The following is a 454,858-nucleotide window of genomic DNA, read 5'->3' as shown; positions in this document are numbered from 1 at the left end:
CTTCCAGGGGCTTGCCGCGATAGTGGATCTGCGGCTTGTGGCTGGCGATGTTCATGTAAGCGCGCAGGGTGTCGACCACTACCATTTCATGGCCACGCTCGGTGCCGGCTTCGACCAGACGACGAGTGGAATACAGACGCGGGTTACGCGACAGCACAGCGATCTTCATGCAACACCTGTGGCAGAGGTAGTGGATACCGGGAACACCGGTTTGTCTTGTACGTACTTGATGCCCGGATTGACCACCAACTGGCCGTCGATCAGCGCCTTGGAACCCAGCAGCAGGCGATAGCGCATGGCCTTGCGGCAGGCGAGGGTGAACTCCACCCGCCACACGCGATCGCCCAGGGCCAGGGTGGTGCTGATCACATAGCGCACCTGGGCCTGGCCGTTGGAGCTTTTAATGGTCTTCATCGCCACCAGCGGCGCTTCGCAACGCCGATGACGCAACTGCACCACGCTGCCCAAGTGGGCATTGAAGCGCACCCACTGCTCACCGTCGCGCTCGAAGGGCTCGATCTCGGTGGCATGCAGGCTGGAGGTACTGGCCCCGGTATCGATCTTGGCGCGCAGGCCGGCCACTCCCAGATCAGGAAGCGCCACCCACTCGCGCAGACCGACAACGGTCAAATGGTCAAAAGTCTTCAAATAGGGGAAATCCGCAATTAGCTTTTCCAGGCCGCGGCCGGAACCTCGGCCAGGGCTTTGAATGCAGGTTTGGCGAACCAGTAACCCTGCATCAGGTAAATTCCACAGTCACTGAGAAAGTCTCGCTCACCGGCGCTTTCAATGCCTTCGGCGATGACTGTAACGCCCAACTCCGCACAGATTGTGACAATCCCGCGAACGATCGCCTGGCGCACGCGATCCTGGTCGACATCGCGAATAAGCGCCATGTCGAGCTTGATCAGGTCGGGTTGGAAATTCGCCAGCAAGTTCAGCCCCGAGTACCCCGCGCCGAAGTCATCGATGGCGGTCTTGAAGCCGAATTCGCGGTATTCACGCAGAATATGGGTCAAATGGCGACTGTTATCTATGTGCTGGCTTTCCAGGGTTTCGAAAATCAGCCGGTCCAGGGGAAAGTCATGGGCGCGGGCGGCTTCCAGGGTGGTGCGGATGCACAGTTCCGGGCGGTACACGGCATTGGGCATGAAGTTGATCGACAGGTGGCTTTGCATGCTCAACTGCGCGGCCGTGGTGATGGCCAGGGTCCGGCAGCGCTGGTCGAAGCGATAGCGGTTGCTGTCGTCGACCTGGTCCAGCACGGTGTGGGCGCCCTCGCCATTGATCCCGCGCACCAGGGCTTCATGAGCAAAGACCGAGCGGTCGCGCAGATCGACTATGGGTTGATAGGCGAAGGAAAAATCGAAGCCCAGCGGCTGGCTTTGCTGGCAGCCTTCGCAGCGGTTGCCGGGCGAGGTCAGGGATGTGGGGAAATCAGTCACGGGGACTCCTCGCGTATCAGGACGCAACCTGGGTTATTTTAGTTGAGCGGCAGGGTATATGAGAGCCCGCTTGCAGGCTCTAGAGTTGCGACATTTTTCAGCAAGAGGAATTCCAGTGGCGCACAAGCAGGAAGAAGAGGACAAGGTTCGTCTGGATAAATGGCTGTGGGCGGCGCGCTTCTACAAGACCCGCGCCCTGGCCAAGGCGGCCATCGAAAGTGGCAAGGTGCATCACCGTGGCGAACGCTGCAAGCCGGGCAAGGAGCCGCGGGTCGGCGATGAGTACCAGATTCGCGCCGGCTTTGACGAGCGCACCGTGGTGGTCCAGGCCCTGTCCATCGTCCGTCGTGGCGCGCCCGAAGCGCAGACGCTCTACACGGAAACCGAAGCCAGCATCGCCAAGCGTGAAACCGCGGCGGCCCAGCGCAAGGCTGGCGCCCTGGGGGTCAGCACCGACGGCAAACCGAGCAAGAAACAGCGCCGTGATCTATTCAAATTCCACGGCAGCAGCCACGAATGAAAGCGTAGGAGCCGGCTTGCCGGCGAAGGCGTCCTTCGAGGGCCCATTCGCCGGCAAGCCGGCTCCTACAAGGTCTGATCAGCGCAGCAGGCTGCTGGCACGGACCACGTTCATGCGCGAGAGCACCGGCATCCGGGTCATCAGCTTGAACAGCGGGTGCGTCAGGCGCAGCAGGAAGTTCGACATCCGCGCCGCATACGGCGTGTAGTAGCCCCAGCCCAGGGCCAGCACCGCCAGCAGCACGCCGCCGATGTAGTCGTCCTGGCCCCAATGCGCGCCTGCCACCAGGCGCGGCATCATGAACAGCAGGGTCAGGCCCCAGACGATCAGGAACTGGCCGACGCTGCGGCTGAAGATCCCCATGAACAGGCCCCAGATCAGTAGCACCGAGGCATGGTCGCCGGGGAAGCTCTGGCTGGAGCGGTCCTTGAGCTCCCAGGTTTTTTCCCAACCCGGGAAGTAGTCGCTCATGTGCACGGCGCCTTCAAGCACCATGGACGGGCTGTTGTGTTGCCAGTTCATGACGGCCACCAACTTGGAAAACAGCGCGCGAATCACCACCATAAGAATCAGGATCGACAGGAAGCCGAAAAACGCCCGGCGCACGTCCACTGCCTTGAACACCCAGTCACCGCGAATCAGCAGGCCGAGCATGATCAGCCCCACCACGATATCGAAGGGGCGCAGGCTGGCCACGGCCCAGATGTGCAGCCAGGTGGGGTTGGTTGCCAGGGGAGTGTTGAGGTGACGGAACAGCCACTCGTCGAACATCAGGCAGTACATCTGCCCGGTCGGCCACAACCAGAATCCCAGCAGGGCCAAAGGGAGTAAATTGCACAGAACCAGCTTGCCGAGGTTCCACCTTGCTTGGAACAAACCCGGATTGTTCATAAAATATCTCCAATCACCGCAAAAACTGCACCCTTATGGTGCAAAACCGTAATTTTCGGTGCTTGTAACCTTTTTGTCATCATTCAGATACCCAGACCTATGACTGATTTGCCGGATACCGACTTCACTCAACGCTTCATCTTTGATGAGAGCGACGCCCGCGGCGAGCTGGTGGCGCTGGAGCGCAGTTACGCTGAAGTCCTCGCCAAACACGCCTATCCCGAGCCGGTGGCACAGCTGCTCGGCGAGCTGATGGCGGCGGCGTCGTTGCTGGTTGGCACCTTGAAGTTCGATGGCTTGCTGATTCTCCAGGCCCGCTCCGAAGGCCCGGTGCCGTTGCTGATGATCGAGTGCTCCAGCAACCGCGAAATCCGCGGCCTGGCCCGCTACGACGCGTCGCAGATCGCCCCTGACGCGACCCTTGCCGACATGATGCCCAATGGCGTCCTGGCCCTGACCGTGGACCCGACCCAGGGCCAGCGTTACCAGGGCATCGTCGACCTGGACGGCGCCACCCTGGCCGAATGCTTCACCAACTACTTCGTCATGTCGCAGCAGACCGGCACCCGTTTCTGGCTTTACGCCGACGGCCGCAATGCCCGCGGCCTGCTCCTGCAACAACTGCCTGCCGACCGCCTGCGCGATCCGGAAGAACGCGAAGCCAACTGGCAGCACCTCACTGCCCTGGCCAGCACTTTGACCGCCGATGAACTGCTGAGCCTGGACAACGAAACCGTGCTGCACCGCCTGTACCACGAAGAAGCCGTGCGCCTGTTCGACGTGCAACCGCTGCGCTTCCGCTGCAGCTGCTCCCGCGAGCGTTCGGGCAATGCGCTGGTCAGCCTGGGGCTCGAAGATGCTCAGGAGCTGGTGGTGGAACATGGCGGCAGCATCGAGATCGATTGCCAGTTCTGCAACGAGCGCTACCTGTTCGATGCCGCCGATATCACGCAATTGTTTGCCGGTGCGGGCGTCGACACGCCGTCAGATACTCGTCACTAAAACGGTTCAGCGCAGGTAAATCACCTGGCAAACGCCGGAATTACGCCGTACTGACGGGAGGACCCTACTATTTTTGGGCTTTTCTGGCATAATCCGGCGCACTTTTTTCGCGGTAGTAGTGCGCGAGTTTCTACTACAAAACGTTTGGAGCACTCGGCCACTGGCCGACGGGGAACCTCATGACGCAAGCCAATAACGCCGTGTACACCGATCTGAGTGTGGATGATCTGGTCAAAGAAGCCCTGAACCGCGGTGAGGGCGAACTGGCCGATACCGGCGCTCTGGTGGTTCGCACCGGTCATCGTACCGGCCGTTCGCCAGTGGACCGTTTCATCGTTGAAGAGCCCACCACCCAGGACGCTATCGCCTGGGGCCCGATCAACCGCAAGTTCCCGGCGGCCAAGTTCGACGCCCTGTGGGACCGCGTTGAAGCCTACCTGGGCGAGCGCGAGCGTTTTGTTTCCCACGTGCATGTAGGTTCCGATCCGGCGCACTACCTGCCAGTGAAAATGACCACCGAAACTGCCTGGCACAACCTGTTCGGCCGTTGCCTGTTCATCAACCCCGAGCAGTACAACGCCGGTGGCAAAGACGAGTGGCAGATCCTCAACGCCCCGAACTTCGTTTGCGAGCCTGAGCGTGACGGCACCAACTCCGACGGCACCGTGATCCTCAACTTCGCGGCCAAGAAAGTGCTGATCGCCGGCATGCGCTACGCCGGTGAAATGAAGAAAGCCCTGTTCTCCGTGCAGAACTTCCTGCTGCCAGCTGCCGACGTGCTGCCAATGCACTGCGCCGCCAACATGGGCGAAGAAGGCGACGTGACCCTGTTCTTCGGTCTGTCGGGCACCGGCAAGACCACTCTGTCCGCCGACGAAAGCCGTTACCTGATCGGTGACGACGAACACGGCTGGGGCGTGGGCGTGGTGTTCAACATCGAAGGCGGTTGCTATGCCAAGTGCATCGACCTGTCGGAGAAGAACGAGCCGGTGATCTGGAAAGCCATCCAGCACGGCGCCGTACTGGAAAACGTGGTGATCGACCCGGTCACCAAGAAAGCCGACTACTCCGACGACAGCCTGACCCAGAACAGCCGCGCCGCTTACCCGCGCGAGCTGATCGAAAAACGCGCACCGAAAAACCTCGGTGGCGAGCCTAACGCGGTGATCTTCCTGACCTGCGACCTGACCGGCGTACTGCCACCGGTGTCGATCCTCAGCGAAGAACAAGCCGCCTACCACTTCCTGTCCGGCTACACCGCTCTGGTGGGCTCGACTGAAATGGGTTCGGGCTCGGGCATCAAGTCGACCTTCTCCACCTGCTTCGGCGCCCCGTTCTTCCCGCGTCCGGCCGGCGAATACGCCGAGCTGCTGATCAAGCGCATCCGCGGCTTTGGCTCCAAGGTCTACCTGGTCAACACCGGCTGGACCGGCGGTGGCTACGGCGTGGGCAAACGCTTCAACATCCCCACCACCCGTGGCGTGATTGCAGCGATCCAGAGCGGCGCGCTGATCGGTGCCGAGACCGAGCACCTGGACATCATCAACCTGGACGTGCCCAAAGCCGTACCGGGCGTCGAAACCGGCCTGCTCAACCCACGCAACACCTGGGCTGACAAAGCTGCCTACGACGAAGCCGCCAAGGCCCTGGCCGGCCTGTTCATCGAGAACTTCAAGAAGTTCGACGTGAGCGACGCGATCAAGGCGGCAGGTCCTAAGCTGTAAGCTTCGACCTGCGATGAAAAAGCCGCCCTTCGGGGCGGCTTTTTTGTACCTGCTATTTGAGATCGGAGCGGCTCAGGGCATGCGCAAGTGGGCGTGTTCCAACAGATCACAGCCGTCCTGCACCAACAGATAAAGCGCGTTGACGACATGGGTGGTGTCTTTGCTGTCCGCCTGATCAAAGCTCAGGCAGGTGAGGGTTTCCAGTAAGTCGGAGGCCGCCCGTAGGCGTTGTCTTGCGCAGCTATGCAGGTCCAGGGCATCGGCCTGAGTATCGATTACTAGGGTCGCAGTGTTGGTGAAATTGCTCTTGAGCGGTTGATAGCGGGTTCGATCAAGGTTCATTGCGTTCATGGGATGGGTCACTTTAGGTCTTAAACGGATGCACTCGTGAGGTGTAGTGCGTTTTGCTGTTCTCGGGTGACCAAGCCCGCTCGCTGAAATTTTCAGCGATGTCCGAACTATAGGCTCGATCGCTCAGGGGGCTCCATCAGCCCAATTCGACGCACTCTGTAGGGCAGGTCTTTTATCGGCTGCGAATAGCCGTTCGCTTCACGTCTTCAGGTGCAACACCAAGGCCCCCAGCAACACCAGCACCACGCCGGTCACTTGCACCGCCGTCAGCCGCTCCTTGAAGAACACCGCACGTTTCACGCCCACGGCGCGGACGTTGAGCCCCACGAGAAAATCAGTGCCGCCCCACAGGAGGGCGGCGAGCAAGCCCATCAATACGTCCACTGACTGTCCTTGTCGATTGACGGGTTGGCGGAGCCCAACGGCCGTGCTGTTTACTGCTGTGCGAGTCGAAACGCCGGGGCCATGCGTTCTTGTTCACGCCGTGACAGCCCAAGGGCCTGGGCCAGGGTGGGCCATTGGCGAACCACGCTCTGGCAGTGTTCGATGATGCCTTCCGCCTCTGCACGACCGAGGCGGAAATAGGCCGCTACTTCCCGTGCCAGTTCAAGGTCCAGTGCATTGTCGGCTTCGCTGATGTTGAGTTTCAGCCCGCTGGCGTGGGCGCAGGGGTTCATGTCGTAGGCCGGGGACAGGCGCCAGCCGCGCCCGGGTTCGAGCATGAAGCCATGGTTGCGCAGGTGGTCGTCGCTGTTGGACACCAGCAGGTTGAAGACCATGCGCGACCACAGTTCACGCAGATCGGCACGGGTTTGCGCGCCATGGGCGATCAGCACTTCGGCCAGTTCCAGGTAGCTGGCGCCGGTGGAGGCGTCGTCGCCGTCGCTGCGATCGGTGAGGGTCATGGCCGAGGCAAAGTGCAGCCGGCCGCCCGCTTCGGTACGGTCGAAGCGCTTGACCATGAAACAGTGCTGGTCGCTGGCGAAGCGCTGCGCCATGGCCTCGGGAACCCGCAAGCCGCAGTGGCTGGCCAAGGCGTTGAGGAGCATCTCCCAGGCGCCGACGTCATGTTCGTCGCGGACGCTGGGAAACTTGGCGATCCACAGGTGGCCCTTGTCGTCGGCGACGCTGGCTTTGGGGCGGGCGCCGCCCAGTGATCCCCCCGGGGCGATCAGCATGCGCAGCCATTGGCCGCCGTCGGCGGCGCTGTTGTGCGGATCCTTTTCCAGGGCGCGGCTGGCCTGTTCCAGGGCCCGCAGTTCGACGAAGGGTGGCGCCGCGAGGCCGTCGCGATCGTCCAGGAACGGGCCTTGGTCATCGAGGCGGTAACGCAGGGCGCCGACGCGATACAGATCGTGCACGCCCAGCAGCAGGTCGGCGTCCTGCAGGCGGGTGCCGGCGGGCGCCAGGCCTTCGCGGATGTCCCGTTCCAGCCGGCGTTGCATCAGCAGATGGCCCCAGCGATCGGGGCTTGAGTCGGCAAACACGCCAAAGCGGTTTTGCTGCTGGCCGCTGAATTGCCGGCCGGCGAATCGCCCGATGCGCGGGTCCAGGGCAATGCGGGTCAGCTCGGGATCGAGCAGCGCGGCGGGGTCATATTCGAACTCGAAGACGCTGGCAGCGCGGACGGTCCCGACATGCAGCCAGCCCAGGCGCCTTGGCCCGCCCAAGGATTGCCAGTCGGCATAGACGGCGATCAGGGTCATGGCTCATCCATCCTTGGCGCGGGCTTTTTCGTGGGCTGCAGCAGGCTGCTCAGCGACTGGGTATTGATCGGAAAGTCCGCCGAGGGCGGCGCTGGGGGGGGCGGCTCGGCCGCGGCTTCATGCAGGGTCAGGCCGGCAGCAGGCGACTTGGTCGAACGCAGGCTGGGGGCGCGGCGTGCTTTGCCTGGTGCGTTGTTGTCTCCCGGCAAGAGCCGGGCATCTTGCAGCTGGCGGCCCAGCTCATCGCGGGCTGCCAGTTGCTCCAGGTCCTTTTCCAGCCCCAGCACCTGCATCACCGACAGGTACGCACCCATGGTCACGCCGGACCCGCCCGATTCCAGGGAGCGCAGTGTGGTCAGTGACATGCCCGCGCGTTCGGCCACTTGCTTGGCGGTCAGCTTGCGCCGCAGTCGAGCCAGTTTCAGGCGTTCGCCAAAGGCATCCAGCAGCTTGCTTGTGGCGGGCAGGAGTGGGGCGGTCTTCTTAGCCATGTGCCATTATTCCTGGGCTTTGTTGCTAGAACTGCCAGAATATTAGCACTTATATTCGGGTGTGCCAGTTTGTTCCCTGGCGGGTCGGGCTGTTGCCGCGAATGTTGTTCGGCGGTGAATTTGACCCTGCCGGGGTCAGAGCGCTTCCAGCACCCGGGTATCCCAGCGCTGTTGCCTGATCGCCTGGTACAGCATGCCGATGGTCAGCGGCACCTTGTCGCCCCGGCCCTTGGCCCGGCGTTTCTGAAACGGGTCGAAGCCTTCTGGCTGGAAGTAGCGATAGCTGTCGAAGTCGACAAAATCGATGCCGAACTGCTCCTCCAGGGCCTGCAGCAAATGCCGGGCGTCGGCGCCGTCGCAGCCCAGGTCGAGGTTGATGGCGGTGCTCAGGCGCAGGGTCTTGCGTTCGGGCAGGCCGATTTCTTCGTGCAGCAACTGCAGCAGTTGGCGCATGGCGAGGTCGTCGGGAAAACCGGGGGCCAGTTGCATGGTCGGGTTCACTTGCGGGGGTTTGAGAGGAGGCAGTGTACGGCGATTCTCCGGCAGTGTTGTACCTCAACGGACGGCCGTGCAAACCGCTCATTGCCAGATGGCGTCAGGGTCTTTTCGCCCGCTATTTCCCGGCTTGGACCGAGCATTGCCGGGCAAAACTGTGTATGGTTCGCCGCTGGCTGGTGGGCCGGGACAGAGGCCCGGTCACCCTTATCTACAGGGATTTTGTTATGGCTTTTTTTCGCCTCGCGGCGCTGTTGTGGCTAGGGATGCTGGCGGGCTCGGTACAGGCTCAGGCGTTGTCGATTCAGGTGCTGGACGCGCTGGCCAAGGGCGCGCCGCTGGCCAATGCCCAGGTGCAGCTGCAACAGGGCACGACTCAGGTTGCAGGCAGCACCGACGCCCAGGGCCGGGTCACCCTGACGGCCCAGGTGGCCGATTCTCCGGCCAGTGAGTTGCTGATCCGTAAAGCCGGCTACGCCGACCTGCGGGTCAAGTGCCCGTGCCAGGGGTTGAATTACGCCCTGAGTCCGCTGCTGGACAACCCGGAAAGCCTGCGGATAGTGCTGAGCTGGAGCGCGCCGGGGGAGGACCTCGATGCCCATCTGAGTTATCCCCACAAGCTGTTGTACTTCGCCACCGGCAAGGGGCCCGGAGCTCGCCTGGAATCGGACAGCAGCGACAGCAGCCGGCCGGAAACCATCACCATCGACCAGCGTGTGCCGGGCGACGCCTACGTTTTTGCCGTGCACGACTTCACCAACAGCACCACCTACGAAGCCTTGCGCCTGGGCCGCAGCCAGGCGCGGGTCTTTGTCTATAAAGGCGCTGCGCTGATCCGCAGCTACCGCGTGCCGCAGAACCGCAAGGGCAATCTGTGGGTGGTGTTTCGCCTGACCGCCGATGGCCGTTTGCAGGACATCGATCGGCTGCTGCTAGGCAGCGAGGAGCCGGAATCGGTCATGAGCGCGCTCGACCCGCTGCTGGAAACTACCAAGTCCATCGATGAAGTGGTGGGCAAGGACTTCGGGCCGGTGGATGCCAAGAGCCTCAACCTCAAGGGCGAGGAGTCCTACCGCAAGGGCGATTTCGGCGGGGCGCGGATCTTCTACAGCGAAGCCATCGAGCTCGAGCCGGGCTTTGCCCAGGCCTACAGCAACCTGGCCCTGGCCAATCGCAAGAACAGTCGCCCCGACGACGCCATCGCCGCGGACCGCAAGGCCATCGCCCTGGCCAGCGGCCCGGCCGCATCGACCATTCGCGCCAGTGCCTACTACGACATGGCGCGTATCTACGAGGACGCCGGGCAGTTGGACACGGCGCTGGAGCACTACCAAAAAGCCCGGGAGCAGAAGGCCAACCCGGTGTACGACAAGGCCATAGAGCGGCTGCAAAACCGCTGAGCACACAGGCAGACGTTATCTCCACAACGCGCCGGCAGTGGCGCGTTGTGCATTTATGGAGGTTGATATGCGATTTCGTGTTTTCCCCTGGTTGCTGGCGCTGTGCCTGTCCGGCGGCGTGGCCCAGGCGGCCGGGCCGCAGATGTTCGCCACCATCGACCGCAGTGGCTGGCCGAAAGCCCTGACCCGTACTGAGGATTTCGACACGGCGTCACGGGGCGAGATTCTGATGTTCGGCAAGGCCCTGCTGGACAGTGAAGCCTTGGACGAGCCGGCCCTGAAGCAGCGGCTGGGCGTCAGGCAGCTGGACCTGAAATCGGTGAATCAGGTGCGTCAGCGCTTCTGGGAACTGTTGCTGAACAACTATCGCCTGGCCAGCCAGGACTGCGAGGGCATGCCGTTCTGCCTGCCGGTGCGCAACCTGGGTGAGCTGCGGCAGTTGGTGGCCAGCCTCACCGCAGGCAGCAAGGCCAGCTATGAGCGCTGGGCCGAGGCCAGCGCGGTGTTTCACCAGCAGTACCTGAACGAGCAGTTGCGTTTGGCGGCGCTGTTTCCCACGGTCAGCAGCGAGATCCAGCGTATGGATCCGGCGGAGCAGTTGGGGGACGAGCTGGCGGACCGGCAGTTTCTGCTGACCTTCGATGACGGCCCGAGTGCGCGCGGTGGTCGTACCGACCCATTGATCGATGTGTTGCGTGCCCAGGATCTGCACAGCCTGTTCTTTGTGCTGGGGGACTCGTTCCAGGCGCGCCTGAGCCAGTCCTCGGCCTTGCAGATGCGCGAGCTGTATGACGGCCAGTGCGTGGGCATACACGGCTGGGAGCACAAGTCCCACGCCTCATGGCGCGAGTGGCAGAACTCGGTGATCCACAGCGCCAACCTGGTCAATCGCACGCTGGCGGACCAGTACCAGCCCGTGTTTCGCCCGCCCTACGGCCAGCGCCGCAGCGACAGCGCCGGGTTCTTCAAGGCTCAGGGGTTGCAACTGATGCTGTGGAACATCGACTCCCAGGACTGGAGCAAGAAGGTCAGCGCCACGGCCGCCACCCAGCGGGTGCAGACCCTGATGCTGCTCTGGCGCCGCGGCATCATTCTGTTTCATGACACCCACGCCAAGGCCGTCCAGGCGGTGCCGGCACTGCTTGAGGCCAATCGGCACAACGGCGTGCAATGGCTGGACTGTCGGAGCCTGCGTTAGGTCCTGCTGTCTCCTTTGCCGATCAGCCGGTTCCTGCGGACGGGCTTGTGAGGCAAAGCGCTATCGCCCGGTATCATCCGGTATCCGTTTTTGCGCGACCTTTTCTCGACCCGCCGACCTGTGCCGCTAGGCTTCAACACAGGTCAGCGGTCAAAGGAGTGACCCTTATGCACAGCACCCTCGAACAGGTCTTCGGTTATCCACAGTTTCGTCCGGGCCAGGAGGCCGCGGTCAGCGCGGTGCTGGCCGGACGCTCGGCGGCGGCGATCTTTCCCACCGGCTCGGGCAAGTCCCTGTGCTACCAATTGCCGGCCCTGCTGCTGCCGCACCTGACCCTGGTGGTCTCGCCGCTGCTGGCTTTGATGCAGGATCAGTTGGCCTTCCTCCAGCGTCACGGCATCGTCGCCGCCAGCATCGATTCGGCCCAGAGCCGCGATGCAGCCAACGACGTCATGGCTCGGGCCCGCTCCGGTGAGTTGAAGATCCTGATGATCTCGGTGGAGCGTTTGAAGAACGAGCGCTTCCGCAATTTTTTGCAGCAGGTGCCCATCTCCCTGCTGGTGGTGGATGAGGCTCACTGCATCTCCGAATGGGGCCACAACTTCCGCCCCGACTACCTGAAACTGCCGGACTACCAGCGCCAGTTCAACATTCCCCAGGCCCTGTTGCTCACGGCCACGGCGACGCCCAAGGTGATCGCCGACATGCAGGCCAAGTTCGCCATCGACGCCGCCGACGTGGTGACCACCGGCTTCTACCGGCCCAACCTCAACCTGCTGGTGGAGCCGGTGCGCGGCGCGGACAAGCGCCGGCGCCTGGTGCAGTGGATGGGTGAACGGGCCGGGCAGCCGAGCATTGTCTACGTGACGCTGCAAAAGACCGCCGAGCAGATCGCCGAGCACTTGAGCCGCCAGGGCATCGCTGCCGAGGCGTACCACGCGGGTCTGCCCCACGAGCAGCGCGAGTCGATCCAGCGCCGGTTCATGGAGGGGCGCAGTCACTGCATCGTCGCCACCATCGCCTTCGGCATGGGCATCGACAAGAGCGACATCCGCAACGTGGTGCACTTCGACCTGCCCAAGTCCATCGAGAACTACAGCCAGGAAATCGGCCGCGCCGGGCGCGACGGCCAGCCTTCGGACTGCCTGGTGCTGGCCAACCGCGACAGCCTCAACGTGCTGGAGAATTTCGTTTACGGCGACACCCCGGAGCTGAGCGGCATCCGCTGCGTGCTGGATGAATTGCAGGCGTCGGTGCCGGACGGACAGTGGGAATTCCTGCTCGGGCCCCTGGCGGACCAGAGCAACATCCGCCAGTTGCCGCTCAAGACCCTGTTGGTGCAGTTGGAACTGCGGGGCCTGATCGCCCCACGCTATGCCTACTTCGCCGAGTACCGCTTCAAGTTCCTGCTGGAGCCCGAGGCCTTGCTGGCGCGTTTCGAAGGCGAGCGCCGGGACTTTGTCCAGGCCATCATCAACACCTCCAGCCGGGCCCGGACCTGGGCCACGGTGAATTTCGACGCGCTCTACGAGCAGTACCAGGCGCCGCGCAACCGGGTGGTCCAAGCCCTGGATTATTTCCAGGAGCAGGGCTGGGTGGAGCTGGAAAGCAAGCAGATGACCGAGGTCTACAGCCTGCTGCAAACCGACTTCGATGCCGCTGCCTTGAGCACAGACCTGCATGCTTACTTCACCCGGCATGAAGGCAGCGAGATTGCACGGATTCACGCCATGCTCGACCTGTTCGCCACCGAGCAGTGCCTGGGGCATCGCCTGGCGCAGTATTTTGGTGACGATCAGGCGCCCCAGCGTTGTGGGCATTGTTCGGTCTGTCACGGCCAGGTGGCGCGATTGCCGGAGCCACCCGCGTTGCCCGCGCTTGTGGATAAAAACTTCAACGGGCTGTGTGGCGACTTTATCCACAGGCATCAGCAGCACACCGGCGATGTACCGGGAGCAGAGCGGCTGACGCGCTTTCTCTGCGGCATCAGCGTGCCGCTGTTCACCAAGCTCAAGGCCCGCAGCATTCCCGGTTTCGCGGCATTGGAGGATTACCCTTACGCCGCGGTGCGTGAGTGGTGCGAGGCTCATCTGGCTGCCTGACAAGCCACCGGGGCAATGGAGGCAAAAGGGTTTGCCCTGGCTTGGGCGTCTGCGGTGAAATGCCGGGCGATCAGCCGATCGTCCGGTCTGCAATCCAAGGGAGAGAGCCCCGATGTCCGAGCCCATGCCGCAACGCGGCGACTATCGCCACTTCCAGCCGATCATCACCCGCTGGCACGACAACGACGTCTACGGCCATGTGAATAACGTCACCTACTACAGCTTCTTCGACACGGCGGTGAATACCTACCTGATCGAACAGGGCGGGCTGGATATTCATGGGGGCGAGGTGGTGGGATTCGTGGTCAGCTCGGCCTGCGACTACTTTGCTTCCATCGCCTTTCCCGAGCGTATCGAGATCGGCCTGCGGGTCGGCAAGCTGGGCAACAGTTCGGTGCAATACGAACTGGCGGTGTTCAAGGCGGGAGAGGCCGATGCCTGTGCGGCGGGACGTTTTGTCCATGTGTTCGTGGATCGGGGATCGAACCAGCCGGTGCCGATTCCGCCCGCGTTGCGAGCGGCTCTGGAGCGCCTGCTGCTGGCGTGAACTTCGATACTCGATCTCAACCCCGGCACCGGCTCTTGTAGCCGCTGCCGAAGGCTGCGATCGGCTCCGCAGGAGACGCCAAACCTGAATCCACGTGGCAACTGACTCACCGCAGCGCCTGGCTTGGCGAGGCCTGCGGCCTCGTGCGCAGCCTGCGGCAGCGGCTACAGGGCGGGGGGTCAGTCGCGATAGTGACGGTGCTTGCGATGCCCGTAGGCATGGCCACGGCCACGGTGGCCGTCGCGGTAGTAGCGGCGGTCGTCGCGGCCACGGTAGTCGCGATCTTCCCGGGCGCTTTCGTTGCCCATGTAGTTGCCCAGTGCACCGCCGGCGCCACCGCCTGCCGCGGCACCGATCAGGCTGCCGGAGTTGCCGCCCATGCTGCGGCCCACCACGTTGCCGCCGGCTGCGCCCAGGGCGCCGCCAATGGCCGCCTGGCCACGGCTACGCTTGTCCGCACCCACCGCGCTACCGCCGGCGCCGCCCAGGGCCGCACCAATGGCCGAACCGGTGTTGCCGCCGATCTGCTGACCGACCACCGAGCCTAGAACCCCGCCCAATGCGCCGCCCACACCGGCTTCAACGGTGCCACCGGCAGAGGCGACGCCGCTGACCAGGCCAAGGGACAACAAGAGAATCGAGGAGAACTTCATACAGGAGCCTCAAAGGGATGACGGCGCGATCCTGAGGCTGTACCACGCCGCTTACAAACGAAATCCGACGAATAGCACGAGTTGTACACAATCTCGTAACTTACTGTTTTTATTACGGAACTTAAGTGAATTTCGCCGGTCTTTAGCTACTTCGGAATGGCCGCTTTGTTAGCAAAGCGGCCTTTTTTGTGCCTGCGGTTCCAGGCTGCGCAGCGGCTGTCGCCGGCAAGCCGGCGCCTACGATTCACACGCTAACCGTAGGAGCTGGCTTGCCAGCGAAGAGGCCCTCAAGCCAGGAATCAGGCCGAGCGAGCCATGATCAGGCCGTTGTCGCTGGCCGCCTCCAGACGGATGGCGATGAACTTCGAGGTCGGTGTATGGCTGCCGTCGCCGGTGCTTTCCAGCGGCACCAGCGGGTTGACTTCCGGGTAGTAGGCCGCGGCCTGGCCGGCCGGAATATCGAAGGCCAGCAGGGTGAAGCCCTTGACCCGACGCTCGCGGCCGTCATCCCACAGGGAAACGATGTCGGCCTTCTGTCCCGGCTTGAAGCCCAGGCGGATGATGTCCGCTTCGTTGGCGAACAGTACGTCGCGCTGGCCCTTGACCCCGCGGTAGCGGTCATCGAGGCCGTAGATGGTGGTGTTGTACTGGTCGTGGGAGCGCATCGACTGCAGGATCAGGTCCGGCAGTTGCCCGGTGGCCCGGGTGCGTTCGTGGATCAGGTCCTTGGGCAGCAGGTTGGCGCGGAAATTGGCCCGGCCCGAAGGGGTGTTCCACTGGCGCGAACCGGCGCTGTTGCCCAGGTAGAAACCGCCCGGGTGCTTGAGCCGTTCATTGAAGTCCTTGAAGCCGGGAATGGTATCGGCGATCAGGTCGCGAATGCGCCCGTAATCCGCCGCCAGCCAGCTCCAGTCCACCGGCTGGCTGCCCAGGGTCGCGGCGGCGATACCGGCAATGATCCACGGCTCGGAGCGCATCTGCGCCGATAGCGGCTGCAACTGGCCATTGGAGGCGTGGACCATGCTGAAGGAGTCTTCCACGGTCACCGCTTGCGGGCCGCCGGCCTGCTGGTCGATGTCGGTGCGGCCCAGGCACGGCAGGATCAGCGCGTCCTTGCCGTGGGCCAGGTGGCTGCGGTTGAGCTTGGTGCTGATCTGCACGGTGAGGTCGCAATTGCTCAGGGCCTGGAAGGTCCGTGGGCTGTCCGGAGTGGCCTGGGCGAAGTTGCCCCCCAGGCCGATGAATACCTTGGAGCGCCCTTCGAGCATGGCGTGGATCGCCTCGACCACGTTGTGGCCGTTGTCGCGCGGCACTTTGAACTGGAAGCGCCGCTCCAGGGCATCGAGGAAGGCCACCGGCGGGCGTTCGTTGATGCCCATGGTGCGGTCGCCCTGCACGTTGCTGTGGCCGCGCACCGGGCACAGCCCGGCGCCGGGCTTGCCGACGTTGCCGCGCAGCAGCATCAGGTTGGCGATTTCCTGGATGGTCGGCACCGAGTGGCGGTGCTGGGTGATGCCCATGGCCCAGCACATGATCACGTTCTTGCCTTTGGCGTACATGCGCGCCGCCTGCTCGATCTCCACCAGGGTCAGGCCGGACTGCTCGACGATCTGCTCCCACGGGGTGTCGTCGAGGGTGCCCAGGTAATCGAGGACGTGGGCGGTGTGGGCGTTGAGGAAGTCATGGTCGAACACCGATTCTGTGCCGGCTTTCTGCGCATCGCGTTCCCACTGCAGGAGGAACTTGGCCATGCCGCGCAGCAGCGCCATGTCGCCGCCCAGGGCCGGGCGGAAGTAGGCGGTGTTGGTCGGGCGATTGCCGTTGGTGAGCATTTCGATTGGGTTCTGCGGGTGCTGGAAACGTTCCAGGCCGCGCTCCTTCAATGGGTTGACGCAGACCACCTGGGCGCCGCGTTTCACCGCTTCACGCAGCGGTTCGAGCATCCGCGGGTGGTTGGTGCCGGGGTTCTGGCCCCAGACGAAAATCGCGTCCGCATGTTCGAAATCGTCGAAGGTCACGGTGCCCTTGCCGACCCCGACGCTCTGCGCCAGGGCCACGCCGCTGGCCTCGTGGCACATGTTCGAGCAGTCGGGGAAGTTGTTGGTGCCGTAGGCGCGCACGAACAGTTGATACAGGTACGCCGCCTCGTTGCTGGCCCGGCCCGAGGTGTAGAACTCGGCCATGTCCGGGCTGGGCAGGTTGTTCAGGTGCTGGGCGATCAGGCTGAAGGCGTTTTCCCAGCTGATGGGCCGGTAACGGTCAGTCTCGGCGTCGTAGCGCATCGGCTCGGTCAGCCGGCCCTGGTACTCCAGCCAGTAATCACTTTGTTCCAGCAGCGAAGTGACGCTGTGCCTGGCGAAGAAGGCCGCGTCCACCCGGCGCTTGGTGGCCTCCCAGTTGACCGCCTTGGCGCCGTTCTCGCAGAACTTGACCATGCCGCTTTCCGGCGAGTCGCCCCAGGCGCAGCCCGGGCAGTCGAAGCCGCCGTTCTGGTTGGTCTTGAGCATCATGCGGATGTTCTTCAGGGCGTTGTCGCTGGTCAGCCAGGCCTGGGCCACGCTGATCAGGGCGCCCCAGCCACCGGCCGGGCCCTTGTAGGGCTTGTAGCGGGCAACGGGTGTCTGATCGGCTTGGTGGTGTGTACTCACTGGGAATTCTCCAACGCGGGGTTGTGGACCCGCGGCGCACGGTTCTGCGGCAGGTGGGCAAGGTTGAGGCGGTGATGACGCGGCCATCGCATGGCCTGGCTGGTGTCATCCGCTGGCGGGCGCTCAAGGTCGCAGTGGGTCTGGCTGGCGCCGAGCGCGGGTGCGGGAGTTGCCGGGGCTGGCATGGAGTGAGGGACCAGCGGTCATCGGGTCCCAAGACTAAGCGCGGCATTGTGTCGCGTCTAATTGCTACTACTGATCTATTGATAGATGGCGTCGATCAAGGGCCAGGGAAGGATTGTCGGTAGAGATCGAAGCAGGCCTGTGCCAGGGCCGAACGTGGTGCGCTGCGGCGCATGATCAGGCCCAGGCGGGCCAGGGTCTGGGCGTCGGCGATCGGTTGCAGCCGCAGGTGCTCGGTGAGGATCTCCAGGCCGCTGTCCAGGGGCATCACCGCGCAGCACAGGCCGCCGTGGACCAGGCGCAGCAACTGATGGACCGCGTCGGTCTGCAGCAGCGGCTGAGGCTGCAGGCCGCGAATGTGGAAGTGGTGGTCGATGGACTGGCGAAAGTGCATGCCGCTGGTGAGCAGGCCCAGGGGCAGTTCGATCAGCGACTCCCAGCTCAGGGGCTGCTCGCCGAAGCTGAAGTGCCGCTGGTCGTAGAGCAGGCCCATGTGGGTGGGCTCCAGAGGCAGGGCGTCGAAGAGCTCGCTGTCCAGGCGCTCCAGATACGACACGCCGAGGTCCAGGCGATTGCTCGCCAGCTGTTCGAGGATCTGCTCCGAGCTCAGGGACGAGAGTTCGAAGCGCAGGTTCGGGTGGCCGGCATTCAGCCGCTGCAGCAGCGGCAGCGGGTCGAAGCTCGACAGCGGCACCACCCCCAGGCGCAGGGTGCCCACCAGATTGCCGCGGCAGGCGGCGGCCTCGGCCAGCAGGCCGTCATAGGCGGTCATCACGCTGCGGGCCCAGGCCAGTACCCGCTCGCCGGGGGCGGTAAAGCCTTCGAAGCGCTGGCCACGGTTGACCAGGGGCAGGTCGAGCTCTGCTTCGAGGCTGCGCAGGCGCATGGACAGGGTTGGCTGGGTGATGTGGCAGCGCGCGGCGGCCTGGCCGAAGTGGCGGGTTTCGTCGAGGGCGATGAGGAATTTCAGCTGCTTGAGGTCCATCGTCGCTCCGGCGCGGCAAAAGGCCGGGATTCTACCGTGTCGGCGCGGGGCCTGGGTCACCCGTCGCCCGGGAACCTCATGGTCCTGGGCTGGTCTAGTCTTTCGCGTCTGGATCTATCAACCAAGGAGTGTGCGACATGAGCATTTTCAGCTTTGTGAAAGAAGCCGGTGAAAAACTGATCGACCTGCTGACCCCGGGCAATGCCAATGCCAGCGAGCAGCTCAAGGCGCACATTGAAAAGGTCGGCTTGGGCAATCCCAATGTCCATGCCACGGTGGAAGGCGACAAGGTCACGGTGAGCGGTGAAGTGGCGAGCCAGGAAGAGAAAGAAAAGATCCTCTTGGCCCTGGGCAATATCGCCGGTGTCGGCAGTGTCGAGGACCAGATCGCGGTGACCGGTCCCGTGGTGGTTTCTGCGGTGTTCGTCACCGTGAAGAAGGGCGACACCCTGAGCGCCATCGCCAAGGTGCAATACGGCGACGCCAACCAGTACCACAAGATTTTCGAGGCCAACAAGCCGCTGCTGTCGCACCCGGACAAGATCTACCCGGGTCAGGTGCTGCGCATTCCTGAATGATCGAGCCTGTTTTCGCGGGCAAGCCCGCTCCTACGGGATGGTGTAGGAGCGGGCTTGCCCGCGAAGGCATTCACAGCCCTTCGATCAACGCCCGGTAATCCTCCAGCGCCGCGAACTCCGCGGTGTCCTTGGGGCCTTTGCGACTGTCCGGCCGGCTGACCGCCAGCAACTGCGCCACGCCGAACTCCCGCGCACTGCGCAGAATCGGCAAGGTGTCGTCGATGAACAGGCTGCGGGCCGGGTCGAACTGGATATCGGCCCGCAGCGCATCCCAGAACTGTGGATTTTCCTTGGGGAACCCGTAGTCGTGGGAGCTGATCAGGCGCTCGAAGTTAGGCGCCAGTTCGATCCGTTCCAGCTTCAACGACAGGGAATCACGATGGGCGTTGGTGATCAGGATCACCCGCTTGCCAGCCTTCTTGATGGCGGCGAGAAAGGTGTCGGCATCCGGGCGCAGGGCAATCAGGTGGGCCGTTTCCAGCTTCAGCTGGCGCACCGGGAGCTTCAGTTCGGCGCTCCAGAAGTCCAGGCAATACCACTGCAACTGACCGGCATTGCGTTCGAACAAAGGTTGCAGCTCAAGCTCGGCCATGGCCCGGCTGACCCCGTGCAACTCGGCGTAGCGCTGGGGCAAGTGTTCCATCCAGAAGTGGTTGTCGTAGTGCAGATCCAGCAGGGTGCCGTCCATATCCAGCAGGACGGTATCGATATCGCGCCAGGGCAGCAGGGCCATTGAACACTTCTCCAGCGGTAAGAAAACAGCCTGTATAGTAACCCGCTATCGCCAAGGAGCCCGCTATGCGCCAGAAACCCACTGTACTCGCCCGCGAGATCGTCGCCACCAGTCGTCTGTTCTGTGTCGAAGAGGTGCAGTTGCGGTTTTCCAATGGCGTGGAACGCACTTATGAGCGCCTGGTGGGCAAGGGCGCGGGCTATGGCGCGGTGATGATCGTGGCCATGCTTGATGCCGAGCACGCGGTGCTGGTGGAGGAATATTGCGGCGGCACCGACGCCTACGAGCTGTCCCTGCCCAAGGGCCTGATCGAGCCGGGAGAAGATGTGCTGGCGGCGGCCGAGCGTGAACTCAAGGAAGAAGCCGGGTTTGGCGCGCGGCAACTGGAGCACCTGACCGAGCTGTCGTTGTCCCCGGGCTACATGAGCCAGAAGATCCAGGTGGTATTGGCCACCGATTTGTATGAAGAGCGCCTGGAGGGCGATGAGCCGGAGCCGATGCGGGTCGACAAGATCAACCTGCGCGAGCTGGCCAGCCTGGCGCAGAATCCTCAGTTCAGCGAAGGCCGGGCCCTGGCCGCGCTGTACCTGGCCCGCGACCTGCTGAGCCAGCGCGGAGCCTTTCCAGCATGAGCATGACCTCGATGAATTTTCCCCATCCTTTATTGGCGCCGGTGGCCGAGCTGGCCCTGCGCGCTGGCGAGGCGATCCTGCCGTTCTGGCGCGCCGAAGTAGCGGTCAACCACAAGGCGGACGAATCGCCGGTGACCGCCGCCGATCTTGCGGCCCACCACTTGATCGTCGCCGGCCTCAAGGCCCTGGACCCGAGCATCCCGGTGCTCTCCGAAGAGGACGCCGACATTCCCCAAGCTACTCGGGCCGGTTGGCAGCGCTGGTGGCTGGTGGACCCGCTGGATGGCACCAAGGAGTTCATCTCCGGCAGCGAGGAGTTCACCGTCAACATCGCCCTGATCGAACAGGGGCGGGTGGTGTTTGGCGTGGTGTCGATGCCCACCAATGGCCGTTGCTATCTCGGCGGCGCTGGCCTTGGCGCCTGGCGCGTGGATCAGGGGCAGGCGCCGCAAGCGATCCGGGTGCGTGAGCAGCCAGGTGCTGGCGAGGCTTTTACCGTGGTGGCCAGCCGGCGCCATTCGAGCCCGGATCAGGAGCGCCTGCTGGGTGGCTTGAGCGCTGCCCTGGGTGAATTGCAATTGGCCAATATCGGCAGCTCGCTGAAATTCTGCCTGCTGGCCGAAGGCGCGGCCGATTGTTATCCGCGCCTGGCGCCGACCTCCCAATGGGACACCGCGGCGGCCCAGGGCGTGCTCGAAGGGGCGGGTGGGGAAGTGCTGGATCTTGCCGGTGCGCCGTTCTGCTATCCACCGCGGGAGTCGTTGCTTAACGGCTTTTTCCTGGCGCTACCGGCCAAGGCGGCTTGGCGCGGCAAACTGCTGGAGCTGGCCCGCGCCTGATCGCCCGCGGCGACTTGCCTCTGCAACCTCTTGTGTAGGCGCCGGCTTGCCGGCGAAGGGGCGCTTGAGCCCTGTGCAGGAGTTTCCGGCCTCTTCGCTGGCAAGCCAGCTCCTACAGATTTGAGCCGGTTCCGAAACGGGTTAGCGATGCAGGACGTACTGACCGGCAAAGCGCACGGCGTCGTCGTCGCTGCCGATGTTCACCACCCGGGTGTGCAAGGTCAGGCGGGCGCGGCCGTAACGCTGGTACATCGAGAGAAATTTCTTCCAGACCTTGTCCTCCGGCGCCGGGCAGATCGCCACGGCATCGCCGGTGACCGGCAGCGGGTAGCTGATCTGCCCTTCCTGGATGACGATATGCCCGTCATCAATCCCCTCTTCCTTGAGCCGCAAATGCAGCCAGCCCCAACCGGCCAGTACCGCGCCGCAATACAGGCTGCCGCCGAACATGGTGCTCTTGTGGTTGACGTTGGCCTCCAGCGGCAGTTGCAGGCGCAGCTGTTGCGCCTGCCAGTCGAGTACCTTCAGGCCCATGTCCCGGGTCAGGGGAATGTCGTGGTGGAGGATGGATTCCAGGTAGCGACTGTCGCGGTTCATGCACGAGCCTCAAGGGTGGAAGGGTGGATGGTGCGGTTCATTCGGACTCATCGCCGGGTTGGCTGGCACCGCTGTCGGCGAAGCTCAGGCCGTGTTTGCGCAGCTTGTCGTGCAGGGTCTTGCGCGGAATGCCCAGGGCTTCGGCAAGGCTGCGCAGGGAGCTGTGGGGCTGGGCCATTTCGGCGGCGATCAGGCTCTTTTCGAAGTGTTCCACCTGCTCGCTCAAGCCGCCGCTGATCGGGGTCTGGGCGGTGACGGCGCCAGGTTCCTGCTCGTTGTTGTCCAGGGCCAGTTCCAGGCCCAGGGCAAAGCGCTCGGCGGCGTTTTGCAGCTCGCGCACGTTGCCCGGCCAGTTGTGTCGCAACAGCAGGGCACGATGCCCGGGTTGCAGTTCCTGGAGCGGCAGGCCGTGGCGGGTACTGGCCTCGTCGGCAAAGTGCTGGAACAGCATCAGTACGGCCTCGCCGCGTTCGCGCAGTGGCGGAATGCGCAACGGGGCGACGTTCAGGCGGTAGTAAAGGTCGGCGCGAAAGCGTCCCTGGTCCGCGGCCTGTCGCAAGTCTTCCTTGGTCGCGGCGATGATGCGGATATCCAGGGGGATCTGCTGGTTGCCGCCCAGGCGCTCGACCACCCGCTCCTGCAGCAGGCGCAGCAGCTTGACCTGGACATCCAGGCTCATGCTTTCGATTTCGTCGAGGAACAGGGTGCCGCCGTTGGCGAATTCGAACTTGCCGATGCGGCGCTTCTGCGCGCCGGTAAAGGCCCCAGGTTCATGGCCGAACAGTTCGCTTTCCACCACCGACTCGGCCAGGGCGCCGGCATTGATCGCCACGAACGGCCCGTTGCGCCGCCCCGAGAGGTCGTGCAGGGCGCGGGCTACCACTTCCTTGCCGGCGCCGGTTTCGCCGAGGATCAGCACATCGGCCCGGGTCGCCGCCAGCGCACCGATCTGCTGGCGCAGACGCAGCATCGGCGCCGACTGGCCCACCAGCCGCGCACTGAGTTCCTGGCGGTCGCTTAGGGCCAGACGCAGGCTGCGGTTGTCCAGCACCAGGCGCCGCCAGTCCAGGGCGCGGCGCACGCTGTCCAGCAGGGCGTCGCTGGCGAAGGGCTTTTCCAGAAAGTCGTAGGCGCCGGCGCGCATTGCTTGCACCGCCAGGGGCACGTCACCGTGGCCGGTGATCAGCAGCACCGGCAGTTCCGGGTCCTGGGCATGCAACTGGGTGAGCAGTTCCAGGCCATCCATGCCGGGCATGCGGATGTCGCTGACCACCACGCCCGGCCAGTCCCGCTCCAGGCGCGGGGCCAGGCCCTGGGCCTCGGCCAGGGACAGCACCTTGAGCCCGGCCAGGTCCAGGGTCTGGCTCAGGGCCTGGCGCAGGTGCGGATCGTCGTCGATCAACACCACTTGCAACTGAGGGTCGAGGCTGTCGGGACGGGTCATCGCTCACTTTCCAGGTCGTGTCGTGGCCGGCAACGCCGGGCCGGGCGTGATTGCCAGGTGATTGCCGCTGCGCTTCATACCCCGCGATCCTCGGAGGGTTGCAGGCTGACCCCGGGGGCCCCGGCGCGCAGGCGCAGGGTGATCAGGGCGCCGCCTTCGCGGTGATTGGCGAACGACAGCTCACCGCCGAAGGCGCGCATCAGGGTGTCGCAGATCGCCAGCCCCAGGCCCAGGCCCTGGGTCCGTGTCTTGGTGGTGTAGAACGGCTCGCCGGCGCGGCCCAGGGCTTCCATGCAGAAGCCCGGGCCGTTGTCGCGGATGTACAGGTTGACGCCCGTGGCGGTGGATTCGGCACTCAGCCAGAGTTTGCGCGGCGGGCCTTTTTCGGTCAGGGCATCCAGGGCGTTGGCCAGCAGGTTGCCCAGCACCTGGCGCAGGCGGGTTTCCCCGGCCTCGACCCACAGGGTGGCGGCCGGCAGGTCGCGGATCAGTTCCACTTCCATCGCCCGGCGGCGCTTGGCCAGCAGGGCCAGGGCGTCATCCAGGGCCGGCTGCAGGGCCACGCTTTCCGGGGCGTGATGATCGCGTCGGGCGAAGGCCCGCAGGTGGGCGATGATCGAAGCCATGCGCCCGGTCAGTTCGCTGATCAGCTTGAGATTGCCCCGAGCGTCGTCGGTGCGTTGGTGGTCCAGCAGCACCTCGGCGTTTTCCGCGTAGCTGCGGATCGCCGCCAGGGGCTGGTTGAGTTCATGGCTGATGCTCGCCGACATGGTGCCCAGGGCCGAGAGCTTGCCGGCCTGGACCAGATCGTCCTGGGCGCGCACCAGTTCCTGCTGCGCGGTTTCACGTTCCAGCACTTCCTGTTTCAGGCGCCGGTTGAGGCTTTCCAGGTCACTGGTGCGCTCGGCCACGCGCATCTCCAGTTCACGCCGGGCCTTGGCTTCGAAGGCGATCCGTTCCAGATAATGGCGGCGACGCTGCATCATCAGCCCCAGCAGCAGCATCAGCGCCAGCAGCGCCGCGGCGCCCACCGCCACCACGGTGCGCACCGGACGGTCGATCAGGGTGCGCGGAGCGAGGATGCTGACGCTCCAATGGGTTTCCTCGATCTGCTGGGTCTGGGTCAGCCAGGCATCGGGATTGAGGTTCAGCGGGCGCGGGTCCTGGGTCGGGTAGGGCTGGATGGCGACGATCGCCTGGCGCTCTTCGTCGCTCAAGGGACGGGTCGCGCGAAAGCGCCATTCAGGGCGCGACGTGATGATCACCACGCCATTGTGGTCGGTCAGCAGCAATTGCTCCGGGGTCCGGCCCCAGAGGCTTTCGGTGTGGTCCAGGTCGACCTTGACCACCAGCACGCCGAGGATCCGCTCGCCGTCGCGCACCGCGGCGGCGAAGAAGTAGCCGCGCTTGGCCGAGGTGGTGCCCAGGCCGAAGAAGCGTCCGAGGCGCCCGGCCATGGCTTCGCTGAAATAGGGGCGGAAGGCGAAATTGCGGCCGACGAAGCTGTCGCGCTTGTCCCAGTTGGAGGCCGCCAGGGTCTTGCCGCTGGCGTCCATCAGGTACATGACTTCGGCCCCGGTCTGGGCGCTGATGTTCTTCAGCAGGCGGTTGGCGTTGCCCTGGGTCACGCCATCGTCGGGAGCGCCCAGCACCGCGCGCAGGGCCGGCAGGTCGCCGAGAATCTGCGGCAGCACTTCGTAGCGGTGCAGGGTGCCCAGCAGGTTGGCCACGTACAGGTCGAGGGTCTGGCGATTCTGGCTGGTCAACTCGTTGCGGTAGTAGCGTTCCGCCAGATGCTCCAGCGGCCACAGCAGCGGCGCCAGGCACAGGGCCAGCAAGGCCAGGCTGCGCCAGCGGGGACGACGGGGAAGAGGTGGAGTCATGGAAAAGGCGCCTGTGGATACAGGCGCATTATGCCTAGCCCTGCTCGGCAAGACACTCGCGCAGTGCGCTGTGCCAGTCCGGCTGGGTCACGCCCCATTCCCGAGCCAGGCGGCTGCAGTCCAGGCGCGAGTTGAGCGGCCGCGGAGCCGGTGTCGGGTAGGCGCTGGAGGGGATGGCTTGCAGCACGGCGCAGGGTTTGCCGGTGGCCAGCAACTGCTCGCCGATGGCCTGGGCGAAGCCGAACCAGGACGTTTCGCCCTGGGCGCTGAGGTGGTAGGTGCCCCAGGCGCCCGGTTTGCCTGCCAGCCAGCGTTCGATCAGGGCGCGAGTGCTGTTGGCGATGGTGCCGGCCCAGGTCGGTGCGCCGATCTGGTCGGCCACCACCCGTAGCTCGGGGCGCTCCTGCAGCAGGCGCTGCATGGTCAGCAGGAAGTTCTTGCCATGGCTGGCGTAGACCCAGCTGGTGCGCAGGATCAGGTGCTGGCCCTGCACCTGGCTGATGGCCCGCTCGCCGGCCAGTTTGCTCTGGCCGTAGACCCCCAGTGGATTGGGCTCGTCGTCCTCCACATAGGGCCTGTCCTTGCGCCCGTCGAACACGTAGTCGGTGGAGTAGTGGATCAGCGGCACGCCCAGGGCCTGGGCTTCTTCGGCGAAGATCCCGGGGGCCCTGGCGTTGATTGCAAAGGCCAGCTCCGGCTCGCTTTCGGCCTGATCGACAGCGGTGTGGGCGGCGGCATTGATGATCAGGTGCGGACGCACGGCTCGTACTTGCTGGCGGATCTGCTCCGGGTGGCTCAGATCCAACTGCTCGCGGCCCAGGACCACCAGTTCGCCCAGGTCGCTGAGTCGCTGCTGCAACTCCCGGGAGACCTGGCCGTGCTGGCCGCTGATGAGGATTTTCAAGGGTGTGGTCATGGAAACAGGTCGGCTTCTTTCAGACTTTTGCCATTCTGGTCCTTGGCTGAGAGGGTTGGTGGTTCCTGCAATTGCCAATCGATGGCCAGAGTCGGGTCGTCCCAGCGAATGCAACGCTCAGCGGATGGCGTGTAGTAATCAGTGGTCTTGTAGAGGAACTCGGCGGAGTCGCTGAGCACTACGAAACCATGGGCGAACCCTTCGGGAATCCATAGCTGACGATTGTTCTCTGCGGACAGGCGAACACTTGCCCAGCGGCCGAAACTAGGAGAGCTGCGGCGGATATCCACCGCCACATCCAGTACTTCACCGGCGGTCACCCTGACGAGCTTTCCTTGTGAGTGCTCTATCTGGTAGTGCAGGCCACGCAGCACATTTTTCACTGATCGAGAATGATTATCCTGAACAAACTGCTTTTTCAGGCCGGAAGCCTCTTCGAAGGCTTTTGCATTGAAGCTTTCGTAAAAAAAACCACGCTCATCACCGAAGACCTTGGGTTCGATGATCAAGACCCCGGAAAGCGCAGTCTCAATGATATTCATTGTGCTTCTCCTGCCAGGGTGAACAGGTACTGGCCATAACCGGTCTTGCCGAAATAGGCGGCGCGCTCCAGCAGGTGCTCGCGGCTGATCCAGTGGTTTTCGTAGGCGATCTCTTCCAGGCAGGCCACCTTCAGGCCCTGGCGGTGCTCGATGGTCTGCACGTACTGCGAGGCTTCCAGCAAGCTGTCGTGGGTTCCGGTGTCGAGCCAGGCGAAGCCACGGCCGAAGCGCTCCACATGCAGGTCGCCACGCTTGAGGTAGGCGTTGTTGACGTCGGTGATCTCCAGTTCGCCACGGGGCGAAGGCTTGACCGCCTTGGCGATCTGCACCACGTCGTTGTCGTAGAAATACAGGCCGGTGACGGCGTAGCTGGATTTCGGCTTCTTGGGTTTCTCTTCAATGGACAGGGCGCGGCCTTCGCTGTCGAAATCGATGACGCCGAAACGCTCCGGATCCTTGACCCAGTAGCCGAACACCGTGGCCCCGGAGCTGCGCTTGGCAGCATCGCGCAGTTGTTCGCCGAAGTATTGGCCGTGGAAGATGTTGTCGCCGAGGATCAGGCACACCGGGTCATCACCGATGAACTCCTCGCCGATCAGGAAGGCCTGGGCCAGGCCGTCCGGCGAAGGCTGTTCGGCGTAGTTGAAGCGCACGCCGAACTGGCTGCCATCACCTAGCAGGTTGCGGTATTGCGGCAGGTCCTGGGGGGTAGAGATGATCAGGATGTCCTGGATACCGGCCAGCATCAGTACCGAGATCGGGTAGTAGATCATCGGCTTGTCGTAGATTGGCAACAGTTGCTTGGAAACGCCGAGGGTGATGGGGTGCAGACGGGTGCCGGAACCGCCCGCCAGAACAATGCCTTTGATCATGCAATCAGATCCTTGATGTTAGTGGAGCCCAGGCGTTCGCCCTGATAACTGCCGTCCTGTACCCGGCGGCACCACTCGAGATTTTCCAGGTACCACTGCACGGTCTTGCGCAGCCCGCTGGTGAAGGTTTCTTCCGGCACCCAGCCCAGTTCCCGCTCGATCTTGCCGGCATCGATGGCGTAACGCAGGTCGTGGCCAGGACGATCCTGGACGAAGGTGATCAGGTCGGCGTAGTGCGCGACGCCCTGGGGTTTTTGCGGGGCCAGCTCTTCCAGCAGGCTGCAGATTCCGCGCACCACGTCGATATTTTTCTGCTCGTTATGGCCGCCGATGTTGTAGGTCTCGCCGACCACGCCCTCGGTCACCACCTTGAACAGGGCCCGGGCGTGATCCTCGACGTACAGCCAGTCGCGCACCTGCAGGCCGTTGCCATACACCGGCAGGGGCTTGCCAGCCAGGGCATTGAGGATTACCAGCGGGATCAGTTTCTCGGGGAAGTGGAACGGGCCGTAGTTGTTGGAGCAGTTGGTGATCAGCACCGGCAGGCCGTAGGTGCGCTGCCAGGCGCGGACCAGATGGTCGGACGCAGCCTTGCTGGCGGAGTAGGGCGAGCTGGGGGCGTAGGGCGTGGTTTCGGTGAACAGATCGTCTAAGCCATGCAGGTCGCCATAGACCTCGTCGGTGGAAATATGGTGGAAGCGGAAGGCGGCTTTTTCCGCTTCGGGCAATTTATGCCAGTAGCCGCGGGTCGCTTCCAGCAGGCTGTAGGTGCCAACGATATTGGTCTGGATGAAATCCGACGGCCCATCGATGGAGCGATCGACATGGGACTCTGCCGCCAGGTGCATGATCGCCTGGGGCTGGAAGCGCGCGAGCACGGCGCTGACCGTGGCCTGGTCGACGATGTCCGCCTTGACGAACTCATAGCGGCTGTTGCTGGCGATGCTCTGCAGCGATTCCAGGTTGCCCGCGTAGGTCAGTTTGTCCAGGTTGAGGACTTCGTGTTCCGTGTACTGGATCAGATGGCGGACCAAAGCCGAGCCGATAAAACCGGCTCCGCCGGTGATGAGAATGCGCATGTGGGGTGGCCTGTATCCTAGAAAACGGTCATGTACCGCAAAAAATGCAGCATAGCTTGTCGGCAAGCTGCCCCGGGTGCAATAGGCACTGATTGATGAGGCCACTCTCGGTAACCAGTTGTGGTGCGTTCACTGGCAACCATGGCGGACCGGAGTCTGGCCATGTGTGGTGCGCGGGGGTTGCGCAACGCCCTGCACAATGGCGATATAAGCGGCCTATAACAATTCCAGGGGTCGTTGTATGTTGCTCGCCACCTTGATCCACCGTGCTAGTCTGCCCAGTCCACAGGTTAGCGCGCAGCAAGCGCTGGAGCTGTTGGCAACCCATTACGGCCTGCAGGGGACCCTGCAGTCCCTGGGCAGCCAGCAGGACCTCAACTATCGCCTCGACTGTCCCCAGGGGCGCTTTGTCCTGAAGATCTGTCGCGGCGACTATTCGGTCCTGGAGTTGCAGGCGCAGCACGCGGCTCTCAAGCATCTGCAGCAGCATCCCGAACTGCGAGTGCCGAGGGTGATTCCGGCAAAGAACGGTGCGGACCTTCTGTCCCTGGAAATTGCCGGGCAAGCGCTGCACGTGCGTCTGCTGGACTATATAGAAGGGCGCTCCCTGACCCATCTGCCGCACCTGGGCGTGGAACTGGTGGCGGGCCTGGGCCGGCTCTGCGGGCAGATGGACCTGGCCCTGGCGGACTTCCAGCACCCGGGCCTGGAGCGCACCCTGCAGTGGGATGCGCGGCATGCCCAGGCGTTGATCGGGCATTTGTTGCCCGTGATCCGCGACCCGCAGCAACGGGCCTTGATCGCCGACAGCGCGCAGCGCGCCGAGCGACGCCTGCAGCCTCTGCTCGCGCAGTTGCCGGTGCAGGCGATCCATATGGACATCACCGATGACAACGTGGTCTGGCAGCGCGATGCGTTGCGCCACTGGCAGTTGCAGGGGGTGATTGATTTCGGCGACCTGATCCGCACCTGGCGCATCACCGATCTGTCGGTGACCTGCGCCGCGCTGTTGCATCACGCCGAGGGCGATCCGCTGCGCATCCTGCCGGCGATCCAGGCCTATCACCAGGTCAATCCGTTGCAACGGGCGGAGCTGCTGGCGCTCTGGCCACTGATCGTGGCCCGTGCCGCGGTGCTGGTGCTCAGTGGCGAGCAGCAGGTCAGCATCGATCCGGGCAACGACTATTCCCGTGCGAACCTGGCCCATGAGTGGGAAATTTTCCGCGTGGCCAGCTCCGTGTCTTTCGAGTTCATGGAAGCGGCCATCCTCAGCGCCGTGGGTCAGTCGCTGCCAGCCATCGGTAGCGATGGTTTTGCCCCGCTGTTGCCAAGCCTGGTGGGCCGCGAGTTTGCTCTGATCGACCTGGGCGTGCTCAGCCCGCACTTCGAAGCCGGCAACTGGGAACAGCCGGGAATCGATGATCGGCTGCTGGCCGAAGCCGGTGCCGCCCATGGTCTGGCCGCCAGCCGATACGGTCAGTACCGTCTGTCGCAAACCCGTCCCGACAGTGCCGAGGAGCCGCAAACCTGTCCCTTGCATGTGCAACTGCAAGTCCCGGCGGGCACCGCGGTGGAAGCACCGTTCGCCGGGGTCCTGCACCGTGGCGAGCAGGGCCTGTTGCGCCTCGATGGCCCGACCCTGAGCGTGCACCTGTGGGGCGTCGAGCCTTCACTGCAAGCGGGTGCGGCCCTGGTCAAGGGCCAGGTGCTGGGCGAGGTGGCGGCAGATGGCCGGCTCAAGGTCCAGCTGTGCCGGGGGGCCGAACTGGACCCACCGCTGTTTTGCAGCCCGTCCCGGGCCCCGGCCTGGCAAGCCCTGTGCCCCTCGCCGGCGGCGCTGCTGGGGCTGGCCTGCGATGCTGAACCGGAGCTGGATCCACAGACCCTGCTGGAACGCCGCGATGCCAGCTTTGCGCGCTCGCAGAAGCACTACTACGTCGACCCGCCGCGGATCGAACGCGGTTGGCGCAATCACCTGATCGACATGCAGGGGCGTTCCTACCTGGACATGCTCAACAACGTCGCGGTGCTCGGTCATGGCCACCCACGCATGGCGGCCGTGGCGGCCCGTCAATGGTCGCTGCTCAATACCAATTCGCGTTTTCACTATGCCGCGATCGCCGAGTTTTCCGAGCGCCTGCTGGCCCTGGCGCCGGACTCCATGGACCGGGTGTTCCTGGTCAACAGCGGCACCGAGGCCAATGATCTGGCGATCCGCCTGGCCTGGGCCTACAGCGGCGGGCGCGACATGCTCAGCGTGCTGGAGGCCTATCACGGCTGGTCGGTGGCCGCCGATGCGGTGTCCACCTCCATCGCCGACAATCCCCAGGCCCTCACCAGCCGCCCGGACTGGGTGCACCCGGTCACGGCGCCCAACACCTATCGTGGCGAGTTCCGCGGAGCGCACAGCACGCCGCAGTACCTGCGCAGCGTCGACCAGCAGTTGCACAAGCTGGAGCAGCAGGATCGCCAGTTGGCCGGCTTCATCTGCGAACCGGTGTATGGCAACGCCGGCGGCATCGCCCTGCCGCCGGGCTATCTGCAGGCCGTCTACGAGCGAGTCCGGGCGCGGGGCGGGGTGTGCATCGCCGATGAGGTCCAGGTGGGTTACGGGCGCATGGGCCAGTTCTTCTGGGGCTTTGAGGAGCAGGGCGTGGTGCCGGACATCATCACCATGGCCAAGGGCATGGGCAACGGCCAGCCTCTGGGCGCGGTGATCACCCGGCGCGAAATCGCCGAGGCGCTGGAGGCCGAAGGCTATTTCTTCTCTTCATCCGGCGGCAGCCCGGTCAGTTGCCGCATTGGCCTTGCGGTGCTGGATGTGATGCAGGAGGAAGGGCTCTGGGACAACGCCCGGGTGGTGGGCGAACACTTCAAGCAGCGCCTGGAGGCGCTCAAGGAACGGCATCCGCTGGTGGGTGCGGTGCACGGTTCCGGTTTCTACCTGGGGCTGGAACTGATCCGCGATCACCAGACCCTGGAGCCGGCCACCGAGGAAACCACCCTGCTGTGCGATCGCCTGCGGGAACTGGGGATCTTCATGCAACCCACCGGCGATCACTTGAACATCCTCAAGATCAAGCCGCCGATGGTCACCAGCCGACAGAGCGTGGATTTCTTCGTCGACATGCTGGACAAGGTGCTGGGCGAGGAGCTGTAACGGCTCGTCGTTCGCTTGCGTTCAGCTCCATTCGCCGGCAAGCCGGCTCCTGCACCCCTCAGTAGGAGCCGGCTTACCGGCGAATGTGTTTATGGTTACTCGATTGTTATCGGTATTTTGTCGGATATTTTTCGCGATAAAGATCTATGCGGCTTTTTAAGTCGATATTTATCGGATATAAAGTGACCGTCGTCAGGCGCGACCTTGTCGTGCCCCGTCCTTTTCCTATCCGTTGTCATCGACCGCGTCCATTGCCCGGGAGTTGTTCCATGAGCCGTATCGTTACCGTCGCCGCTACCCAGATGGCCTGTTCCTGGGACCTTGAGGCCAATCTGGAAACCGCCGAAAAACTGGTCCGTGAAGCCGCCGCCAAGGGCGCGCAGATCATCCTCATCCAGGAACTGTTCGAGGCCCCGTACTTCTGCCAGAAGCCCAACCCGGACTATTTGCAACTGGCCACCACGGTGGACAGCAACGTGGCCATCGCGCACTTCCAGAAAGTCGCCCGGGAGTTGCAAGTGGTGCTGCCCATCAGCTTCTACGAGTTGGCCGGGCGGGCGCGTTTCAACAGCATCGCGATCATCGATGCCGACGGCAGCAACCTGGGGATTTATCGGAAAAGCCATATCCCGGATGGCCCCGGCTACCACGAGAAGTACTACTTCAATCCGGGCGATACCGGCTTCAAGGTGTGGAACACCCGCTACGCGAAGATCGGCGTGGGCATCTGCTGGGACCAGTGGTTCCCCGAGTGCGCCCGCAGCATGGCCCTGCAAGGCGCGGAGCTGCTGTTCTACCCGACCGCCATCGGCAGCGAGCCCCACGACAGCAGCATTTCCTCTCGCGATCACTGGCAGCGGGTGCAGCAGGGCCATGCCGGGGCCAACCTGATGCCGCTGATTGCCAGCAACCGCATCGGCAACGAAGAGCAGGACGGCTACGACATCACCTTCTACGGCTCGTCGTTTATCGCCAATCAGTTTGGCGAGAAGGTTCAGGAGCTCAACCAAACTGAAGAAGGTATCCTTGTGCACCGCTTCGACCTCGACGAGCTCGAACACATCCGCAGCGCCTGGGGCAGTTTCCGTGACCGTCGTCCGAACCTCTATGGCGCGCTGAAAACCCTCGACGGTTCCCTGGAGTCCTGAACACTATGAGCACTTTGCACAGCACACCGCGCGCCGACGGTTTCTACATGCCGGCCGAATGGGCGACCCAGACCCAGACCTGGATGATCTGGCCCGAGCGCCCTGACAACTGGCGCCTGGGCGGCAAGCCGGCCCAGGCCGCCCACGCCGCGGTGGCCAAGGCCATCGCGCGCTTTGAACCGGTAACCGTGGCGGTGTCCGCGGCCCAGTATGAAAACGCCCGGGCGCGCCTGGACGTGCCCAATATCCGCCTGGTGGAAATGTCCAGTGACGATGCCTGGGTCCGCGACACTGGCCCGACTTTCGTCATCAACCACAGCGGCGAAGTGCGCGGCGTGCACTGGGGCTTCAATGCCTGGGGCGGTTTCGAGGGCGGTCTGTACGCGCCCTGGAATCGTGACGAGCAGGTGGCCAGCAAGGTGCTGGAAATCGAGCGCTGCCAGGAATACCGCACCGAGGGCTTCGTGCTCGAAGGCGGTTCGATTCACGTCGACGGCGAAGGCACGCTGATCACCACCGAGGAATGCCTGCTCAACCACAACCGCAACCCGCACCTGTCCCGCGAGCAGATCGAGGCGGTGCTGCGCGAGCATCTGTCAGTGGAGCGCATCGTCTGGCTGCCGGACGGCCTGTACAACGATGAAACCGACGGTCATGTGGATAACTTCTGCTGCTACGTGCGTCCGGGTGAAGTGTTGCTGGCCTGGACCGACGATCCCCAGGACCCGAACTATCCACGTTGCCGGGCGGCCATGCAGGTGCTGGAAAACACCCTCGACGCCAAGGGCCGCACCTTCAAGGTGCACAAGATGCCGATTCCCGGTCCCTTGTATGCCACCGAAGAGGAATGCGCCGGTGTCGATGCCGTGCAAGGCAGCCAGGAGCGCAATCCCTCGGTGCGCCTGGCCGGTTCCTATGTGAACTTCCTGATCGTCAATGGCGGGATCATTGCACCGAGTTTTGACGACCCGATGGATGCCTCGGCCAAGGCCATCCTGCAGACGCTGTTCCCCGAGCATGAAGTGGTGATGGTGCCCGGGCGCGAACTGTTACTGGGGGGCGGCAATATCCATTGCCTTACCCAACAACAGCCTGCGCCACAGCGAGTTTGAGTGCCGTTGTAACAGCGGCCGCACAAGGCAGGTCGCTGTATCGGTCCTGAGGCTTGTCAGCGAGCCCGCAGCCCAGAGGGGTTGCGGGCTTTTTCATGGCCGTATGTCGGCGCATCCGACACATTGGCATAGCTCTTGTATCTGCCTTGGGGTGATTCTGAGACATGTGGAACATTTGTTGTTCTGTCATAAACCTTGGATAAGTTAGGCCGCTCAGATACCAGGAGAGAGCGCTGGAATGAACATGGTCAGCGAGCGGACGTCCCATCCCTTGGCAATGAGTAACGAGTCGCTGCAGGCTCTGGCGCAATGGTTGAAGTCCAATGGAACGCGTCAGATCAGGGAACCTGATCCGCGCCGGATCATCGTTGAGCGTTACCCCGCTGGATTGCTCAGCGAGGCGGAACTGCAGGCACTGTGGGATGTGGTGAAAGGATAGAAAACGACGGATTGTAAAAAGCGCTGCCGGGATGGCAGCGCTTTTTTTTGGCTGGGCGTTTTAGAAGCGGTAGTTGCCGGTGACCACCAGGCTGCGCGGATCTCCTGGCTGGATCTGGAAGGCGCTGGTGGCCGAGCTGTAGTACTCGCGGTCGGCGATGTTGTTCAGCGCCGCGCGCACGTCCCAGTCCTTGTGCCTGTAGCCGGCCAGGGCATCCCAGCGGCCATAGCCCGGCAGCACCACGGTGTTGCTGCTGTCGGCGTAACGGTCGCCCACCAGGGTCAGGCCGGTTTCGGCGTACCAGCCCAGCTCCGGTTTCCAGGTGATGAACAGGCTGCCATTGCGCTTGGCCACGTTGTTCACCCGCTTGTCTTCGAAGCCGTTGTTGTCCTTGACCACCACCGCGTCCTGCAGGCCGATGCCGCCACGCAGGTACCAGTTGCCGACGAGCTTGCCGCTGGCGGTCAACTCGATACCCCGGGAGCGTTGCAGGCCGGTCATGAGGATGATGTTGCGGTCCAGCGGATCGGTGGTGCGGCGGTTGTAGAGTTCCAGCTCGTACACCGCCAGGGTGGTGCTCAGGCGCTCGTCCAGCCAGTCGCTCTTGACCCCGACTTCCTTCTGTCGGGTCAGTTCCGGGCTCAGGTCATTGCCGTTGCCCGGGGCGTTCGGGGTGATGCCGATCAGGCCGCCGCCCACCGGTGCGAACGACTTGCTCCAGGAGGCATAGAACGAGTGGTGCTCCAGCGGTGTCCAGACCACCCCCAGGCGCGGGCTGACGCTGTGGCTGGCGCGACTGTCGGATACCCCGGTGCGGCGGTTGGTGGTCTGCACTTCGAAGTTGTCGTAACGCAGACCGGCCAGCAGTTGCCACTGATCGTTCAGGCGCAGTTGGTCCTGCACGTAGAGCGCCCGGCTTTCCACTTCGGTGTGGTTGTTGCTGGAAACCTGCATGCGCCCGGTGTGGCTCTGGTATGGATTGGGAGTGTACAGGTCCACTTCAGGCACTGCCTGGCTGCCGGGGCCCGAGGTGGCAGCGTTGTAGAGGATCGGGTCGCGGCGCTGGCTGCCGAATTCCAGGCCGGTGAGCAGGCGGTGTTCCAGGCCGAAGGTGTCGAAACGACCCTCCAGCTCGCTGTTGTTGTAGACGTTGCGGGTCTTCAGATCCTGCTGCCAGCGTTGGCGTTGCACCTTGCCGGTGCTGGCGTTGTAGCCGGTCTGGTAGGTGTTGTCGAAATCGCTGTCGAGCTTGAACACCCCCAAGGTGTGGCGCAGCTGCCAGCTATCGCTCAGCTCGTAGCTCAATTTGGAGCGCAGGGATTGGGCCTTGTCATCGATGTAGTCGCGGTGGTCGCCGTAGGTGGTTTCCCGGCCGACGTTCGCCGGGCGGCCGTTGAGGCTGGTGATGCCGCGGTCCGGGGTGCGGTTGTAGCGGCTGTATTCGTATTGCACCAGCCAGTTCAGATCCGGGGTCAATTGCCAGCTCATGGATGGCGCGAACAGCTGGCGGTTGCCGCTGACGCCATTGCGGAAGCTGTTGCGGTCCTCGTTGCCCAGGTTCAGGCGCAGGCTGAGGTTCTCGGTGGGATCGGTGCTGAGGTCGGCATACAGGCTGCGCAGGTCCTGGCTGCCGCCCTGGACTTCGACGCTGGAACGGCGACCGAACTCCGGCAGCTTGCTCACCCGGTTGACGATGCCACCCTGGCTGCCACGGCCGTAGAGCACCGCCGCCGGGCCCTTGAGCACTTCGATGCGCTCGATGTTGTGCAGGTCGCGCACGTACTGGCTGTCGTCGCGGATGCCGTCCAGGTAGAAGTCGTTGCTGGCGTCGAAACCGCGAATTCGCAGGCTGTCGAAGCGCGTGTCGGCGCCGCTGCTGACGTTGGGAATGCCGCTCAGGGCGTTGCCCAGATCATTGACGCCGTAGTCCAGCACATTGGCGGTCTTGATCGTGTCGATGGCCTGGGGCACGTAGCGCGCGGCGGTGGCGGTGCGGGTGGCGGTGCTGACTTCCTTGACCCGGGGATCGTCGGGATCGGCCTCGGCTTCGGCGCTGATGGAGGTGGTTGGCAGGGTGGTGCTGGCGGCGCAGGCAAAACCGGCGGTCAGCAGGGTGCAGAGTCCCAGGGACAGGGGCGTAAGGCGGAAATGGGCAGGCATCTGAAGCGCATCCGAAAGCAAGGTGAGTCGAGGGATGCAAATGATAATGCGTGCTATTTACTTGCGTTAATTATTCTCTTATGGCGCCCTTGCTCTATTGTTTCTAATTATGTCGCTGCCTTATCTGCCCGCATACGCGGACTAAACAGGGAGATTCGTCCGGTTCGCGCAACAGACTAACAACCATTTCGAGGTTTTTCCCCTGGCGCCCGGGGCATAGTCTGCCTGCCATCGAACACTCAAGATCCTGTTGGAGTCCCCCATGTCCTCGGCCACCCTTCACTACATCTATGACCCGTTGTGCGGCTGGTGCTACGGCGCCAAGCCGCTGGTGCAGGCAGCCCGCGCGGTATTGCCGGTACAGGCCCATGGAGGCGGCATGATGACCGGCCGCAACCGCCAGCCGGTGTCGCCACAGCTGCGTGATTACGTCATGCCCCATGACCGGCGCATCGCCGAGTACACCGGGCAGCCTTTCGGCCAGGCCTATTTCGAAGGCCTGCTGCGCGACCATTCGGCGGTTTTCGATTCGGCGCCGCCGATTGCCGCGGTACTGGCGGCCGAGGCCCTGGGTGGACGCGGACTGGAGTTGCTGGGGCGCCTGCAGACCGCCCATTACCTGGAAGGCCGGCGGATTGCCGATCGCGAGGTCCTGCTGGAACTGGCGCAGGGCCTGGGCTTGGCTGTCGAGGCATTCGCCCCGGCTCTCGATCGGGCCACGGCCACTGAGCTGGATGAGCACATAAAGGCCAGTCGCGCGCTGCTGGCCAAAGTCGGCGGTCAGGGTTTCCCGACCCTGGCGCTGGAGCGCGATGGCCGCTATCAGTTGCTCGATATCAGCCCCTGGCTGGGCAAGCCCGAGGCGTTCGCCCACTGGCTGCAAACCTCCCTGGGCGCTGGTTCCGGCCCGCAAGACGGCGCGCTCCACGCCTTTGGCCTGGACGGTTGCGCGCTCTGAACTCACCTGACCTGCATGGAGTCACCCATGGATAACCTCGCGTTGATCAAGAGCACCTACGAAGGTGCCAACTCCCAGGAAAATGCGCGCAACACCGCCGCGGCCCTGGCCCCTGATGCACGTTGGACTGAAGCGGCGGGCTTTCCCTATGCCGGCACCTACGTCGGCTTCGAGGCGGTGCTGGAGCATGTTTTCAAGCGCCTGGGCTCGGAGTGGCATGACTTCACCTTCAAGGTGGAAAACTACGTGGCCCAGGGCGACAAGGTCTTCGCCTATGGCAACTACCAAGGCATCTACAAGGCCTCGGGCAAGCCGATCGATGTGCGAGTGGCCCACTTGTGGACCCTCAAAAACGGCAAAGTCACCCACTTCGAACAATTTGTCGACAGCCATAGCGTGCAGCTGGCAATGCTCTAGCCCGCAGTTCTTAGAATATTTTCAGCTATTCAAAGACGATTCACGAAATTGACACGTTGTTCAGGGCGCAGATAGGATTCGCCCCCAACGCCTGTGGCCAAGAGCCATATTTCAAAATAATAAAAGGCCCGCCGCGATCTCTCGTGGGCGGGTCTTTTTGTTTCATCGGTAGAAGAGCGTTTAAACGCCATAGCCGTGAGTGCTCACAGCGCGTCTCTAACCGTAATAAGGAAAATAAAATGTTGAAACAGCGGATCTGCTTGATTGCACTGGGGATTTTGAGCGCTACACAAGCCATGGCCGACGGCCAGGCCGATGCCAAGGGTTTTGTTGAAGACAGCAGCCTGAAAGTGCTGCTGCGCAACGCCTACATCGATCGCGACAAGAAAGACGGTAACCGTGACCAGAGCGAGTGGGGCCAGGCGGCCATCGGCACCTTCTCTTCGGGCTTCACCCAAGGCACCGTGGGTGTCGGCGTGGACGCCTTCGGTCTGTATGCGCTGCGCCTGGACAAAGGCAGCCACAGCGGGGGCCAGGGCATCGACTTCTTCAAGCGCAGTGAGAACGGCAACCAGACCCCAGCGGGCGACCTGGCCAAGGCCGGCGCCGCGGTCAAGTTCCGCCTGTCCAACACCGTGCTGACCTACGGTGACCAGATGCCGTCCCTGCCGGTCCTGAACTACGACAACGCGCGCCTGCTGCCGGAAAGCTACACCGGCACCCTGATCACCTCCAAGGAGATCAAGGGCCTGGAGCTGAACGCCGGTCGCTTCACCGCCGAATCGCGCAAGAGCGCCGAAGGCCGTGACAGCGGTGGCCTGAAGTCGATCAACGTATTGGGCGGTAGCTACCAGTTCACCGAGCAGTTCAAGGGCGCGCTGTACGCTTCCGACGTCGAAGACGTGCTGAAGAAGCAATACGTCAACCTGAACTACGTGTTCCCGCTGGCCACCGACCGCTCCCTGACCCTGGACTTCAACGGCTACCAGACCAAGCTGGACAAGGCCTACGCTAAAGACGCCGGCGCCGGTGGCCAGGACAACAAGATCTGGAGCCTGGCAGCCACCTACGCCATGGGCCCGCACTCGTTCACCCTGGCGCACCAGCGCAGCACCGGCGACAGCCACCTGGGCTATGCCTACGGCGGCTACCAGCGTGGTCAGAACCGCGTGGGCGATGGCGGTGGCACCATCTACCTGGCCAACTCCTACTGGTCCGACTTCAACGCCGAAGACGAGCGTAGCTGGCAACTGGGTTACGGTCTGGACTTCGGCGCCTTCGGCGTACCGGGCCTGACCTACAACGTGGCCTACGTGCGTGGCGACAACATCACCACCTCGACCTCCACCGGCGGCACCGAGCGGGAAATCTTCAACCAGCTCAAGTACGTGGTGCAGAGCGGTCCGGCCAAGGACTTGAGCGTCAAGGTTCGCAGCTCGATCCTGCGTGTGTCGCAGAAATCCAGCGAGTACAACGACAGCGGCAACGAACTGCGGGTGTTCGTCGACTACCCGATCAACGTGTTCTGATGAGCGTTTGATCAGCACCTGATTGCAGGTGGCGCAATGGAAAAACCCCGACTGGTTCGGGGTTTTTTTGTGCCTGGTGGGGAGCGGCGCGCAAGCGGTGGCTCGAAATCGATCTGTTACGGCCCGCCGCCGGGCCATGGCTGACCCGGTTCCTCGCGCGGACGTGCCTTTCAGTCATCCGGATTGATCGCGAACTTCAGCTGATCGCCTTCCAGGTACACCACCGCCTCACGGCCATGGATATCCACAGGGCGGGCTGAAATCGCCTCATGCTCCGGGACGATCTTGGACAGCACCTTGTACTGCACGTCGACCCGCCAGATACAGGCCCGCGGCCCTTCGTTATCGAAGTACAGCACCGGGCGGGTTTCGCTCCAGGTGGGATTGACGATGCTCCAGCCGGCTTCGACGTCGTTGTGCTCGGTGACGTTCTCGGTGTAGGTGTTGTTGCTCTGCCGGTCGTAATCCAGGGACAGGCTGTAGTTCTCCAGATTGAGGTCTTGGCCGACCCGCGCCCGGGCATGGCGCAGGGTGTTGGAGAGCGACTGGAACACCTGCTGGCTGGCTTCGGGAGCACTGCGCGAGCCCAGGCGATAGCGCATGCCCTGCTGCAACTCGCCGCCGCTGCGCTGGCGGTAGTAGAACACCCCGTCGACGATCCCGGCGAAGCGCTGCCCCTGATCGTTGGCCCCGGGCGAGGCCCAGCCGACAAAGCCGATATCCCGGGCGATGGGGTGCAGGCCAGGCTGGTCATCGGCGTATTCGTAGAGGGTGCCGACATAGCCTTCCTGCCCCTTCTGGTACCGACCGACGAACAGCACCACATGCAGCACGCCATCCAGCACCTGGGCGTCGACGATCTGCTGATCGCCCTGAGGAGGGGCGGCGGTGAATCTGGCCAGGGTAAAACGCTGCCAGTCGTCAGGGTCCTGCAGGCGGTACTGACGGGTGGGGTCCATGGGCAGCAGCTCGTCCTTGGCGGGTGCCGGAGGGATAGGCAACAGCGTGAGCATTTTCACCTGGGCCCGATAGGCCGACTCCAGGCAGTCACTGTCGATGCAGGTGTCGCGCACTTCCCGCAACCACTGGGCCTGCAACAAGCGAAACACCTGCAGGTGCTTGAGCGTCTTGTAGCGGCGGTTCAACTCATCGTCCTGGGCGGACAGGGTCGGCGTGGCGCAGACGGTTTTTTCCACCAGGGTCGAGGCCTTGGTGCAGTCGAAACCGGCGGCCTGCACCTGAGGCATGTATGCCGTCAGGGCCAGGCCCATGGTGACAAGCGACAGCAGAGGAAACTTCATCCAAACATCCTTGTGGGCAAGCGAGCGCAGATTAGGGGGCGGGGAAGGTCTGCAGGTAGGCCAGCAGATTATCGATTTTTTCCTCATCGCTCAGCCCCCAGAAAATCATCCGCGTACCGGGCACCACGGCCTTGGGGTCTTCCAGGTACTGGATGAGCTTGTCCCGGGTCCAGACAATGCCCGACGACTTCATGGCCGTTGAGTATTGATAGTCCGTGGCACTGCCGGCCGGGCGATCGATGATGCCGTTGAGTTGCGGCCCGAACGAACTGCGCACCGACGGGCCGATATTGTGGCAGCCGCTGCACAGGCGCTTGAACAGCTTGGCGCCGGCTTCGGCATCGCCGGCCTGGGCAGGGGCGGTGAGCAGCGTTGAACTGAGCAGCAGGGTCAGGATCGAGAGGGCGATACGCTTCATGTTCAGCCTGTATTTCACCGGAATTGGCAGCAATTTGATCATGACGAATGATTTTTTGAGGAATGACATTTTTTGTGGCTCAGCAGATCCCCCGAGAGAGCTGCATCCTTCATGATGCAGTCGGGGGCTGTGGTGCATCTATAGGTTTTACTCCGTCATAGCAAAGCCTAGAGTGTTCGGGATCACCCTGAGAAAGTTGATAGTAATTGGTCGCGAACAGTAGTTTATTGCTGCAGAAAAATCAAATTCATTCTGCTTTTTATGAGTGTTAAATATATGTGCGACCTTTTTGCTCACATGAGCATTAGTATGTCTGTGTATTTATAAATTGAATATAGTTATAGAGGCCGTAAATGTCAGTAGGATTTTGTGACACCTATTGTGAAATTCAGCATGCCCTAGGCAGATTGAAAAAATGTTAGCGGAAGGGGGGGGCAGGGCTTTTTTGGCGGTGGCGGGACTCTTGCTTAGCCGAGAAAGAAAATCAAAGTAAATATGAAGAATTTGTAGTGTGAGTCATTTATGTGAGAGTTTTTGCAAGTAATACGTCTGGCTCCATGCAGAGGTCCAGCCGTTGTTTGCTTCTAAGAGTGAAGAAGTATCTGAAACCCCCTGCGCTGTGGCGCAGAGCATTATGTGTAGTCAATTTATTAGTGTTTTGAAAAATGATCATGAGCAGTTTCTACGGGAAACATTGAGGATTGTTCTTTATCTAAAAAAACAGTCATCATCCTAGGCCGTATTGATCTCTGTCGCGCCTGGTTTTACTCAACTGAAGAAGTATAGGCAGCTTGTAGCAACCGCAATGTTCCTAGTGTCGCCTTTCGTTGATCAGAGATTGTGCTGCTAGCCGTCGTCGAGCCGATGCTGTTTTACGATAACACACGTGAAAGAGGTCGGAGTCTGCGCACACCACCCGCAAAAATTGCATGAAAGTTGTTGGGAAAAATTTTGACCCTTTGCTGATGGAAATGGTGCTGCTGATATTGGAGGTGGGAAATATGCTCTCTTCTTGCGAAGGCTTCAGGCAGGAGTTTTATTTGGAAAAAAGGTCATTGAAGTACTTGAAATGAACTCTATTGTTTTGAGCTCTCATCGTGGAATATCCCTCTACGGATTATAAGGATATGCCCTGCCAATAAAAAGCTCGGATTTACGGAGGAACTGTATGTCATCCGAAGACCGCGCATTTGACGTGCCTATTGGATAATGTTGTTTCGGCTGTCCTTAGGGTGATTGCCAGGAGTTTCCTCATCCTGTCCATTGGCAAATCAGGCGCGTCGACATCACTAGTCGTTGCAAGGTTTGCCTAAGCATTCAGCGTGTCACAGGTGGGTTTGACTTTGTGCGAGCTTTCATATGTACAAAATTCAAAGCAGGCTTCTCAATAAATAGCCACGAGCACGTCGCTAGAATGATTACTGCAATAATAGATAAAAACAAAGAGCTGTAAAAACCAAGCTCTGTGGCGTTTATTAGTAACTGTTGGACGGGGAACGCATAAAGATACATGCCATAAGAAATATCGAATTTTGATTTTATGATTCTATCTGTATAAAGTGTTCCGACTGATAGAATAAGAAGGCTAAATCCAATATTGCTGAATATGGAGGAAAACTCGGTTTTTAATGTGCTTGCAATAAGTGCTATTGAGAAAAGACAAAGATAAATTTTTGTTTTTTTACTGGAAAATATATTTTTATAGTAGTGCAGTGTCGAGCCGAAAAAAAAAGCAATGCCGACCGATGAGTAAATAAGTAATTTTGGTGCAAGCGGGTGTGTCGAGTTGGAGGCAGTATAGGCCATTATGCAGAAGGCGAGTGTCATAATAAGTGGCATTGTCACCCCAGGAAGAGTTCTCAGTGCAAGTGCTAGTATGATATAGAAGGTAAATTCAATTTTTAGAGTCCATAGGCTGCCGTTAAATGAGTCACTGAATATAAAATTGCTAGTGATGTTTTCTATGTTTGCACGACCAAGTGCTGAGATTTTCAAGAAGTCAGTCAATGCCTCGATGCTTATTAGGTAATCCCATCCGTTATTTTTTCCGAATATGCTGCTGGCTATATAAACCATGATAAATGAACAGCCTATTAATGCAGGAAATATACGAGCTATTCTTTTTTTGATGTAGCTATAAAAACTGGTACTGTGTACAAAACTTTGGGTGATCAAGAATCCGGAAATTGAAAAGAAAAATATGACGGCAAGTTGGCCTGGTGATGTGAAGTCTTGAATATTAGGTTCTTTCAACCCTGAAAGAACATAATGATGGCTGATCAATACTGCCAATGCTGCCAAATGCCTTATCAGATCGAATGAGTTGTTTCGGTTGATCACGCATTGCTCCAGACTTTTAATTGTCTAATTAGGAATCTGCTGGTGAGGTATTCGATACTAAAGTTCTCTTGGAAATAGAATCATGTCTGACTGTTGATTATTTTTCACTGACCTGAATTCTTTACCAATCTTTCCAATGTGAAAAGAAACTTTATTTTTCGGTTTATCACCAGTTTTACGTATTGTTCATGGAAACTTAAGTTGGCAAGGCGCGCATCTGCCAAAGCACTAAGTATAAAAACAAAGCAAAAAGCCAAATGACTGTGCAAATCATGCCTCGTCTAGGCAGGATGGGGGAAGGACTTGCATGGAATGAAAGATATACAAGGGAATACCATGCACTTGCGTGGGGCTGCATGGGGGGGCTCCAGTGTTCGGGCGGCTTTGAGCAATCCGTCTAGCATGGATCAGGTTTGATATGTGGGTGAATGCAGGGACACATGGTGGTGCCCTCTAGAAGAGGCGCCTATTTCTCCGGCCACTAAGCCGGGGCTGCACATGCAGACACATGCTAGCTGCGCCCTTGCTACGCATCACAGAAACAACAAAGCCCTCATATTTCTACGAGGGCTTCGTTTTGTATGGTGCCGGCACCAGGAGTCGAACCCGGGACCTACTGATTACAAGTCAGTTGCTCTACCAACTGAGCTATACCGGCGTGTTAGGGCGATGATTATAGCGATTGGCGGGGTTCTGTAAACCCCTGAAATCTGACTATTTTTGCGTGGGCCTGCGTCAGCTCTGTGCGTAGGGTTTCCCGACACTCGGGGCTCAGGTGCGATGAGGAGGTGAGCCAGTGGCGGATCACGGATGTTCCAGTGAAGACTGCCGCCACCCGGCCGATAGCCTGCCGAGCCGCGCATATCGCTTCAAATAAAGGAAAGATCAGTCATGCAACTCAGAAATATCGCTTCGCTGGCGCTGTTGTCGTTACTTGGTGCCTGTAGCGTCAAGCCGGTGCTGCCCTACTCGGAACCGCCCCTGAGCGTGCCGACCGCGCAGTTGCGGGTGATCACCAACGGTGAAGTGCGTGGGGAGGCTTATGCCGGTTGTCTGGGGGACAGCAAGCGCCTGGCCAAGGCCGGGCGGTTTGGCAGCAATCAGCAAGCCAATATCAATTACCCGCAGTTTCCACTGCAGCCGCGGCAGATCGACATGCTGCCGCGCTTTGCGCCGAAGCTGCCGGCCTACATCGGCTCGATCCGCATGGGCGAGGGCGCGTACCACGAGATTGTCACTGAGTATCGGGTGCCGGCGGGGCGGCCTTTTTTGCTGGAAGGGGGCGGGGTGTCGGCCGCGGGATCCGGCAGCAGCTATCGCACCTGTCCCGAGGTGAAGAAGGTGGTGGTGTTCGAGCCCGGCAAGAGTTACGAAGCCTACGTCGGCCTGAACTACGTTCCTCAGGCCAGTGGCGAAACTGCAGCGATGTGTGCCTTTGCGGTGTACCAGCTGTTGCCGCTTGGCAAGCCGGGGGCGGTGATGCCGCTGGCGGTTCAGGCCAAGCCGCCGGTGGACCGAAAGTGTCCGGGTAACTGAGTGACAGCGGGGTTCCCCGGCCTGCCGCTGCAGGCCGGGGAATGTCGTGCTAAGCCTTCCAGCCCGCGTCGCGCACCGCTTGCTGCACCAATGGATGCAGCTCTGCGCCTTGCTGCTCGGTTTGCCAGGCCAGCAGTTCCTGGCGCATGCCAGGGGTCCAGAACATCTGCATGTGGTTGCGCACGCTGAGCACCGCCTGAGCCTGATCCGGCTCGTTGGCAAAATACGCGGCGATCTGATTGGCCATCTTGATCAGGTTGGCGGTGCTCATCGGCGCACCTCCGCCTTGCCGCCCCGGGAGCGCCGGCGTTCATCCAGCAGGCGATGCTGTTCGTCGCTGAATGCCTGGTAGCGCTTCTGCCATTCGGAAGGGTGGTAGACGCGGCTGACCTCCACCGCCGTGACCTTGTACTCCGGACAGTTGGTGGCCCAGTCGGAGTTGTCGGTGGTGATCACGTTGGCCCCCGATTCGGGGAAGTGGAAGGTGGTGTAGACCACCCCCGGCGCCACCCGCTCGGTGACCCGGGCGCGCAGCACGGTCTGCCCGGCACGGCTGCCGATGCCGACCCAGTCGCCTTCGTTGATGCCCCGGCTTTCGGCGTCGGTGGGGTGGATTTCCAGGCGGTCCTCGGCGTGCCAGGCGACGTTGTCGGTGCGCCGGGTCTGGGCGCCGACGTTGTACTGGCTGAGGATGCGGCCGGTGGTCAGCAGCAGCGGGTAGCGGCCGTTGACCTTCTCGTCGGTGGGCACGTAGCCGGTGAGCATGAAGCGCCCCTTGCCGCGCACGAACTCGTCGATGTGCATGGTCGGCGTGCCGTCCGGCGCGGCGGCGTTGCACGGCCATTGCAGGCTGCCATGACGGTCCAGGCTGGCGTAGCTGACGCCGGTGAAGGTCGGGGTCAGGCGGGCGATCTCATCCATGATTTCCGAGGGATGGTTGTAGTGCATCGGGTAGCCCAGGGCCGCGGCCAGGGCCAGGGTGCCTTCCCAGTCGGCCTTGCCGCCCAGGGGTTCCATGACCTTGCGCACCCGGGAGATGCGCCGTTCGGCGTTGGTGAAGGTGCCGTCCTTTTCCAGGAACGAGGAGCCCGGTAGGAACACGTGGGCGAACTTGGCGGTTTCGTTGAGGAAGATGTCCTGCACCACCACGCATTCCATGGCCGACAGCGCCGCGGTCACGTGCTGGGTGTTGGGGTCGCTCTGGGCGATGTCCTCGCCCTGGCAGTACAGGCCCTTGAAGCTGCCGCCCAGGGCCGCTTCGAACATGTTGGGAATGCGCAGGCCGGGGTCGGCTTGCAGGGTGACGTTCCAGGCCTGCTCGAACTCCTGGCGCACCGCCTGGTTGGAGATGTGCCGGTAGCCCGGCAGCTCGTGGGGGAAGGAGCCCATGTCGCAGGAACCCTGGACGTTGTTCTGCCCCCGCAGCGGGTTCACCCCGACCCCTTCGCGACCGATGTTGCCGGTGGCCATGGCCAGGTTGGCGATGCCCATCACCGCGGTGCTGCCCTGGCTGTGTTCGGTGACGCCCAGGCCGTAGTAGATCGCCGCATTGCCACCGGTGGCGTACAAGCGCGCGGCGGCGCGGATATCGGCAGCGGGCACGCCGCAGATGGCGCCCAGCACTTCCGGCGAGTTGTCGGCGCGGCTGACGAAGGCGCTCCACTGGGCGAAGGCTTCCGGCTCGCAACGGGCGTCGACGAACGCCTGGTTGACCAGGCCCTCGGTGACGATCACGTGAGCCAGGGCATTGAGCATGGCCACGTTGGTGCCGGGGCGCAGGGCCAGGTGCAACTCGGCGCGGGCGTGCACCGAGTCCACCAGATCGATGCGCCGTGGGTCGATGACGATCAGCTTGGCCCCTTCACGCAGGCGCCGTTTGAGCTGGGAACCGAACACCGGGTGGGCGTCGCTGGGGTTGGCGCCCATCACCAGGATCACGTCGGCCTGCATCACCGAGTCGAAGCTCTGGGTCCCGGCGGATTCCCCCAGGGTCTGCTTGAGGCCATAGCCGGTGGGCGAGTGACAGACTCGGGCGCAGGTGTCGACGTTGTTGTTGCCGAAGGCCGCCCGCACCAGCTTCTGCACCAGGTAGGTTTCTTCGTTGGTGCAGCGGCTGGAGGTGATGCCGCCGATGGAGTCGCGGCCGTACTTGAGCTGGATGCGCCGCAGCTCGCTGGCGGCGTAGGTCACAGCCTCGTCCCAGCTGACTTCCTGCCACGGGTCGCTGATGTGCTTGCGGATCATCGGCTTGGTGATGCGATCCGGGTGAGTGGCGTAGCCCCAGGCGAAGCGGCCCTTGACGCAGGAGTGGCCGTGGTTGGCCTGGCCGTTCTTGTCCGGAACCATGCGCACCAGCTGGTCGCCCTTCATCTCGGCGCGGAACGAGCAGCCGACCCCGCAATAGGCGCAGGTGGTGATCACCGCCCGCTCCGGCTGGCCCATTTGCACCACGCTTTTTTCCATCAGGGTCGCGGTCGGGCAGGCCTGCACGCAGGCGCCGCAGGACACGCATTCGGAGTCCAGGAAGTTGTCGCCACCGGCCGCCGCGACCCGGGATTCGAAGCCGCGGCCGCTGATGGTCAGGGCGAAGGTGCCCTGGGTTTCCTCGCAGGCGCGCACGCAGCGGTTGCAGACGATGCACTTGCTCGGGTCGTAGTCGAAGTAGGGGTTGGAGGTGTCTTTCTGCTCGTCCAGGTGGTTGGCGCCGTCATAGCCGTAGCGCACTTCCCGCAGGCCCACCTGGCCGGCCACGGTCTGCAGTTCGCAGTTGCCGTTGGCCGAGCAGGTCAGGCAGTCCAGCGGGTGGTCGGAGATGTACAGCTCCATCACGTTGCGCCGCAGGGTCGCCAGTTTCGGTGTTTGCGTGTGCACCACCATGCCTTCGCTGACCGGGGTGGTGCAGGAGGCCGGGTAGCCGCGCATGCCGTCGATTTCCACCAGGCACATGCGGCACGAGCCGAAGGCTTCCAGGCTGTCGGTGGCGCAGAGTTTGGGGATGGTGGTGCCCAGCAGGGCCGCTGCGCGCATCACCGAGGTGCCCTGGGGCACGCTGATGCTGCGCCCGTCGATGTTCAGGCTGACCTGTACCTGGCTGTCGCGGGCCGGGGTGCCGAAGTCCACGGCATTGAGGTCGATGTCTGTGGCTGGGTCGAAAATACTGATCATTGCTCGGCCTCCGAGGACGCCAGACCGAAGTCGGCGGGAAAGTGCTTCAGGGCGCTGGCCACCGGGTAGGAGGTCATCCCGCCCAGGGCGCACAGCGAGCCGTATTGCAGGGTGTCGCACAGGTCCTTGAGGATGATCGCCTGGGTCTGGCGCTCCTCGGCCTGTGGCGCGGCCAGCAGGCGGTCGATGACCTCCACGCCGCGGGTCGAGCCGATGCGGCACGGGGTGCATTTGCCGCAGGATTCCTCGGCGCAGAATTGCAGGGCGAAGCGCGCCATGTGGGCCATGTCCAGGCTGTCATCGGCCACCACCACGCCGCCGTGGCCGAGCATCGCGCCCATGGCGGCGAAGGCTTCGTAATCCAGGGGCGTATCGAACTGCGCCGGCGGCACCCAGGCGCCCAGCGGGCCGCCCACTTGCGCGGCCTTCAGCGGCCGGCCGCTGGCGGTGCCGCCGCCGTAGCCTTCCACCAGCTCGCGCAGGGTCAGGCCGAAGGCCCGTTCCACCAGGCCGCCGTGACGCACGTTGCCCGCCAGCTGGAAGGGCATGGTGCCCAGGGAACGGCCCATGCCGTAGTCGCGATAGAACGCCGCGCCCTTTTCCAGGATCAGCGGCACCGAGGCCAGAGTCAGCACGTTGTGCACCAGGGTCGGCTGGCCGAACAGGCCTTGCAGCGCCGGGATCGGCGGCTTGGCGCGGACGATGCCGCGCTTGCCTTCCAGGGAGTCCAGCAGGGCGGTTTCCTCGCCGCAGATATAGGCCCCGGCGCCGACCCGTACTTCCAGGTCGAAGGCCTGGCCACTGCCGCCGACATTGGCCCCCAGGTAACCGGCATCCCGGGCGATCTCCAGGGCCTCGCGCAAGGTGGCCACCGCTTGGGGATATTCCGAGCGCACATAGATGTAGCCATGGCTGGCGCCGACCGCGAGGCCGGCAATGGCCATGCCTTCGATCAGCAGGAACGGGTCGCCTTCCATCAGCATGCGGTCGGCAAAGGTGCCGGAGTCGCCTTCGTCGGCGTTGCACACCACGTACTTCTGCTGCGGCGGCGTATCGCGCACGGTGCGCCATTTGATCCCGGCGGGGAACGCCGCGCCGCCACGGCCACGCAGGCCGGAGTCGAGTACCGCGGCCACGGTCTGCTCACCACCCAGGGCGATGGCGTGGCCCAGGCCCTCGAAGCCGCTGTGGGCCCGATAGTCCGCCAGGGACAGCGGCCGGGTAATGCCGGCGCGGGCGAACAGCAGGCGTTGCTGGCTTTTCAGGTAGGGCAACTCTTCGACCCGGCCCAGGGCCAGGGGATGGCTGGCGGGATCGCCTTGCAGGGCATCCAGCAGCGAAGGCACATCGGCGACGCTCAGCGGGCCGAAACCCAGGCGTCCTTCCGGGGTGTCGACTTCCAAAAGCGGCTCCAGCCAGTACAGGCCACGGGAGCTGGTGCGTTGCAGTTGCAGCGGCAGCTGGCGTTGCTCGGCCTGGGTGGCGATGGCCTCGGCCACGGCGTCTGCGCCCACGACCCGGGCCAGGGAATCACAAGGCAGATAGAGGCTCGGCATCACGCGTCCTCCCGGCAGCTGTCCAGCAGCGCGTCCAGGCGCTCGGCGCTGACCCGGGCATGCAGTTGCCCGTCCAGCTCCAGGGCCGGCGAACAGGCACAGGCGCCCAGGCAATACACCGGTCGCAGGCTGATGCAACCGTCGGCGCTGCTGCCGTGGTCATCCAGCTGCAGACGCTCGCGCAATTGCGCCGCCAGTTGCTCGGAGCCGCGGCTCTGGCAGGACTCGGCGCGACACAGGCGCAGGATGTGCCGCGCCGGCGGCGCGGTACGAAAGTCATGGTAGAAGCTGATCACGCCGCGCACTTCCGCCTGGCTCTGATTGAGCGCGTGGGCGATCTCGGGGATGGCCAGATCGGGGATGTAGCCGAGCTCTTCCTGGATCTGGTGGAGAATGGGCAACAGCGCACCCGGGACGCCTTTGTGGCGTTCCAGCAGGGTGTGGATCAACGGCAGATGCAGCGTTTCATCAGGCATACAGCAATTCCTCACGGTCACGGACACACCTGGTGGTTGTCGGCTGTCCGAAAGTGTCGGCTGCGGCACTGCTTGCCACGTCACGGTAGCGCGGCGTTTCAGGCCGTTGGCCATGCACCCTGAATGGGCATCTTGTTGGACCCGGTGCGGTCGTTGCCGCACCTGTTCAGGGCATAAACGGCAGCTTGACACGCTGCCTCTGATTGAATCGCATGAAAGCGACCCGTTCGGTTCCGAATACGACCACCCCTTGAGTCTAGAAGAGCCCGGGCAAGCCGTTGGAGCGAGCTGCGCACTATCGGATAAAACGCGGGGGGCGGGGCATGACGTCGGTCAGCTCGGTGGCGAATAGCCGGGTGCGGGGGATGGCTGAGAAGGGGTTGTGTGGTGAGGGAGCTGGCTGCCGCTCGGGCGCGCGGCGGCCGCAAAGCCTGAGCTCGCGGTTCGTTGGGTGGAACCGGGATTCAGGCATTGGGCTGGCTTCGCCAGCCAGCGGGAGCAAGCTCCCTCGCCACAAAGCGGGGGCTAGGAGCGGGCGCGGCGCTGGGCGGCGTATTGCAGGGCCAGGCGGGCCATGAGCACCAGCAGGGTCAGGCCGATCAGCAGCACCGAGATCGCCGCCACGCTGGGGTCGACGTTGTCCCGCAGGCCGCTCCAGATCCGTCGGGGCAGGGTGTTGACGTCGACACTGGTGATGAACAGGGTCACCGCCACTTCCTCCCAGGACAGGGCAAAGCTCAGCAGCGCGGTGGAGAAGATCCCCAGCTTGAGGTTCGGCAGCATCACCAGGAAGGTGGTCTGCATCAGGCTCGCGCCGAGGTTGCGCGAGGCCAGTTCGATGCGCCGGTCCACCTGGCTCAGGGCCACCAGCATGGTCACCACGCCGTAGGGCACCACCATCACCACGTGGGCGATCACCACCCCGGGCAGGGTGTCGTAGCCCCAGCCCGGAGCGATGCGCCCGAGGTTGGTTTCCATGAAGTACAGCACCAGCGCCGAGATCACCGGCGGAATGGCCATGGGCAGCAGCACCAGACCGATCAGCAGGGTCGCCAGGCGCGAGCGCAGGTACCAGATGCCGAGGCTGAAGCTCACCGCCAGCACGGTGGCGATCAGGCTGGTGGCGCTGGCAATCACCAGGCTCTGGCCGATGCTCGACAGCCAGTCGGGGTTGCTCAGCAGCGCCTCGTAGTGGCGCAGCGACCAGTTGCCGTCCGGCATCGACAGGTAGCGCTTGGCGGTGAACGACACCGGGATCACCGTCAGCAGCGGGAACAGCATGAAGGCCATGGCGACCACGGCGATCAAGCGGGTACTCAAGGCAGTGCGATGTGTATTCATAGTGACCTCAACCCACCAGTCGGTTGACACGGGTGACGCGCAGCAGCAGCCAGATCAGCGCGCTGACCAGGGTCAGCAGCACCAGGCTCAGGGCCGCGCCCAGGCCCCAGTTGCTGGTCTGGAACATCTGCAGGAACACGTATTCGGCAATCATCACCGTCTGCCCGCCGCCCAGCAGCACCGGGGTGATGAAAAAGCCCAGGCAGAACACGAAGACCATGATGAAGGCCCCCAGCAGCCCGGGCAGGGTCTGCGGCAGCAGCACTTGCCAGAAGGTCCGCAGCGCGCCTGCGCCCAGTCCGCGGGAGGCCAGCAGCACCCGTTGATCGAGCTGGCGCATGCTCGACAGCAGCGGGAACAGCGCATAGGGGATCATGAAGTGCAGCATGCCGATCACCACCCCCAGCTCGTTGCGGGTCAGCTGCAAGGGGTGATCGATCCAGCCCAGGGACAGCAGGCTGTCGTTGACCACGCCGTTGCTGCGCAGGGCGATCAGCCAGCCGAAGGCCCGCACCAGCACCGAGATCCAGAACGGGATGAACACGCAGATCTCCACCATGCGCTGCCAGAACGGTGGGCTGAACACCCAGCAATAGGCCAGCAGGTAGCCGATCACCAGGGCCAGGAGGCTCACGCTCAGGCACAGGCGCAAGGTGCGCAGGAGCATGTCGTGGATCGCCGGATCGGTGGCGATGCGCTGGTACTGCTCGATCCCGGGCTCCGGCAGGGTGAAGCTCCAGCTCACCACGCCGAAGAACGGCAACAGGTAGAACACCACCAGCAGCAGCGGCAGCGGGAACAGCAGCAGGCTGCGTTCCAGGCGTGCGGTTCGGGTTGCACTCATGGTCGACGGCTCACTTGGACAGGTGGGTCAGGTACTGCTCCAGGGTGCTGGAGTAGTGGTCGGCGTACCACTGGGTGTTGAGGAAGATCTGCTTTTTCATGTTGGCTTCCGAGGCGCAGTTGATCTCCCGCTGCTCGGCGCTCATCAACTGCTGGGTGGCGGCGTTGGACGGGCCGTTGCCCAGGGCTTGGAACAGCTTCAACTGGCCGGCGGGCTGCAAGGCGTGCTGGATGAATTGCATGGCCGGCGCGGCGCCTGCCGGGTTGTCCTTGAGCACGCCCCAACTGCTGGCGTTGAGGAAGGCATGGTCGAAGCCCCACTGGATGCGGCCGCCGCTGTCCTCGTGGAGCAGGGTGGCGCGGGTGTGCCAGATGGCGCCCATGGAGGCTTCGCCTTCGATCATCAGTTGCTGGCTTTCCGCGCCCGAGCCCCAGAACGACAGGACATGGGGCTTGAGCTCATCGATCTTGCGCAAGGCCCGGGGCACGTCCAGCGGATACAGCTGGTCAGCGGCCACGCCATCGGCCAGCAGCGCGGCTTCGAGCATGCCGTTCATCCACTTGTAGAGGGTGCGCTTGCCGGGGAACTGCTCCACGTTCCAGAAATCGGCCCAGGTTTTCGGGCCGTTGTTGCCGTATTTCTGGCTGTCCCAGGCGATCACGTAGCTGAACAGGTAGCCGGCGATGCCGTGCTCGTGGGACAGCTCCGGGGCCACCAGATCGCGTTGCACCACGCTGTAGTCCAGGGGCTGGAGGATCTTGTCGCGGCCCAGGGTCATGGCGCTGTAGCTGTCCACATCCACCACATCCCAGCTCGGCCGGCCGCTGGCCAGTTGCGAGCGGATCGCCCCTTCGGTGGGGCCGGCGCCGTCGATGCGCACCGGGATGCCGGTGCTTTTGGTGAAGCTGTCGGTCCAGGCGCTGCGGAAGGCGTTGAGCGCGTCGCCGCCCCAGTTGACCACCACCAGCGGCTTGTCCGCCGACCAGCTGATGCCGCTGCGCAACGCCAGGGGCACCGCCGCCAGCAGGCCCATGGCCTGGAGGAAGGTGCGGCGGCTGACCTGCCCGCCGCGGGCTTTTTCGATGAGGATTTCGATGCAGTCGCGTTGATGGTGCTGGCTCATGGGGCAAGTCCTCGCGAGGCCGAGGCGCAGGGCGCCGGCCGATAGTGTTATTGGCTTTCTACGCAAACGCTCGACAGCGAGCGTGGCCGGTTCAGGCTTCCAGCAGGAAGCTGTGGCGCACCGGCCAGCTCAGCCACACCGGGGTGCCGCTGGGCAAGCGGGCACCGGGGTGATCGCCGGGCACCGAGAGGTTGACCGGCGCCAGCTCCGGGCTGATGTTCAGCGCCAGGTGGGTGCTGGAACCCTGGTAGACCCGCTCGCCAAGGCAGGCGGGCAGCACGTTGTGTTCGCCGGCTTGCGGGCGCTCGGTGTGCAGGGTCATGTGTTCCGGGCGCACCGCCAGCAACTGCGGCTGGTTGCTGATGTCCCCGCTCGTGGTGGCGTGCAGCGGGCTGTCGCCAAAGCGGCCGCTGGCCTGGCTGCCGTTGCGGGAAAGGCCCTGCAGCGGGAACAGGTTCATCTTGCCGAGGAACTCGGCGACGAAGCGGTTTTTTGGCCGGTCGTAGATGGTTTCCGGGGTGTCGATCTGCGCCAGCCGCCCCTGCTTGAAGATGGCGATGCGGGTCGACAGGGCCAGGGCTTCACCCTGGTCGTGGGTGACGAAGACGAAGCTGGTGCCGACTTGGCGGTGAATACGCTGCAGCTCGGTCTGCAACTGTTCACGCAGGTTCTTGTCCAGGGCCGACAGCGGCTCGTCCAGCAGCAACATGTCCGGCTCGAACACCAGGGCCCGGGCGATGGCTACCCGTTGCTGCTGGCCGCCAGACAGCTCGGACGGCTTCTTGTGCAGGTGAGCCCCCAGGCCCACCACCTCGAGGATGTGCTTGACCCGGCGCTGGCGCTCCTCGGCCTTCACCCCGCGAATGCGCAGCGGATAGGCGACGTTGTCGGCCACGCTCATGTGCGGGAACAGGGCGTAGCCCTGGAACACCATGCCGTAGTTGCGTTTTTCCGCCGGGCGCCGGCTGATGTCGACGCCACGCTCCAGCAGCTTGCCGGCGCTGGGGCTGAGAAAGCCCGCGAGGATCATCAACAGGGTGGTCTTGCCTGAGCCGGAGGGGCCCAGCAGGGTGAGGAATTCGCCTTGGCGAACGTCCAGATCGATGCCATCCAGGGCGGTGAAGTTGCCGTAATACTGGCTGATTCCTTGGGCACTGAGTTGAGTCGAGGGGCTGCTGGACACTTCAGAAATCTCCCGGAAGCCCACCTGCACGATTGAGTTTTTATTGTGTGTGCAGCAGGTGGTCGGCTCATTATTGTGAAAAGCAACGCCACATCAATGGAATAATTTTTGCCTCATTGGTGAGTGAAATTTCCCATTCGACCCGGCTTTCACGGCTCGCTCAGCGGGCTGTCGCTGATGCTTTGGGCGCTGATGTGCAGCTGGTTCTTCAGCCAGTCGCTGAACGCCTGGACCACTGGCCGCTCGGCCTTGGCCGGGTCGATCACCAGGAAGTAACCGCGCAGGGCGCTGATGCTGATGTCGAACGGGCGCACCAGCAGCCCCCGGGCCAGGGCGTCGCCGCTGAGCAGGTTGTCGCCAATGGCCACGCCTTGCGCGGCGATGCACGCCGATTGCGCGCAATGGGCGTCGGAGAAGGTGATGCCCCGGTCGGGGTTGACCTGGCTGGCCCCGGCGGCCGCCAGCCAGACCCGCCAGTCACTGGTGTCGCTCATGTTGATCAGTGGAAAGTCCTTGAGGTCCTGCGGGCTCTTCAGACCGCCAATCGCGTTGATCAGGCGCGGGCTGCACACCGGCGAGAAACGCAGGGTGACGATCTGCTCCACCAGCAGCCCCGGCCAGTCGCCGATGCCATAGGCAATGAACAGATCGGCCTCGGCGTCGCTGGTGTCGTCCTGGGCCCGGGGGCTGACCACCTGCAATTGCACCTGGGGGTATTGGCGCAGGAAGCCGTTGATGTGGTTGCACAACCAGAAACTGGCGAACCCCGGGTTGCAGCTGATGCGCAATTTGCCCGACACCGCCTGGCCGTCGAAGCGCCGTCCGGCGTCCTGGATGTCCGCGAGGATGCGCCGCACCTCCCGGGCGTAGCACTCGCCCTGGTAGGTCAGGCCGATGCCGCGCCCGACCCGTTCGGTGAGGGCAAACCCCAGGCTCTGCTCCAGGCTGATGATCTGGTGGCTGATGGCGCTGCGGGTCAGGCTCAACTGCTGGGCGGCGGCGGTCACGCTACCGAGCCGGGCGACCGCGTCGAGGGCGCGCAGGGCGGTGATCGAGGGATAACGCATACAACCTCCGAATCAAGCAAACCTGTGTACGACGGCCCCGGGCAGGGCACCGAGGTGCGGCTGGCCGCGTCGCAGTATGGGCCGCGACGGCGCCGAACTGGTCAATTTTCTTTGACATTGCTGGCGAAAAAATTCGATTGATGTCGCCGCCGCTTCACCAATACTGGACCGCGATCCGGGCCGCAACCAACCGGACCATCCCTATAACAACAAGAGGTCCTGCAGGTCTTGCACGGGCGCCGAGGCGTCCGCGCAGCGGCCGGCCGGAACCTGGATAACCAGGAGTGCCGCGCATGTCCCGCTACAAAGCATTCGCTCTCGATTGGGTTGAGCGCCACCGCCAGCAACTGTCGGACTGGCACCAGATCATCTGGCATTACGCCGAGCCGGCGTTCCGTGAATACAAGTCCTGCGCCTGGTATGTGCAGTTGCTGGAGGCCGAAGGCTTCACCGTCGAGCGCGGCAGCGGCGGCATGCCCACGGCCTTCTGCGCCACCTTCACCCAGGGCCAGGGGCCGCTGCTGGCGACCTATGGCGAGTACGACGCGGTGCCCGGCAACTGCCAGGCGGCCACCACCCGCAAGCAGCCGCGCGATGGCCTGTCGCGCTTTGCGCCAGGGCACACCGACCCGCATTCGGCCCTGGGCATCAGCGCCCTCGGCGGGGCCCTGGCGGCCAAGGCGACCATGGTGGAATTCGGCCTGCAGGGCAGCATCAGGTTCTTCGGCGAGCCGGCGGAAAAACTCCGCGCCTCCAAGCCGGTCCACGCCGCCAAGGGCTACTACGACGACCTCGACGCGGCCATCAGCTTCCACCCCACCTACATGCTGCCGCTGAACAACACCACCACCTGGGACACCCACTGCGGCATCGCCTACGCCTACATCTACAGCTTCACCTGCGAGGACCCGCAGAACTGGATCGCCGCCGACCGCTACAGCCCGATCCCGCAGAACCATCTGGCGGCCCGAGCGCCGGGGGCCAACGACGCCCTGGTGCATTTCTACACCCTCAACGAAAGCCTGCGCCGCTCGACCCTGCCGTTCACCGGGCTGTGGAGCTACAACGAGGCGATCCTTACCGCCGGCCAGGCCACCGCCGACAACCTGCCGCCGCACCTGTCGCAGATCCAGTACCTGCTGCGCTGCGACTCCATCGAGCAGGCCGAAACCATCTCCCAGGTCATGGACAACAACGCCGCCGCGGCGGCCATGGCCACCGGCTGTCGCTGGAAAAAGACCTGGGTCTGCAAATCCCGGGGCGGCCTGCCCAACCACGTCATGGCCCAGGCCACCTATGACAACCTGGCGGCGGTAGGCGCCCCGCAGTGGGATGAGGAAGCCCGGGAAATCGCCCGCGAGATCCAGCGCAACCTCGGCCTTGAAGCCATGGACCAGCCCTTCTTGCCGGCCACCGAAGAACTGATCGAGCCCCAGGAGTGCGAACGCCAAATGCGCCTGCAAATGCCCGCCTGGCAGAACTACCTGACCTCCGACGACTACCCGGAATACACCTGGCACTGCCCGACCGTGCGCCTGCTGGTGGCCCGGCCGATGCTCAGCGCGCCGCCGGGCACGGTCTACCCGGACTGGGTGTCCAACGCCCTGGGCGGCATCCGCCAGACCATCGACCCGATGATCGAGGTCGCCGCCAAGACCATCGCCGCGACCCTGGTCGACCTGCTGACCGACGAGGCGTTGCTCAGCGCGGCCAAGGCCGAGTTCGTCGAGCGTACCGGCGGCGGCATCGGCGGCAGTCGCTGGCAGGCGCCGCTGCTGCCCGAGGACTTCAAGGTGCCCCATGATTTCCGCTGGCCGGAGTACATCAGCACCGCCCGGGGCGAAGAATGGTGGATTCCGGCGCGGGCCGACGAGTAGGGGCAGCCGCTATCAGGCCCTTGTCGGAGGTCGCTCCAGGGCACCTGGGCGAAGGGCGTTATGCCCGTTCGCTCAGGTGTTTATGCACAACGGATGGGTTGCCCGGTTCAGCAACGGCGGAATTTGTGCGGCCGTTCTCACTTTGATGCAACTGGCTGTTTTTCCGGGCTTTTATTTTATGAACAAAAAATGACCAGCTGATGATGGAGGCTAAGCACCCTGCAATCCTGGGCTTTGCCGGAATTCCATCAACAGACTTATCCACAGGTCGCGACAGCCTGTCGCACGGCTCCACCGCCTGCTCTTCGAGCCAACGGCCCAGGGTTGCCGAAGGCCCAGCCGAGCAGACGCTGGTCATGCCGCAGGGGGGGGGGCCAGGCGGCGACCTACTCGGCCTTTGTGGTCGGGATGGACAGTTCATGACGAAACAGGTTGTTGGGGTCGATGGCGGCTTTCAGGTTGCAAAGCCTGTCGATGAGCTCGTTGTTCCAGCCGTAGTACAAGTTCAGCCAGTCGGGGTCGACCGCGCCGGTGGCGGTGTACTTCATGTCGACATCGGGGTAGTTGATGTAGCAGCCATCGTAGGCGGGGCGCTTTGGCTTGCCGCCGTGCACGGCGGTGAAGATGTTGCGGATCCAGGCGATTTGTACCGCATCGTCGGCAGCGTGGGTCCAGTACGTCTGGTACTGGGCTTTGAGTAGTGAGCTTCTTTGCGCAACCGCGGTGGTGCCCATGCCCTTCCTGTTGATCGCCCCGCCGTAGGAGTCGATCTGTACCAGCGACTGGCTGAAGCGTTTGTCTGGTGTGGCCTCGGTCAAGTGCGTCAGCAAGGCGTTGCAGGCCTGCTCGGAGAACTGTTCGACCTGATAGTCAGACTTGTATTTGCCCCGCTGATTGTTGCCCGAGCCGTTGATCATTTGCGTGACGTACAGCCAGTCCATCGCCGTGTGCTCGGCCACCGTCCCGGTGAACTTCCTGCCGGCGAGCGGGTGCCTGAGCGGGGCAATGTTGGGGGCGATAAAGCCGTCATGCAGGGTTGGCGTGATGCCCGCCGCTGCATTCATCTTGCTGATGAAGTCGTTGAGCGGGATGTCGTTGGCGCCACCGACCCGGCCATTCGGGCCGGTGTACTGGATCGCCAGCACCACGTGGTCGGAGGTGTCCACATGGTTGAGTTTCAGCAGGGTGAACAAGCCACCGTTGCCTACGCCTTCCACCGGGCTGGTCGCGTTGGCGTCGTTATCCGAAAACCATTGCCAATAGGCCCGCAGGAAGTTCGAGAAGTTGGGAATCAGCGTTTTCCACGGGTAGGCCAGGGGAATCCAGTAGGCCTTTTGCGGAGCCTGGGGCAGTTGGTCGAAGTAGTAGCCGATGATGATGCCGAAGTTGCCGCCGCCGGCCCCGCAACAGGCGGTGAACAAGGCCTTGTCGTTGTTCGAGGGGCTGTCCGCGCGAACATGCCGGAACTCCAGTTGCCGTGAGTTTTCCACAGGCACAAGCATGTCGACCCCGGTGACCCAGTCCACGGTCAAGCCCTGAAGGCGCGATAACAAACCGTAACCGCCGCCGCTGATGTGCCCGCCCAAACCGACCGAATAACATGAGCCGCCAGGAATGGTGCGCCCGGCCTGCTTGTACAGCGACAGGTAGCCGTCCCAGTTCTGATTGCCGGTCAATGCCATGAAACGATACTTCTTGTTCTGGCTATCCCAGGGAGAAGTGATGGTTTGGCTCTCGTCGTACTTCAGGCCTTTCATTTCACCGATGTCGATAATCGCCAGGTTTTCTGTCTCGCCGGGTAGCTTGTTGGACACAAAACCCTCGTAGCAGTGGCCGCCACTGCGCACGGTGATGCGATAGCCCTCACGCAGTGCGCTATTGGCGGCCGCCAGGACTTCATCCGGTGTGGTGCAGACATAAATCCGCTTGGCGCCCTGTTCGATACTGGGCGGCCAGCGCAAGTTGAAACCCTTTTGCAGGGTTTCGTAGGTGTGTGCCTGATGGTCGATGACGTGCATGGTTAACTCCCTGTCAGTGATGGTGAACTTGGTGACTTCCTGTCGAAACATGACCGCTTGAGTTGCGCCAGAGCTGTGGCTTGAGTGCGGCATATGCCCTGCACGCCTTAGAGACTAGTAGGCGTCATGAGCTTGGTTTTTTTCTTTTGTGAAGTTGCGGACATCCCCCGGCTTGATCGGCGACTTTCAATGGGTTGTGGGTTTCCCATGGGGTGTCCGATGTCCGTTTTTCAAGGTCACTGGCCGCAGGGGGGGCTGCACGACGAACATTGGCTAGAGCCGGTGCAGCGGCAGGTTACGGGCGTTCTGCCAGCAGGAGCAGATTGCGTGGGGTCAAGGGGGCCTTGCAGAAGGTTCCGAGGCGCACGGCATAGCCCTGCTCTTGCAGGAACAGCCCGCGGTCCAGCGCCAGCCACAACTCCAGCGGGCGGCGGAACAGGCCGCGCAGCAGTTCCAGGTTGCGCACCTGGGCCAGGCGCTGCCAGCCGGCGGCTTCGAGCGCGGCCCAATCCTGGCAATCGACTGTGGATAAGTCCTTGAGCGCGGCCAGGTCGCGGCAGTAGTCGGCGAAGGGTTTGTCCAGCCAGTGGCTGGGCAGCGAGGGTGTCGGCAGGTATTCGTCGAGGCCCCGCACTTGCCGTTGCAGCAGGTCGAAGGCCAGGCGCCGGGCCATGGAGGTGTCGCGCTGGCGTCGCACCCGGGCGCCGGCAGTGACGGTTTCGCTCATGGGCAGGGCCAGGTCTTCCAGGGACAGCTCCAGGCGCGAGGCCTGGGCGCTTGTGGATAACCCCTGGTAGCGGCTGGCGCGGGTGCGGTTGTAGCAGCAGGGGGCGATGGCCAGCTGTGGACAACCCTGTTGGCTGGCCAGCTGGATCAGGCGCACATGCAGGTCGCCGCATGCGTGCAGGGCCACCGGGCTGTGCTCGGCGCAGAGGTGCTGGGCCGTGTCATCGGCCAGCACGTCCTGTTGCACATGGCGCGCGGGCCAACCGTGGCGGCGGCTCAGTTGCTCGCCACTGTCGATCAGCGCCGGGTCGTATTCCAGGCAGGTCAGTTGCTGCCCGGGTTGCAGTAGGCGCCGGCCGAGGTGGCCCTTGCCGGAGCACCAGTCAAGCCAGTGAGTGGGAGCGCGGTCGAATTGCAGGCAGGCGGCGAAGGCTTCGATCTGCTGCCATTTGCGCCCGGGCACGTCGACATTGAGGCGCGGGTGAGGCGCGGGCAGTGCCTGCATGGGGAGTTCGCCCAGCGCGCCGAGCGCTCGGGCCTGCTCCGCCAGTGGGGCAAAGGGCGCCGGTGCCTGGAGTTGCTCCGGGTGGTTGTGGGCCGCTTCGGCGTCTTCCAGGGAGCGCTGGCGCAGCCACTGGGCCAGTTCGGGATGCGCGGTTTCCCACGGCAGGTGCAGATGGTGGAACGGGCGCGGGCGCCAGAGTGCCTGGTGTTCAAGCAGGAAGCCGTCCAGGGCCTGGAAACGATCGAGCAGCGCGGGGCCTTGGAGGATCGAGGGCATGGGCGGTGGGTCCGGGCAGGCCCGCTCCCGGGCGGGAGCGGGGGGAAGGTCAGCGTCCCTGGCAGGCGTCGACTCGCAGCCAGCGTTCCAGCAGCTTGAAGCCGCGTACCAGGACGTAGGCCATCACCAGGTAGAACAGCCCGGCGGCGAAGAAGATCTCCACCGGCAGGTAGGTGCGGGCAATGATGGTGCGCGCCATGCCGGTCAGTTCCAGCAGGGTCACGGTGCTGGCCAGGGCACTGGCCTTGAGCATCAGGATCACTTCGTTGCTGTAGGCCGGCAGGCCGATGCGCGCGGCGCGCGGCAGGATGATGTAGAACAGCGTCTTGGGTCGGGACATGCCCAGGGCCCGCGCGGCCTCGATTTCACCCGGCGGGATGGCCTGGATCGCACCGCGCAGGATCTCGGCAATGTAGGCCGCGGTGTGCAGGGTCATGGTCACGGTGGCGCACCAGAACGGATCGCGCAGGTAGGGCCACAGCGCGCTCTCGCGCACCGCATCGAACTGCGCCAGCCCGTAGTACACCAGGAACAGCTGCACCAGCAGCGGCGTACCGCGGAAGAAGAAAATGTAGGCGTAGGGCAGGGCGCGCACGTACCACAGCCGTGATGAGCGGGCGATGCCCAGGGGGATCGCCAGCAGCAGGCCGGCGATGACCGCGATGGCCACCAGCTCCAGGGTCAGGGTTGCGCCCTGAGCCAGTTTCGGCAGCCATTTGATGATCACTTCCCAGTTCATTGGGCGCTCCTTGCGAAGCCGCGAGCGGCGCGTTTTTCCAGGAAGTGCATGCCGGTCATGGCCAGCACGGTCAGGCCCAGGTACATGAAGGCGGCGACCATATAGAAGGTGAACGGCTGCTTGGAGACGGTCACGGCAATCTGCGAGTGACGCATGATTTCTTCCAGGCCGATCACCGACACCAGGGCGGTGTCCTTCATCAGGATCATGAACAGGTTGCCCAGGCCCGGCAGGGCGATGCGCCACATCTGCGGCATGATCAGCCGGGTGAAGATCCGCCATTTCGACAGGCCCAGGGCCATGCCGGCCTCGCGGTGGCCCTTGGGGATGGCCAGGATCGCGCCGCGGAACACTTCGGTGGCGTAGGCGCCGAAGCACAAGCCCAGGGCGATCACCCCGGCGGCGAAGGCATTGAGTTCAAGATCGGGGTTGCCGAAGAACTCGCCCAGGGCCCGCATCAGGTTGACCGTACCGAAGTAGATGAGCAGGACCCAGAGCAGCTCGGGAACGCCGCGCACCAGGGTCGAGTAAGCGCCGCCAAGCCATTGCAGCGGCTTGTACGGAGAAGTCTTGGCCAAGGCGCCGAGCAGACCGAGCACCAGCCCCAGGCATAACGCCGAGAGGGCCAGCTTGACGGTCATCAGCGCGCCGGCGGCGAGCGCCGGGCCGAATCCGTAGAGATCGATATTCATGGGGTCTGGATGGCTTTGCTAAGGACCGGCGCCCAGGGGGCGGGCGCCGGTCAGGCAAGTCAGTATCAATAGATGCTGAACGGGAAGTACTTGTCGTTGATCTTCTTGTAGGTGCCGTCGGCCACGATTTCCTTCAGGGCGGCGTTGAGCTTCTCGCGCAGAGGATCTTTCTTGCGCACGGCAATCCCGATCTTGTCGCTTTCTTCAACCGGGTCGCCCTTGAACTCGTAAGGCTTGCCGGCGTCGCTTTTCAGCCACTCGTAGTTGACGTACTTGTCGGCCAGGATCGCGTCCAGGCGGCCGGAGGTCAGGTCCAGGTAGGCGTTTTCCTGGGTGTCGTAGAGCTTGATGGTGATGTCGTCGCCCAGGTTGTCTTCCAGCCAGGTGCCGGCCAGGGTCGCCCGTTGCGCGCCGATGATCTTGCCCTTGAGCGAGGCCTTGTCGGTCTTGAAGTCAGCCTTGGCCTTGGGCGCGATGAACTGCAGCTTGTTGGAGTAGTACGGATCGGTGAAGTCCACCGCCTGCTTGCGCTCGTCGGTGATCGACAGCGAGGAGATCAGGAAGTCGAACTTCTTCGCGTTCAGGGCCGGGATGATGCCGTCCCAGTCGGAAGTGACCACGGTGCATTCGACTTTCATCTTGGCGCACAGGGCGTCGCCGATGTCCTTGTCGAAGCCGACCACTTGGCCGCTGGCATCCTTGTTGTTGAACGGTGGGTAGGCGGCCTCGATCCCCATCTTCAGGGTTTCGGCGGCAGCGCTGGCGCTGAAAGCCAGAGTGACGGCAGCGGCCAGGAGGATTTTCTTATAGCTCTGCATGCGTGTAGCTCCGTTAGCGGTTGCTGGACATGAATTGTTTGCAGCGTGCCGAAAGCGGGTTCTCGAAGACCTGCTGTGGCGATCCCTGCTCTTCGATCAGGCCCTGGTGAAGGAACACCACTTCACTGGAAACCTGGCGGGCAAAGCTCATTTCATGGGTGACCAGCAGCATGGTACGGCCTTCTTCGGCCAGGGCGCGGATCACGTTGAGGACTTCCTGGACCATTTCCGGGTCCAGGGCCGAGGTCGGCTCGTCGAACAGGATGACTTTGGGTTGCATCGCCAGGGTGCGGGCGATGGCGGCGCGTTGCTGCTGGCCGCCGGACAGCTGGGCCGGATAGGCGTGGCGCTTGTCGGCGATGCCGACCTTGGCCAGCAGCGCCTCGGCCACTTCGATAGCCTCGGCCTTGCTCTGGCCCAGCACCCGGCGCGGGGCCTCGATGATGTTGTCGAGCACGCTCATGTGCGGCCAGAGATTGAAATTCTGGAAGACGAAACCGATTTCGCTGCGCAGGCGGTTGATCTGCTTGCCGTCGGCGGCCACCAGCTCGCCGTTTTTCGCGGCCTTGAGCTTGAGCTCTTCGCCGGCCACCAGGATCTGGCCCTGGTGCGGGTTTTCCAGCAGGTTGATGCAACGCAGGAAAGTGGACTTGCCGGAGCCGGAGGAACCCAGGATCGATATCACGTCACCGTCGCGTGCGGTCAGCGAAATACCTTTGAGTACCTCCTGAGAGCCGTAGCGTTTGTGCAAGTTGCGGATTTCAAGCGCGGGCGTGGCCTCAGCCATGTGCGGTCCTCATAGAGTTCATTGTGCTCCTGCTGTTGGCGGCCTTCCTGGCGAGGCGCCAAGCTAGCATAGGGTTCCAAGCGCAGCCAACAGCGCTACCGGAGGTAAACAGACGGTGTGTGGCAGGTTGTCGCATCAGCACAGAAGACTGTCGCCCCATCAACAACCGAACGCCCGTTTGAACCCAGAAACCGCCTGAAATCCGGTAGGTGTCGCGTAAAAAAAGGCGCGATGGTGCCAGCTTTGGCCGGGTGTTGGAAGGGTTAACGGGCCAAAGGTCATGGTTCTGCCACCTAATTGTGCATCGAGCACTTTCGGGGTGTGTTTCTGGTGCGCGGTTTCGTCCTACAAAGTGAGTCGACCGGTAACGAAATGGCGAAATGCCATTGAACTCAATGACTTGAGAGTCCCGCCGGTCGGTTCGCCAAGCCTTGTTCCTCGGGACTCTGTAACATTTTGGCGCAAATCTTGCGTACGAAATAAACAACGCCCCGTTGAATTCTTTTTACGAGAACGAATGCCGACCGGGTGGAGTGACTCTTTTTTCGTTGCAAAGGTGCTTTTCATGAGCGGTACGCAACTCTCCAATGACCTCGAACAGGGGCTCAAACCACGGCATGTGACCATGCTGTCGATTGCCGGCGTGATCGGCGCGGGTCTCTTCGTCGGCTCCGGCCACGCCATCGCCGAAGCCGGCCCGGCCGTTCTCCTGGCCTATGCCGCTGCCGGCGCCTTGGTGGTGCTGGTGATGCGCATGCTGGCGGAAATGGCCGTCGCCTCGCCGGATACCGGGTCGTTCTCGACCTACGCCGATCGGGCCATCGGCCACTGGGCCGGTTTCACCATCGGCTGGCTGTACTGGTGGTTCTGGGTGCTGGTGATCCCGCTGGAAGCCAACGCCGCCGCGACCATCCTGCATGCCTGGTTCCCCAACGTGGCGATCTGGGTCTTCACCTTGGTGATCACCCTGCTGCTGACTGCCACCAACCTGTTCAGCGTGAAGAACTACGGCGAGTTCGAGTTCTGGTTCGCCCTGATCAAGGTGGTGGCCATCATCGGTTTCGTGATCCTCGGCCTGGCGGCCATTTGCGGCTTGCTGCCCAATAGCCAGGTCAGCGGCGTCTCGCATCTGGTGGACACCCAAGGCTTTATGCCCAACGGCATGGGCGCGGTGCTGGCGGCCATGCTGACCACCATGTTCTCCTTCATGGGCACCGAGATCGTTACCATCGCCGCGGCAGAATCCCACAACCCGGGCAAGCAGATCTCCAAGGCCACCAACTCGGTGATCTGGCGCATCGGCTTGTTCTACCTGGTGTCGATCTTCATCGTCGTGGCCCTGGTGCCGTGGAACGATCCAAGCCTGGCTCAGGTCGGCTCCTACCAGACCGTGCTTGACCGCATGGGCATCCCCAACGCCAAGCTGATCGTCGACCTGGTGGTGCTGGTGGCCGTGACCAGTTGCCTGAACTCGGCGCTCTATACCGCCTCGCGCATGCTCTTCTCCCTGGGCAAGCGTGGCGATGCTCCGGCCGCGGCCAAGCGCACCAATGCCAGTGGTACGCCTTACTGGGCGGTGATCCTGTCCACCGCGGCGGCCTTCCTTGCGGTGTTCGCCAACTATGTGGCTCCGGCTGCGGTGTTCGAGTTCCTGCTGGCCAGTTCCGGCGCCATCGCCCTGCTGGTGTACCTGGTGATTGCCGTGTCGCAACTGCGCATGCGCCAGAAGCGCATGGCCGCCGGCGAGAAGATCGCCTTCCGCATGTGGCTGTTCCCCGGCCTGACCTACGCGGTGATCGTGTTCATCGTGGCGATCCTGGGCATCATGCTGTTCCAGCAAGAGCACCGGGTGGAGATCCTCGCCACCGGCCTGCTGAGCATCCTGGTGATTGCTGCCGGCCTGCTGGTGGCCCGTCGGCGCAAGATCGAGGGCAAGGCTGCCCTGGTCCTGAACTGACGGTTTGACGCTTTGCCATACAAAAAGGCCGCCGTCAGCATTGACCGCGGCCTTTTTTATCGGATTTGTGAATTGTTACCTGGGGTTTCATGGACAGCATGCAGGCTAAATAGTAGCCTGCGCGCTCTTCGATAAGAGCTCTTGCGTGCCAGCGTGAGAGGAGCTATGGAATAGCGCTGTATTGCAAGGGACTGAATGCTTGTCGGGACTCCGAATCCGTCTTGTGCTTCCCTCCCCTGATCCATCCGCGCCGGCCCATGTTCCTGATTGTCCGCACCTGCCTACGGCATGGCTGACGGTCCCGGCTCGAAGAATGAGCATTCAGGGTCCAATGGCGATCGCCCGGTCGTTGGTTCCTCAAAATGGGGCGGCAAGGAGACGCGCATGGCGTTCACTAAAATCATCTTCAAAAACCCGAACACCGGAGCCATCAAGGAAGCGCCAGTTGGTTTCTCCTGGACCGTGTTCTTCTTCGGTTTCATCCCGGCCCTGTTCCGCGCTGACTGGAAATGGGCAGCCATCATGTTCCTGCTGTCGATGTTCACTTTCGGCCTGAGCAACCTGGTGTTCATGTTCATGTACAACAAGCTGTACGTCCGCGACCTGATCGGCGCAGGCTTCAAGGCCCAGTCCATCGCCAGCGGCGACCTGAGCTTCGCCAGCTCGCGCATCGGTATGGAAATCCCTCGGCTGGAAGCGGCCTGAGCATAACGCCAGGCTGTTTAGCTGAAACGGAAAAGGGCGCATTCATTGCTGAATGCGCCCTTTTTTCATGCCCGCTGGCGGCTCAATCCTGATTGCTGAACAGCGCCTGGGACGCGGCCATGTAGTCGTTGCGGAAGGCGTCGGACTCGATCCACGCCAGCGCCGCGGCCTCATCGGCTTCGGTGGACCAGTTGCGGTACTCGATCAGCGCCGCGAGGATGAAGTCCGTGGCGCCCTCGTCGCCCTCCTGCTCATACACCAGCTCCAGCAACGGGTCCGAGAGGAACACCGTGCACAGGGCCTGTTGGCTGGTTTTCTCGGCGTCGCGCATTTTCACGAACAGCTCGGTCAGGTCCACCGACTCGAAGTCGATGCGGCTGTCGTTGGGGTCCAGTTCCAGCTCCGAGGTGGGGGCTGTGCGCTTGGCGCGGTTTTGCTTGGCCTTGGTTTTCGCCCGCTGGGCCCTTTTGTGTTGCTTGTTCGCAGATGCCATGGGCGCCTTACCTTGATGCTTGGGGGTGTATCGCGAGGCTCGCCGGGCAGCGGCGACCTTTTCAGGCGGCCAAGGATGCCAGCAAATCGAGGCTCGAGCACCTGCCGCCGGGCGAGAAGGGCGGCTCAGGTGCGCGGTACTAGCCGCCCCGGGCTGTTGTTGTCGAGTTCGCCATGGCGCAGCCAGCCCAGGATGATGGGCCAGAGTCGGGTGTCGAAACGGCTGTGGAAAAAGGCGAAATGGCCGACTTCGGTTTCGCCGATCTCCTGCGGGGCGATGCGCAGGTGGGTACGCGGACTGTGACTGAAGTAAGCCAGCAGGCGCTCGATGGCGGGCACGGTGCCGAAGGGGTCGTCGCTGAGGCTGATGGCGAGGATCGCTGCCGTGACCTGGGCGAAGGGCTGGCCGTTGCGCTCTCCAGCGAGCCTGCGGCCGCTGGGGCGGCCTTCATAGCGCCTGTGTGGGGTGCACCAGTCGCCGACCACGCCGGCGGGAGTGTCCTCCATCCAGCCCAGGCGCTTGCCGGGGAAGTAGCCGTGGAGGCCCGTCAGCAGGGGCATCAACACATGCCATTTGCCCAGCATGCGCCAGCGCAGCCGGGGCTCGTAGTCGCGCCAGTAGGCGAACTGCGCGCCCATGGTGGCCACGCGGCGGATCTTCCCGGCGGAGGCCGCCAGGCCCACGGCGCAGCCGCCGAAGCTGTGGCCCACCACATCGATCGGCTGCCCGGGAAACTCGCGCTGGGCCCGTTGCAGCATGGCTTCGAAATCCAGTGCGCCCCAATCGGACCAGGACGCCTTGAGCCCCCTGAGCGAGGCCGGGCGCGACTCGCCGATGCCGCGATAGTCATAGGTCATGACGTCGAAGCCATTGGCGAACAGGTAGTCGGCGAAGCGAAAGTAATAACGGCAGCGCACCGAGGTCGCGGCGTTGATGATCACCACCGGCCGCGCCGGATCGGCTTGCCCATGGCGCCAGGCAAAACCGCCAAGCACAAAGCCGTCGGCTGCCGGTTCGCTGAAGGTTTCGCTGGGGCCCGAGCTGGCAGCGGCGAGGCGGGTGGCAGGCAGCTCGGGAGAGGACAGCAGGGACATGGGCGGGTGTTCCTGGACGGTTGCGATAGGCCGGAGCGGCATCCGGCCTCAGCGAGGTTTTTTTTGTGCGCCCATTAATACCCGGCCGATCCACAGCGTGGCAACGGCCAGCGCGCCCAGCAACAGGGTGCTGGTGCCTTGCCACAGCAGCTCGATATAGAACTGGGTGGGTTGCTGCAGCTGGCTATAGACGAGCTTTGGCCCGGCGCGGTTGCGGGTGACAATCACGCCCTCCAGCAACGCGCTCACCAGGGTCCAGCCCAGCAGCGCGGTGAGTGCCAGCAGCACGCCACCGATCAGCAGGAATACCCAGGCGCCCCTGCCGGTCTTGCCGGGCTTGGGGTGGGGCAGGCGGACTCGGGTTCTCTTCTGGTTCACGCGAGCAGTTCCTTGGCAGTCGAATGGGCGCGAGCCCGCCACTTTACTCCCCTGCGCCGCCAGGGGAATAATCCGTGCCCGGCCAAAGCCGGCTATCCCCAGACGTCAATGGAGCCTTGAGCATGGAAGTCAATAATCGGATGACCCCGGAACAATGCCAGGGCATGGAAGACATCCGCCGGGAAATCGACACCCTGGATCGGGCGGTCATTGCCCTGCTGGGCGCGCGTTTCAAGTACGTGCTGGCCGCGTCGAAGTTCAAGACCTCGGCGGCCACCGTGCGCGCCGAGGAGCGCTTCAAGGCGATGCTCGCCACCCGCCGCGAATGGGCCGAGGCCGAAGGCCTGAGCGCGGATGCCATCGAGAAGCTGTACAGCGATCTGGTGCAGCATTTTATTGCCGAGGAGATGCAGCATTGGCAGGCGGCGCAGGCGCCTGCTTGAGCTTGTAGGCCGGCGTATGCTGGCGACCTTTTTTGATCGATCAGGAACGACAACCATGCAATTTCGCTCATGGACAGGGCTGGCGCTGGCAGTGCTATTGGCCGCGACCGGGCAGGCACAGGCGAACGAGCCTTCCTCGGTGTATCTACGTTGCAGCATGACGCCCGAGCAATACGCCCAAGCCATGGCCGCGGCGCCACGCCCGGCGATTTCCTACAGCGATTGGCAGAAGTGGTTCGACAGCAAGGACATGTACGGCTCGGCCCGGGTCGATGCCGAGTGGTTGCAGGATTCCGGTGCGCGCAGCCTGCAGGAAGTGGTGCAAATGTGGACGGGCACTGGCGGCTCCTCCCATTACGATCCGCAGACCGGTCGCTGGCAGTTCGCCCTGCTGGAGTTCACCGACAACTACGGCGAGATGATCCAACTGCTGGCGCCGCTGCGCAGCGTCGCCCCTTACTGCCAGCCCGGCTCCGACAGTTTTCTGTTGATCTACTCCTACATCTGGGGCGATGGCGACAACGCCTACCTGACCCTCAACAAGCAGCGCAGCCAATTTGCCGGCAAACCCACCCAGGCACAACGCGCCGAGGCCGATGCGGCGCTCAAGGTGTTGATGGATGTCGGTTCGCAGTGAAGTGGTTGGGCGGCTGAAGTGCTGCAGCGCCCTCTTTGGGGTTGGTTTGAGCGCGGGCGGGCCGGTTACTTTCAGTCACCAGGTGAGGGCTTGCGCTGATCGGACCTGCTCTTTACTCTGCGCCGGTCGCTGCCAAATCAGCGGCCGGGTGTAGGAGCCCGAGAGTCGCACCGTGCACAGGCGCCCAGTTTTACTTGGGCGCTTCTTGCTGCCCTGTGTTTTATGGCGGCTGTGCGCGGGCACGCTTCGGCGTGGCCGGGTTGTGCGACCGGTCTCCTACCCCGCGTACAGCTGCCACCCAGCTTGTAGGAGAGTTTGGGGGGAGCTTCCCTAACGCACGGAGCTACACCAATGAACGGATATATCCCTCTTCAACACACGCCAGCGGACAACCCCGTCCTGCTGATCAACCCTCATGCGCCGCTGGTCGATCTTCTGGCCTGCGCCGATCAGCGCATACGCGCCCTTCACAAACTGATGAACAGCCTGTCCTGCATGACCGCGCAAACGGCTGACGCCAGCGACCTGTTCCAGATCGCCGACATCGCCTCGCTGCTGCTCGGTGATGGCGTGGCCCTGCTCGATGTGGCTCAGGGGCAGGCGATGGAGCGGGCGGATAAGGCCTTCTGATCGGCGCAGGCGGTGCGCCAGTGCGGCCAGGGTTGGTTTGACTCTGGTCGCCCTTGGAGAGCCTGAGGGCGTGTCATGGCGCCTCAAGCGGTGCCGGTATGAACCCTTGCTCTCGAAGCGCCTTGATCATTCCTCTGATGAGGTAGCTGTTGGAGAAACCGATGGTGTATTGCCGGGCGTTGGTGCTGATGGGTAACAGCATGCCCTGGTCCACCAGTTTCTTTATTTGATAGGTCCTTTGCCCGGCAGTCAGCTTGGGCAGCGCCTGGGCGATATCGCTCGATTTAACAACGCCTGACTTGACCGCCGTGGTCAGTACCGTTTCTTCCGCAGCAGTGATCCATTGTCGATCCCGAGCAAAGGTAATGGCGGGAGCCAGGATGTGCCGGGTCAGGTAGCGATAGTCGGTGAGGCGGTTGACCTTTTCCAGATCGTCCCTAATGCCCTCTAGAGCATAGGTACACCAGGTTTCCAGCCCGGCCTTGGTGCCTGGGTCCGCGGTGGCGAGCATGGCGTAGTAACGTTCCCGGTCATTGAAGAAAACAGCTGTGGGGTTGAGTACGCGGCCACCCGTATCGACGTTGAAGCCATATTTCATTAGCTGTGCATAAGTCAGGAGGCGCACCACGCGGCCATTGCCGTTGCCAAATGGGTGAATCCAGGCAAACCGGTGATGGGTCAAGGCCACTTTCATCAGGTCGTATTTGGGCAGGTCCTCCCGATTGACGAACTCCACCAGCTCTTGCATGTAGCTGGGCACCATCAGGGCATCGGGAGGCAGGTGAGCGGCCTGGGCGATCTGTACTGCGCCCTGGCGATACGCTCCAGGTGTCTGGTCGCCCTCACGCTCCAGGTCCTGGACGGTCATCGCGTGCAGCTCTCTGATGGTGAGCTCGGTAATCGGTGTTCCCGGGCCAATGGTTTGCTCGATGTAGTCCAAGGCTTTTTCGATGTTCGCCACTTCGCGTAACGGGTCGGTGTCCTGGGATGTGCCTTCCACCTTGCTCTCGATGTAGTCGGCAAGTGTGGTGTGGTTGCCCTCGATGCGCGCCGAACCCAGGCTTTCCAGGATGTGGAAGATGGTTTTCAGCTGATAGAAGACCGCAGGAGGCGTATCGCCTTCCAATCGCAAGCGCCGAAGGTGCTCAAGCTCGCTGAGCACGTCCACCAGATGGGAGTCGAAGGACGGATTTAGCAGCTCAAGATCGTGATGGAAGAATGCAGGCATTGTTCAAACATCTCGAAGACCGGAAAAATTATCTGTGATTTTTCTGCTATAGGCCCTGTTCTATAGGGGTTCTGCTCGAATATCAAAAGATGATTATCTCAAAATGGTTCTTCACTTAAGTGAACGCTTGAGAAAAGCCGAGGCGTGATGCGCTGTGATGGTCGTGTGGGAGGTCTGGTTGTGCGGGGAAGAAGGCCGGGGTGTCGAGCGGGGAGGGAGGGGCTGAATTGCAGGCAACAAAAAACCCGCACTAGGCGGGTTTTTTGGTTGCTCTCACGTGGTGCAGACACCACCTGAAAGCTGAAGGTGGTGCCCAGAGACGGAATCGAACCGCCGACACGGGGATTTTCAATCCCCTGCTCTACCGACTGAGCTATCTGGGCAACGGGGCGCATTAAACGGGTTTTTCAGGGGGGCGTCAAGCAAGTTTTGAAAAAAAGTTTAATTATTACCGCCGCTTACGTTCCGCCCCCGATTTTCCGTGGGTTTACTCCGCCGGCGGTACGTAGCCTTCGGCCTTGGCGTATTCCTCGCCGGAGAAAAATTTGTCCATCTCGCCCTGCAGATATTTGCGGTCTTCGGCATTCATCATGTTCAGGCGCTTTTCGTTGATCAGCAGGGTCTGGTGTTTCTGCCAGTCGGCCCAGGCCTTGGCCGAGACGTGTTCGAAAATATCCTGGCCTTTGGCGCCCGGGTACGGGGGGCGTTCCAGGCCCGGCAGTTGTTCCTGGTATTTGCGGCACATTACGGTGCGGGTCATGACGACTCTCCTGCATTCAAGACTTCGGCCGCGCGTTTGAGCAGTGTTTTCACTGGGGCGGCAAGGCCCAGGCGCGGCGGGGTGGCGAGGTTATACCAGAGCCAATCGGCCTCGGCGACGTGCAGGGCCGACTCTTCGACCCGGATCAGCCAGGGCTCGATGGCCAGTTGGAAGTGACTGAAGGTGTGGACCAACTCAGGCATCTGCTGTTGCTGGCCCAGCTCCAGGGAGTGCTGCAGAGCCAGGTGCGGGATGTCGTCCGGGCCATCCAGTTCCGGCAGGCTCCACAAGCCGCCCCAGAGGCCGCTGGAGGGGCGCCGGTAAAGCAGGATGGCGCCTTCGCGGTTGGCCAGCAACGGCATCAGGGTGCGCTTCTGCGGCACCTCCTTGCGCGGCTTGGGAATCGGGTAGCGGGTTTCCAGGCCGAGCATGTGGGCTTCGCAGCCGCGTTCCAGGGGGCACAGCAGGCAGCTGGGCTTGCTCCGGGTGCAGAGGGTCGCCCCCAGGTCCATCATCGCCTGGGTGTAGTGGTTGACCCGGCTGTGGGGGGTGAAGCGTTCCGCAGTGGCCCACAGCTGTTTGGCCACCTTGGGTTCCCCCGGGTAGCCCTCCTGGGCGGTGAAGCGTGCCAGCACCCGCTTGACGTTGCCGTCGAGGATCGGCGCCCGCAGGCCCATGCTGATGCTGGCGATGGCGCCAGCGGTGGACAGGCCGATGCCGGGCAGCTCGGTGAGTTTTTCCACATCCCGGGGGAACTCGCCGCCGTACTCGGCCATGACGATCTTCGCGGTCTTTTGCAGGTTGCGCGCCCGGGTGTAGTAGCCCAGGCCGGTCCACAGGTGCAGCACTTCGTCTTCCGGGGCTTCGGCCAAGACCTGCACCGTGGGCAGCGAGGCCATGAAGCGGTCGAAGTAGTTGAGCACGGTGCTGACCTGGGTCTGTTGCAGCATGATCTCCGACACCCACACCCGATACGGGTTGATGTCCTGCTGCCAGGGCAGGTCATGGCGGCCGTGGCGGTCGTACCAGTCCAGCACCGCCGGTGCAAAGGCCTCGGCTCTCATCGTTTGAACAGCCCCTTGAGTGCGTTTTTCAGTTCCGGGCTGACCTTGTCACCCAGTTTTTCGTCGATCTTCTGTTGCAGGCGGTCACCGGCCAGTTTGGCGGCAACCTGGCCCAGGCCGTCCTTGTCCAGGCGGCAGGCCTTGGCCCCCAGTTCCAGCGGGCCGCGGCAGCGCAGGGGCAGTTCAACGCCGGTGAAGCGTTCACCGACCTGGCAGGCCGGGTCCGGGTTGTCGCTGAGGTCGCCCTCGACGACGATGCCGACCCGGTAGTCCATGCCCAGTACCCGCAGATCGATATCGCCGTTGCCGTTGACGCTCAGGCCGGGGATGCGCACTTTCAGGTCCGGGTTGCTGGCCACGCCGTTGCGCAGCGTCAGGTTGCCCTTGAGCTCCTGGAACGGTGTGTCCTTGCCCCGTGGCGTGCTGCTGAGGTTCTTGCGGTTGAGCACGGCGATGCCCTGGCACAGTTGCTGTTCGATATTGGCGTTGAGCAGCACGCCGTTGTTGATGACGAAACTGGCCGTGCCGTTGAGGCTGTCGATCAGCGCCTTTTGGCTGTTGCCGCTGCCGCTGAGGTTGCTGTTCAGAGTCACCAGGCCTTTGACCGGAGGATTCTGGCCCTGGCTTTCGAGGATGCGTTCCACCGGCACCCGGTTGATCTTGGTCTGCAGGTTCAACTGCGGTGTGCTCTGGCGCACATCGAGGTTGCCGCTGGCTTCGAAGCTGCCGTTGTACAGCTCGCCGCGCAGGCTGGAAAGCTTGAGCAGGCCGCCCTGGCCGCTGGCCTTGAGCGCGGCGTTTTGAATCGGCAGCTTGTCCAGGGTCAGTTGGCCGAAGCTCAGGTCGGCGTCGACGTCGAGCTTGTTCAGGCGCTCCACCGGCAGCAGTTTGTCGGTGCTCCAGGCGCCCTTGGTCGGTGAGTTGGGCAGCGGCGTGGTGCCGGCGCCGGCCATGGCGTCGGCTTCGCTGCTCTGCACTTCGGCCTTGCGCGCGCTGCTGGCGCTGTTGGCTTCGGCGGACTTGGGCGGCAGGTAGCGGTCGACATTGAAGGTGTCGGCCTTGAGCTGCGCGCGCAGGGATTGCTTGTCGAAGTCCTCGATGGCCAGGCGTCCGCTGAAGGTGCTGTCGTCGAGCTTCAGGTTCAGGTCTTCCAGGGCCAGGCTGCTGGGCGTGCCTTGCAGGCGGCTGACCAGCTCGACCTTGCTCAGGCTGCCTTCGGCCATGGCCGGCAGGGTCTGGCCGATGCCGTCGACGAACTTCGCCAGGTCGAACTGGGCGATGGAAATGCCGCCGCTGATCTGCGGGGTCTTGTCCAGGTCGTTGACCTTCAGCTCGCCCAGGGCGCGCAGTTGGTTGAAGGAGACTTTAAGACCGGTCCACTGGCCGACGTTGGCGGCCTTGTCCAGCAACAGCTGGCCCTGGGCGGCGAAGGTCACGGTCTTGCCTTGCAGCGGGTCGCCGGTGGCCTCGCCGGACAGGCGCATGTCTTCGAACTGGTAGCGCTGCAGGGCGCGGTCGAAGCGCAACTCGCCATTGAGCTCGGTGCGCACGCGCACGGCTGGCTGGTTGCTGGCCAGGAATGCGGTGAGCTTGAGCGGAGTGTTGGTGGCTTCGTGAATTGGCCCGGTGCTCAGTTGAATGCTCTCGGCGGTGAACTGCTTGCCGGTCTGTTCGTCGTTGTACTCCACCCGGGCGTTGTTCACGGTCAGGCTGTCGATGTCCAGGCGGATCGGCTGTGAAGACTTGTCCGAACCGGTGCCGGGCGGGCTCGCTTCGCCGGTGCTGGTGGCCGGGATTTCGGCCTGCTTGTCGGTCGGGGCGGCCTTGCCGATGTCCTGCCAGTTGCCATGGCCTTCCTTGTTGCGGGTCAGGCGCAGGTTCAGGCCTTCGACCCGCACATCGCTCATCTGCACTTCGCGGCGCAGCAGCGGCAGGACGCGCACCGACAGGCCGAGCATCTGCAGGTCGGCGAAGGGTTGGCTCGGGTTGGCCAGGGTGGCCACGCCGGCGTCGTGCAGCTCTAGGCCAAGCCAGGGGAACAGGCTCCAGCCGATATCGCCATTGAGCGTCAGCTCGATGTGGGCCTTGTCGCGGGCAATCTGGCGAATCTCGTCTTTGTAATCGTTGGGATCAAACAGGTGGGTCAGGGCGAAGCCCAGAGCCACGATGATCAGCAACAGCCCGAGAATTACCAGACCCAGGATTTTGCCGAACGCTTTCATGGGCGAGTCCTTGTATGTCGAATTCAAAATTTAGCCGGGGAGTATAGCGCTCTGAACCTGACGGCTGGTCAGCCATTGCAGTCAGAGGTTTTTCGTTTTGGCGGGGGACTTTTGGCCAGTGGCCCGGCTTGCGGACAGCACAGTTGTCGGAAAAAAGGTGAGGGCAGTTTGGTTTTTTAGTTTGTCGCAAATGGTAACCTCTCGCGGTTCATCCGTCCTTCCGCGACTTTTTGTCGCGCCTGCCAAAAGGAAGCTTTACTCATAAAACGACCGTGCCCGCGTGCCTAAGGTCGTCGCAGAGGAGTGGCCGATGAACAATTCTAATAATTGGGGGAAACAACCATGAGCACTAGCAACGCGGTGGCCAGTTCGACCGCTCAGCCAGCGTTCTTGTCCAAAGAACGCATCATCGCCAAGCCCGGTTTCAACCGCTGGCTGGTTCCACCGGCCGCTCTGGCCATTCACCTGTGCATCGGCATGGCCTACGGCTTCTCGGTGTTCTGGCTGCCACTGTCCAAGGCGCTGGGCATCAGCGCGCCGGTGGCTTGCGCACCTGACATGGGCTTTATCGCGCAGATCTTCTCGTCCCAGTGCGACTGGCCGATCTCCATGCTCGGCTGGATCTACACCCTGTTCTTCATCTTCCTCGGCTGTTCGGCGGCGATCTGGGGCGGCTGGCTGGAACATGCCGGGCCGCGCAAGGCCGGTGTGGTGTCGGCACTGTGCTGGTGCGGCGGTCTGCTGATCTCGGCCCTGGGGGTGTATACCCACCAGATCTGGCTGATGTGGATCGGCTCCGGGGTCATCGGCGGTATCGGCCTGGGCCTGGGCTACATCTCACCGGTATCGACCCTGATCAAGTGGTTCCCGGACAAGCGCGGCATGGCCACCGGCATGGCGATCATGGGCTTTGGCGGCGGCGCCATGGTCGGCGCGCCCCTGGCGGCGGCGCTGATGAGTCACTTCGCGACGCCTACCAGTGTCGGCGTGTGGCAGAGCTTTTTGGTGATGGCGGCGATCTACTTCGTGTTCATGATCGGCGGCGCCCTGGCTTATCGGGTTCCACCGACCGGCTGGAAGCCTGAAGGCTGGACCGCACCGGCGAAAAAAGCTGCCAACGCGATGATCACCCACCGCCATGTGCACGTGAACGTGGCCTGGAAGACCCCGCAGTTCCGCCTGGTCTGGCTGGTGCTGTGCCTCAACGTATCGGCCGGTATCGGCATCCTCGGGATGGCTTCGCCGCTGCTGCAGGAAGTGTTCGCCGGCAAGCTGCTGGGCAACGGTCTGACCTTCAGCCAGCTGGATGCCGGGCAACTGGCGCAGATCGCCGCCATCGCGGCCGGCTTCACCGGTCTGTTGAGCCTGTTCAACATTGGCGGGCGGTTCTTCTGGGCGTCGTTCTCCGACTACCTGGGCCGCAAGAACACCTACTTCGTGTTCTTCGCCCTGGGCTTTGCCCTGTATGCGCTGATTCCGAACCTCGGTCACCTGGGCAACATCGCCCTGTTCGTGGCGGCGTTCTGCATCATCCTGTCGATGTACGGCGGCGGTTTCGCCACGGTGCCGGCCTACCTGGCCGACCTGTTCGGCACGCAGATGGTGGGGGCGATCCACGGTCGCCTGCTGACCGCCTGGGCGGCGGCGGGCGTACTGGGCCCGGTGCTGGTGAACTACCTGCGCGAGTACCAGTTGAGCATCGGCGTCGAGCGTGCCGCGGCGTATGACATCACCCTGTACATCCTCGCCGGCCTGCTGGTGCTGGGCTTCCTGTGCAACCTGCTGGTGCGCCCGGTGGCCGACAAGTACTTCATGACCGACGAGCAACTGGCGGCCGAGCAGGCCCTGGGCCATGACAAGGGCGCCGACAGCAGCGTCGTGCTGGAGTGGAAGGCGTCGTCCGCCAGCTTGCCGGTGGTGGTTGCTGCCTGGTTGGTCGTGGGCATTCCCCTGGCCTGGGGTGTGTGGGTGACCTTGCAGAAGACCGCAGTGCTGTTCCATTAAGGGCTTCGCCGGCAAGCCAGCTCCTGCGTAGGAGCCGGCTTGCCGGCGAACGCATCACACTGCTTGTCATGACAGGTACAGCCCCGTAGCCATTGGCTGGCGCCCGTCAGGATATTGTCCAGCGTGTTTCTGTTTGGCCGCCGTCGGGCCTATACTATTCGCCTTTTTCGCCCAATGATTTTGCGGAGCTGGTGATGGCCGAACGTAAGGCATCTGTCGAGCGCGACACTCTGGAAACCCAGATCAAAGCCTCGATCAACCTGGATGGCACCGGAAAGGCCCGATTCGATATCGGCGTGCCCTTCCTTGAGCACATGCTGGACCAGATCGCCCGGCACGGGCTGATCGACCTGGACATCGAAAGCAAGGGCGACCTGCATATCGACGACCACCACACCGTGGAGGACGTCGGTATCACCCTCGGCCAGGCGTTCAGCAAGGCCATCGGCGACAAGAAAGGCATCCGTCGCTACGGCCATGCCTATGTACCGCTGGATGAAGCCCTGTCCCGCGTGGTGATCGACTTCTCCGGCCGTCCCGGCCTGCAGATGCACGTACCCTTCACCCGCGCCACCGTCGGCGGTTTCGACGTTGACCTGTTCCAGGAGTTCTTCCAGGGCTTTGTCAACCACGCCAACGTGACCCTGCACATCGACACCCTGCGCGGCACCAACACGCACCACCAGATCGAGACCGTGTTCAAGGCCTTCGGCCGTGCACTGCGCATGGCGGTGGAGCTGGACGAGCGCATGGCCGGCCAGATGCCGTCCACCAAGGGCGTGCTGTAATGCAGACCGTCGCCGTTATCGACTACGGCATGGGCAACCTGCACTCGGTGGCCAAGGCCCTGGAGCACGTGGGCGCCGGCAAGGTACTGATCACCAGCGATGCCAACGTGATTCGCGAAGCCGACCGGGTGGTGTTTCCCGGCGTGGGCGCGATTCGCGACTGCATGGCCGAGATCCGTCGCCTGGGCTTCGATTCCCTGGTGCGTGAAGTCAGCCAGGATCGTCCCTTCCTCGGCATTTGCGTGGGCATGCAAGCCTTGCTCGACCACAGCGAAGAAAACGAGGGCGTCGACTGCATCGGCCTGTTTCCCGGCCAGGTGAAGTTCTTCGGCAAGGGCCTGATCGAGGACGGCGAGCACCTGAAGGTGCCGCACATGGGCTGGAACGAAGTGCAGCAAGCGGTGGATCACCCGCTGTGGCACAACATTGCGGACCGGGCGCGCTTCTACTTCGTGCACAGCTACTACATCCATGCCGGTAACGCGCGGCAGGTGGTGGGCAGCGGTCACTACGGGGTGGACTTTGCCGCGGCGCTGGCCGACGGCTCGCGTTTCGCCGTGCAGTTCCACCCGGAAAAGAGTCACACCCACGGCCTGCAGTTGCTGCAGAACTTCGCCGCCTGGGACGGTCGCTGGTAAATGGCGATCAAGAAATCCAAGCCGCCGATCCTGAACCTCACTGCCGAACAGGAGAGTGAGGCGACGCACAAGATCAAGCGCTTCATGGAGGAGCGCTTCGAGCTCGACCTGGGCTCGTTCGAGGCGGCGGAGATTCTTGAGCTGTTTACCCGGGAAATTGCTCCGCACTATTACAACCGGGCGATTTTCGATGTGCAGGCGCACCTCAAAGAGAGGTTCGAAAGCATCGAAAGCGACCTGTGGGCGCTCGAGAAAAATTAGGGCAGCGGCAAGCTTCAAGCTGCAAGCTGCAAGAAGTAGACACGCGTGCGCGCTTGCAGCTTATGGCTTGCAGCTTGCAGCTCTTTGACGAAGGAAAAGCATGCTAATCATTCCCGCTATCGATCTTAAAGACGGTGCCTGTGTACGTCTGCGTCAGGGCCGCATGGAAGATTCCACGGTGTTCTCCGATGACCCGGTGAGCATGGCCGCCAAGTGGGTTGAAGGGGGTTGCCGTCGTCTGCATCTGGTGGACCTCAACGGCGCCTTCGAAGGCCAGCCGGTGAACGGCGAGGTGGTCACGGCCATCGCCAAGCGCTACCCGAACCTGCCGATCCAGATCGGTGGCGGCATCCGTTCCCTGGAAACCATCGAGCACTACGTCAAGGCTGGCGTGAGCTACGTGATCATCGGCACCAAGGCGGTCAAGGAGCCGGAGTTCGTCGCCGAGGCCTGCCGCGCGTTTCCGGGCAAGGTCATCGTCGGCCTGGACGCCAAGGACGGTTTCGTCGCCACCGACGGCTGGGCTGAAGTCAGCAGCGTGCAAGTGATCGACCTAGCCAAGCGCTTCGAAGCCGACGGTGTGTCCGCCATCGTTTATACCGACATCGCCAAAGACGGCATGATGCAGGGCTGCAACGTGCCGTTCACCGCAGCCCTGGCGGCGGCCACCAAGATCCCGGTGATCGCTTCCGGCGGCATTCACAACCTGGGCGACATCAAGGCCCTGTTGGATGCCAAGGCTCCGGGGATCATCGGCGCCATCACGGGCCGCGCGATTTATGAGGGCACGCTGGATGTGGCAGAGGCCCAGGCCTTTTGTGATGGCTACGCGGCCAGCTCCAAGCCTTAAGCGGGCAGCGGCCAGTTGGCAGCGTGACCGCGATCCGCTCCTGCTTGCCGCTTGAAGCTTGTCGCTTGCAACTCTTAATCGGAGATTAAGCCTATGGCCTTAGCCAAACGCATCATCCCTTGCCTGGACGTGGACAACGGCCGGGTGGTCAAGGGCGTCAAATTCGAGAACATCCGTGACGCTGGCGATCCGGTGGAAATCGCCCGTCGCTACGACGAGCAGGGTGCCGACGAAATCACTTTCCTCGACATCACCGCCAGCGTCGATGGCCGCGATACCACCTTGCATACCGTCGAGCGCATGGCCAGCCAGGTGTTCATTCCGCTGACCGTGGGCGGTGGCGTGCGCACCGTGCAGGACATCCGCAACCTGCTCAATGCCGGCGCGGACAAGGTTTCGATCAACACCGCGGCGGTGTTCAACCCCGAGTTCGTCGGTGAAGCGGCGCAGCATTTCGGCTCGCAATGCATCGTGGTCGCCATCGACGCGAAGAAAGTCTCCGGCCCGGGCGAAACCCCGCGCTGGGAAATCTTCACCCACGGCGGACGCAAGCCCACCGGGCTGGACGCGGTGGAGTGGGCGAAGAAGATGGAAGGCCTGGGCGCCGGTGAAATCCTCCTCACCAGCATGGATCAGGACGGCATGAAAAACGGCTTCGACCTGGGCGTGACCCGAGCCATCAGCGATGCCCTGGGGATTCCGGTGATTGCCTCCGGCGGCGTCGGCAACCTGCAGCATCTGGCCGACGGCATCCTCGAAGGCCACGCCAGCGCGGTGCTGGCGGCGAGTATTTTCCACTTCGGCGAATACACGGTTCCCGAGGCCAAGGCCTACATGACGCAGCGCGGGATCGTGGTGCGATAGCCACTGGACAGCATGGCGTGCTCACGGCACTCTTGAGCACGCCATGGATTCTGGTATCCCGTCATGTTCAAACCTCTTCTTGTGGTTGTCGCCAGCGCCGCGCTGCTGCTGAGCACCCTGGCCCGCGCCGCTGATACCGCCGACACCTCCCTGGTGTTGCTGACGGAAAACTTCCCCCCCTACAACATGGCCAAGAACGGCAAGAACTTCGCCCAAGGCGAGAACATCGACGGCATTGCCGTGGATATCGTCCGCGAAATGTTCAAGCGTGCCGGGATCAATTACAGCCTGACCCTGCGGTTTCCCTGGGAGCGCATCTACAAGATGGCCCTGGAGCAGCCGGGCTATGGCGTGTTCGTCATGGCCCGCCTGCCGGACCGCGAGCCGCTGTTCAAGTGGGTCGGTCCCATCGGCCCGGATGACTGGATCATGCTGGCCAAGGCCGGTAGCACCATCAGCCTCGAATCCCTGGAGCAGGCGCGCAAGTACAAGATCGGCGCCTACAAGGGCGATGCCATTGCCCAGACCCTGGCCAAGCAGGGCCTGGCGCCCCAGGTGGTGCTGCGGGACCAGGACAACGCCAAAAAGCTGGTGGCGGGGCAGATCGACCTGTGGGCCACCGGCGATCCGGCGGGACGTTACCTGGCCAAGCAGGAAGGCATCAGCGGCCTCAAGACCGTGCTGCGCTTCAACAGCGCCGAGCTGTACCTGGCCCTGAACAAGGACGTGTCCGATGAGGTGGTGGCCAAGCTCCAGGCGGCCCTGGACGCGATGCGCGAAGAGGGGCTGGTGGAAGAGATCATGGGGCGCTATCTCTAGATCAGCGGCAAGTTGCAAGCGGCAAGCTACAAGTAACAGCAGGTCGGCGGCGCTTCGGCTTGCAGCGTGAGGCTTGCCGCTGCCCTATCTGTACTTGCCATTCTTGCCGTGCCCGGCCATGGCTTCGTTGCTGCGCAGGCTGATCATCGACTTGATATCGATCCACTCGATGCCCTGGGCCTTGAGCTTGGGCAGTTCGCGTTCGAGCACGGCCAGGGTCTGTGGATAAGGGTGGCCGATCATCACCGCAGAGCCCTGTTTGCGCGCCAGCTTGATCGCCGTCTGCAACTGCTGGGCAATCGCCGCTTCGGTGCGCTCGTCGTCCAGGAACACATCCCGGGAAACACTGGCCAGGCCGATTTTCTGCGCTTCGGCGGCGGCGACCGTCTGGGCGCTGGTGCGGCTGTCGACGAAGAATTTGTGGCGGCGCTGCAAGTCGGCCATCAGCCAGGCCATGGCCTGGGGTTGGGCGGTCATGCGGCTGCCCATGTGGTTGTTCAGGCCGCTGGTGTAGGGCACGGCCTGGAAGGCGGCTTCCAGGCGTTTTTGCAGCTCTTCGATGGGCAGCTCGGGGTGCCAGGCGAAGGGCCCGGTGGCCGGGTCCATGGGCATGTGCAGGATGACGATCTTGCCGGCGCGATGGGCTTCGCGGGCAAATTCGGTGGCGTGGGGCGTGTCGGGCATGATCGCCGTGGTCACCGGGCCCGGCAGGGCCAGTACGCGGCGGTCGCGGGGCAGGTTCTGGCCGAGGTCGTCGATGATCAGGCTCAGGTAGGCCTTGGGCGCGCTGGCGGTGGGTTCGGCGGCTTGGGTGATCAGGGGCAAGAGGCACAGCAGGCTGAGCAGCGGGGCGCGGAGCGAGCGTAACAGGGGTGGGCAGCGGGAAATCATGGGAATAGGGATCAGGCCTTCAGGGCAATGGGCGCCCTGGCGGGCGCTTCGCTGGCAAGCCAGCTCCTACGCAAGCCGGCTCCTGTAGGAACCGGCTTGCCGGCGAAGGGTTCAATCACTTGCCGCGGGTAATGCTCAGCCCCTTGAGCAGGCTCAGGGCCTGGGCCAGCTGGTAGTCGTCATCCTGCGGCATCGGCTTGGCCTTGCTGGCCGAACCGCTTGGCTTGTCGGCGCCGCCGTTGCCGTTGCCCAGGTGACCCTGCAGGTCGGCTTCCTTGAAGTACTCGCCGTCCTGGGCCTCGCTAGTGATCTTGGCGCGGCGCACTTCGATGTCCGGAACGATGCCCTGGGCCTGGATCGAGCGGCCGTTGGGGGTAAAGTACAGCGCGGTGGTGATCTTCAGCGCGCGGTCGTTGTTCAGCGGCAGCACGGTCTGTACCGAGCCCTTGCCGAAGCTGGTGGTGCCCATCAGCACCGCGCGTTTCTGGTCCTGCAGGGCGCCGGCGACGATTTCCGATGCCGAGGCGCTGCCGCCGTTGATCAGCACCACCATCGGCACCGCTTCGCTTTCGTCCTTGCCGGTGGCAGAGAAGCGCAGCTCGGAGTTGGCGATGCGGCCCTTGGTGTAGACGATCAGGCCCTTGGTGATGAAGTGGTCGACCACTTCCACCGCGGCCTGCAGCACGCCGCCCGGGTTGTTGCGCAGGTCGAGGATGATGCCGTTGAGCTTCTTGCCGTTGTCCTTGCGCAGCTTGGCCAGGGCCTTGGAGACTTCCTCGCCGGTCTTGACCTGGAACTGGGTGATGCGGATGTAGCCGTAGCCGGATTCCAGCAACTGGCTCTTCACGCTTTTCACCTGGATGGTGGCGCGGGCCAGGGTCACGTCGAACGGCGTGCCGCCGTCGCGCACCAGGGTCAGGGTGATTTTCTGGCCGATCTTGCCGCGCATCTTGTCCACGGCTTCGGTCATGGTCTGGCCGCGGGTCGGTTGGCCGTTGATCTTGACGATCAGGTCGCCGGCCTGGATCCCGGCCTTGGACGCCGGGGTGTCGTCGATCGGCGAGACCACTTTGATAAAGCCGTCTTCGGCGCCGACTTCAATGCCCAGGCCGCCGAATTCGCCGCTGGTGCTTTCCTGCAGTTCGGCGAAGTCTTCCGGCCCCAGGTAGGCCGAGTGCGGGTCGAGGTTGCTGAGCATGCCCTTGATGGCATTCTCCAGCAGGGTCTTGTCGTCCACGGGTTCGACATAGGCCGCCTTGATCCGGTCCATGACCTCGGCAAAGGTGCGCAGTTCTTCCAGCGGCAAAGGTGCCTTGGTGGTCGCGGCGGTCGCTGATTGAGCGGTTTCGGCGGCAAACGCCAGAGGCGCTCCGATCACCAGGGCGATCGTCAGGGCCAGCGAGGTAAGGCGGGACAAATGCAGCATGTCGAACGAACTCCTAATTTAGATGCAGCGCTTATCCTTGCGCGTGGCACCACTGTGCCGGGTCGCTGGGGCGGCCCTGCTGACGAATTGCAAAGTACAGCGCAGGAGTGTCCTGTCCGCCACTATTACCCACGGTGGAGATGGACTCTCCGGCCTTGACCACATCACCCGCTTCCTTGAGCAGGGTCTGGTTGTGTCCGTAGAGACTCAGGTAGCCGTTGCCGTGATCGAGGATCACCAGCAGCCCGGCGCCGCGCAGCCAGTCGGCGAACACCACCCGGCCACCGTGCACGGCGTGCACCTGGCTGCCGGCGGCGGCGCTGATCATCACCCCGTCCCACTTGGAACGGGAGTCGTCACCGCGGGTTTCACCAAAGCGTGCCAGCAATCGACCATCAACCGGCCATGGAAGTTTTCCCCGGGCCGCAGCAAATGCACCACCAAAGGACGGGCCGGCGCTGGAAACCAGGGCGCCGGGGCTTGATCTTGCGGGTTTGCGCGGCGCATCGCTGGCGTCGGCCTGGGCCTCACGCAAACGCTTTTTTTCGGCTTCCTGCTGGGCGATCAGCGCTTTCTGGCGCGCTTCCTCTGCCTCGCGGGCCTGGCGGGCCAGGGTTTCTTCAATGGTTTTCAGGACCTTGGCCAGGTCGGCCTGGTCCTGTTCGCGGGCCTTGAGCTTGTCGTCCCGGGCCTTCACGTCGTCATTGAGCTTGGCCAGGGCCAGTTGCCGCTCCTTGCGCACCTTGTCGAGTTCTTCGCGCTGGGTGTCGAGGCTGCTCTTCTGCACCAGCAACTGGGCCTGCTGCAGGGAAATGTCCTTTTCCACATTGGCCAGCTGACGCAGGGTTTCGTTGAAATTCTTCAACTGCTCCAGGCGCGCCTGGCTCAGGTAGTCGTAGTAGGTCAGGGTGCGGGCGAATTTTTCCGGGTTCTGCTGGTTGAGCAGCAGCTTGAGGTATTCCTGGCGCCCGTTCTGGTAGGCCGCGCGGGCCTGGATGGCGATCAGTCGCTGTTGTTCAGTGCGCGCGCTCTGGAGTTTTTTTTTCTCCTCATCGAGTCGCTGCAGCTCGGTTTCGCTTTTCTTCAGCTCTTTCTGCAGGGCTTCGACCTGCTTTTCCAGCTTGCCCATCTCGGTTTCGGTGCCGCGCAGTTCTTTCTGCACCCCGGATTTTTCTTCCTGCAGCTTGCCCAGCAGTTTCTTCAGCTCGGCAATGTCCTGACGCGTGGCGTCCAACTGTTGTTGGGTTTGCGCGCGCTCGTCGGCAAAGGCCGGTTGGAGCAGGCAGATCAGAGCAAGGGCAATCAGGGCGCGAAGCATAGAGGCGGGCGACACCAGGGAAAGGGACGGCCTAGTATGCCCGCCCATCGCGGCAAAAAAAACGCCTCAAGGCCAACTGCTTTGCGGCGTTCGTCATAAAAAGCCGTTTCCGGGCGGTTATTGGGCGATTTGCTATCAGCACGCCGCCGATTCCCGGGCTGATCAGCCAGACGCTTGCGCGTGGGGCGGATGCTGTTGCGCCTGGGCGCTGCTCTCTGAGGTGGAGGCAGGGGGACCGGCCAGGTCGGTTGGCCGGGCGCGCAGGACCACGATGCCCGGAACGTCGTGGACGTACTCCATGAACGGCGAGTCGATCACCACGCGCTGGTTTTGCTTCGAGGACGCATTGCGCAGGACCGGGCCCTGGGCGGTCTGGATGAACAGCCCGGTATGGGTGACGTCCAGGCCCGCGAGCGGGGTGTAGATGCCGATGTAGTCGCCGGTGCGCAGGCGGCTGAGCACATGCTGGTCGATCCGCGCGCTGGGAATGTAGGTGATGTCGCGTTCGGCCACGGGCAGGCCCGACAGGTAATGGCCGCCATCGGCCTTTTGATTGAGGTGCTTGGCGACGGTCACCGCATCGGCACCGAGCAGGGCGGTGACGTCATCGGCCAAGGGTTGCCCGGCCTGGGCCCAGTCGCTGAAGAAGTGCCGGCGGTTGAGGAAATTGATCTCGCCGTTGACGTAGCGAATCTGCACCAGGTTGTTGATGAAGCCAGCCTCGTCGTGGGACTGGCGCAAGGCCTCGACGTAATCCAGGTAGGTAAAGCAGTCCAGGCCTCTGAAGTCGACCACCAGTTTCTCGGCCAGGGTCGCGGAGCCTTGCAGTTTGTTCGGCACATAGGGCGTCTGCAGGAACTCCCGTGAAATCAGGTCGTTCATCTGCCCGATGTCGGCCGCGTGCTGCTGGGGCTGGATCTGCAACAGCGCGCGCAGTTTGTCGGCGGTCAGCGGGTCCATGGTCACCCGGGTGTGTGGCTGCTCGGGCGTGCTGCCACGGGGATCTACCGACGGTTTTGCCGGGACCTGGCTTGCGCAGCCTGAGAGGAGGGAGGCTAGGAACAGCGTAGCCATCTTGTTCATGGGGATTCTCTCTGCGGGCATCTCTGATAACGATAATCATTATTCAGCAAGTGGCAGGGTTTGTCTGTTGCCGCGGTCATGCGCTTGAGCCTTTGCGCCGTGCCTTGAGGGCGGCGGGGTCGCGATGAAAAACGCCCGATGGGCTGCATCGGGCGTTTTTCATGCAACGGTCACCGGGCTGTTTCAGTGCGTGGGGTCGACCAGGATCGAGGTGCCGGTCATTTCCTCGGGTTGGGGCAGGTCCAGCAGCTTGAGCATGGTCGGCGCCACGTCCGCCAGCACCCCGCCTTCGCGGACTTTCAGGGCGCGCTTGCCGTAATAGATGAAGGGCACCGGCTCGGTGGTGTGAGCGGTGTGGGCCTGACCGGTGGAGGCGTCGGACATCTGCTCGACGTTGCCGTGGTCGGCAGTGATCAGGGCTTCGCCACCGACCTTTTCCAGGGCATCGACGATGCGCCCGACACACAGGTCCAGGCATTCCACGGCTTTCACCGCCGCTTCGAAGACACCGCTGTGGCCGACCATGTCGCCGTTGGCGTAGTTGACGATGATCACGTCATAACGCTGGTGCTCGATGGCATCGACGATCTTGTCGGTGACTTCAGGAGCGCTCATTTCCGGCTGCAGGTCGTAGGTGGCGACTTTCGGCGACGGGATCAGGATGCGTTCCTCCCCCGGGAACGGCTCTTCACGGCCACCGGAGAAGAAGAAGGTCACATGGGCGTACTTTTCGGTTTCGGCGATGCGCAGCTGGGTCTTGCCGTTTTTCGCCAAATAGTCGCCCAGTACGTTTTCCAGGCTGCCCGGAGCAAAGGCCGCCGGCGCGGGGATGCTGGCGGCGTACTGGGTGAGCATGACGAAACCGGCCAGCTTGGGCTGGCGCGCGCGTTCGAAGTCCTTGAAGTCGTCCTCGACGAAGACCCGGGTCAGCTCGCGGGCGCGGTCGGCGCGGAAGTTCATGAACACCACGGCGTCGCCGTCTTCGACCTTGACCGGCTCGCCGATGGTGGTGGCCTTGACGAATTCGTCGCTTTCATCGCGAGCGTAGGCGGCTTGCAGGCCTTCCTGGGCGGTGGCGGCGTTGAACTGGCCCTGGCCGTCGACGATCAGGTTGTAGGCCTGGGCCACGCGGTCCCAGCGGTTGTCACGGTCCATGGCGAAGTAGCGGCCGATCAGGCTGGCGATGCGGCCCTTGCCCAGGGTCTTGAAGGTTTCGTCCAGCAGTTCGATGGACGACTGGGCGCTTTTCGGCGGCGTGTCGCGACCATCAAGGAAGGCGTGCAGGTAGATCTTCTCGGCGCCGCGCTTGAAGGCCAGCTCGGCCATGGCGATCAGGTGGTCCTGGTGGCTGTGCACGCCGCCATCCGACAGCAGGCCGAGGATGTGCACCGCCTTGCCGGCGGCCACGGCCTTGTCCACGGCGGCGCAAATGGTCGGGTTCTCGAAGAACTCGCCGTCACGGATGGCCTTGGTCACCCGGGTGAAGTCCTGGTACACCACGCGACCGGCGCCCAGATTCATGTGGCCGACCTCGGAGTTGCCCATCTGCCCATCCGGCAGGCCGACGTCCATGCCCGAGCCCGAGATCAGGCCGTTGGGCATGCTGGCGCACAAGCGGTCCAGGACTGGCTTCCTGGCCGCATAGACGGCGTTGGATTCGTGGCTCTCGCTGTGACCGAAGCCATCCAGAATCATCAGGACCAAAGGTTTAGGCGTGGTAGTCATGGCGTCCACTCGTGGCTGGATAGGAAAGTGTTGAAAAAGGAGGTGTGGAAAAACGGAGTGGCAGTTTAAAGCGAAGTTCCGGTGGCGTCACCGCCGGGCGGGGTTTGGCCGACCTTGAGGGCTGTGTATACTGGCCGACATTTTAACGCCCTGGAACCTCCTTAGATGGTTGCTCACCTGATTCAATTCGCCACTGAACACTACTTGCTCGTCGGCGCCTTCGCCATCCTGCTGGCTCTGTTGATCGCTCATGAATTGAGCCGCGGTGGCCGCAGCCTCAGCACCCGTGAACTGACCGCGCTGGTCAACAGCGAGCAGGGCGTGGTGATCGATATTCGTCCGTCCAAGGACTACGCCGCCGGCCATATCGTCGGCGCGCTGAACATTCCCCAGGACAAGCTGGCCGCCCGTGTCGGCGAGCTGGAAAAGCACAAGGCCAAGACCATCATCCTGGTGGACGCCCAAGGCCAGCACGCCGGCACCCATGCCCGTGAGCTGCTGAAGTCCGGTTTCACCGCCGCCAAGCTGTCCGGTGGTGTAGCCAGCTGGAAAGCCGACAACCTGCCATTGGTGAAGTAATGCCCAAGGTCATCGTCTACTCCAGTGATTACTGCCCTTACTGCTCGCGGGCCAAGCAACTGCTCGGGAGCAAAGGCGTAGCCTTCGAAGAGATCAAGGTCGATGGCAAGCCGCAGGTGCGCGCCGACATGGCCCAGAAGGCCGGACGCACGTCCGTGCCGCAGATCTGGATCGGCGCCACCCATGTAGGTGGTTGTGATGATTTGTTTGCCCTGGAGCGCGCCGGCAAGCTCGACGCGCTGCTGGCGGCCTGAAATTCCTAACCCTATTAGACCCAAGATCAAGAAGGATCTGAGATGACTGACCAACAGAACACTGCTGCTGCCGAAGACGAAAGCGCACCGCAATTCTCCCTGCAGCGCATCTACGTGCGTGACCTGTCCTTCGAAGCGCCGAAAAGCCCGGCGATCTTCCGTCAGCAGTGGGAGCCAAGCGTCGGCCTGGATCTCAACACCCGTCAGAAGGCTCTGGAAGCCGACTTCCACGAAGTGGTGCTGACCCTGTCCGTGACCGTGAAGAACGGCGACGAAGTGGCCTTCATCGCTGAAGTGCAACAGGCCGGTATCTTCCTGATCAAGAACCTGGACGAGGCTTCCATGAGCCACACCCTGGGTGCCTTCTGCCCGAACATCCTGTTCCCTTACGCTCGCGAAGCGCTGGACAGCCTGGTGACCCGTGGTTCGTTCCCGGCCCTGATGCTGGCCCCGGTGAACTTCGACGCGCTGTACGCCCAGGAGCTGCAACGTCTGCAGTCCGCCGGCGAAAACACCGTTCAATAAGAGCGGCCCGCGGTACGAAAAAAGCGCCTGTAACGGCGCTTTTTTCATGCGTGAGCCTTAGCTGTGCAAACCCTGTAGCCGCTGCCGCAGGCTGCGATCGACCACGAAGTGGGCGCCGCGATGGTGCACCCAAGAAGGCCCTTCGGGCCTTGTCGCAGCCTGCGGCAGCGGCTACAGAGAAGGGTTACTTGAAGCCCAGTTGCCGCCAGCCTTCATAGACCGCCACCGCCACGGTGTTGGACAGGTTCAGGCTGCGGCAGCCTTCGCGCATGGGCAGGCGCAGGCGCTGCTCGCCGGGCAGGGCGTTCAGCACGTCCGCCGGCAGGCCGCGGCTCTCGGGGCCGAACAGGAAGGCGTCGCCCTCCTTGAAGCTGGCGTCATGGAAGGGCCGCGAGCCCTTGGTGGTGAAGGCGAACAGGCGCGGATGGCCGAGGCTTTCCAGGCAACTGGCGAGGTCGGCGTGGCGTTGCAGGGTGGCGTATTCGTGATAGTCGAGGCCGGCACGGCGCAGGCGCTTGTCGTCCATTTCGAAACCCAGTGGCTCGATCAAATGCAGGTGGCAGCCGCTGTTGGCGCACAGCCTGATAACGTTGCCGGTATTCGGCGGAATTTCTGGTTGAAAGAGGATGACGTGAAACATGCACGGCTCCGAAGAAAAAGATGGGCTGCATTCTACGCCTGAAGAGGACCCGCGACCGAAGCTTATGCTGCGGGTGTTCGGCTCGCTGGCGATTGTCGGGATGATGGTGGGACTGATGATTGGTCGACTGACCCAGCCCGATCCGGTGGAGTTGCAACAGGTCGAGGTGGCGGCCGATGGCCTGGTGGTCTGGTTCAACCACGAGCCCAAGGTTCACGGCGAACATATCGATGGCACCGTCGCCTTGCTGTTCGATGCGCAAGGACGGGCGCAGAACGGTCAGTTGCAGGTCAATCAGAAGACCGTGAACTGGCGGGTGCGGCTGGCGGACCAGGGCTTGCTGCTGAACCTGGTGGCTGCCCGGCCGCTGCGGGGCCAGTGGAGTGCCAGCCAGGTGGACGGGCGCTGGCGCCTGGCGATCCACCTGCAGGAGGAATAAAAGAGGGAAACCCCGGCCTGCCTGTACCAAGGCCCCCAAAAGCGGGAGGGGCTGATCGCCTGGGCGGGCGATGAGTCCCGGTGTAAAGAGGGGGATTCCAGGCCTGCCTGTACCAGGGTCCCCGAAAGGGTTGTGGGCGCGTCGCTCAAAGCGTGATCAGCCCGGTGTTAAAGAGGGAAGCCCCAGCCTGCCTGTACCGAGGTTCCCGAAAGCTTGGGCGCGTCGCTCGCAGCGTGCTGAGCCCGGTGTTAAAGAGGGAATTCCCGGCCTGCCTGTACCGAGATTCCCGAAAACGTGGCCCGTCGCTGTGAGCGGGATGGGCCGGGTGTTAAAGAGGGGAATCCCCGGCCTGCCTGTACCAAGGTCCCCTAAACTGGGTGGTGACTGGATTAATGCAGAGGGCGTGCCAGTTTTCGCGATAGTCGCGCGTGCTGCCGTGAAAAAATTTGAAAGCCCCGTAATCCGGGGCTTTTGGGTTTTCGGCGGAGGGCTTTTCAGCGCTGAGGCCCGGGGTGTGCCCGGGCTCGATGGCGCTGCAGCGCGCCTTCGGGCAGTGCATGCACCCCATCCTGGTGCACGCACATCCTCGTCGTAGGAGCCGGCTTGCCGGCGAAAGCGCCGGTCAGCGCTCTGCAAGGCTCAGGGGTCTTTTCGCTGGCAAGCCAGCTCCTACGTGCCGTGGGGCGGTGCTTCAGCCTTCTTCGCTTTCGTCCTCGTCGCCACCGTCGACCTTCATCCCCAGCTCCTTGATCTTGCGAGTCAGGGTGTTGCGGCCCCAGCCCAGCAGCACGGCGGCGTCGCGGCGGCGGCCGGCGGTGTGCTTGAGGGCGGTTTCGATCATGATCCGCTCGAAACTCGGCACCGCGCTGTCCAGCAGGTTCGATTGGCCACGGGCCAGGGCCTGGTCGGCCCACTGGCGCAGGGCCTGTTCCCAGTTGGTCACCGGTGCCGAATCCTGGGGCAGGCTCAGCAGCTCCGGCGGCAGGTCGCTGATGTGCACCTCGCGCCCCGAGGCCATGACGGTGATCCAGCGGCAGGTGTTTTCCAGCTGGCGCACGTTGCCCGGCCACGGCAGGTTCTTCAGGTATTCCTCGGTTTCGTTCTTCAGCAGCTTGGGCTCCACCGCCAGTTCCTGGGCGGCACGGCTGAGGAAGTGCTTGGCCAGGGTCGGGATGTCTTCACGACGGTCCGACAGGCGCGGAATATGGATGCGGATCACGTTGAGACGGTGGAACAGGTCCTCGCGGAACTTGCCGGCGTGCACCAGGGTTTCCAGGTTCTGGTGGGTCGCGGCGATGATCCGCACGTCGACCTTGACCGGCGTGTGGCCACCGACCCGGTAGAACTCGCCGTCGGCCAGGACTCGCAGCAGGCGGGTCTGGGTATCGGCCGGCATGTCGCCGATCTCGTCGAGGAACAGGGTGCCGCCGTCGGCCTGTTCGAAACGTCCACGGCGCAGGTTGGCGGCGCCGGTGAAGGCGCCTTTTTCATGGCCGAACAGCTCGGATTCCATCAGGTCCTTGGGGATCGCCGCCATGTTCAGGGCGATGAACGGCGAGGCCGCCCGCGGGCTGTGGCGATGCAGGGCGTGGGCCACCAGCTCCTTGCCGGTGCCGGACTCGCCGTTGATCAGCACGGTGATGTTGGAGTGGCTCAGGCGGCCGATGGCGCGGAACACCTCCTGCATGGCCGGTGCTTCGCCGATGATTTCCGGGGTGCGGGCCAGGGTCGGCGCCACTTCCAGGCCCTGCTGCTCCTGGGCGTGCTGGTTGGCGCGCTTGACCAGGGACACTGCTTCATCGACATCGAACGGCTTGGGCAGGTACTCGAAGGCCCCGCCCTGGTAGGAGGCGACCGCGCTGTCCAGGTCCGAATGCGCGGTCATGATGATCACCGGCAGGCGCGGGTGCAGCTCGCGAATCCGCGCCAGCAGGTCGAGGCCGCTGGCACCGGGCATGCGGATGTCGGAAATGATCACGTCCGGCTGCTGGCGCGCCAGGCGACTCATCACCCCGTCGGCGCTGTCGAAGCTCTGGGTGGTCATGCCTTCCTGCTGCAGGGCTTTTTCCAGGACCCAACGGATAGAACGGTCGTCATCGACGATCCACACGGTTTCACTACGGCTCATGTCGATGGGGCTCCTTGTTCCAGAGGCAGAAAGATCGAGAAGGTGGTGTGGCCGGGATGGCTGTCACATTCGATCAGGCCCTGGTGCTGGCTGATGATGTTCTGGGTAATGGCCAGGCCCAGCCCGGTGCCGTCCGGGCGGCCGCTGACCATGGGGAAGAAGAGGGTGTCCTGCAGCTCGGCGGGAATGCCCGGGCCGTTGTCGATGATTTCGATCTTGGTCACCAGGCGATGACGCACATGGCCGATGGTGAACTGGCGCATGGTGCGGCTGCGCAGGGTGATGCGCCCCAGGCGCATTTCGTTCTGGCTGCTGATGGCTTGCATGGCGTTGCGCACGATGTTGAGCACCGCCTGGATCATCTGCTCGCGGTCGATCAGCACGTCCGGAATGCTCGGGTCGTAATCGCGCACCAGGGTGATGCAGCCCTGGCTTTCGGCTTCCACCAGGCTGCTGACCCGCTCCAGCACTTCGTGGATGTTGGTCGGCGCCAGGGACGGCAGCTTGTTCGAGCCGAGCATGCGGTCCACCAGGTTTCGCAGGCGGTCGGCCTCTTCGATGATGACGTTGGTGTAGTCCTTGAGGCTTTCCTCGGGCAGCTCGCGAGCCAGCAATTGGGCGGCGCCGCGAATCCCGCCCAGCGGGTTCTTGATTTCGTGGGCCAGGCCGCGCACCAGCATCTTGCTGGTTTCCTGCTTGGACAGTTGGGCCTCTTCCTTGGTGATGCGCAGCAGCCGGTCCCTGGGGTGGACTTCCAGCAGCAGCAAGGTGTCGCCATTGCTGAGGATCGGTGTTACCGCGTAGTCGACGGTCAGGGTCTGGCCGGTCAGGGCGGTGAGCATGGCCTCGCGCTTGGTAAACGGATGCGCCTGTTCCACCGCCTGGCGCAGGGAGCTCAGGGCCTCGGCGGATTCGGTGAACAGCTCGCTGATGAATTGCCCATGGCTGCGCTGGCCGCTGATGGCCAGCAGCATCTCCGCCGCCGGATTCATGTACTCAAGGCGCAGGTCGGCGTTGAGCAGGATGGTGGCGGTGGTCAGGTTGTCCAGAAGCAGACGGTGCAGTGGGTCGCTGATGGTCATTCGGACCTCTTTTGGAGCAGGGCGAGCCGGAGCCGGTCCGGGATCGCGCGCGGGGTTAAAGCGCTGATGTGGAGAAAATGCAAAAACCAAACCAAGGCTCCGAAAAGAAGCGTTAGCGCCCTGAAACAGGCGTTTGAAGCCCGCTTACGTGGCGCTTTGCCAGCTTTGCCGGGTATTTTCGAACCAAAATGGGCTGGGAATGGTCTGTCGGTGCACGCTGTTGCACCAATATAGTGCATGAGTCGGCAGGGCGCTTGGCGGCTGCCCGGATCGGCGAGAATCAACGCCCGTTTTTCAGCGGCAGCGCATAGAGCGCGGGTTTAGAGTGCTCGAACCCGACGCTTCAAGGTTTAGGATGCGGCCATGGAAAACGCCACTTTGCTGTTCCAGCTCCCCGATGACGACACCCTGTATCAGGCCCTTTTGGACCGCGACCCGGCTTATGAGGGCTTTGCGTTCGTCGGGGTCAAGAGCACGGGGGTGTTCTGCCGCCTGACCTGCGCCGCGCGCAAGCCCAAGCGCGAGAACACGGTGTTTTTCGGCTCGATCAAGGGCTGTGTCGAAGCCGGGTTTCGTGCCTGTCTGCGTTGTCGTCCGCTGGAACGGGCCGGGGTGCAGGAACCCTGGGTCCAGACCCTGCTGGAGCAACTGCACGGCGACCCCGAACGTCGCTGGTACGAAGACGATCTGACCCGGCTGGGGCTGGACCCGTCCACCGTGCGTCGCGCCTTCAAGCGCTACTTCGGGGTGACTTTCCTGGAAATGGCCCGCCTGCGGCGCATGGGCCAGGGCATGCAGCAGTTGGCAGGCGGAGAGTCGGTGATTGCGGCGCAGATCAGCGCCGGCTTTGATTCCGACAGCGGCTTTCGCCGGGCTTTTTCCCGTCTGGCCGGCCAGCCGCCGTCGAACCTGCGGGGGCGTGAGCTGCTCAAGGTGGACTGGTTGCAAACCCCCATCGGCGTGATGCTGGCGGTGGCCGACGCCCAGGTCCTGCATCTGCTGGAGTTCTTCGATCGCCCGGCGCTGGCCAGTGAGCTGCAGGCCCTGCAAAAGCGCAGCGGTTCCAGCATAGGTTTCGGGCGTTTCGCCCCGATCGACCAGATCGAGGCCGAACTGCAGCGCTATTTTGCCGGTGAGCCGGGCGGTTTCCACACGCCTCTGGCGATGAACGCCTCGCCCTTCACGCGCACGGTATGGCAGGCCTTGCGCGCCATTCCCCTGGGCAGCACCTGCAGTTATGCCGAGGTGGCGAGCCGGATCGGTTCGCCATCGGCGGTGCGCGCGGTGGCCCGGGCCAACGGCGCCAATCAGATCGCCATCGTCATTGCCTGCCACCGGGTGATCGGCAGCGACGGTACGCTCACTGGCTACGGCGGCGGACTGTGGCGCAAGCGCTGGCTACTGGAGCATGAGCGCCGCTTGCGCCCTTTGGCCGGTGGGTCAGCGAGCGGGTTGTAAAGGGGGCGCGGGAGTGGCCGCGGCGGCTGGAAGCTTATCCACAGGCCACTGAGCCGAACCCTGGTGATTGGCTTCGCGTGCCAGTTCGTCAGCATCCGCCTGTTCTGCCGTGGACAGTTCGGCGGCGTTGTGGCCGATGCGCTTGAGCAGGGCCAGCATGCACAGCAGCGAAACCAGGGCGTAGCAGGCCGAGGCGATGGCCACGCCGATGATGCTGCCGGTGCCATTGAGGATGCTTTGCGCCAGCATCGGGGTGGCGCCGCCGACCAGCAGCGAGCACAGCTGGTAGGAGATCGACAGCCCGCTGTAGCGCACCCGGGTTGGAAAGGCGCGGGCCAGGATGCCGCCCACCGCGCCATAGAACATCGAGTGGGGCACCGTGGCCAGGCACATGCCGAGCACGGCAATCCAGTAGTTGCCGGTTTCCACGGCGAAGAACATCGCCGGCATCAGCAACAGCTCCGGCACCACCATCAGCACCATGGCCTTGCGCATGTCGATGCGCGACACCAGCACCGCCCCCAGGGGTTGGGTAATGAACTGCACCACCAGGGCGATGACGATCACGCTGAGGAAGCTGCTCTGGCTGTAGCCCAGCTCCTTGGTGGCCCAGGACAGGGCAAAGGTGCTCTTGAAGTAGGTGACGTGGATGATCGGCAGCACCCCGGCGCCTAGCAGCACCAGGCGCCAGTGGTCGCGCAGCACTTCGAGAATCGGCAGTTTGACGGTCTTTTTCTGCGCCATCAGGCGCTGCATGTCATCGGATTCTTCGAGCTTGAGGCGGATGACCATGCCGACGATCACCAGCAGTGCCGAGAGCAGGAACGGAATGCGCCAGCCCCAGAGCAGGAAGTCCGGCGCGGGCAGGGCGCTGAGGGCGAAGAACACCAGGGTCGCCAGCAGGTTGCCGGCCGGTGAGCCCTGTTGGGCGAAGGCGGCATAGAGGATGCCCTTGCCCTTGGGCGCACTCTCGCTGGCGATCAGGATCGCCCCGCCCCATTCGCCGCCCACCGCGATGCCCTGGATGATGCGTAGGGTCACCAGGGCAATGGGCGCCCAGATGCCAATCTGCAGGTAGCTGGGCAGCAGGCCGATGCAGGTGGTGGCTACGCCCATCATGATCAGGGTGATCACCAGGGTGGTCTTGCGGCCGATCTTGTCGCCCATGTGGCCGAAGATGATGCCGCCGATGGGGCGCGCGACAAAGCCGGCCCACAGGGTCAGGAAGGACAGCAGGGTCGCGGTGCCCGGGGGCAGGTCGGCGGGGAAGAAGACTTTGCCGAACACCAGGGCGGCGGCGATTCCGTAGGCGTAGAAGTCGTACCACTCGATGGTGGTGCCGATGAACGAGGCGATGCCCGCCTTGCGGGCTTTCTTGTGGGCGGCAGCTTCCAGGGCGGCGGTCATGTGCAACTCCTGCTTGTTATTGTTATGGGCGCCCCGGCAGGGCGCATGGGCTTCATGCAAGACCCGACCGCTGGGAGCCTATACAGGCAGGAATCGAAAAATATAATGATTAAATCTTATGGTTTGATACGTGATTTCGTATCGCCGGGCAGCGCTCAGCCCTGGGTGGTTGGCGGTTGCAGCAAGGATCTGAACAAGGCGAGGAAACTGTCGGCGGCGGCCGAGGGTTTGTCCGCCAGGTGGATCGCCAGAATCTCCGAAGGCGCGCCCTGGCCTTCAATCTCGCAGCACGTCACCCCCGATTGGCCGAGCAGGGCCAGGGTCTGGGGCACCAGTGCCACCCCCATCTCATGGGCCACCATCGCCACCACGGTTTGCCAGAGCCGGGTTTCGTGGCGAATGCGTGGGCTGAACCCGGCGGCCACGCAACGGGCGATGATCAGGTCGTGGTAGTGCGGCGAAACCTCCCGTGGAAACAGGATGAAATCATCATGGGCCAACTGTTTCAGGTCGACCCGCGCCTGCCCGGCCAGCGGGTGACCCTGGGGCAGGCAGCAGAGAAAGGGTTCGGTCAGCAGGGTTTCACTGTGGATGCCGGCGGCGAAGGTGCCGGCATGAACGAAGCCGATATCGATCTGCCCGCGTTGCAGGGCCTGAGCCTGGTCGGCACTGTTCATTTCCATCAGCACGATCTCGGTGTCCGGATGATCGCGCTCGAAGGCCTTGACCGCCTGGGGCAGGCCACGGTGCAGGATCGAGTTGACGAAGCCCAGGCTCAGGCGCCCGGCAAAACCCTCGGCCGAGCGCTGGGTCAGGCGCCGAGCCTGGTCGGCCCGCAGCAGCAGGTAGCGCGCTTCGCCCAGCAGCACCTGGCCGGCATTGGTCAGGCTCACGGACTTGTTGTTGCGGTTGAGCAACTGGATGTCCAACTGCCCTTCAAGCTTCTTGATGTCGAAGCTCAGCGCCGGTTGCGAAATGCACAGCCGCTCCGCGGCGCGCCCGAAGTGCAGTTCCTCGGCCACGGCGACGAAGTAGCGCAGTTGTTTGAGGTCCATGGGGAGGCTGCCCTCTACGATATGATTTTCTTATCGTAGTGGATGAATTTTGTATTAGATAGTTATCGATGGCGACTCTAGTCTCGGCCTACAAAAACCAGGAGACGCGCCATGACCGCCGAGCCCCGCCCCATCGAAGACAGCCTGAATATCCCCGACAGCCGTGGCATCAACCTGTTTGCATGTGACGCCGGCCTGGCCGCGCTGCTCCAGGTCTACCTGCCACCGGCGGTCTATCAGCAGTGGTTGCCGACCCTGCAGCGCCTGGGCGCCCGGGCCGGTGGCGAGCTGGATGTGCTGGCCCTGTGCGCCGACAAGCACCCGCCGGTGTTGCAGCCCCGTACCCGGCGCGGCGAGAACCTGCAAAGCATTGCCAAGCACCCGGACTACGTGGCCCTGGAGCGGGTGGCCTACGCCGAACTGGGCCTGGCCGCCATGAGCCATCGCCCCGATGCTCCGCTGCCGCTGGTCAAGTACGCCCTGACCTACCTGTTCGTCCAGGCCGAGTTCGGCCTGTGCTGCCCGGTGAGCATGACCGACTCCCTGACCCGCACGCTGCGCAAGTTCGGCGCGCCCGAGCTGGTGCAGCGCTACCTGCCGCAGTTGCAATCCCAGGATTTCGACGAGCTGTTCCAGGGGGCGATGTTCATGACCGAGCAAGCCGCCGGCTCCGACGTCTCACGCACCGAAACCCGTGCCCGGCTGGAAGAGGGCCAGTGGCGCCTGTATGGCGAGAAATGGTTCTGTTCCAACCCGGACGCGGACCTGGCCATGGTCCTGGCACGGCCGGAAGACGCACCGTCCGGCATGGCCGGGGTGACCCTGTTCCTGCTGCCGAAAATGCTGCCCGATGGTTCGCGCAACCTGTACCGGATCCAGCGCCTGAAGGACAAGTTGGGCAGTCGTTCCATGGCCAGTGGCGAGATCACCCTGCAAGGCGCCACGGCCTACCTGATCGGTGAGATCGGCCGCGGCTTTCAACAGATGGCCGACATGATCAACATGTCGCGCCTGTCCAACGGCGTGCGCGCGGCGGGGTTGATGCGCCGGGGCCTGAGCGAGGCGCTGTACATCGCCCGCCAGCGTCGGGCGTTTGGCAAGTACTTGATCGAGATGCCGCTGATGCAGCGCCAGTTGCTGAAGATGATGCTGCCTACCGAACAGGCGCGCTCGATGTTCATGCAGATCGCCACCTTGCTGCCCCGGGCCGATGGCGGCGAGGAGATGGCGCGCAAGTGCGTGCGGATTCTTACGCCGCTGATCAAGTTCCGCGCCTGCCGCGATGCGCGCCGGGTGACCGGCGATGCCATGGAGGTGCGAGGCGGGGTCGGCTACATCGAGGAGTGGAGCGATGCCCGGCTGGTGCGTGATGCCCACCTGGGGTCGATCTGGGAGGGCACCAGCAACATCGTCGCCCTGGACATAGCCCGGGCGGCGACCCGGGAGCAGGCGCTGGAGCCGTTGCGGGGCTATCTGGCCGGGCTGTTGGCCGAGGCCGATTTGCCGGAAGCCAGCCGCAAGCTGTTCGACTCGGCGCTGCTGCGCACTGTGACCAGCTTTCACACGGTGGCGCAGCAGCGCCGGGACGAACAGGTGCGCCAGGCCGGCAGTGTGCTCTATCACCTGACCAGTGCGATCTTCATGGCCTGGGAGGCCACGCGCCAGGCCGCGGATTATCGACGCCTGGCCCTGGCTCATCTGGTGCTGGCGCACAAGGTCCTGCCGCGCGATCCCCTGAGCCTGGAACCGGTTATCGATGCCGGACTGCTGGCGCGGCTGGCCAATGAAGGCCCGTTGTCCCAGGCCGAAGCCATGCAATTGCTGCCGGCCTGAAGGCGCGCCCCTTGCCGATTTTCCGGAGTCCTCACATGAAGCAAGCCCAAGGGGCCCTGGCGGGCCTGAAAATCATCGACCTCAGCCGCGTGCTGGGCGGTCCCTACTGTTCCCAGGCCCTGGCTGACCATGGCGCCGAAGTGATCAAGCTGGAGCCCTTGAGTGGTGACGAGACCCGTGGTTGGGGGCCGCCGTTCGAAGGCGATGACGCCTCGTACTTTCGCGGTATCAACCGCAACAAGCAGGGGATTGCGGTCGACCTGTCGCGCCCCGCAGGCCTGGAGCTGCTGATGCAGCTGCTGGAAGGCGCCGATGTACTGATCGAGAACTTCAAGCCGGGCACCCTGCAGCGTTGGGGCATCGGTTTCGAGGAGGTGCTGAGCCAGCGTTTTCCGGCATTGATCCACTGTGGGATTTCCGGCTTTGGCGCCGATGGCCCGCTGGGCGGGCTGCCTGGTTACGACGCGGTGATCCAGGCCATGGCCGGCTTGATGAGCGTCAACGGCGAAGGCGAGGGCGGGCCGCTGCGCATCGGCTTGCCGATTGTCGATATGGTCACCGGCCTGAATGCCCTGGCGGGGATCCTGCTGGCCCTCAACGAGCGCCAGCGCAGCGGCCGCGGGCAGTCGCTGGACATCTCCCTGTACGATTGCGGCGTGTCCTTGCTGCATCCTCATTTGCCGAACTACTTCGCCGCCGGCAAGACCCCGAAGCGCACGGGAAATGCCCACCCCAACATCGCCCCCTACGACAGCTATCGCACCGCCGGCGAACCGATCTTCCTCGCGGTGGGCAATGATCGGCAGTTCGCTAGGCTGTGCCAGGAACTGGGGGCCGGCGCGTTGCTGCAAGACCCGCGGTTTGCCAACAACGGCCAGCGTTCGGTTAATCGCGAGGCCTTGAAGCAGGCGCTGGAGCAGCATCTGGCCGCTCACGATGGGGCCGCGCTGGCGCCGCGGTTGATTGGCCTGGGGGTGCCGTGCGGCTCGATCGCCACGGTGGACCAGGTGGTGGCTCATCCCCATACCCGGCATCGCGGCCTGCTGGTGGAGATAGGCGATTATCGCGGCGTTGGTTCACCGCTGAAGCTCTCGCGAACGCCGGCCAGCTATCGCACTGCGCCACCCAGGTTGGGCCAGGACACCCGCGCGGTGCTGCAGGGATTGGGGCTGGATGAGCCGACGATTGCCAAATTGCTGGCCAGTGGCGTGGTGCGCGGTTGAGGCCCCTGATCAGCGACGGTGGGCGCGCAGCAGGGTGAAGGTGATGCTCGGGCTCTGTTGCAGCACCCGCGTGCCCTCAAGGATCTGTACCGCCAGGCGATGTTGGCCACGGTCGATGTTCACCAGCGCCAGCTCGGGGCCCCGGCTGGTGGCGCCATACGCCCTATCGTCCAGCAGCAGGCGCAGACGATGCTGCGGTTGCAGGTCCGGGGCCAATAGCACCCGCACATTGAAGCTACCGTTGTTGGCCCGCAGCGCGCCGTGCTCGGGCACGCCGAGCACCTGCAATTGCGCATAGGGCTCTGCGCAGGCGGGTAGGGCTGTTATCCACAGCAGGCAAAAGGCAGCAATGCGCATCATGCTGAGTCAGCTCGTTGAAGGGCTGCGGTTGAAAGGCTCCAGCATAGGGTGCGACCGGGCATGGCGCGGGCGTGGTTAACCTTTGAACACACATAACTCGGCGGTGGCGCGGACCATCGTCAGCTGCCGCAAAGGGTCGTTGCTGGCGGCCTGATTGGCCCGGGCCAGCCATTGCGGGCATTGTGGGTCGGTCTGGTACGGGGCGAAGTCAGCCAGTTGCTGCAGCAGGCGTTTTTGTAACTGATCGAGTTGTGGGCGGATCTGTCCGGCCAGGTCCTGGCGCGGGGTGTCCGGCGCCCGGCCTTGCAGGTGCCAGGCCGAGAGTCGGGCGTATTGCACCAGCTTGTTGGCTTCGATCTGGGCGGCGAAGAACTGCGCCACCGTTTCTTCGCTCAGGTGATAGGTCGCGGCCTGGGCCGTGGCGCCGGCAATCACTTGCTGCTCTCGCGGGCGGTCTTCCACGGCCTTGTGGCTGTCCCATTTGCTCAGGGCCACCTGATCGGCCATGGTCAGGCGCTCACTGATGCTCTGCAGCAGTGGGGCGAGGGTGGGCGGGGCATCGCTGGCGCAGGCGGCGCTGGTGAGCAGGCTGCAAGTCAGGGCGAGGCACAGGTTGAGGCGCGAAGTCATGGGCGGGCTCGGCTGATGGGAAGGAGGACGCCCATGATGCACGCAACCACCGCGGGCCGGGCCAGTGGGCGGGCATAAAAAAGGCCTCCCGAAGGAGGCCTCTCGATCACGCGGCGTGCGCCGGCGCTAGCGGATCAGCAGCTGTAGTACAGCTCGTACTCCAGTGGGTGTACGAAGGTACGAACCTTGATCTCTTCTTCGCTTTTCAGGGCGATGTAGGCGTCGATGAAGTCGTCGCTGAAAACGCCGCCTTTGGTCAGGAACGCACGACCTTTGTCCAGCTCTTCCAGGGCTTCCTTCAGGCTGCCGCAAACTTGTGGGATCTCTTTGGCCTCTTCAGGCGGCAGGTCATACAGGTTTTTGTCAGCGGCGTCGCCAGGGTGGATCTTGTTCTGGATACCGTCCAGGCCGGCCATCAGCAGAGCGGCGAAGGCCAGGTACGGGTTGGCAGCCGGGTCCGGGAAACGGGCTTCGATACGGCGGGCTTTAGGGCTCGACACGTAAGGAATACGGATCGAAGCGGAACGGTTGCGTGCCGAGTAGGCCAGCATCACCGGGGCTTCGAAGCCTGGAACCAGACGCTTGTAGGAGTTGGTGGCCGGGTTGGTGAAGCCGTTCAGGGCCTTACCGTGCTTGATGATGCCGCCGATGAAGTACAGAGCGGTATCGGACAGGCCGGCATAGCCTTCGCCAGCGAAGGTGTTCTTGCCGTCTTTCCAGATCGACATGTGCACGTGCATGCCCGAGCCGTTGTCGCCGTACAGTGGCTTAGGCATGAAGGTGGCGGTGCGACCGTAGGCGTCGGCCACGTTGTGCACGACGTATTTCAGGGTCTGGGTTTCGTCGGCTTTCTTCACCAGGGTGTTGAACTTGACGCCGATTTCGTTCTGGCCGGCAGTCGCCACTTCGTGGTGGTGAACTTCAACGGTCAGGCCCATTTCTTCCAGTGCGTTGCACATGGAGGTACGGATTTCGTGGTCGTGGTCGAACGGTGGAACCGGGAAGTAGCCGCCTTTGACGCCTGGACGGTGGCCCTTGTTGCCGCCTTCGATGTCCTGGTCGGACATCCACGAACCTTGTTCGGAGTAGATCTTGAACATCGAGCCGGAGATGTCGGACTTGAATTTCACCTGGTCGAAGATGAAGAACTCTGGCTCTGGACCGGCGAATACGGTGTCGCCGATACCGGTGGCTTTCAGGTGCTCTTCAGCGCGCTTGGCGATGGCCCGTGGGTCGCGATCGTAACCTTGCATGCTCGAAGGTTCGATGATGTCGCAGACCAGGATCAGGGTCGGTTCTTCGGTGAACGGGTCCAGCACGGCGGTTTCGTCGTCCGGCATCAGGATCATGTCGGAGGCTTCGATGCCTTTCCAGCCAGCGATGGAGGAACCGTCGAACATCTTGCCGGATTCGAAGAAGTCTTCATCCAGCGCATCACGGGCCGGCATGGTCACGTGATGTTGAGTGCCCTTGGTGTCAGTGAAGCGCAGATCAATCCATTTGACGTCATGATCTTTGATGAGTTGAACCGACTTCGACATAGTGTCCTCCGGGGTGGCTTCGGGCTTGGTGTTGGAGTGCCCTTAGAATGTGGGTGATGCCGGCGCGAATACTCTGCCATGGCAACCTGCCTCACAAGGGAGCAAATTGCATGCCAGTGCCCTGTGATGGGTTTTCTGCCCCAAAATCAGGCTTTGTGCGGCGGATTCGGCTAAATTTCGGCCTGTGGCGCACTGCAATGTAGCGCCTTACTCGATAAATGACCTGTTTTGGTGCACTGAAAACCTTCTGCACATTAATTGGTTAAACCTTGAGCAATTTCCGCTATAATCCGCGCCCCCCTTTTTCGGCTGGCCCAGCGCGCACAGTTTTCATGAAACTAATCGTTAAAGTTTTCCCGGAAATCACCATCAAGAGCCGCCCGGTACGGATGCGTTTCATCCGTCAGTTGGCCAAGAACATCCGTGCCGTGCTCCGCGATCTGGACCCGGCCGTGGTGGTCAATGGTGTGTGGGACAACCTTGAGCTGGAAACCACCCTCAGCGAGCCCAAGGCCCTGAAGGAGCTGGCCGAGCGCCTCTGCTGCATGCCCGGTATCGCGCACTTCCTGCAGGTCGACGAATACCCGCTGGGCGACTTCGACGACATCGTCGCCAAGTGCCAGCAGCACTTCGGCGAGGCCTTGCCCGGGAAGATTTTCTCCGTGCGCTGCAAGCGTGCCGGCAAGCATGAATTCAGCTCCATGGACGTGGAAAAGTACGTCGGCAGCCGGCTGCGTCGGCAGTGCGGCGCCGCCGGAATCTCCCTCAAAGAGCCGGAAATCGAAGTGCGGATGGAAATTCGCGACCAACGGTTGTTCGTGATCCACAGCCAGCACGATGGTATCGGCGGCTACCCGCTGGGTGCCCTGGAACAGACCCTGGTGCTGATGTCCGGCGGTTTCGATTCCACGGTGGCGGCCTACCAGATCATGCGCCGCGGCCTGATGAGCCACTTCTGCTTCTTCAACCTGGGCGGCCGTGCCCACGAATTGGGCGTGATGGAAGTCGCGCACTATATATGGAAGAAGTACGGCAGCTCCCAGCGCGTGCTGTTCGTCAGCGTGCCGTTCGAGGAAGTGCTCGGGGAAATTCTCGGCAAAGTCGACAACAGTCATATGGGCGTCATTTTGAAGCGTATGATGTTGCGTGCCGCCTCGAGCATCGCCGACCGCCTGCACATCGATGCACTGGTGACCGGCGAGGCGATTTCCCAGGTGTCCAGCCAGACCCTGCCGAACCTGTCGGTGATCGACTGCGTGACCGAGAAGCTGGTGCTGCGTCCGCTGATCGCCAGCCACAAGCAAGACATCATCGACCTGGCCGAACAGATCGGCACCGCCGACTTCGCCAAACACATGCCGGAGTACTGCGGGGTCATCTCGGTGAACCCCAAGACCCATGCCAAGCGCCATCGCGTCGAGCATGAAGAGAAAGAATTCGATATGGCGGTGCTCGAGCGTGCGATCGAGCGGGCCAAGCTGGTGCCGATCGATCGGGTGATCGACGAGTTGGGCCAGGATTTGCAGATTGAAGAAGTCAGCGAGGCGCTGGCCGGTCAGATCGTCATCGACATCCGTCACCCGGATGCCCAGGAAGACGACCCGCTGGAGCTTGCTGGCATCGAAGTACAAGCGCTGCCGTTCTATGCATTGAACGCCCGCTTCAAGGAACTGGATCCTACGCGCCAGTACCTGCTGTATTGCGACAAAGGCGTCATGAGTCGCCTGCATGCTCACCATCTGCTCAGTGAGGGACATGCCAATGTGCGCGTTTATAGACCGAGCTAAGTGCCCGGGGATGTTCGCCTGTGGCTTGCGTCACCGGCCCCCCGACGCCGCCGTCCAGCTGTAACGGCCAGGCCTGACTCTATTGTTAATCGCTGCCAGCATTTGTCAGCACACCGAATCCTCTGATCGAGATACACAAGTGATCGAAAATCTACGCAACATCGCCATCATTGCCCACGTTGACCATGGTAAGACCACCCTGGTAGACAAACTCCTGCGTCAATCCGGCACCCTGGAGCGCAACGAGCTCAACGACGAGCGCGTGATGGACTCCAACGACCAGGAAAAAGAGCGCGGTATTACCATCCTGGCGAAAAACACCGCCATCAACTGGAACGGCTACCACATCAACATCGTGGACACCCCGGGCCACGCCGACTTCGGCGGCGAAGTTGAGCGCGTAATGTCCATGGTCGACTCCGTGCTGCTGCTGGTCGACGCTCAAGACGGCCCGATGCCGCAAACCCGTTTCGTGACCAAGAAGGCGTTCGAAGCCGGCCTGCGTCCAATCGTGGTGATCAACAAGGTCGACCGTCCGGGCGCGCGTCCTGACTGGGTTCTGGACCAGATCTTCGACCTGTTCGACAACCTGGGTGCCACCGAAGAACAGCTGGACTTCAAAGTCGTCTACGCCTCGGCCCTGAACGGCATCGCCGGTCTGGACCACACCGACATGGCCGAAGACATGACCCCGCTGTACCAGTCGATCGTCGACAACGTACCCGCACCGGCCGTTGACCGTGACGGTCCGTTCCAGATGCAGGTTTCCGCTCTGGACTACAACAGCTTCCTGGGTGTGATCGGCGTTGGCCGTATCGCTCGCGGTCGCGTCAAGCCCAACACCCCGGTTGTGGCCATCGACGTCAACGGCAAGCGCCGTAACGGTCGTATCCTCAAGCTGATGGGTCACCACGGCCTGCACCGTGTAGACGTTGAAGAAGCTGCTGCCGGCGACATCGTCTGCATCAGCGGTTTCGACGAGCTGTTCATCTCCGACACCCTGTGCGATCCGACTGTTGTCGAAGCGATGAAGCCACTGAGCGTCGACGAGCCAACCGTTTCCATGACCTTCCAGGTCAACGACTCGCCATTCTGCGGTAAAGAAGGCAAGTTCGTGACTTCCCGTAACATCAAGGAACGTCTGGACAAGGAGCTGCTGTACAACGTTGCTCTGCGCGTTGAAGAAGGCGACTCGGCTGACAAGTTCAAGGTCTCCGGCCGTGGTGAGCTGCACCTGTCGGTACTGATCGAAACCATGCGTCGCGAAGGCTTCGAGATGGGCGTTGGCCGTCCTGAAGTGATCATCCGTGAAGTGGATGGCGTGAAGCAGGAACCGTTCGAAAACGTCACCATCGACATCCCTGAAGAATCCCAGGGCAAGGTCATGGAAGAAATGGGCCTGCGTAAGGGCGACCTGAGCAACATGGTTCCGGATGGCAAGGGCCGTGTACGCCTGGAATACAACATTCCAGCCCGTGGTCTGATCGGTTTCCGTAACCAGTTCCTGACCCTGACCAACGGTGCAGGCATCCTGACCTCGATCTTCGATCGCTACGCTCCGATGAAGTCCGGCCACATGTCCGGCCGTCAGAACGGCGTACTGGTATCGGTAGAAACCGGCAAGGCCCTGACCTACTCCCTGGAAACCCTGCAGGCGCGCGGCAAGCTGTTCGTCGAGCACGGCCAGGAGATCTACAACGGTCAGATCGTTGGTCTGAACAGCCGTGACAACGACCTGGGTGTGAACCCAACAAAAGGCAAGAAGCTCGACAACATGCGTGCTTCGGGCAAAGACGAAACCATCGCCCTGGTTCCACCGGTTCGCTTCACCCTGGAACAGGCTCTGGAATTCATCCAGGACGACGAGCTGTGCGAAGTGACTCCTAAGTCCATTCGTCTGCGCAAGAAGATCCTGGACGAAGGCGAGCGTACCCGCGCTGCCAAGAAAGCCAAGAACTGAGTCTTTAGTTCCGGCTGAATGAAAACGCCCCCGGTCGCGAGACCGGGGGCGTTTTTTTTCGCCTGGAGAAAACCTGTAGCCGCTGCCGAGCCTGCGAGGCTGCGACCGGGCGCGCAGCGGCCGTCAACCCAGGCGGCGCCTAGTGCCTGAGCTACCGCGCTGGCCGTCTTGCGGGTTCGCAGCCTCGCGCTGCTCGGCAGCGGCTACAGCAGTGCCAGCCAGCCTGAGGGGCAGGGGCTCAGAAGCGTTCCAGGGTCCGGCTGCTGGTATTGGTCGGACGCTCCAGGGGCTTGGGCTTGTAGGCGCAGTAGCCCGGACGCGGACCGATCTTCGGATGGTTGCGGCAGGTGTCCGGGCGCTTGTCATAAATGGTGCACAGGCGGCTTTTACGATCCAGATACAGGCAATCGTTGTTGCTCATGCGCTGCAGGGTGAAGATTTCCGATTTCTGGTTGTAGCGCTCGACGATGCCTTCTTTCTGCAGGCGCTTGGCGATGTTCTTCGCCGGCTCGCCGCGCTCGAATTCATCGACGATGCCAATCCGGATCAAGTCCTTGATCTTCACTTCCACCGGCAGGGTGCAGCAACTGGACATGCAGGAACCGCACATGGGCGCGGAGTATTTGGCCCAGGTATCGAGACGATCGATTTCCGCGGCGGCGATCAGGTTGGACTTCATCAAGGTGGTTATTCCGGCATGTTCCAGGGCGCGCGATCATACCGGGACTGATGGATTTTTGAACGACTTTGGGTCGGATTTTTCTTAGAGGGCGTCGGATTTACGCCCGGCGGCACGGCATCTGCATCTTTTTCCCCGCAGGCGCCGAAGACTCCCCCTTGAGCCGAGCCATTTGCAGCAGCGCCGAACCAGAGCCTTCGCCTCGTGTCAGACCGACTAGGCTCAGACCATTCCATGCTCACTGTGTATCTCGTCAGAGGTCGTATCGATGACTCAGGAACCCCTAGCTCGTGACGCTGAGGTGGCCGCTTTTCGCGAAGCGGTCTTGACCAAACTCACCTACGCGGTCGGCAAAGATCCGGACCACGCCTTTGATCACGACTGGTTCGAGGCCATTGCCCTGGCCGCGCGGGACCACATGGTCGACCACTGGATGGATCACACGCGGCAGATGTACCGCAAGGGGCAGAAGCGGGTGTACTACCTGTCCCTGGAGTTCCTCATCGGCCGGCTCTTGTTCGACAGCCTGAGCAATCTTGGCCTGCTGGACGTGGCCCGCGAAGCCCTGACCGACCTGGGGGTGGACCTGGAGCGCATTCGCCTGCTGGAGCCCGACGCGGCCCTGGGCAATGGCGGCCTGGGACGCCTGGCGGCGTGTTTCATGGAAAGCATGTCGACCCTGGGCCTGGCCGGTCACGGCTACGGTATTCGTTACGAGCACGGGCTGTTCCGCCAGGCGATCGTCGATGGCTGGCAGCAGGAGCAGACCGAGCACTGGCTGGATTTCGGCAACCCCTGGGAGTTCGAGCGTCCCGAGGTGATCTATTCCATCGGCTTCGGCGGCAGCGTCGACAGCGTGACCGACGAGGCGGGCAATACGCGCCAGGTCTGGTGGCCGGCGGAGACGGTGCGCGCGGTGGCCTACGACACCCCGGTGGTGGGCTGGCGCGGGGCCAGCGTCAACACCCTGCGCCTGTGGCGGGCCCGGGCCATGGAAGACCTGCACCTGGAGCGTTTCAACGCCGGCGACCACTTGGGCGCGGTGGCGGAAGTGGCTCGCGCCGAGAGCATCTCCCGGGTGCTGTACCCGGCCGATAGCACCGAAGCCGGCCAGGAATTGCGCCTGCGCCAGGAATACTTCTTTGTCTCGGCCTCGCTGCAGGACTTGCTGCGGCGCCACAAGAACATGCACGACTCGGTGCTCAGCCTCGGCGAGCATGCGGCGATCCAGCTCAACGACACCCATCCGTCGATCGCCGTGGCCGAGCTGATGCGCCAGCTGGTGGACCTGCACGGCATCGCCTGGGACGCGGCGTGGCAGATCACCGTGGACACCCTGGCCTACACCAACCACACCCTGCTGCCCGAGGCCCTGGAAACCTGGCCGGTGGGCTTGATGGAGCGCATGCTGCCGCGGCACATGCAGATCATCTACCTGATCAACGCCCAGCACATCGATGCCTTGCGGGCCAAGGGCCTGCACGATTTCGACGTGCTGCGGGCGGTGTCGCTGATCGAGGAGGACAACGGGCGTCGGGTGCGCATGGGCAACCTGGCGTTCCTCGGCTCCCACAGCGTCAATGGCGTGTCTGGCCTGCATACCCAACTGATGCGCAGCACGGTGTTCTCCGAGTTGCACAAGCTGTACCCGGAGCGGATCAACAACAAGACCAACGGCATCACCTTTCGCCGCTGGCTGTACCAGGCCAACCCGCCCCTCACCGAAATGCTGGTGGATGCCCTGGGTCCCGAACTGCTGGACAGCCCCGAGCAGCTGTTGCGGGGGGTTGAGCCCTTTGCCGAGAAGCCGGCGTTTCGCAAGCAGTTCGCCGAGCAGCGCCTGCACAGCAAGCGCGCCCTGGCGGCGCTGATCCACGAGCGCCTGGGCATCGCCATCAACCCGGCGGCGCTGTTCGATGTGCAGGTCAAGCGCATCCATGAGTACAAGCGCCAGTTGCTCAACCTGCTGCACACCGTGGCGCTGTATCAGGCGATCCGCGCCGAGCCGGAAACCGACTGGGTGCCGCGGGTGAAGATCTTCGCCGGCAAGGCGGCGGCCAGCTATCACCAGGCCAAACTGATCATCAAGCTGACCAACGACATCGCCCGCACGGTGAACAGCGATCCGACCGTGCGCGGTTTGCTCAAGGTGGTGTTTTTGCCCAACTACAACGTCAGCCTGGCGGAAAGCATCATTCCCGCCGCCGACCTGTCGGAGCAGATTTCCACCGCCGGCTTCGAGGCTTCGGGCACCAGCAACATGAAGTTCGGCCTCAACGGCGCCCTGACCATCGGCACCCTGGACGGCGCCAACGTCGAGATGTGCGAGCAGGTCGGCGCCGAACACATGTTCATCTTCGGCCTCAGTGCCCAGCAGGTGGAGGCGCGCAAGCGCAATGGCGAGTTCAGCGCGGTGCCGGACATCGCCGCCTCCCACCGGCTCAACGATGTGCTGCAGGCGATTCGCGGCGGGGTGTTCTCCCCGGATGATCCGTCGCGCTACACCGGGCTGATCGATTCGCTGATCGACTATGACCGGTTCCTGGTCTGCGCCGATTTCGACGCCTATTGGGACGCCCAGGCCCGGGTCGAGGAGCGCTGGCACGACTCCAAGGAATGGTGGCGCTCGGCGGTGCTCAACACGGCGCGCATGGGCTGGTTCTCTTCGGACCGGACCATCCGCGAATACGCCACGGAAATCTGGAAGGCCCTGGACTGACGGGCCCGGAAAAATGCTTGAACTGTGCACAAGGCCCAACGTTTGTTGGGTCGGGTCGATATACTGGGAGGCGATTTTATCTCCCATCGGGTGTCTTTTGGGCCGCGCTCGGCTTCCAATCGGGGAGAGATCTTCGCCGGCACGCTGGCTCCTGCAGTGATTGGTCGGAGCCTGAGTGCCGGTGAAAACCTCAACACCGCCGTACCCGTCCGTCCGTGGACCGCTTAGGGATATCGACACATGCAATGGATGTTCATGCTGCTGGGTGCCTTGCTGGGCTGGATCGTCGACCAGTCCATCAGCGACGCCCTGATTGGCGCGCTGCTGGGCCTGGTGCTTGGCCTGGCCATTCGTTTCGGTGCCCTGCAGCGACAGGTGCTCGACCAGCACCGTGAGCTGGAGCGGGCGAAAAGCACCCTCGAAGCCCTGGGCCAGCGCCTGGCCCTGCTGGAAAGCCCCGGCGGCACGGCCCAGGCGCTTGCAGAAGCCCAGGTCAGCAACCCACCTGCCGAGGCAAGCAGCGGCTTGAGCGCCGCTCCGGACCTGCAGGACCTGCCCGAATTCATTCTTGACGACGTGCGGCCGGTGGAACCGGCAGCGCCGGCTCCCGAGCTGGTCTGGGAGTTGCCCGCCGCGCCGCCGCCCGGTGCGGCAATCGAAGCCAGCCAGCCGCTGCCGGAGTCGGTCTGGCAGCCCCAGGCAGCGGCCCGTGAGCCTGCCGTGGCGCAGCCGCGGGAGCCGAACCTGATGGAGCGCGCCATCAGCGGGGCGCGCAACTGGCTGTTCGGCGGCAACACCGTGCTGCGAGTCGGCGTGGTGCTGCTGTTCCTCGGCCTGGCCTTCCTGCTGCGCTACGCCACCGAAGGCATGGTAGTGCCCATCGAACTGCGTTACGCCGGGGTTGCGGCCAGCTCCCTGGGCCTGTTGGGGCTGGGCTGGTGGCTGCGGCGGCGCAACAGCAACTACGCCCTGATGCTGCAGGGCACCGGCATCGCCGTGCTGTACCTGACGGTGTTCGCCGCCATGCGCCTGCACCCACTGCTCGACCCTTCCGCGGCCCTGGGCCTGCTGGTGGCGGTCACGCTGTTTTCGGCGATTCTGGCCATCACCCAGGATGCCCTGGGGCTGGCGGCCGCGGCGGCCCTCGGCGGTTTCGCCGCGCCAATCCTGACCTCCACCGGTGCCGGCAGCCATGTGGCGCTGTTCAGCTACTTCGCGCTGCTCAATGCCGGCATTCTGGCCATCGCCTGGTTCAAGGCCTGGCGCCTGCTCAACCTGATCGGTTTTGTCGGCACCTTCGGCATTGGCCTGGCCTGGGGCCTGCGTTCCTATACCCCGGAGCTGCTGTGGAGCACCGAGCCGTTCCTGATCCTGTTCTTCTTCATGTACCTGGCCATCGGTCTGCTGTTTACCCGGCGCAAGTTGCTGGAACTCAGCGATGCGCCGGCGGACGCCGATCGTCAGGCGCTGCTGCACTGGTCCGCGCGCAAGGGCGACTACGTCGACGGCAGCCTGCTGTTCGGTCCGCCGCTGGTGGGCTTTGGCCTGCAACTGGCGCTGGTCCAGCACCTGGAGTTCGCCGCCTCCTTCAGTGCCCTGGCCTTGGGCCTGATCTACATGGTCCTGGCGCGGCTACTGCTGGGCGGTCGCGCGCTGTTGCTCGGTGAAACCTGCCTGGCCCTGGGGGTGATTTTCGCCACCCTGGCCATTGCGCTGGGCCTGGATGCGCGCTGGACGTCTGCGGCCTGGGCGGTGGAGGGCGCGGGGATCTTCTGGCTCGGCCTGCGTCAGCAGCGTCCCCTGGCCCGGGTCTTCGCCCTGCTGCTGCAGTTGGGTTCGGCCCTGGCCTTCCTCAGTGAGCTGCGCCCCGGCGACTCCAGTCTGTTGGACGGTGCACCCTTGGGCGCGCTGTTGCTGGGCGCGGCGTTGCTGTTTTGTTTCGAGCAACTGCGCCGGGCCGATAAGGCCTGGTCGGCGAGCTGGGAGCAGGGCATGGCGCCGATCCTGGCAGTGGCCGGGCTGGGCTTCCTGTACCTGCTGGCGCCGCTGTTCTTGTTGACCCAGGGCACGGCCATCAGTTGGGCCCTGGCTGGGCTGGCGACCTTGTTTGTCGGCCTGCGCCTGCAATCGCGGACCTTCCTGTTCACCGCCTTTGCCGTGCAGTTGTTGGGCGGAGGGTTGTTCCTGATGCGCCTGCAAGGCGCGGACGGCGATGCCGGCGCGGTATTCAACGCCGGCTGGAACGGCCTGATGAGTGCTTCGCTGATTGGCCTGACCCTGATCGGTGGCATGCTCCTGGCCGCGCGCAACGACATGGTGCGCCATGACCCGCGCCTGCTGCGGGGCTTGTCGGTGGTGCTGCTGGCCGGGCTGATGATGATCAACCTGGCGGTGCTGTTCGTGCTGCCCTGGCGCACCGCCAGCGGCGTCTGGGCTGCCAGTGGCCTGTTGATCATCTGGCTCAGCCTGTACCTGCAGCAGCGCGCCAGTTTTGCCTTCGGCCTGCTGTTGCAGGTGATCGGCGGCAGCACTTTCCTGCTGGCCGGCACGGACGGCTTCTTCAGTGGCCTGGTCGAGGGCGTGCGGCCGTTGGCCAATGGCGATTTCTGGACGCCGATGGTCCTGGCGCTGGCGGCATTGCTCGGGGCGTGGCGCTTGCAGCGGGGCAATCACGGCTCGGCTTTCGACGCCTTGAGCCTGGGCCATCTGTCCGATCTGCTGCTGGCCTGGGGCGTTTGCTGGTGGGCGTTTACCTGGCTCCAGGAAGTGCTGCGTTTCGCCCCGGCCCATTGGCAGGCGAGCCTGTTGCTGTTGATCATTGCCCTCAGCGTGCTGCTCTGTGCGATGTTGGCCCGGCGCCTGCGGTGGAAGTCCCTGGGGCTGGCGTGCAGCCTGTTGATACCGGCGGCGGCCCTGGTGCTGCTGGCCTCCTGGACGTCGCGCTATCACCCGGCGGCGAATCTGGGCTGGCTGGCCTGGACCCTGTTGTTCGCCGTGCACTTCTTCAGTGTGCGGCGCCTGGAAGCCTGGCTGCCGAAGCGGGTCTTGAGCATCGCCCATGTGCTGGGCTGCTGGTTGCTGATCGGCGTGCTGGCGCTGGAGCTGCGCTATGGCTTGCTGCTGTTGTCCGAGCAGTACAACGCCTGGCGCTGGCTGGGCTGGGCGATCCTGCCGAGCCTGTACCTGGTGGCGATGGCCGCGCCGCGCCACTGGCCGTGGCCGGTCAGTGCGCATTCCCGTGAATATCGTCTGTATGCCGCGCTGCCCCTGGCGCTGCTGATGCTGGGCTGGTTCTGGCTGGCCAATACCTTCAGTGATGGTCGCGCCGAACCGCTGCCGTACCTGCCGCTGCTCAACCCCCTTGAACTGGGGCTGCTGTTTGCCCTGTTCGGCGTCTATGTCTGGTCTCGCAGTGCGCTGCAGCAACTGGCGATCCGCGTCGATTACGCCGAGCGTGGCACGCAGTTGCTGGCGGGGATTTCCCTGTTCGCCTTCTTCACCGTGCTGGTGATGCGCGCCGCCCACCATTGGAGCGGCGTGCCGTTCCAGGCCGAAGCCTTGCTGGCGTCGATGATGGTCCAGGCCGGGCTGTCCATCGTCTGGACCCTGATTGCCCTGGGCCTGATGATCGGCGGGCATCTGCGCCATCGTCGCGAAGTCTGGCTGATCGGCGCGGTGCTGATCGCCGTGGTGGTGGCCAAGCTGTTCCTGGTGGAATTGAGCAACCGTGGTGGACTGGCGCGGATCGTCTCGTTCATCGGGGTGGGGGGACTGCTGCTGGTGGTGGGCTATTTCGCGCCATTGCCGCCCAAGCGCGCCGAGGCCGAATCCGCGCCCGGAAAACCGTTGGATGAAGGAGTGTCATCGTGAGTTCGAAGCTGAGCCTGGGCTGGTTGGGCACTGTGAGCCTGTGTGTGGCGCTGTCCGCCGTGGCCCAGGACAAGCCGGGGGACTTCAAGTCCCAGGTGCCCTTGACCCTGAGTGGCGAGGGTCCCTGGTATCGCCTGGAGCTGCCGCTGGACGCGCAGCTGCATGCCAGCCAGACCGATCTGCGGGATATTCGCGTGTTCAACGCCGCCGGCGAGCCCCAGGCCTATGCCCTGGCCCGTCAACAGGCCCAGACCCGCGAGCAGCAGAGCCTTACCGAGGTGAAGTGGTTCCCGCTGTACAGCTCGGCGCAAGCCGGCGACAGCACCCCCAGCGTGCGCGTGCAATCCAGCGCCAACGGCACCCTGGTGGAGGTGCAGCCTGCCACGCAGTTGGAGGCCGGCGAGGAAGTGCTGCGCGGCTGGCTGCTGGATGCCAGTGGCATCAAGGCCCCGCTGCAGCAATTGGTGCTGGACTGGACCAGCGAGCGCGACGGTTTCCAGCGTTTCAGCATCGAGGCCAGCGACGACCTGCAGCACTGGCAATCCTGGGGCGACGGCCAGGTGGCGCGCCTGTCATTCGCCGACGAGCGGATCGAGCAGCACGAAGTGGCCTTGCCCGGGCAGTCGGCGCGCTACCTGCGCCTGCTGTGGAACACCCCGCAATCGGCGCCGGTGCTGACCTCGGCACAACTGCAGAGCAGCAGCACTACCAGCCTGCCGTCGCCGCTGGTGTGGTCCCAGCCGCTGCGCGGCACCGCCGCCAAGGCCGGTGAATACACCTGGCAGTTGCCCATGGGGCTGAATGTCGAGCGGGTGCGCATCGATCTCAAAGAGGCCAACACCCTGGCGCCGGCGACCCTGTATGGCCGCCGTGAAAGCAGCCTGCCCTGGCAGACCCTGAACAACGGCCTGCTGTACCGCCTGACTCAGAATGGCCAGGACGTGCAGCAGAACGAACTGCAAGTGCCGGGGCAGACCGTGCAGCAGTTGAAACTGGCGGTGGACGAGCGGGGCGGTGGCCTGGGGGCCGAGGCGCCGACCCTGGCGTTTGCCGTGCGCGGTACGCAGCTGGTGTTCCTGGCCCGTGGCGCCGGGCCCTACACGCTGGCGCTGGGCAACCCGAGCGCGACGGCGGCCAACCTGCCGCTGACCACCCTGATTCCCGATTACAGTCCGCAGCGCCTCAAGGCGCTGGGCCAGGCCAAGGTCGAAGGCGCGACGCCATTGCCACCAGCCACTGCTACGTCGCCGGCCGCCGCCGTGGCCGGCGGGCCGGACTGGAAGAAGATCGGCCTGTGGGCCGTGCTGCTGCTGGGGGTGCTGGCCCTGGGCGGCATGGCGGTGAGCCTGCTGCGCAAACCGGCGGCCAGATCCTGATCACCGTGGCGGGGGCAAGCGCCCCCGCGACGAATCCGTCTACGCTGAAAACCGGCGCCTGAACTCTATCTGCCAGTTCCCTGTCTGAGAGGAGGAAATGCGCCCCGACTCGCGTTAAACTGCGCGGGTTTTCAACCTCCCCCATTCCTCCGGAGCCGTCCATGTCCCGCGTTACCCTGAGTCGCTATTTGATTGAGCAGACCCGCAGCAACAATACTCCTGCCGATCTGCGCTTCCTGATCGAAGTGGTGGCGCGTGCTTGCAAGGAGATCAGCCACGCCGTGTCCAAAGGCGCCCTGGGCGGTGTCCTGGGCAGCATGGGCACGGAAAACGTGCAGGGCGAAGTGCAGAAGAAGCTCGATGTGATCTCCAACGAGATTCTCCTGGAAGCCAACGAATGGGGCGGTCACCTGGCCGGCATGGCGTCCGAGGAAATGGACAATGCCTACCAGATCCCGGGCAAATACCCGAAAGGCGCCTACCTGCTGGTATTCGACCCGCTGGACGGTTCGTCGAACATCGATATCAACGCGCCGGTCGGCACCATCTTCTCCGTACTGCGCTGCCCGAACGAGTACCTGAGCCAGAACGAAGCCTTGAACGAAAAGGCCTTTCTGCAGCCGGGCACCCAGCAGGTGGCTGCCGGTTACGCCATCTATGGTCCGCAGACCATGCTGATCCTGACCCTGGGCCACGGCGTCAAGGGCTTCACCCTGGACCGTGAAATGGGCAGCTTCGTCCTGACCCACGAAGACATCCAGATTCCGGAGTCCACCCAGGAATTTGCCATCAACATGTCCAACGAGCGTCACTGGGAAGCCCCGGTCAAGCGCTACGTGAGTGAGCTGCTGGCCGGCGACACCGGTCCGCTGAAAAAGAACTACAACATGCGCTGGGTCGCGGCCATGGTCGCCGACGTGCACCGTATCCTGACCCGTGGCGGCCTGTTCATGTACCCACGCGACAGCCGCGAGCCGGAGAAGCCGGGCAAACTGCGCCTGATGTACGAAGCCAACCCGATGTCCTTCCTCATTGAGCAGGCCGGTGGTGCTTCCACCGACGGTCACCAGCGCATCCTCGACATTCAGCCTGAAGGCCTGCACCAGCGCGTAGCGGTGTTCCTCGGTTCGAAAGAAGAAGTGGCTCGCGTGACGGGCTACCACAAGGAGTAAGACATGGCCGCGCCTTGGCAGCCTCTGCTTGATTGGTGGTTCGGTTCAGCCGAAAAGCCGGCAGAGATGGTCGCTGCCAAGGGCCGGTTGTGGTTTGGCAAGCGCGACAGTCAGGACCTCGAAGCGCGCCAGCGCTTTGGCGACTTGACGGAGCAGGCACTGGCCGGCGGATTGACCGAGTGGACGCAAAGTCCCCACGGTTGGCTGGCCTTGGTGCTGTTGCTTGATCAGTTACCGCGCATGATCCACCGCGATACGCCCAAGGCCTTTTCCGGCGATGCCCGGGCCCAGGCCCTGGTGGCGCAAGGCATCGCGGCGGATTTTGACCGGCGCCTGTCGGCCATGCAGCGCAGTTTCATCTACCTGGTGTTCGAGCATTGCGAGCACCTGGCGGTGCAGAACGAAGGGGTTTCGCGCTTTGCCGCCCTGCATGACGAACAGCCCGAGGACGATCGTCCGGTGTTCGCCGATCAGCTGGACTACGCCGAACGGCACCAGAAAGTCATTGCCCGCTTCGGGCGCTTTCCCCATCGCAATGCCATTCTCGGCCGTGAATCCACTGCCGAAGAGCTGGCTTTCCTGCGCGAGCCTGGTTCGCGTTTCTGACGGCCGGCAAGCATTACCTGTCCGCTCGCAACAGGCGCTTCATCAGCAACGACTGCAGGTCTTTGCGTGTATCGGCAATGATGTGGATAAAGACGGTGTTCTCCCGCACTTCGTAGATCACCCGGTTCATGCCGCAAAGTACCTGGCGATAGTGGCGCAGATTGAGCTGCTGAATTTCGTCAGGTATCACGCCAGCGTAGGGCGAGGTCGCCAGTTGAGCCACGGTGGATTTCAAGTGCTGGAAGGTGCTGTGCCAGGCTTGGGGAGAGAATCGACTGATCAGGTAGTGTCTGATTTCTTTCAGGTCATGTTCTGCCGAATGCAGAATGACCACCTTGAATCTCATTGCGGGTCGTCCCGCTCCAGGTCGGCAAACACCTGCTCTGCATCACGGAACTGGCCGGCTTCAATCTCCCGGTTGCCCAAGGCCAGAAGTTTCAACATGGCCAGGGTCGCTTCCTGTTCCTCAAAGCTCTGTACATCCATAACCACCAGCTTGGCTTCGCCATTCTGGGTAATAACCAGAGGCTCGCGGCTTTCCGTCAGTTGCTTGACGATCTCGGCGGTGTGGCTTTTCAGGTAACTGATGGGCTTGACCTGGGATGAAAGCTTCATGGGGCGGGCTCGACTGGAAAGGCAGGCCTGAGTTTAGTCTTAATCCAGTTCTGTTGGGGGCGTGCAGACCAGCGACTGTATTGCCGGATGTCCGCAATCGAATGATTTCGCCGGCAAGCCGGCTCCTACGAATACTGGTAGGAGGCGGCTTGCCGGCGACGCTGCTCCTCAGATACGGAAGCTGCCCACCAGGTGCTGCAGGCGCTTGGCCTGTTGTTCCAGGTCGGCGCAGGCGCGCAGGGTGGCTTGCAGGTTTTCCACCCCTTCCTGATTCAGGGTGTTGATCTCGGTGATGTCGACATTGATCGACTCCACCACCGCGGTCTGCTCCTCGGTGGCGGTGGCCACCGACTGGTTCATGCCGTCGATCTCGCCGATGCGCTGGGTCACGCTGCCCAGGCGCTCGCCGGCCTGGTTGGCGATGCTGACGCTGCTTTCGCTCTCGCGCTGGCTCTCGGTCATGGTGCCCACCGCTTCACGGGCACCGACCTGCAGTTCTTCGATCATCTTCTGCACTTGCTGCGCCGAATCCTGGGTGCGGTGGGCCAGGTTGCGCACTTCGTCCGCCACCACCGCGAAGCCGCGCCCGGCCTCGCCGGCGCGGGCCGCTTCAATGGCGGCGTTGAGCGCCAGCAGATTGGTCTGCTGCGAGATGCTGGTGATGACTTCGAGGATCTGCCCGATGTTCACCGTGTTGCTGTTGAGGGTCTCGATGTTGTCGCAGGAGCTGCTGATCTTGGCCGACAGCTGGTGCATGGCGGCGATGGTCTGATCCACCACTTGCTGGCCGTCTTGCGCCAGGCTGCGGGCCTCGCTGGAGTGCTGCGAGGCGAGGGCGGCGTTCTGGGCGATTTCCTGGGCGGCGGCGCCCAGCTGGTTGATGGCCGCGGCCACGCTGCTGGTGCGCGAAGCCTGTTGGTCGGAGTTGAACATCGACGAGTTGGAGGCGGCGACCACGCGCAGGGCCACTTCGTTGACCTGGCCGGTGGCCGAGGACACTTCGCGGATCGAGCTGTGGATGCGCTCGACGAAACGGTTGAACGACAGCCCCAGGGTGCCGAACTCGTCGTGGCCATGGATCACCAGGCGCTTGGTCAGGTCGCCTTCGCCTTCGGCGATGTCGTGCATGGCCCGGCCCATCACGTGCAGCGGCTGCATCAGCATGCGGATCAGCATGCCCAGCAGGCTGATGATGATCACCACCGCGATCAGCATGGCGATGATCGCCGAGGTGCGAAACTCGCTGAGCACAGCGAAGGCGGTGTCCTTGTCCAGCACTAGGGCCACGTACCAGTCGGCCGAAGGCACGCCGTTGACGTGGGTGAAGGAGATCAGTTGGGTCTTGCCATTGAGCTGCACTTCCTTCAGGCCGGGGCTGATGTTCGGGGCACCCGCGGGATAGGCCTCGGCGAGGCTTTTGAGCACCAGCTTGCTGTCGGGGTGGATGAGGATCTTGCCGTCGGCGCTGACGATGAAGGCCTGGCCATGACCGCCGAAGTTCAGCGAGTTGATGATGGCGCTGATGCTCGACAGATCGATGTCGGCGCCGGCCACGCCGATCATCTGGTTCTGATGCTGCACCGGGGTGGCCACGGTGATCACCAGCTTGCCGGACGACGCGGCGATGTAGGGTTCGGTGACGATGGTCCGTTGCGCGCCGGTGGCCGCCTTGTACCAGCCGCGGGCGCGGGGGTCGTAGTCGGCGGCGCGATTGCCGGCCGGCACCGAGAACATCACGCCGTCCTGGCCGCCGAAGTAGCTGAGCTGGAAGTTGCCGGTATAGGCGGGCAGGCCGACGCTGCGTTTCAGGCTCTCGGCGCCACTGCCGTCCACGGCGATCTGCTGGGCCAGGGACTGCAGGAGCTGGATTCGGCTTTCCAGCCAGGTCTGGATATTGCTGGTGGTCAGGCTGCCCAGTTCCTGCATGGTTGACTCGGTGCTGTTGCGCAGGGCTTCGCGCTGTCGGTAGTCGTTGAACAGAATAAAACAGGCGAACGCGACGGCCACCACAAGGGCGGCGGCGAGCAGGATCTTGTGGCTGAATTTCATATTTCTGGTCATTAAGTGAACTACCGCGATGGGCTGGTCAACGAGGGGCGTCAATTTGCCACAGTGGAAGGCTTTGCGCTGCAGTTATGTCGACTGGCCATCAAGGAAGATGAGGGCCGGGCTGGGAAAACCGACGAACTGCAGGGCGGTCCGAAGAGGTGCTTGATTTACCGGGAAAATGCCTTGCTCGCCGGGTAAGAAATACCCGGCCGCGCGGGGAACCAGAAGGGGGTTTTCTCTTCTAAGCTTCTGGTTGGCTGACAGGCCTTCCCCCCTTCGTCCAGGAGTTCACCATGTCCCTGCGTTCTCTCGCTCTGTTGTCCTTCTGCGTGCTGCTGGCCGCGTGCAGCAAGGTCAATCAGGAAAACTATTCCAAACTCTCGGCGGGCATGCCCAAGGCCGAGGTCGAACAACTCCTGGGTAAACCGACCGACTGTTCGGGCGCGCTGGGTATGTCCAGTTGCACCTGGGGCGACAAGAACAGCTTTATCAGCGTGCAGTATGCCGGTGACAAGGTTCTGATGTTTTCCGGGCAAGGCCTGAAGTAAGAACCGGGGCCTTGGGCCCACGGGAGAAAAATAATGATGCGTTTTGTTTTCACTCTTCTGGTCGGCCTGCTCTTGGCCGGCTGCGCCACGTCCCGGGACGATTCGCTGGCGCCCAAGACCGTCAACCACGTCGATCTCAAGCGTTACCAGGGGACCTGGTACGAGCTGGCGCGGCTGCCGATGTATTTCCAGCGTAACTGTGCGCAATCCGAGGCGCGTTACACCCTGTTGCCCGAGGGCAACGTGGCAGTGCTCAATCGCTGCCTGACCCCGGAGTGGAAGTGGGAAGAGGCCCGTGGTACCGCCACGCCTCAGGTGCCGGGCAAGACCGACAAGCTGTGGGTCGAGTTCGATAACTGGTTCTCGCGGCTGCTGCCGGGAGCGACCAAGGGCGACTACTGGGTGCTGTATGTCAGTGATGACTACAAGACCGCGATTGTCGGCAACCCGAACCGGCGCTACCTGTGGTTGCTGTCGCGCACGCCGGAAGTCAACGAAACGGTGCGTGAAGAGTTGCTGAGCAAGGCGCGTCAGCAGGGCTATGACACCACGCGTTTGATCTGGCGGGTGTCGGACTCGGCCATGGCCAAGACCTCGAAGTAGACCTGTAGGAGCCGGCTTGCCGGCGAAGGCGCTCTCATGGACGCTTTCGCCGGCAAGCCGGCTCCTGTGCCTATGGGTCAGTTGAGCAGGTCGCGCAGAACCTCGGTGAAGGCCCGGTTGCTGTCTTCTTCGGCGGCGTGATGCCCGTCACGCACCACCCATTGCCCGCCCACCATCACATCCCGCACCTGACGGTCGCCGCCGGCGAACAGCCAGCGGTTGAGAATCCCGTCGCCCTCGGCCGTGGCCAGGTAAGGGTCGTTACCATCCAGCACCAGCCAGTCGGCGCGCTTGCCCACGGCCAGGGTGCCAATGTGTTGCCCCAGCGCCTGGGCGCCGCCATCCAGCGCGGCATCGTACAAAGTGCGGCCGACCATGGGCTGGTCCGCGCGGTACAGACGGTTACGGCGCTGGTCCCGCAGGCGTTGGCCGTACTCCAGCCAGCGCAGTTCTTCCACCACGCTCAAAGACACATGGCTGTCGGAGCCGATGCCCAGGCGTCCGCCCTGGGCGAGGAAGTCCACCGCCGGGAAGATGCCGTCGCCCAGGTTGGCCTCGGTGGTCAGGCACAGGCCGGCAATGGCCCGGCTTTCGGCCATGAGGCTGACTTCTTCCGGGTTGGCGTGGGTGGCATGAACCAGGCACCAGCGTTGATCCACCGCGACGTTTTCATACAACCATTGCAGCGGGCGGCGTCCGCTCCAGGCCAGGCAGTCGTCCACTTCCTTCTGCTGCTCGGCGATGTGGATATGCACCGGGATCTGGCGGTCGCTGGCGGCCAGCACTTCGCTGATCTGCTGGGGCGTGACCGCGCGCAATGAGTGAAAGCACAGGCCCAGTTGCTGGTTGGCCTGTTGCGCCAGCACCGGTTGCAGGCGCTGTTGCAGTTGCAGGTAGTGTTCCGTGCTGTTGATGAAACGGCGCTGGCCGTCATTCGGCGCCTGGCCGCCAAAGCCCGAATGGCTGTACAGCACGGGCAGCAGGGTCAGGCCGATGCCGCTGCTGGCGGCCGCCTGGCTGATGCGTCGGGACAGCTCGGCGGGGTCGGCGTAGGGCTGGCCGTCGCTGTCGTGGTGCACGTAATGGAATTCGGCCACCGAGGTGTAGCCGGCCTTGAGCATTTCGATGTACAGCTGGCGAGCGATGATCTGCAGCTGGTCGGGGCTGATCTTGCCTACCAGGCGGTACATCAGGTCGCGCCAGGTCCAGAAGCTGTCGTTGGGGTTGCCGGCCACTTCCGCCAGCCCGGCCATGGCTCGCTGGAACGCGTGGGAGTGCAGGTTGGGCATGCCGGGTAGCAGCGGGCCCTTGAGCCGTTGTGCACCTTCGGCGCTGGCGTTGGCCTGGATCTGTGTCAACAGGCCATCGGGGCTGACTTCAAGACGTACATGATTGGCCCATCCATCAGGCAGCAGCGCGCGTTCGGCGAAGAAGGCGGACATGGTTCAAGCACCCTATCGTGTGTTATTTGTATATACATATACAGACGTTTGCCTGCCCGGTAAACTCCGGCAAGCTAGTCACCTTTTTTGCTCAACAAGGATTTCCTGTGCCGACTCCGCCTGCCAAATCGCCGCTGGCTGCCCATCTGGGCGATAGTCCGGCGCCCTTGTATGCCCGCGTCAAACAGATGATCACCCAGCAGATCGAGAGCGGAAACTGGCCGCCGCACTACCGGGTTCCCTCGGAAAGCGAGCTGGTCAACCAGCTGGGTTTCAGCCGCATGACCATCAACCGCGCGCTGCGCGAGATGACCGCCGAAGGCATGCTGGTGCGCATGCAGGGCGTGGGGACTTTCGTCGCCGAGCCCAAGAGCCAGTCGGCCCTGTTCGAAGTGCACAACATTGCTGACGAGATCGCCTCCCGCGGTCATCGCCACACCTGCCAGGTCATCACCCTGGGCGAAGAGGCCGCCGGTTCCGAGCGCGCCCTGGCCCTGGACATGCGTGAAGGGCAGAAGGTCTTCCACTCGCTGATCGTGCATTTCGAAAACGATATCCCGGTGCAGATCGAGGACCGCTTCGTCAACGCCCTGGTGGCGCCGGAGTACCTCAAGCAGGACTTCACCCTGCAAACCCCTTACGCCTATCTGTCCCAGGTGGCGCCGCTGACCGAGGGCGAGCATGTGGTCGAGGCGATCCTCGCCGAGCCCGAGGAGTGCCGGCTGCTGCAGATCGAACGTGGCGAGCCGTGCCTGCTGATTCGCCGGCGCACCTGGTCCGGGCGTCAGCCGGTGACCGCCGCCCGGTTGATCCACCCCGGTTCCCGTCATCGCCTGGAAGGACGCTTTCACAAATGATCCAGCCCACCCTGTTACGCGCCGCCGACTACCCGCGCATGCCCTGGAAAAACGGCGGCGGCAGCACCGAAGAAATCACCCGTGACGCCGGCACCGGCCTGGAAGGTTTTGGCTGGCGCCTGTCGATTGCCGACATTGGCGAGTCCGGCGGCTTCTCCAGCTTTGCCGGTTATCAGCGGATCATCACCGTGTTGCAAGGTGCGGGCATGCAACTGACGGTGGATGGTCAGGCTGGGCGGCCCTTGCTGGCGCTGGACCCCTTCGCCTTCAGTGGCGCCAGCCAGGTGAGCTGCACGCTGCTGGACGGGGCGATCCGCGACTTCAACCTGATCTACTGCCCTGAGCGTTATGCCGCTCGTTTGCAGTGGTTCGATGGTCAGCAGCGCTTCTTTACCCAGGCCCACACCGTGCTGGTGTTCAGTGCCGCCGAGCAAGCCTGGGTCGACACGGGCAGCACCCCGTTGCAGGCCCTGGGTCGTTACGATTGCCTGCGTCTGGATGGCAATGCCGGAGTGCTGGAGATCGCCACCGACGGACGCTGCTGCGTCATCGAGCTCAGCGCCCGCTGATTCCCATGGGCCGTCGCTGGCCGGGACACGGACGGCGACGGTTGCAGGTTTTCCTTCCTTATATCCGTCCTTCGATTGCCCCCGGATGCTGGTCCGCGGCGCGGGTTCGTGCCGTGCATCCTTCCCGGCCGGGGCGCTGTCTCCCGCGCACCCATTTGTTACCGAACGCCCCAGAACAGCGCGAAACCGTTGTTTGGTAACAGCCTCGCGGCTGAACAAAATCCCCTTCTCGAAAAATCTCGCTCCTTTGAAAGCCTTGTTCCACAAGGGTTGCAGTTTTATCCCCAGGCTTTTCAGTGAAGTCTCATACAAGTTGGCCGCTTGATTGCATATGCTTGTATGTACAAGTAAATATGTGTGCGTAAGAGTCGATGGAATCCTCTTCGCACCTTGGACTCATCGCCGAGGAGTTTTTCCGTGACTGATAGCAAACCCACTAAATTCCGCAACGTCGAAATCCGCGCCGCACGTGGCAACAAGCTGACCGCCAAGAGCTGGCTGACCGAAGCGCCGCTGCGCATGCTGATGAACAACCTCGACCCGGAAGTGGCCGAAAACCCCAAGGAGCTGGTGGTCTACGGTGGCATTGGCCGTGCCGCGCGCAACTGGGAGTGCTACGACAAGATCGTCGACGCCCTGACCCACCTGAATGACGACGAAACCCTGCTGGTGCAGTCCGGCAAGCCGGTGGGCGTGTTCAAGACCCACAGCAACGCGCCGCGGGTGCTGATCGCCAACTCCAACCTGGTGCCGCACTGGGCCAGCTGGGAGCATTTCAACGAGCTGGACGCCAAGGGCCTGGCCATGTACGGCCAGATGACCGCCGGCAGCTGGATCTACATCGGCAGCCAGGGCATCGTCCAGGGCACTTATGAAACCTTCGTCGAAGCCGGTCGCCAGCATTACGACTCCAACCTCAAGGGCCGTTGGGTCCTGACCGCCGGCCTGGGTGGCATGGGTGGCGCTCAACCGCTGGCCGCGACCCTGGCCGGGGCCTGCTCGCTGAACATCGAGTGCCAGCAGACAAGCATCGACTTCCGCCTCAAGACCCGCTACGTCGACGAGCAGGCCACCGACCTGGACGACGCCCTGGCACGCATCAAGAAGTACACCGCCGAAGGCCGCGCGATCTCCATCGCCCTGTGCGGCAACGCTGCGGAAATCCTGCCGGAACTGGTACGCCGTGGCGTGCGTCCGGACATGGTCACCGACCAGACCAGCGCCCACGACCCACTCAACGGCTACCTGCCCAAAGGCTGGACCTGGGAGCAGTACCGCGACCGCGCCAAGACCGAGCCCGCCGCCGTGATCAAGGCCGCCAAGCAGTCCATGGCCGAACACGTCAAAGCCATGCTGGCCTTCCAGAAAATGGGCGTCCCGACCTTCGACTACGGCAACAACATCCGCCAGATGGCCCAGGAAGAGGGCGTGGAAAACGCGTTCGACTTCCCGGGTTTCGTCCCGGCTTACATCCGTCCGCTGTTCTGCCGTGGCGTCGGTCCATTCCGTTGGGCGGCGCTGTCCGGTGACCCGCAGGACATCTACAAGACCGACGCCAAGGTCAAGGAACTGATCCCCGACGACGCCCACCTGCACAACTGGCTGGACATGGCCCGCGAGCGCATCAGCTTCCAGGGCCTGCCGGCACGGATCTGCTGGGTCGGCCTGGGCCAGCGCGCCAAGCTCGGCCTGGCGTTCAACGAAATGGTGCGCAGCGGCGAGCTGTCGGCGCCGATCGTCATCGGTCGCGACCACCTGGACTCCGGTTCCGTGGCCAGCCCGAACCGTGAAACCGAATCCATGCAGGACGGCTCCGACGCCGTGTCCGACTGGCCGCTGCTCAACGCCCTGTTGAACACCGCCAGCGGTGCGACCTGGGTTTCCCTGCACCACGGCGGCGGTGTCGGCATGGGCTTCTCCCAGCATTCGGGGATGGTGATCGTCTGCGACGGCACCGATGAAGCGGCCGAGCGGATTGCCCGGGTGCTGCACAACGATCCGGCCACCGGGGTCATGCGTCACGCCGACGCTGGCTACCAGATCGCCATCGACTGCGCCAAGGAACAGGGCCTGAACCTGCCGATGATCACCGGCAAGTAGCCGCAGCATCGGTTCACCCCACCCTCCCTGTAGGAGCCGGCTTGCTGGCCAAGCAAGCACCGAGGTACATCAGCTGCACCGCCTCGCGAGCCAGCTCGCTCCTACAGTGGAAATCGTCTGCAGTGCCCATAGAGGTTTGACGTCCATGGCCTTAGCGAATGATCGTGCAAGCAACAAACCGTTGATCGAAAGGCGTTCGATCGACTACATCCCGGAAGCGGAAAGACACGGTCGTCTCTTGAGCCAGTTCACCCTGTGGCTGGGTGCCAACCTGCAGATCACGGCGATCGTCACCGGCGCGCTGGCGGTGGTGCTGGGCGGCGATGTGTTCTGGTCGTTGATCGGGCTGCTGATCGGCCAACTGCTGGGCGGCGGAGTGATGGCCCTGCATGCGGCGCAAGGGCCGAGGCTCGGCCTGCCGCAGATGATTTCCAGTCGGGTGCAGTTCGGGGTCTATGGCGCGGCCATCCCGATGGTGCTGGTGTGCCTGATGTACCTGGGGTTCACCGCGACCGGCACGGTGCTTTCCGGTCAGGCGCTGGGCCAGATGTTCGGTGTCAGCGACAGTCTCGGCATCCTGATGTTCGCCAGCGTCATTGTGCTGGTCACGGTGCTTGGCTATCGGGTGATTCACTACATCGGCCGGGTCGCCAGCGTGATCGGCGTGGTCGCCTTCTTCTACCTGTTCAGTCGCCTGCTGGGGCAGACCGACGTCAGCGCCTTGCTGGCCATTCGGCACTTCAGCTGGAGCAGTTTCCTCCTGGCCGTGTCGCTGGCCGCGTCCTGGCAGATCGCTTTCGGTCCTTATGTCGCCGACTATTCGCGCTACCTGCCGAGCAAGACGTCGCCATTGAAGACCTTCTTCGCCGCTGGCGCAGGTTCGGTGATCGGTGCCCAGGTGGCGATGGTGCTCGGGGTGTTCGCCGCGGCCCTGTCCCAGGGCCAGTTCGCCGGTCGTGAAGTGGCCTACATCGTCGGCCTGGGCGGGAGTGGCGCGATTGCCGCGTTGCTCTACTTCAGCATCGCCTTCGGCAAGGTGACCATCTCCACGCTGAACTCCTACGGCAGCTTCATGTGCATCGCCACCATCATCAGCGGCTTTCGCGGCGAGCTGAAAGTGACGCGCTTGCAGCGGCTGGTCTTCGTGTTGCTGATCGTCGGTGCCGCGACCCTGATCGCGCTGCTGGGCCAGCACTCGTTCCTCGGCGCATTCAAGTCCTTCATCCTGTTCCTGCTGGCGTTCTTCACGCCCTGGAGCGCGATCAACCTGGTGGATTTCTACTGCATCACCAAAGAGCGCTATGACATCCCGGCACTGTCCAACCCGGACGGTCGCTACGGTCGCTGGAATGTCATGGGCATCAGCATTTATGTGTTCGGCGTGCTGGTCCAGATGCCGTTCATCTCCACCCACTTCTACACCGGCCCCCTGGTGGCCAGTCTGGGCGACACCGACATCTCCTGGATCATCGGCCTGGTGGTGCCGGCGGCGTTGTACTACGTCTGCGCGAAGAAGTGGCATGGCGCGGTGCCCGAGCACCTGATCCTGCCGCAAGAGCAGGTTGCGCCGATCGAACAACAACTGAGTGGGACCGGCCGCGCTACAGCGGTGTGAGTCTTGATGGGACGTGGACAGGGCTGGATGCCTCTTAACTGCCGTAAGCCAACTCACGATTAGGAGCGTCACACAATGAAAATGCATAAGACCCTGCTGACCACGTTGCTGTCCATGGGCCTTGCGGCCGCCTCCGGTGCCCAGGCGGCCGGCTGGTGCGAGTCGGGCAAACCGGTGAAGTTCGCCGGCCTGAACTGGGAAAGCGGCATGTTGCTCACTGATGTTCTGCAGTTCGTCCTGGAGAAGGGCTACGACTGCAAGACCGACAGCCTGCCGGGCAACTCCATCACCATGGAGAACGCCCTGGGCAGCAATGACATCCAGGTCTTCGCCGAAGAGTGGGTGGGCCGCAGCGAGGTGTGGAACAAGGCCGAGAAGGCCGGCAAGGTGGTGGGTGTTGGCGCGCCGGTGGTGGGAGCCGTCGAAGGCTGGTACGTGCCGCGCTATGTGATCGAGGGCGACGCCAAGCGCAAGCTCGAAGCCAAGGCGCCGAACCTGAAAAACATCGCCGACCTGGGCCAGTACGCCAGCCTGTTCAAAGACCCGGAAGAACCCAGCAAGGGCCGCTTCTACAACTGCCCGGCCGGTTGGACCTGTGAGCTGGACAACAGCGAGATGCTCAAGAGCTACGGCCTGGAAAGCAGCTACACCAACTTCCGTCCCGGCACCGGCCCGGCCCTGGATGCGGCGGTGCTGTCGAGCTACAAGCGGGGCGAACCTATCCTCTTCTACTACTGGTCGCCAACCCCGCTCATGGGCCAGGTGGACCTGGTCAAGCTGGAGGAGAAACCCGGCGTCGACAAGAGCGTGAGCATCAAGGTCGGCCTGTCCAAGACCTTCCACGACGAGGCCCCGGAACTGGTGGCGGTGCTGGAAAAGGCCAACCTGCCCATCGACCTGCTCAACCAGAACCTGGCGCGCATGACCCGCGAGCGCATCGAGTCGCCGAAACTGGCGAAACTCTTTCTCAAGGAACATCCTGAAGTCTGGCACCCATGGGTCAGCGAAGACGCGGCCAGGAAAATCGACGCGGCCTTGTAGGTCGAGCCTTTCCGGCGGTTCGCAAGCACCGCCGGAAGCCGGACCACAACCTCCTTTGATCGAGAGTTTCTTATGTTTCCAGACCGTTTCACTTTTTCCATCGCCGACTGGGTCAACGGCTGGGTCGACGCCCTGGTGACCAATTACGGTGATGTGTTCCGGCACATCTCCGACACCCTGCTGTGGGCCATCGTCAACCTTGAAGGCCTGCTGCGCCTGGCGCCCTGGTGGCTGATGCTGGCGATTGTCGGCGGCATCGCCTGGCATGCGACCCGCAAGCTGCTGACCACGGCGGTGATCGTCGGCCTGCTGTTCCTGGTGGGCGCTGTCGGCCTGTGGGACAAGCTGATGCAGACCCTGGCCCTGATGCTGGTGGCCACGCTGATCTCGGTACTGATCGGCATCCCCCTGGGGATCCTTTCGGCCCGCAGCAACCGCTTGCGTTCGGTACTGATGCCGCTGCTGGACATCATGCAGACCATGCCCAGCTTCGTGTACCTGATCCCGGTGCTGATGCTGTTCGGCCTGGGCAAGGTGCCGGCGATCTTCGCCACGGTGATCTACGCCGCGCCGCCGCTGATCCGCCTCACCGACCTGGGGATCCGCCAGGTGGACGGTGAAGTCATGGAAGCGATCAATGCCTTTGGCGCCAACCGCTGGCAGCAGCTGTTCGGCGTGCAACTGCCCCTGGCCCTGCCGAGCATCATGGCCGGGATCAACCAGACCACCATGATGGCCCTGTCGATGGTGGTGATCGCCTCGATGATCGGGGCCCGTGGCCTGGGCGAGGACGTGCTGGTGGGGATCCAGACCCTCAACGTCGGGCGTGGCCTGGAAGCGGGACTGGCGATCGTGATTCTGGCGGTGGTGATCGACCGCATTACCCAGGCCTACGGTCGTCCACGTCATGAGGTGAGCAAATGAGCAGTGCTGCCGTGAGCAAGATCGAAGTCAGGAACGTCTTCAAGATATTCGGCAACCGCCCCTCTGACGCCCTGGCGATGATCCGCCAGGGCCAGAGCAAGGATCAGGTACTGGCCCAGACCGGCTGCGTGGTGGGGGTCAATGACCTGTCCCTGAGCATCGGCACCGGTGAGATCTTCGTCATCATGGGGTTGTCCGGTTCCGGCAAGTCGACCCTGGTGCGCCACTTCAACCGTCTGATCGACCCCACCAGCGGGGCGATCCTGGTGGACGGCGAAGACATCCTGCAATACGACATGGAAGCCCTGCGCCAATTCCGCCGGCACAAGATCAGCATGGTGTTCCAGAGCTTCGGCCTGCTGCCCCACCGCAACGTGCAGGACAACGTCGCCTATGGCCTCAAGGTGCGCGGCGAGAGCAAGGCGCTGTGCGCCGAACGGGCCCTGCACTGGATCAACACCGTGGGCCTCAAGGGCTACGAGAAGAAGTACCCGCACCAGCTGTCCGGCGGCATGCGCCAACGGGTCGGCCTTGCCCGGGCCCTGGCCGCGGACACCGACATCATCCTCATGGATGAAGCCTTCAGCGCCCTGGACCCGCTGATCCGCGCCGAGATGCAGGACCAGTTGCTGGAGCTGCAGAAGACCCTGCACAAGACCATCGTCTTCATTACCCACGATCTGGACGAGGCGGTGCGCATCGGCAACCGCATCGCGATCCTCAAGGACGGCCGCCTGATCCAGGTGGGTACGCCGAAAGAGATCCTGCATTCGCCGGCGGATGAATACGTCGATCGTTTTGTCCAGCGCCGCGCCGCCACCGTGTAGGAGCCGACTTGCCGGCCAAAGGTCCGGCAAAGCGGCAGACAACCCAAGGTTTGCAAGAAGAGGTCCCCGATGTCCCAGGCTGAAAAAATCGTTATCGCCGACGCCCCCCTGGGTTGGCAGGATGTTGTCGCCGTCGCCCGTCATGGCTCGCAGCTTGAGCTGTCGGCCCAGGCCTGGGCGCGTATCGACAATGCCCAGGCCATCGTGCGCCAGGTGGTGGACAGCGGCGAGCGTGCCTATGGCATCAGCACCGGCCTTGGCGCCTTGTGCAATGTGCTGCTGGCTGGTGAGCAACTCAGCCAGCTGTCGCGCAACACCTTGCTCAGCCATGCCTGCGGCGTGGGCCCGGCCTTGGCCGATGAGCAGACCCGAGCGATTCTCTGCGCCGCCCTCATCAACTACAGCCACGGCAAATCCGGTATCCACCGCCAGGTGGTCGAGGCGCTGCTGAACCTGCTCAATCGCGGCATCACTCCACAGGTGCCATCCCAGGGCTCGGTGGGTTATCTGACCCATATGGCCCACATTGGCATCGCCTTGCTCGGCGTCGGTCAGGTCAGCTATCGCGGTCGTATTGTCAGCGCCGAACAGGCCCTGGCCGAGGAAGGGCTGCAGCCGGCGCAACTGGGGGCCAAGGACGGCCTGTGCCTGGTCAACGGCACGCCGTGCATGACCGGCCTCAGCTGTCTGGCCCTGGCCGACGCCAGTCGCCTGTTGCAGTGGGCCGACGTGATCGGCGCCATGAGTTTCGAGGCCCAGCGCGGCCAGATCGACGCCTTCGATGCGCAGATCATCGCCCTCAAGGCGCACCCCGGCATGCAGGTGGTGGGCAGCAATCTGCGCGCCTTGCTCGACGGCAGCGAAGTGATCGCCAGCAGCCGGGGCATCCGCACCCAGGACGCCTTGAGCATCCGTTCCATTCCCCAGGTGCATGGCGCTGCCCGGGATCAACTGGCCCACGCCGTCCGGCAGGTGGAAACCGAGCTCAATGGCGCCACCGACAACCCGTTGCTGCTGGGCACCCCGGACCACTACCGGGTGGTGTCCCAGGCCAATCCCCATGGCCAGTCGGTGGCCCTGGCGGCGGACCTGCTGGCGATCGCCATGGCCGAGATCGGCTCGATCGCCGAGCGGCGCCTGGACCGCCTGATCAACCCCCATGTCAGTGGCTTGCCGGCGTTTCTGGTCAGCGAGCCCGGGGTCAACTCCGGAATGATGATCGTGCAATACGTGGCCGCCTCGCTGTGTGCGCAGAACCGTCAGCTGGCCCAGCCGGCGGTGCTGGACAACTACGTGACCTCGGGCCTGCAGGAAGACCACCTGAGCCTGGGCACCAATGCCGCCCTGAAGCTGCATCAGGTGCTGGAGAACTGCACCCAGATCCTCGCCATCGAGTACCTGCTGGCGGCCCAGGCTTTCGAGTTTCTCAAGGCGCAGCGCTTCGGCACCGGCACCGGTATCGCCTGGTGCCTGCTGCGCGAGCGGGTCCCGGCCTATGACCAGGACCGCTGGCTGGCGCCGGACATTGCCAGCGCTGCGGCCCTGCTCAAGGACCCGGAGCTGCTGCACAAACGTTTTTCCAAGGTGCAATGAACCGTTTTTTCCATCACCAGCGTGCCAAGGCGTCACTCGCGCAAAACCGCGAATGACGACGGATAACGGAAGCTTCCGGAGCGACTGGTAGTTATTACAAAACTCTCAAAAGGAGCATGAATGTGACTGCGCTTAACCTGATTCCCGGCCAACTGACCCTGGCCCAACTGCGGGCCATCTATCAGCAGCCGCTGACCCTGACCCTGGACAACAGCGCCTCGGCGCAGATCGATGCCAGCGTCGCTTGTGTCGAACAGATCCTCGCCGAGAACCGCACCGCCTACGGGATCAACACCGGTTTCGGCCTGCTGGCCTCGACCCGCATCGCCAGCGCCGACCTGGAAAACCTCCAGCGCTCCCTCGTGCTGTCCCATGCCGCTGGCGTGGGCGAGCCGATCAGCGACGATCTGGTGCGCCTGATCATGGTGCTCAAGGTCAACAGCCTGAGCCGCGGCTTCTCCGGCATCCGTCGCCAAGTGATCGACGCCCTGATCGCCCTGATCAACGCCGAGGTCTATCCGCATATCCCGCTCAAGGGCTCGGTGGGCGCTTCCGGCGACCTGGCGCCTCTGGCCCACATGTCCCTGGTGCTGCTGGGCGAGGGCAAGGCGCGCTACAAGGGCCAGTGGCTGGAAGCGACCGCGGCCCTGGAAATCGCCAGCCTCAAGCCGCTGACCCTGGCCGCCAAGGAAGGCCTGGCGCTGCTCAACGGCACCCAGGTGTCCACCGCGTTCGCCTTGCGCGGGCTGTTCGAAGGTGAAGACCTGTTTGCCGGTGCCCTGGTGTGCGGCGGCCTGACGGTGGAAGCGGTGCTGGGTTCGCGCTCGCCGTTCGACCCACGGATTCACGCCGCGCGTGGTCAGCGCGGGCAGATCGATACCGCCGCGGCCTATCGCGCCTTGCTCGGCGAGAGCACCGAGGTGTCCGCCTCGCACCAGAACTGCGACAAGGTCCAGGACCCGTACTCCCTGCGTTGCCAGCCGCAAGTGATGGGCGCCTGCCTGACCCAGTTCCGCCAGGCCGCCGAAGTGCTGGTGATCGAAGCCAACGCGGTGTCCGATAACCCGCTGGTGTTCGCCGCCGAAGGCGATGTGATTTCCGGTGGCAACTTCCACGCCGAACCCGTGGCCATGGCGGCCGACAACATGGCCCTGGCCATCGCCGAGATCGCGTCCCTGAGCGAGCGTCGTATCTCGCTGATGATGGACAAGCACATGTCCCAGCTGCCGCCGTTCCTGGTGGCCAATGGCGGGGTCAACTCCGGCTTCATGATCGCCCAGGTCACCGCTGCGGCCCTGGCCAGCGAGAACAAGGCCCTGGCCCACCCGCACTCGGTGGACAGCATTCCCACTTCCGCCAACCAGGAAGACCACGTGTCCATGGCGCCGGCCGCCGGCAAGCGCCTGTGGGAAATGGCCGACAACACCCGCGGTGTGCTGGCCGTGGAATGGCTGGCGGCCTGTCAGGGCCTGGACCTGCGCGAAGGCCTGAAAACCTCGCCAACCCTGGAAAAAGCCCGCGCCATCCTGCGCGAGAAGGTGGCGTACTACGAGAAGGACCGTTTCTTTGCACCGGATATCAACGCGGCCAGCGAGTTGTTGGCTTCGCGCTGCCTGAATGGGCTGCTGCCAGCTCAGTTGTTGCCGAGCCTGTAATGCACGCCGGGCCACCCGATCACTCCGCGCTCGGCCGAGAGCGGTGGCCCGAGTGGGTTCGCTGTACCTGCAAGACGGGCGCGGAGCGTCCGCTTATGTCGCCCCGCGCTCCGGCGTGGGGCGCACTTGTCCGATAACAATAAAAGGGACGATGACATGCAATCGCAAGAAACAGGATTACGTCGGGGGCTGACCGCCCGCCACATTCGCTTCATGGCCCTGGGGTCGGCCATTGGCACCGGATTGTTCTACGGCTCGGCCTCCGCCATCCAGATGGCCGGTCCGGCGGTGCTGCTGGCCTACCTGATTGGTGGCGCGGCCGTGTTCATGGTGATGCGCGCCCTGGGGGAGATGGCGGTGCACAACCCGGTGTCCGGCTCCTTCGGGCAGTACGCCAGTCAGTACCTGGGACCCTTGCCGGGCTTCATCCTGGGCTGGACCTATGCGTTCGAGATGCTGATTGTCTGCCTGGCGGACGTCACGGCCTTCGGCATCTATATGGGCTTCTGGTTTCCCGAGGTGGCGCGCTGGATCTGGGTGCTGGGCATCGTCCTGCTCATCGGCGGGTTGAACCTGTGCAGCGTCAAGGTCTTCGGCGAGATGGAGTTCTGGCTGTCGCTGCTCAAGGTCGGGGCGATCATCGCCATGATCCTCGGCGGCTTCGGCATCATGCTGTTCGGCGTTGGCAGCGCGCTCACCGAGCAGGCCACCGGCGCCAGCAACCTCTGGACCCATGGCGGCTTCATGCCCAACGGCATTGGCGGGGTGATCGCCTCCTTTGCGGTGGTGATGTTCGCCTTTGGCGGCATCGAGATCATCGGCGTCACCGCCGGCGAGGCCAAGGACCCGCAGCGGGTCATTCCCAAGGCGATCAACGCGGTGCCGCTGCGCATCCTGCTGTTCTACGTACTGACCCTGTTCGTGCTGATGTCGATTTTCCCCTGGCCGCAGATTGGCACCCAGGGCAGCCCGTTCGTGCAGATCTTCGACAGCCTGGGCATCAGCTCGGCGGCCACCATCCTCAATATCGTGGTGATTTCGGCGGCGGTGTCGGCGATCAACAGCGACATCTTCGGTGCCGGGCGCATGATGTACGGCCTGGCCCAGCAAGGGCAGGCACCCAAGGGCTTTGCCCAGATTTCCAAGGCCGGGGTGCCGTGGATGACCGTGGTGGTGATGGCCGTTACGCTGTTGGGCGGGGTGGTGCTGAACTACCTGATCCCGGAAAACATCTTCCTGCTGATCGCTTCCCTGGCCACCTTCGCCACGGTCTGGGTGTGGCTGATGATTCTGCTGACCCATGTGGCCATGCGCCGCTCCATGACCGCCGAGCAGGTGGCCCGGTTGCAGTTCAAGGTGCCGTTCTGGCCTTGGGCGCCGGCGGCGGCGATCGCCTTCATGCTGTTCATCTTTGGCGTGCTGGGCTACTTCCCGAAAACTCAAGCGGCGCTGATGGTGGGCGTGGTGTGGATCGTTCTGCTGGTGGTGGCCTATCTGTTGTGGGTCAAGCCGGCGGCGGGGCAGGCTCAGCAGATCCGCGCCGATTCTTCTTTACCTACTGATCATTAACGGAGGCCTTGGATGAAAACTCTTTGGCAACACTGCAACGTCGCCAGCATGGCCCAGGGTACTTACTCGATCATCGAGGACGCGGCCATCGTGACGTCAGGGGCGCACATCGAGTGGATCGGCCGGCGCCAGCAGGCGCCGGTCGCCGATGACCACCAGGTCCAGGACCTGGGCGGCGCCTGGGTCACCCCGGGGCTGATCGATTGCCACACCCACACGGTGTTTGGCGGCAACCGCAGCGGCGAGTTCGAACAGCGCCTGCAAGGCGTGAGCTATGCCGAGATCGCCGCCGCCGGTGGCGGTATCGCCAGCACCGTGCGGGCGACCCGTGCGGCCACTGAAGAAGAACTGTTCGTCAGCGCCCGCAAGCGTCTGCTGAGCCTGCTGCGCGATGGTGTGACCAGCGTCGAGATCAAGTCCGGCTACGGCCTGGATCTGGCCAGTGAGCGCAAGATCCTGCGGGTGATCCGTCGTCTTGGCGAGGAACTGCCGGTCAGTGTGCGCAGCACCTGCCTGGCGGCCCACGCCCTGCCGCCGGAATATGCCGAGCGCAGCGACGACTACATCGAGCATATCTGCAGCGAGATGCTTCCGGCCCTGGCGGCCGAGGGGCTGGTGGATGCGGTGGATGCCTTCTGTGAATACCTGGCGTTTTCCCCGGCCCAGGTGGAGCGGGTATTCATTGCCGCGCAGCAGCTCGGACTGCCGGTCAAGTTGCATGCCGAGCAGCTGTCGTCGCTGCATGGTTCGAGCCTGGCGGCGCGCTACCGGGCGCTGTCCGCCGACCACCTGGAGTTCATGAACGAGGACGATGCCATCGCCATGGCGGCCTCGGGAACCGTCGCGGTGCTGCTGCCGGGGGCGTTCTATTTTCTTCGGGAAACCCAGCTGCCACCGATGGACGCCCTGCGCAAGCACGGGGTGAAGATGGCGGTGGCCAGCGATCTCAATCCCGGGACTTCGCCGGTGCTGTCGCTGCGCCTGATGCTGAACATGGCCTGCACCTGTTTGCGGATGACGCCGGAAGAGGCGTTGGCCGGGGTGACCCTGCACGCGGCCCAGGCCCTGGGCATGGACAAGACCCATGGCTCGCTGGAAGTGGGCAAGGTGGCGGACTTCGTCGCCTGGCAGATCGATCGTCCCGCCGACCTGGCCTACTGGCTGGGCGGCGACCTGGAAAAACGCGTCGTGCGACACGGCGTTGAAGTGACTGTGTAGGAGAAGGCTTGTGGATAAGGTTCTGACGTTCAAACAAGGCCGGGTGCCGCTGCTGATCAGCATGCCCCACGCCGGTACGCGCCTGACCCCGGACGTGGCGGCCGGGTTGGTGCCCCAGGCACAGAGCCTGCCGGATACCGACTGGCACATTCCGCGGTTGTATGAGTTTGCCGAGGCGCTGGGGGCCAGCACCCTGGCCGCCGAGTATTCGCGCTTCGTCATCGACCTGAACCGGCCGTCCGACGACAAGCCGCTGTACGTGGGCGCCACCACCGGGCTGTATCCGGCGACGCTGTTCGATGGCCAGCCCCTGTTCGTCGAGGGGCAGGCACCGTCCAGTGAGGAGCGGCAGCAGTACCTGCAGCAGGTCTGGGTGCCCTATCACCGCACCCTGCAGGAGGAGCTGGCGCGGCTCAAGGCCGAGTTCGGCTATGCCTTGCTGTTCGATGCCCACTCCATCCGCTCGCTGATTCCGCACCTGTTCGAGGGCAAGCTGCCGGACTTCAATCTCGGCACCTTCAATGGCGCCAGCTGCGATCCGCAACTGGCCAGCCGCCTGGAGAGCATTTGCGCGGCCCACGGCGATTACACCCATGTACTCAACGGGCGTTTCAAGGGCGGGCACATCACCCGGCATTACGGCAACCCGTCCGAGCACATTCATGCGGTGCAGCTGGAGCTGGCGCAGAGTGCCTACATGGAGGAGTTCGAACCGTTCCGCTATCGCGAGGACCTGGCGGCACCGACCCAGGTGGTGCTCAAGGCGCTGCTGCAAGGGCTGCTGGACTGGGGGCAGGAGCGTTACCGCTGACATTGCTTGCGCCAGCAGGCTGGTTCCTACCGCTGATGCACGCCTTCATGTAGGAGCGAGCTTGCTCGCGAAGCACCCTGCGCTACGCGTCGCAATCCCCCGAACAACCCTGTTTTCTTCAAGGACATGCTGATTGCGTGATTCGGGTTTATGATGCCGAACGGCAGAATAAATGAAGTCCCACCAGGGATGAACCCGACCTCCACGGAGCGCGTAATGCAGACTTTGTACCCGCAGATCAAACCCTATGCCCGGCACGATCTGGCCGTCGACGAGCCTCATGTGCTGTATGTCGACGAAAGCGGTTCACCGGAAGGGTTGCCGGTGGTGTTCATTCATGGCGGGCCGGGGGCCGGCTGCGACGCGTCCAGTCGCTGCTACTTCGATCCGAACCTGTACCGTATCGTCACCTTCGACCAGCGCGGTTGCGGGCGCTCCACCCCTCACGCCAGCCTGGAAAACAACACCACCTGGGACCTGGTGGCGGACCTGGAGCGGATTCGCCAGCACCTGGGCATCGACAAATGGGTGCTGTTCGGCGGTTCCTGGGGTTCGACCCTGGCCCTGGCCTACGCGCAAACCCATCCCGATCGGGTGCTGGGGCTGATCGTGCGGGGGATCTTCCTGGCCCGTCCCCAGGAAATCCAGTGGTACTACCAGTGTGGCGCCAGCCGCCTGTTCCCCGACTACTGGCAGGACTATGTGGCGCCGATTCCCCTGGAAGAGCGTCACGATCTGGTCAGCGCCTTCCACAAGCGCCTGACCGGCACCGACCAGATCGCCCAGATGCATGCGGCCAAGGCCTGGTCGGGCTGGGAAGGGCGCACCGCTACCCTGCGTCCCAATCCGTTGGTGGTGGACCGTTTCTCCGAGCCGCAGCGAGCGCTGTCGATTGCCCGGATCGAATGCCATTACTTCATCAACAATGCCTTCCTCGAACCCGACCAACTGATCCGCGACATGGGCAAGATCGCCCATCTGCCCGGGGTCATCGTGCATGGCCGCTACGACGTGATCTGCCCGCTGGACAATGCCTGGGAGCTGCATCAGGCCTGGCCCAACAGCGAGCTGCAGGTGATTCGCGACGCCGGTCACGCCGCTTCCGAACCGGGTATCACCGATGCTCTGGTGCGTGCCACTGATCAGATGGCACGGCGCCTTCTCGATCTGCCGCCCGAAGAAGCATGAAGGGGCTGTTGCAGCGCGTAACCGGCGCGCGGGTCGAGGTGGCCGGGGAAATCGTCGGCGCGGTGGACCAGGGGTTGCTGGTGCTGGTGGCGGTGGAGCCCGAGGACACTCGGGCCAGCGCCGACAAACTTCTGCATAAGCTGCTTAACTATCGGGTGTTCAGCGATGCTGAAGGCAAGATGAACCTGTCCCTGAGCGATGTGCAGGGCGGGTTGCTGCTGGTGTCGCAGTTCACCCTGGCAGCGGACACCAAGAGCGGGTTGCGCCCGAGCTTTTCCACGGCCGCGCCACCCGCCCTTGGCGAGGAGCTTTTTGACTACCTGGTAGTGAAGGCGCAACAGTTGCATGGCAAAGTGGCATCAGGGCGTTTCGGCGCGGACATGCAGGTGCATCTGGTCAATGACGGCCCGGTAACCTTCCTGTTACAGACCTGAAAACGCCTGAAACAGCTTTTTCCACCGAAATGCGGCGCAAACGGCTGTTTTTCGCAATAAATACTTTGTTACCCCTGATGCGTTGTAACGCGGGCTACTAGATAATCGCGCGCTACGGGGATCAGCGTTCGTTGGTCCATTTTGACTTAAGTAGAGACTTGTCCACGGCCGCTTGGGGAATCATTTAGCCCCATCGGAGTCGGAACAATGCTCGCCAACCTGGCATATAGATAGCTGGCCGTTGGTTTTTTGATCTGTTTTCGGCGAGGGTTGCTCGTGATTGTTAGTCCCTGTAATGCACCAAACTTGTTTGCCAAACGGTTACGAAACGCACTGGTGACGGGCTCTGCTCTGGTCTGCCTGTTCGGTGCCGGTCAACTCATGGCATTCAATCTGGATGATGTGTCGGCCAAGGCCAAGGACCTGGCCGGGCAGAAGTACGAGGCCCCGCGCAGTAACCTGCCGAACGAGTTCCGTGAGATGAAGTTCGCGGACTACCAGAAAATCCGCTTCCTCAGCGAAAAAGCCGAATGGGCCGATCAGAAGACCCCGTTCAAGCTGTCGTTCTATCACCAGGGCATGCACTTCGACACGCCGGTGAAGATCAACGAGATCAGCGCCAATACCGTATCCGAGATCAAGTACGACCCGAACCGTTTCGATTTCGGCGACGTCAAGTTCGATCCCAAGGCCACCGAGAAACTCGGCTATGCCGGTTTCCGTGTGCTGTACCCGATCAACAAGGCTGACAAGCAAGACGAAATCATGACCATGCTCGGCGCCAGCTACTTCCGCGTCGTTGGCAAGGGTCATACCTATGGCCTGTCCGCCCGCGGCCTGGCGATCGACACCGCCTTGCCGTCCGGCGAAGAGTTCCCGCGTTTCAGCGAGTTCTGGATCCAGCAGCCCAAGCCGACCGACAAGCACCTGGTGATCTACGCCCTGCTGGACTCGCCACGGGCCACCGGCGCCTATCGCCTGACCCTGCGTCCGGGCGCCGACACCATTGTCGACGTCAAGGCCCGGGTGTTCCTGCGGGACAAGGTCGGCAAGCTGGGCCTGGCCCCGCTGACCAGCATGTACCTGTTCGGCGCCAACCAGCCGTCGAAAGTCCTCAACTACCGTCGCGAGCTGCATGACTCCAGCGGCCTGTCGATCCACGCCGGCAACGGCGAGTGGATCTGGCGTCCGCTGAACAACCCGAAACACCTGGCCGTTAGCAACTTCTCGGTGGAAAACCCGCGTGGTTTCGGCCTGCTGCAGCGTGGCCGCGACTTCAGCCACTATGAAGACCTCGATGACCGCTACGACAAGCGCCCAAGCGCCTGGATCGAGCCCAAGGGCGACTGGGGCAAGGGCACCGTCGACCTGGTCGAGATCCCGACCGCGGATGAAACCAACGACAACATCGTGGCGTTCTGGAACCCGGAAAAACAACCGGAGCCCGGCCAGCCGCTGGACTACGCCTATCGCCTGCACTGGACCATCGACGAAGCCGCCCTGCATTCCCCAGACAGCGCCTGGGTGCAACAGACCCTGCGTTCCACCGGCGACGTCAAGCAGTCCAACCTGATCCGTCAACCCGATGGCAGCGTGGCTTACCTGGTGGACTTCCAGGGCCCGTCCCTGGCGGCATTGCCGGAGAACGCCGAAGTTCGCAGCCAGGTCAGTGTCGGCGACAACGCCGAGCTGGTGGAAAACAGCGTGCGCTACAACCCGGAAACCAAGGGCTGGCGCCTGACCCTGCGGATGAAGATCAAGGACGCGAGCAAGTCCACCGAGATGCGCGCCGCCCTGGTCCGTGACATTGCCCAGCCGGAGCCGGCCAAGGCGTCGATGCCGAACTCCAACTCCTCCGTGGCCAAGGCCGACAAGCTCGCCGCCAAGCAGCAGGAGAAGAAGGACAAGGAAGCCGCCGCAGCCGCCGCCAAGCAGGCGGAAGCCAAGCCGGCCAAGGATGCCAAGGGCACCAAGGACAAGGACCACAAAGACGCCAAGCAGCCTGCTGCTGCCGAAGCGGCCCCTGCCACACCGGAACCGGTTAAAACTGAACAAGTCCTGACCGAGACCTGGAGCTATCAGTTGCCTGCCGATGAGTAACTCTCAACTACAGCCAGAGTCTCTTGCCGAGTACCTGGCGCACCTGCCGATGTCGGATGCGCAGCGCGCGGAACTCGCGGGCTGCCAGTCCTTCAGCGAACTGCACCAACGCCTGTCGTCAAGCACCTTCGACGCCCCCGCCGATGCCGCCCAGGCCTCGGTGGGCCAGCGCCTGAACATGAGCACCGCCGCTGAACTCGAAGAAGCGCAGATGCTCGGTGTCGACGCCGAAGGCCGGGTCTGCCTCAAGGCCACGCCGCCGATCCGCCGCACCAAGGTGGTACCGGAGCCGTGGCGCACCAATATCCTGGTGCGTGGCTGGCGGCGCCTGACCGGGCGCAGCAACCCGCCGGCGCCGAAGAAGGACGAGCGCGTGCTGCCCGCTGCCCGCTGGCGCACCGTGGGTTCGATCCGCCGCTACATCCTGCTGCTGTTGATGCTTGGCCAGACCATCGTCGCCGGCTGGTACATGAAAGGCATCATGCCGTACCAGGGCTGGTCGTTCGTCGATCTGGAAGAGGTCATGCACCAGCCGCTGATGCAGACCGCCCAGCAAGTGCTGCCCTATGCCTTGCAGACCAGCATCCTGATTCTGTTCGGGATCCTGTTCTGCTGGGTGTCGGCGGGTTTCTGGACCGCCCTGATGGGCTTCCTGGAACTGTTGACCGGTCACGACAAGTACCGCATTTCCGGGGCCAGCGCCGGCAACGAGCCAATCCCCAAGGATGCGCGCACCGCCCTGGTCATGCCGATCTGCAACGAAGACGTGCCGCGGGTGTTTGCCGGCCTGCGGGCGACCTTCGAGTCGGTGGCGGCCACCGGTGACCTGGACCGCTTCGACTTCTTCGTCTTGAGCGACAGTAACGACAGCGATATCTGCGTCGCCGAGCAGCAGGCCTGGCTGGATGTCTGCCGCGAAGCCAAGGGCTTCGGCAAGATCTTCTATCGCCGGCGCCGTCGCCGGGTGAAGCGCAAGAGCGGCAACCTCGACGACTTCTGCCGTCGCTGGGGCGGCGACTACAAGTACATGGTGGTGCTCGACGCCGACAGCGTGATGAGCGGCGAATGCCTGACCAGCCTGGTGCGCCTGATGGAGGCCACGCCGGACGCCGGGATCATCCAGACCGCGCCACGGGCCTCGGGCATGGACACCCTGTATGCGCGCATGCAGCAGTTCGCCACCCGGGTCTACGGTCCGCTGTTCACTGCTGGCCTGCACTTCTGGCAGTTGGGCGAGTCGCACTACTGGGGCCACAACGCGATCATCCGCATGCAGCCGTTCATCGAGCACTGCGCCCTGGCGCCGTTGCCCGGTAAGGGTGCTTTCGCCGGTGCGATCCTGTCCCACGACTTCGTCGAAGCCGCGCTGATGCGTCGCGCTGGCTGGGGCGTGTGGATTGCCTACGACCTGCCGGGCAGTTACGAAGAATTGCCGCCGAACCTGCTGGACGAACTCAAGCGTGACCGTCGCTGGTGCCACGGCAACCTGATGAACTTCCGCCTGTTCCTGGTCAAGGGCATGCACCCGGTGCACCGCGCGGTGTTCCTCACCGGGGTGATGTCCTACCTGTCGGCGCCGCTGTGGTTCTTCTTCCTGGTGCTGTCCACGGCCCTGCTGGCGGTCAACACCCTGATGGAGCCGCAGTACTTCCTCGAACCGCGCCAGCTGTATCCGCTGTGGCCACAGTGGCACCCGGACAAGGCCATCGCGCTGTTCTCCACCACCATCGTGCTGCTGTTCCTGCCGAAGCTGTTGAGCATCATCCTGATCTGGGCCAAGGGCGCGAAAGAGTTCGGCGGCAAGTTCAAGGTGACCCTGTCGATGCTCCTGGAGATGCTGTTCTCCATGCTGCTGGCGCCGGTGCGGATGATTTTCCACACCCGTTTCGTCCTGGCCGCGTTCCTCGGCTGGGCCGCGACCTGGAACTCGCCGCAGCGTGACGACGACTCCACGCCGTGGAGCGAAGCGGTCAAGCGCCACGGTCCACAGACCCTGCTGGGCTTCTGCTGGGCACTCTTGGTGATCTGGCTGAACCCGAGCTTCCTCTGGTGGCTGGTGCCGATCGTCGGTTCGCTGATGCTGTCGATTCCGGTGTCGGTGATTTCCAGCCGGGTGGGCCTGGGCCTGAAGTCCCGTGACGAGAGCCTGTTCCTGATCCCTGAGGAATACAATCCGCCGCAGGCGCTGCTGGCCACCGACCAGTACACCCACGAGAACCGCTGGCACGCGCTCAACGACGGCTTTATCCGCGCCGTGGTCGATCCACAGCAGAACGCCCTGGCTTGTGCCCTGGCGACGTCCCGTCATACCCAGGCCGAGCCGATCGAATGGCTGCGTCAGGAACGGGTGCGTCATGCCCTCAAAGCCGGCCCGGCGGCCTTGAACAACAGCGAGCGCCTGGCGCTGTTGAGCGATCCAGTGGCCCTGGGACGCCTACATGAGCAGGTGTGGAGCGAGGGGCACAGCGAATGGCTGAGCGCCTGGCGCCAGTCGGTGGATACCGATCCCCATGCCCCCCTGCTGCCGTTGCAGCCGCTGAACGCGGCGCCGCAACCGGCTTGAAGCCAACGCCCTTGAGCTCCTGCTCAAGGGCGTTTTGCTATGTGCGGCCGATATTCTCCATGCCCTTGGCCGGCAACAAAAATCCTTGTGCAAATGGCCGAGTGCGTTAGCATCGCACCCGCAAATTTCTGTGCGTGATCAATAACGGCTTGATCGTCGAAGACTTTCCTTCCAAGGCCCGCCGCGCGCAGACACCACAATAAAATGGCTTCAGGGGACTTGAGATGAAGAAGTATCTTTCGCTGCTGCTTGTAGGCGCTGCCGCCATGCTGGCGGTCACTACCGCCCAGGCCGGCGCCATCGATGACGCGGTCAAGCGCGGCACGCTGAAAGTCGGCATGGACCCGACCTACATGCCGTTCGAGATGACCAACAAGCGCGGCGAAATCATCGGTTTCGAAGTCGACCTGCTCAAGGCCATGGCCAAATCCATGGGGGTCAAGCTGGAGATGGTTTCCACCGGTTATGACGGCATCATCCCGGCCCTGCTGACCGACAAGTTCGACATGATCGGCAGCGGCATGACCCTGACCCAGGAACGCAACCTGCGCCTGAACTTCAGCGAACCCTTCATCGTGGTCGGCCAGACCCTGCTGATCCGCAAGGAGCTGGAAGGTACCATCAAGTCCTACAAGGACCTGAACAGCGCCGATTACCGCATCACCTCCAAGCTGGGCACCACCGGTGAAATGGTCGCCAAGAAGCTGATCGCCAAGGCCAAGTACCACGGCTACGACAACGAGCAGGAAGCGGTGCTGGACGTGGTCAACGGCAAGGCCGACGCCTTTATCTATGACGCCCCGTACAACGTGGTGGCAGTGAACAAGGTCGGTAACGGCAAGCTGGTATTCCTCGACAAGCCGTTCACCTACGAGCCCCTGGCCTTCGGCCTGAAGAAGGGCGACTACGACAGCCTCAACTTCATCAACAACTTCCTGCACCAGATCCACGAAGACGGCACCTACGATCGCATCCATGACAAGTGGTTCAAGAGCACCGAGTGGCTCAAGGACATGGAATAGGCGTCAGGCAACTGATTGGCGGTTGATCGCAAGCAAGCTCGCTCCTACAGGGCGTACCGCGTTTTTGTAGGAGCGAGCTTGCTCGCGATGATGCCCACCCAGGCTCTGCCGAACCTCCCCGCTGCAAACCGCTGGAACCTGCAAAGTGAACAAACAGAAAAAAGCCCAATGGCCCTGGCACGTGCTGACCGTGCTGGTGCTGATCGGTCTGGCTGGCGCGCTGTACTACGCCACCTCGTTGATGTCCTACGAGTGGCGCTGGAACCGTGTCCCCCAGTACTTCGCCTATCAGGCCGAAGAATCCCAGCGGGCGGCGGAGATCTCCACCGTCGCCGAGGTCGTGCGCCAGGGCGGCAAGGCCCAGGTCACCCTGCGCGGTGACTCGGGTGCCGAGCAGCACCTGAGCGTCGATGAAAGCAGCCTGCAGGTGGCCAGCGGCGATGACGTGGCCGAAGGCGACGTGATCGGCGTCACCCGGCACTGGGCCGCGGGGCCTTTGTTGTGGGGCCTGTGGACCACCTTGTGGCTGTCGGTGGTGTCCGGGGTGCTGGGCCTGATCATCGGTCTGGGCACCGGTCTGTGCCGGCTGTCCAGCAACCCGACCCTGCGCGACCTGTCGACGATCTATGTCGAGCTGGTGCGGGGCACGCCGCTGCTGGTGCAGATCTTCATCTTCTATTTCTTTATCGGCACGGTGCTCAACCTGTCCCGGGAATTCGCCGGGATCGCCGCGCTGTCGCTGTTTACCGGGGCCTATGTGGCGGAGATCGTCCGCGCCGGGGTGCAGTCCATCGCCCGCGGCCAGAACGAAGCCGCCCGCTCCCTGGGGCTCAGCGCCGGCCAGTCGATGCGTCATGTGGTGCTGCCCCAGGCCTTCAAACGGGTGCTGCCGCCCCTGGCCGGGCAGTTCATCAGCCTGGTCAAGGACACTTCGCTGGTGTCGGTGATCGCCATCACCGAGCTGCTCAAGAGCGGCCGGGAAGTCATCACCACCTCGTTCTCGCCGTTCGAGATCCTGTTCTGTGTGGCGGGCCTGTATTTGTTGATCAACCTGCCGCTGTCGAAGATGGCCAGCCGGCTTGAGCGGAGGCTCGCGCAAAGTGATTGAAGTCCGCGATCTGGTAAAAGTCTTCGACACCCGTGGCCAGGTGGTGCGCGCGGTGGATAACGTCACCACCCAGGTGGCCAAGGGCGAAGTGCTGGTGGTGATCGGGCCTTCCGGTTCCGGCAAGTCGACCTTCCTGCGCTGCCTCAACGGCCTGGAAGCGTTCGACTCCGGCTCGGTGAGCATCGACGGCCTGCAGCTGGCCGATCCCAAGACCGACGTGAACGCCTATCGCCGGGAAGTCGGCATGGTGTTCCAGCATTTCAACCTGTTTCCCCACATGACCGTGCTGGACAACCTCTGCCTGGCGCAGAAGGTGGTGCGCAAGCGCGGCAAGCAGGAGCGCGAGGCCAAGGCCCTGGCGCTGTTGGAGAAGGTCGGTATCGCGCAGAAGGCCCACGAGTTTCCTTCACGGCTTTCCGGCGGTCAGCAGCAGCGGGTGGCGATTGCCCGGGCCCTGGCGATGGAGCCCAAGGTGATGCTGTTCGACGAGCCGACCTCGGCCCTGGACCCGGAAATGGTCGGCGAGGTGCTGGACGTGATGAAGACCCTGGCCCTGGAAGGCATGACCATGGTCTGCGTGACTCACGAGATGGGCTTTGCCCGGGAAGTGGCGGATCGGGTGCTGTTCTTCGATCACGGCAAGCTGCTGGAAGATGCGGCGCCGGAGGTGTTCTTCGAGGCGCCGAAAGACCCTCGGGCCCAGGCTTTCCTGCGTCAGGTACTGTGAGGCCTGCGCCGGCAAGCCGGTTCCTACATCCCCTGTAGGAGCCGGCTTTCCGGCGAAGCGGTTCAGACCCGGAAACGCCCCACCAGGCTCTGCAAGTGAATCCCCAACCGCGCCAGCTCGGCGCTGGAGGCCGCGGTTTCCTCGCTGGCCGATGACGTCTGTTCAGACACATCACGCACATTCAATACGCTGCGGTTGATCTCTTCCGCTACGGCGCTCTGCTGCTCGGCGGCGGCGGCGATCTGCTGGTTCATCGCCTGGATCGCCGACACCGTGCGAGTAATGTTCTCCAGCGACCCCCCGGCCCGGCGGGTCAGCTCGACGCTGCTGTCGCTCAGGCTGCGGCTGGTGTCCAGGGTGCTGGCCACTTGCTGGGTGCCGCTTTGCAGGCCGACGATCAGCTCGGCGATTTCTTCGGTGGATTGCTGGGTGCGTTGCGCCAGGCTGCGCACCTCGTCCGCGACCACGGCGAAACCGCGTCCGGCTTCGCCGGCCCGGGCGGCTTCGATGGCGGCGTTGAGGGCCAGCAGGTTGGTCTGCTGGGCCACGGACTTGATCACGTCCAGCACGCTGCCGATCTTGTCGCTTTCCTGCTTGAGGTGGCCCATGGCTTCGGTGGAGTTGCCCATCTCGCGGGCCAGGCGCTCGATCTGGGCGATGGCTTCGTTGACCACCCGGTCGCCTTCGCGTGCCTGCTGATCGGCGGCTACGGCCGCTTCCGAAGCCTCTTCGGCGTTGCGTGCCACTTCCTGCACCGTGGCGGCCATTTCATTCATGGCCGTGGCCACTTGGTCGGTTTCGACTTTCTGGCTGTTGACCCCGGCGCTGGTCTGCTCGGTGACGGCGGACAGTTGTTCGGCGGCGCTGGCGATCTGGGTCACGCCGTCGCTGATACCGCCGATCAGCTCCCGCAGGCCCAGGGTCATGCGTTGCATGGCGCGTTGCAGCTGGCCCATCTCGTCGCGCCGGTCGACTGTCAGGTCCTGGCTGAGGTCGCCGGACGCCACGCGCTCGGCGGCCTTGAGGGTCTGTTGCAGGGGCTGGATGATCTGCCGGGTGATGGCCCAGGCAGCGACCATGCCGAAGACCAGCGCCAGTAGCGTTGCGATCAGCAGGGTGCTCTTGGCCTGGCTGGCCTCGCTGTCACGCTTGGCGGTCTGCGCGGCGGTCAGTTGCTTGCTCAGGTTCATCAAGCGGTCGCCCTGGGTGGCCATGCGCTTGAGGGCGGCGGCGCTGGCTTCCTCGGAGTCGCTGAAGGCACTGACCGCCGCGCGGTAGGCCTTGAGCGAGTCGCTGGCCTGTTGCAGGTTGGCAATGTGCTGTTCCGGCAGGCGCGAGGGCAGGCCGGTGAGGTTGTTCAGGGCGTTGTCGATGGCGTCGAGGGCCGGCTGCTTGGCTTCGGGCTTGCCGCTGTAGGTGTAGCCGCGAACCTGGAAGCGTGCCTGCTGGATCAGCCTGGAAAGCTCGATGACGTTGTTGAACTGGGCCACGCTGTCGCCTTGCAGCAGCGACTTCTCGACTTCGGCGACCCGGGCCGCGGCGTTGTCCGCGCTGGCCCCGAGCTGGGAGCGGGCCGCTTCGCGGGCTGCGGTGGCGCGTGTCATGTCGTTGAAGGCCCGGTGATACTCGGCAACGGCATCCAGTTGCTGTTCGACCATGGCGATGCTTTCAGGTTGCTGCAATTGCGCGCGGGCTGCTTGCAGGCCTTCGTCGAGCTGCTTGAGCATGGCGTTGACGGCATCGGGACCTTGTTCGCCATGCAGCATCTCGTAGTTGAGGCGGGCGATGCGCAGGTCCTTGGTCATGGCGTAGAGGGTGGAGATGTTGCCCAGCTTGTCGCCACGATCGATGACTCCCGCCAAGCCCGTCCAGCCGGTGGCGGTGATCAACAGGGTCAGCAGCAGTACCAGGCCGAAGCCGATGCCGAGCTTGAGGCTGACGCTCAGGTTTCCCAGTTTTTTGGCTAGCCAACCGTACATGCCGCGAACTCCCTTTTAGCAATATGGGCTTAACCATAGGCTATCGGCGGGAACCCAGGATTCTGTAGCTGACTGGCGGTTTGCTATTACTGGCGACAGGCCCGGCTGAGGCCGTGCCCATCCTCAGAACAGACGGGCGAGCAGGGCGGTGACGGCGGTTTCCACCCGCAGGATGCGTTCGCCCAGTTGCACGGGTTGCAATCCGGCCTTGCCCAGCAGGTCGATTTCGTAGGGAATCCAGCCGCCTTCCGGGCCGATGGCCAGGGTCACCGGCCGATCCACGTCGCGTGGGCAGGGCGGGTACTGCCCCGGGTGGCCTACCAGTCCCAGGGTGTCGGCGCAAAGGGCCGGCAAACGGTCCTCGACGAAGGGCTTGAAGCGTTTCTCGATGACCACTTCGGGCAGCACAGTGTCGCGTGCCTGCTCCAGGCCAAGGATCAGTTGTTCGCGAATGGCTTCGGGTTCAAGGAACGGGGTCTGCCAGAAGCTCTTCTCGACCCGGTAGCTGTTGACCAGCACCAGCCGGGGCACACCCATGGTGGCCACGGTCTGAAACACCCGGCGCAGCATTTTCGGCCGTGGCAGGGCCAGGACCAGGGTCAGTGGCAGCTTGGCCGGTGGCGCTTGTTCCAGGGTGACTTGCAGTTCGGCCTCGCCGGCTTCCAGGCGCAGGACCTGGGCGTTGCCCATCAAGCCGTCGATGCGCCCCACCCGCAGGCTGTCGCCCACCGCTACCCGATGCACTTCCTGCATGTGGGTCAGGCGCCGATCGTGCAGTACCACTCGGTCGGCCGCGATGAAGTCGGCCTCCTCCAGAAGCAGCAGGTTCACCCTTGGGTCGCTGGCGGCTGGTCGTTGTGATCGTCGGCCGGGGCGTCGTCCGCATGTTCGCCGCGCTTGCTGATCAGCCCGCCGAACAGCACGCCGATCTCGAACAGCAGCCACATGGGCACGGCCAGCAGGGTCTGGGAGAAGATGTCCGGCGGCGTGAGGATCATGCCCACCACGAAGCAGCCGATGATCACGTAAGGCCGGATCTTCCTCAGGTACGCCACGTTGACCACGCCGATCCACACCAGCAGGACCACGGCCACCGGGATCTCGAAGGCCACGCCGAAGGCGAAGAACAGGGTCATGACGAAATCGAGGTAGCTGGTGATGTCGGTCATCATTTCCACGCCGGCCGGGGTGGCGGCGGCGAAGAACTTGAAGATCAGCGGGAACACCAGGAAGTAGGCGAAGGCCATGCCGATGTAGAACAGCAGGATGCTCGACACCAGCAAGGGCACGGCAATGCGCTTTTCATGCTTGTACAGGCCGGGTGCGATAAAACCCCAGATCTGGTGCAGGATCACCGGAATGGCCAGGAACAGCGACACCATCATGGTCAGCTTCAGCGGCGTCAGGAACGGCGAGGCGACGTCGGTGGCGATCATCGTCGCGCCGACCGGCAGGTACTGGCGCAGCGGCGTGGAGACGATGGTGTAGATCTGCTGGGTGAAGGCGAACAGCCCGGCGAAGATGATGAAGATCGCCGCTACGCAGCGCAGCAGGCGGGTACGCAGCTCGGTGAGGTGCGACACCAGCGGCATGTGTTGGTCGTTCTCTGGGATATCGCTCATGGGGCTCGCGGCGGCAAGGTGGAGTCGTGGGGGGCCGTGGTGGCGGGTGTTGCCACCGGGGCTGCTGGCTCTGCGGTCGGTGCCGAGGTCACTGTCGCGGGGGCGGGCACTTCACTGACTGGCGAGGCTTCGGCTACTGGCGTGGTGCCTGGCGCGTGGATCGTCTGCTCGGCCACAGGCTCCACTGGAGTGGGTTGCTGCTGGGTCGGGGCGAGGATTTTCCGCGCCTCCTGCTCCAGGGACAGAATGTGCTCGTTGTGCAGTTGCCGACGAATTTCATCGGCCCCGATTTCCCGTTCAACTTCCTGTTTTATCGCGTTGAAGCTGCGCTTGAGGCGCCCGACCCACAGGCCGGCGGTGCGCGCAGCACCGGGCAGGCGCTCGGGGCCGAGCACCAGCAGGGCCACCAGGCCCACCAGCAGCAGTTCAGAGAAGCTGATACCAAACATTAGTCAGTGCTCACGAGTCTTTGCGGGTCGGCTCTTCGACTTTCTGGGCCTGCACGTCGATGGTGTGCGGCTGGTTCAGCGGCGCGCTCTGCTGGGGCTGGGCCGGTGGCACCGGTTGGGCCGCTGGAGGAACCACGGGCTCGGCCGGTTTTTCGTCGTCGTTCATGGCCTTGCGAAAGCCCTTGATCGACTCGCCGACGTCGGTGCCCAGGTTCTTGAGCTTCTTGGTGCCGAATACCAGTACCACGACCACCAGGATGACGATCCAGTGTTTCCAGTCAAAAATGCCCATGCTGCGTTTCCTCTTAGAAAGTTGTTCAGGCGGACGGGCGCGAGGCTTTCTCGGCGTGTCCGGACAGACCGAAGCGGCGGTCCAGCTCATCGAGCACGGCCTGGGGATGCTGCCCCAGCTGCGCCAGCATGACCAGGGTGTGGAACCACAGGTCCGCGGTTTCGTAGATCAGGTCGCTGCAGTCGCCGCTGATGGCGGCGTCCTTGGCGGCGATGATGGTTTCCACCGACTCTTCGCCGACTTTTTCCAGAATCTTGTTCAGGCCCTTGTGATACAGGCTGGCGACGTAGGAGCTGTCGGCTGCGGCGTCTTTGCGCTCTTCCAGCACCTGGGCCAGACGGGTGAGGGTATCGCTCATGTCAGTGTCCTGCAGAATAAATCGCGTGCGGGTCCTTGAGGACCGGTTCGACGGTTTTCCACTCGCCGTCTTCGAAGACGCGGTAGAAACAGCTGTGGCGGCCGGTGTGACAGGCAATGTCGCCGATCTGCTCGACCATCAGGATGATCACGTCGGCGTCGCAGTCCAGGCGCATTTCATGCAGTTTCTGCACATGCCCGGACTCCTCGCCCTTGCGCCATAGCTTGCCACGGGAACGTGACCAATAAATGGCGCGGTTCTCGGCGGCGGTCAGGCTCAGGGCCTCGCGGTTCATCCAGGCCATCATCAGCACGCGCCCGGTCTTGTGGTCCTGGGCGATGGCCGGCACCAGGCCGTCCGCGTCCCATTTGATCTGGTCCAGCCAATCTTTCATGTTCGACTCCGACAACCGGGCGCCACCCGCTGGTAGCGCCTCGGCGATTGCGACAGTTTGCCAGCAGGTCGCGCCACTGGCTATCGGCGCACGATCAGATACAGGCCCACTGCGATCATCACGCCGGCAGGCCAGTGCCCCAGTTCCTGCAGTGGGCCGCCAGCGGCCAGAACGGCGCCGCCGGCCAGATGAGCGGTGCCCAGCAAGCGCAGGAACCAGTCGTCCTTGCGTCGCTGCCAGGGCGCCGGAGGATCGGCGGCGTGGGGCTGCGACATGCGTTCCAGCAGGTCGCGGGTCATGTTGGCCAGGTGCGGCAGTTGCTCGATCTGGCTGTGGATATTGCCCAGCACCGCCTTGGGGCTGACCCGCTCGCGCATCCAGCGTTCGAGGAAGGGTTGCGCGGTGTTCCACAGATCCAGGTCCGGGTACAGCTGGCGGCCCAGGCCTTCAATGTTGAGCAGGGTCTTCTGTAGCAGCACCAGTTGCGGCTGCACTTCCATGTTGAAGCGCCGAGCGGTCTGGAACAGGCGCATCAGCACCTGGCCGAAGGAAATGTCCTTCAGCGGCTTTTCGAAGATCGGCTCGCACACGGTACGGATTGCCGCCTCGAATTCGTTGAGCTTGGTTTCTGCCGGGACCCAACCGGAGTCGATGTGCAACTGGGCCACGCGACGGTAGTCGCGCTTGAAGAAGGCGAACAGGTTGCGTGCCAGGTAGTCCTGGTCTTCCGGGGTCAGGCTGCCGACGATGCCGCAGTCGATGGCGATGTACTGCGGGCTCCAGGGCTGCACGGTGCTGACGAAGATGTTGCCCGGGTGCATGTCGGCGTGGAAGAAACTGTCGCGGAACACCTGGGTGAAGAAGATCTCCACACCCCGCTCGGCGAGCATTTTCATGTCGGTGCGCTGGTCGGCCAGGGTCGCCAGGTCAGTGACCTGGATGCCATAGATGCGCTCCATCACCAGTACCTTCGGCCGGCACCAATCCCAGTAGACCTGGGGGACATACAGCAGCGGCGAACCTTCGAAGTTGCGCTTGAGCTGGCTGGAGTTGGCCGCCTCGCGCAGCAGGTCGAGCTCGTCGTAGATGGTTTTCTCGTAGTCGCTGACCACGTCCACCGGGTGCAGCAGGCGGGCGTCGGCCGAAAGCCTTTCCGCGGCGCGGGCGAGGATGAACAGCCATGCCAGGTCCTGGGCGATGATCGGCTTGAGCCCGGGGCGGATCACCTTGACCACCACTTCTTCACCGGTCTTGAGCTTGGCGGCGTGGACCTGGGCCACCGAGGCCGAGGCCAGCGGCTCAATGTCGAAGCGACTGAACACGTCGCTGATCTTCTTGCCCAGTTGCTCTTCGATCAGGGCCACGGACTTCTGCGAGTCGAACGGTGGTACCCGGTCCTGCAGCAGCATCAGTTCGTCGGCGATGTCTTCCGGCAGCAGGTCGCGGCGGGTGGAGAGGATCTGCCCGAACTTGATGAAGATCGGTCCCAGGTCTTGTAGCGCCAGGCGCAGCCGGGCACCGCGGCTCAGGTCCAGTGGCTTGCGCGGGAACCAGCGCCAGGGCAAGGCGAAGCGCAGGGCCAGGAGAAACCAGGGCAGGGGCAGGGCGAATAGCAGGTCATCGAGACGGTAGCGGATCACGACGCGCTGGATGCGCAACAGACGGCGGACGGCAAGCAGCTTCATGCGTTATCGCTTGGGTCAAGGGATCGGGAAAGGCGCTCGAAGCGCGCCTCAAGGCGTTCCAGGTCGAGTTTGGCCTGATCCAGTTCGCGAAAGCGCGCTTCGGCTTCGCGCTGACCCACCAGGGTCCGCGATTCTTCGGCAAGGAATTCGGCAAGGTTCTGATTCAGGCTGGCAAAGCCCTGTTGATACCAGCGTGCCCGGCTGCGCACATGGCCACTGAACAGCTGGGTGGCCACGGGGCCCAGCCAGCGGGACAGTTCGTATTCCCAGTCCAGCTCCAGGTCCTGGAGGATGGCCGCCAGGTCCAGCAGCACGCCGCTGTCGCCTTCCAGCTCCACCTCCGGCGCGTGCAGCACTGCGGTCTTGTCCTTGCTCAGGGCCAGGCGTACCAGGCTCGATGCCGGCGCGCGCAGGATGCAGTCCGGTTCGGCGGCCCACTGGCTGGCCAGTATCAGGCCTTCATCGCTGGGCAGGATGAACAGTTGCAGTGCCGGGCTGCGGCAGTCGACGGCGATCACCTTGCCGTTGAGGTGCTGCAGGCGCGGCAGGGCCGTGCTGTCCAGACGCAGCACCCGGTTGATGCCGGTCTCGACGCTGGCGAGCAGGCCGCTGAGCAACATCAGGGCTTGATGCCGCGGTGCAGGGCGACGATGCCTGCGGTCATGTTGTGATAGGTCACGCGGTCGAAACCGGCTTCGACCATCATCGACTTCAGGGTTTCCTGGTTGGGGTGCATGCGGATCGATTCGGCCAGGTAGCGGTAGCTTTCCGAGTCGTTGGTGATCAGCTTGCCGGCCAGGGGCATGAAGGCGAACGAATAGGCGTCGTAGACCTTGGACATCAGCGCGTTGGTCGGCTTGGAGAATTCCAGCACCAAGAGGCGGCCACCGGGCTTGAGCACCCGCAGCATGGAGCGCAGGGCGTCTTCTTTATGGGTGACATTGCGCAGGCCGAAGGCGATGGTCACGCAGTCGAAATGGTTGTCGGGGAACGGCAGTTTTTCCGCGTCGGCCTGGACGAATTCGACGTTGCCGGCCACACCCAGGTCCAGCAGGCGGTCACGGCCGACCTTGAGCATGGATTCGTTGATGTCCGCCAGCACCACTTGGCCGGTCGGTCCTACCAGGTGGGAAAACCGCTTGGTCAGATCGCCCGTGCCGCCGGCGATATCCAGCACGCGGTTGCCGGCGCGCACGCCGGAGAGCTCGATGGTGAAGCGTTTCCACAAACGGTGCATGCCGCCGGACAGTACGTCGTTCATCAGGTCGTACTTGGCCGCTACCGAGTGGAACACCTCTGCGACTTTTTCCGCTTTCTGGCTTTCAGGAACGTTCTTGAAGCCGAAATGCGTGGTGGGTTCGGCATCGCTGCCTTTGCGCTGATCAGTCATATCGCTGTCACCAAAAGAGAATGCGCGACATTCTAATCCCGGTGGCGGTCTTTGTCTTGGCAAGGCTGAATGTAAGATAGCGAACCGCCGGGACGTTTTGACGCACGCAGGGTCAAGATGCTTCAGGCAAGTCCGGAAACAGCAGGAGTCCTTCGATGGCCCGTATTAGTGTTGAACGCGCCCATGGCCTGGGTAAGCAGGTGGCCCGTGAAAAGGCCGATAAACTGGCGCAGAAACTCGCCGATCAATATGGCTTGGAGCCGCAATGGGCGGGGGATACGCTGAACCTCAAGCGCTCCGGGGTCAAAGGCGCGGTGCATGTGGGCGAGGCGTCGATCCGGATCGACGTGGAGCTGGGTCTGTTGATGTCGGCCATGAGCGGCACCATCCAGTCGGAAATTGAAAAAGCCCTGGACAAGGCCCTGGCCTGACCTCCACTCCCCAGGAGCCGGCTTGCAGGCCAATCCCAGGCACTGCAATGGTTGCCAAGGTTAAGCGCCTTGCCGGCGAGCCGGCTCCGACATGAATTGATGACATTCGTTAGGGTGCCGATTCTAATTTTTCTCTCTAGGTTGTGCCTCAGGTCCTCGTTCCGAGGACGGTTCCTCAAACCATCCGCGCGTGAGGTGCACCATGGCCAAAGTGATTCTGAAGAAAAAAGTTGATGCTCAATCGACTGCTCTGAGCGAAGTCAAATCCTATGCCCGCAAGATCTGGCTGGCAGGCCTTGGGGCCTACGCCAAAGTCGGCCACGAAGGCAGCGAATACTTCCAGGAGTTGATCAAGGCCGGTCAATCCGTTGAAAAGAAAGGCAAAAAAGTTGTCACTGAACAACTTGAAGCGGCCAATAGTCAGATAGATAGCGTTAAAGGGGATGTCAGTACTCTTAAAGGCAAGGTCGAAGTGCAGCTGGACAAGGTCGAGAAGGCCTTTGACACGCGCGTCGCCAGTGCCTTGAATCGCATCGGCATTCCGTCTAAACATGACGTCGAGACACTCTCTGCTAAGCTCGATGAGCTGACGGCGTTGCTCGAACGTGTCGCGCGTAAACATTAAGGAGAACGGGATGGCTGGTAAAAAGAATACTGAAAAAGAAGGCAGCTCGTGGATCGGGAAAGTCGAAGAGTACTCCCGTAAAATTTGGCTTGCTGGTTTAGGCGTGTACTCGAAAATCGACTCTGACGGCAGCAAGCTTTTCGAGACACTGGTCAAAGATGGCGAGAAAGCCGAGAAACTGACCAAGAGCGTAGTCGGCAAGAAAGTCGATGCCGCCAAAGACTCCGCAAGTTCGGCCAAGTCGCGCATCAGCGACGTCAAGGACCGCGCCCTGGGCAAGTGGGACGAACTGGAAGGCGCTTTCGACAAGCGTTTGAACAGTGCCATCTCGCGTCTGGGCGTACCGAGCCGCAACGAGGTGAAAGCACTGCATGACAAGGTCGACACCCTGACCAAGCAGATTGAAAAACTCACAGGTGCCAAGGTCGCGCCGGTTGCGGCCAAGACCGCCGCTGCCAAGCCTGCGGCAAAACCTGCAGCCAAGCCTCTGGCCAAAGCTGCCGCTAAACCCGCCGCCAAGCCTGCCGCGAAAACCGCTGCCGCCAAACCGGCTGCCAAAACCGCTGCCAAGCCTGTTGCAGCAAAACCTGCGGCCAAGCCCGCCGCCAAGCCAGCGGTAAAAGCCGCTGCCAAACCCGCCGCCAAGCCTGCGGCTAAACCCGCTGTGGCGAAAAAGCCTGCCGCCAAGAAGCCTGCTGCCAAGCCCGCGGTGGCGGCCAAGCCTGCAGCGCCAGCCCCGACGGCTTCGGCCAGCTCGGCAAACTCTGCCGCAGCCCCCAGCCCGGCGGTAGCGCCGACTGCTGCGCCAGCTCCAGCGACGCCAAGCAGCCAGTCCTGATTGCATCGGGCACAGACAACGCCCGGCCTCTAAAGGCCGGGCGTTTTTTATTGGGCCGCGTTCGGTACTCGCCAGGCGCGCCTATGCCTGTTCTTCCAGGTAGCGCAACGCCATCTGTTCGGTGGCCAGCTTCGCCGGCGGCAGCAGGTGCGGAGCCACCAGCATCATGATCTGGTAGACCACCAGGCGCACTTCCCCCTCGCGATCAAGAATCCGCTGGTAGTCCAGGGAAAACAGCAGGGTCAGGGTGATCTGTTCCACCAGTTGGCCCAGGGCCTGGGTCCCGCTGACCAGTTGCCCCTGGGCCTTGAGTCGGGCCAGCAGCGAGGCCAGGGTGCGCTTGAGGGCGTTGAGCAGGTGGCGAATGCCCTTGGCCAGTTTCGGCAGGCGCCCCGCGAGGTTAGACAGATCCTGGAACAGGAAGCGGTAGTGGGCCAGGCGCTCGACAATCAGGTGCAGGAACAGCCAGTAGTCTTCCGGCGCCAGTTGGGCATCGGACGGCGGGTCCAGCAGCGGTGTCAGCTCGTTCTGGAAACGTTCGAACAGGCCGAGTACCAGGGGCTCCTTGCCATGGAAGTGGTAGTAGAGGTTGCCGGGGCTGATGCCCATCTCATTGGCCACCTCCATGGTGGAGACGTTGGGCTCGCCCTTCTGGTTGAACAGTTGCAGGGCACATTCGAGTATCCGGTCGCGGGTCTTCATCCTGACTTCTTGTCGGTCCATTGGGCGGACGACTCCGGCATGGAGTCGTGGAGCAAAGTGTTTTCAGCGCACGCGCACGTAGGTGCCCGGTGCATCCTCCATGGGCGGATAGTTCGGGTTGCCGAGGGTGGTCAGGGTTTCCCGCTGCGCTCCAGAGTGCTCCTGGACCCAGCTCAGCCACTGGCCCCACCAGCTGCCGTCGACATGCTTGGCGTCGTAATACCAGGCTCGCGGATCGCTGCTGAGTTTGCGGTTTTCCACGTAGTTGGCCTTGGGGTTGCTCGGCGGGTTGAGAATGCTCTGCACATGCCCGCTGTTGGACAGCACGAAGCGCCGTTCTCCGCCCAGCAGCAGGGTCGAGCGGTACACCGCATCCCAGGGAGTGATGTGATCGTTGATACCGGCCACGCTGAAGCTGTCCACCGTGACCTTCTGCAGATCGATCGGGGTGCCGCAGACTTCAAGTCCGCCTTCGTGGCTCAGAGGGTTGTGCTTGAAGAAGTCCAGCAGGTCGCCGTGCAAGGCGGCGGGCAGGCGGGTGCTGTCGTTGTTCCAGTAGAGGATGTCGAAGACCGGCGGCTCCTTGCCCAGCAGGTAGTTGTTGACCCAGTAGTTCCAGATCAGGTCGTTGGGGCGCATCCAGGCAAACACCTTGGCCATGTCGCGGCCATCGAGCACCCCTTGCTGGTAGGAGCGACGCTTGGCCGCTTCCAGGGTTTTCTCATCGGCGAACAAGGTGGCCGGGCTGTCCAGCTGGCTGTCCAGCAGACTCACCAGGTAAGTGGCGCTGGCGACCCGGCGCAGCTGGCGCTTGGCCTGCAGGTGACCTTGCAGGGCGGCGATGGTCAGGCCGCCGGCGCAGGCGCCCACCAGGTTGACGTCCCGACTGCCGGTGATGGCCCGGGCGACGTTCAGTGCCTCCTCGGTAGCCTCTACGTAGCTTGACAGGCCCCATTCGCGATGGCGCACGTCCGGGTTGCGCCAGCTGATCATGAACACCTGCAGGCCGTTCTTCAGGGCGTACTGGACGAAGCTGTTGTGCGGGCTGAGGTCGAAGATGTAGTACTTGTTGATTTGCGGCGGCACGATCAGCAACGGCTTGGCGTACTGTTTCTCGCTCATGGGGCTGTACTGGATCAGTTCCAGCAGCTCATTGCGAAACACCACCGAGCCTGGGGTCACGGCCAGATTCTTGCCGATCTCGAAGGCGTGCTTGGTCACCTGGCTGGGCAGTCCGTTGTTGTGCAACAGGTCGTCCAGCAGGTTGCCGATGCCGCGCACCACGCTGTTGCCGCCGGTGTTGAAGATTTCCTTGAGGGCCAGGGGATTGAGCAGGGTGTTGGAGGGCGACACCGCGTCGTTGAGCAGGGAGAAGGCAAAGTGCGCCCGGGCCCGGTCGTCCTCGCTCATGCCGCTGTCGTCGATCCAGTGCCGGACCTGCTTCTGCCAGCTGAGGTAGGCCTGCAAGCCTCGTTTGTAAAAGGGGTTGAGGGTCCAGGCCGGGTCGGCGAAGCGGTTGTCCTTGGGATTGGGTTTATGCAGGGTTTCCCCCAGCAGTACACGTCCCAACTGGCCACCCAGGGCCAAGGTATGGCGGGCACTGTGCAACGGGTTGCGCAAGCTGTGGGCCGCAATGCTGCGCAGTGTCGAGAGCAGATCCCGGCCGCGCAGACCGGTGATCGCGCTCTGCGCATTGATGTAGGCCGCAGGGGCCGGAAGCGAACCCTGTGCAGGCTTGTCTTGCATGAGTCAACACTCCTTCGTCAAACCACTAACAAGCAGACCAATCCAAGACAGACAACATAGTCGCTCCTGGCCTTTCTTGCGCGCGACGACCCTGTCGGCAGCGTTGTTTTATTTCGTTGGGTGCGATGGCAGTGGATGCGGGTGCATCACGGCGCGTTGTCGCTCTTCCTGGAGGAATTTCATGATGATCGGGGCGACGGCCTCGGCCCGGGTGATCAGGAACAGGTGGCCGTCGTCGATGATGTGCAGCTGCGCGTTGGGAATCCGCCAGGCCAGCATGCGCATATTGATCAGGGGGATCAGTGGGTCATCGTCGCCGGCCAGCACCAGTGTCGGCTGGTGGATCTTGTGCAGCCAGTGGATGCTGGTCCAGCCCAGTCCGGCGAACAGCTGCCAGTAGTAGCCCAGCTTGCCGGCCGAGCGGACCTTGGCGGCGTGTTCGGCGGCCAGGTTCGGATCGCGACGGAAGGCACCGCCGTAGATCAGCGGCGCGATGCGCATCACATGGGAAGGCTGCACGTAGCGCCGTGGGCTGGCCATCATCCACAGCACCTTGGGTTTGCCGGGGACCATGAAAGCGCCGGCGGCAGTGGCCGCCAGTACCAGTTTCTTGCAGCGTTCGGGGTAGTCGTAGGCGAACTGCTGGGCCAGGGCTCCACCCCAGGACACGCCCACGGCATTGACCTGGCCGTAGTCCAGGTAATCGAGCATGCGGGCGGTCAGCTTGGCCAGGCCGGGAAAACGATAAGGCCGGCTCGGGGTCGAGGAACCGCCCACGCCGGGGACGTCGAAGGCAATGACTTCCAGGTCAGGATCCAGGGCCTGGACAAAGGGAAAGACCAGCTCCAGGTTGGCGCCGATACCGTTGAAGATCAGCAGCGGCGTCAAGTGAGGCTTGCCGGGGCGTACCGCCGTGCGGATGGTCTGCCCATCCAGATCAACGGTGCGAAAGATAAAAGAATGTGGCATGCCGTAGCCCTGTGAATTGAACCAAGGGCGACGCCGTTCCTGGCGTCGTCCGGATTTTCTGAGGCCAGGCCTCGTACCAAGAATAGGGCTTGGCGACGCCTCCTGGCGCCGCATCGTTCAATGCCTTGACTCAGCGCTCGTGGACGTAGGTCCCCGGTGCGGCTTCGGCGGCGGCGTACTTTTTGTTGCCCAGCGTGCTGGGGGCCGCTTTCAGCTCGCCGGAACGCTCTGCCTGCCAGGCTTGCCAGTACAGCCACCAGGAGTCGGTGTGCTTGATCGAGTTTTCCTGCCATTGATCGGGGCAGACCGGGATCTCGGTGCTGGTCATGTAGCGCGCCTTGGGGTTGCCCGGCGGATTCAGGATGCTCTGGATATGCCCGCTGCTGGACAGCACGAACTCCACGTTGCCGCCAAACAGTTGCGCCGACTTGTAGCAGGACTTCCACGGGGTGATGTGATCGTTGGTGCCGGCCAGGGAAAAGATATCGGCGGTCACCTGTTTCAGGTCGATGGGCGTGCCGCACACTTCCAGTGCATTGGGGCGCACCAGCGGGTTGTTCTTGAACATCTCGATCAAATCGCCGTGGAACGCCGCGGGCAGGCGGGTGGTGTCGTTGTTCCAGAACAGGATGTCGAACACCGGTGGTTCGTTGCCCAGCAGGTAGTTGTTGACCCAGTAGTTCCAGATCAGGTCGTTGGGGCGCATCCAGGCAAATACCTTGGCCATGTCGCGACCTTCGAGCACGCCGGCCTGGTAGGAGTGGCGCTTGGCCGCTTCCAGGGTCTGCTCGTCGACGAACAGCGCCACCTGGGTATCCAGGGTGGTGTCGAGCACGCTGACCAGCAGGGTCAGGGCATTGACCTTCTTTTCCCCGAGCGCGGCGTAGTGGCCCAGCAGCGCGGTGCAGGTGATGCCGCCGGAGCAGGCCCCGAGCATGTTCACATCCTTGCTGCCAGTGATCGCGGTGACCACGTCGACCGCCTCCTTCAGGGCCTCGATGTAGGTCGACAGGCCCCATTCCCGTTGTGCCTTGGTGGGGTTGCGCCAGCTGACAATGAAGGTCTGCACGTTGTTGCGCAGGCAGAAGCGCGCCAGGCTCTTGTCCGGGCTGAGGTCGAAGACGTAGAACTTGTTGATCTGGGGTGGCACCACCAGCAGCGGGCGCTCATACACCTGCTCGGTGATCGGCCGGTACTGGATCAGCTCCAGCACATCGTTGCGGAACACCACCGCGCCCTCGCTGGTGCCGAGGTTCTTGCCCACTTCAAAGGCGTCCATGTTGACCTGGCTGGGCATGCCGCCGTTCTGCACCAGGTCCTTGGCCAGATGGGACAGGCCGTCCAGCAGGCTCTTGCCGCCGGTTTCGAAGAAGCGCTTGACCGCGGCGGGGTTGGCCATGCTGTTGGTAGGCGCCATGGCCTCGGTCATCAGGTTGATCACGAAATGACCACGGCTGATGTCCTGGTCGGACAGGTTGCTGTCGCCGATCCAGTCGTGAAGCTCCTTGCGCCACGCCAGGTAGGTTTGCAGATAGCGTTTGTACAGCGGGTTCTGGCTCCAGGCCGGATCGTTGAAGCGACGGTCGTCGCTCTCCGGTTGCAGGGTCGACTTGCCAAATAGCACGTTCTTCAGCTCAAGGCCGAAATGGGCGACATGCTTGACGCTGTGGATGGGTTGTTTGATGGCCTGGGTGAGCACCATTCGAGCAGAGGTAAGCAGATCCTTTCTACGCAAGCCGATGACCGGATTGAGCCCCAGGGTGTTTTCCGAGGCTTGGCGTTTCAGGTCATCGATATTCTTGTTACTCATCTACGACGCTCCATTGTCCTGAGACGAGTACCGGACCTGCTGTGCAGTCACACAGCACGATGCCAGGTACTACTGCTCGGGTGACCGTTGATTGCGTACCGCTGCTTTAAAAGTGCAGAGAACTCTGCAGGGAACTTGCCAGTTCCATTGGTTACCCGAGTTTAATTTTTTTCGCAAGCAGGCCATTCATTGGCCATGCAGCCCAGCATTCAAACAGATGAAATTAGAAAATGCCCTCTAAACAGCCGGAGGCTCGGGCTAGAGCATCAGCTTGATTATCGACTCATTCGGATCGCGGGATTTTCCGGCCGCTTTGAGCTCTGCCAGATAATCGCTCCACAGCTCGTCCTGACGCAAAGCCAACTGGTACAGGTAGTCCCAGGTGAACAGTCCGCTGTCATGGCCATCGTCGAAGGTCAATTTCAGTGCGTACTGGCCCGCCGGTTCAACCTTGCTCAGGCCGACGCCGAGCTTGCCGAATTGCAGGATGGGCTTGCCGTGGCCCTGGACCTCGGCGGAGGGAGAATGCACCCGCAGGAATTCCGCAGGCAGGTGATAGACCTCGTCCGGCCCGTAGGTCAGGGTCAGGGTTTTCGAGGCTTTGTGCAGGTTGATGCCGGAGGGGAGTTTAGTCATGGAGGCAGCTTAAAGCTGCAAGCTGCAAGCTACAAGATGACCGCGATCAACTTGCAGCTTGAGGCTTTGAGCTTGTCTCTTAGAGGATGTAGCGCGACAGATCTTCGTTCTGCGCCAATTCGCCCAGGTGGCTGTTGACGTAGGCCGCGTCGATGCGGATCGGCTCTTCGTTATGGGCGCTGGCCAGGTCGCCGGCACTGAACGACACCTCTTCCAGCAGGCGCTCGAGCAGGGTGTGCAGGCGACGTGCACCGATGTTCTCGGTCTTCTCGTTGACCTGCCAGGCAATCTCCGCCAGGCGCTTGATGCCCTCGGGCAGGAACTCGATGTTCAGGCCTTCGGTCTTGAGCAGCTCACGGTATTGCTCGGTCAGCGACGCGTGAGGCTCGCTGAGGATGCGCTCGAAGTCTTCCGGCGACAGGGCCTTGAGTTCGACGCGGATCGGCAGGCGCCCTTGCAGCTCCGGCACCAGGTCGCTGGGCTTGCTCAGGTGGAAAGCACCGGAGGCAATGAACAGGATGTGGTCGGTCTTGACCATGCCCAGCTTGGTGTTGACGGTGCAGCCTTCGATCAGGGGCAGCAGGTCGCGCTGCACGCCTTCGCGGGACACATCGACGCCGCCGGAGTTGCCGCGCTTGGCCACTTTGTCGATTTCGTCGATGAACACGATGCCGTGTTGCTCGACGGCTTCCAGCGCCTTGGCCTTCAACTCCTCGTCGTTGACCAGGCGGCTGGCCTCTTCATCCCGCACCAGCTTCAGCGCTTCCTTGACCTTGAGCTTGCGGCTCTTGCGCTTGCCCTTGCCCATGTTGGCGAACAGGTTCTGCAGCTGGTTAGTCATTTCTTCCATGCCCGGAGGCGCGGAGATGTCGACGCCGGTGACTTCCGCCACTTCGATCTCGATTTCCTTGTCGTCCAGCTGACCTTCGCGCAGGCGCTTGCGGAACAGCTGGCGGGTGTTGGAGTCCTGGGCCGGCGCTTCATCGCTGTTGAAGCCCATGCGCGCCGGTGGCAGCAGGGCGTCGAGGATGCGCTCTTCGGCGGCGTCTTCGGCGCGGTGGCGAACCCGGATCATTTCCTGTTCGCGGAACATCTTGATCGCCGCATCGGCCAGGTCACGAATGATCGATTCGACGTCGCGACCGACATAGCCGACTTCGGTGAACTTGGTGGCTTCGACCTTGATGAACGGTGCATTGGCCAGCTTGGCCAGGCGGCGGGCGATTTCGGTCTTGCCGACACCGGTCGGGCCGATCATCAGGATGTTCTTGGGCGTCACTTCAACGCGCAGTTCGGCCGGCAGTTGCATCCGGCGCCAGCGGTTGCGCAGGGCGATCGCGACGGCGCGCTTGGCATCGTCCTGGCCGATGATGTGGCGGTTGAGTTCGTGGACGATTTCGCGGGGTGTCATGGACATAGTAATTGGCGGTCCTCAAGCAAGAATGAATGCCGTGGCGCGAGCGCCGCAACAGGCTTATTCCGCGAGATCCTGCTCCTCGATGGTTTGAGTGTGGTTGGTGAATACGCAGATGTCGCCGGCAATGCCCAGGGCCGTCTCGACGATTTCGCGAGCCGACAAGTCGGTCTTCTTCAGCAGGGCGCTGGCCGCGGCCTGGGCGTAGGCGCCACCGGAACCCATGGCGATCAGGCCGTCCTCCGGCTCCACCACGTCGCCGTTGCCGGTGATGATCAGGGAGGCGTCCTTGTTGGCCACGGCCAGCATGGCCTCCAGGCGGCTGAGGGAGCGGTCGGTGCGCCATTCCTTGGCCAGTTCGACGGCGGCGCGCACCAGGTGACCCTGATGTTTCTCCAACTGGCCTTCGAAACGTTCGAACAGGGTGAAGGCGTCAGCGGTGGCTCCGGCAAAACCGGCAATCACCTGGCCGTGGTACAGGCGACGGACTTTTTTCGCGTTGCCTTTCATCACGGTGTTGCCGAGAGAAACCTGGCCGTCGCCGCCCATGACGACTTTGCCGTGGCGGCGGACTGAAACGATGGTGGTCAAGGGGAAGTCTCCACACAGCGGGGCGAAAGTGCCCTGATGGAAACTCATATGGGGGTGGCTGAGCGTTTTTCAACTGGAGGCTTTGGCGGGGGACCGGCGGTCATTGTTGCCAGCTGCAAGCGCTTCGCGGGCCAGCCCGCTCCTACAGCGCGTTGTGCAGGAGTGGGCTGGTTCGCGATCCATCGTGGAGCGGTCGGCTCAGCGGCTCTGGCGCTGTTGTAACAGCAGGTTGCTGAAGCCGGCGCCGGACAGTTGTTTCTGGGCCACGGTGAGCTGTTCGCGGTTGCTGAACGGCCCGACCAATACCCGGTACCAGGTTTCGTCCTTCACCGTGCCGGATTCCACCGCCACCGACTGGCCCAGCAGGATGATCTGCGCCCGTACCTTGTCGGCATCGGCCTGCTTGCGGAACGAGCCGGCCTGGAGGAAGAACTTGGTCACAGGCGCCGCCTTGGCCACCGGTGGCGCCGGTGGCGGGGTGATGCCGGCCAGGGCCGCCTGGGCCCGGGCGGTGTCGATCTTCGCCGCTTCCGCCGGGGTTACCGGGGTGGTGGGCACCGGCGGCACTTGCGGCGTCGGCAGGGTTTTCTCCGGCACGGCCTCCGGCGGCACTATGACCTCCGATTCCGGCAGCAGGGTATAGAAGTCGTACTTGGGCTTCACCGGTTGCTGCGGGCTCGGCGGGGTCTTGTTGGCCTCGGCGATCTTGCTGGCTTTCTGCTGTTCGATCTTCTCGCGCTTGACGCTGTCGCCGCCCTTGCCCGGTTCGAGCTTCATCAGGAACACGATGAAGGCACCGATGGTCAGGCCGATGGCCAGCCACAACCAGCCCGGAATCGGCTTCTTGGCCGGGGCCTGGTAGCGGCTGGCGCCACGCTTGGGTGCGGGTTTTTTCTTGGCAGCCAACTTACATTTGCTCCAGGACTTTGAGGCCCAGCAGTTCCAGACCTTGCTTGAGGGTACGGCGGGTCAGCTCGGTGAGGCGCAGGCGGCTGTGCATCTGCGTCGGCGTCTCGGCCGCCAGGATCGGGCAGTTCTCGTAGAAGCTGGAGAACAGGCCGGCCACGTCATACAGGTAGGTGCAGAGGATGTGCGGCGTGCCCTTGTCGGCGACGTTGTTGAGGATCTCGCCGAACTGCGCCAGCTTGGCCGCCAGTTCCAGCTCCTGGGCCGCGTGCAGTTCGATCTGCCCGCCGACTTCGCTGAAGTCCTTGCCCAGCTTGCGGAACACACCGGCGGCGCGGGTGTAGGCGTACAGCAGGTAAGGGGCGGTGTTGCCTTCGAAGTTGAGCATCAGGTCGAAGTTGAAGCTGTAGTCGCTGGTGCGGTGCTTGGACAGGTCGGCGTATTTCACCGAGTCGATGCCCACCACCTTGGCGATGCTGCGCAGATCGGCTTCCGGCAGTTGCGGGTTTTTCTCTTTGACCAGGGCGTAGGCGCGTTCTTCGGCTTCGGTGAGCAGGTCGATGAGCTTCACGGTGCCGCCGTCGCGGGTCTTGAACGGACGGCCGTCGGCGCCGTTCATGGTGCCGAAGCCCATGTGCTCCATTTCCATCGGATGGGTCACGAAGCCGGCCTTGCGGGCCACGGCGAACACTTGCTGGAAGTGCAGGGCCTGGCGCTGGTCGACGAAGTACAGGGCGCGATCGGCCTTGAGCTTGCCACTGCGGTAGCGCACGGCGGCCAGGTCGGTGGTGGCGTACAGGTAGCCGCCGTCGGCCTTGACGATGATCACCGGCAGCGGCTCGCCTTCGGCATTCTTGAACTCGTCGAGGAACACGCACTGGGCGCCGTTGCTCTCCACCAGCATGCCCTGGGCCTTGAGGTCGTTGACCACGTTGATCAGGTCATCGTTGTAGGCGCTCTCGCCCATGACATCGGCCATGGTCAGCTTGACGTTGAGCAGCTCGTAGATCTTCTGGCAGTGGGACAGGGAGATGTCCTTGAACTTGGTCCACAGCTCCAGGCAGTCCGGGTCGCCGGCTTGCAGCTTGACCACCAGGCCGCGGGCGCGGTCGGCAAAGGCTTCGGACTCGTCGAAGCGCTGCTTGGCGGCGCGGTAGAAGTTCTCCAGGTCCGACAGCTCGTCGCTGATGATCGGGTTTTCTTCCAGGTAGGCCATCAGCATGCCGAACTGGGTGCCCCAGTCGCCGACGTGGTTCTGACGGATCACGGTGTCGCCGAGGAACTCCAGGACCCGCGCCACGCCGTCACCGATGATGGTGGAGCGCAGGTGGCCAACGTGCATTTCCTTGGCCAGGTTGGGCGCCGACATGTCGATCACGGTGCGCTGCACCGGGCCGGCCTTGCGCACGCCCAGGTGCTCGTCGCCAAGGGCGGCGTCCAGGCGCGCGGCCAGGGCCTGGGTGTTCTGGAAGAAGTTGATGAAGCCCGGGCCGGCGATTTCCGCCTTGCTCAGGTCCTCATGGGCCGGCAGCGCGGCGATGATTTTTTCTGCCAGGTCGCGGGGCTTCATGCCGGCGGGCTTGGCTAGCATCATGGCGATATTGCTGGCGAAGTCGCCGTGGGTCTTGTCGCGGGTGTTTTCGACCTGGATCGCCGGCGTCAGGCCTTCTGGCAACACACCTTCGGTGACGAGTTGGGTGATGGCTTGCTGGATGAGCTGGCGAATGGTGTCTTTCATGGTCTTCTCGTTCGACCGCTGGCGCGGCGGCGCGTTGGTGCGCGGGTGGAAAAACTGGGCATTATCCGTTGCTGGAACGGGCTTGCCAACTATAGAGGGCTGCAGGGGGATCGGTGGCGGCTATTCGGTCCTGTTCGCGGGCGAGCCCGCTCCTACGGGTCTGATGCTGCCCATTGTAGGAGCGGGCTGGCCCGCGAAAACGCGATATCGGTCAATACAAATCCACCGGGTCCACATCCAGCGACCAGCGGACCTGGCGTCCGCTGGGCATCTGCTCCAGCACCAGCAGCCAGCTGCTCAGCAGCCGATGCAGCGGTGCCCGGGCATTGGCTTGCAGCAGCAGCTGCGCGCGATAACGCCCGGCGCGCCGTTCCATCGGCGCCGGAACCGGCCCCAGCAGCTCGATGCCCCCCAGGTTCAGTTCCGCCAGCAGGCGCTCGGCCTCGCTGCAGGCCTCATCGAGAAAACCTTCGGCCTGCCCCGGTTTGTGCGCCTCGGCCCGCAGCAGGGCCAGGTGGGCAAAGGGCGGCAGGCCAGCGGCGCGCCGCTCGCTCAGGGCCTGTTCGGCAAAGGCGAAGTAGCCCTGTTCGGTCAGTTGCACCAGCAGCGGGTGGTCGGCGAGGTGAGTCTGGATGATCACCTTGCCGGGCTCTTCGGCACGCCCGGCGCGCCCGGCGACCTGGACGATCAGTTGCGCCATGCGCTCGCTGGCGCGGAAGTCCCCGGAAAACAGGCCGCCGTCGGCGTCGAGGATCGACACCAGGGTGACCCGGGGGAAGTGGTGACCCTTGGCCAGCATCTGGGTGCCCACGAGGATGCACGGATGTCCTTTCTGGATGGCGGCGAACAGCTGGTTCATCGCGTCCTTGCGCGAGGTGCTGTCGCGGTCCACCCGCAACACCGGGTAGTCGGGAAACAGAATGCCCAGGCGTTCTTCCGCGCGCTCGGTGCCGGCGCCCACGGGACGCAGGTCGACCTTGCCGCATTGCGGGCAGTGCCGGGGCACCCGCTCGACATGGCCGCAATGGTGGCAGCGCAACTCGCCGGAGCGCTGGTGCACGGTCATGCGGGCGTCGCAGCGCTGGCATTCGGACATCCAGCCGCAGTCGTGGCACAGCAAGGTCGGGGCGAAACCGCGGCGGTTGAGGAACACCAGCACTTGCTGCCCGGCGGCCAGGGTCTGGCCGATGGCTTGCTGCATGGGACCGGAAATGCCGCTGTCCAGGGGACGGCTCTTCACATCCAGGCGCAGGAAGCGTGGTTGCTTGGCGCCGCCGGCCCGTTCGTTCAGGCGCAGCAGGCCGTAGCGGCCGGTGTAGGCGTTGTGCAGGCTTTCCAGGGACGGCGTGGCCGAGCCGAGGACGATGGGGATGTTTTCCTGGCGGGCGCGCACCAGGGCCAGGTCGCGGGCGTGGTAGCGCAGGCCTTCCTGCTGTTTATAGGAGCCGTCGTGCTCCTCGTCGATGATGATCAGCCCGGGGTTCTTCATCGGCGTGAACAAGGCCGAGCGGGTGCCGATGATGATGTCGGCCTCGCCATCCCGGGCGGCGAGCCAGGCGTCCAGGCGTTCGCGGTCGTTGACCGCCGAGTGCAGCAGGGCGATGCGGGCGTTGAAACGCTGCTCGAAGCGCGCCAGGGTTTGCGGGCCCAGGTTGATCTCCGGGATCAGCACCAGGGCCTGTTTGCCGGCTTCGAGGGTTTCGCGGATCAACTGCAGGTAGACCTCGGTCTTGCCGCTGCCGGTGACCCCGGCCAGAAGAAAGGCGTGGTAGCTGTCGAACCCGGCGCGGATCGCTTCGTAGGCGGCGCGCTGCTCGCTGTTGAGCGGCAGTTCGGGCTGGGCCAGCCAGTGTTCATGGCGCACGCCCGGCGCGTGCTTGCGTACTTCCACTTGCACCAGATCCTTGGTCAGCAACAGGTCCAGGCTGTCCTTGCTCAACATCAGCTTGCTCAGCAGCGCGTGGGGCACGCCATGGGGGTGTTGGGCCAGGGTGGCCAGCGCCTCGCGCTGGCGCGGGGCGCGGGCGATGCGCGGGTCATCAAGTCGGGCGCCGGGAGCTATCGACCAGAAGCGTTCCTGGCGGGCCTCGGCCAGCTCGCCCTGGCGCAGCAGCACCGGCAAGGCCCAGCTCAGGGTGTCGCCGAGGCTGTGCTGATAGTACTGGGCGGTCCACAGGCACAGCTTGAACAGGGCCGGGGGCAGCGGTGGCGTGGGGTCCAGCAGGGCCAGGGCCGGCTTGAGCTTTTCTGCCGGAACCTCGCTGTGATCCGCCACTTCCACCAGGATGCCGATCATTTCCCGGCGGCCGAAGGGCACTCGCAGGCGCATCCCCGGATGCAGCTGGGCGCGCAGCACACCGGCCGGGGCACGGTAGTCGAAGAGGCGGCGCAGAGGCGAAGGCAGGGCGAGGCGCAGAATGGCGTCGGGCACGCGGGACAATCTCGATGAGCGGACGGTAAATAGGCTCCGGAGCCTAACAGACGAGCCGTGGGGTGTCCTGCATAAGCGTGCGTGCCTCCTGCTCTGCGAAGGTTTTCTCGCGGCCGGGCAGGCGCCGCCGTTCAGTGCTTGGCAAAGCCTGGGCTGTCAAGGTTGTGCTGGCTTTTTCTGATGGGGGGTACTCAGGATCTCTTGCGCGTTTGATGCGGTCTGGTAGAATCCGCGCCCTAATTCGTGCGGTATTCAACAATAGTGTTGGGTGGCGGCACGCTAGCCTGAGGAATACACCATGAAAGCCGATATCCATCCAGTATACGAAGCCGTTACCGCTACCTGCAGCTGCGGTAACGTCATCGAAACTCGCTCCACCCTGGCCAAGCCTCTGAGCCTGGACGTGTGCAACGAGTGCCACCCGTTCTACACCGGTAAGCAAAAGACTCTGGACGTTGGCGGTCGTGTCGACAAGTTCAAGTCGCGCTTCGGTGCTTTCGGCGCAACGAAAAAGGCCTGAGGCTGATCGTTCTGGAAAGCCGATACCGACTTTCCTCGCTGATGAAAAAGGCGTCCCTAGTGGGCGCCTTTTTTGTGGGCGCGATTTGGCTGACCACCGCCCAGGCGTTTTGCCCGGCGCCCGAGGGGCTGATTCCTGCAACGGTCCAGCGGGTGGTGGATGGCGATACCCTGCGTCTCAAGGATGGTCGCAGTGTGCGGATGATCGGCCTCAATGCGCCGGAACTGGCCAGCCGGGGGCGTCCGGCCGAGCCGTTCGCGCTGGCGGCGCGGCAACGTTTGCAGCGCCTGGTGGCGCAGAGCGGTGGGCGGGTCGGCTTGCTGCCCGGGCGTGAGCGGCGCGATCGTCATGGTCGGATGCTGGCCCATGTCTATGACGGCAGCGGGACCAATCTCGAAGCCCGGTTGATTGCCGAAGGGCTTGCCTATCAGATCGCCATCGTGCCGAACGTCGCCCTGGTCGCGTGTCAGCAGGCTGCGGAAAACCATGCGCGCCGAGCGGGGCTGGGGCTCTGGCGACGACCAGCTGTACTGAAAGCGCAGCAGATCCGCCGTTCGGGCTTTGTCCTGCTCGAGGGGCGTGTGAGCAAGGTCGAACGCAATCGTGGCGGGGTTTGGATCACATTGCGTGGTGCAGTTGTATTGCGTATTGCACCCAATGTGCTGGGGCGTTTCGATCGTCGGTGGCTCAAGGGGCTGTCCGGGCGGCGCATCGAGGCCCGGGGCTGGGTGGTGGCACGATCACGTTCGGCTGGTTTCAGGTCGGGCGGGGCGGACTGGATGTTGTCGCTGAGCGACGTTTCCATGGTCAGACTTCTCTGATAAAGAAAAATTGTAGACATTTTTCAAATGGATTGTGAACAGTTGAAAGCCTTGTACCCCGTGGCTCTTGGCCCAAAGTCGTACGCTACGGGCCTTGACAGGGGTGACTGGGCAGTCTTGTAGGGACTATGCGACACGCGTATCCTCGGCGGTCCGTCTGTCCAACAGTAAAAAGCGGAATGCCCACATGTCTGATTTGAAAACTGCCGCTCTCGAATATCATGCCAATCCTCGTCCAGGAAAGCTGAGTGTCGAGCTCACCAAGGCCACTGCTACCGCTCGTGATCTGGCCCTGGCCTACAGCCCCGGCGTAGCCGAGCCGGTACGCGAAATCGCTCGCGATCCGGAACTGGCCTACAAGTACACCGGCAAAGGCAACCTGGTTGCCGTCATTTCCGATGGCACCGCGATTCTCGGCCTGGGTAACCTCGGCCCACTGGCCTCCAAGCCGGTGATGGAAGGCAAGGGCGTGCTGTTCAAGCGTTTCGCCGGCATCGATGTATTCGACATCGAAGTCGACTCCGAGAGTCCGCAGGCTTTCATCGACACCGTCAAGCGCATCTCCATCACCTTCGGTGGCATCAACCTGGAAGACATCAAGGCCCCCGAGTGCTTTGAGATCGAACGCGCTCTGATCGAGCAGTGCGACATTCCGGTGTTCCACGATGACCAGCACGGCACCGCGATCGTGACCGCCGCCGGCATGATCAACGCCCTGGAAATCGCTGGCAAAACCCTGTCCGACGCCAAGATCGTCTGCCTGGGCGCCGGTGCGGCCGCCATCTCCTGCATGAAACTGCTGGTGAGCATGGGCGCGCAGATCGAGAACATCTTCATGGTTGACCGTACCGGCGTTATCCACGCTGGCCGTGACGACCTGAACCAGTACAAGGCGGTGTTTGCCCACACCACCGACAAGCGCACTCTGGCCGACGCCCTGCAAGGCGCCGACGTGTTCGTCGGCCTGTCCGGTCCGAACCTGCTGAGCGCCGAAGGCCTGAAGTCCATGGCGCCGAACCCGATCGTGTTCGCCTGCTCGAACCCGGATCCGGAAATCGCTCCCGAGCTGGCCCACGCCACCCGTAACGACGTGATCATGGCCACCGGTCGTTCGGACTACCCGAACCAGGTGAACAACGTGCTGGGCTTCCCGTTCATCTTCCGTGGTGCCCTGGACGTTCGCGCCAAGCGCATCAACGAAGAAATGAAGATCGCCGCGGCCAACGCCCTGCGTGAGCTGGCCAAGCTGCCAGTGCCGCAGGAAGTGTGCGACGCCTATGGCGGCATCAAGCTGGAATTCGGCCGTGAGTACATCATTCCGAAGCCAATGGATGCCCGCCTGATCACCGTGATCTCCGATGCCGTGGCCAAGGCCGCCATCGAGACCGGCGTGGCAACCCTGCCGTATCCGAAGAACTACCCGCTCAAAAGCGTGGATGACGTGTTCAACGGCTAACAGCCGCCCATAAAAAAACCCGGCCATCGAGCCGGGTTTTTTTATGGGCGGGCAATCGGCGGCTAGCTGCAAGTTTCCAGCTGCAAGAGCGGGGTGCGCTCTTGCCTGCCGCCGATCACTTGCAGCTTGCCGCTGCTCTTAGAAGAGGTCGATCGGCGCCGCTTCGTCCGCCGGCAGCGGGCTGCCCGGGGCGACGCCATTGCCCAGCTCGTTGACCGAGGGTGGCGTGTCTTCGCTCTTGAACAGCTCGAAGTAGGCATTCGGCGTGCCCGGGGCGGCGGCGCGGCCGCTGACCGGGTCGACCCGCAGGCTGAGGATGCCTTCCGGTTCGGCCTGGGTGTGCGGCGGCTTGCCCTTGAGGGCGGCGCCCATGAAGTTCATCCAGATCGGCAGGGCCACGGTGCCACCGTATTCGCGACGCCCGAGGCTTTCCGGCTGGTCGAAACCGGTCCAGACGGTGGTCACGTAGTCGGCGTTGTAGCCGGAGAACCAGGCGTCCTTGGATTCGTTGGTGGTACCGGTCTTGCCGGCCAGGTCCGAACGGCCCAGGGCCAGGGCTCGGCGGCCGGTGCCCAGCTTGATCACGTCCTCGAGCATGCTGTTGAGGATGTAGGTGGTGCGTCCGTCGATGATCCGTTCGGCGACGGCAGGCGTCTGTACCGGCGCCTGGACCGGGTTTTCGCCGGCCACGGTGTTGACCGTGAAGCTGTGCTCTGGCGCCGCGATGCCGCTGCTGGCGGTGTTCCCGGTGGGAACGCTGGGCGGGTTGGCGCTGAACAGCAACTCGCCGTTGCGGCTTTCGATCTTGTCGATGATGTACGGGGTGATCTTGTAGCCGCCGTTGGCAAAGGTGCTCCATCCGGTGGCGATCTCCATGGGGGTCAGGGTCGCGGTGCCCAGGGCCAGGGACAGGTTGCGCGGCAGGTCCTGCTTGTTGAAGCCGAACTTGCTGATGTAGTCGATGGTGTGGTCCACGCCCATGCTCTGCAGCAGGCGGATCGACACCAGGTTGCGCGACTTGTACAGCGCTTCGCGCATGCGAATCGGGCCGAGGAAGGTGTTTGTGTCGTTCTTCGGCCGCCAGACCTTGTCCAGGTATTCGTCGACGAACACGATCGGTGCGTCGTTGACCAGGCTGGCCGCGGTGTAGCCATTGTCCAGGGCCGCGCTATAGACGAAGGGCTTGAAGCTCGAGCCGGGCTGGCGCTTGGCTTGCATCGCGCGGTTGTAGTTGCTCTGTTCGAAGGCAAAACCACCGACCAGGGCGCGGATCGCACCGTTTTGCGGGTCCAGGGTCACCAGCGCGCCCTGGGCGACCGGGACCTGGCTGAACTTCAGGGAATTGTCCGCCTGGCGCTGCACGCGTATCAGGTCGCCGACCTGGGCCACGTCCGCCGGCTGGCGAGGCGCGGCGCCCATGCTGTTGGTGTTGAGGAACGGCCGGGCCCATTTCATGCTCTCCCAGGCCACATGTTCCTCGCCGTTGCGGGTCAGCACCTGGATGCCATTCTTCTCGACCTGGGTCACGATCGCCGGTTCCAGGCTGCTGATGGTCCGCTGCTTGGTCAGCTCTGTGGCCCAGGCGGCATGGGTCTTGCCGGGCAGGCGCGACTCCGGCCCGCGGTAGCCATGGCGCTGGTCGTAGGTCATCAGGCCTTCCTGGACCGCGGTATTGGCCATTTCCTGCAGGTCGCTGGGCACCGTGGTGGTGACGCGGAAACCTTCGGTGTAAGCGTCGCTGCCATAGCGGCCGACCATCTCGGCGCGGGCCATTTCGGCGATGTAGGGCGCGTTCACTTCCGGTGTCGGCACGTGGTAGCTGGCGTTCAGCGGCTCGTTGATGGCTTCGGTGTAGGCCGCTTCGGTGATCTTGCCCAGCTTGTACATGCGGCCGAGGATCCAGTCGCGGCGCTCCTTGCTGCGCGCCGGATTGGCCAGCGGGTTGAAGCGCGAAGGGGCCTTGGGCAGGCCGGCGATCATCGCCATCTGCGCCAGGCTCACGTCACGAATGGACCTGCCGTAGTACACCTGGGCTGCCGCCTCGATCCCGTAGGCACGGTTGCCCAGGTAGATCTTGTTGACGTACAGCTCGAGGATCTCGTCCTTGGTCAGCTGCCGCTCGATCTGCAGGGCCAGGAGAATCTCGGTGGTCTTGCGCGAGAAGCTGCGCTCGCTGCTGAGGAAGAAGTTCTTCGCCACCTGCATGGTGATGGTGCTGCCGCCGGACTGGATGTGTCCGCTCTTGACCAATTGGGTCGCGGCGCGCATCAGGCTGCTGGGGTCAACTCCGTAATGGTTAGCGAAGTTGTCGTCTTCAGCACTTAGTAACGCATTGATGAAGTTGGGCGGAATTTCGGCGAAACGTATGGGGGTACGGCGCATTTCGCCAAATTCTGCGATCAACTTGCCGTCGCTGCTGTACACCCGCAGAGGAATCTGCAACTGGATGCTTCTCAGGGCCTCAACCGATGGAAGGCCGGGACTAAGATAGAGAAACGCACCGGAGAGGGCGAGAAGCAGCCCGCAGAACACAGCGACGATGGACCACCCGAAAAACTTCAGCAGACGAATCAAGGCTTTTGGATTTCCAGAGAAAGGAATGAATTAGGCGTCAGGGCATTCAAGGTAATCAGGGACCGACCCACGCAGCAGGAAAAGCGGAAAAAAAACGCTGGGCATTATAAGCATTTTCCGCCGAGAGCGTCATTTGCCCGTCTGTCAAGGTGTGGCGATTGAACGCGGTGCTGCTCCTGGGGTTCGTAAGTCACGGATAGTCAAAGGGAATTGATGTGCTTGGAGTCTTCAGCAGAAAGCCGGGTTCCCTATTGGGGATCGATATCGGCGCCACGTCGGTCAGGCTCCTGGCCTTGAGCCGGGAGGGTCGGGGCTATCGGGTCGAGGCGTATGCCCGGCAAGACCTGGCCCCCGACTCATTTCTCGAGTCGGGTGGGGTCGACCCCGAGGCGCAGGCCATGGCCTTGTCCCGGGCCTGGCGCGCCAGCGGCAGTCGTCTCAAGGCGGCCGCGGTGGCGGTGCCCGGTGAAGCGGTGATCAGCAAATTGATCGAGATGCCGGCGGAGCTGGATGAAGCCGAGCTGGAGTGCCAGCTCAGTCTGGAAGCGGGCCAATACATTCCCTACCCCCTGGACGAGGTGGCCACCGACTTTGAGGTGCAGGGCAGGGTGCCGGGCAATCCCCGGCGGGTCCAGGTGTTGCTGGTGGCCTGTCGTCACGAGACGGTCGAGGCCCTGGAGGTGCTGCTGGCCCGGGCCGGTCTGACGCCGCAGGTGGTGGAGAGCGCGCCCCTGGCCCTGGAGCGTTGCCTGGCGCTGTTGACGGCGCAGAGCCCGGTGGCCGCGCAGTCTGCGGTGGCGTTGTTGGACATCGGCTCGGGCGTGAGCGGTTTCAGTGTCATGCGCGACCAGCGAATCATTTACCGCCGCGAGCAGCTGTTCGGTAGCCGACAGCTGGCCCAGGTCCTTGAGCAGCGTTTCTCGCTGACCCTGGATCAGGCGCTGCGAGCCGAGTGCCAGGGAGCTTTGTCGCCTGCCTGTATCGAGCAGGCGCTGCGGCCCTTTGAGCAGGACGTGCTGCAGAACGTCCAGCGTGCCTTGCAACTGTTCGCCGAGTCGCCACAGCGGCAACCGGTGCAGTTGCTGCTACTGGCTGGCGAGGGCAGTCGCCTTGCCGGGCTGGAGCGGCGGATCGAACAGCAACTGGGAATAGCCACGACCCTTGCCAATCCGTTCGTCGGCATGAGCGTCGGGCCTCGGGTCGATGCCCAGGCACTCGCCGAGCAGGCGCCGGAGCTGTTGCTGGCTTGCGGGCTGGCCCTGAGGGGATTCGACTGATGGCCCGGATCAACTTTCTTCCCTGGCGGGAAACCGCGCGGGCACAGCAACACCGACGCTTTCTGCAGGTATTGGCGGCCATCATGCTGCTGGGGTGGTCGCTGGTGCTGCTGGCCGCTGCCGGCATCGAGCGGATGAGTGCCCGCCAGCAGGCCCGCAACCAGTACCTGGAGCAAGCGAACGCGGGCCTGGATCGGCAGATCACCGATGTTCGCCAGCTCAAGGTTCAGCGCCAGCAATTGCTTGAGCGCATGAGGGTTATCGAGGACCTGCAAGGCAGCCGCCCGACCCGGGTGCGGGTTTTCCAGGAGCTGGCCCGCAGCGTGCCCGATGGCCTGCATTTCACCGAAGCCGATCTGCATGGGCAGAGCTTGAGTCTCAGTGGGGTGGCTCAGGCCAATGGCCGGATTTCCGACTTGCTGCGCAATCTGCAAGCGACCGCAGTTTTTGCCGCTCCCAGCCTGGCCGAAGTGAAAAAGGCCAGCGAGGCGCAACCGCAGCCGAGCAACCGGTTTCGGCTCAGTGTCGGGTTGCTGCCGTTACTGCCTGAGGAGGCGAAGCGATGAATCCGGGCGGTTGGCTGGCACAGTTGCGTGGCACCGATCTGCGAGAGCTGGAGCTGAGCAGCCTCGGCTCCTGGCCGACGCCGCTGAAGACGCTGGCGGCGGCTTTGCTTCTGCTGGTGGTCCTGGCAACGGGCTACGGCCTGTACCTGAGCCCTCATCTGCGGCAACTGCAGCAGGTGCGTCACGAAGAAACCCGTCTCAAGCAGCAGTTCGCTATCAAGGCCCGGCAAGTGGCCAATCTCGAGCTTTATCGGGAGCAACTCGCGTCCCTGCGCAACAGCTTCGAGCAGTTGCTGCGTCAGTTGCCCAGCGATAGCGAGGTCCCGGGGTTGCTTGAAGACATCAGTCGCCTGGGCTTGGGCAGCGGCCTGGTGTTCGAGGCGATCAAGCTGCAACCGGAAGTACCGCGGCCGTTTTATGTCGAGCTGCCGATTCAGATCACGGTGACTGGGGGCTATCACGATCTGGCGACCTTCGTCAGCGGCGTCGCCGGCCTGCCACGAATCGTCACCTTGCATGACTTTCAGCTCAGGCCCCTGGAGTCGGGTGATCCTGCGCGACTGCGCTTGAGCATCGAGGCGCGAACCTACAGGTACGACCGCCCGGAACCGCGATCATGAAGGCCTGGCGCTGGCTGATGTGTGCTGGCTTGGTTCTTGGCTTGTGCGGGTGTGAGGGGACCGCAGATTTCGCTGGAGCGCAGGCTTATATGAACCAGATGCGCCGGCAAGCGCCGGAGCCGATTGAACCGCTGCCGGTTGTCCGCTCCTACCCCGCGTTCACCTATGACGCCAGCGGGTTGCGCAGCCCGTTCCAGCCTCCGCAGAGCGTCGAACCAGTCGCGCGTCGGCGGGGCGAGCGCGCGGTCCGCCCCGATCCACAGCGAGCCCGGCAGTACCTGGAGGGCTTTGATATCGAGCAGTTGCAGATGGTCGGAACCTTGTCCAGCGCCAGAGCAAGCTTGGCTCTGTTGCGCAGCGCCGAGGGTGTCCACCCTTTGCAGGTTGGCGATTACCTGGGGCGAAGCGAAGGTCGGATCGTGGCGATCAGCGAGTCCCGGGTGGAAGTGGTGGAAATTGTTGGCGATGGCGCGGGAGGCTGGCAGGAACGGCCACGGACGCTGCTGCTGAAAAAACACTCTTAGGTGGAATCTGCACAATGAACAGGACTGTTTCAGCCATCGGTGTGGCGCTAGGGATGGCGCTGCTGGCACCGCTGGTCGGCGCCGCGGAGCTCACGACCACTGCGGTGGCTAAGGCGGCTCGGGTCTCCGCGGCGCTTCAGGCAGGGGACGCAACCCCGCCACACTCTGTTGGCGGTGCTGTGGCCGGTGCTGCTTATGGGGGCGCCAGGCTTTCGTTGAACTTTCAGGACATCGAAGTGCGTTCGGTGCTGCAACTGATCGCCGACTTCACGGGCCTCAACCTGGTGGCCAGCGACACGGTGCAAGGCAGCATTACCCTGCGCCTGCAGAGCGTGCCCTGGGATCAGGCCCTGGACCTGGTGCTCAAGACCAAGGGCCTGGACAAGCGCCAGGTGGGTGATGTCTTGCTGGTGGCCCCGGCGGATGAAATGGCCGCCCGTGAACGCCAGGAGCTGGAGTCGCAGAGGCAGTTGCAGGACCTGGCGCCGCTGCGCCGGGAGCTGCTGCAGGTCAACTACGCCAAGGCTGCGGACATCGCCAAGCTGTTCCATTCGGTGACCGGCGCCGAGGACCGGGCCGGCGAGCGGGGCTCGATCACCGTGGACGAGCGCACCAACAACATCATTGCCTACCAGACCCAGGAACGCCTCGACGAGCTGCGGCGCATCGTTGGCCAGCTGGACGTTGCGGTGCGCCAGGTGATGGTCGAGGCCAACCTCGATTACAACAAGAGCCTGGGAGTGCGCTGGGGCGGTTCGCTGCCCAACAGGGGCAACTGGCACGCCTCCGGGGTGCAGGGTGGCGGCTCATCGGCCGTCGAGGCGCCGGGCACTAGCAACGCGCCGTTCGTCGACCTCGGGGCTGTGGCCAATACCTCGGGCATCGGCATCGCCTACATCACCGACAACGTGCTGCTGGATCTGGAGCTGAGCGCCATGGAGAAGACCGGCAATGGCGAGATCGTCTCCCAGCCCAGGGTGGTCACCTCCGACAAGGAGACCGCGAGGATCCTCAAGGGCACCGAGATTCCCTATCAGGAAGCCAGTTCCAGTGGCGCCACGTCCGTGTCGTTCCGGGAGGCCTCGCTGTCCCTTGAGGTGACGCCGCAGATCACCCCCGACAACCGCATCATCATGGAGGTCAAGGTCACCAAGGACGAGCCGGACTACCTGAACAAGGTCCAGGATGTGCCGCCGATCAAGAAGAACGAGGTCAATGCCAAGGTCCTGGTCCGTGACGGCGAAACCATTGTCATTGGCGGGGTTTTTTCCAATACCCAGAGCAAGGTTGTAGATAAAGTGCCATTTCTTGGCGATGTGCCGTATCTTGGCCGCCTTTTCCGGCGTGACGTGGTGTCGGAGAAAAAATCCGAGCTGCTGGTATTTCTCACTCCGCGTATCATGAACAACCAGGCGATTGCTGTGAGTCGTTGATTCTGTGCGAAATTTGATTCTTGTTGGGCCGATGGGGGCTGGAAAAAGCACCATAGGCCGCTTACTGGCCAAAGAGCTGCGCCTGCCATTCAAAGATTCCGATAAGGAAATTGAACTGCGCACAGGCGCGAACATCCCGTGGATCTTCGATAAGGAAGGCGAGCCGGGCTTTCGCGATCGCGAGCAGGCAATGATCGCCGAACTCTGCGGCACCGACGGCGTGGTCCTGGCCACCGGTGGTGGCGCGGTCATGCGTGAAGCCAATCGTCGGGCGCTGCATGCCGGCGGACGAGTGGTCTACCTGCACGCCTCGGTGGAGCAACAGGTCGGCCGGACTGCCCGGGACCGCAATCGTCCCTTGCTGCGCACCGCCGATCCGGCCAAGACCCTGCGCGATCTGCTGGAAGTCCGCGATCCGCTTTATCGGGAAATCGCCGATCTGGTGGTGGAAACCGATGAGCGGCCCCCACGAATGGTGGTGCTGGACATCCTCGAGCGCCTGCAGCAGTTGCCGCCCCGTTAATGCGCCGAGCGAAATGCGCTATTCTCGGCGGCGCGCCATGACCGCCAGGGTGTGGCGCAGAGCTATCGGGCAGCGTCAGAAGACCTGACGAGGCCCATCGTCAATACAAGGCACAACGCCTGCTTCCATCTTCACTGTGGGGACACATGCAGACACTTAAGGTCGATCTAGGCGAGCGCAGCTACCCGATTCACATTGGTGAAGGACTGTTGGACCAGCCCGAGCTGCTGGTGCCACATATCGCCGGGCGGCAAGTGGCGATCATTTCCAATGAGACGGTCGCGCCGCTGTACCTTGAGCGCCTGACCCGCAGCCTGGGGCAATACTCGGTGATCTCGGTGGTCCTGCCCGATGGCGAGGCGCACAAGAACTGGGAAACCCTGCAGTTGATCTTCGATGGCCTGCTGACCGCGCGCCATGATCGGCGCACGACCATCATCGCTCTGGGTGGCGGGGTGATCGGTGACATGGCGGGCTTTGCCGCCGCCTGCTATCAGCGCGGTGTGGACTTCATCCAGATCCCGACCACCCTGCTGTCCCAGGTGGACTCTTCGGTGGGCGGCAAGACCGGTATCAACCACCCGCTGGGCAAGAACATGGTCGGCGCCTTCTATCAGCCCAACGTGGTGCTGATCGACACCGCCAGCCTCAATACCCTGCCCAGCCGCGAACTGTCGGCGGGCCTGGCGGAGGTGATCAAGTACGGCCTGATCTGCGACGAACCCTTCCTGACCTGGCTGGAAGAGAACGTCGACCGCCTGCGGGCCCTGGACCAGCAGGCACTGACTTACGCCATCGAACGCTCCTGTGCGGCCAAGGCCGCCGTGGTGGGTGCCGACGAACGTGAATCGGGGGTGCGCGCCACCCTCAACCTGGGCCACACCTTCGGCCACGCCATCGAAACCCATATGGGCTACGGTGTCTGGCTGCATGGCGAGGCGGTTGCTGCGGGCACCGTCATGGCCCTGGAAATGTCCGCGCGCCTGGGCTGGATCACCCACCAGGAGCGTGACCGCGGTATTCGCCTGTTCCAGCGCGCGGGCCTGCCGGTCATCCCGCCTGAAGAGATGACCGAAGCGGATTTTCTCGAACACATGGCAATTGACAAGAAAGTGATCGACGGTCGTTTGCGTCTGGTGCTGTTGCGCCGCATGGGCGAAGCCGTAGTGACCGACGATTATCCGAAAGAGGTTTTACAGGCCACGCTGGGAGCGGATTACCGCGCCCTGGCTCAGCTTAAAGGTTAATAAGATCCCGATGACTAGTTTGCACGCCGACGAGGCTTTCCTCGGCCATTACCAGTTGAGCCATGATCCTTTCGCTCCCCGGGTTCCTGGCTTCAAATTCTTTCCTGCCCAACGCAAGCCCGTGTTGGGGCAGTTGCATCACCTGGCTCGCTATAGCCAGTTGTTGCTGGTGGTTACCGGTCCCCAGGGCAGCGGCAAGACCCTGCTGCGCCAGGCGCTGGTCGCCAGCACCAACAAGCAGTCGGTACAGAGCGTGGTGGTTTCCGCCCGTGGTGCCGGCGATGCCGCCGGCGTATTGCGCCAGGTAGCCCAGGCGCTGAATGTGGCCCAGGCCGAGATCGGCGCGATTCTGGCCCAGGTGGTGCAACTGGCCCTGACCGGCCAGGAAGTCTATCTGCTGGTGGATGACGCCGAGCAGCTCGACGAGTCGGCGCTCGAGGCGCTGCTGGCCCTGGCGGCGGGGGCTCCGGAAGGCCGCCCTCACGTCTTCCTGTTCGGCGAGTCGTCGCTGATCGCGACCCTGGATCAGTTGAGCACCGAGGAAGAACGCTTCCACGTCATCGAGCTGCAGCCCTATACCGAAGAAGAAACCCGTGAATATCTGGCCCAGCGCCTCGAAGGCGCGGGTCAGGGCATCGAACTTTTCTCCGCAGATCAGATCAGTGATATTCACGAAAGCTCCGATGGCTGGCCGGGCAACATCAACCAGGTCGCCAGGGATGCAATGATCGAAGCCATGATCGCCAGCCGCTCCGCGGTCAAGCGTCCAAGTATGGGGTTCAACATGCCGAAGAAACACGTATTGGCCATTTCCGCTGTGGTAGTGGTGGCCTTGGCTGCCGCCTGGCTGATGCCGGGGCGCAGCAAGGCACCGACCAGCGGTACGCCGACCAATGAGCAGGCGCAGTTGCCCTTGGGGCAGACGCCGACGCCAAATGCCAATGGCAGTCCATCCGTGGAGTTCGCCGGCTCATCCCAGCCGATGCCTCTGCCGTTGGTCGGCCAGTCGCAGCCAGTGATGCGTGGTCCTCTGGCGGAAGCCGCGGGCGGCATTACCGAGGGGGATGACGGGGTTCCGGTGGAAGGTTCCAGCGCGGTTCCGCCCACCGTGACCACCACCGCGCCACCTGCTGGCGCCGTGGCTGGTCCGGCACCGACTCCGGCAGCGCGGCCAACCCCGGCGCCGACCCAGGTCGCCACCGCCAAGCCGACACCAGCGCCCAAGCCGGTGGAGAAACCGGTTGCCGCCAAGCCTGCTCCAGCCGCCAAGCCAGCGGAGAAGCCGGCCACCGTGGCCAAGGCCGCCGGTGGCAGCTGGTACGCCGGTCAAGCGCCAGGCAACTACGTGGTGCAGATCCTCGGTACCAGCTCGGAAGCCACCGCGCAGAATTTCGTCAAGGAGCAGGGCGGCGAGTACCGCTACTTCAAGAAAGTCCTCAACGGCAAGCCGCTGTATGTGATTACCTACGGCAACTTCGCAAGCCGCGACGCCGCGGTCAGCGCCATCAAATCCTTGCCAGCGAAGGTTCAGGCTGGTAAACCTTGGCCTCGCACTGTCGCTAGCGTTCAACAAGAACTGGCAACAACTCGCTGAAGATTCGGCGGCCTTACCCAGGCCGCCTCTCCCGGCAACCTCAAATTTCCGCATCGGCATGCTGCCTTACAGGCCGCGTGCCTTGTGGTGTCTGCGTCACAGTAGTTTTTGAGTCGCGGCAGTCAAAAGCAAAACTTTTTGACTAGCACAGCATATCGCTTTAAAACGTTCATAAATGCGACATAAATTTGCGATGAATCGTCGCTTAATTTGTGGGCCTTTGTGTCGGTGTGTACAATGACCTCCCTTTTGCCCCCGCAAAGTCGGCGTACGTTCGACGTGGATGGTAAGTGGTTGAATTGAAAAGAAATTTGTCTCGATAAGAGGCAGCCTGGTGAGAAAGTGTCTATGAAAGCAGGTCTGTACCAACCAGATGAATTTAAGGACAACTGTGGTTTCGGCCTGATAGCCCATATGCAGGGCGAACCCAGTCATACCCTGTTGAAAACGGCCATTGAGGCCCTGACCTGCATGACCCACCGCGGTGGGATCAACGCGGACGGCAAGACCGGCGACGGTTGCGGTCTGCTGATGCAAAAGCCCGACCTGTTCCTGCGCGCCGTCGCCAAGGAGCACTTCGGCACCGACCTGCCCAAGCAATATGCCGTGGGCATGGTGTTCTTCAACCAGGATCCGGCCAAGGCCGAAGCCGCTCGCGAAAACATGAACCGCGAGATCCTGGCCGCCGGCCTGCAACTGGTGGGCTGGCGCAAAGTGCCGATCGATACCAGCGTGCTCGGGCGTCTGGCCCTGGAGCGCCTGCCGCAGATCGAGCAGGTGTTCATCGGTGGCGAAGGCCTGAGCGATCAGGATTTCGCCGTCAAGCTGTTCAGTTCCCGTCGTCGCTCCTCGGTCGCCAACGCTGCCGACACCGACCACTACATCTGCAGCTTTTCCCACAAGACCATCATCTATAAAGGCCTGATGATGCCGGCGGACCTCGCCGCCTTCTATCCGGACCTGGGTGATCCGCGCCTGCAGACCGCGATCTGCGTGTTCCACCAGCGCTTCTCCACCAACACCCTGCCGAAATGGCCGCTGGCCCAGCCATTCCGCTTCCTCGCCCACAACGGCGAGATCAACACCATCACCGGCAACCGCAACTGGGCCCAGGCCCGGCGCACCAAGTTCAGCAACGATCTGATGGATCTGGAAGAACTCGGGCCGCTGGTCAACCGCGTGGGTTCCGACTCTTCGAGCATGGACAACATGCTCGAGCTGATGGTCACCGGCGGCATCGACCTGTTCCGTGGCGTGCGCATGATCATTCCGCCAGCGTGGCAGAACGTCGAAACCATGGACCCGGATCTGCGGGCGTTCTACGAATACAACTCCATGCACATGGAGCCCTGGGACGGCCCGGCCGGCGTGGTCATGACCGACGGCCGCTACGCCGTCTGCCTGCTGGACCGCAACGGCCTGCGTCCGGCCCGCTGGGTCACCACCAAGAACGGTTTCATCACCCTGGCTTCGGAGATCGGCGTCTGGAACTACCAGCCCGAAGACGTGATCGCCAAGGGCCGGGTCGGTCCGGGGCAGATCTTTGCCGTGGACACCGAAACCGGGCAGATCCTCGACACCGACGCCATCGACAACCGCCTGAAGTCGCGCCATCCGTACAAGCAATGGCTGCGCAAGAACGCCCTGCGCATCCAGGCCACCATGGAAGACAACGACCACGGTTCGGCCTTCTACGACGTCGACCAGCTCAAGCAGTACATGAAGATGTACCAGGTCACTTTCGAAGAACGTGACCAGGTCCTGCGTCCGCTGGGCGAGCAGGGCTACGAAGCGGTGGGTTCGATGGGCGACGACACGCCGATGGCGGTGCTGTCGCAGCGCGTGCGCACTCCTTACGACTACTTCCGCCAGCAGTTCGCCCAGGTCACCAACCCGCCGATCGACCCGCTGCGCGAAGCCATCGTCATGTCCCTGGAGATCTGCCTCGGTGCCGAGCGCAACATCTTCCAGGAATCGCCCGAGCACGCCTCGCGGGTGATCCTCAGCTCGCCGGTGATCTCCCCGGCCAAGTGGCGCTCGCTGATGAACCTCGACCGCCCGGGCTTCGAGCGGCAGATCATCGACCTCAACTACGACGAAAGCGTCGGTCTGGAAGCGGCGATCCGCAACGTCGCCGATCAGGCAGAAGAGGCCGTGCGCGCCGGTCGTACCCAGATCGTCCTCAGCGACCGCCATATCGCGCCGGGCAAGCTGCCGATCCATGCGTCCCTGGCCACGGGCGCGGTGCACCACCGCCTGACCGAAAAAGGCCTGCGTTGCGACTCCAACATCCTGGTGGAAACCGCCACCGCTCGTGACCCGCATCACTTCGCGGTGCTCATCGGTTTCGGCGCTTCGGCGGTCTATCCGTTCCTGGCCTACGAAGTGCTGGGCGACCTGATCCGTACCGGTGAAGTGCTGGGCGACCTCTACGAGGTGTTCAAGAACTACCGCAAGGGCATCACCAAGGGCCTGCTGAAGATCCTGTCGAAGATGGGCATCTCCACCATCGCCTCCTACCGTGGCGCGCAGCTGTTCGAAGCCATCGGCCTGTCCGAGGAAGTCTGCAACCTGAGCTTCCGTGGCGTGCCGAGCCGGATCAAGGGCGCACGTTTCGTCGACCTCGAAGCCGAACAGAAAGCCCTGGCGGCCGAAGCCTGGAGTCCGCGCAAGCCGATCCAGCAAGGCGGCCTGCTGAAGTTCGTCCACGGTGGCGAATACCACGCCTACAACCCGGACGTGGTCAACACCCTGCAAGCCGCCGTGCAGCAGGGCGACTACGCCAAGTTCAAGGAATACACCGCGCTGGTGGATAACCGCCCGGTGTCGATGATCCGCGACCTGTTCCAGGTGAAGACCCTGGACACGCCGATGGACATCAGCGAAGTGGAGCCCCTGGAATCGATCCTCAAGCGCTTCGACTCCGCCGGCATCTCCCTCGGCGCCTTGTCGCCCGAGGCCCACGAAGCCCTGGCCGAAGCCATGAACCGCCTTGGCGCGCGTTCCAACTCCGGTGAAGGCGGCGAAGACCCGGCGCGCTACGGCACCATCAAGAGCTCGAAGATCAAGCAAGTGGCCACCGGCCGTTTCGGTGTGACCCCGGAGTACCTGGTCAACGCCGAAGTGCTGCAGATCAAAGTCGCCCAGGGCGCCAAGCCCGGCGAAGGCGGCCAGCTGCCCGGCGGCAAGGTCAACGGCCTGATTGCCAAGCTGCGTTACGCCGTGCCCGGCGTGACCCTGATCTCGCCACCGCCGCACCACGACATCTATTCCATCGAAGACTTGTCGCAACTGATCTTCGACCTCAAGCAGGTCAACCCGCAGGCCCTGGTCTCGGTGAAGCTGGTGGCGGAAGCCGGTGTCGGCACCATCGCCGCCGGTGTGGCCAAGGCCTATGCCGACCTGATCACCATTTCCGGCTACGACGGCGGCACCGGCGCTTCGCCGCTGACCTCGATCAAGTACGCCGGCGCGCCGTGGGAACTGGGCCTGGCGGAAACCCACCAGACCCTGCGCGGCAACGACCTGCGTGGCAAGGTCCGGGTGCAGACCGACGGCGGCCTGAAAACCGGCCTCGACGTGATCAAGGCGGCCATCCTCGGCGCCGAAAGCTTCGGCTTCGGCACCGCGCCGATGATCGCCCTGGGTTGCAAGTACCTGCGCATCTGCCACCTGAACAACTGCGCCACCGGCGTCGCCACCCAGAACGAGAAGCTGCGCAAGGATCACTACATCGGCACCGTCGACATGGTGGTGAACTTCTTCACCTACGTCGCCGAGGAAACCCGTGAGTGGCTGGCCAAGCTCGGCGTGCGCTCCCTGGAGGAACTGATCGGTCGCACCGATCTGCTGCAGGTGCTGGAAGGCCAGACGGCCAAGCAGCACCACCTGGACCTGACCCCGTTGCTGGGCAGCGACCATATCCCGGCGGACAAGCCGCAGTTCTGCCAGGTGGACCGCAACCCGCCGTTCGACCAGGGCCTGCTGGCCGAAAAAATGGTCGACATGGCGCGCTCGGCGATCAACGACAAGAGCGGCGCCGAGTTCGACCTGGACATCTGCAACTGCGACCGTTCCATCGGCGCGCGGATCTCCGGCGAGATCGCCCGGCTCCACGGCAACCAGGGCATGGCCCAGGCGCCGATCACCTTCCGCTTCAAGGGCACTGCGGGCCAGAGCTTCGGCGTATGGAACGCCGGCGGCCTGAACCTGTACCTGGAAGGCGATGCCAACGACTACGTGGGCAAGGGCATGACCGGCGGCAAACTGGTCATCGTTCCGCCCAAGGGCAGCGTCTACAAGACCCAGGACAGCGCCATTATCGGCAACACCTGCCTGTACGGCGCCACTGGCGGCAAGCTGTTCGCCGCCGGCACCGCGGGCGAGCGTTTCGCCGTGCGTAACTCCGGTGCCCACACCGTGGTGGAAGGCACTGGCGATCACTGCTGCGAGTACATGACCGGTGGTTTCGTCTGCGTCCTGGGCAAGACCGGTTACAACTTCGGCTCAGGCATGACCGGCGGTTTCGCCTACGTGCTCGACCAGGACAACACCTTCGTTGACCGGGTCAACCACGAACTGGTGGAAATCCAGCGGATCAGCGGCGAAGCGATGGAAGCCTATCGCAGCCACCTGCAAAACGTGCTGAACGAGTACGTCGCGGAAACCGACAGCGAGTGGGGGCGTGAACTGGCCGAGAACCTCGACGACTACCTGCGTCGATTCTGGCTGGTCAAACCCAAGGCAGCGAACCTGAAATCGCTGCTCACCAGCACCCGTGCCAGTCCGCAATAAAGCAGCTGCAAGTGGCAAGCCTCAAGCTGCAAGTGAAGCGGTTCGAGGTTTGCCGGGCATACGTGATCGACTTGCGGCTTGCAGCCTAGAGCTTGCAGCTGCTGTATAGAGGTTTTGAAAAATGGCTGAACGTCTGAATAACGACTTCCAGTTCATCGATGTCGGGCGCAAGGATCCGAAGAAGAAACTGTTGCGTCAGCGCAAGAAAGAGTTCGTGGAGATCTATGAACCGTTCAAACCCCAGCAATCGGCCGACCAGGCCCACCGCTGCCTGGGGTGTGGCAACCCGTACTGCGAATGGAAGTGCCCGGTGCACAACTTCATTCCCAACTGGCTCAAGCTGGTGGCCGAGGGCAATATCCTCGCCGCCGCCGAGCTGTCGCACCAGACCAACACCCTGCCGGAAGTCTGCGGCCGGGTCTGCCCGCAGGATCGTCTGTGCGAGGGTGCCTGCACCCTCAACGACGGCTTTGGCGCGGTGACCATCGGTTCGGTGGAGAAGTACATCACCGACACCGCCTTCGCCATGGGCTGGCGCCCGGACATGTCCAAGGTCAAGCCCACCGGCAAGCGCGTGGCGATCATCGGCGCGGGCCCGGCGGGCCTGGGCTGCGCCGACGTGCTGGTGCGGGGCGGCGTGACCCCGGTGGTGTTCGACAAGAACCCGGAAATCGGCGGCCTGCTGACCTTCGGCATCCCCGAGTTCAAGCTGGAAAAGACCGTGCTGAGCAATCGTCGCGAAGTCTTCAGCGGCATGGGCATCGAGTTCCGCCTCAACACCGAGGTGGGCAAGGACGTGACCATGGAGCAACTGCTCGCCGAATACGATGCGGTGTTCATGGGCATGGGCACCTACACCTACATGAAGGGCGGCTTTGCCGGCGAGGACCTGCCGGGGGTGTACGACGCCCTCGACTTCCTGATCGCCAACGTCAACCGCAACCTGGGCTTTGAAAAGTCGCCGGAAGACTTCGTCGACATGAAGGGCAAGAAGGTGGTGGTACTGGGCGGTGGCGACACCGCGATGGACTGCAACCGCACCTCGATCCGCCAGGGCGCCAAGTCGGTGACCTGCGCCTATCGTCGTGACGAAGCCAACATGCCCGGCTCGCGCAAAGAGGTGAAGAACGCCAAGGAAGAAGGCGTGAAATTCCTCTACAACCGCCAGCCGATCGCCATCGTCGGTGAAGACAAGGTCGAAGGCGTGAAGGTGGTCGAGACCCGTCTCGGCGAACCGGACGCCCGTGGCCGCCGCAGCCCCGAGCCGATCCCCGGTTCCGAAGAGATCATCCCGGCCGACGCCGTGGTCATCGCCTTCGGCTTCCGCCCGAGCCCGGCGCCGTGGTTCGAGCAGTTCCAGATCCAGACCGACAGCCAGGGCCGCGTCGTGGCGCCGGAGCAAGGCCAGTACAAGCACCAGACCAGCAACCCGAAGATCTTCGCCGGTGGCGACATGGTGCGCGGTTCTGATCTTGTGGTGACGGCGATCTTCGAAGGGCGTAACGCCGCCGAAGGCATCCTCGACTACCTGGGCGTCTGACCGCTACCCCGTGTAGGAGCGAGCTTGCTCGCGATAGCGGTGTATCAGCCAACCACCGATGTTGCCTGATGCGCCCCCATCGCGAGCAAGCTCGCTCCTACCGGTACGTGGGTTGTAGCGCGACAAATTGACCTCATAGATATAAAGAAACGGCTCTTGCCGTGCCTTTTATGCCCGGCTCTGAGAAAATGCCCCCACTTTTTTTCCGGATGCCGACATGACTGCCCTGAAGAACGACCGTTTCCTTCGTGCCCTGCTCAAGCAACCCGTAGACGTCACCCCGGTGTGGATGATGCGTCAGGCTGGGCGCTACTTGCCTGAATACCGCGCCAGCCGTGCCAATGCCGGTGACTTCATGAGCCTGTGCATGAACCCGGCGTTCGCCTGCGAAGTCACCCTGCAACCTCTGGACCGCTATCCCCAGCTGGATGCGGCGATCCTCTTCTCCGACATCCTGACCATCCCCGACGCCATGGGCCAAGGCCTGTACTTTGAAACCGGCGAAGGTCCGCGCTTCAAGAAAGTGGTCAGCACCCTGGCCGACATCGAAGCCCTGCCGATCCCTGATCCGCAAAAGGACCTGGGCTATGTGATGGATGCGGTCAGCATCATTCGTCGTGAACTCAATGGCCGCGTACCGTTGATCGGTTTTGCCGGCAGCCCCTGGACCCTGGCCACCTACATGGTCGAAGGCGGCTCCTCGAAAGACTTCCGCAAGTCCAAGGCCATGCTCTACGACAACCCGCAAGCCATGCACCTGCTGCTGGACAAGCTGGCGCAGTCGGTCACGTCCTACCTCAACGGGCAGATCCTGGCCGGTGCCCAGGCGGTGCAGATTTTCGACAGTTGGGGCGGCAGCCTTTCCTCGGCGGCTTATCAGGAGTTCTCCCTGGCCTACATGCGCAAGATCGTCAGCGGCCTGATCCGCGAGCACGACGGGCGCAAGGTGCCGGTGATCCTGTTCACCAAGGGCGGCGGCCTGTGGCTGGAAAGCATTGCCGAGGCCGGCGCCGATGCCCTGGGCCTGGACTGGACCTGCGACATTGGCGAAGCCCGCCGTCGGGTCGGCAGCAAGGTCGCCCTGCAAGGCAACATGGACCCCACCGTGCTCTACGCCAACCCGCAGGCGATCCGCAGCGAAGTGGCGCGCATCCTCGCCAGCTACGGCACCGGCAGCGGCCACGTGTTCAACCTGGGCCACGGCATCACCCCGGAAGTCAAACCGGAGCACGCCGGAGCCTTCCTGGAGGCGGTGCACGAGTTGTCGGCGCAATACCACGCCTAAGCGCCACCCGATAAAAAACGCCCGGCACCTGCCGGGCGTTTTCATTGGCAAACCCTTTTTTGTAGGAGCCAGCTTGCTGGCGAATAGGCCCTCGAGACTTGCGCCTGCCTGTCGGCCAGCCTTCGCTGGCAAGCCAGCTCCCACAAGGGCCCGCCGGCACAGCCCCGATCCGTGTAGGAGCCGGCTTGCCGGCGAAAGGGCCCTCGAGACCTGCACCTGCCTGACGAACGCCTGCACACAGGCCAGGCGTCACAACGGCGGGAGTCTCGCCAGTTTCACGGCAATCAGCAGTGCCCCGAGCAACAGGGCGCCGATAAACAGGCCGATGCCGTTCCACCCCGCCAGGTGCCAGAACACCCCGCCCGCGGTGCCGGCGATGCTCGACCCGGCGTAGTAGCTGAACAGGTACAGCGAGGAGGCCTGGCCCTTGGCCTTGGTGGCGCGGCGACCGATCCAGCTGCTGGCCACCGAGTGGGCGCCGAAGAAGCCGAAGGTGAACAGCAGCATGCCGACCAGCACCAGGGCCAGTGGGGCGAGCAGGGTCAGGGCAATGCCCGCGAGCATCAGCACGATGGTGGCCCACAGCACCCGACGCCGGCCCAGCTGGTCGGCCAGGGCACCGATCTTCGCCGAGCTGTAGATGCCCGACAGGTAGACCACCGACAGCAGGCCGACCAGGGCCTGGCTCAGGTGATAGGGCTCGGCCAGCAGGCGATAGCCGATGTAGTTGAACAAGGTGACGAAGGCCCCCATCAGCAGGAAGCCTTCGAGAAACAGCCAGGGCAGGCCGGCGTCGCGAAAGTGCATGGTAAAGCCGTCCAGCAGGCTGCGCGGATGCAGCGAGCGCGGGCGGAAGTTGCGCGACTCGGGAAGGATGCGCCAGAACACCGCCGCTGCAATCAGCGCCAGGCCGCCGATCACCAGCATCGCCGTGTGCCAGCTGACAAAATCGATCAGCACCCCGGTAATCAGCCGCCCGCTCATGCCGCCAATGGCGTTGCCGCCGATGTACAGGCCCATGGCCAGGCCGATGTGCTGCGGGTGGATCTCTTCGCTGAGGTAGGTCATGGCCACGGCCGCCAGCCCGCTCAGGGACAGCCCCACCAGCGCTCGCATCAGCAGCACCCCGTGCCAGCTGGGCATCAGCGCGCTGGCGATGGTGCACAGGGCGGCGGCCAGCAGGGCGGCGAGCATCACCGGCTTGCGGCCGATGCGGTCGGAAATCGGCCCGGTGATCAACAGACCGATGGCCAGCATGGCGGTGGCGACCGAGAGGATCAGGCTGCTCTGGGCCGCATTGATGGAAAACTCCGTGGACAGCAGCGGCATCATCGGTTGCACGCAATACAGCAGGGCGAAGGTGGCAAAGCCCCCGGAGAACAGCGCCAGCACGGTGCGCATGAACAGCGGCGTGCCTTTTTCGATGTAGGCCTCGTTGAGCTGGGCGACCACCTCGTCCAGGGGCGTGGAGGGGATTTCGTGGGCAAGGGGGGCGACAGCGGTTTTCACGGGAACCTCGGGGGGCAGCGCAGCCGGTCAGGCAATGGAAAAAAGCATATAGCTGGCTAATGTTCCTTTCCAATATATTGTTCGACCTGTTTGATAGCTTTAACGACTCAATGGAGCCGCCCCATGGAATTGCGTCACTTGCGCTACTTCATCGCCGTCGCCGAAGAGCTGCACTTCGGCCGCGCGGCCCAGGTCCTGGGCATTTCCCAGCCGCCCCTGAGCCAGCAGATCCAGGCCCTGGAGCAGGAGGTGGGTGCCCGCCTGTTCGAGCGCACCAATCGTCGGGTCGAGCTCAGCGAGGCCGGACGCCTGTTCCTTGAAGAGGCGCGCCTGGCGCTGGCCCAGGTGGACAAGGCGGCGGACGTGGCGCGGCGTGCGCAGCTGGGCGAACTGGGGGAGCTGAAGATCGGCTTCACCTCGTCGGCGCCGTTCAACTCGACCATTCCCCAGGCGATCTTCGCCTTTCGCCAGCGCTTTGCAGCGGTGCACCTCAAGCTCAAGGAAATGAGCAGCACTCAGGTGGCCGAGGCGCTGGTGGACCAGTCGATCCAGATCGGCATCATGCGGCCCCTGCCATTGCCCGATTCGCTGTCGGTGGTGGAGCTGCTGCGCGAACCGCTGGTGGCGGTGCTCAGTTCCAAGCACCCGCTGGCCAGTGGCAGCGAAGAGGGGTTGCACCTGGCGGCGCTGGCCCAGGAACCCTTTGTGTTCTTCCCCCGCAGCTACGGCAGCGGCTTGTATGCGCAATTGCTCAGCCTGTCCCGGGACGCCGGTTTCACCCCGCATTTTGCCCAGGAGGCGGCGGAGGCCATGACCATCATCGGCCTGGTGGCGGCGGGCCTGGGGGTTTCGGTGCTGCCGGCGTCCTACCAGCGCATGCGCATCGACGGCGTGGTCTACCGCCGGCTGCTGGACCCCGAGGCCATGACCGCGGTGTGGCTGGTGCAGCGCAAGGATCAGTGCTCACCCATGGCCAGGGCCTTTGTCGAGCTCCTGACGCGCAAGACCGGGGCCACGTCCTGAGCCGGGGCTTCGCCGGCGCTGCCGCATCAGCCGATCGTCTCCTGCGCTTTCATCTGCACGCACGGCCCCCTTGGTGCAGGTGAGCACACGGCCCCGGCCTTCCGACTAGCGGCTCGCCCATAAAAAAGGGCGCCTCAAGGCGCCCTTCGCGGTGTGCAACGGCTCACTGCACTTTCGACAGATCCCCGCGCAGCGCCACGCCCGCCATGATCGCGCCGGCATGGCACTCATAGGTCGTGGCGTCCTTGCGCTCGCGGCTCTTGTAGAAGCTGGCGATGTCGGTCACGGCGTTGGCGCCGACTTTCTTCGCCGCTTCATGCAGGGTGATCAGCGCCGACTGCAGGGCCCACTCGCAGGCCACCTGGTCGGCCTTGCCGAAGGCGTTGGTCTTCTTGTTGGTCACGGCGCCGGGGCTGAGCACGCTGACCTTGCCGGCGGGCTTGTTGCCCGCCAGGTAGAACTTCACGCTGCCGTCGATCTTGCCGGTGCTGATGGCTTCGGCCACCACCTTGTCGAACGGCAGGAACAGGGCGGTGTCGCGGGCCTGGCTGACGCCGGGCAGGGTGCACAGCAGCAGGGTGGCGGTTGCCGCCAGGGTCTTCAAACGCATCGCAGTCTCCTTGACTTGAAAAGGGGGCAAAGCAGCCCGGTGACCGCGGTCACAGGGGGATGATCATTGGCCAGCCGGGAAGCTCTTGGCCGCGGCGTCTGACAGTTGTTGCGCGGTCCGCTCGTTCTGGTTGTCCCGCAGCTCGCGCAGGATGCCCTTGTCCAGCAGGCGCACCCAGCGGATGTAGTTCTTGTGGATCTTGCCGTCCTTGTAGTCCAGGTCGCGGCTGTCGCGGTAGACGATCTTGTAGGTGCTGGCGCTGTACGGGATGTCGATCTCGGCGTGGAACTGGCCGCGCACGGTGATCTCGGCCTGGATCAGCTCCGGGCTGATGCGCTGCACGGTCCACTTGCGGGCCACCAGATTCTTCAGGATCGCCTGTTTGACCTGCTCCTGGCTGGCCTGGATGGTGGCCGGGATGATCCGGTTCGGGGTGTACATCGGTTTGCTGGTGCAGGCGGCCGTGCTCAGCAGGGCCAGGACGATCAGCGTTGCGCGAAACAGGGAGGACATTCCATTTCTCCAGTGGGGTTGGGCGTCAAGGCCAGCGACGGAAGATCAACGAGGTGTTGACCCCGCCAAAGGCAAAGTTGTTGTTCATCACGAATTCGTGGCTCATGGCCCGGAAGCCGCCCTGCAGGTAGTCCAGCTCGCCGCAGCGCGGGTCGATCCGGTCCAGGTTGCAGGTGTGCACGTACAGGTCGCGGTTGAGCATCTCGATGCTGAACCAGGATTCCAGGGCCCCGCAGGCGCCCAGGGTGTGGCCGAGAAAACTCTTCTGCGAACTGATGGGCATGCGGCTGCCGAACAGGCTGTGGGTGGCCAGGGTCTCGGCGATGTCGCCCTGCTCGGTGGCAGTGCCATGACCGTTGACGTAGCCGATGGCCGCCGGGTCCAGCACGGCATCTTCCAGCGCCAGCTCCATGGCCCGGCGCATGGTGCTCTGCTCGGGACGGGTGGTGTGCTGGCCGTCGGCGTTGCTGCCGAAACCGACGATTTCCGCGTGAATGCGCGCGCCACGGGCCAGGGCGTGTTCCAGCTCTTCGAGCACCAGCATGCCGCCGCCTTCACCGATCACCAGGCCATCGCGATCGGTGTCGTAGGGCCGGGGGCTGGTGTGGGGCGCATCGTTTTTCAGGCTGGTGGCATAGAGCGCGTCGAACACCATGGCTTCGGTGGGGCACAGCTCTTCGGCGCCGCCGGCGAGCATCAGCGGCAGGCGCCCGAATTTGATCGCTTCATAGGCATAGCCGATGCCCTGGCTGCCGCTGGTGCAGGCGCTGGAGGTGGGAATCAGGCGTCCGGTGAGGCCGAAGAAGATGCTGATATTGGCCGCGGTGGTGTGGGGCATCATGCGCACGTAGGAGTTGGCGTTGAGCCCCTCGGCCACCGAGTTCAGCAGCATGTTGCCGAAAGCCTTGATCTCGTCGGTGCTGCCGGTGGAGGAGCCACAGGCCACGCCCATGCGCCCGTCCTTGATCGACGGGTCGCCCAGCAGTCCGGCATCGGCCAGGGCCTGCTCGGCGGCGCCCACGGCCAGCCGCGAAACCCGGCCCATGCTGCGCAGTTGCTTGCGGGTCCAGTGGCCAGGCACCTGGAAGTCATCGATGGGGCCGGCCAGGCGGGTGTTGAGTTCGCTGAAGCGGTCCCATTCATCCATGCGCCGGATGCCACTGCGGTTGGCGGCAAAGCGCTCGGCGATGCTGGCCCAGTCGCTGCCCAGGGAGGTGATGCCGGCCATGCCGGTGACAACCACGCGTTTCATCAGCACAGGCCCCCGTTCACCGCCAGCACCTGGCGGGTGATGTAGGCGGCCTCGGCGGACATCAGGAAGTTCACCGCGCCGGCGACTTCTTCCGGGGTGCCCATGCGCTGGGCGGGGATCATCTTCATCAGCTCGTCCACCGGCACGTTCTCATCGAGCATGGCGGTGTCGATCAGCCCCGGGGCCACGCAGTTGACGGTGATCTTGCGCTTGCCCAGCTCGATGGCCAGGGCCTTGGCGGCGCCGATCAGGCCGGCCTTGGAGGCGCTGTAGTTGACCTGGCCGCGGTTGCCGATCAGCCCCGACACCGAGGTGATGCAGACAATGCGCCCGGCGGCGCGGCGGCGGATCATCGGCATCATCACCGGGTGCAGGACGTTGTAGAAACCGTCGAGGTTGGTGCGCAGCACCTGGTCCCAGTCGTCTTCGCTGAGGGCCGGGAAGGCGCCGTCGCGGGTCAGCCCGGCGTTGAGCACCACGCCGTAATAGGCGCCATGGGTTTCGACGTCGGCTTCCAGCACGGCCTTGCAGGCCGCTCTGTCCGACACGTCGAATTGCAGGATGCGGGCGCTACGGCCCAGGGCTTCGATCTCGCCCTTGACGGCTTCGGCTTCGCTGCGGCCACTGCGGCAATGCAGCACCAGGTCATAGCCGGCCTGGGCCAGGCGCAAGGCGATGGCGCGGCCGATGCCACGGCTGGAGCCGGTGACCAGTACGGAGTCAGTCATGAGGGAGTTCCTGTAGAAGAGGCAGGTGTTTCATGCAGATAGTCGGCGGCCTGGGGCGGACGGTACACGTTCAGGCGCGCCGTGGCGGCAATGCCGGGGCCGCTGAGGTGGCATTCGAACACGCCCATGCCGTTGTCGTCTTCGAGGGAGCGCAGGGCGTGGATCTCCAGCAGGCTGTCGACCGGGAAGTGCTCGACATTGCATTCGAACTTGCGGCTGCCCAGCAGAAAGCCCAGCTCCACCGGCAGGCCTTGCTGGCGCGCGCGACAGCCGGCGTAGGCGGCCACGCTCTGGGCCATCAGCTCGATGCCGACCCAGGCCGGCAGGCTGCCGTCGGGGCGGTTGAACAGGCCGCCGGGGCGAACGTGGAGGCGGGTACGGATCTGTTCTTCATCAAAGGCCAGGACCTGATCGATGAGGATCATGTCCCCGGCGTGGGGCAGCAGTTCGGCGAGCGGCCAATCGATCATGGGGCGTCTCCGATTATCAGGCTGACGTTGTTGCCACCGAAGGCGAAGGAGTTGCTCATCAGGTGGCGCGGTGCATGCGCCGCCAGCCGGTCGCCGGGGGTCACCCAGCGCAGGGGCGGCAGGGCCGGGTCGGCCTCGGCATCCCAGACATGGGGCGGCAGCGCCCGGTCGGGGTTGTCGGCGCTCAGGGCCAGCCAGCAGAACGCCGCTTCCAGGGCTCCGGCGGCGCCCAGGGTGTGGCCGCTCATGGGCTTGGTCGAGGAACAGGGCAGGCCCTCGGGGAACAGCTGGGCCACCGCCAGGCTTTCCATGGCGTCGTTGTGCTGGGTGGCGGTGCCGTGCAGGTTCAGGTAGTCGATCTGCCGTGGCTGCAGGCCGGCGCCGCGCAGCGCCAGGCGCATGGCCTGCAAGGCGCCACGGCCATCGGGAGCCGGGGCGGAAATATGGTAGGCATCGGAGCTGGCGCCACCGCCGAGCAGGGCGATGGGAGCCTCGCCGCAGGCCTCCCGGCTCATCAGGAACAGCGCCGCCGCCTCGCCGATGTTGATCCCGTCACGGTTGCGCGAGAACGGATTGCAGCGCTGCGCGGACACCGCTTCCAGGGCGGTGAAGCCGTTCAGGGTGAGCTTGCACAGGCTGTCCACCCCGCCGCACAGCACGGCGTCGCACAGGCCCAGGTCGAGCAGGCGCCGGGCGCTGATCAGGGCCCGGGCGCTGGAGGTGCAGGCGGTGGAAATCACATAGGCCGGGCCGCAGAGTTGCAGCCAGTCGGCGAGGAAGTTCGCCGGGGCGCTGAGCTCCTGCTGGCGGTAGTCGTATTCGGCGGGAAACTGCCGATCCTGCAGATAACGGGCAATGCCTCGGCTGGCTTCGTCGATGCCTGAGGTGCTGGTGCCCAGGACGATGCCGATGCGGCCCCGGCCGTAACGCTGGATCGCCTGGCGGATGTCGTCTTCGATCTGCAGCGTGGCCTCCAGCAACAGCTGGTTGTTGCGGCTGTTCTGCGCTTGCAGGCCGGCCGGCATGCTCGCCAGCGCACCACGAACCGCCGCCACCGGCAGGCTGCGCTCGGGCACCCAGTGGCTTTCTTCGCGCATGCCCGAGCAGTCGCCGGCAAACAGGCTGCGGGCGACTTCCCGGCGATTGCGGCCCAGGGCGCAGATCACCCCGAGGGCATTGAGGTAGGCCGTCATGGCGTGCTCCCGGTGCTCAGTGGGCTGATGTGGTAATGCGGGCCTTGAGGCAGGTTCAACTCGAAATCCAGAGGTTGTTGATAGTCAATCCGCCAGCGTGGGCCGAGGGTGCGTCGCGTGCCTTGCTCAAGGGCGCCGGGGTAGTTGGCCCGCAGTTCGGCCGCGGGGGTGAGGGCGAACAGCAAGGCGGCGAACAGCTCCCGGGCCTCCGGGTTGGGCGGCAGCAGACCGTCGGCCTGCCACTGGCCAGCCACCAGGCGCTGACGGGCCTGGGGAATGCCCAGCGGGTCCATCAGCGACCAGCGCAGGTCCGGGCCTTCGGCCTGGATCACCAGCAGCCAGTCCTGGCGTTGTCCGTCGGCCTGGCGCTCTACATGCAGTTGCAATGGCAACGCCAGGGTAGGCATGCGCTCGGGCAGCGGCGCCTGACTGACGCAAGCGCTCAGCAACAGGACACACCCGAGCAACAGAGCGCGGATCATGCGCACCCACCTGCCCCGGCAACACTGGCATCCAGAGGCTTGCGCGCCACCACGTTGACCAGGGTTTCCTCGCGCTGGCCCACCGGCGGCGGCTGGCGCAGGCCGAGGCGTTCCAGCAGGCCGAAGTCCTTGGCGCGACTCCACCACAGGTAGGGATAAGACACGTTCTGCGGGCCGAATTCAAAGCCCTGCCGACGAATCATCTGCAAATATTCATCGGCACTTTTCTGCACCTGCATCGGGTGGCGGAACAGCCAGCGGATCACCCAGGTATCGATGTAGGCCTCGGTGGACTCGGCGAACAGCAGGTAGCCCCCGGGCTTGAGCACCCGGTAGAACTCGGCCAGGGCCTTTTCCTGTTCCACCAGGTGATGGAAGGTCTGGTGGCAGAACAGCAGGTCGACGCTGGCGTCGACCAGTTGCAGGCTCGCGCAGTCGCTGCCGATCAGTTCCACCGCGAACTCTTGGCGCCGGGCTTCTTCGGCGCTGAGCTTGAGGCTGTGGGGGTCGGCGTCGATACCGATCAGGCGCTGCGGGGCGAACACCCGACGCAGGTGCTGGAACGACTTGCCCTGGCCGCAGCCGGCATCCAGCAGCACCGGATGGGCCGGCGGTTCGCCGTCGAACAGTGAACGCAGGTCGTTGATCGCCACCCGCAGCACATGGTGCTGCCAGGTGTGGCTGCGCAGGAACCAGAAGCCGAAGCGGGTTTCCTCGACGTAGCTGGGGCTCAGGTACTGGCCGCTTTGCTCGCTCATGCCACGTCCCTCGCGCAGACTTCCGACAGCGCCTTGAGCCGGCGCTTGGGCTCGCTGACGAAGGGGTTGCGCTCATCCCAGGCGTAACCGGCGAGGATCGAACTGATCATGCGGCGGATTTCCGGCGAGCTGCCGGGGTGGTAGATCACGTCCTGGAAGCTGCCGGCGTACCAGCCCTCGACGTAGCAGCGGAAGGTATCGACGCCACGCTTGAGCGGTGCGGCGAACTCGCTCGCCCAGTCGACGCTTTCGCCCTGCAACTGCCGGTGCAGCACGGCGGCGGCCATGCTCGACGAACGCATGGCGATGGTCACCCCGGAGGAGAACACCGGGTCGAGGAACTCCGCGGCATTGCCCAGCAGGGCGAAGCCCGGGCCGTGCAGGGTGCTGACGTTGGCCGAGTAGCCGCCGATGGTCCGCGCCGGGGTGTCCCACTCGGCGTTTTCCAGGACCCTGGCCAGGCTCGGGGTTTCGTTGATGAAGCCGCGCAGGCAGGCGTCCAGGTCGCCATCACGTCCGGCGAAGTGTTCATCGGCGGCCACCACGCCCACCGAGCAGCGGCCGTTGCTGAAGGGGATGCTCCAGAACCAGATGTCGCGGTGCTCCGGGTGGGTGGTGATGAGGATCTTGTTGCGGTCGAAATGCTCGCAGTCGATGCGGTCTTCGACATGGGTGAATACCGCTCGGCGTACCGGGAAATTCGACGGCGCTTCCAGCTCCAGCAGGCGCGGCAGCACCCGGCCGTAGCCGCTGGCGTCGAGGATGAAGTCCGCCTCGATGCGGTACTGGCTGCCGTCCTCGCGGCGGCAGTCGAGCTGCGGCAAGGGCCGCTCCACGTCCACTGCGACGATCTCCTCGCCGTAGCGGATCTCGACCCCTTGCAGCGCCGCCTGATCGGCCAGCAGCTTGTCGAAGTCGGCGCGCTGCACCTGGAAGGTGGTGGGCTTGCCACGGCTGAAGGTGTCGCCGAAATCGAAGGTGCTGTAGTGCTCGCCCCAGGCAAACGCCGCGCCATTTTTCAGCTGGAATCCGGCGGCCTGCACCGCCTCCAGCATCCCGGCTTCCTCGACGAAATCCAGGCAGTGGGACAGCAGGCTTTCGCCGATGGAGAAACGTGGGAAATGTTGCCGCTCGACGATCAGCACGTCATGGCCCTGGCGCTTGAGCAGCGCGGCCGCGATGGCCCCCGAGGGACCGGCACCGATCACCACGACCTGGCGACGTTGCATTTCAACTGTTGGCACTGGGGCTCCTTGCCGGTTTGGCGATGTTCAGATTCAAGGGGGCCGCTTGGGGCGCGGCCCGAGGTGTTCGGTGCATCCCGGCCAGGGCCGGCAGCAGGGTGGCGATCAGGCCCATGAGCATCAGCGCGAAGTACAGCGCCGGGCTGATCAGCTGTTGTTGCAGCAGCAGGTTGAGAAAGACGATCTCGCTCAAGCCGCGAATGTTCAGCAGCAGGCTTTCCCGCCAGCGGCTGGCGCCCTCGAAGGAGGCGCCGGCCCAGCCCAGGCCCAGCCAGTTGCCCAGCAGCTTGCTGGCAATCGGCAGCACCAGCAGCGCCGCCAGTTGCACCCAGCCGAGGCTGTCCATGGCGCTGTGCACATTGATCTGCACGATGCCGAACGTGAGGATCAGCGGGATGGCGACCAAGGTCTGCAAGCGGTGCATCCAGGCAGCCTGTAACGGCAGCACCAGCGGCAGCTTGAGGGCGGCCATGCACAGCAGGTAGCCGATGCCGAAGATCAGCGCATTGAGCTGGTAGTGCTCGGCCAGCACCAGCAGGCCGAAAAAGCCCAGGCTGTGCAGCAGCGGCTGGCGCAGGCCCAGGCCACGCAGCAGCAACGGCAGGCAGGCACCGGCCAGCGGCAGCAGCAGGCTGCTCAGGTGCAGGCTGCCCTGGGCCAGGGCGAACAGGCTCCAGCAGGTCAGGTCGATGAGGATCGCGGTCTGCACCAGGCGCCGGGTGGCGGCGGGCGGGTACTGGATGTGCCGCAGGTACAGGTACAGCACCGGGATCGCGGTGATGGCGAACAGCAGGCCCAGCGCCAGGGAGCTGATCCAGGGTTGCGCCGGCAGCAGCCACAGGGCCGTGGCCAGCCCGCAGGCGAAGGGAATGCCGAAGCTCGGCACGGCGATCTTCAGGCTCTGGCGGTCCAGGCGCAGGTCGATCACATCGCTGAGGATATGCCCCAGCAACAGGGCGAAGCTCAGGCTGTACAGGTGCTTGAGCCACTGCGGCGATACCAGTTGCGCGCCGTTCAACTGCCAGTGCGGCTCGATCCACAGCAGCATCAGCAACGGCAGGCCGAAGGTCGCCAGCAGCAGTTGGCTGACAATCGGGATCAGGCCCAGACGCCGGCCGACGTGGGTGGCCAGGGCGAACAGCCCGAGGGCCAGCAGCCAGAACAGCAGGATCAGCATGGGCCGTGCTCCGCCTCGGGCAACGGGTGCGGCGTGTGGCCGGCCCAGGGCGCGAGGATAAAGCTGAAGGCCAGCCCCAGGCTCACCGCCAGGCCGAAGTTGCTCACCGCCGGGGTGCTGGAAATCGCCAGCAGGCCGAACGACAGCCAGGTGGTCAGGGCCGCCAGCAGGGTGCCCAGCAGGCTCACCGCGGCGCCACCGATCTGCTCGCGCATGAGAATCGCGTAGTCGACGCTGATGGCCGTCACCAGCAACAGGCCGAACAGGCTGAACAGGGTCAGGGGCTGGCCCAGCCAGCCGAGGCTGGCCAGGCTGCACAAGGCCGCCAGCAGCGGCAGTGCCACCAGGCGCAGGGCGCCGCCCAAGCCGAAGGGCAGGATCAGCAGCAGCACGATCAGCACGCAGGAGGCCAGCTTGAGTTCGGCGGCGCTGACCTGGGTCGCGGCGAACACCCGGTTCAGCTCACCGAGGCGATCCACCAGTTGCACCCCGGGCAGATCGTCGGCCTGGACCCGCAGCAGGGCGGCGTCGTTCAACCCTTGCAGGCTGACCATGGCCGCCACGCCGTCGGCATTTTTGCCCAGCCACAAGGGGCGATAGGGTTCGGCCAGCGGCCCGGTGAGCGCGCTGTCGAGGTCTTCCTCCGGCAGTTGCTGCAATTGCTCCAGCTCCGCCTGCAACGCGGCCTCGGGCACCCCCAGGTCGAGCAGCGGTTGCCAGAAATGCGGCAACTGCTTGAGGGCCTCGCGCACCTGCTGCTGTTGCGCCGGTTGGTTGAGCAACTGGTTCAGCGACAGGTAGCCCTTGAGCTTGCCCAGGTTCACCAGTTGCTGCAGGCGCTGGTCCAGGGCGCCCAGGCGTTGCAGCAATTGCTGCTGGTCGGCCGCGCGCACCAGGAAGAACTGGCTGGTGGGTTGATAGCCGGTGATCCGGGCAATGGCCTGGGCTTCTTGCAGCAGTTGCGGCGGCGCTCCGACCCACTGGCGAATGTCGTTCTTGCTTTGCAGTTGCCACAGGCCGCCGGCGCAGAACAGCGCCAACAGGGCCAGCAGCGCTGGGCTCGGCACGCGTTTGAGCAGCGCGGCACGCACGCTGAGCAAGGCCTCGGCGACCCGCAGCGGCCATTGCGCCGGACGCAGCTCGACGCCCTTGAGCAGCGCTGGCAGCAGGCACACCGCCGACAGGTAGGCCCCCAGCAGGCCGGCGGCGGAGAACGCGGCGATCTGGGTCAGGGCCGGGAACGGGGTCCAGGCCAGGGCCAGGTAACCGATGCAACTGGTGATCAGGCTCAGGCTCAGTCCGGGCAGGGTCAGGCGCAGGGCCGGCCAGCTGCGCCAGGGGTTCAGGCTCCAGCTCTTGGACAGGTAATGCAGCGGGTAGTCGACGGCCACGCCGATCAGGCTCGACCCGAGCACCAGGGTCATCACGTGCATGTGGCCGAACAGGGCGACACAGGCCACCGCGCCAAACAGCATGCCCACCAGCACCGGGACGAAGGCCAGTAAGGCGCGCCAGCGGCGAAAGGCCAGGAGCAGCAGCAAGAGGATGCCCAGGGTCGCGCCACCGCCCACCCAGGTGATCTCGCGGCTGGCCTGCTGCTGGCCGTTGGCGGCGTACAGCAGGCCACTGGCGGCCAGCAGCTGGACCTCGCCCTGGCTCGCCTGTTCGCGGCTGTGGCGCAGCAGCTCGGCCACTTGCAGGGGCAACTGCATGTCGAACGCGTTGCCGCGGGTATGGGCCCGCAGCAGCACCCAGTGCCGGCCCTCGGCTTTGGCCACCAGGGCGCCGCTGGCGATATCCAGCTGCACCGCGCCGTGTTGTGGCTGGCTGTTCTGGATGCGTCCGCTCAGGCCCAGCCAGTCATCCTGGCTCGGCACCAGGGAGAAGCCGGCAAAGGGATCGAACAGGCTTTGCACCCGCTGCTCGATGAACGCCTGGGGCTGGTTGATCAACTGCTCGCGGTCCTTGGCCGCGAGCATGGCCAGGCGGCCTTGCAGCAACTGCTTGCGCAAGGCCGGCAGGTCGGCCTGGAGGTTCCACTGCACCTTGTCGAACAGCCCGCTGGCCTGCCACTGCTCGGCCAGTTGCCGGGCCATGTCCACCGCCTGCTGGCGCTCGGCGTGGCCCACCAGCACCAGGATTTCCCGGTTCAGCGGCTCCTGCATGCGTTGCTCGGCCTGCAGCTCCAGGGCGTCCGGGGCGGTGCCGGGGACCAGCTCCATGAGGTTGGCCGACAGCGGCGCGCCGTGGCGCCACTGCCAGGCACCCAGGGCCAGGACCGCCAGCAGCAGGATCAGGAAAGCCCGGGGCAGCCAGCGTTCACTCGGCAAAGTCATGTTGCTCCGCTTCGCTCAAGGGTTGGGCGCTGCTGCTGTCCTGCATGATCAGCAAGGTACGGTCGCCCTGGGCTTCCAGCAGTTCGATGCGTTGCACCAGGGCGCCGCCGTCGATGTTGATCTGGTTGAAGATCTGTTTCAGCAGCAGGGAGCGGGGGATCAACTGCAGGTGCCAGTCCTCGGCGCTGCCTTGCAGCTTGAGCTCGAAGTCCCGTTGCAGGCCGCTGCTGTCGCCTTGCAGCACCGCGAGGAACAGGCGGTTCTGCTCGGCCCCGGCGCTCTTGCCGGGGAGCAACTGCCAGCCACCGGCATCGCGCCGGGCAATGCCGGCGGCGGTGATGCGGTAGTCCTGCTGCAACGGGGTTTGCAGCAGCCACAGCAGGCCGTGGTTTTTCGCCAGCACGAAGTGGCCCTTGCTGGTCAGCGGCTGGGGCAGGGCGCGCAGGTGTTTTTCCTGGATGAAGCGGCCGTGGATCACCTCCGGCCGCGACAGCTGATCGCTCAACTGTTGCAGATCGAAAGCCTGGGCCAGCCCCGGCACACACCACAGCACTAGGACCGTAGGAGCGAGCTTGCTCGCGAACCGCCGCACCACGGTGCTTGGCGCCGCGCACTGGGCCAACAGACCGACCATCTTCGCGAGCAAGCTCGCTCCTACCTTCATGGCAGGGCCCTGGCGACGGCGTCGGTGAACACCTTGGGCGAGGCCAGCTGCATTTCCCGGCTGGCGATCTCGACCGCCACCTGCACCGAGCTGGCTCGGGTCAGGCGCTCGCCGGTGGCCAGGTCGGTGATCAGGTAGTTGATCTTCAGGCGGTTCTCCCACTCCACCAGGCTGGCGCGCACGTTCAGGGTCTGGCCGAACACCGCGCCGCGCACGTAGCGCAGTTGCAGGTCGATCACCGGCCAGGCGTAGCCGGATTCGAGCATCTGGTTGTAGTTGTGGCCGAGCTTGTCCAGCAGGGCGCAGCGGGCGACTTCCAGGTACTTGACGTAATGCCCGTGCCAGACGACGTGCATGGTGTCGACGTCGAAGAACGGCACCAGCACCTGGGTGTCGGCGTGGATCACTCCCTTGCTACGCATGCAGCCTCCAGTGTTGTTCGGCGATACGTTGCAGGCACAGGCGCAGTTCGCGCTCCAGGGCGCGGTCCTCGATCACCGCTGGGAAGTCCGCGGTCAGTTGCTGGTGCATGGCCTCCAGGGCCGGCGGCAACGGCCGCGCATCGGCTTCCTGGCGGCGCAGCCAGACGCCCTGGTTGGCCGCGAGCAAGGTGGCGGCGGCCACTTGCTCGGTCAGTTCCAGCACGCGGATGGCGTCGCGGGCGGCGATGGTGCCCATGCTCACCTTGTCCTGGTTGTGGCACTCGGTGGAACGGGAGAACACGCTGGCCGGCAGGGTGTTTTTCAGGGCTTCGGCGGTCCAGGCGCTGGCGCCGATCTGCACCGCCTTGAAGCCGTGGTTGAGCATGGCGCGTTCGGCGCTGGCGCCGGACAGGTTGCTCGGCAGGCCGTGGTTGTAGCGCACGTCCACCAGCAGCGCCAGTTGCCGGTCCAGCAGGTCGGCGACGTTGGCCACCAGGTTCTTCAAGCTGTCCATGGCGAAGGCGATATGCCCGCCATAGAAGTGCCCGCCGTGCAGCACGCGTTCGGCTTCGGCGTCGATGATCGGGTTGTCGTTGGCGCTGTTGAGTTCGGTTTCGATAAAGCTGCGCAGCCAGTTCAGGCTGTCGGCCAGCACCCCCAGCACGTGGGGCGCGCAGCGCAGCGAGTAGCGGTCCTGCAGGCGGTGCAGGGGCGCGGTCGGTGCGTCGATGGCCAGGTCCTGGCGCAGCCAGGCGGCCACTTGCATCTGCCCCGGGTGCGGCTTGGCGGCGAAAAGGCGCTCGTCGAAGTGCTCCGGGTTGCCTTGCAGGGCCACCACGTTGAGGGCGGTGATGCGGGTCGCCAGGTGCAGCAGGTAGTCGGCCCGGGCAAAGGCCAGGCAGGCCAGCCCGGTCATCACTGCGGTGCCGTTCATCAGCGCCAGGGCTTCCTTGGGCCGCAGCACCAGGGGCTCCCAGCCCAGCTCGCGGTGCACGTCGGCGGACTCACGGCGCTCGCCGCGAAACAGCACTTCGCGTTCGCCGGACAGGGTCGCCGCCACATAGGACAGCGGCGTCAGGTCGCCGCTGGCGCCCACCGAGCCTTCCTCCGGGATCAGCGGCAGGATGTCCTGGTCGAGGAAGGCCTGCAGGCGCTCCAGCAGCTCCACCCGGACCCCGGACACCCCGTGGCACAGCGACTGCAAGCGCGCCGCCAGCACCGCGCGGGTGGCCTGGGCGTCCAGCAGCTTGCCCAGGCCGCAACCGTGGAAGGTGTACAGATGACGGGGCAGGGCCTCGACGTGCTGCAGCGGCACCGCCACCACGCAGGAGTCGCCGTAGCCGGTGGTCACGCCATAGATCACCCCTTCCTTGTCCAGCAGGGAATCGAGGAACTGCGCGCCCTTGGCGATCCGCTGGCGCCAGGCGGCGTCGTCTTGCAGGCGGGTCGGCGCCTGGCGGTTGGCCAGGGCCAGCACGTCTTCGATGCGCAGGGGGTGTTCGCCGAAGGTTACCGGCTCATGGGTCGAGGTCGTCATCGGTCTTCCAGAATGGGTAAAAGTTGAACCATTGTTGCGGTGCCAGCAGGCAGTAGTGGCCCAGGCGCTCGGCGTAGCGGGCGGTCCATTGGGCGATCACCTGCTGGCGGTCGTTGCGTTTCCACTGCACGGCCTCGGCGAAGGGTTCGAGGGTCACCTGATAGCGGCCCTGCTGTTTCAGGCACAGCAGCAGGTTGACCGGGCACTTGAGCAGCCCCGCCAGCAGCCAGGGACCCTGGGGGAAGGCCGCCGGATGACCGAGGAAATCCACCCGCACATTGCGCCCGCCGTGCAGCGGCACGCGGTCGCCGGCAATCGCCAGCCACTCGCCGCGATCCAGGCGCTGGCTCAGTTGCAGCATGATCGCCGGGTCCAGCTCGCTGACCTGGATCAGCCGCAGGTGGCTGGCCCCGGCTTCGCCCAGCAGGCGGTTGAAGCGTTCGGCGTGCTTGGTGTGCACCAGCACGTTCATGGTCACCTGCTCCCCCAGCTCGGCCAGGGCCCGGCAGACTTCCAGGTTGCCCAGGTGCGCGCCCACCAGCATCTGCCCGCGCTCGCCGCGCAGCTGATGGCGCAGTTGCGCCGGGTCTATGATCTCGATCTGTTCGATGCGCAACTTGCCGTTCCACACGTCGAGCTTGTCCAGCAGGGCGTCGGCAAAGGCCATGAACTGGGCGAACACCCGCCAGTGGCTGGGGCGCAATTCGTCGCGCCCGCTCCATTGCGCCAGGCGCTGCTGGTACTGCCAGATGCTGCGTCGGGCGCTGCGGCCGAACACAAAGAAATAGAACACGATGACGTACAGCACCGGGCTCAGCAGGCGCCGTCCCAGGATCCGCACGCCGAAGGCGGTGAGCTTCATCAGCCAGAAGCTGCCGCGCTCCTGGTGCTCGGCCCAGTGTTCGTTGGGGGGCGTCTGGCTCATGGGCGCCACCGGCGCCAGAGGATCAGCGGCAGGCGCGCCAACATGCCGAAGAACAGCTTGGCGTGCATCTTCGAGATCAGCGCGTTGTCGTGGAACAGGCGAAAGTGCGACAGGCCGTCCTGGGGGTAGTGGACCCGGGTCGGCAGCCAGTGCATGGGCTGGTTGCGCCAGGACAGGCGCACCAGGATCTCCGGGTCGAAGTCCATGCGCCGGCCCAGTTGCACCGAGTCGATCAGGGCCAGCGCCGCCGGCAGGGGATAGACCCGGAAGCCGCACATGGAATCCGGAATCTGCAGCGACAGGCTGTTGATCCAGACCCAGACGTGAGTCAGGTAGCGGGCGTATAGGCGGCCCTTGGGCACGCTGGCGTCGTACTGTGGATAACCGCAGATCAGCGCCTGGGGATGGGCCCGGGAGCGCTGGATGAAGTTATCCACATCCGCCAGGTCGTGCTGGCCGTCGGCGTCCACTTGCAGGGCGTGGCTGAAGCCCAGCTGCGCGGCTTCACGCAGGCCGGCCATGACCGCACCGCCCTTGCCCTGGTTGATCGCCAGGCGGATCAGGAACACCTGCTCGCGCTCGGCCAGTTGTTCCAGTACTGCGGCGCAGGCCGCGCTGCTGGCGTCGTCCACCAGCACGCAGGGCAGGCCCCGGGCCAGCAGTGCGTCGACCACGGCGGGCACGGCGGTTTCATGGTTGTAGACCGGAATGACGGCGCAGGGCTTATGCATGGACGCTGGCCCCTGCACGGCAGGAGCTGGCTGGCCAGCCAATCCCAGGTTCAACGCCCGACAACTTATCCACAGCTGGCCTCCAGAACGATCCGCCCGCTGGAGCAGGGAGCGCCGTCGTTGAAGTAGGCGAAATACAGTTTCTGGCGCTGGGCATCGAAGCGCAGGTTCAGCTGGATACGGTCGCCGGGGCGCACCAGTTGCTGGAACTTCAGCACTTCCATGCCGGCGAAGCGGCCCGGCAGTTCGAGCAACTGCTGACCCAGGGCCAGGGCCCAGTCCACTTGCACCACCCCCGGCAGCACCGGGGTGGCGGGGAAGTGCCCGCTGAAGTAGGCCAGGTCCGGCGGGATCGCCAGTTGCAGTTGCCATTCGTCGGCGTGCTGCACCTGCTCCAGCACCTCCGGCGCTTGCGGGCGCGGCGCCAGCAGCAGGGCCTGGACCTCGGCCTGGGGCAGCTTGCCCTGGTTGTTCAGCGGCAGTTGCCGCACCAGGCGCCAGCGTCGCGGCAGGGCCAGGGCTTCGCAGTGCCGGGACAGGTGCTGGCGCAGGGTCTGGGTCAATGTGCGCCGGCCCTGATTGCGCAGGGCATGCAGGCCGGACTCGCTGAGCACCAGCAGGGCGCCGAGGTAGGCGCGGTTGTCTTCGACCACCCCCAGGCGCGCTTCCGCGACCCAGTCGTGGCTTTCCAGGGCCTGTTCCAGCATCGGCAGGGAGATGCGCTTTTCTTCCAGTTTGACGATGCGGTCCAGGCGGCCCAGCAGCTCGAAGCGCCCGTCTTCGGCAATGCGCGCGGCATCGGCCGTGTGTTCGATATGCCCGGGCGGCAGGTAGGGCGAGGCAATCAGCAGCGCGCCGTCAGGGTCCTGGCTCAGGCGCACCTCGGCGAAGGGTTGCCACAGGCCCGGCCCCTGGCGCCAGGCAATGCCGCCGGTTTCCGAGCTGCCGAGGATTTCCGTCGGCCACTGTTGCAGCCGTTGCTGCAGGCTGGCGGCGGCTTCGCTCGGCAGGGCGCCACCGGAGGAGAACACCCGCCGTACCGGGCTCAGGGCCGGCCAGTCGAGGTTGTCGCCCATGCGCTTGAGCAGCGCCGGGCTGGCTACCCAGGCGAAGGCCGGGCATTCGCGGCTGGCCCGTTGCAGGTCTTCGGGGAAGGGCAACTGGCGACGCACGAAGGGGCGCCCGGCGCACAGCGGCCAGAGCACGCGGAACAGCAGGCCGTAGATGTGCTGGGTGGCGACGCTGCCGATGATCCAGGCCGGGCCCAGGTCGGCGCCCCACAGGTGTTCCAGGGCGCTGACTTCGTTGGCCAGCTGGCGCAGGCTTTTTTCGATGCGCTTGGGCTCGCCGCTGGAGCCCGAGGTGCACAGGCTCAACAGGCAGGCATCCAGGTCCAGCTCGGCCGGTTCCAGGGGCTGGGTCTGCAACTGTTGCAGGGGCGTGTCCTGATCGGTCAGCCACAGGTCGACGTCCGCAGCCCAGCGCTGGCGAGTCTGGGGCTGCAGGTCGGCGGGCAGCAGCACGCTGACCCCGGCGCGCCAGGCGCCGAGCAGGGCCACGGCCAGGTCCACGGCGTCTTCTAGGTGCAGCGCCAGGCGCTTCACGCCGCGCTGTTGCAGGGCGCCGGCCAGGCACAGGGCCTGTTCTTGCAGGCGCTGCAGGTCGATCTCGGGCTGGGCACTGACCACTCGCGGTGCTTGGGTCTTGAGCAACAGCCGCTCAAGGGCAATCCAGTTCATCTACGGCCTCTTACCCGTTGTCGTAATAGCCATTCAATGGCAAACAGCAGACCCATCAGCCCATAGGCGATCAGGCCGTTGTACAACGTCCACCAGCTCAGCGGCGCCCACAGGGTCAGGGCCGCGGCGAGCACGCCGTTACAGAGGAAAAACACGCTCCAGGCGATGGTCACCTGGCGGGTATAACGTATGGCTTTTTCCGGCAGGTCCGGCTCGCCAAGGCGCGCCAGGCGTTCCGCCACCGGGGGGCCATATTTCAGGCTCAGGCCGAACAGGCCGAGCATGAAGCTGCTGATCAGCACCGGGTACCAGCGCAGCAGCGCCGGGTTGTCGAACCAGGCCAGCAGCAGGCAGAAGCCGATCGCCGCCAGGGCCATCCACAGGCTGCCGGGGCGGCGTTCGCCGGTCAGCGCCCGGGCCAGCCACAGGCCGCCCAGCAGCAGGCCGAACTGCCAGGGAGCGAAGTGCTCCATGCCGAAGTACACCGCGAAGGGGTAAAGCAGGCCGGCCAGCAACAAGCCCAGGCCGATCAGCCGGCTCATGCGGCCGGCTGGACCAGACGGTAGACCGCCTCGACCACGTCGTTGACGGTGCGCACCGACTTGAATTCCTCGGCGGCGATTTTCTTGCCGGTCTGACGCTTGATGTGGTCGATCAGGTCGACGGCGTCGATGCTGTCGATTTCCAGGTCCTGGTAGAGGTTGGAGTCCAGGCTGATGCTGTCAGGCTCAAGCTCGAAGAGTTCGACCAGGGCATCGCGCAGGGTGTTGAAGATGTCGTCACGGGTTTGCATGGTCGGTTCTCAAGCTGCCTGTTTTGCAGTGACGAACGCCGCAAGGCTCGCCACGTTACTGAAGTGGTTGCGGGTGTCCTTGGCGTCGGCATCGATCTTGATGCCGTACTTTTTCTGGATCGCCAGGCCCAGTTCCAGGGCGTCCACCGAGTCCAGGCCGAGGCCTTCGCCGAACAGGGTCTGATCGTTGCCGATGTCCTGGGCACTGATGTCTTCGAGGCCCAGGGCGTCGATGATCAGCAGTTTGATTTCAAGCATCAGGTCCGGGTGTGTATCGCTCATCTCTGGCGAGCTCCTTAATGAAATAGTGGTGCAAGTGCTCATTGAGCTTGCGCGAAGCCTGGGGCGCCGGGCCTTGGGCTGCAAAGGTCTGTGGGTCTATATCGGCACCGACGTGGAAACTGAAGTGCACGCGGCGCTGCGGGATGCGATACCAGGGCTCGGCCTTGGTCAGGGTGGTGGGGCTGACCCGGATCACCACCGGGGTGATGATTTTCGCACCGCGCAAGGCGATGGCCGCAGCCCCCCGATGAAAGGCGGGGGCGCTGCCGGGCTGGGTGCGGGTGCCTTCGGGAAAGACGATCAGGGTCTGGCCTTCCTGCAGTGCTCCGGAGGCCGCATCGAGCATGTCCATGCTGCCGTCGTTGCTGATGTACTGGGTGGCGCGCACCGGGCCGCGGGTGAAAGGGTTGCTCCACAGGCTTTGCTTGACCACGCAGTTGGCGTCGCGCACCAGGCCGATGAGGAACACCACGTCGATCAGCGACGGGTGGTTGGCGATGATCATTTGCCCCGGCCGCCCGAGCCGCTCGGCGCCCTGCACCTCATAGGTGAGCACGCCGCTCCTGGCCATGAAGCGGATAAACAGCCAGAACAGCCGGCTCACGGTGTTGCGCGCGCGCTGCCGGTGGCGGTGGGCATCGCCGGGCAGGCAGGCAAGCAACGGGAAAATCACCAGGCGCAGGCACAAACCACCTATTCCGAACAGCGCAAAGCTCAGAGCGGTGGCGATCAGGCGCCAGTGGTAGGCATTGCGGCCCTTGGCGCTCAGTGCTTGTGTTGCCAGGTCCATACACGATTCATCCAGGCATGTTGGCAAGTGTTCTGTGCCCCGAGCAGCACGCGCAGCAGGTTCAGGGCGTGGGGCCACGGGGCTTTGGGGGTTTGACCGTCGTCGCTGCCCAGGGACAGCTGCCAGTCGTCGCCTGGGGTCAGCAACAGGCCCAGGGCGTAGGGAAAGGGCACGTCGTCGATCCAGCTGGCATAGGCTTCGGGCGGCTGCTCCTCGGTAATCACCAGCAACACGTGGGGCGCGCCGTCGGCCAGCAGGGTGGCGGCTTCCAGCAGGCCGTGTTCCAGGCCATCGCCGGCGGCGGCCAGGGCGGTCATTTCACTGGTTTCGCCGCGCATGATCGACCACAGGCCGATCACCGCGTTGTGCACCGACAGGCTGAACTGGGTCGGTGACAGCGGCTGCTCGGCGGCCAGGTCGCTGAGGATTTCGAAGGTCCGCGGGGTTTCGCCATGCCGGGAGATGAACACCAGCGGCAACTGCTCCAGGCCTTCGGCCAGGGGCCAGCCAACGCTGAAGGCCATGCGTGCCAGGCGGCTGAGACGGCGGCGCTGCATGGCCGGCAGAAAGGACACATCGGGAGCCGCATCGCTGCTTTGTGGCAGGGTCGGCTGGTGGCTCCAGGCCTGCCAGGCGTCCACGCTTTCGAGCCCAGGGGCCCACGCACGCCATTGAGCGATGTTGAACTTGATCACTTGATTTCATCCCGCCCCTGCGGGCTTCCTTGACGCGGTGTATCGCTTCGATTGGCGATTGACCTGAGTGACGCGAAGGCGTCAGTGGCGCGCATTATCCCGGTGCGACTGGCTTGTAGCAAATGCTGCTTGGGTTGTTGGTCGCAAAAACGTCGAATCTGCACCGCTAAAAGCTGTCTATTTGCCACTATCGACGACCGCTCCGAGCACAACCTGTCGTGGCCATGCCTTGCTCCGGTCTGACCGGTGGCGCCAGGACTGCGCAAACTCTTGCGCTGTCGAGGTAGCTAAGCGGCAATCAGGCCTACTACACTCGGTGCTCTTTGATACAGGGAGGTCTAGACATGCGGCGTGTGGTGTTCAATCAGAAAGGTGGCGTCGGCAAATCCAGCATTGCCTGCAACCTGGCGGCGGTCAGCGCCAGCGAGGGCTATCGCACCTTGCTGGTGGACCTGGATGCCCAGGCCAACTCGACCCAGTACCTCACCGGCCTGACCGGCGAGGACATTCCCATGGGCATCGCCGACTTCTTCAAGCAGACCCTGTCTTCCGGGCCCTTCTCGAAGAAGAACCACGTCGACATCTACGAGACGCCGTTCGACAACCTGCACGTGGTGACCGCCACTGCCGAGCTGGCGGACCTGCAGCCCAAGCTTGAGGCCAAGCACAAGATCAATAAGCTGCGCAAACTGCTGGACGAGCTGGCCGAGGATTACGACCGGATCTACCTGGATACCCCGCCGGCCCTGAATTTCTACGCGGTATCGGCGCTGATCGCCGCTGATCGCGTGCTGATTCCTTTCGACTGCGACAGTTTTTCCCGTCAGGCGCTGTACGGCCTGCTGGCGGAGATCGAAGAGTTGAAGGAAGACCACAACGAGGGCCTGGAGGTCGAGGGCATCGTGGTCAATCAGTTCCAGGCCCGGGCCAGCCTGCCGCAGCAGATGCTCGACGAGTTGATCAGCGAAGGCCTGCCGGTGCTGCCGGTGTACCTGGGCAGTTCGGTGCGCATGCGTGAGTCGCACCAGGCCAACATGCCGCTGATCCATCTCGATCCACGGCACAAGCTGACCCAGCAGTTCGTCGACCTGCACAACCTGCTGGAAAACGCCTGAGCCTCAGGTCGTCATGAGCGCAGGACGCGTCCTGCGGCCCATGGCGTCGCGTTAAATCCCCTGGCTGCGCAACCAGCCCAAGAGTTGTGGCAAAGGCAAGGCACCGCTTTGCCGCGCCACTTCCCGGCCGTTCTTGAACAGGATCAGGCTGGGAATCGAGCGAATGCCCAATTGCCCCGACAACTGCGGGTTGGCTTCGCTGTCGAGCTTGGCCAGCCGGCACTTGCCACTGAGCTGCGCGGCGGCCTGCTGGAAGATCGGCGCAAAGGATTTGCACGGTCCGCACCAGTCGGCCCAGACGTCCACCAGCAACGGCAGGTCGCCCTTGATCTGGCTGGCGTAGTCGCCCTGTTTCAAGTCAAAAGGCTGGCTCAGCAAGACCTCGGCCTTGCAGCGTCCGCACTTGGGGTGATCGCCCAGGCGTTCGCCGGGGATGCGATTGAGGCCGTTGCAGTGCGGGCAGGGGATCAGCAGTGGCTCGGACATGATGGGCTCCGCAAATAGGTTGAGCGCCTTAGATGGCGGCGCCCGGGGTGAATATCAAGCTGATGCCCGTCCTGGGTTCAGCGGCTGGGCGAGGCCAGTTCGACGCTGACCAGGCGATCCAGGGTGCGGCCCATGTGAAAGGTGAATGGCCGGCCGAGGGCCTGCATCTGCTGATTGCACAGCTCCTGCAGCTCGTCCTTGCGGGTGTCGAAGGGCAGGGCCGAGGTCAGGGTCTGGACACCGATGGAGCCGATGACGATGGCGAATTCGTCGAGGGGCACCGGCGCGGGCCGGGTGCTTTTCGAGCTGGAAGGCCAGGCCTGGATGGTCTTCTGTTGCAGGTGCCGGCTCAGGTCCGGGTCATCGAAATGCACCTTGAGCGGCACCTTGGCGATGCTGCCGCCGCGGGTCAGCAAGGAGATCAGGCCGCGCTCGCTGTTGTCCTGTTCCAGGGCTTCGTAGCCGATCAGTTGCAAGGGCGTGGGCAGGGTCAGGTGCGCGTTGATCTTGCAGCTGACCGGGCCTTCGATTTCCCTCGCGTTGACGATGGCCTGCAGGCTGTCTTCGTAGCTGCGGTCCAGCAGCATCTCGAACGTCGGGTCGAACTCAAGGGTGGCGTCGATGCTGTCCGGCAGGCCGCTGGGGCCGGGCGGGGTAACGCTGGCCTTGGTGTTATCCAGCTCCAGATGCAGGTTCATCGAGCTGGCCTGGCGCGCACGGGTGACCTGCTCGAAGACGGCCTTGAGTTGGCCCCGTTGTTCCGGGCTCAGGGAGTAGTCCACCAGGCGCAGGTGAATCACTTTGTCGTCCTCCTTGTCGCGTTCCAGGGCGATGGCGTCCGGGTCCAGGCCCTGGGCGCCGAGCGCGGCGTAAATGCTCTGTTTGTACGCCTCGTGCACCAACTGGTCGGAGTATTGCGGGCCGGCCTTGGGGTCGGAGCGCACCGAGTCCTGGAAGTGCAGGGCGGCGAAGTCTTCCTTGCACCCGGCCAGCGACAGCAGCAGGGGCAACAGCAGCAGGTAGCGGGTTTTCATGGCGAACTCTTGCAGGACAATGATGGTGGCAGGGCTCGTGGCATGGGCGAGCGGTGATGGTGGCAGCCAGGCCGCCCGCGCGTCATTGGGCCAGGCGATGCCCGTTGAGGCCGATGACCACGGCGAACTGCTTGGCGATCACCACTTCGGCCTGGTTGTTGTCGGCCAGGAAGCTTTCCATCGGGAAGGGAAATTCCACGGGAATACCGGCGATCGACATGTGTTTCACCGACTGGACCTGCAGCTCCAGCCCGTCGCTCGCGGTGCCACCGCTGATCAGATAGACGCTGTCGCTGATCGGCTCGTAGGACATGCCGCCGCTGCCCTGGATACGTTGCAGGCTGGCGGTCTGTTTGGCCAGTTCGTCCAGTTCGGCCTGGGTAATGCGGCGATGCGGTTTACCGTGCAGGCGCAGGTCCTGCAGGTTCATCCGGTACTTGGCGCGGCGGCTCAGGTAGATGACGACCGACACCAGGCTGAAGACGCCCAGGGCCAGGGTGACCAGAGTGAAGAACAGGTTCATGTGCATCCTTGCAGGTACTGGAAATCAGGGCGCGGATTATCCCTGCCTGTCAGTGGCGGGTCCATGTGCAATCCCAGGTTGAGCCAGTGCTGGACGGCAAGCGCCTGCTCAACCTGCGGCAGGTCCGCAGGTTGGCCGAGGGCTTCCAGGTGCCGATGGACAGCTTCGCCCGACTCAGGACGAACAGCTGATTTCCAGGTGCTTGCCCCACTCCGGCGGGCGTTCGGCGTAGCTGTCCATGCCGGCCTGTTCCTCGAAAGGTCGGCTCAGCACCTGATGCAGGCGACGCACTTCGCTGTAGTCCCCGGCTTCTGCGGCGTCGATGGCTTTCTGCGCCAAATAGTTGCGCAGGATGTACAGCGGGTTGACTGCGTGCATGCGCGCGCGGCGCAGGTCCTGGCCCTGGATCGGATCGCGGGCGACCCGTTCCCGGTACAGCTCGGCCCAGGCGTCGAAGCCGTTGCGGTCGACGAAATCGTCCCGCAGCCGGGCCAGCGCCTGTTCCGGCGCGGCGTCTCCCAGGCGGCGGAAGAACAGGCTGTAGTCCACGCCGCTGTTCTGCATCAGTTGCAGCAGGCGTTCCACCAGTTTCTGGTCGTCGTCCTCGGCCTGGGTGAAGCCCAGGCGCCGACGCATCAGGTCCAGGTAATGGGCCTGATACAGCGGCAGGAACAGGCCCAGGCTTTCCCGTAGCGCCTCGACGCTGATGAACGGCGTCAGGGCCTGGGCCAGGGCGCTGAGGTTCCACTGGCCGACGGGCACCTGGTTGCTGAAGGAATAGCGCCCCTGGTCATCGGAGTGGTTGCAGATGAAGTGGGCGTCGAAATCATCGAGGAAGGCGAACGGGCCGAAGTCGAAGGTGATGCCCAGGATCGACATGTTGTCGGTGTTCATCACCCCGTGGCAGAAACCGTAGGCCTGCCATTTGGCGATCAGTTCGGCATTGCGCTCGACGATTTCGCGAAACATCGCCAGGTAGGGTTCCGGCTGCTCCAGGCACTCGGGGAAATGCAGGGCCAGCACATGCTCCCCCAGCTGCTTCTGCTGCTCGGGTTTCTTGGTGTAGTAGAAGTACTCGAAATGGCCGAAGCGGACATGGCTCGGCGCCAGCCGCAGGACCATCGCCCCGCGCTCCTGCTTCTCGCGCCATACCGGGGTGTCCGAGCCGATCACGCACAGCGCGCGGCTGCTGGGAATGCCCAGGGCATGCAAGGCCTCGGAGGCGAGGAATTCACGGATCGACGAGCGCAACACCGCGCGACCATCGCCCATGCGCGAGTAGGGCGTCTGTCCGGCGCCCTTCAGGTGCAGGTCCCAGTGTTCCCCCGCCTGGTTGTAGACCTCCCCCAGCAACAGGCCGCGACCGTCCCCCAGTTGCGGGTTGTAGGAACCGAACTGATGCCCGGAATAGACCATGGCCCGGGGCTCGGCCTCGGCCCACAGCTTGTGCCCGCCGAACAGCTCGGCGAACACCGGGCTTTCGGCCACGGCCGGGTCCAGGTCCAGCAGCGCCATGGCCGCCGGGCTGGCGGCCACCAGCCGCGGGTTGTCCAGGGGTTCGGGCAGTACATGGGTCGAGAAGGCGTCGCCCAGGCGGGCGAAGCGGTTGTCGAAGGTCAGTTCGTCGAGGGCTTTCAACGGCCATCTCCCAGCAGAATGTCCGAGCATTCTGCTAGGGATAGGGGCCTTAGTCGAGTTTGCTCGGTGGCGGTTCCTGCAGCGGCTTGCCCTCGGCCACCGGGACTATGGTCTTGGTCTCCGGCTCGATGGGCACCATCTTGTATTCCTGGCCGTGGAGGTTTTTCAGGTAGACCTCCATCTGCCGGAACGAGATGTTGATGTGCTGCTTCTTGAACTCGCGGTTGATGAAGCGGTTGACCTCGTCCACCACCGGGTTGCGATCCCCCAGCTCGCGCACGTGCATGCGCAGTTCGTGGTCCAGGGTGCTTTCGCCGAAGTTGAGGAAGTACACCTGAGGCTCGGGTTCCTTGAGCACCCGCGGGTTGTCCCGGGCGGCCTTGAGCAGCAGTTCCTTGACCAGGTCCAGGTCCGAGCCGTAGTCGACGCCGAGCTTGAGGGTCACCCGGGTCACGGTGTCGGTCAGCGACCAGTTGATCAACTGCCCGGTGATGAAGGTCTGGTTGGGGACGATGATGTCCTTGCGGTCGAAGTCGGTGATGGTGGTGGCGCGGATGCGGATCTTGCTCACCGTGCCCGACAGGTTGCCGATGGTGATGGTGTCGCCGATGCGCACCGGCCGCTCGAACAGGATGATGATGCCGGAGATGAAGTTGGCGAAGATCGCCTGCATGCCGAAACCCAAACCTACCGACAAGGCCGCCACCAGCCACTGCAGCTTGTCCCAACTGACGCCGAGGGTGGCCAGGGTCGAGACGAAGCCTATGCCGGCAATGGCGTAGGACAGCAGGGTGGTGGTGGCGTAGGCGCTGCCCTGGGCCAGGTTCAGCTTGGACAGCACCAGTACTTCCAACAGGCCCGGCAGGTTGCGCGCCAGGGCGAAGGTGATGCCGACAATGATCAGCGCCCCGATCACGTCGCCGATGCTGATCGGCACCATGCTCATGTTGGCGCCGGTGCCGCTGGTGTATTCGTAGAGGGTGATGTTGTCCAGGTAGGAGAACACCGTGATCAGGTCCGACCAGACCCAGTACAGCCCGGCGATGAAGCCGCCCAGCAGGGCCAGGCGGATCAGGCGCAGGGACTGTTCGTTGACCTTCTCGATGTCCATGGTCGGCTCTTCGACCACCGCCTCGCCGCTTTCCCCGGCTTCCTTGGCCGCCTGGCGCTTGCTCAGGGCCCGCTGGTAGGCCAGGCGCCGCGCCGCCACCCCGAGTCCGCGGACGAAGGTGGCCTCGATCACCAGCCAGAACATCAGCAGGTACAGGGTGTTGATCAGGCGGTCGCTGAGCTTGAGCGCGGTGTAGTAGTAGCCGAAGCACACGGCGATGAACAAGGCGATCGGCAGCAGGGTGAACAGCATGCCCACCGCCTTGCGGAACAGCGAGGCATTCTCGTGGGCCGGGCTGCTCAGCAGCAGGCGACTCAGCAGCCAGGCCATCAGCCCGTAGCAGGTCAGCACCACGGCGATGCCCAGCACGTCATCGGCCAGGGCCGCGGGTTGGTGCTCGGCCACCGCCACCACGGCCACCAGCGCCAGGACCACCAGCCCCAGGCGCCGGACCCAGCCCTGGAGGAATTCCACCTGGGGTTTTTCCCAGCGGAAATGCAGTTCCGCCACGCCGCCGGGGGCGAGGATCCGATAGGCGGTATAGAACACCAGCCAGGCCTGGGCGATCTGTAGCAGCGCCGCGCCGAGGTTGGCGTTCTGTCCTCGGGCGTCGATCTGCAGGGCGTAGCCGCACAGCGCCAGGCCCAGGGTCACCGGCATCGCCAGGAGAATGTTGACCAGGATCGCCAGCGGCGTGTGCCACTGGCTGTCGCGTTTGAAGTGGCCGATGTCCTTGTGCACCTTGCTCAGGCGTGCATAGAGGTTCTTGCGCCGCCACAGCAGGGCGCCGATCAGCAGCGCCAGGGGCAGGAACAGCAACGGCCGCTGCGCCAGGCCGTCGGTCAGTTCACTGAGGCTGGAGGCCCAGGGCAGGGTGGTGACCTGTTTCTGCAGGCGCAGGGGCACTTCCTGCAGCCACTCGGCGTCCAGCGGCTTGTTGCTGGGGATCCAGAACATCTGCTCGTCGAGGGTCGCCCGCAGGCTCTGGGAGGTGCTCAGCAGCTGCTTCTGGTTCAGCTGCAGGGTGATGGACTCGTTGAGCAGGGCACTGAGTTCGCGGTTCAGGCGCTCCAGCAGATCGGCGCGGGTCATCGCCAGGTCGATCAGGGTCCGGCGCAGTTGCGGCGTGACCTGCTCCGGCGGCTGGCTCTTGAGCAGGTTGTCGACGTAGGTGCTGGGGCTGCCCAGCAGTTCGCGCTGCTGGTTGACCTCGAACTGATAGAGACGGATATCGGCGATTTCGTCTGCCAGATCGCGGTCCAGCTTCAGGCGTGGCAGGGCCTGCTTCTGTTTGTAGAGAATCTTCGACAGCAGCAGGCTGCCCTTGAGCACGTTGATCTGCTCGTCCAGGGCCGCGTCGCTCTGGGTCACGCTGTCCAGCTGCTGTTTGGTCTGCAGGTTCTGCTGGGTCAGTTCGTTGAGGCGGTCGGTGCTCTTGAGCAGGTAGTCGGAGAGCTTGAGGTTGGTGGCGCTCTCGGTGGCCAGCAGGCTGCTGCTGCCGGCCTTCTGCGCCTCGATCGACTGCTGGGTCACGGTTTCCTGGGACTGGGCCAGGCGCTTCTGGTTGATCAGGGTCTGCAGGTCCTGGATTTCCTGCTCCAGGCGCGCGGTCTTTTCCATCAGCAGGTCATGCTGGCTGCTGCCCAGGTCCTGCAACTGGCTGTTGCCTGCCAGTTCCTGGCGCCGCAGCGGAATCAGCGCATTGATCGCCGCCAGTTCGGCGTTCAGCAGATTGCGCTGGTCGGCGCCGAGCAGCTTGCCGCCGTCCTTGCCGGACTTGAGTGCGGCGTTGATCTGCAGGATCCGGGTCTGGCTGCTGCTGATTTCCGCCTGGGCCCGTTCGGGCCGGGTCTGGGCGGTGATGGTCAGGGTGTTGGCGTCGGCCAGGGCCTTTTGCAGCTCGCCTTGCAGGGTGGTGCGTTCGCTCAGCAGTTGCTCCAGTTGCGACACCGCCAGCGAGCCGTAGCGCTGGGCCACCGGTACCACTTTGCTGGCCTTCAGGCGTGCCAGTTCCCGCTGGTTTTCCGTGGTCTGGCGCGGCGCGTTGCTCAATTGCTGGCGCAGGTCGTTGAGGCGTCGCTCGTAGTCCTGCTTGTTATTCAGCTGATTCAGGGTGTTCTGCAGCAGGGTCTGCAGGGCCTTCTGATCGGCTTCCGGCAATTTGCGCTCGGCGATCTTGTCCAGGCTTTGCTGGACCGCCTCGGCACTGGGCGGATCGCCGCCCTGTGCGGCACCGACAGAGAGACTCAGGCCCAGCAGGGCAACAGCGAAGAATTTACGCAGGTTAGGCATAGAAGTCGGTCAAGCAAATAGGAAAGGGGGGGCGCGTTGCGACCAGGTCCGACGCGCTCCGCAGTTTAGAGGAAGAGGCCGGGGCCGGGGCGACTTCCTTCGGGGAATCTGACGCCCACCTTGCCGATCTTGTTCCCGTCCATCACCGCCACGGTCCAGATGGTGTTGTTCCACTCCACCTGGTCGCCGACCACCGGCGCACCGCCGACCTTCTGCGCGATGAACGCCCCCAGGGGCATGTCCGCGTCCTGGCCGTCGAGCTTGAGCCCGTAGAGCGCCGACACCGCGCCCAGCTGGGCGTCGCCTTCGAGGACGAAGTCGCCGAAGAAGCGCAGGTCCAGCCCGCGCTCTGGCGCCTGGCTGAAGAGTTTGCCCAGGGCCGGCAGGTTGTGTTCATGGCCGATCACGCACAGCAAGTCATCGGCCTCAAGCACGGTACTACCCGACGGATGGAGCAGTTGCTGGCCGCGAAACAGCGCGGCAATCCGCGTGCCTTCGGGCATCTTCAGTTCCCGCAGGGCGGCGCCGATGCACCACTTTTCCGCTCCCAGGCGGTAGACGAACATCTCCCACTCGCTGGTGACATGCACTTCCAGGGCCGACCGGGAAATCGGCGCCGGGTCCGGCGGCACCGTGACCTTCAGCCACTTGGCCACCCACGGCAGGCTGGTGCCCTGCACCAGCAGCGAGATCAGCACGATGAAGAACGCCAGGTTGAAGTACAGCTGGGCGTTGGGCAGCCCGGCCATCAACGGGAACACCGCGAGAATGATCGGCACCGCGCCGCGCAGGCCGACCCAGGAAATAAAGGCCTTTTCCCGGCCGTGGAAGGCCTTGAACGGCGCCAGGCCCACCAGCACCGACAGTGGCCGGGCGAACAGGATCATCCACAGCGCCAGGCCCAGGGCCGGCAGGGCGATGGGCAGCAGGTCGTGGGGGGTGACCAGCAGCCCCAGCACCAGGAACATGCCGATCTGTGCCAGCCAGGCCATGCCGTCAAGCATGTGCAGGATGCCGTGGCGGCTGCGCACCGGGCGGTTGCCGATCATCAGGCCGCACAGGTACACCGCCAGGAAGCCGCTGCCGTGCAGGGCGTTGGTCAGGGCGAAGACCACCAGGCCGCCGGCGATCACCAGGATCGGGTACAGGCCGTTGGCCAGGTGGATGCGGTTGACCAGTTGCAGCATCAGCCAGCCGCCGCCCAGGCCGATCACCGCGCCGATGCCGAATTCGCGGATCAGGTCCCCCAGCAGGCCCCAGTGCAGGCCAGTGTGGCCGCTGGCGAGCATGTCGATCAGGGTCACGGTGAGAAACACCGCCATCGGATCGTTACTGCCCGACTCGATCTCCAGGCTGGCGGTGACCCGTTCGTTGAGGCCCTTGCCCCCCAGCAGCGAGAACACCGCCGCGGCGTCGGTGGAGCCGACGATGGCGCCGATCAGCAGGCCCTGGATCAGGTTGAGGTCGAACAGCCAGGCCGCGGCCATGCCGGTCAGCCCGGTGGTGATCAGCACCCCCACCGTGGCCAGGGACAGCGCCGGCCACAGGGCCACGCGGAAACTCGCCACCCGGGTGCGCAGGCCGCCATCCAGCAGGATCACGGCCAGGGCCAGGTTGCCCACCAGGTAGGCGGTCGGGTAGTTGTTGAAGATGATGCCGCCGCCGTCGACCCCGGCGGTCATGCCCACGGCGAGGATGATCACCAGGATCGGGATGCCGAGCCGCGAGGACAATGAGCTCACCAGAATGCTCGCACCTACCAGCAACGCGCCGATCAAGAACAGGCTGTTGATGGTCGTCGCATTCAAAGGCAGTACTCCAGGGCGAAAAAGGCGGGCGCAAACTGACCATGCAGTCTGCGTGCCAGCGATTCTAACCTGTTGAAATGTGCCGCTGTCAAAAAGCTTTCAATGACCGCGGCCGACCCGGCGCAAGTGCTGTGCGCCGGGGCTTTGCCGAGCCTGGCCCGGCGTTTCAAAGGCTGAAGCGCGCCACCAGGCCGTTGAGGTCCACGGCCAGGCGCGACAGCTCGTTGCTGGCTGCACTGGTCTGGTTGGCGCCGGTGGCCGACTGCACCGACAAGTCGCGGATGTTCACCAGGTTGCGGTCCACTTCCCGGGCCACCTGGGCCTGTTCTTCGGCGGCGCTGGCGATCACCAGGTTGCGTTCGTTGATCTCGATGATGGCGCTGTTGATGGTGTCCAGGGACAGGCCGGCGCCGCGAGCGATGTTCAGGGTCGACTCGGCGCGTTCGGTGCTGTTGCGCATCGAGTCCACGGCGTGTTCGGTGCCGCTCTGGATGCTGCCGATCATGCGTTCGATTTCGCTGGTGGACTGCTGGGTCCGGTGGGCCAGGGCACGCACTTCGTCGGCGACCACGGCAAAGCCGCGACCGGCCTCGCCGGCGCGGGCGGCTTCAATGGCGGCATTGAGCGCCAGCAGGTTGGTCTGGTCGGCCAGGCCGCGGATCACGTCCAGTACCTTGCCGATGTCCCGGGATTCGTTGGCCAGGTCGCCGATCAGGCTGGCGGTGCTTTGTACGTCCGAGCTCATGCGCTCGATGGCGGACACGGTTTCCTGCACCAGGTCGCGACCATCGCCGGCGGAGGTGGTGGCGTTCTTCGAGGCTTCGGAGGTGCTGACGGCGTTGCGCGCCACTTCTTCCACGGCGCTGGTCATTTCATTGACCGCGGTGGCGGCTTGCTCGATCTCGTTGTTCTGCTGGGTCAGGCCGCGAGCGCTTTCCTCGGTGACGCTGTTGAGCTCTTCGGCCGCCGAGGCCAGCTGGGTGGCGGAGCCGGAGATGCGTTGCAGGGTGTCGCGCAGTTTTTCCTGCATCTTGGCCATGGCGCGCAGCAGGCGTCCGGCTTCGTCGTTGCCGTCGACCCGGATCGGCCGGGTCAGGTTGCCTTCGGCGATCTCTTCGGCGGCGCTCAGGGCGTTGGCGATCGGCAGGGTGATGCTGCGGGTCAGCAGCCAGGCGAACAGCAGGGTCAGGGCGGTGGCCAGCACCAGCAGGGTCACCACCAGGGCGAAGGCCGAGGAGTACTGCTCGGCGGCTTGCTGGTTGGTGTCCAGGGTCTGCTGGGTGTTGATCTCCAGCAGGCGGTTGAGCACGGTGTTCATGGCCTCGGAGTTGTTCAGCAGGTCGGTGTTGAGCAGGTTGCGCAACTCGTCCACCTGATTGCTGCGCGAAAGGCTCTTCATCCGCTCTTCGATCTGCCGGTACTGGCCCAGCAACTGTACGTACTGGTCGTAGGCGGCTTTTTCCGCCGGGCTGCTGATCAGCTTTTCATAGGTCGCCTGGGCCGTGCGGATCTGCTGGTTGCGCATCTCCAGCAGTTCCACGGTCTTTTGCTGCACATCCGGCTCGCGGTTGACCAGCAAACGGTAGGACAGCACCCGCAGGCGCAGGGTCAGCTGGGTGAACTCGTCGAGGCTCTTGATGCTCGGCACGCTGCTCAGGGTGATGTCCTCGGCGGCGCCGCGGATCTTGCTCATCTGATTCAGGGCGAACACCCCCAGGATCAGCATCAAGCCGCCGATCATGGCAAAACCGAGGAAGGCCCGCGGAGCGATATTCATATTACGAAGGGACATGGTGGGTACCAGAAAGGGCGCATCCGTGCGGGGCTTGAGACTGATCTACCGTGACTTATCGGTCGTACGACTAAAGTCTTGAGCCACGCCGTGGATTTAGCCTTTTGGCTACGCACCTGGCCGGGAGCGCCAATGGCCGACGGCATCGGCTCCAGGCCCGCAATAGAGCCTTGGAACCGAGCGAAGGGCTTTTTATAGCTGGAACCGGGTCACCAGGTTGTTCAGGTCCACGGCCAGGATCGACAACTCACTGCTGGCGGAGCGGGTCTGGTTGGCTCCGGTGGTGGACTGCACCGACAGGTCGCGGATGTTCACCAGATTGCGGTCCACTTCCCGGGCCACCTGGGCCTGTTCTTCGGCGGCGCTGGCGATCACCAGGTTGCGTTCGTTGATTTCGTTGATGGCGCTGTTGATGGTGTCCAGGGACTGCCCGGCGTTGCGGGCGATGGTCAGGGTCGACTCGGCGCGCTCGGTGCTGTTGCGCATCGAGTCCACGGCGTGTTCGGTGCCGCTCTGGATGCTGCCGATCATGCGTTCGATTTCGCTGGTGGACTGCTGGGTGCGGTGGGCCAGGGCGCGCACTTCGTCGGCGACCACGGCAAAGCCGCGACCGGCCTCGCCGGCGCGGGCGGCTTCGATGGCGGCATTGAGCGCCAGCAGGTTGGTCTGGTCGGCCAGGCCGCGGATCACGTCCAGCACCTTGCCGATGTCCCGGGATTCGTTGGCCAGATCGCCGATCAGGCTCGCGGTGCTTTGCACGTCGCCGGTCATGCGCTCGATGGCGGCGACGGTTTCCTGGACCATGTCGCGTCCGTCCCCGGCGGACTGGGTGGCGTTCTGCGAGGCTTCGGAGGTGCTGACGGCATTGCGCGCCACTTCTTCCACGGCGCTGGTCATTTCATTGACCGCGGTGGCGGCCTGTTCGATTTCATTGTTCTGCTGGGTCAGGCCACGGGCGCTTTCGTCGGTGACGCTGTTGAGCTCCTCGGCCGCCGAGGCCAGCTGGCCGGCGGAGGCGGAAATGCGTTGCAGGGTGTCGCGCAGTTTTTCCTGCATGGTGAGCATGGCCTGCAGCAGGCGGCCGGCTTCGTCGCGGCCGTCCACGGTGATCGGTTGGGTCAGGTCGCCTTCGGCGATGGTTTCGGCGGCATGCAGGGCGTTGGCGATCGGCAAGGTAATGCTGCGGATCAGTCGCCAGGCGAACAGCAGGGTCAGGGCGCTGGCCAGTACCAACAGGGTCACCACCAGATTGAAGGCGGTGGTGTATTGCTCGGCCGCGTCTTGGTCGGCGGCGCTGGAGTACTGGGTGTTGATCTCCACCAGTTGGTTGAGGAGGCCGTTGATCTTTTCCGCGCTGGTCATCAGCTCGGTGTTGAGCAACTGCTGCATGCTTTCGAGCTGGTTGTTGTGCGACAGCTCGATCAACTGGTCTTCCAGTTGGCGGTGGTGGGTCAGCAGCTCCATGTACTGGTCGTAAGCGGCGCGCTCCTCGGGGCTGCTGATGAGCTGTTGGTAGCGGGCACGGGTTTCATCGATCTTCTGGTTGCGCTCGCGGATGGAGTCCAGGGTCTTTTGCTGTTCCTCGGGGTCGCGGTTGAGCAGCAGTCGATAGGCCTGGACCCGCAGGCGCAGGCTCAGTTGGGTGAAGTCGTCGACGCTCTTGATGCTGGGGATGGTGTCCTGGGTGATGCGTTCGGTCGCTGCGCGGATCTTGCTCATCTGATTCAGGGCAAAGATCCCCAGAAACAGCATCAAGCAACCTATCAGGGCAAAGCCGAGGAATGCCCTCGGAGCGATATTCAGGGTACGCAGGGACATTGAACCTACCTCGGATGTGCGCGGCTTGCGCGTGTGGGTCTGGGAAGTACCTGTGCTATCGCGTTGAAAAAGTGCTTCTTGAATGCCCGGGAGTAGTTTCAGAAAAGTCTGAGTAACTGTTGGGATATTTCAGAAAAGTCCTGACGGCCCGACGGAGCGTCAGGAACCCACGGCGCCAATGACAGTCTCTAGCAGCTCTCGCGGAAGGGTCATCGCCAGTAAAATCAAGGCCTTGCGCCTGGATAACCCTGGTATCCAAGGTGACTTTTCTTTATCGTACGCGCCCTTTGCAAAACGCCCGGAAGGTCAAAATGTTGGAAGCATCCCTCAGCCAATTGGAACAGCTGGTCAGCGACCTGGTGCTACAGAACCAGGAGCTGCTCGGCACGAACGCAGCCCTCAAGGAACAACTGGCCCAGGCCAAGGATGAAAACGAAAGCCTGCAATTGAGCCTGATGGAACAGGAAGAGAAACAAGGCGCGACCGCAGCCCGCATCCAGGCTCTGGTTGAGCGCGTCAGCGCGAGCCCGGCCAACCCATGAGACACCATATCGATGGGGTGAAGGTGATCTCGATCCTGGGCGAGGATTACTCGATCAAGGCCCCGGCCGGTGAGGAGCAGACCCTCATGGACGCCGCGCTGATGCTCAAGGCGGCCCTGGCCGACACCAAGAAGAAATACCCGACGCTGATAGGCGAGCGCCTGCTGGTGCTGGCGGCGATGAACCTGTGCTCGCAGCAGATCGACATGCAAAAACGCCATGCCCAGGAACTGGCCCGTTATGAGGAACAGGTGAGCGCCACCGTCGAGGTGATCGCCAAGACCATTCAACAGAATTGATGGAAGTGCACACAGCCGGCGGGTAATGGGTTGGACAAGCAGGATCTTTGTTTGTATACAACTTCCCGCGGCTGGCGCGGTATCTCAGCCTCTTATAACCATAAGAAAGAGGTGTTCCATGCAATTCTGGCGACGCAGTATTCAATGGCAGCTGATCCTCAGTATGGGATCGGCCCTGTTGGTCAGTCTGCTGGTGGTAGTAGCCATCTACACGGTACTGATCAATCACCTGACCCAGAACTATCTGGTGGACAGGGCGCTCCCTTCGAGCATCGAAGCCATGCGCAACGATATCGAGCGCATTCTCACCCAGCCCCTGACCGCCGCCCGCGACCTGGCCGGCAACGGCATGCTGCGCGACTGGCTGGCGGCCGGCGAAGACCCGGCCCGGGCGCCGAGCTTCATCAGCTACCTGGAAGACATCCGCGCCGAGAACCAGGCGTTCACCACCATGATGGCCAGCCCGCTCAGCCATCACTACTACAACCAGAAAGGCCTGGACCGGACCCTCAGTCGGGATAATCCCAAGGACGTCTGGTTCTACCGCTTTATCGACAGCGGCAAGCCGCGGGTGCTGAACATCGATATCGACGTGGCCAGCGGCGAGCTGGCGCTGTTCATCAACTACCGGGTCGAGAAAGACGGTGAACTGGTGGGCGTCACCGGCCTGGGCTTGCGCATGACCGAGCTGTCGCAGCTGATTCACGACTACAGCTTTGGCGAGCGCGGCCGGGTGTTTCTGGTGCGCAGCGATGGCTTGATCCAGGTCCACCCGGACGCCGAATTCAGTGGCAAGCGGCAGTTGTCCGAGCAGATCGGCGCGACCGCCGCCGAGGCGCTGATGGGGTACGAGGGGCTGACCAGCAGTCATTTCGAACGTGACGGCGAAGACTACCTGGCCCTGAGCCTGCCCCTGCGCGGCTTTGGCTGGAGCCTGGTGGCCGAGGTGCCGCAGGCGCAGATCTACGCCGAGGCGCACCGGGCGATCTGGCTCACCAGCCTGATCGGCCTGGGCATTGCCGCGGTCTGCCTGTTGCTGGTTGTGCTGCTGGCCCGTGGCCTGGTGCGGCCGGTCCGGCAAGTGACCGAGGGGCTGGTGGCCATCGGCAGTGGTGGCGGTGACCTGACCCTGCGCCTGGACGCCAGCCGCGCCGACGAGCTGGGGGACCTGGCCCGGGGCTTCAACCGCTTCCTCGACAGCCAGCGCGGTATGATCGGCGAGGTGCTGGCCACCACCGAACGCCTGCGCTCCTCGGTGAGCCAAGTGGCGGCGGTGGTGGAGAACACCGCCGAGCGCTCCGGACAGCAGCAGGAAATGACCGACACCGTGGCCACCGCGGTGCACCAGATGGGCCTGACGGTCCAGGACATTGCGCGCAATGCGGGGCAGGCGGCGGACGCGTCCCAGGCGGCCCGGGACGAAGCCCTGCAGGCCCGGGAAGTGGTGGGTGGTTCGATCCAGCATATCGAGAGCATGTCCGGGGACATTGCCCTGGCCGCCGGCGCCGTGAGCGAACTGGCGGAACAGGTGGCCTCCATCGATCAGGTGCTGGCGGTGATTCGCGGGGTTTCCGAACAGACCAACCTGCTGGCCCTCAACGCCGCCATCGAAGCGGCCCGGGCCGGGGAGATGGGCCGTGGCTTTGCCGTGGTCGCCGATGAAGTGCGCACCCTGGCCCAGCGCACCCAGACCTCCACCGATGAAATCCAGCAAATGATCCAGGGCCTCAAGCAAGGGGCGGAGAACGCGGTGTCCTCGATGCATGCCGGGCAGACGGCGACGGGCACCGGCGTCGAATCCAGCCAGCGCACCGGCGCCTCGCTGACCGCGATCACCGGGCAGGTGGAGCGCATCAGCGACATGAATCAGCAAGTGGCCACGGCCACCGAGCAGCAGTCGACGGTGACCGAAGAGATCAACCGCACGGTGCAGGGGATTTCCGATCTGGCCCGGGCCACGGCGGCCGAAGTGCATGCCTGCCGTGAAGATTGCCGGACCTTGCAGCGCCTGGCCGAGGACCTGGTGCGCCAGGTGGGCGGCTTCAAGCTGCACTGAGTGCCCAGGAGCGCGGGCCTGCCGGCGAACCGCATGCTGCGGTGTGCCAGGCCCGCCGCTTTCGCCGGCAAGCCGGCTCCTACAGGTGTGGCGTGACCCCTCTGGTAGGAGCTGGCTTGCCAGCGAATAGCGCGCCGCGGTGTTTCAGGCCGACTCGGCCTCAGAACCAGGCGTCCTGCATCTCCAGGCAGGTGGCGTCCCGTGCTTCCAGCAGGGTCAGTTCATGCTGGCAGCCCGGCACTTCCCAGGTCAGGAAGTAGCGCGCGGCCTGCAGTTTGCCGTGATAGAAATCCCGGTCCCCGGCATGGCCTCGCGCCAGTCCTTCCTCGGCCTTGATGGCCTGTTCCAGCCAGCGCCAGCCGATCACCGCGTGGCCGAAGGCCTTCAGGTACAGCGCCGAGTTGGCCAGGGTCGCCGTGACCTTGCCGCTGGCTAGATCCCCGAGCAGACCCAGGGTCACGCTCTGTAGGCGCGACACCAGTTGCTCCAGAGGCAGGCGCAGGGCGTCCAGCGACGCATGGGCGCGGGCCCGCTCGCCGGTCTCGGCGATCAGGCGGATCAGGCGCTTGAGCCCGGCGCCGCCGTTCTGCGCCAGCTTGCGCCCCAGCAGGTCCAGGGACTGGATGCCGTGGGTGCCTTCGTGGATCGGGTTCAGGCGGTTGTCGCGGTAGTACTGCTCCACCGGGTATTCCCGGGTGTAGCCGTGGCCGCCGAGGATCTGGATCGCCAGCTCGTTGGCCTTGAGGCAGAACTCCGACGGCCAGGATTTGACGATCGGCGTCAGCAGGTCCAGCAGTTCGTGGGCCTGCCGGCGCCCGGCCTCGTCGGCCAGGGTGGTGGTGTCGTCGAACAGCCGCGCCGCGTACAGCCCCAGGTCGAAGGCGCCTTCGACGTAGGCCTTCTGAGTCAGCAGCATGCGGCGCACATCGGCGTGCTGGATGATCGATACCGGCGCGGTGCTCGGGTCCTTGCTGTCCGGCAGGCGACCTTGCGGACGCTCGCGGGCGTATTCCAGGGAGTACAGGTAGCCGGCATAACCCAGCATCACCGCACCCATGCCGACGCCGATCCGCGCCTCGTTCATCATCTGGAACATGTAGCTCAGGCCCTGGTGCGGCTGGCCCACCAGATAGCCCACGCAGTGGCCGTTATCACCGAAGTTCAACGCGGTGGAGGTGGTGCCGCGCCAGCCCATCTTGTGGAACAGCCCGGCCAGCAGCACGTCGTTGCGCGGTCCCAGGCTGCCGTCGTCGTTGACCAGGAACTTGGGCACGATAAACAGCGATATGCCCTTCACCCCGGCCGGCGCGTCCGGCAGCTTGGCCAGGACCATGTGCACGATGTTCTCCGACAGCGGGTGGTCGCCGCCGGAGATGAAGATCTTGTTGCCCTTGAGCCGGTAGCTGCCGTCGGCGGCCGGTTCGGCACGGGTGCGGATATCGGCCAGGGAGGAGCCGGCATGGGGCTCGGTCAGGGCCATGGTGCCGAAGAAGCGGCCGTCGATCATCGGCTGCAGGAAGCGTTGCTTCTGTTCCGGGGTGCCGAAGCTCTCGATCAGGTTGGCCGCGCCCATGGTCAGGAACGGGTAGGACGTGGTGGCCGCGTTAGCCGCCTGAAAGTGGGCGAAGCAGGCCTGGGACAACAGGGTCGGCAACTGCATGCCGCCGGCCTCGAAACTGCGGGCTGCATTGAGAAAGCCGGCTTCGAGGAAAGCGTCCACCGCCGGTTTCACTTCAGGAATCAGCCTCGCCTGACCGTCTTCGTAGCGTGGTTCGTTCTCATCGCCCTTGCGGTTGTGCGGGGCAAAGTACTTCTCGGCGATGCTGCGGGCGGTGCCGATGGCGGCGTCGAAGGTTTCGCGATTGTGCTCGGCAAACCGCTCACGCTGGGTCAGGCCCTCGGCGTCGAGTACCTCATACAGCTCAAAGGCCAGATTGCGGGAACTGAGCAGCGTCTCGGACATGGCGGCATACCTGTGGGATAGGGAGTGAGCCGAGTCTAGTCGCGTGAATAAAGGCTGGATAGAAAGATTGATGAGGGTGATGGAGGGGCAGAAGCAGCAACAAGCAACAAGCAACAAGCTTCAAGCTTCAAGCTGCAAGCAAGGGCCTTGCACCCCCACTTGCCGCTTGAAGCTTACCGCTTGCCGCTGCTCTTAACCTATGGTCATCAGGCTGGCATTACCGCCGGCCGCCGCGGTGTTGACGCTCAGGGCGCGCTCGATCACCAGGCGCTCCAGGGCAATCGCCGTCTCGCCCTGGGACAGGCCCTGGACGCCAACGATGGCTCCGGCGCGCTGAGCCACTTGCTGGCAAACGCCGCGCAACTGGTCCGAGTCGCCGTGGTGCAGGACCGCGTCGAATACCACCTCGTCCTTGGTCCAATCCGCCACCCGCTGAATGCGCGCCTGTACGTCCTTCGGCAGACGGGCGAACAGTGCCTTGGCCAGGTCGCTTTCCGGCCACACCGCCGAGCCGCCAACCGCCAGCACGGCCGCCAGTTGGGTCAGCAGGTCGCCTTCGATCTCTGCCAGGCACAGCACGTGCTCGCGAGGCAGGATGGCGTAGCTGTTGCGCTCGCCGGTCGGGCCGGTCAGCTGGCGGGTGATGCCGCTTTGCGACTGGCTGGCGAACTGTTTGCACAGGGTGGCCAGTTCCGCCAGCTTGCTGCTCTCGGCCCAGGCTTGCAGGGCATTGAGCGGCTTGCTCAGGGCTTCGCGCAGGCGCAGGTCCGGGGCGTTCTCGGCATCGCTACGGGCGAAGGACTGCTCGATGGCATCCACCGGGCGGGTCGACAGCAGGCGGTACAGGTACAGCGGGCCGCCGGCTTTCGGGCCGGTGCCCGACAGGCCTTCGCCGCCGAACGGCTGCACGCCGACCACGGCACCGACGATGTTGCGGTTGACGTAGACGTTACCGGCGTGGACGTTGTCCACCACCTTGGCGATGGTTTCGTCGATCCGGGTGTGCACACCCAGGGTCAGGCCGTAGCCGGAGGCGTTGATCTGGGCGATCAGCTGGTCGATGTCCTTGCGCTTGTAGCGCACCACGTGCAGCACCGGACCGAAGATCTCGCGTTGCAGCTCGTCGAAGCTTTCCAGCTCGATCAGGGTCGGCATGACGAAGGTGCCGCGCTTGCATTCTTCGCTGTCGGCAATGGCCATCTGGTACACGCTGCGACCTTTGTCGCGCATGGCCTGGATGTGCTTCTCGATGCCGGCCTTGGCTTCGGCGTCGATCACCGGGCCGATGTCCACCGACAGGCGCTCCGGGTTGCCCAGGCGGCTTTCGGCCATGGCGCCCTTGAGCATTTCGATCACGCGGTCGGCGGAATCTTCCTGCAGGCACAGCACGCGCAGGGCCGAGCAACGCTGGCCGGCGCTGTCGAAGGCCGAGGACACCACGTCGATGACCACTTGTTCGGTCAGGGCCGAGGAGTCGACGATCATCGCGTTCTGGCCGCCGGTTTCGGCGATCAGCGGGATCGGCCGGCCCTGGTTGTCCAGGCGCCCGGCGATGTTGCGTTGCAGCAGGCGCGCGACTTCGGTGGAACCGGTGAACATCACGCCCTTGACCCGCTCGTCGCCGACCAGGCGGGCACCGACGCTCTCGCCCTGGCCCGGCAGCAGTTGCAGCACGCCTTCGGGAATCCCGGCTTCGAGCAGCAGGCGCACGGCCTGGGCGGCGACCAGCGGGGTCTGTTCGGCTGGTTTGGCCAGCACCGGGTTACCGGCGGCGAGGGCCGCGGCGACCTGGCCACTGAAGATCGCCAGCGGGAAGTTCCACGGGCTGATGCACACCACAGGACCCAGTGGGCGGTGGGCGTCGTTGCTGAAGTCGTTGCGTGCCTGCACTGCGTAGTAGCGCAGGAAGTCCACGGCTTCACGCACTTCGGCGATGGCGTTGGCGAAGGTCTTGCCGGCCTCGCGGGCCAGCAGGCCCATCAGCGGCTGGATCTCGCCTTCCATCAGGTCGGCGGCGCGTTCCAGGATCGCGGCGCGTTCGGCCGGCGGCGTGGCTTGCCAGATCGGCGCGGCGTTCAGGGCGCACTGGATGGCGTTGTCGACGTCTTCGATCGTGGCTTCCTGGACGTGACCGACCACATCGCGATGATCCGCCGGGTTGAGGACCGGCGCCGGGGTTTCGCTGCTGGCGGCGCAACCGAGCATCGGTGCGGCTTTCCAGTGGTTGTGGGCGGTGGCCAGCAGGGCGCAGGACAACGACGCCAGGCGGTGTTCGTTGGCCATGTCGATGCCGGCGGAGTTGGCGCGTTCGCTGCCATACAGGTCACGCGGCAGCGGAATGCGCGGGTGCGGCAGGCCGAAGCCGCCTTCCAGGGTGGCCATCTGCTCGATCTGCGCCACCGGATCGGCCACCAGCTCTTGAATCGAGATCGACTGGTCGGCGATGCGATTGACGAAGGAGGTGTTGGCGCCGTTTTCCAGCAGGCGGCGGACCAGGTAGGCCAGCAGGGTTTCGTGGGTGCCGACCGGTGCGTACACGCGGCACGGACGGTTCAGCTTGCCATCGGCGACCTTGCCCACCACTTGCTCGTACAGCGGTTCACCCATGCCGTGCAGGCACTGGAACTCGTACTGGCCGGGGTAATAGTTCTGACCGGCAATGTGGTAGATCGCCGACAGGGTGTGGGCGTTGTGGGTGGCGAACTGCGGGTAGATGACTTCCGGCACCGACAGCAGCTTGCGTGCGCAGGCGATGTAGGAAACGTCGGTATACACCTTGCGGGTGTAGACCGGATAGCCTTCCAGGCCTTCGACCTGGGCGCGCTTGATCTCGCTGTCCCAGTAGGCGCCTTTCACCAGGCGGATCATCAGGCGGTGACGGCTGCGGCGGGCCAGATCGATCACGTAGTCGATCACGTATGGGCAGCGCTTCTGGTAGGCCTGGATCACGAAGCCGATGCCGTTCCAGCCGGTCAGTTGCGGCTCGAAGCACAGGCGTTCCAGCAGGTCCAGGGACAGCTCCAGGCGGTCGGCTTCCTCGGCGTCGATGTTCAGGCCGATGTCGTACTGCTTGGCCAGCAGGGTCAGGGACAGCAGGCGCGGGTACAGCTCTTCCATCACGCGCTCGTACTGGGCGCGGCTGTAGCGCGGGTGCAGGGCCGAGAGCTTGATCGAGATGCCCGGGCCTTCATAGATGCCGCGACCGTGGGAGGCCTTGCCGATGGAGTGGATGGCCTGCTCGTAGGACGCCAGGTACTTCTGTGCGTCGTGCTCGGTCAGTGCTGCTTCGCCGAGCATGTCGTAGGAATAGCGGAAGCCCTTGGCTTCGAACTTGCTGGCGTTGGCCAGGGCTTCGGCGATGGTTTCGCCGGTGACGAACTGCTCGCCCATCAGGCGCATGGCCATGTCCACGCCCTTGCGGATCATCGGCTCGCCGCTCTTGCCGATGATGCGGCTCAGGGAGGAGGTCAGGCCGGCCTCGTTGTGGGTCGACACCAGCTTGCCGGTGAGCAGCAGGCCCCAGGTGGCGGCGTTGACGAACAGCGACGGGCTGTTGCCCAGGTGCGGCTGCCAGTTGCCGGTGCTGATCTTGTCGCGGATCAGAGCGTCGCGGGTGCCCTTGTCGGGGATGCGCAGCAGGGCTTCGGCCAGGCACATCAGCGCCACGCCTTCCTGGGACGACAGGGAGAATTCCTGCAGCAGGCCCTGGACGATCCCGGCACGGCCACCGGCGCTCTTCTGGTTGCGCAGCTTCTCGGCGATCGAGGCCGCCAGCTTGTTCGCGGCTTCGGCGGTGGCGGCCGGCAGGCGCGCCTGCTCCAGCAGCATCGGCACCACTTCCGGCTCCGGGCGACGGTAGGCGGCGGTGATCGAGGCGCGCAGCACCGATTGCGGGAGGATGCTTTCGGCAAACTCCAGGAAGCATTGGTGAGCGTGATCGGTCTGCACCTCGCCGGCGTCATCGCCGTCTTTGGCAGTGACACTGCTCAGCTCGGACAGGGTTGCACCACCCTCGAGTTTTTCCAGGTAATTGAAAATCGCCTGCTTGATCAGCCAGTGCGGCGTACGATCGATCGAGGCCGCGGCGGCCTTGAGGCGCTCGCGGGTTGGGTCGTCGAGTTTGACCCCGAGGGTGGTGGTAGCCATATTTTTATCCTCATGTTTGCCACGCACGTGTGGCATCAGCTGGCGGCAAGATTATCCGCGCGCTGCAATAGGTGCAACCGGGTGCAACCCATTTTCGGACGGAAAAAATGGCAGCTTGTCAGGAATAAATATCCTGCATCACTGGCTCGGCATCTTGATGGTGCGTTTGCTTCTGAAAAATCGATTTCTTGCTCCAAAAAGGAGCAAAAGCGCCATGGGGGGTCGATTATTCGACAAGGTGCAACTTAAACACCGCAAATTGGTTGCACCTTGTTCATTTTGTTGCATAGGATTCGCGCCCAAGGTGCAACCGACCCCTTTTCGGGGTGGTTCATCGGCTGATGGCTTTCCTGGGGAAACATCAGTCATAAATGCGCGGCTCGCCTGACCGTCTGCCAAATACCATCGTTTGGCGTCGGCGGGCAGTGACCGCCGCACCATAAAAACAAAGCCAGGGCGTAACTCAATGAGTGCAAGCAATCCCACCCTGATCACCTTCGTGATCTACATCGCAGCAATGGTGCTGATCGGCTTCATGGCCTATCGCTCCACCAACAACCTTTCCGACTACATTCTGGGCGGCCGTAGCCTGGGCAGCGTGGTGACCGCGCTTTCCGCCGGTGCTTCCGACATGAGTGGCTGGTTGCTGATGGGCCTGCCGGGCGCCATCTACATGTCCGGTCTGTCTGAGAGCTGGATCGCCATCGGCCTGATCGTCGGTGCCTACCTGAACTGGCTGTTCGTGGCCGGTCGCCTGCGGGTGCAGACCGAGCACAACGGTGATGCGCTGACCCTGCCGGACTACTTCTCCAGCCGTTTCGAAGATAAAAGCGGCCTGCTGCGGATCATCTCCGCGGTGGTGATCCTGGTGTTCTTCACCATCTATTGCGCCTCCGGCATCGTCGCCGGCGCCCGTCTGTTCGAAAGCACCTTCGGCATGCCTTACGAGACAGCCCTGTGGGCTGGCGCGGCCGCGACCATTGCCTACACCTTTGTCGGTGGTTTCCTGGCGGTGAGCTGGACAGATACCGTACAAGCCACGCTGATGATCTTCGCCCTGCTGCTGACCCCGATCATCGTGCTGCTGGCCACCGGTGGCGTCGACACCACCTTCCTGGCCATCGAGGCCCAGGACCCGACCAACTTCGACATGCTCAAGAACACCACCTTCATCGGCGTGATCTCGCTGATGGGCTGGGGCCTGGGCTACTTCGGTCAGCCGCACATCCTGGCGCGCTTCATGGCGGCGGACTCGGTCAAATCGATCGCCAACGCACGTCGCATCTCCATGACCTGGATGATCCTGTGCCTGGGCGGCACCGTGGCCGTGGGCTTCTTCGGCATCGCCTACTTCTCGGCGCACCCGGACGTGGCCGGCCCTGTGAGCGAGAACCCTGAGCGGGTGTTTATCGAGCTGGCCAAGCTGCTGTTCAACCCGTGGATTGCCGGTGTGTTGCTGTCGGCGATTCTGGCGGCGGTGATGAGTACCCTGAGCTGCCAGTTGCTGGTGTGCTCCAGTGCTCTGACCGAAGACTTCTACAAAGCCTTCCTGCGCAAGCATGCCTCGCAGCTGGAACTGGTATGGGTCGGCCGCGCCATGGTGCTGGTGGTGGCGCTGATCGCCATCGCCATGGCCGCCAACCCGGAAAACCGCGTGCTGGGCCTGGTGAGCTACGCCTGGGCCGGTTTCGGCGCCGCCTTCGGTCCGGTGGTGCTGATCTCGGTGATGTGGAAAGGCATGACCCGCAACGGCGCGCTGGCCGGGATCATCGTCGGTGCCGTCACCGTGATCCTGTGGAAGCACTTCGCTCTGCTGGGTCTGTACGAAATCATCCCGGGCTTCATCTTTGCCAGCCTGGCGATCCTGCTGGTGAGCAAGATGGGCACGCCGACCGCTGGCATGGTTCAGCGTTTCGAAGCGGCCGAGAAGGATTTCAAGCTCAACCACTGAGTGCGAATGCCTTGCCCTGATTCCCCAGGGCGCTGAACAACGGCCCGCTGCGTCACCGCAGCGGGCCGTTTTCATTTGTACAGCTCGGCGTCGGGCTGGTTGAGGAAGATCAGCACCCCCAGGATCGCCATGTAGAACTTGAAGGCAGCGTCCTGACCGTTCCAGGTCGGGGATTGCCACATCATGAACCACTCTCCGCCCACCACCATGAAGCCGAAGAACCAGACGCAGAAGCCCAGGCAGAAGCCGGCAATCGCCCAGCCCTTGGAGCGGTTAAAGTAGCTGGCGACGCCGTGCCGTGCCAGCCAAAGGCGCAGCGCCCCGAGCACCAGCAGCACACCGGTCAGGGCTTCGCCGCCGATGATCAGCCAGTAGCCGACATTCCACAGCAATGGCAGGGTCACGGCGCGGTCGGTGGCGGTGTTGCCGGGGAACACGCTGTCCATGCTCAGCACATGCTGGACAAAGGCGAAGTTGGAGCCGTAGTCACTGATGTTGTTGTAGGCCACCAGCAGCGCGAAGGCCGCGACAGCCAGGGTCATGGTGATCTTTACGTAACGCACAATCATGATTGAGTCCTTTGCGGGTAAGAGAGGTTCCTGGGGGCTATTGGTGGGGAGGGCGCGCCGGTGCCGACGCGGTTGAGTCAATGCATGGGACGCGGCCCCGCCACCTTCGGGCGGCGGGGCTTGCGGGCTCAGGCCTGGCGCAGCGCCTGATCGAGGTCTTCGAGCAGGTCTTCGATGGCTTCGATGCCTACCGAGAGCCGGATCATCTCCGGTTTGACCCCGGCCTTGGCCTGCTCTGCTTCGTTCATCTGCCGGTGGGTGGTGGAGGCCGGGTGGCAGGCCAGGGACTTGGCGTCGCCGATGTTCACCAGGCGCTTGAAGATCTGCAGCGCGTCGTAGAAGCGCACGCCCGCGGCGTAGCCGCCCTTGAGGCCGAAGGACAGGATCGCCGACGGCTTGCCCTGCATGTACTTGCGCGCCAGTTCATGGTGCGGGTGATCGGGCAGGCCGGCGTAGCTGACCCAGGCCACCAGCGGGTGGTCCTTGAGGAACTGCGCGACCTTGATGGCGTTGTCGGTGTGGCGCTCCATGCGCAGGGCCAGGGTTTCCAGGCCTTGCAGCAGGAGGAAGGCGTTCATCGGCGCCAGCGCCGCGCCGGTGTTGCGCAGCGGCACGGTGCGGGCCCGGGCGATAAAGGCCGCCGGGCCGAATTTCTCGGTGTAGACCACGCCGTGGTAGGCCGGCTCCGGGGTGTTGAGGCTGGCGAATTTCTGCGGATGCTCGGCCCAGGGGAAGTTGCCGCTGTCGACGATCACCCCGCCCAGGGAGTTGCCGTGGCCACCGACGTACTTGGTCACCGAGTGCACCACGATGTCGGCGCCGAACTGGATCGGCTTGCACAGGATCGGCGTGGCCACGGTGTTGTCCACCATCAGCGGCACGTTGCGGGCGTGGGCGACCTGGGCCAGGCCCTCGATATCGACGATGTTGCCCGCCGGGTTGCCGATGCTCTCGCAGTACACCAGCTTGGTCTTGTCGTCGATCAGCTCGGCGATGGCTTCGGGGGAATCGTCCCGGGCAAAGCGCACTTCGACGCCGAAGCTGGGCAGCAGGTGGGCGAACAGGGTGTAGGTGCCGCCATACAACTGCGGGGTGGAGACAACGTTGTCGCCGGCCTGGGTCAGGGTCTGGATCGCGTAGTGGATCGCCGCGCTGCCGGCGGCCACCGCCAGCCCGGCGATCCCGCCTTCCAGGGCCGCCATGCGCTGCTCCAGCACATCGTTGGTGGGGTTCATGATGCGGGTATAGATGTTGCCGGGCACATCCAGGTTGAACAGGTCGGCCCCGTGCTGGGCGTTGTCGAACTCGAAGGCGACGTTCTGATAGATAGGCACGGCCACGGCCTTGGTGGTCGGGTCCGACTTGAATCCGTGGTGCAGCGCAATCGTTGCGTCTTTCATAAAACCTCGACTCAGTAGCAATCCATTAATGAGCACAGCCAGGCAGGTGGTGTGCCCGCGCAGCAGTCAGTGGTCCCGTGTGTCTGAGTCGCCAGCAACCGCTTGATGTGCCCGCCGCTCGGTGGCGGGCGGGCGCGTCAGTGTCCAATAGGCGTGGCGGATCGGCAAGGGCGGCGCGGGCGTGTCGGCAGCAGGGCGGCCATCCTTGGCCGCTGGAGCGTTTCAGCGTGGTTGCGACCAGCCCTGGGAGCGACTGACCGCGCCGCTGAAGGTGTGGCGCCAGGCGGCTGCGGTGGCCGGGTCGATGCGCGGCCGATAGTAGGTGCTGGTGTTGTCCAGGGCCGGCAGCTCCAGGCCCAGGCCACGGGCGGCGAGGGCGGCGCAGCCCAGGGCGGTGAGCTCGTCGAAACGCTGGGTGACGATGCTGCGCTGCAGAATATCGGCCAGGAACTGGGTGAAATACGGGCTGCGGGCCAGCCCGCCGTCGATCGACAGCTGGTCGGTGACATTGAGGTGGGCGTCCATGGCGCTGATCACTTCGGCGCTGCGCAGGGCCACGCCTTCCAGTACCGCCTGGCACAGGTCCTGGCGGCTGGTGGCGGCGTTCATGCCGATCCACACCGCCCCGGCGCTGCGGTCCCAATGCGGGCAGGCCAGCCCGGACAGGGCCGGAACGAAGGCCAGGTCGCGGGAAATCGCCGGAGGCTGATCAAAGGTCGCCAGTTCCGAGAAGTCACTGAACAGGCCCAGGCGCCCGGCCCACTCCACTGCGGCGCTGGCGTCATAGACACCGCCGTCCATGGCGTACACCGGCTGGCCGTCGGCCTGCCAGGCCACGGTGGCCAGCAGGCCTTTTTCCGGGGCGCGGATGATCTGCTCGCCGGTGACGGTCAGGGCAAAGGCGCCGGTGCCGAAGGTGATCTTGGCGTCCCCCGGTTTGCGGCAGCCGTGGCCGTAGAGCGAGGCTTGCTGGTCGACCACCGAAGCGCTGATGGGGGTCTGGCCGATGCGCCCGAAGTCGCCGACCGTGGCGCGGATTTGCGGCAGGGCCTGCAAGGGCACGCCGAACAATGCGCAGAGATCCGGGTCCCACTGGCCGCTGGCGAGGTTCATCAGCGAGGTGCGCGAGGCGGTGGTGATGTCGGTGGCGTAGACCCCTGTCAGGCGGTCGAGGAAGTAGGCGTCGGTGGTGCCCAGGCGCAGGCGGCCGGCGCCCAGGGCGGCTTGTGCTTCGGGCAGATGGCGGACGATCCAGGCCAGCTTGCTGGCGGAAAAGTAGGCATCCAGGGGCAGGCCGGCCCGTTCCAGGGTCAGGGCCTCGGCCCCGTCGGCCCGCAGCTCCTCGATATGGGCGGCGGTGCGGTTGTCCTGCCAGACGATCACCGGCGACAGCGGCGCGCCGGTGATGGCGTCCCAGGCCAGGCAGCTTTCGCCCTGGTTGGCCAGGCCGATGGCGTCGACCCGGCCGGTGGCTTCCAGGCAGCGTTGCAGGTTGGCCAGCAGTTCCAGCGGGTCGTGCTCGACCCAGCCCGGACGCGGGTGATGCTGCTGATGACGCAGGGCCAGTTGGATGTCGGCCCGGCCTTGCATGTCCACCACCAGTACGCGGGTGCTGGTGGTGCCCTGATCAAGTGCGGCTATTCGCATGGTGTTCTCTCTTGTTTGGATGGGCCGGGCTAGTCGATGCAGATATCCAGTTGGTCGATGTGTCCGGGCAGCGTCAGTTCCTTGAGGGGGATCAGCAGGCGGCGTTCCGGCAGGGCCGACACCGGTCGGCTCCAGAGGTCCTTGCCGTGGGCGCGGACCCGCAAGGTGCCGCTGACGGCCTGGCCGACTCGCAGCTGGATGTGGCGCAGGCCGGGCAACTCGCTGCGCACCAGTTGCGCCGGTACGCCGAGCTTGATCGGGGCGGCGAACTTGAGGGTCAGCGCGTCTTGGGGAACGGGTAGCTGGCCGCACAGGGCCTGTGCCATCAGGCCGCCGATGCGCCGCCCTTCACGGTACGACCAGCCGGCCGTCTCGATCGGCCGCAGCAGGTTGCCGGCGGCGAAGTAGGCCGGGTCCGAGCAGCGCCCGTACTGGTCGATCTTCGGCCCGCCGCTACCGCTGTCCAGCTGCAGGTGGCTCTGGCGCACCAGGCTCGACTCCGGGGTGAACTGGCCGGTGAGCAGCACGCCGTCGCAGGGGATGTCGCGGACCTGGCCGTCGGCCAGGCGTACCTTTGCCGACTCCACGCGACCGGTGCCCTGGATCTCCAGCAGTTGCGCGCCCAAGTGCATGGGGATGCCCAGCAGACGTGGGAACAGGGTCAGCGGCCAGCGGGCGGTGGCGCGCTGGTTGGCCTCCAGTACCGCGACCGGTCGGATGCCGGCCCGCCGACAGCTGAGCACGGCGGACAGGCTGACCAGTTCGGTGCCGATGATCAGCGGTCGTTCGAAGGGCTTGAGATGCCGCACATAGAGGAAGTTCTGCAGGGCTCCGGTGTTGATCACCCCCACCGGCCGGTCCCCGGACAGCAAGCGCGCCGAGCGCGGGGTTTCCCGGGCGCCGGTGGCGATCAGCACCTTGCGCGCCTGCACCAGCCGCGGCCCGTCGGGACTGGCCAGGCGCAGCAGGCCGTCGGGTTCGAGGCTGAGCACGGTGTGGCGCAGCAGCAGCACGACCCCGGCTTTGAGCGCCGCCTGGACATTGCGCCGGGCATAGGCCGGGCCGCTGAGAATGCGCTGGTACTCGCCCATGCCGAAAGGCGGATGGGCACAGTGCCGGGGAATGCCGCCGGCTTCGCTTTCCCGCTCGATGACGAGCACCGGGCCGATGCCCTGGCGGCGCAGTTCGATGGCCGCGGCAAGGCCTGCGGGTCCGCTGCCGATAATGGCCACTTCGGCCTGAATCTGTTCAGTGCTGTGCATGGCAACGACCTGTGGCAAGAGGGATGGCCAGATGGCTGGCACTGAGTTCGGCGACTTGGGCCGAGCAATAGAAACCCTGGCAGCGGCCCATGCAGGCCCGGGTGCGGCGCTTGAGCCCGCCGATATCGCCAGGGGGCAGGGGGCTGCTCAGGGCGCTCTCGATCTCGCGGCGGGTCACCAGTTCGCAATGGCAGACGATCTCGCCGTAGCCGGGTCGTTGCCAGTCGCGGGGCAAGTGCTCGGCGAGATTGGGCATCTGCGGCCAGCTCGGTTGCTCCACCTGAGCGTGCTGGCAGCGCTGGCTGTACAGCTGGTAGACATGCCGGGCAATGCCCAGGGCCGCGGTGAGCCCGGTGGAGCGGATGCCGCCGACGGTGATCCAGTGTCGGGCATGATCGGCGCGGATCCGGTACTCCTTCTTTTCGCTGGCGGGGCGCAGCCCGGCGTAGGTGGCGGTCACCGGGACGCCGGCCAGGGCCGGGATGCGCTCCACGGCGGCATCGATCAGGCTTTGCAGGGTGGCCCCGTCGAGGCCGGCGTGAATCCGGTCGTCCTGCTCTTCGGCGGTGGGGCCGACCAGCAGGTTGCCGTAGACCGTGCGGGTCAGGACGATGCCTTTGGTGCGTTCGTTGGGCACCGGCAGGACGATGCGCTGCAGGAGCTTGGCCGCGGCCTTGTCGAAGACCACGAACTGGCCCTTGCGCGGCATGATGCGAAATTCGCTGTGGCCCAGCAGGTTGTGCTCCAGGGTGTCGCCGAACAGCCCGGCGCAGTTGATCACCTGGGCGGCGTGCAGGCTGCCCTGGTTGGTGTCGAGGCGCCAGCGTTCACCGTCGAACTGGCCTTGCTCCACCTCGCACCGCAACTGCACCCGGGCGCCATGGGCCATGGCCTGTTGCAGGTAGCCAAGCGGGGCGGACCAGGGGTCGATCAGGTGCTCGTCGGGCACCAGTACCGCGCCGCAGGCGTGATTGGCCAGCTGGGGCTCCAGGGCCAGGATCTCGCCCCGTTCCAGCAGGCGCGCGTTGTCCACGCCATTGGCCCGGGCCTGTGCGAGGATGCCGGGCAGTCTGGCCTGATCCTCGGCATTCCAGGCCACCACCAGGGCTCCGCTCTTGAGCAGGGGCAGGTTCATCTTCGAGTGGATGTCCAGGTACTCCTGGTACCCGGCCTGCATGCATTGCAGTTCCAGGCTGGCGCTGGGGGCATCGAAGCCGGTATGCAGGATGGCGCTGTTGGCCTTGCTGGCTCCGGAGAGAATGTCGCTGCCCTTTTCCAGCAGCACCACCCGCGCGCCTTCCAGGGCGAAGCGCCGGGCCATGGCGCAACCGACGACGCCGCCACCGACTATGGCCACGTCGAAAGTCACATTGTTCGGATAAAGTTCGGTCATATAAATGCCTGTTTCCTGCAGTAACACCCAAGAGCGGTGCTGCAAGCAAAGCACAATACGGGCCAGTCTTGTTGTTTTTATTTATTGTTTGGTCATGTATCGGTCATTTATATGTGGGTTTTGTGACTGATAAAAGCGTGCATTCGTTGCTGCAATTCAGGCCTGCGGCACCAGGTGCACCTGCACCTTGGCCTTTTCCAGCGCCGCCAGCAGCTGCGGGCCGGGCTGGCGATCGATCACCAGGCGGTCGATGCGTTCCAGGGGGAAGACCTTGAACAGGCCGCGCCGTTCGAGCTTTGAGGAGTCGGCGATCACCGTCAGTTGGCGCGCCTGGGCAATCATGGCGCGGGCCACTTCGGCTTCTTCGATGGAGAAGTCCATGGCGCCGTCTTCATTCAGGGCGCCGATGGTGATCACCGCGTGTTCGGCGTTGAACCGGGTGATCTGTTCCAGGGCCAGGGTGCCGACGTTCTGGGTCGAGTCGGGGCGGTATTCGCCGCCGATCATGAACACCCGGTTGCCCGATTCGCCGATACAGCCGGCAATCGGCAGGGAGTTGGTGATGACCGTCAGGCGCGTGTGCTGCGCCAGCTCCCGGGCAAAGAACAGGGTGGTGGTGCCGGTGTCGATGAAGATGCTGTCGCCGGCGCAGAACAGGCCGGCGGCGTAGCGGGCAATGGCGCGCTTCTCCTGGGCGTGTTCGTTCATGCGGGTCTGGAAGGTGTTCTCGTGCTCGCCGGTCGGAGGCAGCGCCGCGCCGCCGTGGAACTTGGTGACCAGGCCGCTTTCCGCCAGTTCGCTGAGATCGCGGCGGATGGTTTCCTGGGACGTGGCGGTGATGCGCGCCAGTTCCTCCACGGAAATCCGCTCCCGTTGCCGCAGGAGTTCGAGAATGTGCTGTCGTCGTTCGTTGGGGCGCATGCTGGGTTTCCGTCGGTGGTACTTCGCCACACAAGTGGGCAGTTTTTGTTACTTACGCACACCTTTGGCACATCGATATGCGGATTCGGTCAACTTGGCTGAGCCAGTTAAGCATTTCATTGCGGTTTTCACAATCAGCCTCGGTCACTGTGTAGCGCCGCGTTGATTATGGGGTAGGAAAAGCTCATCGGGATTTTTTTGACCGATATTTGAGAGTTCATCGGTAATAACCACAAAGAATGCACATTGTGGCACAGGAAATGCCCTGTGTTTGCATAGCGCCTGCATCGTCTGTCCTGGCGATGGAGTGAGCGCGGCTGGCCTCAACAAGAACCTCCCCGGCGGGGGAACCCTATAAATGACGCTCAGAGAGATGAACCCACATGGCTGAATTTGGAAACTACGTCATTTACCTGATCATGCTCGGCGCAGTGCTCGGCGCCTTGTCGTCGATCATCAAGCCCGAGAGCGGCCTGGGTCGGGAATTCGTCAACGGTATCCACTCCATCGGCCCGGTGTTCCTGGCCCAGGCCGGGATCATGGTGGCGATTCCCTATCTGTCGCAGGCCATTTCCCACGCTCTGGGGCCGTTCTTCAACGCCCTGGGTTCGGACGTCTCCATTGCGGCGCTGTCGATCATCGCCGTGGACATGGGCGGCTACCAGCTGGCCAATGCCCTGACCGCCAATCGTGACCTGTGGATTACCGCCATGCTGGTGGGCTACACCTCCGGGGCGACCATCGTCTACCTGATCCCGGTGGGGCTGACCATGCTCGAGCGCAAGGATCACAAGTACCTGGCCCTGGGCGCCATGGCCGGGCTGATCAGCATTCCCTTCGCGGTATTGATGTCGCTGCTGATCATCACCGCGACCCAGTTGCCGGTGCGGGACATCGTCTCCACCAACTCCGAGGCGCTGTACTACCTGTCCCTGAGCTTTGTCGACATGCTCAAGCTGCTGGCGCCGCTGTTCGTGTTCTGCTTCCTGCTGGCGGCGGGGCTGCGCTACCGGCCGCAGATGATGGTCAGGGGCTTTCTGGTGTTCGGCAAGATCATGGATGCGGCGATCAAGCTGATCCTGGCCCTGAGCATCGTCGAGCACTTCACCAAGTTCTTCAGCATCAACTTTGGCGGCTGGGGCTTCGACCCGATGTTCGCCGATGAGAAGGAGCTGTTCCGGGCCATCGAGATTGCCGGTTACATCGGCATCATGCTCGCCGGCACCTTCCCCATCTGCTACCTGTTCCAGCGCTACTGCAAGAAGCCCATGGAGCTGCTGGGGCGCCAACTAAACCTGTCGAGCACCGGTGCCGCGGGCTTCATCATGGTGTTCGCCAACATCATCGCCACCTATCACCTGTTCAAGCACATGACCGCTCGCGACAAGGTGCTGTGCGTGGCCCTGGGGGTCTGTGCCCAGGCGCTGATCGGCGATCACCTGGCGTTCACCGCGAATTTCCAGCCGAGCCTGATCCTGCCCATCCTCATCGGCAAACTGTTCGGCGGCCTGCTGGCGGTGGCGATCGCCATCCGCATCTCGGTGCCGGCCGCCCAGCGTTACGAGCAGCAAGAGCAGGAGCAGGCCGCGGCTTTCGCCCTGCAACCCGCGCGGGCCTGAACGGCCCGCTTCTCCTACCCATGATTTCGAGGTAACGATGCGCAAGATTTTCCTGGCCTGCCCCTACAGTCATTCCGAGCCGGCGGTCATCAATGAGCGTTTTCTCCAATGCAACCAGGTGGCGGCGCGGATACTCGAGGCCGGACACGCGGTGTTCAGCCAGGTGAGCATGTCCCACCCCATCAACCTGTGCCTGGAAGGCAAGGACAACGCCGCCATCGGCAAGCTCTGGGCTCCGGTGGATGCGTTGTACATGGCGATGATGGAGGAGCTGATCGTGCTCGACCTGCCAGGCTGGAAGGACAGCGGCGGGATCAAGCGCGAGATCGAGGTGTTCGAATCCTCGGGACGTCGGGTCAGCCTGTGGTCCGAGGTCAGCCACGAGTTCGTCTGAGTGCCTCCCCGTACCCGTCGTCGACTGCGCCGGGTACGGGCCTGCTGTGAACTGACGACAGGCTGTACACAAGGTAAACTTGCGCTCCTGCGCAGGAGCAACCATGAACTATCGTCACGCCTTCCACGCCGGCAATCACGCCGACGTCTTCAAACACCTGACCCTGACCCGCCTCATCGCCCTGATGTCGCGCAAGGAGCAGCCGTTCGCCTACCTCGACAGCCACGCCGGCATCGGTCTGTATGACCTCAAGGGCGATCAGGCGAGCCGTACCGGCGAGTACCTGGAAGGCATCGCCCGCTTGTGGGGCGCACAGGATCTGCCGGCGCTGACCGCCGACTACATGCAGGTGCTGCACAAGATGAACCCCGATGGCGAGCTGCGTTACTACCCGGGGTCGCCGGAGCTGGCGCGCCGCCTGACCCGCTCCCAGGACCGGGTGCTGCTCAACGAGAAACACCCGGAAGACGGCCTGCTGCTCAAGGACAACATGAAGGGCGATCGCAGGGTGGCGGTGCACCTCGGTGAAGGCTGGCACGTGGCCCGGGCCTTGCTGCCGGTGGCGGAAAAGCGCGCGGTGATGCTGATCGACCCGCCCTTCGAGCAACTGGACGAGATGCAGCGCTGCGCCGCATCGCTCAAGGAAGCCATTGGCCGCATGCGCCAGACCGTGGCGGCCATCTGGTACCCGGTCAAGGACCAGCGCGCCCTGCGGCGCTTCTACCAGGACCTGGCCGGCAGCGGCGCGCCGAAGCTGTTGCGGGTGGAGTTGCTGGTGCATCCGCTGGATACCCCCAACAGCCTGAACGGCTCGGGCCTGGCGATCGCCAATCCGCCGTGGGGGCTTGAGGAGGAGTTGCGCGAGCTACTGCCCTGGCTGTCGAAAAAACTCGCTCAGACCCAGGGCGGCTGGCAGATGGACTGGTTGATCGCGGAGTAGCAGTCACCAGCCATAAGCGGCAAGCTGCAAGTCGCCGGCGAACCACTTGCAGCTCGGGGCTTGCAGCTTGTAGCTGCTTTAGATGGGGCAGGTCACGCCGGTGCCGCCGATGCCGCAGTAGCCTTCCGGGTTCTTCGCCAGGTATTGCTGGTGATAGGCCTCGGCGAAGTAGACGGTCGGCGCTTCTGCGATTTCAGTGGTGATCTCGCCCAGGCCGGCCTTGGTCAGTTCCGCCTGGAACACCTCCTTGCTGTGCAGTGCCTGTTCCAGCTGGGTCGGGGTGGTGGTGTAGATCACCGAGCGGTACTGGGTGCCGATGTCGTTGCCCTGGCGCATGCCCTGGGTCGGGTTGTGCAGTTCCCAGAACATCGCCAGCAGTTCCTGGTAGCTGACCTTTTCCGGTTCATACACCACCAGCACCACTTCGGTATGGCCGGTCAGGCCCGAGCAGACTTCTTCGTAGGTCGGGTTCGGGGTGAAGCCGCCGGCATAACCCACGGACGTGCTGAACACGCCCTCGCGCTGCCAGAAGCGCCGCTCCGCGCCCCAGAAACAGCCCAGGCCGAAGATGGCGAATTCCACATTGCCCGGAAACGGACCCAGCAGCGGGTTGCCGTTGACGTAGTGTTCTTCGGGCACGGTCATGGGCGTTTCGCGGCCGGGCAGAGCTTGTTCTTTGGTTGGAAGCACGTTTTTGTTCACCAGAATTTCCGAGCGCAAGACCATGGGGCAGTCCTCCAGTCAGGTTGGGGAGTCGGTAAGAAGATAGACACGCAGTTTGCCCGAGTGTTACAGCGCTGTCAGGCAATTGGACCGCGCGGATAGCGCTTGAGCTTGGCAATCAGCTCGGTGCCGGGAATCGGTCGGTCGAACAGGTAGCCCTGGCCGACATCGCAGCGATGGCGGCGCAGGAACGCCAGTTGTTCCGCGGTTTCGATGCCTTCGGCGACCACCTTGATCTTCAGGTTGTGGGCCATGGCGATCACCGCCGAGGTGATTTCCATGTCGTCCTGGTTGTCCGGGATTTCATGGATGAAGCTGCGATCGATCTTGATGATGTCGATGGGGAATTTCTTCAGGTAGCTCAGGGACGAATAGCCGGTGCCGAAGTCGTCCATGGCCAGGGTCAGGCCAAGCTTTTTCAGCTGTTCCAGCTGCTGGTGGGTGTCCTCGGTGGCTTCCAGCAGCAGGCCCTCTGTCAACTCAAGCTCCAGCAGCGAGGACGGCAGTTGTTCTTCCCTGAGGATGCTGGCGATGGAGGCCACCAGGTCCGGGTCGGAAAACTGCTTGGGCGACAGGTTGATGGCCACGTGCAGGTTGCCCAGGCCGGCGGCGGTCAGCTGCTTGCTCATGCGGCAGGCCTGACGGGCGATCCACTTGCCGATGGGGATGATCAGGCCGGTTTCTTCCGCCACGCTGATGAACTGGTCCGGACGGATCATGCCCTTTTCCGGGTGGTTCCAGCGCAGCAGCGCTTCCATGCCCAGCAGGCGGCCGCTGCGCAGGCACAGCTTGGGCTGGTAGAACACGTCCAGCTCGTTCTGGGTCAGGGCGCGGCGCAGGTTGTTTTCGACGAACAGCTTGTAGCTGGCTTCGGCGTTGAGCGCCTCGGTGAACACCTGCACCTGGTGCTTGCCGTTGGCCTTGGCCTTGTGCAGGGCCAGGCCGGCGTTGCGCATCAGGGTCTGGGGGTCGCGGCCATGCAGCGGCGCACTGGCCAGCCCCACGGAGCCGGTGACGCTGATCAGCTGGTTGTCGACGAACATCGGCTTGTCCAGGGTCATCAGCAGTTGGCTGGCGATCTGTTGGCCGGATTCCAGGTCGGTGTTGTCCAGCAGCACCGCGAACTCGTTGCTGGCAAAACGCGCCAGGCTGCCGCTGGGGCTCAGGCTGTTGCGCAGGCGCCGGGCCAGGCTGATCAGCAGCTTGTCGCCGGTCTGGTGACCGAGGCTGTCGTTGATCCGCTTGAAGTTGTCGATATCCACCAGCAACAGGCTGATCGGGGTATCGCTGTCTCGGGCGAAACGTTCATCCAGGTTGCGGATGAACGCGGGGCGGTTGCCCAGGTTGGTCAGGTTGTCGGTGTAGGCCAGGCGCTCGATGCGCTGCTGGGCGAGCTTGGTCTGGGTGATGTCTTCGTAGATGCCGATGTAGTGGGTCAGCTCGCGATTGTCGCCATACACCTTGGAGATCGACAGCTGGCCCCAGTAGGGCTCTAGGTTCTTGCGCCGGCTCTTGAACTCGCCTTGCCAGCTGTTGCTCTTGGCCAGGCTGGAAGGGGCGTCGAACAACAGCTCGCTGAGGTTTTCCAGGGCTGGCAGTTCGGACAGGCGATGGCCGTGAACCTCTTCGGTGCTGTACTGGGTGATGGCGGTGAAGCTGGGGTTGACGTACTCCACCACGCCGTCGCAGTTGACCAGCAGGAAGGCGTTGGCGCTCTGTTCCACGGCGCGCTGGAACAGGTGCAGGGCGCTGGTGGCGGCGCGTCGGTTGTGATTGTTGATGACCTGGGCGAACTGGTCCGCCAGTTCGCCGGCGAAGGCGATCTCGTCGGACTGCCAGGCGCGGGTCATGCCGGTCTGTTCCAGGCAGAGCACGCCGACCACCTGGCCATCGATGCGGATGCTGGCGTCGAGCATGGCGTTGACGTCCCGCGGACGCAGGCTCTCGGCCATCTCCCGGGTGCGCGGGTCGCGCATGGCATTCTGCGCATCGATGGCGCGAGAGCTGTGCAGGGCTTCCAGGTAATCGGGAAAGCTGCTGGCGTCGATGGGCTCCGGCATCCGGTATTCCTGCGGGCCGCGATGGTAGGCGGCAATCGGCACCAGTTGCCGGTCTTCCAGGTTCCAGATGCTGGCGCAGTCGATCTGGTAGATATCACAGGCGCAGCGGGTGATGAGTTCGGCGGCTTCCTTCAGGGAGTTGCCGCTGCTGTAGCGCTGGCGGGTCAGCAGCAGGATCAGGTCCTGCTGGGCGCGCACCCGTTCCAGGTGCTGAAGCTGCTCCTGCTGGGCCCGCTGGTTCAGTTCCAGGGCGATCTGCAGCCTGGTGTTCTGGGTTTCCAGGTCCTGGGTCGGCGGGGTGGTGGAGTTGCTGAACAGACCTTCGACAACCAGCAGGTAACCGCGCAGCAGGTGCCGGTTGTGCTGTTTGTAGGCTTCTCCCAGCTCCAGGATGCTCAAGGGGCCCTGGCCGGTGTGCAGGGTGTAGCGGATCAGGTAATGGGGGCTGCTGCTCAGCTGTTCCTGGATGGTGTCGTGCAATTGATAGCGCGCTTCGGGTTCCATCAGGCTGGCGTAGGGCGACCCCACCAGGGCGCAGAGTTCGACGGCGGGCAGACCGAACTGGCGCTCGCAATTGGGATCGAGAAACAGCAGCGCCCAGCTTGCTTCATTCAGCCGTTCGAAACGCAACATGCCGAGCCGCGAGGGCACAGGCAACTGCGTCACTACCTCGGCCGCCATACGGCTGGCGGCATCGGGTTGGCTTTTCATGGGGAAACTCGCTTCGAAATTGCTGATCGCGCCGGGCTCGCGCCCTCTTTACTGTTGCCTGCGGCAAGGTTGCATCATGGCGCATCGACTGACAAGTAAGATGAAGGCTAAGTGCTATAAACCTGTATCGGCAGGCCGAAGGATTTCTGCAAAGTAACTTTTCTGCGCCTTTGCCTCGGGAAATGACGGGCAATTGACGACGTTTTTCCGGCAAAAAAAAGCCCCGCCAAATTGACGGGGTTGAGGTACGAGCGTGGCGCTCGGAAAGCATGCGGTACCGGCCCGCCCAGGTTGGGAGGGCCGGTTCGCGGGTTACAGCAGGATGGTGCGGATGTCCGCCAGCAGGTCGCTCAGACGCTTGGTGAAGCGTGCAGCGGCCGCGCCGTTGATCACACGGTGATCGTAGGACAGGGACAGTGGCAGCATCAGCTTCGGCTGGAAGGCCTTGCCGTCCCAGACCGGCTGGATGGTGGCCTTGGATACACCGAGGATCGCCACTTCCGGCGCGTTGACGATCGGCGTGAAGCCGGTGCCGCCAATGTGCCCGAGGCTGGAGATGGTGAAGCAGGCGCCTTGCATCTCGTCCGCGGAGAGCTTCTTGGTCCGGGCTTTTTCCGCCAGGGAAGCCGCCTCGGCCGCCAGTTGCAGCAGGCTCTTCTGGTCGACGTTCTTGATCACCGGCACCAGCAGGCCATCCGGGGTGTCCACGGCGAAGCCGATGTTCACGTACTTCTTGCGGATGATCGCCTTGCCGCTTGGCGCCAGGGAGCTGTTGAAGTCCGGCAGTTCCTTGAGCAGGTGTGCGCAGGACTTGAGCAGCAGTGGCAGGATGGTCAGCTTGACGCCGGCCTTCTCGGCCACGGCCTTCTGGGCAACGCGGAAGGCTTCCAGCTCGGTGATATCCGCCGAGTCGAACTGCGTCACGTGCGGCACGTTCAGCCAGCTGCGGTGCAGGTTGGCGGCGCCGGCCTGCATCAGGCGGGTCATCGGCACTTCTTCGATTTCACCGAAGCGGCTGAAGTCCACGACCGGAATCGGCGGGATGCCCGCGCCAGCGGTTGCGCCGGCAGCCGGTGCTTCCTTGGCCTTCTGCATCATGGCCTTGACGTAGACCTGCACGTCTTCCTTGAGGATGCGACCGTGGGGGCCGCTTGGGCTCACGGCGCTCAACTCGACGCCGAATTCACGGGCCAGTTGGCGTACAGCCGGGCCGGCGTGAACTTTCGCGCCGGGCTTGGCTGGCGCGGCAACTGGAGCAGCAGCGGCAGGCGCGGCGGCGGCAGGAGCAGCTTCAGTTTTGGCTGGAGCAGGTGCGGCGGCAGGTGCCGGAGCGGCTGCCGGGGCTGCGCCCTTGACCTTGAGCTTGAGGATCAGGTCGCCGGTGCCGACTTCGTCGTCCAGCTTGATCGATACGCTTTCCACGATGCCGGCGGCTGGCGATGGGATTTCCATGCTGGCCTTGTCGGATTCGAGGGTGATCAGCGATTGATCGGCAACCACGCTGTCGCCAGCCTTGACCAGCACTTCGATGATCTTGGCCTTGCCGGCCGAGCCGATGTCCGGAACGTGGATGTCCTGCACGCTGTCAGCCACGGCAGCAGCCGGGGCTGCTGCGGGAGCAGGCGCGGCGGTAGCGGCCGGAGCGGCAGCCTGGGCCGGAGCGGCAGCAGCAGGCGCTGCAGCACCCGCCACTTCCAGGTCCAGGATCAGGTCGCCGGTGCCGACTTCGTCGTTGAGCTTGACGCTGATGGCCTTGACCACGCCAGCGGCAGGCGACGGGATTTCCATGCTGGCCTTGTCGGATTCGAGGGTGATCAGCGATTGATCGGCCTCGACGGTGTCGCCGACCTTGACCTGGATCTCGATGATCTGGGCCTTGCCCGACGAACCGATATCCGGCACGTGAACCTGTTGCACCGAGGCGCTGGCAGGTGCGGCAGCCGGAGCGGCAGCAGCAGGTGCTGCGGCTGGCTGTGCAGGTGCTGGCGCAGCGGCGGCAGGTGCAGGGGCCGCAGCAGCGGCGCCCTCGACTTCCAGTTCCAGCAGTTCGTCGCCTTCTTTCAGGCGGTCGCCCAGCTTCACTTTCAGGCTTTTGACCACGCCGGACTTCGGTGCAGGGATTTCCATGCTTGCCTTGTCCGACTCGAGGGTCAGGATGCTCTGGTCGGCTTCGATGCGATCGCCGACCTTGACCATCAGTTCGATTACTTCACCTTCACCGCTGCCGATGTCAGGTACGCGAATGAGTTCGCTCACAGAAAGTCTCCTCAGCAGTCCAGTGGGTTGCGTTTTTCCGGGTCGATACCGAACTTGGTGATGGCTTCAGCCACGACCTTAGGTTCGATGTCGCCACGGTCAGCCAAGGCTTCCAGGGCTGCCAACACCACGAAGTGACGGTCTACTTCGAAGAAGTGACGCAGTTTCTTGCGGCTGTCGCTGCGGCCGAAACCGTCGGTGCCCAGGACTTTGAATTCCTTGGACGGCACCCACTGGCGGATCTGTTCGGCAAACAGCTTCATGTAGTCGGTAGAGGCGATGACCGGACCCTTACGGCCGCTCAGGCACTCTTCGACGTAGCTCAGCTTCGGCTTCTGGCCAGGGTGCAGACGGTTGCTGCGTTCTACTGCCAGGCCATCGCGACGCAGTTCGTTGAAGCTGGTCACGCTCCACACGTCGGCGGCGACGTTGAACTCGTCACGCAGGATCTTCGCCGCTTCGCGGACTTCGCGCAGGATGGTGCCGGAGCCCATCAGTTGCACGTGGTGCGCGGCTTCGCGGGTGTCTTCTTCCAGCAGGTACATGCCCTTGATGATGCCTTCCTCGACACCTTCAGGCATGGCTGGCTGCTGGTAGGACTCGTTCATCACGGTGATGTAGTAGAAGACGTCCTGTTGCTCTTCGGTCATCTTCTTCATGCCGTCCTGGATGATCACCGCCAGCTCGTAGCCGTAGGTCGGATCATAGGTGCGGCAGTTCGGGATGGTCCCGGCCAGCATGTGGCTGTGACCGTCTTCGTGCTGCAGGCCTTCACCGTTGAGGGTGGTACGGCCGGCGGTGCCGCCGATCAGGAAGCCGCGGGTACGGCTGTCGCCGGCAGCCCAGGCCAGGTCGCCGATACGCTGGAAGCCGAACATCGAATAGAAGATGTAGAACGGCAGCATCGGCTGGTTGTGGCTGGAGTACGAAGTACCGGCCGCGATGAAGGAGCTCATGGCGCCCGCTTCGTTGATGCCTTCCTCGAGGATCTGGCCCTTCTTGTCTTCGCGGTAGAACATCACCTGGTCTTTATCGACTGGCTCGTAGAGCTGGCCGACGGAGGAGTAGATGCCCAACTGGCGGAACATGCCTTCCATACCGAAGGTACGGGCTTCGTCCGGGATGATCGGCACGATGCGCTGGCCGATTTCCTTGTCCTTGACCAGCTGCGCGAGGATCCGCACGAAGGCCATGGTGGTGGAGATTTCACGGTCGCCCGAGCCGTCGAGGATGGCCTTGAGGGTATCCAGTGGCGGAGTCGGGATGCTGAAGCTCTTGGCACGACGCTGAGGCACGAAACCACCCAGCGCGGCACGACGCTCGCTCAGGTAGCGGGCTTCGGCGCTGCCTTCTTCCGGCTTGAAGAACGGCAGGTTTTCGATGTCTTCGTCTTTCACCGGAATGTCGAAACGATCGCGGAACAGCTTCAGGCTTTCAACGTCGACTTTCTTGGTGTTGTGCGCGGTGTTCTTCGCTTCGCCGGCGCCGGTGCCATAACCCTTGATGGTCTTGGCCAGGATGACGGTCGGCTGCTCTTTGTGGTTGACCGCCTCGTGGTAGGCCGCATAGACCTTGTACGGGTCGTGGCCGCCACGGTTGAGCTTCCAGATCTCGTCGTCGGACAGATCGGCAACCATCGCCTTGAGTTCAGGGGTGTTGAAGAAGTGCTCACGGACGAACGCGCCGTCCTTGGCCTTGTAGTTCTGGTACTCGCCGTCGATGACTTCGTCCATGCGGCGTTGCAGGATGCCGTCGACGTCCTTGGCCAGCAGTGGGTCCCAGAAACGGCCCCAGACCACCTTGTTGACGTTCCACTGGGCACCACGGAACACGCCTTCGAGTTCCTGGATGATCTTGCCGTTGCCGCGAACCGGGCCGTCGAGGCGCTGCAGGTTGCAGTTGATGACGAAGATCAGGTTGTCCAGCTTCTCGCGGCCGGCCAGGGAGATCGCGCCCAGGGATTCCGGCTCGTCGCACTCGCCGTCGCCCATGAAGCACCAGACTTTCTGCTGGCCGGCCGGGATGAAGCCACGGGCTTCCAGGTACTTCATGAAGCGTGCCTGGTAGATCGCCTGGATCGGACCCAGACCCATGGAAACGGTCGGGAACTGCCAGAAATCAGGCATCAGCCAAGGGTGTGGATAGGAGGACAGGCCGTTGCCATCCACTTCCTGGCGGAAGTTGTTCATCTGGTCTTCGGTGATGCGGCCTTCCATGAACGCACGGGCGTAGACGCCTGGCGATGCGTGACCCTGGAAGTAGATCAGGTCGCCGCCGTGTTCGTCGGTCGGGGCCTGGAAGAAGTAGTTGAAGCCGATGTCATACAGGGTGGCGCTGGAGGCGAAGCTGGAGATGTGACCGCCCAGGTCAGAATCTTTCAGGTTCGTACGCATGACCATGGCCAACGCGTTCCAACGTACCAGCGAGCGAATGCGGCGTTCCATGAACAGGTCGCCAGGCATGCGTGCTTCGTGGGTGACGGGAATCGTGTTGCGGTACGGCGTGGTGATGGCGTAGGGCAGTTGCGAGCCGCTGCGGGTCGCGAGTTCACCCATACGGGTCATCAGATAGTGAGCACGGTCTTCGCCTTCTTTGTCGAGAACCGATTCCAGGGCGTCCAGCCATTCCTGGGTTTCGACGGGATCGAGGTCTTGCATGGCTTGCTCCAGGGCGGAAAGGCTTCCAGAATCGGTTGCCTGAGTTTGCGACTGGCCTTGTGGGCAGACGATTATAAATTCTTGGATTGCCGGAGGTTGATCCGGCGGCGTGTAGTTTTACTACAAATCGTCGGCCATTTCAGCCTTTCGAATGTATATACGAGTAGTAAAACTACAGAAGAGCGGCTTATGGCCTCCTGCTGCGTTGTGAGAATAATCGTTACTGTTGGTCGGTGACTAACGGGAATAGGTAAAAAATTAATGCTGGCTGCCAAAAAAAACCTATTTTCAGCTATTTCTAACTTTTGTTCGACAGTCCATCAGGCTGCTTGCCCTCGATATCCCTCTCCGCCTGCCTTTTCCACGCCGATCAAGGATAGCCCATGAGTCTGCCCGCGCTTGCCCCAGTCCCCGCGATTCTCCTGCCATTGGTCAGCCGTGCAGAGCAGTCGTTCCGCGCTGCGGTGGCGGCCCTGGAAGACAGCCCCGGTGTCGCGGATTGGACTGCCGAGCGCTGGGCCGAGTTCGCCCGGATCAGTGCCGCCAGCGACTTTGTCATTGAACAGAGTCTGCGTGACCCTTTGATGTTGCTGGAGCTGGTGCGCAGCGGCGAACTGGATCGCGGTTTCGCCCCGGGCGAGTTGTGTGCACAGATTGCCGCGGCCGTGGACACCGCCGAGAGCGACGATCAACTGGGGCGCGTGCTGCGTCGCCAGCGCACCCGGCAGCAGGTGCGGATCATCTGGCGCGATCTGACCCGCCGGGCGGATCTGGTGCAGACCTGCCGCGACCTTTCCGACCTGGCCGACGCCTGCATCGACCAGGCCTATCAATGGCTGTACCTGCGCCACAGCCAGCAGTTCGGCGTGCCCACCGGCGCGCGCAGCGGCGAGCCGCAGCAGATGGTCATCCTTGGTATGGGCAAGCTGGGGGCGGTGGAGCTCAACCTGTCGTCGGACATCGACCTGATCTTCGCCTACCCCGAAGGCGGCGAGACGGTGGGAGTCAAGCGTGCCCTGGATAACCAGGAGTTCTTCATTCGCCTGGGCCAGCGCTTGATCAAGGCCCTGGACCCGATGACCGTCGACGGTTTCGTGTTCCGCGTCGACATGCGCCTGCGGCCCTACGGTTCCGCCGGGGCCCTGGTGCTGAGCTTCAATGCCCTGGAGCAGTACTACCAGGATCAGGGGCGCGACTGGGAACGCTACGCCATGATCAAGGCCCGGGTGGTCGCCGGAGATCAGCTGGCCGGGGCGCAATTGCTGGATATGTTGCGGCCCTTCGTCTATCGCCGTTACCTGGACTTCTCCGCCATCGAGGCGCTGCGCACCATGAAGCAGCTGATCCAGCAGGAGGTGCGGCGCAAGGGCATGGCCGACAACATCAAGCTGGGCTCGGGAGGCATTCGCGAAGTCGAGTTCATCGCCCAGGCCTTCCAGCTGATTCACGGCGGTCGCGACCTGAGCCTGCAGCAGCGTCCTTTATTAAAGGTGCTGGGCACGCTGGAGGGGCAGGGCTATTTACCGGTGGCGGTGATCAGCGAGCTGCGCGAGGGTTACGAGTTCCTGCGCTACACCGAGCATGCGATCCAGGCCATCGCCGATCGCCAGACACAGATGCTGCCGGACAATCCCCAGGATCAGGCGCGGATTGCCTTCATGCTCGGCTTTGCCGACTGGAGCGCTTTCCATGAGCAACTGACGTACTGGCGCGGGCGGGTGGAGTGGCACTTCCGCCAGGTGATTGCCGATCCCGATGAAGACGAAGGCGCGGAAAGCGAAGTGGTGGTGGGTGGCGAGTGGCTGCCGCTGTGGGAGGAGGCCCAGGACGAGGAAGCGGCCTGCCGGCAGTTGCAGGAGGGCGGCTTTGCCGATGCGCCCAAGGCCCTGCGAGCCCTGGCCAGTTTGCGTGGCAGTCCGCAGTTGCGGGCGATGCAACGTCTGGGGCGTGAGCGCCTGGATGCCTTTATTCCACGGTTGCTGGCCCAGGCGGTGGAGCACGCCAATCCGGATCTGGTGCTGGAGCGGGTGCTGCCATTGGTCGAGGCCGTAGCCCGGCGTTCGGCCTATCTGGTGCTGCTCACCGAGAACCCTGGCGCTCTGCGCCGCTTGCTGACCTTGTGCGCGGCCAGTCCGTGGATTGCCGAACAGATCACCCGCTTCCCCCTGTTGCTGGACGAATTGCTTAATGAGGGACGCCTGTTCAAGCCGCCCCTGGCGCCGGAGCTGGCGGCCGAGCTGCGCGAGCGCCTGACGCGGATTCCCGAGGACGACCTGGAGCAGCAGATGGAGGCCCTGCGCCACTTCAAGCTGGCCCACCGGTTGCGGGTGGCCGCCTCGGAGATCGCCGGCAGCCTGCCTTTAATGAAGGTCAGCGATTACCTGACCTGGCTCGCCGAGGCGATTCTGGAGCAGGTGCTGGCCCTGGCCTGGCGCCAGACCGTGGCCAAGTACGGCGCGCCACAACGCAGCGACGGCACCTTGTGTGATCCGGGGTTCATCATCGTCGGCTATGGCAAGGTCGGCGGCATCGAGCTGGGCCACGGTTCCGACCTGGACCTGGTGTTCATCCATGATGGCGATCCCCAGGCGGAAACCGATGGCCCCAAACCCATCGACGGCGCGCAGTTCTTCACCCGGCTGGGGCAGCGCATCATCCACCTGCTGACCACCCAGACCAACTCCGGCCAGCTCTACGAGGTGGACATGCGCCTGCGGCCATCCGGCGCCTCGGGGCTGCTGGTGAGTTCCCTGGGCGCCTTTGCCCGCTATCAGGAAAACGAAGCCTGGACCTGGGAGCATCAGGCGCTGGTCCGGGCCCGGGTGCTGGTGGGCAGCCAGGATGTGGGGCAGGCCTTTGAAAAGGTCCGGGCCGTGGTGCTGGGCAAAAAGCGCGATCTGCCGACCTTGCGCCAGGAAGTCAGCGAGATGCGGGCCAAGATGCGCGACAACCTGGGCAGCCGCCTGACCGCCGCCGGAACCGCAGCCAACGCCTTCGAAGCCACGGCGCCGTTCGACCTCAAGCAGGACGCCGGAGGTATCGTCGATATCGAATTTATGGTGCAATACGCGGCCCTGGCGTGGTCCGAAGAGCACCCGTCATTGCTGCGCTATACCGATAACATCCGCATTCTGGAAGGTCTGGAGCAGGTCGGCCTGATGCCGGCGAGCGATGCCAGCTTGCTGCGCGAGGTCTACAAAGCCTACCGTTCCGCGGCTCACCGACAGGCATTGCAGAATGAGGCCGGAATCATTTCCGGTGATCAATTCGTGACCGAACGACGGGAAGTGTTACGGATTTGGCGCGAGCTGGGGCTAAGCTAAGCGGCCTGACAGGGCCACTCCTATTTCGGCGAGCCTTGTGGGCTCGCCCAAACTGAACCGGCGGTGAAGGCCGCGGTGCTGGATTCTCGAGGCGGGGAGGCGTATGCCTCCCCGGCTCGTTTATGGAAACCACATGAATATTCTGATCGTTGGGCCCAGTTGGGTCGGTGACATGGTGATGGCGCAGACACTCTTCGAGTGCCTGAAACAGCGTCATCCACAATGCGAGATCGACGTGCTGGCCCCCGAGTGGAGCCGGCCGATCCTGGAGCGCATGCCCCAGGTGCGTCGGGCCTTGAGCTTTCCCCTGGGCCACGGCGCCCTGGAGCTGGCCACCCGCCGGCGGATCGGCAAGTCCCTGGCCGGCCAGTACGATCAGGCGATCCTGCTGCCCAATTCGTTGAAGTCGGCCCTGGTGCCTTTTTTTGCCGGCATCCCCAAGCGCACCGGCTGGCGCGGCGAGTTCCGCTACGGCTTGCTCAATGACGTGCGCAAGCTCGACAAAGAGCGCTACCCGCTGATGATCGAGCGCTTCATGGCCCTGGCCTATGAACCGGGCGCCGAACTGCCCCAGCCTTATCCGCGGCCGAGCCTGCAGATCGATCCGCAAAGCCGTGAGGCGGCCCTGGCCAAGTTCGGTCTGACGCTCGATCGTCCGGTGCTGGCTCTGTGCCCAGGAGCGGAGTTCGGCGAGGCCAAGCGCTGGCCGTCCGAGCATTACGCCCAGGTGGCCGAGGCCAAGATCCGCGAGGGCTGGCAGGTGTGGCTGTTCGGTTCGAAGAACGATCATGCCGTGGGTGAAGAGATTCGCGGGCGACTGATTCCCGGCCTGCGCGAGGAATCGAGCAACCTCAGCGGCGAAACCTCCCTGGCCGAGGCCATCGACCTGCTGTCCTGCGCCGACTCGGTGGTGTCCAACGACTCCGGGCTAATGCATGTGGCGGCGGCGCTGAATCGCCCTTTGGTGGCGGTGTATGGCTCCACTTCGCCGGGCTTCACTCCGCCCCTGGCGGATCAGGTCGAGGTGGTGCGCCTGGGCATCGAATGCAGCCCGTGCTTTGACCGCACCTGCCGCTTCGGCCATTACAACTGCCTGCGCCAGTTGTTGCCGCAGCCGGTGAATGAAGCCTTGCAGCGCTTGCAGGGCTCCCCGGTCGAGGTTCAATAAGTTGCGGGTACTGTTGATCAAGACCTCGTCCCTGGGGGATGTGATTCACGCATTGCCGGCGCTGACCGATGCCGCGCGAGCCATCCCCGGGATCAAGTTCGACTGGGTGGTGGAAGAAGGCTTTGCCGAGATCCCCACCTGGCACCCGGCGGTCGGCAAGGTGATTCCGGTGGCGATCCGTCGCTGGCGCAAGAACATCTGGCAAACCATCAAGAGCGGCGAGTGGCGCCGCTTCAAGCAGAGCGTGCGCTCGACCAAGTACGACCTGGTGATCGATGCCCAGGGCCTGCTGAAAAGCGCCTGGCTGACTCGCTACGTGCGCGCCCCGGTGGCGGGGCTGGACAAACACTCGGCCCGTGAGCCCCTGGCGTCGCGTTTCTATTCGCGGCGCCTGGCGGTGGCCCGTGGGCAGCACGCGGTGGAGCGGGTGCGTCAGTTGTTCGCCGTGGCCCTGGGCTACGACCTGCCGCAGGGCCTGGGCGACTACGGTCTGAATGTCGAAAAGCTGGTGGAACTGCCGCGCAAGAATCCCTTCGTGCTGTTCCTGCACGGCACCACCTGGGACACCAAGCACTGGCCCGAAGCCTACTGGCGCGAGCTGACCGAGCGCATGGGCATGCTCGGGGTGGAGGTCAAGCTGCCCTGGGGCAACGCCGCCGAGAAAGCCCGGGCCGAGCGCATCGCCAGCGGCCTGAAAAATGCCACGGTGCTGCCCAAGCTGAACCTGGCCGGAGTCGCCAAGGTGCTGGCCGACGCCCAGGCCTGTGTGGCCGTGGACACCGGGTTGGGCCACCTGGCCGCAGCCCTGGATGTGCCGACCATCTCCTTGTTTGGCCCGACCAACCCGGGCCTGACCGGCGCCTATGGCAAGGTGCAGATCCACCTGGGCAGCAACTTTCCCTGCGCGCCGTGCCTGCAGAAAAAATGCACCTACCAGCCCTCCGCTGTGGACCAGCAGCGCTATGACATCAAGCGCGAGTGGCCACTGTGCTTCACTCGCCTGAACCCCGAGCGTGTCGCCAGCCGACTGAGCGCCTTGTTACTGGCTGAGGAGCCGCGCTGATGCAATTGGCTTTTGTCCTTTATAAGTATTTTCCCTTTGGCGGCCTGCAACGCGACTTCATGCGCATTGCCCTGGAGTGCCAGCGGCGCGGGCACCAGATCCGCGTCTACACCCTGATCTGGGAAGGCGATGTGCCTCCCGGCTTCGAAGTGCTGGTGGCGCCGGTCAAGGCGCTGTTCAACCATCGTCGCAATGAAAAGCTCAGCGCCTGGATGGAGGCCGACCTGGCCAAGCGTCCGGTGGATCGACTGATCGGTTTCAACAAGATGCCGGGGCTGGACGTGTACTACGCCGCCGACGGCTGTTTCGAGGACAAGGCGCAGAACCTGCGCCATTCCCTGTACCGGCGCTGGGGCCGCTACCGGCATTTTGCCGAGTACGAGCGGGCGGTATTCGCCAAGGATGCCAAGACCGAGATCCTGATGATCTCCGAGGTCCAGCAGCCGCTGTTCATCAAGCATTACGACACCCCGCTGGAGCGCTTTCACCTGCTGCCGCCGGGCATTGCCCAGGACCGTCGGGCACCGGCCAACGCCGCCGAGATCCGCGCCGAGTTCCGTCGCGAGTTCGCCTTGCAGGATGACCAGTTGCTGCTGGTGCAGATCGGCTCCGGGTTCAAGACCAAGGGCGTGGACCGCAGCCTGAAGGCGCTGGCGGCGCTGCCGTCGGCGCTGAAAAAACGCACCCGGCTGTTTGTAATCGGCCAGGACGACCCCAAGGTATTCCAGGTGCAGAGTGCGGCGCTGGGTTTGAGCGATCAGGTGCAGTTCATGAAGGGCCGCAGCGATATCCCGCGGTTCCTGCTGGGCGCCGACCTGCTGATTCATCCGGCCTACAACGAAAATACCGGCACCGTCCTGCTTGAGGCCCTGGTGGCCGGGCTGCCGGTGCTGGTGACTGCGGTTTGCGGCTATGCCCATTACATCGCCGAGGCCGAGGGCGGCCTGGTGCTGGATGAGCCGTTCGAGCAGAGCCAGCTCAATCAATACCTCACCAACATGTTGACCGACGACGCTGCACGCGCGACCTGGAGCCGTAATGGCCTGGCGTTCGCCGAGACGGCCGACCTTTACAGCATGCCGCAGCATGCTGCGGATGTGATTCTGGCGGAGCAACACCGATGAAGTTGATGCTTGCCGAACCCTTCAAGAGCCTGTGGGCCGGACGCGACGCGTTCGAGGCTGTCGAGGGCCTGAAGGGCCAGGTCTACCGTGAGCTGGAGGCGCGCCGTACCTTGCGTACGGAGGTCGATGGCCGCGGTTATTTTGTGAAGATCCATCGTGGGATCGGCTGGGGCGAGATCGTCAAGAACCTGATCACCGCCAAGCTGCCGGTGCTCGGCGCCGGTCAGGAGTGGCGGGCCCTGGAGCGCCTGCACCAGGTGGGCGTGCCGACCATGACCGCGGTGGCCTATGGCGAGCGCGGCGCCAACCCGGCGGACCAGCATTCGTTCATCGTCACCGAAGAGCTGGCACCGACCGTCAGCCTCGAAGACTTCAGCATCGACTGGGTTAAGCAGCCCCCGGCGCCGGCCCTCAAGCGCGCGCTGATCGCCGAGGTGGCGCGCATGACTGGCATGATGCACCGCGCCGGGGTCAACCATCGCGACTGCTACATCTGTCATTTCCTGCTGCACACCGATCGGCCCATCACCCCTGAGACTCTCAAGCTCTCGGTGATCGATCTGCATCGGGCCCAGACCCGGCCGAAGATCACCTTGCGCTGGCGCAACAAGGACCTGGCGGCCCTGTATTTCTCGGCCCTGGACATCGGCCTGACGCGCCGCGACAAGCTGCGTTTCCTCAAGGGCTATTTCCAGCAGCCGCTGCGGCAGGTTCTGGCCGAGGAAGCGGCGCTGCTGTCCTGGCTCGAAGGCAAGGCGGAAAAACTCTACGCCCGCAAGCAACGTTACGGAGACGCACTCTGATGGCGAGTTGGAATCTGGACCCCGCCTATCAGGAGTTGACGCAGGATTTCGGCAGTCTGGAAGCGGTATTCGCCCTGCAGGGCGAGCACCTGACCCGTGATCCGCTGTCCGAAGTGATTCGCGTCGAGCGGGGTGGCATTCACTATTACGTCAAGCGCTACAGCGGCGCCGGCAAGAACCTGCGGCGCTACCTGGGCAAGCCCCGGGTCAAGTTCGAATGGCAGAACCTCAAGCGCTTCGCCAAGTGGGGCATTCCCACCGCCGATGTGGTGGCCTGGGGCCTGGAGCGGCGCTGCCTGGCTTATTCCCGAGGGGCGATGATCACCCGCGAGTTGCCGCGTACCGAGGACCTTTCGGTGTTGGCCGAGCGCAATGATCCGCGGCTCAAGGACCGGCGCTGGGTCGATGGCATCAGCCAGCAGCTGGCAACCCATACCCGGGTCATGCACGACCATCGCTTTACCCACAACGATCTGAAGTGGCGCAACTTGCTGGTCGACGACCAGGACCGCTTGTACCTGATCGACTGTCCGAACGGCGATTTCTGGCGTGGATTCTGGCTCAAGTACCGGATCACCAAGGATCTGGCCTGCCTGGACAAGGTGGCCAAATATCATCTGTCGGCCACTCAGCGCCTGCGTTTCTATCTGCAGTACCGCGAGCGCAACCGGCTGAGTGCCTCCGACAAGGAGCGCATTCGTCACGTGGTGAGATTTTTTGAGGGGCGTGAATGACTGATTTCCTGGCGCCGCAGGAGCGTGCGCTGCTGGAGCGTAACGGCCTCGGCACTTTTGACCAGCTGTGGGCCGTGCAATTGGCTGCGGTGGATGAACCCAACACCAGCCGTGGCGGCAGCAGCAGTGTCTTTCGCCTGGATGTGGAGGGGCAGGGTTTCTATCTCAAGCGTCAGACCAACTACCTGACCCGCACCCTGCACCGGCCCTTCGGCGAGCCGAGTTTCGCCCGGGAGTTTCGCAATATCCGGCGCTATCAGCTGCTGGGCATTCCGGCCTTGCAGGCGGTGTTCTTTGGCATGCGCAAGGTGGCGGGCGAGTCCCGGGCGATTCTCCTGACCCGGGCCCTGGACGGCTGGGACGACCTGGACGGGCTGCTGTTGCGTTGGGATGAACTCAGCGAAGTACAGCGTCAGGCGGTGCTCAAGGCTTGCGGGCAACTGGCCCGGCAGCTGCACAGCTTGCGTCAGGTGCATGGCTGTTTCTATCCCAAGCATATTTTTCTGCGGGGGCACGGCGACGGCTATCAGGCGCAGTTGATCGACCTGGAGAAAACCCGGCCTCTATTGTTCGGGCAGCGTGATCGGGTCAAGGATCTTGAACCTTTGCTGCGCCGGGCTTCGGTGTGGAGCGTCGACGAAGTGCGCGCGCTGCTGGCGGCGTACCTGGATCAGTCGCCCGACAGTTCCCTGGTGCAGGCCTGGCTGACCCGTCTCAGTGCTCGCAGCAGTCATAAGGAATCTCGCTGATGCGTTTGTCCGAGCTGAAGAACAGCGGGCGCAGCCCGGTGCTGCCCCTGAGCCTTGAACTGGCGGATGCCGCCGGTCCGGCGCAACTGCAATTGCTGACCTTGCTGCGGGTGCTGCCGGGGCAGCGCTACGTGGGCGCCGGGGTCTGGCGAGGCCGCCCGGTGCTGGCCAAGCTGCTGGTGGGGTCCAAGGCGGCGCGGCATTTTCAGCGAGAGTTGAACGGCGTGCGCCTGCTGGCGCAGCAAGGCCTGACCACCCCTCTGCTGCTGGCCGACGGCCTGCAGGAAGGCGAGGGTGGCTGGCTGCTTTTTGAATTTCTAGAAGGCTCGCAAAGCCTGGGCGACGCCTGGCAGCAGGTGGAGAACCTGCCGGTACTGGCCGATGAGCAGACGGCGGTGCTGGCCGAGGCGCTCGGGGCGATTGCCCAGTTGCACGCCAAGGGCCTGTGGCAGGAAGACCTGCACCTGGACAATCTGCTGCGCCATGGTGGCCAGCTGTATTTGATCGATGGTGCGGGGATCTGCGTCGAGGAGGCCGGCAAGCCTCTGTCCCGGTCCAGGGTGCTGGAGAACCTTGGGGTGTTCTTCGCCCAGTTGCCCAAGAGCCTGGAGCCCTTCACCGAAGAGTTGCTGGTGCACTACCTGCTCGGCAATGCCGAGCACGCCTTGCCCCTGGAGGCCCTGGAAAAACAGGTGAACAAGGTGCGTGGCTGGCGGCTGCGGGATTTTCTCAACAAGGTCGGCCGTGACTGCACGCTGTTCAGCGTGCAGCGCGGACCCTTTGCCCTGCGGGCGATCCGTCGCGAAGAAGAGGCGGCGATGCGGCCTGTGTTGGAGCAGGCCGATGCCTTGCTGGACCAGGGCCATCTGTACAAGACCGGTGGCGCGGCCAGTGTCGGCCGGGTCGCGGTGGCGGGGCGGACCCTGGTGGTCAAGCGCTACAACATCAAGGGCTTCGCTCATTGGCTCAAGCGTTTCTGGCGCCCGAGCCGGGCCTGGCACTCCTGGCGCGAAGGCAATCGCCTGGCGTTTCTCGGCATTGCCACGCCCAAGCCCCTGGCGCTGCTGGAGCAGCGTTTTCTCTGGTTGCGCCGGCGCGCCTACCTGGTCACCGAGTATTTGCCAGGACCGGACATCATCGAGCGTTTTGCGCCGTTCGTGGACAGTGGTGACGCGCCGGAGCCTGAGTTGCAGGCATTGGACCGGTTGTTTGCCGAGCTGATCAAGGAACGCATCAGTCACGGTGACTTCAAGGGGCACAACCTGTTCTGGCACGAGGACCGCTGGGCGTTGATCGATCTTGACTCCATGTGCCAGCACGCCAGCCTGAGCAGTTTCGCCCCGGCTTATGCCCGGGATCGCGCGCGTTTCATGCGCAACTGGCCCGAAAGCAGCCATTTGTATCAAGTGATTGATCAGCGCCTGCCCAAGACCGCCGATTCCCCCCAAGCCTGACCTGCGACCCATGGCCGCTGTTGCTGGCAGCGGCTGCGGGCCCTGCTGGCGGCGGCGCCCTGGCTTGCCGCTTGCCGCTAGAGGCTTGCCCCTGCTTTTCAGTTATAATCGCGCCCTTTCGTTGTTTCTCGCCCCTTGCGAGCACACTTTATTTTCAAGGCGCATCGCGCCCGCATGCAGACTAAACGAGGCTAGACCCCTGTGGCATTGACGATTCTTGGCCTGTCCGGCGCCCTTAGCCATGATCCTTCAGCAGCCCTGTATATCGACGGCAAGCTGATCGCGGCCGCTGAAGAAGAGCGTTTCGTGCGCGACAAGCATGCAAAGAACCGCATGCCCTACGAGTCGGCGAAGTTCTGCCTGGAACAGGCCGGTATCAAGCCTTCCGACGTTGACGTGGTAGCGATTCCCTTTGCTCCGATCAGCCTGTTCGGCAAGGCCCGCTGGCATTACGCCAAGCGCTACTGGTACGCCCCGGACCGTGCCCTGGACGCGATCCTGATGGGCAACCGTCGCTACAAGCGCTACCGCAAGAAGATCGTCTGGTGCCTGGAGCAACTGGGCTTTGACCCGAAAAAGGTCAAGATCGAGCCGGTGGAACACCACCTGGCCCACGCCTCCAGTGCCTACCACTGCTCGGGCTTCAAGGAGAAGACCGCGATCCTCGGGATCGACGGCAAGGGCGAATACGCCACCACCTTCTTCGGCTACGGCGAAAACGGCAAGATCCACAAGATCAAGGAATTCTTCGATCCGGACTCCCTGGGCGGCCTCTATGGCGCGATCACCGAGTTCCTCGGCTTCGAGATGCTCGACGGCGAGTTCAAGGTCATGGGCATGGCGCCTTATGGCGATGCCAGCAAGTACGACTTCTCGCGCCTGGCCAGCTTTGAAAACGGCGAGCTGGTGATCAACACCGACTACGCCAACGTCATCGGCCTGCGCCGCTACAAAGAAAAGGGCAAGGGTTTCTACTTCTCGCCAAAACTCATCGAGTGGCTGGGTCCCAAGCGCGAAGGCGACATCGCCGACGAGCCGTACATCCACTACGCGGCGAGCATGCAGGCGCTGTTCGAGAAACTGGCCCTGCAGATGATCGACCACTACCTGGGCGACATCCTCAAGGAAACCGGCAAGCTGGCCTTCGCCGGTGGCTGCGCGCTGAACGTCAAGCTGAACCAGAAGATCATTGCCCGTCCCGAGGTCAAGGAGCTGTTCGTGCAGCCGGCTTCTGGCGACGCCGGCACCGCCGTCGGTGCCGCGGCCTACGTTTCCCACGCCCGTGGGGTGCCGGTGGAGAAGATGGAACACGTCTATCTCGGCCCGTCCTACAGCAACGAAGACGTGATCGCCGCCTGTGCCCGCCACCCGAACAAACCGGCCTGGCGGCAGATCGACAACACCCCGGAACGCATCGCCAAGATCATGGTGGACGGCAACCCGGTGGCCTGGTTCCAGGGCCGCATGGAGTTCGGTCCTCGGGCCCTGGGCGGTCGTTCGATCATCGGTTGCCCGAGCGCCACCGGCGTGGCCGACCGGATCAACGAGCAGATCAAGTTCCGCGAGCGCTGGAGGCCTTTCTGCCCGTCGATGCTCGACACCGTTGGTCCGCAGATGATCAAGGTCGATCACCCGGCGCCGTTCATGACCTTCACCTTCGAAGTGGCGGAAGAATGGAAGACCCGGGTGCCGGAAGTGGTCCACGAGGACGGCACGTCCCGGGCCCAGGTGCTCAAGCGCGAATACAACCCGCGCTACTACGACATGATGAAGGCCCTGGAAGTCCTGACCGGCAACGGCGTGTCGCTGAACACCTCGCTGAACCGCCGTGGCGAACCGATGATCTGCTCGCCGACCGACGCCTTGAACATGTTCTATGGGTCCGATCTGCAGTACCTGATCATGGAAGACATTCTGGTGGTCAAAGAGGGTGTCAGTGCTTATGACGAACTCTGAGGTGCTGATCAGTGTAGTTGTTCCGACTTACAACTACGCCCATCTGCTCCCTAGAGCGCTGGACTCGGTTCTTGGTCAGTGGGCAGCAGACCTGGAGCTGATCGTTGTTGATGATGGCTCCACTGATAATACGGCGGCGGTCCTGGCAGATTACGCTGCACGTTTCGCCCAGCTTCAGGTAAACGTCCAGACTAATGCTGGAGCCGCTGCAGCACGTAACTTTGGTATTCGCCGTGCCAGTGGGCGTTATGTGCTCTTGCTCGATGCTGATGATGAGCTGGTTGATGGCGCTTTCGACGAGCTGCGCAGGGTGCTGCAGCTCGAGCCTTCGACAGACGTCGTGCTCGGAGCGCAAGTGTCAGTGGATGACGACGGTCGCGAGCGCTTGCGTCCAGCGACGCCGGTGCCTCGGGCTGCCACGAAGGTCCTGGCCCGCCAGTACCTGCTGAGCAAGCGCATATCCATTTCCCACTGCTGTACCTTGTTTTCCCGGAAAATGATGTTGCAGAGGCCCTATCCCGAAGCATTGCGTACTGGAGAAGATATCGCGGTATTCGCCTATCTGGTGGTCAATGCGCGATTCGCCGTCACCGGCAAACCCCTGGCGCGGATTCACAAGCATCGTGATAGCTTGCGCCATAGCCGCGATGATGAGGAGCAGGTTGCCCTGAAGATCGTTGATGAAGTGTTCAGCAGCCTGCCCGAGGAGTGCCAGCCGTTGAAGAAGCGCTACAAGGCACAGCGATATCTGTCTTTGTTTCGCGCTGCACTTTTGGGTAGCAATATGGGCCTGGCGCAGCGTTTCTATTTGACGGCACTTTCTTTAAGTCCGTTGCAGGCTATGCGCTGGACTTATTTACGTAAGGCAGTGCGTTTGTGGTTTAAGAGGGGAAGTGCCCGTGGTTGATAGTGGTGCGCGGCATTGGATCGGCAGGGTTATCAATCAATACCCAGTTCGACTGACTTTTATTGGTAGCTTGCTACTCTCCCTCATTGCCGTGCTGGGCGCGGTGACGGTGGGGCGTGATGCTGCGTTGTATCTCGACATTGCTCATAAGGTCAACGAGCAAGGACCGGCCATAGCCTGGACATTGTTCGACTGGCCCTGGTTCCCCCTGCTTCTGGCGCAGACCCATATTTACCTGGGGCTACCTCTGGAACTGAGCGCTTATCTGTGGTGCGCATTGTTCATTGCTGGTACCTGCGCCCTGATGGTCGACTGCGTTCGGCAGCGCCTGCCGCAGGCCGCCCCTTGGGCTGCGTTGGTGGTGCTGGCTATGCCTGCGGTCAATGCTTTTCGCGATGACATCATCCGCGAATGTGGCTTCTGGTTCTTCTCCACTTTGACACTCTGGCTGGCGCTGCATTGGCAGGCGCGTGGTGGCTGGTTGCGGGCCTTGCTGATCCATCTTGCGCTGGGGGCTGCGGCGTTGTTCAGGCTGGAGGCTGTACTGCTATTGCCGGCGCTGACGCTGTGGCAACTGCCGAACCTATGGTCCAGTAGCCGGCGCATGGCGTTTCTGCAGTTCATATTGCTGCCACTCCTGGGGGGCATAGGAGTGCTGGTGTTAGTCTCCTTGTCAGGGCATTTCTCATCAGCACGTGTCAGCTACTACTTGGAGATGATCAACCCCCGGCATGTGTTTGCGTCGTTCAATCTTTTGTCCGAGCAGTTCGCTAACTCACTGATTAGTGACTACTCACGAAATGAGGCTGGCCGGATCATCTTTTTTGGGGTCCTGGTCACTATGCTGATGAGTGTTGTGAAATTGATGGGGCCGTTTGCGGTGCCCTTCATTTTCCGCCGCAATTGGGGGGTGTTCAGAACTTACTGGAATCAATATCGTCCGTTCGCGTGGGCGGCAGTGATCTATCTGACGATTCTGATGTTGTTCTTTATCAGGCTGCAGTTCATGAATTCACGGTATCTGAGCTTCCTGAATCTGTTGCTGGTTCCTGCGCTGGCGCTAGCGCTGCTGCAGGTTTTTCAAACGTTTCCCCGGCTTGGGAAATCGCTGGTAGTGATCGGGCTATTGGTGATGCTGTCCAACGTTGTGTCCACCAGCGCCGGCAAAACCCAGTACGTCGAGGCGGGCCGCTGGTTTGCTGCGAATACCGATACTCAAGCGCCAGCTTATTTTGAAGATGGGCGCATTGGTTACTATGCCGGGCGTGGTTACGCTCCCAGCATACCGCGCGAGCAGGCGATGTCGGCACAGCATGCCGGGCAGTATCGCTACTTCCTTATCGAGGCCAAACCAGACGAAGCATGGCTTGTGAGTTGGCTGGGTGAGCACAACATGAAAATCCTTGCCAGTTTTGCTAATCGCAAGGGCGCACGGGTCCTGGTTATTGGGGAGTGAGGTTAGGCGAGCAGATGGCGCAGTTGCTCGATGAGCCATTCTTGTCGAGTGACTGTGTGCGAGCCTTGGCGATACCCTTCAAGGAAGGACTCACCTGAGTCATTTTCAATGAGCCACTGGCGGTCTTCTTGATAGCGAAACAAATGAGTAAAGTTACGTAGCCGTTTGTTTTCGCTTAGAGGCTTGGGTTGGCAACGTAAGTCTGCAATGTCGATCAGCCCCAGTTCATTTTCCGGAGTGAGGATCACGTTGCCAAAGTGTAGCGAGCGGAAATACACGCCTTTGTCATGTAGAAAAGCAATGAACTGGCCCAGTCGCCTTTGGAGGTCGTTGGGGGTATTTGTGTCATTGTGTAGTTGCCTTATGGTCATTCCGGCCAAAGGTGCGTAGTAGACTCCGTCGCGCTGGATGCTGGGAATACGATAGACGGCAATGATCTGAGGGCAGGGGATGTTGCGTTGCTTCAGGGCCTTGGCGTTGTCGGCAAAGCGCTTGGCATAGGGGTAAAACAGGGCGGAACTCAATAGGCGTTTACGACGGAATAGCTTGAGTATCCGCCCGTCGCTTAGACGCAGCACCTTATCCCCCGAACCGTCGGCTTCCAGTACTTGAGCCCCAGCGCGTAATGCCTCGTAGGTGCTGTAATCAATCTCTTGCATTTGCAACTCCCCATCATTAGCCGGTTATCTTAACCGACTTGGTGGAGAGGACGGCCCTGATGGTCATGTTGTTTGGGGGAAAAGTGCCTGTGATATCATCCGCGCTTCATTGATTTGCGCGGATTCCCATGAGCAGTCCTGAACCGAAAGCCCAGTCAACGCTGGCCATCTATTTCCGCCTACTGGCTTACGTGCGGCCTTACGTCGGCTTGTTTATCTTGAGCATCGTCGGGTTCCTGATTTTTGCATCGACGCAACCGATGCTCGCTTATATCCTCAAATACTTCGTCGATGGCCTGGCCAATCCTGAAGCCAGCCTGTTTCCTGGCAACCCCTACCTTGGCAAGTTGCAACTTCTGGAAACCGTGCCCCTGATGATTGTCTTGATTGCGGCCTGGCAGGGGGTAGGCTCTTACCTGGGCAACTTCTTCCTGGCCCGGGTTTCTCTGGGGCTGGTCCACGACCTGCGGGTGGTTTTGTTCAACAAGTTGCTGGAGTTGCCCAATCGCTTCTTCGACAAACACAACTCCGGCCATCTGATTTCCCGAATTACCTTCAACGTAACCATGGTCACCGGGGCCGCGACTGACGCGATCAAGGTGGTGATCCGTGAAGGCATGACGGTGATTTTCCTGTTCTGCACTCTAATTTGGATGAACTGGAAGCTGACCTTGGTGATGCTGGCGATCTTGCCAGTGATCGGCATGATGGTGAATAGCACCAGCCGCAAGTTTCGCAAGCAGAGCAAGAAGATTCAGGTGTCTATGGGGGATGTCACCCACGTTGCTTCCGAGACTATCCACGGCTACCGCGTAGTGCGTAGCTTTGGTGGTGAGACTTATGAAAAGGTGCGCTTTGAGCAGGCCAGTCAGAGCAATACCGACAAACAGCTGGCGATGACCAAAACAGGTGCCGTTTACACTCCGATGCTGCAACTGGTGACCTACAGCGCCATGGCAGTGGTCATGTTCCTGGTGCTTTACCTGCGTGGTGACGCGTCCCCGGGTGACTTGGTCGCTTATATCACCATGGCTGGCTTGTTACCCAAGCCTATTCGTCAGCTGTCGGAAGTCAGTTCCACCATTCAGAAGGGCGTGGCGGGAGCGGAGAGCATTTTCGAGCAGCTCGATGAACCGGTTGAGGTTGATCAGGGCACGTTGGAGATAGAGCGCCTTGACGGACGCCTTGAAGTGCGCAATCTCAGCTTCCAGTACCCTGAAAGTGACAAGCAGGTGCTCAACGACATCAGCTTCGTTGTGGAGCCTGGGCAGATGGTTGCGCTGGTTGGGCGCTCCGGTAGTGGTAAATCGACGCTGGCAGGGCTGATTCCGCGCTTTTATCAGCATGAACAGGGGGAGATCCTGCTAGATGGTGTGCGGGTGCAGGACTTCACCTTGAACAGCTTGCGTCGGCAGATTGCCCTGGTGACGCAGCAGGTCACTTTGTTCAACGACACCGTCACCAACAATATTGCTTACGGCGACCTTTCCGGAGCTTCGATCGATGAAGTGCACAGGGCGGCTTCGGAAGCCTATGCCGACGAGTTCATCGCGAGGATGCCGCAAGGCTATGCAACGCTGGTAGGGGAGAATGGCGTACTGCTTTCTGGTGGCCAGCGACAACGCATTGCCATTGCACGGGCCTTGCTCAAGGATGCTCCCTTGCTGATTCTTGATGAGGCTACATCGGCACTGGATACCGAATCCGAACGGCATATTCAGGCAGCCTTGGATCATGTAGTGAAGAACCGTACGACACTTGTGATTGCCCACCGCTTGAGCACGGTCGAAAAAGCCGATTTGATTTTGGTCATGGATGAAGGACGTATCGTCGAGCGGGGCACTCATGCTGAATTGCTGGCTCAGAACGGTTACTACTCGCGCCTGCATGCCAAGGAGTTTGAGGATGGTGACGAGCAGCCGATAGTGTCGGTGCCTGGCGTATGTTGAGGTTTTTTCGCCAGTGGCGGGAGCGTGGTTGGAGCGAGATCGACCTGGAAAGCTATCAGCAGGCGTGGCATCGATTCGGCGGCAGTTTTGCCACGCATCCTGAAGTTGTCGAACGACTTTCCCACTTTGTCGGCATCACCCCACGTTACCTAGGTTGGGTGGTGAAGGGCGAAGTGGTTGCGGCTATCCCTTGCTGGGGGCGGCATGTAGCGCTGTCCAAGGAAGTTCTGAAGCGTGAAGGTAAGCGCGGGCTGCTGGATATGGGTAACGCAGAGATTATTTTGCCGATGGCGCCGGGTGTTACCGTCCCTGTGCGCCAGCGCATGGCTTATGTCTCGCAGTTGAACGCCGAACAGATCAGCACCCTGAAAGTGCAGCCGGAAGGCTTGGCCCTTGCTCGTGCTCCCGAGGATTACTCGAAGAAGTTTCGTTACAACCAGCGCCGTGAACAGCGCTTGCTGGAAGAGGCAGGTGGCGTGTTGCTGCCGATGTCCGAACTGTCGCCGCAAGAGCAGGCGGCGGCGTATGGGGCGCTGTTCCAGCGCCGTTGGAACTTTTCGGTGCCCGGCAAGGATGGGCTGGTCGAGGTGTTCACTCTGCTGCGAGAGTTCATGAGCGGTTCTGTGGTCATGCTCGACTCGGCTCCCATCGCGATCCAGATTCTGTATCGCGTTGAAGCGCCTCAGTGGGTGTCCCTCGAATACATCAATGGTGGTGTCGATCCGCAGAGCCGCGAGTTCAGCCCTGGTAGCGTCCTGAGTTTCGTCAATACCCAGAAGGAATGGGAGTGCGCCAAGGCCGTCGGTAAGACGCTGCGTTATTCGTTCGGTCGCGCCGATCGGGAGTACAAGGATCGCTGGTGCCATACGGTGCCGGTCTATCAGGTCTAAGCCAATGACTGCCCGTAAACAGCAACTACTCAAGGCTCACCGGCGCACCAAACGGCTGTTTTTGGTGGCAATGCTCCTGGTGCTGGCGGCGCTTGGGCTGTTCTTGAACCTGTGGCTGGTACCGGTTCTGCTGGTACTGGTCTGGGTTGCTCATGAGGCGTGGTTCGCCGATCACCTGTTCTATCGCGCCACGGATGACTATCGCTATCATTTTCCACCAGATACCACGCATCTGGCCGTGAGCTTGGAGGACGGCCTGTTGTGTTTGGCGCAACCGCTGCCTGAGGGTGAGACCCTGGTGTTTGAGCTGCGACTGCGTTCTAGCTGGCTGGGGCGCTGGTTGGACCCCTATGTCGAGGTGGGCGACGACCGCCAGGATTTCGAGCGGGGCGTCGAGGGTGTGCGTTACCTGAACCTGTCGGGGCAGCAGTCGGCCCTGGCGCAGGGGGCTTTGGTCCTGCGTGGACGCTACTGCACCCTGGCCTCGACGGGCACACTGTGGGTCATGGCCAATCCCGACTACGCCAGGCAGCCGCTGATGGTGATGGCTCCCCATGCCGATGATGCTGAACTGGCTGCCTTTGGACTTTATGGACGTGGCGATGAGGTCAGCATCGTCACCTTGACCCAGGGCGAGATCGAGGCTGAGAACTACCAGCGGCTGGGGCTCGATCTGGCGCAGGCTTCCCGGCTCAAGGGGCGCCTGCGCAGTTGGGACAGCATGGCCGTCCCTCTTTGGGGCGGAGTGCCTACTAGTCGTTGTCTGCAACTGGGCTATTACTGTCTGCAACTGCCCTCAATGGCCCAGTCGCCTGAAGAGCCTTTTGGCTCGCGGCAATCGGCGCAGAGCGATATCCGCAGTGTGCGTCGCTACAACCCGATGTTACTGCCTGCCGATGGTGATGGCGCCCCTACCTGGAATAACCTGGTGGCCGATCTGGTGGCTCTGCTGGAGCATTTTCGTCCGCAGGTGGTGGTTACGCCTCACCCCGAACTTGACCCCCACAGCGATCACGTCGCCACGACTCGGGCGGTAATGGCGGCTGTCACTATCAGTCAGTGGAAGCCAGCAACGTTGCTGATGTACGCCAACCACCTGCATGACAATGACCGTTGGCCAATGGGCCCAGCCGGGGCGGGTGTAGCCCTGCCTCCGGCTATCGAGCCCTTGCCGGCGGATCGGCTTTGGAGCCCGTTGTTGTCGGTGGATCAGCAGCTGGATAAAGCCATGGCACTGGCGATGCAACATGATTTGCAGGGACCTCTGCCTGTCAAGCGGCAGTTGCGGCGTTGGATACAGTGGCTGCTGGCTGGTCGGCGCTGGCCTCCCACAGGGGCTAACGAGTTTTTCCGCAAGTCTGTAAGGCGCCATGAATTGTTCTGGGTGCGTGACCTTTCTGATTGAAACAGTCGCGGCTTTACCCTGTGTTAATATCGCGCCCCTGTTCATTTTGTATGTGGGATGCTCCATGAAGTTGTCCATGCCGCGATTCGATCAAGCCCCTGTCTTGGTGGTCGGCGATGTCATGCTCGACCGTTACTGGCATGGTGGTACCTCACGGATTTCCCCTGAGGCGCCGGTGCCGGTGGTCAAGGTCGAGCAAATCGAGGACCGCCCGGGTGGTGCCGCTAACGTTGCCCTGAACATTGCCGCTCTGGGCGCTCCGGCGTCTCTGGTGGGGGTGACCGGTGACGATGAGGCTGCCGACAGTCTGGCCAACAGCTTGAAGGGCGCAGGTGTACGGGCGCTGTTTCAGCGCATCGCTCATCAGCCGACCATCGTCAAGTTGCGGGTCATGAGCCGTCACCAGCAGTTGCTGCGTATCGATTTCGAAGAGCCCTTCGCCACTGACGCTCTGGCCCTGGCGGCCGAGGTCGATGCCCTGCTCGACGGGATCAAGGTGTTGGTGCTGTCCGACTACGGCAAGGGTGCGCTGCGTAACCATCAGGTGCTGATCGCGGCGGCGCGGGCGCGGGGCATTCCGGTGCTGGCCGACCCCAAGGGCAAGGATTTTTCCATCTATCGCGGCGCCAGCCTGATCACGCCGAATCTCAGCGAGTTCGAAACCATCGTCGGCGGCTGTGCCGATGAGCACGAGCTGGTGAGCAAGGGCGCCAAGCTGATGCACGATCTGGAGCTGGGAGCGCTGCTGGTGACCCGTGGCGAGCACGGCATGACCCTGCTGCGTCCGGAGCATCCACCCCTGCATCTGCCGGCTCGTGCCCGTGAAGTGTTCGATGTCACCGGTGCCGGGGATACGGTGATCTCTACCCTGGCCGCTGCCATTGCCGCCGGTGAAGAGCTGCCCCATGCCGTGGGCCTGGCCAATCTGGCGGCGGGCATCGTGGTCGGCAAGCTGGGGACGGCGGCTATCAGCGCCCCGGAATTGCGTCGGGCGATCCAGCGCGAGGAAGGTTCCGAGCGTGGGGTCCTGAGTCTCGATCAGCTGTTGCTGGCGATTGATGACGCCCGGGCGCACAACGAGAAGATTGTCTTCACCAATGGCTGCTTCGATATCCTCCACGCCGGGCACGTGACCTACCTGGAACAGGCTCGGGCTCAGGGTGATCGGCTGATCGTGGCGATCAACGATGATGCCTCGGTCAGCCGCCTCAAGGGGCCAGGACGTCCGATCAACAGTGTCGACCGGCGCATGGCGGTGCTGGCGGGATTGGGCGCCGTGGACTGGGTGATCAGCTTCCCTGAAGGCACTCCGGAAAACCTGTTGACCCAGGTGCGGCCGGATGTGCTGGTCAAGGGCGGGGACTATGGCATCGATCAGGTGGTGGGCGCCGATATCGTCACGGCGTATGGCGGCACGGTGAAGGTGCTGGGGCTGGTCGAGAACAGCTCGACCACCGCCATCGTCGAGAAGATCCGCAAGACCGACAAGGCCGAGTAACGGCCACCGCGGAAACAAGGCGCCTGCTCAAGGCGCCTTTTTTTGGCCTCAGCCCTGGCGCCTGGCCTTGGCCGGAACCATCTTGCCAAGGATCTGCCGGGCCTTGCCGGTCAGGCGTGAGAGTTTCGAATCCTTCGCAGGTTCACTCAGGCCCCGCTGCCTGAGCCAGTCCTTCCAGCGAATCCGCTCCTCACGCACCACCCAGCCTTCCTGCTGGGCGAAGCTTTCTGCCAGGAACAGGCCACGGGTGCTCGCCGGGTACAGCTGGTCCTTCTTCAGGGTGTAGAGCTCGGCGCAGGGTTCGCCGTTCTCCAGGGGCATCAGGTACAGGTCCGGGCGCTTGCGGTCGAGCCTGGCCACCAGTTGATCGCCCTCCAGGCGTTCATCGACGTGGAACAGGCTCAGGGACTTGGCTTCCTTGGGCACCTCCAGGCGCAGGTCGTAGATCAGCTGCAGCGATGCGGTGGGCAGGTGCACATAGGCCTGGGGACGCTCGAGCAGTTGCAGGTTGGCGCAACGCACCGGACGCGCCGCGCCGGACAGTGGCGTCAGGCGAAAGGGCAGGGCCTCGCGGTAGTGCAGGGCACCGGCATAGGGCGCGGGCAGCCAGGTGTCGTTGAAGCGTCCGCCGAGCCAGCCTTCGGGGGTCTCCAGCAGGCATTCCTCGGCGATTTCCTGGATGGCGGTAAGCAGCGGCAGGTTCAGCTCGTGAGCCGGCACGTAGCCGGAGATCAGCTTGAGCACCACGTCGCCGCGATCCTGGCGGCGCTGGCGTACCAGTACCCAGTAATCGCGGTTCTGCCAATGCAGGGTCAGGCGCACCGAGACCCCGAGGTTGGCCAGCTCCAGGGCGAAACGCTGGTTGTCAGCCACGGTCACCGCGCGCCGACGCTGCAGGGTCTGGGCGAAGTTCAGCGGCATGCCGACGCTCTGGTAGCACAGGCTTTCGGGAGTCGCCTCGACGAACAGTGGCAGGGTCTTGAAGTTGCTGGGGTTCTTTCTAATCAGCGGTCGCGACATTGCGGCTCCTTCTTGCGTCGGGGTCGGCCGCGTCGGCGGCATCAGTTCTGGCCTGGGGGCTGTTCCCGTTTGACACGCAACCCGAAGGGACGGGGCGGCCTGACACTAAACGCGAACGGACCCTAGAACCTGTGCCACGGTCGCCACGTTATGGGCCAGGTGCAGCGGATTGATGGTCCCGACAATAGCACTGGCGACACCGGGCCGGTCAAACAGCAATTCGAAGCTGGCCCGCACCGGGTCGGTGTCCGGGCTCAGGCACACGTGGCCGCTGGCCAGGGCCTTCTTCACCAGGATGCCCTTGTGCTGGGCGGCGGCGTAATCAATGACTGCCCGCTCGGCCTGTTCGTTCAGATTGTAGGTAACCATGGCGCAATCGCCTTGCTCCAGAGCCTTCAAACCGCCGTCGACGGTCTTGCCGGAGAAGCCGAAGCCGCGGATCTTGCCCTCCTGCTTGAGCTGCGCCAGGGTCTGGTAGACCTCGCACTGTTCGAGGATCGCCAGGTCGTTGCCGTCGGAATGCACCAGCACCAGGTCGATGAAGTCGGTTTCCAGGCGTTGCAGGCTGCGTTCCACGGACAGTCGAGTGTGGGCGGCGCTGAAATCGTGGCGGGACACGCCGTCGGCAAACTCCTCGCCGACCTTGCTGACGATCACCCATTCCTGGCGCTGGCCCCGCAGCAGCGGGCCCAGGCGTTCTTCGCTGCGGCCGTAGGCCGGAGCGGTGTCGATCAGGTTGATGCCCAGGTCGCGGGTCAGCTTGAGCAGCATGCGCGCTTCCTGGTCGTCGGGGATCTGGAAACCGTTGGGGTATTTCACGCCCTGGTCACGGCCCAGCTTGACCGTGCCCAGACCCAGGGGCGAAACCATCAGCCCGGTGCTGCCGAAGGGACGATGCAGGTCGTGCAGGGTTGGCTGGCTCATGGCAGCAGTTGCTCCCAGGCCGTTTGCGCCAGCGGCGGCTTGGGCAGGTCGGGGAGTGCCTGGTTGTGGCCGGGGCGAATGCCATCGCGCTCCAGGGCCGCCAGGACCCGGTCGGCGAAGTCCGGCGCCAGGGCCAGCTTGGTCGGCCAGCCCACCAGCAGGCGATCCTGTTCGGCGAGGAAGGCGTTGTCCGGGCGGGTCAGGCCTGATTGTGCAGGTTCGGCGCGCTCCACTCGCAAGGTGGCCCATTGCGCCTGGCTCAGGTCGACCCAGGGCAGCAGCTGTCCCAGTTCCTTCTGGGCCGCAGCGATTTGCGCCGCCGGTTCCCGGGCCACGCCCTCGGCTTCGGCCAGATCGCCCCCCAGGTACCAGACCCACTGGCCATCGGCGGCCGGATGGGTGGTGACGGTGATCCGCGGCTTGGGGCCGCCGCCCAGGCAATGGGCATACAGCGGTTTCAGGCTTGGCCCCTTGACCAGCACCATGTGCAGCGGGCGTCGTTGCATCGCCGGCTGGCTCAGGCCGACCGCCTGGAGCAGCTCGGCATTGCCGGCCCCGGCGCTGAGGACGATGCGCTGTGCGCGAATCTCCCGCTCGTCGACCCGTAGGCCTGCCAGCTGACCGCTCTCCAGCAGTGGCTCGATCTTCTGCCCGGCCAGCAGGCTATCGCCGCCCAGCTCCGCCAGACGCTGGATGACGCTGGGCACATCCACCACCAGCTCGGCCAGCCGGTAGACCTTGCCCTTGAAGCGCTTGTCCTGCAGGGCTGGCGGCAACTGCTCGCCCTTGACCTGATCGACCCGGCCGCGCACGGCCTTGCTGGCAAAGAAGCTGGTGAGGTTGCCGGCCAGGGTGCCGGGGGACCAGAGATAGTGAGCGTCGGACAGCAGGCGCACGCCGGACAGGTCCAGCTCGCCGCTGCCGGCCAGGGCCTCGCGCCAGCGCCGCGGCATGTCGGCAATGGCTTCCGAGGCGCCGGTGAGGGCGCCGTGCAGGGCGTATTTGGCGCCGCCGTGAATGATCCCCTGGGACTTCACGCTCTGTCCGCCACCGAGGCTGGCGCTTTCCACCAGTACCGTGGAAAAGCCCTGGCGCCGCAGGCGGGCGTTGAGCCAGAGACCGGCGACGCCTGCGCCGACAATCAGCACATCGGTGGAAATAGCGGATGGCATGCAGCGACCTCGGTAAACAAAACGAAGCCGCAAGTTTCAAGCCTCAAGCCTCAAGCTGCAAGCATGGCACTCACTCTTGCCGCTTGAAGCTTGTCGCTTGAGGCGGCTTTTCAATGTCCGGCGGTTTTCGAGAACAGCTGGATCACCACCACGCCGAGGACGATCAGCGCCATGCCCAGCATCGCCGGGATATCCAGCTTCTGGCCGTACAGGAACAGCGCGGCAATGCTGACCATGACGATGCCCATGCCGGCCCACACCGCATAGGCCACGCCCACCGGGACGGTACGCACCACCAGGGTCAGCATCCAGAAGGCCACGCCGTAGCCGACGATGATCAGCGCCAGGGGCAGCGGTGTGCTCAGGCCCTTGACCGCTTTCATTGAAACAGTGGCAATCACTTCCGCGCAGATGGCGATGGCCAGGTAGTAGTAAGCGTTCATGGGAGGGTTCCTCGTGTTCGGGGCTGCTTTCTGAGGTCGGCATTCTAGAGGCTGCTCAGATGCGGTAAAGTCATTACCTATCTGCTATGGAGATAGGTTGCACTATGAACATGCAATGGAACCTGGAGCAGTTGCGGCTGTTCGTCAGTGTCGCCGAGCTGCGTTCGTTCTCGGCGGTGGCCCGTCAGCAACGCAAGGCGCAATCGGCCATCAGCAACGCCATCGCTCTGCTGGAGGAGGACCTGGGAGTCAGTCTGTTCGAGCGTAGCAGCGGGCGTCAGCCCAAGCTCAGTGAAGCCGGCAGTGCCTTGTTGCAGGAGGCGCGGGAGATTCTGCGCCAGTGCGATCGCCTCAATGGCCGGGCCCTGGCCCTGATGCGGGGCCAGGAGGCGCGGTTGCGCCTGGCCCAGGACGAGGCGATGCCCTACCAGCCGGTGCTCGACAGCCTGGAAGCCCTGGCCGAGCGCTTTCCCAGCCTGGAGGTGCAACTGGCCAGCGGCGCCCAGGGTGATGTGGCGCGCAAGCTGGTGGAGCGCCGGGCCGACCTGGGGTTGCTGTTCCACCATGAGCAGATGCCCGAAACCCTGGAACGTCAGGCCCTGGGCAGCGTCGAAATGGTCACTGTCTGTGCCGTGGGCCATCCGCTGGCCCATGAACGGCGTGTCAATCGCCAGCTCCTGGCCCGGCACCGGCAGTTGCTGATCGCCCCGCAACTCAGTGGTTATCCGGGGGGTGAGCAGGTCAGCCCCCAAGTCTGGCGGGCGGACAGCTTCTATGTGATGGCCGAATGGCTGATGCGCGGCCTGGGCTGGGCCTGGTTGCCGCGGCATGTGGTGCAGTACCCGACCTATCAGCATCAGATGGTGGAGCTGGTCAGCGAATGGACACCGCCAGCGCTGGTGGTGGAACTGGCCTGGCGCCGCGACGAGCCCTTGGGGCCGGCAGCGTGCTGGCTGGCGGAACGTTTTGCCGTGCACCTGAAGGCGATCGGCTAAAAAACCGATAAACTCCGCCGCCATGAATAGAACTCTCTACACCGCACTGTTTTACCTGGGGCTGCCATTGGTAGCGATTCGCCTGTGGCTGCGTTCGCGCAAGGCCCCGGCTTATGCCAAGCGCATTGGCGAGCGTTTCTCCCTGGGCTTGCCAGCCATGCGCACTGGCGGCATCTGGGTGCATGCGGTGTCCGTGGGCGAGAGCATCGCCGCCGCGCCAATGATCCGGGCGCTGTTGGCCCGTCATCCGCAACTGCCGATCACCGTGACCTGCATGACCCCCACCGGCTCCGAGCGGATCCAGGCGCTGTTCGCCCATGAGCCGCGCATCCAGCATTGCTACCTGCCTTACGATCTGCCCTGCGCCGCGGCGCGCTTTCTCGACCGGGTGCAGCCCAAGCTGGCGGTGATCATGGAAACCGAGCTGTGGCCCAACCACATCGACCAGTGCGCCCGGCGCGGGATTCCGGTGGCCCTGGCCAATGCCCGCCTGTCCGCGCGTTCGGCCAAGGGCTATGGGCGCTTTGCCGGCCTGACAGCGCCGATGCTGGCGCAGATGAGCCTGTTCGCGGTGCAGACCGAGGCCGAGGCCCAGCGCTTCCGGGAACTGGGCGCACGTCCCGAGACAGTGGAAGTGACAGGCTCGATCAAGTTCGACCTGAGCATCGACCCGCAACTGCTGGAGCGTGCCCGGGAGCTGCGCCAGCAGTGGCAGGCCATGGACCGTCCGGTATGGATCGCGGCCAGTACCCACGAGGGTGAAGACGCCGTGGTGCTCGATGCCCATCGGCAACTGCTGGCCAGTTACCCGAATGCCTTGCTGATCCTGGTGCCACGGCATCCGGAGCGCTTCGATTCGGTGTTCGAGCTGTGTCGGCAACAGGGCTTCGCCACCATTCGCCGCTCCGCCGGGGAGCCGGTGGGCGCCACCACCTCGGTGTTGCTGGGGGACACCATGGGCGAGTTGCTGTTCCTCTACGCCCTGGCCGACAGCGCCTTTGTCGGTGGCAGCCTGGTGGCCAACGGCGGGCACAATCTGCTGGAACCGGCGGCGCTGGCCAAGCCGGTGATCAGCGGGCCGCACCTGTTCAACTTCCTGGAAATCGCCGCGATGCTGCGCGACGCCGGGGCCCTGCAGGAGGTGGATGACGCCGAGGGGCTGGCGGTGGCGGTGCAGCGCCTGTTCGAGTTGCCCCGGGATGCGCAGAAGATGGCCGAGGCCGGGCTCAAGGTGCTCAAGGCCAATCAGGGCGCCTTGCAGCGGCTGCTGGATGGCCTTGATCGCCTCTTGAACAGGCACTGATCGTCGTTCTGTGGCGGTTGCCGTAAAGGGCGTTTGTCACAACAGGCTCACCATGAAAAAGGCCACCCGCAAAGGTGGCCTTTTTCATGGCTTCAGGCTTCAGGGACGAGCCTTGAGCTGCTCCTGTGCGGCCTTGGCCAGGTCCGGCGGCAGGAAGTCGCGGTCCGGGTTGTAGTCGGCCTTGAGGTAGCGCGACAGGTCCTGCAGGTCACCGGGGTTGAGGGTGCCGGCGGCCTGCTTCAGGCGCAGGTTGTCGAGGATGTAGTCGTAGCGGCTGTTGTTGTAGTTGCGCACCGAGGTGTACAGCTGACGTTGCGCATCCAGCACGTCGACGATATTGCGGGTGCCCACCTGGTAGCCGATTTCCGTGGCTTCCACCGCGCTCTGGTTGGAGATGATCGACTGGCGCCGGGCCTGGACCTGTTCGACATCGGTGTTCACCGCGCGATGCAGGTTGCGGGTGTTTTCCACCACCTGGCGACGCAGGGACTCACGCTGCTGCTCGGTCTGGCTCAGGCGCGAATAGGACTCGCGGACCTGGGAACTGGTCAGGCCGCCGCTGTAGATCGGGATATTCAGTTGCAGGCCGATGGAGCGTTGCTCGACATCGCTGCCATAGCGCGTCAACGGGTTGGGGTTGCTGAAGCCCAGGGCATCGTTGTCGCCTTTCTTGTACTGCGCCACGGCGTCCAGGGTCGGGGCGTGGCCGGCCTTGCGCTGCTTGAGGGTTTCCTCGGCGGCGCTGACCGCGTAGTTGCTGGCCAGCAGGTTGAGGTTCTGCCGGGCGGCGGTGTCGACCCAGGCCTTGGCGTCGTTGGGTGTCGGTGCCAGCACCGGCAGGGTGTGGACAATGCCCTGGATCGAGTTGTACTCGCGGTTGGTCAGGGTGATCAGCGCTTCGAAGGCGTCATCCACCTGACGCTGGGCGAGGATCCGGTTGGCCCGGGCGGTGTCGTAGCTGGCCTGGGCCTGGAGGACGTCGGTCTTGTCCGACAGACCCACGTCGAAGCGCTCGTTGGACTGGTCCAATTGACGCTTGAAGGCGGCTTCCTCGGCCTTGGTCGAGGCCAGGTTGTCCTGGGCGCGCAATACCGCGAAGTAGTTTTCCGCGCTTTGCAGGATCAGGTTCTGTTCGGTGGCCGAGAGCTGCAGCGAGGCCTGCTCGTTGATGTCCTTGGCGGCCTGCAGCTGGAACCAGCGGTCGGCGCGGAACAGCGGCTGGGCCAGGGTCGCCTGGTAGACGTTGCCGCTGCGGGTCGAGGCCATGGAAGGCTCATCGAATTTGGTGCGGGTGTTGTTGATGTCCGCCCCCGCCGAGAGGTTGGGCAGCAGGCCGGCGCGGGCCTGGGGCACCACTTCCTTCTGGGCGCCGTACTGGGCGCGGGCGGCCGCCAGGTCGGCGTTGTTGTCCAGCGCTTCCTGGTAGACGCTGACCAGGTCGGTCCTGGTGGTCAAAGGCGCTTCTGCTGCCCAGGCCATTCCATTGGACGCACAAGACACGGCAACAGCCAGTGAGAGTTTGCGCAGCATTCGGCGATCCCTAGAGTTGATATTACGGAGATAATCCAGGCGCCAAGGCTAAGGCGCGGTCCATGGAGCGTCAAGGTTCGACATAGGGCTGGGAGTGTAGAGCTGCTGACCTATGGCAACAATCCTGCAATTACGCCATTCATCCTGCTTATTGCACCGGTGTTGGCGTTCTGTCCCGGCTTTGTCTAGACTGGCCCGGTTCTTGTCGGGGTGCCTTGCTATGAGGCTGAGATCGGATAATCCGGATCCCGTTGAACCTGATCAGGTTAGCGCCTGCGTAGGGAACAAGATTTCTCGTCACCCGGCGAGTCCTCTTGTGCTTCGTCCGGGATGTTGTTCGACAATCGAACACCCCCTCGAGTACCAAGCACTGCACTCACTAGTTGCTTAGACAGGGTGCGTCCGTCCGTTACAGGTTCGCTCCGACAACAATCCACTGCCTGGATGCTGTCTGGAGAGCCCGTGATGACGACAAAACTAAAAAACGCTAGCAACCTCAGTGAGTCGGCCCAAGTCGACCAACAATCGGTTCAGCCCTTTACCCGCTCGCAAAAAATCTATGTCCAGGGTTCGCGCCCGGACATCCGCGTGCCCATGCGCGAAATCACCCTGGACGTGACCCCCACCGATTTCGGTGGCGAGATCAACGCCCCGGTGACCGTGTACGACACCTCCGGCCCCTACACCGACCCGAACGTGGTGATCGATGTGCGCAAGGGCCTGGGCGACGTGCGTTCGGCGTGGATCGAAGACCGTGGCGACACCGAGCGCCTGTCCGGCCTGAGCTCCAACTTCGGCCAGCAGCGCCTGGCGGATCCGGAGCTGACCAAGCTGCGTTTCGCCCACGTCAACAACCCGCGCCGGGCCAAGGCCGGGGCCAACGTCAGCCAGATGCACTACGCGCGCAAAGGCATCATCACCGCCGAGATGGAATACGTCGCCATCCGCGAAAACATGAAGCTGCAGGAAGCCCGCGCCGCCGGCCTGCTGAACCAGCAACACGCCGGCCACAGCTTCGGCGCCAGCATCCCCAAGGAAATCACCCCGGAGTTCGTCCGTGAGGAAATCGCCCGCGGTCGCGCGATCATTCCGGCCAACATCAACCACGTCGAACTGGAACCGATGATCATCGGCCGCAACTTCCTGGTGAAGATCAACGGCAACATCGGCAACAGCGCCCTGGGGTCCTCCATCGAGGAGGAAGTGGCGAAACTGACCTGGGGCATCCGCTGGGGCTCGGACACGGTGATGGACCTGTCCACCGGCAAGCACATTCATGAAACCCGCGAGTGGATCATCCGCAACTCGCCGGTGCCGATCGGCACCGTGCCGATCTACCAGGCCCTGGAAAAGGTCAACGGCGTGGCCGAGGACCTGACCTGGGAGCTGTTCCGCGACACCCTGATCGAACAGGCCGAGCAGGGCGTGGACTATTTCACCATCCACGCCGGCGTGTTGCTGCGCTATGTGCCGCTGACCGCCAAGCGTGTGACCGGCATCGTCTCCCGCGGCGGTTCGATCATGGCCAAGTGGTGCCTGGCGCACCACAAAGAGAACTTCCTCTACACCCACTTCGACGAAATCTGCGAAATCATGAAGGCCTACGACGTCAGCTTCTCCCTGGGAGATGGCCTGCGTCCGGGGTCGATTGCCGACGCCAACGACGAAGCCCAGTTCGGCGAGCTGGAAACCCTCGGCGAGCTGACCAAGATCGCCTGGAAGCACGACGTGCAGTGCATGATCGAAGGCCCCGGCCACGTGCCGATGCAGTTGATCAAGGAGAACATGGACAAGCAGCTGGAATGCTGCGACGAGGCGCCGTTCTACACCCTCGGCCCGCTGACCACCGACATCGCTCCGGGCTACGACCACATCACTTCCGGTATCGGCGCGGCGATGATCGGCTGGTTCGGTTGCGCCATGCTCTGCTACGTCACGCCCAAGGAACACCTGGGCCTGCCGAACAAGGATGACGTGAAGACCGGGATCATCACCTACAAGATCGCCGCCCACGCTGCCGACCTGGCCAAAGGTCACCCCGGCGCGCAGATCCGCGACAACGCCCTGTCCAAGGCGCGTTTCGAATTCCGCTGGGAAGACCAGTTCAACCTCGGCCTGGATCCGGACACCGCGCGTTCGTACCACGACGAAACCCTGCCCAAGGATTCGGCTAAGGTGGCGCATTTCTGCTCCATGTGCGGGCCGAAGTTCTGCTCGATGAAGATCACCCAGGAAGTGCGCGAATACGCGGCCAACCAGCGCATCGACGCGGTCGATGTGGACGTCGCCAAGGGCCTGGCGGAGCAGGCTGAGCGCTTCAAGCAGGAAGGCAGCCAGCTGTACAAGAAGGTCTAAGCCATGAGCTGCAAGCTGCAAGCGGAAAGCAAAGGCCGAAGTGCTTTTTCTTGACGCTTGAGGCTTGCAGCTTGCTCCTGTTCTTATTGAGATATGTCCCTTGAGCAGTCCAAGTACCTATTCCCCCAATCTGGCGGTCCCCGCCGACCGGCGTGTGTTTGGCGCCCGGGACCTGTTTTCCCTGTGGTTCTCCCTCGGCATCGGTTTGATGGTGCTGCAGACCGGTGCGCTGTTGGCGCCGGGCCTGGGGCTGTCCCATGCGTTGCTGGCGATCCTGCTTGGCACCGCGGTGGGCGTTCTGCTGCTGGCGGCGGTGGGGGTGATCGGCAGCGACACCGGCCTGTCGTCGATGGCTGCGCTCAAGCTCAGCCTGGGCCGGCGCGGTGCCAGTCTGCCGGCGTTGCTCAACCTGCTGCAGTTGGTGGGCTGGGGTTCGTTTGAAATCATCGTCATGCGCGATGCCGCGAGCCTTTTGGGCACCCGGGCCTTCAGTGACGGCAGCCTGTTGGCCAACCCGCTGCTCTGGACCCTGTTTTTTGGCGCCCTGGCGACCTTGCTGGCGGTCAGTGGCCCCTTGACCTTTGTCCGCCGGATCCTGCGCAAGTGGGGCATCTGGCTATTGCTCGCGGCGTGCCTGTGGCTGACCTGGAACCTGTTCGCCCGGGCCGACCTGGCGGCACTCAAGGCTCAGGCTGGCGACGGCTCGATGCCCTTCGCCGCAGGCTTCGACATCGCCATCGCCATGCCCTTGTCGTGGTTGCCGCTGATCGCCGATTACTCGCGGTTCGGCAAACGCGCCAAGAGCGTGTTCGGCGGCACGGCCCTGGGTTTTTTCATCGGCAACTTCTGGCTGATGAGCCTGGGCGTCGCCTACACCCTGGCCTTTGCCCCGAGCGGTGAAGCCAATGCCTTGCTCCTGGCGCTGGCCGGCGCGGGCCTGGGAATTCCGTTGTTGCTGATCCTGCTCGACGAGTCTGAGAACGCCTTTGCCGACATTCATTCGGCGGCGGTTTCCAGTGGCATTCTGCTGCGCCTCAAGGTCGAGCACCTGGCCCTGGCCATCGGTGTGCTCTGCACCCTGATCGCCTGCCTGGCGCCGCTGGCCCAGTACCAGAATTTCCTGTTGCTGATCGGCTCGGTGTTCGCGCCCTTGTTTGGCGTGGTGCTGGTGGATCACTTCATCCTGCGTCGACGCACCGGGCACGATTCGCTGTCAGCCTGGCGCTGGACCGCGCTGTTGGCCTGGCTGGGTGGGGTGAGCACCTATCACCTGCTGGCCAACCTGTATCCGGATGTCGGGGCTACCCTGCCGTCGCTGCTGCTGGCAGGGCTGCTGCAGTGGCTGTTGGGCCGGGCGTTCAGTTCCCGGGAAACAGCTCGGGCTTGAGCACGTCCTTGAGGCGGTCGTAGGGAATCTGCAATTCGATATGGCCCAGCACCGAGGGCGCGATGGTGCTGACGTCGTACTTGAGGGTCACGGCTTTCTGGGTCAGCGCCACGTTGGCGGTTTTCTGGAACGGCCAGGTCTTGATGAATTCGGCTTCGCGATCCAGGTGGGTGCTGATCAGCCAGTTGTTGTGGGCGACCCGCGCGGCCTTCCAGAACATCTCTTCCTGGCCGGGCAGCAGCATGTCCGCCAGGCTCAGCGCCCGCTGCTGCTGGCGCGAATAGTTGACGAAGCCCCGTCCCGGGGTGCCGTTGGCGGCGCCGGTGTCCAGGTAGCTGGCCAGTTCGATGATCACCAGGCCGTCATGCTGCTCGCGTACCTTGGATTGCAGGTACATGCCGTGGCGGTCCGCCGCGCTGCGCAGGAACTGTTCACGGTAAGCCGCCAGGCTGGCCGGTAGCGCCGCGTCGGGGCTGGTGCGGGTCATTTGCAGCAGGCGTTTTTCGACGATGGCATCCAGTTGCGGCTCGGCGGGAAAGTGCACGGTGTCGAGGTTGACCAGCGGACAGTCGGCGCCGCTGCAGCCTGGCTTGAGCTGCTCGGACTTCTCGCGCTTGGTTTCCAGCGGGGTGTTGTAGCTTGGCTGAAACAGGCTTTGGCAGGCGCCCAGGGTCAGGGCGATACAGGCCACGGAGGCGATTTTGACAAGCGACATGGGCGTCCTTCATAAACCAGGGGGAGGCAAAAGTTACCGGCTTCGACTGTCTGCGAGGCAGTCGGTTCGCCACTAAGCTCAATACAGGCAATTAGATTAGGTTTAGCCCCCCGCCGTCTATCCCGCTGAGGCTAAAGGGGCTGCATCGGCGACGGCGGGCGCGTTAGGATGGCGCGAAGTCGAGGGGGATCCTCGGGATGAACAGGCTGTACACGAGGATTGCTATGACTGACTTTGCCAACTCCACGCCGAGTGCCGTCGAGATCATCCGGCGCGAGAACTGCTTCCAGGGTTTCTACCGGCTCGATCGCCTGCAACTGCGTCATGAGCTGTTCGCCGGTGGCATGGGGCGTGAAATCAATCGTGAAGTCCTGCTGCGTCACGATGCGGTCTGCGTACTGCCGTACGATCCGCAGCGCGATGAGGTGGTGCTGATCGAACAGTTTCGCATCGGCGCCATGGGCAAGGCCGCCACGCCCTGGCTGGTGGAACTGGTGGCCGGGTTGATCGACAAGGACGAGCAGCCCGAAGAAGTGGCGCGTCGCGAGGCGCAGGAAGAAGCGGGCCTGGAGATCTCGGCGCTGTGGCCGATGACCCAGTACTTTCCATCGCCAGGGGGCAGTACCGAATTCGTCCATCTGTTCCTGGGGCGTTGCGACAGCAGTGCCGCCGGCGGGTTGCACGGGCTGGAGGAAGAGGCGGAGGACATCCGGGTGTCGGTGATGGCCTATGAAGATGCGCAGCAGGCCATGCGCGACGGGCGGATCTGCAATGCCGCCAGCATCATTGCCTTGCAGTGGTTGGCGCTCAATCGCGCTGAAGTGAGGGGGTTATGGTCGTAAACAAGGTACGCGACCGCTATCGGGTGGATCTCGCGGGGCTGCAAGCTTCCTGCGAGGCCAACTACGCCCGACTGATGCGCCTGCTGCCCGATATGCGCAACCAGCCTGTGGCGCGGCGCATCGCCGTGACCCAGGGCGAGCAGATGCTCGGTGTACTGGCCCTGGAAGTGGTGCTGGCCTGCCCTTACACCACCACCTTGCAGGTGCGCCAGGAGCACAGCCTGCCCTGGCTGCCGGTGCCGCAGCTGGAGGTGCAGGTCTATCACGACGCGCGCATGGCGGAGGTCATCAGTGCCGAGCATGCGCGGCGGTTTCGCAGCATCTATCCCTATCCGAATGCCTTCATGCACCAGCCGGACGAGAAGGCCCAGTTGAATGTTTTTCTGGGCGAGTGGCTGAGCCACTGCCTGGCCTGTGGGCACGAGTTCGAAGCGGTGCGCTAGATGTGAACTGGGTCCGCTTCCCAGGTTTCCTCTTTTTCACTTCCCCCAGCATAATTACCGCCTTCATCATGCTTTGTGCCCTTGCTCCGGGAGAACACCGTGCCAAGCGTATCCGCACTGACTGCCGACGACTCGGTGCTGCTGGTGCAACTGTCCGATAGCCATCTGTTTGCCGAGACCGACGGCGCGCTGTTGGGCATGAACACCGCCGACAGCCTGCAACGGGTCATCGACCTGGTGCTGGCGCAGCAGCCACGGATCGACCTGATGCTGGCCACCGGCGATCTGTCCCAGGACGGCACGCTGGAGTCCTATCAACGCTTTCGCCAATTGACCCGGCAGATTCCGGCGCCAGGCCGCTGGTTGCCCGGTAATCATGACGAGCCGCAGGTCATGCAGTTGGCGACGGGGGACAGCGATCTGCTGCAACCGATCATCGATATCGGCAACTGGCGCATAACCCTGCTGGATTCGGCGGTGCCCGGCTCGGTGCCGGGCTATCTGCGGGACGACCAGTTGCAATTGCTGGCCCGCTCCCTGTGCGAGGCGCCTGAACGTCATCACCTGATCTGCCTGCACCACCATCCGGTATCCATCGATTGCGCCTGGATGGAGCCCATCGGCCTGCGCAATGCCGAGGCGCTGTTCGCCGTGCTCGACCGCTTCCCCCAGGTTCGCGCCTTGCTCTGGGGGCATGTGCATCAGGAGATCGACCGCCAGCGGGGCGACGTGCGGCTGTTGGCCTCACCCTCCACCTGCATCCAGTTCGAGCCCGGCAGCGACGACTTCAAGGTCGAAGAGCAGGTGCCCGGCTATCGCTGGCTGCGCCTGCTGCCCGATGGACGGTTGGAAACCGGTGTGGAGCGGGTCCACGGCTACGCCTTCAGCATCGATTACGGCAGCAACGGCTACTGAAGCGGCTTCGTTCGCCGCTGCCATCCCTGTAAACTGCGGCTTTTGCCCAGGTGCACAGGGAGTTCGCATGTCCGGTTCGATCCTTTATATCCACGGCTTCAACAGTGCTCCCGCGTCGATCAAGGCCTCCCAGTTGCGGCGTGTCATGGAGCAAATGGGGCTGGCCGAGCAATTGCGCGTACCGGCCCTGCATCACCATCCACGCCAGGCCATTGGCCAGCTGGAACAGGCGATTGCCGAACTCGGTCGTCCATTGCTGGTCGGCAGCTCGCTCGGCGGCTACTATGCGACTCACCTTGCCGAGCGCTATGGTCTGAAAGCCCTGCTGATCAACCCTGCGGTCAGCCCGCACCGGATGTTCGACGGTTATCTGGGCACGCAGAAGAACCTGTACACCGACGAAACCTGGGAACTGACCCACGACCACGTGGCGGCGCTGGCGGCGCTGGAAGTCGCGCCTCCCCAGGACCCGCAGCGTTATCAGGTGTGGTTGCAGACCGGGGACGAGACCCTGGACTATCGCAGCGCCGAGCGCTACTACCGCGCCTGCGCCTTGCGCATCCAGGCCGGCGGCGATCATAGTTTCCAAGGTTTTGCCGGACAATTGCCGGCGATGTTGAACTTTGCCGGCATCACTGCCGATCAGTACCAGGCGATCGACTTCACCGCACTGTGAAGCCCCGCCCCATATTCATTGAACGACTAACGACGAGAACCCATGGCCACTCCCAGCGCTAGCTCTTATAACGCAGACGCCATCGAAGTCCTCTCGGGACTCGACCCGGTGCGCAAACGCCCGGGCATGTACACCGACACCACGCGGCCCAACCATCTGGCCCAGGAAGTCATCGACAACAGCGTCGACGAAGCCCTGGCCGGCCATGCGAAGTCGATACAGGTCATCCTGCATGCCGACCATTCCCTGGAAGTCTGCGACGACGGCCGCGGCATGCCCGTGGACATCCACCCGGAAGAGGGCGTCTCCGGGATCGAGCTGATCCTCACCAAGCTCCATGCCGGCGGCAAGTTCTCCAACAAGAACTACCAGTTCTCCGGCGGTCTGCACGGGGTGGGCATTTCCGTGGTCAACGCCCTGTCGAACCAGGTGCGGGTGCGGGTCAAGCGCGACGGCAACGAATACCAGATGACCTTCGCCGACGGCTACAAGGCCAGCGAGCTGGAAGTGGTCGGCACCGTGGGCAAGCGCAACACCGGTACCAGCGTGTACTTTGCCCCGGATCCGAAATACTTCGATTCGCCGAAATTCTCCGTCAGCCGTCTCAAGCATGTGCTCAAGGCCAAGGCCGTGCTGTGCCCGGGGCTGCTGGTGAGCTTCGAGGACAAGTCCAGCGGCGAGAAGGTCGAGTGGCATTACGAAGACGGCTTGCGTTCCTACCTGGTGGACGCGGTCAGTGAATTCGAGCGCCTGCCCAACGAACCCTTCTGCGGCAGCCTGGCAGGCAACAAGGAAGCGGTGGACTGGGCCCTGCTGTGGCTGCCCGAAGGCGGCGACAGCGTTCAGGAAAGCTACGTCAACCTGATCCCCACGGCCCAGGGCGGTACCCACGTCAACGGCCTGCGCCAGGGCCTGCTGGATGCCATGCGCGAGTTCTGCGAATTCCGCAACCTGTTGCCCCGCGGCCTCAAGCTGGCCCCGGAAGACGTCTGGGAGCGCATCGCCTTCGTCTTGTCGATGAAGATGCAGGACGCGCAGTTCTCCGGCCAGACCAAGGAGCGGCTGTCGTCCCGTGAGGCGGCGGCTTTCGTTTCCGGTGTGGTCAAGGACGCCTTCAGCCTGTGGCTCAATGCCAACCCCGAGCTGGGCATGCAACTGGCGGAACTGGCCATCAGCAACGCCGGCCGTCGCCTGAAAGCCAGCAAGAAGGTCGAGCGCAAGCGCATTACCCAGGGCCCGGCGTTGCCCGGCAAGCTGGCGGACTGCGCCGGCCAGGACCCGATGCGTTCCGAGCTGTTCCTGGTGGAGGGTGACTCCGCCGGCGGTTCGGCCAAGCAGGCGCGGGACAAGGAGTTCCAGGCGATCCTGCCGTTGCGCGGCAAGATCCTCAACACCTGGGAAGTGGACGGCAGCGAAGTTTTGGCCAGCCAGGAAGTGCACAACATCGCCGTGGCCATCGGTGTCGATCCGGGTGCCGAGGACATGAGCCAGCTGCGCTACGGCAAGATCTGCATCCTCGCCGACGCCGACTCCGACGGTCTGCACATCGCCACCTTGCTCTGTGCCCTGTTCGTCCAGCATTTCCGTCCGCTGGTGGATGCCGGCCACGTCTATGTGGCCATGCCGCCGCTGTACCGCATCGACCTGGGCAAGGAGATCTTCTACGCCCTGGACGAGGCCGAGCGCGACGGCATTCTCGACCGCCTGGTGGCCGAGAAGAAACGCGGTAAGCCCCAGGTCACCCGATTCAAGGGGCTGGGTGAAATGAACCCGCCGCAACTGCGCGAGACCACCATGGACCCGAACACCCGGCGCCTGGTGCAGTTGACCCTGGACGACGTCGAGGCCACCGCGGAAATCATGGACATGCTGCTGGCGAAGAAGCGCGCCGGTGATCGCAAATCCTGGCTGGAGTCCAAGGGCAACCTGGCCGAGGTGCTGGCCTGATGCACAGAGGTTTTGCCCTGGCCCTAGCGCTATTGGCAACCTCGGTGGTGGCCGCGCCTGCGCCCGAACTGACCTTGCTGTCCGAGCATCCTGTCGAAGGCATGCGCGGTGGCAATCTGTCCGGGCTGGCGCTGTGCGGCCAGGAATTGTGGACGGTTTCCGACCGCGATGACGATCAGATCTACAAGCTCGATACCCGCGACAGCGTCTGGCAGGCCGAGGCCCTCAAGCTGGAGGTGCCGGCGGTGCCGGACACAGGCTTGCCCTGGGGCTTGAAGTCGCGGACCTGGGCCGCGTCCTTCGTGCGTGGCGGCGATCTGGATTTCGAAGGCATCTCCTGCGACGCCGCGGGCAACAAATACGTGGTCAGCGAAGCTCACGCCACGGTGCTCAAAGTACCGGCGCAAGGCGCTCCGGCCTGGTTGAAGATTTCGCCGATCATGGTCCGTGAAGCACGGGCCAGCGGCATGCTCCTGCATTTCAATGCCTTGTTCGAAGGCCTGGCGGTGAACCCCGCCGGCGACCGGATCTGGCTGGCGGCAGAGCGTGAGCGGCGCGGGCTGCTGTTGATCAAGCGTGGGCAGACCACCTGGGACTGTGATGGCGGTTGCGTGCTGCTCAGTGAGGCCGGCTCGGAAATGCAGCCGCAGCAGGTGCCCAACGCCAAGGCGGTGTCCCGGGACTTTGCCGACCTGGCTTTGTTTGACGGCAAGCTGTTCACTCTGGAGCGTAACGCCTACCAGATCTGCCGCCGGGATGGGCAGAGCGCCAAGGTCGAGCGCTGCTGGTCCTTTGCTGCCGAGGCGCTGGTGGAACACCGGCGTTATCCACAGCCTTACGGTTTGGCCGAGGCGCTGGTGGTGGATGCCAAGGGCGCCTGGATCGGACTGGACAACAACAACGGCGCCCGCGCCGATGGCGAGGCCCGCCCCATCGTCTGGCGCTTTGCCGCCCCTGAAGGCGGCTGGAGTGCCCAGCCATGAGCCAGCAACCGGGCAAGAGCGCCGGGCGGGTGATGCTGATCATGGCCTGGGCCGCGGCGCTGTTCCTGGCCACACGGTTCTTCGCCGACTGGGAAGCCCGTCAGGAGAACCCCAACACAGTCGTCAGTTCGCAACAACATGAGGGTTACATCGAAGTGCAGCTGGTCGGCAACGGCCAGGGGCATTTCGTCGCCAGCGGCCATATCAACGGGCAGCCGGTGCAATTCATGCTCGATACCGGCGCCACCGAGGTGTCGATTCCTTCCGGGCTGGCCGAGCGCCTGGGCCTGGAGCGCGGGGTGCCGGTCACCCTGAGTACCGCCAATGGGCGCAGCGAAGGCTATCGGACCCGCATCGAGCGTCTGCAACTGGGGGACATCGTCCTTCAGGACGTCAGGGCCCTGGTGGCCCCGGGGCTCGACGGTGACCAGGTTTTGCTGGGCATGAGCGCTTTGAAGAAACTTGAATTTACTCAGCGCGGCGGCACCATGCTGCTGCGCCAGACCACGAACCAATGAGGCCCGCATGAGCGACTCCCTTGATCTCAGCCTGGATGGCGTAGAACGCCGGTCACTGGCTGACTTCACCGAAAGTGCCTACCTCAACTACTCCATGTACGTGATCATGGACCGTGCTCTGCCGCATATCGGCGACGGCCTCAAACCCGTACAGCGGCGTATCGTCTACGCCATGAGTGAGCTGGGGCTGGATGCCGATTCCAAGCACAAGAAATCCGCGCGTACCGTGGGCGACGTGCTCGGCAAGTTCCACCCGCACGGCGACTCCGCCTGCTACGAAGCCATGGTGCTGATGGCCCAGCCGTTCAGCTACCGCTACACGCTGGTGGACGGGCAGGGCAACTGGGGCGCGCCGGACGATCCCAAGTCCTTCGCCGCCATGCGTTACACCGAGGCGCGCCTGTCACGCTATTCCGAAGTGCTGCTCAGCGAGCTGGGCCAGGGCACTGCGGACTGGGGGCCGAACTTCGACGGCACCCTGCAGGAGCCGCTGGTATTGCCGGCGCGTCTGCCGAATATCCTGCTCAACGGCACCACCGGTATCGCCGTGGGCATGGCCACCGACGTGCCGCCGCACAACCTGCGGGAAGTGGCGTCGGCCTGCGTGCGTCTGCTGGATGAGCCCAAGGCCACCGTGGAGCAGCTCTGCGAGCACATCCAGGGGCCGGACTATCCCACCGAAGCGGAAATCATCACCCCTCGCGCCGACCTGCTGAAGATCTATGAAACCGGCCGCGGCTCGGTGCGCATGCGCGCCGTGTATCGGGTCGAGGATGGCGACATCATTGTCACCGCGCTGCCGCATCAGGTCTCCGGGGCCAAGGTACTGGAGCAGATCGCCGCGCAGATGCAGGCCAAGAAGCTGCCCATGGTGGCAGACCTGCGGGACGAGTCGGACCATGAGAACCCCTGCCGCATCGTGATCATCCCGCGCTCCAATCGGGTCGATCCCGATGAGCTGATGCAGCACCTGTTCGCCACCACCGAGCTGGAGTCGACCTACCGGGTCAACATCAACATCATCGGTCTGGACGGCAAGCCGCAGTTGAAGAACCTGCGTGCGCTGCTGGTGGAGTGGCTGGAATTCCGGGTGGCTACCGTGCGTCGTCGCCTGCAATTCCGCCTGGACAAGGTCGAGCGTCGCCTGCACCTGTTGGACGGCTTGCTGATCGCCTACCTCAACCTGGACGAAGTGATCCACATCATCCGTACCGAGGAGCATCCCCGGGCCAAGCTGATCGAGCGTTTTGCCCTCAGCGAAATCCAGGCCGACTACATCCTCGACACCCGTCTGCGGCAGTTGGCGCGTCTGGAAGAGATGAAGCTGCGGGCCGAGCAGGACGAGTTGCTCAAGGAGCAGGCCAAGCTGCAAGCCCTGCTCAACAGCGAAACCAAGCTCAAGAAGCTGGTGCGCACCGAATTGCTGCAAGACGCAGAAACTTACGGCGACGACCGTCGCTCGCCGATCGTCGCCCGCGCGGAAGCCAAGGCCCTGTCTGAAAACGAGCTGATGCCCACTGAGCCGGTGACCATCGTTCTGTCGGAAAAAGGCTGGGTCCGTTGCGCCAAGGGGCATGATATTGACGCCACGGGTCTGTCCTACAAGGCCGGTGACGGCTACAAGACTGCCGCTGCTGGGCGCTCCAACCAGTTTGCGGTGTTTATCGATTCCACCGGCCGCAGTTACTCGGTGGCGGCCCACACGCTGCCATCGGCCCGTGGCCAGGGCGAGCCGCTGACCGGTCGCCTGACGCCACCGCCGGGTGCGACCTTCGAATGCGTGCTGCTGCCGGATGACGAGGCTCTGTATGTGATCGCATCCGACGCGGGCTACGGTTTCGTGGTCAAGGGCGAGGATCTGCAGGCCAAGAACAAGGCGGGCAAGGCGCTGCTGAGTCTGCCGAACAACGCCAAGGTTCTGGCGCCGCGGCCGGTGGCCGATCGCGAGCAGAACTGGTTGGCTTCGGTGACCACCGAAGGGCGTCTGCTGGTGTTCAAGATCAGCGACCTGCCGCAACTGGGCAAGGGCAAGGGCAACAAGATCATCGGCATTCCCGGTGAGCGGGTGGCCAGCCGTGAAGAGTACGTCACCGACATCGCGGTGTTGCCGGATGGCGCGACCCTGGTGTTGCAGGCGGGCAAGCGCACCTTGTCGCTGAAGGCCGACGACCTTGAGCACTACAAGGGCGAGCGCGGGCGCCGAGGCAACAAGCTGCCGCGCGGATTCCAGCGGGTCGATGCGTTGTTGGTAGAGCCTCTCAGTTGAGTGCCGGCCAGAGCGCCTGATCCTGGATTTAAGCGGCGGATCGATGCTGGAACACTGGAGTCAAGGCGCATATTCACGGATGATATGCGCTTTCAAACGCCGGCCTTGCCGGCGTTATTCAATTTTTTTGAGTATTTACACTGTGGCCAGCCTTGTGGCCGCCACCTGGATGGGATGATGACTGCTCTGCGCCTTCCTCTTGTTTTTCTGCTCGCGGGCGTTCTTGGCCTGGCGGGTTGCAGCGTGCACCAGCCGGTGTCGCTGTATCAGCTGGACAGCGGAAGTCCAGCCCAACCGGCCAGTGCCGGCATGTCGGTATTGTTGGGGCCGGTGCTGATCGCCGATTACCTGCAACGTGAAACCCTCCTGCAACGCCAGGACGATGGCAGCCTGCAAGCGTCCACCGATGGTCGTTGGGCGGGCAGCCTGTCTTCGGACATCGACCAGTTGCTGTTGCGCCAGGTGGCCGGTCATCTGGACAGTCAGCGTGTAGTACTGGCGCCGGCGACCAGCGGCTTCACCCCGGATGTACAGGTCCTGCTGTCGATCACCCGCCTGGATTCCGGCAAGTCGCAGCCGGCGGTGCTGGACGCGCAGTGGCGTCTGATCGACCGGCGTGGCCAGGTGCGGGATAACCGCATCGTGCACCTGCAGGAGCAGCATGCGGGCACCACCGCTTCCCAGGTCCAGGCCCAGGGCGTATTGCTGCAGCGCCTGGCCGAGCAACTGTCGGTGGCCCTCAAGCCCCTGGCCAACCAGCCGGCCGTGGCGGAAGTGCCGCGCAAGGCCACACCGGCGCCAGCGCCCAAGCCCGTGGAGCAGGGCAAGCAGCCGAAGATTCCGATGGCCACGCCGATCCGCACGGATATGGAAGTGTTCCGGTTCTGAAGTAAATCGCTGTCAGACAAGGCCCGCCTACCCGCGGGCCTTGTTGTTTCTGGCTCTGGCAGGTTCCACATGGCCCACCCTGTAGCCGCTGCCGAAGGCTGCGAACGGGCTGCCCGCGGCGATATCCCCAGTGCTCAAGCCCCTTCGATGCTTGTCGCAGGCAGTGCCAGCGTCTGCCCGCCGGCCACGAAAAAGCCCGCACTGGGCGGGCTTTTTCTTGTGCGGGAGTCGCCTTACAGCTTGGCCCGTGTTTCATGCATGCGCGCCAGTTGTCGCTCCAGCATCGACGGGTAGGGCTCCATCAGGCGTTCAACGCAGCATGCACCTTCAGGGCTGGCGATCGGACGGATGCGTGCGCGCTGGCGCAGCAGCGCGTCGTCATTGACCTTGCGCTCCACCAGCAGCAGGTTGCGGCTGTGCTGGGACAGGGCCAGGGCATCTTGAGCCGTTTCGGTGAGCAGCAGGTCGATCTGGCTCAGGCCGAACAGTCCTTCGCCCAGCGTCAGGCCCAGTTGCAATTGCAGGGTGATGCCGCTGTCCGCCACTTCGATCTGCAGGGCATGGCCCAGGGCGCGCAGCAGTTCGCCGCAGCAGATGGCGTTGGTCAGGTAATCGTCGCCGCTGTCTTCGCTGTGGAACAGCATCAGCGTGCTGCCGTCGTTCAGGGTGTGCAGTTCGCTCTGGTACAGCGAGGCGGCCTGGTCGAGGCAGTCGCGATAGCGCTCGAGCAATTCCATCAAGCGTGCCCGTGGCAGGCGTCGCAGTTGTTCCTGGGCGCCCAGTTGCACCGCGAGTACCGCGCTGTGCTGAGGCTGGGCGGGCGTTTGCGGTTGCAGCGTCGGTTTGGGAGCGGGTGTCGACGAGTGATCACGCAGGTCGGCGAACGGATCTTCTTCGTCCAGCTCGTCCTCCTCCGCGCTGACCAGATGCCGTGGCGCAGGCTTCAGGCCAGCCACGGGCGTGCTTTGATCAAAGCTCGGATCACGCAAGTTGCGCACTTCGAAGCCGGGCTCGGGTTCCTCGTCGGCCTCTGCTTCCAGTTCAGGTTGAAGCTCTGGCTCGGGCTTTTCCGGCACCAGGCGGGCGTGCAGCTGGCGCGCCAGATCGCCGATCTCGTCCTGGCGCTGAGTGGCCGGTGTGTGTTCATCCAGGTCCCGCAGCCAGACACGCAGTTGCAGCAACGGTGTGGAGATGTGGCGACCCAGGCGCAGGCTCAGGGCCAGCGCCAGGGCCAGCAGGATGGCGCTGAGGATGCCCATGCTCTGCAGGCTGATGGTCATTGGCTGCTGGAACTGCGCCATGTCCAGGCTGATCCGCAGGTTGCCGGCGGTCACGTCCTGAAAGGTGATCTTGGTCTGGTACACGCCCTCGGTTTCGCCCAGCAGGCTGCTCTTGGGGCGCTGTCCGGCCTCGGCGAGGATGCGGTTGTCGACGCTGTAGATCGCCGCGTGGGCCACCAGCGGGTTCTTGGTCAGGTTGTTGAGCAGGACGTTGAGGCTGAGGATGTCGTTGGACACCAGCAACTCGGTGGCCGAGGTGGCGGTCTGGGTGGTCAGGCTCTGACCCAGGGCATCGGCCTGTTCGTGCATGGCTTGCTTGAACTGCAGGCCCATCACGCCGGCATAGATCACCAGGGCCAGGGCGACCAGGATCACGTTATGGCTGGCGATGCGCAATGCAATCGGCACGCGACGATGGCGCAGTGCACGGAAGATCAGCAGGAAGAAGTTGTCGGTTTTGACTGGCGTGGGCCGGTTCACTGAGCTCGGCTCTTTTGTCCGTGAATTTGACGCGCAGTATAGCGACAGGCCCTAGACCGGCAAAGCGCTGGCTGTGCCCGATGGTCACCGAAAGTGGGTAGAATGCGCTTTTTTTCCACCTCGGGGGTGCGCCTTGCGCGAAATTGTCCTGATCAACATCACCGGCGAAGATCGTCCCGGTCTGACTGCGGCCATTACCGGCGTTCTGGCCCAGGGCGGTGTGAACATTCTCGACATCGGTCAGGCGGTGATCCACGACACCTTGTCGTTCGGCATCCTGGTTGAAATTCCGAGCAACGAACAGAGTTCGTCGGTGCTCAAGGACATTCTGTTCACCGCCTACAAGCTCGACCAGCAGGTGCGTTTCACGCCGGTGTCCGAAGACGATTACCAGCAGTGGGTCGACGGCCAGGGCAAGCAACGCCATATCGTCACCCTGCTGACCCGCAAGGTCACCGCCGAGCAGTTGCAGCGGGTGAGTTCGATCACTGCCAAGTACGGCCTGAACATCGACCACATCGATCGCCTGTCCGGGCGCATGCCCCTGGATATGCCGGCCGATCAGGGCAAGGGCTGCATCGAGTTCTCGGTGCGTGGCGAAGCCGCCGACCCGCAAGCGCTGCGGGCCGAGTTCCTCAGCGTGGCCCAGGAGCTGAACGTCGACATCGCCTTCCAGGAAGACTCGCTGTTTCGCCGCAACCGCCGTTTGGCGGTGTTCGACATGGACTCGACGCTGATCGAGGCCGAGGTGATCGACGAGCTGGCCAAGGCGGCAGGCGTGGGTGATCGGGTGGCAGAAATCACTGAGCGGGCCATGGCCGGTGAGCTGGATTTTCGTGCCAGCTTCAAGGAACGCCTGGCCTTGCTCAAGGGCCTGGACGTCAGCGTGCTGGACTCCATCGGCGCCTCGCTGCGCCTGACCGAGGGCGCCGAAACCCTGTTCGCCGAACTCAAGCGTCTGGGCTACAAGACCGCGATTCTTTCAGGCGGCTTCACCTACTTCGCCAAGCAGTTGCAGGCCAAGCTGGGCATCGACTATGTGTTTGCCAACGAGCTGGAAGTGGTGGACGGCAAAGTGACCGGCGTGGCGGTGGAGCCGATCGTCGACGCCCAGCGCAAGGCTGATCTGCTGCGCGAGCTGGCGCACAAGGAAGGCCTGCGCCTGGAGCAGACCATCGCTGTCGGTGATGGCGCCAACGACCTGCCGATGCTGGGCATTGCCGGCCTGGGCGTGGCATTCCGTGCCAAGCCGCTGGTCAAGCAGTCGGCCAAGCAGGCGATCTCGACCCTGGGCCTGGATGGGGTGTTGTATCTGCTGGGCTTCCGCGATCGTGACGGTCAGCTCTGAGCTGTGCGGAAAACGCCCCGAGCATAAAAAACGCCGCTGATCAGCGGCGTTTTTTTGTCCGGTATCCGGGTTTCAGGCCTTGGGCAGACCCAAGCCCTGGCCCATGCGTACTGGCGAGCCGGCGGCCAGTTCTTCCGCCCACTGCACCTGGTCCGGGCCAAACAGCACGATGGCCGTGGAACCCAGCTTGAAGCGCCCCATTTCGGCACCTTTTTCCAGATGAATCGGTGCCCGGGCCGCTTCGTCGTAGCGCACAGTCTTGAGTTCGCGCTTGGGCGGGGTTACCAGGCCGGCCCAGACGGTTTCGATCGAAGCCACGATCATGGCGCCCACCAGTACCAGCGCCATCGGCCCGCGTTCGGTGTCGAAAATGCACACCACGCGCTCGTTGCGGGCGAACAGTTCAGGCACGTTCTCGGCGGTGGTCTGGTTCACCGAGAAGATGCGGCCAGGGACATAGACCATTTCCCGCAGGGTGCCGGCCAGTGGCATGTGCACCCGGTGATAGTCCTTGGGCGACAGGTAGATAGTGGCAAAGTCGCCGCCCATGAAGGGGGCAGCCAGGGCCGGATCGCCACCCAGCAGTTCCAGCACGCTGTAGCTGTGGCCCTTGGCCTGGAACACTCGGCCGTGCTCGATCGGGCCCAGTTGGCTGACGGCGCCGTCGGCAGGGCTGAGCACTGCGCCCGGCGTCGGGTCCAGCGGTCGTGCGCCGTCTTTCAGGGCGCGGGTGAAGAAGGCGTTGAAGTGTTCGTAGGCGGTCACGTCCTCGACCTGGGCCTCGGACATGTCCACCTGATACTGCTTGGCGAACCAGCGGGTGAAGGCATTCTTGAACCAGCGCACGCGGCACTCGGCAATGCAGCCGGCCAGGCGCGACAGCAGGTGGTGAGGCAGCAGGTACTGGCTGAGGATGAACAAGCGCTTTTTCATTGGGTGTCCTTAAAAACCTTAAATCTCTACGGGCGTATCGGGATGATTGCCCCATTCGCCCCAGGAGCCGGCGTAGCCCTTGACCCGCGGGTAGCCCAACGCCTTGGCCACCAGGTAGGTGAAGCCGGAGCGGTGGTGGGTCTGGCAGTGGGTGATGATTTCTTTGTCTTTGCTGATGCCCAGGTCCATGAGGATCTGCGGCATGTCGCGGCGGATGCGCAGGTGGCGTGCCTGGTCCATGCCGGCGGTCCACTCGAAGTTCACCGCGCCGGGAATGTGTCCGCCCTTGGCTGCCAGGACCTTCTCCCCGGAGTATTCCAGCGGGCCACGCGCGTCCCAGATTGCCAGGTCAGCGGCGCCAAGACGGCTTTGCAGGTATTCGCGGGTGGCGGTGGGTTCGTCATGCAGGGTCAGCGGCACCGGGCCGCCTGCCGCTGGCGGGACTTCGGTGCTCACGGGCAGGCTTTCCGCCAGCCAGGCCGGCAGGCCGCCATCCAGGTAGTGGTAGCGACCGTGGCCGATCACGTCCAGAAGCCAGATGAAGCGCCCGGCCCAACCGCCGCCTTCGTCGTCATAGACCACGTACACCGCGTCCGGGTTGTGCCCGAGCTCGCCGAACAGCGCTTCAAGGGCGTTCTGCGGCGGTAGCAGTCCGGGAGCGGGGGGCTGGCCGAGCTGGGTGCGCTTGGGGTCGACGAAGCGTGCCCCGGGGATATGTCCGGTGGCATAGCGGGCGGCGCTGGTCAGGTCGACCAGGATCAGTTCGCGGGCGTCGAGGCGGGCGAGCAAGTCGCTCGGTTCGATGACCAGCGGCAAGCCAGAGAAGTCAGACATGTGAGGTCCCCAGGGCACAAAGGGTGGGATTGTAGCGCAAGCGTCATTGGCTGCGGTTGGTAAAGCTGTGCAAGGCTTTTTCGATGCACTGAGCGGTCTTGCCGAATGCCTGGACACTGATTTCCGAGAACGGCACGCCGCCCTGGTCGGCGATTACCAGCATCAGTACCCGGCCATTGCAGGACAGTGAGCGCAGCAGCAGGTTTTCGCCGCGGAACAGTTGGCGCAAGGGGCCCGGCAGGTGCGAGGAATACTGTGCATTGTTGGCCGGCGTCAGGCGTACCTGGGCGGATTTCTCCAGCAAGCGCTGCAGCAGCGAGCTCTGCTTGGTCTGCAGAGTCAGCCCCGCAGCTTCTTTGGGCAGGCCATATAGCTGTTGCACCCGCAGATGACTCAGGCTGCGATCGACCATCAGCAGCAATACCCGGCGCATGCCGCATGCCACCAGGGCGTCTCTGGCAAAACTGGTGAGATGCACGGCATTGGTAAAGGGGCTTTGTTCGAGCAGTAGTTCGCTGCAGGCCTTGCGCCACTTGGCCAGTTCTTCGGCCGTGGGCGCCGGTGCGGGCTGTTCGCCGCTGTGCAGGCGGCGGGCGTTCCAGGGCCAGAGCAGGGCCTGGGCTGGATGCCAGAGGTCCGGCTGGCTGTCATTGCGGGCGCTGGTTGCGGCCTGCTGGTGCAGTTGTTGCTGGACCAGGGCGATCGGCATCTGCAGGTAAAGGCCGGTGAGGTTCTGCCAGCGTCGGCCGTGGGGGTTGTTCCAGGAGTGTTGAGCCGCCAGGGCCAGGCCGTTGGCCAGCAATACGCAGTTGGCCGGCTGGTTCAGCCAGCGTTGCAGGTCCGGGTCGGCGTCCAGGCGTTGCTGCTGGCGCAGGGGATGCTCGTTGTCCCGGGCGATCAGCATGACCTTGGCCAGTTGACGCCGTTCACGGGTCAGCAGGCGATAACCCTGCTGCACCCAGATCGGCAAGTGCCAGACCTGCACCAGCGCCTGGCACAGCTCCATCAGTCGCACGCCGAACAGCTGCATTTCCACCTTGCGCGCCGACTCTTGCTTATAGATGACCCGCAGCTCCCACTCTTCCATGAGCTTGGGATAGACCAGGGCCATGGCCCACAGTGGCGAGAGGAACAGCAGGCTGCCCCAGTGAATGTCCTGCCACAGCCGCGCCAGGCGCCCGGCAAAAAAGCCGTTGGCTTGCTGGGTGGCGTGCTGGCTGATCAATTGCAGTTGCCGCAGCTCCTGGGGGATCTTTTCCTCGGGCAGGGTCGGCAACTGTTCCAGCAGTTCTTCGGTGCGCTTGAGGCCCAGGCGGTTGACCGCGACCTCCAGGTTTTCTGCCGGCTCGCTCATGCTGCCGTGGGAATGCCGATTGGCTTCGCGGATCACGCTCAGGGCCAGCGCAGGGCTGTTTTGCATCAGATCGGCGATGTCTCGCAGCGAGCTGCGGTTGTTGGCGATGGCTTTGCACACGCGATCATGGCTGGCTTGCGGCACGGGCAAGCGCACGCCATTAAGCAGCTTTACCCAGGCGTCCAGAGAGGTCGGCGGGGAATGTGGGACGTTGGTTTCATTAGACATGGTTGGGCGCAATCATCGTCTGCTTTGAACACGCCCAGAGCGGGCCAAACTGGCTTTTCGCCTTAACTGGCTATAGTCTGGCGCAGTTTTGCCGATAAGTAGAAGAAGAGTTTTAAGAACTTCCGAATATGACCTTGAACCCGACTCAATAAGTACTCTCCTACCTATGGCTAAAATTATCGGCATCATCGTCGTATTCGCGAGCGTGCTCGGCGGATACGTGCTCTCTCACGGCAAAATCGCTGCTCTGATCCAACCCTTCGAGGTCATGATCATCGGTGGTGCAGCCTTCGGCGCATTCCTGCAGGCCAACCCGGGCTACATGACGATGCACGTCGTGAAAAAATCCCTGGGCATGTTCAGTTCGCGTTTCACCCACACCTTCTATCTGGAAGTGCTGGGCCTGATCTACGAGATCCTCAACAAGAGCCGCCGTGAAGGCATGATGGCGATCGAGGGTGATATCGAAGACGCCGCGGCCAGTCCGATCTTCGCCAAGTATCCGGCGGTGCTCAAAGATGAACGCATGACGGCGTTTATCTGTGACTACCTGCGCATCATGTCCTCCGGCAACATGGCTCCCCACGAGCTCGAAGGCCTGTTCGACATGGAGCTGTTCAGTCTCAAGGAAGACCTTGAGCACCCATCCCACGCGGTCACCGGGGTTGCCGACGCCATGCCGGGCTTCGGTATCGTGGCGGCGGTACTGGGTATCGTGGTGACCATGGCGTCCCTGGGCGAAGGCGACCAGAAGTCCATCGGTCTGCACGTAGGTGCGGCGCTGGTAGGTACCTTCTTCGGTATTCTGGCGGCCTATGGTTTCTTCGGCCCTCTGGCGACTTCGCTGTCCCACGACGCCAAGGAAGAACTCAATGTCTACGAAGCCATCAAGGCGTCCCTGGTAGCTTCCGCTTCCGGCGTTCCGCCTTCGCTGGCGGTGGAGTTCGGGCGCAAGGTCCTGTATCCGGCCCACCGTCCTAGCTTCGCCGAGCTGGAACAAGCGGTTCGCGGTCGCTAAGTCATGGAAAATAACCAGCCGATTATCATCAAGCGCGTCAAGCGCTTTGCGGGCGGGCATCACGGGGGCGCCTGGAAAATCGCCTTCGCCGACTTCGCCACGGCGATGATGGCGTTCTTCCTGGTGCTGTGGCTGCTGTCCACCGCGACCCCGGAGCAGAAGATCGCCATCGCCGGTTACTTCAAGGACCCGATCGGCTTCTCGGAAAGCGGCACGCCATACATCATCGACCTGGGCGGCTCGCCGCAGCTGGCGCCGGAAAACACCCTCAACCCCGAGGTCAAGTCCCAGCCGCAGCCGGACAAGGTCACGGTGGACGCCGAGCAAGTGGAGGGCATGGCCGAGCAGGTGGAGCGCGAGCGTCTCGAACTGTTGCTGCAAGAGCTGCAGAACAAGGTCGAAGAGAATCCTCAGTTGCAGAAGTTCAAGGACCAGATTCTTTTCGAGATCACTCCGGATGGCCTGCGCATCCAGATCATGGACGCCGAGAACCGGCCAATGTTCGACTCCGGCAGTGCGCGCTTGAAGCCGTATTTCGAGGACATCCTGCTGGCCATGGCCGACACCATCAAGGCGGTGCCGAACAAGATCAGCATCAGCGGTCACACCGACGCCACGCCTTATGCCGGTAGCGGCGAGTTCGGCAACTGGGAGCTGTCCGCCAACCGCGCCAACGCTGCGCGTCGGGCATTGGTGGCCGGTGGTTATCCGGATCCGCAAGTGGCTCGGGTGGTGGGTTTTGCCTCCTCGGCGCTGTTCGATCGCAAGAACCCGCTCAATCCGGTCAACCGGCGGATCGACATCGTGGTGCTGACCAAGAAGGCCCAGCGTGCCATCGAGGGCGAGCAGGTCGATCCGCAGGCGCCGGCACCGACTCAGGGCAGCGGGGCTCCCGGAGAAGTACCGACCGACCCCCACGCCTTGCCGCCGGGCAGCGAACCGCTGCCGGCCCACGAGGTACGCCAGCGTCTGAACATCTTTGAGGACGGTGTGCTGAAGATGGATGAGCAGGGTGCCGCAGGTCAGGCTCCCGCTGGCAAGCCGGCGGCGCCGGCGCCCCAGCCAGCGGCGCCCCCAGCAACACCGGCGCCTCCGGCCACACCGGGCAGCGCCAGGTAAGACACGAAAAGGCCGCGATCTTCGCGGCCTTTTGGTGTCTGGAGCAGAGGGTTCAGTAGCTGCTGTCGGGCAGGCTGGCGAGAATCGAGCGGTAGCTGTTCATCCGTTGTTGCTGGATGCGCCCGTCTTCCAGGGCCTTGAGCAGGGCGCAGCCCGGTTCGCGGTCGTGCTTGCAATCGCGGAAGCGGCAGGTGCCCAGCAGGTCGTTGAACTCGATGAAGCCGGCCTCGACGTCGGCGCGGCTGACATGCCCCAGGCCAAACTCGCGGATACCCGGGGAGTCGATCAGTTCACCGCCGCCGGGGAAGTGGAACAGGCGCGCGGTGGTGGTGGTATGGGTGCCCTGTCCGGAAAACTCCGACAGCGGCCCGACCCGGGTTTCGACTTCCGGCAGCAGGCTGTTGACCAGGGAGGACTTGCCCACCCCAGACTGGCCCACGAACACGCTGATGCGGCCGTCCAGCAGGGCTTGCAGTTGTTCCATGCCGTCGCCGTGGTGCGCCGAGACTTCCAGCAGCGGATAGCCCAACTGGCGATAGACCGCCAGCAAGGCATTGAGCGCCGGGGCGTTCTGCTCGTCGATCAGGTCGGCCTTGTTCAGTAGCAGCAACGGGCGGATGCCGGCGTGCTCGGCAGCCACCAGATAGCGGTCGATGAGGTTGGCGTGGGGCTCGGGCATGGGCGCGAACACGATCACGATCATGTCGACGTTGGCGGCGACCGGCTTGAGCTGGCCGCGGCTGTCCGGACGGCACAGCTCGGTGCTGCGTGGCAGTTGCGCGACGATCACGCCGATGCCCTGATTGCCGGCACGCCAGACCACTTGATCACCGGTGACCAATGCCGGCAGGTTGGCCCGCAGATAGCAGCGGAATACCTGGCCGGCCAGCTCGCCTTCGCGCGCTTCGACCTCGACCTGCACGCCGAAGTGGGCGATGACCAGGCCGGTCTGTTCCGGGCCCAGGTCGCCACCTTCGAGCGCCTCTACGGCAGAGGACTCGCGTTTGGCGGCGCGGGCGGCGCGCTCACCCTGAATCTTTTCGATGCGCCAGTTTTGGCGACGATTGAGCTGGCGTTTGGCCATTGGTGTTCCGTGTCGATAATTACGGCGGTTGGGTAAAGCGGCGGCGAGTTTAGCACGCCGGGCGGGTCCTCTAGGCTAAACTGCGCAACTACGCCGAGGAGCCCTCCCATGCAAAACCCGCAGAACCTGATTTGGATCGATCTGGAAATGACCGGTCTGAACCCCGACACCGACGTCATCATCGAGATGGCGACCATTGTCACCGACAGCAACCTCAACACCTTGGCTGAAGGACCGGTCATCGCTATCCATCAGAGCGACGAGATTCTCGCCGGCATGGACGAGTGGAACACTCGCCAGCACGGTGGTTCCGGCCTGACCCAGCGGGTGCGCGAGAGCCGCATCAGCATGGCCGAAGCCGAAGCCCAGACCATTGCCTTCCTTGAGCAATGGGTGCCGAAGGGCAAGTCGCCGATCTGTGGCAACAGCATCTGCCAGGACCGGCGTTTCCTCTATCGCCACATGAAGGCCCTAGAGAGCTACTTCCACTACCGCAACCTGGATGTCTCGACCCTCAAGGAGTTGGCTGCGCGCTGGGCCCCGGATGTGCGCGACAGCTTCAAGAAAGGCAGCACCCACCTGGCCCTGGACGACATCCGCGAGTCCATTGCCGAGCTTCAGCACTACCGCAAGCACTTCATCAAGTTTTGATCTTCAGCAGCCGGCTGGTCGGCGAACGGGGGCGCGATGCTATTTGGCGCCCGCTCCCGCCCTCTTTTGGTGCTCGCTTCAACTGAGTAGACTGCGCGCCTTCTTGTAAGGACCGCCATCATGTTGTTGATGCTTTATCTGATCGCCATTACCGCCGAAGCCATGACCGGTGCCCTGTCTGCCGGCCGCCGTGGCATGGACTGGTTCGGCGTGGTGCTGATCGCCTGCGTCACCGCGCTGGGTGGTGGTTCGGTGCGCGACATGTTGCTCGGCCATTACCCGCTGACCTGGGTCAAGCACCCGGAGTACCTGGTGCTGACCTCGGTGGCGGCATTGGTGACGATCTTTATCGCGCCATTGATGCGTCACCTGCGTTCGCTGTTTCTGGTGCTCGACGCCGTGGGCCTGGTGGCCTTTACCCTGATCGGCTGCATGACCGCCCTGGAAATGGGCCACGGCATGCTGGTGGCCTCGGTCAGTGGGGTCATCACCGGAGTGTTTGGCGGCATCCTTCGGGATATCTTCTGCAACGACATCCCGTTGATCTTTCGTCGCGAGCTGTACGCCAGCGTGTCTTTCGCCGCGGCCTGGTGCTACATGCTGTGCATTTATCTGCAGTTGCCGAGCGAGCAGTCGATCCTGATCACCCTGTTCGGCGGCTTTCTATTGCGCCTGCTGGCGATCCGCTTTCACTGGGAAATGCCCAAGTTCGTCTACAACGACGAGCACTGACGCTGGGCGTGCTGGGCCAGGGCCCACTGCACATGTTCGCGCACCAGCTCCGACGGGTAGTCCTGGCGGGCCTTGAGCGCTTCCAGCACGGGAATGCTCGACGGTGCGTTGCCCAGGCCCACGGCCAGGTTGCGTAGCCAGCGCTCGTAACCGGCGCGGCGCAGGGGCGAGCCCTCGGTGCTGCTGAGGAACTTGTCCTCGTCCCACATGAACAGCTCGGCCAGTTCGGCGTTGTCCAGGTTATGCCGGGGCTTGAAGTCGCCTTCTGCCGAGGGTCGGGCGAAGCGGTTCCAGGGACAGACGATCTGGCAGTCGTCGCAGCCGAATACCCGATTGCCGATGAGCGGGCGCAGCTCTTCGGGGATGGCGTTTTTCAGTTCGATGGTCAGGTAGGAAATGCAGCGCCGCGCATCCAGCACGTAGGGACCGACGAAGGCATTGGTCGGGCAGATGTCCAGGCAGGCGGTGCAACGTCCGCAATGCTCGCTGGCGTGGGGTTCGTCCACCGGTAGCGGCAGGTCGACGAACAGCTCGCTGAGGAAGAAGTAGCTGCCGGCCTTGCGGTTGAGCACCAGGGTGTTCTTGCCGATCCAGCCGAGCCCGGCCTGTTCGGCGATGGCTTTCTCCAGCACCGGGGCGCTGTCGACGAAGGCGCGATAGCCGAACGGGCCGATGGCTTGCTGGATGCGCTCGGCCAGTTGCTGCACGCGCTTGCGGATCAGCTTGTGATAGTCGCGGCCCAGTGCGTAGCGCGAAACATAGGCCTTGGAGGGCTGGGCCAGGCGCTGGGCCATCTGGGTGTCGCCGGGCAGGTAGTCCATGCGCAGCGACACCACGCGCAGGGTGCCGGGCACCAGTTGCTCGGGATGGGAGCGCTTGCTGCCGTGGGCGCCCATGTAGTCCATCTCGCCGTGGTAGCCGGCGGCGAGCCAGCGCTCCAGGTGCTGTTCATGCTCGGCCAGGTCCAGGCCGCTGATGCCGACTTGCTGAAAGCCCAGTTCGCGGCCCCAGTCCTTGATCGATTGGGCGAGAGCGGGAAGATCCTGGGTAATAGCGGGCATGAGGCGAGAGAAACCGGGGCTGAGGTGCGTATAATTCTGCCAGACATCGGAGCCCTAAGACGCATGCCGCAGACAAAACACCCATTACCTGAGGTTCAGTTGCTGACTGGCGGTCATCTGCCGCGCCTGAGCGGCCGGCCTGTGGATGCCCATAAGGGGCAGTTCGGCCATCTGTTGCTGATCGGCGGCGACCGCGGCTTCGCCGGTGCCGCGTTGTTGAGCGCGGAAAGCGCCTTGCGCAGTGGCGCGGGGCTGGTTTCCCTGGCGACTCGTAGCGAGCACGTGGCGGCGGCGGTTGCGCGGCTACCGGAAGTCATGACCCAGGCGACCCATTCGGCCAACCAGCTGATGGGACTGCTGGCCAGGGCCTCTGTATTGGTGGTCGGTCCAGGCCTGGGCCAGGGAGCATGGGGGCGCAGCCTGTTATCCGCAGCGGCCAACGCACCCTTGCCTCAAGTCTGGGATGCCGATGCGTTGAACCTGTTGGCGCAGGGTGAGCTGCAACTGCCGGTCGACAGTGTGATCACCCCCCATCCTGGTGAGGCGGCCCGTCTGCTGGGCCTGACCAATGCGGCGGTTCAGGCCGATCGGCCGGCGGCGGCCCGGGCCTTGAGTGCAAAATATGCGGCGGTTGCGGTGCTCAAGGGCGCCGGCAGCTTGATCGCCGCTCCCGATGGGCGAGTGGCGCGCTGTGATGCCGGGCACCCGGCGATGGCGACTGCGGGGCTGGGGGATGTGCTCGCGGGGTTGATCGGTGCGTTGCTGGCCCAGGGCATGTCGGCGTTCGATGCGGCTTGCCTGGGTGTCTGGCTGCATGCCAGCGCCGGCGAGCGACAAGGCAAATTGGGCCGTGGGCTGGCGGCCAGTGATCTGATTCCAGCCATTCGTCAGTTGTTGGAGGAGCAATCACCGTGTCTGAGTTAACCCTTTATCTGGCCGACGAGCAGGCCATGGTGGAATTTGGTGCACGCATTGCTCAGGTCACCCAGGGGGTGGGGGTGATTTTTCTCGAGGGCGACCTGGGGGCGGGCAAAACCACCTTGTCCCGAGGGATCATCCGCGGGCTGGGGCATGCAGGGGCGGTGAAGAGTCCGACCTTCACCCTGGTGGAGCCTTACGAGATAGGTGCGGTGAGGGCCTTTCACTTCGATCTGTATCGTTTGGTGGACCCCGAAGAACTGGAATTTTTGGGCATCCGCGACTACTTCGAAGGCGATGCGCTGTGCCTTTTGGAGTGGCCCCAGAAGGGTGCAGGCTTTTTGCCAAAGCCTGACCTGACCATTACCATTACCCCGCATCACAATGGGCGTTCTGTGCATCTGTTGTCTCAAGGCTCGCGAGGCGAGTCCTGGTGTGCCGCTTTGGCGTTGGAATTCAAATAATTGATGGGGTTAGGTATGCGCATTCGCGCGTTGGTTGCTGTCGTAGGACTGTTGCTTACGGCATTGGCCGTCGATGCTGTGGCCGCTACACAGGTTCGCAGCGTCCGCCTGTGGCGGGCACCGGATAACACGCGACTGGTCTTCGACCTGTCCGGCCCCGTTCAGCACAGCGTCTTCACCCTGACGGCCCCGGATCGTCTGGTCATCGATATCAATGGTGCGACCCTCGGCGGCCCGCTGAACGTCGCCACGGCCAACACCCCCATTACCGCGATGCGCTCGGCGCAGCGCACCCCTAGCGATTTGCGGGTGGTCATCGACCTGAAAAAGGCCGTCACGCCGAAAAGCTTCACCCTGGCGCCCAACGCGCAGTACGGCAATCGCCTGGTGGTCGATCTGTTCGACAATCCATCCGATGCGGCGCCGCCTGCGGCCCCGCCACCGACAGTGACCACTGTGCCCGCCGTGCCTGTCACGCCTGCTGAACCGGCGATCAAGCTGCCTCCGGCCCCGGCTGGCAAGCGCGACATCATCGTGGTGATCGATGCCGGTCACGGCGGTGAAGACCCGGGCGCATCCGGCTCTCGTGGCCAGCACGAGAAGGATGTGGTGCTGGCCATCGCCCGCGAGTTGCAGCGCCAGGTCAATGGCCTCAAGGGGTTCCGCGCCGAGCTGACCCGGACCGGCGACTACTTCATTCCGCTGCGTGGTCGTACCGAGATCGCGCGGAAGAAAGGCGCCGACCTGTTCGTCTCGATCCACGCCGACGCCGCGCCTTCGGCTGCCGCCTTTGGTGCTTCGGTGTTCGCCTTGTCCGAACGCGGCGCCACCTCGGAAACCGCCCGCTGGCTGGCGGACAGTGAAAACCGTTCCGACCTGATCGGCGGGGCTGGCAACGTCAGTCTCGATGACAAGGACCGGATGCTGGCCGGGGTGCTGCTGGACCTGTCGATGACCGCATCGCTGACTTCGAGTTTGAATGTCGGGCAGAAAGTGTTGAACAACATTGGCCGGGTCACGCCGTTGCACAAGCAGCGGGTGGAGCAGGCCGGGTTCATGGTGCTCAAGTCGCCGGATATCCCATCGATCCTGGTGGAAACCGGCTTCATCTCCAACTCCAACGAGGCCTCGAAGCTGGCCACGGCCAGTCATCAACAGGCCCTGGCGCGTTCCATCAGCAGCGGTGTGCGGCAGTTCTTCCAGCAGAATCCGCCACCGGGCACTTACATCGCCTGGCTGCGGGACTCCGGCAAGATCGCCCAGGGACCGCGTGATCACCGGGTCAACCCGGGGGAAACCCTGGCCATGATCGCCGTGCGCTATCAGGTGTCGGCGGCCACCCTGCGCAGTGCCAACAATCTGAAAAGCGATGAGTTGAAAGTGGGGCAGGTCCTGACCATCCCCGGTACAGAATTGGCGGCCAAGGAATGAGTGATACGGTAATCAGCGGCGCGCGCATCGAGCTGCTCAGTCCGCGGCTGGCCAACCAGATTGCGGCGGGTGAGGTTGTTGAGCGTCCAGCCTCGGTGATCAAGGAACTGTTGGAAAACAGCCTGGATTCGGGCGCCAAACGCATCGATGTGGATGTCGAGCAGGCCGGGGTCAAGCTGTTGCGGGTTCGTGATGACGGCAGCGGCATTTCCTCCGACGACCTGCCGTTGGCTCTGGCGCGACACGCCACCAGCAAGATCCGTGACCTGGAAGACCTGGAACGGGTGATGAGCCTGGGCTTTCGCGGTGAGGCCCTGGCCTCCATCAGTTCCGTGGCGCGGCTGACCCTGACCTCGCGGACCCGGGATGCCGAGCAGGCCTGGCAAGTGGAAACCGAAGGTCGGGACATGGCACCGAGGGTTCAGCCGGCGGCCCATCCGGTGGGTACTTCGGTGGAGGTGCGCGACCTGTTCTTCAATACACCGGCCCGACGCAAGTTCCTCAAGGCCGAGAAAACCGAGTTCGATCACCTGCAGGAGGTGATCAAGCGCCTGGCCCTGGCGCGCTTCGATGTGGCGTTCCACTTGCGCCACAACGGCAAAAGCATTCTCAGCCTGCACGAAGCCAAGGACGACGCGGCTCGTGCCCGGCGGGTGGCGGCGGTGTGCGGTTCGGGCTTCCTGGAGCAGGCGCTGCCCATCGCGGTGGAGCGCAATGGCCTGCATCTATGGGGCTGGGTGGGGTTGCCGACGTTCTCCCGCAGCCAGGCGGACTTGCAGTATTTCTACGTCAACGGCCGTGCGGTGCGGGACAAACTGGTGGCCCACGCGGTTCGCCAGGCTTATCGCGATGTGCTGTTCAACGGTCGGCATCCGACGTTTGTGCTGTTTTTCGAGGTCGATCCGTCGGCGGTCGACGTCAATGTGCACCCGACCAAGCACGAAGTGCGCTTTCGCGATGGGCGCATGGTCCACGACTTCCTGTATGGCACTTTGCACCGGGCCCTGGGAGATGTGCGCCCCGAAGACCAGCTGGCGGCGCCGGCAGCGGTGGCCGGTATCGTGCGCCCGAGCGGTATCGAGGCCGGTGAGTTCGGGCCGCAAGGCGAGATGCGCCTGGCTGCGAACCTGGCCCTGGAACAGCCTCAGTCCGAACCGGGTTACAGCGCTCCGGGTTCCGCGGCTGGCAACGGCTATCAGTACCAGTACACGCCGCGTCCCCAGCCGGTGTTGCCGGCGGCGGAAGCACAAGGCGTCTATCGTGAATTCTTTGCCCCGTTGCCGGGAGCGGCGGCTACCGCCCTGCCGGAAGGGCAGGAGGACATTCCGCCTCTGGGCTACGCCCTGGCCCAGCTCAAGGGCATCTATATCCTTGCGGAGAATGCGCTGGGCCTGGTGTTGGTGGATATGCACGCCGCCCATGAGCGGATCATGTACGAGCGCTTGAAGGTGGCCATGGCCAGCGAAGGCCTGAGTGGCCAGCCGCTGTTGGTGCCGGAGTCGATTGCTGTCAGCCAGCGTGAAGCCGATTGCGCGGAAGAGCATGCCGCCTGGTTCCAGCGGCTGGGCTTTGAGTTGCAACGCCTGGGGCCCGAGTCCCTGGCGATCCGGCAGATTCCGGCGCTGCTGAAGCAGGCCGAGGCCAACCGCCTGGTGCACGATGTGCTTGCCGATCTGATGGAATACGGCACCAGCGACCGGATCCAGGCTCATCTCAACGAGCTGCTGGGGACCATGGCCTGTCACGGTGCCATTCGCGCCAATCGGCGTCTGGCTGTTGCGGAAATGAACGGCTTGCTGCGGGATATGGAAAATACCGAGCGCAGTGGCCAGTGCAATCATGGTCGACCGACCTGGACCCAATTGGGTCTGGACGATTTGGACAAACTCTTTCTGCGCGGCCGTTGATGACTCAGCTTCCTCCTGCGATTTTCCTCATGGGCCCGACCGCAGCGGGCAAGACCGACCTGGCCATCGAGCTGAGCAAGGTGCTGCCTTGCGAGCTGATCAGTGTCGACTCGGCGCTGGTCTATCGCGGCATGGACATCGGCACCGCCAAGCCTTCCAGGGAATTGCTGGCGCAATATCCCCATCGGCTGATCGACATTCTCGATCCCGCAGAAAGCTATTCAGCGGCGGATTTTCGTAGCGATGCCCTGGCGGCCATGGCCGATATCACCGCGCGGGGCAAGATTCCGCTGTTGGTGGGCGGCACCATGCTGTACTACAAGGCGCTGCTGGAAGGCTTGGCGGACATGCCGCCGGCGGACCCGCAGGTGCGCGCCGAGCTTGAACAAGAGGCCCAGCATCTGGGCTGGCAGGCGCTGCATGATCAGTTGGCGGCGGTGGATCCGGAGTCGGCCGCCAGGATTCATCCCAATGATCCCCAGCGTCTGACGCGGGCGCTGGAAGTCTATCGGGTCAGTGGCCTGACGATGACCGCTCATCGTCAGCGTCAATTGGCGCAAAGTACTGAAGCAGGCGCATCGGGACGCGGTCAATTGCCCTATACTGTCGCCAATCTGGCCATCGCTCCGGCGAATCGTCAGGTACTGCATCAGCGTATCGCACAAAGATTCACACAAATGTTGGAACAGGGATTCATTGATGAGGTCGTAGCTCTGCGCTCCAGAAGTGACCTGCACGCCGGGTTACCGTCTATACGTGCTGTGGGCTACCGCCAAGTCTGGGATTACCTGGATGGCAAACTGACGTCAGCCGAAATGCAGGAGCGGGGCATCATCGCCACGCGCCAATTGGCGAAGCGGCAGTTCACCTGGTTACGCAGTTGGGCTGACCTGCAATGGTTGGACAGCCTGGATTGCGACAATCTGCCACGCGCCTTGAAATACTTAGGGACGATCTCCATATTGAGCTGAGTCCTTGCAATTGCCGTCTATCCTTGGGGGTGTGACGGTTTTAGCTATCTGTTTTCCGATTTTTATTATTGATCCTTAAAGGAGTGCGGCACATGTCAAAAGGGCATTCGCTACAAGACCCTTACTTGAATACATTGCGTAAAGAGAAAGTTGGGGTATCCATCTATCTGGTTAACGGAATCAAACTGCAAGGCACGATCGAGTCCTTTGACCAGTTCGTCATCCTGCTGAAAAACACCGTCAGCCAAATGGTTTACAAGCACGCTATCTCTACAGTGGTTCCGGTTCGCCCAATTCGTCTGCCTAGCGCATCCGAATCCGAACAGGGTGACGCTGAGCCAGGTAACGCCTGATAGGAGTCTCCTTTGTTCTTTGAGCGCCACGGTGGTGGTGAACGGGCCATTCTCGTTCACTTGGATGGTCAGGACCCTGAGGCGCGCGAAGATCCGCAGGAGTTTCAGGAGCTGGCATTATCGGCCGGCGCCGAGACCGTCGCGTTTGTTAGCGTGCCGCGTCATCGGCCAACCGCCAAATACCTGGTTGGCAGCGGCAAGGTCGAGGAATTGCGCGACCTGGTCAAAGCCGAACAGGTAGACCTGGTGATTTTCAATCACATCCTCACGCCCAGTCAGGAACGTAACCTCGAACGTGTATTCGAGTGTCGCGTGATTGATCGCACGGGTCTGATTCTCGATATCTTCGCTCAGCGCGCGCGCACCCATGAAGGCAAGCTCCAGGTTGAACTGGCCCAGCTTGAGCACATGAGCACGCGATTGGTCCGTGGCTGGACTCACCTTGAACGGCAGAAAGGCGGTATTGGTCTGCGTGGTCCGGGTGAAACCCAGTTGGAAACCGACCGGCGCCTGCTGCGAGTGCGTCTGCGGCAGATCAAGGCGCGCCTGGAAAAGGTTCGCAGTCAACGTGAGCAGGCCCGCCGTGGCCGCAAGCGTGCCGACATTCCTTCGGTGTCGCTGGTGGGCTATACCAACGCTGGCAAGTCCACGTTGTTCAATGCTGTCACCGCCTCCGATGTGTTCGCCGCCGACCAGTTGTTCGCTACCCTCGATCCGACTTTGCGCCGCCTGGAGCTGGATGATCTAGGGCCGATTGTGCTGGCCGATACCGTGGGATTCATTCGTCACCTGCCGCACAAGCTGGTGGAGGCGTTTCGAGCTACCCTCGAAGAGTCCAGCAACTCCGACCTGCTGCTGCATGTGATCGATGCGCATGAACCCGAGCGTACTGCCCAGATCGAGCAGGTGATGGTGGTGCTGGGCGAGATCGGGGCTCAAGACTTGCCGATCCTGGAGGTCTATAACAAACTCGATTTGCTCGAGGGTGTGGAGCCGCAGATCCAGCGCGATCCGGACGGCAAGCCGCAGCGAGTCTGGTTGTCGGCCCGTGACGGCCAGGGGCTGGATCTGCTCAAGCAGGCCATCGCGGAGCTGCTGGGCGAAGATTTGTTCGTGGGCACCTTGCGCTTGCCTCAACGTTTTGCTCGACTGCGAGCACAGTTTTTCCAGTTGAACGCTGTGCAGAAAGAAGATCACGACGACGAGGGTGTCAGTTTGCTGGCCGTTCGCCTGCCGCGGGCCGAGTTGAATCGGCTGGTCAGTCGCGAAGGTTGGCAGCCGTCGGAATTCATCGAGCAACACACTTTGCAATAAAAGCCTGGGCAAGCGGTTGTGCCGCTGTAGCAGGCATTCTGTAGCATTGGTCGGCGCGCCGTGGGTGCGTCTTTGCTTTATCAGATGGAGAGCGCTATGGCTTGGAATGAGCCGGGTGGCAACTCGAATAATCAGGACCCTTGGGGTGGTAAGCGCCGCAATAATGGCGATCGCAAGGGGCCACCAGATCTCGACGAGGCCTTCCGTAAGCTGCAGGAAAGCCTGAACGGGTTGTTCGGTGGTGGTAAGAAACGTGGTGATGACGGCGGTAGCTCCGGCAAGGGCGGTGGTTTCGGCTTGCTGGGTATTGGTCTTGTCGTGCTGGCGGCCGTGTGGCTGTACAGCGCGGTTTATGTAGTCGACGAGCAGGAGCAGGCCGTGGTGCTGCGCTTCGGCAAATACTACGAAACCGTCGGCCCGGGTCTGAACATCTACTTCCCGCCGATCGATCGCAAGTACATGGAAAACGTCACGCGCGAGCGTGCCTACACCAAGCAGGGGCAGATGCTCACCGAGGACGAGAACATCGTCGAAGTGCCACTGACCGTGCAGTACAAGATCAGCAACCTGCAGGACTTCGTGCTGAACGTTGATCAGCCGGAAATCAGCCTGCAGCATGCGACCGACAGCGCCCTGCGCCATGTGGTGGGTTCCACCGCCATGGACCAGGTGCTGACTGAAGGCCGTGAATTGATGGCCAGTGAGATCAAGGAGCGTCTGCAACGTTTCCTCGACAACTACCGCACCGGTATCACCGTGACTCAGGTGAACGTACAGAGCGCAGCTGCACCGCGTGAAGTGCAGGAAGCCTTCGACGACGTGATCCGCGCCCGTGAAGATGAACAGCGCTCGCGCAACCAGGCTGAAACCTATGCCAACGGCGTCGTGCCGGAGGCGCGTGGTCAGGCTCAGCGCATCCTCGAGGATGCCAACGGTTATCGCGACGAAGTGGTTTCTCGGGCCAAGGGTGAGGCGGATCGCTTCACCAAGCTGGTCGCCGAGTACCGCAAGGCGCCTGAAGTCACACGTCAGCGCCTGTACCTGGACACCATGCAGGAAGTTTTCAGCAACACCAGCAAGGTGTTGGTGACCGGCAGCAAGGGTGGGCAGAACAACCTGCTCTACCTGCCGCTGGACAAGATGATCGACAGTGGTCGTAGCGGCGCTGCTCCGGTAACGGGCTCGGCTGCTGCGGCCAGCAATGAAGCGAATGCGCGCGCTGCGGCTGATCATATGCAGCAACAGCAGCAGACGCGTTCTAGGGAGAGTCGCTGATGAGCAATAAATCGCTGATCGCCCTGATCGTGGGCGTTGTCGTGGCGGTGGTTGCCTGGAACAGCTTCTACATCGTCGCTCAGACCGAGCGCGCGGTGTTGCTGCAGTTCGGTCGTGTGGTCCAGGCCGATGTCCAGCCTGGCCTGCATGTGAAAGTGCCCTATGTGAACCAGGTGCGGAAGTTCGACGCGCGCCTGATGACTCTGGATGCACCGACGCAGCGCTTCCTGACTCTGGAAAAGAAAGCCGTGATGGTGGATGCCTATGCCAAGTGGCGCGTGAAGGATGCCGAGCGCTTCTACACCGCTACTTCCGGCCTCAAGCAGATCGCCGACGAGCGTCTGTCCCGTCGTCTGGAATCGGGCCTGCGTGACCAGTTTGGTAAGCGCACCCTGCATGAAGTGGTTTCCGGCGAGCGTGACGCGCTGATGGCGGATATCACCGCTTCGCTGAACAAGATGGCCGAGAAGGAACTGGGTATCGAAGTGGTCGATGTCCGGGTCAAGGCGATCGATCTGCCGAAGGAAGTGAACCGCAGCGTGTTCGAGCGCATGAGCACCGAGCGTGAGCGTGAAGCTCGTGAGCACCGGGCCAAGGGTAACGAGCTGGCGGAAGGCATTCGTGCCGACGCGGATCGTCAGCGTCGTGTGTTGCTGGCTGAAGCCTATCGCGAGTCTGAAGAAGTGCGCGGTGATGGCGATGCCCAGGCAGCGGCGATCTATGCCAAGGCCTACGGTCAGGATCAGGAGTTCTACGCGTTCTATCGTAGCCTGCGTGCCTACCGTGAAAGCTTCGCGAACAAATCCGACGTCATGGTTCTGGACCCAAGCAGCGACTTTTTCCACTACCTGGAAAAGTCCAAGCCTTGATCAGGCCCTGATCCGGGAACACCCCGCCGGGCGGCTAAAATGCCTCGCGGGGTGATCCTTTGGGAAAACGGGTGTATGATGCGGCAGCCGGGAAATTCCCGGCTTTTTTGCGTCTGCATCTTTGATTGGCCGTGGCTCGTTCAAGAGCCCGGTGAGATTTTTCGAGGAAAATGGTCTGTACAGCTGATTCCTGGCTGCCTGTCCGGCTGAGCTCGCGTCGGATACGACTGTTTTCTGCTTCACTCTAAGGCTGGCCCCAGGCTTGCCGCCCGGACCATAGGGGAATGGCGTAATGGCAACGGTAGACCGCTGGCTGCTGCCAGATGGCATCGAAGAAGTATTGCCGCCGGAAGCGGCGCGCATCGAAGTAGCGCGTCGTCAGGTGTTGGATCTGTTTCAGAGCTGGGGTTACGAGTTCGTCGTTACTCCCCATATCGAATACCTGGAATCCCTGCTGACGGGCGCCGGCCAGGACCTGGATCTGCGCACCTTCAAGGTCATCGACCCGCAGTCGGGCCGGCAGATGGGTTTCCGGGCCGACATCACGCCGCAGGTGGCGCGTATCGATGCTCACACTCTGCGCCGCGAAGGGCCGAGCCGCCTGTGCTATGCCGGCAGCGTGCTGCATGCGCAGCCCCGAGCCTTGTCGTCCTCGCGCAGCCCGATCCAGCTGGGCGCCGAGTTGTATGGCGATGCCAGCCCGAGCAGTGACGTCGAAGTCATCAGCCTGATGCTGGCCATGCTGCAACTGGCCGATGTGCCGGATGTGCACATGGATCTGGGGCATGTGGGCATCTACCGCGGCCTGGCCCAGGCTGCCGGCCTGTCCGGTGCCGTGGAGCAACAATTGTTCGATGCCCTGCAGCGCAAGGCGATCGATGAAGTCATCAGCCTGACCCAGGGCCTACCGGCCGATCTGGCCGACATGCTGCGCTCCCTGGTGGAGTTGTGCGGCAGTCGTGAGGTCCTGAGTGATGCTCGCCGTCGCCTGGCTGGCGCACCGACTTCGGTGCTGTTGGCGCTGGATGAGTTGCTGACGATCGCCGAGCGCTTGTCGGTGCGTTTCCCGGACTTGCCGTTGTACTTCGACTTGGGCGAGCTGCGTGGCTATCACTATCACACTGGTGTGGTGTTCGCGGTTTTCGTGCCGGGCGTGGGTCAATCCATTGCCCAGGGCGGTCGTTACGATGACATCGGCGCGGACTTCGGGCGTGCCCGTCCGGCGACCGGTTTCTCCACCGATTTGAAAACCCTGGTGACCCTGGGGCGTGCTGAAGTCGAGCTACCGTCCGGCGGTATCTGGATGCCGGACAGCACTGACGCGGCACTCTGGCAGACCGTCTGCCAGTTGCGCAGTGAGGGTCAGCGTGTGGTTCAGGCGTTGCCTGGACAACCTTTGGCCGCCGCCCGTGAAGCGGACTGCGACCGGCAATTGATTCAGCAGAATGGGCTTTGGCAAGTATTGCCGCTGGCTTCTTGAGTTTTCCTGCCGGCGGCTGCCGGCACCAAGTTTGCGCGAATGAGGACAAGTGTTATGGGTAAGAATGTCGTAGTCCTGGGCACCCAGTGGGGTGATGAGGGCAAAGGCAAGATCGTTGATCTGCTGACCGAACATGCCGCCGCCGTAGTGCGCTACCAAGGTGGCCACAACGCTGGCCACACCCTGGTGATCGACGGTGAGAAGACCGTGCTGCACCTGATTCCGTCCGGCGTGCTGCGCGAAGGCGTGCAGTGCCTGATCGGTAACGGCGTAGTGGTAGCACCGGACGCCTTGATGCGTGAAATCGTCAAGCTGGAAGAGAAAGGCGTACCGGTGCGCGAGCGCCTGCGCATCAGCCCTTCCTGCCCGCTGATCCTGTCCTACCACGTGGCCCTGGACCAGGCTCGCGAGAAGGCCCGTGGTGAGCAGAAGATCGGTACCACCGGTCGCGGCATCGGCCCGGCTTACGAAGACAAGGTTGCTCGTCGCGGTCTGCGCATCGGTGATCTGTTCCACCGTGAGCGTTTCGCCGCCAAGCTGGGCGAGTTGCTGGACTACCACAACTTCGTCCTGGTGAATTACTACAAAGAGCCGGCCATCGACTTCCAGAAGACGCTGGACGAGTGCATGGAATACGCCGAGCTGCTCAAGCCGATGATGCTCGACGTGACCGCCGAGCTGCACCAGCTGCGTCGCGCCGGCAAGGACATCATGTTCGAAGGCGCCCAGGGTTCGCTGCTGGACATCGACCACGGTACCTACCCCTACGTCACCAGCTCCAACACCACCGCCGGCGGCATCGCCACCGGTTCGGGCGTGGGCCCGATGTACCTGGACTACATCCTGGGCATCACCAAGGCCTACACCACGCGCGTGGGTTCCGGTCCTTTCCCGACTGAGCTGTTCGACGACGTCGGCGCGTTCCTGGCCAAGCGTGGTCACGAGTTCGGCGCAACAACCGGTCGTGCCCGTCGTTGCGGCTGGTTCGACGCGGTGATCCTGCGTCGCGCCATCGACGTCAACAGCATCTCGGGCCTGTGCCTGACCAAGCTGGACGTGCTGGACGGCCTGGAAACCATCAACATCTGTGTCGGCTACAAGAACCAGGATGGTGCAGTCATCGACGCGCCGACCGACGCCGACAGCTACATCGGCCTGGAGCCGGTGTACGAGCAGATGCCGGGCTGGAGCGAATCGACCCTGGGTGCCAAGACCCTGGAAGAGCTGCCTGCCGCTGCTCGGGCCTACATCAAGCGCATCGAAGAGTTGGTCGGCGCGCCGATCGACATTATTTCGACGGGCCCGGACCGCAACGAAACCATCGTTCTGCGCCATCCGTTCGCTTGATAAGTCGTTGATGTAAAAACCAAAGGGCCCTTGATTGGGCCCTTTGTCGTTTCTGTGCGCCGCGCGGCACGACCCTTGCTGTGAAATCCACTTCTAGAGTGCCATCAGAATAATGGCGTCAAAAGTAGAGGGATTTCCTGTGTCGGCCGTTCTCTCACTGTTACAAAGCCGTTTATTGCGGCCTGTGTTCGTTACCCTCGGTATCGCCCTTTTGGTGCAGGTCGTGCTCGCCGTTGCCCTGACTCGGAGCACGGTGACTGCCCTGGAGGCTGATCTGGCTTCGCGTTTGGGTGTCGATAGCCAGAAGTTGTCTGGCGAACTCGAGCAGGCAGGCAAGGAAGTCACTTCCAGCCTGGAGAGCCTGTCCAGCAGCACCCGTCAGCGTCTTACCGCCGGCCTGTCTTCCCGTCTCAAGGAAGAGCAGGTGCAACTGCGTGCGGCCCTGGAAAAGGACCTGAAGGACTCCGCCAATGACATGGCTCAGTTGCTGGCCTCCGTGGCGCCACGTGCCATGTGGGACAGTGATGTGCCGACTTTGTCCGAGTTCGCACGACGTGCCCAGCGTAATCCCAACGTGTTGTTCGTGGTTTATGACGATGCGGCGGGTGAACACCTGACGCGTTACCTGAATCGCGAGAATCCGATCAACAAGGCTTTGCTGGAGAAGGGCAAGGGTGATCGGGCCTTGGACAAGGTGCTGGATGCGGCCAAGAACGATCCGTCGGTCTACTACCTGGAAGCATCGATCAACCCCAATGGGGTCGAGATCGGCAAGGTGCTGATGGGGGTGTCCACGGCTTCCGTGGAGGCGGATATTGCCGCTCTGGATCAGCGTTTTGGGGCATTGATCGCCAGCAGTGACCAGTTGGTCGGCGACAGTCTCAAGGGCGCCTCTGCCGACAGTTCGGCGGCCATGCGTTCACGCTTGCAGTCGGCCCAGGCCACTGCCGCGCAGATGCAGGCCAATACCGCCAGTACGGTGCAAGAGGCGGCAGCGACGCTGCGCTGGCAGATTGGTGTAGGCCTGGCGCTGGTGGGGCTGGCGCTGCTGCTGTTGCTGGCGGTGGTGCTGGGGCGGCGCGTGGTGAACAAGTTGCACCTGTTGATTTCTGCCCTCAATGACTTGGCTGCGGGCGAGGGTGACCTGACCAAGCGGGTGCCGCTCAACAGCAATGATGAGATCGGCGACATGGCTTCGGCGGTGAATCGCTTTGTGGATAAGTTGCAACCCATCGTGCGTGAGGCGGGCGACGTGGCGCAGCGGACCGGGGTCGAGATCGGCGCCATGAGCCAGCGTAACGCTGGCGCCGATGCGGCGGCCGAAGCGCAGCGTGACGAGGTGGCTGAAAGCCTGCGGGCGCTGTCGCAGATGGCTGATGAGGCCCAGGCGGAAAGCCAGGCGATGCAGGCGGCGTTGCAGCAGGTGGTGGAGATCCGTCAGGCCACTGACGAGAACACTCGCACTTCGGAGCAGGTCGGCAGCCTGATTGAGGCCCTGGCCGGGCAGGTGGATACCGGGGCCAAGGTGATCGAGCGCCTGGCTCAGCAGAGCGAGCAGATCGAGGTGGTGCTGACGGTGATTCATGGCATTGCCGAACAGACCAACCTGCTGGCGCTGAATGCGGCGATCGAAGCGGCGCGCGCCGGTGAAACCGGGCGCGGATTTGCCGTCGTGGCCGATGAGGTGCGAGCCCTGGCCAGCAAGACCCAGAGTTCCACTGGCGATATCCAGGCCCATATCGGCGCTTTGCAACAGGGCGCGCGGGAGGCGGTGGCGGCTATTGGTCAGGCCGGTCGTCAGGCCAGCGAGGGTTTGCTGGTGCTGCGTGACAGTGTGCGCCTGCAGCAGACGGTGCAGTCTTCGGTCGAGCAGGTGCATGCCGCGATTGGCTTGGCCACCCAGGCCGCGGCTCATCAGGCTCAGGGTGCGCAAGCGGTGCGTGGGCGGGTGGAAACCATCCATGCCCAGGCCGAGCGGGCGGCCCAGGCGGTGGTGGAAACCACCGCCAGTGGCAAGGTGCTGGACAGCCTGGCGGCGCAGCTCAAGGCCAGCCTCGGCCAGTTCCGCGCCTGACGCTTCGCCGGCAAGCCAGCTCTTACGACCGTTGTGTAGGAGCCGGCTTGCCGGCGAAGTACTTTTCAGCGACTCAAATACATCCGCGTCGTCAGTAGATACACCGGCAGCCCCGACACCAGAATCAGCAGCGCCGCATAAGGTGCCGCTGCCGCAAACTCCACATTCGCCGTATGCGCCCAGACCTCCGTGGCCAGGGTGTTCAGCCCTGTCGGGCTGAGGAGCAGTGTCGCGGTCAGCTCTTTCATGGCATCCAGAAACACCAGGGCAAACGCCGCACCCAGCGCAGGAAAGATGATCGGCAGGGTCACCCGGCAGAAAGCGCTGAACGACGACGCGCCGAGGGTTCTGGCCGCCTCTTCCAGCTGTGGCGCCGCCTTGTTCAGTGCCGTGCGGATCGGCGCCTGGGCCAGCGGCAGGAACAGCAAGGCATAGGCGATCAGGAGCAGCGCCGAGGTTTGATACAGCGCCGGCACATAGTGCAGGGCGAAATACACCAGGGTCAGGGCGATCACCAGGCCTGGCAGGGCGTGCAGCAGGTAGGGCAGGCGTTCGGCCCAGAGCGCCAGCGGCCCCTTGTAGCGCACCACCAGCAGGCCCACTGGCACCGCCAGCACCAGGCACAGACCGGCACCGCCCAGAGACAGTGCCAGGGAGGAAAGCAGCGCCTGGCTGATGGCGGCCACTGGAAAGGCGGCCGATGAGCCCACTGCCAGCCAGTAGGCGAGCATGCCCAGGGGGATGCCGCTGCCGATCACGGTCAGTAGCAGGCAGTAGATTTGTCCCCCAGCGGACCAGTGCCCCAATCGCACTTGTTCGGCGTGTCGTGCTGCGCCCTGGCCGGTGCGCACATGGCGCCCCTTGCCCCGAACCCGCAGTTCCAGGCCCAGCAGGATCAGGCACAGCGCCAGCAGCACGGCTGAGAGCATGGCGGCGTTGGCGTTGCTGAATTCCAGCTCGAATTGCTGGTAGATCGCGGTGGTGAAGGTTTGCAGGCCGATGATCGACAGGGCGCCGAACTCCACCAGCATGTGCAGGGCGATCAGCAGCGATCCGGCCAGCAGAGAAGGCCAGAGCAGGGGCAGGGTGATCTTAAAGAACACGCCCCAGCGATTTTGTCCCAGGGTTCGCGCCGATTCCTCAAGGGCCGGGTCGAGATTGCGCAAGGTGGCTGCCACCGGCAGGAACACCAGCGGGTACTTGGACAGGGTCATCACCAGGATCGCACCGCCCAGCCCTTCGAATCCCGAGCTCAGGGACACCCAGGTAAAGCTGCTGACAAAAGCCGGCACGGCGAAGGGCAGGCACAGCACTACGCCCCAGATCCGTCGTCCCGGAAGGTCGCTGCGTTCCAGCAGCCACGCCAGGGACAGGCCGATGATGGCGCAGGCGATGGTCACCCCGAACATCAGCAGCAGGGTGTTGCTTAGCAAGCGCAATACATAAGGGCGCCATAGCAGGTGCAGGGCCTGCGCCCAGCCGGCCTGCCAGGCCTTGAGCCCGACATAGAGCAGTGGCAGCAGGCTCAGGCAGACCAGCAGCAGGACCGGCAACAGCAACCAGATCGAGGGCCGCTTGCGTCTTGGCACATAGGGCGCGCGTGAGGCGAGGGTCGATAGCGGTGGGTTCATCAATTCAGGCCGACGTCGCGTTCCAGGTCCAGGGCTTGCTCGGCGTTGCCCAGGTCGGCCGGGGTCACTTTGGGCGCCTGCAGTTCGCTGAAGGGCTTGAGGCCGCGCTCCGATTCCATGCCTTTATGCAGCGGGTATTCGGCGGTGGTCTGGGTGATCACTCGCTGACCTTCTTCGCTGGCCATGTAGGCGAGCAATTGCTGGGCTTCTTTGGGGTGCTTGCTGGACTTGAGCACTGCGGCGCTGGAGACGGTGATCAGGCCGCCGACGTCGCCGTCGGTGAAGTAGTGCAGTTTCGAATCCAGCTGGCCCTTTTCCCGTTGCAGGGCGAACCAGTAGTAGTTGTTCACGAGGACCGTAGCGACTTCGCCGTTTTCCACGGCTTTCAGTGCCACCATGTTGTTGCTGTAGACCTTGCCGAAGGCACGCAGCCCGGTCAGCCACTCCTCGGCAGCGTCCATGCCATGCAGCTTGATGATGGCTACGGCCTGTTCCTGGAAAGCACCGCTGGTCGGTACGAAGCCGACCTTGCCTTGCCATTGTGGTTGGGAGAATTCCAGCACTGACTTGGGCAGGTCTTTCTCGTCGATCAGTTTAGGGTTGAAGGCCACCACCCGTACCCGGGCCGTGACACCGATCCACGTGCCGTTGCCCGCCACGTATTCCTTGGGCAGCACGGCCAGGGTTGCAGCGTCGGTCTGGGCCAGCAGGCCTTGCTCGCCGAGTTTGTTCAGGGGCGGTGATTCTTCGGTGTAGATCACGTCGGCGGGAGAGCGCTGGCCTTCCTCGACGACTTGGCTGGCCAGCTGGTTGCTGCTGCCTTTGCGCACATTGACGTGAATTCCGGTCTTGGCCTCGAAGGCTTTGGCGACGGCGTCGCCGACTTCCTTGTGCTGGCCGTTGTACAGGGTCAGGGAAATCTTATCGGCTGCTTGGGTGAGTGGAGATGCCAGGGTCAGCCCCAGCAAAGTGATGGTCAAGCCACGCAGAAGGGATGTTGAAAGGAGGGTGTTTCTGAACATCATTCGCAGGTTTCCTCACTGTTGTGCCGCAAAAACTTGTAACAATCATAAACGATATCGTTTCTCATGTGCGTTTTGCGGGTTCGGCGTCAGGCGAGGGGGTGAGGAAACGGTGGGGGTAGAAACGCAAAAACCCGCTTTCGCGGGTTTTTGTGAGACTTGAAAGCGTCGCTCTCAAGTTTTGAATTGGTGCCCAGAAGAAGACTCGAACTTCCACGACCTTGCGGTCACCAGCACCTGAAGCTGGCGTGTCTACCAATTTCACCATCTGGGCAGTATCGACGTCGTCGCCGTGTCGATGGAGCGCACTATACGGATCGTGTTTTGATCTGTAAACCCCTGTTTTGGATTTATTAAATCAAACACTTAGAATGCCAAAACCCGCTTTCGCGGGTTTTTGTTTGAGCCTTGAAACTGATCTAATCTCAAGCTCTTGAATTGGTGCCCAGAAGAAGACTCGAACTTCCACGGCCTTGCGGCCACCAGCACCTGAAGCTGGCGTGTCTACCAATTTCACCATCTGGGCAGTATCGCTGACGTCTCCGTCGTCGATGGCGCGCACTATACGGAGGCTCTTTTGAACTGTAAACCCCCGATTTCAAAAAAGTTTGAAAAAAGTCTTCGGTGGCATGCATAAGGATGTTTCTGAAGTGAAGCGGCGGATTTTTCCAGCGTTGTCTGAGCCTGAAATTTCCCGTTTCAATACGCGTATGCCAAACTAACCCGCATATAGACAAGGTGAAATTTATCTAATGGCCGATTGGCAGTCCCTCGATCCCGAGGCCGCTCGTGAAGCGGAAAAATACGAAAACCCTATTCCTAGCCGCGAACTCATCCTCCAGCACCTTGCTGACCGGGGTTCGCCTGCTAGTCGCGAGCAACTGGTAGAAGAGTTCGGTCTGACCACAGAGGACCAACTGGAAGCCCTGCGCCGCCGCCTGCGCGCCATGGAGCGCGATGCCCAATTGATCTACACCCGCCGGGGTACCTATGCACCGGTGGACAAGCTCGACCTGATTCTGGGTCGTATCAGCGGCCACCGCGACGGCTTCGGCTTCCTGGTGCCGGATGACGGCAGTGACGACTTGTTCATGAGTCCGGCGCAAATGCGCTTGGTGTTCGATGGCGACCGCGCCCTGGCCCGGGTTTCCGGCCTGGATCGTCGTGGTCGTCGCGAGGGCGTGATTGTCGAAGTGGTGTCCCGTGCCCATGAAAGCATCGTGGGTCGTTACTTCGAAGAAGGCGGCATCGGCTTCGTGGTGGCGGATAACCCGAAGATCCAGCAGGAAGTGCTGGTCACTCCCGGTCGCAATGCCAATGCCAAGATCGGTCAGTTCGTTGAGGTGAAAATCACTCACTGGCCAACGCCGCGCTTTCAGCCGCAAGGCGACGTGATTGAAGTGGTGGGCAACTACATGGCTCCGGGCATGGAGATCGACGTTGCCCTGCGGACCTATGACATTCCCCATGTCTGGCCCGAAGCCGTGCTCAAGGAAGCCGCCAAGCTCAAGCCGGAAGTGGAAGAGAAGGACAAAGAGAAGCGCATCGACCTGCGTGACCTGCCTTTCGTCACCATCGACGGCGAAGACGCCCGGGACTTCGACGATGCGGTGTTCTGCGAAGCCAAGCCCGGCAAGCTGCGCCTGTTCGGTGGCGGCTGGAAGCTATATGTAGCGATCGCGGATGTGTCCAGCTACGTGAAGATCGGTTCGGCCCTGGACGCCGAAGCCCAGGTGCGTGGCAACTCGGTGTATTTCCCCGAGCGGGTGATCCCGATGCTGCCGGAGCAGTTGTCCAATGGCCTGTGCTCGCTGAACCCGAAAGTCGATCGCCTGGCCATGGTTTGCGAGATGACCATTTCCAAGTCCGGCGAGATGACCGATTACCAGTTCTACGAAGCGGTGATCCACTCCAAGGCGCGTCTGACCTACAACAAGGTCAGCACCATGCTCGAACAGCCGAAAACCAGCGAAGCCAAGCAATTGCGCGGTGAATATGGCGATGTATTGCCACACCTCAAGCAGTTGTATGCGCTGTACAAGGTACTGCTCGGTGCCCGCCATACCCGTGGCGCCATCGACTTCGAAACCCAGGAAACCCGGATCATTTTCGGCTCCGAGCGCAAGATCGCCGAAATTCGGCCGACCACTCGCAACGATGCCCACAAACTGATCGAGGAATGCATGCTGGCGGCCAACGTGGCCACTGCCGAGTTCCTCAAGAAGCATGAGATCCCGGCCTTGTACCGGGTGCACGACGGTCCGCCGCCGGAGCGTCTGGAAAAGCTGCGCGCCTTCCTGGGCGAGCTGGGTCTGTCCCTGCATAAAGGCAAGGACGGTCCGACGCCGAAGGACTACCAGGCACTGCTGGAAACCATCAAGGATCGTCCGGATTACCACCTGATCCAGACCGTGATGCTGCGTTCCCTGAGTCAGGCGGTGTACAGCGCCGACAACCAGGGCCACTTCGGCCTGAATTATGAAGCCTATACCCACTTCACTTCGCCGATCCGTCGCTACCCGGACCTGCTGACCCATAGGGCCATCCGCAGTGTGATTCACTCCAAGCAGGACACGCCACACGTGCGTCGAGCCGGGGCGATGACCATTCCGAAAGCGCGCATCTATCCGTACGACGAAGCCACCCTGGAGCAGCTCGGCGAGCAGTGCTCGATGAGCGAGCGCCGTGCTGACGAGGCCACTCGCGACGTAGTGAACTGGCTCAAGTGCGAGTTCATGAAGGATCGCGTCGGCGAGTCCTTCCCGGGGGTGATCACGGCGGTGACCGGTTTCGGTCTGTTCGTCGAGCTCACCGATATCTACGTCGAAGGCTTGGTGCATGTCACCGCCTTGCCGGGTGACTACTACCATTTCGATCCTGTGCATCACCGCCTGGCGGGCGAGCGCACCGGTCGCAGTTTCCGCCTGGGCGATACCCTGGAAGTGCGGGTCATGCGCGTCGACCTGGACGAGCGCAAGATCGACTTCGAGATGGCGGAAAAAACCATCAATGCGCCGATCGGTCGCAAGAAGCGCGGTGCGGCGGACGTTCCTGCAAGCAAGGCGGTGGAAGAGCCGGCGCCGGCCAAGGCGGGGCGTCGCAGCTCCACCAAGGAGAAGGCGGTCGAGGCCTATCGTCCGAGCGACGCGGCGGCGAAAAACGCCGAAGTCCGCAAGAGTCGTGAAATGAAACGGGCGCTGCTGGCCGAAGCCAAAAGCGGCGGTAAAGCGGCGCCTGGGGGAAAGTCCGGCAAATCGGCTCCGGCCAGGGACAGCGACCGTCCAGCCAAGCCGAGCAAACATCGTAAGGGGCCGCCCAAGGCGGGCTCTGCCTCCGGCGCGAAAAGCGGCGGGGCGCGCAAACCTAAGGCCAAGTCATGAGTCAGTTGGAAAAGATCTACGGCGTGCATGCTGTAGAAGCGTTGCTGCGTCACCATCCCAAGCGGGTCAAGCAGATCTGGTTGGCAGAAGGGCGCAGTGACCCACGGGTTCAGGTATTGGTGGATCTGGCGGCGCAGAACCGTGTGTCGGTGGGGCAGGCCGAGCGTCGCGAAATGGATGCCTGGGTTGAGGGCGTGCACCAGGGCGTAGTGGCTGAAGTCAGCCCGAGCCAGGTGTGGGGCGAGGCCATGCTCGACGAGCTGCTGGACCGTACCGAAGGCGCGCCGCTGTTGCTGGTGCTGGACGGTGTGACCGACCCGCATAACCTCGGCGCCTGCCTGCGCACCGCCGACGCGGCGGGAGCCCTGGCGGTGCTGGTGCCCAAGGACAAGTCGGCGACCCTGACCCCAACCGTGCGCAAAGTGGCTTGCGGCGCTGCGGAAGTGATTCCGCTGGTGGCGGTGACCAACCTGGCTCGCACCCTGGAAAAACTCCAGCAGCGCGGCCTGTGGATCGTCGGCACGGCCGGCGAGGCCGAACAGGAACTGTACGATCAGGACCTGACCGGCCCGACCATCATCATCATGGGCGCCGAAGGCAAAGGCATGCGGCGCCTGACCCGCGAGCACTGCGACTACCTGGTGCGCCTGCCGATGGCCGGTAGCGTCAGCAGCCTCAACGTCTCCGTGGCCACGGGCGTCTGCCTGTTCGAAGCCATGCGTCAGCGTGGCGTAAAAGCCAAGGCCGTCGCCAAGAAAGCCTGATCTATCCCGCAGGAGCCGGCTTGCCGGCGAACCACGCCCTGCCGTCCATTGCCGGCACGTTGGCTCCTGCAGGTGATTGTTCAAATAATCACCAATTGCCTTGCGCCGCTGTTCCCCCTTCTCTACAATTGCGCCCCTTGCCGTGACGGCAGGCGCATATGTGCCTACTAACAGGCAAGACACACCAGTGTCATTCACTCCTTGTCTGACCGCTTATAGGCGGCAGGCTACAACCCGTAAGGAGCATTCATGCGTCATTACGAAATCATCTTTTTGGTCCACCCGGATCAAAGCGAGCAAGTCGGCGGCATGGTTGAGCGTTACACCAAGCTGATCGAAGAAGACGGCGGCAAAATCCACCGTCTGGAAGACTGGGGCCGTCGTCAACTGGCCTACGCAATCAACAATGTTCACAAGGCTCACTACGTGATGCTGAACGTTGAGTGCACCGGTAAAGCCCTGGCTGAGCTGGAAGACAACTTCCGTTACAACGATGCTGTGATCCGTAACCTGGTCATCCGTCGCGAAGAAGCCATCACTGGCCAATCCGAGATGCTCAAGGCTGAAGAAAACCGCAGTGAGCGCCGTGAGCGTCGTGACCGTCCTGAGCATGCTGACAGCGCCGATGGCGATGACAGCGACAACAGCGACGCCAGCGATAACGCTGACGAGTAATCCACGGACCTTTTGAGGAGCCAATTACATGGCACGTTTCTTCCGTCGTCGTAAATTCTGCCGCTTCACCGCTGAAGACGTGAAAGAGATCGATTACAAAGATCTCAACACTCTGAAAGCCTACGTATCCGAGACCGGCAAAATCGTTCCAAGCCGCATCACCGGTACCAAAGCTCGTTATCAGCGTCAGCTGGCCACCGCTATCAAGCGCGCCCGCTTCCTGGCCCTGCTGGCCTACACCGACAGCCACGGCCGCTGAGATCGGGCAGTCGACAAGTAGTAAGGGATTGAATGCATGCGCGCCTTAGCTGAGTTCATCATGCGCGGTCGTGTGCAGGCCACGTTAGTCGTGGCCGGATCTGCGGCATTGCCGCTGTTGTTCTGGTTGAGTGCCGCTGCGGGTTGCCTTGTGCTCCTTCGGCGCGGTTCGGATGCCCTTGGCGTCCTTGGAGTCGGAGTGCTTTCAGCATTGATTTGCTGGCACTTCCACAAAGACCCCAGCGTACTGCTGGTGCTGCTTGGGTCTTGCGGTCTGGCGCTGGTGTTGCGCGTCGGCCACTCCTGGAACCGTGTGCTGTTGGCGAGCGTGGCGATTGCGCTGTTGTGTGTAGCGATATTGGGGGCGTTTTTCAGTCCCTTTATCGACGCGGTGACGCAGGAACTTGTAAAGGTCCTGCCACTGATTTTGGGTGAGGCCTACCAGCATCTTTCGGTAGACCAGCGAGCCAACCTCGCTTCACTCATTGCACCTTTGGTGATCGGTTCGATTGCGATGATGTTTCAGATCTTCAGCGTGCTGTGCCTGATTCTTGGGCGCTACTGGCAAGCGTCGTTGTACAACCCCGGTGGTTTTGGTCGCGAATTTCGCCAGATCAGAATCCCCAAGGGACCCTTGATGTTGCTGTGGGCACTGATGTTTGTGGGGCCGGTTCTGAGCCCGCAAATGTGGATTATGGTGCCGTTTTGCAGCGTAGCTCTGGTCCTTGCCGGGCTAGCCCTGATGCACGGGCTGGTGGCACAGAAAAGACTGGCCAATTTCTGGCTGGTCGGGGTGTACGTCACGCTGTTGCCTTTGATGCACCTGCTCGTCCCGTTGCTCGTGGTCATGGCCACTGTCGACAGTCTGGTTGATTTTCGCGGTCGTTTGGCGCCGAAAGACGCTGATAACGGCCCTGCGAACGGTGAAGGTTAAAAGTTAAGAGGTTATTACCAAATGGAACTGATCCTGCTGGAAAAAATCGCCAACCTGGGCAACCTGGGCGATAAGGTAAACGTTAAGGCTGGTTACGGCCGTAACTACCTGCTGCCTTTCGGCAAAGCCACCGCTGCTACCGCTGCCAACCTGGCTGCGTTCGAAGCGCGTCGTGCCGAGCTGGAAAAACTGGCTGCAGAGAAGAAGGCTTCTGCCGAAACTCGCGCTGCGCAACTGGCTGAGCTGGAAGTGACCATCACTGCCACCGCCGGTGACGAAGGCAAGCTGTTCGGTTCGATCGGCACCCACGACATCGCTGATGCACTGACCGCCTCGGGCGTTGAAGTGGCAAAAAGCGAAGTTCGTCTGCCGAACGGCACCATCCGCAACGTAGGTGAATTCGACGTAGCCGTGCACCTGCACGCTGAAGTTGAAGCAACCGTACGCGTTGTCGTGGTGGCTGCTTAAGCAGTACCAAATCGTCTGGCACCTTGTGTGGCTGACGGTTAACATCGGGCACGATCCTGTTTACAGGTCGTGCCCTTTGTCTTTCTGCTGATCCTGATTTTCACCCCCGAATTCCAAGTGGCCATGAACGATATCTCCGCTCCCGAGCAATACGATCTGCAAACCGCCGCCCTGAAGGTGCCGCCGCATTCCATCGAGGCCGAACAGGCCGTGCTCGGTGGTCTGATGCTGGACAACAACGCCTGGGAACGCGTGTTGGATCAAGTGTCCGACGGCGATTTCTACCGGCATGACCACCGTTTGATCTTTCGCGCCATCGCCAAGCTGGCCGACCAGAACATGCCCATCGACGTGGTCACCCTGTCCGAGCAGTTGGACAAGGAAGGCCAGACTTCGCAGGTCGGCGGCCTGGGCTATCTGGGCGAGCTGGCGAAGAACACCCCGTCGGTGGCCAACATCAAGGCCTATGCGCAGATCGTTCGCCAGCGGGCAACCCTGCGCCAGCTGATCGGCATCAGCACCGAGATCGCCGACAGCGCCTTCAACCCCGAAGGCCGCACCGCCGAGGAGATCCTCGACGAGGCCGAGCGGCAGATCTTCCAGATCGCCGAAGCGCGGCCCAAGACCGGCGGCCCGGTGGGGGTCAATGAACTGCTGACCAAGGCCATCGACCGCATCGATACCCTGTTCAACACCGACAACGCCATCACCGGCCTGTCCACCGGCTACACCGACCTCGACGAGAAGACCAGCGGCCTGCAACCGGCCGACTTGATCATCGTCGCCGGCCGTCCGTCCATGGGTAAGACCACCTTCGCCATGAACCTGGTGGAGAACGCGGTGCTGCGCAGCGACAAGGCGGTGCTGGTGTACTCCCTCGAGATGCCAGGCGAATCGCTGATCATGCGTATGCTGTCTTCCCTGGGCCGCATCGACCAGACCAAGGTCCGTTCCGGCCAGCTGGAAGATGACGACTGGCCGCGCCTGACGTCGGCGGTCAACCTGCTCAACGACCGCAAGCTGTTCATCGATGACACCGCGGGCATCAGCCCTTCGGAAATGCGCGCGCGGACCCGGCGCCTGGTTCGCGAGCACGGCGATATTGCCCTGATCATGATCGACTACCTGCAGCTGATGCAGATCCCGGGGTCCAGCGGCGACAACCGGACCAACGAGATTTCCGAGATCTCCCGCTCCCTGAAAGCCCTGGCCAAGGAATTCAACTGCCCGGTGGTGGCCCTGTCCCAGCTCAACCGCTCCCTGGAACAACGCCCCAACAAGCGCCCGGTGAACTCCGACTTGCGGGAGTCCGGAGCGATCGAGCAGGACGCCGACGTGATCATGTTCGTGTACCGCGACGAGGTGTATCACCCGGAAACCGAGCACAAGGGCATTGCCGAGATCATCATCGGCAAGCAGCGGAACGGCCCGATCGGCTTTATCCGCCTGGCGTTCATCGGCAAGTACACCCGTTTCGAGAACCTCGCGCCGGGCAGTTACAACTTCGACGACGACGAATAACGGCGCACGCCATGGTGGTGGCCGCCTGTGGCGAGGGAGCTTGCTCCCGCTGGGTCGCGCAGCGGCCCCATGTCCAGTCGTAACCCAGCTTCAGATAAATTGTCAGCACCGTCACTGCGCCAGCCGCTCGCGTGACATGAAAATGAATTCCGACCCTTTTGGTCGGAATTGGTTATTTTTTGTGCTATATTCCGCGCCCGCGAATTTTCCTGATACCCATCGCGTCCCTATTCAAGCCAACACCGGTCATCGACATGCAAGCAGCCAAGCCGTTATTTGACTATCCCAAGTACTGGGCCGAATGTTTCGGGCCAGCGCCATTCCTGCCCATGAGCAGGGAGGAGATGGATCAGCTCGGCTGGGATTCGTGCGACATCATCATCGTCACCGGTGATGCCTACGTCGATCACCCGTCGTTCGGCATGGCGATCATCGGCCGCCTGCTGGAGTCCCAGGGCTTTCGCGTGGGGATCATCGCCCAGCCCAACTGGCAGTCCAAAGACGACTTCATGAAGCTCGGCGAGCCGAACCTGTTCTTCGGGGTCGCCGCCGGCAACATGGACTCGATGATCAACCGCTACACCGCCGACAAGAAAATCCGCTCCGACGACGCCTACACCCCCGGCGGCCTGGCGGGCAAGCGCCCGGACCGCGCCAGCCTGGTGTACAGCCAGCGCTGCAAGGAAGCCTACAAGCATGTACCGATCGTCCTCGGCGGCATCGAAGCCTCCCTGCGCCGCATCGCCCACTACGACTACTGGCAGGATCGGGTGCGCAACTCGATCCTGATCGACGCCAGCGCCGACATCCTGCTGTACGGCAACGCCGAGCGGGCCATCGTCGAAGTGGCCCAGCGCCTGTCCTACGGCCACAAGATCGAAGACATCACTGACGTGCGCGGCACCGCCTTCATCCGCCGCGACACACCGAAAGACTGGTACGAAGTGGACTCCACCCGCATCGACCGCCCGGGCAAGATCGACAAGATCATCAACCCCTACGTCAACACCCAGGACACCGCCGCCTGCGCCATCGAGCAGGAAAAGGGCCCGGTCGAAGACCCCAACGAAGCCAAGGTGGTGCAGATCCTCGCCAGCCCGCGCATGACCCGGGACAAGACCGTGATCCGCCTGCCGTCCATGGAAAAGGTGCGCAACGACCCGGTCCTGTACGCCCACGCCAACCGCGTGCTGCACCTGGAAACCAACCCGGGCAACGCCCGCGCCCTGGTGCAGAAACATGGCGAAGTGGACGTGTGGTTCAACCCGCCGCCCATTCCCATGACCACCGAGGAAATGGACTACGTGTTCGGCATGCCGTATCAGCGCATTCCGCACCCGGCCTATGGCAAGGAAAAGATCCCGGCCTACGAGATGATCCGCTTCTCGGTGAACATCATGCGTGGCTGCTTCGGCGGCTGTACCTTCTGCTCCATCACCGAGCACGAAGGGCGGATCATCCAGAACCGTTCCGAAGAGTCGATCATTCGCGAGATCGAAGAAATTCGCGACAAGGTTCCCGGTTTTACCGGGGTGATCTCCGACCTCGGCGGCCCGACCGCGAACATGTACCGCATCGCCTGCAAAAGCCCGGAGATCGAATCCGCGTGCCGCAAGCCGTCCTGCGTGTTCCCTGGCATCTGCCCGAACCTGAACACCGACCACTCGTCGCTGATCCAGCTGTACCGCAGCGCCCGCGCCCTGCCCGGGGTGAAGAAGATCCTCATCGCTTCCGGCCTGCGCTACGACTTGGCGGTGGAATCGCCGGAGTACGTCAAGGAGCTGGTGACCCACCACGTCGGCGGCTACCTGAAGATTGCCCCGGAACACACCGAGGAAGGCCCGCTCAACCAGATGATGAAGCCGGGCATCGGTACTTATGACCGCTTCAAGCGCATGTTCGAGAAGTACTCCAAGGAAGCGGGCAAGGAGCAGTACCTGATTCCGTACTTCATCGCCGCCCACCCGGGCACCACCGATGAAGACATGATGAACCTGGCCCTGTGGCTCAAGGGCAACGGCTTCCGCGCCGACCAGGTGCAGGCGTTCTACCCGTCGCCGATGGCCACCGCCACCGCCATGTACCACTCGGGCAAGAACCCGCTGCGCAAGGTCACCTACAAGAGCGACGGCGTGACCATCGTCAAGAGCGAGGAGCAACGCCGCCTGCACAAGGCCTTCCTGCGCTATCACGATCCGAAGGGCTGGCCGATGCTGCGCGAGGCCCTGCTGCGCATGGGCCGTGGCGACCTGATCGGCCCGGGCAAGCACCAGCTGATTCCGGCCCATCAACCGGCCACCGACAGCTACCAGAGCGCCCGGCGCAAGAACTCGACCCCGGCTGGCAGCCACAAGGTGGCCAAGGAAACCCGGATCCTCACCCAGCACACCGGCCTGCCACCGCGTGGCAGCGACGGCGGCAATGCCTGGGACAAGCGCGAGCAGGCCAAGGCTGCGGCGTTCGCCCGCAACAAGCAGGCCGCCAAGGAGCGTGCCGACGCCGCCAAGGGCAAAGGCAAGAAGCCGACCCGCAAGCCGGTGGTACCGCGCTAAACCCACAAAACGCCAGCCGCCGAGCTGGCGTTTTGCTTTTAGGGCGCTGGATTTTTTTGCCCGAGCGCGGGCAACAAATCGCCAGGGCTTTGTTAAGGTTGCCGGGTTTTTATCGCCCTAGTGCCGGGATGGCTTGAGGCCATCAGGCAGCTTTCAATCGCCAGACCAAGGATGAATCCCGTGACCAGCTCGTTAGCCGCCATTGGCATGGACTCCAGCCCTTCGCAGTTTCTTGCCCGCCAACGTATCGAAAGCCAGATCAACCTGCCGCGCCTGTTCGCCGCGATTGACGCCGACCCAGCGATTGTCGGCGCCGGGGTGGTGTACATCGATGCCGACTTCAACGTGGTGACCCTGCGCGAATTCAAGCCGATCTGCAGCATCACGCCCAAGCGCATCATCCTGCGGGAGGCGAAGAAGTACATCGCGCCCCAGCAGTTCGTCGATCAAGTGAAGAACAACCCCCGGGAATCCCGCCTGGCCACCGAATCGTTCAACACCACGCTGTCCTGCACCGCCGCGGTCATCGGCTGGCTGGTGGTCTTCAGTGGCAGCATCGCCGTGCCGTTCACCGCCGGCGCCAGCGCGTGGATGGTCGGCCTGGGAGTCACCGTCGCCGCGGCGGGCACTGCCCAGTGCGCCATCGGTGGCGCCCGGGTGATCAACGAGATCCAGGACCCGGCGGCCAACGACCGCATGGACGACGCCGAGTGGTACAACACCGTCTCGCCGATCCTCGACGGCATCTCGCTGGTGGGCGTCGGCGGCTCGGCGCTGACCACGGTCAAGCTGCTCAAGGCCAGCAAGGCCGCCGGCACCGGCAAAAGCTGGGTGCAGTTGCTCAAGGGCCTCAATCGCCAGGAGCGGGCCAAATTGACCAAGGAGTTGCTCAGCCTGCGCGACCCCAGCCTGACGCCCAAACTGCTCAAGTTGCAGCAACGGGCAGGGGGGCTGCCCAAGCGCTACTCGTCGGCGCAGATCAAGCACGCCACCCTGACGCAGATGAAGGACGCCCTGGGCGCCGCCCTGAGCACCGCCGGCAGTTACAGCTCCGGCAACCTGGGCACGGTGAAGACCCTGGCGGTGGGCCTCTACGAGGAGTTCGACCAGTGATTGGCGGCGGCCGGATGGCTGAGTTCCTCGCGCGTTATTTTCCGATTTTCATGCTTACGGTCCTGCTCGGCTGCTTCAGCGCTTCGCTGCTGCTGTCCCTGTGCGCAACCACCTATTGGCGGGGCATGGCGCCGGCCCAGCGCGACGACTACCTGCTGCTGGGCCTGTTGCTGCTGATTCCGCTGCTGGTGCTGGGCAACCTGCTGATCGTGCGCGGTGTGGCCTGGGCGGTGTGGCTGGTGGCCGGCTACTTTCTGACCTGCCTGCTGCTGGTGGTGCCGATGTTCCAGTACCGTCCGCACCAGGGCGTGTACCTGTGCGCCATGCTCGTGCCACTGCTCGGCCTGCTGTTGCTCAACAGCCGGCGGTACCGGGAGATGCGTGAACGCCTGCTGGAGATCCGCCACGAGCGTCGGCGCCTCCAGGCTGCCGCCAGGCAACCGCGCAAGCGCCGTTGATGCTGGCCCGGTCGGCGGGTGCATTTTCGTGCAATCCCTTGCACAGGGATGCACCGGTTGCGCGGTTTTGGTGCTGTACTGCCCCGAGTCGTTGAACAAAACCCCCGGATCTGTGCGCTGGCATAAGTCTTGCGCGGGTCCATCCACCGCTCAGGCTCGCAGGAGGCACGCCGTGTCGATCCATGTCGCATTGCACCACGTCACGCACTATCGCTACGACCGCGCCGTCGAGCTGGGCCCGCAGATCGTCCGCCTGCGCCCGGCGCCCCACAGCCGCACGCGGATTCTGGCCTATGCCTTGAAGGTTGAGCCCGAGGAGCATTTCATCAACTGGCAACAGGACCCCCAGGGCAATTACCTGGCGCGCCTGGTGTTCCCGGAGAAAACCACCGAACTGCGCATCGAAGTGGATCTGCTGGCGGAAATGGCGGTGTTCAATCCCTTCGATTTTTTCCTCGAGCCCTACGCGCAGCAGATCCCATTCAGCTACGCCGCCGATGAGCGGCGGGAGTTGGCGCCCTACCTGGAAACCCTGCCTCTGACCCCGACCTTCCAGGCCTACCTGGACGCCATCCCGCGCGCGCCAGTGCCGACCGTGGATTTCCTGGTGGGCCTGAATCAGCGGCTCAGCGACGACATTGCCTACCTGATCCGCATGGAGCCCGGGGTGCAGAGCCCGGAGCAGACCCTGGTCAATGCGTCGGGCTCGTGTCGTGACTCGGCCTGGCTGCTGGTGCAGCTGCTGCGCCACCTGGGACTGGCGGCGCGGTTCGTCTCCGGCTACCTCATCCAGCTGAGCGCGGACGTCAAGGCCCTGGACGGTCCTTCGGGCACCGACGTGGATTTCACCGACCTGCATGCCTGGTGCGAGGTCTACCTGCCCGGTGCCGGCTGGATCGGCCTGGATGCCACCTCCGGGCTGTTTGCCGGGGAAGGGCATATACCCCTGGCCTGCAGCCCCGATCCTTCTTCAGCGGCGCCCATCAGCGGTCTGGTGGAACCCTGCGAGTGCCAGTTCAGTCACGCCATGAGTGTCGAGCGGATCTGGGAAGCCCCCCGGGTGACCAAGCCCTACACCGATGAGCAATGGGCGGCGATCCAGGCCCTGGGGCGGCAGATCGACCATGAGCTGCAGCAAGGCGATGTGCGCCTGACCATGGGCGGCGAGCCGACCTTCGTGGCCATCGACGATCCCGACGGCGCCGAATGGAACACCGCGGCCCTGGGGCCGAACAAGCGCCGCCTGGCCGGCGAGCTGTTCCAGCGCCTGCGCCAGCGCTACGCCCCCCAGGGGCTGGTGCACTTCGGGCAGGGCAAGTGGTACCCGGGGGAGCAATTGCCGCGCTGGTCGCTGAACTGCTACTGGCGGCGCGACGGCGTGCCGATCTGGCACAACCATGCCCTGATTGCCGACGAGCACCAGGATTACGCCGCCGATGCGCAACTGGCCGGGCGTTTTCTGGCCTCTGTCGCCGAGCGCCTGAAACTGTCGGCGCGCTTCGTGTTCCCCGCCTACGAGGACCATTTCTACTACCTGTGGCGCGAAGGCCGCCTGCCGCTGAACGTCAGCGCCGAAGACTCGCGGCTGGAAGACGCCCTGGAGCGTCAGCGGCTGCGCAAGGTGTTCAGCCAGGGCCTGGACAAAGTCATCGGCCAGGTACTGCCCCTGGCGCGCACGGCCAAGGGCGACCAGTGGCAGAGCGGGCGCTGGTACCTGCGCGACACCCACTGCCGCCTGGTGCCCGGGGATTCGCCCCTGGGCTACCGCTTGCCCCTGGCGTCCCAGCCCTGGGTGACGGCGGCGGAGTACCCCTTCATTCACCCCCAGGACCCGAACCAGGACTTTGCGGACCTGCCGGGCCCACCGCAACTGGCGGATATCGCCGAGGCGGCCGCCGCCCAGGAGCGGGTTCCCGCGATCGACCAATCCGCCGACTGGCTGACCCGCACCGCGTTGTGCGCCGAGGCGCGGGAGGGGCGCCTGTACCTGTTCATGCCGCCGCTGGAGCGACTGGAGGACTACCTGCAACTGGTCAGCGTGATCGAGGCCACCGCCGCCGAGTTGCAGTGTCCGGTGCTGCTGGAGGGCTACGAGCCACCGGCGGATCCGCGCCTGGGCAACTTCCGGGTGACCCCGGACCCGGGGGTGATCGAGGTCAACGTGCAGCCCTCGGTGAGTTGGGACGAGCTGGTGGAGCGCACCGAGTTCCTCTACGAGCAGGCACGGCAGACCCGCCTGACCAGCGAGAAATTCATGATCGACGGGCGCCACACCGGCACCGGCGGCGGCAACCATTTCGTCCTGGGCGGCGCCACCCCGGGGGACTCGCCGTTTCTGCGCCGCCCGGACCTGCTGCGCAGCCTGATCAGCTACTGGCACAACCACCCGTCGCTGTCCTACCTGTTTTCCGGTTTGTTCATCGGCCCCACGTCCCAGGCGCCCAGGGTCGACGAGGCCCGTAACGATGCGCTCTACGAGCTGGAAATTGCCTTCGCGCAGATGCCCGCGCCGGGCGAGGAGTGCCCGCCGTGGCGGGTGGACCGCCTGTTGCGCAACCTGTTGATCGATGTCACCGGCAACACCCACCGCGCCGAGTTCTGCATCGACAAGCTGTACTCGCCGGATGGCGCCACCGGGCGTCTCGGGCTGCTGGAGTTGCGCGCGTTCGAGATGCCGCCCCACGCGCGCATGAGCCTGGTCCAGCAGTTGCTGCTGCGGGCCCTGGTGGCGCGCTTCTGGCGCGAGCCCTACGCTCCGGCCCGGCTGGCGCGCTGGGGCACGGAGCTGCACGATCGCTTTCTGCTGCCGCATTTCATCGAGCAGGATTTCGCCGATGTGCTGCTGGAGCTCCAGGCCGCGGGCTATCCCTTGCAGGCCGAGTGGTTTGCCGCGCACCGGGAGTTTCGTTTTCCCAAGGTGGGCGACTATGCCGTCGGCGGTATCGAACTGGAGTTGCGCCAGGCCCTGGAGCCCTGGCATGTGCTGGGGGAAGAGGGCGCGGCCGGGGGCACGGTGCGGTACGTCGACTCCTCGCTGGAGCGCTTGCAGGTCAAGGTCAGCGGGCTGACGCCCGAGCGGCATGTGCTGACCTGCAACGGCGTGCCGCTGCCCTTGCAGCCCACCGGGCGGGTGGGCGAGTTCGTCGCCGGGGTGCGCTTTCGCGCCTGGCAGCCGGCCAACTGCCTGCAACCGATGATCCCGGTCCATGCGCCGTTGGTGTTCGACCTGCTGGATACCTGGATGCAGCGCTCGCTGGGCGGTTGCCAATACCATGTGGCCCACCCTGGAGGACGCAACTACGACAGCCTGCCGGTCAATGCCAATGAAGCGGAAAGCCGGCGCATGGCGCGCTTTTTCCGCCACGGCCACAGCCCCGGCAGCCTGCGGGCTGCGCCGCCGACCCATAACCAGGAAATGCCCATGACCCTGGATTTACGACGCTTTTAGTCCCGCTGCGACGCCCGCGATATAGCCATATCCGGGCGTCATGGCTGTGGGTTAATCTGCCTTTTCCTGCCGTCTGCCGAGTGTTCCATGCCTGACTTGCTAGACCGCTACCCGCTGACGGCGGGTACCTACCACGAGCTGCTGGATGACCAGGGTGCGGTGCGGGCGCACTGGCGGCGCCTGCTCGAACAGCTGCAGCGCAGCAGCCCCGCGCAACTGGCTCAGCGCCAGGCACTGCTGACCCGGCAGATCCACGAGAACGGTGTCACCTACAACGTCTATGCCGATCCCAAGGGGGCCGACCGGCCCTGGGAGCTGGATTTGCTGCCCCATGTCATCCCGGTGGAGGAGTGGCAGCAGTTGTCGGCCGGGATCGCCCAGCGGGCGCGCCTGCTCAATGCCGTGCTGGCGGACCTGTACGGCCCGCAGCGCCTGATCAGCGAAGGGCTGTTGCCTGCCGAACTGGTGTTCGGGCACAACAATTTCCTCTGGCCGTGCCAGGGCATCCAGCCGCCCGAGGCGACCTTCCTGCATCTGTATGCGGTGGATCTGGCGCGCACCCCCGATGGTCGCTGGTGGGTCACTGCCGATCGGACCCAGGCGCCGTCGGGGGCCGGTTATGCCCTGGAAAATCGCATGATCGTGTCCCGGGCCTTTCCCGATCTGTACCGCGACCTGCAAGTGCAGCATCTGGCCGGCTTCTTCCGCACCCTGCAGGAAACCCTGGCCCGCCAGGCCCCCCGGGATGCCGAGGCGCCGCTGATCGTGCTGCTGACTCCGGGGCGTTTCAACGAGAGTTACTTCGAGCACCTGTACCTGGCGCGCCAGCTGGGCTACCCGCTGGTGGAAGGCGGCGACCTGACGGTGCGCGACGCCACGGTCTACCTCAAGACCCTCAGCGGCCTGCGTCGGGTGCACGCCATCATGCGGCGCCTCGACGATGATTTTTGCGATCCCCTGGAGCTGCGTACCGATTCGGCCCTGGGGGTGCCCGGCCTGCTCGACGCCGTGCGCCAGGGCCGGGTGCTGGTGGCCAATGCCCTGGGCAGCGGGGTACTGGAGTCTCCCGGGCTGCTGGGCTTCCTGCCGAAGATCAGTCAGTTCCTGCTGGGCGAGGAGTTGCTCCTGCCGTCCATCGCCACCTGGTGGTGCGGTGAGGCGCCTGTGCTGCAACAGGCCCTGGAAAAACTTCCGCAACTGTTGATCAAACCGGCGTTTCCATCCCAGAGCTTTACCCCGGTGCTGGGCCGCGACCTGAGTCCCGAGCAGCGCCAGCGCCTGGCCGAGCGCATGCGCGCGCGGCCGTATGCCTATGTCGCCCAGGAGCTGCCGCAACTGTCCCAGGCGCCGGTCTGGCAGGCCGAGGACGGCCGGTTGCAAGCACGGGCGATTGGCATGCGGGTCTACGCGGTGGCCAGTGATGAAGGCTACCGGGTCCTGCCCGGCGGCCTGACCCGGGTCGCCGCCGAGGCTGACGCCGACGCGGTGTCGATGCAGCGCGGCGGCGCCAGCAAGGACACCTGGGTGCTGGGGGAACGGGCCCCCAGCGGCGAGCAGTGGAAGGCCCAGCGCACCATTGGCGTCTACGATCTGGTGCGTCGCGACCCCTACCTGCCATCGCGTGTGGTCGAGAACCTGTACTGGTTCGGCCGTTACTGCGAGCGCTGTGACGACAGCGCGCGGTTGTTGCGGATCATGCTGGCGCGCTACGTCGATGGCGATGACCCGCAAGCCTTGCGCGCCGCGGTGGACCTGGGGGAAAGCCTGATGCTGCTGCCGGAGGAGGGCGAGTTGCCCGAGCGCCTGCTGGCGGCCCTGCTGGGCGAGGACTGGTCGTTCAGCCTGCGCTCTAACCTGCAGCGCCTGCAGTGGGCGGCGTCCCAGGTGCGCGGCAAGCTGTCCCGGGAAAACTGGCAGGCCCTGGTGGAGTTGCAGCGCGAGGCCCAGGAGCTGGATACCCAGGAGCCGGACTTCGGAGAGCTGCTGGACTTTCTCAATCGCCTGGTGATGTCCCTGGCGGCGCTTTCGGGCTTTGCCCTGGACGACATGACCCGGGACGAAGGCTGGCGCTTCCTGATGATCGGCCGGCGTATCGAGCGCCTGCAATTTCTCAGCAGCAGCCTGGCGGCCTTCCTGCGGGGCACTGCGGCCTTCGATCAGGCGGGCCTGGAGTGGCTGCTGGAGTTGGGCAACAGCAGCATCACCTATCGCTCGCGTTACCTGGCCGTGGCGCAGTTGATCCCGGTGCTCGACCTGTTGCTGCTCGACGAGCAGAACCCCCACGCGGTGCTGTTCCAGCTCAAGCTGGTGACCCGCACCCTCAAGCGTCTGAATGACGACTTCGGCGTGCCGCGCGACCTGGCGCTGCCCAAGCTGGTGGAGCGCCTGGCGCATTTCGACCTGGGCTGCCTTGAGAACTCGCTGTTCGGCCAGGCCAGCGTGCGGGCGGCGCTGGAGGGGCTGGCGGACCTTTTGCAGGAGATCGCCGAGGTCAGCGGACAGGTTTCCGATCGCCTGGCCCTGCGGCATTTCGCCCATGTGGATGATGTCAGCCAGCAAACGGTGTCGGTCTGATGAGCGCTCGTTACCAGATATTCCACGACACCCATTACCGCTATGACAGCCCGGTGTCCCTGGCCCAGCAACTGGCGCACCTGTGGCCCCGGGCCTGTGCCTGGCAACAGTGCAGCGAGCGGCAGTTGCTGATCAGCCCCGAACCCACCAGCCGCCGCGACGAACAGGATGTGTTCGGCAATCCCCTGACCCGGCTGGCTTTCGAACGGCCCCATGATGAACTGCAGGTCAACGCCCAGCTCAGCGTCGAAGTGCTGGACCGGCCGCCCCTGGACTTCGCGGCTTCCGAGGCCTGGGACGCTGCCCGCAACAGCCTGAGCTACAGCGGCAGGCCCCTGGCGCCCCAGGTGCTGGATGCCTGCCGGTATCGCTTCGAGTCGCCTTATGTGCACCTCAAGCAAAGCTTCGTCGAGTTTTCCGCCAGCTGTTTTCCCCCGGGCCGACCCTTGCTGCTGGGCGTCCAGGCGTTGATGGAGAAAATCTTCAGCGAGTTCACCTTCGATGCCGAGGCGACCCAGGTGGCCACGCCCCTGGTGGAGGTGCTGGAGCGCCGCCGTGGGGTGTGCCAGGACTTCGCGCACCTGATGCTCGCCTGCCTGCGTTCGCGGGGGCTGGCGGCGCGCTACATCAGCGGCTACCTGCTGACCCAGCCACCGCCGGGGCAGCCGCGGCTGATCGGTGCCGATGCTTCCCATGCTTGGGTTTCAGTGTTTTGCCCGGTGCTGGGCTGGGTGGATTTCGACCCGACCAACAATGTGCAGCCGGCGTTGGAACACATCACCCTGGCCTGGGGCCGGGATTTTTCCGATGTGTCGCCGTTGCGGGGAGTGATTCTGGGTGGGGGCAGCCATGACCCTGATGTCCGGGTCACCGTCATGCCCCTGGCATGACGCGGCCATCTCCAATCGTGTAGGCGCCGGCTTGACGGTGAAGACGGCGTAGGGCTGGAAGGCGCTTTCGCTGGCAAGCCAGCTCCTACGGGGCAGGTCAGGCCTGGGGGGCCTGGGGTTCGGCGTCGTCGATGCTCACTTCAGGGTCCGCATCCGCTGCGTTGCTTTCTTCGGCGGCGGCTTTCTTGCGTTGCAGCTTTTCCTCTTTCTTCTGTTCCTTGGCCAAGTCACGTTGACGTTTGGCGAAGGAGTAATTGGGTTTGGCCATGGGCGATCCTCTGGGGTCGAAGGTGAGGTTGAGCGGCGCGTATTCTGCCTGTAATCGGGCGGTGACCGTTAACTGGGTTTGCTGTCGGCCCACTTGTCCGCCACCGACGGTTTCCAGGCGTCCAGGGCATCCAGCAGGCTGGCGGGCGAGTCGCTGATTTGCAGCATGTCACGGTGCGGGGCGCGGACGAAGCCTTCGCCGACGATATGGTCGAGAAAACCGCTGAGTTTTTCATAGAAGCCGCTCACTTCCAGCAGGCCCAGGGGCTTGTGGTGATAGCCCAGCTGGCCCCAGGTCCAGACTTCGAACAACTCTTCCAGGGTGCCCAGGCCCCCGGGCAGGGCGATGAAGGCATCGCTGAGTTCGGCCATGCGCGCCTTGCGCGCGTGCATGCCGTTCACCACTTCCAGGCGGGTCAGGCCGTTGTGGCCGATTTCCTTGTCTTTCAGGCTTTGCGGAATGATCCCGATGACCTCGCCGCCGGCCGCCAGGGCTGCATCGGCGACGATGCCCATCAGGCCCACCGCGCCGCCGCCGTAGACCAGGGTCAGCTTGCGCTCGGCAATGGCCCGGCCCAGGGCCTGGGCGGCTTCACGATACAGAGGGTTGGTGCCGGTGCTGGCGCCACAGAATACACAGACAGATGTTAACGACATGCCTTACTCCGAGGTCATTGAGGGCCTCAGAGTAAAGGCAGGCAGGCGTGGCTCCAAGCATTAAACCTCGCGTTGCGGGGTTTCATGGGTGCCGCTGGCACCACAGGCGTAGGCGGCGAGCAAGCTGCGAAACAGGCTGTTGAAGGGCATGATCAAGGCTCCGGAAAGTGCAGGTGGTCGCAGTTTAGGGAGCACGTTGGGCGCTGGCTGTTTAATTGTCTCGATCGGCCCGATAGCAGAGAGTTGTATACAATTTTTTGATGCACATCATAGGAACTTGGGAGAAATTCAGGCAGTCTTCGGTCCCATGGATTCAGATGGATTTTGTTAACCCTGCCTTGGAGATTCACCATGTTTGCCAAACTCGTTGCGGTATCCCTGTTGACACTGGCCAGCAGCCAATTGATGGCTGCCGAATGCAAGGTCGATGTCGACTCTACCGACCAGATGTCCTTCAACACTAAGGAAATCACCATCGACAAGAGCTGCAAGACCTTCACCGTGAACCTGACCCACTCCGGCAGCCTGCCGAAGAACGTCATGGGCCATAACTGGGTCCTGAGCAAAACCGCAGACATGGCCGGCATCGCCACCGACGGCATGGCCGCTGGCATCGACAAGAGCTACCTGAAGGAAGGCGACACCCGCGTCATCGCCCACACCAAGATCATCGGTGCCGGCGAGAAAGACTCGGTGACCTTCGACGTGTCGAAGCTGACCGCGGGCGAAAGCTACCAGTTCTTCTGCTCGTTCCCAGGCCACAACTCGATGATGAAAGGCGCTGTGATCCTGAAGTAAGCATCAGGCCCAGCTGCAAAAAAAAGCGCCCCTCGGGGCGCTTTTTTGTGGGTGCATCTGTAGGAGCGGGCTTGCCCGCGAACAGGCCCTTGAGCCTTGTGCAGCATCAAGCGGCCCTTTCGCCGGCAAGCCGGGTCCTACAGAACGAGGTGGGTCATGGGGCAAAGGGCATCACGCGCTTGTGCTGGGTCTTGCGGTAGGTGTCGCAGATGATCTTGAAGGCTTCCTCGCGCACCGGCTGGCCGTGCAGGAAGGCGTCGATCTCGGCATAGGTGACGCCGTGGGACGCTTCATCCGGTTTGCCCGGGGACAGGTCTTCAAGGTCGGCGGTAGGGACTTTTTCCACCAGGGATTCCGGCGCGCCGAAATAGCGGGCAATGGAGCGCACCTGGTTCTTTACCAGTCCGCTCAGGGGCGCCAGGTCGCAGGCGCCGTCACCGAACTTGGTGAAGAAACCCATCACCGCTTCGGCGGCGTGGTCGGTGCCGATCACCAGGCCCTGGGCGGCGCCGGCGATGGTGTACTGGGCCACCATGCGCATCCGTGCCTTGGTGTTGCCGAGGACGAAGTCCCGGGACACCGCGTGCTGTCCTTCGAAGGCCGCTACTTCACTGGCCAGGGCCTTGACCGCCGGGCCGATGTTCACCGTGTGGCGCTCGTCGGGGTTGATGAAGTCCACCGAGGCCTGGGCATCGTGTTCGTCGAACTGGGTTTCATAGGGCAGGCGCACCGCGATGAAGCGATAGCTGTCGTCACCGCTGCGTTCGCGCAGTTCACGCATCGCACGTTGGGCCAGCAGGCCGGCGGTCAGCGAGTCGACGCCGCCGCTGATGCCCAGCACCAGGGACTTGAGCCCGGAATTGACCAGGCAATCCTGAATAAAACCGATGCGTCGGGCGACTTCCGCCTCCAGGGCGGCGTGGTCGGAAAAAGGGGCTTGGACCTTGAGCTGCTGCGCAATCTCACGCTGTACGGCTTGCATGATTCACTCCTTGCCAGGTTGGGCAGGTACTTGGAAAACGTGGCGCAAGTAAGCGACGAAGTTGGGATCCTTGCAATGGGTCTTGCCCGCTTCATCGGAGATCTTGGCGACGGGCTGGCCATTGCAGGCGGCCATTTTAAGCACGATGCTCATCGGCTCGACACCGGGAATATCGCAGGTCAGGTTGGTGCCGATGCCAAAGCTGACGTTGATCCGCCCGCGCAGCGCGCGGAATATTTCCAGGGCCCGGGGCAGGGTCAGGCTGTCGGAGAACACCAGGGTCTTGCTCATCGGCTCGATGCCCAGCTTGTGGTAGTGGGCGATGGCTTTTTCCGCCCAGAGGATCGGGTCCCCGGAGTCGTGGCGCAGACCGTCGAACAGCTTGGCGAAGAACAGATCGAAGTCACCGAGGAAGGCATCGGTGGTGATGCAGTCGGTCAGGGCGATGCCCAGCAGGCCGCGGTATTCCCGGACCCAGCAGTCGAGGGCGGCGATCTGGCTGTCGATCAGCCGTGGCCCCAGTTGCTGGTGGGCCATGATCCATTCGTGGGCCATGGTGCCCAGGGGCTTCATGTTCAGCTCGCGGGACAGGTGCACGTTGCTGGTGCCGACAAAACGCCCGGGGAAATCGTGCTTGAGCACGTTCACCACTTCTTCTTGAACCCGGTAGGAAAAGCGTCGGCGGGTGCCGAAATCCGCCATTTGCAGCTCGGACAGTTCCTCGCTGCTGGCGTTGGCGGTCAGCCAGTCGAACTTGCGATACAACTGTTCCCGGGCCTGCACCAGCTGGATCTCGCGGTAGCGATAGCGGTTACGCACTTCGCTGATGATGGCCAGCATCGGCACTTCGAACAGGATCACGTGCAGCCAGGGGCCGCGCAGACGGATGAACAGCTCGCCGTCCTCGATGCCGGTGTGCACGTAGCGCAGGTTGAAGCGGAACAGCCCGAGAAAACGCAGGAAATCCGGTTTGAGAAAGCTGATGCGTTCGAGAAAGCCCAGCTGGTCGGCGCTCAGGCTGAGTTCCGCCAGGCGCTCGAACTGGTAGCGGATCTCTGCCAGGTACGGCCGCAGATCCTCGCTGTTACGGCAACGAAACTCCCATTCCACTTCCACGTTGGGGTAGTTGTGCAGCACCGCCTGCATCATGGTCAGTTTGTAGAAGTCGGTGTCGAGCAGGTTCTGCACGATGCGATCGGCAAACACACTCTCGCTCATAACGGGAATCTCCATGCTGGCCGCGACGGACAGCGGCGGCTTCAGCTCTTTCAATGAAGGCGCTAGTGGCGCATAGACGTCCTGCGCTTGACCAGCGATTTTTGCGGCGGGCCATTCTCCTGCCGTAGGAGCTGGCTTGCCAGCGAACGGCTCTTCAGCCTTGTGCAGGGCTCGAGGGCTCCATCGCCGGCCAGCCGGCGCCTACGGGAGGGGAGCGTCGTTGTGTTCGAGCATCCAGCGCACGAAGTCGCGGACCTTGGGCACTTCCGCCGAGTGCTCGGGGTAGGCCAGGTAGTAGGCGTCCTGGCTGGGCATGGCGTACTTCCAGGCGATCACCAGCTTGCCCTCGGCCAGTTCCTCTTCCACCAGGAAGCGCGGCAGCAGGGCCACGCCACAACCGACCTGGGCGGCGCGGATGCACATGTAGAAGGTTTCGAAGCGCGGGCCGTGATAGCTGTGTTCGGTCTGGTAGCCCTGCTGTTCGAACCATTCGTGCCAACCCTGGGGCCGCGAGGCGTTCTGCAGCAGCACCAGTTCGGTCAGTTGCCGCGGATCGGTCAAGGGTTCGGCGGGCAGGCTGTCCGGGGCGCAGACCGCCACCAGTTCCTCGCTGAACAGCTTCAGGCTTTCGGTGCCGGGGCGCGCGCCCTGGCCGAAGTAGAACGCCAGGTCGGCATGGCCCTGGAGCAGTTCGTCCGGCTCCTGCTCGTTGCACAGGTCCAGGTGGATATGCGGGTGGCGCAGGCGCCAGCCCTTGAGGCGCGGCACCAGCCAGCGGGCGCCGAAGGTGTAGGGCGTGGACACCCGCAGCACTTCGGTTTCGCCGCCATAGGAGCGCAGGTAGTGGGTGGACATCTCCACCTGGGTGAGGATCTTGCGCACTTCCACCAGGTACAGGTCGCCGGCCGGGGTCAGTTGCAGGCGCCGCCGCACCCGGCGGAACAGCAGGTGCTGCAGCAGCTCTTCCAGTTGCGCCACCTGTTTGCTCACCGCGCTCTGGGTCAGGTTGAGTTCTTCGGCGGCGCGGGTGAAGCTCAGGTGCCGGGTCACGGCCTCGAAGCACTGCAGGGCGGTGATCGACGGCAGGTAGCGTTTGTTCAGCATGGGTGGTCCTTGTTCTTATCGGTGCTGGATACCGGCTCAGCATGAATAAACGGAATGATATCTCGCTTAAAGGTCGTTTGTTGGCAAGTCTCGGGCCAGCTACAACTACAGGCCTTGATGGCCGTCACGGCGGCCTGGATCTTTCGCGTTCATCTGTCAGGAGTAACCCCATGGTTGCCGCATTGCTTGATCGTCTGGGTGTCAACCCGGCCCTGTACCAATCGGGCTCCCAGCCTGTGCATTCGCCCATCGACGGCAGCAAGATCGCCGCGGTGAACTGGCAGGGCGCCGCCGAGGTGGAGCAGCAGGTCAGTCGTGCAGAGCATGCTTTCGCCCTGTGGCGCAACGTGCCGGCGCCCCGTCGTGGCGAGCTGGTGCGGCAATTCGGTGAGGTGCTGCGCGAGTACAAGGCCGACCTGGGGGAACTGGTGTCCTGGGAAGCCGGCAAGATCACCCAGGAAGGCCTGGGGGAAGTGCAGGAGATGATCGATATCTGCGACTTCGCCGTCGGCCTGTCGCGCCAGCTCTACGGCCTGACCATCGCTTCCGAGCGCCCGGGCCACCACATGCGTGAAACCTGGCATCCCCTGGGCGTGGTCGGGGTGATCAGCGCCTTCAACTTCCCGGTGGCGGTCTGGGCCTGGAACACCGCCCTGGCGCTGGTCTGCGGCAACCCGGTGATCTGGAAGCCTTCGGAGAAGACCCCGCTCACCGCCCTGGCCTGCCAGGCGTTGCTGGAGCGGGTGCTGAAGAACTTCCAGGACGCTCCCGAGTACCTGAGCCAGGTGATCATTGGCGGCCGCGACGCCGGCGCCGCCCTGGTGGACGATCCGCGCGTGGCCCTGATCAGCGCCACCGGCAGCACCCGCATGGGCCGCGAAGTGGCGCCGAAAGTCGCCGCGCGCTTTGCCCGCAGCATCCTCGAACTGGGCGGCAACAACGCCATGATCCTCGGCCCGAGCGCCGATCTGGACATGGCCGTGCGCGCCATCCTGTTCAGCGCCGTCGGCACCGCCGGCCAGCGCTGCACCACCTTGCGCCGGTTGATTGCCCACGAGTCGGTGAAAGAAGACATCGTCACCCGGCTCAAGGCGGCCTACTCCAAAGTGCGCATCGGTCACCCCCTGCAGGGCAACCTGATCGGCCCGCTGATCGACAAGCACAGCTTCGATGCCATGCAGGACGCCCTGGAACAGGCCCTGAGCGAAGGCGGCCGGGTCTTTGGCGGTCAGCGCCAGTTGCAGGAGCAGTTCCCCAATGCCTACTACGTGTCGCCGGCGATTGTCGAAATGCCGGAGCAGAGCGATGTGGTGTGCAGCGAAACCTTCGCCCCGATCCTCTATGTGATCGGCTACAACGACTTCGAGGAAGCCCTGCGCCTGAACAACGCCGTGCCTCAGGGCCTGTCGTCCTGCATCTTCACCACCGACGTGCGTGAAGCCGAGCGGTTCATGTCGGCGGTGGGCAGTGACTGCGGGATTGCCAACGTCAACATCGGCCCGAGCGGCGCGGAAATCGGCGGCGCCTTCGGTGGCGAGAAGGAAACCGGCGGTGGTCGTGAGTCCGGCTCCGACGCCTGGCGCGGCTACATGCGGCGCCAGACCAACACCGTCAACTACTCCCGGGAACTGCCGCTGGCCCAGGGCATTACCTTCGATTGAGTCTATTCGCGAGCAAGCTCGCTCCTATGGGGTGATTTGTAGGAGCCAGCTTGCTGGCGAACAGCGGTCAATGCGTTTCAGCGTCTGTGGTTCGTTGATTTCGGAGTCTGGCAATGGCGCTACAAGAACAATGTCTATGGGAAAAACTGACCCCGCAGCGGCCTGACAACGCCCCGCTCAAGGGCGAGCTGACGGCGGATGTGTGCATCATCGGCGCCGGTTTCACCGGCCTGTCGGCGGCGGTGCATCTGCTGGAGCAGGGCAAGCGGGTCTGCGTGGTCGAGGCCCATCGCGCGGGGCAGGGCGGGTCGGGGCGCAACGTCGGGCTGGTCAACGCCGGTATGTGGATCCCGCCGGACGAGATCGAGGCCGGTTTCGGCGAGCAGGTGGGCAGCCAGCTCAACCGCATGCTCGGCGCCGCGCCGGCCCTGGTGTTCAGCCTGGTGGACAAGTACCAGATCGATTGCCAGTTGCGCCGCGAAGGCACCTTGCACATGGCCCATAACGCCCGTGGCGAGGCTGACCTGCGCAGTCGCGAAGAACAATGGAAGCGCCGTGGCGCCCCGGTGGAGCTGTTGACCGGCGCGGCCTGCGAGCAGGCCACCGGCACCCGCAAGATCGCCGCCGCGCTGCTCGACCGGCGTGCCGGCACCCTTAATCCGATGGCCTACACCACCGGGCTGGCCAAGGCCGCGGTCAAGCTCGGCGGCCAGCTGTTCGACCATTCCCCGGTGACCCGCCTGGAGCGCCAGGGCCAGCGCTGGTCGGTGCAGACCGAGCAGGGTTCGGTGCTGGCCGAGCAAGTGGTGATCGCCTCCAACGCCTACACCGAAGGCGACTGGACCGAGCTGCGGCGCAATTTCTTCCCCGGCTACTACTACCAGGTGGCTTCCGCGCCGCTCACCGAAGAGGCGGCCCGGCAGATCCTGCCCGGTGGCCAGGGTTCCTGGGATACCCGTCAGGTGCTGAGCAGTATCCGCCGGGATGCCGATGGGCGCTTGCTGCTGGGCAGCCTGGGCAATGGCAACCAGAAGCCTCTGTGGTTCCTCAAGGCCTGGGCCGACCGGGTGCAGCAGCACTACTTCCCTTACCTCAAGCCGGTGCAGTGGGAATGCACCTGGACCGGCTGCATCGCCTTCACCCCCGATCACCTGATGCGCCTGTTCGAACCGGCCCCCGGCCTGGTGGCCGTCACCGGTTACAACGGCCGAGGGGTGACCACCGGCACCGTGGTCGGCAAGGCCTTCGCCGACTACCTGTGCAACGGCGATCCCCAGGCACTGCCGATTCCCTTCGCGCCCATGCAGCCCCTGGCCGGCGTGGGCCTGCGCAGTTGCCTGTACGAAGCCGGTTTTTCCCTCTATCACGCGGGCCAGTGCCTGCGGATCGTGATCTGAACAAGGAAATAAATAGCCGCAGACGACGCTTTTCGATGCAGCGACTAGCCTGTAATGGTGCGGCTCGTAGCAGTCCCGCACCAGCAGTGTGCAGTTCGGTGACGCGGGCTGTTACAGCAAGGTTGCACGTTGAATTGTGTCGCGGTTGCAATGATGGCACGCATGGGTTGCGCCCATTAAAAAGCAGGGTTTCACCTTCCGCGGTTTAGACGGTTGCACGCCCAATAAAAAAGGGCTCGAAACAGTCGAAATAACAATAAGACAGCGACTTTTTTCAGAATAAAAAACCACTGGCACGGCGCTTGCTCTGAGCAACCTTAGTGAAGTCGCAGTGCCAACTAAAAAAACCTTGGAGCACCACCTCATGTCCCAGACGTTTTACAAGAAAGGCTTTCTGGCCCTCGCAGTGGCAACTGCGCTGGGTGTTTCTGCGTTTGCTCAAGCCGACCTGAAGATCGGTGTAGCGGGTCCCATGACAGGCGCCAATGCGGCATTTGGCGAGCAGTACATGAAGGGTGCACAGGCAGCGGCTGACGAGATCAACGCCAAGGGCGGGGTCAACGGCGAGAAGATCGTGCTGGTCAAGGGCGACGACGCCTGTGAACCGAAGCAGGCGGTGGCGGTGGCCAACCGTCTGGTGGACCAGGACAAGGTCGCCGGCGTGGTCGGGCACTTCTGCTCCTCGTCGACCATTCCGGCTTCCGAGGTGTACAGCGACGCCGGCGTGATTGCCATCACCCCGGGCTCCACCAACCCGCAAGTCACCGAGCGCGGCCTGTCCGCGATGTTCCGTATGTGCGGGCGTGACGACCAGCAGGGCATCGTCGCCGGCGACTACATCGTCGACGTGCTCAAGGGCAAGAAAGTCGTGGTGCTGCACGACAAGGACACCTACGGCCAGGGCCTGGCGGACGCCACCAAGGCACAGCTGACCAAGCGCGGCGTGACCCCGGTGCTGTACGAGGGCCTGACCCGTGGCGAGAAAGACTTCAGCGCCGTGGTGACCAAGATCCGCGCCGCCGGTGCCGACGTGGTGTACTTCGGTGGCCTGCACCCGGAAGCCGGTCCGCTGGTACGCCAGCTGCGCGAGCAGGGCCTGAAGGACGTCAAGTTCATGTCCGACGACGGCATCGTTACCGACGAACTGGTGACCACCGCCGGTGGCCCGCAATACGTCGACGGCGTGTACATGACCTTCGGCGCCGACCCACGCCTGCTGCCCGACAGCAAGGCGGTGGTGGATGCCTTCCGCAAGGCCGGCACCGAGCCTGAAGGCTACACCCTGTACGCCTACGCCTCGGTCCAGGCACTGGCCGCCGGCTTCAACGGCGCCAAATCCAACAAGGGCGAAGACGCCGCCAAGTGGCTCAAGGCCAATCCGGTGAAAACCGTGATGGGCGAGAAGTCCTGGGACGCCAAGGGCGACCTGAAGATCTCCGACTACGTGGTCTATCAGTGGGACAAGGACGGCAAGTACCACCAGCTGGAAAAACAGAAGTGACATGAGTCCGAACGGGCCGGCATCACCCCCTGATGCCGGTCCCTGCTCGTGCAGTACTTGCCTTTTCTCGTAGAGCTGCACAACGCACGTGTTGCGCAGACGGGTGATCCCTGTCCGGCGTCAACGGCCTGTGCAGTCTCTCAAGTCCGTGAGATTGCGTTATGGATGGTATTTTCCTGCAGCAACTGATCAATGGACTGACCCTCGGGTCCGTCTACGGTCTGATCGCCATCGGCTACACAATGGTCTATGGCATCATCGGCATGATCAACTTCGCCCACGGCGAGGTTTACATGATTTCCGCTTACCTCGCGGCAATCAGTCTGGCTCTGCTGGCCTACTTCGGCATCGAATCCTTCCCGCTACTCATTCTCGGCACGCTGATCTTCACCGTGGTGGTGACCGGGATCTATGGCTGGGTGATCGAGCGCGTGGCCTACAAACCCCTGCGCAACTCCACCCGCCTGGCACCTTTGATCAGTGCCATCGGTATCTCGCTGATCCTGCAGAACTACGCGCAGATCAGCCAGGGCGCCAAGCAGCAAGGGGTGCCGACCCTGCTGGCCGGGGCCTGGAAAGTCGACATCGGCACCGGCTTCGTGCAGCTCACCTACACCAAGATCTTCATCCTGGTGGCGGCGTTCGCCGGCATGGCGCTGCTGACCTACATCATCAAGTACACCAAGCTGGGGCGCATGTGCCGGGCCACCCAGCAAGACCGCAAGATGGCCTCGATCCTCGGCATCAACACTGACCGGGTGATCTCCTACGTGTTCGTCATCGGCGCGGCCATGGCGGCCCTGGCCGGGGTGCTGATCACCATGAACTACGGCACCTTCGACTTCTATGCCGGCTTCGTGATCGGCATCAAGGCGTTCACCGCGGCGGTGCTCGGCGGCATCGGTTCGCTGCCCGGAGCGATGCTCGGCGGGATCATCCTCGGGATCTCCGAGTCGCTGTTCTCCGGCTTGATCAACTCCGACTACAAAGACGTGTTCAGTTTCTCGCTGCTGGTGCTGATCCTGATCTTCCGTCCCCAAGGCCTGCTGGGTCGCCCACTCGTGGCGAAGGTGTAAGTATGTCTGCTGCCAATAAACCGATTGATATCAAAAAGAGCGTCATCGACGCCGTGCTCGCCGGGCTGATCTCGCTGATCGTCTTCGGCCCCATCGTGGGCGTGGTGCTCGACGGCTACAGCTTCAACCTGCAACCGACTCGCGTGGCGTGGCTGGTGGCGATCGTCATGGCCGGCCGCCTGGCCCTGAGCCTGTTCCTGCAAACCCCCAAGGGCCTGAAGATTCTCCAGGGCTTCGAGACCACCGGTTCCGGGGTGCATGTGCTGGCGCCGGACTACAAGTCGCGGCTGCGCTGGATCATCCCGGCGCTGATCGTGATCGCCATCGTGTTCCCGTTCTTCGCCAACAAGTACCTGCTGACCGTGGTCATCCTCGGCCTGATCTATGTGCTGCTGGGCCTGGGACTGAACATCGTGGTGGGCCTGGCGGGGCTGCTGGACCTGGGCTACGTGGCGTTCTATGCCATTGGCGCCTACGGCCTGGCCCTGGGTTACCAGTACCTGGGCCTGGGCTTCTGGACCGTGCTGCCCCTGGCGGCGATTGCCGCGGCGCTGGCGGGGTGCATATTGGGCTTCCCGGTGCTGCGAATGCACGGCGACTATCTGGCCATCGTGACCCTGGGCTTTGGCGAGATCATCCGCCTGGTGCTCAACAACTGGCTGTCCTTCACTGGCGGCCCCAATGGCATGCCGGTGCCTTCGCCGACCTTCATGGGCCTGGAGTTCGGGCGCAAGGCCAAGGACGGCGGGGTGCCGTTCCACGAGTTCTTCGGCCTGGAATACAACCCCAACCTGAAGTTCCTGTTCATCTACATCGTGCTGTTCATCGTTGTGCTGCTGGTGCTCTACATCAAGCACCGGCTGACCCGCATGCCGGTGGGCCGGGCCTGGGAAGCCCTGCGTGAAGACGAGATCGCCTGCCGCGCCATGGGCCTGAACCATGTGCTGGTGAAACTCTCGGCCTTCACCCTCGGCGCTTCCACCGCCGGCCTGGCCGGGGTGTTCTTTGCCAGCTACCAGGGCTTCGTCAACCCGTCCTCCTTCACCTTCTTCGAGTCGGCGCTGATCCTCGCCATCGTGGTCCTGGGGGGCATGGGCTCCACGGTGGGCGTGGTGATCGCGGCCTTCGTCCTGACCGTGGCCCCGGAGCTGCTGCGCAGCTTCTCCGAATACCGGGTGCTGCTGTTCGGCATTCTCATGGTGTTGATGATGATCTGGCGACCGCGAGGGCTGATCCGCATCAGCCGTACCGGGGTCACTCCACGCAAAGGTGCTCTGACTGAGGGGAACGCGCCATGAGCGAATACATTCTTTCGGTCGAGAATTTGATGATGCACTTCGGCGGCATCAAGGCCCTCAGCGACGTCAGCCTGAAGGTCAAGCGCAACTCGATCTTCGCCCTGATCGGCCCCAACGGCGCCGGCAAGACCACGGTGTTCAACTGCCTGACCGGCTTCTACAAGGCCTCCGGCGGGCGCATCGAGCTCAATACCCGGGGCCAGCAGACCAACGTCATCAAGCTCTTGGGCGAGCCGTTTCGCGCCAGCGACTTCGTGTCGCCGAAAAGCTTCGCCAGCCGCCTGTACTACAAGATGTTCGGCGGCACCCACCTGGTGAACCGGGCCGGCCTGGCGCGGACTTTCCAGAACATTCGCCTGTTCAAGGAAATGTCCGTGGTGGAGAACCTGCTGGTGGCCCAGCACATGTGGGTCAACCGCAACCTGCTGTCCGGCATCCTCAACACCAAGGGTTACCGCAAGGCCGAAAGCGCCGCCCTGGACCACGCCTTCTACTGGCTGGAAGTGGTGGACCTGGTGGACTGCGCCAACCGCCTGGCCGGCGAGCTGTCCTACGGCCAGCAGCGGCGCCTGGAGATCGCCCGGGCCATGTGCACCCGGCCGCAGATCATCTGCCTCGACGAACCGGCCGCCGGCCTCAACCCTCAGGAAACCGAAGCGCTGAGCGCGATGATCCGGCTGCTGCGCGACGAGCACGATCTGACCGTGGTGCTGATTGAACACGACATGGGCATGGTGATGAGTATTTCCGACCACATCGTGGTGCTCGACCACGGCAACGTGATCGCCGAAGGCGGACCGGAGGCGATCCGCAACGATCCGAAGGTGATCGCCGCCTACCTGGGTGCCGACGAAGAGGAGCTGGTATGAGTCAACCTATCCTCGAACTCAAGGACCTGGACGTGTACTACGGCCCGATCCAGGCCCTGAAGAAAGTCTCGCTGCACATCAACGAAGGGGAAACCGTGAGCCTGATCGGCTCCAACGGCGCCGGCAAATCGACCCTGCTGATGTCGATTTTCGGCCAGCCCCGTGCCGAGTCCGGACAGATCCTCTATCGCGGTGTGGACATCACCCACAAGTCGTCCCACTACATCGCCTCCAACGGCATCGCCCAGTCCCCAGAAGGGCGCCGGGTGTTCCCCGACATGACCGTGGAAGAGAACCTGCTGATGGGCACCATCCCAATTGGCGACAAGTACGCCAATGAGGACATGCAGCGCATGTTCGAGCTGTTTCCGCGGCTCAAGGAACGGCGTACCCAGCGGGCCATGACCATGTCCGGCGGCGAGCAGCAGATGCTGGCCATTGCCCGGGCGCTGATGAGCCGGCCCAAGTTGCTGTTGCTGGATGAACCGAGCCTGGGGCTGGCGCCTATCGTGGTGAAACAGATCTTCGCCACCCTGCGGGAGTTGGCGGCCACCGGCATGACCATCTTCCTGGTGGAGCAGAACGCCAACCACGCGCTGAAGCTCTCTGATCGCGCCTACGTGATGGTCAACGGCGAGATTCGCCTCAGCGGCACTGGCAAGGAGCTGCTGGTCAACGAGGAGGTGCGCAACGCTTACCTGGGCGGTCACTGACGGCCCGCTGTGTGGATAAAAATGCCCCGCCGGCTCCCGCCGCCGGGGCATTTTTTATCCACAGCGGCGACCCGTCTTGCAGGCGCTGGCCGGCCAGCTAAACGACCCGCGCCGATGACCGCTATCCAGCGGCGGCTGTGGGTTCGAGGTGCGTCGGCAAGCCGGCTCCTGCGCGCTTGGGCAGAGTGCGTTCGGACAAGGGCCACTCACGTAGGACAATTGTGGACAACATTATTCGCAAGCTGGTAAAGCGCGGCATAAAGACGCTGCAAACAGTTGTTTTTCCACCGTTTTGACTTGTCCCCGTTTGCTGTGGAGCGGGCTGTGGGTAACGTGGGAGTAGCTGGCTGAAGGCCTTTATTTACGTGGCTTGCAGGCGATTGTGTGTTTTTTGACCAGGGCTTTTGGAGCGGCTCGTGGACGCAATTGTCAACCTTTTTATTGTCGCAGCCAGACCCTGCCAAAGGCTTGGATAAGCCTGTGGATAAGTCTGTGACTAAACTCTGGAAAGACCGCGCTGAGCAGCGTGGTTGCTGGCCTCTGGCCTTATGCACTTTGACCGCGCGGTCATCTTTGCCGGCGGCGGGTGCACGGACGACTGCTGCGGGTCAAGCAAAAAACTTCTCGTGATCGGCTACAGGCCTTGTGCACAGTGGCTTTGCGGGATCTGCACTTGCCCCCAAAGACTGTGGACCGGCCTGTGGATAAGGTGCGCGCAGCTGGCTGCAGGCCGCGTCTGCTGTGCCTTTCAGGGCGGTGAGCGTTTTTTGTACAGTCGCCCGGGGGATCCGGCGCTTCTGTTGCCGCCCGGAGCCGGGCCGGGCATGCTGCGAAACGCTTTTTTATCGACACGGCGGCTCGCCACCCAGCAAGGAGAACACCATGACTTCCACACTGTTCATTACGGGCGCGACATCCGGTTTTGGCGAAGCCTGCGCCCGGCGTTTTGCCGCGGCCGGTTGGTCGCTGGTGCTCACCGGTCGTCGCCAAGAGCGCCTCGACGCGCTGTGCGCAGAGCTTTCCAAGCAGACCGAAGTGCACGGCCTGGTGCTCGATGTGCGCGACCGCAAGGCCATGGAGAACGCCATCGCCAATCTGCCGGCGTCCTTCGGCAAGCTGCGTGGCCTGATCAACAATGCCGGCCTGGCCCTGGGGGTCGACCCGGCGCCCAAATGCGACCTGGATGACTGGGACACCATGGTCGACACCAACATCAAGGGCCTGATGTACAGCACCCGCCTGCTGCTGCCGCGGCTGATCGCCCATGGCCGGGGCGCCGGGATCGTCAACCTGGGCTCCATCGCCGGCAACTACCCGTACCCGGGCAGCCACGTCTATGGCGCGAGCAAGGCCTTCGTCAAACAGTTCTCCCTGAACCTGCGCTGCGACCTGCAGGGCACCGGGGTACGAGTGACCAACATCGAGCCGGGCCTGTGCGAAAGCGAGTTCTCCCTGGTGCGTTTCGCCGGTGACCAGGCGCGCTATGACGCCACCTATGCCGGCGCCGAGCCGATCCAGCCCGAGGACATCGCCGACACCATCTTCTGGGTGCTCAACACGCCGGCCCACGTCAACATCAACAGTCTGGAGCTGATGCCGGTAAGCCAGACCTGGGCCGGTTTCGCCATCGAGCGCAAGGCGTAGCCGCTGCGCAGGGCCGTCAGGCCCTCCTGCGGTTGCAAGACCTCGGCGATCGCAGCCTCGCCATGGCTCGGCAGCGACTACAGTTGTACTCGGAAACACATAAGCTGATTCGTTTCAGCTAAAGGTCAGCCCTGGCAAGGTAGAATTCCGCCCCGAAATTTCGCTGCCGCCTCACTGGAGGCGGTGTTTTTGAAGTTCGATAGGAGGAATCGTGAGTAACCGAGGTGAGCAGGTTCTGCTCAAACAATCGACCGTACTGATGTTCGCCGTGGCGATCGCCGGTATCGTCACGGGTTTTGTTTCTGGCGCCCAATCCATTTTGTTCGATGGTTTCTTTTCCCTGATCGCGACCTTCATCAAGGTCCTGATGCTGATCACCGCCCGGTTGATCGCCAAGGAAAGCAACCATCGTTTCCAGTTCGGCTTCTGGCATCTGGAGCCGATGGTGCTGCTGATCGAAGGCAGCTTCCTGCTGCTGATTGCCATCTATGCCTTCCTCAACGGTGTGTTCGGCATCATCAACGGTGGCCGAGAAGTCGAGTTGGGGCTGGTGATCTTTTATGCCGCCTTCTTCGCCGTGGCGGAGTTCGCCTACTTCTTCTATGTGCGCCGGCGTAACCGCACGCTCAAATCGTCGCTGATCCAGTTCGACAACATCAGCTGGCTGGTGGACGCCATGCTCTCGGTGGGGCTGCTGGTGAGCTTTGTCACGGCCCTGCTGCTCAAGCAGTACGGGCATGACCGCTGGGCGGTGTATGTCGACCCGGCGATCCTGATCCTGCTGGCCATCAGCATGTTGCCACCGGCCTTGAAGATCCTGCGGCCGGCGTTGCGGGATGTGCTGGGCATCGCTCCGGACCAGCTGGATGAGAAGGTGCGCAGCGTGATGGAGGAGGCCATGGTCGCCTATGGCTTCCAGGAATACATTTCCTACGTGCAGAAGCACGGCCGGGCGCGTTTCATCGAGATCCACATCGTGCTGCCGGCGGACTATCCGCTGCAGAACGTGGCGACGCTGGACCAGGTGCGCGAGGAGCTTTCCAGTCAGCTGGGCGAGGCCGATGCCGCGCGTTGGTTGACCATCAGCTTTACCGGGGATCGCAAGTGGATCGTCTGATCGGCGTTGCCTGCTGCGCGGGCACGCCCGTCCCTACAGGCGCAAGGCTTCAGGCGAAATAGTCCGCCAGCCCGCGATAGCAGGTGGCCAGGTGGTAAGGCGTGGTCGACGGCATGTCCCGCCGGCTGACCGCGCCCTGGCTGTCCAGGCATTCATTCCAGCCGCGGGCATGCAGGAAATGCGCGTGCAGCGCCTGGAGCTGGCGTAGCAGGGAGGCCTGGCTGTGCGGGCGCAAGGTCAGGGCGCGCAGGTACTCGGCCTGGGCCCAGATGCGCTGGGTGGCGTCCTTGACGCTGGCCTGGGGCGGCAGTTCGAGCATGGCGCAGACGGCGCCGCTGTCCGGCTCGACACCCAACTGCTCGGTGAAGGCGAACGCCCGCTCCAGCGACTGATGCAGCGCGCTGCCGCGCAGCAGGGGTGACGAGGCCAGGAGGAAATACCACTCGAACTGGTGTCCGGGCTCGAACCAGTTATCCACAGCCCCCAGCGGCTTTTCCATCATCACCCCGTGCTGCGGCTCGATGAAGTGCTGCTGCATGGCCTGGCACAGGGTCAGTAGCGCGTCTTGCACCGCCTGGTCGTCACGCACCGCCAGGGTGGCGAGGAAGGCTTCGGCCAGGTGCATCAGCGGATTCTGCAGCGGGCCGCCGCCCAGCGGCGACCAATCCTGATCGAGGCTGGCTTCATAGAGGCCGTCGCCCCGGGCAAAGCGCAGGGCCACTACTTCCAGGGCGGCATTGAGCACCGACTCCACCAGCGGCTCGCGGACCCGGGCCCAGTAGTGGGCGCAGGCGAAGAGGATAAAGGCGTGGGTGTAGAGATCCTTGCGCCGATCCAGCGGCGCGCCGTCGGCATCGATGCTGTAGAACCAGCCACCGTGCTCGGCATCGTGGAAGTGCCGCTGCAACGAGCGGAACAACGCGGCGGCCCGCTCCTGGGCAAAGGGCGCGGCGGCATCGCCGATCAATTGGGAGAACAGATACAACTGGCGGGCGCAGGCCATGGCCCGGTAGCGCTGCGGCGGCAGCGGCCGCTGCTCGGCATCCAGCGCCTCGAACGGCAGAGCCAGTTGCGGATTCCAGCCCGGGCCTTGCCACAGCGGCACTATCACCTGGTGGAAATGCTGCTGTACGGCGTTGAACAGCGCGTGCGATTCAGGCGAGGAGGCAGAGCGGGATACATCGGGCATTGGCTGGCGTCGTCACGGCAGGTTTGAGTGCGCGACATGTTATCAGAGAAGCCCCGCAAGGCGGCTTGCCAGCGAGCCTGTAGGAGCTGGCTTGCCAGCGAAGGCGGCCGAAAATTCACCTCAGCCTTGCGGGAGCCGGCTTGCCAGCGAACGAGGCCCGCAAGACCGCCTTCGCCGGCAAGCCGGCTTCTGCAGAAGAGGGCCGGGCTCAGCCCGCCAGCAACCACACGCCTGTGGCGGCCGAGGCCGCGCCGGCCACGCGCACCAGCGGCGCCGCCGCCTGCGGCAGTACCCGCACCACGGCATAACCGGCGGCATGCAGGGCCGCGGTGGCCGCGACAAAACCGGCGGCATAGGCCCAAGGGCTGGACATGTCCGGCAGCTCCAGGCCGTGGGCCACGCCGTGGAACAGGGCAAACAGCGCGGTGGCGGCAAGCGCCAGGCTCAGCGGCGGACGCACCGCCAGGGCCACGGCCAGGCCAAGGGCCAGTACCGACGCGGCAATGCCGCTTTCCAGGGCCGGCAGGTTCAGCCCTTCGAAGCCCAGCAGGCCGCCGATCAGCATGGTGCCGACAAAGGTGCAGGGCAGGGCCCAGCGCGCCGCGCCTTGCTGCTGGGCCGCCCACAGGCCGACCGCAAGCATGGCCAGCAAGTGATCGAGGCCGCCGATGGGGTGGCTGATGCCGGCCAGCAGGCCGTTGTCGCCGTGGCCTGGGTGAGCGAAGGCCAGGGCCGGGGTCAGCAGCAGCGCCAGGGCGCCGAAGAGTGATTTCAGGGTCATGAGTGGCTTCCTTGTTGAGCGTTTTTCAGGTTCGGTTTCAGGCCGCGGTCAGCAGGCCCTGGCGTTCGATGAAGGCGATGATGTCCTGCAGGCCCTGGCCGGTCTTCTGGTTGCTGAAGACGAACGGCTTGCCGCCGCGCATGCGCTGGGTGTCGCTGTTCATCATTTCCAGAGAGGCGCCCACCAGCGGCGCCAGGTCGATCTTGTTGATCACCAGCAGGTCGGACTTGCAGATCCCCGGGCCGCCCTTGCGCGGCAGCTTGTCGCCAGCGGAAACGTCGATCACGTAGATGGTCAGGTCCGACAGTTCAGGGCTGAAGGTGGCCGAGAGGTTGTCGCCGCCGGACTCCACCAGGATCAGGTCGAGCCCGGGGAAGCGCCGGTTCAACTGGTCCACCGCCTCCAGGTTGATCGAGGCGTCTTCGCGGATCGCGGTGTGCGGGCAGCCACCGGTTTCCACGCCGATGATCCGCTCCGGGGCCAGGGCCTCATTGCGCACCAGGAAGTCGGCGTCTTCGCGGGTGTAGATGTCGTTGGTCACCACCGCCAGGTTGTAGCGCTCGCGCAGGGCCAGGCACAGGGCCAGGGTCAGGGCGGTTTTGCCGGAGCCCACCGGGCCGCCGATGCCGACCCGCAGAGGTTGTGCGTTCATGAGTTTCTCCTAGGAACGAAACAGGCGGCTGTATTGGCGCTCGTGGGCCATGCTCGCCAGGGACAGGCCGAAAGCGGCGCTGCCAAGGTGGTTGGGGTCAATGTTCGCGGCCTGCCGTTGGGCCTGCTGCAACTGCGGCAGCAGCTCGCTGGTCAGGCGCTGGGCGGCCTGCTGGCCCAGGGGCAGGGTCTTCATCAGCACTGCCAGCTGGTTTTCCAGCCAGCTCCAGAGCCAGGCGGCCAGGGCATCGGCGGGGCTGATGTTCCAGGCGCGGGCGGCCAGGGCCCAGCCCAGGGCCAGGTGCGGTTCGTCCTGGCGCGCGAGCAGGTCCCGGGCGCCGCTGTCCAGCTCCGGCAGGCCTTCCAGCAATTGCTTGAGGGAATAGCCCATCTGCCGGCTTTCCTGATACAGCTCGCGGGTTTCGCGGCTGGCCCGGTGGGCTTCGCACAAGTGCTGCAAGCGCCGCCAGTCCTGGTCGGCGGCGGCTTGGCAGTGGGCCAGCAACAGCGGTGCTTCGAAGCGCGCCAGGTTGAGCAGCAGCTGGTCGCCGATCCAGCGGCGGGCGCTGTCCGGGTCATGCACGCGCTGCTGTTCCACGGCCATCTCCAGGCCCTGGGAATAGCTGTAGCCGCCAATCGGCAACTGCGGGCTGGCCAGGCGCAACAAGGCCCAGGCCGGGTTCATGGACGGACGCCGAACTGGTGCAGGCGCGGCGGGTAGTTGAAGTCTTCATCGCCGTGGCGCGAATGATGGTGGCCGCCGCCATAGGCGCCGTGCTCGGGCTGGAACGGCGCTTCGATGGTGTCGGTGCTGGCCCCCAGCTGTTCGAGCATGGCCTTGAGCACGTAGTCATCGAGCAGGCGCAGCCAGCCATCGCCCACTTGCAGGGCCACGTGGCGGTTGCCCAGGTGATAGGCGGCGCGGGTCAGTTCGAAGGCATTGCGGCAGGTGACGTGCAGCAGGGTTTCCGGGCGAGCGCAGACCTTGACGATGCGCCCGTCCTCGGCTTCCAGAAACTCGCCGTCGTGCAGCGGCGGCTGGCCTCGTTCGAGAAACAGGCCGACGTCCTCGCCCTCGGCACTGAAACAGCGCAGGCGGCTTTTGCTGCGAGCCTCATAGGTCAGGTGCAGCTCGGCGGACCAGGTGGCTTGGGGTTCGGTTCTGCGGTGGATCACCAGCATCGGAAAGCTTCCAGCTATGAGCGATACACAAGCCAGAGCAAGGGCCTTGCCAATCGCCCGGAGGAGAGGAAAACCCCTTTGCCGACACCGGAACTGCGCCTGAAAAAGGGGCAAAACCTTGTTTTATCTTGTTACAAAATGGCGCGCTGAGCTGATTTATAGCACTGAGTTGGTGCGCTGGAAATATTTTTGCTGCAATCCGGTGCCGGGCCGACGAGCAGGCGCAAACGCGCTACCCAGAGCGGGGTACGCTGATTGAAAGGGGGAGAGGGGCAGGCTGTATTACTCGGTGCTGCCCAGGCCTTGCCAGTGCTTCAGGCCGATGAAGATGAAGCGCAGTTGCTGGGTGATCTTCGCCTGCGGCGTCAGGTGTTCAGGCAGGGCCTGGGCCGGGGGATCGATGATGTCCGGCAGGGTGGCGAACACGCTTTTGACGATCAGGTCGGCCATGACGCTCAGGTCGGCGGCATTCAGATGCTGCAGCTTGGGCATCAGGGTCAGGTCGGCAGCCAGGTCCGAGCTGATGTTCTCGCGCAGGGTGGCGATGGCCTGGCGCACCGGCAGCGAGCCGCCGTATTGCTCACGGGCCAGAAACAGGAACTGCGCGCGCTTGGCTTCCACGACATCAAGGAAGATCCGCACCGAGGCGTCGATGATGCCGCCCATGACGAATTCGTTGTGACGCACCAGGCGGATGGTTTCGCGAAAGGTCTGGCCGACCTCGCTGACCAGTTCCAGGCCCAGTTGGTCCATGTCGCTGAAGTGCCGATAGAAGCCGGTGGGCACGATGCCGGCGGCTTTGGCCACTTCCCGCAGGCTCAGGCTGCCGAACCCACGACCACACTCCATCAGGTGCCGGGCGGCATCCATCAAGGCGTTGCGGGTCTGTTGCTTCTGTTCGGCGCGGGGCAGCATCGGCGGGGCGTTCTTTGCTCAATGGGAGCGGCGCACTCTAGCAAATCAACTTTGCCGGAGTCGAACCCGTGTCAGGCGAGGACGGGGTGGGCAAGGGTCAACAACCAGGCTCCATAAAAGCCAAAGCCCGATCCAGGGATCGGGCTTTTTTCAGGGCCAGCATGGCCTCAGCTCGCTGCTTGATGACGTTCAGCCAGGCGATCGGCACCGCCTTCGGCAACGGTCTGGCCTTGAGGCGTGCGGTTGTAGCCGTCTTCCACCAGGCCTTTCTCTTCCAGGCGATCACGGCCGCCTTCAGCTACGTTTTGACCTTGTGGGGTGCGATCGTAGCCATCTTCAGCGACGCTCTGACCTTGTGGAGTACGGTCGTAACCATCTTCGGCAACGGTCTGGCCTTGAGGGGTGCGATCATAGCCGTCTTCGGCAACGCTCTGGCCTTGTGGAGTGCGCTCGTAACCGTCGGCAGCGACTTTGTTGCGTTCGATCAGGCGATCCGAACCGCCTTCAGCCAGGGTTTGATTGAACACGCTGTGGCTGGCCTTGACCTGCGGAGTGGCTTGTTCGGCGGCAGGCAGGGCGAAGGCGTTGGCGGCTAGGATGGACAGGGTCAGGCTCAGTAAAATGTGGCGTTTCATGATGTGTGGCTCCTTGGCAGGGCGATAAATTGGGTACGGAGCTAATGTTACCGCCGCTAATTCGATATAAAAGTTCATAACCACAATGGTAATAATCAACGAAATTGATTGTTTGCCTGCAAGGCTCTAGCCCGGGCCTTTGCGCCGATGGCGTTTGCACCGCAGTGGGTATTTTCGACTCACTCATGCTTCGCAACAGGGCAGGGCGAGGTAACACCGGGTTGTCCGAGTGGTCAGGAAATCGGCTTTTTTTCGCCTGAACCGGCGCCCGGATTAAACCTGTGTGGGCTTTATCAGTCGTAGTTTTCATGGCCGGGGATTCTCCACCGGCATTTCACCGATGCGTCGTGATTTGGCGCTCAGCTGTCTTCAGGAGCCTCGTGCAATGACGCGCACCCGTAAAATTCTCGCCTGGACCCTCTCCGGTCTGATCCTGCTACTGGCCGTGCTGGTACTGGTGATTGCCTTCTTCGATTGGAACCGGATCAAGCCCACCCTCAACGCCAAGGTGTCCGAGGAGTTGCATCGGCCCTTCGCGATCAATGGCGACTTGTCGGTGGCCTGGCAGCGCGAGCCCGACGAGGGTGGCTGGCGCGCCTGGGTGCCCTGGCCTCACGTAGTGGCCCAGGACCTGACCCTGGGCAATCCGGACTGGTCCAAGGCGCCGCAGATGGTCAGCCTCAAGCGGGTCGAGCTGCGCATCTCGCCCCTGGCCCTGCTGCTGCGGCGGGTCAGCATTCCGCGTATCGATCTCACCGAGCCCGACGCCGCCCTGCAGCGGCTGGCGGACGGTCGCGCCAACTGGACCTTCAAGTTCGACCCGAAGGACCCTGACGCCGAGCCCTCCAGCTGGACGCTGGATATCGGCGCCATCGGTTTCGACAAGGGCCACGTGACCCTGGATGACCAGACCCTGAACACCCAGCTCGACCTGCAAGTGGAGTTGCTCGGCAAGCCCATCCCCTTCAGCGACATCGTCGGCGAAAGCGAAGCGCAGAAAGTCGCCGAGAAAGGCGCTCAAGCCCAGGCCTATGCCTTCGCGCTCAAGGTCAAGGGCCAGTACCACGGGCAGAAGCTCGCCGGCACCGGCAAGATCGGCGGGCTGTTGGCCCTGCAGAACGGCCGCCAGCCGTTTCCGTTACAGGCCCAGGCGCAGATCGGCGACACCAAGGTGGAGCTGCGGGGCAGCCTCACCGACCCGCTGAACCTCGGTGCCCTGGACCTGCGCCTGAAACTGGCGGGCAGCAGCCTGGGCAACCTCTACCCGCTGACCGGCGTGACCCTGCCGGACTCGCCGCCCTATGCCACCGATGGCCGCCTGACCGCCAAGCTGCGCGACCCAGCGGGCGCGACCTTCAGCTACCAGGATTTCAACGGCAAGATCGGCGACAGCGACATCCACGGCAACCTGACCTACGTCGCCAGCCAGCCGCGACCCAAGCTCAGCGGTGCGCTGGTTTCCAACCAGTTGCTGATGAGCGACCTGGCGCCGCTGATCGGTGCCGACTCCAACGCCAAGCAGAAGGCCCGGGGCGGCGAGAGCAAGCAGCCGGCGGACAAGGTGCTGCCGGTGGAAGAGTTTCGTACCGAGCGCTGGCGCGATATGGATGCCGATGTGGAGTTCACCGGCAAGCGCATCGTCCACAGCGCGGATCTGCCGTTCACCGATCTCTATACCCACCTGGTGCTCAATGACGGCCAGTTGAGCCTGGAGCCCCTGCGCTTCGGCGTGGCCGGCGGCAAGCTGGATGCCCAGGTGCGCCTCAACGGGCAGGCCACGCCGCTGGAAGGCCGGGCCAGGCTGACCGCGCGCAACTTCAAGCTCAAGCAGCTGTTCCCGGGGTTCGAACCGATGAAGACCAGCTTCGGCGAGCTCAATGGCGATGCCGACATCGCCGGGCGCGGCAACTCGGTGGCGGCCTTGCTGGGTAGCGCCAACGGTGACCTGAAGATGCTGATCAACGACGGCGCCATCAGCCGCAGCCTGATGGAAATCGCCGGACTCAACGTCGGCAACTATGTGGTCGGCAAGATGTTTGGCGACAAGGAAGTGAAGATCAATTGCGCCGCCGCCGACTTCGGCATCAAGAGTGGCCTGGCGACCTCGCGACTGTTCGTCTTCGACACCGAGAACGCCATCATCTACATCGATGGCACCGCCAACATGGCCAGCGAGCAACTGGACCTGACCATCACCCCGGAATCCAAGGGGCTGCGCCTGTTCTCCCTGCGGTCACCGCTGTATGTGCAGGGCAAGTTCAGCAAGCCCAGCGCCGGGGTCAAGGCGGTGCCGCTGGTGCTGCGCGGGGCCGGGATGGTGGCGCTGGGGGTGATCGCCGGGCCGGCGGCGGGGCTGCTGGCGCTGGTGGCGCCCAGCGGCGACGAACCCAATCAGTGCGCGCCGTTGCTGCAGCAGATGCGCTCGGGCAAGGCTCCGGTGACGGTGAAGCCGGGCAAGTAAGCGCCAGGGGAACTTCGCGGGCGAGCCCGCGCCTGCGGTAGGCAGGAGCGGGCTTGGGGGAGGGCGCTACAGGTCGTTGAGGATGTCGGCCATGTCGTCGGCGTGTTCTTCTTCCTGGGCCAGGATCTCTTCGAACAGGCGGCGGGTGGTCGGGTCCTTGTCGCCGATGTACTGGATGATCTCGCGGTAGCTGTCGATGGCGATCCGTTCGGCCACCAGGTCCTCGTAGACCATTTCCTTCAGGGTGTTACCGGCCACGTACTGGGCGTGGGAGTGCTTGGACAGCAGGTCCGGATTGAATTCCGGTTCGCCGCCGAGCTGGACGATGCGCTCCGCCAGCTTGTCGGCGTGCTCGGCTTCCTGGGTCGCGTGTTCGAGAAACTCGTCGGCCGCCACGCTGGCCTTGAGGCCGTTGGCCATGAAGTAGTGGCGCTTGTAGCGCAGGACGCACACCAGCTCGGTGGCCAGCGACGCGTTGAGCAGGCGCAGCACCTCCTCGCGGTCGGCGTTGTAGCCTTCGGTCACGGCGCCGTTTTCCACGTGTTGGCGGGCCCGCTGCCGCAGGCTTTGCACATCAGATAAATGCTTGTCGCTCATGTCGATCTCCTGGGGGCTAATCCGTTTGGCGTCAGGCTCTGCCGACCTGATCGCTACAGGGGTGTGAGTCCCGGACGCGGCAAAAAGTTTTATCCGATAGGCCGGCTCCTTCAGTCCGCGCTGTTTGACCGGCCTGGGGCGCCGCCGCGCGCCAGGGGCGGATGCCCGTCCAGCAGCGATTCCTCTTGCAGCCACTGGAGGAAGGCCTTCACCGGCGGATGGCGTTCACGGCCCGGCACGCACAGGGCGCTGTAGCCGGCACCGTCCACCTGGACCTGCGGGCGATAGGGTTGCAGCAGGCCGCTCGCCACGCTCTGGGACACCAGGATATTGCTCGCCAGCACCAGGCCCTGGCCGGCAATCGCGGCTTGCAGGGCGTATTGCTCTTCGTCGTAGGAGCGGATCAGCGCCGGGTCGTCGAGCCACGGTTCTCCGGCCAGGGTGCACCAGGCCTGCCAGCCGTCGGCGTAAAGCCGTGAGTTGCGCCAATGCACGCTGATCAACGGCGGTCGCTGCTGGTGCGCGAGGGCCACTTGCTGGGGCGCGCCATAGACCGCGAAACGCTCATCGAACAGGCACAGGCCGTGGAGGTCCGGGTAGTCATCCTGGCTATAGCGGATCGCCACATCGATGCTGGCGTCCTGCTGCAGGTCCACCACTTCGCAACGGGTGTCCAGGCGCAGGCTGATGCGCGGGTGCCGGGTGTAAAACCGTCCCAGCCGCGGCACCAGCCACAGGGCGGCAAAGGCCGCGGTGGTGGAAACCGTCAACTGCGCAGCGCTGGGGCTGGGGCGCAGGCTATCGACACTCTGGGTCACGTCCAGCAGGGCGCCATGCAGGCTGTGGAACAACCGTTCGCCGGACTCGGTCAGGCGTACCTGGCGTGGCAGGCGCTGGAACAGGGGCACTCCCAGCCAGTGCTCCAGGCTGCGGATCTGGTGGGACACCGCGGTGGGCGTCACCGACAGGTCCTCGGCGGCGGCCTTGAAACTCAGCAGGCGCGCGGCGGATTCGAAGGTGCGCAGGGCGGTGAGGGGCAGATGGGCGAACATGTTTGGCTCCATGGATGAGCTGGATTCATCTGAGAGAACTTTTACTCATTTGTTGCGAAAACCCGGGGCTTCTAGATTTATCGCGCAATTCAAGGCCGCGCAAGGCCGTTGCAATCAATCCCCAGGAGAGCATCGAGATGAGTTCAGTTCTTGTCATTCACGGCAGTCCACGGGGCGAGCGTTCCCATAGCCGGCGTTTGGCCGAAGCGTTTCTTCAGGCCTGGCAAGGGGCCAACCCCCAGGGCAGGCTCACGCGCCGGGAAGTCGGGCGGGGTTCTCTGCCCCACGTCAGTGAGGCCTTTATCGCCGCGGCGTTTTATCCACAGCCCGAGGCGCGGCCGCTGTCGATGCAGGCCGACCTGGCGTTGAGCGACGAGCTGGTCGGCGAGTTGCTGGAGCATCCGCGCCTGGTGATCTCGGCGCCCATGTACAACTTCAGCGTGCCCAGTGGGATCAAGGCCTGGGTCGATCACATCGTGCGCCTGGGGCTGACCTTCAACACCCTGCTGGACAACGGCGTGGCCCAGTACCAGCCCTTGGTGCAGGGCAAGAAGGTGTTGATCGTCACCAGTCGTGGCGGTGGCGGCTTCGGTCCCGGGGGCGAGCATGAAGCGCTGAACCACGCCGACCGCTGGTTGCGCACGGCCCTGGGATTCATCGGTATCGAGGAGGTGACGGTGGTCGCGGCAGAAGGCGAGGAGTCGCTGCCCGAGCGTTTCCAACAGTCCTGTGCCGAGGCGCAGCAGCGTCTGCTGGCCCTGGCGCGCACGTTCTGAGGTGGCGCCATGGCCTGGATATGCCTGCTGCTGGCGGCGGCCTTTGAAGTCACGTTCGCCATGGGCATGAAGTATGCCGAAGGCTTTACTCGGCCCTGGCCATCGCTGCTGACGGTGGTCGCGGCGGTGGGTGGCATCTACTTTCTGACCCTGGCCATGCGCGAGTTGCCGGTCAGCGTGGCCTACCCGATCTGGACCGCCATCGGTTCCCTGGGCACGGTGCTGCTGGGGTTCGTGCTGCTGGGGGAAAGCCTGACGCCGGTCAAGCTGCTGTCGGTAGGGCTGATCGTGGCCGGGGTGGTGGGGTTGAAGTAGGCGAGGCTGTCATGCTGTTGTCGTCAAACCGTCACGGGGACTGACGATGCCCTTGGTTATGGTCTAGCTTTCAGCCTGGGCCAGCCCGGCCCACCTCAAGGATGCCTTGCATGCCCCAAACGCTTGCCACGCGTTACCCCCTGGTGCTGGTTCCCGGCATGCTCGGTTTTGTCCGCCTGCTGCTGTACCCCTACTGGTACGGGATCATCCCGGCCCTGCGACGGGGCGGGGCCCGGGTCTATGCAGTGCAAGTGTCGCCGCTCAACTCCAGCGAGGTGCGCGGCGAACAGCTGCTGGCCCAGGTCCAGCGGATCATGGCCGAGACCGGCGCTGCCCGGGTCAACCTGATCGGCCACAGCCAGGGCGCGCTGACCGCCCGCTACGCGGCGGCCAAACGCCCGGACTGGATTGCCTCGGTGACTTCGGTGGCGGGCCCCAACCACGGCTCCGAACTGGCGGATTACCTGGCGCGGCATTCCCCGGCCCACAGCTTCAAGGGGCGGATTCTGAGTGCCATATTGCGTGGGATCGCAGCCCTGATGACGCTGCTGGAAACCGGCTATCGCGGGCCGAAACTGCCGGTGGATATCCACGCCTCGCACCAGTCGCTGACCACCGAGGGCGTGGCCCTGTTCAACCGCCAATACCCCCAGGGGTTGCCGACGAGCTGGGGCGGCCAGGGGCCGGAACAGGTCGACGGCGTGCGCTACTACTCCTGGTCCGGCACCTTGCAGCCGGGCAAGACCAATCGCGGACGCAACCTGTTCGACGGCACCAGCCGCAGCTGCCGCCTGTTCGCCCGGACCTTCGTCCGCGAGGCCGGCCAGTGCGACGGCATGGTGGGGCGCTACAGCTCCCATCTGGGGCAGGTCATCGGCGACGATTACCCCCTGGATCACTTCGATATCGTCAACCAGTCCCTGGGCCTGGTGGGCAAGGGCGCGGAGCCGATCCGCCTGTTCGTCGAACATGCCCAGCGCCTCAAGGCCGCCGGCCTCTGACCTTCAGCCTTGACCCGGAGCCGGCTTGCCGGCGAACGGCCGCAGCACGGTGGTCCAGCGCTCCGACAGGACCACCCCGGCCAAGGTCAGCACGCCACCCACCAGATGGAACCAGGCCAGCTGTTCATGCAGCACCACCGCGGCGATCAGCGCGGTGATCAACGGCAGCAGGTTGAAGAACAGCGTGGTCCGGCTCGGCCCCAGGCGCACCACCGCCTGCATCCAGGCCAGGGGCGCGAGCATCGAGGCCAGCAGGCAGGCATAGAGCACCAGGGGAATGTTCTGCAGGGTCGGCCCGATCTTCGGTGAGGCCAGGAACAACGGCAGCAGCACCACCACCGCCACCAGTATTTGCAGATACAGCAGCACCAACGGCGGCAGGCGCAGCTGCCATTTCTTCAGCAGGGTGCTGTAGACCGCATAGGCCAGGGTGGCCACCAGCATCATCGCGTCCCCCAGGTTGACCCCGTGCTGCAGCAGCGCGCTCAGGCTGCCGGAGGACACCACCACCAGCACCCCGGCAAACGACAGCACCGCGCCCACCAGGGCCCCGGCGCTCAAGCGCTGGCCCAGGGCGGCGATGGCCATGGCCAGGGACATCAAGGGCATCAGCGACAGGATGATGCCCATGTTGGTGGCCGAGGTCAGGCTGGCGGCGAAGTAGGCCAGGCTCTGATACACCGCCATGCCCAGCACGCCGAGCACGGCGATGCGCCACAGGTTGGGGCGGATCAACGACCAGTGGCCGATCACCGGCTTGAGCATGAAGGGGGTGAACAGCAGGCCGGCCAGCAACCAGCGATAGAAGCCGATCTCCGCAGGGAAGATCGCGCCCACGGCGAGTTTGTTGACCACGGTATTGCCGGCCCAGATAAAGATGGCCAGCAGGGGATAAGCGTATTGCATGCAAACAACCAGGGAATGTGTGAGGGCCGATTATCCGCCTGTCCGGATCAATGCCTATACTGCGAACCGGACAACCCGCCCCGACATCCGGACAGCATGAGCAAAAAACACATCGACCTTCTGGATTTCCACGGCCTGCCGGCGCCGGTGTATTTCCGCTATGCCGATTTCGCCGCCCACAGCCACGCCCTGGAACACCGTCATCCCTGGGGCTGCCTGGAGTATTCGGCCCACGGCGTGATGCACATGGAGATCGCCGGGCAACGTTTCATGTCGCCGCCGCAATACGCGGTCTGGGTGCCGCCGCAGACGCCCCACAGCTTCTACACCTCGCAGCCGATCAACTACCGGGCGGTGCTGCTGGCGCCGGAACTGTGCACAGAGCTGCCACGGCAGGGCAGCACCCTGGCCATCAGCGAGATTCTCAAGGCGATCCTCAAGGACTTCGCCGCCCGGGACGTGCAGATCCCCGAGGGCGAGGCCGACCAGCGCCTGGCCCAGGTGGCGCTGGACCAACTGCGCCAGGCCCCGGTGCACACCTGTTACCTGCCTTACCCCAGCAGCCCCGAGCTGCTGCGGGTGCTCCAGGCGCTGCAGGCCGAGCCGGGCAACCATCTGCCCCTGGCGCACTGGGCGCGGCAGGCCCATGTCAGCGAACGGACCTTGGCCCGGCAGTTCGTGCGCGAGCTGGGCATGAGCTTTGGCGAATGGCGCCAGCGCCAGCGCTTCCTGGCCTCCATCGAGGCCCTGGACAGCTCGCGCAGCATCCAGGAAATCGCCTTCGACATGGGCTACAGCAGCGCCTCGGCGTTTATCGCGATGTTCCAGCGCCAGGCCGGCTGCACCCCCGAGCAATACCGCCGGGCCGGCCTGCAGAACGGATGAAGGTGTAACAGGCTTTGTCTACACTGCGCAGGAGGCCGTGCCCGTCGGCGCGGTGACAAGGAGAAAACTCCATGAAGATGTTGCGTATTCCGTTGTTGATGGTGGGCCTGCTGCTGTGCTCCCAGGGGTTTGCCGCCACCGCCCAGCAGAACAAGATGACCAGCTGTAACGCCGAAGCCACCGCCAAGAGCCTCAAGGGCGACGAGCGCAAGGCCTTCATGAGCACCTGCCTCAAGGCCGCCCCGGCCGCTGCCGCGACCCCTTCCACGCCTCAGGAAAGAATGAAGACCTGCAACGCCGACGCCACCGCCAAGGCCCTCAAGGGCGATGCGCGCAAGGCGTTCATGAGTGATTGTCTGAAGAAGAAATAGGCCTGAGTCGGCGGGCCAAGGTATCGAATCTGTGACCGAACCTTGGCTTGCATCGGCTATTCTGGATTTTGTGGATCATGTAACTCATTATTTTTCAATGAGATAAATCCTATTTTTACCGTTCGTCGCTTTTTTATTATGTAATTTTTTTTACATTTACACTTTATCCCCTTCGAAAACAGGTGCCGGGATGCACCTCGCGTACGTTCGGCTTGCCGGTGTGCGTGATTTCAGGGAATGAAAGGCATGTCGCGTTTTGGCTTGTTCAGGCCTGTAGTAGCGTTTTGTGCTTTATCCGCGTCATTGGCCCTCGGCGCCGCGCCGTTGCAGACGCCGGGTGATCGTGACTTGATCCGTGATCGCCAACAGCAGTTGCTGCAAGAGCAGCAGAAGCGTCTCGACGAACTCCAGCAACTCCCCGGCAAGACCTTGCCCACCGAGCCTGCCCCGCAACCGGGGGAGCAGCGCTGCTTTACCATCAGGACCGTGACGCTCAAGGGTGCCGACCACCTGAGCGCCGCCGACCGCGAACGCCTGGTGGCGCCCTATCGCGATCAGTGCCTGTCGGTGGCGCAGATCAACACCCTGCTCAAGGCCATCACCCACCACTACCTGCAGCAGGGCTATGTCACCACCCGTGCCTACCTGCCGGCCCAGGAACTGGCCGCAGGGGAGCTGACCATCGTGGTGGTCGAAGGCCGCCTGGAAAGCCTGGACAGCTCGGCCCTGGCCAGCTCCCGGGAACTGGCCATGAGCTTTCCCGGCACCACCGGCGAGGTGCTCAATCTGCGGGAACTGGAGCAACTGGTGGACCAGTTGAGCCGCCTGCCTTCGCGCCAGGTCGAACTGGAGCTGGCCCCGGGGGAGAAACTGGGCGACAGCCGCGTCGGCCTCAAGGGCCAGCGCCTGAAACCCTGGCGGGTGACGGCCACCCGCAACAACGGCGGCGACAAGAGCACCGGTGAACAGCAGGCCGGCCTCGGCCTGGACTGGGACAGCCCCCTGGGCCTGGCGGACCAGCTCAGCCTGCGGGCCAACCAGGATACGGTCAGCGACCGCTGGCGCCATTCCGACAATCAGAGCCTGTACTACAGCCTGCCCTGGGGCTGGTGGACCGTCAGTTATTCCTACAGCCAGAGCTACTACCGCACCCGCAATGACAGCACCGGCTTCAACTTCGCCATGGATGGTGACAGCACCAACCAGCAGTTGCGTGCCGAACGGGTACTGCACCGCGACAACCTGAGCAAGACCGGCATGAGCCTGGGCCTGAGCCAGCTGCGCACACGCAACTACATCGACGACAACCTGATCGATGTCTCCAGTAACCGCATCACCGAAAGCCAGCTGGGTTTCAACCACGGGCGGCGCATCGGCAATGCCCTGGTCAACGCCGATATCGGCTGGCAGCAGGGCATCGGTGCCCTCGACGCCCAGGGCCGCGGCAATCCCCATGGCAGTGAGCCCGTGGCCCGTTACAACAGATACAGCCTGACCCTCAGCTACCTGCAGCCCTTTCGGCTGTGGGACGAGAACTTCAGCTTCGACAGCCTGGCCACTGGCCAGCGCAGTGAGGATGTGCTCTTCAGCCCGCAGCGTATCAGCCTCGGCGGGCTCAATTCGGTGCGCGGCTTCCAGGACCAGACCCTGTCCGGCAACAGCGGCGGTTATTGGCGTAACCAGCTGCGCTGGCGCCGCGCGGTGACCTGGCCGGCGCTGCAACCCTTTGTTCAGGAGTACGGCATGGCCTTTGCCTATGACGTCGGGGTGATCAAGGCCGATCGCTACAACCATGACGCCAAGGGGCGCATGAGCGGCAATGCCCTGGAATTCAATGCCCGCGGCCAGTACCTGGCTGCATCCGTCAGCTTCGCGCGCTCCCTGGAGCGGCCGGCAATTATCGAGAGGCGAGAGCACCCGGTGTACTTCCGGGTCGACCTGTTCTTCTGACTCGCCCGCCACGTTATTGAATGGATGATTCGCACATGGACGTACGCAAGCCTTTTGCCCAATGCATTGCCCTGTCGCTGTCGGGGATCCTGTTTCTCAACCCGATTGTCAGTGTGGCCGCCGGGCTGACTCTGGACCCGGCCGCTGGCGGTAACGCCACCATTGGTGCGGCGGGCAACGGCGTACCCATCGTCAATATCAACGCCGCCAATGGCGCCGGCTTGTCCCACAACAAGTTCAGCGAATACAACGTCGGCAGCAACGGGCTGATCCTCAACAACGCCACCGGTTCGACCCAGAACACCCAACTGGGCGGCTACATCATCGGCAACCCCAATCTCAAAGGGCAGGCGGCCCAGGTCATTCTCAACGAAGTCACCGGCAGCAATCGCAGCAAGCTGGCGGGCTACACCGAGGTCGCCGGACAGTCGGCCCGGGTGATCGTCGCCAACCCCCATGGCATCACCTGTAACGGTTGCGGCTTCATCAACACTCCGCGGGCCACCTTGACTACGGGCAAACCGGTGATCGAAGGGCAGAAGCTCGATCGCTTCCAGGTCGACGGCGGCGACATCAGCATCGAAGGCGCCGGCCTCAATGCCAGCAACATCGATCAGTTCGACCTGATCACCCGCAGTACCAAGCTCAATGCCGACCTGTACGCCAAGAAGCTCAACGTGATCACCGGGCGCAACGACGTCAAGGCCGACGACCTGAGCGTCACCGCCCGGGACGCCGATGCCAGTGCCAAGCCGGAACTGGCCATCGACAGCTCGGCCCTGGGCGGCATGTACGCCGGGGCCATCCGTCTGGTGGGCACGGAGAAGGGCGTGGGCGTGAACATGTCGGGGGAGATGGCGGCCAGCACCGGTGACATCCAGATCGATGCCAACGGCAAGGTCACGGTAGCCGGCATGGGCGCCAACCAGGCGATCGCGATCAAGGCCCAGAGCATCGACCTAAAGGGCAAGGCCTATGCCGGGACCGAAGCGACCCTGCAGGCCAAGGAGCAGATCGAGGTGGACACCAGTCTGGCGGCCCGGGATCAGGTGCGGGTAGTGGACGCCGGGCAACTGGTCAACCACGGCATCATCGAGGCCGGGGTCAACAGCGACAACAGCCGCAACGATCAAGGCGTGGTCAAGCTGAACGCCGACAACCTGGAGAACCGCGGCGATGTGCTGGCCAGTCGCTCTCTGCAACTGACCGCGCGGCAGACCCTGAGCAACCAGAACGGCGTGATCCAGGGGCCCAAGGTCGAGGTCAAGGCTGCACGCCTGGTCAACCAGGGCGGGCAGGCCCGCGTGCTGGCGAACAATGAGCTGGTGCTCACCACCCCGGCCATCGCCAACCTGGGCGGCCTGATCCGCTTTGGCGACCGGCAGGCCGCAACCCTTACTCTCGACAGCCTGAACAACAACGGCGGGCGCCTGGAAGTAGCGGGTGTCGACCTGACCCTCAACGCCCGTGAGATCAGTAACCAGAAGGGCTCGATGATTGCCGACAAGGTTGCGATCAGCGCCGAGCGCCTGGACAACCAGCAGGGCCTGATCGGTGCCAGCCAGGGCAGCGCCACGTTCAAGGTCAGCGAGCAGTTGAACAACAATGGCGGCCGGCTTCAGGCCCAGACCCTGCTGGAAACCCAGGGCGGGGAGCTGCTCAACCAGGGCGGCAAGTTGCTGGCCGACCAGATCAAGCTGACCGGCAAGCGCCTGGACAACAGTCAGAAGGGCCTGATCAGCGCCGAGAAGGGCGCACTGCAAGTGAGCCTCGATCAGGACCTGGTCAATGCCGATGGCAAGCTGCAGGCCACTTCGCTGCTGAACCTCAAGGCCGGCAGCGTGGACAACCGCGGCGGTACCCTGATCGCCCCGCAACTGACCCTCAACAGCGGCGGCAAGCTCGGCAACCAGGGCGGCACCCTCACCGCCGACGAACTGGAGCTGCATACCGCGGACATCGACAACCAGGGCGGCCTGCTGCAAGGCAAGAACAACCTGCTGCTGGACGCCCGGGACCTGGCGAACAACCAGGGCCAGGTCATCGGCAACGTGCTGAGCGCCAACCTCGACAGCCTCAGCCAGAACCAGGCCGGTGTGTTGAGCGCCGAGAGCGGCAAGCTCACGCTGACGGTCAAGCAGCACCTGAACAACGCCCTGGGCCACCTGCAGGCCAAGACGGGCGACGTGCAGATCGTCTCGGGCAGCCTGAACAACCAGGGCGGTGTGGTGGTGGGCAATCAGTTGCTGCTGACCAACACCGGCCTGCTGGATAACCGTGGCGGGCAATTGGCCGGTGATCGGCTGACCGTCAGCACCCAGCGTCTGGACAACCAGGCGTCGGGCCTGCTGGCGGCCGGCAGCGATGGCCTGCAGTTGACCTTGACGGCTGACGGCGCGGCACCGGGGCAACTGCTCAACAGCCAGGGCCGCCTGCAAAGCGATGGACATTTGCAGATCAACGGTGGGCAGTTGAACAACAGCGGCGGCGTGCTGCTGGGCCGCAGCGTCGGGATCGATGCCGCCGGCCTCGACAACAGCGCCAAGGGCGCGGTGGTGGCCAGCCAGGGGGCGCTGGATCTGAAGCTCAACCACGGCGCACTGAACAACAACGCCGGGGTCATCGACGCCGGTGAACAGGCGCTGCGGGTGACACAGGGCGGGCAATTGGACAACCAAGGCGGCACCCTCAAGGGCAAGCGCCTGGAGATCGAGGGTGCAGCCCTGGATAACCGCCAGGGACAACTGCTGGCCGGCAGTGATGGTTTGAACCTGGTGGCCGGCGGCCTGAACAACGCCCAAGGGATGATCCTGGCCAAGGACAGCCACGGTGAAGTGGCGCTGGGCCAAGGGACCCTGGATAACCGCGGTGGCACCCTTCAGGGCGCGACTCTGGGGATCACCGCAGGGGCTGTGGATAACAGTGCCCTGAATGGCAAGGCCGGGTTGATCAGCAGCCAGGGCGGAGCGCTCAAGCTGGTGGTGGACCGCCTGACCAACCAGGCCGGTAAGCTTTACGCCAATGGCCTGCTCAGCAGCACCGGGCAGACTCTGGACAACCGCTTTGGCGGTGAAGTCAGTGCCCAGCAGTTGGACCTGAACGTCGCGGCCAACCTCTACAACCAGGGCGGGCTGGTGGAGGCGGGCAACTCACTGCTGCTGGTGGGCGGCAACCTGGACAACAGCGCCGGGGGCCGGGTACGGGCGCTGGCTGGCGAGCAAAGCCGGATTACCCTGGGCGGCGTGCTGAACAACCAGGGCGGCACCCTGGCCCTGGGCTCCAGCGCGTTTGCCTTGAATGCCGGACAGCTGAACAACATCGGCGGCAGCATCGAGCACGCCGGCAGCGGCTTGTTTAAGCTGGACCTGGGGGCGCTGTCCGGCTTCCAGGGGCGGATCACCGGCCTGGGCCATGGCGACTGGGATGTGGCTGCGGTGGATCGCAGCGGTCTGATGCAACTCAACGGTACGTTGGACCTGAGCACCGGGGGCGACCTCAACCTGAATGCCGGCGACCGCATCGCCAGCGCCAGCGGCCTGCGAGTGGGCGCGGCGACCCTGAACAACGCCGGGGAGCTGGCCAGTGACGGCTACCTGACCCTGGACCTGGGGGGCAACCTGAACAACAGCGGCCTGCTGTCGTCCCGGGGCAAGCTCACGGTGGGGGCCGGCAACCTCAGCCAGTACGGCGGCCGTATCGCCAGCGGCGGCGACACCGAACTGAACCTGCGCGGTACCCTGGACAACCTGGGTCGCCTGATCGCCAGCCAGAATCTCTATGTGTCCGCGGCGCAGATCAACAACCGCGGCACCCTCGGGGCCCTGGGGCAGATGCAACTGCGCTCCGGCAACGGCATCGCCACCTCGGCCGACACCCTGATCTACAGCGGTGGCGACATGCTGCTGCGGGGCAACAGCCTGAGCAACAGCTATGGCGACATCTACAGCACCGGCAACCTCAGCTTCACCGCCCTCGACGGTGGTCGTGCGGCCCTGCTCAGCAACCGCTCCGGGACCATCGAAAGCGAGGGCGACATGAACCTCAACGTGGCGTTGCTGCAAAACGCCATGGACAAGTACCAGGTCGGCGAAACCATCACCCAGCGCAACATCGTGATCAATTGCACCGACTGCTCCGGCGATCACCACACCGCCACTTACATCGTTAACACCACCTATGAAGGCACCATGGGCGAGCACTCCGCCGGTGCCCGCCTGGTGTCCAACCGTGACCTGATCATTAATGCCGACACGGTGGAGAACGACCAGAGCCTGATCGCCGCCAACCGCGATGTTTCCATTACGGCCAACAACCTCTACAACCGCGGCCTGACCCTGGACAAGCGGGTCGAGAGCATCAGCTACTTCCTGCATGGGGTTTCCCAGGGCGCGTTCCGCGCCGCGGAGCGGGCGACCCTCGCCTGGAACGCTGCCAACGCCAATCGCGCGCCGGGCCAGCAGGACCCGTTGCCGACCGTGGTGACCCAGTACCCGATCTACGAACCCGCCAGCCACACGGTGATCACTCCGGGCACCCAGACTGCCTACGCTTCCACCTTGCAGGCCGGCCAGCGCCTGCACCTGCAGGTCAGCGGCACTATCGAGAACGGCGTGCAGACCGAACAGAGCCGCGCCCAGCTCACCGGGCAGACGCTACAGAACAACCTGGCCCAGGTGGGCGGCCAGGTGATTACAGTCAACGCGCAAAGCTCCGCCGCTGCCAATCAGGTGGCCAAGGATGTGCAGCGCATCGAAAAGGTCGCCGCCGACGGCACGACCCAGGTCAGCTTCGTGCCGGTGGACTTCTCCGGCGTACCGTTCGCTGCCGTGGACCCGACTTCTCTGTCGAGTTTCCGCGTACCCCAGGGCGAGTATGGCCTGTTCGTCAAGAGCCAGAATCCCCAGGGCCGCTACCTGATCGAGACCAACCCGACCTTCACCGACTTGTCTCGTTTCATGAGTTCGGACTACATGCTCGGCCACCTCAACTACAACGCCGACCAGACCTGGCGCCGCCTGGGCGACGGCCTGTATGAAACCCGCTTGATCCGCGATGCGGTGCTGGCCCAGACCGGGCAGCGCTTCCTCGCGGCGGGGCTGACCAGTGATTACGACCAGTATCGCTATCTGATGGACAACGCCATCGCTTCCAAGGACCAGTTGCAGCTTAGCGTCGGCGTGTCCCTGACCCCGGCCCAGGTGGCCTCGCTGACCCATGACATCGTGTGGATGGAAACCCGCGAAGTGCAGGGCGAAAAAGTACTGGTGCCGGTGCTGTACCTGGCCCAGGCGGAAACCCGCAACCTGCGCGGCGGCAGCCTGGTGCAGGGGCGCGACATGACCCTGATCGCCGGTGGCGACCTGAGCAACGTCGGCACCCTGCGGGCCAGCAACGACCTGAGCGTGAATGCCGGCGGCAGCCTGTACCAGGGTGGCCTAATCGAAGCCAACGAGCGGGTCAGCCTGATGGCCCAGGACAGCGTGCGCAACGCCCTGGCCGGGGAAATCCGCGGCAACCAGGTCAGCGTCACCTCGATCAAGGGCGACATCATCAACGACCGCACGGCGGTGGCCGTGGGCTATGGTTCGGGCAGCCGCACCATCCTCGACCAGGGCAGCCAGATCACCGCGCGCCAGCAACTGGACCTCAGCGCCGGCCGCGACCTGACCAACCTCGGCCAGCTGGCCAGCGCCGGGGATGCCAAGCTCAGCGCCGGTCGTGATATCGATTTACTGGCAGTGCAGGACCATACCTTCACCCAGAGCGCGATCCGTCGCGGTCTGGTGACCCACGACACGGTGCAGACCCTGGGCTCCAGCGTGAGCACCGGTGGCAACCTGCAACTCAATGCCGGGCGCGACCTGGCGGTGGTCGCGAGCAAGGTCGACGCAGGCCATGACCTGTCCCTCAATGCCAAGCGCGATGTGGTCATCGCTTCGGCCCAGGACGAGCAGTCCTCGACCTTCAGCCAGAAGAAAAAAGGCTCCTGGGGCAAGAGCAAGACAACACAGAGCGCCGATTCCTCGACCAGCAACGTGGCATCCGAAATCAGCGCCGGGCACGACCTGATGGTCAACGTCAGCCAAGACAAGGATGGACGCATCAGCCTCAACGGCGGGCGCGACGTCACCGTGATCGGCAGCCAGCTTAAGGCCGGCAACGACCTGCTGGTGGGCGCCACCCGGGATGTCAGCCTGGTTTCGGCCCAGGAGCAGCAGGACAGCTCCTACAGCCAGAAGAAGAGCGGCAGCTTCGGCCTGAGCAAGAGCGGCAACAGCCGCACCTCCAGCAGCACCACCCAGGTGGGCAGCGAGTTGAGTGCCGGCAACGACGCGGTGGTGATCGCCGGGACCAACGTCAACCTTTCGGCCAGTTCCATCGAAGCCAAGCGCGATGCCGAAGTACGTGCCGGGCTGATCGACAAGAACGGTGACATCAACCTGATGGACGCGGCCAACACCTCCAGCAGCCAGAGCGAGAAGTACAAGAGCAAGGTGGGGCTTTCCAGTTCCGGCAGCTTCACTTCGATTGCCTCGGCGAAGAAGTCGGGGCAGGAAAACACCCAGTCCCAGAGCGTCGGCAGTGTGGTCAGCGGTGGGCGTGACACCACCCTGCAAGCATCCCGCGACGTCAACATGATCGGCAGCACGGCGGCGGCCGAGCGCAACCTCACGGTGGGGGCGGGCCGCGACATCAACGTTCTGGCCGGCAGCAACAGCTCGGACCAGAGCAACTGGAAATCCGAGAAACACGTCGGGCTGTCCCTGGAAAGCGATCGCAACGGCGTCACCGCGTTCCTGGGCAGCGAAGGCCTCAAGCAGAAGTCGCGCAATGCCGAGCAGACCGTAGCGCCGAGCCAGTTGCTGGCCGGGCAGGATGCAACCATCAAGGCCGGGCGTGACCTGACCCTGGAAGGCTCGCGCGTGGATGCCGGGCGCGATATCAACTTGCAGGCCGGGCGCGACATCAGCATCGACGCGGGCAAGGAAACCTCGATCCAGGAACGCAGCAAGAGCCGTGATCGCAATGGCCTGACAGTCAACGTCAGCCACAACTACGGCAACACCATGGATGCCCTCAAGGGCACCGGCAAAGGCGAGGACAACACCAGCAAGGCCTCCAGCGTGTTGAGCACCGTGGATGCGATCAACCAGTTCACCTCGGGCCCGACCACCGCGACCCACTTCGGTACGGCCAGCCAGTCCAGCAGTTCGCGCCAGGAAGTGCATGGCAGCAGCCCAACCAGCCTCGGGGCCGGTCGGGACATCAGTGCGGTGGCAGGCAACGACATCAACATTCGCGGTGGCCAGTTCGATGCCGGGCGCGACATCACCCTGGTGGGGCGTGACATCAATGTGGACGTGGCCCGCGGATCGATCTCCGAAGAGAGCAAGACCGCCCGCAGCCAGGGTGGCATCAACGGCCAGAGCGGCGGCGGCAGTGCCCGTGCCGGTATCGGTGGCAGCAACGGTGTGGCCAACGAGCAGATGCACCAGGGCACCAACACCCCGTCGGTGTTCCTGGCCGGGCGCGATGTCAGCCTTGAGGCGCGCAACAACCTGACCCTGATCGGGACCCAGGTCCATGCCGGTCGCGATATCGACCTGGGGGCCGGCAATGACCTGACCATCCGTGCAGCGCAGAACGATTCCAGCAGCGAGTCCAGCCGTCACAGCGGCGGTGGCGAAGTGGGCCTGGCAGTGGGCGGCAAGGACTTCATCTCGGTCTATGCCAGTGTCGACATGGGCAAGGGCCAGTTGGACCGGGACAACCAGCGGCAACAGAACGCCAATCTGGTGGCCGGCGACCAGCTGCGTTTCAGCAGCGGCAAGGACACCACCATTGCCGGCGCCACCCTGCGTGGTGGCGAAGTCATCGGCCGGGTGGGCGGCGACCTGACCGTGTCCTCGGTGCCGGACACCGGCAAGGTCAGCGGCAAGGAGCTGGATGCTAGCGTCACCGTGAGCATCGGCCTGGGCGGCGGTGGCAGCGTCAGCGGTTCCCTGGGCGTGGGCAAGACCACTGGCAATACCAACTGGATCCAGGAGCAGACCAGCATCACCGGCAAGAACGGCGTGGACATCCGCACCGAGAAGCACACCCAGCTCGATGGCGCGCTGGTCGCCGCCGACAACGGCAATCTCAAGCTGGACACCGGCACCCTGGGCTTCCGTGATATCTCCGGCCAGGACAAGGAGCACAGCTACTACGTCAACGCGGGTGGCACCTTTGGTTGGGGCGGCGGTGACGGCGCCAAGGCCACCGGTGGCAAGGACGTGGCCTTCACCACCGACAACAGCCAGGAAGGCAAGGGCAAGACCGGCGCCTCGGGCTGGAGCGTCAGTGGCTATGACTACCGCAAGGAGCGTGAGCAGGAAGTGCGCGCCACGGTGGGCGCGGGCACCATCACCGTGCGCAACGACGCCAAGACTGGCGCCGACTCCACGGCGGGCCTGAACCGTGATCCGTCACGGGCCTACGAGATCACCAAGGACAATGAAAAGCGTACCGACCTGTATGTGTCCCAATCGTCCCTGGAGGCGGTGGGCCATCCGGTGCAGACCCTCAATCAATGGGCCCAGGGGCTCAAGGACTATGGCAAGAATGCGTCGGCGGCTTTTTCCCAATACGGTGATCTGACCAAGGCGGCGGACAAGGCACTGGCAGACAACCCGGCACTGGCACCCCTGGCCTGGATACCGGGGTTCTTGCAGAAAGCCATGGACGAGTCGGCCTACTTCACCGGCGGAGTGATGCCGGGCGTCATCAGCCATGGCGGCGTCATCACCCAGGTCCCGGCGCTGCTGACGGGGGACATGAGCTTCTATCATGTGACGATGCAGTACAAAAAGGACAAAGATGGCCATGTCTTCATCGACCCGAAAACCGGCAAGCCGGTTATGGATGTGGATGCGACACGCGACAGCCTGAAGACCCTGCTGACACCTGACGGTAACGGCGCGGTGTTCACCAACGGGATTCAGAACTCGCTGGATGCGGCGCTGGTCAATGGCGGCATGCAGACCGGCCAGGACCAGTTCATGCAGGCCTATAACCCGGAACACGGCCTGCTGGGAGACCTGGTGGAGTCGCTGTGGGATGTGATGCTGGGCGGTGCCGTGCGTTCGGGGAACGCGCGGCAGCTCAGCGACTTCCTCGGCGCCGGTATAGATCAGGGCAACAAGCTGGATGTCTTCGGGCACAGCCAGGGCGGCTTGCTGACGTACCGGGCCATTGCCGGGCTCAATTTCAATGTCAATGGCAATGCGGGCAGCATCCAGCTGTCGGGCGCGCCCGTCGGCTCGACGGACTTCTTCGCGGCAGCCAAGAATGCCGGGTTCGATATCAGTGAAGGGGCGTTCTTCCAGGTCAACCGGTCGACTTCGAGCATGCTTTTCAATACGTTGCCGGTGACCGATACAGTGTCCGACTTGCTGGGGCTGAATGCGTGGCACTCGTCCGATACGGTTACCCGATTCTTCGGGGCCGCGGCCACTACAGGCAAGTTGTTGGGCGCGGACAGTCCTCACTCCAACTACCTGTGTGTGGCCAAGGATATCTGCGGCGGGGCTAACAGCGGGCTGCAAGAGACCTTCAAGAAGACCGACAAGTACATCATCCCGACCTTGATCGATCAGTATGGCAACGACAAATTGCTGGGTTCGCAATGAAATTAGCACTGATAGCGCTGATGGTACTGATCTGTGGGTTGCTGCCGGGATGTGGTGGGCCCCCTCTGGTCTACGAAAATGAACGCTTGGACAGCCGGATGCTGTGCACGGAAGGCGCGAAGCGGATCACTCTGATGCAGCGTTACTCCTTCGACCTGCCCGGGCCTTATCGGCATGCGCAGTGCGGAACCATCACTGGCGGGTTCACCTATGAAAAGGGTCGTGATGCGCTGTCGGTCGGCACCTCGGGATCTTTCTCCTATGGGGACATTCAGGTGACGGCTTCCGGGCTCTATATGCGGGTCAACAGCTTTCTCGATGGCTGGGGGGATGGTCTGCTCTATCCGCAGCAGGCCTTTCTTGAGGATCTGCTGGCCAGGCAGGCGCTGCCATCCCATACCGGTGTCAAGCCCAGCAGTCTCGACTGGGTGAGCATGCAGGGCTATCAATGCCTGCGCGCCTACGAGCGTTGGGAAGGGACCGCAGTGGGCATTCTCGAAGACAAGGTCAAGTACTGGTGCTGGGAACAGGAAAGCGGCCTGCAACAGCCTTTCTATGTCCATGCCGGCCAGCGCCTGCCCCTGGGGAGCAAGGGCTATGACCTGGATCAGGTGTTCATCGTGCCGTTCTTCCAGAGTCTGAAGATCAACCCCTTGCCGGCGCCGGTGCTGGCCAAGGCTCGAACCGATATTCAAAAGGCTTGTGCCCACATCAAGTCGCGCTATGACCAGAACCTGAGATGGGGCGATGACTACCCGGACAAGCGCCTGACCCTGACCCGCCTGCACTACTGCGGCTACGACGTGCCGCTGCCCGACCTTTCAGTCCCGGTGCCTCAGGCCAAAAGCGACTGAACCTTCGCCTGTCACAACACTCCAGTACCCTGTAAGCCCGCGTCCTTACGGCGCCTGCCACTATTCCTCGGGGGTGAAGGCTGGCAGACTGCCGGTCTTTTCCCGCTGTTTGTCTTGAGGCTATATGCCAGCGTTTTCACAGCGTCATCTGTTGTTCATCAGTTGGATCATCATCTTCGGTGGCCTGTTGCTGGCCTTGCCCTTGCGTCTGCTGCCCAGCCTGCTGGCGGGTCTCTTGGTGTTCGAGCTGGTCAACATGCTCACCCCGCAATTGCAGCGGCTGATCGAAGGCCGGCGCGCGCGCTGGTTGGCGGTGGCGCTGCTGGGCACCCTGGTGGTCAGTCTGCTGACCCTGCTGTTCGCCGGGGCCATCAGCTTCCTGTTGCATGAAGCGGAGAACCCCGGCGCTTCGCTGGGCAAGTTCATGGTGGTGGTGGACAAGGCCCGGGGCCAGTTGCCGCCGTTCCTCGATTCCTACCTGCCGGCCAGTGCCGCGGAGTTCCAGGCGGCCATCGGCGCCTGGGCCAGCAAGCACTTGAGCGAGTTGCAGCTGGTGGGCAAGGACGCGGCGCACATGTTCGTGACCCTGCTGATCGGCATGGTCCTGGGGGCGATCATCGCCCTGCAGCGCATCCCCGACCTGACCAAGCGCAAGCCCCTGGCGGCGGCGCTGTTCGATCGCCTGCACCTGCTGGTCCAGGCGTTTCGCAACATCGTCTTCGCGCAGATCAAGATCTCCCTGCTCAACACCTTCTTCACCGGGATCTTCCTGGCGCTGATCCTGCCGCTGTTCGGGGTCAAGCTGCCGCTGACCAAGACCCTGATCGTGCTGACCTTCCTGCTGGGCCTGTTGCCGGTGATCGGCAACCTGATCTCCAACACCCTGATCACCATCGTTGGGTTGTCGCTGTCGATCTGGGTGGCGGTGGCGGCGCTGGGCTACCTGATCTTTATCCACAAGCTGGAATACTTCCTCAACGCGCGGATCGTCGGCGGGCAGATCAGTGCCAAGTCCTGGGAGCTGCTGCTGGCGATGCTGGTGTTCGAGGCCGCCTTCGGCCTGCCCGGCGTGGTGGCAGGGCCGATCTACTACGCCTACCTGAAAAGCGAATTGAAACTGGCAGGCTTGGTGTAACAGCAGCGGCAAGCTTGCAGCTTCAAGCCGCAAGCTAAAGCCGACTGCGCTCTTGCCTTTACTTGTGGCTTGCCGCTTGAAGCTTGCCTCTGCCTTTATCCGTAGCGCTTCTTGGCCTCGATGGCCAGACCGCTGCCGATGCTGCCGAAGATATTGCCTTCCACATGCCGGGCATTGGGCAGCATGGCCGCCACGCTCTGGCGCAGCGCCGGAATGCCGCTGGAACCGCCGGTGAAGAACACCGTGTCGACCTGGGCCACACCGACGTTGGCGTCGCTCAGCAACTGGGTGACGCTGGTGCGGATGCGCTCCAGCATGCCGTCGATGGAGGATTCGAACAGGGCACGGCTCAGGTCGACGCTGAGGTCGCGCTCGATGCGGTCCAGGGCCACCAGGCGGTTTTCGGCGTGGGTCAGCTGGATCTTGGTTTCTTCCACTTCCATGGCCAGCCAGTGCCCGGCGCGCTGTTCGATCAGCTTGAACAGGCGGTCGATGCCGCCGGTGTCTTCGATGTCGTAGCGCATGCTGCCCAGGGCCAGCTGGGACTTTTGCGAGTACACCGAGTTGATGGTGTGCCAGGTCGCCAGGTTCATGTGGTGGCTGGTGGGCATGTAGGCGCCGCTCTTCATCCGGCTGCCGTAGCCGAACAGCGGCATCACGCCCTGCAAGCTCAGTTGTTTGTCGAAGTCGGTACCGCCGACGTGCACGCCGCCGGTGGCGAGGATGTCGTCGTGGCGGTTATCGACGCCACGGCGCTCGGGGGACAGGCGCACCAGGGAAAAGTCCGAGGTACCGCCGCCGATGTCGACGATCAGCACCAGCTCTTCGCGTTCGATGGTGGACTCGTAGTCGAAGGCCGCGGCGATCGGTTCGTACTGGAAGGACACATCCTTGAAACCGATCTTGCGCGCCACTTCCACCAGGGTGTCTTCGGCTTCCTGGTCGGCGGCGGCATCGTCATCGACGAAGAACACCGGGCGGCCCAGTACCACTTGCTCGAATTCCCGACCGGCGGTGGCTTCGGCGCGGCTTTTCAGCTGGCCGATGAACAGCCCCAAGAGGTCCTTGAACGGCATGGCGGTGCCCAGCACGCTGGTGTCGTGCTTGATCAGCTTGGAGCCCAGCAGGCTCTTCAGCGAGCGCATCAGCCGGCCTTCGTAGCCTTCCAGGTACTCGTGCAGCGCCAGGCGGCCGTACACCGGACGGCGTTCCTCGATATTGAAGAACACCACCGAAGGCAGGGTGATCTTGTCGTCCTCCAGGGCGATCAGCGTCTCCTCGCCGGGGCGCAGCCAGCCGACGGTGGAGTTGGAGGTACCGAAGTCAATGCCGCAGGCCCGGGCCGGGGTGGCGTTGTTCATGTCTTTGGATCCGGTGAAAAAAACGGCCGCGCAGCGTACGCCAGTCCTCGCGCCTTGCAAAGGCCGACTATCTGCTAAATCGCAACCCGTGGTGCCTTGAAAGACTATCCTTGACCCCCAAACTTGCAGGCATGGGCCGAGCAGCCGTCCAGGGATCACAAGATCCGCCCGCGGCTGCCGATAAACTTCTGATGCGCCGTTCAGTCAGAGGATTGAGATTGATCAATTCTCATGCTGCCAGACCGAGCATGCTGTGCTGCACGCCGCGCGACTTTGATAACGGATGGTGATTCCCTCGATGGACTTCAAAGACTATTACAAGATTCTCGGCGTGGAGCCGACGGCGGACGACAAGGCGATCAAGGCCGCCTATCGCAAGCTGGCGCGCAAATACCACCCCGACGTCAGTAAGGAAAAGGATGCCGAGGCCAAGTTCAAGGATGCCTCGGAAGCCTATGAAGCGCTGAAAAGCGCCGACAAGCGCGCCGAGTACGACGACCTGCGCAAGTACGGTCAGCATGGCCAGCCCTTCCAGGGCCCGCCGGGCTGGCAGAGCCGTGGCGGCTTTGGCGGTGGCGACGGTGGTGACTTCTCGGACTTCTTCAGTTCGATCTTTGGTAACCGGGGGCCAGGATTCGGCGGCCCGGAGCAGCGCCGCAGCAGCGGTCGTCGTGGACAGGATGTGGAAATGGAACTGCCGATCTTTCTTGAAGAAACCCTGTCGACCGAGTCGAAGAAGATCAGCTTCCAGGTGCCGCAATACAACGCCAACGGGCAGCACGTCAGCAACACCAGCAAGAGCCTGAACGTGAAGATTCCGGCCGGGGTCACCGACGGCGAGCGCATCCGCCTCAAGGGCCAGGGCGCGCCGGGCGTGGGTGGCGGGGCCAATGGCGACCTGTACCTGACCATTCGTTTTGCGCCACATCCGAAATTCGATGTCGAAGGCGAGAACCTGATCATCACCCTGCCGCTGGCCCCTTGGGAGCTGGCACTGGGCACCGAGGTCGCGGTCCCGACCCTGACCGGCAAGATCAACCTCAAGGTTCCGGCCGGCAGCCAGAATGGCCAGCGCATGCGCGCCAAGGGCCACGGCCTGCTGAACAAGGCCGGCCAGCGCGGCTACCTGTTCGTCCAGCTCAAGGCGGTGATGCCCAAGCACACCGGCGACGAGGTCAAGGCCTTGTGGCAGGAGCTGGCGAAGAAGGCGGCGTTCGACCCCCGGGAAAATTTCTGATTCGACACTAGGAGGCGCCGATCATGAGCACCCTGATCGTTCAGCTGGACATGGAAGAATTCTGTGAAGTGGCCGACCTGTCGGCGGCCTACGTGATCGAAATCGTCGAGCACGGCATCCTTGAACCTCAGGGGACGGCGCCCCAGGACTGGCGTTTCAACGATGTTGAACTGTCCCTGGCCAAGCGCGCGGCGAAGCTGCGCCGCGATCTGGACCTGGAATGGGAAGGCGTGGCCCTGGCCCTGGACCTGCTGGACGAAGTGCGGCAACTGCGCGCCGAGAACCAGATGCTCAAGCAGCGCCTGGGCCGCCTGCTGGTGGACTGATGGCCTGTAGCCGCTGCCGAGCGCCAGCGAGGCTGCGACGGGGCGCGCAGCGGCCGTAAACCAGGCAACTGCGGGGGGCCAGGAAACAGCAGGTTGCGAGGACTGCGTCCTCGTTCGCAGCTTCGCTGGCGCTCAGCAGCGGCTACAAAGAGCGCCAGCGTTTGTAACGTGCCTCAGGCGCGGGAGACGCGCGGCAGGGTGACGGTGAAGGTGGTGCCGTCGCTTTCGTTGGAGCTGACTTCGATGCTGCCCTGGTGCGCGGTCACCACCTCCTTGACGATGAACAGGCCCAGGCCAAGGCTGGTGCTGGTGCTGCCCAGTTCTTCGTCGGCACTGCGTACCAGCGGGTCAAACAGGGTGGCCAGGGCTTCCTGGGGGATGGGCACGCCGTAGTTGTGGACAGTCAGCAGCACTTGCTCGGCGCCGCCGGTGAGGGTCACGGTGACGGTGCGGCGGTTGCTGCCGTGCTGCAAGGCATTGCCGATCAGGTTCTGCAGCATCTGCTCGATGCGCGCGCGGTCCCAGATGCCGTGGCTGTCCCCTTCGAAGCTCAAGAGTGGCATGCAGTCGGGCTGTCCCGCGCAGGCTTCGTCCATGGCCGCCCTGGCCGCGCTGGCCAGGTCCATGGGCGCGGGGTCGATGGGCAGGCCGTTGCCCAGGCGACTGCGGACGAACTCCAGCAAATCGCTGACCATGGCGCCCATGTGCCGGGTGCCGGTCTTGATCCGTGACACAAAGGCCAGGGCCTCGTCATCCAGCGGCACTTTGCGCGCCAGCATCTCGGTGGACATGCTCACCGCTTGCAGCGGCGCCCGCAGATCATGGCCAAGTATCGCCAGGAAGATGTCCCGTGAACGGCTGACCTGCTCGGCATAGGCGGTGGTGGACTCGGCCAGGGCCTCGTCGATCGCCTCGTTGAAACGGATCATGTCCTGCAGGTGTTCCAGGTCCGGGGTTACCAGGCTGGCGACCCACAGGCGGATCACGCAGGCCCGCAGGTGGCGGAACTCCGACGTCATCTGCACCAGATCGAAACCCACGTGATGGCGCAGCTCGCCATGGCAGGCGGCGGCCGCATCCAGGCTCGGGGACTTGTCCGGGCCTTCGCCCTTGGCCTTGGCCAATTGTTCCCCCGGGCTCTGGCTGGTGCGCATGTCCCGGGCGGCGGCCAGCAGAATCGACCGCGAGTGATCCCGCAGGTCACTGCGGGTCAGGTTGCCAGGGGCCAGGGTCCTGGCAAATTGTTCCCATTCATCAACGATTTGCTCAACGTGCTGAACGATGAAATCGGACAGGCGCATAGCCGGGCACCTTACTGGGCAGAGAGTGGAAAACGAGACGCATCTTAGCGCCATATCCGCCGGTCCAACACCGGCCCTGCCCAGCGGCCGGATGGGTTTCAGAACAGGAAATAGCGCTGGGCCATGGGCAATACATCCGCCGGCTCGCACCACAGCAGTACCCCGTCGGCCTTGACCTGATAGGTCTGCGGGTCGACCTCGATGTTCGGCAGATAGTCGTTGTGGATCAGGTCGCTCTTTTGCACCGTGCGACAGCCCTTGACCACGGCGATGCGTTTTTTCAGGCCCAACTGTTGCGGCACGCCGGCGTCCAGCGCCGCCTGGCTGATAAAGGTCAGGCTGGTGGCGTGGCGGCTGCCGCCGTAACTGGCGAACATCGGCCGGTAATGCACTGGCTGCGGGGTCGGGATCGAGGCGTTGGCATCGCCCATCAGGCTCGCGGCAATCGCCCCGCCCTTGAGGATCAGGGTCGGCTTGACCCCGAAAAACGCCGGGCGCCAGAGCACCAGGTCGGCCCACTTGCCGACTTCGATGGAGCCCACCTCGTGGCTGATGCCATGGGTGATCGCCGGGTTGATGGTGTACTTGGCGATGTAGCGCTTGACCCGGAAGTTGCTGTTGCCCGGGCCATCGCCCGGCAGCGGGCCGCGCTGGCGGTGCATCTTGTCGGCGGTCTGCCAGGTGCGGGTCACCACCTCGCCGACCCGGCCCATGGCCTGGCTGTCGGAGCTGATCATCGAGAACGCCCCCAGGTCGTGGAGGATGTCCTCGGCGGCGATGGTTTCCCGGCGGATGCGGCTCTCGGCGAAGGCCACGTCCTCGGCGATGCTCGGGTCCAGGTGATGGCAGACCATGAGCATGTCCAGGTGTTCGTCGATGGTGTTGCGGGTGAAGGGCCGGGTCGGGTTGGTGGAGCTGGGCAGCACGTTGGAAAACCCACAGGCCTTGATGATGTCCGGGGCGTGGCCGCCGCCGGCGCCTTCGGTGTGGTAGGTGTGGATGGTGCGGCCCTTGAAGGCGCCGAGGGTGGTTTCGACGAAGCCGGATTCGTTGAGGGTGTCGGTGTGGATCGCCACCTGCACGTCGTACTCATCGGCCACGCTCAGGCAGTTGTCGATGCTGGCCGGGGTGCTGCCCCAGTCCTCGTGCAGCTTGAGGCCGATGGCCCCCGCCTTGACCTGTTCGATCAAAGGCTCCGGCAGGCTGGCATTGCCCTTGCCGGTAAAGCCTAAGTTCATCGGGAAGGCGTCCGCGGCCTGGAGCATGCGCGCCATGTGCCAGGGCCCGGAGGTGCAGGTGGTGGCGTTGGTTCCGGTGGCCGGTCCCGTGCCGCCGCCGATCATGGTGGTGACGCCGCTCATCAGCGCTTCTTCGATCTGCTGCGGGCAGATGAAGTGGATATGGGTGTCGATACCGCCGGCGGTGAGGATCATGCCCTCGCCGGCGATCACCTCGGTGCTGGCGCCGATGGCGATGGTCACATCGGGCTGGATATCCGGGTTGCCGGCCTTGCCGATGGCGGCGATGCGTCCGTCCTTCAAGCCGACATCGGCCTTGACGATGCCCCAGTGATCGATGATCAGCGCGTTGGTGATCAGGGTATCCACCACATCGCACGCCAGCAGCTGGCTCTGGCCCATGCCGTCGCGGATCACCTTGCCGCCGCCGAATTTCACTTCTTCACCGTAGGTGGTGAAGTCCTTCTCTACTTCGATCCACAGCTCGGTGTCGGCCAGCCGCACCTTGTCGCCCACGGTAGGGCCGAACATATCGGCATAGGCCTCACGGGAAATGCGCATTCCTCGTTCCTCGGAAATGAGCGGCAAGCTTCAAGCTGCCAGCTACAAGAAAAATCAAAAGACATCGATAGCGCTTCAGGCCGCAGCTGCTTGCTGCTTGAAGCTTGCCGCTCAGAGCTGCGTTCAGAGCTCACCCATGATGCGTCCGGCAAAGCCGAACACCCGGCGCTTGCCGGCCAGCTCCACCAGTTCCACTTCCCGGGTCTGGCCCGGTTCGAAGCGCACTGCGGTGCCGGCGGCGATGTTCAGGCGCATGCCGCGGCTGGCGGCGCGGTCGAAGCTCAGGGCGTCGTTGGTTTCGAAAAAGTGATAGTGCGAGCCGACCTGGATCGGCCGGTCGCCGCTGTTGGAGACCTTCAGGCTCAAGGTGCGGCGCCCGGCATTGAGTTCGATCTCGCCGGGCTGGATCTGGTATTGGCCAGGAATCATGTGGGTTGTCCCAGGGTCTTGAAGTAGATGGCGGTAGGGGTGTAGGTGCCGTCCGGGCTCTGGCAGTAGTTGGGCAGTTCGCCGACCCGGGTGTAGCCCAGGGCGCGGTAGAAGGCTTCCGCCGCCGAGCCGGCCTCGGTGTCCAGGTACAGCAGCCCGCGCCGGTGCTGGCGGGCCGCCTGCTCCAGGGCATTGATCAACTGCTGGCCCAGGCCGCGACGCCGGGCGCTGTGCAGCACCATGAGCTTTTGCACTTCGGCGCGGTTGCGCCCATTGGCTTTCATGCACAGCGCCAGTTGCACGCTGGCCAGGACTCTCTCGTCATGCACCACCACCCACAGCAGCAGGCTGCCGTCCTCGACCCCGGCCTGCACGCTGCTCAGGTAGGCCCGGGCTTGCGTTTCGTCCACATCGGCCATGAAGCCGACGGACGCGCCGTGCTGCACCGAATCCAGCAGCAGGTCGATCAATCCCTGACGGTAATGAGCAAAGCTTTCTCCATGGACTCGACGCAGTTGGGCGGCGTTCATCGAGCGGTCACTCCTGGTGAGGGGCGGGCGCTGGCGCCCCGGGGTTGAGAGTCAGTTGCATGAAGGTCAAATCCAGCCAGCGCCCGAACTTGGTGCCCACCTGGGGCATCTGCCCGGTACAGATGAAACCGAGGCGCTCATGCAGACGGATCGAGGCGCTGTTGGCGCTCTCGATGGCGGCCACCATCACGTGCTTGTCACAGCCACGGGCGCGTTCCAGCAGCACCGCCATCAGTTGTGGACCCAGGCCGTTGCCGCGCTGGTCGCGGCGGACATAGACCGAGTGTTCCACGGTGTGGCGAAAGCCGTCGAAGGGCCGCCAGTCACCGAAGGAAGCGTAGCCGAGCACCTGCTCCTCGGCGTTGACGATCACCAGGATCGGGTAGCCCTGGCCCTGGCGCGCGCTGAACCAGGCCTGACGGTTGCCCAGGTCCACCGGGGTGTCGTTCCAGATCGCCGTGGTATTGAGCACGGCGTCGTTGTAGATGTCGCGGATCGCCGGCAGGTCGGCGTGCAGCGCATCGCGGATGCGATAGGTCATGACGCGGCCTCAGGCGATGGGTTGGTGGACGGTGACCAGCTTGGTGCCGTCGGGGAAGGTGGCCTCCACCTGAATCTCCGGGATCATCTCCGGGATGCCTTCCATCACCTGTTCGCGGCTGAGCAGGGTGGTGCCGTAGTGCATCAGGTCGGCCACGGTCTGGCCATCGCGGGCACCTTCGAGCAACGCGGCGGAAATATAGGCCATGGCCTCCGGGTAGTTGAGCTTGAGGCCGCGGGCCAGTCGCCGCTCGGCCACCAGGCCGGCGGTGAAGATCAGCAGCTTGTCTTTTTCGCGTGGGGTCAGGTCCATCGTGATCGATCCGTCGTTGGGCAGTTTGAAAAGGGCAGGTGTTTCATGTGTTCCAGATCCTTGGCGGCACGGCCTCGCGGCCCAGCAGGGCCGGGCGCAGCAGGCGCCACAGGTCGATCAGCCAGGCACGGGCCAGCAGCGCCTCGCTGGCCAGGCAGCGGGCCACCAGCAGCCCCGGCAGCTGGCTCAGGTCGCCGCGTACCGGGTGTTCCAGGGCGCGACAGCGCTCCAGCAGTTGGCTGTCGAGGTCGCCGGTCACCAGCAAGGTGGCGAACACCGGCTGGCCGTCCAGGCCGATGGGCGAGTCCAGCAGGCCGTCGCCACCGCTGATGCGCTGGCGCTCATGCCACAGCGGCCGGCCATCGCGGCTTATATCCAGGTGGGCCTGGAAATGTCCGTGCTCGAAGCGCTCGCCGCTGGCCGGGCGGCCGAGGGCGACGATGTCCCAGTAGAACAGCCGGGCATCGCCTTGTAGCTCGATCCGGGTCGTCAGTTCGGCCTGGGCGGCGCTGAAGACAATGGTTTCCTGGGGCAGCCACTCCAGGGTCGCCCCTGGCGCCACCTGCAGGTCCAGGGTCTGCCCGGCCGGGCCGTTGGCGCGATACCACTTGGCGGCGCCGGGGCTGGTCAACTGGGCCCAGGCGCCGCGCTCGACCCGCGCACTGATGGCCAGCCGGTCGCCGCCGGCGATGCCGCCGGGCGGGTGGACGATGATGTGCTGGCACACCTTGGGGCCCTCGGCGTACAGATGCTTCTGCACCCGCAGCGGGCCCAGGTGGCGGCGCAGCACCGGGCGCGTGCTGGCGCCGAAACGGGCATAGGCCAGCTCCAGCTCGGCGTGCCAGCTGGGGGTGAACAGGGCGGTGGCGGCAGGTAGGTTCATGCTCGGTCGTTATCGTTAGGAGGCTACAGATTAGATCGTAACCAGGCCGCGTACACCTTCGGCCTGCATATTTTCGCCACGGCCCTGCTGGATGATTTCCCCGCGGGACATCACCAGGTACTGGTCGGCCAGTTCGGCGGCAAAATCGTAGAACTGCTCCACCAGCACAATCGCCATGTCGCCCCGGGCCGCGAGCTTTTTGATCACCGCGCCGATCTCCTTGATCACCGAGGGCTGGATGCCTTCGGTGGGCTCATCGAGGATCAGCAACCGCGGCCGACTGGCCAGGGCCCGGCCGATGGCCAGCTGTTGCTGCTGGCCACCGGACAGGTCGCCGCCGCGGCGCTGTTTCATCTGCAACAGCACCGGGAACAGCTCGTAGATAAAGGCCGGTACCTCCTTGGCCTGGGCGCCGGGGAAGCGGGACAGTCCCATCAGCAGGTTCTCCTCCACGCTCAGGCGGCCAAAGATTTCCCGGCCCTGGGGCACGTAGGCGATTCCGGCGTGGACCCGCTGGTGGGGCTTGTAGCCGGTGATGGCGTTGCCCTCCCAGTTGACCGTGCCTTCCTTGACCGGCAGCAGGCCCATCAGGCATTTGAGCAGGGTGGTCTTGCCCACGCCGTTGCGCCCCAGCAGGCAGGTGACTTCGCCCACCCGGGCCTCGAAGCTCAGGCCGCGCAGGATGTGGCTACCGCCATAAAACTGATGAAGCTGTTGGACCTGTAGCATGGGCACTCTCCGGGAAATGGCAGAAAATCAGTGATTAGTTGCAAGCTTCAAGCTGCAAGTAAGAGCGGGACCGATGCGCTTGGGCTTCTCGCTTGCCGCTTGAAGCTTGCAACTTGCCGCTGCTCTTATCGTCCGAGATACACCTCGATCACCCGTTCGTTTTCCTGCACCTGTTCCAGCGACCCTTCGGCCAGCACGCTGCCCTGGTGCAGCACGGTGACGTGGTCGGCAATCGAGCCGACAAAGCCCATGTCGTGTTCCACCACCATCAGCGAGTGCTTGCCGGCCAGGGTCTTGAACAGCTCGGCGGTGAACTCGGTCTCGGCATCGGTCATGCCCGCCACCGGTTCGTCCAGCAACAGCAGTTGCGGGTCCTGCATCAGCAGCATGCCGATCTCCAGGAACTGCTTCTGGCCGTGGGACAACAGGCCGGCCTGGCGCCGGGCCGAAGGGCTCAGGCGAATGGTCTCCAGCACCTGGGCGATGCGGTCCTGCTGTTCGCTGCTCAAGCGCGCGCCGAGGCTGGCCCACACCGACTTGTCGGTCTTCTGCGCCAGCTCCAGGTTCTCGAACACGCTCAGGGCCTCGAACACCGTGGGTTTCTGGAACTTGCGGCCGATCCCGGCCTGGGCGATCTGCACTTCGCTCATCCGGGTCAGGTCCAGGGTTTCGCCGAACCAGGCCTTGCCCTGGGTCGGGCGGGTCTTGCCGGTGATCACGTCCATCAGGGTGGTCTTGCCCGCGCCGTTGGGGCCGATGATGCAGCGCAACTCGCCAACGCCGATGTACAGGTTGAGGTCGTTGAGGGCCTTGAAGCCATCGAAGCTGACGCTGATGTCCTCCAGGGTCAGGATGGTGCCGTGACGGGTGTTCAGGCCCTGGCCGGCGGCCTGGCCGAGGCCGATGGCGTCGCGGCTGCTGCCCTGGTCCTTGTTCGGTTCGAGGATGGGTTCGAGCATGAAGTCGGCCGTGGCTGTGACTCTCATTGTTCACCTCGTTTCTTCAGCAGGCCGATTACGCCCTTGGGCAGGTACAGGGTCACCACGATGAACAGCGCGCCGAGGAAGAACAGCCAGTATTCGGGGAAGGCCACGGTGAACCAGCTCTTCATGCCGTTCACCAGCCCGGCGCCCAGCAGCGGGCCGATCAGCGTGCCGCGCCCGCCCAGGGCCACCCAGACGGCGGCTTCGATGGAGTTGGTGGGGGACATTTCACTGGGGTTGATGATGCCCACCTGGGGCACATACAGGGCCCCGGCCAAGCCACACAGCACCGCGCTCAAGACCCAGACGAACAACTTGAAACCGCGCGGGTCGTAGCCGCAGAACATCAGGCGGTTCTCGGCGTCGCGCAGGGCGGTCAGCACCCGGCCGAACTTGCTTCGGGCCAGGCGCCAGCCCAGGTACAGGCTGGCCACCAGCAGCATTACCGTGGCCAGGAACAATACCGCGCGGGTGCCCGGCTCCGTGATGCCGAAGCCCAGGATGCTGCGGAAGTTGGTGAAGCCGTTGTTGCCGCCAAAGCCGGTTTCGTTGCGAAACAGCAGCAGCATCCCGGCAAAGGTCAGGGCCTGGGTCATGATCGAGAAGTACACGCCCTTGATCCGCGAGCGGAAGGCGAAGAAGCCGAACACCAGGGCCAGCAAGCCCGGCGCCAGCACCACCAGGCACAGGGCCCAGAGGAAATGGCTGGTGCCGGTCCAGTACCAGGGCAGCTCGCTCCACGAGAGGAAGGTCATGAACGCCGGCAGACCGTCGCCTGCGGCCTGGCGCATCAGGTACATGCCCATGGCGTAGCCGCCCAGGGCGAAGAACAGACCGTGGCCCAGGGACAGCAACCCGGCATAGCCCCAGACCAGGTCCAGGGCCAGGGCGACGATGGCGTAACAGAGGATCTTGCCCACCAGGGTCAGGGTGTAGGCCGAGACGTGCAGCGGGTTGTCCGCCGCCAGCAGCGAGAGCAGGGGCAGGGCCAGCAGCAGGCCGAGGACCACGGCGCCGGCGGCAATCGTCAGCCTGGGGCCGGCTTTTTGCGTGGCGGTAATGAGCAGTGGTTGATTCATCAGTCGATCACCCGTCCTTTCAGTGCGAAGAGTCCCTGCGGGCGTTTCTGGATAAACAGAATGATCAGCGCGAGGATCAGGATCTTGCCCAGCACGGCGCCGATCTGCGGTTCGAGGATCTTGTTGGCGATCCCCAGGCCGAAGGCTGCCAGCACGCTGCCGGCCAACTGGCCGACGCCGCCGAGCACCACCACCAGGAACGAGTCGATGATGTAGCTCTGGCCCAGGTCCGGGCCGACGTTGCCGATCTGGCTCAGGGCCACGCCGCCCAGGCCCGCGATGCCCGAGCCAAGGCCGAAGGCGAGCATGTCCACGCGGCCGGTGGGCACCCCGCAGCAGGCGGCCATGTTGCGGTTCTGGGTCACCGCGCGCACGTTCAGGCCCAGGCGGGTCTTGTTCAGCAGCAGCCAGGTGAGCAGCACCACAAACAGGGCGAAGGCGATGATCACCAGGCGGTTGTAGGGCAGTACCAGATTGGGCAGGACCTGAATCCCCCCGGACAGCCAGGCCGGATTGGCCACCTCGACGTTCTGCGCGCCGAACAGCAGGCGCACCAGCTGGATCAGCATCAGGCTGATGCCCCAGGTGGCCAGCAGGGTTTCCAGGGGGCGGCCGTAGAGGTGACGGATCACCGTGCGTTCCAGGGCCATGCCGATTGCGGCGGTGACAAAGAAGGCCACCGGCAGCGCCAGCAGCGGGTAGTACTCGATGGCCTGTGGCGCGTAGCGCTGGAACAGCAACTGCACCCCATAGGTGGCGTAGGCGCCAAGCATCAGCATCTCGCCGTGGGCCATGTTGATCACCCCCAGCAGGCCGAAGGTGATGGCCAGCCCCAGGGCCGCCAGCAGCAGGATCGACCCCAGGGACAAGCCGCTGAAGGCCTGGCCGAGCACTTCGCCCACCAGCAGCTTGCGCTTGACCTGGGCCAGGCTGGTTTCGGCGGCGGTGCGCACGTTGGCATCGGCCTCGACCCCGGGTTGCAGCAGGCCTTCGAGGCGAGTGCGGGCCAGCGGGTCGCCGGTCTCCCCCAACAGGCGCACGGCGGCCAGGCGCACCGCCGGGTCGCTGTCCACCAGTTGCAGGTTGGCCAGGGCCAGGCTCAGGGCGGCGTGCACGCCGGTGTCCTGCTCGGCGGCCAGTCGCGCATCGAGGAATTTCAGTTGCGCCGGTTTGGCGCTTTTCTGCAACTGCCGGGCGGCGTCGAGTCGGCTGCCGGCGTCGGCGGCGAGCAATTGATGGCTGGCCAGGGCGCTGTCGATCAGGCCCCGCAGGCGGTTGTTCAGGCGCAGGGTTTTGCTTTCACCGGCGATGCTCAGTTGCCCCTGCTGCAGGGCCTTGAGCAGTTCCAGGCGCGCCGGATCGGGCTGCGCGGCCCAGGTTTCCAGCAGTTGCGCCTGTTGGTTGGAATTGGCCGCGACAAAATCTTCGGCTTCACCGGCCTGGGCGGCAAGGGGCAGCAGCAACAGGCAGGCGAGGATGAAACGGTAAAGGGCAGTGGGCATATCGATGTCCTTGAAAGCGCCCGTATAACCCGTAGGAGCGAGCTGGCTCGCGATCCGCGCAGCGGCCAGCCGCGCGGTTTTCGTCGGAGGTCCTGCGGACCTCATCGCGAGCAAGCTCGCTCCTACAGGGACGGCGTCAGGTTCGGATCAGTTGCTCTTGACCGCGTAGTCCGGCTTCTTGTCGTTGCCCGGAATGAACGGGCTCCACGGCTGGGCGCGGATCGGCCCTTCGGTCTGCCACACCACGTTGAACTGACCGTCCGGCTGGATCTCGCCGATCATCACCGGCTTGTGCAGGTGGTGGTTGGTCTGGTCCATGGTCAGGGTGTAGCCCGAGGGCGCGGCGAAGGTCTGCCCGGCCAGGGCCTGGCGCACCTTGTCGACATCGGTGGACTTGGCTTTCTCCACCGCCTGGGCCCACATGTGGATGCCGACGTAGGTGGCTTCCATCGGGTCGTTGGTCACCGCCTTGTCTGCCCCCGGCAGGTTCTTGGCCTTGGCGTAGGCCTTCCAGGCGGCGACGAACTTCTGGTTCACCGGGTTATCCACCGACTCGAAGTAGTTCCACGCCGCCAGGTTGCCCACCAGCGGCTTGGTGTCGATGCCGCGCAGTTCTTCCTCGCCCACCGAGAACGCCACCACCGGCACGTCGGTGGCCTTCAGGCCCTGGTTGGCCAGCTCCTTGTAGAAGGGCACGTTGGAGTCGCCGTTGACCGTGGAGATCACCGCGGTCTTGCCGCCGGCGGAGAACTTCTTGATGTTGGCGACGATGGTTTGATAGTCGCTGTGGCCGAACGGGGTGTAGACCTCTTCGATGTCCTTGTCGGCCACGCCCTTGGAATGCAGGAACGAACGCAGGATCTTGTTGGTGGTGCGCGGGTAGACGTAGTCGGTGCCCAGCAGGAAGAAGCGCTTGGCGCTGCCGCCGTCTTCGCTCATCAGGTATTCCACCGCCGGGATCGCCTGCTGGTTCGGCGCGGCACCGGTGTAGAAGACGTTGGGCGACATCTCCTCGCCTTCGTACTGCACCGGGTAGAACAGCAGGCCGTTGAGTTCTTCGAACACCGGCAGCACCGACTTGCGCGACACCGAGGTCCAGCAGCCGAACACCACGGCCACCTTGTCCTGGGTCAGCAACTGGCGGCCTTTCTCGGCGAACAGCGGCCAGTTCGAGGCCGGGTCCACCACCACCGGTTCCAAGAGCTTGCCGTTGACCCCGCCCTTGGCGTTGATCTCATCGATGGTCATCAGCGCCATGTCTTTGAGCGAGGTTTCAGAGATCGCCATGGTCCCCGACAGGGAATGCAGGATACCGACCTTGATGGTCTCGGCGGCCTGGACGGTCCAGGTCATGCCCATCGCGGCAATGCTTGCCGAGAGAGTGAAAGCCTTGAGCAAACTACGACGCTTCATTGTGCGATCTCCATGAACTTTTGATTTTTTCAGGTGGTAGATGCGGACTGCTGAAGGGCTGTTTTGCAAGGGGTGTGCCGAGTCGCCACAGGGCATGAAAACGTCGTCTTGGCGGCGGTGACCGGGTCGGCGTTGCCCCAAGACGAGGCTTGGCGCAGAGGATGGTGCGCAGGGATGCCTCATTGTGGTGCTGCCGCGCAGCGGCAGCCGGGGTCAGCCTGGGGCTTCAGTTGACCCCTGGGAAGGAGTCGACGTACTGGATGGTGAAATCGGGAAAGGAGTCGACGATCTGGATCTTGTAATCGGCAAAGCTGTTGACGATCTTCCACTTGCCCGGCGAGTCGGCGAAGGAGTTGACCTGCTTGACCTTCAGATCGGGAAAGGAGTTCACCACTTTGACCTTGTAGTCGGGGAAGCTGTTGACGATCTGGATGTTGCCGTAGATTTTCGAGACGTCGACCGAGGTGCCGGCCTGGGCGCCAAGGGCGGTGCCGAGCAGCAAGGCCAAGAATGCGGTTCTGAACATGAGACTCATCCTGAGAGATCCAAGCGCGCGATCTTAAAGCAAGGGCGACGATTGTAGGAGCTGGCTGGCCAGCGAAGAGGCCCTCGAACCGGGCACAAGGCTTGCGGGCGCCTTCGCCGGCAAGCCGGCTCCGACAACGGCGGGTGGATCAGCGGCGGCGCATCAGGCCGATGAAGAACAGCCCGCCAATGGCCGCCGTGGCCACGCCGATCGGCAGGTCCTCGGGGGCGATCAGGGTGCGGGCGGCGACGTCGACCCAGACCAGGAGCAGGCTGCCCAGCAGCACGCACACCGGCAGCAAGCGGCGATGTTCGGCGCCCACCAGGCGCCGGGCGATGTGCGGCACCATCAGCCCGACAAAGCCGATGGAGCCGCTGATGGACACCAGCACCCCGGTCATCAGCGAGGCGATCAGGAACACCTTCAGGCGCACGTTGCGCGCATTCAGGCCCAGGGTCACGGCGGTCTGCTCGCCGGCCATCAGGGCATTCAGCGGCCGCGCCATGCCCAGCAGCAACCCCAACCCCAGCAGCACGCTGATCGCGGGAATCGCCAGCAGCTCCCAACGCGCCAGGCCCAGGCCGCCGAGCATCCAGAACATCACCGCCGAGCTGGCCCGGTGATCGCCCATGAACAGCAGCAGGTTGGCCACCGCCATCATCACGAAGGACACCGCCACCCCGCACAGCAGCAGGCGGTCGCTGTCCAGGCGGCCGTTGCGCGCGGCGATGCCCAGCACCAGGAGCATGCTCGCCAGGGCGCCGATAAAGGCCGCCAGCGGCAGGGTCAAGAGGCCGATGACCTGGCCCAGGTGCAGCACCACGATCACCGCGCCGAGGGTGGCGCCGGAGGTCACCCCCAGCAGGTGCGGGTCGGCCAGGGGATTGCGGGTCACGGCCTGCAGCACCGCGCCGATCAGCGCCAGCCCGGCACCGACCAGCGCGCCGAGGAGCATGCGCGGGACGCGGATCAGCCAGACGATATGCTCCTGGCCCGGGCTCCAGTCCACCGTGCCCAGGCCCAGAATCTTGTGCAGCAGGATCCGCCCGACCACCTCCGCCGGCACCCGCGCCGGGCCAAAACCCAGGGACAGCACGCAGGACGCCAGCAGCAGGGCGCCGAGGCTCAGCAACAGCCAGGCATAGCGACCCTTGATCATTGGCCGTGGAAACCCTTGGCCAGGGTTTCCACGGCCAGCACGTTGTCGATACCCGGGGTGGCCTGCACATAGGGAATGACGATGAAGCGCTGGTTCTTGATCGCGTCGACCCCTTGCAGGGCCGGGTTGTTCAGCAGGAACTGCTGCTTCTGCTCGGCCGTGACTTCGCTGTAGTCGACGATGACGATCACCTGCGGGTTGCGCTCGACCACGGTTTCCCAGTTGATCCGGGTCCAGCTGGCTTCGACGTCATCGAGAATGTTGCGTCCGCCAGCGGCATCGATCAGGGCCTGGGGCATGCCCAGGCGGCCCGAGGTCATGGCCCGGTCTTCGCCGCTGTCGTAGAGGAACACCCGCGGCTTGTCCTGGGGCAGGTCCTTTTGTACTGCGGCGACCTGCTCCTGCATCTGCGCGATCAGGGCGTTGGCCCGGTCCTGCACGTCGAAGATCCGCCCCAGGTTGCGCAGGTCGTTGTAGGTGTCATCGAGGCTGGCCGCCGGGCGTTTCATGACAAAGGCGCAGGACTCGGTCAGCTCGTAGACGTTGATCCCCAGGGGCGCCAGGGTCTGCGGGGTGAGGTCGCCGCCGACGCGCATGCCGTAGTCCCAGCCGGCGAAGAGGAAGTCGACGTTGGCGTTGAGCAGGGTTTCCACCGACGGGTACTTGGCCGCCAGCTCCGGCAGACCGTCCAGCAGGCTGCTCATTTGCGGGGTCACGGCCTTCCAGCCACTGACCCCGCTGTAGCCCACCATCCGCGACTTGAGGCCCAGGGCGAGCATCATCTGGGTCATGTTGATGTCGTGGCTGAGAGCGTGTTGCGGCGCTTGCTTGAAGGTCACTTCACGGTTGCAGCTGTTGATGGTCAGCGGGTAGTGGGTGGCTTCGGCGAAGGCCTGGGCGGTGCCCAGTGACAGGGCCAGAAACAGACTGCGGCGGAGCAGGGAGCGCAAGGTCATGGTTGGGTGATCCAGGTGATTCGTGGGTAGCCGGACAGGGGATGGGCGTCGATCAGCGCCTCGACGCCGAACACGTTGCGCAGCAGCTCGACGGTGAGCACCTCGCTGGGCGTGCCGCTGGCGACGATGCGCCCGTGGTCGAGGACATACAGGCGGTCGCAGAAGGCTGCGGCCAGGTTCAGGTCATGGATGCTCGCCAGGGTGCCGATGCCCAGGCGCTTGACCCGTTGCAACAGCTCCAGCTGGTAGCGCGGGTCCAGGTGGTTGGTCGGTTCATCGAGGATCAGCAGTTGCGGGCGCTGGGCCAGGGCCCGGGCCAGGATCACCCGCTGTTTCTCACCGCCGGACAAGGTGGCGAACCCATGCTCCTCGAAGCCCAGCAGGCCCACCGATTCCAGGGCCTCGCGGGCGATGCGCCGGTCTTCCTCGGTATCACCGTCGAACAGGCCCTTGTGCGGCGTGCGGCCCATGGCGACCACTTCTTCCACGGTCAGGCCGAAGGCGTCGGGAAACTCCTGAAGCACCACGGCAATGCGTTGCGCGCACCAGCGCGGCGACTGCTTCCAGACGTTGTGCTGGGCCAGTTGCACCTCGCCCTGCTGCGGCTTGCTGAAGCGGTAGGCGCAGCGCAGCAGGCTGGTCTTGCCGCTGCCGTTGGGGCCGATCAGGCCGACGAACTCGCCGGCCGCCACGTGCAGGCTGGCCTCACGCAGTTGGAACTGGTGATGGCAGTGGCCCTGGCCCAGGGGTGTCCAGGCCAGGTGGGTGAGGTTCAGCGAGGTCATGCGGTGTCCGTGTGGTCCAGCCGGGGCGGTTAAAAGGTGTAGTCAGCGGTGACGAACAACGAGCGCGGCTCGCCGAGTATCCATTGCTGGCCGTCATTGTATTGGCTTTGTGCGTACTGGCGGTCAAACAGGTTGTTCAATTGCAGGCCCAGGGTGGTATTGGGCAGGGCTTTCCACGACAGGTTGGCATCGACCACGGTGTAGCTGGGCAGCTCGTTGCGGTTGGCAAGGTCCGCATAGCGCGCATCCACGTAGCGCACTCCGGCGCCGGCCCGCAGGTCATCGTTGAGGGCCTTGCTCAGCCACAGGTTGGCGGTGCGCCGCGGCACGTCCACCGGGCGCTTGCCATCGCGGGAGACTTGCACGCCGTTGACGTCCTGCTTGAAGTCGTCGTACTGGGCGCGAACGAGGGAGGCGTTGGCTTGCAGTTGCCAGGCGTGGGGCAGTTGCAGGTCCAGGCTGGCTTCCAGGCCGTTGGAGGATTGCTGGCCCACCTGCTGTTTCTGGCTCGGCTCGCCGGGCACATCGGTCAGCAGCTTCTTCTTGACGATGTGGTAGGCGGCCAGGGTCCATTCACCGCGCTGGTCCCAGAACGCTTGCTTGAGGCCGATCTCGGTCTGTTTGGCGCTGGACAGGTCGAACTGCTGCTGGCTCTTGCTCAGGGAGATCAGCCCGCCGACGCCGTCGGTGCTGGTGGAGTACTGGCCGTATACGGATGTATCCGGAGTGACGGCGAACACCAGCCCGGCTTTCCAGTTGTTGCCGGTCAGGGTCTTGTCGCTCTGGCTGTCGTCGTTCAAGTCATCCCGATCAATGTGCGCGTAGTCGCGGCGCACACCGCTCACCAGGGACCAGCGCTCGCTCAGTTGCAGGCGGTTTTCGGCGAACACCGACATCTGTTTGGTGGTGGTCTTGAATTGATCGCGGTAAGGGCTGTTGCTGGCGAAGTCGCCCGGTGCCGGGTGATACGGGTCCAGCGCTTGACCGTTGGTAAAGCTGTCGCTGAAGGGCGAATTGCTTTTCAGGTGAAAGCGAATGCGGTTGTAGTCGACGCCGGTCAGGGTCTGGCTGTCGAGGCCCAGCAGTGAGTGCTTGAAGGTGAAGGTCTGGCGGTCGCCGAGCTGTTCCTGCTGGTGGCCGATACCGTAGTAACCGCTGCGGCTCAGTTGGCCGGTGCTCGGGTTGAAGTTGTAGTTCTCGGCGTTCTGCCAGCGGCGTTGGGCCTTGAGGTAATACAGCTCGTTGCTGGCACTGACCTGGTCGGAAATCTGCCATTCGCTGGTCAGGCGGGTCCACTGGTCGTTGTAGTGCTGCTGGTCATTGCGCACGTTGTAGTTCTTGTCCCGCAGGCGCTTGTGCAAACGCCCGTCGAGCAGCGGCGTGCCGAAGTAGTTCATCGGCTGCTGGTCGCCGTAGTCGTGGGCCAGGGTGAAGGCCAGGTCGTCACGGGCCTGCCAGCGCAGGGCGGCGCTGACGAAATCGGCGGAGGAGTCGCCGCGGTCGATCCAGCCGTTGCTGCGCTCGCGGTTGAGGTTGAGCCGGTAGCTCAAGGTGTCGCTCAGGGAGCCGCCGCTGTCCAGGGCCTGTTGCTGGCGATCGAAGGAGCCGTAGCCCAGGCGCAGGTGGTTTTCGATTGCGCCGCTGAAGGGCTTTTTCGGAATGCTGTTGATCACCGCGCCGGTGGCGCCTTCGCCGTACAGCACCGAGGCCGGGCCGCGCAGCACGTCGACCCGCTCCACCGCCCAGCTGTCCACCGGGAAGGTCACGGTGCCCATGCCGGTGTACAGGCGGTTGCCGTCATACAACTGCATCACCGAGCTCTGCCCGGTAAAGCCCCGTGCCGACAGCGAGGTGCCGCCGTCGCCCGGGGTGCCGGTGCGGCTGATGCCGGTGCTGCGCGATACCGCGTCCTGGATGCTGCGATCACCCCGGGCACGAATCCGTTCGCCGCTCAGGCTGTCGGTGCTGGCCGGGGTTTCCAGGGCGCTCAGGTTCAGACGCGAACCGGCGCTGGTGGGGGTGTTCAGGTTGACGCTGTCGTCGGCCTCGCTGGCCGCCGCCGAAATGGTGCCGGTGGGCAGGGTCAGGGTCGAGGCAGATGGGGCCGCCTGGGCCAGGCAGGGCAGGGCGATCAGGCAAAGGCTGGGCAGCAGGTAGTTGTTCATCGGGACGGTGAATCACTTCTTCGAGGGGGGGCCCGCAGCGGGTGGGCTGCGGGCCGGGATCTTACACGCTGGCGTTATAAAGTAACATTATAACTGTGCATGGTTAAGCCGCCGGGATTCTACAGAGCCCTCTGGAACGCGCATCTCGGCTGATTCATGTTGAAGATGAAGCCGATTCAGGGCCGCGGTTGAAGCGTGAAAGCAGCAGGCGATCGAGCAGCCACACGGCAACCAGCGAGGCGCCCACCAGCGGAAAGGCCAGGGCCAGCAGCGCCATGATCAGGGTCGCGGTTTTCCACTTCGGCAGGTCGTGGCGCAGCGGCGGCACGCCGAGTCGACCCTGGGGACGACGCTTCCACCAGATGACGACGCCGCTCACGGCGCTGAGCAGGATCATCAGGCACACCACCAGCACCAGGATCTGGTTGAAGCGGCCGAACATCTTGCCCTCGTGCAGCATTACCCCCAGCTCGGTGGCCCGGGCCACGTTGCTGTACTGCTGCCAGCGCACGTCGGCCAGGACCTTGCCGCTGTATTGGTCGACATGCAGGGTGGCGTCGTTGCGCGGGTCGTCGGCGAACACGGCGATGGTGAACACGCCGGTGGCCGTTTTCGGCAAGGTGATGCTGTAGCCCGGTTCGACCTGGCGCTCGCGGGCGATGTCCTGCACCGCTTGCAGGCTCACGGTCGGAGCCGCCGGAGCGCTATCGCCGCCGTTGTGGGCCATGTGTTCGGCGTGGTCGCCGGACATCGGCAGCGGGGTGTTTTCCAGCGCCCAGGGCACGGTCTGGCGCGTGGCGCTGTTGAGTGTGCGGGCCTGCTGGTCGGAGGTCGGCACATCGTTCCACATGGCTGCCGGGAAGCGGTTCCACAGGTCGGCGTACTGCTTGCCCCAGAAGCCGGTCCAGGTCATGCCGCTGAGCAGCATCAGCAGCAGGAATGCCGCGCCCCAGAAGCCCAGCACGCTGTGCAGGTCACGCCAGAACAGGCGGCCGCGGGCACTGAAGCGCGGCCATAGCACGCCGGCCGACGACTTGCCCCGTGGCCACCACAGGTACAGGCCGGACACCACCAGGACGATGCCCCAGCCGGCGGCCAGTTCCACCAACCGGTCGCCGACGGTGCCGATCATCAGCTCACCGTGAATGGCCCGGGCCACGGCCTGCAGGTTGCGCTTGGCATCCTGCTCGCCGAGCACGTCGCCGTGGTAGGGGTCGATGAAGACATTCAGCTCCCGGGCCTTGTCCTGCACCACGAACTGCGCGCTGCGCTCGGCATCAATCGGTGGCAGGTACTGCTTGATATGGCCCTGGGGATAGGCCGCTTGCACCCGTTGCAGCAAGTCGTCGGCACTCAGCAGGTGATGACCGGCGGGCACCTTGAGCAGGCTGGGGTACATCAGCGGGTCCAGTTGCGGCTTGAACAGGTAGATGATGCCGGTCAGGGCCAGCATCACCATGAACGGGGCCACGAACAGCCCGGCGTAGAAATGCCAGCGCCAGGCCAGGTTGTAGAAAGACACTTTGGGTCGGTTCATCGGGGAAGGCTCCGCAAGGCCGTGGATTATTGTTTATTGGGTCTGTCCGCCGGCAAGCCGGCTCCCGCGAGGAGGGGCTGGCTTGCTGGTGAAGGGCTGTCAGAAACTCAGGTCGACCTTGGTCCAGAGGGTGCGCCCCGGCTCGTTGATGGCCTGAGGGTCTGTGGCCGGGTAGCCGAAGCCGGCGTTGCCCGCCAGGTTCAGGTGCTCGGCGTAGGCCTTGCCGAACAGGTTGTCGACCCCGGTGCTGAGCTTGAGGTTCTTGGTCACCCGGTAGGCGCCGTTGAGGGAGAACACGCCGAAGCCACTGCTCTTGCCGAAGTCCTTGCCGACCACGTTGCCCTTGTTCAGGTCGACGCGGTTCTGCGCCGCCACCACTCGCCACAAGGCACCGGCGCTCCAGTCGTCCTCGCTGTAGGTCAGGCCGAAGCGCGCATCCAGCGGCGGCATCTGCGGCAGGGCCTTGCCATCGCTGCTGTTCTTGCCCCAGGCGTAGGCCAGGGTCGCGTCGGCTTTCCAGTTGGAGGTCAGCTTGTAGGCCGCGCCCAGTTCGCCGCCCATGATCCGCGCGTCGATGTTCTCGGCCCGTGAGGTGCTCATGCCCATCATGCGGGTGTTGTAGTCGAAGAGGATGTAGTCGCGCACCTGGCCGATGTAGCCCGAGGCCCAGGCCTCCAGATCCTCGCTCTGGTATTGCAGGCCGAAGTCGAGCTGGGTGGTCTTTTCCGGCTTGATCGAATCGAAGGCGTTCACTGAGCCGGCCGGGCCCATTTTCGGCGAGAACAGCTCCCAGTAGTCGGGGAAGCGCTGGGTGTGGCCAAGGCCGACGTAGAGCGTGGTCGGGCTGTCGTCCAGATCATGCTCGTAGCGCACGAAGCCGCTGGGCAGGGTGTCGGCGCGGGTGTCGCCGGCGGTGGGGTTGGCGCTGCTCATCATCCCCGAGCCGATGCGCTCGCGATAATCCTTGGCCGAAGCGCGATCCAGGCGGGCGCCTGTGATCAGGCGGTCGCGCTCGGCGGCGTACCAGGTCAGCTCGCCGAAGGCGCCGTAGTTGTGGAAGTCGGCGTCCTTGGTGCGCGGCAGTTGCTTGTAGGTGTCGACGCCGCTGCTGGACCGGGCGCGGTGTTCGTTGGTCTGGGCGTCCAGGCCGCCGATCAGTTGCAGGTCGGCCCAGCGCCAGGTGGCCTTGATCCGCGCGCCGAGGGTGCGACGGTCGACGTTGGAGGCCATGGGACCGGCCATCATCCCGGTGCCGGACGGGGTGCGCAGGCTGTAGTTGTCCATCACGTGGTCGGCGTAGTTGTAGTAGACCTGGGCCTCGACCTTGTCCAGCACCTCGCCGAGGTTGGATTTCTCGAAGCGCAGGCCCAGGCTTTCGCGCTTGAACTGCGAGCCGTCCATGCCGCGTCCGGCGGAGCGGGCTTCACCGTCGCCCTTGCCGGCGGTGAGCTCCAGCAGGGTGTCGGCGTCCGGGGTCCAGCCCAGGGCCACGTCGCCATTCCACTTGTCGTAGCGCGAGGGCACGGTGTCGTTGTTGCCGTCCTTGTAGTCGTCGGAGTGGGCGGTGTTGCCGATCACCCGCACGTAGCCCAGGGGACCACCGGCGGCCGCGTCCAGGGTCTTGTCGAAACGGCCGTTGGAGCCGGCCAGCAGGCTGGCGTTGACCCGGGTGCCGAGTTCGCCGAAGTGTTCCGGTTCACGTTCGAACAGCACCGTGCCGGCCGAGGCGCCCGGGCCCCAGAGCACGGTTTGCGGGCCCTTGATCACGGTCAGGCGGTCGTAGGTTTCCGGGGAAATGTAGGAGGTTGGCGCATCCATGCGGCCAGGGCAGGCGCCGAGCATCATGCCGCCGTTGGTGAGGATGTTCAGCCGCGAGCCGAACATGCCGCGCAGCACCGGGTCGCCATTGGTGCCGCCGTTGCGCACCAGGGCAAAGCCGGGAATGGTCTTCAGGTAGTCGCCGCCATCGCTGGCCGGCACCGGCTGACGCGGGTCCTTGGGGTTGGTGACTACGGTCAGCGGCGAGCTCGGGGCGACGGCGGTGATTACCGTCGGGCTCAGTTCGGTGCCGTGCTGGGCATGCTCCTGTGGCGCATCGTCGGCCAGGGCCAGGGGCGTCAGCAGGACGCCGCAGAGAACCGCGAGGGCACGGTTGAAGGACTGGCGGGCAGGGTTCAAGGCGAAGGGCTTGGATGGCTGGGCAACGCCCAGGCGAGAGTCAGCAGAAAACATAGATGTTCCATCGATCAGTCTTGAATGACACGGCCGCAGGTACGCGCCTGTCGCGCTGACAGCCGGCCGTGTGAGATGAGCAGGGGACTCAGGCGAGGATCGGTGGGGCGCGGGTCAGGGCGCCGGGGAACACGGTCTGCCGGGCGTGGCCCAGGCGCGTGGCGGGGATCAGGAAATCAGCTGTGGGCGTGCTCGCCAGTGCGGCGAACGACAGGCCTGAAGGCAACGCCGGGCAGTTGAACAGCAGGCTGCAATAGCCGCACTTTTCCCAGAGTACGTGCTGTTCACCCTGGGGCTTTCCCTGTTGGGCGTGATGCGGGCTTTCACCGTGACAGCCGGGCGCGCCGTCGCCCATGTCCATCGTCGCGGACATGTTCATCGGCGTGCTGTGATCCATCGGCATCGACTGGGAAATCAGCGGGCCGATAAAGATCATCAACATGGCGAACAGGCTGATCCAGCTGCCGCGTCGAACTCGCCGGGAGTTGCGACGCGGCACGGACCGCCCGCGGCCAGGCGCGTGCGGGGCGTTCACGGTAAGGGCCGGTCAGGGATTACTGGTCGTGCATGTGCCCTTGCATGGCGTCGGGAGCCTGCTTCTGCACGGCGACCTCAACCGTGACATTGCCCGACTTCTCGAAGTGCAGGGTCAGGGGGAAGCGCTTGCCGTCGCTGAGCAGGCTGCGATCCTTGAGCTCCATCAACATCACGTGGTAGCCCATGGGCGCGAAGGTCACCTCGCCACCGGCGGGAACCGCGACCTTGGGCACCTGCTGCATCTTCATCATGTCGCCCTGCTTGACGTGCTCATGCAGCTCGGCCCGACCGGCGATCGGCGAGTCGACACTGAGCAGGGTGTCGGCGTTCTTGCCCGGGTTGTGCACCACGAAGTAGGCGGCCACGGTCGGCGCGTTCGGCGGCAGTTCCTGGGACCAGGGATGGGCGATCTGCAATTCGCCGGCCTTGTAGTCATGGGCGTTGGCGAAGCAGGCAGGCAGCAGCAGTGCGGCCAGGAGCAGGGATTGCTTGACCAGGGATGGTTGAGGCATGGCAGTTCTCCAGAACGATTCAAAGACGCAGATCACTTGCGAAACGGAATCATGCCAGAGGCGGTGCACCGGGGTTCAGGCTGGGCCATTGCTGGCGCAGGCTGAGCATTTCGATCTGTGGCTGCGGCGCGCCCGGCCGGGCGGCGAAGCGAGTGAAGTACAGCTGGGGGACGTGCCCCGGGAGGGCCACCAGGGGCGGCGAACCGGAGCAGCACCAGCAGTGCTGCATGGTCGAGTGATCGTCATTCTGCGGGGCCTGCTGGTCGAGCTTGCCAAGGGATATGGCCACCAGCTTGGTGCCGGTGGACGAGCAGAAGCTGCCCCACAGCAGTTGTTCGTTCAGCCCCGGATCGTTGCGCTGCATGGCCCCGGAAAGCGGCATGGCAAGCATGTTGAACAGCACTGCGAAGCAGGCGATCCAGGCAAATGCGAGCCGTTGTCGGGACATGGGGACGATCCGTCGGTTGAGCGATCAGGCGGGTATTTAGCCTGATCGCTGTGGATAAGTAAAAAAGCAGCGTATGCGGTGTGGTGTCGCAGTGCCCGTTCAGGCCGGGCTGACGTTGAGCTTGAGCCCGAGCGCCTTCATGACCTTGATGATAGTCGCGAACTCGGGATTGCCCTGGCTGCCCAGGGCCTTGTAAAGGCTCTCACGGCCCAGGCCGGTGTCGCGGGCGACCTGGGTCATGCCGCGGGCGCGAGCGATGTCGTTGAGCGCGGCGCGGATCAGCTTGCCGTCGCCGGCGTCTTCCTCGAAGCAGGCGTCGAGGTAGGCGACCATGTCTTCAGGGGTCTTGAGGTACTCCGCTGCGTCGAAGCGGGTGACTGGGGTGTGCATGTTTCAACCCTCGCTCTTGAGGTCGTGGGCCAGTTGCCTGGCCTGTTGGATATCGCGTTTCTGGGTGCTTTTGTCGCCGCCGATCAGCAACAGGTAGATCCGATTGCCCCGGCGCGAAAAGTACACCCGGTAGCCGGGGCCACGGTGGATGCGCATTTCATAGACCCCATCGCCCACGGGTTCGCAGTCGCCGAACCGGCCCAGTTGCGCGGCCCTGATCCGCGCCAGCACGCGGGTTTTTCCCTGGGGATCTTTAAGGCGTAGCAGCCAGTGGGTGAACGCCTGAGTCTGCTCAAAGATGAACATGGCGACTGTATTCCTTGGGATACGAGCTGGCAAGTCATTTGCCAGACTGAAATCGATTGCCGCGACGACCGGGCCACTGTTGAGCCGGTCGACACTGCATCGTTGCAAGGAGGCTAAAGCAGAGTCTTAGCGATCGCTGCCAGGGGAATCCCAAGAGGTTGTGGGGTTTGGCGTCTTTGTCTGTCAGGCGCGAGACAGCTGCCCCAGGGCGCCGAGCAACTCGGCCACGCTGGCAAAGTGGCGGTCGGCCGCGGGCAGCTCGGGGCGCTTGAGCACCAGCACCGGTATGCCCCGCTCACGTGCCACTTGCAGCTTGGGTTCGGTGGCGCCGCTGCCGCTGTTCTTGCTGATCAGCACGTCGATGTTGCGCCGGGCGAACAGTTGGCGCTCGTCTTCGATCAGGAAAGGCCCACGGGCGCCGATGACTTCGCAACGCTCATTGCCGGGGCAGGTTTCCAGGGCGCGCAGGGTCCAGAACTGCCCCGGAGGGATTTCATCCAGATGCTGCAACGGCTCGCGGCCCAGGGTGAACAGCGGGCGCTTGAACGGTCGCAGGGCTTGCATCAGTGGCTCCCAACCGGCGATCTCGCGCCAATCGTCACCCGCTTGCGGCTGCCAGGCCGGGCGCCGCAACGCCCAGCAGGGCACGGCTGCGAGAGCGGCGGCAGCCACTGCGTTGGCGCTGATCTGCGCCGCGTAGGGATGGGTGACGTCCAGCAGCAGGCCGATGCCTTGCTCGCGGATAAAGCCTGCCAGTCCTGCGGCGCCGCCATAGCCGCCGACCTTGACCTGGCAGTTCAGGTCCGTGGGCACCCGGCCCACCCCGGCCAGGCTGTAGATATGTTCAGGGCCCAGGGTGCGGGCGATGGCCAGGGCCTCGGTGACCCCGCCCAGCAGCAGAATACGGGTCATGACAAGACTCCGGCATGGCCAACGATGCCGCCCTGGCGATCGATGGCGAAGACTTCCACCTGAACCTGGGCCGGCACCACGCTGCGGGCGAAGTCCAGGGCGTGTTGGCACACCGCGTCGCCCAGGGCGATCCCGGCGGCGCTGGCCATGGCCAGGGCCTGCTGGCTGGTATTGGCCTCGCGTATGGCCTGTTGCAGGTCCGCTCCGGCACCCACTGCGGCGGCCCATTGCGCCAGTTGCGGCAGGTCGATGCTGGAGTGGCGGCTGTGCAGGTCCATGTGGCCGGCGGCCAGTTTGCTGATCTTGCCGAAGCCGCCGCACAGGCTGAGTTTATCCACAGGCACTTTGCGCAGGTGCTTGAGCACCGCGCCGACAAAGTCGCCCATTTCGATCAGGGCGATTTCCGGCAGGTTGTAGACCCGGCGCATGGTGTCCTCGCTGGCGTTGCCGGTGCAGGCGGCAATGTGCAGGTAGCCGTTGGTCTTGGCCACGTCGATGCCCTGGTGGATCGAGGCGATGTAGGCCGCGCAGGAGAAGGGCCGGACAATGCCGCTGGTGCCCAGGATCGACAGTCCGCCGAGAATCCCCAGGCGCGGGTTCATGGTTTTCAGGGCCAGCTCGGCGCCGCCCTCGACATTCACCGTGACTTCGAAGCCGCCGCTGTAGGCGTGTTCCTCGGCAAGCCGTTGCAGGTGCTCGCTGATCATCCGGCGCGGCACCGGGTTGATCGCCGGTTCGCCCACCGCCAGCACCAGGCCGGGGCGGGTCACAGTGCCCACGCCCTGGCCGGCGACAAAGCGGATTCCCGGCTCGCGGGTCAGGCGCACCTGGGAGTAGAGCAGGGCGCCGTGGGTCACATCCGGGTCGTCGCCGGCATCCTTGAGGGTCCCGGCTTCGGCGCCCTCGGCGGTGCGGCGGCAGAACTCCAGGCGCATCTGCACCTGCTTGCCCTTGGGCAGGACGATCTCCACCGCGTCGGCATTGACGCCCCCCAAGAGCAGGCGCGCGGCGGCCAGGCTGGTGGCGGTGGCGCAACTGCCGGTGGTCAGGCCGCTGCGCAGGGGCGCGGGCTGCTCGGCCGTCTCCTCACGCATGCCCTCGCCCCCGTCGGAGCGAGCTGGCTCGCGAAGGGCGCGCGACGGTCTTTGGGGGGAACGCTTTCGCGGGCCCGCCTGTTTCTACAAAGCTCATGGCTGGTCCCTGGGTTTGTGCAGGTCCAGCAGGGTGATCGGCAGGGCCTGGCGCCAGGTGTCGAATTCCCCCAGGGGCTGGGCCTGGGCGATATGGATGCGGGTCAGCTCACCGCCGTGCGCTTGGCGCCAGTGCATCAGGGTCATTTCACTTTGCAGGGTCACGGCGTTGGCCACCAGGCGTCCGCCGGGCTTGAGCCGTTCCCAGCAGGTTTGCAGCACGCCTTCGCGGGTCACCCCGCCGCCGATGAACACCGCATCGGGGCGCTCCAGCCCGTCCAGGGCCTGGGGCGCGCTGCCGCGAATCAGTTGCAGCCCGGGCACCCCGAGCACGTCACGGTTGTATTCGATCAACTGCTGGCGGCCGTCGTCGGCTTCGATGGCCAGTGCCCGACAACTGGGGTGGGCACGCATCCATTCGATGCCGATGGAGCCGCTGCCGGCGCCCACATCCCAGAGCAATTCGCCGGGCACCGGGGCCAGGCGGGCCAGGGTGATGGCGCGCACGTCACGCTTGGTCAACTGGCCGTCATGGCGGAAGGCCGAGTCCGGCAGGCCGGCCAGTCGGGACAGTTGCGGCGTATCGGCCGCGGCCCGGCATTCGATGGCCAGCAGATTGAGGTCGGCGAGCGCGGGATCGCTCCAGTCGTCGGCCGTGCTGTCCAGGCGCCGTTCCAGGGGGCCGCCCAGGTGCTCCAGCACCGTCAGGCGACTCGGGCCGAAACCGCGTTCACGCAGCAGTCCGGCAATCGCCGCCGGGCTGTGGCGGTCATTGCTCAGCACCAGCAGGCGCACGCCGCTGGACAGTTGGGCATTGAGCGCGGCAATCGGCCGTGCCACCACCGACAGCGTGACCACGTCCTGCAGGGCCCAGCCCAGGCGAGCGGCGGCCAGGGAATAGGAAGAGGGGAAGGACACGACCTGCAGCTCGTCGGCCGGCAGTTGCCGGGCCAGGCTGGCGCCCACGCCGAACAGCATCGGATCGCCGCTGGCCAGCACGCAGACCGGCGTTCCGCGCAGGCTCAGCAGGGGTTCCAGGGAAAACGGGCTGGGCCACAACTGGCGTTCGCCGCGGATGCATGCCGGCAGCAGATCCAGCTGACGCTGGCCGCCGACGATCCGCGAAGCGCTCAGCAGGGCGTGGCGGGCATTCCTGCCCAGGCCCTTGAAGCCGTCTTCACCGATTCCCACTACTGTCAGCCAGGGCGACATCTATATTCCTCAAACCTAAGGTTCCGACCGGCAGGCTTTTCATGCCTTCGGACAAAGCAGGCATAATACCGCGCCTTCACTGACGAAGCGCTTTTCCCACACTGCCGGTTGCCCCTTTGAACGAACGCCCTATGTCCACCGCCATCCGCCCCTCGGCCTGCCCGGGGTTGCTGCGCATCGTCCCGGCGCTGGACGGCGGCATCTGCCGGATCAAGCTGGCGGGCGGGGTCATCAGTGCCGCCCAGGCCCGGGCGGTGGCTGACGCGGCGCAGACCTATGCCGGCGGTGTGATCGAGGCCACCAACCGCGCCAACCTGCAGATCCGCGGGATCGGCGCCGAGCATCGGGCCCTGATCGATGCACTGCTGGCGGCCGGCCTGGGACCGACCACCGCCGCCGGCGACGATGTGCGCAACCTGATGCTCAGCCCCAGCGCCGGCATCGACCGGCAATTGCTGATGGACACCCGGCCCCTGGCCGGGCAGATCCTTGACACACTGCAGCGTCACCCGCGCTTCCATGAACTGTCGGCCAAGTTCGCCGTGCAGCTCGATGGCGGCGAAGCCCTGGCCATGCTCGAACATCACCACGACCTGTGGTTGGCGGCACTGGCGCGTGAAGGGCAGTTGCTGCTGGCCTTCGGTCTGGCCGGCAGCCCTGTGGATAAACCCCTGGCGGCGGTGCCCGAGGCCCAGGGCCATGAACTGCTGGTGGCGGTGCTGGAGCTGTTTCTCGATCTGGCCACCCCCGAGCAGACGCGGATGCGCCACCTGTTGGTGCAGATGCCGGTGGCGGATTTTCTTGCCCAACTGAACCTGCGCCTGAGCAGCCCCTTGCTGAACATCGATGGCTGGCAGCGTCCAGCTGCGGTTGCAGGGCTGCACCTGGGAACTTATCCACAGCGCGAGGGCGACCGGGTCTATGTCGGTGCGGTCGCGCCCCTGGGGCGCCTGGACCCGGCCATGCTGCGGGGCGCCGCACAACTGGCCGAGCAGTACGGCGACGCCAGCCTGCGTTTCACGCCCTGGCAGAGCCTGCTGCTGCCGGGCATTGCCCCGGCGGATGCGGCCACGGTCACCGCCGGCCTGGGGCAGTTGGGCTTGCTGTGCAGTGCTCAACAACCCCTGGCTCAGCTGATCGCCTGCACCGGCTCCAGTGGCTGCGGCAAGGCCCTGGCCGACACCAAGGGCGATGCCCTTGAGCTGGCGCAACTGCTGCAGCGCCACGGCCGGCAGACGGCCGTGCACCTGTCGGGTTGTTCCCGTTCCTGCGCCGCCGCCCATGTGGCGCCGGCCACCCTGCTGGCGACGGCCCCAGGGCGCTACGACTTGTATCTACGCGATGCTGCGCAGCCGGGTTTCGGCACGCTGCACGCGCGCAACCTTTCTATTGAAGCGGCAGAGGCTCTGCTTGATGCCCGCCCACGGAGTCACCTTGATGATTGATTACATCCGCGACGGTCAGGAGATCTATCGCAACTCCTTCGCGATCATCCGCGAAGAAGCCAAGCTGGATCGCATTCCCGCCGACCTGGAAAAACTCGCGGTACGGGTGATCCACGCCTGCGGCATGGTGGAAGCCATAGACGGCCTGCAATTCTCCGCCGGTGCCGGCAAGGCCGGGCGTGAGGCCCTGGCCGCCGGTGCGCCGATCCTCTGCGATGCGCACATGGTGGCCGAAGGCATTACCCGGGCGCGCCTGCCGGCCAACAACCCGGTGATCTGCACCCTGCGTGACGAGCGCGTACCGGCGCTGGCCCGGGAGCTGGGCAACACCCGTTCGGCGGCGGCCCTGGAGCTGTGGCGCCCGCACCTGGAAGGCAGCGTGGTGGTGATCGGCAACGCCCCCACCGCACTCTTCTACCTGCTGGAGATGCTCGACGCCGGCGCGCCGAAACCGGCGCTGATCCTCGGTTTCCCGGTGGGCTTCGTCGGTGCCGCCGAATCCAAGGCGATGCTCGCCGCCGACAGCCGTGGCGTGCCTTTCGTGATCATGCAGGGGCGCCTGGGCGGTAGCGCCATGGCCGCCGCGGCCGTCAATGCCCTGGCCACGGAGGTCGAATGATGGTGCAACCTGGACGTTTGATCGGCCTTGGCGTGGGTCCCGGTGATCCGGAACTGATTACCGTCAAAGCCCTGCGCCTGCTGCGCGAATCGCCGGTGGTGGCCTACTTCGTGGCCAAGGGCAAGAAAGGCAACGCCTTCGGCATCATCGAAGGGCACCTGCAACAGGCCCAGACCCTGCTGCCGCTGGTGTACCCGGTGACCACCGAAGTGCTGCCGGCGCCGCTGTCCTACGAGCAAGTGATCAGCGATTTCTACGACAGCGCCAGCCAGGAACTGGCGCTGCATCTGGATGCCGGTCGGGATGTGGCGGTGATCTGCGAGGGCGACCCGTTCTTCTACGGCTCCTACATGTACCTGCACGATCGTCTGGCCGAGCGTTACCAGGCCGAAGTGGTGCCGGGCGTGTGCTCGATGCTGGGCGGCGCTTCGGTGCTGGGCGCGCCCCTGGTGTATCGCAACCAGAGCCTGTCGGTGCTCTCGGGCGTGCTGCCCCATGAGGAGCTCAAGCGGCGGCTGGCGGACGCCGATGCGGCGGTGGTGATGAAGCTGGGGCGCAATTTTCCCAAGGTGCGCCAGGTCCTGGAAGAGCTGGGGCTGGCGCAGCGGGCGCTGTACGTCGAGCGCGCCACCATGGCCAACCAGAAGATCGTGCCGCTGGATGACGTGGAGCCGATGTCCTCGCCGTATTTCTCGCTGATCATCGTGCCCGGCGAAAGGTGGCAAGGCTGATGGCCCGTTCAATTCCGGCCATCGTCATCCTGGGCCAAGGCAGCCTCGACACCGCGCGACAGATCCAGCGGCTCTATCCCGACTCGTTGATCCACGGTCTGGCGGAACGGGTCGAAGGCGCCGATCGGATCTACCACGAATTCGGCGCCACCCTGCGCCAGCTCTATCAACAGGACACGCCGATCATCGCCCTGTGCGCGGCCGGGATCGTGATCCGCACTCTGGCGCCGCTGCTGCTGGAAAAAGGCGCCGAACCGCCGGTGCTGGCAGTGGCCGAAGACGGCAGCGCCGTGGTGCCGCTGCTGGGCGGCCTGGGCGGGGTCAATGTCATGGCCCGGGAAATTGCCGCGGGCCTTGGAGTGGCTGCGGCCATTACTACTAGCGGTGAACTGCGCTTCGGCACCTGCCTGCTCAACCCGCCCAGCGGTTATGCCCTGGGCGACCTGGAGCTGGGCAAGCGTTTCGTCTCCGACCTGCTGGGTGGCGAAAGCGTGCGTATCGAAGGCGCAGCGCCCTGGCTGGCTGCAGCGAAGCTGCCCGAGGACGAGCAGGCGCGCCTGACCATCCGCGTCGGCTCTGCCGAGCGCGAGCCTGCGGCCAACGAACTGCTGATCTACCCCCGCAGCGTCCTGGTCGCCTGCCGTAGGAGCCAGCTGGCTGGCGAAAGCGATACCGGCCTTGCCACGCAAATCCGAGAGGCCCTGCATCAGGCGCGCATCGCCGTGCAGTCCGTCGCCTGCCTGTTGGCGGTTGACAGCGACATGGCCGACCGCGTCCTGCACCAGGCGGCCGCCGAATTGGGTGTGCCGCTGCGCTTTCTGCCAACTGCTGGCAGTGTGGCTGAACTGGCGCAACAAGCCGTGCCGCAGCTATTACCTGCGCTCAAGGTGGGGGACGACATCGCCATCGCCGTGGCCAGCGAGCCCCTGGACCCCGAACAGATCGGCCGGCCCCGTGGGCGCCTGGCTGTCATCGGCCTTGGCCCTGGTGCGGCCGAGCTCATGGTGCCGGCGGTCAAGGCGGAACTGGCCCGGGCCAACGACATCCTGGGTTATGAAACCTACGTGCGCATGGCCGGCCCGTTCCGCGCCGATCAGGTGATGCACTGCACTGATAACCGCGAAGAAATGCAGCGCGCCCGCCACGCTTTCGAACTGGCGGCCCAGGGCCGTTCGGTGGTGGTGGTGTCGTCCGGTGATCCCGGAGTATTCGCCATGGCCGCGGCAGTGCTCGAAGCCCTGCACGAATCCAGCGATCCGGCCTGGCAGCGGGTCGACCTGGAGATCCTTCCCGGGGTTTCCGCGTCCCTGGCCACCGCCGCCCAGGCCGGCGCACCGCTGGGTCATGACTTCTGCGTGCTATCGCTGTCGGACAACCTGAAGCCCTGGGACATCATCGAGAAGCGCCTGGACCTGGCTTCTCAGGCCGATCTGGCCCTGGCCTTCTACAACCCGATCTCCCGTTCCCGACCCTGGCAACTGGGCCGGGCCCTGGAGATCGTGCGCCAGCACCGCACGCCGCACACCCCGGTGGTGCTGGGGCGCGACATTGGCCGTCCGGGCCAGACCTTGCGGGTGATCACCCTCGGCGAGCTGACCCCGGAGCAGGTGGACATGCGCACCATGGTGCTGGTGGGCTCTTCCACCACCTGCGTCTTCCCCCGGGCCGAGGGCGGCGAGTGGGTTTACACGCCGCGCTGGTACGGCCATAAACCCTTGTAGGAGCCGGCTTGCCGGCGAAGGCGCTCGCAAGGTCGCCATCGCCGGTAGCGGCTTCTAGCGCGCAGGGTCCTCATCCTCATCCATGTCCGTGGCGGTCAGCAGCCAGGTGATGAATTCGAAGAAGCTGGCCCATCTGGCCGGGATCCGGCCGGCGACGAAAGCTTCCCGGTCGCCCAGGTCGAAATCCCAGACGCCACCGCTGTCCTTGTCCAGCAAGTAGCCGCCTTGACCTTGCAGTGAGGTGAAGGCGATGAAGTTCTTGGGCAACTCCCAGACTTCATGAATGAACTCGGTGCACATCAGGATTTCATCACTGGGCCCGTCGATGTTCATCAGCACTCCGTAGCTCACTCGGTCCAAGAAGTTGGCGGGGTGACAGGTCAGGTAGATCTGCGCGAACTCGCTGTCCAGGGCAATCCCCAATGTTGCCAGCGCTCGGGTGACCTCGGCGGTGTCGGGGGGCGGGCAGTAGCGGGGCTGGGCTTCGATCAAGGCGATCAACTGCGGGGGAATCATGGGTGCTCCTTGCTGATGTGTGGCCACTTGTCCAAGGGCAGGCGGCCCTGCTGCTGGGCAAAGTGTTCCCGGGCCTGGCCCAGGGTTTGGTGGTTGGGCCCGCTCAGCACATCCAGCGCCTGGCTGCCGTCGTCTTCCCAATGGCACAGGTCGCAGATCTGGTATTCGCCCCGCGCCGAGAGGGTTCGATATCCGCAGCAGGGGCAGGCCTCCAGGTACTCGATGTCCGCGCTGACGGCGTAGTCGCCCAGCCCGGCCTCGCGCAGGCTGCGCATCAGGTACAGGTGGGTGACGCCGCGGTATTCGGCGCGCAGGGCGATCAGCAGCAGGGCGTCGTAGCGCGGGTCTTGCGTATCGTCCGGGGGCTCCGGTTGCGAGATGAGCTGTTGCTGCAGGTCGGGTGGCAGTGTCGCGAATTCAAGGTTGTCGCTGTCCATCCCCCACCAGTTCAGGAGCAGGGAAGCCCGAGCGGCGAGGTCGAGGTCGGGCAGCCTGTGTGTGCTCAGGAGGTCGATGGCGGCGGTGGCGTTCAGTTTTTTCATCGGGCTCGGTGTGGGCGGGCGGTTCATGGCCAGACCAGGGTCAACCGATCGGGGCGCTCGACAGGGACCCGCACGGTGACGCCGGAGGTCGACTCGGCATGGATTTGCTGGTCGTGGATCTCGACCCGGTAGAAGGGATTGGTTTCGCTGAGGACAAGCAGCCAGATCAGTGCATCCGTGTCCTTTTCCAGCAAGGCCAGGAAGCCGTCGCCGCCGTGCCCGGCGGTCTCACCGCACTGGGCATGAAAGGACTGCGAGCCTTCGGCGGCAAACCCCAGGGCGGTGATGAAATCAGCATCATCCCTGCCTGGGAAATCCAGGGCCGGCATCCAGACTTTGTTGCTCAGCCGGGGATGTTCGTAGGGCAGGTCGAACAGGCAGTAGAACCCGCTGTTGAGGACCAGGGTGTTTTCCCGAGGGAAGCACCCGGCCTGCCATTGTTCCTGGATAAAGGCCGCGTCGGCGCTGTAGGGCATGGTGCGGTTCCTGCTCCTGCTGGGAAGGTTTCCTACAGGTTCGAGACCTGGCGGACCTAAGGGACCAGGTAACCCCTTACCCCGGTGAAGATGATCTGCGCCGCCAGGGCACAGACGAACAGTCCCATCAGCCGGCTGACGATCTGCAAGCCCTGGTCGCCGAGGATGCGTTCGATGCGGTTGGACAGGTACAGCACCACGCCCACGGTGAGGCTGGCCAGGGCGATGCTGAGGATCGCGGTGAGCTTGTCGTCCCAGTGCGGCTGGCTGACGCCCATGACCAGCAGGGCGCCGATGGTGCCCGGGCCCACGGTCAGGGGGATGGTCAGCGGCACTATGGTCACGTCCTGCTGCACGTTGTCGGTCTGCACCGCCGACTTGCCCTGGGCCATGCCCAGGGCGGAAATGAACAGCACGCTGCCGGCGCCGATGCGGAAGGCGTCCACGGTGATGCCGAACACGCTGAAGATCACTCGCCCGAACAGGTACAGCAAGACGCTGGAGACCAGGGTGGCCAGGGCGACTTTCCAGGCCAGGCGCCGGCGCTCCTTGGAGGAGTAGCCGCGGGTCAGGCTGATGAAGCACGAGAGAACGAAGAACGGGCTATAGAGCACCAGCATCTTCAGGTAAACGCTGAACAGCACGTGGAGCATGGTGGAAGCTCACGACTAGGGAGGGCGAGCGAGAGTTTAACAGGCGCCGCAGAGGCTGTCGGCTCAACTGGTGTGTGCGGCGCTGCGTTCGCGCAGATCGCGCTGGGTGACCCAGTGTTCCACCAGCTCGCGCAGTTGCGAGAGCTCTACCGGCTTGGCCATGTGCCCGTCCATGCCGGCCTGGCGCGCGCGCTCCTTGTGCTCGGCGAGGATGTGCGCGGTCAGCGCCACCACCGGGGTGCGCACCCGCTGGTTGCCCACTTCCCAGGCGCGCAACTGCTGGGTGGCGGAGAAGCCGTCGAGTACCGGCATCTCGCAGTCCATCAGCACCAGGTCATAGCGCTTGGCCTTCATTGCCTGCAGCGCTTCCTCGCCATTGCTGGCGGTGTCGGGCTGCAGGTTGAGCTTGCCGAGCATGCCGCGAATGACCTTGGTGGAGATGCTGTTGTCCTCGGCCACCAGGATGCTGAAGTCGCTGGGCACGGTGATCTGCGCGGGGCCTGGCGCCGGGGTCGAGGGCATGTTGTAGGGGGCGGCGGGGGCTTTGTCGCGCTGATTGAGTTCGTCGGCCAGGGTGGTCTTGAGGGTGTAGCCGGCCACGGGCTTGGCGAGGATGCGCTTGATCCCGGCATTGCGCGCAATCACCTTGCTCGGCGCGTTGCTGATGCCGGTGAGCATGATCAGCAGGATGTCGTGGTTCAGGCTCGGGTCTTCCTTGATCTTCGCCGCCAGCTGCATGCCGGTCATGCCGGGCATGTTCTGGTCCAGCAGCACCACGTCGAAATAGTCCCGCAGGTGCGCCTTGGTCCGCAGCAGGGCCAGGGCTTCCTTGCCCGACGGCACGGCGCTGACGTTCAGGCCCCAGGCGCTGCATTGCTGCACCAGCACCTTGCGGCAGGTGTCGTTGTCGTCCACCACCAGTACCCGCGCGCCCTGCAGGGGGCCGTCGAGGTCGGCGGTCGGGTGCTCCAGGCGCTCGGCGTCCAGGGGCAGGGTGAGCCACAGGGTGCTGCCCTGGTTGCTGCCGCTCTTGATGCCGAACTCGCCGTGCATCAGCAGGATCAGCTGGCGGGCGATCACCAGGCCCAGGTTGCCGCCCAGGCGGGTGCTGGCGAGGAAGTTCTTGCTGTGCAGTTCGGTGTGCAGCAGGGCCTCGCGTTCTTCGGCGTCCATGGGCTGGCCGCTGTCCTGCACGGCGATGCGCAGGCGTGGCTTGCTGCTGCGCTCGTCGATGGCGACGACGATCAGCACCTCGCCCTCGTCGGTCTTCTTCAGGGCGTTTTCCAGCAGGCTGAGCAGGGCCTGGCGCAGGCGCGTCGGGTCGCCGCTGATGACGCGCGGCACCTGGGGCTGGATAAAGCTGATCAGCTCGACATTCTGCTGTTCGGCCTTGGCCCGGAAGATGCTCAGGCAATCCTCGATCAGGGCGTTGAGGTCGAACTGTACGTCGTCCAGTTCGATCTGCCCGGACTCCAGCTTGGAGATGTCGAGGATCTCGTTGATCAGGGTCAGCAGCTCGTTGCCGGCGCTGTGGATGGTTTGCACGTAGTCGCGCTGCTTGACCGACAGCGGCGTGCCCAGCAGCAGCTCGGTCATGCCCAGCACGCCGTTCATCGGGGTGCGGATCTCGTGGCTGATCTTGGCCAGGAACTCGGCCTTGGCATTGACCTCGGCGGTGCTGGCGGCCAGGTCGCGGCTGACGCTGAAGCGGTTCTCGGTGATGTTGCGCTGGCGTTCGCCCAGGGCAATGCTCATCAGCAGGCCGGCGACGCAGACCACGCTGAGCAGGGTGACGATCAGCCCTTGCGGGGCCACCAGGGTCAGGCCCAGCAGGGCCGGGAGAATCACCAGGGTGCCGAGGTTGAAGATCACCATGGCGGTGACGAACAGCCGCGCCGGGCGGTAGCCCTGGTGCCAGTGATAGCCGCCGACGAACAACATGCTCAGGCCGGCCAGGGCCACCAGGCCGTAGGTGATGATGTTCAGCGGCAGGGTGTTGACGAACAGCAGCAACAGGCCGAACAGGCTGATCAGCAGGATGTTGCCCAGCAGCAAGCGGTTCAGCGGGTGCGGACCCAGCGGGGCGAAGAAGCGGTAGGCGAACATCATCCCGCAGGGCGCAGTCAGCAGCAGCGCCAGGTAGGCGCCCGGGGTCTGCAAGGCCTGCCAGTCCGGCAGCCACGGGCCGAACAGGTTCAGCAGCATCAGCAGGCTGAGGGTCAACAGGCCCTCGCAGGCCGCCAGCCACAGGCTGCTGCGCGAACGGGTGTAGGCGAAGCGCGTGAGGTTATGCAGGATCAGCATCGCCAGGCAGCCGAACAGCAGGCCGTAGATCAGGGTCTGGCTCTGGTCGGCGGCGCTCATCACCGCCGATTGCAGGGTGATGTAGGGGCGCAGTTCGTGTTCGGATACCAGCCGCAGGTAGACCTCCAGCGGCTTGGCGCTTTGCGGCAGCGGCAGCATGAAGTCGCTGCTGGGCAGGGGCTTTTCCGTCTGTGGCTGGCTGGAGCCGGTGTTCACTTGCTCGATCAGCTTGTCGCCGTCGAGCACGTAGAGATTCAGGTGGGACAGGTCGGGGGCGAAGATCCGCAGGATCTGCTCGTGGGGCCCGGGCTGCAGCTTGAAGCGCAGCCACAGCGCGCCATCGGGTTCGGCGGCGGTCAGCTTGTCCAGCTCGATGGGGCTGAACTGGTTGGTGTAGCGCGGGGAGCGGATGTCACTGAGCTGCAGGTCGGCCTGTTCGTCGAGCAGAACCGCCCAGCCACTGCCTTGAGCGGCCAGGGCCGGATTCAAGCAGAGCAGGGTCAGCAATGTGACGGTGAAGCCTAGGGCGATCCTGAGCCAGCGCACGGTGAAATCCCTTCATTGGTTGATGCCTGATTATAACTATGCGCGGCGTCATGAGCGCACGGCAAGGGCGCCGGGCCCTTGCCGGGGGCAGGGGCCGCCTTACTCCTGGCCGCGCTCACGGGCAATGGCACGGTAGCCGATGTCCTTGCGGTAGAAGCAGCCTTGCCAGTCGATCTTGGCCGCCAGGCGGTAGGCTTGTTGCTGGGCCGCGTCGACGCTGTCGCCCATGGCGGTGGCGCAGAGCACCCGGCCGCCGGAGGTCACCACCTGACCGTCCTTGAGCGCGGTGCCGGCGTGGAACACCTTGCCTTCCAGGTCCGCTGCCGCATCCAGGCCGGTGATGGCCGCGCCCTTGGCGTAGTCACCAGGATAGCCGCCGGCCGCCAGGACGATGCCCAGGCTCGGGCGTGGATCCCACTGCGCTTCGACCTTGTCCAGGGCCTGGGCCAGGGCGGCTTCGACCAACAGCACCAGGCTCGACTGCAGGCGCAGCATCACCGGCTGGGTTTCTGGATCGCCGAAGCGGCAGTTGAACTCGATGACTTTCGGGTTGCCGGCCTTGTCGATCATCAGGCCCGCATAGAGGAAGCCGGTGTAGACATTGCCTTCCTCGGCCATGCCGCGCACGGTGGGCCAGATCACCTGATCCATCACCCGCTGGTGCACTTGGGCGGTGACCACCGGTGCTGGCGAATAAGCGCCCATGCCACCGGTATTGGGGCCAGTGTCGCCGTCGCCGACGCGCTTGTGGTCCTGGCTGGTGGCCATCGGCAGCACGTTCTTGCCGTCGACCATGACGATGAAACTGGCTTCCTCGCCGTCGAGGAACTCCTCGATCACCACGCGGGAACCGGCTTCACCGAAGGCATTGCCGGCGAGCATGTCGCGCACGGCTTCTTCGGCTTCGGCCAGGGTCATGGCGACGATCACGCCTTTACCGGCGGCCAGGCCGTCGGCCTTGATCACGATTGGAGCGCCTTTTTCACGCAGATAAGCCAGGGCCGGCTCGATCTCGGTGAAGTTCTGGTAGTCGGCGGTCGGGATCTTGTGGCGCGCCAGGAAATCCTTGGTGAAGGCCTTCGAGCCTTCCAGCTGCGCGGCGCCGGCGGTCGGGCCGAAGCAGTCCAGGCCACGGGAGCGGAACAGGTCGACCACACCGGCCACCAGCGGCACTTCCGGACCGACGATGGTCAGGGACACATTCTTCTCGGCGAAATCGGCCAACTGCTCCAGGGCCAGGACGTCGATGGCGACGTTCTCGCACTTGGCTTCGATGGCGGTGCCGGCGTTGCCGGGGGCGACGAATACTTTTTCGACCCGTGGGTCCTGAGCGACTTTCCAGGCCAGGGCGTGTTCGCGACCGCCGCTACCAATGATCAAAACGTTCAAGTCAGACTCCTTCGGAGGAAGCTACAAGCCGCAAGCTGCAAGTGAGGAGCAATCCGGATTGCTCTGAAGTGCGGCGTGCGGCTTTGAATAAGAAAGGCTGCAAGTGCAAGCAAGGGCGACGGCTGTCGGCTCTGGTTTGTCGCTTGCAGCTTGTGGCTGCTGTTAGTGACGGAAGTGGCGCATGCCGGTGAACACCATGGCAATGCCGGCCTCGTCGGCCGCGGCGATCACTTCGTTGTCACGCATCGAGCCGCCTGGCTGGATCACCGCGGTGATGCCGACCTTGGCCGCGTTGTCGATACCGTCACGGAACGGGAAGAAGGCGTCGGACGCCATGACCGCGCCCTGTACCTGCAGGCCGGCGTGTTCGGCTTTGATCGCGGCGATCCGCGCCGAGTTCACGCGGCTCATCTGGCCGGCGCCAACGCCGATGGTCTGGCGGTTCTTGGCGTAGACGATGGCGTTGGACTTGACGAACTTGGCCACTTTCCAGGCGAAGATCAGGTCGTGGATCTCTTGCTCGGTCGGAGCGCGCTTGGTCACCACTTTCAGGTCGTCGGCACCGATCATGCCGATGTCGCGGCTCTGCACCAGCAGGCCACCGTTGACGCGCTTGTAGTCCCAGGCCGGAACCCGGTCGGCGGACCATTGGCCGCAGGCCAGCAGGCGCACATTGGCCTTGGCGGCGACGATGGCGCGGGCTTCCTCGCTGACGCTCGGGGCAATGATCACTTCGACGAACTGACGCTCGACGATGGCTTTGGCGGTTTCGGCGTCCAGTTCGCGGTTGAAGGCGATGATGCCGCCGAAGGCCGATTCGGTGTCGGTGGCGTAGGCCAGTTCGTAGGCCTGGCGGATGCCGCCTTCAGCGTCCGGGCTCACTGCCACGCCGCACGGGTTGGCGTGCTTGACGATGACGCAGGCCGGCTTGACGAAGCTCTTCACGCATTCCAGGGCGGCGTCGGTGTCGGCGACGTTGTTGTAGGACAACTCCTTGCCTTGCAGCTGGGTGGCGGTGGCGATGCCGACTTCGGCAGGCTTGGCTTCCACGTAGAACGCCGCGCTCTGGTGCGGGTTCTCGCCGTAGCGCATTTCCTGGGCCTTGATGAACTGGCTGTTGAAGGTGCGCGGGAATTCGCTGCGGCCGGAGGTCGAGAGGGTCTCGGCGGCCTGGTTCACGGTGCCCATGTAGTTGGCGATCATGCCGTCGTAGGCGGCGGTGTGTTCGAAGGCCTTGAGCATCAGGTCGAAACGCTGGGCGTAGGTCAGGCCACCGGCCTTGAGGCTTTGCAGGACGTCGGCGTAGTCGCTGGCATTGACCACGATGGCCACGTCCTTATGGTTCTTGGCCGCCGAGCGGACCATGGTCGGGCCGCCGATGTCGATGTTCTCGATGGCGGTCGGCAGGTCGCAGCCGGGCTTGGAAATGGTGGCTTCGAAGGGGTAGAGGTTGACCGCCACCAGATCGATCGGCTTGATGCCGTGCTCGTTCATGATGGCGTCGTCGATGCCGCGACGACCGAGGATACCGCCGTGGATTTTCGGGTGCAGGGTCTTGACCCGGCCGTCCATCATTTCCGCGAAACCGGTGTAATCCGCCACTTCCACTGCGGACACGCCGTTGTCCTGCAGCAGCTTGAAGGTCCCGCCGGTGGAGAGGATCTCCACGCCAAGGGCTTCCAGTTCCTTGGCGAATTCAAGGATCCCGGTCTTGTCGGAAACACTGATCAAGGCGCGGCGGATCGGCAGGCGGGTAGTCTGGTCGGTCATCTCAATTTCCATCAAAAGCAAAGGAGTCAGCAAAAAAGGCGACCGTTTTTTACGCGGGCGCCTTTCTGGTTTGAGTGCATGCTTACAACAAATCGTACTGCTTGAGTTTCTTGCGCAGGGTGCCGCGGTTCAGACCCAGGAGTTCGCTGGCCTTGGTCTGGTTGCCCTTGACGTAGTTCATCACGCTTTCGAGCAACGGAGCCTCGACTTCGGAGAGCACCAGGTTGTACACGTCCGTGACGGCAGCGCCCTCAAGGTGGGCGAAATAATTGTGCAGCGCCTTCTCGACACTCCCGCGAAGGGTCTGGCCTTCTTCGCTGGGGGTATTGAGGTGCTGTTTCAAATTCACGTTGTCGCTCACGGGTGTTGTTCCACTCACTAAAGTCTCGGTCATCATCGTCATGCGGCCACCCCTTCTCCGTCCCCTGTTTCCAGGCTCTTGTAACGTCCGGCAAAGAACTCACGAACGTTGGCGCATTGTGCTTCCGTATCTTCCAAACGATTGAAGTGGGCGCGAAACTCCCTGGCGCCCGGCAGGGTTGCGAGATACCAGCCCACATGCTTGCGTGCGATGCGGACGCCCATGACCTCTCCATAGAAGGCATGCAGCGCGGCCAGGTGCTCTAGCAGAATACGTTCCACTTCGAACAGCTCCGGTGCCGGGAGGGTTTCACCGGTACGCAGGAAGTGCTCGATCTCACGAAAAATCCATGGCCGCCCCTGGGCGGCCCGGCCAATCAACAGCCCGTCGGCGCCGGTGGCATGCAACACCTGCCGGGCTTTTTCGGGTGAGTCGATATCGCCGTTGGCAAAGACCGGAATCGACACCGCCTGCTTGATCGCGGCGATGGTGTCGTACTCGGCTTCACCGGTGTACAGGTCGGCCCGGGTCCGACCATGGACCGCCAGTGCCGTGATGCCTGCCTGTTCGGCGATCTTCGCCACCGTCAGGCCGTTCTTGTTCTGCCGGTCCCAGCCGGTGCGGATCTTCAGGGTGACCGGTACATCCACCGCGGCCACCACCGCCTGGAGAATCTCGTTGACCAGGGCTTCGTCTTTCAGCAACGCGGAGCCGGCGGCCTTGTTGCAGACCTTCTTCGCCGGACACCCCATGTTGATATCAATAATCTGTGCGCCCAACTCGACGTTGGCGCGGGCGGCATCCGCCAGCATCTGTGCATCGCCACCAGCAATCTGCACCGAGCGTGGCTCGGGATCGCCTTCGTGGATCATGCGCAACCGCGATTTGCGGCTGTTCCACAAGCTCATGTCGCTGGTGACCATTTCCGAGACTACAAGGCCCGCGCCCAACTGCTTGCAAAGCTGACGAAAGGGCTGGTCGGTGACCCCCGCCATCGGGGCGAGAATCAAGCCGTTGTGCAATGTATATGGGCCGATGCGTACCGCCGACATAGGACTTCCCTGTTGTGGGGCCGGATCATGAGAGTTCGAAAAAGGGTTGGCATGATACCCGCTCTCGATGACCGGATAAAGGCTGAATTGGATAAAATCTGAACAGTTATTCCGTTATCGCTCTGGGATCAATCTGAGCGGCGCAGTCATAAATCTGTCTTCAATTCAGAGTTGTTCGCCAGCTCGTTCAGCCGATTCACTCGGGCGAGTGGAAGCTGAGACTGTAGTTCACGGCTTTCGGCCCGGGGTCGAGAATATCCAGGGCGATGTGAATCGGCGTCTGCGGCGGCATTTCCGCCACATCCTGCATTTCACCGCCCAGGTACTCGCCGGGTTTGAAGCTGCGGCTGGCAATCAGGTGGCCGTTGAGGTCGGCGAAGCGCAGCTCCAGCAGCGGGAAGGGTTGGGAGAACGGCGCGCGGTTGTAGATGATGGCGTCCACCACCAGGGCTCCGCTGAATTCCGGGTGGCTGCGCACCACCAGGTTGCTGCTCTTGATCCGGGCGATATCCACTCGGGACGGCACCGTACAGCCGAATTCCGGGCACAGTTGCTGGAACCAGGGGCGGTACTGGTCCTGGCGCGCCAGTTCGTCGAAATGGTAGGCGATGTACTGGCCCGCCAGGCCGCCGGCGGCCAGCAGGATCAGCAGCAGCCAGAGCAGGCGCCGACCCCAGGGGGAGCGGCGTTTCTGCCAGTCGAGGTGGAGCGGATCGTCCACCAGGTCCAGCAAGACATCCTCTGGCACTGCGGGTTCGCTGCGTTCGCGGCGCTTATTGCCGTGTGTCGTGTCCGCTGCGTCGTCCTGCTCGGCGCTGTCTGCCGAGATCCGGGCGTCGAAAGGTTCCAGGTCATCGTCCAGGCGCAGCTTGGGCGCTTTCGGTTCGTCTTCCAGGTCCGCCAGGTTGAAGGACAGCGACGGTTCGGTGCGGCTCTGCCGAGTTGGCTCGGGGCTGGGTTCATCCGCCTGTGCCTGGGCCTTGAGGGCCACGGGCGGCGGCTCGTCGTGTTCAGCGGCGCTGCCAAACAGGCCATCGGGCCAGTGGGCATCATCGGCGTCCTGTGGATCGCGGCGGGCGCTGAGGCTGCCTTCCTTATGCTCCCGTTCCTGGCCAAAGGCCTTGGCTGGCTGGATTTCCCGCTGTTCGAGCTTGGCCAGCTCCTCGTCGAGGTCCAGGTGATCCAGGTCCATTTCGGCAGCCGACCATTGTTTCTGGCTGATGGCGCGCTGTACGGGCGCCGCCGCTGGCGCGGGGGCCGCAGCCGGCTCTGCTGGCGGCTCGACAGGAGCTGCTGGCGCGGGCGCCGGTTTCGCCACCGGCCTGGACGCTGCGCTTTCCTTGGCGGCGCGCTGCTCCAGCAACTGCCGCGCGGCGTTGAACACCTGCAGGCAGGAGCCACAGCGCACCACCCCGCGAGCCACGCTCAGTTGAGCGTGGCTGACACGGAACCTGGTTTGGCAATGTGGGCATTGGGTGACGAAACTGTCGGTCATGCGGCCATCCGGATTATGCAGGCGGCCATTCTAGCGCCGACGGCCGGTGATGCGCACCCAGCCATCGAGGGTGGCGATCGGATCCAGATCGAAGTCCTGGGCATAGGCCGCGGCCACTTCTTCACCTTGCTCGGCGAGGATGCCGGAGAGCGCCAGGCGCCCGCCGGACTTGACCAGGCCCGACAGTTGCGGCGCCAGTGCCACCAGCGGGCCGGCCAGGATGTTGGCCACCAGCACATCGGCCTGGACCTGCGGCAATTGCTCGGGCAGGTACAGCGGGAACAGTTCGTCGGCAATCCCGTTGCGTCCGGCGTTGTCTCGGGAGGCTTCCAGGGCCTGCACGTCGATGTCGGTGCCGACCGCTTGCTTGGCGCCCAGCAGCAGGGCAGCGATGGCGAGGATCCCTGAGCCGCAGCCGAAGTCCAGCACGTTGCAGTCCTTGAGGTCCTGGCTGTCCAGCCACTCCAGGCACAGCGCGGTGGTCGGGTGGGTGCCGGTGCCGAATGCCAGGCCCGGGTCGAGCAGCAGGTTGACCGCATCCGGCTCCGGCGCGGCGTGCCAGCTGGGGACGATCCACAGACGCTGACCGAAGCGCATCGGCTGGAAGTTGTCCATCCAGCTGCGCTCCCAGTCCTGGTCTTCGATGACTTCGCTGTGATGCTCGGGCAACGGGCTGCCGGTCAGCAGTTCCAGGTGAGCGAGCACGCTGGCGGCTTCGGTGCCGCCTTCGAACAGGGCCAGCAGGTGGGTGTGGGACCACAATGGGGTGGTGTTCAGTTCGGGTTCGAAGATCGGCTGATCCTCGGCGTCCATGAAGGTGACCGAAACGGCACCGACTTCAAGAAAAGCGTCTTCATAGGTTTCGGCTTGTTCTGGGCTGATGGCGAGACGGACTTGCAGCCAAGGCATGGCGGGCACCTTTGAAAATATGTGATGTGCAGCCTAGCGGGCCGCGAGAAGCGCGCAAGTTTACGCGAGACGCCCCGCAGGAGCGAGGGGGACGCCGGGTTGTTGCTTGGGATGGCCGTTGATCAAGTGATGCCGGTAAGGTCCGCTGCGCGGTTCGCGAGCAAGCTCGCTCCTACAGGGTGGAGGAGGGAACGACAGATACAACAAGGCCGCTCGAAAGCGGCCTTGTCGGTGTGGCGGGTGCCGATCAGTGTTGCTCGGCCAGCTTGTGCTCGAGGTAGTGAATGTTCACGCCCCCTTTGCAGAAGCCTTCGTCACGGGTCAGGTCGCGGTGCAGCGGGATGTTGGTCTTGATCCCGTCGACGACGATTTCGTCCAGCGCATTGCGCATGCGCGCCATGGCTTCGTCACGGGTCGCCCCGTAGGTGATCAGCTTTCCGATCAACGAATCGTAGTTCGGTGGAACCGCGTAACCGCTGTACAGGTGCGAGTCGACGCGCACGCCGTTGCCGCCCGGGGCATGGAAATGCTTGACCGTGCCTGGGCTTGGCATGAAGGTTTTCGGGTCTTCGGCGTTGATCCGGCATTCCAGCGCGTGACCGCGGATGACCACGTCATCCTGGGTGAACGACAGCTTGTTGCCGGCGGCGATGCTGAGCATCTCCTTGACGATGTCGATACCGGTGACCATTTCCGATACCGGGTGCTCTACCTGCACGCGAGTGTTCATCTCGATGAAGTAGAAGCGACCGTTCTCGTACAGGAACTCGAACGTACCGGCACCGCGGTAGCCGATGTCGATACAGGCCTTGACGCAGCGGGCGAAGACTTCCTGGCGCGCGGTCTCGTCGATGCCCGGTGCCGGCGCTTCTTCGAGGACCTTCTGGTGCCGGCGCTGCAGCGAGCAGTCGCGGTCGCCCAGGTGGATGGCGTTGCCCTGGCCGTCGGACAGTACCTGGACTTCCACGTGACGTGGGTTGGTCAGGAACTTCTCCAGGTAGACCATCGGGTTGCCAAACGCCGCGCCGGCTTCGGAGCGGGTCAGCTTGGCCGAGGCGATCAGGTCTTCTTCCTTGTGCACCACGCGCATGCCGCGACCACCGCCGCCGCCAGCGGCCTTGATGATCACCGGGTAGCCGACTTCACGGCCAATGCGCAGGGCGGTTTCCTCGTCTTCCGGCAGTGGGCCGTCGGAACCTGGAACCGTCGGAACACCGGCCGCGATCATGGCGTGCTTGGCGGAAACCTTGTCGCCCATCAGGCGGATGGTTTCGGCTTTCGGGCCGATGAAGGCGAAGCCGGAGTTTTCCACCTGTTCGGCGAAGTCGGCGTTTTCCGCCAGGAAGCCGTAGCCAGGGTGGATCGCCGTAGCGCCAGTGACTTCAGCGGCCGCGATGATGGCCGGGATGTGCAGGTAGGACTGCGCGGCTTGCGCAGGCCCGATGCAAACGGATTCGTCCGCCAGGCCCAGGTGCATCAGCTCCTTGTCGGCCTTGGAGTAGACGGCGACGGTCTTGATCCCCATTTCCTTGCAGGCACGCAGGATCCGCAGGGCGATTTCGCCGCGGTTGGCGATCAGGACTTTTTCCAACTTCGCAGGCTTCAACATCAAAGACTCTCCGCGGTTCAAACGATGGTGAACAGCGGTTGGTCGTACTCAACCGGCTGGCCGTCTTCGACAAGAATGGATTCGATCACACCGCTGGTTTCAGCTTCGATGTGGTTCATCATCTTCATCGCTTCGACGATGCACAGGGTGTCGCCTTTCTTCACGCTCTGGCCGACTTCAACGAAGGCTGGCGAGGTAGGCGAAGATTTGCGGTAGAAAGTACCGACCATTGGCGAACGGGCCACGGTGCCGTTCAGCGCCGGTGCGGCGGGTGCTGCAGGAGCCGCGGCGGCGGCCGGTGCGGCAGCGGCAGGAGCAGCTACTGGAGCGGCAACCGGAGCCGGTGCGTAGTACTGCTGGGCTGGAGTCTTGCTGTGGCGGCTGATGCGCACGGACTCTTCGCCTTCCTTGATCTCCAGCTCATCGATGCCGGACTCTTCCAGCAGTTCGATCAGTTTCTTAACTTTACGGATATCCATGAATCATCAACTCCCAAGGGTCGGTCAGGGGCGTTTATCGCTTGTCGTTCAAGCTTTTGCCTGGCGTTCAAGCTGTTCTAGGGCGGCCTCCAGGGCCAGTCGGTAACCGCTGGCGCCAAGGCCGCAGATCACTCCCACCGCAACATCGGAGAAGTAGGAGTGATGGCGGAAAGGTTCGCGTTTGTACACGTTGGACAAATGCACTTCGATGAATGGGATGCTCACCGCCAGCAGCGCGTCACGTAATGCGACGCTTGTATGCGTAAAAGCTGCTGGATTGATCAAAATGAAGTCCACGCCTTCATCGCGGGCGGCATGGATGCGCTCGATCAATTCGTACTCGGCATTGCTCTGCAGGTACTGCAGATGGTGCCCGGCATCACGGGCCCGCTGCTCCAGATCCTGATTGATCTGGGCCAGGGTGGTTGCACCGTAGACCCCCGGTTCACGGGTGCCGAGCAGGTTCAGGTTGGGGCCGTGAAGCACCAGTAGGGTGGCCATCGGTCGTTCCTTGTTATCGGGGGGCTGTTGTCAAAACCCGGCGACTATGCCGGAAAGACTTTATGACTGTCCAGTTCTCGGCAATAGCCAGCACGATGACCGATGTTTGCGCAAAATATGTGACCGACTGATTAAATCCGGTCATTTGCCCGCAACCAGGGAGCACTGATGTGCCTGGCGTTGATTTCGCCGCTGTTGCGCTGAAAAGGGCTGCCGGTCGCTGCGATTTTGCGCCCTGCGGCGCGGCGATCCCCTGGGCAGGGCCGAGAGGGCTTGCCCCGATGGGCTGCGACGCTGGGCGGCCAGGCGGCCTCAGACGCGGAAGGCCTGCACCGCGGTATGCAATTGCCCGCCCAGGTCCAGCAGGTTCTCGCCCTGGGCCCGGCCTTCGCCGATGCGCAGCAGGTTGTCGCCGCCCAGTTGGTGGATGCGTTCGCTGTGGTCGCGAATCTCGCTGACCGCGCCGCTTTGTTGGGCGGTGACATCGGCGATGCGCACTGCGGTGTCGGCGATGGTCTGGATCGCCCCGACGATTTCATCCAGCGCGCCGTCGGCGGCCTGGGCCTGACTGGCGGTGGCTTCGGCGTGTTCCACCTGGGCACGCATGCCCTGCACCGATTGCTGCGCGGCGCTTTGCAGGCCGGCGATCAGGGTCTGGATCTCCGCCGTGGCGCCGGCGGTGCGCAGGGCCAGGGAGCGCACTTCTTCGGCGACCACGGCAAAGCCGCGGCCCATTTCCCCGGCGCGGGCGGCTTCGATGGCGGCGTTGAGGGCCAGCAGGTTGGTCTGGTCGGCGATGGAGCGGATCACCGTCAGCACGCCACCGATGGTGGCCGATTCCTGGGCCAGGTGTTCGATCATCTGCGCGTTGCCCTGGACTTCCCCTACAAGCGCATGCAGCCCGGTCAGGCTCAGGCCGATGACTTTCTGCCCTTGCTGCACCGCCAACCCGGCACTGCTGCTGGCATCGGCGGCCTGGCTGGCATCGCCGGCGACCTGCTGGATGGTGGCTTCCAGTTCGCCCAAGGCATCGCGAATTTGCGCGGTGTCGCCGGCCTGGCGTTCGGCCCCGCTGTGCAGGCCGCTGCTGAGGTCGGCCAGGGCGCGGCTGCTGCCGACCACTTGCTCGGCGTTCTGGCGAATGGTGCCCACCAGGTCCACCAGATAGGCGCGCAGACGGTTCAGGGACTCTTCGATGGCGTGCAGTTCGTGGTTGGTCTTGCCCAGTTGGATCGGCTGGCTGAAATCGCCTTCGGCCCAGGTCGACAGCGCTGGGGCGAGGTTGGTCAGGACCCGGGCCAGCTTGCGCTGCAAGGTGTCGATGACCAGGGCGATCAGCAGGATCAAGCCGATCATCAGCCCCTGCATCAGGCGCACTTCGCCCTGGATCTGCCCGTGCTGGGCCCGTACCGCCGGTTCCAGCTCGGCAATGGCCTGGCGCACGGCGGTGATTTTCAGCAGGGTGGCGGCGGCGAGGTCGGCGCGTTGCTGGATCTGCTCGCGGGTGCGCTTGAGTTCCGCCGGGTAGCGGTTGAGCAGGCTGTTGAGTTCGCGCTTGAGGCTGATACCGGCGTCTTCGGTGGCGGCTTTCTGAGTGTTTTCCAGGCCCATCATGGCGGCGAAATCATCGGTGCCGGACTCACTGCTGGCAGCCACGCCCAATAAAGGCTGGGCTTCAAGCTGATCGGCCTGGGCGCGGATGTTGTTCACTTCGCGTTCGACATCGACGGCCAGTTCACTGCGGCCGCTGCTCACCAGCTTGTCGCGGGCCAGGGACAGTTTGCCCAGGTGCTGCGAGGCGGTGAGCAATAGCGGCAGGTAGTGGGCCGCGTCCGGGTTCCTGGTTCCGCTGGCGTACTGGCTGAGCTGCTCCAGGTTGGCGCCCAGTTCGCGCTCGGCCTGCAACAGCAGCGCCTGGGGGTCGCCCGCCAGCTTGCCGGCTGCCAGCAGGTCGCTCTTGCTGAAGGCGTCGAGGCTGGCCAGGCTCGGGCGCAGGCTTTGTGCCAGCGCCGGCGGCAGTTCGTCGAGCTCGCCTTGCAGGGTTTCCAGGGCCTGGGTCGCGCTGCTCAGGCGCAGGGCATCGCCGCTGGCCAGATAGTCTTCGACATTGCGCGCCACTTGATTCTGAAACTGCTGGGACAGCCCCAAGTAACGCTCCATCAATAGATAGGGGCGTTCCAGGGCGCGTTGCGACCACCACAGCGTTGCCCCCAGGGCGAGGCAAACGGCAACCAGCAGCAAGGTATTGAGATTGGTCAGCAGCTTCAGGCGCATCGGGGCTCTACCAACGGCGAAAATGGTAAGCGCCTGAATTTATTGCGTTTGTATTACAAGGTTATGACCGAATCGGTGGATTCGGATGAAAAGGTGGCACTTTGACTTGATTGGCGCGCGGCCTGTACCCGGTTGCGGCCGCCGTGCTTGGCGCGGTACAGGGCTTCGTCGGCCTGGCTGGCCATCATCAGGCTGTCGGAGTCTTCCTGCATCTCCACCACCCCGGCGCTGAAGGTGCACCACAGGTCCTGGGGCTGGGCCGGGTAGTGGATCTCGGCGAAGCGCTGGCGGATTTCGTCCAGCACCTTGCACGCCGATTCCTGGTCGGTGTCGGGCATGACAATGGCAAATTCTTCGCCACCGTAGCGGCCGATGAAGTCGGTCTTGCGCAGGCGCTGCTTGAGAAACAGCGCCAGGCTCTTGATCACCCGGTCGCCCATGGGGTGGCCGTGGCTGTCGTTGACCCGCTTGAAGTGGTCGATGTCGAGCATGGCGAAACTCAGCGGCTTGCCCTCACGGCGGGCGCGGAAGCTGCAGTCTTCCAGCAATTGCAGGATATGGGTGTGGTTGTACAGGCCGGTAAGGCTGTCGCGGACCATCCGCGCCTTGAGGTTGCGCGCCCGGGCTGCGCGGTTGCGCACGGTGGTGATCAGGTGCCGCGGCTTGATCGGCTTGGTCAGGAAGTCGTCGCCGCCTTCGCTCATGGCGTCCAGCTGCTTGTCCAGGTCGTCTTCGGCGGACAGGTAGATGATCGGCACGCTGACGTAGCGGTCGTTGTGGCGGATCACCTTGGCCAGCTCGGTGCCGGTGCAGGCCGGCATGTACATGTCGAGGATGATCAGGTCCGGCTGGAAGTCCGCCAGCTCGGCCATGGCCTGGATCGGCTCGATCAGGGTGCGGGTGACGATCCCGGCGCTGTTGAGCAGGCGCTCGGTGTGCAGCGCCTGGGCCCGGGAGTCATCGATGATCAGCACTTTATAGGGTTCGTACTGGGCGACGCAGGTCAGCACCTCGATCTTTTCCAGCAGGCTGGAGGCTTCCAGGGTGCCGGTGAGGAACTCCTGGCCACCGGCGCGCACGGCGGCCAGGCGGGTCGGGGTATCGGTTTCATGCAGGCTGAAGAACAGCAGCGGCAGTTTCTGCTCCAGGCCGACCTGGGCCTCGGCGGCCAGGGTCAGGCCCATGCCGGGGCCGCAGAAGTCGACGTCTATGACGATGGCCGCCGGCAGGCGCTCGACCATGGACGAGCGAAAGGCCGCAATGCTGTCCAGGGACTGGGCGCTGAGGCCGAAGAACTCCAGCTGCTTGGCCAGGCGTTCGGCGCGGTCGTGGTCCTGCAGCATCACGTAGATCGGCTTGCGCAAGGGCGGCAGGAAGGTCTGTTCCAGTTGGTCGCCGTGGCGCAGGCCGGTGCGCGACAGGCGCTGCATCAGGCGGTTGAGATCGGTGATCAGGGTGCTGCTCAGGCGCCCGCGATTGGCATCCACCGCCTCCAGGGACTGACTGATGCTGCGGGCCAGCTGAGTGTGTTCGGGTTGTTCGAAACGTTCGGCGAAGCGCAGCAGGCGCAGGTTGGCCTCGCACAATTCGGACATGTCGCTGGTGGACCATTCGCTGCGTTGCAGACGCTGCCATATCTCAAGAATCTGACGTGCCTGATGAATTACCCGCTGGGCAAAGTGGTGCTTGAGGCGCTCACGGCTGGGGTCTTCTGGCTCGGTCATATCCTGACTACTAGTTAGGGTGCATGCTGAGATCGACTGGTGGCTCTATGCTAGCACCACTTTTGCGTCCCATGAGTGTCGTGCGTCAATAATGTGCAAGGCGACGCAATTCAGTTCCTGACCGACTGGTCGCATAGGTTCTGGCCGGTGCTTCATTTATAGTGATCGCCCGATTCGCAATCATTGCGCGACGCGCATTTGCCGGAAGATTTATCCCGTCAAGGCAAGGCACGATGGAGTAGGGTTGTGGTCGAACCGATGAACCCAAGTGATTGAAAGGACATAGCCATGCTGGATTGGAAGAATCGCGCAGGCAGCGCGCCGGATCGTGCTGCCCAACCCAAGTCGGCGACACGCAGCTATTTTGGTGGCCTGCTGTTCAGTCGCGCCCTGGCCACCTTGCTGGGCCTGTACCTGCTGGTGACCGGTGGCCTGGGTTGGTACTGGAGCCAGGAACCGGCGCTGTTTCCGGTCCAGCAGAACGCCCAGATCGCCGCCGAGAAAGAAGGCCGGCAGATGGTGGTGGGCTACACCACCGTGGAAACCCTGAAGACCGTGGCCAGCACCTTGCTCGACAAGCCGGGTGGCTATATCTCCAACGACCGTTTTCCACCGGGTCTGTGGATGGACAACATGCCGAGCTGGGAATACGGCGTGCTGGTCCAGGTCCGCGACCTGACCCGCGCCCTGCGCAAGGACTTCGCCCGTTCCCAGTCCCAGTCCGCTGAAGACGCTGACCTGGCCAAGGCCGAGCCGCGCTTCAACTTCGACAACAAGAGCTGGATCCTGCCCTCCAGCGAGTCGGAGTACCAGGAAGGCATCAACTCCCTGAGCCGCTACCAGGCGCGTCTGTCCGATCCGAACCAGAAGACCGCACAGTTCTATGCCCGTGCCGACAACTTGAACAACTGGCTGGGTGATGTCGGCACGCGCCTGGGTTCGCTGTCTCAGCGCCTGTCGGCCAGTGTTGGCCGGGTCAAACTCAACACCGCGTTGAAAACCGAAGTGCTCGCCCCCGGCCAGGTGCCGCAAGTGGACGAAGAGCTGGAGGAAACGCCGTGGATGCAGATCGACAACGTGTTCTACGAAGCCCGTGGCCAGGCCTGGGCCCTGTCCCACCTGCTGCGCGCCATCGAAGTGGACTTTGCCGACGTGCTGGCGAAGAAGAACGCCACCGTCAGCGTGCGCCAGATCATCCGTGAACTGGAGGCCTCCCAGGAGCCGGTCTGGAGCCCGATGATCCTCAACGGCAGCGGCTTTGGCATTCTGGCCAACCACTCGCTGGTGATGGCCAACTATATTTCCCGGGCCAACGCGGCGGTCATCGACTTGCGTCAACTGCTCAATCAAGGCTGATCCATGGTCGCAACCGACAAAGAGGCCGCGCACCGCGCAGCCTCCGATGCTGAAGAAATTGCCTGGGTCGATGGCGAAGACCAGCTGCTGGGTGCCATGGTCCGTTCCGAGCTGCGCGAGCGTGGCCTGATTGGCCGTGGCACCTACATCATGCTGTTCAACTCCGCCGGTGAGCTGTGCGTGCACCGGCGCACCCTGAGCAAGGCCATCTACCCGGGTTATTGGGATGTCGCCGCCGGCGGCATGGTCCTGGCGACGGAAAGCTACGCCGAGTCCGCCGCCCGAGAACTGGAAGAGGAACTGGGGGTAAGCGGGGTCGAGTTGACCGCCCACGATCACTTTTTTTTCGAAGACACCGGCAACCGTCTCTGGTGTTCGGCCTTCTCCGCAGTCTGGGACGGTCCGCTGCGCCTGCAGCCGGAAGAAGTCCTTGAAGCGCGCTTCATTCCCCTGGACCAGGTGCTGCGGGAAATCCATGAAAAGCCCTATTGCCCGGACTCCCTGGCCGCCTTGCAACGCTATCTGGCGCGACGTCGTTAAAGTTGCATAAATTGACGCTGATTGGCTCTTAGCAACCGGGCTTTTTGCCGTTACACTGCGCGACTTTTCAAGCTGAACCGGCGGCGCTTGTTGCAAGCGCCGCCGGCCCAGTAGCGCTGCCCCTGCCTGAGTGGGGCTTCGCGGTCGATGGCACCGCCATGTGCTTCGACCAGTCTTTGTCCTCCCAAGAGGATTGCCGGTGGCCAAAAAAGCCGCATCCTTCGCCGCCCTTGGTGGCCTGGTGTTTTCCACCGACGCAGGTCGACATTGCCCGGACTGTAGCCAGCCGGTGGCCGCCTGTATCTGCAAACAAACCGTGATTCCGGCCGGCGACGGCATTGCTCGCGTGCGTCGCGAAAGCAAGGGCCGTGGCGGCAAGACGGTGACCACCATCACCGGCGTGCCCCTGGCCGAAGACGCCCTCAAGGAACTTGCCACCACGTTGAAGAAGCGCTGTGGCACCGGTGGCGCGCTGAAAGACGGCGTCATTGAAATCCAGGGCGACCATGTCGAGCTACTCTTGGCCGAACTGGTCAAGCACGGTTTCAAGGCGAAGAAGTCCGGCGGCTAGCAGCCTCTGTGAAAACCACCTCTGACTCGACCCTGTCTTGATTGGCTCAGGACGCGGCGCCGTCTCCCATGGTTTTCACAGAGCCTGTTCATGAACGGTTTCTAAACTCAGCACGGCAGGCGCGGTCTATTGCGCTTGCAGGCTAATCGTCATTTTCATTCTTTAGACTGCGCCGACCCCGGATTGGGGCGGCGCTCTATGACTTCTTTATAGGGGACTTCGATGTCCGTACGACGCACACGTAAAGACGATGGCAGCCAATGGACCGTTGCGGACAGCCGCAGTGTCTACGGGATTCGCCATTGGGGGGCCGGGTATTTCGCGATCAATGACGCCGGTCGCGTCGAAGTTCGCCCGAACGGCCCGAGCAGTTTGCCCATCGATCTGTTCGAGCAGGTCGAGGAGCTGCGCAAGAGCGGTTTGTCTTTGCCGTTGCTGGTGCGTTTTCCGGACATTCTCCAGGACCGCGTGCGTCAGCTGACCGGCGCTTTCGACGCCAACATCGCGCGCCTGGAATACCAGAGCAAGTACACCGCGCTGTACCCGATCAAGGTCAACCAGCAGGAAGCGGTGATCGAGAACATCATCGCCACCCAGAACGTCTCCATCGGCCTGGAAGCCGGCTCCAAGCCGGAGCTGCTGGCGGTTCTGGCCCTGGCGCCCAAAGGCGGCACCATCGTCTGCAACGGCTACAAGGACCGCGAGTTCATCCGCCTGGCGCTGATGGGCCAGAAGCTCGGCCACAACGTGTTCATCGTCATCGAGAAAGAGTCCGAAGTGGGCCTGGTGATCGAGGAAGCGGCCTCCCTCAAGGTCAAGCCACAGGTCGGCCTGCGGGTGCGCCTGTCGTCCCTGGCGTCGAGCAAGTGGGCCGACACCGGTGGCGAGAAGTCCAAGTTCGGCCTGTCGGCGGCGCAGCTGCTGTCGGTGGTGGAGCGCTTCCGCGCCGCCGGCCTGGACCAGGGCATCCGCCTGCTGCACTTCCACATGGGTTCGCAGATCGCCAACCTGGCGGACTACCAGCACGGCTTCAAGGAAGCCATCCGCTACTACGGCGAACTGCGCAACCTCGGCCTGCCGGTGGATCACATCGACGTCGGCGGCGGCCTGGGCGTGGACTACGACGGCACCCACTCGCGCAACGCCAGCTCGATCAACTACGACATGGACGACTACGCCGGCGTGGTGGTGGGCATGCTCAAGGAGTTCTGCGACGCGCAGAACCTGCCGCACCCGCACATCTTCTCCGAGAGCGGCCGTTCCCTGACCGCCCACCACGCCATGCTGGTGGTGCAGGTCACCGACGTCGAGAAGCACAACGACGACGTGCCGAAGATCGACAACAAGGAAGAACTACCGGAAACCGTGCAATGGCTGGTGGACCTGCTGGGTCCGACCGACATCGAGATGGTCACCGAAACCTACTGGCGCGCCACGCACTACATGAGCGACGTCGCCGCCCAGTACGCCGATGGCAAGCTGACCCTGGCCGAAAAAGCCCTGGCCGAGCAGTGCTACTTCGCCGTGTGCCGGCGCTTGCACAACTCGCTCAAGGCGCGCCAGCGTTCCCACCGCCAGGTGCTGGACGAGCTCAACGACAAGCTGGCGGACAAGTACATCTGCAACTTCTCGGTGTTCCAGAGCCTGCCGGACACCTGGGCCATCGGCCAGGTGCTGCCGATCCTGCCGCTGCACCGTCTGGATGAAGAGCCGCTGCGTCGCGCGGTGCTGCAAGACCTGACCTGCGACTCCGACGGCAAGATCAAGCAGTACGTCGATGAGCAGAGCATCGAGACCAGCCTGCCGGTTCATGGCCTCAACGAGGGCGAGGACTACCTGCTGGGGATCTTCCTGGTGGGCGCCTACCAGGAAATCCTCGGCGACATGCACAACCTGTTCGGCGATACCGACTCGGTGAACATCTACCAGCGGCCTAACGGCAGCGTGTACCACGCCGGGATCGAGACTCACGACACCATCGAAGACATGCTGCGCTACGTGCACTTGTCGCCGGAGGAGTTGATGACTCACTACCGCGACAAGGTGGCCAGCGCCAAGATCAGCAGCGCCGAGCGCACCCAGTTCCTCGACGCCTTGCGCCTGGGCCTGACCCGTTCGTCCTACCTGTCGTCCTGACGCTCGGCGCAAGCCTTGAAAACCCACCGCATGCGGTGGGTTTTTTTTGTCCCCGCTACAGCCTTTGCAGCTAGCCTGAACACAGCTGTGCAAAGCGCAAGGCAGACGGGAGGAGCGATGAGCAATGCAATACGCGGCACCTGGCGGCTGTTGTTCGGCGGGTTGTTGATCGGCGTGCTGGCGGCCTGTTCGCCGCTCAAGCTGCTCAACTCCCTGACCCCCGGCAGCACCTTCATCAAGACCCCGGACATTGCCTACGGCAGCGATCCACGGCAGAAGCTCGATGTCTATCAGCCGCGGCAGGCGGCTGCGGGGGCTCCGGTGGTGGTGTTCTTCTACGGTGGCAGTTGGAACAGCGGCTCGCGCGCGGACTACGACTTTGTCGGCGAGGCCCTGGCCTCACGGGGCATGGTGGTGGTGCTGGCGGACTACCGGCTTTATCCACAGGTGCGTTACCCGGCCTTTCTCGAGGACGCGGCCCGCGCCGTGGCCTGGACCCATGAGCACATCGGCGGCTTTGGCGCCGATCCTCAGCGCCTGTTCCTGATGGGGCACAGCTCCGGGGCCTACAACGCCGCGATGTTGGCGCTGGATCCGCGCTTTCTGGGAGAGGTCGGGCTGACGCCGCAAATCATCAAGGGCTGGATCGGCCTGGCCGGGCCCTATGACTTTCTTCCCATTCGCAACCTGGAGGTGCGTCCGGTGTTTTTCTACCCCGATTCGCCGCCGGATTCGCAGCCGATCAATCACGTCAGCCAGGGCGCGCCGCCAGCGCTGTTGATCGCTTCCAACCAGGATTCGCTGGTCAACCCGCAGCGCAATACCGGTGGCCTGGCCAACAAACTGCGCGCGGCGGGTGTGCCGGTGCAGGAGTTTTATTTTTCCCGCACCAATCACGCCACCCTGGTGGCCGCCCTGTCCCGCCCCTTGCGTGGGCTGGCGCCGGTACTGGATCGGGTCAGCGGCTTTGTCGAGTCGACTCAGTGAACCCCGGAAAACCAGGCGTCGCGCCGCTCCAGCTGCCAGGCGAAGGCGCCCAGGGTCAGGCTGCGCAAGAGCATGAACAATAAGAAACTCAGCCACAGGCCGTGGTTGCCAAAGCCTTGCAGGGCCCAGGCAAAGGGCAGCAGCAGGAGCACGGTGAGGAGCATGCCGTTGCGCATTTCCCGGGCCCGGGTGGCGCCGATGAACAAGCCATCGAGCAGGTAGCTCCAGACCGCGATCATGGGCAGTACGGCAAGGTAGGGCAGGTAGGTGAAGGCGGTCTGGCGGACTTCGGCAATGTCGGTCTGCATTTCGATGAACAGGTGGCCAGCTAGCAAGAACATCAGCGCGAATCCCAAGCTGGCCAGCAATGACCAGCCACCGGCCACCACCAGCGAACGACGCAGGGCCCGGCGGTCATGGGCTCCTATGGCGTGGCCGCACAGGGCTTCCACCGCGTGGGCCAGACCGTCCAGGGCGTGGGCGGTGAGCAACAGGCCATTGAGCAGCAGGGCATTGGCCGCCACCGTGGCATCCCCGAGGCGGGCGCCTTGCACGGTGATCAGGAAAAACACCGATTGCAGGGCCAGGCTGCGAATGAAGATGTCGCGGTTCACCGCCAGCAGCGGGCGCCAGCTTTGCCAGCGGCGCAATGCGGCCCAGGCGATTTGTCCCGGGTAGGCGCGCAGGGCCGGCCGGGTCATGGCCAGGCCGATCAGGGCGCCGGTCCATTCGGCGATCACCGAGGCCCGCGCCGAACCCACCACGCCCCAGTCCAGACCGAGGACGAACCACAGGTTGAGGGCGATGTTCACCAGGTTGGTGCTCAGCAGGATGGCCAACGGCGCCCGGGCATTCTGGGTGCCGAGGAACCAGCCCACCAGGGCGAAGCTGGCCAGGGCCGCGGGCAGGCCCAGCAGGCGGGTGTGGAAAAATGCCCGGGTCATCTGGTCCAGGCCCGCCGAGGGTTGCATCAGGTGCAGGGCCGCGCCGCTCAGCGGCACGCCGATCGCTCCCAGCAGCAGTGCCAGGCCCAGGGCCAGCAGCAGCCCCTGGAGCAGGATCTGGCGCAGGGCTGCGCCGTCGCCGCGGCCGGCGGCCTGGGCGGCGAACCCCGTGGCCCCCATGCGCAAGAAGCCCATGGCCCAGGCCAGGAAGGTGTAGAGGCTGGCGCCGACTGCCACCGCACCCAGTTGATGGGCATGGGGCAGGTGGCCGATCACGGTGCTGTCCACAAGGGCCACCAGGGGCACGGAAATATTCGACAGGATCATCGGCGCGGCCAGGGCCCAGACGCGGCGATGGGTGGGGCGATGACGCCAATCGGTGATCAGGGGGGACATGCGGGCTCCTTGCGAGAGCCGGCATTGTAGCCCCGGCGCCAGGATGCGCCGAGGTTTTAGCGCGGCCTCAGTGGATGATCCAGCTCAGCAGCCACAGGCCCAGCACCAGCCAGATGATGCCGAGGAGGATCGAGGCGCGCATGAAGGCGCGGATCGCCCAGTAGAGAAACATCAGGCCGATGATCAGGCCGATGATGCTGACGATCGAAGTGTCCATGCCCAGGGCCCGGGCCAGGCCATCGACGAAATTGCCGCCGGCGTGGGTCAGGCTGCCGAACAACCCGCTGAGCAGGTCGACGATGAAGCGGATGACCGAACCTATGGCCTGGCCAAGCCATTCGAAGAAACTTTCTACCTGCATGGATGCGTCCTGATCAAAGAAGGGGCCTGAGCTGAGCCTTGGGCCATGGATGCCCGTGGCGAGTTCCCTGCCAAGCATAGAAGCTGCCAGGGCGGGCACATTCTGTAGGAGCCGACCGGCCGGCGAAAGCGCTCTTGCGTCCCACGCCCATCCCCCGGAAGCTATACGCCTTCAGGAGACCCCGATGAACCTAGAGCAACTGACCCAACGCCTGCACGCCATCCGTGACCGCAACGACTGGCGGCAATTTCACAGCCCGAAGAACCTGGCCATGGCCGCCAGCGTCGAAATGGCCGAACTGGTGGAAATCTTCCAGTGGCTGACCGAGGACCAGTCGCGGCAACTGCCGGCGGACAAGCTGGCCCATGCCGGCCAGGAAGTGGGCGACATCGTCCTCTACCTGCTGTTGCTGTGCAGCGAATTGGGGCTGGACATGGACCAGGTGGTGCGCAGCAAGCTGGCGGACAGCGAACGGCGGTTCTGCTCATGAGCGACCGGCATTTCGACCAGCTGGCGACCCGTTTCGCCGAGAAGATCTATGGCGGCGCCAAGGGCGCGATCCGCCTCGCGGTGCTCCAGGCCGACCTCAAGGAAAGCCTGCCCGAGCGGCCGCTGCGGGTGCTGGATATCGGTGCGGGCCTGGGGCACATGTCCCTGTGGCTGGCCCAGCGCGGGCACCAGGTGACCCTGGCCGAGCCCGCCGCGCCGATGCTCGAAGGCGCCCGCCAGCGCTTTGCCGAGGCCGGGCAGCCGGCGACCTTCATCCAGGCGCCCTGGCAGGAACTGCTGGGGCAACTGACCGAACCCTACGACCTGGTGCTCTGCCATGCGGTGCTCGAATGGCTGGCCGAGCCCCACGCGATCCTGCCGGTGTTGCACCAGTTGACCCGCGTCGATGGCTGGTTGTCCCTGGCCTTCTACAACCGCGATGCGCTGGTCTATCGCAACCTGCTCAAGGGCCATTTCCGCAAGATGCGCAAGAACGACATGGCCGGCGAAAAGCAGAGCCTGACCCCGCAACAACCGCTTGATCCGCGCGAGCTGGCGGCGCAACTTGATGGCTTGTGGCGAGTCGAAACCCAGAGCGGAGTGCGGGTTTTCCACGATTACATGCCGGTGGAGTTCCAGGCTCGGGCCGAGCTGACGGACCTGTTGGAAATGGAACTGGCTCACCGCCGACACCCAAGTTTCGCCGGCCTTGGGCGTTATCTGCATTGGCTGTGCCGGCCGGTCTAACGGAGTGCGCAATGAAACGCCGCCTGGGTCTGATCTTCCTGTGTTCGGGGCTTGCCGCCTGTCAGGGCAGCAACCCCTACGTCGCCAGCAGCAACCCTATGCCGCCGGCGCCGCCGCAAGCGGCCAACACCTTCGATCGCAGCGCCTACCCGGCGCCGCAGCGCGATTACGGACGCTACCGCAACTGGGCCTGGCTCAATGGGCGCCTGCCCAACGGCTCGGCCTGGGCCGATTCGGCGCAGATTGCCGAGGCGGTGAGCAACGCTCTGGATCAGCGGGGTTTGCGCCCCGTACTGGACCAGCGCCCGGCGGACCTGTGGGTCAGTGCCGACCTGCACCTGGAGAAGCGCCTGCGCCAGGTCCAGGACGACTACGGTTATGGCGGCTACGGCGGTTATAACCGTTATGGCCCGGGCTACGGCATGTACGGCAGCGTGCCGGTGGTGCGCACCTACGAGGTCGAAGTGGTGGTGGTTCGGGTCAATCTGTATGACGGCGCCAGCGGCCAGCCGGTCTGGAGCGCCAGCGCCGAAACCAGCAGCCGCGGCAGCCTCAGCGAGCGGGCCGACGCCTTGCGTGAAGCGGTGCAAAAGGCAATGGCGGCCTATCCTCCCAGTTAGGACCACCGGTGGTTGTTCTTGAATCGGAGAAACAGCATGTTCCATCGAATCGCGTTACTGGTATGCGCCGCCTTGCTCAGTGCCTGCGCCGCCAACCAGGTCAACCATGATTTCGACGCCAGCCGGGACTTTGGCGCCTACCGCAGCTGGAGCTGGAAAGAACCCGCCCTGCAATACCGCCCCGATGATCCACGGATCAAGAGCGACCTGACCGAGCAGCGCATCCGCCAGGCCGTGGCCGAGCAACTGGACCAGCGTGGCCTGCGCCCGGTACAGGGCGCAGCCCCGGCCGATCTCAAGGTCCAGGCGTACCTGATCGTCGAGGACCGTCAGCAACAGGTCACCACCAACTACGGTGGTGGTTGGGGTGGCCCGTGGAATGGCTACTGGGGCGGGCCGATGTACAACGAGACTCGCAACATCACCTACAAGGTGGCCACCATCCAGATCGACCTGCTGGATGGTAAGGACGGCAAGCTGGTGTGGCGCGGCAGCGACGAGCAACTGCTCAGCAACTCGCCGAGCCCAGTGGATCGCAACGCCGCGGTGCGTAGTACGGTGATGCGCATCCTGCAGAACTACCCGCCGCACTAAGGCCTTCAGCCCCGCGCGGCACCGGCCGCGACAGTGACGGGCGGCGCGCCCTGGCGCCGCCAGTCAGGCGAGCTGGCACCTTGCCAGCGACGGCCCGTCCTTTGACTACACTGCTGTGCATCGATGGAGTGCGCGCTCGGCTGCGAGCCGGGAAAGGAGTGCCCCGATGTCTCCCCTGAAGCGTTTTACCGCTCCGCGCCGCCAGCGCGGAGCCATTGGTCTGATGGCCGCCGTGACCCTGGGGCTGGCGCTGTTGCTGATGGTTGTGGTGGTGGACAGCGGCCGACTGTACATGGAGCAGCGCAAGTTGCAGCGGGTCGCCGACAACGCCGCGCTGGAAGCCGTGAGCCGGGGCGGCAACTGCCAGGCCGGCCTCAGCGCCGCGGCCTATGCCGGGCAGAGTGCGACCCGCAATGGTTTTACCGTCGACGCCGGCAGCACCCTGACCACCGCGTGCGGCGCGTTGACCACCGGGGCCAACAGCCTGCGTACCTTCAATGCCGACCCGACGCAATCGGCGGCGGTGCGGGTCGTGGCGACCCACACGGTGCCCATCAGCGTGGCGGCGGGAATCGGGGCACTGTTCAGCCCGGGGCCGATCAACCTCACCACTCAACTAAGCGCCACGGCGGTGGCCGCCGCGCCCACCCCACCGCGGGCGCAACTGAGCATTCGCAGCACCCTGGCCACCGTCAACAGCGCCAACTCGCCACTGCTCAATACCCTGGTTGGCAACATGCTGGGCGGCAGCCTCAACATCAGCGCCGTGGGCTGGAATGGCTTGCTCAACAGCGACATCAACCTGCTGCGCTATCTCGACCAACTGGCCATCGATCTGGGGGTTGCCGCGGGCAACTACAGCCAGTTGCTCAACACTCAGGCCAGCCTGACCCGGCTGATCCAGACCGCCGCCACCGTGGTCCAGGCCAATGGCGCCACGGCCGATGTGCTGGCGGCCCTGGGCGCCCTGCAAGTGGCGGTGAGCAGCCAGATCCCGCAGCTCACGCTGGGGGACATCCTCAAGCTGCAGAGCGGTGCGGCAAGCACCGCCCTGGATGCCAACCTGCAACTCTTTCAGTTGATGCAGGCGATGATCCAGCTGGCCAACAGCAAGAGCGCGGTGGCGGCGGTGGTGCCGGCCAACCTGCTGGGCCTGGCCAACGTCACCATCCGGGTCAAGGTCATCGAGCCGCCGCAGTTCTCGGCGGTCGGCGATCCGCGGCTGGCCATCCTCGATCCGCTGGGCGCCAACCGCATCTATGTCCGCACGGCCCAGGTGCGCACCCTGGTGTCGGTCAACCTGACCGGGTTGGCCGGGATCAGCGGCCTGGCCAACGCCCTGCTGGGTCTGGTGGGCTCGCTGACGCCGACCCTCAACAGCGTCCTGAGCTTGAACCTGGCGGCCACCATCAACTCTGTCGCTTGCCTGCTGGGCGCCGGCTGCCAGCAAGTCGATCCCGAGGTGCTGCCTACGGCGCGCATCGATATCAACCTGGAACTGGGGGGCGCCAAGGCCTACGTCACCAACTACAGCTGCCCGACGGACAACGCCGGTAGCAAAAGCCTCACGGTGCACAGCGAGTCGTCACTGGCCGATATCAAGATCGGCCAGATCGATCCCAATACCGCCTTCTCCTCGTCGACGGAACCGGTGGTCACGCCGGTGCCGATCGTCGACCTGGGCATCTGGACCTGCCACAAGATCCTCGGCATCGGCAGTTGCGGCCCGGCGCGGACGGCGTTCGCCGCCGGCGGCATCGGGCTCAAGGTCGACAGTGCGCTGGGGCTCAGCCAGACCGGGCCCAATGTCGGGCGCGACTTGCTGTACGCCAGCAGCGCGCCGCCGTTTCCCACGCCGCCCAACGTCAATCAGGCGCCGAGCTACCAGAACGCGGCGCCGACCAACAATCTGGTCAACAGCCTGTCGGGCGCTATTGCCGGGATCAGCCTGGAGGTTTACCAGCCGGTCAATGCCAATCTGCTGGGCTCGGTGGTGGCGGGGGCGGGGGGCCTGATCAATGGGGTGACCAGCCTGATCATGCCGCTGATCAGCAACCTCTTGAGCCCCTTGCTCGATCCGCTGCTGAACAGCCTGCTGGCGACCCTCGGCATCAACCTGATGGATGTGGAGGTCGGCGCCAACCTCACCTGCGGGCAGACCGGCCGGGCCTACCTGGTGATCTGATCCGCCGGGGCAATCGGCAGCTCGATGCAAAAGCGCGCGCCGTCCACTCCGTTGCTGACGCTCAGGCGCCCGCCCATGTTTTCCACTATGCCGTAGCTCACCGACAGCCCGAGCCCGGTGCCGATACCCGCAGGCTTGGTGGTGAAGAAGGGTTCGAAGATCCGCTCCAGCAGGCGTGGGTCGATGCCGCCGCCATTGTCCTCGACCCACAGGCGTACCCGCTGTTCGTCGCGCTGGCCATGCACGGCAATCCAGGGCTTGAAGGCTTGCCGCGGCGGTTGGCTCAGCAGCGCGTCCCGGGCATTGACCATGAGGTTGATCAGCACCTGCTCCAGCTGGTCGACGAAGCCCAGCACCTGCACCTCGAACCCCAGCTCGCTGATGCGCAGTTCGATCCCTTTGCCGCGCATGCCTTCGGCCAGCAGGGACAGGGTGCCCTCGATGGCCAGGGCCGGATTGAAGGGTTGCTGCTCCACCTCCGAACGTCGGCCGAACAC

Annotated in this window: 389 protein-coding genes, 4 tRNA genes, 9 pseudogenes and 1 riboswitch (2 of these 403 only partly in view); of the genes and pseudogenes, 189 read left to right on the top strand and 213 right to left on the bottom strand. The window is 63.8% G+C overall.

What is annotated here, in order from left to right:
- The 3 genes from rimK to GGI48_RS13505 all read right to left on the bottom strand — a co-directional run.
- Nucleotides 1-169, bottom strand: partial view of a 30S ribosomal protein S6--L-glutamate ligase gene (gene rimK / locus GGI48_RS13515; protein ID WP_007931744.1) — the start only. The gene continues 737 nt to the left of window position 1, outside the view; 169 of the gene's 906 nt are visible here — the first part of the coding sequence; its start codon is at nucleotides 167-169; the stop codon falls past the left edge of the window.
- Nucleotides 166-582: an ATP-dependent zinc protease gene (locus tag GGI48_RS13510; RefSeq protein WP_374046134.1), complete on the bottom strand. Its 417-nt coding sequence runs from the start codon at nucleotides 580-582 to the stop codon at nucleotides 166-168. The genes rimK and GGI48_RS13510 overlap by 4 nt, the downstream gene beginning before the upstream one ends.
- Nucleotides 583-665: 83 nt before the next feature.
- Entirely contained in the window at nucleotides 666-1,445 is a 780-nt protein-coding gene (locus tag GGI48_RS13505; protein ID WP_179598701.1) for an EAL domain-containing protein, read from the bottom strand.
- Between the two features lie 115 nt (nucleotides 1,446-1,560).
- Here GGI48_RS13505 and GGI48_RS13500 point away from each other — a divergent pair, with 115 nt between their 5' ends.
- Nucleotides 1,561-1,965, top strand: a complete 405-nt coding sequence (locus GGI48_RS13500) for an RNA-binding S4 domain-containing protein (protein ID WP_016966989.1) — start codon at nucleotides 1,561-1,563, stop codon at nucleotides 1,963-1,965.
- Nucleotides 1,966-2,043: 78 nt separating this feature from the next.
- On the opposite strand, the gene GGI48_RS13495 is transcribed toward GGI48_RS13500, so the two are convergent.
- Nucleotides 2,044-2,856, bottom strand: coding sequence for a phosphatase PAP2 family protein (locus GGI48_RS13495; protein ID WP_179598699.1), 813 nt, complete (start codon nucleotides 2,854-2,856; stop codon nucleotides 2,044-2,046).
- A 99-nt stretch (nucleotides 2,857-2,955) separates the two neighbouring features.
- On the opposite strand from GGI48_RS13495, the gene hslO reads away from it, so the two are divergent.
- Together hslO and GGI48_RS13485 are read left to right on the top strand one after the other, a co-directional pair.
- Entirely contained in the window at nucleotides 2,956-3,858 is a 903-nt protein-coding gene (hslO, locus tag GGI48_RS13490; protein ID WP_016966988.1) for an Hsp33 family molecular chaperone HslO, read from the top strand.
- Between the two features lie 179 nt (nucleotides 3,859-4,037).
- Nucleotides 4,038-5,582, top strand: a complete 1,545-nt coding sequence (locus GGI48_RS13485; RefSeq protein WP_179598697.1) for a phosphoenolpyruvate carboxykinase — start codon at nucleotides 4,038-4,040, stop codon at nucleotides 5,580-5,582.
- A 72-nt stretch (nucleotides 5,583-5,654) separates the two neighbouring features.
- Here GGI48_RS13485 and GGI48_RS13480 read toward each other — a convergent pair whose 3' ends face one another.
- From GGI48_RS13480 to GGI48_RS13460, 5 genes and pseudogenes are all read right to left on the bottom strand, one after another.
- Nucleotides 5,655-5,933, bottom strand: a complete 279-nt coding sequence (locus GGI48_RS13480) for a hypothetical protein (protein WP_179598695.1) — start codon at nucleotides 5,931-5,933, stop codon at nucleotides 5,655-5,657.
- Nucleotides 5,934-6,208: 275 nt separating this feature from the next.
- A pseudogene (locus tag GGI48_RS13475) lies at nucleotides 6,209-6,305 on the bottom strand (EamA family transporter); the annotation flags it as partial.
- A gap of 62 nt (nucleotides 6,306-6,367) precedes the next feature.
- Nucleotides 6,368-7,639, bottom strand: a complete 1,272-nt coding sequence (locus tag GGI48_RS13470) for a type II toxin-antitoxin system HipA family toxin (protein ID WP_179598693.1) — start codon at nucleotides 7,637-7,639, stop codon at nucleotides 6,368-6,370.
- Complete coding sequence (locus GGI48_RS13465; RefSeq protein WP_179598691.1) at nucleotides 7,636-8,130, bottom strand: helix-turn-helix domain-containing protein; 495 nt, start codon at nucleotides 8,128-8,130, stop codon at nucleotides 7,636-7,638. Before GGI48_RS13465 ends, GGI48_RS13470 begins: the two co-directional genes overlap by 4 nt.
- Nucleotides 8,131-8,265: 135 nt before the next feature.
- On the bottom strand, nucleotides 8,266-8,619 hold the full coding sequence (locus GGI48_RS13460; RefSeq protein ID WP_179598690.1) for a DUF1493 family protein: 354 nt from the start codon (nucleotides 8,617-8,619) through the stop codon (nucleotides 8,266-8,268).
- Between the two features lie 233 nt (nucleotides 8,620-8,852).
- Here GGI48_RS13460 and GGI48_RS13455 point away from each other — a divergent pair, with 233 nt between their 5' ends.
- The 4 genes from GGI48_RS13455 to GGI48_RS13440 all read left to right on the top strand — a co-directional run bounded on the left by GGI48_RS13455 (nucleotide 8,853) and on the right by GGI48_RS13440 (nucleotide 13,872).
- Nucleotides 8,853-10,025 carry a YfaP family protein gene (locus GGI48_RS13455; RefSeq protein WP_179598688.1) on the top strand — a complete coding sequence of 391 codons (1,173 nt, stop codon included), beginning with the start codon at nucleotides 8,853-8,855 and terminating at the stop codon, nucleotides 10,023-10,025.
- A gap of 67 nt (nucleotides 10,026-10,092) precedes the next feature.
- Nucleotides 10,093-11,223 (top strand): polysaccharide deacetylase family protein, encoded by a 1,131-nt coding sequence (locus GGI48_RS13450; RefSeq protein WP_179598686.1) that lies wholly within the window; start codon nucleotides 10,093-10,095, stop codon nucleotides 11,221-11,223.
- A gap of 167 nt (nucleotides 11,224-11,390) precedes the next feature.
- Nucleotides 11,391-13,325 carry an ATP-dependent DNA helicase RecQ gene (locus GGI48_RS13445; RefSeq protein WP_179598684.1) on the top strand — a complete coding sequence of 645 codons (1,935 nt, stop codon included), beginning with the start codon at nucleotides 11,391-11,393 and terminating at the stop codon, nucleotides 13,323-13,325.
- Nucleotides 13,326-13,437: 112 nt separating this feature from the next.
- Entirely contained in the window at nucleotides 13,438-13,872 is a 435-nt protein-coding gene (locus GGI48_RS13440; RefSeq protein ID WP_047301002.1) for an acyl-CoA thioesterase, read from the top strand.
- Between the two features lie 179 nt (nucleotides 13,873-14,051).
- Here the strand turns inward: GGI48_RS13440 and GGI48_RS13435 are convergent, their stop codons facing one another.
- The 3 genes from GGI48_RS13435 to GGI48_RS13425 all read right to left on the bottom strand — a co-directional run bounded on the left by GGI48_RS13435 (nucleotide 14,052) and on the right by GGI48_RS13425 (nucleotide 18,341).
- A complete protein-coding gene (locus GGI48_RS13435) occupies nucleotides 14,052-14,525 on the bottom strand; it encodes a YMGG-like glycine zipper-containing protein (RefSeq protein WP_047301004.1) in 474 nt (157 codons plus the stop codon).
- A gap of 299 nt (nucleotides 14,526-14,824) precedes the next feature.
- Nucleotides 14,825-17,173 carry an FdhF/YdeP family oxidoreductase gene (locus GGI48_RS13430; protein ID WP_179598682.1) on the bottom strand — a complete coding sequence of 783 codons (2,349 nt, stop codon included), beginning with the start codon at nucleotides 17,171-17,173 and terminating at the stop codon, nucleotides 14,825-14,827.
- Nucleotides 17,174-17,453: 280 nt separating this feature from the next.
- Entirely contained in the window at nucleotides 17,454-18,341 is an 888-nt protein-coding gene (locus tag GGI48_RS13425; RefSeq protein ID WP_103740877.1) for a LysR family transcriptional regulator, read from the bottom strand.
- Nucleotides 18,342-18,478: 137 nt separating this feature from the next.
- Between GGI48_RS13425 and lysM the strand changes: the two genes are divergently transcribed.
- Complete coding sequence (gene lysM, locus GGI48_RS13420) at nucleotides 18,479-18,919, top strand: peptidoglycan-binding protein LysM (protein ID WP_179598680.1); 441 nt, start codon at nucleotides 18,479-18,481, stop codon at nucleotides 18,917-18,919.
- A 70-nt stretch (nucleotides 18,920-18,989) separates the two neighbouring features.
- On the opposite strand, the gene yrfG is transcribed toward lysM, so the two are convergent.
- Nucleotides 18,990-19,652, bottom strand: a complete 663-nt coding sequence (gene yrfG / locus GGI48_RS13415) for a GMP/IMP nucleotidase (protein WP_179598678.1) — start codon at nucleotides 19,650-19,652, stop codon at nucleotides 18,990-18,992.
- 65 nt (nucleotides 19,653-19,717) lie between these two features.
- Between yrfG and nudE the strand changes: the two genes are divergently transcribed.
- The gene (gene nudE, locus GGI48_RS13410) at nucleotides 19,718-20,284 is read left to right on the top strand and encodes an ADP compounds hydrolase NudE (protein ID WP_016963637.1); all 567 of its coding nucleotides are present in this window, start codon (nucleotides 19,718-19,720) and stop codon (nucleotides 20,282-20,284) included.
- Between the two features lie 11 nt (nucleotides 20,285-20,295).
- Nucleotides 20,296-21,123, top strand: a complete 828-nt coding sequence (gene cysQ, locus GGI48_RS13405; protein ID WP_179601987.1) for a 3'(2'),5'-bisphosphate nucleotidase CysQ — start codon at nucleotides 20,296-20,298, stop codon at nucleotides 21,121-21,123.
- Nucleotides 21,124-21,264: 141 nt separating this feature from the next.
- On the opposite strand, the gene GGI48_RS13400 is transcribed toward cysQ, so the two are convergent.
- The 7 genes from GGI48_RS13400 to rfbB all read right to left on the bottom strand — a co-directional run bounded on the left by GGI48_RS13400 (nucleotide 21,265) and on the right by rfbB (nucleotide 28,456).
- Entirely contained in the window at nucleotides 21,265-21,720 is a 456-nt protein-coding gene (locus GGI48_RS13400) for a thioesterase domain-containing protein (protein WP_179598676.1), read from the bottom strand.
- A 37-nt stretch (nucleotides 21,721-21,757) separates the two neighbouring features.
- Nucleotides 21,758-23,164 carry a sigma-54-dependent transcriptional regulator gene (locus GGI48_RS13395; RefSeq protein ID WP_179598674.1) on the bottom strand — a complete coding sequence of 469 codons (1,407 nt, stop codon included), beginning with the start codon at nucleotides 23,162-23,164 and terminating at the stop codon, nucleotides 21,758-21,760.
- Nucleotides 23,165-23,238: 74 nt separating this feature from the next.
- On the bottom strand, nucleotides 23,239-25,047 hold the full coding sequence (locus tag GGI48_RS13390; protein ID WP_016963621.1) for an ATP-binding protein: 1,809 nt from the start codon (nucleotides 25,045-25,047) through the stop codon (nucleotides 23,239-23,241).
- A 34-nt stretch (nucleotides 25,048-25,081) separates the two neighbouring features.
- The gene (gene rfbD / locus GGI48_RS13385; protein ID WP_179598672.1) at nucleotides 25,082-25,963 is read right to left on the bottom strand and encodes a dTDP-4-dehydrorhamnose reductase; all 882 of its coding nucleotides are present in this window, start codon (nucleotides 25,961-25,963) and stop codon (nucleotides 25,082-25,084) included.
- The gene (gene rfbC, locus GGI48_RS13380; protein WP_179598670.1) at nucleotides 25,960-26,505 is read right to left on the bottom strand and encodes a dTDP-4-dehydrorhamnose 3,5-epimerase; all 546 of its coding nucleotides are present in this window, start codon (nucleotides 26,503-26,505) and stop codon (nucleotides 25,960-25,962) included. The genes rfbD and rfbC overlap by 4 nt, the downstream gene beginning before the upstream one ends.
- On the bottom strand, nucleotides 26,502-27,377 hold the full coding sequence (gene rfbA / locus GGI48_RS13375) for a glucose-1-phosphate thymidylyltransferase RfbA (protein WP_179598668.1): 876 nt from the start codon (nucleotides 27,375-27,377) through the stop codon (nucleotides 26,502-26,504). The genes rfbC and rfbA overlap by 4 nt, the downstream gene beginning before the upstream one ends.
- Nucleotides 27,374-28,456: a dTDP-glucose 4,6-dehydratase gene (gene rfbB / locus GGI48_RS13370; RefSeq protein ID WP_179598666.1), complete on the bottom strand. Its 1,083-nt coding sequence runs from the start codon at nucleotides 28,454-28,456 to the stop codon at nucleotides 27,374-27,376. The genes rfbA and rfbB overlap by 4 nt, the downstream gene beginning before the upstream one ends.
- Before the next feature lie 241 nt (nucleotides 28,457-28,697).
- Between rfbB and GGI48_RS13365 the strand changes: the two genes are divergently transcribed.
- The 4 genes from GGI48_RS13365 to GGI48_RS13350 all read left to right on the top strand — a co-directional run bounded on the left by GGI48_RS13365 (nucleotide 28,698) and on the right by GGI48_RS13350 (nucleotide 34,315).
- Nucleotides 28,698-31,616: an aminotransferase gene (locus tag GGI48_RS13365; RefSeq protein ID WP_179598664.1), complete on the top strand. Its 2,919-nt coding sequence runs from the start codon at nucleotides 28,698-28,700 to the stop codon at nucleotides 31,614-31,616.
- 269 nt (nucleotides 31,617-31,885) lie between these two features.
- A complete protein-coding gene (gene aguB, locus GGI48_RS13360; RefSeq protein ID WP_016963615.1) occupies nucleotides 31,886-32,764 on the top strand; it encodes an N-carbamoylputrescine amidase in 879 nt (292 codons plus the stop codon).
- 5 nt (nucleotides 32,765-32,769) lie between these two features.
- On the top strand, nucleotides 32,770-33,876 hold the full coding sequence (aguA, locus tag GGI48_RS13355) for an agmatine deiminase (RefSeq protein WP_179598663.1): 1,107 nt from the start codon (nucleotides 32,770-32,772) through the stop codon (nucleotides 33,874-33,876).
- Between the two features lie 238 nt (nucleotides 33,877-34,114).
- Nucleotides 34,115-34,315, top strand: a complete 201-nt coding sequence (locus GGI48_RS13350) for a hypothetical protein (protein ID WP_016963613.1) — start codon at nucleotides 34,115-34,117, stop codon at nucleotides 34,313-34,315.
- 60 nt (nucleotides 34,316-34,375) lie between these two features.
- Here GGI48_RS13350 and GGI48_RS13345 read toward each other — a convergent pair whose 3' ends face one another.
- Entirely contained in the window at nucleotides 34,376-36,475 is a 2,100-nt protein-coding gene (locus GGI48_RS13345) for a TonB-dependent siderophore receptor (RefSeq protein ID WP_179598661.1), read from the bottom strand.
- Nucleotides 36,476-36,737: 262 nt separating this feature from the next.
- Between GGI48_RS13345 and GGI48_RS13340 the strand changes: the two genes are divergently transcribed.
- From GGI48_RS13340 to GGI48_RS13330, 3 genes are all read left to right on the top strand, one after another.
- Nucleotides 36,738-37,433 carry a DsbA family protein gene (locus GGI48_RS13340; RefSeq protein ID WP_179598659.1) on the top strand — a complete coding sequence of 232 codons (696 nt, stop codon included), beginning with the start codon at nucleotides 36,738-36,740 and terminating at the stop codon, nucleotides 37,431-37,433.
- 27 nt (nucleotides 37,434-37,460) lie between these two features.
- On the top strand, nucleotides 37,461-37,850 hold the full coding sequence (locus tag GGI48_RS13335; RefSeq protein ID WP_016963609.1) for a nuclear transport factor 2 family protein: 390 nt from the start codon (nucleotides 37,461-37,463) through the stop codon (nucleotides 37,848-37,850).
- A gap of 239 nt (nucleotides 37,851-38,089) precedes the next feature.
- Nucleotides 38,090-39,379, top strand: coding sequence for an OprD family porin (locus GGI48_RS13330; protein WP_016963608.1), 1,290 nt, complete (start codon nucleotides 38,090-38,092; stop codon nucleotides 39,377-39,379).
- Nucleotides 39,380-39,549: 170 nt separating this feature from the next.
- Here GGI48_RS13330 and GGI48_RS13325 read toward each other — a convergent pair whose 3' ends face one another.
- The 4 genes from GGI48_RS13325 to GGI48_RS13310 all read right to left on the bottom strand — a co-directional run bounded on the left by GGI48_RS13325 (nucleotide 39,550) and on the right by GGI48_RS13310 (nucleotide 44,096).
- Entirely contained in the window at nucleotides 39,550-40,680 is a 1,131-nt protein-coding gene (locus tag GGI48_RS13325; protein WP_179598657.1) for a lysozyme inhibitor LprI family protein, read from the bottom strand.
- A gap of 31 nt (nucleotides 40,681-40,711) precedes the next feature.
- Complete coding sequence (locus tag GGI48_RS13320; RefSeq protein ID WP_179598655.1) at nucleotides 40,712-41,098, bottom strand: c-type cytochrome; 387 nt, start codon at nucleotides 41,096-41,098, stop codon at nucleotides 40,712-40,714.
- A gap of 1,317 nt (nucleotides 41,099-42,415) precedes the next feature.
- On the bottom strand, nucleotides 42,416-43,438 hold the full coding sequence (locus tag GGI48_RS13315) for an acyltransferase family protein (protein ID WP_260620655.1): 1,023 nt from the start codon (nucleotides 43,436-43,438) through the stop codon (nucleotides 42,416-42,418).
- A gap of 582 nt (nucleotides 43,439-44,020) precedes the next feature.
- Nucleotides 44,021-44,096 (bottom strand) — tRNA-Thr (locus tag GGI48_RS13310).
- Nucleotides 44,097-44,329: 233 nt separating this feature from the next.
- Between GGI48_RS13310 and GGI48_RS13305 the strand changes: the two genes are divergently transcribed.
- Nucleotides 44,330-44,974: an amidase gene (locus GGI48_RS13305; protein ID WP_179598653.1), complete on the top strand. Its 645-nt coding sequence runs from the start codon at nucleotides 44,330-44,332 to the stop codon at nucleotides 44,972-44,974.
- 49 nt (nucleotides 44,975-45,023) lie between these two features.
- On the opposite strand, the gene GGI48_RS13300 is transcribed toward GGI48_RS13305, so the two are convergent.
- The 9 genes from GGI48_RS13300 to GGI48_RS13260 form a co-directional block, all read right to left on the bottom strand.
- Complete coding sequence (locus GGI48_RS13300; protein ID WP_179598651.1) at nucleotides 45,024-45,245, bottom strand: formate dehydrogenase subunit delta; 222 nt, start codon at nucleotides 45,243-45,245, stop codon at nucleotides 45,024-45,026.
- Nucleotides 45,242-48,139 carry a formate dehydrogenase subunit alpha gene (gene fdhF / locus GGI48_RS13295; RefSeq protein ID WP_179598649.1) on the bottom strand — a complete coding sequence of 966 codons (2,898 nt, stop codon included), beginning with the start codon at nucleotides 48,137-48,139 and terminating at the stop codon, nucleotides 45,242-45,244. Before fdhF ends, GGI48_RS13300 begins: the two co-directional genes overlap by 4 nt.
- Nucleotides 48,136-49,695: an NADH-quinone oxidoreductase subunit NuoF gene (locus tag GGI48_RS13290; protein WP_179598647.1), complete on the bottom strand. Its 1,560-nt coding sequence runs from the start codon at nucleotides 49,693-49,695 to the stop codon at nucleotides 48,136-48,138. The genes fdhF and GGI48_RS13290 overlap by 4 nt, the downstream gene beginning before the upstream one ends.
- Nucleotides 49,695-50,171 (bottom strand): formate dehydrogenase subunit gamma, encoded by a 477-nt coding sequence (locus GGI48_RS13285; protein WP_016963597.1) that lies wholly within the window; start codon nucleotides 50,169-50,171, stop codon nucleotides 49,695-49,697. Before GGI48_RS13285 ends, GGI48_RS13290 begins: the two co-directional genes overlap by 1 nt.
- A 525-nt stretch (nucleotides 50,172-50,696) precedes the next feature.
- Nucleotides 50,697-51,512, bottom strand: a complete 816-nt coding sequence (locus GGI48_RS13280) for an ABC transporter permease (protein WP_179598645.1) — start codon at nucleotides 51,510-51,512, stop codon at nucleotides 50,697-50,699.
- 7 nt (nucleotides 51,513-51,519) lie between these two features.
- Nucleotides 51,520-52,356 carry an ABC transporter permease gene (locus tag GGI48_RS13275; protein WP_047301061.1) on the bottom strand — a complete coding sequence of 279 codons (837 nt, stop codon included), beginning with the start codon at nucleotides 52,354-52,356 and terminating at the stop codon, nucleotides 51,520-51,522.
- A gap of 10 nt (nucleotides 52,357-52,366) precedes the next feature.
- Nucleotides 52,367-53,479 (bottom strand): ABC transporter substrate-binding protein, encoded by a 1,113-nt coding sequence (locus GGI48_RS13270; protein WP_179598643.1) that lies wholly within the window; start codon nucleotides 53,477-53,479, stop codon nucleotides 52,367-52,369.
- Nucleotides 53,480-53,570: 91 nt separating this feature from the next.
- Complete coding sequence (locus GGI48_RS13265) at nucleotides 53,571-54,662, bottom strand: ABC transporter ATP-binding protein (protein WP_179598641.1); 1,092 nt, start codon at nucleotides 54,660-54,662, stop codon at nucleotides 53,571-53,573.
- A 149-nt stretch (nucleotides 54,663-54,811) separates the two neighbouring features.
- Nucleotides 54,812-55,729 (bottom strand): LysR substrate-binding domain-containing protein, encoded by a 918-nt coding sequence (locus GGI48_RS13260; RefSeq protein WP_179598639.1) that lies wholly within the window; start codon nucleotides 55,727-55,729, stop codon nucleotides 54,812-54,814.
- Nucleotides 55,730-56,022: 293 nt separating this feature from the next.
- On the opposite strand from GGI48_RS13260, the gene GGI48_RS13255 reads away from it, so the two are divergent.
- A complete protein-coding gene (locus GGI48_RS13255) occupies nucleotides 56,023-57,606 on the top strand; it encodes an amidohydrolase (protein WP_179598637.1) in 1,584 nt (527 codons plus the stop codon).
- Between the two features lie 386 nt (nucleotides 57,607-57,992).
- On the opposite strand, the gene GGI48_RS13250 is transcribed toward GGI48_RS13255, so the two are convergent.
- From GGI48_RS13250 to GGI48_RS13225, 6 genes are all read right to left on the bottom strand, one after another.
- Complete coding sequence (locus GGI48_RS13250) at nucleotides 57,993-59,624, bottom strand: BBE domain-containing protein (protein WP_179598635.1); 1,632 nt, start codon at nucleotides 59,622-59,624, stop codon at nucleotides 57,993-57,995.
- Between the two features lie 295 nt (nucleotides 59,625-59,919).
- Complete coding sequence (locus GGI48_RS13245) at nucleotides 59,920-61,131, bottom strand: methyltransferase (RefSeq protein ID WP_179598633.1); 1,212 nt, start codon at nucleotides 61,129-61,131, stop codon at nucleotides 59,920-59,922.
- Between the two features lie 49 nt (nucleotides 61,132-61,180).
- Nucleotides 61,181-61,870, bottom strand: a complete 690-nt coding sequence (locus GGI48_RS13240; RefSeq protein ID WP_016963588.1) for an ABC transporter permease — start codon at nucleotides 61,868-61,870, stop codon at nucleotides 61,181-61,183.
- Nucleotides 61,867-62,562, bottom strand: a complete 696-nt coding sequence (locus tag GGI48_RS13235) for an ABC transporter permease (RefSeq protein ID WP_016963587.1) — start codon at nucleotides 62,560-62,562, stop codon at nucleotides 61,867-61,869. The genes GGI48_RS13240 and GGI48_RS13235 overlap by 4 nt, the downstream gene beginning before the upstream one ends.
- A gap of 65 nt (nucleotides 62,563-62,627) precedes the next feature.
- A complete protein-coding gene (locus tag GGI48_RS13230; protein WP_047301075.1) occupies nucleotides 62,628-63,380 on the bottom strand; it encodes an ABC transporter substrate-binding protein in 753 nt (250 codons plus the stop codon).
- A 13-nt stretch (nucleotides 63,381-63,393) separates the two neighbouring features.
- The gene (locus GGI48_RS13225) at nucleotides 63,394-64,167 is read right to left on the bottom strand and encodes an ABC transporter ATP-binding protein (protein WP_016964770.1); all 774 of its coding nucleotides are present in this window, start codon (nucleotides 64,165-64,167) and stop codon (nucleotides 63,394-63,396) included.
- Nucleotides 64,168-64,732: 565 nt separating this feature from the next.
- Between GGI48_RS13225 and gabP the strand changes: the two genes are divergently transcribed.
- On the top strand, nucleotides 64,733-66,124 hold the full coding sequence (gene gabP / locus GGI48_RS13220; RefSeq protein ID WP_179598632.1) for a GABA permease: 1,392 nt from the start codon (nucleotides 64,733-64,735) through the stop codon (nucleotides 66,122-66,124).
- 384 nt (nucleotides 66,125-66,508) lie between these two features.
- Nucleotides 66,509-66,829 (top strand): hypothetical protein, encoded by a 321-nt coding sequence (locus GGI48_RS13215; protein ID WP_016964768.1) that lies wholly within the window; start codon nucleotides 66,509-66,511, stop codon nucleotides 66,827-66,829.
- Nucleotides 66,830-66,911: 82 nt separating this feature from the next.
- Here GGI48_RS13215 and GGI48_RS13210 read toward each other — a convergent pair whose 3' ends face one another.
- From GGI48_RS13210 to GGI48_RS13200, 3 genes are all read right to left on the bottom strand, one after another.
- Entirely contained in the window at nucleotides 66,912-67,322 is a 411-nt protein-coding gene (locus tag GGI48_RS13210; protein ID WP_016964767.1) for a hypothetical protein, read from the bottom strand.
- Between the two features lie 125 nt (nucleotides 67,323-67,447).
- Nucleotides 67,448-68,416, bottom strand: a complete 969-nt coding sequence (locus tag GGI48_RS13205) for an alpha/beta fold hydrolase (RefSeq protein ID WP_179598631.1) — start codon at nucleotides 68,414-68,416, stop codon at nucleotides 67,448-67,450.
- 48 nt (nucleotides 68,417-68,464) lie between these two features.
- Entirely contained in the window at nucleotides 68,465-68,794 is a 330-nt protein-coding gene (locus GGI48_RS13200; RefSeq protein ID WP_016964765.1) for a hypothetical protein, read from the bottom strand.
- Between the two features lie 122 nt (nucleotides 68,795-68,916).
- Here GGI48_RS13200 and GGI48_RS13195 point away from each other — a divergent pair, with 122 nt between their 5' ends.
- From GGI48_RS13195 to GGI48_RS13185, 3 genes are all read left to right on the top strand, one after another.
- Nucleotides 68,917-69,237, top strand: a complete 321-nt coding sequence (locus GGI48_RS13195; protein WP_179598630.1) for an isochorismate lyase — start codon at nucleotides 68,917-68,919, stop codon at nucleotides 69,235-69,237.
- Nucleotides 69,238-69,292: 55 nt separating this feature from the next.
- The gene (locus GGI48_RS13190; protein ID WP_179598628.1) at nucleotides 69,293-69,874 is read left to right on the top strand and encodes a hypothetical protein; all 582 of its coding nucleotides are present in this window, start codon (nucleotides 69,293-69,295) and stop codon (nucleotides 69,872-69,874) included.
- A 351-nt stretch (nucleotides 69,875-70,225) separates the two neighbouring features.
- Nucleotides 70,226-70,504, top strand: coding sequence for a hypothetical protein (locus tag GGI48_RS13185; protein ID WP_179598627.1), 279 nt, complete (start codon nucleotides 70,226-70,228; stop codon nucleotides 70,502-70,504).
- A gap of 73 nt (nucleotides 70,505-70,577) precedes the next feature.
- On the opposite strand, the gene GGI48_RS13180 is transcribed toward GGI48_RS13185, so the two are convergent.
- From GGI48_RS13180 to GGI48_RS13160, 5 genes are all read right to left on the bottom strand, one after another.
- Nucleotides 70,578-71,732, bottom strand: coding sequence for a Fic family protein (locus GGI48_RS13180; protein ID WP_179598626.1), 1,155 nt, complete (start codon nucleotides 71,730-71,732; stop codon nucleotides 70,578-70,580).
- 307 nt (nucleotides 71,733-72,039) lie between these two features.
- A tRNA-Phe gene (locus GGI48_RS13175) sits at nucleotides 72,040-72,115 on the bottom strand.
- Between the two features lie 104 nt (nucleotides 72,116-72,219).
- The gene (locus tag GGI48_RS13170) at nucleotides 72,220-72,492 is read right to left on the bottom strand and encodes an oxidative damage protection protein (protein WP_016963290.1); all 273 of its coding nucleotides are present in this window, start codon (nucleotides 72,490-72,492) and stop codon (nucleotides 72,220-72,222) included.
- Complete coding sequence (mutY, locus tag GGI48_RS13165; protein ID WP_179598625.1) at nucleotides 72,489-73,556, bottom strand: A/G-specific adenine glycosylase; 1,068 nt, start codon at nucleotides 73,554-73,556, stop codon at nucleotides 72,489-72,491. The genes GGI48_RS13170 and mutY overlap by 4 nt, the downstream gene beginning before the upstream one ends.
- A complete protein-coding gene (locus GGI48_RS13160; RefSeq protein WP_179598623.1) occupies nucleotides 73,553-75,778 on the bottom strand; it encodes an AsmA family protein in 2,226 nt (741 codons plus the stop codon). Before GGI48_RS13160 ends, mutY begins: the two co-directional genes overlap by 4 nt.
- Nucleotides 75,779-76,120: 342 nt before the next feature.
- On the opposite strand from GGI48_RS13160, the gene GGI48_RS13155 reads away from it, so the two are divergent.
- From GGI48_RS13155 to GGI48_RS13125, 7 genes are all read left to right on the top strand, one after another.
- On the top strand, nucleotides 76,121-77,782 hold the full coding sequence (locus GGI48_RS13155; protein WP_016963293.1) for an OFA family MFS transporter: 1,662 nt from the start codon (nucleotides 76,121-76,123) through the stop codon (nucleotides 77,780-77,782).
- Nucleotides 77,783-77,976: 194 nt separating this feature from the next.
- Nucleotides 77,977-78,570 (top strand): imidazoleglycerol-phosphate dehydratase HisB, encoded by a 594-nt coding sequence (hisB, locus tag GGI48_RS13150; protein WP_011058736.1) that lies wholly within the window; start codon nucleotides 77,977-77,979, stop codon nucleotides 78,568-78,570.
- On the top strand, nucleotides 78,570-79,208 hold the full coding sequence (gene hisH / locus GGI48_RS13145; protein ID WP_016963295.1) for an imidazole glycerol phosphate synthase subunit HisH: 639 nt from the start codon (nucleotides 78,570-78,572) through the stop codon (nucleotides 79,206-79,208). The genes hisB and hisH overlap by 1 nt, the downstream gene beginning before the upstream one ends.
- Nucleotides 79,209-79,469: a DUF2164 domain-containing protein gene (locus tag GGI48_RS13140; protein WP_016963297.1), complete on the top strand. Its 261-nt coding sequence runs from the start codon at nucleotides 79,209-79,211 to the stop codon at nucleotides 79,467-79,469.
- 100 nt (nucleotides 79,470-79,569) lie between these two features.
- Entirely contained in the window at nucleotides 79,570-80,319 is a 750-nt protein-coding gene (gene hisA, locus GGI48_RS13135) for a 1-(5-phosphoribosyl)-5-[(5-phosphoribosylamino)methylideneamino]imidazole-4-carboxamide isomerase (RefSeq protein ID WP_047301103.1), read from the top strand.
- A 93-nt stretch (nucleotides 80,320-80,412) separates the two neighbouring features.
- Nucleotides 80,413-81,183 carry an imidazole glycerol phosphate synthase subunit HisF gene (gene hisF, locus GGI48_RS13130; protein ID WP_179598622.1) on the top strand — a complete coding sequence of 257 codons (771 nt, stop codon included), beginning with the start codon at nucleotides 80,413-80,415 and terminating at the stop codon, nucleotides 81,181-81,183.
- Between the two features lie 63 nt (nucleotides 81,184-81,246).
- Nucleotides 81,247-82,002 (top strand): substrate-binding periplasmic protein, encoded by a 756-nt coding sequence (locus GGI48_RS13125; protein ID WP_179598621.1) that lies wholly within the window; start codon nucleotides 81,247-81,249, stop codon nucleotides 82,000-82,002.
- An 84-nt stretch (nucleotides 82,003-82,086) separates the two neighbouring features.
- On the opposite strand, the gene GGI48_RS13120 is transcribed toward GGI48_RS13125, so the two are convergent.
- From GGI48_RS13120 to gpmI, 5 genes are all read right to left on the bottom strand, one after another.
- Entirely contained in the window at nucleotides 82,087-82,893 is an 807-nt protein-coding gene (locus tag GGI48_RS13120; protein WP_179598620.1) for a divergent polysaccharide deacetylase family protein, read from the bottom strand.
- Between the two features lie 115 nt (nucleotides 82,894-83,008).
- On the bottom strand, nucleotides 83,009-84,319 hold the full coding sequence (locus GGI48_RS13115) for a S41 family peptidase (protein WP_060842223.1): 1,311 nt from the start codon (nucleotides 84,317-84,319) through the stop codon (nucleotides 83,009-83,011).
- 31 nt (nucleotides 84,320-84,350) lie between these two features.
- Entirely contained in the window at nucleotides 84,351-85,637 is a 1,287-nt protein-coding gene (locus tag GGI48_RS13110) for a murein hydrolase activator EnvC family protein (protein WP_047301110.1), read from the bottom strand.
- A 162-nt stretch (nucleotides 85,638-85,799) separates the two neighbouring features.
- On the bottom strand, nucleotides 85,800-86,720 hold the full coding sequence (locus GGI48_RS13105; RefSeq protein ID WP_179598619.1) for a DUF1460 domain-containing protein: 921 nt from the start codon (nucleotides 86,718-86,720) through the stop codon (nucleotides 85,800-85,802).
- Nucleotides 86,721-86,903: 183 nt separating this feature from the next.
- Nucleotides 86,904-88,445: a 2,3-bisphosphoglycerate-independent phosphoglycerate mutase gene (gene gpmI / locus GGI48_RS13100; protein ID WP_179598617.1), complete on the bottom strand. Its 1,542-nt coding sequence runs from the start codon at nucleotides 88,443-88,445 to the stop codon at nucleotides 86,904-86,906.
- A gap of 165 nt (nucleotides 88,446-88,610) precedes the next feature.
- Here gpmI and GGI48_RS13095 point away from each other — a divergent pair, with 165 nt between their 5' ends.
- From GGI48_RS13095 to secB, 3 genes are read left to right on the top strand one after another with little or no spacing between them, the layout of a single operon-like run.
- Nucleotides 88,611-89,024 carry a rhodanese-like domain-containing protein gene (locus GGI48_RS13095; protein WP_047283556.1) on the top strand — a complete coding sequence of 138 codons (414 nt, stop codon included), beginning with the start codon at nucleotides 88,611-88,613 and terminating at the stop codon, nucleotides 89,022-89,024.
- The gene (grxC, locus tag GGI48_RS13090; RefSeq protein ID WP_016963307.1) at nucleotides 89,024-89,278 is read left to right on the top strand and encodes a glutaredoxin 3; all 255 of its coding nucleotides are present in this window, start codon (nucleotides 89,024-89,026) and stop codon (nucleotides 89,276-89,278) included. The genes GGI48_RS13095 and grxC overlap by 1 nt, the downstream gene beginning before the upstream one ends.
- Before the next feature lie 42 nt (nucleotides 89,279-89,320).
- On the top strand, nucleotides 89,321-89,803 hold the full coding sequence (gene secB / locus GGI48_RS13085) for a protein-export chaperone SecB (protein ID WP_016963308.1): 483 nt from the start codon (nucleotides 89,321-89,323) through the stop codon (nucleotides 89,801-89,803).
- Nucleotides 89,804-89,987: 184 nt separating this feature from the next.
- Here the strand turns inward: secB and GGI48_RS13080 are convergent, their stop codons facing one another.
- Entirely contained in the window at nucleotides 89,988-90,443 is a 456-nt protein-coding gene (locus GGI48_RS13080) for a tRNA (cytidine(34)-2'-O)-methyltransferase (RefSeq protein WP_179598616.1), read from the bottom strand.
- Between GGI48_RS13080 and GGI48_RS13075 the strand changes: the two genes are divergently transcribed.
- Nucleotides 90,442-90,882 carry a hypothetical protein gene (locus tag GGI48_RS13075; RefSeq protein WP_016963310.1) on the top strand — a complete coding sequence of 147 codons (441 nt, stop codon included), beginning with the start codon at nucleotides 90,442-90,444 and terminating at the stop codon, nucleotides 90,880-90,882. The genes GGI48_RS13080 and GGI48_RS13075 overlap by 2 nt on opposite strands.
- A gap of 691 nt (nucleotides 90,883-91,573) precedes the next feature.
- Here the strand turns inward: GGI48_RS13075 and ntrC are convergent.
- A complete protein-coding gene (ntrC, locus tag GGI48_RS13070; RefSeq protein WP_092318775.1) occupies nucleotides 91,574-93,010 on the bottom strand; it encodes a nitrogen regulation protein NR(I) in 1,437 nt (478 codons plus the stop codon).
- Nucleotides 93,007-94,092: a nitrogen regulation protein NR(II) gene (gene glnL / locus GGI48_RS13065; RefSeq protein WP_016963312.1), complete on the bottom strand. Its 1,086-nt coding sequence runs from the start codon at nucleotides 94,090-94,092 to the stop codon at nucleotides 93,007-93,009. Before glnL ends, ntrC begins: the two co-directional genes overlap by 4 nt.
- A gap of 363 nt (nucleotides 94,093-94,455) precedes the next feature.
- Between glnL and GGI48_RS13060 the strand changes: the two genes are divergently transcribed.
- The gene (locus tag GGI48_RS13060) at nucleotides 94,456-95,550 is read left to right on the top strand and encodes a bifunctional transcriptional activator/DNA repair enzyme AdaA (RefSeq protein WP_047301119.1); all 1,095 of its coding nucleotides are present in this window, start codon (nucleotides 94,456-94,458) and stop codon (nucleotides 95,548-95,550) included.
- Here GGI48_RS13060 and GGI48_RS13055 read toward each other — a convergent pair.
- Together GGI48_RS13055 and GGI48_RS13050 are read right to left on the bottom strand one after the other, a co-directional pair.
- Complete coding sequence (locus GGI48_RS13055) at nucleotides 95,533-96,957, bottom strand: MFS transporter (protein WP_179598615.1); 1,425 nt, start codon at nucleotides 96,955-96,957, stop codon at nucleotides 95,533-95,535. The two genes, GGI48_RS13060 and GGI48_RS13055, sit on opposite strands and share 18 nt — an antisense overlap.
- Before the next feature lie 155 nt (nucleotides 96,958-97,112).
- The gene (locus tag GGI48_RS13050; RefSeq protein WP_179598614.1) at nucleotides 97,113-98,012 is read right to left on the bottom strand and encodes a LysR family transcriptional regulator; all 900 of its coding nucleotides are present in this window, start codon (nucleotides 98,010-98,012) and stop codon (nucleotides 97,113-97,115) included.
- Nucleotides 98,013-98,123: 111 nt separating this feature from the next.
- On the opposite strand from GGI48_RS13050, the gene GGI48_RS13045 reads away from it, so the two are divergent.
- Together GGI48_RS13045 and GGI48_RS13040 are read left to right on the top strand one after the other, a co-directional pair.
- On the top strand, nucleotides 98,124-99,845 hold the full coding sequence (locus tag GGI48_RS13045; RefSeq protein ID WP_179598613.1) for an acyl-CoA dehydrogenase family protein: 1,722 nt from the start codon (nucleotides 98,124-98,126) through the stop codon (nucleotides 99,843-99,845).
- A 35-nt stretch (nucleotides 99,846-99,880) separates the two neighbouring features.
- The gene (locus tag GGI48_RS13040; RefSeq protein WP_179598611.1) at nucleotides 99,881-101,068 is read left to right on the top strand and encodes a CaiB/BaiF CoA transferase family protein; all 1,188 of its coding nucleotides are present in this window, start codon (nucleotides 99,881-99,883) and stop codon (nucleotides 101,066-101,068) included.
- Between the two features lie 9 nt (nucleotides 101,069-101,077).
- Here the strand turns inward: GGI48_RS13040 and GGI48_RS13035 are convergent, their stop codons facing one another.
- From GGI48_RS13035 to glnA, 3 genes are all read right to left on the bottom strand, one after another.
- Nucleotides 101,078-101,428, bottom strand: coding sequence for a hypothetical protein (locus tag GGI48_RS13035; RefSeq protein WP_260620654.1), 351 nt, complete (start codon nucleotides 101,426-101,428; stop codon nucleotides 101,078-101,080).
- A gap of 75 nt (nucleotides 101,429-101,503) precedes the next feature.
- Nucleotides 101,504-102,058, bottom strand: coding sequence for a chorismate mutase (locus GGI48_RS13030; RefSeq protein WP_179598610.1), 555 nt, complete (start codon nucleotides 102,056-102,058; stop codon nucleotides 101,504-101,506).
- A gap of 134 nt (nucleotides 102,059-102,192) precedes the next feature.
- Nucleotides 102,193-103,599, bottom strand: a complete 1,407-nt coding sequence (gene glnA, locus GGI48_RS13025) for a glutamate--ammonia ligase (RefSeq protein WP_016965623.1) — start codon at nucleotides 103,597-103,599, stop codon at nucleotides 102,193-102,195.
- Between the two features lie 332 nt (nucleotides 103,600-103,931).
- Between glnA and thiI the strand changes: the two genes are divergently transcribed.
- Both thiI and typA read left to right on the top strand, forming a co-directional pair.
- On the top strand, nucleotides 103,932-105,386 hold the full coding sequence (gene thiI / locus GGI48_RS13020; RefSeq protein WP_047301131.1) for a tRNA uracil 4-sulfurtransferase ThiI: 1,455 nt from the start codon (nucleotides 103,932-103,934) through the stop codon (nucleotides 105,384-105,386).
- A gap of 139 nt (nucleotides 105,387-105,525) precedes the next feature.
- On the top strand, nucleotides 105,526-107,346 hold the full coding sequence (gene typA / locus GGI48_RS13015) for a translational GTPase TypA (RefSeq protein WP_047301133.1): 1,821 nt from the start codon (nucleotides 105,526-105,528) through the stop codon (nucleotides 107,344-107,346).
- A gap of 238 nt (nucleotides 107,347-107,584) precedes the next feature.
- Here the strand turns inward: typA and GGI48_RS13010 are convergent, their stop codons facing one another.
- Nucleotides 107,585-108,028, bottom strand: coding sequence for a YkgJ family cysteine cluster protein (locus GGI48_RS13010; RefSeq protein WP_173655882.1), 444 nt, complete (start codon nucleotides 108,026-108,028; stop codon nucleotides 107,585-107,587).
- Nucleotides 108,029-108,293: 265 nt separating this feature from the next.
- Between GGI48_RS13010 and GGI48_RS13005 the strand changes: the two genes are divergently transcribed.
- From GGI48_RS13005 to GGI48_RS12985, 5 genes are all read left to right on the top strand, one after another.
- The gene (locus GGI48_RS13005) at nucleotides 108,294-110,744 is read left to right on the top strand and encodes a glycogen/starch/alpha-glucan phosphorylase (protein WP_179598609.1); all 2,451 of its coding nucleotides are present in this window, start codon (nucleotides 108,294-108,296) and stop codon (nucleotides 110,742-110,744) included.
- Nucleotides 110,745-110,984: 240 nt separating this feature from the next.
- Complete coding sequence (locus tag GGI48_RS13000) at nucleotides 110,985-114,614, top strand: DUF2339 domain-containing protein (protein ID WP_179598608.1); 3,630 nt, start codon at nucleotides 110,985-110,987, stop codon at nucleotides 114,612-114,614.
- Nucleotides 114,611-115,990: a DUF3999 domain-containing protein gene (locus tag GGI48_RS12995; protein WP_179598606.1), complete on the top strand. Its 1,380-nt coding sequence runs from the start codon at nucleotides 114,611-114,613 to the stop codon at nucleotides 115,988-115,990. The genes GGI48_RS13000 and GGI48_RS12995 overlap by 4 nt, the downstream gene beginning before the upstream one ends.
- 161 nt (nucleotides 115,991-116,151) lie before the next feature.
- The gene (locus tag GGI48_RS12990) at nucleotides 116,152-117,162 is read left to right on the top strand and encodes a class 1 fructose-bisphosphatase (RefSeq protein WP_016968637.1); all 1,011 of its coding nucleotides are present in this window, start codon (nucleotides 116,152-116,154) and stop codon (nucleotides 117,160-117,162) included.
- Between the two features lie 3 nt (nucleotides 117,163-117,165).
- Nucleotides 117,166-117,768: a DUF924 family protein gene (locus GGI48_RS12985; protein WP_179598605.1), complete on the top strand. Its 603-nt coding sequence runs from the start codon at nucleotides 117,166-117,168 to the stop codon at nucleotides 117,766-117,768.
- Between the two features lie 13 nt (nucleotides 117,769-117,781).
- On the opposite strand, the gene GGI48_RS12980 is transcribed toward GGI48_RS12985, so the two are convergent.
- The 4 genes and pseudogenes from GGI48_RS12980 to GGI48_RS31510 all read right to left on the bottom strand — a co-directional run.
- Nucleotides 117,782-118,114 (bottom strand): type II toxin-antitoxin system RelE/ParE family toxin, encoded by a 333-nt coding sequence (locus GGI48_RS12980; protein WP_179598604.1) that lies wholly within the window; start codon nucleotides 118,112-118,114, stop codon nucleotides 117,782-117,784.
- Complete coding sequence (locus GGI48_RS12975; protein ID WP_110722658.1) at nucleotides 118,111-118,383, bottom strand: type II toxin-antitoxin system Phd/YefM family antitoxin; 273 nt, start codon at nucleotides 118,381-118,383, stop codon at nucleotides 118,111-118,113. The genes GGI48_RS12980 and GGI48_RS12975 overlap by 4 nt, the downstream gene beginning before the upstream one ends.
- A 168-nt stretch (nucleotides 118,384-118,551) precedes the next feature.
- Nucleotides 118,552-119,316, bottom strand: a complete 765-nt coding sequence (locus GGI48_RS31515; protein ID WP_372840252.1) for a methyl-accepting chemotaxis protein — start codon at nucleotides 119,314-119,316, stop codon at nucleotides 118,552-118,554.
- A gap of 141 nt (nucleotides 119,317-119,457) precedes the next feature.
- Nucleotides 119,458-120,309 (bottom strand): annotated as a pseudogene (locus GGI48_RS31510) (cache domain-containing protein); the annotation flags it as partial.
- A 138-nt stretch (nucleotides 120,310-120,447) separates the two neighbouring features.
- Here GGI48_RS31510 and GGI48_RS12965 point away from each other — a divergent pair.
- The 3 genes from GGI48_RS12965 to GGI48_RS12955 all read left to right on the top strand — a co-directional run bounded on the left by GGI48_RS12965 (nucleotide 120,448) and on the right by GGI48_RS12955 (nucleotide 121,583).
- Nucleotides 120,448-120,630, top strand: a complete 183-nt coding sequence (locus GGI48_RS12965) for a hypothetical protein (protein ID WP_016968640.1) — start codon at nucleotides 120,448-120,450, stop codon at nucleotides 120,628-120,630.
- A gap of 95 nt (nucleotides 120,631-120,725) precedes the next feature.
- Nucleotides 120,726-120,980 carry a hypothetical protein gene (locus GGI48_RS12960; RefSeq protein WP_011058771.1) on the top strand — a complete coding sequence of 85 codons (255 nt, stop codon included), beginning with the start codon at nucleotides 120,726-120,728 and terminating at the stop codon, nucleotides 120,978-120,980.
- A gap of 33 nt (nucleotides 120,981-121,013) precedes the next feature.
- A complete protein-coding gene (locus GGI48_RS12955) occupies nucleotides 121,014-121,583 on the top strand; it encodes a lipocalin family protein (RefSeq protein ID WP_016968641.1) in 570 nt (189 codons plus the stop codon).
- A gap of 77 nt (nucleotides 121,584-121,660) precedes the next feature.
- Here GGI48_RS12955 and GGI48_RS12950 read toward each other — a convergent pair whose 3' ends face one another.
- A complete protein-coding gene (locus tag GGI48_RS12950) occupies nucleotides 121,661-123,025 on the bottom strand; it encodes a formimidoylglutamate deiminase (RefSeq protein WP_179598601.1) in 1,365 nt (454 codons plus the stop codon).
- A gap of 107 nt (nucleotides 123,026-123,132) precedes the next feature.
- Here GGI48_RS12950 and hutC point away from each other — a divergent pair, with 107 nt between their 5' ends.
- From hutC to GGI48_RS12855, 19 genes are all read left to right on the top strand, one after another.
- Nucleotides 123,133-123,882, top strand: coding sequence for a histidine utilization repressor (gene hutC / locus GGI48_RS12945; protein ID WP_016968643.1), 750 nt, complete (start codon nucleotides 123,133-123,135; stop codon nucleotides 123,880-123,882).
- Nucleotides 123,879-124,451 (top strand): HutD family protein, encoded by a 573-nt coding sequence (locus GGI48_RS12940; protein WP_047301152.1) that lies wholly within the window; start codon nucleotides 123,879-123,881, stop codon nucleotides 124,449-124,451. The genes hutC and GGI48_RS12940 overlap by 4 nt, the downstream gene beginning before the upstream one ends.
- Nucleotides 124,452-124,868: 417 nt before the next feature.
- The gene (gene hutU, locus GGI48_RS12935; protein WP_103741115.1) at nucleotides 124,869-126,551 is read left to right on the top strand and encodes a urocanate hydratase; all 1,683 of its coding nucleotides are present in this window, start codon (nucleotides 124,869-124,871) and stop codon (nucleotides 126,549-126,551) included.
- 145 nt (nucleotides 126,552-126,696) lie between these two features.
- The gene (locus GGI48_RS12930) at nucleotides 126,697-128,166 is read left to right on the top strand and encodes a purine-cytosine permease family protein (protein WP_016968645.1); all 1,470 of its coding nucleotides are present in this window, start codon (nucleotides 126,697-126,699) and stop codon (nucleotides 128,164-128,166) included.
- Between the two features lie 75 nt (nucleotides 128,167-128,241).
- Entirely contained in the window at nucleotides 128,242-129,207 is a 966-nt protein-coding gene (locus tag GGI48_RS12925; protein WP_016968646.1) for an ABC transporter substrate-binding protein, read from the top strand.
- Nucleotides 129,208-129,279: 72 nt separating this feature from the next.
- Nucleotides 129,280-130,131 (top strand): ABC transporter permease, encoded by an 852-nt coding sequence (locus GGI48_RS12920; RefSeq protein WP_016968647.1) that lies wholly within the window; start codon nucleotides 129,280-129,282, stop codon nucleotides 130,129-130,131.
- The gene (locus GGI48_RS12915; protein WP_016968648.1) at nucleotides 130,128-130,958 is read left to right on the top strand and encodes a glycine betaine/L-proline ABC transporter ATP-binding protein; all 831 of its coding nucleotides are present in this window, start codon (nucleotides 130,128-130,130) and stop codon (nucleotides 130,956-130,958) included. Before GGI48_RS12920 ends, GGI48_RS12915 begins: the two co-directional genes overlap by 4 nt.
- 69 nt (nucleotides 130,959-131,027) lie before the next feature.
- Nucleotides 131,028-132,551 (top strand): histidine ammonia-lyase, encoded by a 1,524-nt coding sequence (hutH, locus tag GGI48_RS12910; protein WP_179598600.1) that lies wholly within the window; start codon nucleotides 131,028-131,030, stop codon nucleotides 132,549-132,551.
- A 116-nt stretch (nucleotides 132,552-132,667) separates the two neighbouring features.
- Entirely contained in the window at nucleotides 132,668-134,206 is a 1,539-nt protein-coding gene (gene hutH / locus GGI48_RS12905; protein ID WP_179598599.1) for a histidine ammonia-lyase, read from the top strand.
- Nucleotides 134,207-134,362: 156 nt separating this feature from the next.
- Complete coding sequence (locus tag GGI48_RS12900) at nucleotides 134,363-135,775, top strand: amino acid permease (protein WP_016968650.1); 1,413 nt, start codon at nucleotides 134,363-134,365, stop codon at nucleotides 135,773-135,775.
- A gap of 12 nt (nucleotides 135,776-135,787) precedes the next feature.
- Nucleotides 135,788-136,993 (top strand): imidazolonepropionase, encoded by a 1,206-nt coding sequence (hutI, locus tag GGI48_RS12895; RefSeq protein WP_179598598.1) that lies wholly within the window; start codon nucleotides 135,788-135,790, stop codon nucleotides 136,991-136,993.
- A 10-nt stretch (nucleotides 136,994-137,003) separates the two neighbouring features.
- Complete coding sequence (gene hutG, locus GGI48_RS12890; RefSeq protein ID WP_179598596.1) at nucleotides 137,004-137,804, top strand: N-formylglutamate deformylase; 801 nt, start codon at nucleotides 137,004-137,006, stop codon at nucleotides 137,802-137,804.
- 216 nt (nucleotides 137,805-138,020) lie between these two features.
- Nucleotides 138,021-138,992, top strand: a complete 972-nt coding sequence (gene pip, locus GGI48_RS12885; protein WP_047301166.1) for a prolyl aminopeptidase — start codon at nucleotides 138,021-138,023, stop codon at nucleotides 138,990-138,992.
- Nucleotides 138,989-139,426, top strand: coding sequence for a D-aminoacyl-tRNA deacylase (gene dtd, locus GGI48_RS12880; protein ID WP_047301168.1), 438 nt, complete (start codon nucleotides 138,989-138,991; stop codon nucleotides 139,424-139,426). Before pip ends, dtd begins: the two co-directional genes overlap by 4 nt.
- 276 nt (nucleotides 139,427-139,702) lie before the next feature.
- The gene (locus GGI48_RS12875) at nucleotides 139,703-141,526 is read left to right on the top strand and encodes a glucan biosynthesis protein G (RefSeq protein WP_042940449.1); all 1,824 of its coding nucleotides are present in this window, start codon (nucleotides 139,703-139,705) and stop codon (nucleotides 141,524-141,526) included.
- Nucleotides 141,519-144,089 (top strand): glucans biosynthesis glucosyltransferase MdoH, encoded by a 2,571-nt coding sequence (mdoH, locus tag GGI48_RS12870; protein ID WP_016962721.1) that lies wholly within the window; start codon nucleotides 141,519-141,521, stop codon nucleotides 144,087-144,089. Before GGI48_RS12875 ends, mdoH begins: the two co-directional genes overlap by 8 nt.
- Before the next feature lie 224 nt (nucleotides 144,090-144,313).
- On the top strand, nucleotides 144,314-145,111 hold the full coding sequence (locus GGI48_RS12865) for a transporter substrate-binding domain-containing protein (protein WP_179598595.1): 798 nt from the start codon (nucleotides 144,314-144,316) through the stop codon (nucleotides 145,109-145,111).
- Between the two features lie 145 nt (nucleotides 145,112-145,256).
- Complete coding sequence (locus tag GGI48_RS12860) at nucleotides 145,257-146,219, top strand: amino acid ABC transporter permease (protein WP_016962724.1); 963 nt, start codon at nucleotides 145,257-145,259, stop codon at nucleotides 146,217-146,219.
- Nucleotides 146,212-146,946 (top strand): amino acid ABC transporter ATP-binding protein, encoded by a 735-nt coding sequence (locus GGI48_RS12855; protein ID WP_016962726.1) that lies wholly within the window; start codon nucleotides 146,212-146,214, stop codon nucleotides 146,944-146,946. The genes GGI48_RS12860 and GGI48_RS12855 overlap by 8 nt, the downstream gene beginning before the upstream one ends.
- A 62-nt stretch (nucleotides 146,947-147,008) precedes the next feature.
- Here the strand turns inward: GGI48_RS12855 and GGI48_RS31505 are convergent, their stop codons facing one another.
- The 11 genes and pseudogenes from GGI48_RS31505 to ubiE all read right to left on the bottom strand — a co-directional run bounded on the left by GGI48_RS31505 (nucleotide 147,009) and on the right by ubiE (nucleotide 155,115).
- Complete coding sequence (locus GGI48_RS31505) at nucleotides 147,009-147,713, bottom strand: methyl-accepting chemotaxis protein (protein WP_409565404.1); 705 nt, start codon at nucleotides 147,711-147,713, stop codon at nucleotides 147,009-147,011.
- 201 nt (nucleotides 147,714-147,914) lie between these two features.
- Nucleotides 147,915-148,925 (bottom strand): annotated as a pseudogene (locus GGI48_RS31500) (methyl-accepting chemotaxis protein); the annotation flags it as partial.
- A 123-nt stretch (nucleotides 148,926-149,048) separates the two neighbouring features.
- Nucleotides 149,049-149,756, bottom strand: a complete 708-nt coding sequence (locus GGI48_RS12845; RefSeq protein WP_016962729.1) for a 16S rRNA (uracil(1498)-N(3))-methyltransferase — start codon at nucleotides 149,754-149,756, stop codon at nucleotides 149,049-149,051.
- Entirely contained in the window at nucleotides 149,753-150,547 is a 795-nt protein-coding gene (gene tatC / locus GGI48_RS12840) for a twin-arginine translocase subunit TatC (RefSeq protein ID WP_047301176.1), read from the bottom strand. Before tatC ends, GGI48_RS12845 begins: the two co-directional genes overlap by 4 nt.
- Nucleotides 150,544-150,996, bottom strand: a complete 453-nt coding sequence (gene tatB, locus GGI48_RS12835; RefSeq protein ID WP_179598594.1) for a Sec-independent protein translocase protein TatB — start codon at nucleotides 150,994-150,996, stop codon at nucleotides 150,544-150,546. Before tatB ends, tatC begins: the two co-directional genes overlap by 4 nt.
- 10 nt (nucleotides 150,997-151,006) lie before the next feature.
- On the bottom strand, nucleotides 151,007-151,288 hold the full coding sequence (locus GGI48_RS12830) for a twin-arginine translocase TatA/TatE family subunit (protein WP_016962732.1): 282 nt from the start codon (nucleotides 151,286-151,288) through the stop codon (nucleotides 151,007-151,009).
- Nucleotides 151,289-151,313: 25 nt separating this feature from the next.
- The gene (locus GGI48_RS12825; RefSeq protein ID WP_103741122.1) at nucleotides 151,314-151,646 is read right to left on the bottom strand and encodes a phosphoribosyl-ATP diphosphatase; all 333 of its coding nucleotides are present in this window, start codon (nucleotides 151,644-151,646) and stop codon (nucleotides 151,314-151,316) included.
- 1 nt (nucleotide 151,647) lies between these two features.
- On the bottom strand, nucleotides 151,648-152,040 hold the full coding sequence (gene hisI, locus GGI48_RS12820; protein ID WP_016962735.1) for a phosphoribosyl-AMP cyclohydrolase: 393 nt from the start codon (nucleotides 152,038-152,040) through the stop codon (nucleotides 151,648-151,650).
- An 80-nt stretch (nucleotides 152,041-152,120) separates the two neighbouring features.
- Nucleotides 152,121-153,725, bottom strand: coding sequence for a ubiquinone biosynthesis regulatory protein kinase UbiB (gene ubiB / locus GGI48_RS12815; protein ID WP_179598593.1), 1,605 nt, complete (start codon nucleotides 153,723-153,725; stop codon nucleotides 152,121-152,123).
- On the bottom strand, nucleotides 153,722-154,345 hold the full coding sequence (locus GGI48_RS12810; protein ID WP_179598591.1) for an SCP2 domain-containing protein: 624 nt from the start codon (nucleotides 154,343-154,345) through the stop codon (nucleotides 153,722-153,724). Before GGI48_RS12810 ends, ubiB begins: the two co-directional genes overlap by 4 nt.
- A complete protein-coding gene (gene ubiE / locus GGI48_RS12805; RefSeq protein ID WP_011058802.1) occupies nucleotides 154,345-155,115 on the bottom strand; it encodes a bifunctional demethylmenaquinone methyltransferase/2-methoxy-6-polyprenyl-1,4-benzoquinol methylase UbiE in 771 nt (256 codons plus the stop codon). Before ubiE ends, GGI48_RS12810 begins: the two co-directional genes overlap by 1 nt.
- A 155-nt stretch (nucleotides 155,116-155,270) precedes the next feature.
- On the opposite strand from ubiE, the gene GGI48_RS12800 reads away from it, so the two are divergent.
- The 3 genes from GGI48_RS12800 (at nucleotide 155,271) to GGI48_RS12790 (ending at nucleotide 157,009) form a co-directional block, all read left to right on the top strand.
- Nucleotides 155,271-155,546, top strand: coding sequence for a polyhydroxyalkanoic acid system family protein (locus tag GGI48_RS12800; RefSeq protein WP_016962738.1), 276 nt, complete (start codon nucleotides 155,271-155,273; stop codon nucleotides 155,544-155,546).
- Nucleotides 155,547-155,748: 202 nt separating this feature from the next.
- Nucleotides 155,749-156,171, top strand: coding sequence for a phasin family protein (locus tag GGI48_RS12795; protein WP_016962739.1), 423 nt, complete (start codon nucleotides 155,749-155,751; stop codon nucleotides 156,169-156,171).
- 10 nt (nucleotides 156,172-156,181) lie between these two features.
- A complete protein-coding gene (locus tag GGI48_RS12790) occupies nucleotides 156,182-157,009 on the top strand; it encodes a phasin family protein (protein ID WP_179598589.1) in 828 nt (275 codons plus the stop codon).
- A gap of 81 nt (nucleotides 157,010-157,090) precedes the next feature.
- On the opposite strand, the gene GGI48_RS12785 is transcribed toward GGI48_RS12790, so the two are convergent.
- From GGI48_RS12785 to GGI48_RS12740, 10 genes are all read right to left on the bottom strand, one after another.
- A complete protein-coding gene (locus GGI48_RS12785; protein WP_047301188.1) occupies nucleotides 157,091-157,711 on the bottom strand; it encodes a TetR/AcrR family transcriptional regulator in 621 nt (206 codons plus the stop codon).
- A gap of 63 nt (nucleotides 157,712-157,774) precedes the next feature.
- A complete protein-coding gene (gene phaC, locus GGI48_RS12780; protein WP_179598587.1) occupies nucleotides 157,775-159,457 on the bottom strand; it encodes a class II poly(R)-hydroxyalkanoic acid synthase in 1,683 nt (560 codons plus the stop codon).
- A gap of 108 nt (nucleotides 159,458-159,565) precedes the next feature.
- Nucleotides 159,566-160,426 carry a poly(3-hydroxyalkanoate) depolymerase gene (gene phaZ / locus GGI48_RS12775; protein ID WP_016962741.1) on the bottom strand — a complete coding sequence of 287 codons (861 nt, stop codon included), beginning with the start codon at nucleotides 160,424-160,426 and terminating at the stop codon, nucleotides 159,566-159,568.
- 130 nt (nucleotides 160,427-160,556) lie between these two features.
- Entirely contained in the window at nucleotides 160,557-162,236 is a 1,680-nt protein-coding gene (phaC, locus tag GGI48_RS12770) for a class II poly(R)-hydroxyalkanoic acid synthase (protein WP_016962742.1), read from the bottom strand.
- Between the two features lie 258 nt (nucleotides 162,237-162,494).
- On the bottom strand, nucleotides 162,495-162,872 hold the full coding sequence (locus GGI48_RS12765; protein WP_016962743.1) for a gamma-butyrobetaine hydroxylase-like domain-containing protein: 378 nt from the start codon (nucleotides 162,870-162,872) through the stop codon (nucleotides 162,495-162,497).
- A gap of 79 nt (nucleotides 162,873-162,951) precedes the next feature.
- The gene (gene hslU / locus GGI48_RS12760) at nucleotides 162,952-164,289 is read right to left on the bottom strand and encodes an ATP-dependent protease ATPase subunit HslU (RefSeq protein ID WP_179598585.1); all 1,338 of its coding nucleotides are present in this window, start codon (nucleotides 164,287-164,289) and stop codon (nucleotides 162,952-162,954) included.
- Nucleotides 164,290-164,346: 57 nt separating this feature from the next.
- Nucleotides 164,347-164,877 (bottom strand): ATP-dependent protease subunit HslV, encoded by a 531-nt coding sequence (hslV, locus tag GGI48_RS12755; RefSeq protein WP_003186641.1) that lies wholly within the window; start codon nucleotides 164,875-164,877, stop codon nucleotides 164,347-164,349.
- A gap of 198 nt (nucleotides 164,878-165,075) precedes the next feature.
- Nucleotides 165,076-165,783 (bottom strand): SPOR domain-containing protein, encoded by a 708-nt coding sequence (locus GGI48_RS12750; protein ID WP_179598583.1) that lies wholly within the window; start codon nucleotides 165,781-165,783, stop codon nucleotides 165,076-165,078.
- A 1-nt stretch (nucleotide 165,784) separates the two neighbouring features.
- Nucleotides 165,785-167,521 carry an arginine--tRNA ligase gene (gene argS / locus GGI48_RS12745; protein ID WP_179598581.1) on the bottom strand — a complete coding sequence of 579 codons (1,737 nt, stop codon included), beginning with the start codon at nucleotides 167,519-167,521 and terminating at the stop codon, nucleotides 165,785-165,787.
- A gap of 211 nt (nucleotides 167,522-167,732) precedes the next feature.
- The gene (locus tag GGI48_RS12740) at nucleotides 167,733-169,952 is read right to left on the bottom strand and encodes a primosomal protein N' (protein WP_179598580.1); all 2,220 of its coding nucleotides are present in this window, start codon (nucleotides 169,950-169,952) and stop codon (nucleotides 167,733-167,735) included.
- Nucleotides 169,953-170,250: 298 nt separating this feature from the next.
- Here GGI48_RS12740 and rpmE point away from each other — a divergent pair, with 298 nt between their 5' ends.
- From rpmE to GGI48_RS12725, 3 genes are all read left to right on the top strand, one after another.
- The gene (rpmE, locus tag GGI48_RS12735; protein WP_016962748.1) at nucleotides 170,251-170,472 is read left to right on the top strand and encodes a 50S ribosomal protein L31; all 222 of its coding nucleotides are present in this window, start codon (nucleotides 170,251-170,253) and stop codon (nucleotides 170,470-170,472) included.
- Between the two features lie 41 nt (nucleotides 170,473-170,513).
- The gene (locus tag GGI48_RS12730; RefSeq protein ID WP_179598578.1) at nucleotides 170,514-171,293 is read left to right on the top strand and encodes a thermonuclease family protein; all 780 of its coding nucleotides are present in this window, start codon (nucleotides 170,514-170,516) and stop codon (nucleotides 171,291-171,293) included.
- Nucleotides 171,294-171,480: 187 nt separating this feature from the next.
- Entirely contained in the window at nucleotides 171,481-172,749 is a 1,269-nt protein-coding gene (locus GGI48_RS12725) for a malic enzyme-like NAD(P)-binding protein (RefSeq protein ID WP_016962750.1), read from the top strand.
- A gap of 138 nt (nucleotides 172,750-172,887) precedes the next feature.
- Here the strand turns inward: GGI48_RS12725 and GGI48_RS12720 are convergent, their stop codons facing one another.
- Nucleotides 172,888-175,320, bottom strand: coding sequence for a penicillin-binding protein 1A (locus tag GGI48_RS12720; protein ID WP_409565403.1), 2,433 nt, complete (start codon nucleotides 175,318-175,320; stop codon nucleotides 172,888-172,890).
- Nucleotides 175,321-175,538: 218 nt separating this feature from the next.
- Here GGI48_RS12720 and pilM point away from each other — a divergent pair, with 218 nt between their 5' ends.
- The 11 genes and pseudogenes from pilM (at nucleotide 175,539) to hemE (ending at nucleotide 190,726) form a co-directional block, all read left to right on the top strand.
- On the top strand, nucleotides 175,539-176,600 hold the full coding sequence (gene pilM, locus GGI48_RS12715; protein ID WP_179598575.1) for a type IV pilus assembly protein PilM: 1,062 nt from the start codon (nucleotides 175,539-175,541) through the stop codon (nucleotides 176,598-176,600).
- Nucleotides 176,600-177,166, top strand: coding sequence for a PilN domain-containing protein (locus GGI48_RS12710; RefSeq protein WP_179598573.1), 567 nt, complete (start codon nucleotides 176,600-176,602; stop codon nucleotides 177,164-177,166). Before pilM ends, GGI48_RS12710 begins: the two co-directional genes overlap by 1 nt.
- Nucleotides 177,163-177,786: a type 4a pilus biogenesis protein PilO gene (locus GGI48_RS12705; RefSeq protein WP_179598571.1), complete on the top strand. Its 624-nt coding sequence runs from the start codon at nucleotides 177,163-177,165 to the stop codon at nucleotides 177,784-177,786. The genes GGI48_RS12710 and GGI48_RS12705 overlap by 4 nt, the downstream gene beginning before the upstream one ends.
- Entirely contained in the window at nucleotides 177,783-178,310 is a 528-nt protein-coding gene (locus GGI48_RS12700) for a pilus assembly protein PilP (protein ID WP_179598569.1), read from the top strand. The genes GGI48_RS12705 and GGI48_RS12700 overlap by 4 nt, the downstream gene beginning before the upstream one ends.
- A gap of 191 nt (nucleotides 178,311-178,501) precedes the next feature.
- A pseudogene (locus GGI48_RS12695) lies at nucleotides 178,502-179,743 on the top strand (type IV pilus secretin PilQ); the annotation flags it as partial.
- Between the two features lie 4 nt (nucleotides 179,744-179,747).
- Entirely contained in the window at nucleotides 179,748-180,266 is a 519-nt protein-coding gene (gene aroK / locus GGI48_RS12690; protein ID WP_016966152.1) for a shikimate kinase AroK, read from the top strand.
- Nucleotides 180,267-180,412: 146 nt separating this feature from the next.
- Complete coding sequence (aroB, locus tag GGI48_RS12685; RefSeq protein ID WP_016966153.1) at nucleotides 180,413-181,513, top strand: 3-dehydroquinate synthase; 1,101 nt, start codon at nucleotides 180,413-180,415, stop codon at nucleotides 181,511-181,513.
- Between the two features lie 10 nt (nucleotides 181,514-181,523).
- A complete protein-coding gene (locus tag GGI48_RS12680) occupies nucleotides 181,524-183,107 on the top strand; it encodes an SPOR domain-containing protein (RefSeq protein ID WP_016966154.1) in 1,584 nt (527 codons plus the stop codon).
- Between the two features lie 348 nt (nucleotides 183,108-183,455).
- Entirely contained in the window at nucleotides 183,456-187,901 is a 4,446-nt protein-coding gene (gene gltB, locus GGI48_RS12675; protein WP_047301201.1) for a glutamate synthase large subunit, read from the top strand.
- A 121-nt stretch (nucleotides 187,902-188,022) separates the two neighbouring features.
- Nucleotides 188,023-189,441, top strand: a complete 1,419-nt coding sequence (locus GGI48_RS12670) for an FAD-dependent oxidoreductase (RefSeq protein ID WP_016966156.1) — start codon at nucleotides 188,023-188,025, stop codon at nucleotides 189,439-189,441.
- Nucleotides 189,442-189,658: 217 nt separating this feature from the next.
- Nucleotides 189,659-190,726: a uroporphyrinogen decarboxylase gene (gene hemE / locus GGI48_RS12665; protein ID WP_179598565.1), complete on the top strand. Its 1,068-nt coding sequence runs from the start codon at nucleotides 189,659-189,661 to the stop codon at nucleotides 190,724-190,726.
- A 249-nt stretch (nucleotides 190,727-190,975) separates the two neighbouring features.
- On the opposite strand, the gene GGI48_RS12660 is transcribed toward hemE, so the two are convergent.
- A complete protein-coding gene (locus GGI48_RS12660; protein ID WP_260620672.1) occupies nucleotides 190,976-192,202 on the bottom strand; it encodes an MFS transporter in 1,227 nt (408 codons plus the stop codon).
- 156 nt (nucleotides 192,203-192,358) lie between these two features.
- On the opposite strand from GGI48_RS12660, the gene GGI48_RS12655 reads away from it, so the two are divergent.
- On the top strand, nucleotides 192,359-193,258 hold the full coding sequence (locus tag GGI48_RS12655) for a LysR family transcriptional regulator (RefSeq protein WP_103742086.1): 900 nt from the start codon (nucleotides 192,359-192,361) through the stop codon (nucleotides 193,256-193,258).
- 163 nt (nucleotides 193,259-193,421) lie between these two features.
- Here the strand turns inward: GGI48_RS12655 and GGI48_RS12650 are convergent, their stop codons facing one another.
- The 22 genes from GGI48_RS12650 to GGI48_RS12545 all read right to left on the bottom strand — a co-directional run bounded on the left by GGI48_RS12650 (nucleotide 193,422) and on the right by GGI48_RS12545 (nucleotide 212,599).
- Nucleotides 193,422-193,868 carry a hypothetical protein gene (locus tag GGI48_RS12650; RefSeq protein ID WP_016966160.1) on the bottom strand — a complete coding sequence of 149 codons (447 nt, stop codon included), beginning with the start codon at nucleotides 193,866-193,868 and terminating at the stop codon, nucleotides 193,422-193,424.
- A gap of 63 nt (nucleotides 193,869-193,931) precedes the next feature.
- On the bottom strand, nucleotides 193,932-194,381 hold the full coding sequence (locus GGI48_RS12645; RefSeq protein WP_179598561.1) for a hypothetical protein: 450 nt from the start codon (nucleotides 194,379-194,381) through the stop codon (nucleotides 193,932-193,934).
- A gap of 25 nt (nucleotides 194,382-194,406) precedes the next feature.
- Entirely contained in the window at nucleotides 194,407-195,633 is a 1,227-nt protein-coding gene (locus GGI48_RS12640) for a beta-ketoacyl-ACP synthase (RefSeq protein ID WP_016966162.1), read from the bottom strand.
- The gene (gene fabG, locus GGI48_RS12635; protein WP_179598560.1) at nucleotides 195,633-196,361 is read right to left on the bottom strand and encodes a 3-oxoacyl-ACP reductase FabG; all 729 of its coding nucleotides are present in this window, start codon (nucleotides 196,359-196,361) and stop codon (nucleotides 195,633-195,635) included. The genes GGI48_RS12640 and fabG overlap by 1 nt, the downstream gene beginning before the upstream one ends.
- Nucleotides 196,358-196,831: a hotdog family protein gene (locus GGI48_RS12630; protein ID WP_179598558.1), complete on the bottom strand. Its 474-nt coding sequence runs from the start codon at nucleotides 196,829-196,831 to the stop codon at nucleotides 196,358-196,360. Before GGI48_RS12630 ends, fabG begins: the two co-directional genes overlap by 4 nt.
- Nucleotides 196,828-198,024 carry a beta-ketoacyl-[acyl-carrier-protein] synthase family protein gene (locus tag GGI48_RS12625; RefSeq protein WP_179598556.1) on the bottom strand — a complete coding sequence of 399 codons (1,197 nt, stop codon included), beginning with the start codon at nucleotides 198,022-198,024 and terminating at the stop codon, nucleotides 196,828-196,830. Before GGI48_RS12625 ends, GGI48_RS12630 begins: the two co-directional genes overlap by 4 nt.
- Complete coding sequence (locus GGI48_RS12620; protein WP_179598554.1) at nucleotides 198,021-198,506, bottom strand: DUF3261 domain-containing protein; 486 nt, start codon at nucleotides 198,504-198,506, stop codon at nucleotides 198,021-198,023. Before GGI48_RS12620 ends, GGI48_RS12625 begins: the two co-directional genes overlap by 4 nt.
- A complete protein-coding gene (locus GGI48_RS12615) occupies nucleotides 198,503-199,264 on the bottom strand; it encodes a class I SAM-dependent methyltransferase (protein ID WP_179598552.1) in 762 nt (253 codons plus the stop codon). Before GGI48_RS12615 ends, GGI48_RS12620 begins: the two co-directional genes overlap by 4 nt.
- Entirely contained in the window at nucleotides 199,261-200,508 is a 1,248-nt protein-coding gene (locus GGI48_RS12610) for an NAD(P)/FAD-dependent oxidoreductase (RefSeq protein WP_179598551.1), read from the bottom strand. The genes GGI48_RS12615 and GGI48_RS12610 overlap by 4 nt, the downstream gene beginning before the upstream one ends.
- A complete protein-coding gene (locus GGI48_RS12605) occupies nucleotides 200,495-201,685 on the bottom strand; it encodes a sodium:proton antiporter (RefSeq protein WP_179598549.1) in 1,191 nt (396 codons plus the stop codon). The genes GGI48_RS12610 and GGI48_RS12605 overlap by 14 nt, the downstream gene beginning before the upstream one ends.
- Nucleotides 201,679-204,021 carry an MMPL family transporter gene (locus GGI48_RS12600; RefSeq protein ID WP_179598547.1) on the bottom strand — a complete coding sequence of 781 codons (2,343 nt, stop codon included), beginning with the start codon at nucleotides 204,019-204,021 and terminating at the stop codon, nucleotides 201,679-201,681. Before GGI48_RS12600 ends, GGI48_RS12605 begins: the two co-directional genes overlap by 7 nt.
- Nucleotides 204,005-204,685 (bottom strand): outer membrane lipoprotein carrier protein LolA, encoded by a 681-nt coding sequence (locus GGI48_RS12595; RefSeq protein ID WP_179598545.1) that lies wholly within the window; start codon nucleotides 204,683-204,685, stop codon nucleotides 204,005-204,007. The genes GGI48_RS12600 and GGI48_RS12595 overlap by 17 nt, the downstream gene beginning before the upstream one ends.
- Nucleotides 204,682-205,107, bottom strand: coding sequence for an acyl-CoA thioesterase (locus GGI48_RS12590; protein WP_016962647.1), 426 nt, complete (start codon nucleotides 205,105-205,107; stop codon nucleotides 204,682-204,684). The genes GGI48_RS12595 and GGI48_RS12590 overlap by 4 nt, the downstream gene beginning before the upstream one ends.
- Entirely contained in the window at nucleotides 205,100-206,644 is a 1,545-nt protein-coding gene (hutH, locus tag GGI48_RS12585; RefSeq protein WP_179598542.1) for a histidine ammonia-lyase, read from the bottom strand. Before hutH (GGI48_RS12585) ends, GGI48_RS12590 begins: the two co-directional genes overlap by 8 nt.
- Nucleotides 206,625-207,569: a glycosyl transferase gene (locus GGI48_RS12580; RefSeq protein ID WP_179598540.1), complete on the bottom strand. Its 945-nt coding sequence runs from the start codon at nucleotides 207,567-207,569 to the stop codon at nucleotides 206,625-206,627. The genes hutH (GGI48_RS12585) and GGI48_RS12580 overlap by 20 nt, the downstream gene beginning before the upstream one ends.
- A complete protein-coding gene (locus GGI48_RS12575; RefSeq protein ID WP_179598538.1) occupies nucleotides 207,566-208,300 on the bottom strand; it encodes a glycosyltransferase family 2 protein in 735 nt (244 codons plus the stop codon). The genes GGI48_RS12580 and GGI48_RS12575 overlap by 4 nt, the downstream gene beginning before the upstream one ends.
- Before the next feature lie 65 nt (nucleotides 208,301-208,365).
- Nucleotides 208,366-210,039: an AMP-binding protein gene (locus tag GGI48_RS12570; protein ID WP_047301231.1), complete on the bottom strand. Its 1,674-nt coding sequence runs from the start codon at nucleotides 210,037-210,039 to the stop codon at nucleotides 208,366-208,368.
- On the bottom strand, nucleotides 210,036-210,581 hold the full coding sequence (locus GGI48_RS12565; protein ID WP_047301233.1) for a membrane protein: 546 nt from the start codon (nucleotides 210,579-210,581) through the stop codon (nucleotides 210,036-210,038). Before GGI48_RS12565 ends, GGI48_RS12570 begins: the two co-directional genes overlap by 4 nt.
- The gene (locus tag GGI48_RS12560; RefSeq protein ID WP_016962653.1) at nucleotides 210,578-210,832 is read right to left on the bottom strand and encodes an acyl carrier protein; all 255 of its coding nucleotides are present in this window, start codon (nucleotides 210,830-210,832) and stop codon (nucleotides 210,578-210,580) included. The genes GGI48_RS12565 and GGI48_RS12560 overlap by 4 nt, the downstream gene beginning before the upstream one ends.
- Before the next feature lie 9 nt (nucleotides 210,833-210,841).
- Nucleotides 210,842-211,114: a phosphopantetheine-binding protein gene (locus GGI48_RS12555; protein ID WP_011058851.1), complete on the bottom strand. Its 273-nt coding sequence runs from the start codon at nucleotides 211,112-211,114 to the stop codon at nucleotides 210,842-210,844.
- Nucleotides 211,083-211,904: a lysophospholipid acyltransferase family protein gene (locus GGI48_RS12550; protein WP_016962654.1), complete on the bottom strand. Its 822-nt coding sequence runs from the start codon at nucleotides 211,902-211,904 to the stop codon at nucleotides 211,083-211,085. Before GGI48_RS12550 ends, GGI48_RS12555 begins: the two co-directional genes overlap by 32 nt.
- Nucleotides 211,880-212,599 (bottom strand): beta-ketoacyl synthase chain length factor, encoded by a 720-nt coding sequence (locus GGI48_RS12545; RefSeq protein WP_016962655.1) that lies wholly within the window; start codon nucleotides 212,597-212,599, stop codon nucleotides 211,880-211,882. Before GGI48_RS12545 ends, GGI48_RS12550 begins: the two co-directional genes overlap by 25 nt.
- A gap of 344 nt (nucleotides 212,600-212,943) precedes the next feature.
- Here GGI48_RS12545 and GGI48_RS12540 point away from each other — a divergent pair, with 344 nt between their 5' ends.
- Complete coding sequence (locus GGI48_RS12540) at nucleotides 212,944-213,714, top strand: ParA family protein (RefSeq protein ID WP_047301238.1); 771 nt, start codon at nucleotides 212,944-212,946, stop codon at nucleotides 213,712-213,714.
- 51 nt (nucleotides 213,715-213,765) lie between these two features.
- On the opposite strand, the gene trxC is transcribed toward GGI48_RS12540, so the two are convergent.
- The 3 genes from trxC to GGI48_RS12525 all read right to left on the bottom strand — a co-directional run bounded on the left by trxC (nucleotide 213,766) and on the right by GGI48_RS12525 (nucleotide 215,757).
- Nucleotides 213,766-214,200 (bottom strand): thioredoxin TrxC, encoded by a 435-nt coding sequence (gene trxC / locus GGI48_RS12535; protein WP_016962657.1) that lies wholly within the window; start codon nucleotides 214,198-214,200, stop codon nucleotides 213,766-213,768.
- 77 nt (nucleotides 214,201-214,277) lie between these two features.
- A complete protein-coding gene (locus tag GGI48_RS12530) occupies nucleotides 214,278-215,234 on the bottom strand; it encodes a hypothetical protein (RefSeq protein ID WP_179598537.1) in 957 nt (318 codons plus the stop codon).
- An 82-nt stretch (nucleotides 215,235-215,316) separates the two neighbouring features.
- Nucleotides 215,317-215,757: an IgaA/UmoB family intracellular growth attenuator gene (locus tag GGI48_RS12525; protein ID WP_016962659.1), complete on the bottom strand. Its 441-nt coding sequence runs from the start codon at nucleotides 215,755-215,757 to the stop codon at nucleotides 215,317-215,319.
- A 65-nt stretch (nucleotides 215,758-215,822) separates the two neighbouring features.
- Between GGI48_RS12525 and GGI48_RS31160 the strand changes: the two genes are divergently transcribed.
- Nucleotides 215,823-215,948 (top strand): hypothetical protein, encoded by a 126-nt coding sequence (locus GGI48_RS31160; RefSeq protein WP_260620653.1) that lies wholly within the window; start codon nucleotides 215,823-215,825, stop codon nucleotides 215,946-215,948.
- Here GGI48_RS31160 and selO read toward each other — a convergent pair.
- The 7 genes and pseudogenes from selO to GGI48_RS31480 form a co-directional block, all read right to left on the bottom strand.
- A complete protein-coding gene (gene selO, locus GGI48_RS12520; RefSeq protein WP_179598535.1) occupies nucleotides 215,932-217,395 on the bottom strand; it encodes a protein adenylyltransferase SelO in 1,464 nt (487 codons plus the stop codon). The genes GGI48_RS31160 and selO overlap by 17 nt on opposite strands.
- A 49-nt stretch (nucleotides 217,396-217,444) precedes the next feature.
- Nucleotides 217,445-220,798 carry a mechanosensitive channel MscK gene (mscK, locus tag GGI48_RS12515; RefSeq protein ID WP_016962662.1) on the bottom strand — a complete coding sequence of 1,118 codons (3,354 nt, stop codon included), beginning with the start codon at nucleotides 220,796-220,798 and terminating at the stop codon, nucleotides 217,445-217,447.
- A gap of 65 nt (nucleotides 220,799-220,863) precedes the next feature.
- Nucleotides 220,864-222,606 carry a potassium/proton antiporter gene (locus GGI48_RS12510; protein WP_047301248.1) on the bottom strand — a complete coding sequence of 581 codons (1,743 nt, stop codon included), beginning with the start codon at nucleotides 222,604-222,606 and terminating at the stop codon, nucleotides 220,864-220,866.
- Nucleotides 222,607-222,772: 166 nt separating this feature from the next.
- Nucleotides 222,773-223,372, bottom strand: a pseudogene (locus GGI48_RS31495) (methyl-accepting chemotaxis protein); the annotation flags it as partial.
- Between the two features lie 303 nt (nucleotides 223,373-223,675).
- Nucleotides 223,676-224,332: pseudogene (locus tag GGI48_RS31490) on the bottom strand (MCP four helix bundle domain-containing protein); the annotation flags it as partial.
- A gap of 258 nt (nucleotides 224,333-224,590) precedes the next feature.
- Nucleotides 224,591-225,190: pseudogene (locus tag GGI48_RS31485) on the bottom strand (methyl-accepting chemotaxis protein); the annotation flags it as partial.
- 303 nt (nucleotides 225,191-225,493) lie between these two features.
- Nucleotides 225,494-226,150, bottom strand: a pseudogene (locus tag GGI48_RS31480) (MCP four helix bundle domain-containing protein); the annotation flags it as partial.
- Between the two features lie 377 nt (nucleotides 226,151-226,527).
- Here GGI48_RS31480 and GGI48_RS12495 point away from each other — a divergent pair.
- The 4 genes and pseudogenes from GGI48_RS12495 (at nucleotide 226,528) to GGI48_RS31470 (ending at nucleotide 229,113) form a co-directional block, all read left to right on the top strand.
- Nucleotides 226,528-226,758 carry a hypothetical protein gene (locus tag GGI48_RS12495; protein WP_016962666.1) on the top strand — a complete coding sequence of 77 codons (231 nt, stop codon included), beginning with the start codon at nucleotides 226,528-226,530 and terminating at the stop codon, nucleotides 226,756-226,758.
- Nucleotides 226,755-227,057, top strand: a complete 303-nt coding sequence (locus GGI48_RS12490; RefSeq protein WP_016962667.1) for a cell division protein ZapA — start codon at nucleotides 226,755-226,757, stop codon at nucleotides 227,055-227,057. The genes GGI48_RS12495 and GGI48_RS12490 overlap by 4 nt, the downstream gene beginning before the upstream one ends.
- A 25-nt stretch (nucleotides 227,058-227,082) precedes the next feature.
- A pseudogene (locus tag GGI48_RS31475) lies at nucleotides 227,083-228,198 on the top strand (cache domain-containing protein); the annotation flags it as partial.
- 69 nt (nucleotides 228,199-228,267) lie between these two features.
- On the top strand, nucleotides 228,268-229,113 hold the full coding sequence (locus tag GGI48_RS31470; RefSeq protein WP_409283323.1) for a methyl-accepting chemotaxis protein: 846 nt from the start codon (nucleotides 228,268-228,270) through the stop codon (nucleotides 229,111-229,113).
- Nucleotides 229,114-229,273: 160 nt separating this feature from the next.
- On the opposite strand, the gene GGI48_RS12480 is transcribed toward GGI48_RS31470, so the two are convergent.
- Nucleotides 229,274-231,076 (bottom strand): acyl-CoA dehydrogenase, encoded by a 1,803-nt coding sequence (locus GGI48_RS12480; RefSeq protein WP_179598531.1) that lies wholly within the window; start codon nucleotides 231,074-231,076, stop codon nucleotides 229,274-229,276.
- Between the two features lie 192 nt (nucleotides 231,077-231,268).
- On the bottom strand, nucleotides 231,269-235,222 hold the full coding sequence (gene putA / locus GGI48_RS12475; RefSeq protein ID WP_179598529.1) for a trifunctional transcriptional regulator/proline dehydrogenase/L-glutamate gamma-semialdehyde dehydrogenase: 3,954 nt from the start codon (nucleotides 235,220-235,222) through the stop codon (nucleotides 231,269-231,271).
- A 466-nt stretch (nucleotides 235,223-235,688) separates the two neighbouring features.
- On the opposite strand from putA, the gene putP reads away from it, so the two are divergent.
- A complete protein-coding gene (gene putP / locus GGI48_RS12470) occupies nucleotides 235,689-237,173 on the top strand; it encodes a sodium/proline symporter PutP (RefSeq protein ID WP_047301260.1) in 1,485 nt (494 codons plus the stop codon).
- Between the two features lie 71 nt (nucleotides 237,174-237,244).
- On the opposite strand, the gene GGI48_RS12465 is transcribed toward putP, so the two are convergent.
- From GGI48_RS12465 to GGI48_RS12440, 6 genes are all read right to left on the bottom strand, one after another.
- Nucleotides 237,245-237,742, bottom strand: a complete 498-nt coding sequence (locus tag GGI48_RS12465; protein WP_047301261.1) for a DUF2165 family protein — start codon at nucleotides 237,740-237,742, stop codon at nucleotides 237,245-237,247.
- Nucleotides 237,743-237,870: 128 nt separating this feature from the next.
- Nucleotides 237,871-239,142 (bottom strand): O-acetylhomoserine aminocarboxypropyltransferase/cysteine synthase family protein, encoded by a 1,272-nt coding sequence (locus tag GGI48_RS12460; protein ID WP_016964727.1) that lies wholly within the window; start codon nucleotides 239,140-239,142, stop codon nucleotides 237,871-237,873.
- Nucleotides 239,143-239,364: 222 nt separating this feature from the next.
- A complete protein-coding gene (locus GGI48_RS12455; protein WP_179598527.1) occupies nucleotides 239,365-240,789 on the bottom strand; it encodes a glycerol kinase in 1,425 nt (474 codons plus the stop codon).
- Between the two features lie 29 nt (nucleotides 240,790-240,818).
- Complete coding sequence (locus GGI48_RS12450; RefSeq protein ID WP_179598526.1) at nucleotides 240,819-242,051, bottom strand: NAD(P)/FAD-dependent oxidoreductase; 1,233 nt, start codon at nucleotides 242,049-242,051, stop codon at nucleotides 240,819-240,821.
- On the bottom strand, nucleotides 242,038-243,444 hold the full coding sequence (locus GGI48_RS12445) for an NAD(P)/FAD-dependent oxidoreductase (RefSeq protein ID WP_179598524.1): 1,407 nt from the start codon (nucleotides 243,442-243,444) through the stop codon (nucleotides 242,038-242,040). Before GGI48_RS12445 ends, GGI48_RS12450 begins: the two co-directional genes overlap by 14 nt.
- A 156-nt stretch (nucleotides 243,445-243,600) precedes the next feature.
- Nucleotides 243,601-244,365 (bottom strand): DeoR/GlpR family DNA-binding transcription regulator, encoded by a 765-nt coding sequence (locus GGI48_RS12440; protein WP_016964724.1) that lies wholly within the window; start codon nucleotides 244,363-244,365, stop codon nucleotides 243,601-243,603.
- Nucleotides 244,366-244,748: 383 nt separating this feature from the next.
- Between GGI48_RS12440 and eutH the strand changes: the two genes are divergently transcribed.
- From eutH to GGI48_RS12425, 3 genes are all read left to right on the top strand, one after another.
- Nucleotides 244,749-245,984 carry an ethanolamine utilization protein EutH gene (gene eutH / locus GGI48_RS12435; RefSeq protein WP_179598522.1) on the top strand — a complete coding sequence of 412 codons (1,236 nt, stop codon included), beginning with the start codon at nucleotides 244,749-244,751 and terminating at the stop codon, nucleotides 245,982-245,984.
- Between the two features lie 37 nt (nucleotides 245,985-246,021).
- On the top strand, nucleotides 246,022-246,378 hold the full coding sequence (locus tag GGI48_RS12430) for a DUF1937 family protein (RefSeq protein WP_016964473.1): 357 nt from the start codon (nucleotides 246,022-246,024) through the stop codon (nucleotides 246,376-246,378).
- 103 nt (nucleotides 246,379-246,481) lie between these two features.
- Complete coding sequence (locus tag GGI48_RS12425; protein ID WP_047301263.1) at nucleotides 246,482-247,318, top strand: 23S rRNA (adenine(2030)-N(6))-methyltransferase RlmJ; 837 nt, start codon at nucleotides 246,482-246,484, stop codon at nucleotides 247,316-247,318.
- 78 nt (nucleotides 247,319-247,396) lie between these two features.
- On the opposite strand, the gene msrA is transcribed toward GGI48_RS12425, so the two are convergent.
- The 4 genes from msrA to aceE all read right to left on the bottom strand — a co-directional run bounded on the left by msrA (nucleotide 247,397) and on the right by aceE (nucleotide 255,725).
- On the bottom strand, nucleotides 247,397-248,044 hold the full coding sequence (gene msrA, locus GGI48_RS12420) for a peptide-methionine (S)-S-oxide reductase MsrA (RefSeq protein WP_016964475.1): 648 nt from the start codon (nucleotides 248,042-248,044) through the stop codon (nucleotides 247,397-247,399).
- Nucleotides 248,045-248,118: 74 nt separating this feature from the next.
- The gene (locus GGI48_RS12415) at nucleotides 248,119-250,812 is read right to left on the bottom strand and encodes a GGDEF and EAL domain-containing protein (protein WP_047301266.1); all 2,694 of its coding nucleotides are present in this window, start codon (nucleotides 250,810-250,812) and stop codon (nucleotides 248,119-248,121) included.
- 312 nt (nucleotides 250,813-251,124) lie between these two features.
- On the bottom strand, nucleotides 251,125-253,068 hold the full coding sequence (gene aceF / locus GGI48_RS12410) for a dihydrolipoyllysine-residue acetyltransferase (protein ID WP_179598520.1): 1,944 nt from the start codon (nucleotides 253,066-253,068) through the stop codon (nucleotides 251,125-251,127).
- A gap of 11 nt (nucleotides 253,069-253,079) precedes the next feature.
- A complete protein-coding gene (aceE, locus tag GGI48_RS12405) occupies nucleotides 253,080-255,725 on the bottom strand; it encodes a pyruvate dehydrogenase (acetyl-transferring), homodimeric type (protein WP_179598518.1) in 2,646 nt (881 codons plus the stop codon).
- Nucleotides 255,726-256,108: 383 nt separating this feature from the next.
- On the opposite strand from aceE, the gene glnE reads away from it, so the two are divergent.
- From glnE to GGI48_RS12350, 11 genes are all read left to right on the top strand, one after another.
- On the top strand, nucleotides 256,109-259,048 hold the full coding sequence (gene glnE / locus GGI48_RS12400) for a bifunctional [glutamate--ammonia ligase]-adenylyl-L-tyrosine phosphorylase/[glutamate--ammonia-ligase] adenylyltransferase (protein WP_179598516.1): 2,940 nt from the start codon (nucleotides 256,109-256,111) through the stop codon (nucleotides 259,046-259,048).
- 133 nt (nucleotides 259,049-259,181) lie between these two features.
- Nucleotides 259,182-260,216: a lipopolysaccharide heptosyltransferase II gene (gene waaF, locus GGI48_RS12395; protein ID WP_103739496.1), complete on the top strand. Its 1,035-nt coding sequence runs from the start codon at nucleotides 259,182-259,184 to the stop codon at nucleotides 260,214-260,216.
- A 1-nt stretch (nucleotide 260,217) separates the two neighbouring features.
- Nucleotides 260,218-261,279 carry a lipopolysaccharide heptosyltransferase I gene (gene waaC, locus GGI48_RS12390; RefSeq protein WP_047301274.1) on the top strand — a complete coding sequence of 354 codons (1,062 nt, stop codon included), beginning with the start codon at nucleotides 260,218-260,220 and terminating at the stop codon, nucleotides 261,277-261,279.
- On the top strand, nucleotides 261,279-262,403 hold the full coding sequence (locus GGI48_RS12385; protein ID WP_047301276.1) for a glycosyltransferase family 4 protein: 1,125 nt from the start codon (nucleotides 261,279-261,281) through the stop codon (nucleotides 262,401-262,403). The genes waaC and GGI48_RS12385 overlap by 1 nt, the downstream gene beginning before the upstream one ends.
- A complete protein-coding gene (gene rfaP, locus GGI48_RS12380; RefSeq protein ID WP_179598514.1) occupies nucleotides 262,400-263,206 on the top strand; it encodes a lipopolysaccharide core heptose(I) kinase RfaP in 807 nt (268 codons plus the stop codon). Before GGI48_RS12385 ends, rfaP begins: the two co-directional genes overlap by 4 nt.
- A complete protein-coding gene (locus GGI48_RS12375) occupies nucleotides 263,206-263,940 on the top strand; it encodes a lipopolysaccharide kinase InaA family protein (protein WP_016968304.1) in 735 nt (244 codons plus the stop codon). Before rfaP ends, GGI48_RS12375 begins: the two co-directional genes overlap by 1 nt.
- Entirely contained in the window at nucleotides 263,937-264,689 is a 753-nt protein-coding gene (locus tag GGI48_RS12370) for a lipopolysaccharide kinase InaA family protein (RefSeq protein ID WP_016968303.1), read from the top strand. The genes GGI48_RS12375 and GGI48_RS12370 overlap by 4 nt, the downstream gene beginning before the upstream one ends.
- Nucleotides 264,689-266,143 carry a lipopolysaccharide kinase InaA family protein gene (locus tag GGI48_RS12365; RefSeq protein WP_179598512.1) on the top strand — a complete coding sequence of 485 codons (1,455 nt, stop codon included), beginning with the start codon at nucleotides 264,689-264,691 and terminating at the stop codon, nucleotides 266,141-266,143. Before GGI48_RS12370 ends, GGI48_RS12365 begins: the two co-directional genes overlap by 1 nt.
- 201 nt (nucleotides 266,144-266,344) lie before the next feature.
- Entirely contained in the window at nucleotides 266,345-268,099 is a 1,755-nt protein-coding gene (locus GGI48_RS12360) for a carbamoyltransferase (protein WP_179598510.1), read from the top strand.
- The gene (locus tag GGI48_RS12355; protein ID WP_179598508.1) at nucleotides 268,086-269,006 is read left to right on the top strand and encodes a glycosyltransferase family 2 protein; all 921 of its coding nucleotides are present in this window, start codon (nucleotides 268,086-268,088) and stop codon (nucleotides 269,004-269,006) included. The genes GGI48_RS12360 and GGI48_RS12355 overlap by 14 nt, the downstream gene beginning before the upstream one ends.
- Nucleotides 268,993-270,462, top strand: coding sequence for a hypothetical protein (locus GGI48_RS12350; protein ID WP_260620652.1), 1,470 nt, complete (start codon nucleotides 268,993-268,995; stop codon nucleotides 270,460-270,462). The genes GGI48_RS12355 and GGI48_RS12350 overlap by 14 nt, the downstream gene beginning before the upstream one ends.
- 2 nt (nucleotides 270,463-270,464) lie before the next feature.
- Here the strand turns inward: GGI48_RS12350 and GGI48_RS12345 are convergent, their stop codons facing one another.
- A complete protein-coding gene (locus GGI48_RS12345; protein ID WP_179598506.1) occupies nucleotides 270,465-271,121 on the bottom strand; it encodes a toluene tolerance protein in 657 nt (218 codons plus the stop codon).
- A gap of 128 nt (nucleotides 271,122-271,249) precedes the next feature.
- Between GGI48_RS12345 and msbA the strand changes: the two genes are divergently transcribed.
- The 4 genes from msbA (at nucleotide 271,250) to hldE (ending at nucleotide 276,863) form a co-directional block, all read left to right on the top strand.
- The gene (msbA, locus tag GGI48_RS12340) at nucleotides 271,250-273,070 is read left to right on the top strand and encodes a lipid A export permease/ATP-binding protein MsbA (RefSeq protein ID WP_179598504.1); all 1,821 of its coding nucleotides are present in this window, start codon (nucleotides 271,250-271,252) and stop codon (nucleotides 273,068-273,070) included.
- A complete protein-coding gene (locus GGI48_RS12335) occupies nucleotides 273,064-273,960 on the top strand; it encodes a GNAT family N-acetyltransferase (RefSeq protein ID WP_179598502.1) in 897 nt (298 codons plus the stop codon). Before msbA ends, GGI48_RS12335 begins: the two co-directional genes overlap by 7 nt.
- A 4-nt stretch (nucleotides 273,961-273,964) precedes the next feature.
- Nucleotides 273,965-275,365, top strand: coding sequence for a PIG-L deacetylase family protein (locus tag GGI48_RS12330; protein ID WP_179598500.1), 1,401 nt, complete (start codon nucleotides 273,965-273,967; stop codon nucleotides 275,363-275,365).
- A gap of 64 nt (nucleotides 275,366-275,429) precedes the next feature.
- Entirely contained in the window at nucleotides 275,430-276,863 is a 1,434-nt protein-coding gene (gene hldE / locus GGI48_RS12325; RefSeq protein WP_016968290.1) for a bifunctional D-glycero-beta-D-manno-heptose-7-phosphate kinase/D-glycero-beta-D-manno-heptose 1-phosphate adenylyltransferase HldE, read from the top strand.
- A gap of 48 nt (nucleotides 276,864-276,911) precedes the next feature.
- On the opposite strand, the gene GGI48_RS12320 is transcribed toward hldE, so the two are convergent.
- The 4 genes from GGI48_RS12320 to GGI48_RS12305 form a co-directional block, all read right to left on the bottom strand.
- A complete protein-coding gene (locus GGI48_RS12320) occupies nucleotides 276,912-277,883 on the bottom strand; it encodes a metal ABC transporter ATPase (RefSeq protein ID WP_179598498.1) in 972 nt (323 codons plus the stop codon).
- 105 nt (nucleotides 277,884-277,988) lie between these two features.
- A complete protein-coding gene (locus GGI48_RS12315; RefSeq protein WP_179598496.1) occupies nucleotides 277,989-278,807 on the bottom strand; it encodes an aldo/keto reductase in 819 nt (272 codons plus the stop codon).
- Nucleotides 278,804-279,979, bottom strand: a complete 1,176-nt coding sequence (locus GGI48_RS12310) for an NAD(P)/FAD-dependent oxidoreductase (protein ID WP_016968287.1) — start codon at nucleotides 279,977-279,979, stop codon at nucleotides 278,804-278,806. The genes GGI48_RS12315 and GGI48_RS12310 overlap by 4 nt, the downstream gene beginning before the upstream one ends.
- A gap of 110 nt (nucleotides 279,980-280,089) precedes the next feature.
- Nucleotides 280,090-280,422, bottom strand: a complete 333-nt coding sequence (locus GGI48_RS12305) for a DMT family transporter (protein ID WP_011058907.1) — start codon at nucleotides 280,420-280,422, stop codon at nucleotides 280,090-280,092.
- Between the two features lie 110 nt (nucleotides 280,423-280,532).
- Here GGI48_RS12305 and GGI48_RS12300 point away from each other — a divergent pair, with 110 nt between their 5' ends.
- Both GGI48_RS12300 and waaA read left to right on the top strand, forming a co-directional pair.
- On the top strand, nucleotides 280,533-281,417 hold the full coding sequence (locus GGI48_RS12300; RefSeq protein ID WP_161799156.1) for a LysR family transcriptional regulator: 885 nt from the start codon (nucleotides 280,533-280,535) through the stop codon (nucleotides 281,415-281,417).
- Between the two features lie 22 nt (nucleotides 281,418-281,439).
- Nucleotides 281,440-282,720, top strand: a complete 1,281-nt coding sequence (waaA, locus tag GGI48_RS12295) for a lipid IV(A) 3-deoxy-D-manno-octulosonic acid transferase (RefSeq protein ID WP_179598494.1) — start codon at nucleotides 281,440-281,442, stop codon at nucleotides 282,718-282,720.
- A gap of 99 nt (nucleotides 282,721-282,819) precedes the next feature.
- On the opposite strand, the gene GGI48_RS12290 is transcribed toward waaA, so the two are convergent.
- The gene (locus GGI48_RS12290; protein ID WP_016964919.1) at nucleotides 282,820-284,250 is read right to left on the bottom strand and encodes a TolC family outer membrane protein; all 1,431 of its coding nucleotides are present in this window, start codon (nucleotides 284,248-284,250) and stop codon (nucleotides 282,820-282,822) included.
- 196 nt (nucleotides 284,251-284,446) lie between these two features.
- Nucleotides 284,447-284,551: riboswitch (TPP riboswitch) on the top strand.
- Nucleotides 284,552-284,715: 164 nt separating this feature from the next.
- Between GGI48_RS12290 and thiC the strand changes: the two genes are divergently transcribed.
- Entirely contained in the window at nucleotides 284,716-286,605 is a 1,890-nt protein-coding gene (gene thiC / locus GGI48_RS12285) for a phosphomethylpyrimidine synthase ThiC (RefSeq protein WP_179598492.1), read from the top strand.
- A gap of 100 nt (nucleotides 286,606-286,705) precedes the next feature.
- On the top strand, nucleotides 286,706-287,992 hold the full coding sequence (cytX, locus tag GGI48_RS12280; protein WP_179598491.1) for a putative hydroxymethylpyrimidine transporter CytX: 1,287 nt from the start codon (nucleotides 286,706-286,708) through the stop codon (nucleotides 287,990-287,992).
- On the opposite strand, the gene GGI48_RS12275 is transcribed toward cytX, so the two are convergent.
- A complete protein-coding gene (locus GGI48_RS12275; RefSeq protein ID WP_179598489.1) occupies nucleotides 287,964-288,707 on the bottom strand; it encodes an RsiV family protein in 744 nt (247 codons plus the stop codon). The genes cytX and GGI48_RS12275 overlap by 29 nt on opposite strands.
- Nucleotides 288,708-288,931: 224 nt before the next feature.
- Here GGI48_RS12275 and GGI48_RS12270 point away from each other — a divergent pair, with 224 nt between their 5' ends.
- The 9 genes from GGI48_RS12270 to GGI48_RS12230 all read left to right on the top strand — a co-directional run bounded on the left by GGI48_RS12270 (nucleotide 288,932) and on the right by GGI48_RS12230 (nucleotide 298,185).
- Nucleotides 288,932-289,549 (top strand): NUDIX domain-containing protein, encoded by a 618-nt coding sequence (locus tag GGI48_RS12270; RefSeq protein WP_047301310.1) that lies wholly within the window; start codon nucleotides 288,932-288,934, stop codon nucleotides 289,547-289,549.
- Nucleotides 289,540-289,992, top strand: a complete 453-nt coding sequence (locus GGI48_RS12265) for a DUF1249 domain-containing protein (RefSeq protein WP_016964915.1) — start codon at nucleotides 289,540-289,542, stop codon at nucleotides 289,990-289,992. Before GGI48_RS12270 ends, GGI48_RS12265 begins: the two co-directional genes overlap by 10 nt.
- A 99-nt stretch (nucleotides 289,993-290,091) precedes the next feature.
- A complete protein-coding gene (gene cpdA / locus GGI48_RS12260; RefSeq protein ID WP_047301312.1) occupies nucleotides 290,092-290,907 on the top strand; it encodes a 3',5'-cyclic-AMP phosphodiesterase in 816 nt (271 codons plus the stop codon).
- A 67-nt stretch (nucleotides 290,908-290,974) separates the two neighbouring features.
- Entirely contained in the window at nucleotides 290,975-291,583 is a 609-nt protein-coding gene (locus GGI48_RS12255) for a YqiA/YcfP family alpha/beta fold hydrolase (protein WP_179598487.1), read from the top strand.
- A gap of 42 nt (nucleotides 291,584-291,625) precedes the next feature.
- A complete protein-coding gene (parE, locus tag GGI48_RS12250; protein ID WP_047301316.1) occupies nucleotides 291,626-293,530 on the top strand; it encodes a DNA topoisomerase IV subunit B in 1,905 nt (634 codons plus the stop codon).
- The gene (locus tag GGI48_RS12245; RefSeq protein ID WP_047301318.1) at nucleotides 293,530-294,513 is read left to right on the top strand and encodes an esterase-like activity of phytase family protein; all 984 of its coding nucleotides are present in this window, start codon (nucleotides 293,530-293,532) and stop codon (nucleotides 294,511-294,513) included. Before parE ends, GGI48_RS12245 begins: the two co-directional genes overlap by 1 nt.
- Entirely contained in the window at nucleotides 294,510-295,031 is a 522-nt protein-coding gene (locus tag GGI48_RS12240) for a TIGR02281 family clan AA aspartic protease (RefSeq protein ID WP_016964911.1), read from the top strand. Before GGI48_RS12245 ends, GGI48_RS12240 begins: the two co-directional genes overlap by 4 nt.
- Before the next feature lie 7 nt (nucleotides 295,032-295,038).
- Nucleotides 295,039-297,297, top strand: coding sequence for a DNA topoisomerase IV subunit A (gene parC, locus GGI48_RS12235; RefSeq protein ID WP_047301320.1), 2,259 nt, complete (start codon nucleotides 295,039-295,041; stop codon nucleotides 297,295-297,297).
- Between the two features lie 177 nt (nucleotides 297,298-297,474).
- Nucleotides 297,475-298,185 (top strand): membrane integrity-associated transporter subunit PqiC, encoded by a 711-nt coding sequence (locus GGI48_RS12230; RefSeq protein ID WP_042940997.1) that lies wholly within the window; start codon nucleotides 297,475-297,477, stop codon nucleotides 298,183-298,185.
- Nucleotides 298,186-298,418: 233 nt separating this feature from the next.
- Here the strand turns inward: GGI48_RS12230 and GGI48_RS12225 are convergent, their stop codons facing one another.
- Nucleotides 298,419-299,945: an AhpA/YtjB family protein gene (locus tag GGI48_RS12225; RefSeq protein WP_016964908.1), complete on the bottom strand. Its 1,527-nt coding sequence runs from the start codon at nucleotides 299,943-299,945 to the stop codon at nucleotides 298,419-298,421.
- Between the two features lie 133 nt (nucleotides 299,946-300,078).
- On the opposite strand from GGI48_RS12225, the gene serB reads away from it, so the two are divergent.
- Nucleotides 300,079-301,293, top strand: a complete 1,215-nt coding sequence (serB, locus tag GGI48_RS12220) for a phosphoserine phosphatase SerB (RefSeq protein WP_016964907.1) — start codon at nucleotides 300,079-300,081, stop codon at nucleotides 301,291-301,293.
- A 72-nt stretch (nucleotides 301,294-301,365) separates the two neighbouring features.
- Here the strand turns inward: serB and asd are convergent, their stop codons facing one another.
- Genes asd through GGI48_RS12205 form a run of 3 tightly spaced genes read right to left on the bottom strand, consistent with a single transcriptional unit; the run spans nucleotide 301,366 to nucleotide 304,642 of the window.
- On the bottom strand, nucleotides 301,366-302,226 hold the full coding sequence (asd, locus tag GGI48_RS12215) for an archaetidylserine decarboxylase (protein WP_047301325.1): 861 nt from the start codon (nucleotides 302,224-302,226) through the stop codon (nucleotides 301,366-301,368).
- A gap of 18 nt (nucleotides 302,227-302,244) precedes the next feature.
- Nucleotides 302,245-303,060: a thiosulfate sulfurtransferase gene (gene rhdA, locus GGI48_RS12210; protein WP_016965243.1), complete on the bottom strand. Its 816-nt coding sequence runs from the start codon at nucleotides 303,058-303,060 to the stop codon at nucleotides 302,245-302,247.
- Between the two features lie 43 nt (nucleotides 303,061-303,103).
- Nucleotides 303,104-304,642, bottom strand: coding sequence for an HDOD domain-containing protein (locus tag GGI48_RS12205; RefSeq protein WP_179598485.1), 1,539 nt, complete (start codon nucleotides 304,640-304,642; stop codon nucleotides 303,104-303,106).
- A gap of 166 nt (nucleotides 304,643-304,808) precedes the next feature.
- Between GGI48_RS12205 and motA the strand changes: the two genes are divergently transcribed.
- Both motA and motB read left to right on the top strand, forming a co-directional pair.
- On the top strand, nucleotides 304,809-305,660 hold the full coding sequence (motA, locus tag GGI48_RS12200; protein WP_016965245.1) for a flagellar motor stator protein MotA: 852 nt from the start codon (nucleotides 304,809-304,811) through the stop codon (nucleotides 305,658-305,660).
- A gap of 3 nt (nucleotides 305,661-305,663) precedes the next feature.
- Entirely contained in the window at nucleotides 305,664-306,779 is a 1,116-nt protein-coding gene (motB, locus tag GGI48_RS12195; RefSeq protein ID WP_016965246.1) for a flagellar motor protein MotB, read from the top strand.
- A 52-nt stretch (nucleotides 306,780-306,831) separates the two neighbouring features.
- Here the strand turns inward: motB and rsgA are convergent, their stop codons facing one another.
- The gene (gene rsgA / locus GGI48_RS12190; RefSeq protein WP_016965247.1) at nucleotides 306,832-307,863 is read right to left on the bottom strand and encodes a small ribosomal subunit biogenesis GTPase RsgA; all 1,032 of its coding nucleotides are present in this window, start codon (nucleotides 307,861-307,863) and stop codon (nucleotides 306,832-306,834) included.
- Nucleotides 307,864-307,971: 108 nt separating this feature from the next.
- Here rsgA and orn point away from each other — a divergent pair, with 108 nt between their 5' ends.
- A complete protein-coding gene (orn, locus tag GGI48_RS12185; protein ID WP_011058931.1) occupies nucleotides 307,972-308,514 on the top strand; it encodes an oligoribonuclease in 543 nt (180 codons plus the stop codon).
- Between the two features lie 117 nt (nucleotides 308,515-308,631).
- On the top strand, nucleotides 308,632-309,246 hold the full coding sequence (locus GGI48_RS12180; protein ID WP_177435162.1) for a trimeric intracellular cation channel family protein: 615 nt from the start codon (nucleotides 308,632-308,634) through the stop codon (nucleotides 309,244-309,246).
- Here the strand turns inward: GGI48_RS12180 and queG are convergent.
- Nucleotides 309,228-310,307 carry a tRNA epoxyqueuosine(34) reductase QueG gene (gene queG / locus GGI48_RS12175; RefSeq protein WP_179598483.1) on the bottom strand — a complete coding sequence of 360 codons (1,080 nt, stop codon included), beginning with the start codon at nucleotides 310,305-310,307 and terminating at the stop codon, nucleotides 309,228-309,230. The genes GGI48_RS12180 and queG overlap by 19 nt on opposite strands.
- A gap of 63 nt (nucleotides 310,308-310,370) precedes the next feature.
- Between queG and GGI48_RS12170 the strand changes: the two genes are divergently transcribed.
- The 12 genes from GGI48_RS12170 (at nucleotide 310,371) to GGI48_RS12115 (ending at nucleotide 324,710) form a co-directional block, all read left to right on the top strand.
- Complete coding sequence (locus GGI48_RS12170) at nucleotides 310,371-311,231, top strand: NAD(P)H-hydrate dehydratase (protein ID WP_016965250.1); 861 nt, start codon at nucleotides 310,371-310,373, stop codon at nucleotides 311,229-311,231.
- Nucleotides 311,219-311,689, top strand: a complete 471-nt coding sequence (tsaE, locus tag GGI48_RS12165) for a tRNA (adenosine(37)-N6)-threonylcarbamoyltransferase complex ATPase subunit type 1 TsaE (protein WP_016965251.1) — start codon at nucleotides 311,219-311,221, stop codon at nucleotides 311,687-311,689. Before GGI48_RS12170 ends, tsaE begins: the two co-directional genes overlap by 13 nt.
- A gap of 3 nt (nucleotides 311,690-311,692) precedes the next feature.
- The gene (locus GGI48_RS12160) at nucleotides 311,693-313,120 is read left to right on the top strand and encodes an N-acetylmuramoyl-L-alanine amidase (RefSeq protein ID WP_197662855.1); all 1,428 of its coding nucleotides are present in this window, start codon (nucleotides 311,693-311,695) and stop codon (nucleotides 313,118-313,120) included.
- Entirely contained in the window at nucleotides 313,117-315,027 is a 1,911-nt protein-coding gene (gene mutL / locus GGI48_RS12155) for a DNA mismatch repair endonuclease MutL (RefSeq protein WP_179598481.1), read from the top strand. The genes GGI48_RS12160 and mutL overlap by 4 nt, the downstream gene beginning before the upstream one ends.
- Nucleotides 315,027-315,998 carry a tRNA (adenosine(37)-N6)-dimethylallyltransferase MiaA gene (miaA, locus tag GGI48_RS12150; protein WP_016965254.1) on the top strand — a complete coding sequence of 324 codons (972 nt, stop codon included), beginning with the start codon at nucleotides 315,027-315,029 and terminating at the stop codon, nucleotides 315,996-315,998. The genes mutL and miaA overlap by 1 nt, the downstream gene beginning before the upstream one ends.
- Before the next feature lie 92 nt (nucleotides 315,999-316,090).
- The gene (hfq, locus tag GGI48_RS12145; RefSeq protein ID WP_007921378.1) at nucleotides 316,091-316,351 is read left to right on the top strand and encodes an RNA chaperone Hfq; all 261 of its coding nucleotides are present in this window, start codon (nucleotides 316,091-316,093) and stop codon (nucleotides 316,349-316,351) included.
- Nucleotides 316,352-316,363: 12 nt separating this feature from the next.
- A complete protein-coding gene (gene hflX / locus GGI48_RS12140) occupies nucleotides 316,364-317,665 on the top strand; it encodes a ribosome rescue GTPase HflX (protein WP_016965255.1) in 1,302 nt (433 codons plus the stop codon).
- Nucleotides 317,666-317,761: 96 nt separating this feature from the next.
- Nucleotides 317,762-318,940, top strand: coding sequence for an FtsH protease activity modulator HflK (gene hflK, locus GGI48_RS12135; RefSeq protein ID WP_179598479.1), 1,179 nt, complete (start codon nucleotides 317,762-317,764; stop codon nucleotides 318,938-318,940).
- Nucleotides 318,940-319,809 (top strand): protease modulator HflC, encoded by an 870-nt coding sequence (hflC, locus tag GGI48_RS12130; protein WP_016965257.1) that lies wholly within the window; start codon nucleotides 318,940-318,942, stop codon nucleotides 319,807-319,809. The genes hflK and hflC overlap by 1 nt, the downstream gene beginning before the upstream one ends.
- Before the next feature lie 292 nt (nucleotides 319,810-320,101).
- Entirely contained in the window at nucleotides 320,102-321,289 is a 1,188-nt protein-coding gene (locus GGI48_RS12125) for an ATP phosphoribosyltransferase regulatory subunit (protein ID WP_016965258.1), read from the top strand.
- A gap of 54 nt (nucleotides 321,290-321,343) precedes the next feature.
- A complete protein-coding gene (locus GGI48_RS12120) occupies nucleotides 321,344-322,636 on the top strand; it encodes an adenylosuccinate synthase (protein WP_016965259.1) in 1,293 nt (430 codons plus the stop codon).
- A gap of 139 nt (nucleotides 322,637-322,775) precedes the next feature.
- Nucleotides 322,776-324,710, top strand: a complete 1,935-nt coding sequence (locus GGI48_RS12115; protein WP_047301345.1) for a methyl-accepting chemotaxis protein — start codon at nucleotides 322,776-322,778, stop codon at nucleotides 324,708-324,710.
- Between the two features lie 65 nt (nucleotides 324,711-324,775).
- Here the strand turns inward: GGI48_RS12115 and GGI48_RS12110 are convergent, their stop codons facing one another.
- The 4 genes from GGI48_RS12110 to GGI48_RS12095 all read right to left on the bottom strand — a co-directional run bounded on the left by GGI48_RS12110 (nucleotide 324,776) and on the right by GGI48_RS12095 (nucleotide 327,889).
- Entirely contained in the window at nucleotides 324,776-326,341 is a 1,566-nt protein-coding gene (locus GGI48_RS12110) for an ABC transporter permease (RefSeq protein WP_179598477.1), read from the bottom strand.
- Complete coding sequence (locus tag GGI48_RS12105) at nucleotides 326,341-327,366, bottom strand: extracellular solute-binding protein (protein WP_103739465.1); 1,026 nt, start codon at nucleotides 327,364-327,366, stop codon at nucleotides 326,341-326,343. Before GGI48_RS12105 ends, GGI48_RS12110 begins: the two co-directional genes overlap by 1 nt.
- A 184-nt stretch (nucleotides 327,367-327,550) precedes the next feature.
- Nucleotides 327,551-327,637, bottom strand: a tRNA-Leu gene (locus GGI48_RS12100).
- A gap of 165 nt (nucleotides 327,638-327,802) precedes the next feature.
- Nucleotides 327,803-327,889, bottom strand: a tRNA-Leu gene (locus GGI48_RS12095).
- Between the two features lie 226 nt (nucleotides 327,890-328,115).
- On the opposite strand from GGI48_RS12095, the gene rnr reads away from it, so the two are divergent.
- The 13 genes from rnr to GGI48_RS12030 all read left to right on the top strand — a co-directional run bounded on the left by rnr (nucleotide 328,116) and on the right by GGI48_RS12030 (nucleotide 346,398).
- Nucleotides 328,116-330,743, top strand: a complete 2,628-nt coding sequence (rnr, locus tag GGI48_RS12090) for a ribonuclease R (protein ID WP_179598475.1) — start codon at nucleotides 328,116-328,118, stop codon at nucleotides 330,741-330,743.
- Nucleotides 330,740-331,507 (top strand): 23S rRNA (guanosine(2251)-2'-O)-methyltransferase RlmB, encoded by a 768-nt coding sequence (gene rlmB / locus GGI48_RS12085; RefSeq protein WP_179598473.1) that lies wholly within the window; start codon nucleotides 330,740-330,742, stop codon nucleotides 331,505-331,507. The genes rnr and rlmB overlap by 4 nt, the downstream gene beginning before the upstream one ends.
- Nucleotides 331,508-331,756: 249 nt before the next feature.
- A complete protein-coding gene (gene rpsF, locus GGI48_RS12080) occupies nucleotides 331,757-332,182 on the top strand; it encodes a 30S ribosomal protein S6 (protein ID WP_011058949.1) in 426 nt (141 codons plus the stop codon).
- 28 nt (nucleotides 332,183-332,210) lie between these two features.
- The gene (rpsR, locus tag GGI48_RS12075; protein ID WP_002551829.1) at nucleotides 332,211-332,441 is read left to right on the top strand and encodes a 30S ribosomal protein S18; all 231 of its coding nucleotides are present in this window, start codon (nucleotides 332,211-332,213) and stop codon (nucleotides 332,439-332,441) included.
- Nucleotides 332,442-332,477: 36 nt separating this feature from the next.
- Nucleotides 332,478-333,374 carry a hypothetical protein gene (locus tag GGI48_RS12070; RefSeq protein ID WP_179598471.1) on the top strand — a complete coding sequence of 299 codons (897 nt, stop codon included), beginning with the start codon at nucleotides 332,478-332,480 and terminating at the stop codon, nucleotides 333,372-333,374.
- A 21-nt stretch (nucleotides 333,375-333,395) separates the two neighbouring features.
- Entirely contained in the window at nucleotides 333,396-333,842 is a 447-nt protein-coding gene (gene rplI / locus GGI48_RS12065; protein WP_007921484.1) for a 50S ribosomal protein L9, read from the top strand.
- 123 nt (nucleotides 333,843-333,965) lie between these two features.
- Nucleotides 333,966-335,363, top strand: coding sequence for a replicative DNA helicase (dnaB, locus tag GGI48_RS12060; protein ID WP_007921486.1), 1,398 nt, complete (start codon nucleotides 333,966-333,968; stop codon nucleotides 335,361-335,363).
- A 254-nt stretch (nucleotides 335,364-335,617) separates the two neighbouring features.
- The gene (locus GGI48_RS12055) at nucleotides 335,618-337,915 is read left to right on the top strand and encodes a YgiQ family radical SAM protein (protein WP_047283691.1); all 2,298 of its coding nucleotides are present in this window, start codon (nucleotides 335,618-335,620) and stop codon (nucleotides 337,913-337,915) included.
- 171 nt (nucleotides 337,916-338,086) lie between these two features.
- Nucleotides 338,087-339,028, top strand: a complete 942-nt coding sequence (locus tag GGI48_RS12050) for an NAD synthetase (RefSeq protein WP_085984431.1) — start codon at nucleotides 338,087-338,089, stop codon at nucleotides 339,026-339,028.
- On the top strand, nucleotides 339,025-339,486 hold the full coding sequence (locus tag GGI48_RS12045; RefSeq protein ID WP_047301358.1) for a hypothetical protein: 462 nt from the start codon (nucleotides 339,025-339,027) through the stop codon (nucleotides 339,484-339,486). Before GGI48_RS12050 ends, GGI48_RS12045 begins: the two co-directional genes overlap by 4 nt.
- Before the next feature lie 172 nt (nucleotides 339,487-339,658).
- Nucleotides 339,659-342,934: a DUF2126 domain-containing protein gene (locus GGI48_RS12040; protein WP_179598469.1), complete on the top strand. Its 3,276-nt coding sequence runs from the start codon at nucleotides 339,659-339,661 to the stop codon at nucleotides 342,932-342,934.
- An 87-nt stretch (nucleotides 342,935-343,021) separates the two neighbouring features.
- Entirely contained in the window at nucleotides 343,022-345,508 is a 2,487-nt protein-coding gene (locus GGI48_RS12035) for a circularly permuted type 2 ATP-grasp protein (RefSeq protein WP_016966116.1), read from the top strand.
- Entirely contained in the window at nucleotides 345,508-346,398 is an 891-nt protein-coding gene (locus tag GGI48_RS12030; RefSeq protein ID WP_047301364.1) for a transglutaminase N-terminal domain-containing protein, read from the top strand. Before GGI48_RS12035 ends, GGI48_RS12030 begins: the two co-directional genes overlap by 1 nt.
- Before the next feature lie 97 nt (nucleotides 346,399-346,495).
- Here GGI48_RS12030 and GGI48_RS12025 read toward each other — a convergent pair whose 3' ends face one another.
- Nucleotides 346,496-346,666 carry a hypothetical protein gene (locus tag GGI48_RS12025; protein ID WP_179598467.1) on the bottom strand — a complete coding sequence of 57 codons (171 nt, stop codon included), beginning with the start codon at nucleotides 346,664-346,666 and terminating at the stop codon, nucleotides 346,496-346,498.
- Between the two features lie 68 nt (nucleotides 346,667-346,734).
- Nucleotides 346,735-347,322, bottom strand: a complete 588-nt coding sequence (locus GGI48_RS12020) for a TIGR00730 family Rossman fold protein (protein WP_179598465.1) — start codon at nucleotides 347,320-347,322, stop codon at nucleotides 346,735-346,737.
- Nucleotides 347,323-347,673: 351 nt separating this feature from the next.
- Here GGI48_RS12020 and azu point away from each other — a divergent pair, with 351 nt between their 5' ends.
- A complete protein-coding gene (azu, locus tag GGI48_RS12015) occupies nucleotides 347,674-348,120 on the top strand; it encodes an azurin (RefSeq protein WP_047301366.1) in 447 nt (148 codons plus the stop codon).
- A gap of 154 nt (nucleotides 348,121-348,274) precedes the next feature.
- On the opposite strand, the gene nadE is transcribed toward azu, so the two are convergent.
- The 3 genes from nadE to GGI48_RS12000 all read right to left on the bottom strand — a co-directional run bounded on the left by nadE (nucleotide 348,275) and on the right by GGI48_RS12000 (nucleotide 351,424).
- Nucleotides 348,275-349,102, bottom strand: a complete 828-nt coding sequence (nadE, locus tag GGI48_RS12010) for an ammonia-dependent NAD(+) synthetase (RefSeq protein ID WP_047301368.1) — start codon at nucleotides 349,100-349,102, stop codon at nucleotides 348,275-348,277.
- A gap of 3 nt (nucleotides 349,103-349,105) precedes the next feature.
- Entirely contained in the window at nucleotides 349,106-350,320 is a 1,215-nt protein-coding gene (pncB, locus tag GGI48_RS12005; protein WP_016967879.1) for a nicotinate phosphoribosyltransferase, read from the bottom strand.
- 201 nt (nucleotides 350,321-350,521) lie between these two features.
- On the bottom strand, nucleotides 350,522-351,424 hold the full coding sequence (locus GGI48_RS12000) for a LysR family transcriptional regulator (RefSeq protein WP_047301370.1): 903 nt from the start codon (nucleotides 351,422-351,424) through the stop codon (nucleotides 350,522-350,524).
- A 170-nt stretch (nucleotides 351,425-351,594) separates the two neighbouring features.
- Here GGI48_RS12000 and GGI48_RS11995 point away from each other — a divergent pair, with 170 nt between their 5' ends.
- The 9 genes from GGI48_RS11995 to GGI48_RS11955 all read left to right on the top strand — a co-directional run bounded on the left by GGI48_RS11995 (nucleotide 351,595) and on the right by GGI48_RS11955 (nucleotide 362,700).
- Nucleotides 351,595-353,085, top strand: coding sequence for an aldehyde dehydrogenase family protein (locus GGI48_RS11995; protein WP_103739551.1), 1,491 nt, complete (start codon nucleotides 351,595-351,597; stop codon nucleotides 353,083-353,085).
- 113 nt (nucleotides 353,086-353,198) lie between these two features.
- Nucleotides 353,199-354,482, top strand: a complete 1,284-nt coding sequence (locus GGI48_RS11990; RefSeq protein ID WP_179598463.1) for an FAD-binding oxidoreductase — start codon at nucleotides 353,199-353,201, stop codon at nucleotides 354,480-354,482.
- Between the two features lie 364 nt (nucleotides 354,483-354,846).
- Nucleotides 354,847-355,983, top strand: a complete 1,137-nt coding sequence (locus tag GGI48_RS11985) for a branched-chain amino acid ABC transporter substrate-binding protein (protein WP_016967874.1) — start codon at nucleotides 354,847-354,849, stop codon at nucleotides 355,981-355,983.
- Between the two features lie 161 nt (nucleotides 355,984-356,144).
- A complete protein-coding gene (locus tag GGI48_RS11980) occupies nucleotides 356,145-357,059 on the top strand; it encodes an ABC transporter permease subunit (RefSeq protein WP_011058967.1) in 915 nt (304 codons plus the stop codon).
- 2 nt (nucleotides 357,060-357,061) lie between these two features.
- Complete coding sequence (gene livM / locus GGI48_RS11975) at nucleotides 357,062-358,357, top strand: high-affinity branched-chain amino acid ABC transporter permease LivM (RefSeq protein ID WP_016967873.1); 1,296 nt, start codon at nucleotides 357,062-357,064, stop codon at nucleotides 358,355-358,357.
- Nucleotides 358,354-359,226, top strand: coding sequence for an ATP-binding cassette domain-containing protein (locus GGI48_RS11970; RefSeq protein ID WP_016967872.1), 873 nt, complete (start codon nucleotides 358,354-358,356; stop codon nucleotides 359,224-359,226). The genes livM and GGI48_RS11970 overlap by 4 nt, the downstream gene beginning before the upstream one ends.
- Nucleotides 359,223-359,939 carry an ABC transporter ATP-binding protein gene (locus GGI48_RS11965; protein ID WP_016967871.1) on the top strand — a complete coding sequence of 239 codons (717 nt, stop codon included), beginning with the start codon at nucleotides 359,223-359,225 and terminating at the stop codon, nucleotides 359,937-359,939. The genes GGI48_RS11970 and GGI48_RS11965 overlap by 4 nt, the downstream gene beginning before the upstream one ends.
- Nucleotides 359,940-360,821: 882 nt before the next feature.
- The gene (locus GGI48_RS11960; RefSeq protein WP_016967870.1) at nucleotides 360,822-361,583 is read left to right on the top strand and encodes an SDR family oxidoreductase; all 762 of its coding nucleotides are present in this window, start codon (nucleotides 360,822-360,824) and stop codon (nucleotides 361,581-361,583) included.
- A 211-nt stretch (nucleotides 361,584-361,794) separates the two neighbouring features.
- Entirely contained in the window at nucleotides 361,795-362,700 is a 906-nt protein-coding gene (locus GGI48_RS11955) for a cation diffusion facilitator family transporter (RefSeq protein WP_016967868.1), read from the top strand.
- A gap of 49 nt (nucleotides 362,701-362,749) precedes the next feature.
- Here the strand turns inward: GGI48_RS11955 and GGI48_RS11950 are convergent, their stop codons facing one another.
- The 7 genes from GGI48_RS11950 to GGI48_RS11920 form a co-directional block, all read right to left on the bottom strand.
- Nucleotides 362,750-363,889, bottom strand: coding sequence for an AGE family epimerase/isomerase (locus GGI48_RS11950; RefSeq protein ID WP_179598461.1), 1,140 nt, complete (start codon nucleotides 363,887-363,889; stop codon nucleotides 362,750-362,752).
- A gap of 208 nt (nucleotides 363,890-364,097) precedes the next feature.
- Nucleotides 364,098-364,670 carry a HupE/UreJ family protein gene (locus GGI48_RS11945; RefSeq protein WP_179598459.1) on the bottom strand — a complete coding sequence of 191 codons (573 nt, stop codon included), beginning with the start codon at nucleotides 364,668-364,670 and terminating at the stop codon, nucleotides 364,098-364,100.
- Nucleotides 364,671-364,707: 37 nt separating this feature from the next.
- Nucleotides 364,708-365,322, bottom strand: coding sequence for an urease accessory protein UreG (ureG, locus tag GGI48_RS11940; protein WP_103739548.1), 615 nt, complete (start codon nucleotides 365,320-365,322; stop codon nucleotides 364,708-364,710).
- A 9-nt stretch (nucleotides 365,323-365,331) separates the two neighbouring features.
- Nucleotides 365,332-366,006, bottom strand: coding sequence for an urease accessory protein UreF (locus GGI48_RS11935; protein ID WP_179598457.1), 675 nt, complete (start codon nucleotides 366,004-366,006; stop codon nucleotides 365,332-365,334).
- Complete coding sequence (gene ureE, locus GGI48_RS11930; protein WP_179598455.1) at nucleotides 366,003-366,503, bottom strand: urease accessory protein UreE; 501 nt, start codon at nucleotides 366,501-366,503, stop codon at nucleotides 366,003-366,005. The genes GGI48_RS11935 and ureE overlap by 4 nt, the downstream gene beginning before the upstream one ends.
- Before the next feature lie 282 nt (nucleotides 366,504-366,785).
- The gene (locus tag GGI48_RS11925) at nucleotides 366,786-367,418 is read right to left on the bottom strand and encodes a TetR family transcriptional regulator (RefSeq protein WP_102862940.1); all 633 of its coding nucleotides are present in this window, start codon (nucleotides 367,416-367,418) and stop codon (nucleotides 366,786-366,788) included.
- 167 nt (nucleotides 367,419-367,585) lie between these two features.
- Nucleotides 367,586-368,053: a hypothetical protein gene (locus tag GGI48_RS11920; RefSeq protein WP_179598453.1), complete on the bottom strand. Its 468-nt coding sequence runs from the start codon at nucleotides 368,051-368,053 to the stop codon at nucleotides 367,586-367,588.
- A gap of 385 nt (nucleotides 368,054-368,438) precedes the next feature.
- Here GGI48_RS11920 and GGI48_RS11915 point away from each other — a divergent pair, with 385 nt between their 5' ends.
- Nucleotides 368,439-370,514 carry an AsmA family protein gene (locus GGI48_RS11915; protein WP_179598451.1) on the top strand — a complete coding sequence of 692 codons (2,076 nt, stop codon included), beginning with the start codon at nucleotides 368,439-368,441 and terminating at the stop codon, nucleotides 370,512-370,514.
- Nucleotides 370,515-370,580: 66 nt separating this feature from the next.
- Here GGI48_RS11915 and GGI48_RS11910 read toward each other — a convergent pair whose 3' ends face one another.
- Entirely contained in the window at nucleotides 370,581-371,111 is a 531-nt protein-coding gene (locus GGI48_RS11910; RefSeq protein ID WP_016967852.1) for a bacterioferritin, read from the bottom strand.
- Between the two features lie 110 nt (nucleotides 371,112-371,221).
- The gene (locus GGI48_RS11905; protein WP_177435159.1) at nucleotides 371,222-372,175 is read right to left on the bottom strand and encodes a LysR substrate-binding domain-containing protein; all 954 of its coding nucleotides are present in this window, start codon (nucleotides 372,173-372,175) and stop codon (nucleotides 371,222-371,224) included.
- Nucleotides 372,176-372,300: 125 nt separating this feature from the next.
- Here GGI48_RS11905 and GGI48_RS11900 point away from each other — a divergent pair, with 125 nt between their 5' ends.
- The 3 genes from GGI48_RS11900 (at nucleotide 372,301) to GGI48_RS11890 (ending at nucleotide 374,255) form a co-directional block, all read left to right on the top strand.
- Nucleotides 372,301-372,939: an FMN-dependent NADH-azoreductase gene (locus GGI48_RS11900; RefSeq protein WP_047301388.1), complete on the top strand. Its 639-nt coding sequence runs from the start codon at nucleotides 372,301-372,303 to the stop codon at nucleotides 372,937-372,939.
- 9 nt (nucleotides 372,940-372,948) lie between these two features.
- Nucleotides 372,949-373,254 carry a DMT family transporter gene (locus GGI48_RS11895; protein ID WP_179598449.1) on the top strand — a complete coding sequence of 102 codons (306 nt, stop codon included), beginning with the start codon at nucleotides 372,949-372,951 and terminating at the stop codon, nucleotides 373,252-373,254.
- A 110-nt stretch (nucleotides 373,255-373,364) separates the two neighbouring features.
- On the top strand, nucleotides 373,365-374,255 hold the full coding sequence (locus GGI48_RS11890; protein ID WP_179598447.1) for a triacylglycerol lipase: 891 nt from the start codon (nucleotides 373,365-373,367) through the stop codon (nucleotides 374,253-374,255).
- Between the two features lie 3 nt (nucleotides 374,256-374,258).
- Here GGI48_RS11890 and GGI48_RS11885 read toward each other — a convergent pair whose 3' ends face one another.
- Nucleotides 374,259-375,161, bottom strand: a complete 903-nt coding sequence (locus GGI48_RS11885) for a DMT family transporter (protein WP_179598445.1) — start codon at nucleotides 375,159-375,161, stop codon at nucleotides 374,259-374,261.
- Nucleotides 375,162-375,257: 96 nt separating this feature from the next.
- Between GGI48_RS11885 and GGI48_RS11880 the strand changes: the two genes are divergently transcribed.
- The 6 genes from GGI48_RS11880 to GGI48_RS11855 all read left to right on the top strand — a co-directional run bounded on the left by GGI48_RS11880 (nucleotide 375,258) and on the right by GGI48_RS11855 (nucleotide 390,027).
- Complete coding sequence (locus GGI48_RS11880; protein WP_016967842.1) at nucleotides 375,258-376,046, top strand: AraC family transcriptional regulator; 789 nt, start codon at nucleotides 375,258-375,260, stop codon at nucleotides 376,044-376,046.
- 71 nt (nucleotides 376,047-376,117) lie between these two features.
- Nucleotides 376,118-376,417: a PsiF family protein gene (locus GGI48_RS11875; protein ID WP_047301399.1), complete on the top strand. Its 300-nt coding sequence runs from the start codon at nucleotides 376,118-376,120 to the stop codon at nucleotides 376,415-376,417.
- A gap of 246 nt (nucleotides 376,418-376,663) precedes the next feature.
- Nucleotides 376,664-378,367 carry a ShlB/FhaC/HecB family hemolysin secretion/activation protein gene (locus GGI48_RS11870; protein ID WP_179598443.1) on the top strand — a complete coding sequence of 568 codons (1,704 nt, stop codon included), beginning with the start codon at nucleotides 376,664-376,666 and terminating at the stop codon, nucleotides 378,365-378,367.
- A gap of 35 nt (nucleotides 378,368-378,402) precedes the next feature.
- On the top strand, nucleotides 378,403-388,038 hold the full coding sequence (locus GGI48_RS11865; RefSeq protein WP_179598441.1) for a hemagglutinin repeat-containing protein: 9,636 nt from the start codon (nucleotides 378,403-378,405) through the stop codon (nucleotides 388,036-388,038).
- A 134-nt stretch (nucleotides 388,039-388,172) separates the two neighbouring features.
- Nucleotides 388,173-388,892, top strand: coding sequence for a hypothetical protein (locus tag GGI48_RS11860; RefSeq protein WP_260620651.1), 720 nt, complete (start codon nucleotides 388,173-388,175; stop codon nucleotides 388,890-388,892).
- A gap of 124 nt (nucleotides 388,893-389,016) precedes the next feature.
- A complete protein-coding gene (locus tag GGI48_RS11855) occupies nucleotides 389,017-390,027 on the top strand; it encodes an AI-2E family transporter (RefSeq protein WP_016967043.1) in 1,011 nt (336 codons plus the stop codon).
- A gap of 95 nt (nucleotides 390,028-390,122) precedes the next feature.
- Here the strand turns inward: GGI48_RS11855 and GGI48_RS11850 are convergent, their stop codons facing one another.
- Nucleotides 390,123-391,388, bottom strand: coding sequence for an Hsp70 family protein (locus tag GGI48_RS11850; RefSeq protein ID WP_179598437.1), 1,266 nt, complete (start codon nucleotides 391,386-391,388; stop codon nucleotides 390,123-390,125).
- A gap of 298 nt (nucleotides 391,389-391,686) precedes the next feature.
- On the opposite strand from GGI48_RS11850, the gene GGI48_RS11845 reads away from it, so the two are divergent.
- Together GGI48_RS11845 and GGI48_RS11840 are read left to right on the top strand one after the other, a co-directional pair.
- On the top strand, nucleotides 391,687-392,625 hold the full coding sequence (locus GGI48_RS11845; RefSeq protein WP_047301562.1) for a DnaJ C-terminal domain-containing protein: 939 nt from the start codon (nucleotides 391,687-391,689) through the stop codon (nucleotides 392,623-392,625).
- A gap of 23 nt (nucleotides 392,626-392,648) precedes the next feature.
- Nucleotides 392,649-392,951: a chaperone modulator CbpM gene (locus GGI48_RS11840; protein WP_047301406.1), complete on the top strand. Its 303-nt coding sequence runs from the start codon at nucleotides 392,649-392,651 to the stop codon at nucleotides 392,949-392,951.
- 173 nt (nucleotides 392,952-393,124) lie between these two features.
- Here the strand turns inward: GGI48_RS11840 and GGI48_RS11835 are convergent, their stop codons facing one another.
- From GGI48_RS11835 to GGI48_RS11705, 27 genes are all read right to left on the bottom strand, one after another.
- Nucleotides 393,125-394,252, bottom strand: coding sequence for a sensor histidine kinase KdpD (locus GGI48_RS11835; RefSeq protein WP_179598435.1), 1,128 nt, complete (start codon nucleotides 394,250-394,252; stop codon nucleotides 393,125-393,127).
- A gap of 98 nt (nucleotides 394,253-394,350) precedes the next feature.
- Entirely contained in the window at nucleotides 394,351-396,051 is a 1,701-nt protein-coding gene (ureC, locus tag GGI48_RS11830; RefSeq protein WP_016967039.1) for an urease subunit alpha, read from the bottom strand.
- Between the two features lie 123 nt (nucleotides 396,052-396,174).
- Nucleotides 396,175-396,480 carry an urease subunit beta gene (locus GGI48_RS11825; RefSeq protein ID WP_016967038.1) on the bottom strand — a complete coding sequence of 102 codons (306 nt, stop codon included), beginning with the start codon at nucleotides 396,478-396,480 and terminating at the stop codon, nucleotides 396,175-396,177.
- Nucleotides 396,477-397,010, bottom strand: coding sequence for an N-acetyltransferase (locus GGI48_RS11820; protein WP_179598433.1), 534 nt, complete (start codon nucleotides 397,008-397,010; stop codon nucleotides 396,477-396,479). Before GGI48_RS11820 ends, GGI48_RS11825 begins: the two co-directional genes overlap by 4 nt.
- Before the next feature lie 7 nt (nucleotides 397,011-397,017).
- A complete protein-coding gene (locus GGI48_RS11815) occupies nucleotides 397,018-397,551 on the bottom strand; it encodes a GNAT family N-acetyltransferase (RefSeq protein ID WP_016967036.1) in 534 nt (177 codons plus the stop codon).
- Nucleotides 397,552-397,560: 9 nt separating this feature from the next.
- A complete protein-coding gene (locus GGI48_RS11810; RefSeq protein WP_016967035.1) occupies nucleotides 397,561-397,863 on the bottom strand; it encodes an urease subunit gamma in 303 nt (100 codons plus the stop codon).
- Between the two features lie 43 nt (nucleotides 397,864-397,906).
- On the bottom strand, nucleotides 397,907-398,746 hold the full coding sequence (locus GGI48_RS11805) for an urease accessory protein UreD (protein WP_179598431.1): 840 nt from the start codon (nucleotides 398,744-398,746) through the stop codon (nucleotides 397,907-397,909).
- Nucleotides 398,747-398,776: 30 nt separating this feature from the next.
- The gene (gene urtE / locus GGI48_RS11800; protein ID WP_047301416.1) at nucleotides 398,777-399,475 is read right to left on the bottom strand and encodes an urea ABC transporter ATP-binding subunit UrtE; all 699 of its coding nucleotides are present in this window, start codon (nucleotides 399,473-399,475) and stop codon (nucleotides 398,777-398,779) included.
- A 125-nt stretch (nucleotides 399,476-399,600) separates the two neighbouring features.
- Nucleotides 399,601-400,461 carry an urea ABC transporter ATP-binding protein UrtD gene (urtD, locus tag GGI48_RS11795; protein WP_016966018.1) on the bottom strand — a complete coding sequence of 287 codons (861 nt, stop codon included), beginning with the start codon at nucleotides 400,459-400,461 and terminating at the stop codon, nucleotides 399,601-399,603.
- Nucleotides 400,458-401,537, bottom strand: a complete 1,080-nt coding sequence (urtC, locus tag GGI48_RS11790) for an urea ABC transporter permease subunit UrtC (RefSeq protein WP_103739535.1) — start codon at nucleotides 401,535-401,537, stop codon at nucleotides 400,458-400,460. The genes urtD and urtC overlap by 4 nt, the downstream gene beginning before the upstream one ends.
- On the bottom strand, nucleotides 401,537-403,039 hold the full coding sequence (urtB, locus tag GGI48_RS11785; protein WP_179598429.1) for an urea ABC transporter permease subunit UrtB: 1,503 nt from the start codon (nucleotides 403,037-403,039) through the stop codon (nucleotides 401,537-401,539). Before urtB ends, urtC begins: the two co-directional genes overlap by 1 nt.
- A gap of 147 nt (nucleotides 403,040-403,186) precedes the next feature.
- Nucleotides 403,187-404,452, bottom strand: coding sequence for an urea ABC transporter substrate-binding protein (gene urtA / locus GGI48_RS11780; RefSeq protein WP_016968245.1), 1,266 nt, complete (start codon nucleotides 404,450-404,452; stop codon nucleotides 403,187-403,189).
- A 226-nt stretch (nucleotides 404,453-404,678) separates the two neighbouring features.
- The gene (locus GGI48_RS11775; protein WP_016968244.1) at nucleotides 404,679-404,978 is read right to left on the bottom strand and encodes a hypothetical protein; all 300 of its coding nucleotides are present in this window, start codon (nucleotides 404,976-404,978) and stop codon (nucleotides 404,679-404,681) included.
- A gap of 148 nt (nucleotides 404,979-405,126) precedes the next feature.
- Nucleotides 405,127-406,137, bottom strand: a complete 1,011-nt coding sequence (locus GGI48_RS11770; RefSeq protein ID WP_179598427.1) for an iron ABC transporter permease — start codon at nucleotides 406,135-406,137, stop codon at nucleotides 405,127-405,129.
- Nucleotides 406,134-407,093: an ABC transporter substrate-binding protein gene (locus GGI48_RS11765; RefSeq protein WP_179598425.1), complete on the bottom strand. Its 960-nt coding sequence runs from the start codon at nucleotides 407,091-407,093 to the stop codon at nucleotides 406,134-406,136. The genes GGI48_RS11770 and GGI48_RS11765 overlap by 4 nt, the downstream gene beginning before the upstream one ends.
- Nucleotides 407,090-407,878 (bottom strand): ABC transporter ATP-binding protein, encoded by a 789-nt coding sequence (locus GGI48_RS11760; protein WP_016968241.1) that lies wholly within the window; start codon nucleotides 407,876-407,878, stop codon nucleotides 407,090-407,092. The genes GGI48_RS11765 and GGI48_RS11760 overlap by 4 nt, the downstream gene beginning before the upstream one ends.
- 29 nt (nucleotides 407,879-407,907) lie before the next feature.
- Nucleotides 407,908-410,043, bottom strand: a complete 2,136-nt coding sequence (locus tag GGI48_RS11755) for a TonB-dependent receptor (protein WP_179598423.1) — start codon at nucleotides 410,041-410,043, stop codon at nucleotides 407,908-407,910.
- Between the two features lie 154 nt (nucleotides 410,044-410,197).
- Entirely contained in the window at nucleotides 410,198-411,580 is a 1,383-nt protein-coding gene (locus GGI48_RS11750; RefSeq protein WP_179598421.1) for a PepSY-associated TM helix domain-containing protein, read from the bottom strand.
- A gap of 99 nt (nucleotides 411,581-411,679) precedes the next feature.
- Nucleotides 411,680-413,812 carry a TonB-dependent copper receptor gene (locus GGI48_RS11745; protein WP_179598419.1) on the bottom strand — a complete coding sequence of 711 codons (2,133 nt, stop codon included), beginning with the start codon at nucleotides 413,810-413,812 and terminating at the stop codon, nucleotides 411,680-411,682.
- 88 nt (nucleotides 413,813-413,900) lie between these two features.
- Nucleotides 413,901-414,254, bottom strand: a complete 354-nt coding sequence (locus tag GGI48_RS11740) for a DUF2946 domain-containing protein (protein ID WP_181957126.1) — start codon at nucleotides 414,252-414,254, stop codon at nucleotides 413,901-413,903.
- Between the two features lie 112 nt (nucleotides 414,255-414,366).
- Entirely contained in the window at nucleotides 414,367-414,861 is a 495-nt protein-coding gene (locus GGI48_RS11735) for a copper chaperone PCu(A)C (protein ID WP_409565369.1), read from the bottom strand.
- 49 nt (nucleotides 414,862-414,910) lie between these two features.
- The gene (locus GGI48_RS11730; RefSeq protein WP_179598416.1) at nucleotides 414,911-415,309 is read right to left on the bottom strand and encodes a DUF2946 domain-containing protein; all 399 of its coding nucleotides are present in this window, start codon (nucleotides 415,307-415,309) and stop codon (nucleotides 414,911-414,913) included.
- A 99-nt stretch (nucleotides 415,310-415,408) separates the two neighbouring features.
- Nucleotides 415,409-415,699 (bottom strand): addiction module antidote protein, encoded by a 291-nt coding sequence (locus tag GGI48_RS11725; protein WP_179598414.1) that lies wholly within the window; start codon nucleotides 415,697-415,699, stop codon nucleotides 415,409-415,411.
- 3 nt (nucleotides 415,700-415,702) lie between these two features.
- The gene (locus GGI48_RS11720) at nucleotides 415,703-416,005 is read right to left on the bottom strand and encodes a type II toxin-antitoxin system RelE/ParE family toxin (RefSeq protein ID WP_016968234.1); all 303 of its coding nucleotides are present in this window, start codon (nucleotides 416,003-416,005) and stop codon (nucleotides 415,703-415,705) included.
- Between the two features lie 183 nt (nucleotides 416,006-416,188).
- Complete coding sequence (locus GGI48_RS11715; RefSeq protein ID WP_016968233.1) at nucleotides 416,189-416,917, bottom strand: cobalt-precorrin-6A reductase; 729 nt, start codon at nucleotides 416,915-416,917, stop codon at nucleotides 416,189-416,191.
- On the bottom strand, nucleotides 416,914-418,011 hold the full coding sequence (locus tag GGI48_RS11710) for a cobalt-precorrin-5B (C(1))-methyltransferase (protein ID WP_047301443.1): 1,098 nt from the start codon (nucleotides 418,009-418,011) through the stop codon (nucleotides 416,914-416,916). Before GGI48_RS11710 ends, GGI48_RS11715 begins: the two co-directional genes overlap by 4 nt.
- Nucleotides 418,012-418,104: 93 nt before the next feature.
- Nucleotides 418,105-419,319 carry a bifunctional cobalt-precorrin-7 (C(5))-methyltransferase/cobalt-precorrin-6B (C(15))-methyltransferase gene (locus GGI48_RS11705; RefSeq protein ID WP_016968231.1) on the bottom strand — a complete coding sequence of 405 codons (1,215 nt, stop codon included), beginning with the start codon at nucleotides 419,317-419,319 and terminating at the stop codon, nucleotides 418,105-418,107.
- Nucleotides 419,320-419,450: 131 nt separating this feature from the next.
- On the opposite strand from GGI48_RS11705, the gene cobG reads away from it, so the two are divergent.
- Genes cobG through cobJ form a run of 4 tightly spaced genes read left to right on the top strand, consistent with a single transcriptional unit; the run spans nucleotide 419,451 to nucleotide 423,835 of the window.
- A complete protein-coding gene (gene cobG / locus GGI48_RS11700; protein ID WP_179598412.1) occupies nucleotides 419,451-420,764 on the top strand; it encodes a precorrin-3B synthase in 1,314 nt (437 codons plus the stop codon).
- The gene (locus GGI48_RS11695) at nucleotides 420,757-421,383 is read left to right on the top strand and encodes a precorrin-8X methylmutase (protein WP_047301451.1); all 627 of its coding nucleotides are present in this window, start codon (nucleotides 420,757-420,759) and stop codon (nucleotides 421,381-421,383) included. The genes cobG and GGI48_RS11695 overlap by 8 nt, the downstream gene beginning before the upstream one ends.
- Nucleotides 421,380-422,114: a precorrin-2 C(20)-methyltransferase gene (locus GGI48_RS11690; protein WP_409565368.1), complete on the top strand. Its 735-nt coding sequence runs from the start codon at nucleotides 421,380-421,382 to the stop codon at nucleotides 422,112-422,114. The genes GGI48_RS11695 and GGI48_RS11690 overlap by 4 nt, the downstream gene beginning before the upstream one ends.
- Nucleotides 422,114-423,835: a precorrin-3B C(17)-methyltransferase gene (gene cobJ / locus GGI48_RS11685; protein ID WP_179598410.1), complete on the top strand. Its 1,722-nt coding sequence runs from the start codon at nucleotides 422,114-422,116 to the stop codon at nucleotides 423,833-423,835. Before GGI48_RS11690 ends, cobJ begins: the two co-directional genes overlap by 1 nt.
- 54 nt (nucleotides 423,836-423,889) lie before the next feature.
- Here the strand turns inward: cobJ and GGI48_RS11680 are convergent, their stop codons facing one another.
- The 16 genes from GGI48_RS11680 to gcbA all read right to left on the bottom strand — a co-directional run bounded on the left by GGI48_RS11680 (nucleotide 423,890) and on the right by gcbA (nucleotide 442,435).
- Nucleotides 423,890-424,351: an SMI1/KNR4 family protein gene (locus GGI48_RS11680; protein WP_179598408.1), complete on the bottom strand. Its 462-nt coding sequence runs from the start codon at nucleotides 424,349-424,351 to the stop codon at nucleotides 423,890-423,892.
- Nucleotides 424,348-424,893: a CPCC family cysteine-rich protein gene (locus tag GGI48_RS11675; RefSeq protein ID WP_179598406.1), complete on the bottom strand. Its 546-nt coding sequence runs from the start codon at nucleotides 424,891-424,893 to the stop codon at nucleotides 424,348-424,350. Before GGI48_RS11675 ends, GGI48_RS11680 begins: the two co-directional genes overlap by 4 nt.
- Nucleotides 424,894-424,916: 23 nt before the next feature.
- On the bottom strand, nucleotides 424,917-425,369 hold the full coding sequence (locus GGI48_RS11670; RefSeq protein WP_179598405.1) for a hypothetical protein: 453 nt from the start codon (nucleotides 425,367-425,369) through the stop codon (nucleotides 424,917-424,919).
- A gap of 56 nt (nucleotides 425,370-425,425) precedes the next feature.
- Entirely contained in the window at nucleotides 425,426-426,022 is a 597-nt protein-coding gene (locus GGI48_RS11665) for a MarC family protein (protein ID WP_003171467.1), read from the bottom strand.
- 63 nt (nucleotides 426,023-426,085) lie between these two features.
- Complete coding sequence (locus GGI48_RS11660) at nucleotides 426,086-428,872, bottom strand: hybrid sensor histidine kinase/response regulator (protein ID WP_047301462.1); 2,787 nt, start codon at nucleotides 428,870-428,872, stop codon at nucleotides 426,086-426,088.
- A gap of 99 nt (nucleotides 428,873-428,971) precedes the next feature.
- On the bottom strand, nucleotides 428,972-430,261 hold the full coding sequence (purD, locus tag GGI48_RS11655) for a phosphoribosylamine--glycine ligase (RefSeq protein WP_179598403.1): 1,290 nt from the start codon (nucleotides 430,259-430,261) through the stop codon (nucleotides 428,972-428,974).
- Between the two features lie 162 nt (nucleotides 430,262-430,423).
- Nucleotides 430,424-432,031 carry a bifunctional phosphoribosylaminoimidazolecarboxamide formyltransferase/IMP cyclohydrolase gene (gene purH, locus GGI48_RS11650; protein WP_179598401.1) on the bottom strand — a complete coding sequence of 536 codons (1,608 nt, stop codon included), beginning with the start codon at nucleotides 432,029-432,031 and terminating at the stop codon, nucleotides 430,424-430,426.
- 82 nt (nucleotides 432,032-432,113) lie between these two features.
- Nucleotides 432,114-432,434: a DNA-binding transcriptional regulator Fis gene (gene fis, locus GGI48_RS11645; protein WP_003186237.1), complete on the bottom strand. Its 321-nt coding sequence runs from the start codon at nucleotides 432,432-432,434 to the stop codon at nucleotides 432,114-432,116.
- Nucleotides 432,431-433,444: a tRNA dihydrouridine synthase DusB gene (dusB, locus tag GGI48_RS11640; RefSeq protein ID WP_016968220.1), complete on the bottom strand. Its 1,014-nt coding sequence runs from the start codon at nucleotides 433,442-433,444 to the stop codon at nucleotides 432,431-432,433. Before dusB ends, fis begins: the two co-directional genes overlap by 4 nt.
- Before the next feature lie 196 nt (nucleotides 433,445-433,640).
- Complete coding sequence (locus GGI48_RS11635; RefSeq protein WP_179598399.1) at nucleotides 433,641-434,939, bottom strand: DUF3426 domain-containing protein; 1,299 nt, start codon at nucleotides 434,937-434,939, stop codon at nucleotides 433,641-433,643.
- 30 nt (nucleotides 434,940-434,969) lie between these two features.
- Nucleotides 434,970-435,848 carry a 50S ribosomal protein L11 methyltransferase gene (prmA, locus tag GGI48_RS11630; protein ID WP_016968218.1) on the bottom strand — a complete coding sequence of 293 codons (879 nt, stop codon included), beginning with the start codon at nucleotides 435,846-435,848 and terminating at the stop codon, nucleotides 434,970-434,972.
- 247 nt (nucleotides 435,849-436,095) lie between these two features.
- Nucleotides 436,096-437,457 (bottom strand): acetyl-CoA carboxylase biotin carboxylase subunit, encoded by a 1,362-nt coding sequence (gene accC, locus GGI48_RS11625; RefSeq protein ID WP_015633996.1) that lies wholly within the window; start codon nucleotides 437,455-437,457, stop codon nucleotides 436,096-436,098.
- Between the two features lie 17 nt (nucleotides 437,458-437,474).
- On the bottom strand, nucleotides 437,475-437,936 hold the full coding sequence (gene accB / locus GGI48_RS11620; RefSeq protein WP_015633997.1) for an acetyl-CoA carboxylase biotin carboxyl carrier protein: 462 nt from the start codon (nucleotides 437,934-437,936) through the stop codon (nucleotides 437,475-437,477).
- Nucleotides 437,937-437,984: 48 nt separating this feature from the next.
- The gene (gene aroQ, locus GGI48_RS11615; protein WP_016968217.1) at nucleotides 437,985-438,437 is read right to left on the bottom strand and encodes a type II 3-dehydroquinate dehydratase; all 453 of its coding nucleotides are present in this window, start codon (nucleotides 438,435-438,437) and stop codon (nucleotides 437,985-437,987) included.
- A 312-nt stretch (nucleotides 438,438-438,749) separates the two neighbouring features.
- A complete protein-coding gene (locus tag GGI48_RS31465; RefSeq protein ID WP_409565402.1) occupies nucleotides 438,750-439,793 on the bottom strand; it encodes a methyl-accepting chemotaxis protein in 1,044 nt (347 codons plus the stop codon).
- A 971-nt stretch (nucleotides 439,794-440,764) separates the two neighbouring features.
- Entirely contained in the window at nucleotides 440,765-442,435 is a 1,671-nt protein-coding gene (gene gcbA, locus GGI48_RS11605; protein WP_016968215.1) for a diguanylate cyclase GcbA, read from the bottom strand.
- A gap of 288 nt (nucleotides 442,436-442,723) precedes the next feature.
- Between gcbA and GGI48_RS11600 the strand changes: the two genes are divergently transcribed.
- From GGI48_RS11600 to GGI48_RS11580, 5 genes are all read left to right on the top strand, one after another.
- Nucleotides 442,724-443,791: a DUF2333 family protein gene (locus tag GGI48_RS11600; RefSeq protein WP_103739510.1), complete on the top strand. Its 1,068-nt coding sequence runs from the start codon at nucleotides 442,724-442,726 to the stop codon at nucleotides 443,789-443,791.
- 3 nt (nucleotides 443,792-443,794) lie between these two features.
- Complete coding sequence (locus GGI48_RS11595) at nucleotides 443,795-444,331, top strand: NUDIX hydrolase (RefSeq protein WP_047301474.1); 537 nt, start codon at nucleotides 443,795-443,797, stop codon at nucleotides 444,329-444,331.
- Between the two features lie 199 nt (nucleotides 444,332-444,530).
- Nucleotides 444,531-444,902, top strand: a complete 372-nt coding sequence (locus GGI48_RS11590) for a translation initiation factor Sui1 (RefSeq protein ID WP_015634001.1) — start codon at nucleotides 444,531-444,533, stop codon at nucleotides 444,900-444,902.
- Nucleotides 444,903-445,124: 222 nt separating this feature from the next.
- Nucleotides 445,125-447,038 carry an arginine decarboxylase gene (gene speA, locus GGI48_RS11585; RefSeq protein WP_016968213.1) on the top strand — a complete coding sequence of 638 codons (1,914 nt, stop codon included), beginning with the start codon at nucleotides 445,125-445,127 and terminating at the stop codon, nucleotides 447,036-447,038.
- Between the two features lie 117 nt (nucleotides 447,039-447,155).
- Nucleotides 447,156-448,025 (top strand): alpha/beta hydrolase, encoded by an 870-nt coding sequence (locus tag GGI48_RS11580; protein ID WP_103739509.1) that lies wholly within the window; start codon nucleotides 447,156-447,158, stop codon nucleotides 448,023-448,025.
- Here the strand turns inward: GGI48_RS11580 and GGI48_RS11575 are convergent.
- Together GGI48_RS11575 and GGI48_RS11570 are read right to left on the bottom strand one after the other, a co-directional pair.
- Nucleotides 448,019-449,365, bottom strand: coding sequence for an MATE family efflux transporter (locus GGI48_RS11575; RefSeq protein WP_179598394.1), 1,347 nt, complete (start codon nucleotides 449,363-449,365; stop codon nucleotides 448,019-448,021). The two genes, GGI48_RS11580 and GGI48_RS11575, sit on opposite strands and share 7 nt — an antisense overlap.
- Before the next feature lie 67 nt (nucleotides 449,366-449,432).
- A complete protein-coding gene (locus tag GGI48_RS11570; protein ID WP_016967052.1) occupies nucleotides 449,433-449,726 on the bottom strand; it encodes a hypothetical protein in 294 nt (97 codons plus the stop codon).
- 184 nt (nucleotides 449,727-449,910) lie between these two features.
- Here GGI48_RS11570 and GGI48_RS11565 point away from each other — a divergent pair, with 184 nt between their 5' ends.
- The 5 genes from GGI48_RS11565 (at nucleotide 449,911) to GGI48_RS11545 (ending at nucleotide 454,361) form a co-directional block, all read left to right on the top strand.
- A complete protein-coding gene (locus tag GGI48_RS11565; RefSeq protein WP_016967051.1) occupies nucleotides 449,911-450,216 on the top strand; it encodes a MazG-like family protein in 306 nt (101 codons plus the stop codon).
- Nucleotides 450,213-450,962, top strand: a complete 750-nt coding sequence (locus GGI48_RS11560) for a methyltransferase domain-containing protein (RefSeq protein WP_016967050.1) — start codon at nucleotides 450,213-450,215, stop codon at nucleotides 450,960-450,962. Before GGI48_RS11565 ends, GGI48_RS11560 begins: the two co-directional genes overlap by 4 nt.
- A gap of 11 nt (nucleotides 450,963-450,973) precedes the next feature.
- Nucleotides 450,974-451,582 carry a DUF4136 domain-containing protein gene (locus GGI48_RS11555; RefSeq protein WP_103739507.1) on the top strand — a complete coding sequence of 203 codons (609 nt, stop codon included), beginning with the start codon at nucleotides 450,974-450,976 and terminating at the stop codon, nucleotides 451,580-451,582.
- Between the two features lie 36 nt (nucleotides 451,583-451,618).
- Entirely contained in the window at nucleotides 451,619-452,176 is a 558-nt protein-coding gene (locus GGI48_RS11550; protein ID WP_179598392.1) for a DUF4136 domain-containing protein, read from the top strand.
- A 166-nt stretch (nucleotides 452,177-452,342) separates the two neighbouring features.
- Entirely contained in the window at nucleotides 452,343-454,361 is a 2,019-nt protein-coding gene (locus GGI48_RS11545; protein WP_179598390.1) for a pilus assembly protein TadG-related protein, read from the top strand.
- On the opposite strand, the gene GGI48_RS11540 is transcribed toward GGI48_RS11545, so the two are convergent.
- Nucleotides 454,346-454,858, bottom strand: partial view of a PAS domain-containing sensor histidine kinase gene (locus GGI48_RS11540; RefSeq protein WP_179598388.1) — the final stretch only. Its footprint extends 2,253 nt past the window's final position; the window shows 513 of its 2,766 coding nt (coding positions 2,254-2,766); its start codon lies off the right edge, out of view; the stop codon is at nucleotides 454,346-454,348. The genes GGI48_RS11545 and GGI48_RS11540 overlap by 16 nt on opposite strands.

The organism is Pseudomonas protegens, assembly GCF_013407925.2.
In the GTDB taxonomy this organism is placed as follows: Bacteria; Pseudomonadota; Gammaproteobacteria; order Pseudomonadales; family Pseudomonadaceae; genus Aquipseudomonas; species Aquipseudomonas fluorescens_AP.
The sequence above is the reverse complement of the archived record's forward strand: the minus strand, read 5'-3'. Positions and strand labels throughout refer to the sequence as shown.

Excerpts from the sequence above, each read along its gene's own strand:
- GGI48_RS13495 (WP_179598699.1), bottom strand. The coding sequence starts at position 2,856 with ATGAACAATCCGGGTTTGTTCCAAGCAAGGTGGAACCTCGGCAAGCTG.
- hslO (WP_016966988.1), top strand. The coding sequence starts at position 2,956 with ATGACTGATTTGCCGGATACCGACTTCACTCAACGCTTCATCTTTGAT.
- GGI48_RS13485 (WP_179598697.1), top strand. The coding sequence starts at position 4,038 with ATGACGCAAGCCAATAACGCCGTGTACACCGATCTGAGTGTGGATGAT.
- GGI48_RS13480 (WP_179598695.1), bottom strand. The coding sequence starts at position 5,933 with ATGAACGCAATGAACCTTGATCGAACCCGCTATCAACCGCTCAAGAGC.
- GGI48_RS13470 (WP_179598693.1), bottom strand. The coding sequence starts at position 7,639 with ATGACCCTGATCGCCGTCTATGCCGACTGGCAATCCTTGGGCGGGCCA.
- GGI48_RS13465 (WP_179598691.1), bottom strand. The coding sequence starts at position 8,130 with ATGGCTAAGAAGACCGCCCCACTCCTGCCCGCCACAAGCAAGCTGCTG.
- GGI48_RS13460 (WP_179598690.1), bottom strand. The coding sequence starts at position 8,619 with ATGCAACTGGCCCCCGGTTTTCCCGACGACCTCGCCATGCGCCAACTG.
- GGI48_RS13455 (WP_179598688.1), top strand. The coding sequence starts at position 8,853 with ATGGCTTTTTTTCGCCTCGCGGCGCTGTTGTGGCTAGGGATGCTGGCG.
- GGI48_RS13450 (WP_179598686.1), top strand. The coding sequence starts at position 10,093 with ATGCGATTTCGTGTTTTCCCCTGGTTGCTGGCGCTGTGCCTGTCCGGC.
- GGI48_RS13445 (WP_179598684.1), top strand. The coding sequence starts at position 11,391 with ATGCACAGCACCCTCGAACAGGTCTTCGGTTATCCACAGTTTCGTCCG.
- GGI48_RS13440 (WP_047301002.1), top strand. The coding sequence starts at position 13,438 with ATGTCCGAGCCCATGCCGCAACGCGGCGACTATCGCCACTTCCAGCCG.
- GGI48_RS13435 (WP_047301004.1), bottom strand. The coding sequence starts at position 14,525 with ATGAAGTTCTCCTCGATTCTCTTGTTGTCCCTTGGCCTGGTCAGCGGC.
- GGI48_RS13425 (WP_103740877.1), bottom strand. The coding sequence starts at position 18,341 with ATGGACCTCAAGCAGCTGAAATTCCTCATCGCCCTCGACGAAACCCGC.
- lysM (WP_179598680.1), top strand. The coding sequence starts at position 18,479 with ATGAGCATTTTCAGCTTTGTGAAAGAAGCCGGTGAAAAACTGATCGAC.
- yrfG (WP_179598678.1), bottom strand. The coding sequence starts at position 19,652 with ATGGCCCTGCTGCCCTGGCGCGATATCGATACCGTCCTGCTGGATATG.
- nudE (WP_016963637.1), top strand. The coding sequence starts at position 19,718 with ATGCGCCAGAAACCCACTGTACTCGCCCGCGAGATCGTCGCCACCAGT.
- cysQ (WP_179601987.1), top strand. The coding sequence starts at position 20,296 with ATGAATTTTCCCCATCCTTTATTGGCGCCGGTGGCCGAGCTGGCCCTG.
- GGI48_RS13400 (WP_179598676.1), bottom strand. The coding sequence starts at position 21,720 with ATGAACCGCGACAGTCGCTACCTGGAATCCATCCTCCACCACGACATT.
- GGI48_RS13395 (WP_179598674.1), bottom strand. The coding sequence starts at position 23,164 with ATGACCCGTCCCGACAGCCTCGACCCTCAGTTGCAAGTGGTGTTGATC.
- GGI48_RS13390 (WP_016963621.1), bottom strand. The coding sequence starts at position 25,047 with ATGACTCCACCTCTTCCCCGTCGTCCCCGCTGGCGCAGCCTGGCCTTG.
- rfbD (WP_179598672.1), bottom strand. The coding sequence starts at position 25,963 with ATGACCACACCCTTGAAAATCCTCATCAGCGGCCAGCACGGCCAGGTC.
- rfbC (WP_179598670.1), bottom strand. The coding sequence starts at position 26,505 with ATGAATATCATTGAGACTGCGCTTTCCGGGGTCTTGATCATCGAACCC.
- rfbA (WP_179598668.1), bottom strand. The coding sequence starts at position 27,377 with ATGATCAAAGGCATTGTTCTGGCGGGCGGTTCCGGCACCCGTCTGCAC.
- rfbB (WP_179598666.1), bottom strand. The coding sequence starts at position 28,456 with ATGCGCATTCTCATCACCGGCGGAGCCGGTTTTATCGGCTCGGCTTTG.
- GGI48_RS13365 (WP_179598664.1), top strand. The coding sequence starts at position 28,698 with ATGTTGCTCGCCACCTTGATCCACCGTGCTAGTCTGCCCAGTCCACAG.
- aguB (WP_016963615.1), top strand. The coding sequence starts at position 31,886 with ATGAGCCGTATCGTTACCGTCGCCGCTACCCAGATGGCCTGTTCCTGG.
- aguA (WP_179598663.1), top strand. The coding sequence starts at position 32,770 with ATGAGCACTTTGCACAGCACACCGCGCGCCGACGGTTTCTACATGCCG.
- GGI48_RS13350 (WP_016963613.1), top strand. The coding sequence starts at position 34,115 with ATGAACATGGTCAGCGAGCGGACGTCCCATCCCTTGGCAATGAGTAAC.
- GGI48_RS13345 (WP_179598661.1), bottom strand. The coding sequence starts at position 36,475 with ATGCCTGCCCATTTCCGCCTTACGCCCCTGTCCCTGGGACTCTGCACC.
- GGI48_RS13340 (WP_179598659.1), top strand. The coding sequence starts at position 36,738 with ATGTCCTCGGCCACCCTTCACTACATCTATGACCCGTTGTGCGGCTGG.
- GGI48_RS13335 (WP_016963609.1), top strand. The coding sequence starts at position 37,461 with ATGGATAACCTCGCGTTGATCAAGAGCACCTACGAAGGTGCCAACTCC.
- GGI48_RS13330 (WP_016963608.1), top strand. The coding sequence starts at position 38,090 with ATGTTGAAACAGCGGATCTGCTTGATTGCACTGGGGATTTTGAGCGCT.
- GGI48_RS13325 (WP_179598657.1), bottom strand. The coding sequence starts at position 40,680 with ATGAAGTTTCCTCTGCTGTCGCTTGTCACCATGGGCCTGGCCCTGACG.
- GGI48_RS13320 (WP_179598655.1), bottom strand. The coding sequence starts at position 41,098 with ATGAAGCGTATCGCCCTCTCGATCCTGACCCTGCTGCTCAGTTCAACG.
- GGI48_RS13305 (WP_179598653.1), top strand. The coding sequence starts at position 44,330 with ATGCAACTCAGAAATATCGCTTCGCTGGCGCTGTTGTCGTTACTTGGT.
- GGI48_RS13300 (WP_179598651.1), bottom strand. The coding sequence starts at position 45,245 with ATGAGCACCGCCAACCTGATCAAGATGGCCAATCAGATCGCCGCGTAT.
- fdhF (WP_179598649.1), bottom strand. The coding sequence starts at position 48,139 with ATGATCAGTATTTTCGACCCAGCCACAGACATCGACCTCAATGCCGTG.
- GGI48_RS13290 (WP_179598647.1), bottom strand. The coding sequence starts at position 49,695 with ATGCCGAGCCTCTATCTGCCTTGTGATTCCCTGGCCCGGGTCGTGGGC.
- GGI48_RS13285 (WP_016963597.1), bottom strand. The coding sequence starts at position 50,171 with ATGCCTGATGAAACGCTGCATCTGCCGTTGATCCACACCCTGCTGGAA.
- GGI48_RS13280 (WP_179598645.1), bottom strand. The coding sequence starts at position 51,512 with ATGAATACACATCGCACTGCCTTGAGTACCCGCTTGATCGCCGTGGTC.
- GGI48_RS13275 (WP_047301061.1), bottom strand. The coding sequence starts at position 52,356 with ATGAGTGCAACCCGAACCGCACGCCTGGAACGCAGCCTGCTGCTGTTC.
- GGI48_RS13270 (WP_179598643.1), bottom strand. The coding sequence starts at position 53,479 with ATGAGCCAGCACCATCAACGCGACTGCATCGAAATCCTCATCGAAAAA.
- GGI48_RS13260 (WP_179598639.1), bottom strand. The coding sequence starts at position 55,729 with ATGCGTTATCCCTCGATCACCGCCCTGCGCGCCCTCGACGCGGTCGCC.
- GGI48_RS13255 (WP_179598637.1), top strand. The coding sequence starts at position 56,023 with ATGTCCCGCTACAAAGCATTCGCTCTCGATTGGGTTGAGCGCCACCGC.
- GGI48_RS13250 (WP_179598635.1), bottom strand. The coding sequence starts at position 59,624 with ATGCACGTCATCGACCATCAGGCACACACCTACGAAACCCTGCAAAAG.
- GGI48_RS13245 (WP_179598633.1), bottom strand. The coding sequence starts at position 61,131 with ATGCCCTCGATCCTCCAAGGCCCCGCGCTGCTCGATCGTTTCCAGGCC.
- GGI48_RS13240 (WP_016963588.1), bottom strand. The coding sequence starts at position 61,870 with ATGAACTGGGAAGTGATCATCAAATGGCTGCCGAAACTGGCTCAGGGC.
- GGI48_RS13235 (WP_016963587.1), bottom strand. The coding sequence starts at position 62,562 with ATGAATATCGATCTCTACGGATTCGGCCCGGCGCTCGCCGCCGGCGCG.
- GGI48_RS13230 (WP_047301075.1), bottom strand. The coding sequence starts at position 63,380 with ATGCAGAGCTATAAGAAAATCCTCCTGGCCGCTGCCGTCACTCTGGCT.
- GGI48_RS13225 (WP_016964770.1), bottom strand. The coding sequence starts at position 64,167 with ATGGCTGAGGCCACGCCCGCGCTTGAAATCCGCAACTTGCACAAACGC.
- gabP (WP_179598632.1), top strand. The coding sequence starts at position 64,733 with ATGAGCGGTACGCAACTCTCCAATGACCTCGAACAGGGGCTCAAACCA.
- GGI48_RS13215 (WP_016964768.1), top strand. The coding sequence starts at position 66,509 with ATGGCGTTCACTAAAATCATCTTCAAAAACCCGAACACCGGAGCCATC.
- GGI48_RS13210 (WP_016964767.1), bottom strand. The coding sequence starts at position 67,322 with ATGGCATCTGCGAACAAGCAACACAAAAGGGCCCAGCGGGCGAAAACC.
- GGI48_RS13205 (WP_179598631.1), bottom strand. The coding sequence starts at position 68,416 with ATGTCCCTGCTGTCCTCTCCCGAGCTGCCTGCCACCCGCCTCGCCGCT.
- GGI48_RS13195 (WP_179598630.1), top strand. The coding sequence starts at position 68,917 with ATGGAAGTCAATAATCGGATGACCCCGGAACAATGCCAGGGCATGGAA.
- GGI48_RS13190 (WP_179598628.1), top strand. The coding sequence starts at position 69,293 with ATGCAATTTCGCTCATGGACAGGGCTGGCGCTGGCAGTGCTATTGGCC.
- GGI48_RS13185 (WP_179598627.1), top strand. The coding sequence starts at position 70,226 with ATGAACGGATATATCCCTCTTCAACACACGCCAGCGGACAACCCCGTC.
- GGI48_RS13180 (WP_179598626.1), bottom strand. The coding sequence starts at position 71,732 with ATGCCTGCATTCTTCCATCACGATCTTGAGCTGCTAAATCCGTCCTTC.
- GGI48_RS13170 (WP_016963290.1), bottom strand. The coding sequence starts at position 72,492 with ATGACCCGCACCGTAATGTGCCGCAAATACCAGGAACAACTGCCGGGC.
- mutY (WP_179598625.1), bottom strand. The coding sequence starts at position 73,556 with ATGAGAGCCGAGGCCTTTGCACCGGCGGTGCTGGACTGGTACGACCGC.
- GGI48_RS13160 (WP_179598623.1), bottom strand. The coding sequence starts at position 75,778 with ATGAAAGCGTTCGGCAAAATCCTGGGTCTGGTAATTCTCGGGCTGTTG.
- GGI48_RS13155 (WP_016963293.1), top strand. The coding sequence starts at position 76,121 with ATGAGCACTAGCAACGCGGTGGCCAGTTCGACCGCTCAGCCAGCGTTC.
- hisB (WP_011058736.1), top strand. The coding sequence starts at position 77,977 with ATGGCCGAACGTAAGGCATCTGTCGAGCGCGACACTCTGGAAACCCAG.
- hisH (WP_016963295.1), top strand. The coding sequence starts at position 78,570 with ATGCAGACCGTCGCCGTTATCGACTACGGCATGGGCAACCTGCACTCG.
- GGI48_RS13140 (WP_016963297.1), top strand. The coding sequence starts at position 79,209 with ATGGCGATCAAGAAATCCAAGCCGCCGATCCTGAACCTCACTGCCGAA.
- hisA (WP_047301103.1), top strand. The coding sequence starts at position 79,570 with ATGCTAATCATTCCCGCTATCGATCTTAAAGACGGTGCCTGTGTACGT.
- hisF (WP_179598622.1), top strand. The coding sequence starts at position 80,413 with ATGGCCTTAGCCAAACGCATCATCCCTTGCCTGGACGTGGACAACGGC.
- GGI48_RS13125 (WP_179598621.1), top strand. The coding sequence starts at position 81,247 with ATGTTCAAACCTCTTCTTGTGGTTGTCGCCAGCGCCGCGCTGCTGCTG.
- GGI48_RS13120 (WP_179598620.1), bottom strand. The coding sequence starts at position 82,893 with ATGATTTCCCGCTGCCCACCCCTGTTACGCTCGCTCCGCGCCCCGCTG.
- GGI48_RS13115 (WP_060842223.1), bottom strand. The coding sequence starts at position 84,319 with ATGCTGCATTTGTCCCGCCTTACCTCGCTGGCCCTGACGATCGCCCTG.
- GGI48_RS13110 (WP_047301110.1), bottom strand. The coding sequence starts at position 85,637 with ATGCTTCGCGCCCTGATTGCCCTTGCTCTGATCTGCCTGCTCCAACCG.
- GGI48_RS13105 (WP_179598619.1), bottom strand. The coding sequence starts at position 86,720 with ATGAACAAGATGGCTACGCTGTTCCTAGCCTCCCTCCTCTCAGGCTGC.
- gpmI (WP_179598617.1), bottom strand. The coding sequence starts at position 88,445 with ATGACTACCACGCCTAAACCTTTGGTCCTGATGATTCTGGATGGCTTC.
- GGI48_RS13095 (WP_047283556.1), top strand. The coding sequence starts at position 88,611 with ATGGTTGCTCACCTGATTCAATTCGCCACTGAACACTACTTGCTCGTC.
- grxC (WP_016963307.1), top strand. The coding sequence starts at position 89,024 with ATGCCCAAGGTCATCGTCTACTCCAGTGATTACTGCCCTTACTGCTCG.
- secB (WP_016963308.1), top strand. The coding sequence starts at position 89,321 with ATGACTGACCAACAGAACACTGCTGCTGCCGAAGACGAAAGCGCACCG.
- GGI48_RS13075 (WP_016963310.1), top strand. The coding sequence starts at position 90,442 with ATGCACGGCTCCGAAGAAAAAGATGGGCTGCATTCTACGCCTGAAGAG.
- GGI48_RS13080 (WP_179598616.1), bottom strand. The coding sequence starts at position 90,443 with ATGTTTCACGTCATCCTCTTTCAACCAGAAATTCCGCCGAATACCGGC.
- ntrC (WP_092318775.1), bottom strand. The coding sequence starts at position 93,010 with ATGAGCCGTAGTGAAACCGTGTGGATCGTCGATGACGACCGTTCTATC.
- glnL (WP_016963312.1), bottom strand. The coding sequence starts at position 94,092 with ATGACCATCAGCGACCCACTGCACCGTCTGCTTCTGGACAACCTGACC.
- GGI48_RS13060 (WP_047301119.1), top strand. The coding sequence starts at position 94,456 with ATGGAAAACGCCACTTTGCTGTTCCAGCTCCCCGATGACGACACCCTG.
- GGI48_RS13055 (WP_179598615.1), bottom strand. The coding sequence starts at position 96,957 with ATGACCGCCGCCCTGGAAGCTGCCGCCCACAAGAAAGCCCGCAAGGCG.
- GGI48_RS13050 (WP_179598614.1), bottom strand. The coding sequence starts at position 98,012 with ATGGACCTCAAACAACTGCGCTACTTCGTCGCCGTGGCCGAGGAACTG.
- GGI48_RS13045 (WP_179598613.1), top strand. The coding sequence starts at position 98,124 with ATGACCGCCGAGCCCCGCCCCATCGAAGACAGCCTGAATATCCCCGAC.
- GGI48_RS13040 (WP_179598611.1), top strand. The coding sequence starts at position 99,881 with ATGAAGCAAGCCCAAGGGGCCCTGGCGGGCCTGAAAATCATCGACCTC.
- GGI48_RS13035 (WP_260620654.1), bottom strand. The coding sequence starts at position 101,428 with ATGATGCGCATTGCTGCCTTTTGCCTGCTGTGGATAACAGCCCTACCC.
- GGI48_RS13030 (WP_179598610.1), bottom strand. The coding sequence starts at position 102,058 with ATGACTTCGCGCCTCAACCTGTGCCTCGCCCTGACTTGCAGCCTGCTC.
- glnA (WP_016965623.1), bottom strand. The coding sequence starts at position 103,599 with ATGTCGAAGTCGGTTCAACTCATCAAAGATCATGACGTCAAATGGATT.
- thiI (WP_047301131.1), top strand. The coding sequence starts at position 103,932 with ATGAAACTAATCGTTAAAGTTTTCCCGGAAATCACCATCAAGAGCCGC.
- GGI48_RS13005 (WP_179598609.1), top strand. The coding sequence starts at position 108,294 with ATGACTCAGGAACCCCTAGCTCGTGACGCTGAGGTGGCCGCTTTTCGC.
- GGI48_RS13000 (WP_179598608.1), top strand. The coding sequence starts at position 110,985 with ATGCAATGGATGTTCATGCTGCTGGGTGCCTTGCTGGGCTGGATCGTC.
- GGI48_RS12990 (WP_016968637.1), top strand. The coding sequence starts at position 116,152 with ATGTCCCGCGTTACCCTGAGTCGCTATTTGATTGAGCAGACCCGCAGC.
- GGI48_RS12985 (WP_179598605.1), top strand. The coding sequence starts at position 117,166 with ATGGCCGCGCCTTGGCAGCCTCTGCTTGATTGGTGGTTCGGTTCAGCC.
- GGI48_RS12980 (WP_179598604.1), bottom strand. The coding sequence starts at position 118,114 with ATGAGATTCAAGGTGGTCATTCTGCATTCGGCAGAACATGACCTGAAA.
- GGI48_RS12975 (WP_110722658.1), bottom strand. The coding sequence starts at position 118,383 with ATGAAGCTTTCATCCCAGGTCAAGCCCATCAGTTACCTGAAAAGCCAC.
- GGI48_RS31515 (WP_372840252.1), bottom strand. The coding sequence starts at position 119,316 with ATGTTCAACTCCGACCAACAGGCTTCGCGCACCAGCAGCGTGGCCGCG.
- GGI48_RS12960 (WP_011058771.1), top strand. The coding sequence starts at position 120,726 with ATGTCCCTGCGTTCTCTCGCTCTGTTGTCCTTCTGCGTGCTGCTGGCC.
- GGI48_RS12955 (WP_016968641.1), top strand. The coding sequence starts at position 121,014 with ATGATGCGTTTTGTTTTCACTCTTCTGGTCGGCCTGCTCTTGGCCGGC.
- GGI48_RS12950 (WP_179598601.1), bottom strand. The coding sequence starts at position 123,025 with ATGTCCGCCTTCTTCGCCGAACGCGCGCTGCTGCCTGATGGATGGGCC.
- GGI48_RS12940 (WP_047301152.1), top strand. The coding sequence starts at position 123,879 with ATGATCCAGCCCACCCTGTTACGCGCCGCCGACTACCCGCGCATGCCC.
- GGI48_RS12930 (WP_016968645.1), top strand. The coding sequence starts at position 126,697 with ATGGCCTTAGCGAATGATCGTGCAAGCAACAAACCGTTGATCGAAAGG.
- GGI48_RS12925 (WP_016968646.1), top strand. The coding sequence starts at position 128,242 with ATGAAAATGCATAAGACCCTGCTGACCACGTTGCTGTCCATGGGCCTT.
- GGI48_RS12920 (WP_016968647.1), top strand. The coding sequence starts at position 129,280 with ATGTTTCCAGACCGTTTCACTTTTTCCATCGCCGACTGGGTCAACGGC.
- GGI48_RS12915 (WP_016968648.1), top strand. The coding sequence starts at position 130,128 with ATGAGCAGTGCTGCCGTGAGCAAGATCGAAGTCAGGAACGTCTTCAAG.
- hutH (WP_179598600.1), top strand. The coding sequence starts at position 131,028 with ATGTCCCAGGCTGAAAAAATCGTTATCGCCGACGCCCCCCTGGGTTGG.
- hutH (WP_179598599.1), top strand. The coding sequence starts at position 132,668 with ATGAATGTGACTGCGCTTAACCTGATTCCCGGCCAACTGACCCTGGCC.
- GGI48_RS12900 (WP_016968650.1), top strand. The coding sequence starts at position 134,363 with ATGCAATCGCAAGAAACAGGATTACGTCGGGGGCTGACCGCCCGCCAC.
- hutI (WP_179598598.1), top strand. The coding sequence starts at position 135,788 with ATGAAAACTCTTTGGCAACACTGCAACGTCGCCAGCATGGCCCAGGGT.
- pip (WP_047301166.1), top strand. The coding sequence starts at position 138,021 with ATGCAGACTTTGTACCCGCAGATCAAACCCTATGCCCGGCACGATCTG.
- dtd (WP_047301168.1), top strand. The coding sequence starts at position 138,989 with ATGAAGGGGCTGTTGCAGCGCGTAACCGGCGCGCGGGTCGAGGTGGCC.
- mdoH (WP_016962721.1), top strand. The coding sequence starts at position 141,519 with ATGAGTAACTCTCAACTACAGCCAGAGTCTCTTGCCGAGTACCTGGCG.
- GGI48_RS12865 (WP_179598595.1), top strand. The coding sequence starts at position 144,314 with ATGAAGAAGTATCTTTCGCTGCTGCTTGTAGGCGCTGCCGCCATGCTG.
- GGI48_RS31505 (WP_409565404.1), bottom strand. The coding sequence starts at position 147,713 with ATGGCCGCCACGGTGCAGGAAGTGGCACGCAACGCCGAAGAGGCTTCG.
- tatC (WP_047301176.1), bottom strand. The coding sequence starts at position 150,547 with ATGAGCGATATCCCAGAGAACGACCAACACATGCCGCTGGTGTCGCAC.
- tatB (WP_179598594.1), bottom strand. The coding sequence starts at position 150,996 with ATGTTTGGTATCAGCTTCTCTGAACTGCTGCTGGTGGGCCTGGTGGCC.
- GGI48_RS12830 (WP_016962732.1), bottom strand. The coding sequence starts at position 151,288 with ATGGGCATTTTTGACTGGAAACACTGGATCGTCATCCTGGTGGTCGTG.
- GGI48_RS12825 (WP_103741122.1), bottom strand. The coding sequence starts at position 151,646 with ATGAGCGATACCCTCACCCGTCTGGCCCAGGTGCTGGAAGAGCGCAAA.
- hisI (WP_016962735.1), bottom strand. The coding sequence starts at position 152,040 with ATGAAAGATTGGCTGGACCAGATCAAATGGGACGCGGACGGCCTGGTG.
- ubiB (WP_179598593.1), bottom strand. The coding sequence starts at position 153,725 with ATGAAGCTGCTTGCCGTCCGCCGTCTGTTGCGCATCCAGCGCGTCGTG.
- GGI48_RS12810 (WP_179598591.1), bottom strand. The coding sequence starts at position 154,345 with ATGTTGCTCAGCGGCCTGCTCGCCAGCGTCGAGACCGGCATCAACCGG.
- ubiE (WP_011058802.1), bottom strand. The coding sequence starts at position 155,115 with ATGACTGATCAGCGCAAAGGCAGCGATGCCGAACCCACCACGCATTTC.
- GGI48_RS12800 (WP_016962738.1), top strand. The coding sequence starts at position 155,271 with ATGGCCCGTATTAGTGTTGAACGCGCCCATGGCCTGGGTAAGCAGGTG.
- GGI48_RS12795 (WP_016962739.1), top strand. The coding sequence starts at position 155,749 with ATGGCCAAAGTGATTCTGAAGAAAAAAGTTGATGCTCAATCGACTGCT.
- GGI48_RS12790 (WP_179598589.1), top strand. The coding sequence starts at position 156,182 with ATGGCTGGTAAAAAGAATACTGAAAAAGAAGGCAGCTCGTGGATCGGG.
- GGI48_RS12785 (WP_047301188.1), bottom strand. The coding sequence starts at position 157,711 with ATGAAGACCCGCGACCGGATACTCGAATGTGCCCTGCAACTGTTCAAC.
- phaC (WP_179598587.1), bottom strand. The coding sequence starts at position 159,457 with ATGCAAGACAAGCCTGCACAGGGTTCGCTTCCGGCCCCTGCGGCCTAC.
- phaZ (WP_016962741.1), bottom strand. The coding sequence starts at position 160,426 with ATGCCACATTCTTTTATCTTTCGCACCGTTGATCTGGATGGGCAGACC.
- phaC (WP_016962742.1), bottom strand. The coding sequence starts at position 162,236 with ATGAGTAACAAGAATATCGATGACCTGAAACGCCAAGCCTCGGAAAAC.
- GGI48_RS12765 (WP_016962743.1), bottom strand. The coding sequence starts at position 162,872 with ATGACTAAACTCCCCTCCGGCATCAACCTGCACAAAGCCTCGAAAACC.
- hslU (WP_179598585.1), bottom strand. The coding sequence starts at position 164,289 with ATGTCCATGACACCCCGCGAAATCGTCCACGAACTCAACCGCCACATC.
- argS (WP_179598581.1), bottom strand. The coding sequence starts at position 167,521 with ATGAAAGACACCATTCGCCAGCTCATCCAGCAAGCCATCACCCAACTC.
- rpmE (WP_016962748.1), top strand. The coding sequence starts at position 170,251 with ATGAAAGCCGATATCCATCCAGTATACGAAGCCGTTACCGCTACCTGC.
- GGI48_RS12730 (WP_179598578.1), top strand. The coding sequence starts at position 170,514 with ATGAAAAAGGCGTCCCTAGTGGGCGCCTTTTTTGTGGGCGCGATTTGG.
- GGI48_RS12725 (WP_016962750.1), top strand. The coding sequence starts at position 171,481 with ATGTCTGATTTGAAAACTGCCGCTCTCGAATATCATGCCAATCCTCGT.
- GGI48_RS12710 (WP_179598573.1), top strand. The coding sequence starts at position 176,600 with ATGGCCCGGATCAACTTTCTTCCCTGGCGGGAAACCGCGCGGGCACAG.
- GGI48_RS12705 (WP_179598571.1), top strand. The coding sequence starts at position 177,163 with ATGAATCCGGGCGGTTGGCTGGCACAGTTGCGTGGCACCGATCTGCGA.
- GGI48_RS12700 (WP_179598569.1), top strand. The coding sequence starts at position 177,783 with ATGAAGGCCTGGCGCTGGCTGATGTGTGCTGGCTTGGTTCTTGGCTTG.
- aroB (WP_016966153.1), top strand. The coding sequence starts at position 180,413 with ATGCAGACACTTAAGGTCGATCTAGGCGAGCGCAGCTACCCGATTCAC.
- GGI48_RS12680 (WP_016966154.1), top strand. The coding sequence starts at position 181,524 with ATGACTAGTTTGCACGCCGACGAGGCTTTCCTCGGCCATTACCAGTTG.
- gltB (WP_047301201.1), top strand. The coding sequence starts at position 183,456 with ATGAAAGCAGGTCTGTACCAACCAGATGAATTTAAGGACAACTGTGGT.
- GGI48_RS12670 (WP_016966156.1), top strand. The coding sequence starts at position 188,023 with ATGGCTGAACGTCTGAATAACGACTTCCAGTTCATCGATGTCGGGCGC.
- hemE (WP_179598565.1), top strand. The coding sequence starts at position 189,659 with ATGACTGCCCTGAAGAACGACCGTTTCCTTCGTGCCCTGCTCAAGCAA.
- GGI48_RS12655 (WP_103742086.1), top strand. The coding sequence starts at position 192,359 with ATGGAATTGCGTCACTTGCGCTACTTCATCGCCGTCGCCGAAGAGCTG.
- GGI48_RS12650 (WP_016966160.1), bottom strand. The coding sequence starts at position 193,868 with ATGCGTTTGAAGACCCTGGCGGCAACCGCCACCCTGCTGCTGTGCACC.
- GGI48_RS12645 (WP_179598561.1), bottom strand. The coding sequence starts at position 194,381 with ATGTCCTCCCTGTTTCGCGCAACGCTGATCGTCCTGGCCCTGCTGAGC.
- GGI48_RS12640 (WP_016966162.1), bottom strand. The coding sequence starts at position 195,633 with ATGAAACGCGTGGTTGTCACCGGCATGGCCGGCATCACCTCCCTGGGC.
- fabG (WP_179598560.1), bottom strand. The coding sequence starts at position 196,361 with ATGACTGACTCCGTACTGGTCACCGGCTCCAGCCGTGGCATCGGCCGC.
- GGI48_RS12630 (WP_179598558.1), bottom strand. The coding sequence starts at position 196,831 with ATGATCGATTGGCCGCTCGCCGAACTGCTGCCCCACGCCGGGGACATG.
- GGI48_RS12625 (WP_179598556.1), bottom strand. The coding sequence starts at position 198,024 with ATGACGGCCTACCTCAATGCCCTCGGGGTGATCTGCGCCCTGGGCCGC.
- GGI48_RS12620 (WP_179598554.1), bottom strand. The coding sequence starts at position 198,506 with ATGATCCGCGCTCTGTTGCTCGGGTGTGTCCTGTTGCTGAGCGCTTGC.
- GGI48_RS12615 (WP_179598552.1), bottom strand. The coding sequence starts at position 199,264 with ATGAGCGAGCAAAGCGGCCAGTACCTGAGCCCCAGCTACGTCGAGGAA.
- GGI48_RS12605 (WP_179598549.1), bottom strand. The coding sequence starts at position 201,685 with ATGCTGATCCTGCTGTTCTGGCTGCTGGCCCTCGGGCTGTTCGCCCTG.
- GGI48_RS12600 (WP_179598547.1), bottom strand. The coding sequence starts at position 204,021 with ATGACTTTGCCGAGTGAACGCTGGCTGCCCCGGGCTTTCCTGATCCTG.
- GGI48_RS12595 (WP_179598545.1), bottom strand. The coding sequence starts at position 204,685 with ATGAAGGTAGGAGCGAGCTTGCTCGCGAAGATGGTCGGTCTGTTGGCC.
- GGI48_RS12590 (WP_016962647.1), bottom strand. The coding sequence starts at position 205,107 with ATGCGTAGCAAGGGAGTGATCCACGCCGACACCCAGGTGCTGGTGCCG.
- hutH (WP_179598542.1), bottom strand. The coding sequence starts at position 206,644 with ATGACGACCTCGACCCATGAGCCGGTAACCTTCGGCGAACACCCCCTG.
- GGI48_RS12580 (WP_179598540.1), bottom strand. The coding sequence starts at position 207,569 with ATGAGCCAGACGCCCCCCAACGAACACTGGGCCGAGCACCAGGAGCGC.
- GGI48_RS12575 (WP_179598538.1), bottom strand. The coding sequence starts at position 208,300 with ATGCATAAGCCCTGCGCCGTCATTCCGGTCTACAACCATGAAACCGCC.
- GGI48_RS12570 (WP_047301231.1), bottom strand. The coding sequence starts at position 210,039 with ATGAACTGGATTGCCCTTGAGCGGCTGTTGCTCAAGACCCAAGCACCG.
- GGI48_RS12565 (WP_047301233.1), bottom strand. The coding sequence starts at position 210,581 with ATGAGCCGGCTGATCGGCCTGGGCTTGTTGCTGGCCGGCCTGCTTTAC.
- GGI48_RS12560 (WP_016962653.1), bottom strand. The coding sequence starts at position 210,832 with ATGCAAACCCGTGACGACATCTTCAACACCCTGCGCGATGCCCTGGTC.
- GGI48_RS12555 (WP_011058851.1), bottom strand. The coding sequence starts at position 211,114 with ATGAGCGATACACACCCGGACCTGATGCTTGAAATCAAACTGCTGATC.
- GGI48_RS12550 (WP_016962654.1), bottom strand. The coding sequence starts at position 211,904 with ATGGACCTGGCAACACAAGCACTGAGCGCCAAGGGCCGCAATGCCTAC.
- GGI48_RS12540 (WP_047301238.1), top strand. The coding sequence starts at position 212,944 with ATGCGGCGTGTGGTGTTCAATCAGAAAGGTGGCGTCGGCAAATCCAGC.
- trxC (WP_016962657.1), bottom strand. The coding sequence starts at position 214,200 with ATGTCCGAGCCACTGCTGATCCCCTGCCCGCACTGCAACGGCCTCAAT.
- GGI48_RS12530 (WP_179598537.1), bottom strand. The coding sequence starts at position 215,234 with ATGAAAACCCGCTACCTGCTGCTGTTGCCCCTGCTGCTGTCGCTGGCC.
- GGI48_RS12525 (WP_016962659.1), bottom strand. The coding sequence starts at position 215,757 with ATGAACCTGTTCTTCACTCTGGTCACCCTGGCCCTGGGCGTCTTCAGC.
- mscK (WP_016962662.1), bottom strand. The coding sequence starts at position 220,798 with ATGCCTAACCTGCGTAAATTCTTCGCTGTTGCCCTGCTGGGCCTGAGT.
- GGI48_RS12495 (WP_016962666.1), top strand. The coding sequence starts at position 226,528 with ATGTTGGAAGCATCCCTCAGCCAATTGGAACAGCTGGTCAGCGACCTG.
- GGI48_RS12490 (WP_016962667.1), top strand. The coding sequence starts at position 226,755 with ATGAGACACCATATCGATGGGGTGAAGGTGATCTCGATCCTGGGCGAG.
- GGI48_RS31470 (WP_409283323.1), top strand. The coding sequence starts at position 228,268 with ATGATCGGCGAGGTGCTGGCCACCACCGAACGCCTGCGCTCCTCGGTG.
- GGI48_RS12480 (WP_179598531.1), bottom strand. The coding sequence starts at position 231,076 with ATGTCCGAGACGCTGCTCAGTTCCCGCAATCTGGCCTTTGAGCTGTAT.
- putA (WP_179598529.1), bottom strand. The coding sequence starts at position 235,222 with ATGGCTACCACCACCCTCGGGGTCAAACTCGACGACCCAACCCGCGAG.
- putP (WP_047301260.1), top strand. The coding sequence starts at position 235,689 with ATGAGTGCAAGCAATCCCACCCTGATCACCTTCGTGATCTACATCGCA.
- GGI48_RS12465 (WP_047301261.1), bottom strand. The coding sequence starts at position 237,742 with ATGATTGTGCGTTACGTAAAGATCACCATGACCCTGGCTGTCGCGGCC.
- GGI48_RS12460 (WP_016964727.1), bottom strand. The coding sequence starts at position 239,142 with ATGAAAGACGCAACGATTGCGCTGCACCACGGATTCAAGTCGGACCCG.
- GGI48_RS12455 (WP_179598527.1), bottom strand. The coding sequence starts at position 240,789 with ATGCGAATAGCCGCACTTGATCAGGGCACCACCAGCACCCGCGTACTG.
- GGI48_RS12450 (WP_179598526.1), bottom strand. The coding sequence starts at position 242,051 with ATGCACAGCACTGAACAGATTCAGGCCGAAGTGGCCATTATCGGCAGC.
- GGI48_RS12445 (WP_179598524.1), bottom strand. The coding sequence starts at position 243,444 with ATGACCGAACTTTATCCGAACAATGTGACTTTCGACGTGGCCATAGTC.
- GGI48_RS12440 (WP_016964724.1), bottom strand. The coding sequence starts at position 244,365 with ATGCGCCCCAACGAACGACGACAGCACATTCTCGAACTCCTGCGGCAA.
- eutH (WP_179598522.1), top strand. The coding sequence starts at position 244,749 with ATGGCTGAATTTGGAAACTACGTCATTTACCTGATCATGCTCGGCGCA.
- GGI48_RS12430 (WP_016964473.1), top strand. The coding sequence starts at position 246,022 with ATGCGCAAGATTTTCCTGGCCTGCCCCTACAGTCATTCCGAGCCGGCG.
- GGI48_RS12425 (WP_047301263.1), top strand. The coding sequence starts at position 246,482 with ATGAACTATCGTCACGCCTTCCACGCCGGCAATCACGCCGACGTCTTC.
- msrA (WP_016964475.1), bottom strand. The coding sequence starts at position 248,044 with ATGGTCTTGCGCTCGGAAATTCTGGTGAACAAAAACGTGCTTCCAACC.
- GGI48_RS12415 (WP_047301266.1), bottom strand. The coding sequence starts at position 250,812 with ATGAAAAGCCAACCCGATGCCGCCAGCCGTATGGCGGCCGAGGTAGTG.
- aceE (WP_179598518.1), bottom strand. The coding sequence starts at position 255,725 with ATGCAAGACCTCGATCCCGTCGAAACCCAGGAATGGCTGGACGCCCTG.
- glnE (WP_179598516.1), top strand. The coding sequence starts at position 256,109 with ATGAGTCTGCCCGCGCTTGCCCCAGTCCCCGCGATTCTCCTGCCATTG.
- waaF (WP_103739496.1), top strand. The coding sequence starts at position 259,182 with ATGAATATTCTGATCGTTGGGCCCAGTTGGGTCGGTGACATGGTGATG.
- GGI48_RS12385 (WP_047301276.1), top strand. The coding sequence starts at position 261,279 with ATGCAATTGGCTTTTGTCCTTTATAAGTATTTTCCCTTTGGCGGCCTG.
- rfaP (WP_179598514.1), top strand. The coding sequence starts at position 262,400 with ATGAAGTTGATGCTTGCCGAACCCTTCAAGAGCCTGTGGGCCGGACGC.
- GGI48_RS12375 (WP_016968304.1), top strand. The coding sequence starts at position 263,206 with ATGGCGAGTTGGAATCTGGACCCCGCCTATCAGGAGTTGACGCAGGAT.
- GGI48_RS12370 (WP_016968303.1), top strand. The coding sequence starts at position 263,937 with ATGACTGATTTCCTGGCGCCGCAGGAGCGTGCGCTGCTGGAGCGTAAC.
- GGI48_RS12365 (WP_179598512.1), top strand. The coding sequence starts at position 264,689 with ATGCGTTTGTCCGAGCTGAAGAACAGCGGGCGCAGCCCGGTGCTGCCC.
- GGI48_RS12355 (WP_179598508.1), top strand. The coding sequence starts at position 268,086 with ATGACGAACTCTGAGGTGCTGATCAGTGTAGTTGTTCCGACTTACAAC.
- GGI48_RS12345 (WP_179598506.1), bottom strand. The coding sequence starts at position 271,121 with ATGCAAGAGATTGATTACAGCACCTACGAGGCATTACGCGCTGGGGCT.
- msbA (WP_179598504.1), top strand. The coding sequence starts at position 271,250 with ATGAGCAGTCCTGAACCGAAAGCCCAGTCAACGCTGGCCATCTATTTC.
- GGI48_RS12335 (WP_179598502.1), top strand. The coding sequence starts at position 273,064 with ATGTTGAGGTTTTTTCGCCAGTGGCGGGAGCGTGGTTGGAGCGAGATC.
- GGI48_RS12330 (WP_179598500.1), top strand. The coding sequence starts at position 273,965 with ATGACTGCCCGTAAACAGCAACTACTCAAGGCTCACCGGCGCACCAAA.
- hldE (WP_016968290.1), top strand. The coding sequence starts at position 275,430 with ATGAAGTTGTCCATGCCGCGATTCGATCAAGCCCCTGTCTTGGTGGTC.
- GGI48_RS12320 (WP_179598498.1), bottom strand. The coding sequence starts at position 277,883 with ATGTCGCGACCGCTGATTAGAAAGAACCCCAGCAACTTCAAGACCCTG.
- GGI48_RS12315 (WP_179598496.1), bottom strand. The coding sequence starts at position 278,807 with ATGAGCCAGCCAACCCTGCACGACCTGCATCGTCCCTTCGGCAGCACC.
- GGI48_RS12310 (WP_016968287.1), bottom strand. The coding sequence starts at position 279,979 with ATGCCATCCGCTATTTCCACCGATGTGCTGATTGTCGGCGCAGGCGTC.
- GGI48_RS12305 (WP_011058907.1), bottom strand. The coding sequence starts at position 280,422 with ATGAACGCTTACTACTACCTGGCCATCGCCATCTGCGCGGAAGTGATT.
- GGI48_RS12300 (WP_161799156.1), top strand. The coding sequence starts at position 280,533 with ATGCAATGGAACCTGGAGCAGTTGCGGCTGTTCGTCAGTGTCGCCGAG.
- waaA (WP_179598494.1), top strand. The coding sequence starts at position 281,440 with ATGAATAGAACTCTCTACACCGCACTGTTTTACCTGGGGCTGCCATTG.
- GGI48_RS12290 (WP_016964919.1), bottom strand. The coding sequence starts at position 284,250 with ATGCTGCGCAAACTCTCACTGGCTGTTGCCGTGTCTTGTGCGTCCAAT.
- thiC (WP_179598492.1), top strand. The coding sequence starts at position 284,716 with ATGACGACAAAACTAAAAAACGCTAGCAACCTCAGTGAGTCGGCCCAA.
- GGI48_RS12275 (WP_179598489.1), bottom strand. The coding sequence starts at position 288,707 with ATGTCGCTTGTCAAAATCGCCTCCGTGGCCTGTATCGCCCTGACCCTG.
- GGI48_RS12270 (WP_047301310.1), top strand. The coding sequence starts at position 288,932 with ATGACTGACTTTGCCAACTCCACGCCGAGTGCCGTCGAGATCATCCGG.
- GGI48_RS12265 (WP_016964915.1), top strand. The coding sequence starts at position 289,540 with ATGGTCGTAAACAAGGTACGCGACCGCTATCGGGTGGATCTCGCGGGG.
- GGI48_RS12255 (WP_179598487.1), top strand. The coding sequence starts at position 290,975 with ATGTCCGGTTCGATCCTTTATATCCACGGCTTCAACAGTGCTCCCGCG.
- parE (WP_047301316.1), top strand. The coding sequence starts at position 291,626 with ATGGCCACTCCCAGCGCTAGCTCTTATAACGCAGACGCCATCGAAGTC.
- GGI48_RS12245 (WP_047301318.1), top strand. The coding sequence starts at position 293,530 with ATGCACAGAGGTTTTGCCCTGGCCCTAGCGCTATTGGCAACCTCGGTG.
- GGI48_RS12240 (WP_016964911.1), top strand. The coding sequence starts at position 294,510 with ATGAGCCAGCAACCGGGCAAGAGCGCCGGGCGGGTGATGCTGATCATG.
- parC (WP_047301320.1), top strand. The coding sequence starts at position 295,039 with ATGAGCGACTCCCTTGATCTCAGCCTGGATGGCGTAGAACGCCGGTCA.
- GGI48_RS12230 (WP_042940997.1), top strand. The coding sequence starts at position 297,475 with ATGACTGCTCTGCGCCTTCCTCTTGTTTTTCTGCTCGCGGGCGTTCTT.
- asd (WP_047301325.1), bottom strand. The coding sequence starts at position 302,226 with ATGAAAAAGCGCTTGTTCATCCTCAGCCAGTACCTGCTGCCTCACCAC.
- rhdA (WP_016965243.1), bottom strand. The coding sequence starts at position 303,060 with ATGTCTGACTTCTCTGGCTTGCCGCTGGTCATCGAACCGAGCGACTTG.
- GGI48_RS12205 (WP_179598485.1), bottom strand. The coding sequence starts at position 304,642 with ATGTCTAATGAAACCAACGTCCCACATTCCCCGCCGACCTCTCTGGAC.
- motA (WP_016965245.1), top strand. The coding sequence starts at position 304,809 with ATGGCTAAAATTATCGGCATCATCGTCGTATTCGCGAGCGTGCTCGGC.
- motB (WP_016965246.1), top strand. The coding sequence starts at position 305,664 with ATGGAAAATAACCAGCCGATTATCATCAAGCGCGTCAAGCGCTTTGCG.
- rsgA (WP_016965247.1), bottom strand. The coding sequence starts at position 307,863 with ATGGCCAAACGCCAGCTCAATCGTCGCCAAAACTGGCGCATCGAAAAG.
- orn (WP_011058931.1), top strand. The coding sequence starts at position 307,972 with ATGCAAAACCCGCAGAACCTGATTTGGATCGATCTGGAAATGACCGGT.
- queG (WP_179598483.1), bottom strand. The coding sequence starts at position 310,307 with ATGCCCGCTATTACCCAGGATCTTCCCGCTCTCGCCCAATCGATCAAG.
- GGI48_RS12170 (WP_016965250.1), top strand. The coding sequence starts at position 310,371 with ATGCCGCAGACAAAACACCCATTACCTGAGGTTCAGTTGCTGACTGGC.
- GGI48_RS12160 (WP_197662855.1), top strand. The coding sequence starts at position 311,693 with ATGGGGTTAGGTATGCGCATTCGCGCGTTGGTTGCTGTCGTAGGACTG.
- mutL (WP_179598481.1), top strand. The coding sequence starts at position 313,117 with ATGAGTGATACGGTAATCAGCGGCGCGCGCATCGAGCTGCTCAGTCCG.
- miaA (WP_016965254.1), top strand. The coding sequence starts at position 315,027 with ATGACTCAGCTTCCTCCTGCGATTTTCCTCATGGGCCCGACCGCAGCG.
- hfq (WP_007921378.1), top strand. The coding sequence starts at position 316,091 with ATGTCAAAAGGGCATTCGCTACAAGACCCTTACTTGAATACATTGCGT.
- hflK (WP_179598479.1), top strand. The coding sequence starts at position 317,762 with ATGGCTTGGAATGAGCCGGGTGGCAACTCGAATAATCAGGACCCTTGG.
- hflC (WP_016965257.1), top strand. The coding sequence starts at position 318,940 with ATGAGCAATAAATCGCTGATCGCCCTGATCGTGGGCGTTGTCGTGGCG.
- GGI48_RS12125 (WP_016965258.1), top strand. The coding sequence starts at position 320,102 with ATGGCAACGGTAGACCGCTGGCTGCTGCCAGATGGCATCGAAGAAGTA.
- GGI48_RS12120 (WP_016965259.1), top strand. The coding sequence starts at position 321,344 with ATGGGTAAGAATGTCGTAGTCCTGGGCACCCAGTGGGGTGATGAGGGC.
- GGI48_RS12110 (WP_179598477.1), bottom strand. The coding sequence starts at position 326,341 with ATGAACCCACCGCTATCGACCCTCGCCTCACGCGCGCCCTATGTGCCA.
- GGI48_RS12105 (WP_103739465.1), bottom strand. The coding sequence starts at position 327,366 with ATGATGTTCAGAAACACCCTCCTTTCAACATCCCTTCTGCGTGGCTTG.
- rnr (WP_179598475.1), top strand. The coding sequence starts at position 328,116 with ATGGCCGATTGGCAGTCCCTCGATCCCGAGGCCGCTCGTGAAGCGGAA.
- rlmB (WP_179598473.1), top strand. The coding sequence starts at position 330,740 with ATGAGTCAGTTGGAAAAGATCTACGGCGTGCATGCTGTAGAAGCGTTG.
- rpsF (WP_011058949.1), top strand. The coding sequence starts at position 331,757 with ATGCGTCATTACGAAATCATCTTTTTGGTCCACCCGGATCAAAGCGAG.
- rpsR (WP_002551829.1), top strand. The coding sequence starts at position 332,211 with ATGGCACGTTTCTTCCGTCGTCGTAAATTCTGCCGCTTCACCGCTGAA.
- GGI48_RS12070 (WP_179598471.1), top strand. The coding sequence starts at position 332,478 with ATGCGCGCCTTAGCTGAGTTCATCATGCGCGGTCGTGTGCAGGCCACG.
- rplI (WP_007921484.1), top strand. The coding sequence starts at position 333,396 with ATGGAACTGATCCTGCTGGAAAAAATCGCCAACCTGGGCAACCTGGGC.
- dnaB (WP_007921486.1), top strand. The coding sequence starts at position 333,966 with ATGAACGATATCTCCGCTCCCGAGCAATACGATCTGCAAACCGCCGCC.
- GGI48_RS12055 (WP_047283691.1), top strand. The coding sequence starts at position 335,618 with ATGCAAGCAGCCAAGCCGTTATTTGACTATCCCAAGTACTGGGCCGAA.
- GGI48_RS12050 (WP_085984431.1), top strand. The coding sequence starts at position 338,087 with ATGAATCCCGTGACCAGCTCGTTAGCCGCCATTGGCATGGACTCCAGC.
- GGI48_RS12035 (WP_016966116.1), top strand. The coding sequence starts at position 343,022 with ATGCCTGACTTGCTAGACCGCTACCCGCTGACGGCGGGTACCTACCAC.
- GGI48_RS12030 (WP_047301364.1), top strand. The coding sequence starts at position 345,508 with ATGAGCGCTCGTTACCAGATATTCCACGACACCCATTACCGCTATGAC.
- GGI48_RS12025 (WP_179598467.1), bottom strand. The coding sequence starts at position 346,666 with ATGGCCAAACCCAATTACTCCTTCGCCAAACGTCAACGTGACTTGGCC.
- GGI48_RS12020 (WP_179598465.1), bottom strand. The coding sequence starts at position 347,322 with ATGTCGTTAACATCTGTCTGTGTATTCTGTGGCGCCAGCACCGGCACC.
- azu (WP_047301366.1), top strand. The coding sequence starts at position 347,674 with ATGTTTGCCAAACTCGTTGCGGTATCCCTGTTGACACTGGCCAGCAGC.
- nadE (WP_047301368.1), bottom strand. The coding sequence starts at position 349,102 with ATGCAAGCCGTACAGCGTGAGATTGCGCAGCAGCTCAAGGTCCAAGCC.
- pncB (WP_016967879.1), bottom strand. The coding sequence starts at position 350,320 with ATGAGCGAGAGTGTGTTTGCCGATCGCATCGTGCAGAACCTGCTCGAC.
- GGI48_RS12000 (WP_047301370.1), bottom strand. The coding sequence starts at position 351,424 with ATGCTGAACAAACGCTACCTGCCGTCGATCACCGCCCTGCAGTGCTTC.
- GGI48_RS11995 (WP_103739551.1), top strand. The coding sequence starts at position 351,595 with ATGGTTGCCGCATTGCTTGATCGTCTGGGTGTCAACCCGGCCCTGTAC.
- GGI48_RS11990 (WP_179598463.1), top strand. The coding sequence starts at position 353,199 with ATGGCGCTACAAGAACAATGTCTATGGGAAAAACTGACCCCGCAGCGG.
- GGI48_RS11985 (WP_016967874.1), top strand. The coding sequence starts at position 354,847 with ATGTCCCAGACGTTTTACAAGAAAGGCTTTCTGGCCCTCGCAGTGGCA.
- GGI48_RS11980 (WP_011058967.1), top strand. The coding sequence starts at position 356,145 with ATGGATGGTATTTTCCTGCAGCAACTGATCAATGGACTGACCCTCGGG.
- livM (WP_016967873.1), top strand. The coding sequence starts at position 357,062 with ATGTCTGCTGCCAATAAACCGATTGATATCAAAAAGAGCGTCATCGAC.
- GGI48_RS11970 (WP_016967872.1), top strand. The coding sequence starts at position 358,354 with ATGAGCGAATACATTCTTTCGGTCGAGAATTTGATGATGCACTTCGGC.
- GGI48_RS11965 (WP_016967871.1), top strand. The coding sequence starts at position 359,223 with ATGAGTCAACCTATCCTCGAACTCAAGGACCTGGACGTGTACTACGGC.
- GGI48_RS11960 (WP_016967870.1), top strand. The coding sequence starts at position 360,822 with ATGACTTCCACACTGTTCATTACGGGCGCGACATCCGGTTTTGGCGAA.
- GGI48_RS11950 (WP_179598461.1), bottom strand. The coding sequence starts at position 363,889 with ATGCCCGATGTATCCCGCTCTGCCTCCTCGCCTGAATCGCACGCGCTG.
- GGI48_RS11945 (WP_179598459.1), bottom strand. The coding sequence starts at position 364,670 with ATGACCCTGAAATCACTCTTCGGCGCCCTGGCGCTGCTGCTGACCCCG.
- ureG (WP_103739548.1), bottom strand. The coding sequence starts at position 365,322 with ATGAACGCACAACCTCTGCGGGTCGGCATCGGCGGCCCGGTGGGCTCC.
- GGI48_RS11935 (WP_179598457.1), bottom strand. The coding sequence starts at position 366,006 with ATGAACCCGGCCTGGGCCTTGTTGCGCCTGGCCAGCCCGCAGTTGCCG.
- ureE (WP_179598455.1), bottom strand. The coding sequence starts at position 366,503 with ATGCTGGTGATCCACCGCAGAACCGAACCCCAAGCCACCTGGTCCGCC.
- GGI48_RS11925 (WP_102862940.1), bottom strand. The coding sequence starts at position 367,418 with ATGCTGCCCCGCGCCGAACAGAAGCAACAGACCCGCAACGCCTTGATG.
- GGI48_RS11920 (WP_179598453.1), bottom strand. The coding sequence starts at position 368,053 with ATGAAACGCCACATTTTACTGAGCCTGACCCTGTCCATCCTAGCCGCC.
- GGI48_RS11915 (WP_179598451.1), top strand. The coding sequence starts at position 368,439 with ATGACGCGCACCCGTAAAATTCTCGCCTGGACCCTCTCCGGTCTGATC.
- GGI48_RS11910 (WP_016967852.1), bottom strand. The coding sequence starts at position 371,111 with ATGAGCGACAAGCATTTATCTGATGTGCAAAGCCTGCGGCAGCGGGCC.
- GGI48_RS11905 (WP_177435159.1), bottom strand. The coding sequence starts at position 372,175 with ATGGAGCCAAACATGTTCGCCCATCTGCCCCTCACCGCCCTGCGCACC.
- GGI48_RS11900 (WP_047301388.1), top strand. The coding sequence starts at position 372,301 with ATGAGTTCAGTTCTTGTCATTCACGGCAGTCCACGGGGCGAGCGTTCC.
- GGI48_RS11895 (WP_179598449.1), top strand. The coding sequence starts at position 372,949 with ATGGCCTGGATATGCCTGCTGCTGGCGGCGGCCTTTGAAGTCACGTTC.
- GGI48_RS11890 (WP_179598447.1), top strand. The coding sequence starts at position 373,365 with ATGCCCCAAACGCTTGCCACGCGTTACCCCCTGGTGCTGGTTCCCGGC.
- GGI48_RS11885 (WP_179598445.1), bottom strand. The coding sequence starts at position 375,161 with ATGCAATACGCTTATCCCCTGCTGGCCATCTTTATCTGGGCCGGCAAT.
- GGI48_RS11880 (WP_016967842.1), top strand. The coding sequence starts at position 375,258 with ATGAGCAAAAAACACATCGACCTTCTGGATTTCCACGGCCTGCCGGCG.
- GGI48_RS11875 (WP_047301399.1), top strand. The coding sequence starts at position 376,118 with ATGAAGATGTTGCGTATTCCGTTGTTGATGGTGGGCCTGCTGCTGTGC.
- GGI48_RS11870 (WP_179598443.1), top strand. The coding sequence starts at position 376,664 with ATGTCGCGTTTTGGCTTGTTCAGGCCTGTAGTAGCGTTTTGTGCTTTA.
- GGI48_RS11865 (WP_179598441.1), top strand. The coding sequence starts at position 378,403 with ATGGACGTACGCAAGCCTTTTGCCCAATGCATTGCCCTGTCGCTGTCG.
- GGI48_RS11860 (WP_260620651.1), top strand. The coding sequence starts at position 388,173 with ATGCAGCGTTACTCCTTCGACCTGCCCGGGCCTTATCGGCATGCGCAG.
- GGI48_RS11855 (WP_016967043.1), top strand. The coding sequence starts at position 389,017 with ATGCCAGCGTTTTCACAGCGTCATCTGTTGTTCATCAGTTGGATCATC.
- GGI48_RS11850 (WP_179598437.1), bottom strand. The coding sequence starts at position 391,388 with ATGAACAACGCCACCCCGGCCCGGGCCTGCGGCATTGACTTCGGTACC.
- GGI48_RS11845 (WP_047301562.1), top strand. The coding sequence starts at position 391,687 with ATGGACTTCAAAGACTATTACAAGATTCTCGGCGTGGAGCCGACGGCG.
- GGI48_RS11840 (WP_047301406.1), top strand. The coding sequence starts at position 392,649 with ATGAGCACCCTGATCGTTCAGCTGGACATGGAAGAATTCTGTGAAGTG.
- GGI48_RS11835 (WP_179598435.1), bottom strand. The coding sequence starts at position 394,252 with ATGCGCCTGTCCGATTTCATCGTTCAGCACGTTGAGCAAATCGTTGAT.
- ureC (WP_016967039.1), bottom strand. The coding sequence starts at position 396,051 with ATGCGCATTTCCCGTGAGGCCTATGCCGATATGTTCGGCCCTACCGTG.
- GGI48_RS11825 (WP_016967038.1), bottom strand. The coding sequence starts at position 396,480 with ATGATTCCTGGCCAATACCAGATCCAGCCCGGCGAGATCGAACTCAAT.
- GGI48_RS11820 (WP_179598433.1), bottom strand. The coding sequence starts at position 397,010 with ATGAACGCCGCCCAACTGCGTCGAGTCCATGGAGAAAGCTTTGCTCAT.
- GGI48_RS11815 (WP_016967036.1), bottom strand. The coding sequence starts at position 397,551 with ATGACCTATCGCATCCGCGATGCGCTGCACGCCGACCTGCCGGCGATC.
- GGI48_RS11810 (WP_016967035.1), bottom strand. The coding sequence starts at position 397,863 with ATGGACCTGACCCCACGCGAAAAAGACAAGCTGCTGATCTTCACCGCC.
- GGI48_RS11805 (WP_179598431.1), bottom strand. The coding sequence starts at position 398,746 with ATGAACCTACCTGCCGCCACCGCCCTGTTCACCCCCAGCTGGCACGCC.
- urtE (WP_047301416.1), bottom strand. The coding sequence starts at position 399,475 with ATGCTACAGGTCCAACAGCTTCATCAGTTTTATGGCGGTAGCCACATC.
- urtD (WP_016966018.1), bottom strand. The coding sequence starts at position 400,461 with ATGAGAGTCACAGCCACGGCCGACTTCATGCTCGAACCCATCCTCGAA.
- urtC (WP_103739535.1), bottom strand. The coding sequence starts at position 401,537 with ATGAATCAACCACTGCTCATTACCGCCACGCAAAAAGCCGGCCCCAGG.
- urtB (WP_179598429.1), bottom strand. The coding sequence starts at position 403,039 with ATGCCCACTGCCCTTTACCGTTTCATCCTCGCCTGCCTGTTGCTGCTG.
- urtA (WP_016968245.1), bottom strand. The coding sequence starts at position 404,452 with ATGAAGCGTCGTAGTTTGCTCAAGGCTTTCACTCTCTCGGCAAGCATT.
- GGI48_RS11775 (WP_016968244.1), bottom strand. The coding sequence starts at position 404,978 with ATGTTCAGAACCGCATTCTTGGCCTTGCTGCTCGGCACCGCCCTTGGC.
- GGI48_RS11770 (WP_179598427.1), bottom strand. The coding sequence starts at position 406,137 with ATGATCAAGGGTCGCTATGCCTGGCTGTTGCTGAGCCTCGGCGCCCTG.
- GGI48_RS11765 (WP_179598425.1), bottom strand. The coding sequence starts at position 407,093 with ATGACCTTGCGCTCCCTGCTCCGCCGCAGTCTGTTTCTGGCCCTGTCA.
- GGI48_RS11760 (WP_016968241.1), bottom strand. The coding sequence starts at position 407,878 with ATGACCTCGCTGAACCTCACCCACCTGGCCTGGACACCCCTGGGCCAG.
- GGI48_RS11755 (WP_179598423.1), bottom strand. The coding sequence starts at position 410,043 with ATGAACAACTACCTGCTGCCCAGCCTTTGCCTGATCGCCCTGCCCTGC.
- GGI48_RS11750 (WP_179598421.1), bottom strand. The coding sequence starts at position 411,580 with ATGAACCGACCCAAAGTGTCTTTCTACAACCTGGCCTGGCGCTGGCAT.
- GGI48_RS11745 (WP_179598419.1), bottom strand. The coding sequence starts at position 413,812 with ATGTTTTCTGCTGACTCTCGCCTGGGCGTTGCCCAGCCATCCAAGCCC.
- GGI48_RS11740 (WP_181957126.1), bottom strand. The coding sequence starts at position 414,254 with ATGTTGATGATCTTTATCGGCCCGCTGATTTCCCAGTCGATGCCGATG.
- GGI48_RS11735 (WP_409565369.1), bottom strand. The coding sequence starts at position 414,861 with ATGCCTCAACCATCCCTGGTCAAGCAATCCCTGCTCCTGGCCGCACTG.
- GGI48_RS11730 (WP_179598416.1), bottom strand. The coding sequence starts at position 415,309 with ATGTCCCGACAACGGCTCGCATTTGCCTGGATCGCCTGCTTCGCAGTG.
- GGI48_RS11725 (WP_179598414.1), bottom strand. The coding sequence starts at position 415,699 with ATGCACACCCCAGTCACCCGCTTCGACGCAGCGGAGTACCTCAAGACC.
- GGI48_RS11720 (WP_016968234.1), bottom strand. The coding sequence starts at position 416,005 with ATGTTCATCTTTGAGCAGACTCAGGCGTTCACCCACTGGCTGCTACGC.
- GGI48_RS11715 (WP_016968233.1), bottom strand. The coding sequence starts at position 416,917 with ATGACCCGTATTCTGCTGCTGGGCGGGGTCACCGAGGCCCTGGCCATC.
- GGI48_RS11710 (WP_047301443.1), bottom strand. The coding sequence starts at position 418,011 with ATGCGTGAGGAGACGGCCGAGCAGCCCGCGCCCCTGCGCAGCGGCCTG.
- GGI48_RS11705 (WP_016968231.1), bottom strand. The coding sequence starts at position 419,319 with ATGTCGCCCTGGCTGACAGTAGTGGGAATCGGTGAAGACGGCTTCAAG.
- cobG (WP_179598412.1), top strand. The coding sequence starts at position 419,451 with ATGTCCACCGCCATCCGCCCCTCGGCCTGCCCGGGGTTGCTGCGCATC.
- GGI48_RS11695 (WP_047301451.1), top strand. The coding sequence starts at position 420,757 with ATGATTGATTACATCCGCGACGGTCAGGAGATCTATCGCAACTCCTTC.
- GGI48_RS11690 (WP_409565368.1), top strand. The coding sequence starts at position 421,380 with ATGATGGTGCAACCTGGACGTTTGATCGGCCTTGGCGTGGGTCCCGGT.
- cobJ (WP_179598410.1), top strand. The coding sequence starts at position 422,114 with ATGGCCCGTTCAATTCCGGCCATCGTCATCCTGGGCCAAGGCAGCCTC.
- GGI48_RS11680 (WP_179598408.1), bottom strand. The coding sequence starts at position 424,351 with ATGATTCCCCCGCAGTTGATCGCCTTGATCGAAGCCCAGCCCCGCTAC.
- GGI48_RS11675 (WP_179598406.1), bottom strand. The coding sequence starts at position 424,893 with ATGAAAAAACTGAACGCCACCGCCGCCATCGACCTCCTGAGCACACAC.
- GGI48_RS11670 (WP_179598405.1), bottom strand. The coding sequence starts at position 425,369 with ATGCCCTACAGCGCCGACGCGGCCTTTATCCAGGAACAATGGCAGGCC.
- GGI48_RS11665 (WP_003171467.1), bottom strand. The coding sequence starts at position 426,022 with ATGCTCCACGTGCTGTTCAGCGTTTACCTGAAGATGCTGGTGCTCTAT.
- purH (WP_179598401.1), bottom strand. The coding sequence starts at position 432,031 with ATGACCGACCAGACTACCCGCCTGCCGATCCGCCGCGCCTTGATCAGT.
- fis (WP_003186237.1), bottom strand. The coding sequence starts at position 432,434 with ATGACGATGATGACCGAGACTTTAGTGAGTGGAACAACACCCGTGAGC.
- dusB (WP_016968220.1), bottom strand. The coding sequence starts at position 433,444 with ATGTCGGCGGTACGCATCGGCCCATATACATTGCACAACGGCTTGATT.
- GGI48_RS11635 (WP_179598399.1), bottom strand. The coding sequence starts at position 434,939 with ATGACCGACAGTTTCGTCACCCAATGCCCACATTGCCAAACCAGGTTC.
- prmA (WP_016968218.1), bottom strand. The coding sequence starts at position 435,848 with ATGCCTTGGCTGCAAGTCCGTCTCGCCATCAGCCCAGAACAAGCCGAA.
- accC (WP_015633996.1), bottom strand. The coding sequence starts at position 437,457 with ATGTTGAAGCCTGCGAAGTTGGAAAAAGTCCTGATCGCCAACCGCGGC.
- accB (WP_015633997.1), bottom strand. The coding sequence starts at position 437,936 with ATGGATATCCGTAAAGTTAAGAAACTGATCGAACTGCTGGAAGAGTCC.
- aroQ (WP_016968217.1), bottom strand. The coding sequence starts at position 438,437 with ATGGCCACCCTACTGGTGCTTCACGGCCCCAACCTGAACCTGCTCGGC.
- GGI48_RS31465 (WP_409565402.1), bottom strand. The coding sequence starts at position 439,793 with ATGATCGGCTTGATCCTGCTGATCGCCCTGGTCATCGACACCTTGCAG.
- gcbA (WP_016968215.1), bottom strand. The coding sequence starts at position 442,435 with ATGACCGAGCCAGAAGACCCCAGCCGTGAGCGCCTCAAGCACCACTTT.
- GGI48_RS11600 (WP_103739510.1), top strand. The coding sequence starts at position 442,724 with ATGCTGGATTGGAAGAATCGCGCAGGCAGCGCGCCGGATCGTGCTGCC.
- GGI48_RS11595 (WP_047301474.1), top strand. The coding sequence starts at position 443,795 with ATGGTCGCAACCGACAAAGAGGCCGCGCACCGCGCAGCCTCCGATGCT.
- speA (WP_016968213.1), top strand. The coding sequence starts at position 445,125 with ATGTCCGTACGACGCACACGTAAAGACGATGGCAGCCAATGGACCGTT.
- GGI48_RS11580 (WP_103739509.1), top strand. The coding sequence starts at position 447,156 with ATGAGCAATGCAATACGCGGCACCTGGCGGCTGTTGTTCGGCGGGTTG.
- GGI48_RS11575 (WP_179598394.1), bottom strand. The coding sequence starts at position 449,365 with ATGTCCCCCCTGATCACCGATTGGCGTCATCGCCCCACCCATCGCCGC.
- GGI48_RS11570 (WP_016967052.1), bottom strand. The coding sequence starts at position 449,726 with ATGCAGGTAGAAAGTTTCTTCGAATGGCTTGGCCAGGCCATAGGTTCG.
- GGI48_RS11565 (WP_016967051.1), top strand. The coding sequence starts at position 449,911 with ATGAACCTAGAGCAACTGACCCAACGCCTGCACGCCATCCGTGACCGC.
- GGI48_RS11560 (WP_016967050.1), top strand. The coding sequence starts at position 450,213 with ATGAGCGACCGGCATTTCGACCAGCTGGCGACCCGTTTCGCCGAGAAG.
- GGI48_RS11555 (WP_103739507.1), top strand. The coding sequence starts at position 450,974 with ATGAAACGCCGCCTGGGTCTGATCTTCCTGTGTTCGGGGCTTGCCGCC.
- GGI48_RS11550 (WP_179598392.1), top strand. The coding sequence starts at position 451,619 with ATGTTCCATCGAATCGCGTTACTGGTATGCGCCGCCTTGCTCAGTGCC.
- GGI48_RS11545 (WP_179598390.1), top strand. The coding sequence starts at position 452,343 with ATGTCTCCCCTGAAGCGTTTTACCGCTCCGCGCCGCCAGCGCGGAGCC.